Below are 446,232 nucleotides of genomic sequence, written 5' to 3' on the forward strand. Positions count from 1 at the left end.
GTGGCTAGTGGCTAGTGGCTAGTGGCTAGTGGCTAGTGGCTAGTGGCTAGTGGAAGAATGCTGACGGTCGCCATGGTCGCCAATCACTCGTCACTAGCCACTAGCCACTCCTTCCCCCCGCAACGCTCCCCGCCGACCCGCGTTCACCCCCCATGGCAGCCAAGGGCGAACTCGAAACCTATCAGGCCAAACGGAGCTTCGCGGAGACGCCGGAGCCCAGGGGCCGCAAGGGCAAGGCGAAATCGACCGGCCTGACCTATCTGATCCAGCGCCACGCGGCGACGCGCCTGCACTACGATTTCCGCATCGAGATCGACGGCGTGCTCAAGTCCTGGGCCGTGACCAAGGCCCCGTCCCGCGACACCCTCGTCAAACGCCTCGCCGTCGAGGTCGAGGACCACCCGCTCGACTACGGTACGTTCGAGGGGACCATCCCCGCCGGCAACTACGGCGCCGGCACGGTGCAGATGTGGGACCGCGGAACCTGGGAGCCGCAGGAGCCCGACCTCGACGCCGCCTTCAGGAAGGGTCAGATCAAGATGATCCTGCACGGCGAGCGGCTGAAGGGAAAATGGGCCCTGATCCGCCTCCGCTCCGACCGCGGCAAGCCGTCGAAACGCAACAACTGGCTGCTCATAAAGGAGCGCGACGAATTCACCGTCGAGGGCGAGGGCGACGCCAATATGGAGATCGACGCCTCCATCGTCTCGGGCCGCACCCTGGCCCAGATCGCCGAGGGCTCGAACGAGTGGAAGTCTTCGAAGCCGACCACCCGCAAGGCCCCGCCCAAACCAAAACCGACCAAGGCCGAGACCCGCACATCGACCAAACCGCCCGCCTTCGTCCCCATCCAGCTGTGCAAGATCACCGACTATCCGCCGCGCGGCGCCGGCTGGGCTCATGAGATCAAGTTCGACGGCTACCGCGTCCAGATCGGCGTCGGCGGCGGGAAGGCGACCCTGCGCACCCGCAAGGGTCTCGACTGGTCGGCCAAATTCCCGGCCCACGCCGACGACGCCGCCCGTTGGCCCGACGGCGTCGTCGACGGCGAGCTGTGCGCCCTGGCCGGAGACCACATGCCCGACTTCTCGGCCCTGCAGGCCGCCATCTCGAACGGCGACACCGGCGAGCTGATCTATTTCGCCTTCGACCTGCTGTTCGACGGCGACGAGGACCTGCGCGGCCTGCCCCTGTCGCATCGCAAGGCGCGGCTTCAGGCGTACATCGACCGCATCCCTCCGGCGGCCCGCAAGCGCATCCGTTACGTCGACCATTTCGCCACCACCGGCCAGGCCGTGCTGGAGAGCGCCTGCCGCATGGACCTGGAGGGCGTCATCTCAAAATCGCTGGACGCCCCCTATCACGCGGGCCGTTCGACCACCTGGCTCAAGTCCAAATGCCGCGGCCGCGACGAGGTCGTCATCGGCGGCTGGACCTCCGAAGGCGACCGCTTCCGCTCCCTCATCGTCGGCGTCCAGGACGTCGACGGGAAACAGGGCAAGGGCCTGCGCCACTTGGGCCGCGTCGGCACGGGCTATGCGCAGCCCCTGCTGAAGACCCTGCTCCCGGCCCTGAAGAAGGCCGAGTCCGAGCACAGTCCCTTCGTCGGCAAGGGCGCCCCGCGCCGCCCGTCATCCGCCGGCCAGACCATCCACTGGGTCACGCCCACCCTCGTCGCCGAGATCGAGCACGGCGGCTACACCGACACCGGCTCCCTGCGTCAGGCCGCCTACAAGGGGCTGCGCGAGGACAAGACGGCGCTCGAGGTCACCGAGGACCCGCAGGCTCCGTCCAGGCCCTCGAAGGAAGCCGGCAAGGTCTCGGCTCCGCCGCAGCTGGCCATTCCCGGCGAACCGCGCGGCAAGCAGAAGCTGGTCGTAGCCGGCGTCACCATCTCCAACCCCGACCGCATCCTGTGGCCCGCCGCCGACGGCAAGCCGGCCCTGACCAAGGCTGATCTGGTCCAGTATTATGAGATGGCGGCTGAACGCATCCTGCCCCACGTCGCCGACCGTCCCGTCTCGATCATCCGCGCGCCCGAGGGCATCACCGGCGAGAAATTCTTCCAGCGCCACGCCATGCCGGGTTCGAACCCGCGGCTGAAGCTGATCGATGTGAAGGAGCGCAAACCCTATGTCGGCGTCGTCGACGTCGGCGGCCTCGTCGCCATCGGCCAGTCGGGCGGGCTGGAGCTTCACCCCTGGGGCTGCAAGCCCAACGACCCCGAGACGCCCGACCAGATCACCTTCGACCTCGACCCCGACGAGGGCCTGAATTTCGCCGACGTGATCGCCGCCGCGAAGACGGTCAGGAAGGAGCTGGAATCCCTGGGCCTCAACCCCTTCGTCAAGACCACCGGCGGCAAGGGCCTGCACGTCGTCGTACCGATCAAGGCCGACGCGAAAAGCCGTATCGAATGGGATCAATGCAAGGCCTTCGCCAAGGCCATATCCGAGCGCGTCCGCGTCGCCGACCCCGACCATTTCACCACCACCCTCGCCAGGAAGGCGCGGGGCGGAAAGATCTTCCTCGACTATCTGCGCAACGGCCGCATGGCCACCGCCGTCGCCCCCTGGTCCCCCCGCGCCCGCCCCGGCGCCGGCCTCGCCTTCCCCTTGTCATGGACCCAGGTGAAGACCGGCCTCGACCCCCGCGCCTACACCCTCCACGACGCCGCCGCCCTGCTGAAAAAGCCCGACCCTTGGAAGGACTTCCGGGATGGGGCGGTCAATCTGAGACCGGTGCTGAGGAAGGTGCTTTAGGTGATGTGGACTGGACCTACTACGAGACCAAACTGACCAAGGCCCAGCTATCCTCCGGGCCGCTAACCGTCCCATGGGCGCCAGTGGAACTCGACGCCGTCCAGTTCGTCCTGATCAATCGCTTGTGCATCGAGGACGTTGACATCGACGAGCCGGAGTTTGTCGTCTTCATCCAGGGAGAAGGCATGGCCGTGGAAGAATTCGTCGCGTCCTTGATCAGCACGCGCCTCGTGGCCCTGAACGGCAAGACGCTCGAACTACTGACGACCGAATGCGCCTGCGCGATCCTTCCGGACGGGCGCCGGATTGCCGCGGAAAACAATACCGGCCGGCTGAAACGTTGGCTCGACGCCTATCACAAGGCTCGCCGCGCTGCGCCAGCCCCAGCATGAGCGAGCTCGTCCCCGACATGGACCTGAAGCATTTGGCGGCCACGCTGCATGCAAGCATGCCCGGCGAAAAAATCACCTTGGTCGAGGACGATGACGATCACGATCATCATGATGATGAACGGGATGATGCTGGAAGGAAACCGAACCGCTGCCACGCGAACGCAGTCCGCTGGATAGACTCGCATCCCGACTATCGGATCGTTCCGGGATGGATCCCCGTGCCCTACGAAACCTTGCCGAACCGGCTGCGCTTCCATTCCCACTCGATGGTAGAGGACGCGTCAGGCCAGTTGAGGGACGTTACGCTCACGGCGGATCAGGCCTCTTCGCACCGTTTCATCCGCCACCCCGGACCCACCGACGCCTTCTACGCAGCGGTCGCGAACCAGGGATTGCCGTCGATCGAGCACGTCCTGGCTCCGGACCCTGCGTGGCCGATACAGGGCGACCCGAACACGGGTGACGCCAGCTTCTAGCGCACCAGTTTTCGCATCCGGCTCCAATCAGCCGGTTTTCGGCAAGTACCTCCTCATCCGGTTTAAACTCGAACTCCGCGATCTGAATGGCGTCGGATCGACCGCATCTCGAAACGACTGAGAGCGTATTCTCCCTACTGGAGCTGGCTTTGGTTCAAACAAGGGCGCAATTTGAAGTGCATCTTTGATCCAACGACCATCACAACGTACCCGGCGTTCTGGTTGAATTTTGCAACGAAGTTTGCATGAATTTTAAACCAAAATCATTGCAACAATTATCGCAACGACCTACGTAGGCGTCGAAAGGTTTGACGATGTCCGCATTGAACGAACTGAAAAAGCGGTTGCGGCCTGGACAGGTCTACCGGCGCCAGGACCTGAAGAAGTGGTCAACGGCGGTCGATCGCCACGTTCGGCTGCTCGTGGACGAAGGCCGGCTCAAGAAGGTTTCCGGCGGGGTCTATATGGCTCCTCGCAAGACCCGGTACGGCATGGCGCCTGCCAGCGCGGAGAAGCTGGTTGCGACCTTCCTCAAGGACGACCGCTTCCTGATGGTCTCGCCCAGCGCTTACAACGGCCTCGGCGTCGGCACGACCCAGCTCTACAACGAGCCCGTGGTCTATAACCTCAAACGCCATGGCCGTTTCGAGCTGGGCGGGCGTTTCTACGACTTCCGCAAAAAACCTTCCGTGCCGGCCAAGCTGACGCAGGAGGTTCTCCTCGTGGACCTTCTCCAGAACCTGGACCGGCTACCTGAGGACAAGGCCGAGGTTCTGCCGCGCGCGCTCTGTCGGGCCCGCGAGATGAATCCCTCACGTCTCGCCAAGGCGGCGAGGGATTTCGGTTCGGTGCGCGCAGAACGTCTGGTGAGCCGGGCGCTCGAGGCAGCTTGAGGCCATGCCCCTTCTCCATGACGTCGAGGATTTCCGCGATCTGATCGCCGTCGTCGCTGCAGAGTTGGGCATCGACCCGGGTCTGGTGGAGATGGACTACTGGATCATGCACGGCCTGTGGGGCCTGCAGCAGCTGGGTATCCGCTTCGAGCTCAAGGGCGGAACCTCACTGTCCAAGGGCTTCCAGCTCATCCACCGCTTCTCGGAAGACATCGACATCCTCATTCATCCGGAAGGGGATCTGCCGACAGGTCGGAACCATGACAAGCGCGACCATATCAATGAGCGCAGGGTCTTCTTCGACGGCTTGCCCGCGCGCCTGGCGATCCCGGGGTTCACCCATGCGGTTCGGGACACGGCATTCGACGATCCCACCGGACGGATGCGCGGGGCCGGCATTCGGCTGATCTATCCGGAGCTCAATCCGCTTCCCGCCGGCCTCAAGGCCGGCATTCTCCTCGAAGCCGGCTTTGACCAGGTCACACCCAATCGGCCCTGCCTGATTTCTTCATGGGCTTATGAGCATGCGACCTCATCAGGGATCGAGGATCTGGTCGACAATCGCGCGGTAGACGTGCCCTGCTACGAGCCCGGCTACACGTTCGTCGAGAAACTGCAGACCGTCTCCACCAAATTCCGGCAGCAGCAGGAGACCGGGACGATGCCGGTCAATTTCCTGCGTCACTACTACGATCTCTACTGTCTGCTCGACGATGCCAGCGTGCAGACCTTCATCGGGACGGACGCCTATGTGGCTCATAAGAAGGCTCGCTTCCGCGGTGCCGATGAGCCTGACCTTTGCCAGAACGAAGCCTTCCATCTCAGCGATCCGGCCGTCCGAAAGTCCTACACCGACGCCTATGCTCGGACGCGCGCCCTCTACTATCGAGACCAGCCTTCGCTTGAGAAAATCCTCGACCGGCTCGCCCCCAACCTGGAGCGCCTTTAACAGGGAGCACTTACCCGGGTCCCGGACTCGAAATGGGCCCGTGCGTCAGAGGCGATCCGGCAACTGGTCTCTCAGGGTTCCCGGTTTCGGTGCTCAACCCATTCATCCATAGTGCGGGCCTCGTGCACATAGGTCTCCGCCATCTGGTGGAGCATTCTTAAGGTCCGAGGCGCGTCAAACGCCGTTGCCTCGGCCCATCGGCGGTACTGCTCCGCATCCTGCTGCTCGAGACGCCCTCCTTCTCCCGGAGGCGCGTTGGGACGCCTCGCAGATTGTATTTTCCGGTACGGAAGCCGCTTTCCAGTTCTTCACTTCGGAACAGTTCGATGACCGCCCGGACCGGCTCGGCGGGCCAGATCCCATCCGAGCCCTTCGGAGAGGTCGCGAGCATTTGCCCAATCTGGATGTCGGCGATCGCGCCACGTCCGATTTCGCGCGCTTTCGCACGGGCTTCCTTGATCCAATCTTCCAGCAGGACCTGGTCGATACCTCCCTCGTCATCGGAGCCTGGAATGCGGTTCCACAGACGGAGAAGACGACAGGCCTGGCTCGCCATCATACGAGCGCGTTCCGGATCGTCCGCCCTTCTCCCCCATTCTCTGACAGGCTATCTCCCATCGATGACCTCCGCCCCGCTTCCCGACGCCGGTTCGAACTGGGTGGACCGCCACGCACCGGAACCCCTCAAGCCGTGGCTCAAGCTCGGCCGCTTCGACCGCCCCGTCGGCATCTGGCTTCTGCTGCTTCCGGGATGGCAGGGAATCGCCCTGGGCTGGGCGTCGGGCGCTGGAGGCGCGGCGGAAGACAGCTTCATGCTGAGGCACGCCATCACCCTGGCCGTGCTCTTCGCCCTCGGTGCCTGCCTGATGCGCGCCGCCGGCTGCGCCTTCAACGACATCGTCGACCGCAAGATCGACCGGCGGGTGGCCCGGACCGCATCCCGGCCCGTCGCCTCCGGCCAGATCAGCGTCAGCCACGCCGGAATCTTCGTCGTCGTCTGCGGTTTCATCAGCCTGCAGATCCTGCTGGCGATGAACTGGACCACCGTGATGCTCGGGATCGGGTCGCTGGCCCTGGTGGCCGCCTATCCCTTCATGAAGCGCATCACATGGTGGCCCCAGGCGTGGCTGGGCCTGACCTTCAACTGGGGCGCCCTGATGGGCTTCGCCGCCTTCACCAGCGCCTTCCCGTGGGCCGGCATGCCCGCTTTCTGGCGGACGGGCGTCGCGGTGTTCCACGCCCACGCGGGCATGCCTGGTCACCTGACCTGGGCCGCCGTTCTGCTCTATCTCGGCGGCGTGTTCTGGACCTTGGGCTATGACACCATCTACGCCCTGCAGGACATCGAGGACGACGCCATGGTCGGGGTGAAGTCCTCGGCCCGCCGCCTCGGGTCCAACGTCCCGCGCGGCGTCGCGATCTTCTACAGCCTCGCCGTCATCTGCGCCGCCGCCGCCGGCTGGCTGGCCCACATCGGACCGCTGTTCTGGGTCGGATTGGCCGGCTACGCCCTGCATCTCGTCTCACAGGCCCGCCGGGTCCGCACCGACGACCCCGCCCTCGCCCTGCGCCTGTTCAAGTCCAACCGCGACGCCGGCCTGATCCTGCTGGCCGCCATCGGCCTCGGAGCCCTGACCCTGTGAACGCCCGATCCGCCGTTCCGCGCATCCTGATGGCCGCCGCCTGGCTGCTGGCCACCGCCTGCGCCTCCTCGCCCCAGACCTCCGCGCCCGCCGATCCCCAGCCCATCGCCTACAAGCTCGAAGACGGCCGCATGACCACCGAGCTCACGCTCGACCCGGCCCTGCGCGCTTACCCCGAGCTGAGGGCCCGCCTTTTCAACGACGGTATGGTCGAGATCCGCGAGTTCGAGGCGGCGGTCCGTGAAGCGCGCACCGAGGAAGGCGGCGAGCTCCAGTACAACATGGACCTCAGCCTCGCCTGGCAAGCCCCGGTCGAGACCGCCCGCCTGGTCAGCTCGGACGGACTGTTCTGGTCGTACACCGGCGGCGCTCATGGCAACCCGGGCTTCCACTCTATCGTCTGGGACCGGCAGGACGAGCGCGAGATCAAGCCCGCCGAACTGTTCCGCGCCGACGTCGACCAGAAAAAGCTCGACCACGCCCTGTGCGACGCGATCAACGCCGCCAAGGCCGCGCGCGGCGGCGACCAGGCCTGGGACCCGTCGCCCTACCGCGACGAACCGGCGCAACCGGACCTCTGGGCCTGCCCCGCTGCGCTCGAGACGCCGTTCTCCCTCGCCCCCGGCGACACGGCGGGCAAGGCCGGCGGCCTGGTCTTCCTGATCGGACCCTACATCGTCGGGCCCTATGCCGAGGGGGTCTACACCGCCGTCGTGCCCGCGGCCGCCTTCTCCGCCCTGCTCTCGCCTGAATGGGCCGATCAGTTCGGGGGCGCGCCGGCGCCGGAATTCCTTGACCGGCTTCGCACCGAACCAGCACGATGACCGCGACGCATCAGGAGACCCGCATGACCTCGATCACCACGCCTCCCCTTCGGCTGCTGATGCTGACTGTCGCCCTCGCCACGGCCCTGTCCGCCTGCAACCGCGACCGGGAGCCGGCCGCCCCGGAGCCCGCCCCTCCGGGAACCGCCGCGATCATAACCCCGGCCGACGCCGCCGCGCCGATGGAGTTTGAAAGCAAGACGCCCTGGGCCGACGTCCGCCTGACCCTGCCCGTCGGTATCAAGCCGCAGACCGACCTGCACGCCCGCCTCTACGCCGAGGAGGTCCGCCGCCTGCGCCAGTTCACCGAGGGCGCCCAGGGCGAGCTGACCGAGGCCGGAGCCGATACCGACCGGCCCAAATACGAAAAGACCATCACCATCACCGTCGCCGCCGAAACCGGCAAGCTGCTCAGCCTGAAGCGCGTCGATTTCGACTATTCCGGCGGCGCCCACCCCAACACCCTCACCGACGGCCTGCTGTGGGACAAGGCGCTGAAGCGCCGGGTCGGGGTCGCCGACCTGTTCGGCAAGGGCGCGGACCTGACCGTCCTGGACCAGGCCCTGTGCTCGGCGATCAACACAGCCAAACGCGCCCGCGTGCCCGACGGCGCCAGCGTCACCCTGGGCGGCAAGGACTTCTCCTGCCCCCGCGCCGCCGACACCCCCTTCGTCCTGACGGCGGGCGACACGGCCGGCAAGGCGGCGGGCCTGACCTTCCTGATCGGTCCCTATCAGGTCGGCCCCTATGTCGAGGGCGCCTATGAGATCGCCATTCCGGCCGCGACCTTCCGGTCCCTGCTGGCCGTCGCCTATGCCAGCGAATTCGGCGGGCGGCTGGTCAAGGCCGGGGATGTCACCCCCGCGGCCCTTCCCATGGCTCAGTCCGCCAGGAATTGATCGACGATCCCGGCCAGCCGCTCCGGCTGGTCGGCCATGATGAAATGCCGGCTGTCGTCGATCCTGATCAGCCGGACGCCCGGCAGCGCCGCATACTCCCGCGTCCACAGGGCGTCGGCCATCGCCGGAGGCGTCCCGCCGTTCGGATCCGCCGCATAGACGGCGGTCACGGGGATGCCCATGCCCGCCAAGCCGGGCCGGGCGTCGGTCAGCATCACATCACGGAACGCGGCCGCCGTTCCGCGACGGTCCGAGGCGACCGACCAGGCGACGATCGCCGCCTGCACCTCGGGCGAGCGGGTCGAGGCCGAGGCGATCTGCGCCTGTCCCGCGGCGAAGGCGGCGTCGTCCATGGCCGCCATGGCCGCAGCGGCCTGCTCGGCCACCGGCCGCACGCTGTCCACCGTCGTCGTCGGCCCGTACAGCACGCTGAAGAACGGCAGGCTGTCGACACTCAGCAACCGTCCGACCGATCCCGGCCGGTCCTGCGCCAGCTTCAGCCCGACCAGCGCCCCCATCGAGTGGCCGATCACCGCCGGATGGTGCAGCCCGGCCTCGGCGATATAGCGGCCCAGTTCCTCGACCGCGGGGGCGACGAAGGGACCGTCGCCATGGCTCCAGGGCTCGCCGGCGAACCCGGCCAGTTGAACCAGATGCACCCGGTGCGTCGCGGCCAGCTGGTCCGCCAGCGGCCGCCACACCTCGCGGGACGACAGCAGGCCGGGGATCAGGATGACGTCGGGGCCTGACCCGATCACCTCGACCGACAACCGGTCGGACACGAAGCTGACCTGGGCGGCGACGGGGGCTGGCTCCGCCCGCACGGAGAAGGCGACCGCTCCGGCCCCCAGCGCGACGGCGGAGGCAATGGCGAAGGCGCGCAGCAGGCGGCCGCCGCCGTGGCGGGACATGAACATCATGGCGATCTTCCTGTAAGGTTCGGCTGACTTTGTCAGGCGTGGGGGTTGTCGAAAATCTCTTCCACCGGCCGCGCGAACAGCACGGCGATGCGATAGGCCAGGTCCAGCGACGGGTCGTGCTTCTCGGTCTCGAGGGCGTTGACGGCCTGCCGCGACACGCCCAGCGCCTGCCCCAGTTGCTCCTGGGTCCAGCCGCGCTCGACGCGCAGGAGTTTGAGCCGGTTCTTCATCAGTTCGAGGACTTCACGAAGGGCGCGATCAGGCCGAGGGCGCCCCAGAACAGCGGATAGATCAGCCAGCCCTCGGCGTGCGGCGCGTCGGCGAAGCTCTCGGCGAAGCCCCAGCCGGTGAACAGGGCCATGGCCACCCCTGCGGCGAGGATGAACTGCTTGGCCATCACCGCCCGGACGAACTCATCCGAGTCCCGCATCACCGCCAGGGTGGTCCAGATCTGGCCGGCGACGGGGGCCGTCACCGCCGCCGCCAGCAACCAGGCGGCGGGCTTGCCCTGGATGTCGTCGAAGGCGCCGAAGATCAGCCCCATCATGATGGCCGCGTAACCGCCCATGAAGGCGACCGTACGGATGACGTATTTTCGCTGCGCCGATGTGGTGGGCCTGCCGATGATGAGCATGAGTCTCTCCCGTGTTTGTAAGGTGAACCTTACAGAGCGGTTTTGTAATGTCAACCTGACTTAAAGTCATGACTGCCTGACGAACTTCAATTGGCGCTATTCGCCTCGGGCCCGCGGAGCGCTACAGTGCTGTCATGCCAGCCGCGCCCCGTGCCCGACCGTCCGACCTGTTCACGCCCGAGGACTGGGCGCCCTTCCAGTCGCGCTCGCGCTGGCTCGGCCCGCTGCTGGTGTTGCACTGCTGGGCCGTTATCGCCGCCGCTGTCGCTTTGGGCGTCCTGTGGCCGGTCCTGATCCCGCTCAGCGTCGCCGTCATCGGCACGCGCCAGCTGGGCCTGGCCATTCTGATGCACGAGGCGGCCCACGGCAGCCTGTCGCCGGACCGGCGCCTGAACGATTTCCTCGGCCACTGGTTCTGCGCCGTGCCAGTCGGGGCCACGCTGAACGCCTACCGGCCCTATCATCTCGCACACCACAAATACGCCCAGCAGCCCGAGGACCCGGACCTTGTCCTGTCCGCCCCCTTCCCCGTCAGCCGCGCGTCGCTGCGCCGCAAGATCGTGCGCGACCTGTCTGGCCAGACCTTCTTCAAACAGCGGGTGCTTCTGCCCCTGACCGCCCTGCGGGGTCGCGTTTCCGGGGCGGCGACGGACGATCACGCCAATGAGGCCATCGTCACCGGCCGCTCCGTCGCGCCCTTTCTGCTCGTCAACGCCGCCCTGCTGACAGCGGCGATCGCCGCCGGTGTCTGGTGGGCCTTCTTCGCGTTGTGGCTGCTGCCCATGGCGACCTGGTTCCCCATGGCGACCCGTCTGAGAAACATCGCCGAGCACGCCTGCGTCGAAGGTTCCACGACCGACCCTTTTCGCGCCGCCCGCACGACCCGCGCTGCATGGTGGGAACGCGCCTTCGTCGCCCCCTACTGGGTGAATTTCCACGCCGAGCACCACCTGTTCATGTGGGTCAACAGCTACAAACTACCTGCTCTGCACGAAAAGCTCAGAGAAAAGGGCATGTTAGACCGGATGGAAGTCGCGCCCGGCTATCTGTCGGTGCTTAGCAAGGCCACCGGACGGAATTCGGTCTGAGGCGGAAAGCGGCCGGGCTGAATGTCAGCTATGGGTGATGGGGTGGACGCCCCCCGACGGCATCGCCGTGCCAAAGTGAGGGCGTTGAACAACCCTCAAAGGAGGCGTCCAAGGGACAGGTTAGACGCCTCCACTGACTTCGGAGCAGACCCATTGGCGTGGAGCCGCTCCTGCTTTTCCTGCTGCTCGGCGCTGAACCGGCCCGCCGGCCCGATCATCGGCGTCGCCTCTGTCATCGATGGGTACATGCTACCGCAGGGTGGCCGGAGTCCGCATGAGGCCGTCCAGGCCAGCTTCAACAACGGACTCGAATTACATCCGGCCCCGACCATCCACTCCCCGGGGAGTTTCGAGTGCTGCGTTAACCGAAAAAAGGAAAACACCGTGCTTGCATCACCTCAAAGAACAGTGGTCGGAGAATTGTTTTGGATCCTGAGTTAAGCCATCGGGGTGGCGGTACGGAAAAGCCAACCGCCGGCTCACCCCTCTCCCCGGAGACGCTTTCGCTGGAAGTCCATAGTCTGGACTTGTCTTTGTCGGGATCACTCGAAGCCATCGTGAGGCTTGCCGAGCAGATCCACCTCGGAACCATTGTGAGTATCGTGCTCCTAGATGAAGCAAGGCAGCATCTACGTCCGGGCGCGGCTCCAAACCTGCCGGACGTCTACAATCAGATGATCGGCGGGTCCGCTATCGGTCCCGACGCCAACCCGTGCGGCACGGCGGCCTTCGGCAACTGCTTGGTCGTTGTTGAGGATATTCAGTCTGACCCGCTGTGGGCCAAGTTCAAATCCAGCGCGGTAGAGTTGGGTCTGCGTGCGTGTTGGTCGCAACCCATCCGAGGCCTCGCTGGGCAGGTCCTGGGGGTAATCGCGTTCTATCACCCTGAAGCCCGCTTGCCGACGGGCGAGCAGATTCGATCGATTCAAAACCTCGCCGTCACGGCGTCAAACGTCATCGAAAAGCACGAAGCTAGGACGTACACGGACGAAATTGAGTTTCGACTGTCCCAAGCATCTTCGCGCCTGAACGAGGTGGAGGAGCACGCTGATGACGAACGACGTTCGGTCGCGAAAAGAGAAGCATTCTATGGGAAGATCATGGAAATGCTGCCGGCCATGGTAGTCGTGAAGGAGGCCATCACCGGCAAGTTTGTCCACATCAATCGAGCGGCTGAAGTAGCCACGGGCCTGTCGTCGGCTGAGGCCGTGGGGAAGACAGTTCATGAACTATTTCCCGCCGAAGAGGCGAATCGATCCTGGGACGAGGATCAGGAGGTCATTCTCACCAAACAGGTGAAGGTCGAGCAGGGCGCGCTGGTCACAACCAAGGACCTGGGCGAGAGGTACTGGACGACCAGGAAGGCCGCGACCTTTGAGGAGGGTGAGCCCACCTATATTGTCACTGTCGGTGAGGACGTAACTGAGCAGCACCTGCTAAATGTTGCACTTCGGACCGCCTTGGACGCCGCCGAGGCCTCGGGGCGTGCGAAATCGGCATTCCTGGCGAACATGAGCCACGAACTCCGTACGCCCCTGAATGGAATTGTGGCGGCCTCGGACATCCTGACCCGAAAATGCGATCGGCGCGACCAGCTTGAACTGCTGGATATCATTCGCTCATCCGGCGAAACGCTGACGGCTTTGCTGGCGGATTTGTTGGATACGGCCAAGATCGAAGCCGGCGAACTCAAAATAAACAACGAAACATTCGACTTGCGGGAATTGGCTGAATTCAATCACGAAAAATTCAAACTGCAGAACATCAATGCAGGCGTAACCTATGAACTCATTGTCGAAGAGGGCATTGGTGGATTTTATAGCGGAGACCCACTGCGAATCCGGCAGGTTTTGGGTAATTTCCTCAGCAACGCCGCCAAGTTCACCGCGGCGGGCAAGATCGTCCTCTCGGTTGAACGAACCTCAAGCGGGCTGATCCGCTTCTCTGTGTCGGACACGGGGATGGGCTTTGCGCCGGAAGCCAAGGGCCGGCTGTTCGACAGATTCCAACAGGCAGATGAGACGATTACGCGTAAATTCGGTGGAACCGGCATTGGCCTTTCCATCTGTCGCGATCTGGTGGAACTCATGGATGGCACTCTGGACTGCGAGAGCCAACCGGGACGGGGGTCGACCTTCTGGTTCGAGCTTCCCCTGGAATCCGTGGATGCCCCGAGAGACACGAGCGCGATTGCCGCGGCCGTCGAAACCCCGGATCGCCCCTTGCGGGTGCTCATCGCCGATGATCACCCCACGAACCGCAAGGTGGCCGAGTTGATGTTGTCCGGAATGGCCAAGGTCGTGAGTGTGGTCGATGGACAAGAGGCCGTAGACGCCGCGTTCGCTTCGCACTTCGATATTATCCTGATGGACATGCAGATGCCGGTCATGGACGGCCTCACCGCCGTGCAGAGGATCCGAGCGTCTTCATCAACCTGCCGGGACGTTCCGATCGTCATGATGACAGCGAATGCGATGCGGGAACATATCGAGGCCAGCAGGAGCGCGGGCGCTGACGTTCACCTCGCCAAGCCGATCACCGCCGAGACCCTGTTTGCTGCAATGAATGAGGCCATGGAAAGAGCTGTCCCCGATCAGCAGAACGCGCTTCACGCCTAGAGGTCGGCCCAGATATGATCGAAGGAACTGCAAATCGGGCGCTCCGAACCGTTGCCTTGAGCTAGGAGCGGGCCGGCGAACGCGGGCAACGTACAGAATTGTGGATCGGCGTCCAAAATGGACCCCCATCGCTATGCCGGTAACCGACTGACGTGAATGAAGAAAGTTATCCGGCGGTGGGTCCAGAGCGGTGCCGATGTCATGAGAGCTACTGCCAGAAGAGTCTTTTAGATCAGATATTTGGTCAAACTGGCGAGGGTCCCGTTTTGGACGCCGATCTACACCCGGCGCGTCCGCTTCATTAAAAGAACAGCGATCTTCCAGACCTGCTCGCCCGCAGAATAGAGCTCAGAGAAAATTAAAGAACGGCGTTCAACGATCGGTGAAATATCGACATGGCATATTCATCGTGACGGGGAAATGGCGGTTTCGGACGACCTCGTCACAATTAATTCTAGAAATATGTGTTTAATCAGTAGGTTGCTGGAACCGTGTCCATATTGTGACGTCCGGTTTTTATAATATTACAGGCACGAATTACCCTGAGCGAACCATTAAACGCCCTTTATGGTTGCGCACCTATGCGGGGCTCGCTGCCGCGCGGATTTTGCCAGACCTATTGACCGCTCGTGGGGGGCGGCGGGCCGGCACCCGGGAGGACCACCTTTTGAAGACCCACACCATTCGACAGCGGCTGCTGCGGTCGACCATGATCGGCGGCGCAGCGCTGATGGCCCTGACCGCCGTTCCGGTCGTCGCACTCGTCGTGCCGACGAACGCCATGGCTCAATCGCAATCCGGTTCGCTGCGTATCAGCGTCGCCGGACAAGACGGCCAGCCTCTGAGCGGCGCCACGATCACAGTTAGTTCGCCGGACAGTCTGGTCTCGAAGACGGCGGTGACGGGCGAAGATGGCCGCGCCCGCCTGAGCGGTCTTGATCCGGCGACGAACTATACTGTCCAGGTCGTGGCCGCCGGCTATGACGAATTTCGGGCTTCCAACGTCGCCGTGGTTAGCGGCCGGGACCTGAGCCAAGGTTATGTCCTTGTCAGCGGCGCGCGGGCCGATGCCGACGCTGACGCCACCGACCTGGGCGACATCATCGTCACCGGCACATCTCTCGCGGCAGTCGACGTCACCTCGGCGACGGTCGGCACCACCCTGACCCTGCAAACGGTGGAAGCGCTGCCGACCGGCCGCAACTACCAGAGCTACCTGCAACTTGTTCCTGGCGTGAAACCCTCCAGCGGCGGCAACGCGGCCTCGCGGTCGGGCGTGAACTATTCGGATGTCGGCGGAGCCATCGGCTCGTCGACCGACAACCTGTACTACCTCGACGGCGTGGACGTGACTGACCCGGTCACCGGTACCTTTGGAGCCAACTTCAACTCCGAGATCATCCAGGAACAGCAGGTCATCGTCGGCGGCGTGCCCGCGGAATACGCCGGCGGCTCGGGTCTGGTCTCGAGGGTCGTGACCAAGTCGGGCTCGAACGAATGGCACGGCTCGATCAACTACTACCTCCAGAACGACGATCTGGTAGCCGAGGACGAGCACAGCACCTCGGGTGGTTTCTCGACCTACGACAGCGCCGTCACCTTGGGCGGACCGATCTTGCACGACCGCCTGTGGTTCTTCGGGTCGTATCAGAAGAAAAACCGTGAGGACGAGGTTCTGAACGTCGGCACCGGTGACATCCTCCGGACGGTCGAGAACGATCAGGACTATCTCTTCAGCAAGCTGACCTGGCAGGTCACCGACAACGACCGCGTGACCGCGACCTTCTTCAGCGATCCGACTGAAATCAGCGGCCAGAACTCGGCTACGATCATCAATAGCCGCGACTATTCCCGCACGCAGGGCGGCGACAACTACAAGCTTGAGTACACCCGCACCTGGGGCGACCTGCTGTTTGATGCCTACTACTTCAAGCACGAGTCCGAGCTGACCGACGTCGCCCTCAACAGCTCGATCCGCGACAACGTCACCTATCGCACTGCAGCGAACGCGAGCCTGGAACAGCGCCAGCTCGGCGGCCGGGGTATCAACTTCGAGGAACACCGGGACCGTGAGGAGTGGGGTCTGAACGCCGAGTACTTCCTCGACACCAGCTTCGGCACCCACACAATCAAGGGCGGCGTCCAGCGCACCGAGAACATCTATTTCCAGACGGATTCCGTTCCGGGCGGCGTGACCTACAACTCGCTCGACGATCAGTACCTCGGGACCACTCTGGGCACCTATCGTGGAGCGGGATGGACGGCCCGTTCGATCACCTCGACGGACTACGCGCAGTTCCTGCTGCCGGCCCTGAGCGCCAACGCGGCGGCCCTCGCGGCGTACGACACCAACCACAACGGCGCCATCTCGGCTGCTGAAGCGGATGCCATCGTGTTCAACAGCACGGCCGGCAACCCCTACGGCGGCGTCAATGTTTACCGTACGGTGCGCGCCGCTGACGCCCCATATGAGGTGTCCAGCGAAGGCACAACCCTGTATCTGCAGGACACCTGGACGCTGAACCAGCTGACAGTGAACGCCGGTCTGCGCGCGGAAAAGTGGGACCACTTCGCCTCGGACGGCAGCCAGATCGCGGACTTCGACTGGGCCATCGCGCCCCGCCTGAGCGTGGTTTACGACGTGTTTGGCGACGGCCGCAGCAAGGTCTTCGGCTTCGCGGGTCGCTACTATGACCCGATCCGAAACGACATGACCGACTTCGCCGGCGCCAAGACCGGTCCCGTCAACAACGAGCAGATCTACGCCGCCGGCCAGTGGATCACCTTCCGTACCCGTGGTCCGGGCGACGCGGCCATTTCGCCGTCCACCAAGACCCCATACACGGACGAGTTCATGATCGGCGGCTCGACCACCATCGGCTCGAGCATCGGCCTGTCCGCCACGCTCACGCACCGCGTGACCGAGGACATCATGGAGGACTACGATCTCAGCCTCTATGCGGACGCGACCTGCACGCAGGCGACCTGCGGCGTGAACGGAGCGGCCTATCCGGGCTCGCTGTTCTATCTCGGCCTGCCGTACTTCGGTTACAGCAGCGATCCCGGCACCAACTACGTCATCGGCACCCTGGCCGGCGGCAAGCGTGAGTACACCGGCTTCGAGGTCGTCCTGACCAAGTTCAAGACCGACAACTGGTTCGGTCAGGTGTCCTATACGTTCAACGATGCCGAGGGTAACTCGAACTCGGACGGCAACGCCGACTTCCAGGGCGACTGGATCGCGCTGGACCCGCGCGCCCCGAACGTCTGGGGCCCGCAGGCCGGCAACATCCCGCACCAGTTCAAGGCCTATGGGGCCTATGAATTCAACTTCGGTCTGGAAGTGTCGGGCGTGTTCAACTGGAACAGCGGTTCGCTCTACACCCCGGCCGACGTGGTCCAGAGCCGCTACCTGCCTCCGATGTCGGGGGGCTACGAGTTCGGCGGCGTCACCGACAGCTACATCCTGCCGGGCTTCGTCGGGGCCGAGCAGAACCCGGCCTACTACACCTTCGACATGCGTCTGAAGTACGTGCTCGACCTGCCGATCGGCGAGACCGAGTTTTTCCTCGACGCGTTCAACGTGCTCAACAACCAGGCGGCGACGGGCGAAGTGGCCAACCGCGCTGGCAGCGGCCAGTACGTCTTCCAGGAAGCAAACAGCTGGGTGGCGCCGCGGCGCTTCTATCTGGGGGTTCGCTACTCCTTCTAAGGTCGCATCGACGACCAGGACTGAATGCCGGCGCGCAAGCGCCGGCATTTTTCTGTGCTGGCACCGAGATCAGGCAGTCAGAGACCGCGAGCTCGCCCCGAACTACGAAGCCCCGTAGTGCCGCTCCGTCGGCTTGTTTCATGGACCTTCCATCTCAGCCTACAAGACCGCCGTAAAGATGACCTTCGCCAAGGGGGCGTCGCTGGAGGATCCTGCCGGTCTCTTCAACTCCAGCCTCGAGGGCAATACCCGACGCGCCATCGACTTCCCTGAGGGCGATGAGATCGATGAAACGGCGTTGAAGGCGCTCATTCGCGCCGCCGCGGCGCTGAACACCTCCACGCGGGCCGCCGCTCGTCCGACCGCCCGCGGACCAGTTGAACCTGGCTCTGTGCCCGCACGGCCAGGGACGGACGGCTGGCTATCGGCGCGCGCCCGTTGGACAAGGCGCCGGATGACCCGAATCGCCGACCCCGCCGCCTTCATCGCCGCCAACACGCGACCGCAGCCAGTCCCGCATGCGCCGGAGATCTCGCTGTGGCTGGCGGACGAAGTCACACCGATCTGGCGGCTGACCGAGGAGGAGCTCGGCGAGCTGGGCCTGCCGCCGCCGTTCTGGGCTTTCGCCTGGGCGGGCGGTCAGGGACTGGCGCGCTGGCTGCTGGACAACCCGGCCGAGGTCGCCGACAAGCGGGTGCTGGATTTCGCGGCGGGCTCCGGCCTGGTCGGGATCGCGGCGATGAAGGCAGGCGCGGCCTCGGCCCTGTGCGCCGACATCGACCCTTTCTGCGGCGCGGCGGTCGCGCGCAACGCCCTCGCCAATGGCGTGATCATCGACTTCACCGCCGCCGACCTGCTGGACGCTCCGCCGCCGGACATCGAGGTGATCTGCGCCGGCGACGTCTTCTACGAACAGCCGATGTCCGGCCGCGTCCTCCACTGGCTGCGCCTGGCCGCCGACCGGGGGACCCGCATCCTCGTGGGAGATCCGCTGCGCACCTACTTCCCCAGGGAAGGCTTCGACCTCCTGGCCGAATACGCCGTTCCGACCACCCGGGAGCTTGAGGACTCCGCCGTCAAGCACACCCGCGTCTGGACCCTGTCCGGCGCTGGTTGACGAGGCTCTGTCACGGCCACGCTTGGATGGAGGCCGGTGCGGCGCCATCTTCTCCTCATGACCGCCATCCGCGTCCTCGCCGCCGTCCTGCTGCTCGCGGCCGCGCCTGTTCAGGCGCAGGTCCCGCCGACCTGGCAGCCGCGTCCCGGCGTCCAGGCCTTCGATCCGAACCGCTATCAGGCCGACCAGCATCGTTATGAGATCGATCGCCTGCGCGCCCGGGCCGACCAGCGCGAAGCCCTTGCCCGCCAGCAGGAGATAGAAACCCGCCTCAACCGCCTTCGCATCGAGGCCGCGCGCCAGCCCGAGCCCGTCCCGCCGCCGCCGTATCGCGCCCTGCGTTCGCCGGAGGAGGAGCGGGGGCTGCGCCTCTCGGCCGAGGAACGCCGTCGCGCCACGGCGAACCGGGTGGGCCAGATCGACGCCTGGCTGGACCCCGGGGCCGACTAGGTCTCACCTCTGCATCCCTTCCCCTCCGTCCGCGTTCCGGCCTAGCTTGTATCAAGGGACGGGAGAACGACATGCGGTGGCAGGGTGGACGGCGCGGCGGCAATATCGAGGATCGGCGGGGCATGGGCGGCGGCGCCATCGCCGGCGGTGGGATCGGCGCGCTGGTTCTGGCGGCCATCGGCTATTTCGTATTCGGCATCGATCCGTCCACCACGACCCAGCTGGCCAGCCAGTTCGGCGGCGTGGGAGCTTCCGAACAAGGCAAGGAGGGCAGTCCGACGGATCAGGCCGGCGCCTTCGTCGACGTGATCGGCTCCAATATCGACGACGTCTGGAAGACCAGGCTGCAAGGTTATCAGCCGCCGACCGTCACGCTTTATGAACAGGGCACCTCGACCGGCTGCGGTTTCGGCCAGGCGGCGATGGGACCCTTCTACTGTCCCACCGACCGCAAGGTGTATCTGGACCTGTCGTTCTGGCAGCAGCTTGAAACCCAGCTGGGCGCCTCCAGCGCCGACTTCGCCCGCGCCTATGTGATCGCCCATGAGTACGGCCACCACGTCCAGACCCTGACTGGCGCCTCGCAGCAGGTGCAGGACGCCCAGCAGCGCGCCTCCGGTCAGGCCGAAGCCAACCGCTATTCAGTCGCGCTCGAGCTTCAGGCCGACTGTTACGCCGGGGTCTGGGCCGCCAACGCCGCCGCCGTCTCGAACGGCGAGGTGGCGCTGGACGCCGGCGATCTGGAAGCCGGCATGCAGACCGCCTCGGCCATAGGCGACGACACCCTGCAGCGCCGCCAGGGTGGGCGGGTCCAGCCGGACGGCTTCACCCACGGCTCTTCGGCCCAGCGGGTCGAATGGCTGCGGCGCGGCTATGAATCGGGCGATCCCGCCGCCTGCGACACCTTCGGGTCGCTCCAGGGCTGAAAAACACAGTGCCAAGCGTCCACTCCGTCCACTCCGTCCGGAGTGATTTCGCACGGCCTTCAGATTGTCAAAGACCAGGCCCGACGGGTTTCGGACAGCAAAGCACGCGCCTGCGTCAATTTCGGACGTAGGCAAGTTCGGTCGCTCTAGCCGACCGTCAGATCGAGGGGCCGCGAGACGTGCAGCGTCCCGGCCCCAAGGTCCATCGCCACGCGACGGCCGGCGAACGCCTCCATCCCCACCAATCCGCCTGGGAAGTTCGGTAGCGGCGGCTGGTCGAACACTCCCACCGGCACGCGCCGGTACAAATGGTCGGCGAAGGTCACGGTGCGCGCCTCGACAATCGCCGTTCGCGCCGAACCTCCCAGCACCAGATGTACCCCGCTGGTCCGGGGCCGTCCGTCCAGCAGGCCGACCCGGGTGGCGGTCTCGCGGTTCAGCCCCAGCAAGGCCGATGCGCCCGTATCGACCACCGCCTCGACCAGCGCCCCCTCGACCGTCACTTCGGCCGTCAGGGCGCGGCCGGCGCGGCGCACCGCCGCCTCGGCCAGATCGGCGGGACGGACAAATGCCTCGCGGCCCACGAGCCGGCTGTGCCGCCGCGCCGGATCCAGCGCCAGCACGGCCTCGCCCAGCAGGTCCTGCCCCAGGATCAACTGCGTCCCCAGCCCCTGTCGCGAGGCCAGGGGCCCCAGATCGAGGATCGCCGCCCTCAGGCCGCTGACGGTCAGACCCGCCAGCTCGATGTCCAGCGCCGTGCCCCGCCCGACCTGCGCCCCGCCGCCGACGCCATAGGCGACCAGCGGCATGTCGAACAGCGACCGCCCTGCATCCGGAAGTTCGGCGAACAGGGCGCGGTCGATGACGGAATACTGGGCCCCGCTGTCCACCAGGGCGACGAACTGCCGCCCGCCCAGCCGCACCGCGACGGTCGGCGCCGGACCGGGCCGCGCATAGGGCATCCAGGGCGTCGCGCCGCCGGCCGCGAAGGCCAGCGCCGGCTTCGGCCACAACAGATGGTCGCGAGCCCACCAGGCGCCGCCGAGGACGGACGCCAGACCGGCCGTGCGGATCAGGAGAGAGCGGCGGTTCATGCCAGGGAAGATGGCGTGCGGTCCGCCCGGACGCCAGCGGAGCCTTTGTCGCGGCGGTGGGAGACGGCCCGGCCGACGCCCCCCGACGCCGACCGGACCGCCACCGCGCGCCCATCCCCCGAAGGGCGCGGTGCAGGCGGGGTCAAAGGACTCACCCGCTCGCTGACGGTATCTGGCCTTCCAGCGTCACCGGTGTCGATACGGTTCTCCACCCGCGCGAACCGAAGGCCGGCTACCTGTGGCCGAAGGGGACCACCTTGTTTTCGCGGTCATGACCGATATCGGCCGCGCCCAGATACGCAATCCCCGACCGCTGGCACCAGTAGCGGACGATCTCTTCGGGCGTCAGGCCAAACTCCGGTTCGTTAAGGGTGATGTCCGAGACCCGTCCCAGCCGGATGCCCGCGACCCGACGGATCGAGGCCTGGCCCGTCAGGTGGAACATCATCCGGTCGATCCGGTACAGCGGCTCCGACACATCCTCCAGCATCAGGACATGCCCCGTGAGGTCGGGCTCCAGCGCGGTGCCGACGAGGGCGTCCAGTATGCTGAGATTGAAGGCCGCCGCCGGGCGCGGATCGTCGGCCAGCGAAGGCTCCCACGACGCCGGATCGCCCGACCTCAGCCAGTTGATCGCCCGCCAGGCGGTGGCGTCGTTGCGCACCGCGTCCGAAGCCATCGGCCCGTGTGCAAGATGCGGAAACCCGGCCTTGTAGAGCAGGGCCAGAATGCTGCCGGCGTCCGAATACCCCAGATACCGCTTCTTGCGCGCGACCGGCTCCAGCCGCGGCAGCACCGCCTCGGCGATCCGGCACGAGCCATAGCCGCCCCGGGCGAACCACACCGCGTCCAGCCGCGGATCGTTGGCGTATTCGACGAACGCCGCCGCCCGGCTCGCGTCATCGCCCCCGAAATGGCCGTGTTTGCCGAAGCTGGCGGGGTGGAAGACGACCTTGACCGAACCGTCCGGAATGTTGGTCGCAAACCACGCCTCGACGGCCTCGGCCCGCTCCCGGTTGAAGCGCGAACTGGCGTTGACGATGCCGATCTTCATGGACGTGTCTGGCCTCAGGCGTCGCCCGTGCTAGTCAGGCCGCCGGACATTCCCCGGTTTCGCCCTCATGAATCAAGACGACTATTTCTTCTGCGGCATCGGCGGGTCCGGAATGCTGCCCCTGGCCCTGATCGTTCAGGCGCGGGGAGGACGGATCGAAGGCTCGGACCGGTCGCGCGACCAGGGCCGGACGCCCGAGAAATTCGCCTGGCTGGAAGCCCACGGCGTCACGCTACACCCGCAGGATGGCTCGGGCGTCACCCGCTCCGGCCAGACGGTCGTCGCCACGGGCGCGATCGAGGACACGGTGCCCGACATCGGCGCGGCGAAACGCGTCGGCGCCAGCATCGTCACCCGGCCCGAACTTTTGTCCCAACTGTTCAACGCCGCCCCCGCCTCCATCGGCGTGGCCGGCACCAGCGGCAAATCGACCATCACCGGCATGATCGCCTGGATCCTGCATGGCGCCGACCGCCGGCCCACGGTCATGAACGGGGCAGTGATGAAGAATTTCGCCGACGCCGATCATCCCTTCGCCAGCGCCCTGATCGGCGGCCCATGGTCTGAAGAGACTGGCCTGTTCGTGTCCGAAGTGGACGAGTCCGACGGCTCCATCGCCCGCTACGATCCGACGGTGGCCGTGGTCTCCAACATCTCGCTGGACCACAAGTCGATGGAGGAGCTGCGCGACCTGTTCGGCGGCTTCACCGACCGCGCCACGAAGGCCGTGCTCAACCTCGACAACGTCGAGACCCAGGCGCTGGCCCAGTCCCTGCCCGGCGACAAGGTCATCACCTTCGCCCTGGGCGAGGAGTCCGCCACCCTCAACGCCCACGATCTGGAGCCCCTGCCGACCGGGATGCGCTTCAACCTGACCGAACTGGGCGGCGAGCCATTGCCGGTCATTCTGAACGTCCCCGGCGCCCACAATGTCGCCAATGCCCTGGCGGCGATCGGCGCCGTGCGCGCGATCGGCGTGCCGCTGACCGAAGCTGTCGCCTCGCTGGAGACCTTCGCCGGCATCCGTCGGCGGATGGAGGTGGTCGGGACGGCCAACAGCGTCACCGTCATCGACGACTTCGCCCATAACCCCGACAAGATCGCCGCCACGCTGAAGACCCTGCACGCCTTCGACGGCCGCCTGCTGATCCTGTTCCAGCCGCATGGCTTCGGCCCGCTGCGGCTTATGAAGGACGAGTTCATCGACGGATTCGCCGGCCTGTTGCGCGCCGGGGACGTGCTGCTGATGCCCGAGCCCGTCTACCATGGCGGCACGACCGACCGCAGCGTGAGCTCCGACGACATCGCGTCCGGCGTCCGCGCCGCCGGCCGCACCGCCGAGGCCCTGCCGACCCGCGAGGCGTGCGGCGACCGGCTGGTCGAACTGGCTCGCCCCGGCGACCGCATCATCGTCATGGGGGCCCGCGACGACACCCTGTCGACCTTCGCCGCCGCCCTGCTGGACCGCATAGGCCGTCCGCTTACAGATTGATTTTCAAGACAATCTCGCAAAACTTTCACGTACGGCAAAGCTCGCGTTAAGAGCTGTCCCCTATCCGTCTGGCCCCAAGCAGGAGTTGCGTATGGCCCGGATCGGAGACTTCGCGAGCGCCCCGGACCCCATAGGTCCGGACACGCCCGGCGCTGACGTTTTCGACCGTTTCCAGCGTGAGCCCGATACCCTGGTCATCGCCGTCGTCGACACCGACCGGCGCCCCGTCGGTCTGATCGAGCGCAACACCTTCACCTTACGCATGGCCGCCGAGTTCGGCCGGGCCCTGTACGCCAAACGCCCCGCGGCGACCTTCATGGACTCGGCGCCGCGCGTCCTCGACGCCGACGCGGACGCCGACATCCTGTTCCAGAGCATGGACGCCGCCAATCTGGGCGCCCTGTTGAATGGCTTCGTCGTCACTTCGGGCGGGTGCTATGCTGGCGTCTGCGCCGGCGTGCACGTGCTGCAGGCTGGCAGCGCCATTCACCGCCGCCGCGCCGAGGAAATGGGCGCCCTGATCCGCGACCTTGCCCGCGCCGAGGCCGAGGCCCGCGCCTCCAGCCGCGCCAAGTCCGAATTTCTCGCCGTGATGAGCCATGAGATTCGCACCCCGCTGAACGGCGTTCTGGGCGTCGCCGCCCTGATGGAACGCGAACTGACCCAGAAGGCGATGAAGCCCTATGTCCGCACTATCCTGGACTCCGGACAGAACCTGCTGCGGCTGCTGACCGACGCGCTGGACATGTCGCGCGCCGAGGCGGGGCAGATGGGGCTGGAGGCCGCGCCGGTCCATCTGGATACGGTCGCCGCCGATCTGCTGGCGCTCTGGAGCCCTCGCGCCCAGGAAAAGGCCCTGGCCCTGACCGTCGTCCACGAGGCCGACGGCCCCGACTGGGTCATGGGCGACGAAATGCGGTTGAAGCAACTGCTCAACAACCTGATTGGCAATGCCCTGAAATTCACCCCGTCCGGCGAGGTCAGCGTGCGTCTCGCCAGTCGCTGGCGGGACGGCGCAGTGGCCATAACCGGCGTCGTTGACGACAGCGGACCGGGCATCGGCGACGACATCGCCGGCGCCGTGTTCCAGCCCTTCAACACCGGCCGCGTGGGCCGGGAGGGAGCCGGAGCCGGTCTCGGCCTGGCGATCTGCCGCCAGATCGTCGAGCGGATGGACGGCGCGATCGGCGTCGAACGCTCGCCGCACGGCGGGGCCCGATTCCACTTCTCCCTGCGGCTGCCGGGCGCGGGACCCGAGGTGCTGGCCGCGGCCGTGAAGATGGCGGAACCCACGCCGCACGAAACCCTGCATGTCCTGGTGGTCGACGACAACGCGACCAACCGTTTCGTCGCCGGCAAGGTTCTGGAGCTGTTCGGCTGCACCTTCGACAGCGCCGAGAACGGTCTGGAGGCCGTCCAGCGGGTCCAGACGAAGCCGTTCGATCTGGTGCTGATGGACATCAAGATGCCCGTGATGGACGGGGTTGAGGCGACCCGGGCGATCCGGGCCTTGCAGGCTCCCGTCAGCCGCATTCCGATTCTGGCGCTGACCGCCAACGCCGATCCCAGGGACGAGATGGAATATATCGCCGCCGGCATGGACGGGGTGTCGCAAAAGCCGATCCAGCCCGACGCCCTGCTGAATGCGATCCGTCTGGTCTTCAGCGAGGTCGCGGCCCGCGTCCCGGTGCCGGAAGCCGCTTGAACCGGACAAGGCTGCCTGCCCCGCGGCAGGTCCGATGCGAAGGTCTCCGCCGCCCATGCGGGCGCGTTCATCAGAAGCCATTGCAAATCGTTCGCAACTTCGGCACAAGCCGGGAGTGACTGACGCCGCCCCCGCCAAACCCGGAAAGGCCCTGAACACCAAGCGGTCGTTCTGGCTGAAACAGTTGCACCAGTGGCACTGGATTTCCGCCGCCGTCAGCCTGATCGGCCTGCTGCTGTTCGCGGTCACCGGCATCACCCTGAACCACGCCGCCTGGATTCCCGCGACCCCGGCGACCGTCGAACAAACCGGCCAACTGCCCGCGCCACTGCTGGCGCGCCTGTCCGCCCTGCCCGAGGAAACCACCGACCCTGTACCCGACGCCGTCGCGCGCTGGGCCTCGGACGCCTTCAAGGTCCGGATCGCCGGACGCGCCACCGAAATCACCGCCGACGAAGTCTATGTCTCCCTGCCGGAGCCGGGCGGCGACGGCTGGCTGACCATCGACCGGGCCACCGGCGAGGCCCTGCGCGAACGCACCACGCGCGGCGCGATCGCCTGGTTGAACGATCTGCACAAGGGCCGGAACACGGGCGTGGTCTGGTACTGGTTCATCGACGTTTTCGCCGCCGCCTGCATCGTCTTCGCCGCCACCGGCTTTGGCCTGACCTGGCTGCACGCCCGTCAGCGGCCCTCGACCTGGCCGTTGGTCGGCCTTGGCCTGCTGATACCCGCCGTCATCGCCCTTCTGTTCATTCACTGAGTTTCCGATGCGCCAGCTTCCCCTGATCCTGACCGCCGCCGCGACCGCCGTCGCGGGCCCGGCCCTGGCCGCGGACATCACCGTCTCGGTCGAGATTCCGCGCCTGTCGGTCGCCGCCTACCACCGCCCCTATGTCGCGGTCTGGATCGAGCGCCCGGACAACACCGCCGTGCGCACCCTGGCGGTCTGGTACGAGGTTTCGAACGTTGCCGAGGGCAGGGACTGGCTCAAGGACATGCGCACCTGGTGGCGCCGCGGCGGCCGCTCGCTGACCCTGCCCATGGACGGCGTCTCCAGCGCCACCAAGGCCCCGGGCCGTCATGCCGTCACCGTGCCGGGCGCCCGCCTGGGCGGCCTGCCCGTCGGCGACTACGTCATGGTCGTCGAGGCCGCCCGCGAACTGGGCGGACGCGAAGCCGTCCGCGTGCCCTTCCGCTGGGGCGCCGCCAACACCGCCCGCGCCACCGGCTCCACCGAACTGGGCGCCGTCAGCGTCACCGTCACCCGCTAGGGAACCGCACCATGAAGAAGCGCATCGCCCCCATTGCTGGAGTGCTGGCCGCTCTCGCCGCCCTGGCCCTGCCCATGTCGGCCCAGGCCCACCGCGCCTGGCTGGCCCCGACCTCGACCGTGCTGTCGGGCACGGATGCCTGGGTCGGGTTCGACGCCGGCATGTCGAATGGCGTCTTCATCCCCGACCACGCCGCCATGAACCTTGCCGGCCTGACCATCACCGCGCCCGACGGTTCGACCGCCGCGCCCGCCAACGCCATGGTCGGCAAATACCGATCAACCTTCGACCTGCATCTGACCCAGGCCGGTACGTACCGGATCGCCAATGTCTCGGGCGGCGTCATGGTCACCTACAAGCAGGGCGGCGAGAGCAAACGCTGGCGCGGGGCCGAGGTGGATATGTCTGCAAGCATCCCGCCCGACGCAACAGAAGTGGTCGCCACGCGCTCGAACAGCCGCACCGAAACCTTCGTCACCCTGGGCGAACCGTCGGCCGTCACCCTGACCAACCAGGGTATCGAACTGCTCCCCGTCACCCACCCCAACGATCTGGTCGCGGGCGAGGCCGCCACCTTCAAACTGGTCCGCGACGGCCAGCCGGCCGCCGACATGGAGGTGATCATCGCCCGGGGCGGCACGCGCTACCGCGACAATCCCGAGGAAATGACGGTCCGCACCGGCGCCGACGGATCCTTCACCGTCACCTGGCCCGAAGCCGGCATGTACTGGATGAACGCCGCGATCCGGACGCCCGCCTCGGGTTCGCGGATGGCCTACAGCGCCGCATACAACGGCGTCGTGGAAGTCCTGCCCTGACCGGCGCACCGCCCGGCCACCGCGGCGCGCCGCCCCCCGTCGCCATCGGCGGGGCGCGGCCGGACAACCGCGTCCTGATCCCGACCCATGGGCGAGCGCCCGCGCTACCGACCTTCGACCTGATCTGGGACTTCGCCGGCGAGACCATGGGCACCAGCTGGGCCGTGCGTCTGGTCCCGTCGCCGGGCCTCGACCGTACTGTGTTCCAGACCGCCATCGAGGACGAACTGGCGGCGATCATCGCCCTGTTCAGCCATTGGGACCCGGCGTCGGAGCTGGCCCGGTTCAACACGGCGCCGCCCGGATTCTGGGCTGTGTCGGAGCCATTCTGGGACCTGCTGAACCGCGCGATGGACCTCGCCGACGATACAAACGGCGCGGTTGATCCGACACTGGGCGCGCTCGTCGACCTGTGGGGCTTCGGCCCCCCGGGGCCGCGCCCGGACCTTCCTTCCGACGACGCGATCACAGCGGCCCTCGCCGTCAGCGGCTGGGGCGCTCTCCGCCTGAACCGCGAGGCCCGCGCGGTGCAGCAGCCGGGCGGCCTCAAACTGGACCTGTCCGGCATCGCCAAGGGTCACGCCATCGACCAGGTTTCCGAACGCCTGACCGCCCTCGGCGCCGTCCACCATCTGGTCGAGATCGGCGGCGAACTGCGCGGCGCCGGCGTCAAGCCGGGTGGCCATCCCTGGTGGGTCGAACTGCGGCAGGCGCCCGGAACGCCCGCCCCGCGCACCGCCGCCGCCCTGTTCGACATGGCCGTCGCCACCTCGGGCGACTGGGTCCGCCGGTTCGAAAGCGGCGGCCGGGTCTACAGCCACACCATCGACGGCGCCGCCGGCAGGCCGATCGACAACGGCGTCGCCTCGGTAACCGTTCTGGCCGACACCGCTCTGTACGCCGACGCCATGGCCACGGCCCTGACTGTCATGGGGCGCTATGATGGCCCGGCCTATGCCGAGGCGTTGAACATCGCGGCCGCCTTCGTCGTGCGGACGGAAACCGGGATGGTCGAGATCGTCTCTCCGGCCTTCGCAGCCATGGCCGCCGAGGGCGCGTGACCGCCGATCCCATGCGCTGGCTTTGGACGGCCGTCGCGATCGGACTGTGGTTGCTGGTCGTGGCCGCCGTCGCCTGGAGCCGCGCCCGCGCCCGCCGCGCCGCCGCGGCCCGCGCCGGCGCGCTCAGTTCCGGCGGTAACGCTGTCGTGGTCGCCTTCGCCAGCCAGACCGGCCTCGCGGAAGAACTGGCCTGGGTGACCGCGCGCAGCCTGTCCGACGCCGGGACCGGCGCCCGTGTCGTCCCTCTCGGCGAGGTCGACGCCGCCGTACTCAAGACCACCAACCGGTTGCTGGTCATCGCCTCCACCACCGGCGAGGGCGACGCGCCGGACAGCGTCTCTCGCTTCCTGCGTCAGACCATGGCCGCCCCCGCTGACCTGTCCGGCCTGAGCTATGGCCTCCTGGCTCTGGGCGACCACACCTACAACGACTTTTGCGGCTTCGGCCGCGCGCTGGACGGCTGGCTGCAGCGGTCCGGAGCCGAGCCGCTGTTCGACCGGGTCGAGGTCGACGACGGCGACGCCGGCGCCATCCGGCACTGGCAGCACCAGCTCGGCCTGCTGATCGGCTCGACGGTCCGGCCCGACTGGACGCCGCCGGTCTGTGACCGCTGGGCCCTGGTCGAGCGCCGCCATCTCAATCCGGGCAGTCCGGGCGGCGAGGCCTGGCTGCTGGGCTTCGCGCCGGTCGGTCACCAGCCGACCTGGGTCGCGGGCGATATCGCCGAGATCGGTCTGCCGGCGCGCGCCGATGGGACCGACCCCGGCAGTCGTGAATATTCGGTCGCCTCCCTGCCGCGCGACGGTCGAGCCGACTTCATCGTCCGCCTCATGACCCGCCCGGACGGGTCTCCGGGCCTGGCCTCGGGCTGGCTGACGCGGGAGCTCGCGGTCGGCGCCGCCATCGACATGCGTATCCGCGCCAACCGCAGCTTCCACGGCCCCTCGCCCGAAACCCCGCTGATCCTGATCGGCAACGGCACGGGCCTGGCGGGCCTGCGCGTCCACTGGAAGGCCCGCGCCGGCCGGCCGCACGGCGGCGTCTGGCTGATGTTCGGCGAGCGCACCCGCGCCCATGACGCCTTCCTCGACGACGAGCTCCAGGCGGCCCTGATGGCTCGCGACCTGACCCGCCTCGACCGCGTCTTCTCGCGCGATCCCGGAGACGGCCGCTACGTCCAGGCGCTGATCGCAGAACACGCCGATGATCTCCGGGCCTGGGTCGACCGCGGCGCGGCCATCCATGTCTGCGGCAGCCTCGAGGGCATGTCGAAGGGGGTTCAGTCGGCCCTCGCGGACGCCCTCGGCGGCGAACGCCTTGCGCAACTGACCGAGGCCGGGCGCTACCGCCGCGACGTCTACTGAGGCCTCAGGCCTCGGCCCAGCGCCGCAGCAGGTTGTGATAAACGGCCGTCAGCTCCAGCACCGCCGTGTCCTGGGGCCCCCTGTCGGCGCTGACCCGCTGGATGGCGACATCCAGCCGGAACAGGGTCTCGCGGTCCGCGTCGTCGCGGACCAGGCTCTGGATCCAGAAGAAGCTCGAGACCCGCGCGCCCCGCGTCACCGGGGTGACCTGGTGCAGGCTCCTGGAAGGATAGAGCACCATATCCCCGGCCGGCAGTCTGACGCTCTGCGGGCCGTACATCTCCTCTACGATCAGCTCGCCGCCGTCGTAGTCGTCGGGCTCCGACAGGAACAGGGTCGCCGACAGGTCGCTGCGGATACGGATCGGACCCCGTTGGCGGATGGCGTTGTCGACGTGCAGGCCGAACCGCTCGCCGCCCTCATAGCGGTTGAACAGCGGCGGAAAGACCGTGTGCGGCAGGGCCGCCGAGACGAACATGGGATTGGCGTTCAGCGCCTGATGGATCAGCGCCCCGACTTGCTGCGCCTCGGCGCTGTCCTCGGGCAGTTGCCGGTTGACCTTGGCGCCCGCCGACTGATGGCCCGAGGTGATATTGCCGTCGACCCAGGGCCCCGCGTCCAGACGCGACCGCAGGGTCGCGACCTCCTCCTTGGTGAAGACGCTGGGGATGTGGAGCAGCATGAGCCGATCAGTACCTGAGATTCAGCGTCAGGATAGCCTGCCGCGCCGGCGCCACGTCGGCGTGGTGCACGCCGTTGGTGCGCATGATGTATTCCTCGTCACCGGCGTTCTGGACATTCAACTGCAGGGTCGCGGTCTCGGTCAGATCGTACGAGGCGAACAGATCGAACCGCGTCCAGGCCGGGGCGTACACACGGTTGGCGCCGCCTCCAGCCCCGCCCTGGTTGCCGCCGAAGCTGTCGGATACATGATAGAGACCCCCGCCGACGCTCAGGGCGGGAATGACGCGGTAGGTCGTGAACAGGCTGAACGAATGTTCGGGCGTATTGGCCAGGGCGTCGCCGACGTTGACGTTGGTGTAGGCGCCCGAAACCAGTTCGCTGTCCATCCAGGTGTAGCCGCCGAACACCTGCCACTGACGGGTGATGTTGCCGGATACGCCCAGCTCGATCCCCTTCACCTCGGCCTCTCCGGCCTGTTCGAAGACGCCGGGCGCGACCTGGATCTGGGCGTTCTCCCGCGTCAGCATGAAGGCCGCCGCCGACAGCGCCAGCCGGTCGTTGAACAGATTGGCCTTGGCCCCGATCTCCCAGCTGATCGTCTCTTCGGGATCGAGGAGTTCGACGCCCACGGCCCCGCCCGTGCTCTGATCTCCGGCCGACAGGGTCGGCGGCGTCGAGGAAGTGGCCCAGGAGGCATAGACGCTGGAGTCGGCGGTCGGCTTGTAAACCAGTCCGATCTGGTAGTTCAGGAAGTCCCAGTCGGCGCCGACGGGGGTATAGACGGGCGCTGCGAGCGTGCCCGAGGCGTTTCGGCCCTCGACCGAATAGTCGTCGTACCGCAGACCCAGATTGACCACGAACCGCTCTCCGATCTCGATCGAGTCGAGCGCATGGAGGCCGACCGTGTCGGTGGTGGCGTTGCTGATCAGTCCACGGACGATCGTGCCCGTCCACGGGTCCTGCGGGCTCGGCGCATACACCGGCGTGCAGTCGAAACCGGTCAGGGGCGCCGGACAGATCGAACCGCTGGTCGTGGTGACGGTCCAGGACGCATTGCTGTTGTCCTCGCGCGCCAGCTCCAGGCCCACGTCGAAGCTGTGCCGCAGCTCCCCGGTCGAAAAACGCCCCGTCAGGTCCGTGACATTGGCGATGGTCCGGGTCGGATTCCACCGCGACTTGGTTGCGCGTTTCATCCACCAGGTCCCTCCGACCAGGGCCGCGCCGCCGTTGGTGACATTGCCGCCGTCACCGGGGTTGGTCACCACATAGTCGTTCAGCGTCCCGGACCAGCGGCTCACGTTCCGCAGCGTCAGACTGTCGTTGAACGCATGCTCGAAATCGAAGGTGAAGGTGTCGACCGTAGTGGTCAGATAGTCCCGCGCCTCCAGCCCATAGAAGCTGTCGTAGGGCACATCCAGAATGCCGCTGTCGGTGGTGCGCACGCCAATCTTGGTGAACAGCGGAATGCCATAGTCGGGCATCTGGTTTGACGTCAGGTGATAGTAGCTGAAGGTCCCGGTCGAGCGCGTTCCCAGACCCGCCGCCAGCGACAGGCCGACACCCCATTTGTCATAGTCGACGCTGTCGCGGCCGGGCGCGTCGCCCTCCGATCCCATCAGGTTGATGCGAAGGCCGGCGGTTTCTCCCAGATGCCAGTTCCGGTCGACCGTCGCGCGCACATAGCCATCGGTTCCGACGCCCAGGCCGAAGCGGGTGAAGTCGGTCAGTCGGGGCGCCTTGGAGCCCAGGTTGATGCTGCCGCCGCCCGAGCCGCGGCCCGAATAGACCGCGTCCGGCCCCTTGATGACCTCGACCTGTTCGAGATTGAAGACCTCGCGCTGCTGACCGCCGCTGTCGCGGATGCCATCGACGAACACGTTGTTGCCAGAGGACTGTCCGCGGATGAACGGCCGGTCGGCCAGCGGCTGGCCGCCCTCGCCGGCGCCGAAGGTGATCCCGGGCGAGGTGCGCAGAATGTCCTGCAGCGAGGTCGCGGCCGTCTGTTCGATGATCTGCTGCGGGATGATGGTGATCGAGCGCGGGGTATCGACCAGGGGAGCCACGAACTCCGGGCCCGTCGGTTCACGCTTCACTGGACGGCCGTCGACCGTGATGGTCTCCAGCGTTGTCGCTTCCTGGGGTTCTCCATCCGGCTCCGGCTCGGCCAGGACGGGGCCGGCCATCAGCATGCCGGCGGCGCTGGAGGCGAACAGAAGGGCGCGAAGCGCGTCGGCGCGGGAGGTCATGAAGCGATCCGGAGGGCTTGAAGTTGCGATCAGCTCGCAATACCAGCTTCACTGGCCCGCGCAATCCAGAATGCGAATAAGTCGCAATATTATTCGCATTCCTGATGGGCGAGGCGATCCGGCGGAGCTCGTCCGGACGCCTCCCCGGCGCCCGCAAACCGGTGCGGATATTACCGGGCGTGGAGTTCAAGTCAGAGCCTCTTAAAAGCTTGACCATATCCGTCATGGTTCATTGCACGGCGTTCCCGAGTAACTTTGCCGTGCAATATTGCTTTACTTCGGTTTCATCTTGATTTCGTACAAGTGGAGGGATGCATCGCCTGCCTGTCATTCCTGTGCCGCCGATACTGGCCTCCCGGGCTGTCGCCGAGGGCCTTGCGATCGATCCGCGCCGTACGATTTCCACTGACGCCAATGCGCGGGCGGGCCTGCGGTGACCTTCTCCGGATCGGGGCAACGCCTGCTGACGTTCCGCCATCTGCGGACGCGTCTGACCCTGCTCTACATGGGACTGTTCAGTCTCGCCCTGATCCTCAGCGCCCTGGCCGTCTTCACGGCCTTGACCAGCAACGCCCGCCAGATGGTGCGTGACGAAATCGCGTCGGTCGGCGCCATCTATGACCAGCTCTGGGAGGCCAGTTCGTCCCGGCTGCGTCAGGGGGCGGGAATCCTGGCCCGGGACGACGACTTCCGCGAAGCCGTCGCGACCGATGACGCGCCGGGGGTGCGTTCGGTGTTGGCCGACCTGCGGGTCCGCCAGGGTGTCGACGGGGCCATGATGCTGGGTCGCGACGGTCACGCAACCTCGGCCGGGATCAGTCCCGACGCGGCCGCCCTGGACGCCCTGTTAAAGGGCCTCGAGTCCGGCCGTCTGGAAGCCGGCGTCCTGATGATCGACGGCCAGCCGTTCCAGCTGGTCGCGGCCCCCGTCAACGCCCCGGCCAACGCTCCCGCGCCGATGGGCTGGGTCATCTTCGCCGAGCGGCTGGACGCGGATCAGATGCGCAATCTGGAGCGCCTCTCAGCCATTCCCCTGTCCGCGACCGTGGTCCTGAACCCGCCGCAGGAGTCGATGGGGCCGCCGGCCATGATCAGAACCGGCGAGGGCCCGTCGATGCGGTTGGCCCACCCGCTCCCCAGCTTCAACCCGGCGGCGACGGCCGCCCTGCTGCTGACCTATCCGCTGGACCGGGTCATGAAACCCTATGAACCGCTGTTCCTGTGGCTGACAGCGATCGGCAGCGGCGGCCTGGCGCTCCTGATGGGCGGCGCCTGGGCGCTGTCGCGCGGCCTGACCCGGCCGATCACGGCCCTGGACGAGGCCGTCCACCGTCTCCAGCAGGGCGAGTATGTGGAAGCCCCGGTCACATCCAACGACGAGATCGGCCGTCTGGCCGCCAGCTTCAACGCCATGGTCGGCGACCTGCGGGACCGCGAGGCCAGGCTGACTCACATGGCCCTGCACGATCAGGAGACGGGCCTGCCCAACCGCCTGGCCCTCGAGCGCCAGGCCGGCGCCCATGCCGAGGCCTGGGTGGTCCTGTTCGGCGTCGATCGCTTCGAGGTGGTGCGCAACGCCATCGGCTACGATTCCATGGGCCGTCTGCTGGCCGTGCTGGGGGCCCGGCTCTCGGCCCTCGCCGACGGCGCGCCCATGGCTCGCGTCGGCGCCGGGGCCCTCGGTCTGGTCATTGTCGCGAGAAGCAAGGCCGAGGCGCTGGAGGCGGCCGAGCATCTGGCCGCCGCCGCCCAGGCGCCCATCAATGTGAACGGCGCGCCCGTCGACATCGCGCTGACCGCGGGGGTGGCGGGTCACGGCGCGGCCGGTTCCGACCTGATCTCGCCGGTGGACCGGGCCGCCATCGCCCTCGACCAGGCCCGCGCCGCCCGACGAACGGCCGCGGCCTTCGATGAGGTCGCCTACGGCGACCCCGCAGGCAACCTGTCGCTGATCTCGGAGCTGATGACCGCGCTCGCCGACGGCGAGGTCTCCCTCGCCTATCAGCCGAAATACGATTTCCGGGCCCAGGGGATCACTGGCGTCGAGGCCCTGATGCGCTGGACCCATCCCCGCCGTGGCGTCGTCTCGCCCGATCTGTTCATCTGCATGGCCGAGGAGACCGGCCACATTCGTCCTTTGACCGAATGGGCCATCCGTCGCGCGATCGAGGACCAGAAGATCATGGCCGCCTCCGGCCACGTCCTGACCATGGCGGTCAACATATCGGGCCGCCTGTTGTCCGACGAAAGCTTCGCTGACTTCGCCGTCAACGAGGTCGCGACCTCGGGCGCGGACCTGTGTTTCGAGATCACCGAGACGGCGGTGATGGACAATCCCGAGATGGCCCTGCGCATCGTCGACCGGTTCGCCGACGCGGGCATTTCGGTCTCGCTGGACGATTACGGCTCGGGCCTGTCGTCCCTGACCTATCTGAAGCGGATCCGCGCCGACGAACTGAAGATCGACAAGAGTTTCATCCTCGGCCTCGACGATTCGGCCCGCGACGCCCTGCTGGTCAAATCGACCATCGACCTGGCGCACGGCCTGGGCCTCAGGGTGACGGCCGAGGGGGTCGAAACGCCCACCGCCCTCGCCCTGCTGCGCGGCATGGGCTGCGACCTGGCCCAAGGCTACCTGATCGGCCGTCCGGTTCCGATGGCCGCCCTTCTGGATCGGCTGGCCGCACCGGCCGACGACGCGAAATCCGCCGCCCTCTAGCCGGCCGCCACCAGTTTCATCGACACCGAGAGATCGGCCAGTTTCGCGGCGTCCACGGGCGTCGCCCTGCCGATCATCATTCGCCCGGCCATGAATTCGGCGGGCGCGTTGACCGCCTCGGCGCACAGGATCCGGTCGCCTTGGAGGTGGAACACCGCGAAGGACGCCCCCTCCCCGATCACGCCCGGATCGCCGCGCACGACCTGGCGGTCGGCGCCGTCCGGCAGGCCGGCGATCTGAAGCTTGAGGTCGTACTGGTCCGACCAGAACCACGGAACCTCCGGCGTGGGCGCGACGCGCCCGACAATGGCCGAGGCCGCCTGTTTGGCCTGCTCCAGTGCATTGGGCACGCTCTCCAGACGATGCCGCCGTCCGCCGTGCACGGAGACCGGACGGAAGGTGGTGTCGCCAATGGCCCAGATGGCCGGATCTGACGTCCGCGCATTCTCGTCCACGACCACCCCGTTCTCGCACGTCAGACCCGCCGCTCGCGCCAACGCGTCGTTGGCCAGCGCCCCTACCCCCACCAGCACCGAGTCAGCCTCGATCAGCCGCCCGTCCGCCAGCCGCACTCCGGCCTCCTCGAACGCCGTGACCTCGGCCCCTGTCAGGACCTCGACGCCCTCGCTGCGGTGGCGGGCGGTGAAGAAGGCGGACAGGGTCTCCGACGCGACCCGGGCCAGCACCCGGTCCATCCGTTCGATCACCACCGCTTCGGCCCCCAGCGCCCGCGCCGAGGCCGCGGCCTCCAGCCCGACATAGCCGCCGCCGACGATGGCCAGACGGCGCCCCGGCCCCAGCGCCGCCTTCAACCGCCCGGCGTCGGCCAGGGTCCGCAGCTCCAGCAACCCGGGCCGGTCGGCCCCCGGAATCGTCAGCCGCCGGGCGGTCGAACCGGTCGCCAGGATTAGGGCGTCATAGGATTCCACGGTTCCGTCGGCGAAGGCCACGGTCCGCGCCCCCGCATCGATCGCCGTGGCCGTGACGCCGGTGCGCAGATCAATGTCATGCTCGGCGTAGAAGACCTCGGGCCGCAGCAGCAGCGCCTCGAGATCAACCTCGCCCTTCAGCCATGCCTTGGACAGGGGCGGTCTCTGATAAGGCGGCGCCGGCTCCTCACCCACCAGCAGGATCGGCCCCTCATGCCCGTACTGGCGAAGCAGGGCCGCCGCCGTCCCGCCCGCATGGCCCGCGCCGATGATCACAACCCTGGTCATGGTCCCCAGATAGAGGCGCGAGGGGCGGGGGTCGAGGGGTCAGCGAAGCGGACTTCCGGTCTCGATGTCGATCCCGTTCTCCCTAGCCAATCTTCTCTTGACCGTTCCACTGTTACACCTTAGTGGAACGTCATGATCAACACCGTCCCCCGCAACGCCGCCGCCACGGCACGCAGCCGAGTCGCCCTCTACGACGCCCTGCTGTTGCTCAGGACGCGCGACGAGGTCGACGTCTTTCTGGCCGATCTTTGCACGCCGTCGGAACTGCGGGCCTTCACCGAGCGCTGGGAAGTCGCGCGCCTGCTCGACGCCGGCGGCAAATCCTATCGCGAGATCGCCGCCGAGGCCCAGGCCAGCCCCACCACCGTCGTCCGGGTCGCCCGGTTCCTGAAAGAGATGCCGCACCAGGGCTACCGCCTCATCCTCGACCGCATCAAAGCCTGAGTAGAAAACATGAGTACCGTCCAGGGCCGGCTTCGCATCGCCGTCCAGAAATCCGGCCGTCTGTCCGACCGCAGCCTCGACCTCGTCCGCGACGCGGGCCTGCGCGTGGTCAAGGGAAACAACGACCTGCTGTACCGGGTCGAGAACTATCCCATCGACCTTCTTCGGGTGCGCGACGACGACATTCCGACCTTCGTCGCCGACGGCGTCTGCGACCTGGGCATCGTCGGCGAGAACGTGCTGGAGGAGGTCCGCAACGGCGGCCCCGTGGCCGAGGTTCTGATGCCGCTCGGCTTCGGCCGCTGCACCCTGAAGATCGCCACGCCCCCGACCCTGGCCTGGGACGGCCCGGCCTCGCTGAACGGCCTGCGGATCGCCACCTCCTATCCGAAGATCCTGCGCCGCTGGCTCGACGCCCGGGGGGTGCAGGCTGACATCGTCACCATGCGCGGCGCCGTCGAGGTGGCCCCGCGGCTGAAGCTGGCCTCGGCCATCTGCGACCTGGTCTCGACCGGCGCCACGCTGGAAGCCAACGGCCTCGGCGCGAAGGAAACGGTTCTCGAAAGCCAGGCGGTGCTGATCAAATCGCCGGTCGCGCCCGAGCCGGGCCTGCAGCACCTGCTGGACAGCATCGTCGAGCGCATGGCCGGCGTCGTCTCCTCCCAGGGCGCCAAATATGTGATGCTGAACGCCCCCCGCTCGGCCCTGGCCGAGATCACCGCCATCCTGCCCGGCGCGGGCGCCCCCACCGTCATGCCCCTGTCCGGCCGCGACGACGCCGTGGCTGTGCACGCCGTCTGTCAGGAGGCGGTCTTCTGGGAGACCCTGGAACGGCTCAAGGCCGCCGGCGCCTCGGCCATCCTGGTCCTCCCCATCGAGAAGATGATGTGATGAAGCGCTTCGACTGGACCGCGCTCGACACGGCGGGCCGCGCCACCGCCCTCGCCCGCCCGCGTCAGCGCACCGAAGCCCGCGTCACCGACACGGTGCGCGACATCCTCGAGGACGTCGCGGCGCGCGGCGGTCAGGCCGTGACCGACTGGAGCGTCAGACTGGACGGCGCCCCCCCGCGCCGCATCGCCCTCACCTCCGACGTCGTCGCGGCGGCCCGCGACCAGCTGCGTCCGGCCGACACCCGGTCCATCCGCATCGCTGCCGAAAACGTCCGAATCTTCCACGAGGCCACCCGCCCCGAGGACTCCGACTGGGTCGAAATCACCCCGGGCGTCCGCTCGCGTCTGGTCTGGCGGCCCCTGCAATCGGCCGGCCTTTACGTGCCCGGCGGTTCGGCTCCCCTGTTCTCGTCCCTGCTGATGATGGCCATCCCCGCCGCCGTCGCGGGCGTCGGCCGCCGCGTGGCCGTTACTCCGCCGTCGAAGTCCGGCCAGCCGCACCCGGCCATGATCTACGCCGCCGCCGAGGCCGGTCTGGATGCGCTCTGGCTCATCGGCGGCGCCCAGGCCATCGCCGCCCTGACCTTCGGCGCCGAGCTGGAAGACGGCGTCATCGAACCTTGCGACAAGCTGTTCGGTCCGGGCAACGCCTGGGTCGCCGAGGCCAAGAAACAGGCATCCGCCCGTCCCGGCGGCCCCGCCGTCGACATGCCCGCCGGCCCGTCCGAACTGCTGGTCATCGCCGACCGCCGGGCCGATCCGGTGCTGGCCGCCGCCGACCTGCTCAGCCAGGCCGAGCATGACGCCGACGCCCAGGTCATCCTCGTCTGCGACAGCGAACGGATGGTCGACGAAATCCTCGCCGAAGTGGACGCCCAGCTGCCCTCCCTGCCGCGCGCCGACATCGCTCGCGCCTCCCTCGCCGAAGGTCGCGCCATCCGCGTGGCCGACCTCGACACCGCCTGCGCCGTCGCCAACGCCTACGCCCCCGAACACCTCGCCCTCCAGACCGAGGACGCCGACGACCGCGTGGCGAAGATCACCGCCGCCGGCGCCGTCTTCCTCGGCGCCTTCGCGGCCGAGACCCTGGGCGACTACGCCGCCGGCCCCAGCCACGTCCTGCCCACTGACGGAGCCGCCCGCACCCTGGGCGGCCTGACCACGGCCAGCTTCATGACCTCCATGTCGGTCCAGAGCGTCTCTGAAACCGGCGCCGCCGGACTGGCTCCGATCGCCGCCCGCCTGGCCCGGCTGGAAGGCCTCGAGGCCCACGCCCGCGCCGCCGATCTGAGGTTGGGCGAATGAACAATCTGCCCGCCCCCTTCGCGCCGCTGGTTGCAGGCGGCGACGGCCTCGGCCGCTATCCGGCCGAGCCCCGCGCCCTCGCCTTGCGCATGGCCGAGGTCTATGGCGTGGCCGCCGATCAGGTCCTGCCCGTGCGGGGCCTGACCCACGGTCTGGAACTGGTCTTCCGCCTCGCCGCCCGCGACGGCGAGGCGGTTGAGGCGCCCGACGCCGAGCCGTACCAGGCCCTCGCCGCCCTCTACGCCGCCCCGCCCGCGGGCGCGCCCGTCGCGGCCGTCATCCTGCGCGCCCTCGGCTCGCCCGAGGCGGTGGCCGGGATGGCCGAACGCGTCGCGCCCGCCCTCCTGGTTATCGACGAGGGCGCGGCCGAGTTCGCCGACGCCGTCTCCGCCGCGACCGTCATCGCAGACCACGCCAATCTGATCGTCCTGCGCAGCCTGTCGCTCGCCTACGGGCTCGCGGGCGCCCGGGTCGGCGCCGCGCTCGCCCAATCCCGGACCCTGGCCCGGCTGGCCTCGGTGCTCGAGCCCTACGCCCTGCCCGAGGTTTCCGTTCGGCTGGCCCTGCAGGCGCTCGATCCGTCGCGGATGATGGAGAGCGGCGAACGCATCGCCGCCGTCCGCCGCGAGCGCGAGCGACTGGTCAAGGCGCTGGGTCGCGACATGCCCGTCGAGCCCGGGTTCGGCCCGGTGATCATGGCCCGCCCGTCTGACCCCGACACGGTGACCACCGCCCTCGCCCGCCTCGGCGTCGCCGCCGGGCGCGCCGGCGAACGGGTCCGTCTGCCGGTCTCCGCCACGACCGAGGTCAACGACCGGCTTCTGGCCGCCCTCGGCCTCGGCGTCGCATCGGCCCGCCCGCACCGCACCGGTCAGGCCGTGCGCGACACGAAGGAGACCCGCATCGTCTGCGCCGTCGATCTCGACGCCACCGGGCCCGTCTCCATCGCCACCGGCGTGGGATTCTTCGACCACATGCTGGAACAGGTCGCGACCCACGGCGGTTTCTCCCTGCGTCTCGCCTGCCAGGGTGATCTGCACACCGACCCGCACCACACCATAGAGGACTCCGCCATCGCCCTCGGCCAGGCGCTGAAACAGGCGCTGGGCGAGCGCAAGGGCATCGCCCGCTACGGCTTCACCCTGCCCATGGACGAGGCCAACGCCTCGGTCTCCATCGACCTGTCGGGCCGCCCCTATCCCGTCTTCGAGGGGACCTTCTCCACCCCCTTCATCGGCGACTACCGCACCGACCTGACGGCCCACGTCTTCCGCTCGCTGGCCGAGGCCATGGGCGCGGCGATCCATGTCTCGGTCACCGGCGCCGACGACCACCACAAGACCGAGGCCGTCTACAAGGCCTTCGGCCGCGCCCTGCGACAGGCCATCCGCATCGAGGGCGACGCCGTGCCCTCGACCAAGGGTGTCCTTTGAGCCAGGTCACCATTCTCGCCTATGGCGCCGGCAACGTCGCCTCGGTCCAGTTCGCGCTCGAGCGGCTCGGTGCGACTGTTCGCCTGACCGCCGATCCTGCGGCGATCGCTGACGCCGAACGGCTGATCCTGCCCGGCGTCGGGGCGGCAGGCTACGCCATGTCCCGGCTCCGCGACCTCGCGCTGATCGAGCCGATCCGGGCGTTTTCCCGGCCTTTGCTCGGCGTCTGCCTCGGTCAGCAACTGCTCTTTGAATCCAGCGACGAGGGCGGTTCGGTGGACCTGCTCGGCCTCATCCCGGGTCAGGTCCGGCCCCTGACCCCCGGCCCTGGCCTGCCTGTCCCACATATGGGATGGTCGCGGCTGTCCCGGCTCAGGGATGACCCGCTTCTCGACGGCGTCGACGACGGCGCCTGGGCCTATTTCGTCCATGCGTTCGTCTGCCCGGACGGACCGGCGACCATCGCCCGCGCCGACTACGGCGGCCCGGTTCCGGCGGTGGTCCGCGCCGGGAACCGCTGGGGCTGCCAGTTCCACCCCGAGCGCTCGGCGGCGGCCGGAGCCCGCATCCTGCAGAATTTCCTGGAGCTTCCCGCGTGATCGTCTACCCCGCCATCGACCTGCGTCAGGGCGCCTGCGTCCGGCTGATGCACGGCCGTTTCGACGCCGTCACACACTACGACGACAAACAGCCCGCGGCCCGTCTGGCCGCCTTCGCCGCCTCGGGCGCGCAATGGGCCCACATCGTCGACCTCGACGGCGCCGAGGCCGGACGCGCCGTGCAGCACGCCCTGATCGGCGAACTGACGGGAGCGGTCGATATCCGCATCCAGTCGGGCGGCGGCGTCCGCTCCGCTGACGATGTCCAGGCCCTGCTGGACGCCGGGGTCGCCCGGGTGGTGGTCGGGTCGCTGGCGGTGTCGCAACCCTGGACCGTCGCCGACTGGCTGACCCGGTTCGGTTCGGATCGCATCACCCTGGCCATCGATGTGAAGGCTGACGGCGACCGCTGGATTCCGGCGCTCAAGGGCTGGACCGAGGCCGCAGAAGTCGATCTGTGGGCCGCGCTCGACCGCTACCCTCCCGGCCTCTCCCGTCACCTGCTGGTGACCGACGTCGGCCGCGACGGCGCCCTGACCGGTCCCAATATCGACCTGCTGGGCGAGATCGCCCGCCGCCGTCCCGACCTCAAGGTCCAGGCCTCGGGCGGGGTGTCGCAACTGTCGGACCTGACCGCCGCCCGCGCCGCCGGTTGCGGCGGCGTCATCGTCGGCCGCGCCCTCTACGAGGGCCGGTTCACCGTCGCCGAGGCCGTGGCGGCCGTCGCATGACCGCCCGCCGCATCATCCCCTGTCTCGACGTCAAGGACGGCCGCGTGGTCAAGGGCGTCCGCTTCCAGGGCCATGCCGACATGGGCGACGCCGCCGAACTGGCCGCCCGCTACCGCGACCAGGGCGCCGACGAACTGGTCTTCTACGACATCACCGCCAGCCCCGAGGGCCGCACCCTCGACTATGGCTGGGTTCGCGACATCGCCCGCCTGCTCGACATCCCCTTCAGCGTCGCCGGCGGCATCCGCAGCGTCGATCAGGCCGCCCGCTGCCTCGACCACGGCGCCGACAAGGTGTCGATCAACTCCCCCGCCCTCGAACGCCCCGAACTGATCGGCGAGATGGCTGGCCGCCTCGGCTCCCAGTGCGTCGTCGTGGGCGTCGACTCGAAGCGCTCCGGCGATGACTGGCTGGTGCATCAGTACACCGGCGACCCGACCGCCAGCCGCGGCGCCGGCCGCCGCACCATGGACTGGATCGTCGAGGCGCAAACCCTCGGCGCCGGCGAGATCGTCCTCAACTGCATGGACGAGGACGGCGTGCGCCACGGCTACGACATCGCCCAGCTGTCCGCCGCTCGCGCCTGTCTGACCATTCCGCTCGTCGCCTCCGGCGGCGCCGGCGCCGCGTCGCACTTCCTCGAGGTTTTCGAACAGGCCGACGTTTCGGGCGCGCTCGCCGCCAGCGTCTTCCACACCGGGACCCTGACCATTCCCGACCTCAAGGCGTTCCTCCTGGATGCCGGGCAGGAGATGAGACTGTGATCGACCCCGCCACCCTCGATTTCGACAAGTCCGGCGGCCTCATCCCCGTCGTCGTCCAGGACGCCGCCACCCTGCAGGTGCTGACGCTTGCCTGGATGGACCGCGCCGCCCTCGATGAGACCCTCGCCTCTGGCGAAGCCACCTTCTTCTCCCGCTCGCGCGGCGGCCGCTGGCGCAAGGGCGAAACCTCGGGCGACCGGCTGCACGTCGTCTCCATCACGCCCGATTGCGATGCGGACTCCCTGGTCCTCAAGGTCCGTCCCGTCGGCAACGCCTGCCACCTGAACCGCACCAGCTGTTTCGGGAACGAGGACGCGCCGGGTCTGGGCCGCATCGCCCGGCTGGAGGCGACCATCGCCGCCCGCGCCTCCGCCGATCCATCCGAAAGCTGGACCGCCCGCCTCCTCGCCGAAGGCCCCAAACGCGCCGCGCAAAAGGTCGGCGAAGAAGGCGTCGAGACCGCCCTGGCCGGCGCCGCCGGACCGGATTCGGAACTCGCTTCCGAGGCCGCGGATTTGGTCTATCACCTGCTGGTGTTGCTGCGCGCCCGTAACATGGTGTTTCAGGACGTCCTCGACGTCTTGGCTCAGCGAGCGGAAGCGGCCAGACACAATCCCGGTCCGGCCGGGACCTGAACGAAGGAGAGCGCATGGCGGCCCTGGTGCTGTTCGGCGGCGGCGGCGACCTCGCCATGCGGATGCTTCTGCCCTCGCTCTATTTCCTTGAGCACGACGGGCTGCTGCCCGACGGTCTGAAGATCATCGGCGCGGCCCGTTCGGAAGAAAGCCGTGACGAATACGTCGCCAAGGTCCGCGCCTCGGTCGAGGGCAAGGCCCGGGCCGACGACGCCTGGTCCGACGAGGCGTGGGGCCGCCTGGAGGCCCGCCTCGACTATCTGGCCGTCGACGCCACAAGCGCCGAAAGCCTGAAGCCGCTCAAGGACAAGGTCGGCGACGGCGCCTGCACCAGTTTTCTCGCCGTCTCGCCGTCGCTCTACGCCCGCATCGTCACCGCCATGCGCGCCGCTGGCCTGGCCGAGGCCGACGACCGCGTGGTGCTGGAAAAGCCGGTCGGGCGCGACCTCGAAACCTTCCGCGAGATCGACGACGCCGTGGCCGACGCCTTCTCGGAACAGCAGGTCTTCCGCATCGACCACTACCTCGGCAAGGAGACGGTCCAGAACCTGATCGCCCTGCGCTTCGGCAACACCATCTTTGAACCGCTGTGGAACAACCTCAGCATCGACCACGTCCAGATCACGGTCGGCGAGACCGTCGGCGTCGGCGACCGCTGGCCCTATTATGACGAGTACGGAGCATTGCGTGACATGCTCCAGAACCACATGCTCCAGCTGCTCTGCCTGGTGGCCATGGAGCCGCCCAGCGACCTCGATCCGGACTCGGTGCGCAACGAGAAGGTCAAGGTGCTGCGTTCGCTCCGTCCGATCACCCACGAAGAAGCCGGGCGCGTCACCGTTCGCGGCCAGTACGTCGCCGGAACGGTCGAGGGCAAGGCCGTTTCCGGCTATGACGAGGAGCGCGGCGCCCCGTCCGACACCGAAACCTTCGTCGCCGTCCGCGCCGACATCGACAACTGGCGTTGGGCCGGCGTTCCCTTCTTCATGCGCACCGGCAAACGGCTGCCGGAAAAGCGCACCGAGATCGTCATCCAGTTCAAGCCGCTGCCGCATTCCATCTTCGACAACGACCGCGGCCAGGTGCAGGCCAACCGCCTCGTCATCGCGCTGCAGCCCGAGGAAGACATCTCCCTGTCGGTGATGAACAAGAAGCCGGGGCTGGATCAGCGGATGCAGCTCCAGCCCATCGAGATGTCCCTGTCCTGGGGGCAGAACGACAAGGACGCCAGGCCGCCACGCCGCCGCATCGCCTATGAGCGGCTGCTCCTCGACGCCCTGAACGGCGACTCCACCCTGTTCGTCCGCCGCGACGAGGCGGAGCAGGCCTGGAAATGGGTCGACGAGGTCTCCGAGGCCTGGCAGGGCGCGGCCTTCAAGCCGAAGGACTACGCCGCCGGAACCTGGGGCCCGCCCGAGTCGGGCTATCTGCTGTCCCGCACCGGCCGCCACTGGAACACGGGCGATGCGTGACATCGAAACCTTTGCTGACGGCTCGTCTTGGGCTCACGCCTGCGCCGCCCGCCTGACCGAGACCCTCGCCGCCGCCCTCGCCGAAACCGGCAAGGCCGTCTTCGCCGGCGCGGGCGGATCGACTCCCGCGCCGATCTACCGGGCGATGGCCGGCGCGGATCTCGACTGGGCCAATGTAGCGGTCACCCTGATCGACGAGCGCTACGTTCCCGAGACCTCGCCCGACTCCAACGCGGCCCTGGTCAAACAGACGCTGATGACCGGCCCGGCCGCCGCCGCCCGTTTCGTGCCACTGTACCATTCAGAGGTCACGGTCGACCGCGCCGCTGCACTGGCCGCCCGTGCGCTGGCCCATGAAGGGTCTCGTCTCGACGCAGTCCTTCTCGGCATGGGGGAGGATGGCCATATCTGTTCCATGTTCCCTGACAGCCCGACCCTGAAGACCCTGCTCTCGACGACCCTGCCGCCGACGGTGCTCGGCGTGCCCCACGGCCGCGACGGCGCCGCGCCGAGCCTCGAGCGGCTGTCGATAAACCTGCCGTATCTGATCGGGGCGCGCCGCGTCGTCCTGGCCCTGACCGGCCCCGCCAAACGGGCCGTGTTCGAGCGCGAGGCCGCCGGCGATCCCCGCATCCAGCCCATCGCCGCCCTGATCGCGGCCAACGTCCCCCTCGACGTTCTGTGGACGGAGAAAGCCTGATGCCCGCCCTCCACCCCGTTGTCGCCGAGGTCACCGCCCGCATCGTCGAACGCTCCAGGGCAACCCGCGCCGACTACATCCGCCGCATGGACGCCGCCCGCGACAGCGGCGCCGGCCGCGCCAAACTGTCCTGCGCCAACTGGGCCCACGCCTTCGCCGGCGCGCCGGTGAAGGACAAGCTGAACGCCATGTCGGGGACCCAGCCCAACGTCGGCGTCATCACCGCCTACAATGACATGCTGTCCGCGCATCAGCCGTTCGAACGTTTTCCGCGGATCATCCGCGACGCGGTGCGCGAGGTGAACGCCACCGCCCAGGTCGCCGGCGCCACGCCCGCCATGTGCGACGGCGTCACCCAGGGGCGCCCGGGCATGGAGCTGTCGCTGTTCAGCCGCGACGTCATCGCCATGTCGACGGGCATTGGTCTGACCCACGACGCCTTCGACGCCGTGGTCGCCCTGGGTGTCTGCGACAAGATCGTGCCCGGCCTGTTCATGGGCTCGCTGGCCTTCGGCCACCTGCCTGTGGTCTTCGCCCCCGCCGGCCCCATGCCCTCGGGCATACCCAATGCCGAGAAGGCCCGCGTCCGCGCCCTCTACGCCCAGAACCAGGTCGACCGTCAGACGCTGCTGGAAAGCGAGATCGGCAGCTACCACTCTCCCGGCACCTGCACCTTCTACGGCACCGCCAACTCCAACCAGATGATGATGGAGCTGGGCGGGCTGCACCTGCCCTCGACCGCCTTCGTTCATCCCGAGACCGGCCTGCGCGACGCCCTGACGGCGGCGGCGGCGAAGCGCGCGGTCGAACTGGCCCGCAGCGGTCAGGGCCGGATGGCCGACGTCATCTCCGAGAAGTCGATCGTCAATATGATCGTCGCCCTGCTGGCCACCGGCGGCTCGACCAACCACGCCATCCATCTGGTCGCCATGGCGCGTTCCGCGGGCGTGCTGATCGACTGGACCGACATGGACCAGCTCAGCTCGGTCACCCCGCTGCTGGCCCGCGTCTATCCCAACGGCTCGGCCGATGTGAACGCCTTCCAGGCCGCCGGCGGCGTCGCCTTCGTCGCCCGCGAACTGGCCGGCGCCGGCCACATCCATTCCGACGTCACGACCGTCATGGGCGAGGGCATCCACCCCTATTTCCAGGAGCCGGTCATGATCGACGGTGAACTGGTCTGGAAGGACGGCGTCAGCGAAAGTCTGGACACGGACATTCTGCGCCCGGCGTCCGATCCCTTCGACACGGAAGGCGGTCTGCGTCTCGTCCAGGGCGACCTCGGACGCGCCGTCATCAAGGTCTCGGCGGTCAAGCCGGAGAACCGCATCGTCGAGGCCCCCGCCGCCGTCTTCGAAACCCAGGAGGACGCGCTCCAGGCCTTCCGCGACGGCCGGCTGGACCGCGACGTGGTCATCGTCCTGCGATTCCAGGGACCGAAGGCCAACGGCATGCCCGAACTGCACAGCCTCTCACCCGCCCTGTCGGTGCTGCAGGACAAGGGGTTCAAGGTCGCCTTCGTCACCGACGGCCGCATGTCCGGGGCCTCGGGCAAGACGCCCGCCGCCATCCACGTCTCGCCCGAAGCCCTCGCCGGCGGTCCGCTGGCCCATGTCCGCGACGGCGACATCATTCGCCTCGACGCCGACGCGGGCGTGCTCACGACCGTCGGCGTGCCCGACCTGACCGCCCGCCCCGCGGCCGTCCGTTCGCGGGCCCATGCGGAAGGCACGGCCTGGGGCTACGGCCGCGAACTGTTCTCGGCGTTCCGCCATCTGGTCTCGACCGCGGAAGAAGGCGCCTCGGTCTGTTTCGCCCCGCCCGTCGGGGCTTCGGCCGAGGCGGACACGCCGCCCGACAACAATGTCGTCGACCGGGCGGTCGACGCATGACGCACCCTCGGGAGAGAACCGCTCCATGACCATCGCATGGGACAAGACCCTGCTCGTCGGCGACGTCGGCGGCACCAACGCCCGCTTCGCCCTGGCCCATATGGTCAAGGGAAAGCCGGTGCTGGAGCATCACGACAGCTTCCCCGCCGAAACCTATCCGACCTTTCTCAAGGGGGTGGCCGCCTTCATCGAGGGATGCGAAATCAAGCCGACCGGCGGCGTCATCGCCGTGGCGGGCCCGGTCACCGACGGCGAGATCGACCTGACCAATTCGCCGTGGCGCGTGTCCGAGTCCGAGCTCCAGACGCTGGGCCTGAACCCCGTCCGACTGATCAATGATTTCGAGGCCCTGGCCTGGGGCGCGCCCGTGGTGCCGGACGACATGCTGGCCTCACTGGGCGGTCCCGCCGAGGGCGAGCCCCACACCGCCATCGCCGTGCTGGGGCCCGGCACCGGTTTCGGCGTCTCGGCTCTGGCCCGCGACATCCACGGGACCGAGATCGCCATGCCCTCCGAGGGCGGCCACGCCTGTTTCGCCCCCGGCGACGCGGTCGAGGACGAGATCCTTCGCATCCTGCGCCGGCGCTATGACCGCGTTTCCATCGAGCGGCTGATCTGCGGCCCGGGCCTTCTGAACATGCACCGGGCGCTGGCCGAGATCGACGGCCGCGAAAGCCATATCGACGACCCGGCCCAGATCACCACCGAGGCGATGGAGAATCCCAACAGCCCCTGCGGCGCCACCCTGGCCAGGTTCTGCGCCATCCTGGGCGCCGTGGCCGGCGACATCGCCCTGACCACCGGCGCGCGCGGCGGCGTCTACATCGCGGGCGGCATCGCCCCGCGCATCCTGCCCTTCCTCAAGGCCAGCCCCTTCCGCGAGCGGTTCGAGCGCAAGGGCCGCTTCCAGGACTATATGGCCGCCATCCCGACGAAGGTGATCCTGCACAAGCACGCCGCCCTGCTGGGGGCCGCCCGGGTGGCCTTCGCCGAAGAAAATTGACGTTCCAACACTTTTTTCTCACGGGACCGTGAACCGAAGCGTCGCGGCCGAGTTATCCGGTTTCCACTCTGGAAGGATATCCTCATGCGTAAACTGATCATCGCCTCCGCCGCCATCTTCGCCCTGGCCGGCGTCGCCGCCTGCGAAAGCCAGGCCGACAAGACCGCCGAAGTCCAGGCCGACGCCCTGGAAGAACAAGCCGCTGCGGCTCCGACCGAAGCCGCTGAAACGGCCCTGAACGAAAAAGCCGACATGATCGAGCAACAGGCCGGCAACGCTGACGGCGGCGCCACCACCGCCAACACGCCGAACACCTCGCCGTCGACGGCGAACCCGGGCCAGTAAGACCCGGACAGCCGGGGCCTTCATGACCCCCGGTTTTCCTTCGGAAAGTCAGCCCCCGTCGCGCAAGCGGCGGGGGTTTTCCTTTGGACTCAGGGTTTCGGCGGCCACGGGATGAAGGCGCTGGTGCGCCGGACATAGTCCTCGTAGCCCGGCTTTGATTTCGCCGTCGCCTTCTCGGTGATGCTGATCCCCGACCAGCGCGTCAGGGTGAAGGTCAGGAAGACCGGCCCGGCGATCGCCCATATCCCCGGCCCCGTCTCGGCCCCGACCAGATACAGCCCCCACCAGACGCAGGCGTCGCCGAAATAGTTCGGGTGCCGGGTGTATTTCCATAGCCCGGTGTCCAGCACCTTGCCCTTGTTGGCCGGGTCCTTCTTGAACGCCGCCAGCTGGGCGTCCCCGATGCTCTCGAAACCGATGCCGATCACTGCGAGCACCGCTCCGGTCCAGCCGATCCAACCCACCGTCGGCGCATAGGCCACCTGCCCCAGCTGCACCGGCAGGGACGTCAGCCAGGCCAGCACCGCCTGCGGCAGGAAGACGAACAGCAGGGCCGTCTTGCCGAACGCCCAGCCCTTCGCCTTCTCCTGGTTCTCCACCAGTTCGACATAGCGGCCATCGGGGCCGTTGCGCCGCCAGCGGCTCAGCAGATGCCAGCCCAGCCGGATCGCCCACACGGCGACCAGCCAGACCAGCAGCCATTTCCGCGTCGGATCGCCGTCGGTGCGTGGAAACGTGGCCAGCGCCAGCATCAGCATGCCGAGCGGCCAGACGCCGTCGATGAAGCTGACGTCCTTCAGCCGCAAGGCGACCCGCCACAGCCCCAGCATCACCGCGACGATCAGGGCCAGGTTCAGGCCCAGCAGGGCGACGATCTCGGTCAGGCTCATGGTTCAGGAACGGCCCTGCTGTGGCTGCGGATGCAGGGTCAGTCGACGCACAGGGTGGCTTCGGCCTTGCCGTCCTCGACCCGGGTGAAACAGCCGAACCGGTTGCTGTCGGCCTGGCAGATTCCGGCGACAGCTGCACCCGCCGCCGAACGCGCCGTAACGTCCGCCGTGCGGCATTCGCCCGCGCACTGGTCGCTGTCGGTGCAGCGCTTGCCGGCGTCAGCGTAACGCACCACGCACTGCATCGTCTGCATCCGGCCGACCCGCTGCATCGTGCCGTTGCGCGCGATGCAGTCCGCCGCCGCGGCGCTCTCCGGAACGGCCACGGGCTCGGGCTCGTTGCCGAAGCCGAGATCGCCCTTCTCCGGAACCGGCTGGCAGGCGGCCAGCAGCACCGCCGCCATCATCGCAAGACGCTTCATTCCACTTGTCCCTTCTGGAACCCGGTCCAGACGTCGTCATAGTCCAGCTGCATCGTCGGGCTGGTTTGAGCCCATTCCGTGGTCCGGATCGGCAGCCGCGTCTCGAACATGAAGGCCAGGGTGTCGGCGATCTTCACCGGTTTGAGGTCCACGGCGACGGCCTTGTCATAACTGGCCTGATCCGGCCCGTGCCCGCTCATGCAGTTGTGCAACGACGCGCCGCCCGGGGCGAAGCCGCCCTCCTTGGCGTCGTATTCCCCGGTCACCAGTCCCATGAACTCGCTCATGACGTTCCGGTGGAACCACGGCGGCCGGAACGTGTCCTCGGCCACCATCCAGCGCGGCGGGAAGATAACGAAGTCGCAGTTGGCCACGCCCGGCGTGTCGCTGGGCGAGGTCAGGACCGTGAAGATCGACGGGTCCGGGTGGTCGTAGCTGACCGTGCCGATCGTGTTGAACCGGGCCGTATCGTATTTGCAGGGCGCGTAGTTGCCGTGCCAGCCCACGACGTCCAGCGGACTGTGATCGAAGGTCGTGGCGTACAGACGCCCGCCGAATTTCTGCACGCACTGGGTCGGCCGGTCGATGTCCTCAAAGGCCGCGACGGGTGTCAGGAAGTCCCGCGGATTGGCCAGACCGTTCGAACCGATCGGCCCCAGGTCCGGCAGGCGGAAGGCCGCGCCGTAGTTCTCGCAGACATAGCCGCGGATCGGTCCCGTCCCGCCATCCGGGCATTCGACCTTGAACCGCACGCCCCGAGGGATCACCACGATCTCGCCGGGCCGGGCGTCGATCCGTCCCATCTCCGTGACAAAGACCTGATCTCCCAGCTGCGGGACAATCAGCAATTCCCCGTCCGCGCAGTAGAAGACCCGATCCGTCATCGACCGGTTGGCGGCGTAAAGATGGATGCCGATCCCGGACAGCGCCTCGGCGTCGCCCGTCCCGCCATAGGTGACCAGCCCCTCGACCCAGTCGGTCGGCGCGGTCGGCATCGGCAGAGGATCCCAGCGCATCCGGTTCGGCGACGGCGGCGCCTCATGGAATGGCCCCGACCGCACCCGGCCCTGGATGAACGGCTGATAGGCCGGATGCTGGGCGCTGGGCCGCAGCCGGTACAGCCACGACCGCCGGTTCTCGGACCGCGGCGCCGTGAAGGCCGTCCCCGACAGCTGTTCCGCATACAGCCCCATCGGCGCCCGCTGCGGCGAATTCCGCCCTTCGGGCAGCGCCCCGGGCACGGCCTCGGTCGCGAAATGATTGCCGAAGCCGCTCAGGTATCGAGGCGCGTTGGTTCGCGTCGTCATGGTGCGTATCTCCCTGTCCTTCGATCTAGGACAGGCCGGACCGATTGGCCACTCCGGCGTGATCCGGAGGCGTCATGCCGACCCAGCAGCCTGCTGAATCCGGGCCACCATATCTCTGGCGGCGCGCGTCACCCCGACGATGGTGGCCGAGGCCGCTCCAGTCCAGTCGCCATAGCCCATGAGCCAGAGACGGGGTTGCCGGATCGATCGGCCGTCCTCGACCGCGACCCGTCCGTCCGCCTCCACGACGCCGAGCGGGCGAAGATGGTCCAGGGCGGGGCGGAAGCCTGTGCACCAGATCACCGCGTCGATCGGTTCGTCCCTGCCGTCAGGCCAGGTGACCCCCCGTTCGTGGAAGGCCGTGAACGGACGGCGGCTGACCAGGGCGCCACGCGCGCGCGCCGCCCTGACGCTCGGGATGGCGACGATGTCGCCCAGGCCGCCGATGGGGGCGTCGACGGTGCGGCCTTCCATCTGGGCCCTCCAGCGGTCGGTTGCGCGCTGGAACAGAACCCGGCCATCGACGTCGTCCGGCAGGAACAGCGGCTCCGTGGTCGTGACCCAGGTCGCGTCGGCTGCCAGCGAGACCTCGGCCATGATCTGCGCGCCGGAGTTGCCGCCGCCGACCACGAGAACGCGTTTGCCCGCGAACGCCTCTGGAGACTGGTAGTGGGCCGAGTGCATCTGCAAGCCGGCGAACCCTGACCGGCCGGGGTATTCAGGAATGAAGGGATGACTCCAGGTGCCGGTCGCGCTGACGACCATCCTCGCTCTGCGAACGCCTTGGTCGGTGGCGACTTCCAGTCCTCCTTCGACCGCATTGATGGCCAGAACCCGGACCGGCCGCTCGAGGGGAAGCTGATACCGCTGCTCATAGGCGGTGAGGTAGTCGATCACGTCGTCGCGGGTCGGGTAGTCGACACCCGGCTTTTCCGGCATCGGCCAACCCGGAAGCGAACTCCAGCTGCTCGGAGAAAACAGCCGCAGCGAGTCCCAGCCGTGACGCCAGGCGCCGCCCGGCAGCTGACCGGCGTCCAGCACCACATGGTTCAAGCCGGTCCGGCGCAAATACCAGGCGGCCGCCAGGCCGGCCTGCCCCCCGCCGATGACGATGACATCCAGAAAGGCCGGGTCCGGTTCGCTCGTCGTTTTCAAGGCGTGCGCCTCTTCTGAAACCGCTTGTCGGCAGGGAGATCAGAACCCCTGGCTTCTCGCCATCCGTTCCTGATGGAAACCCGCATCGCCCAGCAGTTCATTCAGCACCCGCACCCGCTTCATGAACAGGCCGACGTCGAACTCGTCGGTCATGCCGACGCCGCCGTGCATCTGCACCGCCTCCTGCACCGCCAGTTCGGCGACGCGCCCGGCCTTGGCCTTGGCCACCGACACAACCAGCCCGGCGTCCTCGCGCCCGGCGTCCAGCGCATTGAGCGCCCCGGCCGTCGCCGCCCGCGCGATCTCGATCTCGCTGAACAGATGCGCCGCCCGGTGCTGCAGCGCCTGGAATTCGCCGATCAGTTTCCCGAACTGTTTGCGCGTCCGCAGATACTCCAGCGTCGTATGGAAGGCCTGATCTCCCGCTCCGTTCAGCGACGCCGCCGCGCACGCCCGGCCGAGATTCAGAGCGCCTTCGAGTAACGCCTCACCGCCGTCAACCGCGCCGATGACTGCGTCCGCATCGACCTCGACATCCGTCAGCGTTACCCGCGCCGCATTGTGCGCATCGACCATGACCGTGCGCTCGATCTCGACGCCGCCCGTCTTCGGATCGACGAGGAACAGCGTCAGGCCGTTCTCGGTCAGGGCCGCCACGATCACCGCATCGGCCACATGGCCGTCCAGCACAAAGCCCTTGGCCCCGTTCAGCCTGAAGCCGTTGCCCGACCGCTCAGCCGTCGTCGCGATCCGCGCCGGCGCATGTTTGGGGCCTTCATCGACGGCCAGCGAAACGATCGCCTCGCCGGCCGCGATCCGGGGCAGCCACGCCGCCTGCTGCTCCGCCGATCCGCCCTTCAGCACGGTCGCCGACAGCACGCCTGAACCAAGGAAGGGCGACGGCGTCAGCGTCCGCCCCAAGGCCTCGGCCATGACCCCCGCCTCCACCGCGCCGAGACCGGAACCGCCATGTTCCTCGGGAATGATGACGCCTGCGAACCCCATCTCCCCGAACGCCCGCCACAGGTCGCGCGACACCCCGTCGGCATCCTTGCTGTCGCGCAGCTTGCGTAGGTGGGCGATCGGCGCGTGCTCGTTCAGGAAGCCGTCGGCGGCCTCCTTCAGCATCGTCTGCTCTTCGGTCAGGATCAGCGGCATCAGGTCACCGGGTCAAGTTTCGCCAACACGAGGCCGGCGGCCTGCAAGGCGGGGGAAAGGAGGGGGTTCGAATGTATATACAGCGCTCAGTCGCTCCGGCATTCAATCCGACCTGCGGAAACAGCGGGGGGGGGCGTCGTTGCCGAAAGCGGACATCGCCAACGGCCGCGACGAGTCGAGGCCGTGTAAAAACGGGCTGAGCTGAATCGGCGCACGGGTTGTGACGAGGCGCGGGGCGCCTCCGTCTCAGGCCCTGATCGCCTCCATCAGCGGCTTCGTTCCCAGCACCGCCATCACCCGCTTCATGTTGTAGGCGAGGATGTGGAGGCTGATCTCGGTCTTCACGTTGGGCAGCCGCTTCATCAGGAAGTGGGTGTGGCCCATCCAGGCCTTGATCGTGCCGAACGGGTGTTCGACCAGCCGTCGTCGGGTGCGCATGGCGCGCGGGGCCAGGTCCATCCGGGTCTGCAGCGCATCGATCACCGCCTCATGCTCCCAGCGGGTGACCCGACGCTCGACGCTGGGCGTGCACTGCGGCTTCAGGCGACAGCCGGTGCAACTGGCTCGATTCAGGTAGCGATGCAGCGTCTGTCCCTTCTCTACGGTCGTAAGGCGGCGCGGCAGCAGCTCGCCCGCTGGGCAGCGATAGGCGTCCTGATCGGGCAGGTAGACGAAGTCCTGTTTGCCGAAGCGGCCCGCCGCCTTGGCGCCTGAGGTCTGGGGCTTCGGTAGATAAGGCGTCACGCCCAGGGCCTCGCAGGCCAGGATCTCTTCTCCGGAGAAGTAGCCGCGGTCAGCCAGCACATCGAGCGCCTCGACGCCCATGGCGTCCTTGGCCTTCTCAGCCATGGACGCGAGCTGCTCCCGGTCGCTTCCCGTCATCACCACCTCGTGGGCGACGATCAAGTGATGCTCGCCTTCGACGGCGGACTGGACGTTGTAGCCGACGATGCCGCTGCCCCGACCGGACGTCGCCATGGCCCGGGCGTCGGGGTCAGTCCGGGAGACCTGGCCGTCGGGTGACGCCTCGACCTCCGCCTCCATGGTCTTCAGCATCGCCATCTGGGCGCGGAGCCGATCGATCTTCTCGACCAGTCGCCCGGACCGCGCCTCGGCGGCCTCGCCCTCCTGCCGATCGGCAGCGTCCAGATCCTGCAGATAACCGGCGATGTGCTCGGCCACCTGCTCGATCCGCCGCTTGACCTTGTAGGCGGTGAAGTTCTTGTCGCGTGTGTTCACCGCCTTGAACTTCGAGCCATCGATGGCGACCAGGGCCGCGCCGAACAGTCCGAGCTGTCGGCACAGCACCACGAACCGGGCGCAGGCCGCCTGGATCGCCGAACCGTTCTCACGGCGGAAGTCGGCGATGGTCTTGTGATCCGGCGCCAGCCGCCCCGTCAGCCACATCAGCTCGACGTTGCGCTGCGCCTCCCGTTCCAGCCGCCGGCTCGACTGCACCTTGTTCAGGTAGCCGTAGACGTAGAGCTTCAGCAGCATGGCCGGGTGATAGGCCGGACGCCCCGTCGCCGCCGGCGTCATCCCCTCGAAGCCCAGATCCCGGAGGTCCAGTTCGTCGACAAAGACATCGACCACCCGGACCGGATTATCCTCGGCCACATAGTCATCGAGACACTCGGGAAGCAGCGTCGGCTGCTGGCGATCTGCACCCTGAACGAAGCGGCCCATACCCACCTCCTGCTGACCTCAGGAGGCTACCCTAATTCGCTCGATGGGGCGGCGTTTTCACACAGCCTCAGTCAGGAGCAGACACACCCAACTTTCACTGCCAGCGCCGCCACAGCGCCGTGGACCATCTAACCTGCTGACCCCTTCACTTTCGACCCTTTACCGGACTGCTTAAGGTCTAGTTGGAAGACTTCGGAACACGGTTCGCGGTGCCATTCTCGCGACCTGCTCCTCAAGCACCCGTCGCGCCAGAGCCGCGCTGAAGCCGGCCATTGCGTGAGATAATCAAACAGTCGGTTGGTCGATTCCGCTCTTTCCGCTTGCCGGTCTATCGGCCCTAACCTACCATTTGTTAGAGGCGGGATTAAGCGCGCCCGTCCACGCATGACGTGGAGAGGAAACGACTAACGGAGGCGATCCAGGCGCATGGCCGATACTGCCCTTCCCCATGACGCCCCCACGAAGGCGGTCGACATCCTTCTGTCCGAGCAGGCGGCGCGTCGCCCGGACGCGACCTTCGCCATCTTTCCGGGCGAGACCCTGACCTATGGCGAGGTGAACGACCGCGCCCGGGCGATGGCCAAGGGGCTGATCCGACTCGGCGTCAAGCCCGGCGACCATATCGCCACCCTGATGCCGAACTGCGCCGACTGGGTCATCGCCTATTTCGCGGGGCTGATTGCCGGGGCCGTCGTCGTCGCGCTGAACGCTCGCTACAAGCGCCATGAATTGGGGTACGCCCTGAAGCACAGCGACTGCCGCGTGCTGCTGACCACCGACCTGATCGCCGACCATGTCGACTTCACCTCCCTGCTTCGGGACACGCTGGAGGGACTGGACGCGCAGACGGACAGGACATCACTGAATCTGACCAGCGCGCCGGCGCTTAAGGCCTTGGTCCTGATGGGCAAGGTGCCGACGTCGCCGTTCCTGTCCAGCGAAGACCTGATTGCCCTGGGTGCGGACATTCCCGATGCCGAGGTCGACGCTGCGCGGGCGCAGCGCGACGTCGGCGACACCTCCACCATCATCTACACCTCGGGCACGACCTCCACCCCCAAGGGCTGCGAACTGACACATCAAGGCCTCCAGGCCAGTTGGTCCACCTTCGCCAATACGGTCAGCCTGCGTCCCGACGAGACGGTGTGGACGCCCATGCCCTTCTACCACACCGGCGGCGTGGGGCCGATGACGATCATTCTGGCGACAGGCGCCGCCTTCATGACCCAGCCGCACTATCAAGCGGAACAGGCGGTCGAGCTGATCGAACAGCATCGGATCGCCCATCTCTATTCCGGCTTCCCCCAGCTTTCGATCACGGTGATCGAGCATCCGCGCTTCAACAAGGACCGTTTCGACTTCGTCCGCTCGATGCTGAACGTGGGCCCCGAGGCCCTGCAACGGCGGATCCAGGCCGCCCTGCCCGATCACGCGGTGCTGCTGAACCTGTTCGGCATGACCGAGGGCGCGGGCATCGTCACCTTCGCGCGGTGGGATGCGCCTCTGGACGTCCGGGCTGTGTCCAGCGGCTATCCGCCGGAAAACACCCAGGTCCGAATTTGCGATCCCGAGACCAACATCGAGTCGCCGCGCGGTGCCCCGGGCGAAATCCAGTTCCGGGGCGGCGGGGCTTTCAGGTCCTACTACAAGGATCCGGAGGCGACGGCGGCCACCATCCTGCCGGGCGGCTGGGTAAAGACGGGCGACCGGGGCCGGATGGACCCCGACGGCGCCCTGACCTTTCTTGGCCGGATCAAGGACATGCTGAAGGTCGGGGGCGAAAACGTCGCCGCCGCCGAGATCGAGGCCTTCATCCAGGGCCTGCCCGGCGTGAAGATGGTCCAGATCATCGGTATCCCTCACAAGCGCCTGACAGAGGTGCCCGTCGCCTTCGTCGAGCGCGATCCCGGCTCCACGATCACCGAGACCGAGGTGATTGCGGCCTGCACGGGTCGGTTGGCGAACTGGAAGGTCCCGCGGCACGTCATCTTCGTCACCGACTGGCCGATGTCGACGACCAAGGTCCAGAAGTTCCGGTTGAAGGAATACCTGCCCGCCGATCTGGTCGAAAGCGCATGACTGCGTCGGCTGCCGATCGCGGGGTCGCCCTAGTCACCGGCGCGGCCGGCGGACTGGGTCGTGCCATCGTGCGAACGCTGGCGGCCGAAGGCTACACGGTTCTGGGCGTTGACCTGCAGGCGTTCGACGCCCCCGAGGCCGCGCGCACCTGGGTCTGCGACCTCACAGACTTCGACGGGGTCCGGCGGATGCTGGACGAAATCGTCGCGGCGTTCGGCGCCCCGGCCGTTCTGGTGAACAACGCCGCCTTCTATCGGTTCACCCCCTTCTTCGAACTGAGCATGGAGCAGGTAGCGCAGACGCTGGCGGTCAACATCACCGCGCCCCTCTATCTGTGCCAGCAGGTCGGTCTGGCAATGCGCGACAACGGCCGGGGCGCGATCGTCAACGTCTCCTCCATCGCGGGCCGTCGCGGTTCCAGCCAGGTCGATTACGGGGCTTCAAAGGCGGCGGTGATCAACTTCACCATGACCCTGGCGCGGATCATGGCGCCGCTGGGCATCCGCGTGAACGCCGTGGCACCCGCCCTCGTCGATGCCGGCCTGGGCCCGAAAATCGAGCCGCACGTCCGCGACGCCTTCCTGAACCAGACGCCGATGAAGCGCGCGGCCACGGCCGGGGAGGTCGCGGACGTCATAGCCTTCCTCGCCGGAGACCGGTCGACCTACGTCACCGGCGAAACCATCGACGTGCACGGCGGCCTCTAGACCCGAAGCGGAGAAGCGACATGAGCATTACCAACGCGACCCACGACCGCCCGCGGACCTGCCCGGTGGGCGAGAGCGTGGTTGGATTTGCCGACAGGGACCCGTTCGGCTTCTACGAACGGCTGCGCGAGGCGGGATCGCCGACCTGGGACCCGGAGGCGCGCGCCTGGCTTGTGCATGACTTCGACCAGTGCCTGATCGCCGAGCGGGACGAGAGCCGCTTCGCCAACGCCTATGTCTTCGCCGACGAGATCGTGAAGGAGATAAAGGGCGGCGGGGCCAACATCACGCTGAGCCGGGACGGAGATCACGTCAAACTGAGGCGTTTCCATTTCAAGCTTCTGTCGGCGGCCAATATCGAGAGCTACCGGCAGATCCATATCGCACCGGTGCTGGCGGCGTCCCTGGCGCGACTGGAGGGCAGGACGACTGCGGATCTCGCCGCCGACTATGCCGCCATCATCCCGGCCCGGGTAATCTGCTCCCTGCTGGGGATGCCGACCGACGATGACGCGATGGTCGCCGAGATCCTGGCCTGCAATGACGCGATCGTGGCCTTCATCGCCTCCGGTTATCGCGACACAGATCTGCGGGACAAGGCGCTGGCAGCCTCGCGCAGACTGAACGAGATGCTGCTGCCCTATATCCGCGCCCGGCGGGACGAACCGGCGGACGATTTCATCAGCCGTGTCTGGAGAGACGCCCCGGACTTCGGCATCCACATGGACGAGGAAGCCGCGCTGGGCATCTGCCGCGAACTGTTCTTCGCCGGCTCCGACACCACGGTGCACGGCATCGCCAACGCCCTGTATCTGGTGCTGGCCGATCCGAAGTTGATGGACAAGGTTCGGGCCAATCCGGAAGACGCGCTGCCGGCCGTGGTGGAGGAATCGCTGCGGCTGATGAACGTCGTCCAGTTCCGGCACCGGTTCTGTATGGAGGACACCGAGGTCGGCGACACGACGGTGAAGAAGGGCGAGATGATCATCCTGCTGCACGCCGCCGCGAACCGCGATCCCGAACGGTTCCCCTGCCCGGCCGATGTCGATCTGGACCGGCCGGACCTGACGGGCCACCTCGCCTTCGCGCGCGGAACACGGTCCTGCGTCGGTTCCTCTCTGGCGCGCACCGAAATGCACGAGGCGGTAAGGGAAATTATCGATCGGTTCCCGCATTTGCACTTGGACGCTTCGGCCGAACCTCCTAGCTTCCGTGGTCTTTATATGCGCTCGATGGGCCCCCTGAATGTCATTCTGGGGCCGTCGGCATGAGGCAGGAGCTCGAGTTTTTGGACGCAGCCGAACCGCCAATAGACCACGGAAAACCACCCCGGCGGGCGCGTGCGGGCAGCCAATTGTCCCAGGAACGTTGGCAGCAGATTCTGGAGGTCGCGACCCGGCTGTTCAGGCAGCAAGGCTTCGCTGGCACCTCCATGCAGATCGTCAGCGACGAGGTCGGCCTGCTGAAGGGCAGTCTCTACTATTACGTATCCTCTAAGGAAGAACTCCTGTTCGAGATTCTACGCGACCTGCACCGGGGTGGGGTTGAGATAATCGAGGACATCGCATTCGATTCGACCGATCCGCTGGCCGAGTTGACCAAGTATCTGCGCCGCCTGACAATCTACGCTGGCGAGCATCGGGCGCGGCTGAGCATCTTCCTGCGCGACTTCCACTTCGTGCCCGCCGAACAGCAGCAGAAGATCATCGCCGAACGCGACATGTACGAGATGGCGGCCTTCCGCCTGATCGAGGAAGCCAAGGCGGCTGGGCTGATCGATCCCTCCGTCAACTCCAAGGTGGCCGCCTTCTCCAGCTTGGGCGCGACCTCGGTGACCCACGAGTGGTACCGGCCGGAAGGTCCGGTGGCGCTGGAGACGATCGGAGAACAGGTTGCCGCGACCATCGTGTCGGGCCTGCGACACGCCACGGTCGCAAAGCCGAAACCCAAACGCCGCGCCGCCGCCGCCGCGGCCGCGGCCGCCTCGGCACCGGCCGCGCCGAAAACGAAGACCAGGACCGCCAAGCGCCAGCCGGCCTGAGGCGTCGCATGACCGCGATGTTCAGGCTCGATGGGCGCACTGCGCTCGTCACGGGCGGCGCCAATGGTCTGGGCCGCATGATCGCCGAGGCCCTGCTGCAGGCCGGCGCCCGCGTCATCATCACCTCACGCCGCGATGCCGATGCGGCGGCGCGCGAGATGGCAGCAATGGGTAATTGCGAAGGCATCGACGCCGACCTGTCCACGCCGGCCGGGGCCGTCGCCTTGGCCGAAGCGGTCAAGGCGCGGGTCGACGCCCTCCATGTGCTGGTCAACAACGCCGGCAAGACATGGGGGGCGCCGCTGGACAACTATCCGGACCAGGCTTGGGATGCGGTCATGCCGATCAATGTGCAGGTCCCCTTCACCCTGATCCGGGACCTGTTGCCGGTTCTGGAGAAGGCGGGGACCGCGACCGATCCCGCCCGGATATTGAACATCGGCTCCATCGCCGGGAACTCCGTTCACCGGCTGTCAGCCTATGCCTACACCGCCAGCAAGGCGGCGCTGCACCATCTGACAGGTGAGCTGGCGTCGGACCTGGCGCGTCGGCACATCGCGGCGAACATCATCGTGCCAGGCTGGTTTCCGACGGACATGACGGCCAGGGTGCGGGCCGACGAGAACCTGACCCGCGCCACGACGCGAAAAATCCCGTTCGGCCGGTTCGGCACGGCGGCCGAGATCGGCAGCGTCGCGGTGTTTCTGGCGTCTCCGGCGGCGGCCTATATCACTGGGGCGGAGATCCCGGTCGACGGAGGGATCAGCGGATGTCGATGACCAGCCAGCCCATGACCCTCAACCTGCGAGGCGATGGCCTGACCATCGTCGCCGACTCTTGGGGTGAGGCCGGGGCTCCCGCGATCCTGTTCGCACATGGCGGCGGACAGAGCCGAGGCGCCTGGGGCGCCACGGCGAAGATCATGGCCGAAGCCGGATACCATGCCGTTTCGCTGGACCTGCGCGGGCATGGCTCCAGCGACTGGGCGCCGGACGGCGATTACAGCTTCGCGTCCTATGTGCGCGATTTCGCGGCCATCATTCCGCAACTGAGCGGCCGGGCGGCGCTGGTCGGCGCGTCCCTGGGCGGCCGGGCGGCGCTGCTGATGGCGACGACCCACCCGGAGATGATCGCCGCGCTCGTCCTGGCCGACGTCACGCCGCGTATAGACGAGGACGTCGCAGACGACGTGCGCGAGTTCTTCCACGCCTCCATTGCCGGATTCGACAGTGTGGAGAGTGCCGCCGCCACCCTATCGGCTCTCGCCGCCCATGGGCGCGCTCCCCGGCCCGAACGTCTGAGAGGCAATATGCGCGAGGAAAACGGTCGCTTCTTCTGGCGATGGGATCCCCGCTTCGTCGACGACCGCTTCGTGAAGGGCCCTGACCAGTTGGCCCTGCTGGAACGCAGCGCGGCCGAGCTGAAAGCCGCGACCCTGATGATCCGGGCCGGCGACAGCACCGTCGTCCGACCCGAACATGTCGCGCACTTCCTGTCGATCGCCCCGCATGTCGAGACCCTGGTCGCGCCGGGTATCGGACATATGCTGACCGGCGACGCCAACGACGCCTATGCGCCGCTGGTGCTGGAGTTCCTCAAACGGGTCTACCCGCCTCGTTGAGCCTTGTTTTCTACCGAGCGTTTGTTTTATCGGGATCGTCTCTTGCCGATGATTCTAACAAACGGTAGAAATGCTGAACGACGTATATCAACAAACGTCGAGCAGGGAAGGTCCCGGGGATGGCGCCGCATCGCATTGGCGATCTGACTATCGACCGCGCGGACGGGATCGCCACCCTGACGATCGACCGTCCGGCGAAGTTGAACGCCCTGACCAACGCCTTCTGGGCCGACCTGCGCGCCGCCCTGACAATGGTCGAGACGGATGGTCAAACCCGCGTCGTTATCCTGACCGGCGCCGGCGAGAAGGCCTTCAGCGCCGGCGGCGACATCGGCGGCTTCGCGGACATGGACGACGGCCAGACCGGGATGCGCGCCTTCCAGATCGACGCCATGGCCGGGTTCGCTGCGATCGAACGCTCCCCCCTGACCGTCATCGCGGCGGTCAACGGCTATGCCCTCGGCGGCGGCTGCGAATTGACCCTCGCCTGCGATTTCGCCATCGCATCCGAAACCGCGACTTTCGGGATGCCCGAGGCGGCATTAGGCCTCATCCCCGGCTTCGGCGCCATCCGCGCGCCGGAGGTGATAGGCCGTCCGATGGCCAAATATCTGGTCGCGACCGGCGATAGGATTTCGGCCCTCCGTGCACTGGAGATCGGCCTTGTGCAGGCCGTCGTCGCCCCTGGCGACCTGATGGACGAGGCCAGAGCCTTGGCCCGCAAGGTCGCGGCCAACTCGCCCTACGCCCTGGCGGTCGGCAAGCGGCTGATGAATCGTCAGATCGACCAAGCCGCCTTCGACTATTCGATCGAGGCCATCACCATGCTGCAATGCTCGGACGACCGGGCCGAAGGCGTCCGCGCCTTCGTCGAACGCCGCGCCCCACGATTCGGCGGCGGAAAGGCCTGATCCCCATGCACGATACGAAGACCCCGACGATGCAGGACCGCATCGCCGAACTGCGCCAGCGCCAAGCGCGGGCCATGGAGATGGGCGGCGAAGTCGGCCTGGCCAAACACCGCGCCTCCGGCCGGCTGCCGGTGCGCGAGCGGGTCGAACTTCTGATCGACGAGGGCAGCTGGTTTGAGATCGGCGCCCTGGGCCTGCCCGAACTGCGGACTTCCAAGCACGTGCCCGGCGATGCGGCCGTGACAGGATTCGCCCGGCTGGACGGCCGCAATATCGGCGTGATCGGGATCGACTCCTCAGTCCTGGCCGGTACGACGGCCCCGACCTCGATGCGCAAACAGGGCCGGCTGATCGAGATCGCCCAGAAGAACGGCTTTCCCATCGTCCTGCTGTGCGACGCGGACGGCGGGCGCATTCCGGACGTCATGGGCTGGCGCTTCAGCCACCTGCCGCTGGACTTCAAGACCTTCCTGAAGCCGACGGACGGCGGGCCCATTGTCCCTCGCGCCGCGGCGGTTCTGGGCCCGTCCTATGGCGACAGCGCCCTGCACGCCTCGACCGCCCACTTTGTCTGCATGACGCGGTCCAGTTCGCTGGCCCTTGTCGGTCCGTCGATCGTCGAACAGGCGACGGGCGAGGTCCTGACTGACACCGACCTCGGCGGTCCTGACAAGGCCTTGGCGATCGGCAACGCCCATATGGCGGTGGAGAGCGAGGCCGACGCCATGGACGCCTTGGCCGCCTTCCTGTCCTTCCTGCCCGCCAATTCCAGCCTTCCGGCGCCGGTCGCGCCTTCGCGCGCGCCCCGCACCGATCCCGCCCAGCTGGAGCACATCGTGCCGCTGGGCAAGAAATCGGGCTACGACATGCGGAGCGTCATTGACGCCATCGCCGATGAGGCCAGCATCCTGCCCTGGGCCGATGAATGGGGCGGCTCGCTGCTGACCTGCCTGGTGCGGCTGGACGGCAATCCGGTCGGAATCGTCGCCAACCAGCCGGTCGTGAAGGCCGGAGCCCTGGACGCCCACGCCCTGGCCAAGGAGCTGGATTTCGTCGACCTGTGCGACACCTTCAACCTGCCGATCATCTTCCTGAACGACGTGCCCGGCCTGATGGTCGGCAGCGAGGCCGAGCGCAGCGGCATTCTCAAGATCTACGAGAAGCTGGCGCTGCGGATCTCCACGGCGACCGTGCCCAAGCTGGGCGTAGTCATCCGCAAGGCCTATGGCGGGGGGCATTTCGCGATGGGCGGACGGCCGACCCATCCCGACTTCCTGTTCGCCTGGCCCAGCGCCGAACTGGGCTTCATGGCCCCGGAGACTGGCGTGCGCACCATCTATCGCCGCAAGCTGGAGGCCGAATTCGAACGGGGCGGAATCGAGGCCCGCGACGCCCTGGCAGAATCTCTGGAGGTCGAATGGACGGCCGAATCCGAGCCATGGGAAGCCGCAGCGCACCTGTCGATCGATGACGTAATCGAGCCGGGCCAGACGCGCGACATCCTGATCCGGGCTCTGAACTTCGCCTGGGGCGAACGCCCGCGGGTGTCACGATGAGCCGGCCCCTTTCGGTCGCGGACGGACCGGCCTTCCTGCGGCTGATGAAGCACTACGTCATGGACTACACGAACAGCCATGATCAGGGGGAGACGCCCAAGATCATGGAGGCGGACTATGCGTTGCGCATGGGGCCATACGACGTGGTTGGACGCGACACTGCCTATCGCGCGGCGACCCGCAAGCAGATGGACCAGTTCCCCGGCCTGATACTGACGGTCCACGAGATCTGGACCTCGGGCGAGCGGTTGATGATGCGCTTCTCCGAACACGGGGCTTCGATCCGGCACGGGGGGGCGATCACGGCCTGGGGAGGCATCGGCCTCTATGTCTGGAACGGCGACCGGCTGGTGAAGAATTTCGTCGAACAGGACTACGCCTCGCGCGCCCGCCAGATGAAGTCCGGCATCCCTAACCCCGTCGAGAGCCCCGCGACCGCCCCTTGGGACACCAAGGCGGAGGCGCCCGATCCGGCGGCTGAGGCGGCGGTGCGTGCGTGGCTCAAGAGCGGCCGACTGGCCCGGACGCCAGGCGTGCTTTGCGACGACGCCTGGACCGGGGCGGAGGTCGAGGCGATCGTCGAACCGAACGGCGTCATCATCAACGATCTCTTCTCCTGCGGCAGCCGTGTCGGCTTCCACGCGACCCAGACGGGCGCGTTGCTGGCCGATTTCGCCCCGACGGAAGCAGACGTCGGGCGGAAGGTGGAGCTGCATATGGCGGGGATCGTGCACGTCGCCGACGGCGCCGTGGCGACTGGCAGGATCATTCGTAACCGGCTCGACCTGCAGCGCACCCTAGGGCCACGATGACGGGCGCAGGCGACCTGTCCGCCCTGTTCACCCCGTTCGACGGCGGCGGGCTGCAGTTGAGGAACCGGATCGCCATGGCGCCGATGACGCGCTGGAAATCGCCGGGCCAGTCGCCGGGACCGGAGGTCGCCGCCTATTACCGACGCCGCGCCGAGAACGATGTCGGACTGATCATCACCGAGGGGACGACGCTGGATCATCCGGTGTCGTCGCACTCGGAGCGCATCCCCGCCTTCCACGGCAAGGCCCTGGACGGCTGGCGTCGGGTGGTGGACGAGGTGCACGAGGCCGGCGGCAAGATTGCTCCCCAGATATGGCACGTGGGAGTCATGCGCAGCCCGGGAGACGACTATCCCAATCCCGACCTGGCCAGCGCCTCGCCCTCCGGTCTCCACAAGGCCGGAGGCAAGCGGGTGGCCCCGTCCCTGACGAAGGCCGAAATCCGGGATATCGTCGACAGCTACGCCCGCGCGGCCGAGAACGCCCGCGCTCTCGGCTTCGACGCCCTCGAGGTGCACGGCGCCCACGGCTACCTGCTGGACCAATTCCTGTGGGCCGCCCTGAATTTGCGCGACGACGAATATGGCGGCGACGCCGTGCAGCGGACCCGTTTCGCGGTCGAGGTGATCACGGCCATCCGCGCCGCCGTGGGCCCGGACTTCCCGCTGATCCTGCGGATATCGCAGTGGAAGCAGCAGGATTATTCCGCGCGGCTGGCCGAGACGCCCGACGCCTTCGCCGGCATCCTGACGCCAATATCCGACGCGGGCGTGGACATCTTCCACTGTTCGCAGCGCCGCTGGTGGGAGCCCGAGTTCGAGGGGTCCCCGATGAACGGCGCCGGTTGGGTCAAGCGGCTGACAGGCAAGCCGGTGATCACCGTCGGCAGCGTCGGACTGGCGGGCGCCATGTCCGTGCGCGATCTCAACGCCGAGGCGGACGTGTCCACCGATCTGGCCCCGCTCGCCGACCGGGTGGCGGACGGAGAGTTCGACATCGTCGCCGTCGGTCGGGCGCTTCTCAGCGACCCCGAATGGGCCCGCAAGATCAGGGAGGGCCGCCTCGACGCGCTGCGTCCGTTCGACAAGACCACGCTCGAGGTGCTGCATTGAAGATCAGGTCCGTTTTGATCGCCAACCGGGGCGAGATCGCTGTCCGCATCATCCGGGCATGTCGCGAGGTGGGCGTGCGCGCCATCGCCGTCCACAGCGAGGCCGACGCCGGCGCCCTGTGGACCCGACTGGCGGACGAGGCGGTGGACATCGGGCCGTCGCCGGCGCGGGAAAGCTATCTGGATATCGATCGCCTGATCGCCGCCGCCAGGGGCTCAGGCGCAGATGCGGTCCATCCCGGCTACGGTCTGCTCAGCGAAAGCCCGGAATTCGCGGAAGCCGTGGGCAAGGCTGGCCTGCGCTTCATCGGCCCTTCCCCCCGGGTCATCGCGACCATGGGGGACAAGGTCGAGGCGCGGAAGGCGGCGGTTGCCGCCGGCCTGCCCGTCCTGCCCGGATCGGACGGGACGGTCGAGGGCTTCGACGATGCGATCATCCATGCCCGCCGGATCGGCTGGCCGATCGCGGTCAAGGCCAGCTTCGGCGGCGGCGGTCGCGGCATGCGGGTCGCGCACGGCGAGGAAGACCTGAAGGCGGCGCTGGAGCAGGCGACGCGGGAAGCCTCGGCCGCCTTCGGGCGCGGGGAAATCTATCTGGAGCGCTATCTGGTCCGACCGCGCCACATCGAGGTGCAGGTGCTGGGCGATGGACATGGCGCGCTGATCCACCTCGGCGACCGTGACTGTTCCCTTCAACGCCGGCACCAGAAGCTGATCGAGGAAGCCCCTGCCCCGGCCCTGTCCGACGGCCTGCGCTCCCGCATCCTCGACGCCGCCGTAACCCTGTCGAAGAACGTCGGTTACGAGGGGGCCGGCACGGTCGAGTTCTTGGCCGACGTGGCCAAAGACGCCTTCTATTTTCTTGAGATGAACACCCGGCTCCAGGTCGAGCACGGGGTCACGGAGCTGGTCACCGGCATCGACCTCGTCAACGCCCAGATCCGTGTCGCCGGCGGCGAGGCGCTGGGCATCGCCCAGACCGACGTGGTCACGAACGGCTGCGCCATCCAGGCGCGGATTTCGGCCGAGGATCCCTGGGAGGACTTCCGTCCGACCCCGGGCCGGATCGACGACCTGCGGCTGCCCGGCGGTCCCTGGCTCCGGCTCGATTTCGGGGTCGAGAGCGGAGACGGCATCCCCAGCTTCTACGATTCCATGTTCGGCAAGGTTCAGGCCTGGGGACGCACCCGGGACGAGGCGCGGGTGCGTCTGGCCAGGGCGCTGGACGACCTGGTCGTAGCCGGCCCCTGCACCACCGCGCCCTATCTGCGGGACCTTCTGGAACAGCCGGACTTCGCCGCGGCGGTTCACGACACCGGATCGGTGGAACGCGAATGGCTGCCCCGCCCGGCCGATCGTCCCGCGCCGGTAGCGGCCACCGCCTCATCACCCGGCGCCGCGCCGGCTGCATCCATCTCAGAACGGATCGTCAGCGCGCCTTGGGGCGGCCAGCTGGTGGATGTCGCCGTCTATGGCGTGCGGACATCACGCGATGCCGTCACTTCCTCCGGATCGCAGGTCGAGCGCCGTAGCGCGGCGGGCGGGGCCGGCGGTCCCGCCATCCTCGCTCCCATGGACTCGGCCGTGGCCCACACACCCGTCGAGGTGGGAGAGCGCGTCGAGAAGGGCGCGCCGGTCCTCGTGCTGGAAGCCATGAAGATGGAGGTCGTCCTGGCCGCCCCTCATGACGGCGTTCTGGAAGCCCTGAATGTCAGGGTCGGCGACGCCGTCAAGTCCGGAGCCATCGTCGCTGTCGTTCGCGCGTACACCACCCCGGGAGAGTGAGACATGAGCGTGCCTGAATCCACGTCCGCCGCCGGCAAGGGGCCCATTCCGATGAACGGCGGTTACGCCTGGGCGGTGCTGGTGATGTTGACCGCGACCTACACGGTGTCCTTCATCGACCGTCAGGTGCTGAACCTGCTTATCGACCCGATCAAGAGTGATCTGGGCGCGACCGACACCCAGATGAGCCTGTTGCAGGGGCTGGCTTTCATCGTCGCCTACATCGCCTTCATCCCTCTGTTCGGGCGGTTGGCCGACACGCGGAACCGGCGCAATCTCGTCGTTTTCGGCGTCGTGACCTGGAGCGCGTTCACGATCCTGTGCGGCTTCGCCACCAGTCTGGAGACCCTGTTCTTCGGACGGGCGGGCGTCGGGGCGGCAGAGGCGGCGCTAGGCCCGGCCGCCTGGTCGCTGATCTCGGATTATTTCACCAAGGAGAAGCTCCCCCGGGCGATGAGCGTGTTCCTGATGGGACCCTATCTCGGCGGCGGGCTCGCCCTGATCTTCGGCGGGCTGGTCATCGGGTCCGCGACCGTCCTGTCCGAGACGATCCCCGCCCTGTCGGACTTCGCCGCGTGGCAACTGACCTTCATTTTCGTGGGCGCGCCCGGGGTCGTGCTGGGACTAGCGATGCTGATCGTGCGTGAACCGCCGCGGCAGGCCACGGCGGGCGCGGTGCTGGACGACCGGCGGTTCAGCCTGGGCGAGGTCGCGGGCTTCCTGTGGGAGCGCCGCAAATTCTACCTGCGCTTCTTTGCGGCGATGGCGCTGGTGACAGTCGTGCTCTACGCCCTGCCCGCCTGGATGCCGTCTGTCCTAATCCGTAACTACGGCGCCGATCCCGGCAACGTCGGTCTGGTCTTCGGCGCACTGGTGCTGGTCATGGGGTCGCTGGGCGTTCTGTCAGGCCCGTTGGTCGGAGCCCTGATCCGCAAGCGGGGTCACAAGAGTTCGGTGATCATCTGCGTCGTGATCGCCGCGGTCGCCCTCGTACCGATCTGCGCCCTGATCCCGGTCGCTCCGACCTATGCGACGGTGATGGGCGTGGCCGCCTTGGCGACCTTCTTCTACAGCTTCCCGCAGGCCATGTCGGCCTCGGCCCTCCAGGTAGCCACCCCCAACCGCATGCGGGGGGTGGTGACGTCCATCTACACCTTCATCCTGTCAGGCTTCGGTCTGGGGGTTGCGCCGACCCTGGTGGCCCTGTTGACCGACTTCGTGTTCCACGATCCGGCGCGTGTGAACCAATCACTGGCCATTGTCTGTGCGGTCAGCGCCGCCCTCGCCGCCTGGCTGGGCTACGGCACGCTGCCCCACTTCCGCAGGGCGCTGGAGGCCGAGGAGGCCGAGGCGGCCCGGCTCGCAGCGGAACAGTCCGCGACCTGAACTGAAGAGTTGAAGTGACCCGAAGGGCGCGTCGGTGTGACCGGCGCGCCCTTTCTGCTGCCCGATGCCCATGACGGGCGGAGAACGGGTCCAGGCCAGACAAAGAATGGGCGCGGAAGCAGAGGCCGCCGCGCCCAAGGTTTCGGGGGAGACAGTGGGCCCTAGTAGCGGGCCTGGATCCGGATGCCGAAAGTGCGCGGCGCCGCCGGGAAGCGGTTCTCGCCGAGGCCGCCGAGCGTGGACCCCCAAGGCGCGTATTCCTCTTCGGTCAGGTTCTTGCCCCACAGCGTGACCGTCCAGATTTCGGACGGAGCCGTATAGGCCAGGCTGGCGTCGACGAGAGTGTATGCCTCCTGCTTCAGCAGGTTGGTGTCGTCATAGAAATATTCGCCCGTGTACTGGGCGGCTGCGCGGGCCACGATCTGACCCCCGCCTTCCAGATCGCGTTCGTAACGGGCGGCGATGGTTCCGGTGTTCTCGGGGATCCGCACGAACGATCGCGATCCCGGGTCGACGACTCCGAGGAACTCGTCGTATCGGGCGTCGGTGAAGCCGTAGGCGGCAGTCACCTCGAAGTTGTTGGTGATGATCGCGGTGGCCTCGGCCTCGACGCCGCTGACGGTGGCGGCCGCCGCGTTGAACACCGACTGGACGACCCCGGCGGTCGGGCTGACGCCCAGAACGGTCCGCTGCAGGTTGTCGTACGTGTTGTGATAGGCCGCCAGGTTCAGGCGCAGACGACGATCCAACAGATCTCCCTTGTAGCCTATCTCATAGGCGGTGACCTCTTCAGGCTGATAGGGCTCGACCAGGGGCGTGCCGCGCAGGGAGAAGCCGCCGCTGCGGAAACCGCGTGTCGCCGAGGCGTACATCAGCTGATTGTCGTCGAGGTCGTAGGAGACGCTGATACGTGGCGAGACGTTCTCGTCCGACGTGGTCCGCGGACCCGTGAGGGTGCAGGTCAGGAAATCCAGTGAGCAGGCGCCGAAGGCCGCCGCGCTGGCCGTCTTGGTCTCCGTGGTGTAGCGGACGCCGGCCGTGACGGTCAGGCTGTCGGTGATGTTGAAGTCAGCGTCCGCGAAGGCGGCGAAGCTGTCGTTGTCGAGATACGACCGGGTCGCGATGTTCGTGGCGTTGTTGTTCAGGCTGCGCCGCTCGCGGAAATCGAAGTTCTGGTCGAAATAGTACAGGCCGACGGTGTAGCTCAGGAACGAGCTGACATCCGCCGCGAAGCGCAGTTCGGTGCTGAACTGCTCCTGATCCTGGGCGATCTGCTGCAGGAAGCCGGCGCTGGGCGTCCCGTCGAAGTCAGTCAGGACTCGCGTCCGGACGTTGCGCACGCCGGTCACCGAGGTCAGGACCCCGCCGAGGACGTCCCAGTTGGCTTCGACGACGCCGAGGAAGACGTCGACTTCGTTCGAGCCCGGCTCATTGTAGGCGACGTCATAGTAGTCGTCAGAAGTCGTGAAGCCTTCCCGGGTAGCGAGGTTGGGCGCGCAGCCGGGAATGGTGCAGGGCGCGATGCCGCGAACCACGGTAGGATCCCCGGAGTCCGAGAACCATTCGGCCAAGGCGGTGATCGAGAAGGTGGTCGTCGGCTGCCAGGTCAGGCTGGGACGAACGATGTAGGAATCGCTTCGGCCATAGTCGCGGCCCGTCACGGTGTTGGTGAAATAGCCGTCGAGGCTCCGGCTCTGCAGGGCCAGACGGCCCGCCAACTTGTCGCCGATCAGGGGGCCGGTGACGACACCGGACACTTCCTTCAGGCCATAGTTGCCGATACCGGCCGTGCCCTCGGCGCTGGTCGCGAAGCTGGGCCGACCGCTGCGCACCGTGACGGCGCCGCCGGTGACGTTGCGGCCGAACAGGGTGCCCTGCGGCCCGCGCAGGATTTCAACGCCCTCAATGTCGAACAGTTCATTCAGGGCGCCATAGTTGCTGCCCCAGTAGATGCCGTCCTGGAAGATACCGACCGCGGGCTCGTCCGAGGGGGTCGAGCCCGACACGCCCATGCCGCGGATCGAGAAGTTCTGGACGCCCCGCTGGGACGACGGCTGAAGCGAGACGCTGGGCGCCATCCGGCCCACGTCGGTCAGGTCCTTGACCCCGGCTTCCTCAAGCTGCTGGGCGCCGAAGGCGGTGGCCGCGACCGGCGTATCCTGCAAGGATTCACCGGTCGCCCGCTTGCGAGACACGACGATGATGTCGTCCAGACGCGAGTCTTCTTCCTGCTGGTCGGTGGCGGCGGCGGCGGCGGTATCCTGAGCCATCGCGGGCGCGCCGGACATCGCCATCGCGACCGCCGACAAGCCCGACGCAAGCATTAGCTGCGACTTCCTGTTCATTTCGCTTCCCTTCCCTGGAACGTGGTCAGAACTACGTGGCTTTGACCCATCGTTTGGTGGAATATGATTGCTGCGGTTCCAGAGGTTTGGCAAGCCGGAAAAGGCGGCGTGAAAGCAGCAGATTATAGTGAATTAGAATCGCGCATATGCTTTATTCGGACCCATGATACACGTCATTTTGCGAACTGATTTACGCATAGCCCTCCATTATTCTACGAATCTGCAAGATGCGGCATACTTTTAAAACCGATACATTAGCCGCGATATTTACACGAGGGGCGCTATCCGGAAACCTGTGCTCGTTCGTGGTGGCGAGGGGGGAGCGATAACATCATTTTCTCTGCTATTCGCACTTATGGCACGCAGTAACTCGCTGATCTTGACATCGTTCGTGACGATACGCCCTATCGTCCAGTTGGTAGATGCTCTGACTGGCGCACTCTGCCGGCAGACGCGATCGGCCCATGACGGAGACAGGAAAGCACCATGCCGGAATCCCCGCTGAAGCTCCCCCGCACGCTCGAAGAGGTCGACGCGGACTGGCTGAGCGGCGCGCTGGGGCAGCGCTATCCGGGCGTCGAAGTTCGCAGCCTGACCTTCGGAACGTCGGTGCGCGCGACGGGCACAAAGCTGCGGATGCTGCTCGACTACAACGAGGCGGGGCATCGTCACCGCCTGCCCGCGACGATGTGGTTCAAAGGCGGTTACGAAGCGCATTCGGACCATGTCCGCACGTCGCATGCACGCGAAAGCCTCTTCTACAGCGAGATTGAACCGCTGGGACTGGTGAACGCGCCTCGCTGCTATTTCGCCAGCGTGGACGACGACAGCGGGTTCGGGGTCCAGTTGATCGAGGACCTGCTGGTGCGCAACGCCAGCTTCGGCGACGCGCGCAGGCCCATTAGCCTCTCTGCTGCGACCCAGGCCCTGGACCAGATGGCGCGACTGCATGCCTATCGCTGGAACGCCCCGGACCTGGCCCGGCTGGGTGCAGTGGGCGGCTCGCTGGCGACGGACGGGATCGTGCTTCGGATCATGCGCGACGGGGCCTGGGAGCGAGCCATGACGTCGCCCGTCGCGGCCGCCCTGCCCAAGGCCTTCCACACCTATGCGGCGGCCGCGGGGGGGATGGAACGACTGTGGGCGCTGGACCGGGCGTCGGAGCACCTGTGCATGGTCCATGGCGACGCCCACCCCGGCAATCTGTTCTTCGAGCACGACGGCACGCCTGGATTCCTCGACTGGCAGCGATTCATGCAGTCCGACTGGGCCCATGACGTCAGCTACTTCCTGATCGGCAGCATGGATGCCGAGGAGTGTGCGACCCACGAGCGCGATCTGGTCGCCCACTATCTGAAGGCCCTGACGGACCAGGGCGTCGCCGCGCCGGACTGGGACGACGCCTGGCTCAGCTATCGCCGTCACGCCATGTACGGCCTGGTCTGGAACGTCGTGCCCCCGACCATGCAGCCCGCCGCGGTCTGCGACATGGAGGCCCTGCGTTTCAACGCGGCGGCCCAACGGCTGGACGTCCACGACGCCCTGTGGGGCGGGGCGTGACCATGCGGGTCGTCATCACCGGCGCGTCGAGCGGCATCGGTCTGGCCCTGGCTCGCCTCATCGCGGAGCGAAATCCCGGGGCGAAGATGGTGCTGGTGGGCCGGGACGCAGCGCGGCTGGAGGCGGCGGCGAGCGACATCCCGGGAGCGTTTACCCTGATCGCGGACCTGTCCGCCCCCACGGCAGCTCAGGCTATCGTGGACGCGGCGGTCGCCGAAATGGGCGGGATTGACGGGGTGGTCAGCAACGCCGGCGCCATCTGCGCCGGCGCCCTGGCCGACATGCCGTTCGAGGATTTCGAGCGAGGCTTCACGATCAATGTCCACGCGACCTTCCGTCTGGCCCAGGCCGCCTATGCGCAGCTGAAGCTGTCGCGCGGGGTCATCATCGCGACCGGCTCGCTGGCGGGCCGAAACGCGGCGCCGTCGCTGGGGTCCTACAGCGCAAGCAAGGCCGCCCTGGCCATGCTGATGGCCCAGTTGGCGGCGGAGTGGGGCCCGGACGGAATCCGCAGCAACTGCGTCTCGCCAGGCACGGTGATGACGGGTCTGAACGATCATATCTACGCCGATCCCGCCAACCGTGACGCGCGCGCCGCACGGATTCCGCTTCGCCGTCTCGGCCGGCCCGAGGACATCGCCGAGGTGATCCACTTCCTACTAAGGCCCGAAGCCGCGTTCGTGACGGGTGTCGATCTGATGGTGGACGGCGGGGCCGACCGGATGCTGATGCCCCTGTACCTCGCGCCGTCCTGAGGTCAGTCATCCTGCCCAGCCTGACAGGGCGTCGTGGATGGACAGCAGGCCTCGGCGGTAGTCGGAAATCCCGGTCGGCGTGGCGGCGAACCGCGGCGCGGGTGCGGGCTGGGTGACGCCTCCGACCTTCACCAGCGTGCCCCGGTCCCGGTTGTGAGCGTGATCCGTCGCCTCGCCAAAGCTGAGCACCGGCGACACGCAGGCGTCGGTATCCCGGAACACCGCGTCCCACTCGTCCCTCGTACGGGTCAGGAAGACGGCGGTGAAGGCGGCTTCCATCTCAGGCCAGCCCGCCGGATCATACTGGACGAACCGGTCCGGCTCGATCTTGAGGCCCTTCAGAAGCTGGGCGAAGAACGGCGGCTCAAGCGGGCCAACTGCGACATGGCCGCCGTCGGCGCAGGCGTAGCAACGATAGAAGGGCTTTGATCCGTCCAGCAGATTGGCGCCGCGCTCATCGCTCCACAGGCCGCTGGCGGTGAAGGCGTGGAAGAAGCTGGTCAGGGCCGCCGTGCCATCGGTCATGGCGACGTCAACCACCTGCCCTGTCCCAGTCGTCCTGGCGCTGATGATGGCGGACAGGATGCCGACGATGGCGAACATGGCCCCGCCGCCGTAGTCGCCGACCAGATTCAGGGGCGGCGCCGGCGGCTGCTTCGGCTGACCCATGGCATGCAGGGCGCCCGTGATGGCGATATAGTTGATGTCATGTCCGGCGCGCGGGGCCAACGGACCGGTTTGACCCCAGCCCGTCATGCGCGCGAAGACCAGACGAGGATTGCGCGCCAAGCAGACGTCCGGCCCCAGCCCCAGCCGCTCCATCACGCCCGGCCGAAACCCCTCGATCAGAGCGTCGGCGCGGTCAATCAGCGCGAGCGCCTGATCCCTGTCCGGAGGCGACTTGAGGTCCAGATGCACATGCTTGCGGTTCCGGTGCAGAATCGACCCGCCCGTATCGTCCCAGGTCTGGCCCGAGTTGGGCGCGCGGGCGATGCGGACGATCTCGCAGCCCAGATCGGCCAGCAGCATGGCGGCCAAGGGCACAGGGCCGATGGCGTCCAGTTCGACGATACGGAGGCCCTCCAGGGGCCCGGTGGTGGTGGTCATCATTCCTCACAGTGAGAGCAGGGCCTCCCGATGCATGCACCACATCCGCGACAGTCCATCATTCAATTTCGTCATGTATCTGCCAAACGATAGGTTGATAAAATGATCGCAACCTTTCACAACGCTCTCATGATTGCTGCGCGCATTCGGTGCGCTCAGAGCCCTCCTGGGATACGGCAATGGACTTTGGACTGTCAGAAGAACACCGCGCGTTTCGCGAAACCGTCAAACGCTGGGTCGACGCGGAGCTGCCCAAGAGCTGGGCGCGCGAGCTGGAAAAGGACGAGCACAACTATCCGTATGCGCTCTGGGATAAGTTCACCGAGGCCGGTTTTCACGGCGTTGGCATCTCTGAGGACTATGACGGCCAGGGCGGCGACGTCCTGATGCAGATGATACTGGCTCGGGAGCTGGCACGGTCACTGGGCGGCCTGGCCTGGATCTGGGGCATCACCTCCTTCGCCGGCTCCAAGTCGATCGGACTGTACGGCACCGACGAGCAGAAGAAGAAATACCTGCCGCTGATCGCGACCGGTCAATTGAAGGCGGCCATCGCCTTTACCGAGCCCGGCGGCGGCACCGACCTGCTGGGCGGCATGACCACCACGGCGGAAAAGGTCGACGGCGGCTGGAAACTCAACGGCGAGAAGATCTGGAGCTCATCCGCGCACGTAGCCGACCGGCTGCTGGTGCTGGCCCGAACGACCAAGGCCGGCGAGAAGAAGCATCAGGGACTGAGCCTCTTCTGGATCCCCGCCAAGGCCGAGGGCGTCAACATCACACCGCTGTCCAAGCTCGGCATGAGGTCGATGGGATCGTGCGCAATCCATTTCGAGGACGCCTTCTGCGCTGACGAGGACGTCATGGGGACGCCGGACAAGGCTTGGTACACCCTGCTGCCTACGCTGAACAACGAGCGGATAATGGTCGGCTCGTTCTGCCTGGGTGTCATGGACGGCGTGCTGGAAGACGCGATCGACTACATGAAGGAGCGCAAGGCGTTCGGGAAACCGATCGGTCAGTTCCAGGCGCTCCAACACTATGTCGCCGACATCGCCACCTGGCGCACCACTACTGAGTTGCTGGTCAACTACGCGGCCTGGAAGATGACAACCGGGCAGGACTGCGGTCTGGAATCGAACATGGTCAAGCTGGTGGCGTCCGAGAACGCCAACAAGGCGGCCGACCTGGGCATCCAGATCCTGGGCGGCATGGGATATTCGGCCGAGACCGACATGCAGCGATACTGGCGCGACAGCCGCCTCTGGCGGATCGGGCCGATCACCAACGAAATGGTCCGCAACGGCATCGCCGAATCCCTCGGCCTGCCCCGCTCCTTCTGATCGGATGCCATCATGCGCGCACTGACACTGTCATCCGCCGACGGCCTCGGCGCGGCGAAGCTCGACACCATAGCAACGCCGGAACCCGGCCCCGGACAGGTCCGAGTGGCGCTGAAGGCGGCCGCCCTGAACCACCGCGAACTGTGGATAGCAAAAGGCATGTATCCAGGCATGAGCCTGCCCGCGACCTTGGGCTGTGACGGGGCGGGCATCGTGGATGCGGTGGGGGACGGAGTCGACGCGGGCCTGATCGGTAAGGCGGTCGTCTGCTATCCGGGCATGAATTGGGGCGACGATCCGCGTTGGCCGGCGCCCGCCTTCGCCCTTCTGGGCATGCCCGGGCCGGGGACGGTGGCGGACGCCATCGTGCTGGCGGCCGAGGACGTCCTGCCCAAGCCGGACCATCTCGACTTCGCCCAGGCGGCGGCCCTGCCGCTGGCGGTGCTGACGGCCTGGCGCGGTCTGGTGACCAAGGCGGAACTGAAGGCCGGCGAGACGGTGCTGATCACTGGGATCGGCGGCGGGGTAGCGGCGGCGGCCCTGCAGCTGGCCGTCGCCATGGGCGCGACCGTCTTTGTCACCTCCGGCTCCGACGAGACCATCGCCAAGGCTGTCGCTTTGGGCGCCAAGGCGGGCTTCAACTACACCGACGAGACTTGGAAGAAGGCGCTGGGCAAGGCCTCGGGCGGCATCGACGTGGTGTTCGACGGGGCGCCGGCGTCTGGCTATCCGGCCTATGGGCGGTCGCTGAATCTCGGGGCCCGGGTCGTGGTCTATGGATCGACCGGCGGGATGGGCTTCACGGTCAACGCGCCCGAGCTGTTCCTCAAGAACATCCGCATCATCGGCACCAATGTCGGCAACCGCGCCGAGCTGGAGGCCGCCCTGGCGTTCGTCGGTGAGCAGGGAATCACGCCCAGCATCGACAAGCGTTTCCCGCTGGAGCGCGCCGTCGACGCCCTCCACCATCTCGAAAGCGGTCATGCCTTCGGCAAGGTCGTCATCGACATCGCGGACTGATCCATGACCAGCACCCTGTTCGACCTGACCGGCAAACGCGCCCTCGTCACCGGGGGCGCCCAGGGGCTGGGGCGGATGATCGCCGAAGGCCTGCTGCGCGCGGGCGCGCGAGTCTCCATCACCTCTCGCAAGGCGGAGGTCGCCGGACAGGCGGCGCAGGACATGCAGGCGCTGGGCGACTGCACGCCCTTCGTCGCCGACCTGTCGACGCCCGAGGCGGCGGTCGATCTGGTCCGCCGCTACCGGACCCACGCGGACGGGCTCGACATCCTGGTCAACAACGCAGGCAGGACTTGGGGCGGACCGATCGAGACCTTCCCCGACCGGGCCTGGCCCGGCGTCATGGCGGTCAACGTCCAGACGCCCTTCAAGATGGTGCAGGAGCTGCTGCCGGAGCTGACCGCCAGCGGCGCGGGCGGTGACCCATCGCGGGTGATCAACATTGGCTCGGTCGCCGGCAAGGTGATCGAGCCGCTTCAAGCCTACAGCTATTCGGCATCCAAGGCGGCGATCCACCAGTTGAGCCGCCAGCTGGCGGCCGATCTCGCGGGTCGCAACATCACCGTAAACGCCATCCTGCCCGGCTTCTTCCCCACCTCGATGACGGCCCACCTGCGCGACGAGGACGGCGCGCCCAAGGGTCTGCTGGACAACCACATCCCGCTGAACCGCATGGGCCGGCCGGACGATATCGCCGGCATCGTGGTGTTCCTGAGCTCGCGCGCCGGCAGCTACGTCACCGGCGCCGAGATCCCGGTGGACGGCGGGATCAGCGGCTGCCGCTGATCGCGGCTACTGCATCCGCCGCTCGTCCAGCCCCAGACCTCGGCCGATGATCTCCTTCATGATCTCGGACGTGCCGGCGAAGATGCGGCTGATGCGGGCGTCGGAGTAGAGCCGGCTGATGCGGTACTCTTCCATATAGCCCGCGCCGCCGTGCAATTGGACGCAGGCGTCGACCACCCTGCCTTCCAGCTCGGACGAGATCAGCTTGGCGGCGGCGGCGTCGTCGGCTGCCAGCTGTTCCGCGTTCAGCAGCAGGGTGCACTGGTCGATGAAGGTCTGGGCCGCATCCAGTTCTGCGCGAAGGCCCGCCAGGACGAAGCGGCTGTTCTGGAAGGCGCCGATGGGCTTCCCGAACGCGCGGCGCTCCTTGACGAAGTCCAGCGTGATGTCGAAGGCAATCTGCGCCGAGGCCATCGAACCGATCGCCGCCACCAGCCGCTCACCGGCCAGGAAGCGCGACAGATAGCGGAAACCCTGCGCCGGTTCACCCAGCACATTGGCCTTGGGCACCTTCACGTCGTTGAAGAACAGCTCGGAAGTGTCCTGGGCGGCGAGTCCCATCTTCTTCAGCCGCTGGCCGCGCTCGAATCCGGGCATTCCCTCCTCGACCACGAACAGGCCGAGACCGTGTTTCGAGTTAGGGTCGGACCGCGCCGCGACGATGATCAGATCGGCGATCTGGCCGTTGGAGATATAGGTCTTGGAGCCGTTCAGCAGCCAGTGGTCACCCCGGTCCTCGGCCCGCGCCCGCATGCCGGCCAGATCGCTGCCCGCGCCGGGTTCGGTCATGGCGATGGCAAGGATATTCTCGCCCGAGACGCAGCCGGGCAGCCAGCGCGCCTTCTGCTCGTCCGTGCCCAGCCCGGCTATATAGGGGGCGACCAGAGCCGAGTGCAGGTTGATGTAGAAGCCGATCTCGCCGTGGGCGACGTTCTCCTCAATGATGATCTGCTCAAAGCGGAAATCATCCAGGGCCAGACCGCCGTACTGCTCCTCGGCCCAGGTCAGCAGCAGGCCCTGCGCGCCCGCCTTGCGATAGATTTCGCGGTCGACGAACCCCTGTTCGCGCCAGCGTTCGCCATGCGGGGCGACCTCCTCCTGGAAGAAACGCCGGGCGCTGTCGCGAAACTGTTCGTGCTCGGGCTCGAAGATCAGGCGGCGCATGATTGCTCTGTCCGGACGGCATCATAGAAGCCTTCATTGCGGGCGGCCTTGTCACGCAGCCACGGCGAGGGGGCGAACCGCGGGCCATAGGCTTGGGCCAGCCGGTCAGCCTCGGCCACGAAGGCCTGGATGCCGACGGTGTCGATGTAGCTGATCGTGCCGCCCGTCCAGGTCGGGAATCCCCAGCCATAGACGGCGCCCAGATCGGCGTCCTGCGGCGTTTCCAGCACCCCTTCCTCAAGACAGCGGGCCGTCTCCATTGCCTGGGCGTAGAGGAAGCGCTTCTTGACGTCCTCGATGTCCCAGCCGGTCTTCTGCGGGAAATGTTCGGCCAGTCCCTTCCAGAGGTGCTTCTTGCCGCCTTCCGGATAGTCGTAGAAGCCGCCGCCGGATTTGCGGCCAGCCCGACCCAGATCGTCGCGCATCCTGCGCAAGGTCGGCACGCCGCCGGGCGGATGGTATTTCGCCCCTTCCTCCGCGATCGTCTGATCGACGATCTTGAGCGGCAGGTCCAGCGTGACCTCGTCCAGCAGGGCCAGGGGTCCGACGGGCAGGCCGACCGCCTTGGCCGCGTTCTCGATCACCGCAGGCGGCACACCGTCAGCCAGAAGCGTCGCGCCCTCGTGGATCAGGGTCTGGAACACCCGGCTGGTGTAGAAGCCACGGCTGTCGTTGACGACGATGGGCGTCTTGCGAAGCTGGGCGATGAAGTCGAGGCTCTTCGCCAGCGTCGCCTTGCTGGTCTTCTGGCCGACGATGACCTCGACCAGTCCCATCCGGTCGACGGGCGAGAAGAAGTGCAGACCGATGAACTGGTCCGGGCGTGCCGACGCCTCCGCCAGTTGGGTAATCGGCAAGGTCGAGGTGTTGGAGGCGTACACAGCCGCGGCAGGGATGACCGCCTCGGCCTTGCGCGTCGTTTCGGCCTTGAGCGCCGTGTCCTCGAACACCGCCTCGATCACCAGATCGCAGCCTTCCAAATGGGCGAAATCGTCCGTGGCGGTAATCCGGGCGACGATAGCGTCGGCACCCTCCTGGGTCCGCTGCCCCTTCTCGACCGCCTTGCTGAGGACCTTCGTCGAATACCCCTTGCCCTTCTCGGCGGAGGCGACGTCGCGGTCGATCAGGACCACGGAGATCCCGGCCTGGGCGGCGACAAGGGCGATCCCCGCCCCCATCATGCCGGCGCCGATAACGCCCAGTTTCTCCACCTTCGATTTTGGCGCGTCGGCCGGGCGGCGCGCACCCTTCTCGGCGGCGGCCTTCGAGATGAAGGTGGTGCGGATGATGTTGCGCGCGACCGGATCCGTCAGCAGGTTGGCGAAATACTTGCTTTCGACCGACAGGGCTTTGTCGAACGGCAATTGCACACCCTCGAACACGCACGACAGGATCGCGGCGGCGGCGGGCGTGTTGTAGCCCTTGGCCGCGGCGTGGGCGGTGGCCACGGTGAACATCGCCGCGGTGTCGGGATTCAGCAGCCCACGTTGCTCGGCGGCGACATAGCCCTTCCTGTCCCACGGCTTGACCGGATCAGGCCGGGTCGCCAGCCAGGCCCTGGCCCGATCCATCAATTCGGCGGGCGGCGCGATCTCGTCGACGATCTTCAGCGTCATCGCCTCGGTGGGCTTCACCGGACGGCCCGCCAGCAGCAGGTCCAGCGCCGTCTTCGCCCCCGCGATCCGCACCAGACGCTGGGTGCCGCCCGATCCGGGCAACAGGCCGACATTGACCTCCGGCAGGCCAACGACGGCCTTGGGATCGTCCGACAGCACGCGATAGTGACACGCCAGCGCCAGCTCAAAGCCGCCGCCCAGCGCCAGTCCGTTCAGCACCGCGACCCAGGGCTTGCCGCTGGCTTCGATGGCACGGTGAACCGCCGTCGCGCGCTGGCTGAACGCGTAAGCCTCGGGCTTCGTCAACTTGCCGAAGCCGTCGACCAGTTCCTTCAGGTCTGCGCCGGCCATGAACGCGGCCTTGCCGGAGGTCAGGATCACGCCGGTGATCGCCTCGTCCGCCGCCACCTTCGCGATGGCCTCGGTCATCTCGGCCAGGAACTCGGCCGAGGCGAGGTTCATGGATTCGTCCGCATTATCGAGCGTGACGACTGCGACGCCGTCGGCGTCGGCATTGATCGAGATATGGCGCATGTCGGGCCTCAGACGCGTTCGATGATGGTGGCGGAGCCCAGGCCGTTGCCGGCGCACAGGGTCACGAGGGCGGTGGACAGATCGCGGCGTTCCAGCTCGTCCAGAACCGTACCCAGGATCATCGCGCCGGACGCCCCCAGCGGATGGCCCAGGGCGATGGCGCCGCCCGCGACGTTCAGGGTCGCCGGGTCGATGCCCATGATCTGGCGATAACGCAGAACGACGCTGGCGAAGGCCTCGTTCAGCTCCCACAGGTCGATGTCGGCCCGGCTCATGCCGACGTTCTTCAGCGCCTTGTCGCTGACGGCGGCTGGGGCGGTCAGCATGATGGTCGGCTCCGAGCCGATGGCGGCGAAGCCCCGGATGCGGGCGCGCGGCCTCAGGCCGGCCGCCTCGCCGAATTCCTTCGACCCGACCAGGACGGCGCCGGAGCCATCGACGATGCCGGAGGAGTTGCCGCCGGTGTGGACGTGGTCCAGCGCCTCGACCTCAGGATAGCGAGCCGCGGCGACGGCATCGAAACCCATTCCGGCCATCGCCGGGAAGGCGGGCTTCAGCTTGCCAAGGCTCTCGACCGTGGTCTCGGGCCGCATGTGTTCGTCACGGTCCAGCAGCACCTCGCCCATGACGTCGACGACCGGAACGATCGAGCCGGCGAAATTGCCCTCGGCCCAGGACTTGGCCGCGCGGCGCTGGCTCTCCGCCGCATAGGTGTCGACGTCGTGGCGCGAAAAGCCGTCGAGGGTGGCGATCAGGTCGGCGCCGATGCCCTGGGGTGCGAACCAGTTGTTGAAGGCGACGCGCGGGTCGGCGGACCAGGCGCCGCTGTCGGCGCCCATGAAGGTGCGGCTCATGCTCTCCACCCCGCCGCCGACGCCGGCGTGGGCCATGCCCGACATGACCTGGGCGGTGACGTTGTTCACGGCCTCGAGGCCCGAGGCGCAGAAGCGGTGAACCTGCTGGCCCGCGACGGTTTCGGCATAGCCGGCGTTGATCACGGCGGCGCGGGCGATGTCGCCGCCCTGCTCGCCCACCGGCTGGGCGCAGCCGATGACCACGTCGTCCAGAAGCGCCGTGTCCAAACCGTTACGATCGCGCAGCGACCGCAGCACCTGGCTCAGCAGCTCGACGGCCGTCACCTCATGCAGGGAGCCGTCGGGTCGACCCTTGCCGCGCGGCGTGCGCACATGGTCGTAGATATAGGCCTCTGCCATGACGCACCTCGTTTCGACGCCCCGATCGGGTCGGGCGTCCGCTTTTTACCAACCGAACGGTTGGCAGCTAATTGGCAGGGCGTGTAGGGTGAACGCAAGTCCAAAAGGGAGTGAACCATGCGGGTCATCGTCACCGGAGCCGCCAGCGGGATCGGCGCAGCCGTCGCTAGGGGCCTGATCGCCGGCCGGGTCATGCCGGGCCCGCATCACGTGCTGCTGGTGGACCGGGACGCCGAAGGACTGACGCGGATCACGGCCGAATTGGGAGGGACCGCGACGTCGTTCGTGACCGACATCGCCGATCCCGACTGCGGCGCGGCCATCGCGGCAAGGGCCGTCGAGGCCATGGGCGGAATCGATGGCCTGGCCAGCAATGCGGGGATCATCCTCGGCGCGCCGCTGGCGACCATGGACGTCGCCGATTTCGACCGGATGATCGCCATCAACACCCGGGCGACCTGGCTGATCGCCAAGTCGGTCTATCCGCATCTGGTCGCGGCGGGCGGCGGCTCCATCGTGGCGACGGGTTCCATCTCCGCCAGTCACCCGACCCCACCCCTGGGCGCCTATTCCGCCAGCAAGGCGGCCCTGATGATGCTGGTGCGCCAGATGGCCAACGAATGGGGGCCGGACGGCATCCGCTGCAACACCGTCTCGCCTGGCCCGACCCTGACGCCGATGACCGCCGGCGGCTATGCCGACGAAGAGCGCCGGCGGAGGCGGGAGGCCGGCCTGCCCTTGCGCCGACTGGGCGCGCCGGAAGACATCGCCAACGTCATCCTGTTCCTTCTCAGCGACCTGTCGCGCAACGTCACGGGCGTCGACCTGCTGGCGGACGGCGGCCTGGCGACAACCCTGATGACCGCCAGCGGCGCGGGCAGCGGCCAGACTTCGGCGGGCTGAACACCGTTGATTTTCGACCAAACGGTTGACAAAATGAGATCGAGCCGGACAAGACAGATCGATCCATCAAGGCCGATCCCATCATGCCTGACGCCCCCACCTTTCCGCCGCCGCCCGACGTCGCCGGCACGTCCCTGTCGGGCGGCGAGTTCTATGTGATCTCGGCCGAGGAGAACGCCGCCCTGTGCCGCTCGACCGGAGTCGAGCCGGACGCCGGCGGCGAGGCCCACCCGATCTACTATTACATCGCCACCCAGGTCGGGATGGGGGTGACCGTCGCGGGCCTGTGCGCCGCCTGCGACTTCGACATCGAAGAAGGCCCGATGATGGGGTCGTCGTCCGTGACCTTCGAACAGCCGCTGGTCACCGACCAACCCTATGTCGTGACCGGCCAGATCCGGTCCCTGACGCGCAAGCCCAGCCGGGCGTTCGGCGTCATGGACCTGCTGGACTACGAACTGCGCCTCTGTCTGCCGGACGGGCGGCCCGTGGTTACGTCGCGCAACAGCTGGGCGCTCCCCCGGCGGGAGTTGGCGCGATGATCGCTGTCGGAGACGCCCTGCCGCCCTTCCGGATCGCCTCGGTCGATCCGGACGCCATGAAAATCTGGGCTGCCGCCCTGCACGATCCCAATGCCATCCACCTGGACCGGGCAGCGGTGGCGGCCAAAGGTCTGGGCGACCGGGTCATCAACCAGGGTCCGGCCAACCTGGCCTATGTCATCAACATGATCAGGGCCGCCTTCCCCGGCGCCGCGATCCGTTCGCTCGACGTCCGCTATGTCGACAATGTCTTCGAGGGCGACGACGTGACGGCCGGCGGGACGGTCAGCGCGATCGAAGGATCGGAGGTGACCTGCGACGTCTGGCTGCGGGCGGCTGAGCGGGACCTTGTCATCAAGGGCGTGGCGGTCGTCAAAACCTCTCCAGACAGGCGGAACGGGTGAAGGGCGGCGGCGCGGTGTTCGCGCGATGACGAAGGTTCTGATCATCGGCGCCGGTCACGCCGGAGGCTCGGTCGCGGCGTTGCTGAAGCAGTATGGTTTCGACGGACAGATCGTGTTGGCAGGCGAGGAGACGGCGCCGCCGTACCAGCGGCCGCCGCTCAGCAAGGCCTGGCTGAAGGGCGAGGCCGAGATGGAGACCCTGCTTCTGCGCCCGGAGAGCTTCTACGCCGAACAGGGGATCGACCTGCGCACCGGCGTGACGGCGACCGCGATCGATGCCGTGGCCAAGACCGTGACCTTCGTCGACGGGACGATCGAGCCCTACGACACCTTGATCCTCGCGACCGGCTCGACGGCGCGGAAACTGCCGGTCCCGGGCGCGAACCGGCCCGAGCTGATCGAGTTGCGGACCCTGCATGACGCCGAGCGGCTCAAGACGGCGCTGGGCCCCGGCAAGCGGCTGGCGGTGGTCGGGGGCGGCTATGTCGGGCTGGAGGCGGCGGCCTCGGCGCGGGCCCTGGGCGCCGAAGTGGTGGTGATCGAGCGGATGGACCGGGTGCTGCAGCGGGTGGCCTCCGAACCCCTGTCGGCCTTCTTCACCGCCCATCACCGCGGGCATGGCGTCGAGATCCGCACCGGCGTCGAGGTCACCGGTTTCGAGGCCGGCGGGGTGCGGCTGGCCGACGGCGAACTGATCCCGGCTGATGCGGTGCTGGTTGGCGTCGGAGCCCTCGCTCGCGATGGTCTGGCGCGGACGGCGGGCCTGGCCTGCGACAACGGCGTGGCGGTCGACGAGACGGCGCGAACCTCTGACCGGAACATCTACGCCGTCGGGGACATGACACAGCGGCCGATCCCGGCGATGGGCGGGCGGATCATGCGGCTGGAGAGCGTGCCCAATGCGCTGGAGCAGGCCAAACAGGCCGCTGCCGCCATCACCCGCCGCCCGGCGCCGTCGCCCGAGGTCCCGTGGTTCTGGTCCGACCAGTACGAAATCAAGCTGCAGATCGCTGGCCTGCCGTTCGACGCCGACCGTCAGGTGGTCCGGGGCGACCCGGAGAGCGGCCGCTTCGCCGTCTTCCATCTGAGGGGCGACCGCATTGTCTGCGTCGAGGCCGTCAGCGCCCCGTCCGAATTCATGGCCGGCCGGCAAATGATCGGCAGGGGGACGGCTGTGGATTTCGCCAAGCTGATCGACCCTGCCGTGTCGATAAAAAATGTGGAGCGCTCCGCTGTGACCGACGACGGAAGGGCCGGGTGATGGCCGAAGGCGCGCACAAACGGGCGGCCGCCGGCATGACCGTGAGCGATCTGGCGGACAGCCTCGGCACGACCGTTCGTGCGTTGCGCTACTATGAAGACGCCCGGCTACTGAACCCGACGCGGGACGCGCGTCAGACACGCCTCTACGGGCCGGAAGACCGGGCAAGGGCCGAGATGATCGTGGTTCTGAGACGGGCCGACGTGTCGCTCAAATGCATCGAGGCCGTCGTGAAAGGGGAATCCGCCCTCGACCTCCGCCAAGTCGCCGACCTTCTGGAAGACCGGCTGGCGGCGGCCAAGGCGCAGGTGTCGGAACTCGAACGCCTGCTCCCGGCCGCCCGGTCCGGGGACCTCTGGCGCTACAACGCTCCCCCGGGCCGGGCCGTCCGCCCGACGGGCGCGGAGCCCTGAGCGGCCCACCAGCATGGGTTCCGGCTGCTGCGTGGAGACAGGCCGCCTTCAGGCTGACGGCGCCATCCGTGACGGGCTGTTTGCGTCCAAGTATGGACAAGGCCGGACCCGACCGATGCGGTCGCAAGGACAGCTCATGAAGCCGCGACGCAATCTGATCACCGACGTCGAGGGCCTGTCCGTAGGCCAGGCGCACGACGAAGCGGCGGCCAGCGGGGTCACGGTGATCCTTGCCGACCGGCCCGTCATCGCCGCGGTCGATGTCCGGGGCGGCGCCCCCGCCAGTCGTGAGACCGAGACACTTCGACCCGAGAACCTGGTGCAGGAGATCGACGCGATCGTCTTCGCCGGGGGTTCCGTCCACGGTCTGGCAGCCGGGGACGGAGTCGCCGCCTGGCTTGGCGCTCGGGGGCGGGGATTCGCGCTCGGCGGCGGCGCCGGCGTGCCGTCGTCTCCGATCGTGCCCGCAGCCTGTCTCTACGACCTGGCCAATGGCGGCGCCAAGGACTGGGGCGAGGACCCGCCCTATCGGACTCTCGGCCGGATCGCCGCCGGGACGGCAACGCCGGACTTTGACATCGGAACGGCGGGCGCCGGATTTGGGGCACGCGCGGGCGGACTCCCCGGGGGCATCGGTTCCGCCTCGGCGACCATGGCCAACGGCGGCGTCGTGGGCGCCCTGGCGGCCGTAAACAGCTTCGGATCGGTTATCGCACCGGGCAGCGGCCAGTTCTGGGCTGCGCCGTTCGAGATCGATGACGAGTTCGGCGGTCTGGGCGTCAGCCAAGCTCCGGTCTTTCACCAGACCTGGGGGCTGGCCAAGGCGTCGGCGGCGGGGGGTCTCAATACGACTCTGGCCTGCGTCGCCACCGACGTCGCTCTGTCGCGTGTCGAGCTATTGCGAGTGGCGGTGATGGCCCAGGACGGGCTGGCGCGCGCCATCCGCCCCGCCCACACGCCGTTCGACGGTGATATCGTCTTCGCCCTGTCGACAGGGCTCCGGGAATTGCCATGCGATGGGCGCCGGCCCCTCGCAATCGCCCGGATCGGGGCGACAGCGGCGGACGTCGTCGCACGGGCCATCGCCCGCGGGGTCTTTCACGCCAAAGGGTTCGGCCGCCATCAGCATGACGAAACGTTGGGCTGAGGTCTGGGTCTTGAACTGTTGCATCCTCCGGTCCCGTGGTTGGTACGGCGAGTGCGAGTTCTCCGCCCTGTGGTCCGCCCGCAAGCGACCCGGCCCGTGCAGGTGGCCCAGCTAGCGCTGCGCCGCAATCCCGCCGCTGCGCACGAGAACATTCAGCACCGTTCCTTCAGCATCGACGGCGCGCCGTCGGCAGAGCGCTTGCCGCCGATCCTGCAGCCCCCGGCTCCGATCTGGGCTGAAGCGGACCCTCGCAACGGCTCAGACGACTCAGAGGCGGACAAAGCGCAGGGTCGCAGGCCTGACGTATTTTAGGGTTGGATCAAGGGTCGATCGCTCACGCGATCTACAGCTTATTGATTTCAAGGAGCAAAACACTGCGCCCTGGTGGAGCCGAGGAGAAGCGCGGGGAGCCACACGACCTTGCGACGCACGATCGCGACGACCGCGAGCACGCCGAGCGCGACGACAGGAGCCCAGAGGATCAGGCGGACCTGAAGCGTCGGATGGTCGAGCGAGCCGAACATGAACAGCGTGCTGGCGACCTGCTGGCTAAAGACGGCGCTCGCCAGCCAGACGCAGATCGCGAGCACCCACCAGACCCGTTGCACACTACGCCCCCGGCAGCTGCAGCAGATGTTTGGCGATGATGTTCAGCTGGACCTCACTGGTCCCGCCCTCGATGGAATTGGCCTTGGTCCTCAGCCAGTCGCGCGCCGCCGCCCCATGGCGCGAACGGTCGCTCTCCCACTCCAGCGCGTCCGACCCGCCGGCCGCCATCAGCAGTTCGTGGCGCCGCTTGTTCAGCTCGGACCCATAGTATTTCAACATCGAGGCGATCGCCGGATGCGCCTGGCCCGCCTTCACCTGATCCCCGGTCCGCTCCATGGTCAGGCGGAAGGCGGCGGCGTCCACCTCCAGCTCGGCGATCCGTGCACGGAGCATGCCGTCATCCAGCCGCCCGTCGTCATCCAGCCCGATCGATCCGGTCGCCACCTGGCCCAGCGGCCGGCCGCCCCCGAGCTCGCCCATGGCCCCGATCATCGTCCGCTCATGGGCCAGCAGGTGTTTGGCCACGTCCCAGCCGCGGTTCAGGGTCCCGACCAGGTTCTCCTTCTCCACCCGCACGTCGTCGAAGAAGGTTTCGCAGAACGGGCTCTTGCCCGAAATCAGGGTGATGGGCCGGGTGCTCACGCCCTTGGTCGCCATGTCGAACAGCACGAACGAAATGCCCAGATGCTTGGGCGCCTCCGCATCGGTTCGCACCAGACAGAAGATCCAGTCCGCCTTGTCGGCATAGCTGGTCCACACCTTCTGGCCGTTGACGATCCAGTGGTCGCCCCGGTCTTCGGCCCGCGTCTGGATCGCCGCCAGATCGGACCCCGCACCCGGCTCGGAATAGCCCTGGCACCAGCGGATTTCGCCGCGCACGATCCCGGGCAGGAAGCGCTGCTTCTGTTCCTCGGTTCCGAACGCCAGCAGCGCCGGTCCCAGCATCCAGACCCCGAAACTGGCCAGCGGGGCCTGCGCCTGGATGCGCCGCATCTCCGAGTTCAGCACCTTGGCCTGTTCACGGCTCAGGCCTCCGCCGCTGTATTCAGCTGGCCACTCCGGCGCGGTCCAGCCCCTGGCCGCCATCCGCTCCAGCCAGACCTTGTGCGCCGGTGTGGGAAACTCGGCGTTGCGCCCGCCCCACACCCGGGCCTCGTCGCTCTCGACCGGCCCGCGGCATTCCGCCGGACAGTTCGTCTCCAGCCAGGCGCGGGTCTCCGCGCGAAACGCATCAAGATCGGTCATGTCAGCCTCCGTCCGGCGACCCTAGCAGCGATTCACGGGTGACGCTGCGTCAGCCGCCGCCCGGCAGGAACGGGGAAAACGTAATCACCGTGAAGGTGTCGCGGATGTTGGCCCGCGTCTGCACCGACTTCGTCACGAACGTCCCGATATCCATTTCCTTCGGCAGCTGGAACTTGGCCAGCAGGTCGTACTGGCCCGAGGTCGAATAGACCTCCGAGACGTATTCGACATTGTCCACCATATCGGCCGCCACGTCGTTGGCGTGGCCCAGCTCGCATTTGATGAAGACGAAGATGGCGGTCATCATGGCGGCGGTCCTCCGGTGCGTGGAGGTTCATCTAGCGGATGGTTGCGTGACGGGTAAGAGCGAAGCGGCGATCGATCTCGAGGCCGAGTACAACAACCGCGCCCGCGTGCCCGACCATCCGGCCGTCATGGCCATGTGGCGCGAGACCGCCGAGGCCGCCCGGGCCGCCCGTCCGCCTGTCGGGATCGCCTACGGCCAGGGCGAGCGCGAGGTCATGGACCTGTTCGACGCCGGACCCGGCGCGCCGATCGCCGTCTTTCTGCACGGCGGCTACTGGCAGGCCCTGGACAAGGACTGGTTCAGCGGCCTCGCCCCGGCCTTCCTCGCCAACGGCGTCAGCCTGGCCATCCCGTCCTACGACCTCGCGCCGACGGTCCGCCTGGGCCGCATCCTGGGTCAGGTGCGCGAGGCGGTGGAGGCGATCCGCGCCCGCACCGGCGCCCGGCCGGTCGTCTTCGGCCACTCCGCCGGCGGGCATATGGCGGCCTGCCTGCTATCCGAGGGCCGCGTCTCCGCCGCTGTCGCCATCAGCGGGATCTTCGACCTCCGGCCCCTGCTGCAGACCTCGCTGAACACGGCCCTCGACCTCGACGAGCGCGAGGGCGCCGCCCTGTCGCCAGTCTTCTGGCCCGTGCCCAACGGATCGACCCCGGGCGGGACAGTGCTGGACTGCGTCGTCGGCGGCGACGAGAGCTCCGAGTTCCTGCGCCAGTCGCGCATGATGGCCGATCACTGGGCCGCCAACGGCGTCGAGACCCGCTACGAGACCCTGCCCGGCCTGAATCATTTCACGGTGCTGGATCCGCTGTTCGACCCGGACAGCGCGCTGGTGAAGCGAATCGTCGGCCTTGCGAAGGGCGGTGCCTGACCCTGTCGCTGACCGCCAAAGCAGCGCTGGCGCCACCGGTGGCCATTCATCGTCCTTAACCCCCGAATTCATCGCTTGACCGATGGGCTGAATGATTGTGATTGCGCGCGACCCGTTGGCCTCCCCCAGCCCGTTCCTTCCGTCGAGTTCCATGTTCCGCGCCATTCGAAAGTTCCTCCGCCAGCTTCGCTGCCGCCGCCATCGCTGGCGGCCGGACCGCCGCGTTTCGGGGCGTGAGTTCTGCGACCTCTGCGGCGCCAAACGGCAGACGGCCTGAGCGCCTCGCCAGATTTTCGAAACACAAAGTTCCGCGCCTCTCCGCGCCGCCGCTTTCCCGGAACGCAACGGGTGGGATAAGCATGGCGGGCTGCCGGACGCCGGCGGAGGAATCAGACCATGCGCCACGACCGCCTCGCCGTCCTGACCGCCCTTGAGTCCCAGGGCGTGGCCCCGGTCTTCTATCATCCGGATCGGCAGGTCAGCCTGAACGTGATCCGCGCCTGCGCCCGCGGCGGAGCGCCGGTGATCGAGTTCACCAACCGCGGCGACTTCGCCTGCGACCTGTTCGGCGACATCGCCCGTGAACTGCAGCGGACAGATCCGGACATCATCCTGGGCATCGGCTCGGTGGTCGATGCGGGCACGGCCAGCCTCTATCTGAACCGCGGTGCCCGCTTCGTCGTCAGTCCCTGCCTCGTCCCCGAGGTCGCCCGCGTCTGCAACCGGCGCATGACGGCGTATTTCCCCGGCTGCGGTTCGGTCACCGAGATCGGCCAGGCCCATGAGCTGGGCTGCGAGATCGTCAAGCTGTTCCCCGGCGCCAGCGTCGGAGGCCCGGACTTCGTCAAGGCCGTGCTGGGTCCCATGCCCTGGACGAAGATCATGCCCACAGGCGGCGTCGACCCCGACGAGGCCAGCATCGCCAGATGGTTCGGCAGCGGCATCGTCGCCGCCGGCATGGGCTCGAAACTGGTCACCGACGCCGCCGTCAAGGCCGGCGACTGGGCCGGCATCGAGGCCAACGTGCGCAAGTCGGTCGATGCGATCGCGGCCTTCCGGGCGAAGTAGAACGAGTGGCTGGTGGCCAGTAACTCCTACAGCCCCAGCGTCGCGCTGTTGAGGTCCAGTTCCGCCGCCAGGATTACCGCCACGTCCGGATGTGCGGCCCTCAGCGCGTCGATGAACATGGCTGACTGGCCGACCACCACGACCCAAGCCTGGTCGGAACCGACGCCTTGCGCCGCCGCCGCCACGCCCTCGGGCGTCGTGGCGTTGATCTTGCCGGGATAGGTCTCGACCTCGGTCAGCGGCAGGCCAAAGGTGACGAGATCCGCCAGCACCCCGCCCAGTCCGCCCGTGGTCTCGACCGCGCGCGAGAAGCCGCCGGTGATGAAGGCTTCGCGGTCGGTCACCGCCTGATCGGTCACGGCCTCGGTCTTCAGCCGGTCGAACTCGGCCAGCACCAGGCCGACGACCTCGGCGGCGCTCTCGTTCTTGGTCTGGGTCGTAGCGGCCAGCAGGCCGCCGTCCACTCGCGCGGTCAGCGTCGAATTGGCGCCGTAGGACAGACCGCGTTTGGCGCGGACCTCCTGGAACAGGTGGCCGTTCTGGCCCCCGCCGATCACGCTGTTGACTACCGACAGGGGATAGAAGGCTTCATCCGACCTACGTGGTCCACGCACGGCGGCCGTCACCGCGGCCTGACCCGCGCCCGGCAGATCGACCACGACGATGCGCGGCGCGGGCCGGTCGCCCGCCCTGTTGGCGACAGTCGGAACCGCGCCCGCCGGACGTTCCCATCCGCCCAGCGTCCGCTCGGCGAAGGCGAAGGCCTGTTCCGGCTCCATCCCGCCCGTGATGATCAGGGCGGAGTTGTCGGGCCGCCACCAGCGGTCATGGAAGTCGACGACCTGGTCGCGCGTCAGGGCGCCGACCGAGGCCGGCGTTCCCGAAGCCGGCGCCCCATAGGCCGCGCCCCCGAAGGCCAGCCGGTTCAGAACCTGCGAGGCCAGGGTTCCGGGATCGCGCAGGGCGACCGTCAGGCCGGTGACCGTCTGCGTCCGGCTGCGCTCCAGCTCCGCCGCGGCGAAGGTCGGGCGCTGAACCACGTCAGCGAACACCGAGCCGGCCTCATCGGCGGATGCGATCGGGGCGGACAGTGACAGGGCGCTCGAATCCGCACCGGCGCCGCCGTCCAGATTGGCTCCCAGCGCTTCCAGCGTCCGCGCGATCTCGGGCGCCGAGCGGCCGCCTGCGCCCCGGGTCGCCAGATTGGCGGTCATCGAAGCCAGCCCCGGCTGGCCGGCGGGATCCCCGGCCGCTCCGCCCGCCATTCTCAGCTGGACGTTCATGATGGGCAGGTTGGTCGACTTCGCCGCGATGACCCGCAGGCCGTTGGACAGCGTCCGCTCGACCACCCGCGGCGTCGCCATGGCACGCACCGCGCCCGGCGCCGGGGGCGCCATCCGCTGGCCTTCGGGCAGCAGTTCGTTGGCCGGCAGTATGGCCGGCGGCACGGTCAGATAGGTCGGGACCGGCGCGGGGTTGCGCCAGCTGTCCTCGGGTACGCCCACGGGCCGGGCGCTCTCGTCCTGATAGCGTACCATCACCCGCGTCTGGTCGTTGAGGTATGTCCGCGCCACCCGTTGCACGTCCGCCGCGGTCACGGCCTGGATGGCCGCCAGCCGCGCGTCCGGCGCACCAGGATCGTTCCGGGAGACGATGGCCTGACCCAGGATGAAGGCCCGGCCGGAGGCCGTTTCGCGCTGACGCAGATCGGCGGCCACCAGCTCTGTCCTGGCCTCGGCCAGTTCGGCCGCGGTCACCGGCTCGTCGCGCACCCGCGCCAGTTCGACGTCCAGCGCCGCCTCCAGATCGGTCATCGACTTGCCGCGCGCCACCGTGGCCGTCACGCCGATGGAGCCGTCCTCCTCCATGTTGTTGGCGCCAAAATTGGCGGTCGAGGCCAGTTGCTTGCCATAGACCAGAGCCTGGTACAGACGCGAGCTGTCGCCGCGCGACATGATCGCCTGCAGTACGTCCAGCGCGGCGGTGTCGGGGTTGTTCGCCGCCAGGCCCGGATAGAGCACGCCCACCGCCGGCATCGGCACATTGGGCGCCCAGGCCTCGACCAGGCGCGGTGCCGTGCGCGGAGTTTCGACGGGCCGCCGGAACACCGGCACGGGACGCTCCGGGTTCGGAATATCGGCGAAATACTGGTCAACCAGGCGGTCCAGCTGCGCCGGATCGAAATTGCCCGACACGATCATGGTCGCCGTCGCCGGGCGATAATAGGCCTCGTGAAAGGCCCGCGCGTCGTCGATCACCGCCGAATCCAGTTCCTCGATCGAACCGATCACGCTGCGGCGGTAGATGCTTTCGTCAAAGCTGTTGTCCCCGATCACGAAGCGCTGGAATCGGCCATAGGGGGGCGCCAGCACCCGTTGCCGCAGCTCTTCCTTGACGATCGAGCGCTCGGCCTGGAACACCGCGTCGTCGACCACCGGCCGCGCCATGCGCTCGGCATGGGTCCACAGCATGGTCTCCAGATACTGCGGCGGCACGGTCTCGTAATAGTTGGTGAAATCCTGACCGGTCGAGGCGTTGCGCGATCCGCCCGCGTTCTCGACCAGGGTCGAGATCTGGCCATAGGGCAGGTTGACCGTCTTGCGGCTCAGTATGTGTTCGAACAGGTGGGCGAAGCCGCTGCGGCCCTGCGGATCGTCCTTGCCGCCGACATTGTACCAGAGGGTCACCGTCACCGTGCCCGCGGTGGCGTCCGGCATGGCGTAGACGTCCAGCCCGTTGACCAGCTCGCGGTGGGTGTATTCCAGCGGCGGCACGGAGATCGGCGCCTGGGCGGCGGCCGGCCCGCTGGCGAAAGACGTCAGGGCCAGCAGTGAGGCCCCCAGAAGCGCGGCGGTGCGGGTCATGTCGGGGTCCCCAGGGGTTCTCGTCTGAACAGAGGTCCGGACCCTATCAGCGCGCCGCGCCGCCCCAAGTTACGTCGCCGTAATGATCGCTTCGACTTCGGCCCGCGTCGGCAGCGAGGGCTGGGCCCCGGGCCGCGTCGCCGCGATCGCGCCCGCGGCGCAGGCGAACCGCAGCGCTTCATCGGCCGGCATCCCTTCCAGCAGGGCCACGCAGATCGCGCCCACGAAGGCGTCGCCCGCGCCCGTCGCGTCCACGGCCTTCACCCGGGGCGGCGTCGCGCGCGCCAGCTCCTGACCTCGCTGGTACATGACCGCGCCCTTCGCCCCCTCGGTCACCACCACCCGCCCGCCGCCGTTGTGCAGCAGGTCGCCGTAGAAGGCGGCCTCGGTCTCGTTGACCACCAGCAGGTCGGCCCGCCGCAGCAGCTGGTCCGACACCGGCGCGGCCGGGGCCAGGTTGACGCAGACGAACTCGGTCGCCCGCCCCACCGCCGCCTCGACGGTCGGGATCGGCAGCTCCAGCTGCACGATCAGCGGACAATCGATCCGCGCCGGAAGCTGTTCGGGCGTGACGCGATGGTTGGCCCCGGCGCAGACCACGATCTGGTTCTCGCCCTGTTCGTCGACGGCGATCAGGGCCACGCCGGTCGGCTCGGCGATGTCGGTCTCGACCCCTGACAACTCCACGCCATGGGCGATCAGCAGGGCCAGGGCCGCGCCCGCCATCTCGTCGTCGCCGACGCAGCCGGTCAGGCTGACATCCGCCCCCAGCCGCTGCGCCGCCAGCGCCTGATTGGCCCCCTTGCCGCCCGGATGCCGCGCCAGGGTCGCCCCCGTCACGGTCTCGCCCGGGCGCGGCAGGGCCGGCGCGCTGGCGACGAAATCCAGATTGATCGAGCCGACGACCGTGATCCTCATCGCACCGCCTCCGTGATCAGGGCGAACACTCCGTCGGCGTCCGCCGAAACCGCCCAGCGGTGCGGCGCCGTCGCCGGATCGACACGGAACTCCACCGCCGTATGCCCCCGCGTCAGATCGCTGGTCGTCTCCACCTCGACCCGGCACGGCTTCAGCCCGAACAGGTCGGGCCGCAGCAGCCAGGCCACCGGACAGGGATCATGCACGGGCGGCGAATCCCGGCCGACGATCCTGCGCTCGACCCGCTGCGAGAACCGCATCATCGCGGCCGCCGTATCCGCCATCGGCCTGTCCAGGGCCTCGAGCGCCGCGATCCGCGCCTCGGTCGCCCGCACCTGGTGCGTCGCGTCCAGCCCGAACAGCACGGCGTCGCAAGCCGTCGCCAGAACCTCGGCCGCCGCCTCGGGATCGGCCCAGATATTGAACTCGGCCGAGGCGGTGATGTTGCCGCCCTCGGACCGCGCCCCGCCCATGATCGCCACCGGTCCCAGCCGTTCCGCCAGTCGGGGCTCCTTGCGCAACGCCAGCGCCAGATTGGTCAGCGGCCCCAGCACGGCCACGGCCACCGACTTCTCCGGCCGGCCCATAACCCGATCGATGATGGCGTCGGCCGCATGCCCCTCCGCGCACGGAAGGTCCGGCTCGAACGGCGTCAGGTCGCCCAGCCCCTCGGCCCCGTGGAACTCGCCCGCCCCCGCCGCCTCGCGCCGCAGCGGCCGGTCTGCCCCCATGAACACCGGCACGCCCCCGCGCTCCGCGATCTGGCGCAGCATCCGCGCGTTCCGCGCCGTCTTCTCCACCGGCACATTCCCGCCCACGGCGGTGATGGCCAGCAGGTCCAGCTCCCCCGACCCGAAGGCGAGCATCAGCGCCACGGCGTCGTCCACGCCGGGATCGCAATCGATGATGAGGGCTTGGCGGGTCACCGCCCCTTATCGGCACGCGACCGCACGGCTGCAAGCTGGACGTCAGTCTTCCGGAGTGTTCGCCCCGGCCATCCAGCGGGCTTCATAGTCGGCGGCCGTCCGGCGGATCAGATCCAGAATCGCAAGATGTCCGATCAGACCCGACAATCGCGGCGCATCCTCACCGGGGTTCAGTTTCAGGTTCCGGTTGGTCGTGAGCGCCTGAAGCGTCCGGCCGTCCTCGGGGCGGCTCCGCCCGAACCCGCACAGAGGCTGGTCGTCGTCCAGCAGGATGGCTCCCTGCTCGCCCGACGGCGGCGCCGCGCGAAACTGGTGCGCGCTCAGCAACCCCGCCTGCGCCCTCAGCTTGCCGGAACGCTCGAAGATCAGCACACGCTGGTCCGTCAACGCATAGGTCTCGCCGATCCGGCGGGCCAGCCAACGCCCGGTGCGCCAGCTGTCCTGAAGGAGGCCGATCAGAAAGACGATGCCGATGACGATGACGATCGGGCTCTCGCGCAGCTCCCATGCCGACGCCCCGACCAGCAGCAGGATCAGCCACCAGAACAGGTTGAACACGATGGCCGCCCCCTGACGGCGCGACAGGAACTGCAGCGAATGGGGCGCGCCGGTCCAGATGACCCTTTCGCCCGGTTGCAGCAGGTCGCGGGCCGCCGTCTCCGGCGTCACTTGCACCGGTCGACGCAGACCTGCGCCAGCACCTCGGCCGAATCCACCAGCGGAACGGACACGTCCCCCGCCCCCAGCAGCAGCGGCACCTCGGTGCAGCCCGCGATCACCGCCTCGGCCCCGGCCGCGACCAGGGTCGCCGCCAGCCGCCGCATCTCGGCGCGCGGCCCTTCGCCCAGGTCGCCGCGCTTCACCGCATGAACGCAGGACATGAAGGCCTCGCGCGCCGCGCCGGTCAGCCGCACGATCTTCACGCCCTTGCCCTGCAGCGCACGGGCGTACAGCGCCTCGCCGCCCGGCGTGGCCAGGACGCCGATCTTCTTTGCCCCGCCCGCCGCCGCCGCCTCGGTCGTCTCGGCGATCATGTCGATGAAGGGCAGGCCGACCTTCCTGATCCCCGCCGCCTGGGCGTGGGCGGTGTTGCACGGCATGCACAGCACCTGCGCCCCCGCGTCCCGCAGCCGCATCGCCATCTGCCCCAGCGTCGCCTCGGCGGCGTCGGACTGGCGGTTGCGGTCCGGCACCTGCGGATTGATGTCGGCGATGATGCGGATGTGGTCCTGATCGCCCTGCGCCGGCGTCAGCGCCTGCACCCGCGCCAGAAACGCCACCGTCGCCGCCGGCCCCATGCCGCCCAGAACGCCCAATACCTTCGCCATCAGAGCGCTCCCTCGATCTCGCCCTGGTATCCGAACAGGCCCTGCGCCCCCCCGGTGTGCAGGAACACCACCGTCTCGTTCTCGAACCGCCCGGCCTTCGCCAGGGCGATCAGCCCCTTCATCGCCTTGCCGGTGTAGACCGGGTCCAGCACGATCGCGTCGGTCCGCGCCGCCAGTTTCAGCGCCTCGATCACCGCCCCGTCGATCAGGCCATAGCCCTCGCCGACATAGTCGCAATCGGCCACCACCATCGCCTCCGTCACCGCATCGGGCCGCCCCAGCAGGGCCGCCGTCTCGCGCGCCAGCTTGAGCACATTTTCCTCCTGCTTCGCCTTCGGCGCCCGCACCCCGATGCCAAGCACCGGAATATCGGCCCCCATCACCGCCAGCCCGGCCACCAGCCCGGCATGCGTCCCGGCGCTGCCCGTGGCGGTGATGATCCGGTCCACCTGCATGTCCAGCTCGTCCGCCTGGACCACGATCTCGCGCGCGCAGTCGACATAGCCCAACGCCCCCACCGGGTTCGAACCCCCGCCCGGGATGATGTAGGGTTTGCCGCCGCGCGCCCGCACCTCGGCCGCCGTCTTCTCCAGCTCGGCCGTCATGTCGCTGCCGCCGGGCACCGTGCGCATCCCCGCCCCGAACAGCCGATCCATCAGGACGTTGCCGTTGTGCGTATAGTCGATGGCTTTCGACCCCGTCCGCTCCTCCAGGATGACCTCGCAGGCGAAGCCGTGCGCCGCGGCCGCGGCCGCCGTCTGGCGCACATGGTTCGACTGCACCGCACCCTGGGTCACCAGGGTGTCGGCGCCCTGCTCCATCGCGTCGCCCAGCAGGAATTCCAGCTTGCGGGTCTTGTTGCCGCCGCCGGCCAGACCCGTGCAGTCGTCACGTTTGATCCAGATCTCGACGCCCAGCGCCTCGCTCAGCCGCGGCAGCGGCTCCAGCGGGGTCGGCAGATGGGCGAGACGAACGCGCGGAAAGCGGGCGAGGTGCATGGGTAGGCGGCTCCGGTGTCCGCCCCTTCTAGACGCCTCCGGACGATTTGCCGACCGGTTCGCCAATGTTTCGACGCGGCTCCCCGGCGGCGAACCTCAAGCCTGGCCTTTCACCCTCGGCGGCCGATCAGGGAAACGACCGCCCGGGCGCTCGGACCGCGTCGGCCTTCCGCAACGCGTCCAGCAGAATCCCGACCACCTCGCGAGGCGTCAGCTCGTCATCATCGATCAGACTGTCCAGGGCCGCGCCATGGACGGGGGTGATCCGCGCGTTGGCCATGGACCAGCGGCTGAACAGGCGTTCGGAGATGGGCTCGCGCCCCATAAGGACGACGTCGCGGTGGCGGGGATCGCTCTCCAGCCGCCGCAACAGGGCGTCCAGCGCCTGCGCCGATCCTTCCACGACCTGGATATAACGGTCGCGGTGCGCGGCCAGCACCCCGGTCAGACCGTCCCGGTCGTTGTTGCGCTGCGACTCGGCCAGGATGACGGCCAGGTTGCCAAACGAGGATGTGGTGCCCGTGGCGGTGCTTTCATAGACCAGCCGTTCCAGACGCAGACTCATGCTTGCCCTCTTTATCGTCGGCCTTAATGCAACTCCGCCCCCGGGGTTGCAGGCGCGTTAAAGATTTGCCCCGGAACGGAAATGTCCGTTTCCCGACATGGACCGTCCAGGTCCCGCCCTCACGGCCGGCAAAATTTTTACAACGGCGAGGAACGGTTTTCCGGGACCGCGGTTTATCGATCGGACCTTGCGGCGATGCGCGCTCGACAGAGTCCTCCGCGGCCCGGTCTCTGCCACGCCCCCCGACGCAGACCGGGCCGCAACCCTCTTCCCCCCGCCATCCCCCGCGCCGCTTGCCGACTCACCTCGCGCGGCCCGATGCTGCGCGCATGGCCGAATCGCCCGTCAGACTGCGCGACCGCAGCGCCACCGAGACCGCCATCGTCGCGGCGGGCGAGCGCATCCTGCTGCGCGATGGCTTTCCCGGCCTGAACGTCCAGACCCTGGCCGCCGAGACCGGCTGCGACCGCAAGCTGGTCTATCGCTATTTCGACGGCGCCGACGGGGTGGTCGACCGCATCGCCCGCCGGGCCAACGCGGCGCTCGCGGCCAGCCTGGCGTCCATCCCCCTGGTCGAGACCGCCAGCCTTCGCACCTTCGCCCGCATCAGCCTGCTGACCTGGCTGGCCGCCCTGCGCGCCAGTCCGCTGTCCCTGCGCCTGATGGCCTGGGCGCTGGTCGAGGACTCCGACCTGCTGCGCCGTGTCGAGGCCGAGCGCGCCGCCGTGCTGCAGAACTGGATGCGTGAGCGCCGCCCCCGCCTGCGCGTCCCGCCCGAAGGCGATCCGACGGCTCTCAACGCGGTGCTTCTGGCCGCCGTCCAGCAGCTGGCCCTGTCGGCCGATCGGCGCGGCGGCGTCGCCGGCCTGACCCTCGACGCCGAGGGCTGGCCCCGCGCCGAGGCCGCGCTGGACCGCCTGCTGCTCGCCTTCCCCGACTGAACCGGGAGCCTCGGCGCTGCAGAGGCGTTGGGGACCCGATGACTGCCAGGCTCGCGATCAACACAAGCCGGGAACGCGCCTATGCGGCCAGCCTCGGCCGGGCCTTCGGCGGGGCCCTGATCTTCGCCTTCCCGCTTCTGATGACGATGGAGATGTGGGCGCTCGGCGTCGCCATTCAGCCCGCTCGGCTGATCGCCTTCGTCCTGCTGACCCTGCCCCTGCTTTACGGCCTGTCCGACTATGCCGGGTTCAACGCCCGGCGCGGCTGGCGCAACGACGTGTTCAACAGCCTGTCCGCCCTGGCCGTGGGCTTCACCACCGCGGCGGCCTTCCTCGCCCTGTTCGGTCTGCTGGGTCCCGACATCAACGCGGGGGAGGCCATCGGCCGGATCACCCTGCAGGGCCTTCCCGCCGCCATTGGCGCGACCCTGGCCCGCCGCCAGCTCGGCGCGGGCGCCGACGAGGGCGCAGAGGACACCGCCCCCTACCACGGCGAACTGTTCCTGATGGCCGCCGGCGCCCTGGTTCTGGCCTTCAATGTCGCCCCGACGGAAGAGGTCATCCTGATCGGCTACCAGATGGCCGGCTGGCAGATACTGCTGCTGGCCCTGATCTCGATCGTCCTGCTGCACCTGCTGGTGTTCTCCGTCGGCTTCGCCGGTCAGGAGTCCGCCAGCCACCCCGGGGCGGCCCTGTTCCGGTTCACCATCGTCGGCTACGCCCTCGCCATCCTGGTCAGCCTGTTCGTGCTGTGGGTGTTCGGGCGGCTGGACGGCCAGGCGCCGTCGATGATGGTGTCCACCACCGTGGTGCTCGCCTTCCCCGCCGCCCTTGGGGCCGCCGTCGCGCGGCTGCTGGTATAGTTACATGGCTCGAAAACCCGCCCCCGCCCGCAAGACTCCCGCGTCACGGCCCCTTCTTGAATGGGCCGTGGCCGGTCTGGGTCTGGTCGTGACCGTCGGGGTCCTGATCGTGCTGGCCGCGGCCGCCCTCGCGCCCGCGTCACCGCCCGCGCTTTCGGCGCGCGCCGCCTCGGTCGCGCCGGTCGCCGCCGGCTTCCGGGTCGAGGTCGAGGTCCGCAACAGCGGCCGTCAGACCGCCGCCGCGGTCGAGGTCGAGGGCGTCCTGACACCGCCGGCCGGCGCGCCCGAAACCGCCACCGCCACCCTCGACTATGTCCCGGGCGGCGGCGTCGAAGCCCTGAACCTGCTGTTCCGCCAGGACCCCCGTCAGGGGCGGCTCGAACTGACCGTGCGCGGCTGGTCCGAGCCCTGAGTCGCCGTCAGAACGTCAGCCGCATGTCGTATCGGTCGCCGCCGGGCGCATGGCCGTCGCGCTGAACGGCCTCGATCACGAAACCGAACCTCCCGTGGAAGCCTGTCGCATGCACGCCGGTGTCCGGCCCGTCGCCGACGTTCCGGTCGTCTCCGTCCGCTTCCGAGGCCCTTGCGCCCGCTTGACCCTCGCGGTCGGCGGGCGCAGTTTCCCGGCGTTCTCCGGGGGGTCGCATCCGAGCGGCTGAGATTGGCGTATTCGCCTGACCCGTCGAACCTGATCCGGGTCATGCCGGCGAAGGGATGGGAATTGTCTTTTCGTCCGCTCACCCCGGCGAATGCCGGGGCCCAGATGGAATTCTCGCCGGTCAGGCCGGAGTTCGCGATCTGGGTCCCGGCATTCGCCGGGATGAGCGGAGAAGAGGGATAACCGTCCGGCGCCGGCGGACCTCCAAAGAGAGGCCGCCATGAACATCGCCGTCACCCCGCCCAAGGCATCCGAGGCTCAAGCAGCGAGCGATAGCCTCCCGCTTAAAGACGCCCGCGAGGCGGTGATGAAGGAGACCGGGACCATCCCCACCGGCGAACGCGCCGGCTCGCGCAAGGTCTATGTCGCCGGCGAGATCCACCCCGACATCCGCGTCCCCTTCCGCGAGGTCGCCGTCCACCCCAGCGCCAACGAGCCGCCGGTGACCATCTATGACTCCTCGGGCCCCTACACCGACCCGACCGTCACCATCGACATCAAGCGCGGCCTGCCGCTGGTCAAATCCAGCTGGCAGCTCGACCGCGGCGACATCGCCCCCGTCCTCAACCCGCGCGAGGTCAAGCCCGAGGACAACGGCCACGCCTCCGGCAAGAACCTCGCCCCCCGTTTCGACACCAGCCATCACCGCGTCTTCAAGGGCGTCGAGGGCCGTCCGGTAACGCAGTACGAATACGCCCGGGCCGGGATCATCACCCCCGAGATGGAATACGTCGCCATCCGCGAGAACCTGCGCCGCGAACAGACCGCCCCCTGCATCCGCGACGGCGAGGACTTCGGCGCCGCCATCCCCGACTTCGTCACCCCGGAGTTCGTGCGTCAGGAGATCGCCCGCGGCCGCGCCATCATCCCGCACAACATCAACCACCCCGAGGTCGAGCCGATGATCATCGGCCGCAACTTCCTGGTGAAGATCAACGCCAACATCGGCAACTCCGCCGTCCTCTCCAGCGTCGACGACGAGGTCGACAAACTGGTCTGGGCCACCCGCTGGGGCGCCGACAACGTCATGGACCTGTCGACCGGCCGCAACATCCACAACATCCGCGACTGGATCATCCGCAACTCCAGCGTCCCCATCGGCACCGTGCCGATCTATCAGGCCCTGGAAAAAGTAAGCGGCGTCGCCGAGGACCTGACCTGGGAGGTCTACCGCGACACCCTGATCGAACAGGCCGAACAGGGCGTCGACTATTTCACCATCCACGCCGGCGTCCGCCTGCCGTTCGTGCCGATGACCGCCAACCGTGTCACCGGCATCGTCTCGCGCGGCGGCTCCATCATGGCCAAATGGTGCCTGTCGCATCACCGCGAGTCCTTCCTCTACGAGCATTTCGAGGACATCTGCGACATCATGCGGGCCTACGATGTCAGCTTCTCCCTGGGCGACGGCCTGCGCCCCGGCTCCATCGCCGACGCCAATGACGAGGCCCAGTTCGCCGAGCTGCGCACCCTCGGCGAGCTGACGAAGATCGCCTGGGCGAAAGGCTGCCAGGTCATGATCGAGGGCCCCGGCCACGTGCCGATGCACAAGATCAAGGCCAATATGGATGAGCAGCTGAAGCACTGCCACGAGGCGCCCTTCTATACGCTCGGGCCGCTGACCACCGACATCGCGCCCGGCTACGACCACATCACCAGCGCCATCGGCGCGGCCATGATCGGCTGGTTCGGCACGGCCATGCTCTGCTACGTCACGCCCAAGGAGCACCTCGGCCTGCCCGACCGTCAGGACGTCAAGGACGGCGTCATCACCTACAAGATCGCCGCCCACGCCGCCGACCTGGCCAAGGGCCACCCGGCCGCGCGGATGCACGACGACGCCCTCAGCCGCGCCCGGTTCGAGTTCCGCTGGGAAGACCAGTTCAACCTCGGCCTCGACCCCGAGACGGCCCGCAAATACCACGACGCCACCCTGCCGAAAGAGGCCCACAAGACCGCCCATTTCTGCAGCATGTGCGGGCCGAAATTCTGCTCGATGAAGATCAGCCAGGACATCCGCCGCGACGCGCAGGCGCAGAACGACGCGGGGGGATCGCTGGCGGAGGCGGAGGCCGGGATGGCGGAGATGAGCGCGAAATTCCGGGCCGGGGGCGGGGTGGTGGAGGTGAAGGTGCCTTAGCGACTTGTCGGCATAGGCACGATCAAGCTAGACCGCATTTCAAATGGAGGTTGAGTGTGGCCAATCTTGAAGAGGTATTTCGTCTAGCCGGCGTGCCGACTTACACCTTCGTCGAACCGCTGCGCTACGGTGCCATTAAAGTAGCCGTTCGAACGCCCGGTCGCTGTGTTGTTCTCGAGGGCCCATCCGGCATTGGCAAAACGACCACTGTCACTCAAATCGTGGAGAACCTCGGGAAGGGCGGCGAGATCATCCAACTGAGCGCTCGAAGGCCTGCGGACATCGATATGATTTCCGCGCTCCCAGACATGGGGAAGATCGGCACAGTCGTTATCGATGATTTTCATAGACTGACAGACGAAGTAAAATCTAAACTATCGGACTACATGAAGTTGCTCGCCGATACGTCTGACGAGCACTCCCAACTTGTCCTGATTGGGATCAACAAAGCGGGCGATCAACTTGTTCAAGTTGCTCACGATTTGGGTTTGCGTATTGATATATTCAAAATGGAGGCAAACCCGCCGGATAAGGTTGAGGAGCTCATCGCTAAAGGAGCAGACGCTCTCAACGTTAGATTTCTTGATAACTCTCAGATCGCAAATGCTGCGCAAGGAAGTTTCCATATAGCGCAGGTTTTGTGTCATTATATATGCGTTGAAGCGGAAATTACTGAGACTCAAGAAACGCTTACCGAGATCGATGTCTCAGTAGACGTTGTTATAGATCGCGTTATGGCTGACCTCGGACGGCAATTTATGACTCCGTCTCTAGTTTTTGCAGGCGGATCCAAAATCCGCCGAGAGGGGCGAGCTCCGTACCTTCACATTTTGAAGTGGCTTTCGGAAAGCGACGACTGGTCTCTCGATCTTGCTGAATTGCTTCGCCTGCACCCAGAACACAAAGGCAGCATCGGACAAGTTATAAAAAAAGGACACTTGGAAGCTCTGCTGCGCGACAAATCCGAAGTGCTTGGTCATCACTTCCATTATGAACCGTCCACAAGGGTTCTAAGCGTCGAGGACCCGAAACTAATATTCTTCCTGAGAAACCTAGTATGGCGTAATTTTACCCGCAAAGCTGGTTTCGCGACCGACTACTTCAAGGGTGCCTACGATTTTGCTCTGTCGTTTGCGGGTAACCAGCGAGAGATCGCTCACGAGCTTCACAACATTCTAGAAGAACGTGAGGTGTCTGTGTTCTATGACCACAACGAACAACATCGAATCATCGCCCGTAATGTGGAAGATTACTTAGGGCCAATATATCGGACAGAGGCGAGGTATGTGGTTCCGATACTGTCCGCCGAATACCCCACGCGGATTTGGACCAAATTTGAGAGCGATCAGTTCCGGCAGCGGTTCGGTGAAGAGGCGGTCATACCAGTCCGTCTAACTGACGTTAGGGAGGGCTTCTTCTCTGAGGAGCGGAACTACGGCGGCTTGGCTTTCGATCCGGCAGGAGACCAAACCGCACAGCTCCGCGCTATCGCTGACATTCTCTGTGCGCGACTAGAAGAAGACCGGGAGAAGGCTGACGTTGAGGCAGATGAAGCGGCGCAAGTCGAAGCTTCGGCCGCGAACGACAGCTAAAACTGCGCTTCGCCACTAGGCCGCCCCGGCCTACCATTTCGGACGCTGAGCCCCACAGCCTCCCCTCCCGTTCGGGATGACTTCTGGCTCACCCCTCCCCCGCCATCCCCCGCAACGCCTCCTCAAACACCCCCGCCGGCTGCCCGCCCGAGATCAGCCACTTCCCCTCCACCACCACGGCGGGCACGCCGTTGATCCCGCGCGAGACCCACAGCGCCTCCGCCGCCCGCACCTCGGCGGCATAGAGGTCGTCGGCCAGCACCTCGACCGCCTTGTCCCGATCCAGCCCCGCCGCCGCCGCCGCGTCGGCCAGGACGGCGGCGTCCGTCAGTGTCTTCCCGTCGGTGAAATGGGTCGCGAACAGCGCCTTCTTCAGCGCCCTCTGTTCCGCCGCCCCGACCGTCCCCGCCCAGTGCAAGAGCCGGTGGGCGTCGAAGGTGTTCCAGATGCGGCTGTCCGGCCCCATCCGCATGTCGAACCCCGGCCAGGCCTCGGCCGCCCGTTCGGTGATCATGGCCCGGTTGGCCGCCGACTGTTCGGGGGTCGAGCCGTATTTGCGGCCGATGTGTTCGACGATGTTCTCGCCCTCGGGCGGCATCTGCGGGTTCAGCTCGAACGGCTGGAAATGCACCTCGGCCGTGATCCCCTCGGCCTTCAGCGCCTCCAGCGCCGTTTCCAGCCCGCCCAGCCCCACGACGCACCAGGGGCAGACGATGTCGGAGACGAAGTCGATGTGCAGGGTGCGGGTCATGGGATGTCTCCGGTGGGCGCCTCATACAGGTTCCTTCTCCCCTTGCGGGAGAAGGTGGCATGCGAAGCATGACGGATGAGGGTCACACAGACGGGTGAGTCATCCGCTCGCATGGCCACGGCCGGAGCGACGGGCTACGGCCGGTTCCGCAACCTCAGCCTCGGCGCCAGGACCCAGGCCAGAGGGACCGAGACCGCGCCGGTGGCGGCGATCATCCACCAGACGGCGGCCATTATCTCCGAGGCCTCCAGCGGCGCGGCCAGCAGGGCGACCATGCCGAGGCCGAAGAACACCGCCTGGATCATCGGCCAGAGCAGGGCGGCGATGGCGAAACGGGTGCGCATGGGGCGTCTCCTTGGTGTGCCCCGAACAACGGCCCTCCGGCGCGGGCGTTCCGGTTCGGGGGGATGCCGCGGCGCACACTCCCTTCCTGTCGTCATCCCGGCGAAGGCCGGGACCCGGCGGCGCGCGAGAGCGCGAACCTGTCGCGGACACATCTGGTCGCTCCACCGAGCGTGAACAGGTCGCCTTCGGCGCCGCTGGGTCCCGGCCTTCGCCGGGATGACGACAGCATTTTTTCTGCACCCCCCAAAAACCGCTCAACCCCAACGAATCCAGACCCTTCCCCGCCCCCTCCCCCCCCTCCAGCCTCGCACGCCCCGAACCGCCCGTATGATTCCCGGTCAAAACGGAGACCGCACAGATGCCCGACGGATCACACACCGCCCCGCCCGCCCCCCTCCCGGCGCCGGACCCCTTTCCGCCCACGCTCCGGAACTGGCGCGAGGACGGCCGCGGCCGCCGCACCGCCCCCGACGAAGTCTGGACCGCCGCGCGCGACGACTATCTGGCCGGGATGTCCGCGCCCGAGGTCTGCGCTCGCCACGACGTCCGGCTCAGCACCCTGCGCCAGCGCGCCGTGCGAGAGGGCTGGCGTCGCGTCGACCAGCCCTGGTCGCCCCGCAACCGGCTGGATCCCGACGACGAGGGCGTCGAGCTGGAAGCGCGGATCGGCGGCGACCTGGACAAGGTCGAGCTGCGCGAACTGTCCTGGGTGGCCGCCCGCCGGATGATGCGCGCCGTGCTGCGCGGCGACGCGACCGACGCCCTGCGCTGGCGCCGGGTGCGCGAGGCCATGGACGCCGAAGACGCCGAGATGGACCGGCTGATGGAACAGCAGGAGGCGATCTGGGCCAGCCGTCGCGGGCACGCTGCCGATGTGAACCGGGGAGACGCTGTAGACGCTGTAGACGCTGTAGACGGTGTAGACGGTGTGGACGGTGTTTTTCCCAGACCCCGCCCTTCTTGCGGGAGAAGGCGGCTCGCGAAGCGGGACGGATGAGGGGTCGCGCGGGCGGTCCGGCCCCTCGTCCGGCCCTGCGGGCCACCTTCTCCCGCGAGGGGAGACGGCTATATGGACCCCATGACCCCTTCCTTCCCCGGCTTCGCCCCCGCCGACCTGGCCTTCCTGTCCGGCCTCGCCGCCCGCAACGAGCGCGACTGGTTCATCGCCCACCGGGCCGCATACGACGCGGTGCTGAAACCCGCCCTGGCCGCCCTGATCGCCGACGCCTCGACCGCCTGCGCCGCGCGCGGCCTGCCGCTGGGCGGGGACCCGACCCGGAGCCAGTTCCGCATCCACCGCGACGTCCGCTTCTCGAAGAACAAGGCGCCGTACAAGACCCATCTCTCGGCCGTCCTGACCCGCGACGGGCTGAGGATGTCGCCCGGCATGGCCTATATCCATATCGAGCCCGAGGGCGGGTCGCGGGTCACGGCCGACAGCTTCGACTATGACTCGATCGACCCGCTGGATCCCTCGACCCATCCCGCCGCCCGGCTGGCGGCGGAATCGTCATCCTCCGACTTGATCGGGGGACCCGCCGCCGGGTGGGCGGGCATCCCCGACGTCGAGGACGCCCACGGCCGCGGCCCCTATGTCTCGGCCGGCTTCTTCCTCTACGACCGGCGCAACAGCGAACGCGTCCGCCGCGCCATCGTCGCCGACCCCGCCGCCTGGCTGGCCGTCGAGAAACATCTGGCGTCGAAGGGCCTGCGCCTCGCCCCCGGCCTCGCCGTCAAACGCATGCCCAAGGGCTATGAGGACCACGCCGGCGGCCCGCTGGAAGGGGCGCTGAAACGCACCCAGTGGTACGCCCGCCGCCCCCTGACGGGCGCCGAGATCGGCAGCCCCGCCCTGCCGGAAACCCTCGCCGGCTTCATTCAGGACATGGTCCCCCTGCTGCATTTCGGATGGGGGGCGCTGGACAAGGTCTGACAGACGTGGGCGCCCGCGCTTCGTGAACGAACACCTGCCTCCGTTCACGAACGCACGCCGCCCGAAGCCGCAATCCTGATGGCGAGGCCCCCGGGCCCGTCTCACGGTCGGTCCATCGAAACGGCCCGGTCGTCGGGCCCCCTGAAGGACCCGCCCCATGATCGCCCTCGCCGCCGCCCTGCTGCTCCTGACCACCCCCGCCGCCAACCAGACCGGCCCCGCCGAATCCAGCCTGGTCCTGACCTTCGAAACCGGCGCCCGGACCGGCTCGGTCATGGTCGCCCTCTATGACTCCGGGACCGCCTACGACGGCGGCCCCGCCGTCGCCCGCATGGCCATCCCCGCCTCGGGCCCCGTGGTCGCCCGGTTCGAGAACCTCCCCGCCGGCGACTACGCCGTGAAGGCCTTCCACGACGTCAACGGCGACGGCCAGCTGAACACCAACCCCTTCGGCCTGCCCACCGAGCCCTACGCCTTCTCCAACAACGCCGTCGGCAACATGGGCCCCGCCCGCTGGGACGCCGCCCGCTTCCCCGTCTCGGGCGAAACCGCCCAGACCATCACCATCCGCTAGGGGGCCCGGCCATGATCGCGTCCCGCCGCCACTTCCTGATGGGCGCCGCCGCCCTCTCCGCCGCCGTGGTCACGCCCGAAACCGTCCGCGCCATGGCCGCCCTGCAGGCCTCCGCCGACTGGGCCCTGGCCACCGCCGACCTCGAGACCGACGTCGCCCCCCGGGCCATGCGCCTCGTCCACGGCCGCGCCCCCGCCGGCCTGACCGGGACCCTGTTCCGCAACGGCCCGGCGAAGTTCCGCCGCCCGGGCGGCTCGGCCACCCACTGGTTCGACGGAGACGGGCTGATGCGGGCCTTCCGCGTCAACGACGGCCAGGTCACCCTCGACGCCCGCTTCGCCGACACGCCCAAGCGCCGCTGGGAGACCGAGCTCGACGCCGTGGTCACCCCCGGCTTCGGCACCGTCGGCGACGCCCGCGCCCGCGTCGGCTCCACCGATGACGTCAACTCGGCCAACACCGCCGTCATGCTGGCCGGCGACGAGGTCTGGGCCCTGTGGGAAGGCGGCTCGCCCATGGCGATGAGCGCGTCGGACCTGTCGACCAGGCGCTTCGTCACCCTGCGCGACGACCTCAAGGGCATGCCCTTCCAGGCCCACCCGCGCTACGACCCCGACGGCACGATCTGGAACATCGGCCTGGACGCCGACAAGGCCATAATCTGGCGCCTCAACGCCGACCGCAGCCTGCATACGGCCCAGGTGCTGGACCTGCCCCGCGCCAGCTACATGCATGACTTCACCGCCACGGCCCGCCACCTGATCCTGGTGCTCCAGCCCTGGGTCTTCGACCGCCCGCGCATGCCCTATGCGAGCCGCTTCCAGTGGAAGCCCGAGCTGGGCACGCAGATCATGGTCGTGGACAAGGCCGACCTGTCGCGCCGCCGGATCTTCGAGCTCCCGGCCTTCAGCTATTTCCACCTCGGCGACGCCTGGGAGGACGCCTCGGGCACGATCCGCTTCGACGTGGCGGCGGGCAAGGACGTCGCCTTCGCCCTCGACGGCGCCCGGGTGCTGGTCGAACAGCGCGGCTCCGTCCCCGGCGAGCACGCGGTGCTGAAACTGGTCACCCTGCACGCCGACGGCCGCGCCGAACTGGCGACCAGCGGGATCACCGCCGAGTTCCCGAAAAGCGATCCCCGCCGCGCCGGCCTGCCCCGCCGCCTGACCGTCCACGTCGCCGGCGAGCGGCCCGACCGCCCGCTGCCGACAGGCCTCGCCACCTGGGACTGGGACAGCGGGACTTCGGATTATTTCAACTTCGGCGACACCCAGATCGTGGAAGAGGCCGTCATCGTGCCCCGTGGTCCCGACGAGACCGACGCCTGGCTGATCGCACCCTCCATCAACCTGCGAGAAGGCGTCACCGAGCTCCATGCCTTCAACGCCGCCCGCGTCGCAGACGGCCCGGTCGCCACCTGGCGCGCCGACCTAGCGCTGCCCGCCGGCTTCCACGGCATCTGGGCGGGGTAGGAAATGGCCTCAAGCAGCGCTAAGCGCGGTAGGGCCAAAGGGTTGGTCAGTACCAGCCGGCCTCGCGCAGGGCCCTGGCGTACCGCCGGCTCACGGGCGCCTCCAGCCCGCCTTCCAGCGTCAGGGTCGCCCGGCCGTCGCCCCGGCTCACCCCGCGCAAGGCGTCCCTGGCCACCCACCAGCTGCGGTGCGTCTGCGCGCCCTCCAGCCCTTCAAGCTCGGTCAGGGCGTCGGACAGCCGCATCAGGATCAGGTCGGATCCCCGGTCGGTGTGGATGCGCAGATAATGATCTTCGGACTGGACAGCCCGGATGACCGAGCCCCTCAGCTTGAACGGCAGCCGATCGAGGAACCGGGCCGGCTTCCCGCCCGCCGCGGCCGCATGGGTCTGCACCGGCGACCGCGCCATGAAGACGTTCAGCGCGCTCAGCGTCCCGGTCACCACCAGCACGGGCCCGATGAAGTCCGGCAGCCGCGCCAGCGTCACCGACCGGTCGTCGTCGAAGAACCAGCCCGTAACGGCCCACACCATGACCACCAGGGGCCCCGACATGACCAGCGTCAGGGCCACGACCGCCAGCAACGGCCGCCGATCCATGTCGACATGCCGCTCGATCAGCAGGGAGCACAGATGCCCCCATGACGCGCCGAGCAGCATGAGCGGCAGCCAGTATCCCAGCCGGAACAGCAGCGACGTCCCGCTCATGCCGAACGCCTCGGTCAGGGCCAGCAGCACGCCGGCGGCCAGCGCCATGGCCAGGCCGCGCAGCAACCCGCGATCCACGGAAAAGCGCACGACATCGGCCCTGGTCTCGCTCACGCTCATGCTGGACGGCCTCCTTGCGACGTGGTCTGTCGATCCGCCCTTGAGACCACGAAACGGACCCGGAATGAAGCGCGCATCGCTGTTCTCCGCCGCCCTGATGCTGGCGGCCCCACCCGCCCTCGCGGCCGATCTGACGTTGGCCCTGTCGACCCGGGCGACCGGGGGGCGGATCGCCATCGCCATCTACCGCGACGCCGACGCCATGCGCCGTGGCGAGGGCGCGGTGCGCACCGCCCTGATCCCCCGCACCGGCCGGATCACCATGACAACGCTCAGCGGACTGGCGCCCGGCCGCTACGCCGTCGCCGTCTTCCACGATACGGACGGGAACGGTCGCCTCAGCACCTGGCCGATCGGCTTGCCGAAGGAAGCCTACGGCTTTTCCCGCAACGCCCGCAGCCGTTTCGGGCCGCCCGCCTTCGACGCCGCCGCCTTCGACCTTCCGGCCGCGGGCTCCCGCCAGGAGATCAGCCTGCGCTAGGCAAACACACCGCCCGGAAACCGGCCGCCGCGAACCGCACCATATAGTCGCAGGCGCTCTCCAGATCGCCCGACCGGCACAGGCCGCCCGACAGCCGGTCCAGCCGTCCGGTCTCACCCAGCGTCAGGGTCAGGGCCCCGGACAGGTTGTGATAGGCCCAGTACAGGTCCACCTCGCGCGCCTCGGGCATGATCACCTTGACCAGCTCGATCAGTCGCCGGATCGCCGGATCGAAATAGCGGGCCATGGTCTCGCCGCCGAAGGTCGGGTTGGCGTTGGTCTGGGCCACCAGGGCGGAATAGTGCTTCCACCCCGGCCCGCCCTTCAGCGACCATTGGAACGGCGGCCGCAGGAAGGCTTCCAGCAACCCCTCCAGAGTCATTCCATCGGGTCCGGCCTCGCGGGCGTAGCGGTTGATCGCGTCGACCCGCTCGTTGTTCCAGACCTCGGCCCGGCGAAGGAAGACCGCGTCGAACAGCCCCCGCTTGGCGCCGAAATAATAGTGGACCAGCGCGGTATCGACCCCCGCCTCGCGCGCCACCTCGCGGATGGTCACGCCATAGAAGCCGTGTTTGGAGAACAGGTCCTCGGACGCGTCCAGGATCAGGTCGCGCGTATCGGCCGAACCGGCCGTCTTGGCCTTCGGGGGACGTCCGCGTTTTGCGGTCGGGGCATCAAGCTTGGTCATGACGGTGAAGCTAGGCCCCAATCCCCCGCCTGTGCAACGGCGCCACAGGTCGGCGAGTCGGTGACGCCAGGGAAGCTGCGCCGTTTGACAGACCTCGCAAAACGGTTACGTTCCGCGAAAATCATTGAACGCTGAATAAAAGCGTCTCGGCTGGAAATCACAGGATTGGGGCTACTCATGAATCGCTACGTTAAGACCGCCTTGCTGGCCGGGGCCGCCTGGAGCGCGCTTTCGACCTTCGCCATGGCCCAGGACGCCGGTCCGCAGGAGGGAGCTTCCTCGGTGGACGACGTCATCGTCACCGCGCGCCGTCGCGACGAACTGCTCAAGGATGTGCCGATCGCGGTCTCGGTCATCGGCGAGGAGCGGCTCGAGCAGACCGGCGCGTCCGACATCACCGCCCTGCAGCAGCAGACCCCGAACGCGACCGTACAGGTCGCCCGCGGCTCCAACTCCACCCTGATCTCCTTCATCCGCGGCGTCGGCCAGCAGGACCCGCTGTGGGGCTTCGAGCCGGGCGTGGGCCTGTATGTCGATGACGTCTACGTCGCCCGCCCGCAGGGCGCCGTACTGGACATCTACGACGTCCAGCGCATCGAGGTGCTGCGCGGTCCGCAAGGCTCGCTCTACGGACGCAACACGGTCGGCGGCGCGGTCAAATATGTCACCAACCGCCTGTCGAGCGATCCGGAACTGACACTGCGCGGCGCCTACGGCAGCTACAACCAGATCGACCTGATGGCCTCCGGCAGCGTTCCGCTGGCCGACAATTTCCGCGTCGGCGGCGCCATCGCCTCCTATCAGCGCGACGGCTACGGCACGAACATCAACACCGGCGCCGAACACTACAACAAGGACGTCCTCGCCGGCCGCCTCAGCGCCGAGTGGGAGCCGCGCGACGACATGTCGATCCGCCTGGCCTATGACCGCGTCCAGGACGACTCCAACCCCCGCCACGGTCACCGCGAAGTGGCCGGCGCCACCCCGGCCGGCGCCGTCCTGCCCAGCGTCTATGACACCAACGCCGGCATCGGCGACGACAACTCGGTGATGAACCAGGGCGCCTCGGCGACCGTCCAGCTGGACCTCAACGACAACTGGACCTTCAAGTCGATCACGGCCTGGCGCGAAGGCGACACCGACACTGTCATCGACTTCGACAACACGCCGACGCCGACGCTGGATATTCCGGCCTACTATGCCGACGACCAGCTGACGCAGGAGTTCCAGTTCCTGTTCGACTACGACCGGATGCAGGGCGTGCTGGGCTTCTTCTACCTGGACGGCCACGCCGAGGGCGCCTTCGACACGATCCTGGGCGGCGCGGGCATCGTCATCGGCACGGGTGGCGCGGTCGACACCGAGAGCTGGGCCGGCTTCGCCGACATCAACCTCGACCTGACCGATCGCCTGCACCTGGGCCTCGGCGCCCGCTACACGCTGGACAACAAGCGTGGGACGGTGTTCCGCGCCAACTATCTCGGCGCCACCAACAGCCCGCTGCTGGGCGGTACGGCGCGGCCGCCGCTGCTGGTCCGCACCAACTATACGAACGAGAAGGACTTCAGCCAGTTCACGCCGCGCGTCGCCCTGTCCTACGACCTGAGCGACGATGTCACGACCTATGTCTCGTTCTCGCAGGGCTTCAAGTCGGGCGGCTTCGACATGCGGGGCGATGCGATCTTCACGCCTGACACCGTCAACGGCTATGATCCGGAAACCGTCGACTCCTGGGAGATCGGTCTGAAGGGCGCCCTCGACCGTCTGACGTTCGCCGCCTCCGTCTTCCACAATGAATACCAGGACCAGCAGGTCACCACCCAGGTGCCCGCGATCGGCGGCATCGCCAGCTTCGTCGACAACGTCGGGTCCTCGACCTTCTACGGCGCCGAGCTCGAAGGCCAGCTGCGTATCCTCGACAACCTGTCGGCCAGCTTCGCCATCGGCTATCTGAACTCCGATTTCGATGAGTTCCTGCGCTACAATCTCGCAACAGCCGCGTACGAGGACATTTCCGACCTGGTGGTGCTGCAGAACGCGCCGGAATGGACCGGCTACCTCGGCTTCACCTGGATCGGCGACGTGGCTGGAGGCGACCTGGCGGTGACCCCGTCGGTCAGCTATCGCGGAGACTACAGCCAGTTCGAATTCCCGAACCCCGTGCTCGATCAGCAGGCCTACACCCTGGTGGACCTGTCGATCGTCTGGACCGACCCGACCGACCGCTTCACCCTGGGCCTGTACGGCAAGAACCTGACCGACGAAGAGTACCGCGTCGGCGGTTACAACTTCGCCGGCGCGCTCTTCAACAACTCGCTGATCGGCTACTACGGTCCGCCGCAGACGGTCACGGCCTCGCTGAAGGTCACTTTCTGATCGGGAAATCCTGAAGCCTGATCGCCTCTGATCATGGGCGGCGGTTCTCCTGAGCCGCCGCCCTTTTTCTTTGGCGTGGCCACAAAGCCCCGCTACCGTTCCGCCCCACAAGAAGACCAAGTCGAGGGAAACGTCATGACCGCCACGGACGCCGCCGCGCCTGCCGTTCGGCCTGGATATCGCTTCTATGTCCTTGCGATCCTGATCCTCGTCTACATGCTGAATTTCCTGGATCGCCAGATCATCGGCATCCTCGCCGCGCCGCTGAAGGCCGAGTTCGGTATGTCCGACAGCCAGTTCGGCCTTCTGGGCGGCATCGCCTTCGCTTCGGTCTATTCGACCCTCGCCATACCCCTGGCCTGGCTGGCGGACCGCTACAGCCGCGTCTGGATCATGACCGGCGCCCTGGCGGTGTGGAGCGGGTTCACCGCCCTGTGCGGGACGGCCACGTCCTTCACCCAGCTGTTCCTGTTCCGCATGGGCGTCGGGGTGGGCGAAGCGGGCGGCGTGGCTCCGGCCTATTCCCTCGTCGCCGACTATTTCCCGCCGCATCAGCGGGCCCGGGCGCTGGCCGCCTTCGCCTTCGGCATCCCCCTGGGCACGGCCGCGGGGACGCTCGTCGGCGGCCTGCTGGCCGCGGCCTATGGCTGGCGCACGGCCTTCATCGCCGTCGGCCTGCTCGGCGTGGTGCTGGCGCCGATCCTTCTGTTCACCGTCCGCAATCCCGCGCGGGGCGGGACCGATACGGCCAAGACCGAGGCCGAACTGGCGGTCATCGCCGCGGCGCCGGTGGTCGGATCGGGCAAGGCGGGCGCGATCGCCGCCCTCATCATGCTGGGAATCGGCGCGGGCGCCCTGACCCTCGCGGCCCTGATCCGTTTCGCCGGCCTGACGCTGGGCAATCCGCTGGTGTTCGCCTTCGGCGGCCTGCTGGCCATGGTCATCGGCATCTCCCTGACGATCGCCCGCCGCACCGCCTCGGCGGTCATTCCCAAGCCCAGCTTCTGGCTGCTGGCGCTGGGCGCGGCCTCGTCGTCGGTGTGCGGCTACGGCGTCGCCGGCTGGCTGCCGCTGTTCTTCATGCGCAGCTTCGGCCTGACCCTGTCGCAGACCAGTTGGTACTACGCCGGCATCGCCCTGATCGGCGGCACCCTGGGAATCTGGCTGGGCGGCGCCATCGCCGACAAGCTGTCGAAGCGCGGCAAGGGCGCCTATCCTCTGACCCCCGCCATCGCCTTCCTGATCTCGGCGCCGATGTTCATCCTGGCGATGAATTCGCCCTGGCTGATCGGCCTCGTCATCCCCGGCGGCGGCACCAACGCCCAGCAGCTGATCCTGGCCTTCCTGATCTTCCTGATCCCGACAGGCCTGAACCTGGCCTGGCTGGGTCCGATCACGGCTTCGGTCCAGCATCTGGTTCCCGCGCCGATGCGATCAACGGCCTCGGCCCTGTTCCTGCTGATCAACAACCTGCTGGGGATCGCCGTCGGCTTCTATTATTTCGGCTGGATGAGCGACCTTCTGGCGCCGCGTTTTGGCGAGGAGAGCCTGCGCTGGGCCATCTACACCGGCATGGGCTTCTACCTGCTGGCGGCGGTCCTGCTGATCGGGGCTTCGCGGACGCTGAAGCGGGACTGGGTGGACTGATCGCGGGGTGACGGTTGCGCCTGCGAAGGCGCAGCCCCTATAAGCGCCGCAACTCCTCCCAGCAGTCCGGCGGCGCCTCCCCATGAACATCCACGAATACCAGGCCAAACAGGTCCTGAAGGGCTTTGGCGCACCGGTCGCCGAAGGCGTCGCGATCACGTCGGCCGATCAGGCCGAGGCCGCCGCGCGCCAGCTGCCCGGCCCGCTCTACGTCGTGAAGTCGCAGATCCACGCCGGCGGCCGCGGCAAGGGCAAGTTCAAGGAACTGGGCCCCGACGCCAAGGGCGGCGTGCGTCTGGCCCGCTCGATCGAAGAGGTCGTGGCCAATGCCAGGGAGATGCTGGGCAACACCCTGGTGACCGCCCAGACCGGCGACGCCGGCAAACAGGTCAACCGCCTGTACATCGAGGACGGCGCCGACATCGACCGCGAACTGTACTGCTCGCTGCTGGTCGACCGCGCGCACGGCCGCATCGCCTTCGTCGTCTCGACCGAGGGCGGCATGGACATCGAGGCGGTTGCCCATGACACGCCCGAGAAGATCCAGACCATCGTCATCGACCCGGCCGCCGGCGTGACCGCCGACGACGTGGCGAAAATCAACGCCGCCTTCAAACTGGACGGCGCGGCGGCCGAGGACGGCAAGAGCCTGTTCCCGATCCTCTACAAGGCCTTCGTCGACACCGACATGGCCATGCTGGAGGTCAATCCGCTGATCGTCATGACCGACGGCCATCTGCGGGTGCTGGACGCCAAGGTCAGCTTCGACGGCAACGCCCTGTTCCGCCACGAGGACATCAAGGCGCTGCGCGACGAGACCGAGGAAGACGCCAAGGAGATCGAGGCCTCCAAGTGGGACCTCGCCTATATCTCGCTGGACGGCAACATCGGCTGCATGGTCAACGGCGCCGGCCTGGCCATGGCGACGATGGACATCATCAAGCTGTACGGCGCCGAGCCCGCCAACTTCTGCGACGTCGGCGGCGGCGCCGGCAAGGAGAAGGTCGCCGCGGCCTTCAAGATCATCACCGCCGACCCGGCCGTGCAGGGCATTCTGGTCAACATCTTCGGCGGGATCATGAAGTGCGACGTCATCGCCGAAGGCGTGGTCGCGGCCGTGAAGGAAGTGGGCCTGAAGGTGCCGCTGGTCGTCCGCCTGGAAGGCACCAACGCCGAGCTGGGCAAGAAAATCCTCAAGGAGTCGGGCCTCGACATCACCCCCGCCGACGACCTCGACGACGCCGCCCAGAAGATCGTCGCGGCGGTCGGCTGATGCGGATTGCCGTGCTTGCACTTGCCGGTCTGGGCTTCACCGCGATCCCTTTCGATCATGCGGCGGCCCAGTCGCAGGTCCAGCGTCTGCGGGACGCTTGCATCACGACGGAAATGAACCGCGAGTCCTTCCAGGGCGCTTTTGCGGATAGCGGCTTCGAGCCTCTGATACCTGTCGTCGGACATGGGCAGCCGATTCCGTCTGACTGGATGAGCGGCTATGAGGACAACGGCGTGCAAATCGTCATGGAGGGTACCCCCCCTTCATCGGACGCGACCGATTGCGCTGTGCTGAACCCTCGGCCTGCGGGCGAATGGCGAACCGAGGTCGAGCATCTCGCCCAAGAGCTTCACATGTCGCCCGTAGCCTCCGAACACATGCCCAACGTCCTGGAATCCCGATCCTGGGCTGCGGCGGGAGAGCGGCCTCTGTCGCTCCATTACGAAGTCTATCGCGAGGCGGTGATCGTCAGATTCGCGAAACCCTCGGCCAACAGCCAATAATTCTCTCCGGAAATCCAGAATGTCCATCCTCGTCGACCGCAACACCAGGATCATCGTCCAGGGCCTGACCGGCAAGACCGGCGGTTTCCACACCGAACAGGCGCTGGCCTATCACGGCACCAGGATGGTCGGCGGCGTGCACCCGACCAAGGGCGGCCAGACCTGGACCGGCTCGCACGGCGAGACCCTGCCGATCTACGCCTCGGTCGCCGAAGCGCGCGACGCGACCGGCGCCGACGCCTCGGTGATCTACGTCCCGCCGGCGGGCGCCGCCGACGCCATCATCGAGGCCATCGAGGCCGAAATCCCCTTCATCACCTGCATCACCGAGGGCATTCCGGTGCTGGACATGGTGCGGGTCAAGCGCCGCCTCGAGGAGTCGAAGTCCCGCCTGCTGGGCCCCAACTGCCCCGGCATCCTGACGCCGGACGAGTGCAAGATCGGCATCATGCCGGGCTCCATCTTCAAGAAGGGCAATGTCGGCATCGTTTCGCGTTCCGGCACCCTGACCTATGAGGCGGTGTTCCAGACCACCAACGAGGGCCTCGGCCAGACCACGGCCGTCGGCATCGGCGGCGATCCGGTCAAGGGCACCGAATTCATCGACGTGCTGGAGCTGTTCCTGGCCGACCCCGAGACGCAGTCCATCGTCATGATCGGCGAAATCGGCGGCGGCGCCGAGGAGGACGCGGCCCAGTTCCTGATCGACGAGGCGAAGAAGGGCCGCAGCAAGCCGATGGTCGGCTTCATCGCCGGCCGCACCGCCCCCAAGGGCCGCACCATGGGCCACGCCGGGGCCGTCGTCTCGGGCGGCAAGGGCGACGCCGAGTCCAAGATCGCGGCCATGGAGGCGGCGGGCATCCGCGTTTCGCCCTCGCCCGCGCGCCTGGGAACGACCCTCGTCGAGGTCCTCAAGGGCTGAATTCATGTCCCGGCGCCGGGACACGAGACGTACGAATTTCACCCGAATTGCGCGAATTTCGACCCTTTCGCCCCCATTCGGTCATGACCCATAAGGAAACAGCGCCTATATCAGCGGCGCCGGTTCGCGCAGGCGCGCGCGCACCGATCCAAGGGACGTGACGATACCATGGCGGACGATGCCGGTCGGCTGAACCAGGTCTTTGCCGAGACCAGCTTCCTGTATGGCTCGAACGCCTCGTTCATCGAGGACCTGCACGGCAAATGGGCCGCCGATCCGGCGTCCGTTTCCGCCGAGTGGCGCGCCTTCTTCGACCAGCTGCGGGACAATGCCGACACCGTGCGCGCCTCGGGCGCCGCCGGGTCGTGGGGCCGTTCGGTCGCCGAGGAGCCGACCGAGGCGACCGGCGTGTTCGACGGCCGCTGGCCCGAGAAACCTCTTGGGCCGAAGCCGGACCCGAAAAAGCCCGGGGCCGCCCCGGCCGCCGCTCCGGTTGCAGCCCCCGCGCCGGCCATTTCCGCCGAGGCCGTCCGCGCCGCCGCCCATGATTCGATCCGCGCCCTGATGCTGATCCGCAGCTACCGCGTGCGCGGTCACCTGCAGGCCACGCTGGATCCGCTGGGCATCGAACAGGCCACCAACAACCCGGAGCTGACGCCCGAATTCTACGGTTTCAGCGAGGCCGACCTGGATCGCCCCATCTATCTCGACGGCGTGCTGGGCCTTCAGACCGGCAGCATCCGCGAGGTGATGGCCATTCTGAAGCGCACCTACTGCGGCCATATCGGCATCCAGTTCATGCACATCGCCGAGCCGGAGGAGAAATCCTGGCTGCAGGCGCGCTTCGAGGGCCCGGACAAGTTCGAGAAGAACGCCTTCACCAGGGAAGGCAAGCTGGCCATCCTGAACAAGCTGATCGAGGCCGAAGGCTTCGAGCGCTTCCTGCACAAACGCTTCCCCGGCACCAAGCGGTTCGGTCTGGACGGCGGCGAGGCCATGGTCCCGGCGCTGGAGCAGATCATCAAGCGCGGCGGCGCCCTGGGCGTCGACGAGGTCGTCTTCGGCATGGCCCACCGCGGCCGCCTGAACACGCTCGCCGCCGTGATGGGCAAGCCCTATCGCGCCATCTTCCACGAGTTCCAGGGGGGCTCGACCGTCCCGTCGGACATCGAAGGATCGGGCGACGTCAAATACCACATGGGGGCCTCGTCGGACCGCGCGTTCGACGGCAACACCGTCCACCTGTCCCTGACCGCCAACCCGTCGCACCTCGAGATCGTCAATCCGGTGGTGCTGGGCAAGGCGCGGGCGAAACAGGCCTTCGACATCCGCGAGGCCAATGCGGCCAGGGCCGGCGACCCGGCCGAGCAGCAGGCGCTGGACCGCGCCAGGGTCATGCCGCTGCTGATCCACGGCGACGCCGCCTTCGCCGGCCAGGGCGTGGTGGCCGAATGCTTCGCCCTGATGGGGCTGAAGGGCTACCGCACCGGCGGGACGATGCATTTCGTCGTCAACAACCAGATCGGCTTCACCACCAGCCCGCGCAACAGCCGATCCTCGCCCTATCCGTCGGACGTGGCCCTGATGGTCCAGGCGCCGATCTTCCACGTCAACGGCGACGATCCGGAAGCCGTGGTCTTCGCCGCCAAGGTGGCGACCGAGTTCCGGCAGAAATTCCACAAGGACGTGGTGGTGGACATGTTCTGCTACCGCCGCTTCGGCCACAACGAGGGCGACGATCCGACCTTCACCCAGCCGCTGATGTATTCGAAGATCCGCGCCCTGCCGTCGACGCGCGAGATCTACGCCGAGCGACTGATCAAGGAAGGCGTCATCACCCAGGCCGAGGTCGACGCGGAGGTGACCCGGTTCGAGGCCTTCCTCGACGCCGAGTTCGACGCCGGCAAGGCGTTCGAGGCGAAAAAGGCCGACTGGATGGACGGTCAGTGGCAGGGCATCGGCCTGCCCGAGGGCGACGAGCGCCGCGGCGAGACCTCGGTCCCGGCGGCCAAACTGGCCGATCTGGGCCACCGCCTGACCACCATCCCCAACGACGTCGACATGCACAAGACGCTGAAGCGCGTCATGGACGGACGGCGCGAGATGATCACCTCGGGCCAGAACATCGACTGGGCCACGGCCGAAAGCCTGGCCTTCGGCTCGCTGCTGGACGAAGGCTTCCCGGTCCGCCTGTCAGGCCAGGACTCGGTGCGCGGCACCTTCTCCCAGCGCCATTCGGGCATCGTCGACCAGACCACCGAGGCCCGCTATGTCCCGCTCAACAATCTGCGCGAGGGCCAGGCCGAGTTCGAGGTCATCGATTCGGCCCTGTCGGAAGAGGCGGTGCTGGGCTTCGAATACGGCTACGCCCTGACCGACCCCAACACCCTGGTCATGTGGGAGGCCCAGTTCGGCGACTTCGTGAACGGGGCCCAGGTGGTGATCGACCAGTTCATCACCTCGGGCGAGCGCAAATGGCTGCGCATGTGCGGCCTGACCATGCTGCTGCCGCACGGCTACGAGGGTCAGGGACCGGAACACTCCTCGGCCCGTCTCGAACGCTTCCTGCAGCAGTGCGCCGAGGACAATATCCAGGTCGCCAACTGCTCGACCCCGGCCAACTATTTCCACATCCTGCGCCGCCAGATGCACCGGCCGTTCCGCAAGCCGCTGATCATCATGACGCCCAAGAGCCTGTTGCGGCACAAGAAGGCGGTCTCGACCATCGCCGACATGGCCGAGGGCAGCTCGTTCCACCGCATCCTGCACGACGACGCCCAGACGCGGCCCGAAGTCGCCGGGATCACGATCAAGGCGGACAAGGACATCCGCCGCGTCGTCCTGTGCTCGGGCAAGGTCTATTACGACCTGCTGGAGCGGCGCGAGCGCGACCAGATCGACGACATCTATCTGATGCGGATGGAGCAGTTCTATCCGTGGCCGATGAAGTCGCTGATGACGGAACTGGCCCGCTTCCCGACCGCTGATCTGGTCTGGTGCCAGGAAGAGCCCAAGAACATGGGCGGCTGGACCTTCGTCGACCCCTGGCTGGAGCTGACGCTGGACAAGCTGGACGTGAAGGCCAGGCGGGCCCGCTACGTCGGTCGCCCGGCCTCGGCCTCGACCGCCGCGGGCCTGATGAGCCGGCACCTGAAAGAACTCGACGCCTTCCTGACCGACGCCTTCGCCTGACCCCGTCCCGGACAGCGGCCGCGCCGTTTCCGGGATGACAACTGCAACGACCGACACGAAAGCCTGACCGACATGGCCGACATCCTGACCCCCGCCCTCGGCGAATCCGTCACCGAAGCCACCATCGGCAAGTGGACGAAGAAGGCCGGCGACCCGGTGAAAAAGGACGAGGTCCTGGTCGAGCTCGAGACCGACAAGGTCTCGCTCGAAGTCGTCTCGCCCGCCGACGGCGTCCTGTCCGAGATCAAGACCCCTGACGGCGAGACCGTGACCCCCGGCGCCGTGCTGGGCGTGGTCACCGAAGGCGCGGCCGCCGCGCCGTCCGCCGAAGCGCCCAAGGCTGAGGCGAAAGCCGCCCCCGCGCCGAAGGCGGAAGCCGCTCCGACTCCGGCCCCGGCCCCTGCCCCTGCCCCTGCGGCCGCGCCTGCGCCCGCCGCGGCTTCGGGCGGCTCCGTCGCCATCATGACCCCGACCATGGGCGAGAGCGTTGCCGAGGGCACGATGGGAACCTGGCTGAAGAAGTCGGGCGACACCGTCGCCAAGGACGAGATGCTGGTCGAGATCGAGACCGACAAGGTCGCGGTCGAGGTGTCCGCCCCCGCCGCCGGCGTTCTGACCATCGTCGCCGAGGCCGGCTCGACGGTCACGCCCGGCCAGCAGATCGGCTCGATCGCCGCCTCCGGTGAAGGCGCGGCGCCCGCCGTCGCCGCGCCGGCTCCGGCCGCCGCCAGCCCGGCCAGGGCCGCGCCCGGGGACGCCCCGCACCTGTCGCCCGCCGTGCAGCGCGTCGTGACCGAGAACAACCTCGACCCGAAGGCGCTGGCCGCCACGGGTCCGAAGGGCAACATCACCAAGGCCGACGCGATCGCCGCCATCGGCGCCGCCGTCCCGGCCCCGGCCGCCGCGGCTCCGGCGGCCCCCGCCGCGCCGCGCGCCGACCAGCCGCGCGAGGAGCGGGTCAAGATGACCCGCCTGCGCCAGACCATCGCCCGCCGCCTGAAGGAATCCCAGAACACCGCCGCCCAGCTGACCACCTTCAACGAGGTGGACATGACCAACGTCATGGCCCTGCGGACCCAGTACAAGGACGCGTTCGAAAAGCGCCACGGCGTCAAGCTGGGCTTCATGAGCTTCTTCACCAAGGCCATCGTCGCGGCCCTGAAGGAGATCCCGGCGGTCAACGCCGAGATCGACGGCACGGACATCATCTACAAGAACCACTATGACATCGGCGTCGCCGTCGGCACCGAGAAGGGGCTGGTCGTGCCGGTCCTGCGCGACGCCGACCAGCTGTCGCTCGCGGGCATCGAAAAGGGCATCGCGGCCCTCGGCAAGGCGGCCCGCGACGGCGACCTGACCCTGGACCAGTTGCAGGGCGGCACCTTCACCATCACCAACGGCGGCACCTACGGCTCGCTGATGTCGACGCCGATCCTGAACGCGCCGCAGTCGGGCATCCTGGGCATGCACAACATCGTCCAGCGCCCGATGGCGGTGGACGGCCAGGTGGTGATCCGGCCGATGATGTACCTGGCCCTGAGCTATGATCACCGCATCGTCGACGGCAAGGAAGCCGTGACCTTCCTCGTCCGCGTCAAGGACCTGCTGGAAGACCCGGCCCGGGCGTTGCTGGACCTGTGATCGTTGAGCGGCGGGCGATTTCATAGTATCTACGTTTTGTAGATACGGAGGTCGCCATGCCCGACCCGAAACGCGGCGTCGCTGAAACGGCGAAGGTCTTTACCCATGGCGGAAGCCAGGCGGTCCGGCTGCCCAAGGCTTTCCGCTTCGAAGGCACGGAGGTCCGTATCCGCAGGGATGGAGACGCCGTTATCCTTGAGCCCAAGCCCGCCGAGCGCCGCCGCCCCTGCACCGAGGCGGAATGGAAAGCGTTCTGGGCGCGCATCGATGCGCTTGGCGATCCGGCTGAACCGTTCCCCGATCCGCCGCCGCAGACCATCACGCCAATCAAGGCGTGGGACGATTGACCCTCTGTCTGGACAGCGCGACGCTGATCGACCTGATCCGGGGGCGATCGCCGAACGTGCGCGACAATTATCGCGCGGCGGTTCAATCCGGCCTCGAGTTCGCAGTCCCCGCCGTCGTCATGCACGAACTGTTTGCGGGCATGGCCACCAGCCGAAATCCCGCTATCGAGCGCAAGCGGATGGAGGAGACTCTCATCGGCTTGCCGGTGGTGGACCTGACGGCGGACGATGTGGAAACGACCGGCAGGGTCGCGGGCGATCTGAGGGTGTGCGGCCAGTCCATTGGCGATATCGACACCCTGATCGCCGGCCAGGCCCTGGCGCGAGGCTGGACGGTTGTGACACGCAACGTTCGTCATTTTGGACGAGTGGAAGGCCTGCCACTGATTGATTGGTCCGTAGGCCGCGATCTGCTCTCCGCCGCAGCCATTGCCTCACGCATCGAGGCGACGGCCCAACCATGATCGAGATCGCCCGTTTCGCCGATGTCTATGAGGCCGAGATCGCGGCATCGCGCCTGCGAGCGGACGGCTATGCTGCGGTGCTGGGCGGCGCCGAGCACGTGAAGGTCAATCCTCTGGTGCTTCAGGCGCTGGGCGGCGTGAACCTGTCCGTACCGAACGATTAGGCCGCTGCCGCGCGGACACTGCTTGAACGCCTGCGGGGCGGCGCGGAACGCATCGAGGACGCGGACCCCGTCACCGCCGATCCGGTGCGCAAGGCCGGGCCGCTGGCGTTCCTCGCGGCGATCGGGCTGGGCTTTCTGATCGGCTCATAGGGCCTACGTCCATATTTGACGCAGTCGCATGCTTTCATCACCGAGCCCTCACGGGTCCGGTCTTTGACAACTCAATCTCATCCGGCAATGCGGCGGGTCCACAGACGCCAGGGGAGTGGACGGCGGACTCAGTAGACTCAGTAGACTCTGTAGACTGTGTTTTGAGTGGACGGAGTGGACGCCGTGGACTGGGTTTTCGGCCGCCCTCGCATCCCCCGCCCGCCAAAACCGCTATCGCGTCCTGTCCCGACCCGTCAGTTCGCCCAGCACCTCCTCCGTATCCTGCCCCAGTGCAGGCGGAGCCCGATCATAGGTGACCGGCGTCGCGGACATCCGGATCGGCGAGGCCACGGTTCGCACCGGCCCGGACAGGTCCGCCCGCGCCTGCGTCACCTCAAGCCCGCGATGCTTCGCCTGCGGCTCGTCGAACACCTGATCGACCGTATTGACCGGGCCGCAGGGCACGCCGGCCGCCTCCAGCTTCGTCATCAGCCCATGCATGGTCAGGCCCGCGGTCAGGGCCGACAGCTCGACGGTCATCACCGCGCGATGCTCGATGCGCAGGGCGTTGGTGAGGAAGCGGGGGTCGGCGCCGAGGCCGGGCGCGCCCAAGGCCTGCGCCAGCGACCGGAACTGGCCGTCGTTGCCCACGGCGATGACGACCATACCATCCGTGCACGGAAAGGGTTGGTACGGGGCCAGGTTCGGATGCGCATTGCCCATCCGTGTCGGCGCCTTGCCCGAGACGAACCAGTTGGTCGCCTGATTGGCCAGCATGGCGGCCTGGACGTCGAACAGGGCGATGTCGATATGCTGGCCCTGGCCGGTCGCCCGCGCATGCAGCAGGGCCGCCATGATGGCGTTCGAGGCGTACAGGCCGGTGAACAGGTCGACGACCGCGACCCCCACCTTCATCGGCTCGGCCCCGGCCGCGCCATCCGGCTGACCGGTGATCGACATCAGCCCGCCCATGGCCTGGATCATGTAGTCATAGCCGGCGCGGTGGGCGTCGGGCCCGTCCTGGCCGAAGCCGGTGATCGAACAATAGACCAGCTTAGGATTGATCGCCGACAGGGCGGCATGGTCGAGGCCGTATTTCTTCAGCCCGCCCGTCTTGAAATTCTCGACCACCACGTCGCAGGTCTTGCTCAGCTCACGGACGATATCCGCCCCCTCGGGCGTGGCCAGATCCAGCTCGACCGACTTCTTGCCCCGGTTGGCGCACAGGAAATAGGCCGCGTCGCCCTTCGATCCGTCGGCCCTGGTCGTGAACGGCGGGCCCCAGTGGCGGGTGTCGTCGCCGACGCCGGGCCGCTCGATCTTGATCACCTCGGCCCCCAGATCGGCCAGCATCTGCGTCGCCCATGGCCCGGCCAGCACGCGGGACAGGTCGAGGACGCGAACGCCGGAAAGGGGGCCGTGGGTCATGGGGCGCCTATATCTCTCCCTCCCCCTCCGGGGGAGGGTGGTCGCGCAGCGACCGGGTGGGGGCGGCTCGGCGACAAGGACGCCGGCGTTTGTCTCGCCGAGCCCTCCCCACCCCGCCGTCGCTTCGCGCCGACGACCCTCCCCCTCCGGGGGAGGGAGACGTGAGGAATCACAAGCCCGGATCCCACACCCCGGCGTCGCGCATGCGGCATTCGCGGGCGGCGCGGGCTCGGCCGCTGACTTCGTCGGCCATGCAACAGACCTCGCTCGAGACCGTGGACTTGTGCAATCCCGGCACAAGGGCGTGCATGAAGGCGCAGCTCGCCAGTTTCAGCAGGCGGAATCCGAACCGCGACGAGGCGGCCATATGGTGAAAATAGCTCTCGTCGACCTCGCGCGGGTGTTCGACGAACAGGCGATGGAAGGTGCGGCTCATGGCGACAGTCTAGCCTGCGTCGGGCCGTCCCTCTACCCGACCGGTGCATTTTGGCCTAAACCGCGCGCCAGAACAGGGGGGCCGGATCGGAAGACCATTCCGGCGCGCCCCCCGGCATGCTCAGGAAAGACGACCCATGGCCGACGGCGCCTCCGCTCCCCACAAGACCTTCCGCTGGGACGACCCGCTGGACCTTTCGGGCCGGCTGACCGACGACGAGCGGATGATCCAGGACGCGGCGCGGTCCTACGCCCGCGAGAAACTGCTGCCGCGCGTGGTCGAGGCCTTCCGCGACGAGACCTTCGACCGCGCCATCATGACCGAGCTGGGCGAGATGGGCTTCCTCGGCGCCATGCTGCCGGAACAGTACGGCGGCTCCTCGGTCAGCCACGTCGCCTATGGCCTGATCGCGCGCGAGATCGAGGCGGTCGACAGCGGCTACCGCTCGGCCATGTCGGTCCAGTCGTCGCTGGCCATGTACCCCATCTACGCCTTCGGCTCCGAGGAGCAGAAGATGCGCTTCCTGCCGCGCATGGCGGCCGGCGAACTGGTCGGCTGCTTCGGTCTGACCGAGGCCGACGGCGGCTCCGATCCGGCCTCGATGAAGACGAAGGCGGTCGCGGTCGAGGGCGGCTACAGGCTGAACGGCGCCAAATACTGGATCACCAACAGCCCGATCTCCGACCTGGCCGTCGTCTGGGCCAAGCTGGATGACGTCATCCGCGGCTTCATCGTCGAACGCGGCATGGACGGCTTCACCACCGACAAGATCGGCGACAAGCTGAGCCTGCGCGCCTCCATCACCGGCGACATCGGCCTGAACGACGTCTTCGTGCCCGAGGAAAACCTGCTGCCCGGCGTCAAGGGTCTGCGCGGTCCCTTCTCGTGCCTGAACAAGGCGCGATACGGCATCGCCTGGGGCGCGATGGGCGCCGCCGAGGCCTGTTTCCACCTGACCCGCGACTATGTCGGCGAGCGCATGCTGTTCGGCCGCCCGCTGTCGTCGCGCCAGCTGGTGCAGAAGAAGCTGGCCGACATGCAGACCGAGATCTTCCTCGGCTTCGAGGGCGCGCTGGCGCTGGGCCGGCTGCTGGACCAGGGGGCCTGGGTCCCCGAGGCCATCTCGATGATGAAGCGCAACAACTGCGGCAAGGCCTTGGCCATCGCCCGCGAGGCCCGCGACATGCACGGCGGCGCCGGCATCACCGGCGAGATGCACGTCATGCGCCACGCCATGAACCTCGAGACGGTCAATACCTATGAGGGCGCCCACGACGTCCACGCCCTGATCCTGGGTCGGGCCATCACGGGCGAGAGCGCCTTCTAGGTCCCGTTTCGACAACTGTCGTCATCGCCGCTTTCCCGCGCTAGGGTCGGGTGATCACGGGGGACCCAGCGATGCGGCGTTTCAACCTTCGGGCCGGCGGCCTGTCACTGCTGGCGCTCGTCGTCGCGGTTCCGTTGCTGGCGGCCGAGCCCGCGGTCGCCCAGCAGTCGCCCGTGCCCTTCGACGCCGAGCGCGGGGTCTTCACCTTCGCCAACGGCCTGGAACGGGCCCTGCCCGCCGTGGTGCAGGTGACGACCCTGGGCCAGTCCGAGGGGCCAAGCTCCGGCGAAAACGAGCCCAGGCCCATCTCAAGCGGTTCGGGCGCCATCATCGACGCGCGCGAAGGCATCGTCGTCACCAACAACCACGTGGTCGAGGGTGGGCGGAAATTCACCGTCGACATGACCGACGGCCGCATCTTCGACGCGGTCCTGATCGGCACGGACAAGGCGACCGACCTGGCCGTGCTGAAGATCGAGGCGGCCGGCCTGTCGCAGATCGAGGTGGCCAGCTCCGATTCGCTGAGGACCGGCGACCTGGCCTTCGCGGTCGGCTATCCGCTGGGTCTGGACCAGACCCTGACCATGGGCGTGATCTCGGGCCTGGGCCGGTCGGGCATGGGCGATCGGATCGAGGACTATATCCAGACCGACGCGGCCGTGAATTCGGGCAATTCGGGCGGACCATTGCTGGACAGCCGGGGCCGGCTGATCGGCATCAACACCTCCATCCTGTCGGGCGGCGGCGGCGGCAACGACGGCATCGCCTTCGCCGTGCCCAGCCGCATCCTGATGTACGTCGTGGCCCAGCTGCGTGAGACCGGAGAGGTCAAGCGCGGCACGACAGGGGTGATCCTCGGCTCGCTGAACGCCGAGCGGTCGCGCGACTTCGGCCTCGGTATCGTGCGCGGGGCCGTTGTCGAGGACGTGGCGCCGGGCTCTTCGGCCGAGGCCGGGGGCCTGCGCCGCGGTGATGTCATCACCCGCATCCAGAACCGCCCGGTCTCCAACGCCGGCACCGTCGCCGCGACCGTCGGCATCGCCGCGCCGGGCACCCAGGTCGCGGTCGTCTATCTGCGAGACGGGCGCGAGGGGCGCACGACCATGACCGTCGAGACTCCGGTCGACCGTCTGATGATCGCCGGCGCCGACGCGGTGATCGCCCGCGGGGCGGCGATGCGTCAGGCGAGCGATGGTCTGCAGGTGTTTTCCGTCGAAGGCGGCTCGTCCGCCGCCGCGGCCGGTTTGCAGGCCGGCGACATGATCCGCTCGGTCGACGGTCAGGCGACCTCCGACCTTGCCGCCCTGGCCCGGGCGATGGACGGAACGGGCGAAAGGACCCTCTCGGTCGCGCGCGGCGAGGAAACGGTGGAGATCCGCCTGCCCTGACCCCGACCACGCTCCGAACAGCAAAACGCCCGCTCTGCCGGAGGGGGGAGGGTGGCGGAGCGGGCGTCTCGCTTTGGAGGAAGCATCGACCCGCCGGAGCCCTTGGTGGAGAAATCCAGGAGGGGCTGGGGGGGCTGTTCAGGATCCGGAACTGCTCCGAACTCCAGCGAGCCGATGCATCAGACTTCACCCTGCAAGGCGGCGGGCGATTGGCCGAAGCGAGGCGATTTCATGTTCGGTGCGATTTCCGCACGGGGCTGTTCTTGCCGACACAGTGTTCGGTCAGGAGCGTCGGCCACATCAGCGGCGACTCTGGCGTTTCGCGAATGTCGGCGTAACCTGATGCTGATGAGCGACGCCGCCGATCTGCAGTCTCAGCCCGGACCGGTCTTCTTCGACCGCAAGGAACTGGACCTGATTCTCAGGGTCTACGGCCGGATGGTCGCCGCCGCCGAATGGCGCGACTACGCCATGGTCGGGCACAGGGACGTGGCCGAGTTCGCCGTCTTCCGCCGTTCGGGCGACGCGCCGCTCTACCGGATCGAGAAACGGCCCGCCCTGCGCCTGAAGCAGGGCCAGTGGGCCGTCATTGGCGAAGGCGGCCACGTGCTGCGCCGGGGCCGCGACCTGGCCCAGGTCCTGCGCGTCTTCGACAGCCGCCGCTTCTCGATCGTCGAATAGAAAAGGCCCCGGCGTTTCCGCCGGGGCCTCTATGCGCTCGGGTTTCGCGACCGCCTAGTCGCGGCTGCCGCCCATGAACATCAGCAGGAACTGGAACAGGTTCACGAAATTGATGAACAGCGACAAGGCGCCAAAGCCGGTCGCCACGCCCATGGCGGCCTTGTCGCCGCCCAGGGAATAGTAGGTCATCTTCAGCCGCTGGGTGTCGAAGGCGATCAGGCCCGAGAAGATCAGCACGCCGAGGCCGCTGATGATCAGGGCCATCATGCCCGACTGAAGGAACATGTTGACCACCATGGCGATGATCAGGCCGATCACGCCCATGATCAGGAAGCTGCCCATCGCGGTCAGATCCTTCTTGGTCGTGTAGCCGAACAGGCTCAGCCCCCCGAACGCCGCGGCGGTGACGAAGAAGGTCGAGGCGACCGATTCGCCGGTGTAACGCAGGAAGACGATGCCCAGTCCGGCGCCGATGGTCGCGACGACGGCCCAGTAGAGCAGGTTCACGCCGCCCGCCGTCGGGTTCTTCATGAAGAACATCGAGCCGAACAGCATCACCAGCGGCGAGAACTGGACGATCATGCCCAGCATGGTCAGGCCGATGCGGCCGTCCGGACGCACCGCGAACAGCAGTTCCTGCACGGCGGGGACGTTGCCGGTCAGATAGGCCAGGGCGCCGGCGACCACCAGGCCGAGGGCCAGTTTATTGTAGACGCCCAGCATGAAGCCGCGCAGGCCCGCGTCCACCGACATGTCGGCGGTGGCGGGCATCGAATAGCCGTTTCTGAAATCGCTCATGGCGATGTCGGTCCTCCGTTGGGCCGGGCAATCCCGGCCTTTGCACAAATATCGGGCCGCACAGCCCCTTCCGCAAGGAAAACCGGACTTGGGCGCAACGATCCCAGCCGCTACCAAAGGCCGCATGATCCGGTTGTTCACCGCCCTGTCCGTTCCCGATGACGTGGTCGAGACCCTGGCGCGCCGCCAGACCGGCCTGCCCGGCGCCCGCTGGCGCACCGCCGAACAGCTGCACATCACCCTGACCTTCTACGGGGAGGTCGATGGCCGCAGGGCCGATGATCTGGCCGTAGAACTGGAACGGGCGGCGGCGGGCGGGCCGTTCGAGATCGCGCTCCAGGGCGTGGGCGCCTTCGGCGACGACTATCGAACCCGGACCCTGTGGGCCGGGATCGAGCCCAGCGAGCGCCTGTCAGTCCTGGCCGGGCGAACCCGCAGCGCCGCGGAGCGGGCCGGGATCGCGTTGGAGCGCCGCGATTATCGGCCCCACATGACGCTGGCCTATCTGAAGCCGCACGCCAATCCGGACCGGATCGGCGCCTGGATCGCGGGGCATAACCTGCTGCATTCGCCCCCGATCCGGATTGACCGGTTCGGCCTCTACTCCAGCGTCCTGACCCACGAGGGCAGCCACTACGAACTTGAAAGGGAGTACCTGCTTTGACCGGACCGGTGCTTGAAACCGAACGCCTGACCCTGCGGCCCATCGCCATGGAAGACTTCCCGCGCTGGGCCGGGATGATGGCCGATCCAGAGGCGGCGAAATTCCTCGGCGGGCCCCAGCCGGCGGCGGTCGCCTGGCGCGGCTTCATGACCATGGCCGGGGCCTGGAGCCTGACGGGCGTCTCCATGTTCTCGTTGATTGAACGTGGGACCGGCCTGTGGCTCGGCCGGATCGGTCCGTGGAGGCCGCACGACTGGCCCGGGACCGAGGTCGGCTGGGGTCTGCATCCGGACGCCCAGGGCAAGGGCTACGGGGCCGAGGCGGCGATCGCGACGATCGACTACGCCTTCGATGTCCTGGGCTGGACCGAGGTCATCCACTGCATCGACCCGGATAATGTCCCGTCGCAACGGCTGGCGGAACGGATCGGCTCGTACAATCAAGGGCCGACGCAGCTGCCCCAGCCGTATCACGAGTTGCCGATCGACCGCTGGGGCCAGACTCGCGAAGAGTGGCGGGCGCGCTCGCGAGCCTGAGCCCGACGGGCCCTTTCGCGCGTTACAAGGTCAAGCTTTGACGCCACGCCGCCATCCGGTAGGCAGGATGTCGAAATCACGAAGGATGGTCGGATGCGGGTTCTTGTTCTGGGCGGCGACGGTTTCTGCGGCTGGCCGACGGCCTTGCACCTGTCGGCGCGCGGGTGGGATGTCTGCGTCGTCGACAACCTCAGCCGGCGCAACATCGACAATGAGCTTGAGGTCCAGTCCCTGACCCCCATCCGCACCATGGGCGAGCGCATCGCAGCCTGGAAGGAGGTCAGCGGCCAGACCATCGACTTCGTCAACATGACCGTCGGCAAGGAGTTCGACCGTCTCGTCGCCCTGATCCGTGAGTGGAAACCCGACAGCGTGGTCCATTTCGCCGAACAGCGGGCCGCGCCCTATTCGATGAAGTCGGCGCGGCATAAATTGTACACGGTCGACAACAACCTGAACGCCACCAACCACCTGCTGGCGGCGATCGTCGAGAGCGGCCTGGACGTGCACCTGGCCCACCTGGGGACCATGGGCGTCTATGGCTACACCACCGCCGGGCTGCGCATCCCCGAGGGCTATCTGAAGATCACCGTCGACACCGACTTCGGCCCGGCCGAGCAGGAGATTCTGTTCCCGCCGAACCCGGGCTCGATCTATCACATGACCAAGACCCAGGACGCCCTGCTGTTCCAGTTCTACGCCAGGAACGACGGGCTGCGGATCACCGACCTGCACCAGGGCATTGTCTGGGGCACCCAGACGGAAGAGACGCGCCGGGACGAGCGGCTGATCAACCGCTTCGACTATGACGGCGACTACGGCACGGTGCTGAACCGGTTCCTGATGCAGTCTGCGGTCGGCTATCCGCTGACGGTGCACGGCACGGGCGGCCAGACGCGGGCCTTCATTCACATTCAGGATACGGTGCGCTGCGTCGAGCTGGCCCTGGCCAATCCGCCCAAGGTCGGCGACCGGGTCAAGATCCTGAACCAGATGACCGAGAGCCGCCGGGTGCGCGACCTGGCCGCCATGATCGCCGACATGACCGGCGCCGAAGTCCACAACGTGCCCAATCCGCGCCAGGAGGCCGACGAGAACGAACTGGTCGTCGCCAACGACCAGTTCCGCGACCTGGGCCTGAAGCCGATCACCCTCGCCCAGGGCCTGCTGGACGAGGTCACCGACATCGCCCGCCGCTACGCCGACCGCGCGGACCTGTCCAAGGTGCCTTGCGTTTCTACCTGGAACAGCAAGCGCGCCAGGGCGGTGCAGACCGAACCCACCCTGACCGTACCGCCCAAGGCGCCGGTTCACGTCCGCTCGGCCTGAGGCCCTTCCATGTCTGACGCTCCCGCATCCCTGCTGATCTTCGGCGGCGGCTGGCTCGGACAGGCGACGGCGCGCGAGATGATCCGGCGGGGCGGCCGCGTCGTCCTGACCAGCCGGGACGCCGGCACGCGCGCCGCCCTGAGCGCCGACGGGTTCGCCGCAATTGATCCAGCCGACTCAGTGGCGCTGACGGCGGCGGTCGCTGGCGCCTCGGCCATCCTGATCACCGCTCCGCCGGAGGCGATCGGCTGTCCGGGCGTGAAGGCGCTGTTGCCCGCGATCACCGCGGCGGGATCCTGGCCCGACTGGATCGGCTACGTCTCTTCCACGGCCGTCTATGGCGACCGCGCCGGGGGCTGGGCGCTTGAGGACAGCGAACTGAACGCCGCCAGCCTGGAAGGCGCGCGCCGCGTGCGCGCCGAGCGCGACTGGCTGGACGCCGCCCAGGGCATGGGCCTGACGGTTCAGCTGTTCCGGTTGCCGGCCCTCTACGGTCCCGGCCGCTCGCCCCTGGACCGCCTGCGCGACGGGACGGCGCGGCTGGTCAGGAAGCCGGGCCAGGTGTTCAACCGTGTCCATGTGGAGGACGCGGTCTCAGGCCTGTTCGCCTCCATGGCGCGCCCCCGACCGGGCGCAACGTACATCCTGTGCGACGATGAACCCGCGCCTGCCGACGTGGTCATGGAGGGCGCGGCGCGCCGGCTGGGGCTTCCCGTCCCCCCGGAGGTCGACTGGAACGACCCCTCGGTCAGCGAGGCGATGCGGCGCTTCTATGTGGACTCCAAGCGGCTCTCGAACGCCCGCGCCAAGGCCGAGCTCGGCTGGCGACCGAAATATCCGACCTGGCGCGAGGGACTGGAATCCCTGATCGTCGACGCCGGTGCATAGAGACAATCCGGCAGTGACATCGTGGACATCGCGACCATGACACCAGCGACAATCACGACAATGAAAAACCGCGTCAGAACGGCAGCAGATTCCGCTGGCGGCTGTAGGCCATGGTGCCGACGTTGGCGCCCAGGCGCAGGCCCACGCCGGTGCGGATCGGCGCCAGGACGATGCCGTCGGCGCGCTGGTAGTTCACGCCCAAGCCGCCGATCAGATAGGCCGAGCCCTCCACGCCGGGATAGCGGCGATAGATCATGTCCGGGTGGAACAGGCCGTAGACCAGGGTGAAGACGCGGCTGGCGTTGCCGCCGACATCCCAGCCGATGGAGATGCCCTGCCAGAACACTTCCTGCGAAGCCGACAGATCCTTCATATGCAGGGCGCCCCGGCCATAGCGCGCACCGACACCCACCGCTCCGGACGCCTCCTCGCCGGCGATATAGGCCGTCGGACGGTCGCCCTGTTCGGCGAAGATGCGCTCGATGGCGCCGCCGAGGGCCTCGGCGGCGATGCCCAGTTCGCGCGAGCCGGCGGCGATCAGTTCGTCGGCCGTATAGGCCTGGGCCTGCTGGTCGGAGGCGATCGGATAGTTGGGATCGCCGCCCTGGCCGTTAGTGGCGCAGGCGGACAGACCTGCGGCGCCGGCGGTGGCGGCGAGACCGGAAAGGATCATTTGGCGGCGGTGCATGGGCTGGCTCCGTGGGTAGGCGCGACGGTCCGCCCGACTCACGCAGGCGCTTCAAGCACCGTCGCCGCTCTTTGAGTCAGCCTTGCGGCGGCGAGGTTAACGGGAGGTTGCCAGGGTCCTCGCGACGCGGCCGCGGGTGCGTCCGATTCTGACGCAGGGTCGATCTATTCTCCCGTTCATGATCCAGACCGCTTCCAAATTTGTCCGCGACCGCTCACCGGACACTGACCCTGCCCTCGTCACGGCCGGGAAAGTCGCGCGTCTTCAGTCGCTTGCCTCCGGATCGGAGCACAAGAGTCCGATATGTCCGCTGTTTTCGAGCGGACTCTGCGGGTCAGCTTCGCAGCGTCGCGCCCAGCTTGCTGGCGGCCGCGACGATCCGCGCCGAAAGCGCCTCGATCTCCGCCTCGGTCAGGGTCGCCTCGACCGGCTGGATCACGACCTCCAGCGCCACCGACTTCATGCCCTCGGGCACGCCCGCGCCGCGATAGACGTCGAACACCCGCACATCGGCGATCAGGGCCTTGTCGGCCCCGGCCACCGCGCGCGTCAGGTCGCCGGCCGCCTTGCCATCCTCGACCACGAAGGCGAAGTCGCGGGTCAGCGGCATCAGGTTGGCGAGGTTGGCGGCGCCGCGCGCCTTGGATTTCGCCCCACGCGGTTCCGGAACGGCGTCCAGCACGATCTCGAACGCCAGCATCGGCCCGTCGGCGTCCAGCGCCTTGAGCACCCGGGGATGCAGGGCGCCGAACTCGACCATGATGGTCTTGGGGCCCAGCTGAAGCCGGGCCGAGCGTCCGGGATGCCACCAGTCGCGGTTCTGGCCCTGGACCAGCTGCAGCGAGCCCACCGGCGCGCCCAGTTCCTCCAGCAGAGCCATCAGGTCGCCCTTGAGGCCGAACAGGGCTTCCTCGGCTCCGCCGCCCCAGTGACGCGCTGAACGCGGCGCGATCAGGCCGGCGATGACCGTCCGCTGGCCAGTCGGGCTGTCGTCCAGATAGATGGGCCCGATCTCGAACAGGGCGGCGTCGGCATGGCCGCGCGCGGCGTTGCGGGCGGCGGCCTGGATCAGGTTGGGCAGGGCCGAGGGCCGCATGCAGTCCAGGTCGGCCGCGATGGGGTTCTCGACCAGCAGCCGCTCATCCCCGCCTCCGAACAGGGCCGCCGTCGACTGTCTGGTGAAGGACCAGGTGACGGCCTCGGCATAGCCCATGGCGGCCAGCGCGCGGCGCGCGCGGCGGACGCGGGCCTGACGCGGGTTCAGGACGCCGCGCGAGGGCGCGCCCTGATCAGGCAGGGGAGTCGACGGCAGGGCGTCATAGCCCTGGATGCGTGCGACCTCCTCCACCAGATCGGCCGGACCTTCGACGTCACGACGCCAGGACGGGGGGGTCACGGTCCACGTCGTCGCCCGCACCACTTCGAAACCCAGCCGGGTCAGGATTTCGGCGATCCGGTCGTCATCCAGCGACAGGCCCGTAAGCTGACCGACCCGGGCCGGATCAAAGGCGACCGACGCAGGGCTGGCGGGGGCATGACCTGCCACCACGACCTCGGACGGCTCGCCGCCGCAGAGGTCCAGGATCAGGCGCGTCGCCAGTTCAAGACCCGGAACCACGAAGCCCGTGTCGACGCCTCGCGCGAACCGGTACTGGGCGTCAGAATTGATCGCCAGCGTGCGTCCCGTCTGGGCCGTGACGATAGGATCGAACCAGGCGCTTTCGAGGAAGACGTCGGCTGTATCATCCGAACATCCCGTCGACTCCCCGCCCATGACGCCGCCCAGGCCGATGGGCCGCTCGCCGCCGGCGTCGGCGATCACGCACATCGCCGGATCGACCGTATAGGTCTTGCCGTCCAGGGCGATCAGGTGCTCGTGTTCGCCTGTGCCCGAGGCGACCTGCCCGCCGCGCACCACGATCGAGCCGCCCACCAGCTTGGCGGCGTCATAGACGTGGAGGGGCCGGCAACGGTCGTAGGCGATCAGATTGGTGACATCGACAAGCCGGTTGATGGAGCGCAGGCCGATGGCTGCCAGCCGCCGCTGCAGCCATTCGGGCGAGGGCCCGTTCGTGACGCCGCGGATCAACCGGCCGGCGAAGATCGGGCACATCTCCGGCGTCTCGATGCGCACCGTGATGGGCGACGGATAGCCTCCCGCCACCGGAACCACCGAGGGCGTCTTCAGCTGACCCAGGCTGGCGGCCGCCAGGTCGCGCGCGATGCCGGCCACGCCCAGCCAGTCGGGCCGGTTCGGAGTCACCTCGAAATCGATCACCGGCTCGGCGCCGAACACCCCGGCCGCCGGGGTTCCGACCGCCAGGTCGTCGGCCAGTTCCAGAATGCCGTCGCTTTCGTCAGCCAGCTCCAGCTCCGAAGCCGAGCACAGCATCCCGTTCGAGACCACGCCGCGCACCGGCTTCTCGACCAGGGTCACCCCCAGTCCGGGCACGAAGGCGCCGATGGGCGCATAGATGGTCGTCAGGCCCGCGCGCGCGTTCGGCGCGCCGCAGACGATCTCCTTCATCCCGTCGACGGTATCGACCTGACAGACCTGCAGCCGGTCGGCGTTGGGATGGCGTTCGGCCGAGACGATCCGGGCGACCGTGAACGGCGCCAGGGCCGCGATCGGGTCGTGGACCTCTTCCACCTCCAGCCCCGCCATGGTCATGGCTGCGGCCACGGCCGCCACGTCGGCGTCCGTATCGAGATGTTCCTTCAGCCAGGAGAGGGTGAATTTCACGCGAGGGTTCCAGAGGGTTTCGCAACGCCCGACATCGATTTGACGCCGCCCTGCAGGTCTTCCAGCAGATCATCCGATCCGGTGAAGCCGACCTGGACGAAACGACAGCGCACGAACCGGCAATTGCCCACTCCGACAACCCCGGCCATCTTGTCCTGACCGACGGGGCGGTACAGCAGATTTCGCACGTCGGCCGTCGTGCCCATCGCGCAGCTGTCGAACGTGGTGCCGCTCATTACCGCCATCACCGCCGGCCCCTCGATCAGGCAATCGGTGAAGGTCTTGCCGTCGATGAACATCTGGCCCGCGTTCCAGTGCTGGACCGCCAGCTGGGGCAGCCAGACGGATTCCTTCTCGAAGCTGGTGCGCGCCACCAGGGCGCGGCCGGCGGCTTCTTCCGGGGACATGGTCGGGGTCTGGTCGGTCATGGTTGCGGTCTCTCGATTTCAGTTCTGGCCATCAGCCGACGGGGACCTGTTCGATCAGCATCTTCAGCAGTTCCTCGTTCCCCGTGATTCCCAGGGTGTTGAACCGGCAGTTCGTGAAGGTGCAGTTGCGGACGGGAATGGCTCCGATCCCCATGTTGCCCATCGGCTGGAACAGCATGTTGCGCATGTCGCCGCTGGTGGGACCGAAATTGGTGCTCTGGAAGTGGACGCCTTCCAGAACCAGCATCAGCGCCGGCCCCTCGAGGACGCAATCCGCGAAGCTGCGGCCCTCGATCATCACCCCGCCGCCGGCCTGAACGCTGGCGCGGTAGAGGTCGAACAGGGCGAAGGTGGCCCCGCTGAACTCCGTCGCGAGCGGGTCCAGGGTGCGGGACGGGGCCGTGGGGGAGAAGGGCTGGTCGGTCATCAGGACAGTCCGCTTGCAGGGTTGGGGGCGGCGAAGGCGGAGAAGCCGTAGTGGCCCAGCCATCGGGTGTCGGCGTCGAACATCGGCCGCAGATCCGGAATGCCGTACTTCAGCATGGCCAGGCGATCCACGCCCATGCCGAAGGCGAAGCCCTGGTATTCGTCCGGGTCGATGCCGCAGTTGCGCAGCACATTGGGGTGCACCATTCCGCAGCCGAGAATTTCCATCCAGCTGTCGCCGGTGTTCAGCTTCAGTTCGCCGCCTGAGCGGTCGCAGCGGATGTCCATCTCGGCCGACGGCTCGGTGAACGGGAAGTGGTGCGGGCGGAAGCGCGCGTCGACGCCGTCCACCTCGAAGAAGCGGGCAACGAAGGTCTCGAGCGTCCACTTCAGGTGGCCCATGTGGATGTCGCGGTCGATGACCAGGCCCTCGACCTGATGGAACATCGGCGTGTGGGTGGCGTCGCTGTCCTTCCGGAAGGTGCGGCCGGGGGCGATGATCCGGATCGGCGGCTTCTGCGTCATCATGGTCCGCACCTGCACCGGGCTGGTGTGGGTGCGCAGCACCTTGCGCTCGCCGGTCTCCGGATCGGGCTTGAGGAAGAAGGTGTCGTGCATCTCCCGCGCCGGGTGTTTGGGCGGGAAGTTCAGGGCCGTGAAATTGTGGAAGTCGTCCTCGATGTCCGGGCCCTCGGCCACGGCGAAGCCCATGTCGGCGAACAGGGCGATCATCTCGTCCATCACCTGCATGGTCGGATGCACCGAGCCCTTGCGGCGCGGACGGGCCGGCAGCGTCAGGTCGATACGCTCGGCCTGCAATCTGATGTCCAGCTCAGCGGCTTCCAGCTCGGCCTTTCGGGCAGCGAGGGCAGAGGAAACCCGGTCGCGCAGGCCGTTGATCATTGGTCCCTGTTCGCGCCGCTCGTCGGGGCTCAGCGCGCCCATGCCCTTCAGCAGACCGGAGATGGAGCCGGACTTGCCGAGCGCGGCGACGCGCAGTTCCTCGACCGCGGCTGCGGTTTCCGCGCCGCCGATGGCGTTGATCAGGTCGAGTTCGAGTTGGGCGAGATCGGTCATTGCGACCGTCGTCTAGCGGGCGCGGACGGTTTCGTCACCCCGCCCGCCGGACGGAAGCGCGACGGGTCAGTCCTCGAGGACGAAGGAGACCTTCATATTGACGCGGTATTCCACGATCTCGCCGCCCTTGACGACGACCTTCTGCTCCTGGACCCAGGCGCCCGCGACATTGTTGAGGGTCTTGTCGGCCCGGGCGATGCCCCGTTTCAGCGCGTCCTCGAAGCTGACGGTGGACGAGGCGGTGACTTCGGTGACCTTGGCGATGGACATGGGATTCCCCGGGGTTGAAGGCTCGCCGGATATTGTGGCGGCGCTGTCTCAACGGGACGGGGCGGCGGGGGTTGCGTGGACCCCTCACGACGACGCCCGCCCCGGAGGCCGGAGCGGGCGTTCATCGGTTCAGCGGGTCAGCCTAGACCTTCAGCGCGTCGCGGACCTTGTCGGCCACGGCCTTGAAGGCGGCTTCGTCAGCGGCCATCGCGGACAGGACCTTGCGGTCCAGCTCGATGCCGGCCTCGCCGAGGCCGTGCATGAACTGCGAATAGGTGAAGCCTTCCAGACGCGCGGCGGCGTTGATGCGCTGGATCCACAGGGCGCGGAACGAGCGCTTCTTGTTGCGGCGGTCGCGGTAGGCGTATTGGCCGGCGCGATCGACCGCGGCCTTGGCGGTGCGGATGGTGTTCTTGCGGCGGCCGTAGAAACCCTTGGCCTGCTTGAGAACCTTCTTGTGTCTGGCGTGTGAAACTACGCCCCGTTTGACGCGAGCCATGTCGCTATCCTTTCAAATTCTGTGTGGAGATCAGGTCGAGATGCAGCGCGCCGATCAGGCGTACGGCATGTAGGACTTGATCTTCTTGGCGTCGGCGTCGGCCATGACCGAGGTGCCGCGGTTCTGGCGGATGTATTTGCTGTTGTGGCTGATCAAGCGGTGCCGCTTGCCTGCCACGCCGGCCTTGACCTTGCCAGTCGCCGTGAATTTGAAGCGCTTCTTGGCGCCAGACTTCGTCTTCAGTTTGGGCATTTTCACTCTCTTTTTGAGTGGGTTGCCGGTTCTTCAGGCCTTGCGGGCCGTCGGATTGGAAACCCTGATGAGAACCGCCCAGGCATGCCTTTTAGCCCGGCGGTTCGGTACGCGAAGGCGCGGCTTCTAGGCCACGCAGCGCACAAAGGCAAGGCGTTCGGTCATCGCGGCGGATTATGCTGCTCGAGGAAGCGTACGGTTTCAGCCAGCATCCAGTTGCGCGTCGCGGCGCGGGACAGCCAGTGATCCTCGCTGGGCAGTTCGATCAGTTCAAAGGGCTTGCCCGCACGGCGCAGGGCGTCTGCGAAAATGCGGCTCTGCTCGAATGGCACCACCGTATCGTCGCGACCGTGCAGCATCAAGATCGGCGCGTCGGCCCGGGCGGCCTGATCCGCGGGCGAGGTCTGCGCCAGATCGCGATCGCCCAGTCGGTCGGCGCCCATGAAGCGATTCCAGTAGCGCACCACCGGCGAGTCGCGCCGTCCGCCCTGCTCGGCCTCCCATTGCACCATCCGGCGCAGGTCCGAAACGCCGGCGACGGCGACGGCGCAGCGATAGATTCCGGGATCGAGCGTTGGCCCGGCCATCGCCGCATAGCCGCCGTAGCTGGCCCCGACGATGCACACACGGGCCGGGTCAGCGATCCCTTCCGAGGCCAGCCAGCGCACGCCGTCCGACAGGTCCGTCTGCATCTTGCGGCCCCATTCGCCATAGCCCGCTTCCAGATGGGCCGTTCCCAGCCCGTCAGAACCACGGAAATTCGGCTGCAGCACCGCATAGCCACGCGAGGCCATGGCCTGGGCCCACCAGTCGAAGCCCATATTGTCCCGCGCCGCCGGCCCCCCGTGAGGGAAAACGATCAGCGGCAGGCCCTTGGGATCGGTCACGCCGGGCGGCAGGGTCAGATAGCCGGGGATGCGCATGCCGTCAGCGGCCAGATAGCTGATGGGCCGCACCTCGCCAACGCGGGCGCCGGTGATGGCCGGATAGGCCTCGCCGACGATCTCGGCCGTCCGGCGATCCAGGTCCACCAGTTGATAGGTGCCGGCATCGCCCGCGCCCTGGGTGAAGACGACGATCTGGCGCATGTCGTCGGACCAGGATCTCAGGCTCAGCTGCTTGCCGCGGAACGCCGCCTGCACCGACCGCCAGGCGCGGTCAGCCTGGGGATCGAGGAACTGCCAGGTCACCTCGTCGTCGTCCCCGACCGTCTGCGCCCCGATCAGCAGCCTGGTCCTGGGGTGATGGATCAGACCGGTGGGCCGGCCTTCGAACGGCAGGTCCGAAATGGCGCCGGTTGCGAGATCGAGGGCGTAGAAGCCTTCCTCGCGTCCGTCGATCCGGCCGTTCAGCACAACACTGCCCGTGGTTTGTCCGAAGCCTGCCAGTCCCGGCGTGTCTATCCTTGCGTCCGTCTGCCACATCGTGCGCCAGAAGCCGGAGCGTCGGGCCTGAACCTCATAGGTCTCCCCGTCATAAGTGACGCGGGCGACGGGCTCGCCGTCGACGTCCAGCAATGAAGGCGGGCCCTTGCGGTCGGGATCGACGTGTTCCTCGCCGATACCGGTCGACAGGTTGATGTTGAAAAGGCCCGCGCCCTGGCGACCCTGGCCAACGACGATCAGCGACGGTTCACCATCGATCGTGCGCACGATCGGCGCGCCGAACACCTTGGCGAAGACGCCGGGCGTGTGGGTCAGGGCCAGCGAGACACGCCGCGTGGGAATCTCGTAGATGGACACATCGGCCAGCTCGGATCGCCTCAGGCCGATGGAGGCCCCGACCTGGGTGGCGGTGCTGTAGATATAGACATGGTCCTCGCCGACCCAGCCGAGATCCCTCACCTTGACCGGCCCGGCGCGGACCCCGCCGATCAGGCTCATGTCGTTCAGATCGTTGATGACGAGGGCGCGCTCCTCGCCGACGACGGTGACATAGGCCATCCGGTCGCCGCTGGGCGAGACCTCGACCAGTTCATGCGCGGGCATGGCCCCATAGGCCTCCAGCGGCGCGACGTCCTGGGCCCGAACCGCCCCGGCCGTCAGGATCGCGCCCGCTGCGGCCAGCGCAGACGCCATATATCGGATAGTCATTGTGCGGCCCCCGCCCCCTGTGTCCACAACCATAAGGGCGGGGACAACGTGGCTGCAAGCGGAGCTTTATTCGGCCGGTGCGGAGACCAGACCGGCCTGCCGTTTGCGGAACGCGCGTCCGGCGTTGATGGCCATGACAGCCGCCGGAACGGTCAGGGCCGCGCCGATCAGGAACGGCCAGTCGTGGCCGATGCCGGAGAAGATCGCTCCCGCCGCCATTGGTCCGAAGATGCGGGCGCATGAGCTCGCAGCCATGTTCAGACCCAGCATCGCGCCCTGCCGGTCAGGATCGACCGACCGCGAGATCAGGGCCGAGATATTGGGCATGGTGATCGCCATGCCGAAGGCGCCGCACGCCATGACCACCGGCACCAGCGCATCGCCATGTGGCAGAAGCCGGCCGACCAGCACTTGCCCCACCAGGCCCGCGCCGAAAATCAGGCATCCCACGGCCAGCACCCGCGCCTCGCCGAACCGGCGCGCCAGCCGGCCGGCGATCAAGCCTTGGCAGATGGTTGAGACGATGCCGACCGCCATGAAGCTGAGACCCACCTCGCGGGCGCCCCAGCCGTATCGCGCCTCGGTCCAGAAGCCGAAGGTGGATTCCATCCCGGAGAAGCCCGCCATGTAGATCAGGGTGACCAGCAGGACGCGCGAGACCACGGGGTTGGCCACGGCGTCATGGACGCCGCTCAGGAACCGCGGACGCGGGACGGCGGGATCCGCCTTTGCCCGGCTCTCCTTCAGCAAAACCGCGATACCGATCGCGGCCAGCACGCAAAGGCCGGCGGCGACGAAGATCGGCAGCTGATATCCCAGCGTCCCCATGTCCTCGCGGGTCAAAAGGCCGCCCAGTCCCGGCCCGACAATGAAGCCCAGGCCGAAGGCCGCGCCGATCAGACCCATTCGGCCCGCTCGCTGTTCCGGGGGCGTCACGTCGGCGACGTAGCCCTGGACGGTCGAGATATTGCCAGCGCCCAGGCCGGTGAACAGGCGGATGCCGATCGCCAGCCAGATGTTGGGGGCGAAGGCCAGCATCAGGTAGCCAAGGGCGTTGGCGATCACCGTGATCAGCAGCACGGGCTTGCGCCCGATCCGGTCCGACAACCGCCCCCAGAAGGGCTCGGCGAAGAACTGGCCCAGCGAATAGGCCGAGAACATCAGCGCCACCTGCCATGGCGGCGCGTCCAGCGTCTGGCCGTAGAAGGGCAGCAGCGGCACCACGATGCCGAAGCCCACCAGATTGATGAAGACCACGCCGAACAGGACGAACAACGCCGAACGGGAAGCGGCGGGAGCGGAACCGGTTTTGGGCATGGCGCTGACCTTATCCCGAGCCTTGCGGCGGACAAACGAAAACGCCCCGACCGTTTCCGGTCGGGGCGTTCCGAAGTTTTGAACCGACGCGACCTATTTCGGCGCGAGGATCATGATCATCTGGCGGCCTTCCATACGCGGCGCGTATTCGACCTTGGCGATCTCGTCGAAGTCGGCCTGAACCTTGTTCAACAGCTTCATGCCCAGTTCGGGGTGGGCCATTTCGCGACCGCGAAAACGCAGCGTCACCTTGACCTTGTCGCCCTCGTCGAAGAAGCGGTGCATGGCCTTTGCCTTCACCTCATAGTCGTGGACGTCGATGTTGGGGCGGAGCTTGATTTCTTTCAGCTCGACGACCTTCTGGCGCTTGCGCGCCTCGGCCTTCTTCTTCTGCTCCTGGAAGCGGAATTTGCCGTAGTCGAGGATCTTGCAGACCGGCGGCTCTGACGTCGAGACGATCTGAACCAGGTCCATGCCGGCCTCTTCGGCGGCTTCCAGCGCGGCGGACGTCGGCATGACGCCTTGTTTCTCGCCGTTCTGATCAATCAGCAGAACGCGCGGCGCGCGGATATCCTGGTTCATGGGGGGCCCGTCCTTGACGGGCGGTTGGTTCATCGGACGGCGAATGAGCGTCGGTTCCTTGCGTGGAGAAGAAGTAGAGTTCTGACAGGTCGGAGCGCGCGACGGTTCGCCGCGTTCCCCTCCAGCGGCCCTATATGACCGCGAACGCCCTTCGCTTCAAGGTTTGGCGGGGCCGCCGGCGCCGATGAAGGCGGTATGCAGGTCGATCAGGGCGTCGAAGACACGCTCGGTCGTCAGCGCCTCGATCGGCGCGAACTCGCCCCGGGTCTCGTTTGAGGCGGCGGTGCGGGTTTTCGGACCCCAGGGCCCGTACAGCCACCACTCGGTCGGACCGAACAGACCCAGTGTCGGCCGGCCCGCTGCGGCCGCCACATGCATCAGACCGGAATCGTTGCCGACGAACAGCGCCGCCCGGTCGATCGCGGCGGCCGAGGCCAGGATGTCGCCCTTGCCGACGAAGTCGATTCCGCGCTCTCCGGCCGCCGCCAGGGCGGGAGCCGCGGGCGGGTGATCGCCCGGCCCGCCCACCAGCATGAAACGCCAGCCGTCGAAACGTGTATCAGCCTTGAGCATCCCGACCAGCGCGCCCCAGCGATCGGCCGGCCAGCTCTTGCCCGGCTGGTGCGCGATCGGCGCCAGGGCGATGATCGGCCCGGGCCCCGTCGCCAGTTGGGGATCGATCACCGCGGCGGCCTCGGACCGCGCCTGGTCGTCAAGAAAGATTTCCGGGTCCAGCGGCGCCGCTGACCCCATCAGGCGCGAGACCATCTCGACCTTGCGCACGCCGGTTTCCCACGAGCGGTTGTAGACCACTCGCCGTTTCGCCGGGACCAGGTAGCTGAGCGCCGAGCCGCGGATGTCGATGACCAGATCCCAGCGGGTTCCGACCGCCTGTTTCCACAGATCGAGCCAGTGTCCGGCGAACTTCTTCTTGTCGAGGATGATGACCCGATCGACGCCGGGCGCGGCGCGGAACAGGGGCGCCGGGGGCCGGCCGCTGGCGACGGTGATCCGGGCGCCCGGAAGCTGGCGGCCGATCTCGCGGATCACGCCCGACGAGATGACGCAGTCGCCGATGCGATTGGAGGTGACGAACAGAACCCTGGGGGCGGTCGTGGGATCGGGCACGCGCTTTGGCCTTCGCTTCGGTACGCCGGGTTCGCTATCAGTCCGCGACGGTTTTCGCGAGAGGCGGGTCATGAGCGACGGCATTCGGCGGCTGCAACGTCCGGACGGCGAGACCCTCGCCTTTCGACAGGTCGAGGGCGAGGGTCCGACGATCGTCTGGATCGGCGGCTTCCGCTCCGACATGGACGGGACCAAGGCCGTGGCGCTGGACGCGACGGCCCGCGAGCGAGGCTGGAACTACCTCCGCTACGACCATTTCGCTCACGGCCAGTCGACCGGCGACTGGCGGCGGGCCACCATCGGCCGCCGGCGCGAGGACGCCATCGCCCTGATCGACAGCCTCAAGGGGCCGGTCATTCCCGTCGGGTCCTCGATGGGGGGCTGGGTGGCGCTGTTGCTGACGCTGGCCCGGCCGGACCGGGTGGCGGGGCTGACGCTGATCAATCCGGCCCAGGACTTCACCGAGCGGCTGATGTGGCCCGGCCTGGCCGATCACGAGCGGCAGGCCATCCTGCGAGATGGAGAGACGATGATCGCCGAGGAAGGGCTCGGCGAATATGTCCTGACCCTCGCCATGTTCGAAGAGGCGCGGAACTGGCTGATGCTGGACGCGGCCATTCCGGTCGCCGCACCCGTGCATATCCTTCAGGGACGGGCCGACGACGTGGTGCCGTGGCGGCACGCGATCCGTCTGGTCGAACGCCTGACCGGAGGCGATGTCCGGCTGGACCTGATCGAAGGCGGCGACCATCGCCTGTCCGGCCCGGCGGATATCGAGCGGCTGGTCGAGGCGATTGAACGGATGCGCCGTTGAGCGCTTAAATGGAGGTCGCATCCGCAAGGAGACTTCATCATGCGCGTCCTGACCCTCGCTCCCGCCCTGCTTCTGCTGGCCGCAGCCGGTTGCGCCCCGACTCCAGGCGTTGACCGCTACGCTTCCGAACTGCAGCGCCTGGCCGACGATTGCTCCGCCCGGGGCGGCATTCTGGTTCCGACTGGCCAGCAATCCGGTCGGCCTCAGAACGACAACGTCTGCAGGATCACCGGCGGCGCCTCCCGGCTGACCAGCGGCGGTTGAGTCCCGCTAAAGCAGGGCGGTAATCGCCGCCCTCGCGGCCTCGCCCAGATCCGGACGTTTCAGCGCCAGGGCCACATTGGCGCGCAGCAGGCCGATCTTGTCGCCGCAGTCGTGCGTGACACCCTCGTACTCCACGGCCGTGAAGGTCTGCTCCTTCATCAGCCGGGCCATGCCATCGGTCAGCTGGATCTCGCCGCCCGCGCCGCGCGGCTGATTCTCCAGGATGCCGAATATTTCCGGCTGCAGGATGTAGCGGCCAGAGATCGACAGGTTTGACGGCGCCTCGCCGCGCGGCGGCTTTTCGATCATCCCCTTCATCCGGATGTGGCGCCCGTCCCGGTTCTCGGGGTCGACGATGCCGTATTTGTGGGTTTCGGTCTCGGGCACGGCCTCCACGCCTATGACGTTGCCCCCGACCTGGGCATAGACATCGGCCAGCTGCTTCAGCGCGCCCGGCTGGGAATCCACGATCACATCGGGCAGCAGGACGGCGAACGGCTCGTCGCCGATGATGTCACGCGCGCACCATACCGCGTGGCCCAGGCCCAGCGGCTGCATCTGCCGTGTGAAGCTCATTTCGCCGGCCGTCGCCAGTTCGGCGATCATCGCGTCGAGGATGTCCGTCTTGCCCTTGGCCAGAAGCTGGGCCTCGAGTTCGATCTGGTGGTCGAAATAGTCCTCGATCGCCCCCTTCGAGCGGCCGGTGACGAAGACGATGTGCTCGATCCCGGCCTCGCGAGCCTCTTCGACGATGTAGCTGAGGATCGGCCGGTCGACGACGTTCAGCAGTTCCTTCGGCGTGGTCTTGGTGCCGGGCAGGACCCGAGTACCGAGGCCGGCGACGGGCAGGACGGCCTTGCGAAGGCGGCGGCTGTGAGCGGTCATGCGGAATCCTGAACGGCGAGTTGGAGCAGCGTAACGCATTCGCGCCCGGATGCGATCACTCGACAGTTACGGATTTGGCCAGGTTGCGTGGCTGGTCGACGTCCGTGCCCTTCTGAACGGCCGTGTAATAGGCCAGCAGTTGCACCGGGATGGCGTAGATCAGGGGCGCGATCAGCGAGTGACATTCGGGGGCGTCGACGCGCCGGATGCCGGCGCCGTGCGGATCGGGCGCGGACTTCGGCGCGATCATGATGACGGGCCCGCCGCGCGCGGCGACCTCCTGCAGGTTGGAGGCGGTCTTTTCAAACACCTCGTCCAGCGGGGCGAGGGCGACGATCGGCGTGTATTCATCGACGAGGGCGATAGGCCCATGCTTCAACTCGCCAGCGGCGTATCCTTCGGCGTGGATATAGCTGATCTCCTTCAGCTTCAGCGCTCCCTCCATGGCCAGCGGGAACATGGCCCCGCGGCCCAGGAACAGGACGTCGGTAGCCTTGGCGATGTCGTGGGCGACGGCCTTCAGGTCGTCCTCCATGCTCATGGCTTCTGCGATCAGCCGTGGGGCCTCGAACAGGGCCCTGACCAGTTCGGCCTCGCGCGCGGCGTCGATATGGCCGCGCTGGACGCCCGCCGCGACGGCAAGGGCCAGCAGGGCGGCGACCTGGGCCGTGAAGGCCTTGGTCGAGGCGACGCCGATCTCAGGGCCCGCGTGGGTCGGCCACAGATGCCCGGCCTCACGCGCCATCGAGGACGAGTGGACATTCACCAGAGCGGCGGTTTTCAGGCCCTTGGCCTTGCACCACGACAGGCTGGCCAAGGTGTCGGCGGTCTCGCCCGACTGGCTGACGGCGACTGCCAGCGTACCCGGCGTCAGAGCCGGATTGCGGTATCGGAACTCTGACGCGATCTCGACGTCGCAGGGCAGGCCGGCCAGCTTCTCGAACGCATAGCGGCCAATCTGACCGGCGTAAAAGGCGGTGCCGCAGGCCACGATCTGAATGCGGTCGATGGCGGCGAAGTCGGCCGAATCGGTCTTGGCCTTGCCGTTCACGAAGTCCAGGTAGTGGGACAGGGTGTGCTGGACGCTGTCGGGCTGCTCATGGATTTCCTTCTCCATGAAGTGCCGGTACTCGCCCTTCTCCACCAGGGCCGAAGAGGCCGAGACCTGCACGATCGGTCGTTCGACCGCGGCGCCGTCCACGTCGAACATGCGCGCGCCGTTCCGGTCGACTCCGACATAGTCGCCCTCTTCCAGATAGCTGATCTTCTGGGTGAAGGGGCCGACCGCCAGGGCGTCCGAGCCCAGATACATCTCGCCCTCGCCCCAGCCGACGACCAGCGGGCTGCCGCGCCGGGCGCCGAGGATCAGCCCGTCCTCGCCCTCGATCAGCACCGCCAGTGCATAGGCGCCGGTCAGACGGTCCAGAACGGTCTTGAAGGCGACTAGCGGGTCATTGCCGCGGCCCAGTTCGCGATCCAGCAGGTGGGCGACCACCTCGGTGTCGGTCTGACTCTCGAACACGTGGCCATCCCTGGCCAGTTCAGCCTTCAGTTCGGCGAAATTCTCGATGATGCCGTTGTGGACCAGCACGACGCGGCCGGCCTTGTGCGGATGGGCGTTGGCGGTCGTGGGCGCGCCGTGCGTCGCCCAGCGCGTATGCCCGATGCCGATCGTTGCGTTCAGCGGTTCGGCCGCGAGCACGGCCTCGAGCTCGCGAATCTTGCCCTTGGCGCGACGGCGTTCGATGCGCCCATCCACGAGAGCGGCGACACCCGCAGAGTCATAGCCCCGGTATTCCAGCCGCTTCAGGCTGTCGATCAAACGGGGAACCGCCGGGCCTACGCCCGTCACACCGATGATGCCGCACATGGATAAGTCCCTCGGAAATCTGCCTTTCCGCGCTTTGCGCGCGGACGGGTAACGGTCTAAGCCGAGCCCGGCTGTCTGGCGCCGATGTAGGCGACAGGCGCCCCGGTTTGCACCTAAAAAGCGGTTTCGCAAGGTTTCTGCGACCGCGACGAGAGGAAGACGACGCTTGGGCGAGAGACGCTATTTCGGCACCGACGGCATCCGCGGCCGCGCCAACAGCCACCCGATGACGCCTGAAGTGGCGCTGCGGGTCGGGCTGGCGGCGGGGCGGCTGTTCATGTCGTCCGACGACCGCCGGCACCTCGTCGTGATCGGCAAGGACACGCGGCTGTCGGGATACATGATCGAACCGGCTCTGGTGGCGGGTTTCGCCTCGGCGGGCATGGACGTGCTGACCTTCGGGCCGCTGCCAACCCCCGGCGTGGCCATGATGACCCGATCGATGCGGGCCGACATCGGGGTGATGATCTCCGCCTCGCACAACGCCTATCTCGACAACGGCATCAAGCTGTTCGGGCCGGACGGCTACAAACTCTCGGACGCTGTCGAACTGAAGATCGAATCCATGATGGACCAGGCCCTCGACGAGGGTCTTGCGCCGCCGGACAAGCTGGGTCGGGTCAAACGCATTGATGACGCCCAGGCCCGCTACATCGAGATCGCAAAGGCCAGCTTCCCCAAGGGCCTCAGCCTTCAGGGCCTGCGCATCGCCATCGATTGCGCCAACGGCGCCGGCTACAAGGTCGCGCCGACGACCCTCTATGAGCTGGGCGCCGAGGTTTTCCCGGTCGGCGTCGAGCCCAACGGCCTGAACATCAACGCCAACTGCGGTTCGACCTATCCGCAGGCCCTGGCCGAGGCGGTGAAAACCCATCGCGCCGATATCGGCATCGCCCTCGACGGGGACGCCGACCGCGTCATCATCTGCGACGAGAACGGCCAGATCATCGACGGCGACCAGATCATGGCCATGGTGGCGCTCGATTGGGCGAAGCGCGGGCTGCTGGTCGGCGGCGGCGTGGTCGCCACCGTCATGTCCAACCTCGGGATGGAGCGCGCGCTGAACGCCGCCGGCCTGACGCTGGAGCGGACCAAGGTCGGCGACCGCTATGTCATGGAGCGGATGCGTCAGGGCGGCTTCAACATGGGCGGCGAACAGTCGGGCCACATCATCCTGCACGACTATGCCACCACGGGTGACGGCCTGATGTCGGCGCTGCAGGTGCTGGCGGTTCTGGTCGAAAGCGGCCGCGCTATGAGCGACCTGGCCCGCCAGTTCGAGCCGGTGCCGCAGCTTCTGGAGAACGTTCGCTTCACGACGGGCAAGCCGCTGCAGGACGCCGGAGTCAAGGCCGCTGTCGCCGCCGCCGAGGCGCGTCTGGCGGGGGTCGGACGCCTGCTGGTGCGGCCGTCCGGAACCGAGAAACTGATCCGGGTGATGGCCGAGGGCGACGACGCGGCGCTGGTGAAGTCCGTCGTGGCCGACGTGGTCGCCGCGGTGAAGGCGGCGGGCCAGTCCGGCGCGAACTGAGCGGTGGATCAGGACGCGTCCCCGGCGCAGTCTCATCCGATGATTCCCATCCGCCCCCCGGCGCCCGGTCCGTCGCGTGCGGTCAGGATCGTCCTGTCCCTGTTTCCCGGCCTGATCGCCTGTGTGGCAGTCACCGTCGCGGCCATCGCCGTACAGGCGCTGGAGCTGCGGCTGTTCGGACGGGGATGGATCGACGCCATCGTGCTGGCCATCCTGATCGGGGCGGCCGTCCGGTTCGTGTGGACCCCGCCCGCCGGCCTGCGCCCGGGCATAGACTTCAGCGCCCGGACCCTGCTCGAGATCGCGGTGGTGCTGTTGGGCGCCTCGATCAGCGCCGCCACCGTCATGGCCATCGGTCCCGGACTGCTGGCGGGGACGGCCCTGGTCGTCGTGCTCGCCCTGGCCGTCAGTTATGCGCTTGGGCGGCTGCTGCGCCTGCCGCACCGGATGGCGGTGCTGATCGCATGCGGCAACGCCATCTGCGGCAACTCCGCCATCGCGGCGGTGGCGCCGGTGATCGACGCCGACGCCGAAGATGTTTCCGCCGCCATCGCCTTCACCGCCGTCCTCGGAGTCGGAGCGGTGCTCGTCCTCCCGTTGCTGGGCGCGGCGCTGCGGATGAGCGACCTGAACTACGGTGTTCTGGCCGGCCTGACCGTCTATGCCGTGCCCCAGGTTCTGGCCGCAACCATGCCGGTGGGGGCGGTGGCGACCCAGGCCGGGACGCTGATCAAGCTGGTCCGCGTGCTGATGCTGGGTCCGGTCTGCCTGTTCCTGGCCGTCGCCACCGCCCTGGGCCGCGGGTCTGATCGGGGTGTTACCGTTCAGGGAGAGGATGCAGCCGCCCGGTCGCGCCGGATCTCGGTCGGTCAGTTGGTTCCGTGGTTCATCGTCGGCTTTCTGCTGATGATGGCCGCGCGGTCTCTGGGCCTGATCCCCGGCCCGGCCCTGCCGGTCATGGCCCAGGCCGCCACCGCCCTGACGCTGATCTCGATGGCCGCCCTGGGGTTGAGCACCGACGCCCGCGCCGTCGCCCGGTCGGGCGTCCGCATCGCCGCCGTCGTCACCCTGTCGCTGCTGTCACTGATCGGCCTGGCCCTCGGCCTGATCGGGCTGCTCGCCGTCCTCTGAGGATCAGTCCCGCTCGACGCACATGGCCACGCCCATGCCGCCGCCGATGCACAGGGTCGCCAGACCCTTGCTGGCCCCGCGCCGCTTCATCTCGTGCAGCAGGGTCGTCAGGATGCGGGCCCCTGACGCGCCGATGGGGTGGCCGATGGCGATGGCGCCGCCGTTGACGTTGACCTTGTTCGGATCCAGCCCGAGTTCGCGCAGCACGCACAGGCTCTGGGCCGCGAAGGCCTCGTTGGATTCGACGAGGTCCAGGTCAGCGACGGTCCAGCCCGCCTTCTCCAGCGCCTTCCTCGACGCCGGGATCGGGCCCGTGCCCATGACCGCCGGATCCACGCCCGCCGTGGCCGAGGAGACGATCCGCGCCAGGACTTCCAGACCCCGGGCCCTGGCCTCATCCGCGCTCATCAGCACCAGCGCCGCCGCGCCGTCGTTCAGGCCCGAGGCGTTGGCGGCGGTGACCGAACCGTCCTTGTCGAAGGCCGGGCGCAGTTTCTCCATGGCTTCAAGGGTCGCGCCGTGGCGGATGAACTCGTCGGCTGCGACGACGACATCGCCCTTCTTCGAGGCGATGGTCACCGGCACGATCTCGTCGTCGAACCGGCCGGCCTTCTGCGCCGCCTCTGCCTTGTGCTGGCTGGCGACGGCGAAGGCGTCCTGGTCGGCGCGGGTGATCTGGAACTGCCCGGCCACGTTCTCGGCCGTCTGGCCCATGTGATAGCCGTTGAAGGCGTCCCACAGCCCGTCCCGGATCATGGTGTCGATCAGCGACAGGTCGCCCATCTTCTGGCCAGTGCGGAGGTGCTGGGCGTGGGGCGCCTGGCTCATGCTCTCCTGACCGCCGGCGACGACGATCCTGGCGTCGCCCAGAGCAATCTGCTGGGCGCCGATGGCGACGGCGCGCAAGCCGGAGCCGCAGATCTGGTTCAGGCTCCAGGCCGCCGTCTCCTTCGGAATGCCCGCGCCTATCGCCGCCTGCCGGGCCGGTCCCTGACCAGCCGCGGCCTGAAGCACATGGCCGAGGATGACCTCGTCCACGTCGGCGGCGTCGACCCCGGCGCGCTCAAGCGCGGCGCGGATGGCGATCTCGCCCAACTTCGACGCCGGCAGGCTGGACAGGCCGCCGAGGAAGGACCCGACCGGCGTGCGCGCGGCGGAGACGATGACGACGTCAATGGACATGGACGAACCTCTGGAGCAGGCCACGCGCGGGGGAGCGCCGGGCCATGGAAAACGAAACCTCTACGCCCGTCGGGGGCGTTAGGTCGCGGGAAACAAGTCGTGGCGTTTCTGCCGCATCCCGACGCCTTCGTCACCTCCGGCCGCCGCCGTTCACCGTGTAGTCACCGGCCCGCCCCCATATTCACGGGAACAAACAGGGCGAGAAAGGCTTGATGGGGCCATGCTCACGAGACTGAAGAAGGTGTTCGTCAAGGTCTGCGAACCGGACGAACTGGACATGGCCGAGCACTACCGCTCGCCGGCCGAGAAAACGGCCGACCTGGTGGTGCATGTCGTCGGTCTGACGCTGGCCGCCGTCGGCGGGATCGTGCTGGCGGTTCTGGCCGCGCTGTACGTCGGCGTCGGCGCGGTTGCAGCCACCGCGATCTATGCTCTGTGCCTGATCGCCATGCTGACGGTTTCGACCGTCTACAACCAGACCCGGCCCTGCGCCGCCCGGCCCATCCTGCGGCGCATGGACGAGGCCGCGATCTTCCTCATGATCGCCGGCAGCTACACGCCGTTCACGACGCAGCGTTTCGAAGGCGCCTGGTCGATCGGCTTCACCCTGCTGGTCTGGGCGATCGCCCTGGCCGGCGTCGGGGCCAAGCTGGTCGCGCCGCGGATTTCCGACGCCTTCTGGGCCGGCGTCTATGCCCTGTTCGGCTGGCTGGCCGTCATCGCCCTGAAGCCGATGATGGACACCGTCCATCCGATCGCCCTGGTCCTGCTGGTGCTGGGCGGACTGATCTACACCGCCGGGGTGTTCGTCTTCATCAGCCCCGGGGTGAAATTCCGCCGCGCCATCTGGCACGGTTTCGTCGTCACCGGGGCGACCGTCCACTGGGCCGCCGTTCTGGTGGGCGTGGTCCTGGCCCCCGCCGCCGTGGGCATCGGCTAGACATTCCCGTCCGCAGCGCAGCATAGTGCGGCATTGCAACAGGAACGAGGATCGCGCGTGGCTGACAGGAAGTCCGGACCCGGCGAAACCGTCGTCATCAAGAAATACGCCAACCGTCGCCTCTACAATACGGCGACCTCGGCCTATGTGACCCTGGAAGACCTCGCGAAAATGGTGCGCGAGGGGACCGAGTTCGTCGTCTACGACGCCAAGACCAACGACGACCTGACCCGCCAGATCCTGACCCAGATCATCTTCGAGGAAGAAAGCCGGGGCGAGGCCCTGCTGCCGGTCCAGTTCCTGCGCCAGCTGATCGGCTTCTACGGCGGTCAGATGCAGGGCGTCCTGCCCAGCTATCTGGAGATGTCGCTGGACAATTTCAGCCGGCAGCAGGAGCAGATCCGCGGCCAGTTCTCCAAGGCGTTCGGAGCCGCGCCCGGCGCCGGGCTGATGGACGAGGCGGTCAAGCGCAACATGGCCATGTTCAGCGACGCCATGAAGATGTGGCCCGGCTTCGGCGCCCTGACGCCCGGAGCCATGGCGGCAGCCTCGGCCGCGACCGAGCCCAGGGCCGCACCCGCCGCCGATCCGCTGGCGGAAATGCGCCGCCAGATGGACGAGATGCGCAGCCAGATCGACAGGCTGGCCAAGCCTCCCGGCAAGGGCGACTGACATGGGCGACGAGATCCGCGCCGTGGGTCCCGTCGAACGCCGCGACGACCGCCGCTCGGCCGAACGCCGGGCCGCCGAACGCCGGGCCGCCGCCCAGTCCCGGGCGCTGACGGTGACCGATTTCCCGACCGAGCCTGCCGAGCCCCCGGCAAGACCTGCCCCGACGCCGGCGTCGGACGCTTCCGCAGCCGCCTTCGCCGCCCAGATGATCGGTCAGACCGGACAACGGCGCGGCCTGAAGGGGGGCCCGCCGGTGCTGGATGCGGCCCGCTCGGCCTATCTCGGGACCGAGCATTCCGGCGCCGCCGAGCGACGTCCCCGGCCGGGCAAGGCCGAAGACACCGACGTCTGATCCCGCGGCACGGTCCTTGCTGAACGACAGGTCCTCAAGCCTCGTTCGGGACCGCCGCCATGCTGACCTTCATCGCCCGCACCGTCGACGTCGCCGTCGTCGCGCTGATCTTCGTGGCGTTTTCCTGATTTCAAAAACCGGTAGCGGGAGAGGTTTCTCCCTGTCGTCATCCCGGCGGCGCGCGCGAGCGCGAAGCTGTCGGGAACAGGGGTGACCGATACAGCGTGCGTGAACAGATCGCCTTCGGCGCCACTGGGTCCCGACCTTCGCCGGGATGACGACAACGGGGGTGCGACTCGACTCCGGTCCCGCCTTCGCGGGGAGCACGGGTGGGGGAGTGCGCTCAAGCCCTCTCCCAACGGGAGAGGGTCAGGGCAGTCAGCCGCCGCCGGCGAAGTCCAGGTCCTTGCGGGCCGAGATGATGGTGACGATGAAGCCGGCCAGGACGTCCAGCATGACCATGGTCAGGATCAGGAAGAAGGTCGAGGTCGCGAACCCCTTGAACAACAGGAAGGCGACCAGGCAGAAGACGAAGAGAATCATCGACAGGGCGTGATTGACGATCGCCACCTTCTGGCTCGAGGTCGATTTCAGCAGTTCGAAGAACAACATGATCAGCGACAGGAACAGGATCAGGTCGCCGGAGCCGACGTTCCATGCGCTGCCCGACACCATCGGGATCGAGAACAGCGGATCGCGAAGCGCCTGCTCCGCCGCCGCGACACCGCCGGTTCCCACCACGCCGGACAGGATGATGATGGCGTAGAGCACCACCGGGATGAACAGCAACGGGATGGCGATCAGCATGGCGGGCTCCATCGTCGGCGGCGCGCACAACGGCGGCGCTTGTTAACCCTGCATACCCCGGTTCGATCCGTTCAGCTACGCTTCCTCAGAACTCGCTGATCGCGCCCGGGCGGCGCGAGCGGGTTTTCAGCCACATCACGCCGAGCAGATCGGACAGGGAGGCCATCAGCCGTCCCCAGTTGGTGTATTTCGACTGGCCCGTCTCGCGATGCCGATGATCGACGTCCAGATAGAGGTTCTGATAGCCCTCGCGGATCATCAGGGCCGGCAGATAGCGGTGGATGTGATCGAAATAGGGCAGCCGCAGGAAGACGTCGCGCCGGAAGGCCTTGAGCCCGCAGCCGGTGTCGTCGGCGTCGTCGCCCAGCAGCTTCCTGCGGATGCGGTTGGCCCACAGCGAGGCCTGACGCTTGGCGGCCGAATCCTGACGTTTGGCCCGACGGCCGCCGACCAGGGCCACCGAGGACGGCGACGACACGAGCAGATCGGCCAGCTTCGGCGCGTCCGCGGGGGGGTTCTGGCCGTCGCCGTCGAGGGTCACCACGATCGGGGCCCGGGCGGCCAGGACGCCGGTGCGCACCGCCCGGCTCTGGCCCGCGTTCGATCCGTGGCCGAGCACGCGCAGGGCCGGCAGTTCGGCCATCAGGCCGCGCAGTTCGGCCAGGGTGCTGTCCCGCGAGGCGTCGTCGACGAACACCATCTCGTACGACCGTCCGGCGAAGGCCTCGGCGATCTCGCGGGCCAGGGGACCGGCGGCGCCTTCCTCGTTATGGACCGGGACGACGACGGAGATGTCGGGGATGGCTTCGTTCATCCTGGCTCTCTAGCCCGTTTCGGCGGGCTGCGGGAGGTGGGCCCGCCCTGTCTTCACATCCGTGCATCCCCGCGAAGGCGGGGATGCACGGAACAGAGAAAGCTCAAACAATGTGACGCACCGAATGGCCGTGATAGGAAGATGACCATGACGGGCTCCGACTTCGACCGATACATCGCCGGCTGGCGCGGGCCCTTGCTGGCGGCGCTGATCGCCCTGTTCGCCGGCCTGCCGGTGCTGATGCTGTTGCCGCCGCTGGATCGGGACGAGAGCCGCTACGCCCAGGCCACGTCGCAGATGCTCGAGAGCGGCGACTATGTCGATATCCGCTATCAGGACGAGCCGCGCTGGAAGAAGCCGGTCGGCATCTACTGGATGCAGGCCGTGGCCGTGGCGGTGACCTCGAAGGTCGAGAACCGGGACATCGCGCCCTACCGCATTCCCTCGCTGCTGGGCGCCATGCTGGCCGCCGCCGCCTGCGCCTGGGCCGGCGCCGCCATGTTCGGCCAGAGGGCGGGTTTCCTGGCCGGGGCGATCCTCGGGGCCAGCTTCCTGCTGTCGACCGAGGCGGGGATCGCCAAGACCGACGCCATGCTGTGCGGGGCCGTGACCCTGGCCATGGCGGGGCTGGCGCGCATTTATCTGGCGGCGCGGGCCGGGGAGGCGCCGCGAAGACCGTGGAAGCTGGCCTTCTGGCTGGGCCTGGGGCTGTCCATTCTGGTCAAGGGCCCGATCGGCCTGCTGGTCATCGCGCCCGCGATACTGGCCCTGTCGATCTGGGATCGCGACGTATCGTGGCTGAGGCGGCTGGGCTGGGGCTGGGGCCTGCCGCTGGTGGCCCTGATCGTCGGGCCGTGGGCCATCGCCATCACCATCGCCACCGACGGTGGCTTCTGGCGCGAGGCCATCGGGGGCGATCTGGCGCCCAAGGTGGCGGGGGGGGACGAGGGCCATGGGGTCCTGCCCGGCTTCTATCTGCTGATCGCGCCGCTGCTGTTCTTCCCGGCGACCCTGTTGCTGCCCGCCGCCGTCTCGACCGGCTGGAGCCGGCGGGCCGAGCCAGCGATCCGGTTTCTGGTCTGCTGGGTGGTTCCGGCCTGGCTGATCTTCGAGCTGACGCCGACCAAACTGGCCCACTACACCCTGCCGACGTTCGGCGGTCTGGCCCTGCTGGCCGCCGCCGCCGTGATGCGGCCGGTCGGGCGGATCTCGCGCTACGCCGGGGTGGGTCTGACCCTGTTCGCGGGGGGACTGCTGGCCGTCGGCTCGGTGTACCTGCTGACCGAATATGGCAAGTCCACCGCCCAGACTTGGGCGACCCTGACCATCGTCTTCGCCATCATGGCCAGTCTGGTCGGGGCCTTTTTGATGATGCACCGGGCGGCGGTGACGGCCCTGCTGGTGTCGCTGACCCTGGGCGTCATGGCCCATGCCGCCCTCGCCGGCACCTTGCGCCAGCTGCGTCCGCTCGCGGTGGCTCCCCAGCTGGAAAAGGTGCTGGAGCGGGCCGACCTGCATCCGCATCAGGGCCGGGCCGGACCGGTGGCGATCACCAGCTTCCATGAGCCCAGCTTCGTCTTCCTGACCGGCAAGGACACCGAACTGACCGACGCCGAAGGGGCCGCGCGCGCCCTTGCCGAGGGCCGGCCGGCCATCGTCGAGGAAGGCGACGCCGACGCCTTCCGCGACGCGGCCGCACGCCTGGGCGTCACCGGCCGCGCCGTGGGCGTGGTCAACGGCCACAACTATTCCAAGGGCGACGACGTCAGCCTGACCGTCTACGCCCCGCCCGGCATCGCGACCCCGACCGGACCCGGGCCGGCCCGATGAGTCGCCCGATCACCATCGTCGAGGTCGGACCCCGCGACGGCCTGCAGAACGAGACGGCGCTCCTCGAACCCGCCGTCCGCGTCGATCTGATCCGGCGGCTGGAGGCGGCGGGGGCGCGGCGGATCGAGGCGGTCAGCTTCGTCCATCCGAAATATGTGCCGCAGATGGCGGGGGCCGAGGAGGTGATGGCGGCCTTGCCGAAGGAGCCGGGCCGCAGCCGCATCGGCCTGGTGCTGAACGGCAAGGGCTATGACCGGGCGTTGGGAACGGCGGTGGACGAGGTCAATGTGGCCCTGTCGGCCACCGACGGCTTCGGTCTGAAGAACCAGGGCCTGACCGTGGACCAGCAGGTGCAGATGCTGGCGGACATCATGGCCGGACGACAGAACGCCGAAGGGTCGCCGGGCGCGACGCCCTCGCTTTCGGCCACCCTGTCGTGCGTCTGGGGCTGCCCGTTCGACGGCGAGGTGTCGACCGATCAGGTGGCTGAGCTGGTGGGCCGGATCGCGGCGTTGGGAATGGCCGAGATCGCCTTGGCCGACACCATAGGCGTCGGCGATCCGTGGAGCGTGACTCGCAAGGTCGAGGCCGCCCGCAAGGCCGCACCCGACGCCGTTCTACGGCTGCATTTTCACGACACCCGCAATACCGGACTGGCCAACGCCCATGCGGGCGTCGAGGCCGGGGTGGACGTTCTGGACGCGTCCGTGGGCGGCATCGGCGGCTGCCCCTTCGCGCCGGGCGCCACGGGCAATATCGCCACCGAGGACCTGGTCTATATGCTGGAGCGGGCGGGGTATTCGACCGGCTACGACCTCGACGCCCTGATCGGAACCGCGCGCTGGATTGGCGGGAAGATCGGCCGCCCCGCGCCGAGCGCGCTGAGCCGCGCGGGGGGATGGCCGACTTAAGTCGAGGGTGATGGCCGATTTGATCGAAGTCGGGTTGTCTGACGCGCCGATCGGCTAGGGTCCGGCTCGCCGATGGAAACCGCCATGCCGAACGCCTTGTACGCCCAGCGCCTGATGTCCGCGACGGACGCCGCCGCCCTGATCCTCTCCGGCGCCCGGGTGGCGATGGGGCTCGGCTTCTCACAGCCGCCGGCCATTCTCGCCGCCCTGGCGGACCGGGCCCGGGCAGGTCAGGTCGAGGAGGTCAGCCTGTATTATCTGCTATCCACCGGGATCGCCGGCCAGACGGTGCTGACGGACGAGCTGATGGGCCGCATCCGTCCGGTGAGCCTTTTCCACAGCGCCATCGAGCGCGGGCTGGAGGCGCGGGCGCGAGCGGCGGGCCGGCCCAATCCCGTCACCTTCGTCCCCACCAGCTTCCAGCAGACGCCGCGGGTCATGCGCGAGGCGGGGCTCGACACCCTGATCTGCACCGTCTCGCCGATGGACGAGGACGGCTTCTTCAGCTTCGGGATCAACACCGACTACAACAAGCCGGTCAGCGAGCACGCCGGACGGATCATCCTCGAGGTCAATCCGGCGATGCCGCGGGTGTTCGGCGACTGCACGGTGCACATCTCGCGCGTGACGGCCGTGGTCGAGAACCCCACGCCCCTGCTGGAACTGCCGGTGGCCGAGGCGACGCCCAGCGATATCGCCATCGGCGGCCTGATCGCCGACATGATCGAGGACGGCTCGACCCTGCAGATGGGCATCGGGGCCCTGCCGAACGCGGTCTGCGCCGCCTTGCGCGATCGCCGCGACCTGGGTTTGCATACCGAGATGCTGACGCCCGGCCTGGCGCGGCTGATGCAGGATGGGGTGATCACCAACGCCCGCAAGACCCTGCATCCGGGCAAGGGGGTGTTCTCGTTCTGCATGGGCACGCGCGCCACCTATGACTATCTGGACGGCAACCGCGATTTCGAGGCGTATCCGGTCGACTATGTGAACGACCCGGCCGTCATCGCCCGCAACGACCGGATGGTCTCGGTCAACGCCACCCTGCAGGTCGATCTGACCGGGGCCTGCTGTTCGGAGCATCTGAACGGGCGCCAGTTCACGGCCTCGGGCGGTCAGCTGGACTTCGTGCGCGGGGCCTACGCCTCGGCCGGAGGGCGGTCGATCATCGCCTGCCATTCGACGGCGGCCAAGGGGACGGTCTCGCGCATCGTGGCCCGGCTGGCCGGACCGGTGACGGCGCCGCGCAACGACGTGCACATCATCGTCACCGAACACGGCCGGGCCGAGCTCAAGGGCAAGAGCGACGCCCAGCGCGCCCGCACCCTGATCGCCATCGCCGATCCGCGCTTCCGGGAGGAGCTGGAGCGGGCGGCGCGGGAGGCGGGCCTGCTGTAAAACCAGCCCGGAGCTTCAGAAGCGCCGCCGCATGAGAACCACGGCGCCAACGACGCAGGCGCTGAACAACGCGCCCTCGAGGGCGGCGGTCGTCAGCTGGCTGATCGGGCCGAATCCGGTCTCTCCGAACCAGCGACCGATCGGCGCCAGACTGAGGCGCGAGGCCGGAAAGCCGGCGGACAGCCGGTCGAGACTGCCGGCCATCAGCCGACCGCCGAGCAGGGCGATGACCACGCCGGCGGCGGTCCCGGCCGCGGCGCCAGCGGCCAGGCCGCGCCGCAGCCGCAAGGGTCGGGCGTCCCGGGTCACCGCCCATACCGCGAAGCCGACGGCGGCGCCCAGCACCGCCCCCTCCCCTGCGCCGGTGATGCCGCCGGGGGAATGGCCGAACAGCAGGTTGAAGGCGTCGGCGCCCAGCACATTGACCGCGGCGCCGACGGTCAGGCCGCCGGCGCTGCCGCCGAGGGTGGTCCACAGGGGGTGACGCCGCGCCAGGGCGTCCGCCGCCGCGACGCCGAAGCCGACGCCCGCGCCGCCCAACAGGCCGATGAGGGCCGTGAGGGCGATCATTACCATGATCACCGAGGCTGATCCCATGCCGGCCTGGGGCGAGGGCGCGAGGCTGAAGGCGCCGTAGAGGATTCCGCCGAGCGCGCCGGCGAACCCGCCGCCCGCCACGGCCGCCGCGCCGGTGAAGAAGAAGCGCCGCTGGACCCGCGGCGACTCTCGATCCGCGGCCGGCGCCTTGGACGTTTGTCCGTCCGCTGTCTCGACGGCGGCGATGAAGCGGTAGCCGTACCGGGGCACGGTCTCGATGAAGCGCGGCCGCGCGGCGTCGTCACCGAGGCAGCGTCGCAGGGTGCGGACGCACTGGGTCAGGGCTTCGTCCGTGACGGGCACGCCGCGCCAGACCTCGGCCATGAAGCGGTCCTTGGACACCAGCCGGCCATGCTCGCCGACCAGCAGGATCAGGGCGTCCAGATAGCGGGCGTTGAGATCGACCGGAGCCCCGTCGCGCGACAGGCGGCGGTCGAGGGGATCAAGCCGGAATCCTTCGAAGCGAAAACCGCCGGGCTCCATTTTTCAGCAGATCCTCACGAGTTGCTCATGCTGCTCACCCGGCGCGCAGGGCACGCATGCAGCCTCACTCATGGAGCAAGGCAAGGCAATGGCGACGATCATGGAAGACAGGGACGCGCGGACCGGACGGTGGTTGCGGATGCTGGTCTGGGGCGGTGCGCTCCTCGCCTGGCTGGTTCCGTTGACGGCGAAGCTGTTTGTACCGGGCATGTTGTGGACGCCGTTCGACTTCATCGTCTGGGGCGTGATGCTGCTGGTCGCGGCCGGACTGTGCGAGATCGGGCTGCGGCTGTCGGGCCAACTGGCCTATCGCGCGGCGATGGTGGTTGCGGTCGGGACCAGCTTCCTGATGGCCTGGTCCAACCTCGCGGTCGGCATCATCGGCGACGAGGACAATCCGTTGAACCAGATGTTCTTCGGGGTCATCGCCATCGCCGTCACGGGATCGTTTCTGGTCCGCTTCCGGTCCAGGGGCATGGCCATCGTCATGGCTGTGACCGCCGCTGCCCAGTCGAGCACGGCCTTCATCGCCCTCGCCCATGAGCAGTTCGTCTTCGTCATCGTGGGCATCTTCGCCCTCGGCTGGTTGCTGTCAGCCTGGCTGTTCCGGGAGGCGGCGAGGGCCGAGGCTCCGAAGCCTGAACTCAGAGGTTGAGCAGCGCCGGGTCGCCGCCCTGGGCGGAGATGTTGTTCGAGATGGCCTTTTCGGAGGCGTAGCGAATGAGGCTGTACGGGCCGCCGGCCTTGGGGCCGGTGCCCGACAGGCCCTCGCCGCCGAAGGGCTGGACGCCGACCACGGCGCCGATGATCGAGCGGTTGATGTAGACATTGCCGGCGGGGACCAGGCGGGTGACCTCCTCGGCGAAGGCCTCGATACGGCTGTGGACGCCGAGGGTCAGGCCGTAGCCGCGTTGGGCCAGTTTCGACGCCGTCTGCTTCAGCTCGGACGGGTGATAGCGGCAGACGTGCAGGATGGGGCCGAAGACCTCGCGCTCCAGATAGTCGGGCGTAGGAATCTCGGCGATGGTCGGGGCGAACAGCCAACCCTTGTCGGCGCCGGCCGGCAGGTCGGCGCGGGCGACGATCTTCGCGTCGGTGCCGAGCCGCTTCAGGTGGGCGTCGAGCGCAGCCCTGGCGTCGGCGTCGATGACCGGGCCGATGTCCGTGGCGGGATCGGAGGGGTCGCCCACGACCTGGGCGGCCAGGGCGCCCTTGAGGCCCTCGATCAGGGCGTCGGCGGCGTCATGCGGGACATAGAGCAGGCGCAGGGCCGAGCAGCGCTGGCCCGACGAGCCGAAGGCCGACAGGATGACGTCGTCGATGACCTGTTCCTTCAGCGCCGTGGTGTCGACGAACATGCCGTTGAGGCCGCCGGTCTCGGCGATGAAGGGGATGATGGCGCCCGGGCGGGCGGCGAGGGCCTTGTTGATCGCGGTCGCCGTGTCGGTGCCGCCGGTGAAGGCGACGCCGTCGATTCCCGGGTGGCTGACCAAGGCCGCGCCGACGGTCTCGCCGCGTCCGGGGACGAGGGCCAGCAGGTTCGGGTCCAGACCGGCCTTGTAGTAGAGGCGCACGGCCTCGGCGGCGATCAGGGGGGTCTGTTCAGCGGGCTTGGCCAAAACGGCGTTGCCGGCGGCGAGGGCGGCGACGATCTGGCCGGTGAAGATGGCCAGGGGGAAGTTCCACGGGCTGATGCAGGCGAAGACGCCGCGGCCGTGCAGGACCAGCTGGTTGATCTCGCCGACCGGGCCCTTGAGCTCGGTCGGGCCGCCGAAGTCGCGTTCGGCCAGCATGGCGTAGTAGCGGCAGAAGTCGGCGGCCTCGCGGATCTCGGCGACGGCGTCGTTCAGGGTCTTGCCGGCTTCGCGCGACAGCAGGGCGACGAGGCGGTCCATGTCGGCTTCGAGCGCGTCGGCCATGGCGCGCAGGACGGGGGCGCGGCCCGCGCCGCCTTTGCGGTCCCAGGCGACCTGGGCCCTGGCGGCGGCGTCAATGGCGGCGTCGATGTCGGCCGTGCCGGCTTCGGAGACGTGACCGAGGACCTGGGTGGTGTCGAAGGGGTTGGTCACGGGCTGCGGGTTGGTCCCCGCCTTAAGCTTGCCGCCGATGATGGGGCCCGAGGTCAGTTTCTCGGCGTCGACCTTTTCGAGGGCGGCGGCGTGCCGGTCGCGGTCGGCGGCCTGGGAATAGTCGCGGCCGAGCGAGTTCTGGCGGTCCATGTACATGTCCTTGGGGGTCGGGATCTTGGCGTGGCGGTCGGGGTGAGCCTCGACGGCGGAGATGGGGTCGGCGGCGACGGCGGCGGCGGGCACCCGCTCGTCCAGCAGGGCGTGGACGAAGGAGGAGTTGGCTCCGTTCTCGAGCAGGCGGCGGACCAGATAGGGCAGCAGGTCCTCATGCCCGCCGACGGGGGCGTAGGCGCGCACCGTGACGGGGCCGAAGGCGTCGCGGGCGGCGTCATAGAGGGCCTCGCCCATGCCGTGCAGGCGCTGGAATTCGATCTTCACCTTCCGCTCGGACGCCATCCGGTGGACGGCGGCGAGGGAGTGGGCGTTGTGGGTGGCGAACTGGCTATAGAGGTGCGGGGCGGCCTCGATCATCAGCCGGGCGCAGACCAGATAGTTGAGGTCGGTCGCGGCCTTGGTGGTGAAGACCGGATAGTCGACGCGGCCGAAGACCTGGGCGCGCTTGACCTCGGTGTCCCAGTAGGCGCCCTTGACCAGACGCACCATCAGCCGGCGGCCGGAGGTCTTCGCCAGTTCGGCGACGCGCCGGATCACCTCGGGGCCGCGCTTCTGATAGGCCTGCACCGCGAGGCCGAGCCCGGTCCAGCCGCCGAGGTCAGGCTCGCGCGCCAGCCGGTCCAGCAGCTTCAGCGACAGGGCCAACCGGTCGGCCTCCTCGGCGTCCATGGTGAAGTTGATGTCATGCTGCGCCGCGATCCGGGCCAGGCGGACGATGCGGGGATAGAGCTCGTCCCAGACGCGGGCTTCGTGCGTGGCCTCGTAGCGCGGCGACAGGGCCGACAGCTTGACCGAGACGCCGTGGCCGGCCTCGGGGCCCTGCCCCTTGGCGGTCTTGCCGACGGCCTCGATGGCGTCGGCGTAGATCTTCTCATAGTGCTCGGCGTCGTGGGCGGTCCGGGCGCCCTCGCCGAGCATGTCGAAGGAGCAGAGCCAACCTTCCTTGTTCGCCCGCTTGAGGGCGCCCTCGATGGTGCGGCCGACGACGAACTGTTCGCCCATGATGCGGACGGCGGCGGCGACAGCCTCGCGGATGACGGGCTCGCCCAGACGACCGACGATGCGTTTGAGGAAGCCGGGGAGATCGGTCTTCGCCTCCTCGTCGACGTCGACCAGCTTCCCCGTCAGCATCAGCCCCCAGGTCGAGGCGTTGACGAACAGGCTGTCGGACTGGCCGAGATGGGACGACCAGTCGGCCGAGCCGATCTTTTCGGCGATCAGGCGGTCGCGGGTGTCCTCGTCGGGGGTGCGCAGCAGGGCCTCGGCGAGGCACATCAGGGCCAGGCCCTCGCGAGTGCCGAGCGAGAATTCCTGCAGGAAGCTTTCGACCACGCCCTGTTTCTTGACGCTGCGACGCGCGTGTTCGACCAGACCGACGGCGCTGGCGAGGACGGCCGCGCGTTCCGGACCGTCCAGCGGCATGCGCGCCAGCAGGTCCCGCACCGCGGCGGTCTCGTCGGCGAACTTGCCCTGATCCAGCGTGTCCCAGTCCTGGGAGAGGGCGATCGGCGGCGAGACGTGTGCGTTCATGGCGCGCGTCATAAACGCTTCCGCGACGGAACGGGAGGGGGATGCGGCGTCTCGCCAACGCTCGCCCGAGGCGCTAGAGGTTGCGACCGATCAACGGCGGAGCCACCCGGCCCATATGCGCATCGTTCTGGCCACCGACGCCTGGGAGCCCCAGGTCAACGGCGTCGTCCGCACCCTGACCCGCACCGTGGCGGAATGCCGGGGCATGGGCCATGAGGTCGACGTCATCGAACCCAGCCAGTTCAAGACCATCCCCTGCCCCACCTATCCGGAGATCCGGCTGGCGTTGGGGGCCGAGGAAGAGATTCGCGAACGCCTGCGCGCCTTCGAGCCCGAGGCGGTCCACATCGCCACCGAGGGGCCGATCGGCATCGCCACGCGGCGCATCTGCGTGGAGTGGAAGCTGCCGTTCACGACCAGCTATCACACCAAGTTTCCCGAATATGTCTCGGCCCGCTTCCCGATCCCGGTGCAGGTCGGCTACGCCTATATGAAGTGGTTCCACAAGCCGTCGGGCCGGCTGATGGTGGCGACGCCGACGCTGCGCGACGAGCTGGTGTCGCACGGGTTCCGCAACGTTTCGCCCTGGACCCGGGGCGTGGACACCGAACAGTTCAATCCGGACCTGCCGCGCATCTATGACGAGCTGGGCGGTAAGGACTGGCCCCGGCCCTTCTTCCTCAATGTCGGCCGCGTGGCCGTCGAGAAGAACATCGAGGCCTTCCTCGAGACCGACCTGCCGGGGACCAAGATCGTTGTCGGCGACGGCCCGGCCCGGGCCGAGCTGGAAGTGAAATACCCCGAGGCAAAATTCCTTGGCGCCCGCTTTGGCGAGGAGCTGGCGCGCTGTTTCCGCGACGCCGACGTCTTCGTCTTCCCCAGCTGGACCGACACCTTCGGCCTGGTGATCCTGGAGGCCATGGCCACGGGGACCCCGGTCGCGGCCTATCCTGCCCATGGCCCCATAGACATCATTCCGGGTTCGAACGCGGGGGCCATCGACGAGGACCTGCGGACGGCCTGCCTGAAGGCCCTGGAGTGCGACCGCGCCGCCGTAAGGGCCTATGCCGAGAAGTTCAGCTGGCACGCCTCGGCGGAGGAGTTCGTCGAGAACCTGCAGCCCTATCCCGAGCCCGAACGGGGCCGGTTCTGGCGCCGCCTGCGCCGGATCGCCCGGCTGAGGCGCAAGGTCGCCGCCTGAATTCATGAACGGACGATTTAACCGTATCTGAACCCTGCCGGGCGCTCCCTCGACGGGAGGGAGAGTTGAATGACGTCCGACCAGACGCGGCACATCGCCCAGACCATGGCGAACCGCGCGGGACAGTGGAGACTGAGGGTCGGAAGCGGCGCCGCCGCGGCCCTGGTGTTCTTCCCGCTGACGGGAGCGACCTTCGCCCTGGCCTGGATCGTGGCCTACAGTTCGCTGCAGATTTTCGAAGCCCGGTTCCGGCCCGCGGGAGCCCTGGCGAAGCGGCTCGGCGAGGAAGGCTATTCAAAAGCCTGTATCGCCCTGGTGTTCGCGAACAATCTGCTGTTCGGCCTGCTCGGCGCGGTGGAGATGCTGTCCGGATCGGCGCTGGGCCTGATTTGCGGCGTCCTGTTGCTGGGCGGCGCGATCATCACCGCGGTCATGGTCAGTCCGGGCTCGAAACAGCTGATGTTGGCGGCGCTGACGCCGCAGCTGTTCTACGCTGCCCTGGTCCCGGCCGCGGCGCTTCGGCAGGGGCTGTCGCCGGTGGAAGCCGGCCAGATCGTGATGGCCACAGCTCTGCTGATCCTGGCCGGCATGCTGGCCTGGGGGCGTCTGACCCGCACCTTCCAGGCCATGGAGGACGCACAGCTGCAGGCGGAGCAGGCCAACCAGGCCAAGAGCAGCTTCCTGGCGACCATGAGCCACGAAATCCGCACGCCCCTGAACGGCGTTCTCGGCATGGCCCAGATCATGGCGGCCGACGAGTTGTCGGACCGGCAACGCGAACGCCTGGGCATGGTGACCCACTCCGGACAGGCCCTGCTGACGATCCTCAGCGACGTCCTGGACCTCGCCAAGATCGAGGCCGGCAAGGTCGAGCTGGAATTGGTTGTCTTTGACCTGAACGCCCTGGTCGAACGGTCGCAGGCGATCTTCCGCGCCATCGCCGAGAGCAAGGGCCTGGAGTTCACGGCGACCGTCGAGGCGACGGCGGCGGGGAGCTATCGGGGCGACGCGACGCGGCTGCACCAGATCCTGTGCAATCTGCTCTCGAATGCGGTGAAGTTCACCGAGCAGGGCGGGGTCGCGGTGACTGTGGCGCGGGAAGCCGGCGATCTGATGATCCAGGTCAGGGACACCGGCCCGGGGGTGACGCCCGAACAGCTGCCCCGATTGTTCGAGAAATTCGTCCAGGCGGACGCCTCGACCACCCGGCGCTACGGCGGCACGGGCTTGGGTCTGTCGATCTGCGGCGAACTGGCCCGGATCATGGGGGGAACCATCCAGGCCGAGCACGTCCGGCCCCACGGTCTGGCCTTCTGTCTGCGCCTGCCGATCGAGCAGGTCGGAGCCCATGAAATCGCCGCCGAAGCGCCGACGGCGCCGATCGGGCAGGCGCAGGACCGCGAAATTCGCCTGCTGGCGGCCGAGGACCATCCGGTGAACCGTCAGGTCCTGGCCATGCTTCTCAGCCAGGCCGGAATCGCGCCCCATATCGTCGAGAACGGCGCCCTGGCCGTGGAGGCGTGGCGCGACGGCGACTGGGACCTGATCCTGATGGACGTCCAGATGCCCGTCATGGATGGACCCACGGCCGCACGCGCCATCAGGGCCGAGGAGGCGGCGAGGGGCCGCCGCCCCGTGCCCATCATCGCCCTGACCGCCAACGTCATGACGCACCAGATCGAGGAATACCGGCAGGCGGGAATGACGCCGGTCGTCGCCAAGCCGATCGTTCTGGAGGAACTGCTGGGCGCGATCGAAGCGGCCCTCGAGTCCATTGAAGACGACGAAGAGGCGGCCCGGATCAACCGGACCGCCTGACGCCCGTTACTTCGCCGGCGCCGTCATCGGCGTCATGGCGGTGGCGATGGCGCGTTGGGCCGCCAGCTGGTCAGCCGGCAGCGGCACCAGACCGCGGTCCTGCAGATAGCCGCCGCGGCCGGCCGAGGCTTCCGAGAGGAATTCGGCGACGAACTGCTCCAGCCCCGGGGTCACGCCGACGTGCTGTTTCTTGACGTAGATGAACATGGAGCGGGAGATGGGATATTCGCCCGAGGCGATGGTCTCCAGCGTCGGCATGACGCCGTTGACGCTGTGGGCCTTCACCGTGTCGTTGTTCTGCTCGAGGAAGGAATAGCCGAAGGCGCCGGTCGAGCCGGGCGTGCGGGTCAGGGTCTGGACGATGGCGTTGTCGTTCTCGCCGGAATCGACCCAGGCGCCGTCCTCGCGCAGGGTGTGGGCCAGGGTCTCGAACCGGTCTTCGTCGCTCTCGGCCAGGGCGGCCAGCGCCGGGATGGCCTTGGCCGATGGGGCCATGGCCAGCTCCAGCCAGGAGTCGCGCGTGCCCGAGGTGGGCGGCGGGCCGTAGACCAGGATGCGGGTCGCGGGCAGGCCGGGATTGACCTGGCTCCAGGTGGTGTTCGGGTTGGCGATGAAGGTTCCGTTCGGTCCCGGCACCTCCTTGGCCAGGGCGAGATAGAGGTCGTCGCCCGTGAAGCCGTAGTCAGGCGCGTTGCGGGCGGTGGCGATGACCAGGCCGTCGAAACCGATCTTTAGCTCGACGATGTCGGTGACGCCGTTGGTCCGGCACAGCTCGAACTCCGAGGCCTTCATCCGGCGCGAGGCGTTGGCGATGTCCGGGGTGTTGGGGCCGACGCCCTGGCAGAAGGCCTGGATGCCGCCGCCGGTGCCCAGCGATTCGATGCGCGGCGCGGCGCCGCCCGAGCTGCGGGCGAAATTCTCGGCCACCCGGGTCGAGAAGGGGAAGACGGTGGAGGAACCAGCGGCCCAGATGCCGGCTCGGGCGGTCTGGTTGCCGGCGGATTGATCGTTTCCACAGGCCCCGAGGGCGAGCAGGGCGATCGCCGAGGCGGCGGCAAGGAGGTTGCGGGTCATCGTCAGTCTCCGGACAAAGCGATATCGAGCCGCTTGGAGCACAGGTTTGTGACGGTCGGACCGATGCTATTGTGACGATTCGGCGACGGGAGAGGCGCGCGTCGGAGAGGCCGGTCCGGTCGCGCCGCGGGCGGGGATGCGCCAATCGTCGATGACATAGCCCTCTTCCGCCAGACAGGCCGTCATGGCGGCCTGGATCTCGCGTTCCTTGTTGGCGCGCTGGATGTGGGACACGCCGATGATCGCCAGGGGCGCGAACACCACCAGGCCGATGGCCAGGCCGGCTCCGGCCGCGCTCGCGGCCAGCATGCCGCCGCCGGATGCAGCCGAGGCGCCCGTGGCCAGGGCCGCCGCACCGCCGATCGCCATGCCGCCCGCCGCCGATCCGCCGCGGCCCGAGCGGAAGCTCTCCCGCCGCCCCGCCGCGACCTCCGCGCCGCAGACGTTGAACGCCGTCTCGAAGGCTGCCTGATCCGTCGGGGGCTGCGACATCACGGGCGCGAAGCCCCTGGGGTGGGAGGCGCATCCCGCAAGGCTCGCGGCCGCAATCAGGCCGACAGCGCGTGTGAAGAACTTCATGGCCCCCTCCCCGGTGGATGGCGGGAGCCTACCGCGTCCAACAGGGGAGTCGAACCCCCGTTATATGTGAATGGCGTGCCCCAGGGCCCGCAGGGAGGCTTCGTGGAAGGCCTCGCCCATGGTCGGATGGACGTGGATGGTCCCGGCCACATCCTCCAGCACCGCGCCCATCTCCAGCATCTGGGCGAAGCTGTTGGACAGTTCGGAGACATGCTGGCCGACGGCCTGGAGGCCCAGCAGCCGGTGATCGGTCTTCGACGCCAGCACGCGCACGAAGCCGCCGTCGTCGCCGGCCTCAAGCGCAAGCGCCCGGCCGATGGCCATCAGGGGGAAGACGGCCGTGATCACGTCGTCGCGGCCCTCGACGTCCTGCGGGCCGAGGCCGGCGGAGACGATCTCCGGCTCGGTGAAGCAGACGGCGGCGATGGTCACGGGGTCGAAGCGCTTGTCATGGCCGGCGATGATCTCGGCGACGATCTCGCCCTGGGCCGAGCCCTTGTGGGCCAGCATGGGTTCGCCGGTCAGGTCGCCGACGGCCCAGACGTTGCGCATGCTGGTGGCGCAGCGGTCATCGATTTTGACGAACGGCCCGGCCATGGCCACGCCCATGTTCTCGAGGCCCCAACCCTTGGTGCGGGGTCGGCGGCCGACGGTGACGAGGACCTTGTCGGCCTTGAGCTTGAGGGCGGCGCCGTCCTTTGTCGTGATGTTGAGCTGGCCCTTTTCGAACGACCCGGCTTTCGCCCCGAGGTGCAGCTCGACGCCGTGCTTCTCCAGCCATTTCTGGACGGGATCGGTCAGGGCCTTGTCGTAGAGCGGCAGCAGGCGGTCGGCCATTTCGACGATGGCGACCTCGGCCCCCAGCTTGCGGAAGGCGATGCCGAGCTCCAGCCCGATATAGCCGCCGCCGACGACGACCAGCTTGGCCGGCACCTTGTCCAGCGACAGGGCCTCGGTCGAGGAGATGACGTCGCCGCCGAAGGGCAGGAAGGGCAGTTCGACCGGCTCCGAGCCGGTGGCGAGGATGACGTGTTCGGCGCTGATGACGATGTCGCCGTCGGCGGTTTTCACGGTGCAGGTCTTGGCGTCGGAGAAGGTCGCCCAGCCGTTGATGACCTTGACCTTCGCCTTCTTCAGCAGGCCCGCGACGCCGGCGTTCAGCTTCTTGACGATGCCGTCCTTCCACGCCGTGGTCTGGGCCAGGTCGATGGCCGGTTTGCTGGCCGTGATGCCGAGCGTGCCGCCGGCGGCGGCCTTGGCCACCGTCTCGAATTTCGAGGCGGCGTGGATGATGGCCTTGGAGGGGATACAGCCGACGTTCAGGCAGGTCCCGCCGAGCCCGTCGCCGCCATCGACGAGGACTGTGTCGAGACCCAGCTGGCCGCAGCGGATGCCGGCGACATAGCCGCCGGTGCCGGCGCCGATGATGAGGACTTTGGTGGTGAGGGTCTGGGTCATGGACGTCTCGATAGGGGTTGGCCCGCTCTAGCTGCCCGCCAGTCGCGCAAGAAGATGTCGGCGTCCGCGCCACCAGCCCTTACGAGAAGGAGCTGGCTGTTGTCGGCGAGGCCTTCGGGGTTTGCCATTACAATAAGCTTCAACCCATCACGGGGCCGCTCATCCACAGCCTCCTCATCCATGAGGAAAAACCAGTTCGTGCAGGCACCCGCCTCGAAGGACAGGCGGTACGGGTCGGGCGCTACCGACCCCCAGATTGTGGCCGTGGGCCGAACCGTGAAATCGACCTTGTCCAGGTAGCGACCGTGTACGACGACGTCCTCGATCCGAGCCTCGTAGACGCTGGTCACTGCGAGCAGATCCCGCGTTCGCTCGGCCACCTGATCTATTCCAGGAGCTGGACTACATGCCAGCGCGGACGAGATTGGCGCCGCCAGAACGGTCAGCACGGTGAGAGCGATGGCGACCCGCCTCATGCCTCACCCCATCCACAGCGTCGCGGGGTGCTCCAGCAGGCCCTTGATGCGCTGCACGAACACCGCCGCGTCATGGCCGTCGACGATGCGGTGATCGAAGCTGGAGGACAGGTTCATCATCTTGCGCACGACCATCTGGCCGTCCTTGACCACCACCCGCTCGGCGATCTTGTTGGGGCCGACGATGGCGACCTCGGGGTGGTTGATAATCGGGGTGTGGATGACCCCGCCCAGCGTCCCCAGCGAGGTGATGGTGATGGTCGAGCCGGTCAGCTCGTCGCGCTTGGCCGAGCCGTCCTTGGCCGCGCCCGAGACGCGGGCGATCTCCAGCGCCGTATCCCAAGGATCGAGGGACTCGGCGTGGCGGACCACCGGCACCATCAGGCCGTTCGGCGTCTGGGCGGCGATGCCGATGTGGACGGCGGCGTGGGTGGTGAGGACGCCGGCCTCGTCGTCGTAGTGACTGTTGATGGTCGGCTGGTCGCGCAGGGCCACGACCATGGCGCGGGCGATGAAGGGCAGGACGTTGAGCTTGGGCTGGTCCTTGGCCTTCCGCGAGTTGAGGTGGGCGCGGAGCTCCTCGAGGGCGGTGACGTCGATCTCCTCCACATAGGTAATGTGGGGGATGCGGCGGACGCTCTCGGCCATCTTCTCCGCGATCTTGCGGCGGACGCCGATGATGCGGGTGACGGTGGTTCCTTCGTGGCGCTCGTAGGCGGAGACGGTCGATGATCCGGGCGCGGATGATCCGCGGCCGCCGCTGGAGACGTAAGCGTCGAGGTCGCCGTGCTCGATGCGGCCGGCGGGGCCGGAGCCGGGGACGAACTGGAGCTCGATCCCGAGGTCGCGGGCGCGGTTACGGACGGCGGGGGAGGCCAGCGGGCGCTGGCCGGCGGCGCGGGTCGTAAAGGCTTCCGCCACGGCCTTCGCCGGGGCCTTGGCGGTCGCAGGCGCGGCGGCCTTGGTGGCGGGAGCGGGTGCGGCCTCGGCCTTCGGCGCAGGAGCGACGGCGGGAGCGGGAGCCACCGCCTGATTGCCTTTGCCCTCGACTTGGAAGCTGACCAGCGGGCCGCCGACCGCGAGCTGCTGGCCCGGCTCGCCATGAAGGGCGACGACGGTCCCGGCGACGGGCGAGGTAAGTTCGACGGTGGCCTTGTCGGTCATGACCTCGGCGAGAAGCTGGTCCTCGGCGACCGTATCGCCGACCTTGACGTGCCAGCCGACGAGTTCCGCCTCGGCGGTGCCTTCGCCGACGTCGGGGAGTTTGAAGACGAAATTGCCGCCGGACGGAGCGGGGACGGCGACAGGGGCGGCTTCGGCCTTGGGCGTTTCAGCCTTCGGAGCCGGGGCCGGTTCAGCCTTCGCGGGCGCCGGAGCGGCCTCCGCGGACGCATTCCCCGCCCCCTCGACCTCGAACTCCACCAGCGGCGAGCCGACGGCCAGTTGCTGGCCGGGTTCGCCATGGGCGGCCAGCACCTTGCCGGCGACGGGGCTGGTCAGCTCTACCGTCGCCTTGTCGGTCATGATGTCGGCGATGATCTGGTCCTCGGCGACGTGGTCGCCGACCTTGACGTGCCAGGCGACCAGTTCGGCCTCGGCCGTGCCCTCGCCCACGTCGGGCAGTTTGAAGACGTAGCGACCCATCTCAGCGCCCTCCGGTCATGACGGCCTTCAGGGCCAGGGCGACCCGCTCGGGTCCCGGGAAATATTCCCATTCGAAGGCATGCGGATAGGGGGTGTCCCAGCCGGTCACCCGGGCGATCGGCGCCTCGAGATGATAGAAGCAGCGTTCCTGGACCAGGGCGCTGAGTTCCGCTCCGAACCCGGAGGTTTTCGGGGCCTCGTGGACGATGACGCAGCGGCCGGTCTTCTTCACCGAGGCCTCGATGGTCTCAATGTCGAGCGGCACGAGGGTGCGCAGGTCGATGACCTCGGCGTCGACCCCGGCGTGTTCAGCGGCCGCCAGCGAAACCCAGACCATGGTGCCGTAGCAGAGGATGGTGACGTCGGCGCCTTCGCGCATGATGCGGGCCTTGCCGATCGGCTCGACGTATTTGCCGGTCGGGACCTGGGCCAGCGCCTGCGCCTTCCACGGGCTGACGGGCTTCTGGTGCCAGCCGTCGAAGGGGCCGTTGTAGAGGCGTTTGGGCTCGAAGAAGATGACCGGGTCGTCGTCCTCGATGGCCGCGGTCAGCAGGCCCTTGGCGTCATACGGATTGGACGGGATGACGACCTTCAGGCCGGCGATATGGGTGAACAGGCTCTCGGGCGACTGGCTGTGGGTCTGGCCGCCGAAGATGCCGCCCCCGTAGGGCGAACGCACCGTGATCGGGCTGGTGAACTGGCCGGCCGAGCGATAGCGCAGCTTGGCGGCTTCCGAGACGATCTGGTCGTAGGCGGGGTAGATGTAGTCGGCGAACTGGATCTCGACGACCGGTCGCAGGCCATAGGCGCCCATGCCGATGGCGGCGGCGACGATGCCGCATTCGCTGATCGGGGCGTCGAAGCTGCGGGTCAGGCCGTGCTTCTGCTGCAGCTGGTCGGTGACGCGGAAGACGCCGCCGAAATAGCCGGCGTCCTCGCCGAAGCTGAGGACGTTCGGATCCTCGGCCATCTTGACGTGCAGGGCCGAGTTCAGCGCCTGGATCATGTTCATCGGCATGACGCCGTTGGCCGGCGCCTCCGACTTCGGCGCATGGTTCTGGTCGACCATGTCGGGCTCGATCCCGTCGGTGCGGTCGACTTCGGTGAAGGTGGTTTGCTCAGCCATGATCAGACCCCCACCTCGCGGCGCTGTTCGGTGATCCGCCAGTCCTCGGTGGCGTAGACCTCTTCGAACATGGTCTTCACCGAGGGGCGCGACTGGCCCAGCGTGCCGATGGCCTCGGACTCCTTGCCGGCGGCGCGGACCTGGTCGACGGCCTCAGCCTCGGCGGCGGTCTGTTGCGCGTCGGACCATTCGCCCAAAGCGATCAGGTGCTGTTTCAGGCGCATGACCGGGTCGCCCAGCGGCCATTTCTCGTGCTCGTCGGCGGGGCGGTAGCGGCTGGGATCGTCCGAGGTCGAGTGCGGGGCGCCGCGGTAGGTGAACAGCTCGATCACCGTCGCGCCCTGGTTCGAGCGGGCGCGCTCCTCGGCCCACTGGGTCGCGGCCCAGACGGCGAGGAAGTCGTTACCGTCGACCCGCAGGGCCGGCAGGCCGTAGCCGATGGCCTTGGAGGCGAAGGTGGTCTCCAGTCCGCCGGCGATGCCCTGGAAGGAGCTGATGGCCCACTGGTTGTTGACGATGTTGAGGATCACCGGGGCGCGGTAAACGCTGGCGAAGGTCAGGGCGTTGTGGAAGTCGCCTTCGGCCGTGGCGCCGTCGCCGATCCAGGTGATGGCGATCTTGTCGTCGCCCTTGTAGGCGCTGGCCATGGCCCAGCCGACGGCCTGGGGCACCTGGGTGCCGAGATTGCCGCTGATGGTGAAGAAGCCGTAGTCCCGGGCCGAATACATGATCGGCAGCTGGCGGCCCTTGATCGGGTCCGAGGCGTTGGAATAGATCTGGTTCATCATGGTCGCGAGCGGATAGCCGCGCGCGATCAGCAGGCCCTGCTGGCGATAGGTGGGGAAGCCCATGTCCTCGCGGGACAGGATCATGCCCTGGGCGACGGCGATGGCCTCTTCGCCCGTGCATTTCATGTAGAAGCTGGTCTTGCCCTGACGGTGGGCGCGATGCATCCGGTCGTCGAAGGCGCGGGTCAGGATCATGGCCTTGAGGCCGCGCCGGAGGGTGTCGGCGTCCAGCTTCGGATTCCACGGGCCGACCGCCTGGCCGTCGTCATCCAGCACCCGGATCAGGCGGAAGGCGTGGTCGCGCATGTCGAACGGCGCGGTCGAGACCTCGGGGCGCTCCACGACGCCGGCGGGGTCCAGCTTCAGATGGCTGAAATCCGTTGGGTCTCCGGGCCGGCCCGAAGGCTCGGGCACGCGCAAAGACAAGGCCTGGCTGTTTGGCTTCTTCATTCCGTCCTGCCGTCCGGTTGATCCGACCGCGTTTCCTGACTGCGATTTAGCACGACGTCACAGGCAAGGCTCGCCTGAATTTGACCTTGCACTCCGCCAATCAGAGGTATTTTATTGCGCCATAACAAGAACAGGAGAAACGCCTTGGCTGACGATCTGGATCCCGTCGACGCCCGAATTCTGGACATCCTGCAGCAGGACGCCGGATTATCCGTGGCCGAGGTGGCGGACCGCGTCGGCCTGTCGGCCTCACCGTGCTGGCGCCGGATCAAGAGACTGGAGGATACGGGCTTCATCCGCAAGCGGGTGACCCTGCTGGACGCGACCAAGCTGGGCCTGGATTTCGAGGTCTACGCCATCGTCAAGCTGAGCCTGCCCTCGACCGACAACCTCGACATCTTCGAGGCCGCCGTGGCCCAGTGGCCCGAGGTGGTGCAGTGCGCCACCATCACCGGCCGCGAAGACTATGTGCTGCGCATCATCACCTCGGACATGCACGCCTTCGACCAGTTCCTGCGCCTGAAGCTGCTCAGCCTGGGCATCGTTTCGGATTGCGAGAGCCACATCGTCACCCGCGGCGTGAAGAATGTGACCGCCCTGCCCCTTGGCATCGTGACCCCGCACGTCGGATAGTCAGGTTCGGCGCCCGCGCGCAGGCGGGGTCGGAGGACATGACATGATCGAAATGGTGATCGACGCCCGCCGCAAGGATCTGGGCGGGTTCGAGGTGGGACGCGTCCTGCCGTTCCACGCCCGGCGCATGGTCGGGCCCTTCATCTTCCTGGACCAGATGGGCCCGGCCGAGTTCGCCCCGGGGTCCGAGGCGATCAACGTCCGCCCGCATCCGCACATCGGCCTGTCGACCCTGACCTATCTGTTCGAGGGCGAGATCATGCACCGGGACAACACCGGCGCGACCCAGGCCATCCGCCCCGGCGAGGTCAATTGGATGACGGCCGGCAAGGGCATCGTCCATTCCGAGCGCACCGACCCGCTGAAGAAGGCCACGGGCGGGCCGATGCACGGCATGCAGGCCTGGATCGCCCTGCCGGAAGAGGCGGAGGAGACCGATCCGCGGTTCCACCACCATGCCGAAGAGGACCAGCCCGCCTATGAGAACGGCGGCCTGTTCGCGCGGCTGGTGGCGGGCGAGGCCTATGGCGCCAAGGCCGCTGTGCCGGTGTCGTCGCCGCTGTTCTACGTTCACTGGGAACTGGGCGAGGGCGTGCGCACCGCGCCGCCGCCGGGCCGAAGCGCTATCGGGGGCGCGGGCGGCTATTCCGAACGGGCGCTGTATATCGCCAGGGGCGAGATCGAGGTGGGAGACCGGGTCTTCCACGAAGGCCAGATGGTCGTGCTGGAGCCGACCGCCGAACCGACCATCAAGGCGCTGAAGCCGTCGACCGTCATGGTGCTGGGCGGCGAGCCGGTCGGGCCGCGCATCATCTGGTGGAATTTCGTCCACTCGAAACAGGAGCGGATCGATCAGGCCAAGGCCGACTGGAAAGCAGGGCGCATGGCCCTGCCCGCCGAAGACGACGCCGAGTTCATTCCCCTGCCCGACGTGCCCTCGACGCCCGAACCGGCGCCGGCGACAGTCAAGCCGGAACCGACGCACCCGGTCTGAGGGCTACAGTCCCGAGCGGGCCGCGACCCAGTCGACGACTGTGCGGATGACGGATGGATCGAGCGTGGTTTCGATCTGCCCGTATTCGGCCATCAGGCCGGTGCTCGCGGGCTGAAACAGGTGGTTCAGGCCCGGCAGCACGACCACATCGGCGTCCGGCTTGAGCCGCGAAACCATCGGCGCGTTCTGGTCGGCCGGCACCTGCAGGTCCTTGCCGCCGTAGACGGCCAGCATCGGGACGTGAATCGCCCGGATGGACTCCGCCGGATCGTGAGCGACCATGCCTCGATACCAGTCACTCGACATCACCGCCGCGGTCTGGGCGGCCTCCGGGGGCGTTCGGCCATTCGCCACAAGCAGCGCCTGGATCTCTCGCCGGACGGCTCCGGCGTCGTCCGCGTTGGCGGCGACGGCGGCGACCGCGCGGCGTTGGAGGGCGTTGGTCCGTTCGACCTCTTCGGCGGGCATGCCGGCCGCCACGGCGATGCGCCGCTGCTGCTCCTGGATGATTTCGCCGCCGGAAACCGCCGGTCCTGCGAGCATGACCAGCCAGGCCGCGCGGGCGCCGTCCTGCATCGCCAGGGGCGCGAACGTGCCGCCCTCGCTGTGGCCGATCAGGCCGATCCGCGACGGGTCGATGTACGGCCGGGCGGCCAGCCAGTCGAAGGCGGCCTTCACGTCTGATGCGAAATCGCGCTGGGTCGCGGCGCCGTAGTTTCCGGTCGAGCCGGCGACGCCCCGATCGTCATAGCGCAGCACCGCCACGCCGCGACGGGTCAGGACGTCCGCCCAGATGGCGAAGGCCTTGTGCCCCTCGATGGTCTCATCGCGGTCCTGCGGCCCCGTGCCCGAGATCAGGACGGCGGCGGGGAAGGGTCCCGCCCCCTCGGGCAGGGTCAATGTGCCCGCCAGCCGCACGCCCGGCGCGGCGGCGTTGTCGATGGCCGCCGCCTCGCTGCGGTAGGGGAAGGGCGGCGCGGGCGTCTGGGGACGGGAAGCGAGGGTCGCCGTCGTCGCCGTGCGGGTCAGGACGAGCGGCAGGGTCACGCCGCCCTGTGACAGGACGCCAGTCAGGGTCTGGCCGTCTTCGGACCGCGTTCCCTCGAACTGGCCGCGAATGACGGGAACGACGAAGCGGACGACGCCGCCCTCGATCACCGGGCGGTCGACCGCGATATTCCGGGCGCCCTGGTCGGGGCTGTCCATGACGGCGTTTCCGACCGCATCGACGCGAAAAACGATGCGGATTGATTGGCCGCCGACGCTGATCCGCCCCTCCCACACTCCGCCAAGATCGGCGGGCGCGGAGACCTGAAGGGGCGCCACGGCCATGACGGCGACGGCGAAGGAGGTGAGGATTGTCATATCGGCCCCCGGGTGCGTCCGCCGACTCTAGGCGGCCGGAGCGGGCCCGCCAAGCGGGCGGGTCTTGAATCGCAACGTACGGACCCGATCTAGCGCTGCATGACCGCATTCTCCGTTCTCGACCTTTCGCCCATCGTCGAAGGCGGTGACGCCCGACGCGCCCTGCTGGAGACCACTGCCTTCGCCCGGGCCGCCGACCGGCTGGGGTTCAGGCGCTTCTGGGTGGCCGAGCATCACAACATGCCGGGCATCGCCAGCGCCGCGACCGCCGTGGTGATCGGCCAGATCGCCGGGGCGACCGAGCGTATCCGGGTCGGCTCGGGCGGGGTCATGCTGCCCAACCACGCGCCGCTGGTGATCGCCGAACAGTTCGGCACGCTGGAGGCGCTGTATCCGGGCCGTATCGACCTGGGCCTCGGACGCGCGCCGGGCACGGACGGCGAGACGGCCCGGGCGCTGCGCCGCTATTTCGAGGCCGCCGACCAGTTCCCGCGCGACGTGATGGAGCTTCAGGCCTTCCTCAGCGATCCCGTCGAGGGCCAGCGCGTCACGGCCTGGCCCGGGGCGGGCGCGAAGGTGCCGATCTGGCTGTTGGGCTCCAGCCTGTTCAGCGCCGAACTGGCCGCGCATCTGGGCCTGCCCTTCGCCTTCGCCAGCCATTTCGCGCCCGAACTGCTGATGCAGGCGCTGCAGACCTATCGCGCCGGCTTCCGGCCGTCGACGGCGCTGGACCAGCCCTATGCGATGGCGGCGATCAATGTCTTCGCCGCGGAGGACGACGCGGCGGCGGAGCGGCTGTCAACCTCGATGCAGCAGGCCTTCGCCGCCGTGGTGAGCGGCAAGCCGGGCCGGGTGAAGCCTCCGGTGGACGACATCACCCGCGTGCTGGACGCGCGTCAGATCGCGGCGGTGCAGAGCCGGCTGACCTATGCGGCCATCGGCGGCCGCGAGACGGTGCGCGACAAGCTGGCCACCTTCGTGGCCCGGACCGGCGTGGACGAGGTCATGGTCACGGGCATGGTGTTCGATATCGACGATCGCGTTCGCAGCCTTGAAATCACGGCCGAGGCGGTGGCGGGGCTCTAGGCGACGTCGGGCGTCCGCAGAAACTCCAGCAGCAGCCGGTTCACTTCGGCAGCTCGCTCCTGCTGGATCCAGTGGCCTGCGCCGGGAACCACGACCTGCATCCGCAGGTCCGGCGCCCAGTCCTTCAGCCCCGCTTCGTGCTGGCCCGAGTAGTTCCGCACCGGATCGCGCTCGCCGACCACGAAGGCCGCGGGCACGGTGATGCGGGCGTCCTGCAGATGGGCCGTCAGCGACCAGTTGCGGTCGAGGTTGCGGTACCAGTCGAGCGGCCCCCTGAAGCCGCCCGCCGAGAAGGCGTCGACATACTCCGAAAAATGATCCGTACTCATCCACGGCGGCAGGGTCGCGTCGTCGGAGACGGTCGAGATGAAGCTCTGGCCCTCGGGGATGAAGCCGGTCGACTGGCGGCCGTCCGGGGTGGCGCCATCATAGGCGAAGAACATCTTGCGCAGGGCCGTGGCCGGGTCGGCGTCGAAGATCGCGTGGGCGTCGTCGGCCTGGAAGCGGCTGATGTAGAGGTCGCCAAGCCCGATACGTTTCGAGATCGCCGCCATGGCCGCCGTCGGCGGGCCCCTGGGCCGGCGCGGCTGGAAGGGCACCGACAGGCCGAAGACGGCGCGGAACATGTCGGGTCGGGTCAGGGCGCAGTGCCAGGCCACCGGCGCGCCCCAGTCGTGGCCGACGACGACGCATTGCGTCTCGCCCAGCGCCCGGACCAGATCGACCATGTCGCCGACGAGGTGGAGGATGGAATAGTCCGGAGCGGCGTCAGGCTTGTCGGTTCCGCCGTAGCCGCGCATGTCGGGGGCTACGGCGTGATAGCCGGCATCGGCCAGCGCGGCGACCTGCGCCCGCCAGCTGATCCCGAGTTCGGGAAAGCCGTGGATGAGCAGGACCAAGGGGCCGGTTCCGGCCTCGAGGATTTGCTGGTTCAGACCGTCTGTCTGGATTACGCGCGTCTGCATCCGGCCCTCATCCGTTCATCCCGGCGAAAGCCGGGACCCAGTCCTTTGGGTGATGAACTCTTGCCGATGAGACACGGCCAGATCGTCCGGAAACGCAAGCGCCAGGCTGGGCAGAACCGGGTCCCGGCTTTCGCCGGGATGAGCGGATGAGGCGGATTACAGCGTCACACCCGTCGTGCGCATGATCTCGGCGCGGAGCTCAGGCATGCCGGAGCCTTTCTCGGCCGAGGTGACGATCACGGCGGGATAGGCGGCGCCGCGCTTGGACACGCCCTTCAGCGTCTCGGCCTGGACCTTTTCGGCCTCGCCCTTCTTGAGCTTGTCGGCCTTGGTCAGGATGATCTGGTAGCTGACGGCGGCCAGATCGAGGGCGTCCAGGGCCTCGTCGTCGACCTTCTTGAGGCCGTGGCGGGCGTCGATCAGCAGATAGACCCGCTTCAGCGTGACCCGCCCCCGCAGATAGTCGCGGCCCAGGTCCTGGAATTTCCTCACCGTCGATTTGGACGCCTTGGCCCAGCCGTAGCCGGGCAGGTCGACCAGCCGCAGCTTGCCGTCGAGGTCGAAGAAATTGACCTCGCGCGTGCGGCCCGGCTCGTTCGAGGCCCGGGCCAGCTTGTGCATGCCGACCAGGCCATTGATCAGGCTGGACTTTCCGACGTTGGAACGGCCGGCGAAGGCGATCTCGGGCAGGTCGGGATCGGGCAGTTGCTCGATCTTGGCGCACCCCATGACGAAGGTCGCGGGCCGCGCGAACAGGATGCGCCCCTGCTCCAGTTCCTCGGGGGTGAAGTCGTCCAACCCCTAGGCCTTCCTGAATCGCAGAAGGAAGGTGTCGATCGGGTTCTCGGCCTTCAGGCGGTGCATGATCACATACTGCTGGATGATGGTCAGGATGTTGGACCACGCCCAGTAGATCAGCAGGCCGGCCGGGAAGGTGGCCATGATGAAGGTGAAGATGATCGGCATGAACTGGAAGATGCGGCGCTGCATCGGATCCGGCGCCGGCGGGCTCATCGCCATCTGCAGCCACATGGTCAGGCCGTAGAAGATGGCCAGGATGCTGAGCGCGAATGCGCCGGTCAGGTAGCCGCCGATCAGCGGGGCCGACGAAGGATCCCAGGGGATCAGGCCGTACAGGTTCCACAGGGTCGAGGGATCAGCCGCCGACAGGTCGCGGATCCAGCCGAAGAACGGCGCGTGCCGCATCTCGATGGTCACGAACAACATCTTGTAGACCGCGTAGAAGACCGGAATCTGCAGCAGCAAGGGCAGACAGCCCGCCAGCGGATTGATCTTCTCCCTCTGATACAGCGCCATCAGCTCCTTCTGCTGAGCGGCGGGATCGTCGGGGTGCTTCTTCTTCAGCTCCTCCATCTTGGGCTGGAGGGTCCGCATCTTGGACATGCTCTCGTAGCTCTTGTTGGCCAGCGGGAACATGATCAGGCGGACGGTCAGGGTCAGGCCCAGGATTGCCAGGCCGAAGTTTCCGAAAATGCCGTAGAAGAACTCGATCAGCATGAAGATCGGGCGCGTCAGGAAGAACAGGAAGCCCCAGTCGATCGCGTAGACGAAGCGCGGGAGGTTCAGATCCTTCTCATAGGCGGACAGGATCTCGTTGCGCTTGGCGCCGGCGAACAGGCGCTGGGTCTCGGTGATCTGGCGCCCCGGCGCGACGGTGCGTGACTCGCCCAGCATGGTGGCCGAATGGATGTCGGCGTGCGCGGCGTCGGTGACGCGGAAGGCGGCCTGGATGCGCTCGTTCTGCTGCGGAATCAGGGCGGCCAGCCAGTATTTGTCGGTGATGCCCATCCAGCCGCCGGTGGAGGTGTGCTCCTGCACCGGCTTCTTGGCCCAGGCTTTGTATTTCAGCTGCTGGGTGGTGTATTTTCCGTCCGCGCCGAACGTGCCGATGCCGCCTTCATGCAGGATCTGGGTCTTGCCCAGACTGTCCGGAACGCCTTGCCGCTCGACCCGGCCCCAGGGCGCGATAGTGATCGGCTGGGCGCTGAAGTTGGCGACGGTGTCGGTGATCGTGAACAGATACTGGTCGTCGATGGCAATACGGCGCGTGAAGCGCAGGCCGGCGCCGTTGTCCCAGGTCAGGGTGACCGGCGTGGCCGGCGTCAGGGTCGCGCCTTCGGTCAGCCGCCAGGGCGTCTGCGGGCCGGGCACGCCGCCGGGCACGTTCGGGCCGTTCCAGCCGAACTGGGCCTGGTAGGCGTGACGCATGCCCTCGGGCCGGAACAGTTCGACGGCGGGCGAGCCCTCCTCGATCGTCTCCTGGTATCGGGTCAGGAACAGGTCGTCGATCCGCGCGCCGCGCAGCGACAGCGAGCCGGTGACCGTGCCGGTCTGGATCGGCACCCGGGCCCCGCCCCGTCCCAGGGCGACCGTACGGTCGTCGGTAAAGACGACGGCGCCGGGCGACGGCGCGGCGGTCGGCGCGGCGGTCGTCTGCTCGGCGGCGGCCTGTTGCGCGGCCTTCCGGCGCTCGGCCTGCGGCTGCATGACGAAGTAGCTGTAGGCCATCAGCATGATGGCCGCGATCACGACGAAGATGATCGTGTTTCGGCTGTTGTCTTGAGGAGGCATGGAGATCAGGAATCCTGGCCGGCGGTTGCGGGCGTCGTGGGCGCGGTCTTGGGCGCCGGCCGCGGGGTCGCGAGCCTTGTAAGCGCCGATTTCACATCGTCAAGCAAACGGTCCCAAGGACGGTCCGCCGTGCCCGCGCGGGCGATGAAGACATAGTCGCTGCCGGGGACCGCCAACAGGGGCGCCATGGCCCGGGCGGCTTCCCTGAGGCGGCGCTTGGCGCGGTTGCGGATGACAGCGTTGCCGACCTTGCGCGTAGCGGTGAAGCCCAGCCGCACAAGCGGCTGGTCGTCGCGGCGATCCAGCCGCTGAACCACCACGGCGCCACGGGCCTCTGAAACGCCCTTCGCGGCCGCCAGAAACTGGGGCCGCGAAGTCATGCGTTCGATTTTCAAGAGTTCGGCCATGCGCCCGAGCACAGGCGCCGGACGACTTAGGCCGTCAGGCGCTTGCGGCCCTTGGCGCGACGCCGCGCAACGATCTTCTGGCCGTTCTTGGTGGCCATCCGGGAACGGAAGCCGTGTCGGCGCTTGCGCACGAGTCGCGACGGCTGATAGGTCCGCTTCACGTTCGGCTCCTGGGACTGAATACAGAGGGGCGACGGAAAGACGTCCGTCGCGGGAAGGGCGGGCGTATAAGCGGCAGGGCCTGAACTGTCAACGCCAACAGCCCCTCGGCGGAGAGAGAATGAACCGGTTCAAACGCTTTGCGCCTCTGATCCTGCTGGCCGGCGTCATCGCCCTGATCTTCGCCATGGGCTGGAACCGCTATCTGTCCCTGGACACCCTGCGCGACCACGGCCAGACCTTTCGCGACTTCACCGCCGGGAATTATATCGTCAGCCTGCTGATCCTGATGGCCGTGTTCGCCGTCCTGACCGCCAGCGTCGTGCCCGGCGTCTTCTTCGTCACCATCACCGCCGGCTATCTGTTCGGCCCCTGGGTCGGAGGCGTGGCGACCTCGATCGCGGCTACCGCCGGCGCCCTGATCGTCTATGCCGTAGCCCGGACGGCGCTGGGCGAGGCCCTGCGCCGCAAGGCCGCCCGTGACCTGGGTCTGATGAAGAAAATCTGCGACGCCATCGACCGGGACACCTTCTGGTATGTGCTGGCCTCGCGCCTGGCCGTGGTGGTGCCGTTCCACATGATCAATGTCGCGGCGGGGATCATGGCTGTGCGGCTGACGCCCTATACAGTGGCGACCGTCATCGGCCTGCTGCCCGCCCACATCATCTATTGCTGGATCGGAGCGCGGCTCAACACACTGCTCATGACCAACCCGAATCCGGACTTCCAGGCCCTGTTCGGCCAGTTCTGGGCCCCGATGGCGGGTGTCTTCGTACTGGCGGTCGTGCTGCCGTTCGGGTTGAAAGCCCTGCAGAAGGCCCTGGGCTCGAGGGTTTCGATGTGAACGGCGCAGCTTTTGGCCCGAGCTTTGCGTTAAGCGGCGCATGAACCACTTCCGGCCCCTGCTGAGCGACGTCCGGCGGGCCCTTCGCGTGCCCGCCGACTGGCGCGAGCGGGCGAAGTTCCATGCCCCCGACGCCCTGGCCTGGCGGCTGCTGCTGCTGACCTTCCTCTTCACCGTGGTGGTGGAGATCCTGATCATCGTCCCCAGCGCCGCCAGCTTCCACGAGCGCTGGCTGCTGGACCGGCTGCAGTCGGCGGAACTGGCCTCAGTCGGGGTCGAGGCCCTGCCCTATTCCGCCGTCGAGGACGACGCCGCCGAGCAGTTGTTGGCCATCGGCGGGGTGCAGGCCGTGGTCGTCGGCGACCAGGGCGTGCGCCGGCTGCTGCTGCAGGCCCCGAACCTGCCGCGCACGCCCGATCTGATCGATCTGCGTCAGAGCCGGCCCGTGGCGCGCACCATGGACCCGTGGCGCACCCTGTTCGGCCACCCCGACCGGTCGATCCGGGTGCAGGCCCGGCCGCGCTACCGATCGGGCGACTTCATCGAGATTCTGGCCCCGGCCCAGCCGCTGAAACAGGAGCTGCGGGCCTTCCTGCTGAACAGTCTGCTGATGTCGCTGCTGATCTCCCTGGTGGCGGGGGGACTGCTGTACGGCGGTCTGGCCTTCCTGGTGCTGCAGCCCCTGCGGCGGGTGACCCGCTCCATCGAGCGTTTCGCCCTCGAGCCCGAGGCCGAAGGCGATCCGCCGAGCGATCGGCACGACGAGATCGGCCGGGTCGAGCGCGAGCTGGCGCGGATGCAGGAGGAGGTGCGCGTCTCCCTGCGCTCCCGCGCCCGTCTGGTGGCGCTGGGGGAGGCTGTGGCCAAGATCAATCACGACCTGCGTAACATGCTGACCTCGGCCCAGCTGGCGTCGGAGCGGCTGGCAGACTCGCCCGATCCCGAGGTGGCGAGGGTCCTGCCCCGGCTGGAGCGCGCCCTGGGCCGCGCCGCCGCCCTGTCGCGCAATGTGCTGGAGTACGGCAAGAGCGAGGAACCGCCGCCCCAGCGGGTCCGCATCGCCCTGGCTCCGGCCATCGCCGCGGCGGCGGAGGACGCCGGCCTGACCGCCGAGGGGGTGCGTCTGACCAGGGCCATTCCCGCCCGCTTCGCCGTCCACGCCGATCCCGACCAGCTGCACCGCATCCTCGTCAATCTGATGCGCAACGCCCGTCAGGCCATCGAAGGCGACCCCACCCGGCGCACGGGCCGCAAGGGCGTGGTCCGGGTGACGGCGTCCGGGGACGACGGCGCCTGCGTCATCCGCGTCGCCGACGACGGTCCCGGCATTCCGCCGCGCCTGTCGGAAAGCCTGTTCGAACCCTTCGTCAGCGGCCGCGCCTCGGACGGAGCGGGTCTGGGCCTGGCCATTTCACGCGAACTGGCGGCCAGCCACGGCGGCGAGCTGACGCTGGTCGAAACAGGGCCGACCGGCACCACCTTCGAGCTGCGCCTCGCGCATTGAGCCCCGGCGCGGCGCCAAATCGCGCGAACGGCGTTATGGCTGGTGGAACGCCGCGAAACCGCCCAGCTTCACGGCAACGCTTTTCGTCAGAAGGAGCTTTCATGATCCGCTTCACCCTCGCCGCCGGCGCCGCGCTTCTGCTGGCCGCCGCTCCTGTACTGGCCCAGACCACCCCGCCGCAGGCGACCGCCTCGGGCAAGACGACGGCCGCGACCGCCGCCCCCGGCTCGGAGGAATGGCTGCGGCTCCGCGGCGAAAGCTACCGCGCCGCTCCGGAAGCCGAACAGGACCCGGCCGAGGTCGCCGAGACGATCCGGCTGAACGCGGAGATCGCCGCCCGCAACGCCGCCGCCGAACGGGCCGAGGCCGAAGCCGCCGAAACCTACGAACGACAAAGCGCCCGGTGGCGCGAGGAGACGGCGCGGGCGGAGACCCAGCGCGCCCAGTACGAGGCGGACCTCGCCGCCGCCAACTCGGCCCGGGCGGCCTATGAACGCAGCCGCGCGGCCTGGGAGGCCGAGGTCGCCGCCTGCGAACGGGCGCGGCGGGTCTGCGTCACGACCCCGGCGCCAAAATACTGACGCTTGCCGTGATCTTTCGGTTCGCTTTGTCGTAGCTTCCCCCGGAAGGCTGCCTGGGCGCTGGAGGGACCATGACCGAGATCGCCGCGGACCCGCCGCCGGAGGGCGCCCAGGGCCGGCCTGACCGGCGCGCCGACCGGCCTCTGCCGGGGGGCAGGACGGATACCTACCGGCACCCGGCGCCGGTGCGGATCAGCCACTGGCTGAACGCCGTCGCCGTCGTGGTGCTGATCATGAGCGGGCTGAACATCCTGCTGGCCCATCCGCATCTGTACTGGGGCGTGCGGTCGACCTTCGCCGATCCGTGGGTCAGCCTACCGCCCCTGCCGAACTGGCTGCTGATCCCGCAGGGGCGCAGCCTGGCGGAGGCGCGGAATTATCACTTTCTGTTCGCCTGGATCTTCGTCGCCAACGGGCTGGTCTATCTGGCGCACGGCTTGCTGACCCGGCGGTTCGGCCGCCGCATCTGGCCGACCGGGACGGAGCTGAGAGGGTTCGGGGCGTCCGTGGCCGAGCACGCCCGCTTCCACTTCCCGACCGACGATCACGCCCGCGCCTATAATGTGATCCAGAAGCTGACCTATGCGGCGATGATCCTGATCGTTCTGCCGATGATGCTGATCACCGGCCTGTCGATGTCGCCCGGCTTCAACGCGATCGGCGGGGTGCTGCTTGAGATCATGGGCGGGCGGCAGTCCGCAAGGACGCTACACTTCATCTCCGCCGGGCTGATCGTCGGCTTCATCATCGTCCACGTCGGACTGGTGATCTGGACGGGCCTGTTCAACAACATGCGGTCGATGATCACCGGCTGGTTCGTGATCCAGCCGCCGGGCTCCGCCGCCGGGCCGAAGCTCGGGCGCAGGCGACCGGCAGACGAGGGAGACGCCCCATGAACCGCCGCCGCTGGCTGACCGGCGCCGTCGCCACGGCCGCAACCGCCCTGCTTTCCGCCTGCAATCAGGCGGGAACCAGTCTGGCTGAACAGGCCCGGCGCATGGGCGAGGGCCTGACCCGTCGCGCCCAGCGGCTGCTGATCCCGCGAGACGCCCTGGCTCCGACCTACAGCCGGGCCGAGATTTCGCCGGACTTCAGGGCCAATGGCTCGATCGATCCGGCGGCGGCCGACTATGTGGCGCTGAAGGCGGGCGGGTTCGCCGACTATCGGCTGACCGTCGACGGGCTGGTGGAGCGGCCGCTGTCGCTGAGCCTGGCCGAGCTGCGCGCCCGACCGGCGCAGACGCAGATCACCAAGCACGACTGCGTCGAGGGCTGGACCTCGATCGGCGAATGGACCGGCGTGCGGCTGGAGACCCTGCTGGACGAGGCCGGTCTGACGCCCGAAGCCCGCTACATCGTCTTCCACTGTTTCGACGCCCTGGATCAGCGCGAGGACGGCGAGCGCTACTATGAGAGCATCGACCTGATCGACGCCCGGCACCCCCAGACCATCCTGGCCTACGGCATGAACGGCGAGGTTCTACCCGTCCCGCATGGGGCCCCGCTGCGCCTGAGGGTCGAGCGGCAGATCGGGTACAAGCACGCGAAATACATCAGGCGGATCGAGGCGGTGGAAAGCCTGGCCCACATCGGCGGGGGCAAGGGCGGGTATTGGGAAGACCGGGGCTATGAGTGGTTCGCGGGGATCTGAAGACCCGTCCCTCTCCCGTCGGGAGAGGGCTTGAGCCTCCGGGAGCGAAGCGATCGGTGAAGGCGAAAGGGTGAGGGCGGGCCGTCGGGTCCCCTTCTCCCAACAGCAGAAGGACCGCTGCGCTCAGGCCTCCGCGCCCTCGGCCCGTTTCTTCATCATGGCGTCGAAACTGCCCCAGACGCCCTCGGCGCCGTGCCAGGCGCCGGTGGTGGCGGCCTTGGAGTATTCGGTGGCGCGGGCCTCGAAGAAGTTGGCGTGTTCCACGCCCGACAGCAGCGACTGCAGCCAGGGCAGCGGGTTTTCCTTGACGCCATAGACCTCGGGCAGGTGCAGCTGGCGCAGGCGCCAGTCGGCGATGAAGCGGATGTACTGTTTGATGTCGTCCGCAGTCATGCCGTTGACCGGGCCCATCTCGAAGGCGAGGTCGATAAAGCGGTCCTCCATCTCGATCACGGTCTTGCAGCAGTCGACGATGTCGGCGGCGACCTGCGGCGTGACCGCCCCCGTTTCCTTGTTGAAGGCGTGGTACAGCTTGATGATGCCTTCGCAGTGCAGGCTCTCGTCGCGCACCGACCAGCTGATGATCTGGCCCATGCCCTTCATCTTGTTCTGGCGCGGGAAATTCATCAGCATCGCGAACGAGGCGAACAGCTGCAGCCCCTCCGAGAAGCCGCCGAACATGGCCAGCGTCCGGGCGATGTCGCCGTTGGTCTCGACCCCGAACTTGCCCATGAAGTCATGCTTGTCGCGCATGGCCTCGTATTCCATGAAGGCGCCGAACTCGCTCTCGGGCATGCCGATGGTCTCGAGCAGCAGGGCGTAGGCCGCGATGTGGATGGTCTCCATGTTGGCGAAGGACGCCAGCATCATCTTGACCTCGGTCGGTTTGAACACCCGACCGTATTTTTCCATGTAGTTGTCCTGGACCTCGATGTCGGCCTGAGTGAAGAAGCGGAAGATCTGCGTCAGCAGATTGCGCTCGCTGTCGGTCAGATTGACCGCCCAGTCCTTCATGTCCTCGCCCAGCGGCACCTCTTCAGGCATCCAGTGGACCTGCTGCTGCTTCTTCCACATGTCGAAGGCCCACGGGTAGCGGAACGGCTTGTAGGCCGCCGAGGGGGTCAGCAGGCCGGCGGTCGTGGGGGTGATCGAGACGTGCGCGTTCATGGGTGCTGAGGCTCTGTCGGGGAATCCGAGGATGGGCCCACAATGCGGGCGGAAGGACGCGGCGCCAAGTCGAAATGCGGCTATATTGCGATCACTTTTTCCGCGACCGCTAGATGTGGTAGGCATACCGCAATCTTCTGGGGAGAAGACAGGGACGAAACCGGAGCCCGCCGTGGCGCGGTTCCGGGAATTCGGGGCGCCAACCGCGCCAATTCGCGCCACGCTCAATCCTCGGCCGACGCGGGCGCCCGCGCTCTCGAAGCCGCCTCCTCGCGGAAAAAGGCCGCACGGATGTAGTCCGGGTCACGGAAGCCGGGGGCTTCGCGCTCAATCCGGTCGCCGGTGCGTTCGAGCGCCTGGACCAGCCGCATCCAGACGAGGGACTCCGCCGGCCGGGACAATGCCGCCGCCTCGGCCGCCTGTTCGAACGCGAACCGCCGCAGACTCTTCTGATCCGGCTGGACCAGGAGGTTGAAACGGTCGGTGAACGCCGCCTGCTCGACGTCGGCCAACTCAGGAATCCGGGCGAGGGCCTCTTCCCGCGAGAAGCAACCGCGGCTCCGCGATCGCGGACCCTCGCATCCCGTGGTCGAACCGTCGGCCCGGCGCCAACCCCCGGCGGCGGCCCGGCGGCGCAGGGTGCGCTCGGACACGCCAAGGCGTTCGGCGACGACGGGGGCGGAGACGCCGGAGAGATAGTCTTCACGGGCGCGAGCCCAGAGGTCGGAAGACGGCGAGGCGGGGATGGGATTTTCAGGTTGGGTCATAGACCTATTGTGCGCGCGGGCCTTCCTGCGGCGGGCAAATGACGCTGCCTGGGGCAAGAAAGCGCGGATTTTCAAAGTACAACGGATGGAAAGTCGTCTGGTTGGCCGCGGATTGCCGGCCTTGAGGAAAGTGGGGTCGGACACCGGGCCAGCCGCAAGTCCCGCTTATGAATTCGTCCGAAAATCTCGCGGGCCCCATTTTGCGTTCCGGCGCACACAGGCTTCAGAGGAGATCGACATGACCTACACCGTCTATGGCGCCGCCGGTTCGGGCTCGGTCCCGGTCGAGGCCGCCCTGACCCTGATCGGCGCGCCCTATCGGGTCGTCGAGGCCGTGACCTGGGAGGGAGACGCCGAACGCGACAAGGTCGCGGCCGTGAATCCGATGCGGCAGATCCCGGCGCTCGTGACCCCGGCCGGAGAAACGATCACCGAAAGCGCCGCCATCCTGATCTGGCTGGCCGAACAGCATCCCGAGGCGGCGCTGGGCCCCGAACCGTGCGACCCGGGCCGGGGACAGTTCCTGCGCTGGATGTGTTTCGTCCCGGCCGCGATCTATTCGATGTACTGGGTCCGCGACGAGCCGGCCCGGCTGGCCGGCGACGATCCGGCCGCCCGGGCGCTGATCAAGACCCGCACCGCCGAACGGATCGCGGATTGCTGGGCGAAGATGGAAAGCCAGATCGTCCCGGACGGCTTCCTGCTGGGACCGGAGCCGACGGTGCTGGACCTCTATGTCGCCGTCGCCAGCCGCTGGACCCCGCACCGCAAGCGGTTCCACGAGGTCGCGCCGCGGATGGGGGCTGTCATGCGCCGCGTCGACGCCCTGCCGGAGCTGGAAGCCTTCTGGGCCGACCGTTTCCCGTTGAAGGGAAGGTACGGAAGCTAGGCCGCGGCGGCCTCGACCGGGACCCGCGCCTCCGGAAGGTCGCCGGCCAGGGCGCGGTTCACCACCGCCAGCAGGCCGGCCTGGTTGATGGGCTTGGCCATATGGGCGTTCATGCCGGAGGCCAGGCACCGGACCACGTCCTCGGGCATGGCGTCGGCGGTCATGGCCACGATCGCCAGGCCGCACTCGGGCCCCGGCAGGGCGCGGATGCGGCGCGTCGCCTCCAGCCCGTCCATGTGGGGCATGCGTACGTCCATCAGCACCAGGTCGAACGGCTGGCCGGCGACGGCGTCGATCGCCTGCTGGCCGTCGCAGACCTCGACCACCTCGCAGCCGAAGGCTTCCAGCATGATGCGGGCGACCTCGCGGTTGACCGGATGATCGTCGACGACCAGCACGCGCGGCGTGCGGGCGCCGGCGTCCTCGCCCGCATCCTCGTCGCCGGCTTCGGGCTCGGGTCGGGCGGGCTCCTCCATGGCGTCGGGCGCGCGCGGCAGGGGCAGGTTGATGATGAAGGTCGACCCCTCGCCCAGCCGGCTGTCGACATCGATGCTTCCGTCCAGGCGGCGGACGTGCCTGGCGGCCAGCGCAAGACCCAGACCCACGCCGCAGTGGCTTCGCCGGATCGAGGCGTCACCCTGGGCGAAGGCTTCGAACAGTTCCGGCAGCAGCGCGGGCTCGATGCCCGCGCCCGTGTCCGAAACGCGGATGCAGACGCCGTCCGGCGACCGGTCCAGCCGGATCGTGACCTCGCCCCGTTCGGTGAATTTGACCGCATTGGCGACCATGGGGTGCAGCGCCTGACGCAGCGCCCGGCGGTCGCACATGAAGCGCGTGTTTTCGTGCAGACGGTCGTCGATCGTCAGGACCAACCCCCGGGCGTCGGCCGCAGCCCGGCTGGGGACAATGGCCTCGCGCGCCACAGCGGCCAGGTCCAGCGCCTCGGGCGAAAGCGCATCGTCGCCGCGGGCGAAGTCCAGAATGTCCTCGACCAGCATCAGCAGACCGTCGCTGGATTCCCGAATCTGCCGCGCCTGCCGCAGGGCGGTGGCGTCCAGCTCCGGCCGGCTCGCCAGCACGTCCGCGAAGCCCGCGACGCCGTTCAGGGGCGTGCGCATCTCATGGCTCATCATGGCCAGGAAACGGGAACGGGCGGCGGCGGCGTCCTCGGCCTTGCGACGGGCCTCCTGGGCCGCGACCGTCCGGGCGCGCAGCCGCGCCTCGAGCCGGCGGCGCTCGGTCATGACCGTCGAGACGGGCAGCACGGTCACCACCATGGCCAACAGGAACAGATTGTAGACGCCCAGCCGGCGCAGCATGGGCGGGACGGCTTCCAGGCCGGGGATGTCCGCCAGCCGGGTCAGATGCACGGGGCCGTGCCCGGTCACGGTCGCGACGCCGCTGACGGCCGCCATGCCGATCAGGGCGACCGCGGCGGTGGTCGGCGACAGCCGCAGGGCGATCAGCAGCATCGGCAGGAAGCAGAGGAATCCCAAAGGCGCGTCGTTCTGCCAGAAGGCCACGCCGGTCACGGCCAGCATCAGCGCGATCAGGGCGGTCGCCTCTGGCCAACGCGCACGCGTCGTCCCATGGAACCGGTGAGCGCGCGCCAGCAGCAGCAGGACCGGGGTGACCAGCAGAAGGCCGAGCAGCTCGACGATGACGAAGGAATAGATGCCGAACATGCTGGCGACGGTGACCGGCGTATGGCGGACCAGCATCAGGGAGCCGAAACCCGCCACCGCCGTCACGGCCACGGCGGGAGCGGCGGCGAACAGGCCGAAGGCGAACAGCCTTCGCGGGCGGCGCATGTCCAGCGCCGCGCCGCAGACCCGTCGCGCCAGCAGGGCGGCCAGAGCGGCCTCGCCCACGTTCATCACCGCGTTGAGCCCCAGAAGAACTCCAGGGTCGCCGCGGATGACATTGCTGAAGATGTTGATCAGGAAGCAGGCGAACAGGACGCCGAGCGCGGGCCGCCGATGCAGCTGCAGCAGGGCCGCCGCCATGATGCCGTTCGAAAGCCAGATCAGGACCGTGCCGTAGGTGGCCACGCTCCAGTGGCCTATCAGCTGCGAGGCCGCGAACAGCAGCACATAGGCCCAGGGCGGCGGTCCCGCCACACGGCCCGCTTCATGCCTGAACAAGCGCCAACGACCCTTCAACCCGAGCCTCCCCCCGGCCCATACCGAACCTGCGGAGCGTTAAGGTGAAGGGGTAAACAAATCCGTCCCAACCACGACGCGGAACGCCGTCCCGGGAGGAGGGTCCGACCAGCAAGGGGCGCGGGCTACAACCTCACCCCTGCCCGCGCCGCGAAAGCCGGGGCGACCCGCCCTGTGGGGTCTTCGAGGTCTGAAACGCCGTTCGCGGTTCGAACCGCCGCCAGATCGCCCAGAGCAACAGCGCGGTCAGGATGCCCAGGCCATCGGCGAGAATATCGCCCCAGCTGGCGTCGCGGCCGACCATTCCCTGAACCAGCTCGACCGTTCCGCCCAGCAGGAAGGCCGAAAGCGCCGCCAGGGTGCGTGGCAGGCGGCGGAGGAGCACGCCGATGCTCCAGAGGATCAGGCCGAAGGCGACGAAATGGGCGGCCTTGTCCCAGACGTTGGCGGCGGCCTCGACATTCTGGAACGGGCCGACCATGGACCCGATGATCACCACCAGCAGGACAACCGCCGTGAGGCGCATCAGGAGCTTCATCGGACAGGCACTCGGCGGAGGGAGGAAGGGGCTTGTATCAGCGCGCGAGCAGAACCCACACCCCGGTCGCCGCAAACCCTGCGGCGGCCGCAAGGCGAATCCATGTCAGCGGCAGTCTGCGCGCCGCCGCCTCGCCGAGCAGGACAGCCGGCGCGTTGACCAGCATCATTCCCAGGGTCGAGCCCGCGACGACCAGCACCAGGTCGTTGAACCGGGCCGCGAGCATGGCGGTCGCGACCTGGGTCTTGTCGCCCATCTCGATCAGGAAGAAGGCGGCCGCGGTGGTCCAGAACACGCCGGCGAAGGTTTTTTCGGTCATGTCCGGCTGTTCGTCGAACCGGTCGGGGATCAGGGCCCAGGCGGCGAAGCCGATGAAGGCCAGGCCCACGCCCCAGCGCAGCCACTCTCCGTCCATGAAGCGCGCCAGCAGGGAACCCGCCAGTGCCGCGAAGGCGTGATTGGCCACCGTGGCCGCCAGGATGCCGAGGATGATGGGCAGCGGACGCCGCCAGGTCGCCGCCAGCATGATGGCCAGCAGCATGGTCTTGTCTCCGATCTCCGCGATGGAGACGAGGCCGGTCGATATCAGGAAGGTTTCCAACTCAACTTCATGCGCGGGGGTTCGGCGGACAGACCATTGGCATCCGCAGCCGGCCCCCGCGTGGAAGCACCCTGCGAAGCCAGCGGTCTTGCCATGTAGGTGGTCCCACGCTCGCCCCGGACCAGGTCCAGGGCTCGCTGCTTGAGGACCGATACGGTCCGCCCTCAAGCAGCCTCGCGCCGCGCGCGAGGCGATAGGGCCACTTAAAGAACGCGCCATCCTCTCCGGGCGAGAGGAAGTGTGTTGACGCGAACCCCGCTGATCGGTGCGGGCGGCTACTCCCCGATGACGGCGGGCGGTGTATCCGCCATGGGCTCCGGCGGCAAGACCTCGTCGTGCAGGCCCTTGTCGCGGACAGCCTGCCGCCGCCCGATGGCGTAGGCGACGAGCCACAACGCCATGGCCCAGGCGGCGCCGGCGCACCAGCCGGCGAAAACGTCCGAAGCCCAGTGAGCGCCCAGATAGACCCGCGTCAATCCGATCAGCAGGGCGATCAGCATGGCCGCGCCCAGCACGAACGCTTTCAGATGCGTGCGGGGAAAGGCGCGGGTCAGCATGACGCCGAGGGTCAGGTAGAAGACCGTCGACAGCAGGGCGTGGCCCGAGGGGAAGCTGGCGTTCAGCGTGTCCACCGCCTGGAAGTCCGAGGGAGGGCGCTGGCGGCTGAACAGGTCCTTGAGGCCTTCGCTGAGGGCGACGCCGCCGGCGAGGCCCAGCACCAGCAGCAGGGCGGACAGCCGCTTTCTCTGGATCAGCAGGAAGGCGATGGCGATGAGGGCGAACAGGGTCAGCACGGATATGCCGCCCAGCGAGGTCAGGTCGGCGGCCGCCTCCTTGAGCCACCAAGGCCCGCGGGGATCGCCCGGCGCCGGCTGCATCCAGGTCAGCACCGCCTGATCGAAGGCCTGGCCTTCGGTCCCGGTCACGTCGTCGGCGACCTCGACGAAGGTCATGACGCCGAGAGCGACGATGAACAGGGCGGACACCGCCGCGATTTCGGTTCGGGCGATACGCAGCATGCGGCGCAAAAAGGTGATCGTCTGCTGCGATGTCATCGGTGCCTAACGGTCCCGCTTGTGAGACCGTTCCCCTCACGCGTTCGTGATATTCGACAGGTCGGCCTGTCACGCCCTCGTCGCGGCCTGTCCACAGGCTCATCCCCCGCCTTGATACCGATTCGCCCAGAAAGTGATCGTCAACCCCGTTGACGGTTGGTTAGCCATCTGCGCCCCATATGTGGGCTTGGGGAGCGCTTCAGCCACTAGGTCTTGTGGTTTGGAGCGCGGGGACACCCATTCGATTTTGTTCAGGGCGGCGAATACCATGGCTGGCGGCGAAGCGTTGAAGACGGTTGATTTCGTGTCCCCGGCGGACGGTGATGCGACCGCGCGTCCCCATCTGTCCGTGGTGAGATCCATTCAGCTCGACCGGTCCCGTGACGACCTGCTGACCGACTTCGGCAAGAAGACGCTGGAGGATCGCTATCTGCTGGCCGGCGAGAGCTACCAGGACATGTTCGCCCGCGTCGCCACGGCCTACGCCGACGACGCCGACCACGCCCAGCGCGTCTATGACTATATGTCGAAGCTGTGGTTCATGCCCTCGACGCCGGTGCTGTCGAACGGCGGCGCCGACCGCGGCCTGCCGATCAGCTGCTTCCTCAACTCGGTCGCCGACAGCCTCGACGGCATCCAGTCCGTGTGGAACGAGAACGTCGCCCTGGCCTCGAACGGCGGCGGCATCGGCACCTACTGGGGCGGCGTCCGGTCGATCGGCGAGAAGGTCAAGGGCGCGGGGCAGACCTCGGGCATCATCCCCTTCATCCGCGTGATGGACTCCCTGACGCTGGCGATCAGCCAGGGTTCGCTGCGCCGCGGCTCGGCGGCGGTGTACCTGGACGTCCACCATCCCGAGATCGAGGAGTTCCTCGAGATCCGCAAACCCTCGGGCGACTTCAACCGCAAATCCCTGAACCTGCACCACGGCATCAACATCTCGGACGCCTTCATGGAGGCCGTCCGCGACGGCCGGACGTTCGACCTTCTGTCGCCCAAGGACCAGGCGGTGGTGAAGACCGTCGACGCCCGCGCCCTGTGGCAGAAGATCCTCGAGATCCGCCTGCAGACCGGCGAGCCCTATCTGATCTTCTCGGACACCGTGAACCGCCAGATGGCGCCGCATCAGCGCGAGCTGGGCCTGTCGGTCAAACAATCCAACCTGTGCGCCGAGATCATGCTGCACACAGGCCGCGACCACCTCGGCGTCGACCGCACCGCCGTCTGCTGCCTGTCCTCGGTCAACGCCGAGATGTTCCTGGAGTGGCGCGAGGAGCCGAAATTCGTCGAGGACGTCATGCGCTTCCTCGACAATGTGCTGGAAGATTTCATCCGCCGCGCCCCGCCCGCCATGGCCGCGGCCGTCTATTCCGCCAGGCGCGAGCGTTCGGTCGGCCTCGGTCTGATGGGCTTCCACTCCTTCCTGCAGTCCCAGGGCGTGGCCTTCGAAAGCGCCATGGCCAAGTCGTGGAACATGCGGCTGTTCAAACACCTGCGCCGCGAGGCCGACAAGGCCAGCCGCGTTCTGGCCGAAGAGAAGGGCGCCTGCGAGGACGCCGCCGAGCGCGGCGTGCTGGAGCGGTTCAGCCACAAGATGGCGATCGCCCCGACCGCCTCGATCTCGATCATCTGCGGCGGCACCTCGGCCGGCATCGAGCCGATCCCGGCCAACATCTACACCCACAAGACCCTGTCGGGCTCGTTCGCGGTCAAGAACCCCTATCTGGAGAAGGTGCTGGGCGAGAAGGGCATCGACACCAGCGAGGTCTGGTCGTCGATCCTGGAGCACGAGGGCTCGGTCCAGCATCTCGAAGGCCTGAACGACGACGAGAAATCCATCTTCAAGACCGCCTTCGAACTGGACCAGCGCTGGATCGTCGAACTGTCGGCCGACCGGGCCCCGGAAATCTGCCAGGCCCAGTCGATCAACCTGTTCATCCCCGGCGACGTCAACAAATGGGACCTGCACATGCTGCACTGGTCGGCCTGGGAGAAGGGCGTGAAATCGCTCTACTATCTACGCTCCAAGTCGGTTCAGCGGGCCGCCTTCGCGGGCGCCGAAAACAAGGTCGAGGTCGAGGTCGATCCGAACCAGCCCGATCTCTTCTCGGCGGCGCGCACAGACTATGACGAGTGCCTGGCCTGCCAGTGACCCAGGACTGAAACTCTCCCAAGGGGTTCATCCGATTGCGGAACCCGGCCCGTCAGCTCACGTTCACCGAGTGAGATGTGACGCTGAAATGACTGTTGGCTGAGCGGCCCGCATCGTGCAGGGTCGGAGTCGTTAACGGATCGGGGAGGAACCGTTGATGCGTATGACGGCGATCCTTGCCGGAGTGTTGGCGACTGTGGCCCTTGCGGCTCCGGCGTTCGCCGCCGCAACGCAGCAAGCGCAGGCCGCTCGCATCGCCCCGTCGGACCCCTGGAGGGTCGCGCCCGAACGACCGACCAGCATCGCCGATCTTCTGACCCGTCTCGACCGTGACGCCCGGTACGCAAACGACAGAGCCCTGGACGCCGCCGGCGGGTGGACGGGCTACGCCCCTGACCGGTCATCGCAATGGGCCGCGTCCAGCCGGGACGTCTGGTTCGACCACGCCGGCTATGATGACCGCCTGCGCCTGCGCACCGAAGGGTCCGTCCGCCGTCTCGACGGCTCGCCCCTGCCGCCCGGACCGCTGGATCCCGCGACATTCGACGCCGAACACTATGACCTGACCTACACCCGGGGCTGGACCGAGAGGCTGGGCCAGACCGCTTCCGGTCTGGACGTCACCCTGACGCCCCACGTCGGAGTCGGCGTGGGATCGCGCGGCGGCACGACCGAGGCGGGCGCCACCCTGCGCATCGGGCGCGGCATCGAAAAACTGGTTCCGGATGGCGGCGACGCCTTTGGCGAACGTCCCCGCTGGTATCTGTACGCGGCGGGCTCAGGCCGCGCGGTCGGCTATAATTTCGCCCGCAACCGCGACGGCGACTTCGCGCGCTCGGGCGTCAGTCAGGATTCGGGGAATTTCCTCGGCGACGCCTCGCTGGGCGTGGCCATGCGCCGGGGGCCGGTGCACAGCTCGCTGAGCGTCGTCTATCGCGAGATCGAAACCGAGGGCCTGCGCGCCGGCCATGGCGTCGACACCGACGTGTCCGAGGGGCTGATCGCCTTCCAGCTGAGCATCAAGCCCGAATAGGACATCCTGGTCGCGCTATCGGTCGCGACGCGGTCGCGGCCTGTTTGAGCGCAGGACATCCTTGTCGCGCTATCGGCCGCGACGCGGTCGCGGCCTGCTTGAGCCAGGCCCCCTAGTGCGTCCGCGCCACGCCCTCGCGCCGGTCGTCGGCGCCGCCGTCCCAGCTCCAGCCGGTCGGCCCCTGACGCCACAGCGCGCCATGCAGGCCCGAAATCTCGCTGGCGTTGGGGCTGAGCGCCACGCCCCGCGCGGCAAGGCCCGCGCGGAGGTCCTCAGGGAAGCGGTCCGTGTCCGCGCCGAAGCCATCATCCCGGGCCACCAGATTGGGCAGGTCGAACGCCGCCTGCACCGGCAAGCCCCAGTCCAGCACCGCGATCAGGGCCTTGGCGTTATAGGCCAGGATCGAAGGCCCCCCGGGCGAACCGAACGCCCCGACCAGCCGCCCCTGGCGGTCGAGCACGATCACGGGCGACATCGACGACCGCGGCCGCTTGCCCGCCGCCACCGCATTCGCCGCCGGCGCGCCGTCGGGCCACACGGGCGTGAACGAGAAGTCCGTCAGCTGGTTGTTGAGAAAGAAGCCCGCCGCCATCCGACCCGAGCCGAACACGCTTTCGACCGTGGTGGTCATGCTGACCGCATTGCCCCGGGCGTCGACGACGACAAAATGCGAGGTCCCCGCCGGCTCGCGCGTGGCGTCGGGCCCGGCGAACATCCCGCCCGGGGGCGTGCCGGGCTCGGCGGCCCCGGTCAGGGCGGGCGCCAGGGCCGCCCGCGTGGCGACATAGTCCGGATCCAGCAGCCCCTGCACCGGCACGCCCACGAAGCCCGGATCGCCGACATAGCGGTCGCGATCCGCGTACATCAGCCGCTGCAACTGGGCGAAGGCGGTCCAGGCCGCGGCGCTGTCGGGCCCGCCGTGGATGTCCGGCGTCCGCTCGGCCATGGCCAGAAGTTGAAGCATGGCCACGCCGCTGGATGGCGGCGGCGGCACGCAGACGACATAGATCCGGTAGGGCCGGCACAGGGCGCCCCGCTCGACCGGCGCATAGGCGGCGATGTCCGCGGCCGTCAGGGCGCCCGGCCGCGGCTCCTGCGCCACGGTCGCGGCGATCTCGCGCGCGATCCGTCCGTTGTAGAAGACCTCGGCTCCCCCCGCCGCGAGTTCGACCACCGTCGCGGCGTAGGCGGGGTTCCGCAGAGTGTCCCCGGCGACGTAGCGGGTTCCGTCCGCCCTGGTGAAATAGGCGTCGGCCCATCGGGTCCGCGCCTGACCCCGGGTCGCGGCGATGAAGCCGGCCAGCCGCGGGCTGACCACAAAGCCGTCGCGGCCCAACCGTTCGGCGTCACCGAACAGAGCGCTCCACGGTAGCCGCCCGTGCGCCCTGTGCGCCATCGCCAGCATGGCCACGGCGCCGGGCGCGCCGGTCGAACGCCCACTCAACACCGCGTCGCCGATCGGCAGGGGCCGTCCGTCCTCGTAGAACAGTTCAGGCGTCGCCGCCGCCGGCGCCGTCTCGCGCCCGTCATAACTGGTGATCTCGCCGGTGGCGGCGTCGAACACCATCATGAAGGCCCCGCCGCCCAATCCCGACGACTGCGGCTCGACCAGGCCCAGCACCGCCTGGATGGCCACGGCGGCGTCCACCGCCGAGCCTCCCTCGCGCAGCACCGTCAGCCCCGCCTCAACCGCCAGCGGATTGGCCGCCGCCACGAACGGACCCCTGGCGACGGGCGCCTGGACGGCCGATGCCCGCGACGCCGGAGCCGCGCCTCCTGGCCCTCCGCCCCCGCCGGCGCAACCGGTCAGCGCCAGCGCCGTCGCCGTAATGACAGCGGTCAGCGCTCGGAAAGACCGGGTCGGGAGACGATTCATGGCGGGCTCGTGCGAGGAGGAAGACGAGGAGTCGCCCCTGTTTGGCCCGACCGCCGCGCGAGCGAAACCCCTGACGGTCGTGGTCGCGCGCATGACCGTCGGAATCTGCCTGCGAAAACCCGTCTTCGGGCCCTTGCCCCCTCGCCGCCCGTCCGCTAGATACCCGCCCTCGCCGTTAGCGGCCAAGCGCGCCCGTAGCTCAGCTGGATAGAGCATCAGACTACGAATCTGAGGGTCGGACGTTCGAATCGTTCCGGGCGCGCCATTTTCTTATAACAATCAAGAAATGACAGGCTTCGGCTGGGCCGGGTCCTGGGCGTCCGGCCGTGACCTGCCCGGATCGCGTCCGTTTCGCCGCTGACTTCTCAGCCGGATTTCGCCGGGACCAGTCCGGAGTTCTCCCGGCGTGAGGTCATCGCGTCTGGTGCGTCCTCGCCTTCCGAAAGCCCCTGAGGTCCAGGGTTCCCTCCTGATCCCTGGTCGCCATTGGAAATGGCCTTCAAACCCAGGAACGCGATCACAAATGCTCCGCGAACCAGTCCGTCGCCGCGGACGTAACCCGCTCCATGGCGCCCGGCTCCTCGAACAGATGGGTCGCGCCGGGGATCACCATCACCCGCGCAGCTCCCCGCATCCGTACTGCAGCGTCGCGGTTCCAGCCGAGCACAGGCTCGTCGTTCCCGCCGACGATCAGCAGGGTCGGGGCGGCAACCCGAAGCAAGGCCTCGCCGGCGAGATCGGGGCGCCCGCCCCTGGACACCACGGCTTTCACCGCCTCCGGTCGCGCCGCAGCCGCCTTCAGGGCCGCGGCCGCCCCGGTGCTGGCGCCGAACAGTCCGATCGGCAGGGCCGCGAGAGCCGGCTGGCCGGAGACCCAGTCGATGGCGTCGACCAGTCGCCGGGCCAGCAGGTCGATGTCGAACACATTGGTTCTGTCCGCCGCCTCGGCTTCGGTGAGCAGGTCGAACAGCAGGGTGGCCAGGCCGGCGTCGGACAGGGCCCGGGCGACTTGCCGGTTGCGGGGGCTCAGGCGGCTGGAACCGCTGCCGTGCGCGAAGATGACGATGCCCCGGGCCCGTTCGGCCGCACGCAACTCGCCAGCCAGACCGACCGGCGGAATTTCGACGGGGGTGATGGCGCGGGAGTCTGTCATGACGCAGCCTGACTTTGAACCTCGGCATCCTGACCGATCGCGCGCAGACCGCGTTGACTCACATCAAGGCGGGCGCAGGTGGTTCAGCCATGCTCGACAGTTCCCGAGATCGGGCCGGCAAGGATGGAGGCAGGGCGATGACCTTCGCCGACCTTTCGCAGACCCGGGATCTGGCGTCCCTCGTGCGCCGCCGGTCCCAGCCGCTCGCCCCGATCAGCGACGAGGCCTTCGCCGCGGCCTTCGACGTCTTCTCGGACGCACAGGTGATTTTGCTCGGCGAATGCACGCACGGCACGGGCGAATTCTACGAGGCCCGCGCGGCGATCACCCGACGTCTGATCGACCGGCACGGGTTCCGGATCGTGGCCCTGGAGGCCGACTGGCCCGATGTCGCCGAACTGGATCGCTTCGCCCGGAACCGGGGCGTCTGGGGCCAGAAGGCCAGTTTCCCCAACTTTCCGCGCTGGATGTGGCGCAATGCCGAATTCTCGACCTTCGTGCGCGATCTGCGTGCCTGGAATCTTGCCCGTCCGGCGGAGGACCGGGCCGAACTGCGCGGTCTCGACGTCTACAGCCTGTCCCAGTCGCAGGCCGACGTCCTGACCTATCTGGACCGGGTAGACCCGGAAGCGGCCGGATCGGCTCGACGTCGCTACGGGTGCCTGACGCCGTATCTGGACGAGCCGCAGCGCTATGGAGCGGCCGCGCGGCTGGGGACGGTCGATTGCGAGGACGAGGTGGTCGACCAGCTCGTCAGTCTGCTGGCGCATCGGCTCACCTACAGCGCCCTGGACGGCGACGACTATTTCGACGCCGAACAGAGCGCCCGCGTGGTGGCGGCGGCGGAAGCCTATTACCGCGCCATGTATCGCGGCTCGACGGAGAGCTGGAATCTGCGCGACAGCCACATGTTCGGCACCCTCCAGCGGCTGCTTCAGGCGCGCGGGCCGAACGCCAGGGCGGTGGTCTGGGCGCATAATTCGCATCTCGGCGACGCCTCCGCGACGGCCATGGGCGCGGTCGGCGAATACAATCTCGGCCAACTGTGCCGACGGGCCTTCGGTCCCGCCTGCGTCTCGATCGGCTTCGGCACGGACCGCGGGCGGGTGGCGGCCGCCGACGACTGGGGCGGCGACCTCCGCTTCAAGACCGTCCTTCCGTCGCGGCCCGACAGCTGGGAACAGGTCTTCCTTCAGGCGGGCCGGGAGCGGTCTCTGACCCGCTGGCGCGACGATCCCGATCTCGCCGCCGCCCTGGACATCCCGCGGCTGGAACGCGCCATCGGCGTGATCTATCGCCCCGAGACGGAGCTGCGCAGCCACTATTTCGAGGCCCGGCTCGGATCGCAGTTCGATGCCTGGGTCTGGCTCGAGCAGACCGGACCGGTGACGCCCCTGGCCGGAGCGGCCCCGGAGGGGGCGCCGGACACCTATCCGTTCGGGCTCTGAGTTCCCCGCCGCGGGCCGGTTGATCCAGCGCAAGGCGGTCCCGGCGCGATCAGTCAGCATGATCTTTCCGGTCAGCGAGGCGACGATGAAGCAGGTCCATTCAGCGTTCCGGTCGGGGAGGCTCGCATGACCTGGCCCGTCATCCGAAAGTCGGCGGCTGACCGCGCCGCGGCCAATCTGAAGGATTATGATGCGGAGACGGCCGCCTTCGCCTGGGAAACGGCGCGGGCGGAGCTGGCCGGGCTGCCGGGGGGCGGCCTCAACATCGCCCATGAGGCGCTGGACCGGCACCTCGCGGCGGGACATGGCGACCGGACGGCGCTGCGCTGGATCGGCAGGGACGATACGGTGCGGGAGTTCAGCTACGCCGAGCTGACGGAACAGGCCAACCGCTTCGCCAGCCTGCTCCTGTCGCTGGATGTGAAGCCGGGCGACCGGGTCTATGCCGTGCTCGGGCGGATTCCGGAGCTGTACGTCGCCGCTCTCGGGACGCTGAAGGCCGGCGCGGTGTTCACGCCGCTGTTCTCCGCCTTCGGGCCCGAGCCGCTGCAGGCCCGGATGGAGATCGGCGAGGCCAATATCCTCGTGACCACCGAGGCCCTCTACCATCGCAAGGTCGAGGCCTGGCGCGACGCCATCCCCAGCCTGCGTCATGTTCTCCTGGCCGGGCGCCCCGGCGCGGCGCCGCCACGCTGCATCGATCTGGAGGCCGCCCTGGCGTCGGCCGATCCTGTCTTCGAAACCGTGGCGACCCGCCCCGAGGACATGGCGCTGCTGCATTTCACCAGCGGTACGACGGGGCGGCCCAAGGGGGCGGTGCATGTCCATGAGGCCGTTGTGGCCCACCATGTCACCGGCCGCACGGCGCTCGATCTGAGGCCCGGCGACATCTACTGGTGCACGGCCGATCCGGGCTGGGTGACGGGCACGTCCTACGGGATCATCTCGCCGCTCACCAACGGCGTCACCCTGGTGGTCGACGAGGCGGAGTTCGACGCGGAGCGCTGGCGGCGGATCCTGGGCGAGCAGAAGGTGACCGTCTGGTACACGGCGCCGACGGCGGTGCGGATGCTGATGAAGGCCTGGGACAGCGACCCGCGCCCCTACGATTTGCCCTCGCTGCGTTTCATGGCCAGCGTCGGCGAGCCGTTGAATCCCGAGGCGGTGCTCTGGGGCGTCGAAGCCTTCGGCCGACCCTTTCACGACAACTGGTGGCAGACCGAGACCGGCGGGATCATGATCGCCAATTTCGCTTCCATGGACATCAAGCCCGGATCGATGGGCCGTCCGCTGCCGGGCGTGACGGCGGGGATCGTGGAGCGGGCAGCCGACGGGTCGGTCCGCGAGGCGCCGGAGCCCATGGCCCTGGGCGAGCTGGCCCTGCGGCCCGGCTGGCCGTCCATCATGCGCGGTTACCTGCACGAGGAGGAACGCTTCCGGAAATGTTTCGCCGGGGGCTGGTACCTGTCCGGCGACCTGGCGATGCGGGACGCCGACGGCTACTACTGGTTTGTCGGGCGGGCCGACGACGTCATCAAGAGCGCCGGCCACCTGATCGGTCCGTTCGAGGTCGAGAGCGTCCTGATGGAGCATCCGGCGGTGGCGGAGGCGGCGGTGATCGGTCTGCCGGACCCGATCGCGGGCGAGACGGTCAAGGCCTATGTCGCCCTGAGGGACGGTTTCGAGGCGGGGGAGCCGTTGCGCCGGGACATCCTCGGCCATGCGCGCAAGCGGCTGGGGCCGGCGGTGGCGCCCAGGGACATCGCCTTCCGCCAGAACCTGCCGAAGACCCGCAGCGGCAAGCTGATGCGCCGTCTGCTGAAGGCCCGCGAACTGGGCCTGCCCGAGGGCGACCTGTCCACCCTTGAGAGCGAGGAACGATGACCGACGCCGTCCTCAAGCCCCGGCTGTCCCGGGCCCATGTGCTGGATCTGCTGGGACGGATGATCCGCATCCGGACGTTCGAACAGGCCTGCGCCGAGGCCTATACGCAGGAAAAGATCCGCGGCTTCCTGCACCTCTATGACGGGGAGGAGGCGGTCGCCGTCGGCGTCATCCCGGTCCTGGAGCCCCGCGACCGCATCGTAGCCACCTATCGCGAACACGGTCACGCCCTGGCCCGGGGGGTCTCGATGCCGGCCGTCATGGCCGAGATGTTCGGGCGGCGCGACGGCTGCAGCGGGGGGCGTGGCGGCTCGATGCATCTGTTCGATCGGGCGGCCAACTTCTATGGCGGCAACGCCATCGTCGGCGGCGGCCTGCCGCTGGCGGTCGGTCTGGCGCTGGCCGACCACATGCGCGGCGAGGATCCGGTGACCGCCTGCTTCTTCGGCGAGGGCGCGGTGGCGGAGGGCGAGTTCCACGAGAGCCTGAACCTGGCGGCGCTGTGGAGCCTGCCCGTGCTGTTCGTCTGCGAGAACAACCTCTACGCCATGGGAACGGCGCTGGGGCGGTCGGAGTCCGAGACCGACATCCATCGCAAGGCCGAGAGTTACCGCATCGCCTCCGAGGTGGTCGACGGCATGGATGTGGTGGCGGTCGAGGCCGCGGCCCGACGGGCTATCGCCGCCATCCGCGAGACCGGCAAACCCTTCTTCCTCGAATGCCGCACCTACCGCTTCCGGGCCCATTCGATGTTCGACGCCCAGCTCTATCGGGACAAGGCCGAGGTGGAGGTCTGGAAGGCGAAGGATCCGATCCGGCGCTTCCAGACCTGGGCCCTGTCGGCGGGTCTGGCCCATCCCGAGGATGTCGCCGCGCTGGAGGCCGCCGCCGCGGCCGAGGTCCAGGCGGCGGTCGCCTTCGCCGAGGCGTCGCCCCTCGAGCCGGTCGCGGATCTGGCCCGCCATGTCACCGCCGCCGAGCGGCCTCCGGCGCCCGAGCAATGCCCGCCGCAAGGCCCCCCGGTCGACACGACCTATCGCGAGGCGATGCGGCAGGCGATCCGCGAGGCGATGATCCGCGATGACCGGGTCTTCCTCATGGGCGAGGACGTCGGCGCCTACGGCGGCTGTTATGCTGTGTCCAAGGGGCTGATGGCGGAGTTCGGCCCGGCGCGGATCCGGGACACGCCCCTGTCCGAGGCGGGCTTCACCGGCGCGGGTCTGGGGGCCGCCATGGCCGGCATGCGGCCGATCGTCGAGCTGATGACGGTCAATTTCAGCCTGCTGGCCCTGGACCAGATCCTCAACAGCGCGGCCACCCTCCGCCATATGTCCGGCGGGCAGTTCGGGTGCCCGCTGGTCATCCGCATGGCCACCGGCGCCGGGCGTCAGCTCGCGGCCCAGCACTCGCACAGCCTCGAGGGCTGGTACGCCCATATCCCCGGTCTGCGCATCCTGGCGCCGGCCACCGTCGAGGACGCCCGGGGCATGCTGTCGACCGCCCTGCAGGAACCGGATCCGGTCCTGATCTTCGAGCACTTCATGCTGTACAATGCGGTCGCGCCCCTGGCCGCGGACGCCGGGCCGGTGGATATCGATCGGGCGGCGGTGCGGCGCGCCGGCAAGGACCTGAGCCTGATCACCTACGGCGGGTCCCTGGCCAAGACCCTCGACGCCGCCGACGCGCTGGCGAAGGAAGGGATCGAGGCCGAAGTGATCGACCTGCGCGTTCTGCGGCCGCTGGACGAGGCGACGATCCTCGCCTCGGTCGCCCGCACCCGGCGGGTAGTGATCGTCGACGAGGGCTGGCGCAGCGGTTCACTGGCGGCGGAGATAGGCATGCGCATCGCGGAGAAGGCCTTCTTCGACCTCGACGCGGCCCCGGTCCGGGTGTGCAGCGAGGAGGTCCCGATCCCCTATCCGAGCCATCTCGAGCAGGCCGCCCTGCCGTCGACGGAGAAGATCATCGCCGCCGCCCGGACCGTCCTGGGGAGGAGCTGAGCATGGCCGAATTTCTCATGCCGTCCCTGGGCGCCGACATGGACGCCGGCACGCTGGTCGAGTGGCTGGTCAAACCCGGCGACGCGGTGAAACGCGGCGATATCGTCGCCGTGGTCGAGACCCAGAAGGGGGCGATCGAGATCGAGATCTTCGACGCCGGCGTGGTTGAACAGCTGTTGGTCCAGCCGGGCGCCACCGTGCCGGTCGGGACGCCCCTCGCCTTGCTGCGGGGAGAGGGGGAAACGGCGCCGGTCCAGCCGCCGGAGCCGGCGCCGGAACCGGGTCCTGTGGCCGAGCCCGCGATCGCTCCTGCGCCGGTGGCGGTCGCGCCCGCGCCGCCTCCGCCCCCCGCCGAGCCGGCGGGCGAGCGCCTGAGGGTGTCCCCCGCGGCGCGCCGGCGCGCCGGCGAACTGGGCGTGGACCTGTCGGCCGTGGAGGCCGGACCCGACGGGATTATCGAGGTCGCCGACGTCGAGGCGACCCGGCCGCAGGCGTCGCCGCAAGCGGTCAAACCGCGCTTCGACTTCGCCGAGATGCGCGCGGCGATCGCCGCGGCCATGTCCCGGTCCAAGCGGGAGATACCCCACTACTACCTGTCCGACACCATCGACATGGCGGCGGCGGAGGGCTGGTTGGCGGGGGTCAACGCGGATCGGCCGCCGGACCGGCGGTTGCTGACGGGGGTGCTCTTCGTCAAGGCCGTGGCCCGGGCCGCCCGCGCCTATCCCGAGTTCAACGGCCTGTTCGTCGATGGCGTCTTCCGACCGGCGCCCGCCGTTCACGTCGGACTGGCCATCGCCCTGCGGGGCGGCGGCCTGGCGGCGCCGGCGATCCACGATACGGCCGACCTCGACCTGGATGCGCTGATGGCGCGGACGCGCGACCTCGTCGCCCGCGTCCGCGACGGGCGGTTCCGCAGCTCCGAGATCGCCGACCCCACCATCACCGTCTCCAGCATGGGGGACCGGGGCGTCGAGGTCCTGTTCGGCGTCATCTATCCGCCCCAGGTGGCGATCGTGGGCTTTGGCAAGGTGGTCCGGCGCCCCTGGATCGTCGACGGCGCTATCGTGCCGAGGCCGGTCGTGACCGTCACCCTGGCCGCGGATCACCGGGTCAGCGACGGCCACCGCGGCGGCCTGTTCCTGACCGAAATCGGCCGGCTGCTGCAGACTCCGGAGGCCCTGTGACCGACGAGGACATCCGCGCTGTGCTGCGCGACGAACTGGGCCGGATCGCCCCGGAGATCGATTTCGACGGGCTCGACCCGTCCGTGGACCTGCGGGAACAGGCCGATCTCGACTCGATGGATTTTCTCAATCTGCTGACGGCGCTGCATCAGCGTCTCGGGGTGGACATTCCCGAGTCCGAGGCCGCGAAGCTGGCGACCATAGCCGCCGCCGTCGCCTACATATCGAGCCGACGCAAGGGTCCGTAGCGGGAGGTTCGCCGCGGTCAGGAGGCCGACGTCGCGGCCTCCGCTTCCGCCCGCGCCACGGCGTCGACGGTTTGCGGAAAGCTGCCGGGGTTCACGCTGATCGAGTCGATGCCGGCCCGCGCCAGCAAGGCCGCCACCTCCGGCCAGGAGGCCGGGGCCTCACCACAGATGCCGATGGGCCGGCCGTTCCGTTTCGCACCGGCGACGGCCTGGCGGAGCATCTCCAGCACGCCGGGATCCCGCTCGTCGAAGTCGAAGGCGACCTCGGCCGAATCCCGGTCCACGCCCAGGACGAGCTGGGTGAGATCGTTGGACCCGATGGAGAAACCGTCGAACAGCCGGGCGAAGGCGTCGATCTGGATCACATTATTGGGGATCTCGCACATCACATAGACTTCGACGCCCCCCGGACCCTGGCGAAGTCCATGGGCGGCGAGGGCTTCGAGAACCCGCCGCCCTTCCTCGACCCGGCGGCAGAACGGCACCATCAGGCGAACGTTGGTCAGTCCCATGACGTCGCGGACCCGCGCCAGCGCCTCGCACTCGAGGGCGAAGCCGTCGGCGTAGAGGGGATGGGCGTAGCGCGCGGCGCCGCGGAACCCGAGCATGGGGTTCTCCTCCACGGGTTCGAAGCCCGACCCGCCGAGGAGCGATGCGTATTCGTTGGTCTTGAAGTCCGAGAGGCGGACGATGACCGGCCGCGGATAAAAGGCCGCGGCGATCGTTCCCGCGCCTTCAGCCAGTTGGCGGACGAAGCACGCCCTGGGGGACTCATCCGACCGCGCCCAGGCCTCGATGGCCCGGCGCTCGCGTTCGGAGGCGACCCGGTCCGGATGGGCGGCGGCCATCGGATGGACGCCGATCAGTTCGCCGATGATGAATTCGATGCGGGCCAGGCCGACTCCCGCGGCCGGAAGGCCAGCCGCCTGGAAGGCCGTGTCGGGCTGCGCCAGATTGAGCATGATCGCGGTTCGGGTGGGCGGCAGATCGGCCGTTCGCAGCCGCTCCACGGTGAAGGGAAGTTGACCGGCGTAGACCGCGCCCGCTTCACCCCGGGCGCAGCTGACGGTGACCGCCTGTCCGGCCCCAAGACGCCTCGTCGCGTCGCCGGTTCCGACAACGGCGGGAATGCCGAGTTCCCGGGCGACGATGGCGGCATGGCAGGTGCGGCCTCCCTTGTCGGTGACGATCGCCGCGGCGTTCCTCATCGCCGGCAGCCAGTCCGGACTCGTCGTTTCGGCCACGAGCACCTCTCCGGGGACGAAGGCTTCGAGATCGGCCTGCGTGGCGATAGTTCGTACGGTCCCCGAGGCGACGCCCTGGCCGACCGCCTTGCCAGACGCGAGGATCGGCGCCTTGCCGGGGTCAAGTTTGCGGACTTCGTAGACGCCTTCCGGCCGGCGCGAGGCGGCGGTCTCCGGCCTTGCCTGAAGGATGTAGAGGCGGCCGTCGACGCCGTCCCGGGCCCATTCGAGGTCCGTGGGCATGCGGCGCCCCGCCCGTGCGGAATAGTGATCCTCGACGGCGATGGCCGCGCCGGCGAGTTCAAGCACGTCCTGATCCGTGATGCAGAACCGTTGGCGGTCGCGCCGCAGGACGGTCCGCTCGCGCAGGACGCCCGACTCCGCTCCGCGGCGGGGCCGGACGAGACGGCTCTCCTTGGCGCCGAGGGTTCGTCTCAGAACCGCGCGGTAGCCGGCGCGCCAGGTCGGCTTGTGCACATAGAATTCGTCCGGCGCGACCCGCCCCTGAACAATGCCCTCCCCGAGGCCCCAGGCGCCGGTGATGAACACCACATCGGGAAAGGCGGTCTCGGTGTCGATGGTGAAGGCGACCCCGCTGGCGCCTTCGTCGGCGTCCACCATCCGCATGACCGCGACCGACAGGGCGACCTTGAGGTGGTCGAAGCCGTTCTGCACGCGGTAGACGATCGCCCGGTCGGTGAACAGCGATGCGAAACATCGGCGGCAGGCCTCCACCACCCCGGCCTCGCCCGTGACGTGCAGGAAGCTGTCATGCTGGCCGGCGAAGCTGGCCTCCGGCAGATCCTCCGCCGTTGCGGAGCTCCGCACGGCGACCCGCAGCGTCGGGTCCTGCGCGCCCATCTCGCGCCAGGCCTCCACAATCGCCGCCTTTAGCCGGGCATCGTCCGTCGCCTGATAGACGATCGCCCGCGCCGCGGCGCCCCGGGCCGCCACCTGTCCGACGTCATTGATGTCGAGACCTTCGAAGATCGACTCCAGTTTCGGCCAGGCGCCCGCGGCGGTGAGAACGTCACGATAGGCCGCCGCCGTGACGGCGAATCCGTCCGGGGTCGTGACCGCGCCGCCCCGCAACAGCCGCCTCAGTTCCCCGAGAGACGCGGTCTTGCCGCCGACGGCGGCGACATCGTCCAGCCCGACCTCGTCGAGGGAAAGGACATAGCCGGTCGCGACATTCTCCGGAGCGTCCCTGCCTGACGGAGCGGACGTCGACATGGTTCAACGGGTCTCCGTCAGACAGGCGATGACCTCGGCGTCGTCCACCTGATGAAAGTCCCGGTAGGCCTCGCCGACCGACCGGAACGGTTCCGGTTCGACCAGACAGACGAAGTCATCGACCTGTTCGCGGAAGGCCTCCGCCAGGGCCCGGGGCGCCACCGGAACAGCCAGGACGATGCGGCGCGCGCCCTGGGCGCGCAGGCCCGCGATGGCCGCCCGCGCCGTGGCGCCGGTGGCCAGACCGTCATCCACGAGCACCGCGACGTGGCCCCTGGGGTCGACCCGGCCCCGGCCTTCGAAATACAGCCGGCGGCGGCGTTCGAGTTCGGCGAGGGCCGAAAGGCGTTCCTGGTCCAGCCAGGCCGGCGATACGCCGGTCAGCCTCACGATGTCCTCATTGATGACCGTGCGGGGATGGCTTCCGTCGATGACGGCCGCGAGCGCCACCTCGGGGTTGCCGGGGGCGCCGATCTTGCGCGCCAGCGCCAGATCAAGCGGCGCCTCCAGGGCGCGCGCGACCTCAAGGCCGACCGGCACGCCGCCCCGGGGAATGGCGTAGACGACGATGTCGCCGTCGATCCGGTCCGCCAACGCCTCGCCAAGCCGGCGACCGGCGTCAGCGCGATCAGAAAATGCGGGAAGTCTGGCGTACAAGGGAGCGCCTCCGGGGTTTTCGGGCGCGCCGCCGGCCGCGGCGGACGCGCGCGGGTTCAATGGGACACAAGCAAGGCCACGGGCGGATCGCGCAGCAGGTCATGGCTGACGCCGCCCAGGACGGTCTCGCGAAGCCGCGAATGCCCGTACAGTCCCATGACGATCAGATCCGCCTTCAAGACCTCGGCCTGGCGACGAAGAACGTCCGCGGCCCCCGCGTCGGCCTCGCGCACGACGACGATCTCGGCGGTGCAGCCGTGGTCCTCGAAATAGCGTTGCAGCAAGCTGTCCGGCCCCTCCGCCTCACCGGGCGCGACCACGATCACGTGAACGCTTTCCGCCATGGACAGGAACGGCCAGGCGTCCCGCACGGCCCGCGCCGCTTCCCGACTGCCGTCCCAGGCCACGATGACCCGGCGGCCGGGGGCCGGGTCCGCGACCCGGTCTGGCAGGATCAGCGCGGGTCCGCCACCGCCCAGGGCGAGGTCGGCGGCGTCGGCGCCGGCGGGGCCGACCGTCGGAAGACGGCCGGGCGGCAGGACAGTCAAATCCGTTCGGCGCGTCAGTTCCACAACGCTCGCTCCCATGTCGGGCGAAAGCACCCGCCAGTCCGAACGGCATCCCGCCGCGGCCGCCGCCGCTTCGAACGCCAGTCGCGCCTCTTCGCCCTGGGCCTCCGTCCGTCGCTCGTGCGCGGCGAGGATTTCGGGAGGCACGGCCGGCGGAATGACCGGAGGCATGCCCCAGTAGACGGGCTCGTCCCAGGCCGACAGGGGCAGCCCGGGTTGGGGAAAGACCCCGGTGAGACGCGCGTCGAACCGGGCCGCCAGGGTCGCGGCGATGCGGGCCCGCTGTACGGCGGCCTGGCCGCCGTCCATCAGGGTCAGAATGCTGCTGCAGGTCACGGCTGGATGTCCTTCTTCCGGGGTCGGGAGGGAGTGCGGACGACGGGGCGAGCCGCGGGGTCCGCCGGGAGGGGGCGGGAGCGTTCGGCGGCCGGTGCAAGCGCGGCGACCGGATCGCTGGCGGGGAAGGTGGCGGCCAGGGCGGCGTCCAGCGCCGCATCCTCGCGGGGGTCGGCCGGGCGGATGACTTTCGGGGGCCGGCGCGGCATGGCGTCCTCCAACCCTTGATTGATGAACCGGTTGGAGATCGCCCGCCTTGATCCGGATCAAGGCCGCTGGCGGGAGTCGTGGGCACGGTCGTTCGGCAGCGGCGGAGGCTGAAGCATGCTGACCATGGTCCTTCGGGAGGCTGGAGGGCCGCTCGTGCCGGAACGACGGCCGGACCCCGTTCCCGGACCCGGCCAGGTGCGCCTGAAGGTCTCGGCCTGCGGCGTCTGCCGCACGGACCTGCACATTGTGGACGGCGACCTTGCGCCGCGACGGCCGACGATCATCCCCGGTCATGAGGTGGTCGGCATCGTCGACGCCATCGGCCCGGGGGTCGAACGAGGCGCTCGACGATCTGCGAAACGGGCGGTTCGCCGGCGCGGCTGTTCTGGTCAACGCCGGGCCGCCCCGACAACGATCACAGGCGGCCCGTTCAGGCGCGATGATTTCCGGCCCGGGCCGACCTAGGCGCTCTTGATCGGGATGGAGATCTTCCGGTTCGAGGCGTCGGCGTCGAGGGCAGCCGTCACGGTCAACACCCCTTGCTTGAGGGCCGCCTTGATCCCGTCGGCCTTGACGGGGGCCGGAAGGCGCACGGAGCGAGAGAAGCTGCCGTAGCGGCGCTCGACCATCCGGAATCCCTTGTCGCGCGTCTCGGTGGAGGACTTCTTCTCGCCGCTGACCGTCAGCACATCGTCCTCGAGATCGATGTGGACGTCGTCCTCGGTCATGCCCGGCAGTTCGACGGTCAGCTCGACGGCGCCGTCGACCTCTCTCATGTCCATGCGCGGCGAGGGCCCGAGCACATCCGACAGGTCAAAGCCGCTGAAGTCGGCCAGCACACGGTCGAACTCGCGTTGAAGCGGCGCGAAAAAGGGGGCCACCCCGCGAACGGGACTGGTCGTGGCGGCGGGCGTGGATTGAGCGGTCATGGAATGCTCCTGTGATTTGCAGCGCCGGATGCGCCTGCGGAAGATGAGCCCCCGCGCCACGACTGCATTGATCTGGCGCAAGCCGCGTCGGCGTCGTCTGCCCCTCAGGACCGGCTTGCCCGGGCAATGAGGAAGGCCGCCAGGGTCGAACCGAGCAACATGGCGATGCCGACAAACAGCAACCCGGCCGCCAGCCTCTGGAGGCCCAGAGCGGGGTCGAGGAGAATGCTCGCGGGGTCGATGGCCCCCGACCAAACCGGCCCGACGATCAGAGCCCAGACCAGCACGCCGCCCGCCACGGTCAGCGCCGCGCTGACCAGAAGGCTCCATCGCACCCGGGTCCGCCTGCGGGCCTCGCGGGACGGCGCGGGCCGGTGGGAAGGACTGTCGGCCGCCGCGCCGACGGGACGTGAGCCTGGCCAGAGACCGCGAAGCGGTTCGGGGAGATGGACGAGGATCTTCCGCACCTCTCCCGCGTCGAGGCGTTCGGCAAGAACGGCGAAGACCGCCTCCGCAGCTTCGAGGCCGGAAAACGGAAATGAGGGCGGCAACTGCCCGGCGACCGCGTCGCAGAAAGCGACGGGATTTCGGATGCCGGACGGGCCGTCTTGCGGCCGCCAGCTTTCGAGCAGCAAGCCTCTGATCAGCATCGGGCTCTGGGCCGACAGGCCGAGCACGGCTTCCAGCGGCAACCGATCCCGAAGCACATGGAGAACGGCGCGGAGCGCCTCGTAGGCGGTCTGGCGATCGTCGCACAGGAGCCGATCGTCGACCGCCTTCAGCCACACATTGGCGGTCTGCAGGGCGCTGTCGAAACTGTGCGGGCCCTTGGGCATGGCGCTTCTCCGCTCGACTGCGGCCAGACGTCCGCGACAGCCAAAATCCGGCCCGAGCCGACTCTCATCGGGCCGTGGCCTTGACGACAGGCCGTAAGGCAGTTCCACGGAGCCGGTCCGCTGTATGGAACAGCCTGTAGACTATCGCGCCGCCGGCCGGCGGCCGCCTTGATCGGGATCAAACGGCGTCCATTATCCGGCCACGCCGCATTGGGGCGAGGGAGCCGATCATGCCAGTCTCCAGCGCAGGCCTTCTCGTCCACCGTCGTGGGCCGCGCGGTCCCGAAGTCCTCCTGGTCCACCCGGGCGGCCCCTGGTGGCGTGGCCGCGATCTGGCCGCCTGGTCCGTGCCCAAGGGCCTGCCCCAGCCGGGAGAAGCGCTGTTGGCGGCGGCCTTGCGCGAGTTCGAGGAGGAGACCGGACTGGAGCCGCCGCCGCCCGGGCCCGCGCTGACCCCGGTCCGGACGCGCGCGGGCAAGGTCATTCACTGTTGGCTGGCGGAGGCCGATCTGGATCTCGCCGCCTTCCGTAGCGCGCCATTCCAGCTGGAATGGCCACCCCGATCCGGCCGCCGCCTCGAGGCTCCGGAAGCTGACGCTGTCCGATATTTCGGCGAGGCCGATGCCCTGGAGCATATTCATCCCGGACAGCGCGCGATCCTGCTGGAGGCGTTTTCTCGACTCGCCCCGCCCTGAACCCCACGCGAGGTCACATGATCATGGGGGCCCAGGTTGCCCCAGGCTTGTCGGTGAGGCTGTAATTTTTCCGATAGCGACTGCGATGTCGCTGATATCCTGGCACAAATCCCGGAAAAGGGGTCTGCAGGTCTCCAGGGCGCTGTTGTCGACCGGGCTCAGCACCGTTCAGACACTCGCCGCCGACCTTTGGCCGCTCCTGAACCAGGGGAGGCCAGCGGTCCGGCGAGCCAACGTCAAGTCGATAGCCGCCGCCGCGCCGGGACAGGACCCGGATGCACCGCAGTCCCGGGGGTATCGGGCGACGCTTACCGGTCGCCCTGAGGGCCGCGGCCCGCCACCAGGTCCTGCACCACCCCCGGGTCGGCGAGGGTCGACGTATCCCCCAGCGTGTCCACCTCCCCTTCGGCGATCTTGCGCAGGATCCGCCGCATGATCTTGCCCGACCGCGTCTTGGGCAGGCCCGGCGCCCAGTGGATCACGTCCGGCGCCGCGATCGGCCCGATCTCCTTGCGGACATGGGCGACCAGGGCCCGCTTGAGGTCGTCATGCGGCTCGACCCCGGCGTTGAGGGTGACATAGGCGTAGATGCCCTGGCCCTTGATGTCGTGGGGATAGCCGACCACCGCGGCCTCGGCCACGGCGCCGTGCAGAACGAGCGCGCTCTCGACCTCGGCCGTGCCCATGCGGTGGCCCGAGACGTTGATGACGTCGTCGACCCGGCCGGTGATCCAGTAGTCGCCGTCGGCGTCGCGGCGGCAGCCGTCGCCGGTGAAATACTTGCCCGGATAGGCGCTGAAATAGGTGTCGAAGAAGCGCTGGTGATCGCCCCAGACGGTGCGCATCTGGCCGGGCCAGCTGTCGGTGATGCACAGATTGCCGCTGGCCGCGCCCTCCAGCACCGCGCCCTCGGCGTCGACCAGTTGCAGCTCCACGCCCGGCAACGGCTTCGTCGCCGAGCCGGGCTTGAGGTCGGTGGCGCCCGGCAGGGGCGAGACCAGGATGCCACCGGTCTCGGTCTGCCACCAGGTGTCGACGATGGGGCAGCGGCCGTCGCCGACCACCTCATGATACCAGCGCCAGGCCTCCGGGTTGATCGGCTCGCCGACGCTGCCCAGCAGGCGCAGCGATTTGCGGCTGGTCGCCTTCACCGGCCCGTCGCCCTCGCGCATCAGGGCCCGCAGCGCCGTGGGGGCGGTGTAGAAGATCTCGACCTGGTGCTTGTCGATGACCTGCCAGAAGCGGCTGTAGTCGGGGTAGTTGGGCACGCCCTCGAACATCAGGGTCGTGGCGCCATTGGCCAGCGGGCCGTAGACGCAATAGCTGTGGCCGGTGACCCAGCCGACGTCGGCGGTGCACCAGAAGACCTCGCCGGGGCGGTAGTCGAACACCAGCTCATGCGTCCAGGCCGCCCAGAACAGATAGCCGCCGGTGGTGTGCAGCACGCCCTTGGGTTTGCCCGTCGAGCCCGAGGTGTAGAGGATGAACAGCGGGTCCTCGGCGTTCATGGGTTCGCACGGGCAGTCGGCGCTGACGCCATGCCTGGCCTCGCCGTAGCGGACGTCGCGGCCCTCGACGATGGGGATGTCGGCGTTGGTGTGGGAGACGATCAGCACCGTCTCGACGATGTCCGCGCCCGGCTTCTGCAGCGCCGCGTCGACATTGGCTTTCAGCGGCACCCGCTTGCCGCCGCGCAGGCCCTCGTCGGCGGTGATGACGACCTTCGAACCGCAGTCCTCGATCCGGCCAGCGAGGCTGTCGGGCGAGAAGCCGCCGAAGACGACGGAATGCACCGCGCCGATGCGGGCGCAGGCCAGCATCGCAACAGCCGCCGCCGGGATCATCGGCAGATACAGCGTCACGCGGTCGCCCTTCGCCACGCCCAGGCCCTTGAGCACATTGGCCATGCGGCAGACTTCGGCGTGCAGTTCGCGATAGGTCAGGCCGCCGGACAGGGTCGGCTCGTCGCCTTCCCAGATGATCGCGGTCTGGTCGCCGCGTTCCGCGAGATGGCGGTCCAGACAGTTCCAGGCGACGTTGAGGACGCCGTCCTCGAACCAGCGGATGCGGAAGTCGGCCTTGTCGAAGGACACGTCCTTGATCGACGTCGGCGGGCTGATCCAGTCGAGGCGGCGCGCCTGCTCCGCCCAGAAAGCATCAGGCGTCTCGCGCGCCGCGGCCCGCGCCGCCGCGTAGCCGGAAGCGTTCATGCGGGCGCGCGCAGCCCATGCGGGCGGAACGGGGTAGAACTCAGGGTCGGTCAAATCGTGTCGGCCTTGCCTCTAGAAACCGTATTTCGCAAAGATCTGCAGGCGCGTCAGCTGACCCGAAGCGCCCGATTCCAGTTCGCGCTCACCGAACATCAGTTCAGCGCCCAGGTCCAGCGCGGGCAAAGGGGTCCAGATCACGTTGCCGCGCACGCTCTGCGAGGACTTGTTGGCGGCGAGACTGATCAGCGATCGGTCGTTGTCGACGCTCTGGGCGGAGTAGGTGAAGTTGGAGCGCCACTGCGGCGTCCAGATGTGGCGATAGCTGGCGAAGCCGGCGATCAGGCCGATCGCCTCGAGCTCGCCCGAGGCGTCCAGGACGGCGTCGTTTGTGAAGTTCAGGCCGACGTAGCGGCCAATGCCCTCGCCGCCCGAAAGCATGAGCCTGAGGTCGTCCTTCTCGCCCACCCTGATCCTGGCCGCGGCCGACAGGCCCCACCCCATCGTCGAGGAGTCGACCGCGCCGACCCCGGTCGTCTCATAGGCCAGCTGGCGCACGATGCCGGCGATCGAGGCCTCGCCCCAGGGCCGCGTCACGGCATAGCGCGCGGTCACGTCCGGCATGCTGTTGTCGTCAGCGATGATCCGGCCGGCGGCGAGGAAGGGGGTGACGGTGGTTTCGGGGTTCTCGACCGAGATCGAGAAGGGACCGCGGGTGTAGCGCACCTGGACCTGGCGGGCGAAGACCGTGCCCTCGCTGGCGCCGATGTAGTCCGCAGTGTCGGGGAGGACGCCGATGTTCTGGAAATTGCTCCACTCCTGGCCGAACAGCCAGTTGTCGACGGTGACGAAGGCGCGGCGCAGCGACAGGTTCGAAGGGCTCGTTGTCCGTTGATCGCCGGCGCCGGGCAGAACCTGGAAGTCCATTTCAACGCGGGTCCCAACCTTTCGGCCGCCCAGCAATCCCTCGGTCGTCAGCCAGAAGCGCGTCTGGCGGGCGTTGAAATCGGTCGCTGTGCTCTCGTCCGCGCCGCCGACCGGGATCGACCCCGGGAGATAGAAGTCGCGCAATAGATCGCCATTGCCGGGATCGCCGCCATCGTAGTTGGACGCGATGAAGTCCGCCTTCACGAACCCGCCGAACTTCACCGTGTTGTTGCCGATGCGGAAGCCGTCGGCGGGGGCGGAGACTGGGAGAGGCGCCGGCGGCGCCGCGGCCGCCCGCTGTTCGATGCGGACGATGTCCTGGGCCACAGCCTGTTGCTGTGCGGTCTGCTGGGCGCGGGAGGCGGCCACTTCGGATTTCAATTCGCTCAGCTGGGCCTCCAGCTGGGCGATGCGGGCCTCCAGGGCCGAGGGGTCCTGGGCGAAAGCCATGCCGGGCAGGGCCAACAGGGCGACGGCGGCCGCGCCGCTCATCAGGGTCTTTCTGATCATGGTGTCCTCCCGGGTCGTCTGATGCGATCCTCCGAAGTCACTCTCCGGGACCTTGCCCCCGGGGGACCATTAGCCAATGGTCTACTTTCGACCAAAGTCGGGGGGTGGCACAGTGGCGCGTCGGCCGCGGCGCCAGACTGCGGCGGCATTGCCAGGGAGGCCGTCGCATGGATCGCATCATCGTGGCCGATGACCATCCGCTGTTCCGTGGGGCGCTGGTCTCGGCGCTGGCCCGCGCCGCGCCGGGCGCCTTGGTGGAGGAGACGTCCAGCCTCGCCGGAGCCCGCGAGGCGCTGTCCCGCGGACCGGTCGACCTGCTGCTGCTGGATCTCAGGCTGGCCGACAGCGAGGGCTTCGCCGGGCTGGCGGGGGTCCGCGGCGACTTTCCCACCGTACCGGTCGTGGTGGTGTCCGCGAGCGAGGACGGGGCGACAATCGCCCGGGCCCTGGCCTTCGGCGCCGCGGGCTTCATCCCCAAGTCGGCCACCCTGGGCGAGATGGTCGAGGCGCTGGCGGCGATCCGGTCGGGCGACGTCTGGGCCCCGGCCACCGCCGCGGTCGCGGAGGTCGAGCCCATGGAAGCCCGCATCGCAACCCTGACGCCGTCCCAGCTCAAGATCCTGATCGGACTGCAACAGGGCCGGCTGAACAAGCAGATCGCCTTCGACCTCGGCGTGACCGAGGCGACGATCAAGGCGCATCTGACGGGCGTGTTCCGCAAGCTGGGCGTCCAGAACCGCACCCAGGCGGTTATCGCCGCCCGCGCCCTGTCGATCGAGGTCTGACCGGCCCCGTCCGGCCGATCAGCCGCCCTCGGCCCGATGTCGGGACAGGAAGGCCTTGAGCGCCGCCGGCTTGACCGGCTTCGACATCAGGGCCGCGCCGGCGGCCGCGGCCCGGGCGGGCACCGTTTCGTCGGCGTCGGCGGTGATCAGGGCGATGTGGGTCAGGCCCCGGGCGCGCAGGGCCGCGACGAGAGACAGGCCATCGGCGCCGTCCCCAAGGTGAAGATCGATCAGGGCGGCGTCGAACGGCCCGGCCAGATCGAGCGCCGCCGCCGCGTCCGGCGCGGTGACCGGCTTCATGCCCCATCGACCCAGCAGGGCGACCAGCGCTTCCAGAATGGCCGGTTCGTTGTCGACGCACAGGACGCGCAGGCCGGTCCTTCCGGTTCCGGTCGGGGCGGATTTCGCGCCGGGTTCAGCCGAGGACCGCGGCGCCCTGGCCCGGGGGGCCGAGACCGTGAAGGTGGCGCCGCGACCGGGCGTCGATCGCAGCTCGAGCGGATGCCCCAGAAGCTCGGCGACGCGCCGGACGATCGCGAGGCCGAGTCCCGCGCCCGGCTCGTCGCCGCTCCGACCCGGCAACCGGGTGAACTCCGTAAAGATCAGCTCCTGCTGTTCGGGCGCAATGCCCCGGCCGGTGTCGTGGATCTCGAACCGGACCATGCCGCCCGCCCTGCGCGCGCCCACCAGCACCCCGCCGCGATCGGTGTAGCGGATGGCGTTGCCGATCAGGTTCTGCAGCAAGGAGCGGAGCAGGTCCCGGTCGGATGCCGCCCAGAGACGCGAGGGCGCGATGTTCAGGGACAGGCCCTTGGCCTCGGCGAGAGGGGTGAACTCGCGGCGGAGATCGCTGAACAGGGTCTCGACCGACAGCGGGGCGACCGTCGGCCGCACGCCGCACGCCGCCCGCCTCCAGCCGCGACAGGTTGAGGAGGGCCTTCAGCAGGCCGTGGGCGCTTTCGATCGACTTGTCGGCGTTCTCGGCCAGGATCCGCGCGCCCGCCCGGCCGGATCCATCCGGTTCGTCCCTGAGGGCGGCGATGAACAGACGCGCGGCATGCAGCGGCTGCAGCAGGTCGTGACTCGCCGCGGCGAGGAAACGCGTCTTGGAGGCGACGGCGGCCTCGGCCGTCTGACGGGCCTCGTTCAGTCGCTCGGTGCGATCAGCGACCCGGGCCTCGAGCAGTTCGTTCGCCTCTTCCAGCGCCTGGGCGGCGCGGCGCAGTTCGGTGATGTCCGTATAGGAGGTGACGTAGCCGCCGCCGGACATCGGGGCGCCCGTCGACTTCAGGATGCGGCCGTTGGGCTGGGCGCGCTCGTGATCGTGGGGCGCGCGGCGGCGCAGGGCGTCCAGCCGGCGCTCGACCCAGGCTTCCATGTCGGCGGCGTCGACCTCTCCCCGCTCGGCGTTGAGGCGATAGACGGCGGCGACCGGCTGACCCACATGGACGAAGCCGGCGGGCAGGTCGAACAGGTCGATGTAGCGGGCGTTCCAGGCGATCAGCCGCAGGTCCCCGTCGACCACGCTGACCCCCTGATCGATGTTGTCGAGGGTGGCCTGCAGCAGTTCGCGGTTAAACTGCACCGCCTGCGAGGCCTCGTCGAGCATGCGCACCACGTCCTCCGGCGCGCGTCCGCCGCCGGCGAGGGCGGCCGAGATGACCCGGCGCGCGGAGGAGGCGCCGACGGCGCCCGCCAGCATGCGTTCGGCGGCGCGCGCCAGACCGGCGTCGGCCGGGTCGCCGTCGCGGAAGACCTGGTTGGTTTCCCGGGCGAAGGCGGCGAAGGCCCGGTCGGCGCCGGCGTCGCCCACGAAGCGCGAGACGAGGGTGCGCAGGTCGCCGATCGAGGCGCCGGAGGGGGCCGTGCTCTGCTCGCGCCAGTCCGGGCTGATGCGGTCGACGAAGGCGCGGGCCTGGACCCGGTCGATCAGGCGGGGCCTTACGGCGCGCGAAACCAACACGAAAACCAGGGCGTTGGCGGCCAGGCTGAGGAGGACTCCCGAAGGCAGGGGGTCGGCCAGGCCGAAGGGGGTGATGAGGCCCATGCCCAGGGCGGCGCCGATCTGGGGCAGGGCCAGGAACACCAGCCAGATGGCCGATCCGACGACCAGGCCGGCGAACGCGCCGGTGGCGTGGCCGCCGCGCCAGATCACCGCTCCGAACAGGGCCGGCGCCAGCTGCGCGAGCGCGGCGAAGGAGGTCAGGCCGATCGACGCCAGACCGGACGACCGGTCGATGGCCTGGAAATAGAGCCAGGCCAGGAAGAGGATGACGCAGATGACGATGCGGCGTACCTGCAGGATGGCGTCCGCCATGTCGGAAGCGCCTTCCCGAGCGCGCCACCGGTCGCGGGCCAGCAGCGGCAGGATCAGGCTGTTGGAGGCCATGGCGGAAAGGGCCACCGTCTCGACGATCACCATGGCCGTCGCGGCCGAAAAGCCGCCGACGAAGACGATGGCGGTCAGGGCCTGCGCGCCCTGCTGGAACGGCAGGCCAAGCACGAAGAGGTCCGGATCGCCCACATCCGCGAACAGGCGTCCGGCGGCGACGATCGGCAGGACGGCCAGGCTGGTCAGCAGCAGATAGGCGGGGAAGGCCCAGCGGGCGCGACGGATGTCGGCCGGTCCGACCGCCTCCACGAAGCCGACGTGGAACTGTCTCGGCAGGCAGAAGATGGCCAGGGTCGACAGCAGGGTGATGGCGATGAAGCGGGCGTCGATCACCGGAGGGGCCCCGAGATTCCCGAGCGCCGCGACGACTTCGGCCCGGTCCGGAGAGCCGAGCAGCAAGGCGGCGGCGAAGACGGCGACCGCGATCAGGGCCGCCAGCTTGATGACCGATTCCAGCGCCACCGCCCGGATCAGGCCCCTGTTGTGCTCCGTCAGGTCAGGGCGGCGTGCGCCGAACAGGATGGTGAAGCCGGCCAGAACGACCGCAATCACAGGGACCGTCAGTTGCTCCGATCCGGCGACCACGGTTCCGGCCGTGACCAGTCGCCAGGCCATGGAGAGCGATTTCAGCTGCAGCGCGATGTAGGGCAGCGACCCGATGATGGCGACGCAGGCGACAAGGGCGCCGAGCGACTGGCTCTTGCCGTATCGGGAGGAGATGAAATCGGCGATGGAGCCGATGTTCTCCCGCTTGGCGGCGGCGGCGATCCGTCGCCAGATCGGGAACAGGACGACGAGGCCGATCACGGGACCCGCATAGATGGGCAGGTAGTCCCAGCCGTCGCGGGCCGCGGTGCCGACGGCGCCGTAGTAGGTCCAGGAGGTGCAGTAGATGGCGAGGCTGAGGGCGTAGGCCCAGGGGCCCGGCCGGGGACTGTGCGTCCGATGGCCCACGCGTTCGCTGCGCCAGGCGACGGCGAACAGCAGCGCCATATAGGCGGCGACCAGCGTCAGGATCAGCGGCGCGAACATATCCGTCATCTAGATCGCCCCGGGCGCGTTGCTGCAAGGAAAAGGCGGGCCGCCCGTTTCCGGTCGGCCCGCCCCCTCCCGGTCTGAATGCCGGATCAGGCGTTGATGTCGACGTCCTTGCCTTCCTTGACCAGCAGGAAGCCCAGCACGACCGTCGCGACGGCGACGATGATCGGGTACCAGAGGCCGTAGAAGATGTTGCCGGTGGCCGCGACCATGGCGAAGGCCGTGGTCGGCAGGAATCCGCCGAACCAGCCGTTGCCGATATGGTAGGGCAGCGACATCGAGGTGTAGCGGATGTTGGTCGGGAACATCTCGACCAAAGCTGCCGCGATCGGCCCGTAGACCATGGTCACATAGAAGCCGAGGATGAACAGGATCAGCACCACCACCGGCTTGTTGACCTGGGCGCTGTCGGCCTTGGCGGGATAGCCAGCGGCCGTCAGGGCTTCGCCCAGTCCGGACTCCCAGGTCTTCTTCCGGGCCGCGAAGTCGGCGGCGGGCAGGGTCTCCCCGCGGAAGCTGGTGACGACCGCGCTGTCGCCGATGCGAACCTCGGCGACCGTCCCGGCGGGAGCCGCGACATTGGTGTAGTTGATCCCGGCCTTGGCGACATAGGATTTGGCCAGGTCGCACGACTGGTTGAACACCGTCTTGCCCACCGGATCGAACTGCAGATTACAGTCCGCCGGGTCGGCGTAGATGGTCACCGGCTGCGATTCCGTGGCCTCGGCCAGCGCCGGGTTGGCGGCGTGGGTCAGGGCCTGGAACAGCGGGAAATAGGTCAGCGCCGCGATCAGGCAGCCGGCGAGGATGATCGGCTTGCGGCCCACCTTGTCCGACAGCCAGCCCCAGAAGACGAAGAAGGGCGAGGCCAGCAGCAGGGCGATGGCCAGCAGGATGTAGACCAGGGTCGCATCCACCTTCATCACCCGTTCGAGGAAGAACAGGGCGTAGAACTGGCCGGTGTACCAGATCACGGCCTGACCGGCCGTCAGGCCGACGAGGGCGATGATCACCAGCTTCAGGTTGGGCCATTTGAGGAAGGAGTCCTTCAGCGGGCTCGGCGAACTCTTGCCCTCGGCCTTCATGCGCTTGAAGGACGGGCTCTCGGCCAGCTTCAGGCGAATCCACAGCGACACGCCCAGCAGCAGGATGGAAACCAGGAACGGAATCCGCCAGCCCCATGAGGTGAAGGCTTCCTCGCCCACCGTCACGCGGACGCCGAGGATGACCAGCAGGCTGAGCACCAGTCCGGCGGTGGCCGTGATCTGGATGAAGGAGGTGTAGTAGCCCCGCTTGCCGTGCGGCGCGTGCTCGGCGACATAGGTCGCCGCGCCGCCGTACTCGCCGCCCAGTGCCAGGCCCTGCACCAGCCGCATGACCACGAGGATGATCGGGGCGGCGATGCCGATGGCGGCGTAGGACGGCAACAGGCCGACGACGAAGGTCGACAGCCCCATCAGCAGCATGGTGACCAGGAAGGTGTTCTTGCGCCCCCACAGGTCGCCCAGCCGGCCGAAGAAGACCGCCCCGAACGGCCGCACCGCGAAGCCGGCGGCGAAGGCCATGAGGGCGAAAATGTAGCCGGTCGTCTCATTCACGCCCGAGAAGAACTGGGCCGTGATGATCGCCGCGAGAGAACCGTACAGGTAGAAGTCGTACCACTCGATCACCGTACCGACGGATGAGGCGAGGATTACGAGCCTGTCGTTCTTGTCGACCGTGTGGTCCGGTTCGACCGGGGCGCCGATGGCGCTGTCTGTCATGGAAGCCTCCCAAGCTCGCCGTTTTCGGCTGTTCTGCGTATGCGTCGCCCGTGCGACGATCGCCGCGACTGTGTCAGCAGGCCGCAGGCTTGGAGAGAGCGACTTTGGTCGAAGGATGAACAGGGTTCGGCGTCTCGGCGGACAGGTTCCGCCTTCGGGACGTGAGCAGGTTCCCGGGCGATTCAGCCAGTGGTCTGTCGATCCGCGCGCCAGGAGCGACACCGCTTCTGATAGTCTGGGTCCATGTTCTCCCCGCTTCGTCACGCCGCATACCGTCATCTCTTCCTTGCCCAGGTCGCGGCCCTGCTCGGCACGGGCATGGCCACGGTCGCGCTGGGCCTGCTGGCTCATGACCTGGCGGGCGCGGGCGCCGGGGAAGTCCTCGGCGCGGCCCTGGCGATCAAGATGGTCGCCTACATTGGCGTGGCCCCGTTCGCGAGCGCCCTGGCGGCCCGGTTGCCAAGGAAGACCTTGCTCGTGTCGCTCGACCTGGTCAGAGCCAGCGTCGCGGCGTCCCTGCCCTTCGTCGGCGAGGCCTGGCAGGTCTATGCGCTGATGACCGTCCTGTACGTCGCCTCGGCCGCCTTCACCCCGGCTTTCCAGGCCATGATCCCTGATCTGCTGCCGGATGAGGGGGAATACACCAGGGCCCTGTCGCTCTCGCGGCTGGCGGCCGATCTCGAGAGCGTGGCCAGTCCGGTGCTGGCGGCCCTGCTGCTGGCGGTGATGAGTTACAGTAATCTGTTCGCGGGCACGGCTGTGGGTTTCGTCGTCTCGGCCCTGTTCGTCGTCAGCGCCGTCCTGCCCGCGCCGGGCACGGCGCCGCCCCGACCGTTCCTGCAACGCCTGACCGGAGGCGTCCGGCTGTTCGCCCTGACGCCGCGCCTGCGTGGTCTGCTGGCGATCAGCCTGGCGACGGCGTCGGGCGGGGCGATGGTGTTCGTGAACACCGTCGTTCTGGTGCAGTCGCGCTTCGCCATGTCGGAACAGGCGACCGCGTGGGCGCTGGCGGCCTTCGGCGGCGGATCGATGACGGCGGCGGTCATCCTGCCTCGCTTGCTGGTGCGCGTATCGGACCGGACGGCGATGGCCCTGGGCGCCGGCGTCATGACGCTGGTGCTGCTGTCCGGCCCATGGGTCGCGGTCAGCTATCCCGCGCTCCTGACGCTGTGGGTCATCACGGGTTTCGGCTATTCCCTGACCATCACCCCGGCGGGCCGGGCCTTGCGGCGGTCATCGAGCACGGGAGATCGGCCAGCCCTGTTCGCAGCGCAGTTCGCCCTGTCCCACGCCTGCTGGCTGATCGCCTATCCGGTGGCGGGTCTTGTCAGCGCCGGGGCTGATCCCGGCGCCGCCTTCCTGGTGCTGGCCGGCCTGTGCGCGACGGGCACGATGCTCGCTCTCGTGATCTGGCCCGCGCACGATCCCGAGACCCTGCCGCATCGGCACGATGATCTCGCAGCAGATGATCCCCACCTTGCGGAGGGACACGCCGCCGACGGCGGCGGAGCCCATGCCCACCCCTTCGTCATTGATGAACGGCACGTCCGCTGGCCGACGACGAAGGGTCAGGGACAGCAGGACCGGGACCACGCGCCTGCCACAGCGGCGGTGGGAATGAAGGGGCGAATCATGAGGCAATCTTCTTCGGTCAGAACCAGGCCTTGAGGCCGACGACGAAGCGGATGTCGTCAGCCTCGTCGCCTCGGGCCTCGATGTAGTCGGCGGTGTCTCCGAATGCGTGGCTCCACTCGACGCCCACGTAGGGGGCGAATTCCTTGCGGAATTCGTAGCGCAGCCGCAGGCCCGCCTCGACCGAAGACAGGCCCGATCCGATCTCCAGTTCCGGAATGTCGGCGGCCGAAGCATCGATCTCGAGGCGCGGCTGGAGGATCCAGCGTTGGGTGATGCGCTGGTCGTATTCGGCCTCGACGCGGGCGGTCAGGTCGCCCTCGGTCGACAGGAAGGCGGCGGCGTCGATCTCCCACCAGTGGGGCGCCAGCCCCTGAAGGCCGAGCACCAGATGCGTCGTGTCCTCGCCGTCGGGGCGGAAGTCCTGGCGCACGCCGGTCTGCACGTCCCAGAAGGGCGTCACGGCGCGGCTGTAGAGGGCCTGGAGTTCGGCGCCTTCCAGCCCGCCGTCGAAGTCGCCCTCGCCCTCGGACTTCCACCAGAACCGGTTGATGTCGCCGCCGCTCCAGCCCTGGACGTCCCAGAGCCAGGTCTCGCTGTCGTCGCCGAAACCGGCTTCGAGACGGTCGATGATGACGGCCGTGGTGCGGACGTCGCCGTTCTCGCGCACCAGGGTCCGGCGAGAGGCGGCCATGGCCTCGGCGCCGAAGACCCGGTCGGCGGCGTGGGCCGGGCCGCTCAGGGCGGCGGCGGGAACGGGCGTTTCGGGCGGGCGACCGGGATTGTCCGCGCTCGTGGGGACATCCGGCGGCCCCATGCTCATGGTCGACATGGCATGCCCCGCGTGGGGATCGGCCTGGGCTGGCGCCGGGGTCGACATGGCGTGGCCCGCATGGGGATCGACGGTCGCGGGCTGAGCCGGCGCCGCGTGGCCCGCGTGAGGATCGGCGGCGGGCGGCGTCTGCGCGGGCGGCATGACATGACCCGCGTGCGGGTCCTGCGGCGCCGGCTGCGTCCTCGGCGATGCGGCGGGCATGGTGTGGCCGGCGTGCGGGTCCTGGGCCTGGGCGCTGACGGCGCCGGCGGCGAGGATCAGCGGAGCGAGGGCGACGGCGAGGCGGTTCATGACGCGGCTCCGTCCATGGGCCGCACCGTCACGACGTTGAACATGCCGGCGTGCATATGCATCAGCAGATGGCAGTGGAAGGCCCAGTCGCCGGGCGCGTCGGCGGTCAGGTCGAAGGTCACCTTCGATCCGGGCGCGACGTTGACCGTGTGCTTCAGCGGCTGATGGCCCGCCGGTCCGCCCGTCACCAGTTCGAAGAAATGGCCGTGCAGATGGATCGGGTGGGCCATCATGGTGTCGTTGACCAGGGTCACCCGCACCCGCTCGTTGCGCTCGAAGCGGATCGGCTCGACCAGCTCGCTGAACTTCCTGCCGTCGAAGCCCCACATGAACCGTTCCATGTTGCCGGTCAGGTGGATCTCCATCGTCCGCGACGGCGGGCGCTGGTCCCTGTTGGGCGCGAGCGACACCAGGTCGGTGTAGACAAGGACGCGGTGATCGACGTCCGTGAGACCGGTCGGACGCTCGCCCAGGCGGTTGGCGGGGTCCATGGCGATCGCGTCGACGCCCACGCCGACCGCCATGTCCGGCGGGGCGTTCCCGGGATCGCGCATATTCATCCCGGTCATGGACATCGCGGCCGTTTCGTCAGCCGGAGCCGCGCCCGGGGCGGGGGCTCCGTGGTCCATGCCGGCCATCGCGCCATGGTCCATGACGCCCGCTGAACCGTGATCCATTCCGCCCATGCCCATGTCGCGCATGGTCAGGTTCGGGACCTCGCGCAGCGGCGGGACCTCGGCGGTCATGCCCGGGCGGGGGGCAAGGGTCGCCCGCCCCATGCCCGAGCGGTCGATGGCCTCGGAGACGATCGTCCAGGCCCGATCCTCCGTCGGCCGGACGATCACGTCATAGGTCTCGGCTACGGAGATCTGGAACTCGTCGGTCTCGACCGGGCGCACGTTCTCGCCGTCGGCCTGGACCACCGTCATCGGCAGGCCGGGGATGCGGATGTTGAAGATCGACATGGCCGAGGCGTTGATGATGCGCAGCCGCACCCGCTCGCCGGGCCGGAACAGGCCGGTCCAGTTCTCCTCGGGTCCGTGGCCGTTGATCAGATAGGTGTAGGTCGAGCCGTTGACGTCGAGGATGTCGCGCGGGTCCATCCGCATCTCGCCCCACATGCGCCGTTCCTCCAGGCCCATCCGGTCGCTGCCGTCCATGAGGCCCGACAGGGTGGTGCGCTGCTGGTTGAAATAGCCGGGGCTCTTCTTCAGCCTGGACAGGATTTCGTGCGGATGCATGAAGCTCCAGTCCGACAGGACCAGCACATGCTCGCGGTCGTAGCCGACCGGATCGGCCCCGGCGGGGTCGATCACGATCGGGCCGTAATGGCCCATCGCTTCCTGAAGGTTCGAATGGCTGTGATACCAGAAGGTGCCCGACTGCCTGACCGGAAACTCGTAGACGAAGGTCTCGCCGGCCTTGATGCCGGGGAAGCTGACGCCCGGCACGCCGTCCATCTGGAACGGGACCAGAAGGCCATGCCAGTGGATCGAGGTGTCCTCATCCAAGCCGTTGGTTACCGACAGCCGGACAGTCTGGCCCTCGCGCAGGCGCAGCAGCGGGGCGGGCAGCACGCCGTTGACTGTCACCGCATGGCCGGTGCGCCCGCCCACCGTGAAGGGGGTGTGCCCGACGGTCAGGTCGATGTTCGGCCCGGTCAGCGTCGGCAGGTCGGCCCGCAGGCCGGGCGACCCTGTCTGCGCCCAGGCGGGCAGCAGGCCTTGCAGTCCCAGCAGACCGCCGCCGGCGGCGGCGCCCCGGAGAAGCATTCGGCGGTCGAGGCGTGGGGTCGGCATCGGCGAGGATTTCCCTGGTGGCTCAGCTGTTCGTTCAGATACGCATCCCGGCGGCCCGCCCCTTGCGGCAGGACGCCACAGCCCGCCAGATCGCGTCCTTCGTCATGGCGTGGTCAAGCGCCCTTGCCGGGCGCCCACGCCAGGATATCCGCCAGTTTCCTGCGTGCGCGGGCGATGCGGGTTTCCACGGCCTTGGGCGTGACCCCCAGGATCACGGCGATCTCGCCATGCGACCGCCCCTCGAGCGTGGCGAGCAGGAGCGGCGCCTTCAGGGCGTCCGGAAAGTCCGACAGGGCGCGCTGCAGGTCCTCGGCCCTGCGCCGATCGTCCAGCCGGGTCTCGGGTGTCGGCGCGGGATCACCGACCGACGTCGCTTCGTGCGCATCCAGGCCCATGACCCCGCGCACGACGCGGCGAACCGCCCGTCGACGGCTCCAGTCGCGGCATTTGTTCAGGGCGATGGAGCGCAGCCAGACATCGAACGGCCGCGCCGGATCGTACCGCCGCATGGCGAGCCAGGCGGAGGCATAGGCTTCCTGAAGCACGTCATGGGCCTCGGCCTCGTCGCCGACGTAGCGGCGAACGAACCGGTAGAGGTCGGCCTTTGTCGCGGTCATCAAGGCTGTGAAGGCGGCCCGGTCTCCCCCTGCCGCGCGGACCTCGATGCTCTGTTCGACCCCCACGCGCGGCGCTTAACCGGCGTCGGAGCGCAGGGCGTCGACGACCGCCTCGTCGAACACCGCGGCCTGGGCCGGGGTCAACACGGATCGCATCTCGAAGACATGAGTGATGGTCGCCTTCTGGAGGTCGCCCATGGCGGCGTGGAAATGATCGACGGCCGCCTGGACCTGCGACGTGTCGCCGTCGCTCGCGGCGATGGCGGCGGCCAGTTCACGGTTGGCGGCGCGCACTTCGGCCTCCAGGGCCGGACGGCGGGTGGCGAAGCGGGCTTCAATGGCGTCGAGACGGCGATCCTGCTCCGCGCTCAGATCGAGCCTGTCATGGACGACGCTGTGCAGGCTGGGCGGCTGCCGCTCGCGCATGATCCAGGATGCGCTGGCCCAGGTCGCCGCGGCGCGGGCCAGCGCCCCCCGAATCGCCCGGATGACGATCGACATCCAGCGCGACCTCATCCCCGGACGTCCAGGCTGGCGATCGGCGACAGGCCGGTCGAGACCGTGAAAACCCGCATCTCGGAAGGCTCCGGCCGGGGGGACAGCAGCATGAAGGCGCCGTTCGCGACGCCGACGGCGACGGCGAGGGCGATGGCGGCGGCCCGCACCTGGTCCGTTCGGGTCCGGTCACGGCGCTCGCCGATGCGAACCCAGACCCGGTCCTCCATGCCGGCGAGACCCGTCTCGTCGCGCTGCATGGCGGCGATCAGTCTGTCGATATCGTCAGTCATTGCACACCTGCCTGAGGCCCCACCTGCCATACGCGTCCCTTCCCGTTACCCCTCATGAGGGCTCGAAGGCCATCCGGCGTAGATAGAGGGACGAGGCGGGATTTCCCGAGCGGCGCGGTTGACGCACGCGCGGCGGGGCGGTCCACTCCCGGGCATGGAGAGTACAGACTGATGCACCCGACCCTGAACCGCCGTGTGCTGCTCGGCGTCGGCCTGCTCGTGGGAATGGGCGGAACGGCCTGCGCCCAGACTCGCCCGGCGAGGAACCTGACCGTCTTCAAGACCCCGACCTGCGCCTGCTGCGACGGCTGGATCGCGCACATGCGCGAGTCGGGCTTCACGACCACCATCACGGTTCTTCCTGATCTGCAGTCGGTCCGGAGCAGCCGGGGGATGCCGGACGCGCTGGCCTCCTGTCACACCGGGGTGATCGACGGCTACGTCGTCGAGGGACACGTGCCGGCCCAGGACGTCATCCGCCTTCTGGCCGAGCGCCCCCGGGCGGTGGGTCTCGCCGTGCCGGCCATGCCGCTCGGCTCGCCCGGCATGGAAACGCCCCAGGGGCACAAGGACCCTTACGACACCCTGCTGGTGCTCGCCTCGGGCGCGACCCGGGTGTTCGCCCGCCACAACCAACCGGCCTGACGCAACCCGCGCCGGTCCTTTCAGCTCACCGACAATTCCGGAGCCCCGATGTCCCGCATCTCTTCCGCCCTCGCCCTGTCGATCGCCCTGCTTTCAGCGACGCCGGCCTTCGCCCAGGACCATGCCCATGGCCATGACCACGCCGCGGGGGCCGTATCGGCCGAAGCGGCGGACGCGGTCACGGCCGTCGACGCCTTCCACGCCGCCCTCAAGGCCGGCGACACGGCCGCCGCCCTCGCGCTGCTGGCGCCGGATGTGATGATCTTCGAGGAGGGCGGGGCGGAGCGGTCGCGCGAGGAATATGCGTCGCACCATCTGGGGTCGGACGCCGCCTTCGCCGCCGCGTCGGAGGCCACGGTGGCGCGGAGATCAGGCTGGGCCGACGGGGACGTCGCCTGGATCGTCAGCGAAGGCCGCACCACGGGCCAGTTCAACGGCCGCGCCGTGGACCGGCTGACCACCGAGACCATGGTGCTGAAGCGGCACGCCGACGGCTGGCGCATTCATCACATCCACTGGTCGTCGCGCGCGCCCGGCTAGGGTCCTCTGACGCTTCACATTGATGACGGCGGGGCGAGGGTGCCCATCACGGCGACGACGGCGAGCAGCACGGCGCCGATCACCGTCTCCGCAATGATGTTGAGCCGGAGCCGGCGAAGCGCCTGCCGGGGATCTTCGCCGCCCCGCAGAACGGCGCCCAAGGCCGGCGTCAGGCGGAAGCGGTTTGACGCCGCAATGGCGAGCATCAGCGCGAACAGGGCGAATTTGGCTATCAAAAGTTGGCCGTAGAGGCTGGTTCCCAGACCGGTAACGCGCGCGGGTCCGACCATGAACCAGCTGTTCCCCAAGCCACTCAGCACCAGCAGGGCGACGGCCAGGGTCCCCCAACCGGCAAACCCGCGCAGGGAGCGATGTATCGCGGGGTCGTCCGTCGTGGTTCGGCGCAGCATCAGGATGGTCAAGGCCGCCAGGGCGCCCAGCCAAAGCGCGGCGGAGACGGCATGGATCATGGCGGCGGTCAGATGCAGCAGCGCGCCCGGCCCCTCGGTCCCGGCCGCATGACCGGTCCAGGCGAAACTGGCTGATACGATCACGCCAGCCGTCGCCAGCCCGATCCAAAGCGCCCGTCCCGGCTTGAGGGAGACCATCGCGACAAGTGCGAGTCCGGCGGCGACGGCCCGGGCGACCATGGCCATGCCCAGGGCCATGCCCGTGACCATGAAGGATAGAGACGCGGGTTTGAGGGCTTCGCTCAGCGACCCCGCCATGACCGCTGTCTGAGCCACGAGGCCGGCGAGCGATCCCAGGACCACGACGCTCGCCGCGACGATCAGCGTGGGGCGCGCCCAGACGAGGTTCGGGCTATTGGAGTCCCTGAAGCTGTAGAGCAGGAACAGCGGCGCGCCGAGAAGGACGACCGCGCCGCTGTACTGGAGCCAGCGCAGGCCGATAACCGCGACTTCCAGCACGCGTTCAGCGAACCGTGAAGGTGTAGGAACCCGTCATGCGGTGGCCATCGCTCGACGCGATGCGCCAGTCGACGCGGTAGACGCCCGCGGCCAGCGGCCGGGGGAGAGTCCCTGTCAGGGTCTTGCCGTCTTCAGCCACCGAGGTCCGGATCGCGACCTTTTCGCCGGCGGCGTTGACGACGTCGAAGCCCGAGAAGGCCGGAACCGTGCGCTCGCTGAAGGTCAGGGTCAGCGACCGGGTCGCGGCGACCGTCGAATCGGGCGCCGGCGTCGCGCTGACCAGCCGGGCGTGGGCCGCCGCCGGTCCCGCGGCGAAGGCCACGGCCGCCGCGACTGCAATGAAGGGTGCGGGGTTGAAGTTACGCATACTCAGTCTCCAGACATCTGGCCCGTCCCGGCCTTCGCTACTCTACGCGCCGCGCGGGCCCGTCCCTCATGACGAACGATAGCGGCCCATGGTGTTGCCGGCCAGACAGTGACTCTCCGCCCTGAAGCCGGTCCGCAAGGCCCTACCGACCGGTCCGCGCCAGGAGTTCGATCAGTTCGCCGGCCTTGGCCTTTCGATCCTCGGGATCGTCACCGGTCATGGCGCCCATCACGCAGTGATCGAGGTGGTCCTTCAGCACCTCGGTCTCGACGCGATGAAGCGCGGCCCGGACGGCCTGCAGCTGGGTCAGCAGATCAACGCAATACCGGTCGTCTTCGACCATGCGGGCAATCCCCCGCACCTGTCCCTCGATCCGGCTCAGCCTGTTGAGAATTTTGGGCTTTGTCTCGGTTTGCATGCGGTCTCGCCTCCTGAGTCCTGAATATACCCCATAAGGGTATGTTGCGCTATACCCCCAGTGGGTATATACGGGCACCTCGATCAGTCGGAGAGAGCGACATGTCCACGCATCCTCATACTCACGCGGCGGGCCACGCGTGCTGCTCGGCGAAGACCTCCGACGGCCCGGCCACGGTCAGGGATCCGGTCTGCGGGATGGCGGTGGATCCGACGAAGACCGCTCACCAGGCCAACCATGACGGCCACGACCACTTCTTCTGCTCGGCCGGGTGCCGGACCAGGTTCGTCGCGGACCCGGCGCGTTACCTGAACCCGCGCGCGGAGACCGAGCCCGCCATTCCGGGCGCCATCTACACCTGCCCCATGCACCCGGAGATCCGGCAGGAAGGCCCGGGCTCCTGCCCGATCTGCGGCATGGCGCTCGAGCCGGAAACGGTCACCGCCGACGCGCCGCCCAACCATGAACTGATCGACTTCACCCGTCGCTTCCGGATCGGTCTGGTCCTGACCCTGCCGGTCTTCGCGCTGGAGATGGGCGGGCACCTGACCAACCTGCACATGCTCATCCCCGGCCAGCTGTCGAACTGGATCCAGTTCGCGCTGGCGACCCCCGTGGTCCTGTGGTGCGGCTGGCCGTTCTTCGAGCGCGGCTGGACATCGTTGCGCACCCGTCGACTGAACATGTTCACCCTGATCGCGATGGGGGTCGGCGTCGCCTGGCTGTACAGCGTCGTGGCCGTCCTGGCGCCCGGCCTGTTCCCGCCCGCCTTCCTGAAGGCCGACGGAAGCGCGCCGGTGTATTTCGAGGCGGCGGCGGTCATCACTGTGCTGGTGCTCGTCGGGCAAATTCTGGAACTCCGGGCCCGCGAGCAGACCTCCGGCGCGATCCGCGCCCTGCTGGACCTCACGCCCAAGACCGCGCGACGGGTCCGGACGGACGGCGTCGATGAGGACGTCTCGCTTGACCAGATCTCCGTCGGCGACTCCTTGCGGGTTCGCCCCGGAGAGAAGATTCCGGTGGATGGCGAAATCCTGGATGGCCGGGTGGCCGTCGATGAATCGATGGTGACCGGCGAGTCCATGCCGGTGACGAAGGACGTCGGCGACCGGGTCGTCGCCGGGGCCCTGAACAAGACCGGGTCGTTCGTCATGCGCGCCGACAAGGTCGGGGCGGACACCCTGCTGGCGCAGATCGTCCAGATGGTGGCCCAGGCCCAGCGCAGCCGCGCGCCGATCCAGCGGCTGGCCGACATGGTTTCCGGATGGTTCGTCCCGACCGTGATCGCGATTGCCCTGCTCGCCGCCGCGGTCTGGGGTCTGGCCGGTCCGGAGTCCCGCCTGTCCTACGCCCTGGTCGCCGCCGTTTCGGTCCTGATCATCGCCTGTCCCTGTGCGCTCGGTCTGGCGACCCCGATCTCGATCATGGTGGGGGTCGGACGCGGCGCACGCGCCGGCGTCCTGATCAAGAACGCCGAAGCGCTGGAGCGGTTCGAGAAGGTCGACACCCTGATTCTCGACAAGACCGGCACCCTGACCGAGGGCCGACCGTCCGTGACGGCGATCCTGCCCGCCGACGGCTTCGCCGAGGCGGAACTCCTGCGTCTTTCGGCCAGCCTCGAGCGCGGCAGCGAGCACCCCCTGGCCGACGCCATCATCCGGGCCGCCAGGGACCGGGATCTCCCGCTTTCGGAGGCGACGGATTTCGACAGCCCTGTCGGTCGCGGAGTCCGGGGGATGGTCGAGGGCCGCCCGGTGGCCCTGGGCAACAGCCGCTATCTCGGCGAGCTCTCGGTCGACGTCTCCGCCCTGGAGCCGAAGGCCGAGGCGCTCCGCCACGACGGCGCCACGGCCATTTTCATGGCGGTGGATGGAAGGGCGGCCGGAGTCATCGGCATCGCCGATCCGATCAAGGCCACCACGCCGGATGCGATCCTGGCGCTGAAGGCCGCGGGTCTGCGGCTGGTCATGATGACCGGGGACAACCGGACCACGGCCGAAGCCGTGGCGCGACGCCTCGGCATCGACGAGGTCCAGGCCGAGGTCCTGCCGCAGGACAAGGCGTCGGTGGTCCAGCAGCTTCGCTCACAGGGCCGGATCGTCGCCATGGCGGGTGACGGGGTCAATGACGCGCCGGCCCTCGCGGCCGCCGATGTGGGCGTCGCCATGGGGGCGGGCTCGGATGTCGCGATCGAAAGCGCCGGCGTGACCCTGCTGGGCGGCGACCTGCAGGGCATCGTCCGCGCGCGGCGGCTGTCGCGGGCGGTGATGGGCAACATCCGGCAGAATCTCGTCTTCGCCTTCGGCTACAATGCGCTCGGCATCCCCGTGGCGGCCGGGCTGCTCTATCCCGTGTTCGGCTGGCTTCTCTCGCCTGCCCTGGCGGCGCTCGCCATGGCGCTCTCCTCGGTCAGCGTCGTCGGCAATGCGCTGAGGCTGCGCGCGGTGAAGCTCTAGTCGGCGCGTTCTGACCGAACCCGCCGTCCCGGGCCGTGGAGTTTTCCGGCAAATACTTCAGGGGGCCAGGACGTCGGCGTCACGTCCCGAAGCATTCCCTTTAACCAAATACTCAATGCCGAATATTTACTCTGAAAATTCCGCCCCCTTGTTGATAATATTCACGACACCGGCACGGAACAAATAAAGTTCTTGGACGTTCCTGTTTTCATAGACGTGTGTGAACAAGCCGTTCACATCTTGTTAATCTATGAAAATAGTAAGGTCCTTATTGTCGGCAGCCGGAAATCAGCTCGCAAATTGCGAGGCTCGTTTGCCAGGTCCGCGCCGACCAAATCGATCTTCAAGCCTTGCTACGTGCGTGCTCCCAGCTGCGTGAGAGCCGCTACGCCCTGATACCGCGGCGGCACTTCGAGGCGGCTATGTTACGATCGAGTCTTATTGCGGCTGCGCTTTTGGCGACAGGCCAGAACGCCTACGCCCAGCAACCCGTCGCCAGCGGACAGCTGCAGCAGATCCCCCCTGCCGCTGTCCCGCGGAGGGCGGCTCCGGACATCCGCATCGAACGGCCGGAACCGTCGGCGGACGCCGTCGCCGAAGGGGCCCGCATCCGGGCGGACGCGCTGCGTGTCACGGGCGCGACCCTGTTCAGTGAAGCGGAGCTGGTGGCGGCCACGGGATTCACCCCGGGCCGCGAGCTGACCCTGCCCGAGCTTCGCAACGCGGCGGCGCAGATCACGCGCTTCTACAACAGTCGCGGCTATGTTCTGGCCCAGGCCTATCTGCCCGCACAGGACGTCGTCGAGGGCACGGTGACCATCGCCGTGGTCGAGGGCCGTTACGGCGCGATCGACCTGCGCAACCAGTCCGGCGTGTCCGGGGCCGTGACCAGGGGCGTCCTGAACGGCCTGAACCCCGGTGATCCGGTGGCGATCGCGCCGCTCGAACGACGCCTGCTGCTGCTGTCCGACATACCCGGCGTCGTCGTGCATTCAACCCTGTCCCCCGGCGCGGAGGTGGGATCTTCGGATCTGACCGTCGATCTGACCCGCGCGCCCCGGATTTACGGCAGCCTGGAGGCCGACAACGCCGGCAATCGCTATACCGGAGCCTACCGGTTCGGCGGTTCGGTCAATTTCGCCAATCCGACAGGTATGGGCGACCTGATCAGCCTGCGCCTTCTCGCCTCGACCGAAGGCCTGGCCTACGGGCGGGCCGCCTGGCAGGCGCCGCTCGGCGACGTCACCGTCGGCGTCGCCTGGACCCATATGCAGTATGATCTGGGCCGCGAGTTCTCGGCCCTTGACGCCGGCGGCACAGCCGACATCTTCAGCGTCTTCGCCAGCTATCCGCTGATCCGCTCTCGGACCGCGAACCTTTATGCCCTGGCTGGGTTCGACGCCAAATTCCTCAGCGATGAAATCGGCCTCGTCTCCCAGGTGTCGGACAAGGAAATCCGGGCGGTGACGGCGGGCCTGCGCGGAGACTCGCGCGACGGGTTCGGCGGCGGGGGCTGGAACGCCGGCTCATTGTCGTGGACCTCGGGCGATCTCGACATCGAAAGTCCGCTCGAACGGGCCGCCGATGCGATCAGCGCGCGCTCCCAGGGCGGGTTCAACAAGCTGCAGTACGCCGTCTCCAGACTTCAGACCGTCAGCGGACCGCTTTCGGTCTACGGCTCGCTTCGCGGACAGCTGGCGACCGACAATCTCGACAGCTCCGAAAAGATGGAGCTGGGCGGCGCCTATGCGGTGCGGGCCTATCCGGAGGGCGAGGCCTACGGCGACGAGGGCTATGTCGCGACGGTGGAAGCCCGGTTGATGCTGGACCAGTGGACGCAATCCCTGCCGGGCCAGTTCCAGTTCATCGCATTCGTCGACGGGGGTGAGGTCGACTTCGCCCACGATCCCTGGTTCCCCGGCTCCAATCATGCCCGGCGCAGCGGCGGCGGCATCGGGATCAACTGGTTCGGCCCGGACGACCTCATCATCCGCGCGTCCTATGCACGCCGGTTCAATGACCAGATTTCGACCTCGGGCCCCGACGAAACGGGCCGCGCATGGTTCCAGATCGTCAAGCTGTTCTGATGGCGGCGATGGTCAACTTTCCCCTCACGCCTCTCCCGACAAGGACGTTCTGATGACCAGACTCCATCACGTGATCGCCGGTGACGGTACACAGGCGGGGCGTCGAAGCGACCCGTCCGGTCGCAGGGCGTCCCTGATCGCCTCCACCTGTCTGGCTGGTTTCGCTGCGTGCGCCGTGATCGGACTGGGGACCGCGACGCAGGCCCAGACCCTGCCGACGGGCGGATCAGTCACCGCGGGCGGCGCGACCATCACCACCGGTCCCGGCACGATGACGGTCAACCAGTCGACCCAGAACACGGCGATCAACTGGCAGAGCTTCTCGATCGGCCAGGGCGGCAGCGTCGTCTTCGTACAGCCCAACAGCAGCTCGGTCGCCTTGAACCGGGTGCTGGGTCCCGACGCGTCGGCGATCTTCGGCAGCCTGACCTCCAATGGCCAGGTGTTCCTGATCAATCCCAACGGCGTGCTGTTCGGCCAGGGCTCCCAGGTCAATGTCGGCGGACTGGTCGCCTCCACCCTTGGCATGACCGACGCCGATTTCATGGCCGGGAACTACAGGTTCTCGGGCGGCGGAGGCGGCGCGGTGCTCAACCAGGGCACGATCATCGCGAACGGCGGCTATGTCGCGCTGCTGGGAGGCCACGTCAGCAACGAGGGCCTGATCCAGGCCAATCTGGGCACGATCGCGCTCGCCTCGGGCGAAGCCATCACCCTGGACGTCGCCGGCGACGGCCTGCTCAACGTCGTCATCGACAAGGGGGCGGCCAACGCCCTGGTCCAGAACGGCGGCATGCTGCAGGCTGACGGCGGCCGGGTGCTGATGACCGCACAGGGCGCGGGCGACCTGCTCCGCACGGTGGTGAACAACACCGGCGTCATCCAGGCCCGCTCGATCGGCGAGCGCAACGGCGCCATCCTGCTGCTGGGCGACATGCCGAGCGGCACGCTGAACGTGGCCGGCGTCCTTGACGCCAGCGCGCCCGGCGGCGGCGACGGGGGCTTCATCGAGACGTCGGCCGGGATCGTGAACATCGCGCCCGGAACCCGCATCACGACCGACGCCCCCACGGGCGCGACCGGGACATGGCTGATCGATCCGGCCGACTTCACGATCGGCGCCGGCGGCAATATTTCAGGCGCCACCCTGTCCGCCCAGCTGGTGACCACCAATGTCGTGATCAGCACGATGACGGGTCCGGGCGCCGGCCTGCCGGGCAACGGGGATATCCACGTCAATGACGCGATCGCCTGGACGGCGTCGTCCACCCCCACCACCCTGACGCTGAACGCCAACCGCGACGTCAACATCAACGCCGCGATCACCGCCACCAACGGCAATCTCGTGGCCTGTTGCGGGCGCGACGTGAACGTCAACGCACCCATCACCACGGTGAACGGCAGCGTCCTGCTGAACGCCGGGCAGAATGTGAACGTCTATCACGCGATCACCACCACGGACGGCAACATCGCCCTGTGCGCCGGGCACGACGTCCACATCGACGCCGCCGTCACCCTGACCCGGGGCAGCACCATTCCCGCCCAGAGCCTGGGCCTGCCGGTCGGCCTGACCCTCATCGCCGGCGCGGACGGATCGGGGCCGGGGGTCGGCGGCGGAACCATCATATTCAGCCCGCTCGCGCCCCGTGTCACGGTCACGGTCGCCCCGGTCACGATCAACTACAATCCTGTGTCCTACGCAGCCCCGTCGGACTTCTCGACCCACTTCACCCTGACCGAGGGCGCGGCGCTGACCCAGCGGATGCTGCTGTTCCCGGATGGCAGCCGGGTTTTCGACGGCACGACCGGCGCGACCCTGGCCGGATTCAGAACCACGGCGGTCTCGGGACTGCCCACGGGCGTCACCCTGGTGGCGGGCCCCGCCGCAAGCGCGACCTTCGACTCCGCCGCCGAGGGCGCGGACGTGGGGATCACCTACAGCGGCTACACCCTGGCCGGAGCGAATGCCGATCAATACGCCCTGGCCGGTTCGTGCTGCGTGTCGACATTCCGGACGCGGGGCACGATTTCGGCGGCTGCGCCCCCGCCCCCGCCCCCGCCCCCGCCTCCTCCTCCTCCTCCTCCGCCTCCGCCTCCGCCTCCGCCGCCTCCGCCTCCGCCTCCTCCTCCTCCTCCTCCTCCTCCTCCTCCTCCTCCTCCTCCTCCTCCTCCGCCTCCGCCTCCGCCTCCGCCGCCGCCGCCGCCGCCGCCGCCGGTGATCCCGCCCGTGATCCCGCCCGTGACGGCGCCGCCAACGGTGATCTACCCGATCGTGACGCCACTCCCGACACCGATCCCGTTCCCGGACCTGACGTTCGACGTGGTCGAAGGCGGCGTGCGGATGCCGCCCTACGACTCCGCCCCCGTCTCGCCCCCCGTCGAGGAGGCCGTTGAGGCGGCGGAAACCCCGCCGGTCGCGCCGCTCCCGCCGCCGGTCCCCGTCTATCCCCGCAAGCAGGATCGCAACTGACCATGCGGTGCCCGATACACCCGCGCCCGGCGCCTGCCCTGCGCCCCGGTCGTCATGCGCCCGGGCCCGGCGCCCGGGCCCGCATGCCGGAACGCTGCGTGGCGACAGCTGGACTGTTTCTGGGGCTCGCATTCGCCCAGCCCGGCCTGGCCGACGACGGCCGCCTCGCGTCCGGAGACCGTGACGCCGTTGCGGAGGTCTCCGCCTCTTCCGCCGCGAACGAGGTCGCGGCCTGGGTGCGTGAGACGGCGGACAACCAGGGACTGCCCTTCCTGATCATCGACAAGGTCGGCGCCCAGGTTCTGGCCTTTGACCGCGAGGGCCAGCTGCTTGGAGCCGCTCCCGTACTGCTGGGTCTGGCGCGCGGCGACATCTCGCCGCCCGGTATAGGCGACCGCCCCCTGTCCGCCATCAGGCCCGAGGAACGCATCACGCCGGCGGGGCGGTTCATGGCTTCGATAGGTGAGAACCTGGGCGGCAAGGGGATTCTGTGGATCGACTATGACGCAGCCCTGTCCCTGCATCCGGTCATCACCACCCGGGCGGCCGACAGGCGCCTGCAGCGCCTCGCCACCGCCGCGGCCGACGACAACCGGATCTCGTATGGCTGCGTGAACGTGCCGGTGAACTTCTACGATGAGATCGTGCAAGCCGCTTTCAACGGCACGGTCGGGGTCGTCTATATCCTGCCGGAGTCCCGATCCCTTGCGGAGGTATTTTTCCTGGCTCCTCCCGGTGTCGCCCGATCGCTCCCCGGCGAAGGCGGGCCGCCGTTGGATTGACAGCTCCCTCAAGGGGTGGAGTGACGCTTCGCGTGTTCAGCAAGCCGGCGGCGCCAGCAACCCGTCGATCAGGGCCTGGTCGGCATCGTAGACCCAGCATTCGGCAAGCAGGCCGTCCTCGACCCGATAGACCAGGACCCGGTCCATATCCCTGGCGTTCCCGGCCTTGCCCAGGCGCTCCCGGGCGAGAATGACCCCGCGGCCGATGCCCGTCATGATGTCGACGATGCCCAGAAGCCGGCGCCCGGTGCGGCTCCCGAACTCGGCCAGCGCCGCGAGCGCCGCCGGCTTGCCGACGTGGATGCCCGACAGGGGGTTGGAGCCGAAATTGTGAAGCCTGAACTGATCGTGGTAGCAGGCGACGATGGCCGGCACATCGTTCGCCAGCCAGGCCGCCGCATACCGTTCCAGAACGGCCCGGATCCGGGCGCCGTCCTGCCGGTCGTTGTCGGCCGGGGCGACGGATGCAGCCAGCATCGCAAGCGCATCGCGACGACCGACCATCATGACTTTCCGGACCCGTCAACCGGCGGGGGCAGCAGGCCCGGATGAACCTTGGCGAGAAAGGACACTGGTCTGGCACTCCGCTCCGTTGACCGCCGGGTGAGCCTTTAGTCCGGCGCGGACACGGCGGCTTTCAGGAAGCGGCTGCCGCGGAGGTCGGGCGAGCGCCCCGGCCTCCCTGGAGAACGCCGGGGACGGATGGGTCATGCGTCCGGAGACCGCCCGACTGATCCACACCAACATTCCCCCGAGGGGGTCGCCAATTTCGAGGGTCAGGGGCATGGTTTCGGCGGCTACGTGCGGCTTCACGACGATCCGACGCCCGGCGGACTGAAGGCCGGCTCCTATGGCCATTACGGCGCAGCTGGAACGACCGCCTGGATCGATCCCGCATCCGGCCTCGCCGCCGTCGTCATGGTCCAGCAGTTTCCCGCCGATCACACCCCGATTGTGAGCGAGGTTCGCGTGGCGATCGCCGAGGATCTTCGGCCGGAGCGCACGCGCGCAAATGCCGGGTCCCTGTGGGAGCCCGGCGAAGGGAAGACACCCGCGACCCCGGGGGGCTGACCTACCGCACGTGACGCCCGCCAGCGGGCGCCGCGGCCACGGCGCGCGCGCCCAGAACCGCGCGCAGCCGCGTCGCCAGTTCGGCGCATTGATAGGGTTTGTCGATCAGCGGAAAGTCGTGCTGCATCTGGTTGCCCGTTTCACCCAGATAGCCGGACGTCAGCAGCACCTTGAGATCCGGGCGGCGTTCCTGCGCCTGTTGCGCCAGCTCGATGCCGTTCATCCCGCCCGGCATGATCACATCGGAAAACAGCAGGTCGTAGTCCGGGTCGCTGTCCAGCCGGTGCAGGGCGCCGCCGGCGTCCGAAGCGACGTCGCAGCGGTAGCCGAGGCTGGTCAGCATATCGAGACACAGGCTCAGGACCGCCGGATCGTCCTCGACAATCAGAACCCGTTCCGAGCCCGTTTCGACGTCGGGAGCCGGAACCTCGGCGATGGCCGCGGCGGGCGGTTCGTTGGTGAGAGGAAGCGTCAGTTCGAACATCGCGCCCTCTCCCGGCGTGGCCGAGACGTCGATCCTGCCACCGGACTGGCTGACAAAGCCATAGACCTGCGACAGGCCGAGGCCCGTGCCGCGGCCCACCTCCTTGGTGGTGTAGAAGGGTTCGAAGACCCGCAGGGCTACCTCCTCGGCCATCCCCGGGCCGGTATCGCGAACCTGGATGAGCGCCATGGGCGCCTGCCCCTCCATGACCTCGGATGTGGTCACGACCAGCCGGCCTTCGCCTTCCATCGCATCCCGGGCGTTGACCGCCAGATTCAGCAGGGCGGTCTCCAGATGAGTGGCGTCGATCGAGGCATGCAGAGCCTGGTCCGACAGTTCGAGGGTGATGGTGACGCCCTCGCCCGCCGCCTGCTGCATCAACGGTGTGAAACCCCGGATCAGGCCGTTGAGGTCGATGACCTGCGGATTGAGCTGCTGCCGCCGCGAGAAGGCCAGCAACTGGCGGGTCAGTGTCTGTCCACGCTCGGCCGCCGAGCGGATGGACATCAGCTGGCGCGCGATGCGCGGTTCGTCGTCGCCCAGCCGGCGCAGCAGAATGTCCGCATTGCCGAGGACGACGGTCAGCAGGTTGTTGAAGTCGTGAGCAACCCCGCCGGTCAGCTGGCCCACCGCCTCCATCTTGCGCGCCTGGGCCAGATGCTCCTCAAGCTGGCGGCGGTCGGTGACGTCCAGCAGGGTGCCGAGAATTTCGCCCTCGCCGCCGTTGGCGTCGGGCACCCAGACGCCCTGATCCAGGAAGGTGCGCCAGGTCCCGTCGGAACACTGCCAGCGGTATTCACAGGCGTAGGCCCCGCTTGTGGAGGCCTGCATGAGGCAGTTGATCACGCCCGCTACGTCGTCGGGATGGATGCGGCCAAGGCCGATCTCCGGCTCGTCCACGAACCGGCTGGGGGCGAAGCCCGTCAGGGGCGCAATGCTGTCGCTGACGAACAGGGCGGCGAACGGATGGGCGCTGGCGCGCGAGGTGAAGACCACGGGCAGGGATTTCAGGATGGTGTCCTGTCGTTCCCGCGCCTCGCGCAGCGCCAGTTCCGCGGCCAGCTTTTCCTCGGTGATGCGGGCGTTGGCCTCGAGCAGGGCGCGCTGCTCATCCGCCTGGCGGCGCACCTCCAGCGTCTTGAGGTGCAGCTCGACCAGAATCGCCACCTTGGAGCGCAGGATGAAGGGGTCGACGGGTTTGAACACCACGTCGACGGCCCCGGCGGTATAAGCTTGGAAAATGTGGGCTTCGTCGCGAAACACGGCGGTGACGAAGACGATCGGCGTGTCGCGTGTACGGGGGTGCTCGCGGATCAGTTTGGCGGTCTCGTAGCCATCCATGCCGGGCATGTGCAGGTCCAGCAGGATGACCGCGAATTCCTGATGCAGCAGCAGCCGCAGCGCCTCCTCGCCCGAGCAGGCGATGACCAGTTCATGGCCCAGCACCTCCAGCGCCTCGCGGGCGGCGAAGGCGTTGCGCTCATCGTCGTCGACGATGAGAACGCGCGCCGTCAGCGGCTTCGGCTTCGCCCTGGTTTGACGGCTCATCAGATCGCCGCCGGCGCCGGAAGCGCGGCCTGTTCGAAGGCCGATATGCGGCTGGCGTCGGCCCGCTGGATCGAGACCCGCATGACCGAGATCAGATAATCGATGTCGACCGGCTTGGAGACATAGTCCGAGGCCCCGGCCTGGATGCATTTCTGCCGGTCGCCCTTCATCGCCTTGGCGGTCACCGCGATGATCGGGATGCGGGCGAAGTTCGAAAGCGAGCGAATCTCCCGCATCGTCTCGTAGCCGTCCATGTCCGGCATCATGATGTCGACCAGGATGACGTCGGTCTCGGGATGCTGGGCCAGCAGGTCGAGGCCCGCGCGGCCGCTTTCGGCATAGAGCAGATCGACGCCGAACTCCTCCAGGGCGCTGGCCATGGAGAAGATGTTGCGGATGTCGTCGTCGATGACCAGGGCCGTTCGGCCGGTCAGGATGGCGTCCTCCTTGCGGGTCTGGGCCAGGGTGGTGCGGGCCGTCTCCGACAGGCGTTCGGTGGGCTCGTGCAGCAGCAGGGTGGCCTGCTCCACCAGCTGTTCCGGCGTGCGGGCCAGACGCGCATGACCGGCGAAGACCGCCAGCCGCAGCCGGCGCTCGTCCAGGGACGACAGGCTGTCGCCGGCGTAGATCACCGCGGGACGGTCGGCCGCTTTCAGCCAGTCTACCAATTCGGGGATCGGCGCGGCGGAGGCGTCGATGATCAGGCTGTCGGCGGGCTTGATCCTGGTCCTCGCCAGACCCTTGAGCGCCTCGACCCGGACGACGGAGCCGAAGGCGGATTTCAGCAGGGCCTGGGCCTCGCCGGCGGGCCCGACCAGGATAAGGCGCCGGTTGGCGGCCGAGACGAATTTCTTCACCCCGTCCAGACTGGCGACCACGCCCTCGCGGTCGATCGGCTTGGGCGTGAAGCCGAAGGCGCCGATGGACAGGCCGAGGCCCGCCTGATCGTGCGCAGAGATGACGTGGACCGGGATGTGCCGTGTCTCGGGCGTCCGCTTCAGCAGATCCAGCAGGGCCAGGCCGTCCATGTCGGGCAGACCGACGTCCAGCATGATCGCCTGGGGCCCGTAACGCCGGGCAAGGGCCGCCGCCGTAATGCCTTCGTGGGTGATGACGCCCTTGAAGCCGCTGTCGCGGACGAGGGCCAGCAGGATGGCGCCGAAGCGAGGATCGTCCTCGACGATCAGGATCACCGGATCGCCGGGAGAGATCGTGTCGCGGTCGTCGGCGATGGCCTCGACGGTCTCGACCACCTCCTCCTCGGACGCGGTCCGCACCATGACGGCGCGGGACGTCTCGCGGGCCGAGGGGCCGGCGGCCGCCGCGGTCGGGCTGAAATTCAGCGGCAGGAACAGGGTGAAGGTGCTTCCCTGGCCGGGTTCGCTCTCGACCTTGAGTTCACCGCCGAGGGTGCGGGTGATTTCCCGGCTGATCGACAGACCCAGACCCGTGCCGCCGTATTTGCGGCTGGTGGTGCCGTCGGCCTGCTGGAAGGCCTCGAAGATGATGCGCTGCTTGTCCTCGGGAATGCCGATGCCGCTGTCGTGCACCGAGAAGGCGAGGACCTGGCCGGCCTTGTTGAGGTGTTCGTTGCCGGGGCTCCAGCCCTCGGCCACCCGGTCGACGCGCAGCCGCACCGAACCGCTGGCGGTGAATTTGAAGGCATTGGACAGCAGGTTCTTGATGATCTGCAGCAGGCGCTTGTCGTCGGTGTACATCGACGGCGGCAGTTCGGGGTCGATGTCGATCGAGAAGTCCAGCCGCTTGTCCTGGGCGATCTGGGCGAAGGTGCGGTGCATCTGGTCGCGCAGGGATTCCAGCGCCATCTCGCCGATGTCGAGAGTGACCGTGCCGGACTCGATCTTGGACAGGTCGAGGATGTCGTTGATCAGGCCCAGCAGATCCGAACCGGCGGCGTGGATATTCCTGGAGAACTCCACCTGTTTGGGGGTCAGATTGCCCTGGGTGTTCTCGCTCAGCATCTTCGACAGGATCAGCAGGCTGTTCAGCGGCGTGCGCAGTTCGTGGCTCATATTGGCCAGGAATTCAGACTTGTATTTCGACGTCAGGGCCAGCTGTTCGGCCTTTTCCTCGAGCGCGAAGCGGGCCTGTTCGACCTCGCGGTTCTTGGCTTCCACCTGCTGGTTCTGGGCCGACAGAAGGACGGCCTTGTCCTCCAGTTCGGCGTTGGATTGCTGCAGCTCTTCCTGCTTGGCGCGCAGCAGTTCCTCGGACTGGCGCAGGGAGGCGGCCTGCTGCTCGAGCCGGTCGTTGGTGGACTTCAGCTCGTCCTGCTGCGCCTGCAGCTCGGCGGTCAGCAGCTGGGACTGGGTCAGCAGTCCCTCGGTGCGCATGTTGGCGGCGATGGTGCTGAGGACGATGCCGACCGATTCCATCAGCTGGCTGAGGAAGGACTGGTGGGTCTCCGAGAACTCGCCGAAGGTGGCCAGCTCGATCACCGCCTTGACCTCGCCCTCGAACAGGGCCGGCAGGATGATGATGTTCAGCGGCGCCGAGGTCCCCAGGCCCGAACCGATCTGGACGTAGTCCTGCGGCACATTGGTCAGAAGGATGCGCTCCTTCTCCTTGGCGCACTGGCCGATCAGGCTCTGGCCGAGGCGGAAGGTCGGCGACAGTTGTTCGCGCTCGGTCGAGGCGTAGGCTGCGGCCAGGACCAGGATGGGTTCGTTGCCGGCGTCCCTGTCCGAGACGTAGAACACCGCGTGCTGGGCGTTGATCAGGGGCGCCAGTTCGGACAGCACCATGTTCGACACCGTGGCCAGGTCGCGCTCGCCCTGGAGCATGCGGGTGAAGCGCGCCAGGTTGGTTTTCAGCCAGTCCTGCTCGGTGTTCTTGAGGGTCTGATCCTTCAGATTCCGGATCATCTCGTTGATGTTGTCCTTCAGCGCCGCGACCTCGCCCGAGGCCTCGACGGTGATGGAGCGGGTCAGCTCGCCCTTGGTCACCGCGGTCGACACCTCGGCGATGGCGCGGACCTGGGTGGTCAGGTTGCCGGCCAGCTGGTTGACGTTGTCGGTCAGGTCCCGCCACAGGCCGGCGGCGCCGGGCACCCGGGCCTGTCCGCCCAGCTTGCCCTCGATGCCCACCTCGCGGGCCACGTTGGTCACCTGGTCGGCGAAGATGGCGAGGGTCTCGATCATGCCGTTGATGGTGTCGGCGAGTGACGCGATCTCGCCCTTGGCGTCCACGGTCAGCTTGCGCTTCAGATCGCCGTTGGCGACCGCGGTCACGACGTCGGCGATGCCGCGCACCTGACCGGTCAGGTTGGCGGCCATCGAGTTCACATTGTCCGTCAGGTCCTTCCAGGTGCCGCCGACGCCTTCCACGCGCGCCTGGCCGCCCAGCTTGCCCTCGGTGCCGACCTCCTTGGCCACGCGCGTGACTTCAGAGGCGAAGGCGTTCAGCTGGTCCACCATGGTGTTGATGGTGTTCTTGAGCTCGAGGATTTCGCCCTTCACGTCGACGGTGATCTTCTTGGACAGGTCGCCCTTGGCCACGGCGGTGGTCACCTCGGCGATGTTGCGGACCTGACCCGTCAGGTTGCCGGCCATGAAGTTCACATTGTCGGTCAGGTCCTTCCACGTGCCGGTGACGCCCTTCACCTGGGCCTGACCACCCAGCTTGCCCTCGGTGCCCACTTCGCGGGCCACGCGGGTCACTTCGGACGCGAAGGCGTTCAGCTGATCCACCATGGTGTTGATGGTGGACTTCAGTTCGAGGATCTCGCCCTTCACGTCGACGGTGATCTTCTTGGACAGGTCGCCGTTGGCCACGGCGGTGGTCACCTCGGCGATGTTGCGGACCTGGCCGGTCAGGTTGTCGGCCATCAGGTTCACGTTGTCGGTCAGATCCTTCCAGGCGCCGGTGACGCCGGTGACCTGCGCCTGGCCGCCCAGATTACCCTCGGTGCCCACCTCGCGAGCCACGCGGGTCACTTCCGAAGCGAAGGCGTTCAGCTGGTCCACCATGACGTTGATGGTGGACTTGAGCTCCAGGATCTCGCCCTTCACGTTGACGGTGATCTTCTTGGACAGGTCGCCGTTGGCCACGGCGGTGGTGACCTCGGCGATGTTGCGGACCTGACCGGTCAGGTTGGCCGCCATGAAGTTCACGTTGTCGGTCAGATCCTTCCAGGCGCCATCGACGCCCTTCACGTTCGCCTGACCGCCCAGCTTGCCTTCCGTGCCGACCTCGCGCGCCACGCGCGACACTTCCGAAGCGAACGAGTTCAGCTGATCCACCATGACGTTGATGGTCGACTTGAGCTCCAGGATCTCGCCCTTCACGTCGACGGTGATCTTCTTGGACAGGTCGCCGTTGGCCACGGCCGTGGTCACTTCGGCGATGTTGCGGACCTGGCCGGTCAGGTTGTCAGCCATCAGGTTGACGTTGTCGGTCAGGTCCTTCCAGGCGCCGGTGACGCCCTCGACCTGGGCCTGGCCGCCCAGCTTGCCGTCGGTGCCGACTTCCTTGGCCACCCGGGTCACTTCCGAGGCGAAGGCGTTCAGCTGGTCCACCATGACGTTGATGGTGTCCTTGAGCTCCAGCACCTCGCCGCGGACCTGCACGGTGATCTTCTTGGACAGGTCGCCCTTGGCCACGGCGGTGGTCACCTCGGCGATGTTTCGCACCTGACCCGTCAGGTTGTCGGCCATCAGGTTGACGTTGTCGGTCAGGTCCTTCCAGGTCCCGCCGACCCCTTCCACCCGCGCCTGGCCGCCCAGCTTGCCCTCGGTGCCCACTTCGCGGGCCACGCGCGTCACTTCGGAAGCGAAGGCGTTCAGCTGGTCCACCATGGTGTTGATGGTGGACTTCAGTTCGAGGATCTCGCCCTTCACATCGACAGTGATCTTTTTGGACAGATCACCCTTGGCCACGGCGGTGGTCACCTCGGCGATGTTGCGCACCTGACCCGTCAGGTTGGCGGCCATGAAGTTCACATTGTCGGTCAGGTCCTTCCAGGTGCCGGCCACGCCCTTGACGTTCGCCTGGCCGCCCAGCTTGCCCTCGGTGCCGACCTCGCGGGCCATCCGGGTCACTTCCGAGGCGAAGGAGTTCAGCTGGTCCACCATGGTGTTGATGGTGTTCTTCAGCTCCAGCACCTCGCCCTTCACGTCGACGGTGATCTTGCGGCTGAGGTCGCCGTTGGCCACGGCGGTGGTCACCTCGGCGATGTTGCGGACCTGGCCGGTCAGGTTGGCGGCCATGAAGTTCACATTGTCGGTCAGGTCCTTCCATGTGCCGGCCACGCCCTTGACGTTGGCCTGACCGCCCAGCTTGCCCTCGGTGCCGACTTCGCGGGCCACACGCGTCACTTCCGAGGCGAACGAGCCCAGCTGACCCACCATGGTGTTGACGACCCGGCCAATGCGCAGGAATTCGCCGCGCAGGGGCTGTTCCTCATTCTCGAGGTCCATCGTTTGCGACAGGTCGCCCTTGGCCACGGCGCCGATCACGCGGGCCATTTCCGCGGTGGGGTGCACCATGTCGGCGATCAGGGTGTTGACGGCGTCGACGCTGTCCGCCCATGCGCCGGTCGCGGACGGGACCCGGGCGCGGTTGTTGATCTTGCCCTGACGGCCCACAGCCTCGCCGAGGCGACTGAACTCACGGCTCATCCGGTCATTCAGCTCGACGACGTCGTTGAAGGCTTCCGCCAGTTCGCCGTCCATGCCGGTCAGTCCGCCGGGCAGCCGGACCGAGAAGTCACCTCTCCGGAACGCCCTCAGGGCGGTCAGAAGTCGTCGATTGTCGAGGGTCGGCTCTACGACAGCGGTGGCAAGCGACATCTTTCACCTTCAGCTCAGAGGCAAACCGTCCGAAGGCTCTGCCGGCCATCTGTCGGAAAGCAGGCGATCCGCTTATGCGTTCGCCGCGCCCCCGGCCAGGTCCCGTCCGCTTCCCCCGAACCAACTGCAAAAAACCGCGAGGAACCGGAACGGTTCCGGCTTACGGAACATATTTTGACGTTGCCAATCGGGCCCGGGGCGCTAGCTTCGCGCGCCATGCAAACGAAGCCACATTCGGTCGGAAGGTGAGCGCGGCCGGCCCCGGCGGTATCGACCCGGAACTCGCGGCCTTCATCGAAGCGGCCATCCCTTCGGTATGGGCGCTCGAGACGCTCATCCTTCTGAAGCGCGATCCCGACTCGGCCTGGACGGCGGATCAGCTGGTCGCGGAAATGCGCGCCAGCACGACGCTCGTCGCGAACTGTCTGGCCGGCCTCCAGCGCGCGGGGCTGGTCATGGAACAGCAGGGCGCGGTCCGGTACGCACCCGCCGCGCCGGCGCTGGCGGTTCTTTCCGATCGTCTCCATGATGCCTACCGCGAGCGGCCCGTGTCCGTGGTCAACATCATTGCAGCGCGCCGGTCGGACCCGTTGAAGGGGTTCGCCGACTCGTTCCGGCTGGGGGGTTGGAAGACATGACCGACTGGGGGCCTCAACTCGTCTACGGTCTGTGCCTGTTGACCAGTGCGATCTGCGCCGTGCTGCTGGTCCGGTCGTGGCGGCGTTCGCGGCAGCCTTTGCTGTTGTGGAGCGGCTGTTGCTTCATCCTGCTGGCCGCCAACAATCTGCTGGTCGTCCTCGACGTGCTGGTGCTGCGCGACATCAACCTCGGGCCGGCGCGGACGGCGACGTCCCTGCTGGCCGTGGGTGTTCTTCTCTACGGCTTTATCTGGGAGGTCGACCGATGACCGCCATGTCGCTGGCCACCGGCGCGGTCATCATGGGCAATGTCGTCGCGGCGGTCTTCTTCCTCAAATTCTGGCGCAGGACCCGGGACGGCCTGTTCCTGGCCTTCGCCGCCGCGTTTCTGCTGATGGGCATGGTGCCCCTGCTGACCAACCTGATGCAGGTGCCGCGCGAGGAGCAGAGCCCGTTTTATCTGATCCGGCTTGCAGCGTTTCTGATCATCATCTGGGCGATCATCGCAAAGTCCCGGCCTCCATCGAAACCCGGACCGCCCCGGTAACAGGCGAGTGATACGGCCCTTCCAGTGGACTCCGGGACGCCGGGGCGTCAGCGTCTGATCATGAGCGAATCGCGCGCTGAAACGCCGGAGGACGGCCGCCCCGGCTTCTACGAGTTCTTCGCCGGCGGCGGCATGGTCCGGGCCGGGCTGGGCGAGGGCTGGCGCTGCCTGTTCGCCAATGACATCGACGCCGGAAAGGGTCAGGCCTATCGCGCCAACTGGGGCGACGGCGATTTCCAGCTCGGCGACATCGGCGCCGTGACCGCTGGCCAGCTGCCGGGCTCGGCCGATCTCATGTGGGGCTCTTTCCCCTGTCAGGATCTGTCGCTGGCGGGCGCCGGCGCGGGGCTGGGAGGACGCCGATCCGGTACGTTTCACGCCTTCTGGGACGTGGCGCGGGGGCTGGCGGGCGAGGGACGGGCGCCCGCGATCGTGGCGGTCGAGAATGTGTGCGGCACGCTGACGTCGCGCGGCGGGCGCGATTTCGAGGCGGTCTGCCGTACCTATGTTGAGGCGGGCTATCGCTGGGGCGCCCTGATCATCAATGCGGATCGGTTCCTGCCCCAGTCGCGGCCGCGCCTGTTCGTGATCGGCGTCCGGGGCGACCTGCCGGCGCCGGCCGGTCTGACCACGCCCGGGCCGCTTGAGCCGTTTCATCCGGCCACCCTGCGCCGCGCCGTCGACCGACTGCCGGAGGCCCTGCGCGCCCGAATGGTCTGGTGGCGGCTGCCCGAACCTGACGCGCGACCGGCGGATCTGGCGACGATCATCGAGAATGACACGGCCGATGCGCCGTGGAGCCCGCTGGAGCGGACGGCGCGGCTGCTCGGCCTCATGTCGCCGGTCAATCTGGCCAAGGTCGAACAGGCGCGCCGCGACGGCGGGCGGCGCGTCGGGGCCCTGTACCGGCGGACCCGTCGGGACGCCGACGGCGGCAAGCTGCAGCGGGCCGAGGTGCGTTTCGACGTCGCTGGCTGCCTGCGCACCCCCGCGGGCGGGTCCAGCCGCCAGACGGTGCTGGTGATCGACGGGGGCGTGGTGCGCTCGCGGCTGATGTCGGCGCGCGAGACGGCGCGGCTGATGGGGCTGGCCGACGGCTACCGGTTGCCCGCGTCCAGCAGCGCCGCATATCGGTTGACCGGAGACGGCGTCGCCGTGCCCGTCGTGCGGCATCTGGCGGAATGGCTGTTCGAGCCGATCCTGGCGGCCGCCGCGGGAGCCCGCCGCGCCGCCTGATCCCGTCCGCAGGACCCTCTTGCCAAAGCCGCACAGCGGAGCATCATGCCGGTCAGGGGTCTGGGGAGATCATCGTGAAATATCTTGCACTGAGCCTTGTGGTTCTGGCGGTGACCGGAGCGGCGGCGCCGGCGGCGCCGGCGGCGGCCGAGAGCTGGCATCCGTTCTCGCGCAGTCCGAACAACGTCTTCATGGCCGACGTCGACAGCATCCTGGCGAACGGCGACATCACGTCGGTGCGGGTCGCCACGGCCCCGCGTCACGGGACGGCGGGCGACTACAGCCATTCGATCGAGACCTATGAGTTCAAGTGCGCCGCGGGCAGTTGGCGAACCGCCGGCGTGGTCGAATACGGCGCCGACGGCGCGGAGGCCGACCGCTATCCCGAAGAGGGGGCGGCGTGGGAGGATATGCGTCCGAACACCGCGCCCGACTTCCTCAACAACATCGTCTGCAAGGGCTCGCGCGCCCAGCCGCCGATCTGGGCGACGATCAAGGACTTCATCGACGCAGGCCGCCCTTAGGTTTCAGGCGTCGACGGCGGCGTCCAGGGCATTGGCCTGGATGAACTCGCGGCGCGGCTCGACCACGTCGCCCATCAGCTTGGCGAACAGGTCGGACGCGTCCTCCTGGTGCTCGACCTGGACCTTCAGCAGGGTGCGGGCGTTGACGTCGAGCGTGGTCTCCCACAGCTGTTCGGGGTTCATCTCGCCCAGGCCCTTGTAGCGCTGGATGGCGAGGCCCTTCTTGCCCGCGTCCAGCACCGCCTCGAGCAGGTCGAGCGGACCGCGGATGGTCACGGCCTTGTCCTTGCGGCGGAAGATGGCCGGCTTGTCGAACAGGCCCTCGAAGGCGGTCGAGCGTTCGGCCAGACGGCGGGCGTCCAGCGAGCGGATCAGCGCCTCTTCCAGCACGATGCGTTCGGTCACGGCGCGGCGCACGCGTTCGAAGGCCACGGCCCCCTGGGCGCCCGGCGAACCGGTCCAGTCGCCGTCGCCTTCCTCGGCGTAGAGGTTCAGACGGGTGGCGGCTTTCGCCGGATCGGCGGGGTCCTCGTCGAACAGGCCGGCCAGGGCCGCCTGTTCGACGGCGAAGACGGGCGCGCGTTGCGACAGGCGATCGACGCCGGCCTTGAACGCCTTGGCCTCGCGCACCAGCGCCTGCAGGTCGAGACCGACGCGGCGTTCGCCATTGGGCAGGTCCAGCTCGGCCTCGGACGACCCTTCCTCGATGAGGTAGGAGTCCATCTCGGACTGGTCCTTGAGGTAGCGCGACTGCTTGCCCTTGGACACTTTGTAGAGGGGCGGCTGGGCGATGTAGACGTGGCCGCGCTCGATCAGCTCGGGCATCTGGCGGTAGAAGAAGGTCAGCAGCAGGGTCCGGATGTGGGCGCCGTCGACGTCGGCGTCGGCCATCAGGATGATCTTGTGATAGCGCAGCTTGTCGGCGTTGAAATCGTCGCGGCCGATGCCGGTGCCGAGCGCCAGGATCAGGGTGCCGATCAGCTCGGACGACAGCATGCGGTCGAAGCGGGCGCGCTCGACGTTGAGGATCTTGCCGCGCAGGGGCAGGACGGCCTGGTTCTCGCGGTTGCGGGCCTGTTTGGCCGAGCCGCCGGCGGAATCGCCCTCGACGATGAACAGTTCGGACTTGGCCGGATCGCGTTCCTGACAGTCGGCCAGCTTGCCGGGCAGGGACGAGATTTCCATGGCCGACTTGCGCCGGGTCAGGTCGCGGGCCTTGCGCGCGGCCTCGCGGGCGGCGGCGGCCTCGATGATCTTGGCGACGACCTGCTTCGCCTCGACCGGATGCTCCTCGAACCAGGTCGACAGGCCTTCGGAACACAGGCCCTCGACGGCCGGGCGCACCTCTGACGAGACCAGCTTGTCCTTGGTCTGGGACGAGAATTTCGGATCCGGCACCTTGACCGAGAGGACGCAGGTCAGGCCCTCGCGGGCGTCCTCGCCCGAAACCGAGACCTTCTCCTTTTTCGCGGCGCCGGCGGCGTCGATATAGCCGCCCATGACCCGCGTCAGCGAGGCGCGGAAGGCCGAGAGGTGGGTGCCTCCATCCCGCTGGGGGATGTTGTTGGTGAAGCACAGCATGGTCTCGTGGTAGCTGTCGTTCCACCACAGGGCGAGATCGATCTCGATCCCTTCCTTCTTGCCGCGAATGACGATGACGTCCTTGAGGATGGGCGTCTTGGACTTGTCGAGGTGGCGCACGAAGGCCTCGACCCCGCCCTCGTAGTGCAGGATTTCCTCGAACGGCTCGGCCCCGCGATGGTCCTGCAGCTTGATGACCACGCCCGAGTTGAGGAAGGCCAACTCGCGCAGGCGGTGCTCCAGCGTCTTCAGATCGAAGTCGATGTGGGCGAAGGTGGTGACCGAGGGATAGAAGGTGACTTCGGTGCCCGACAGCACCTTGCCGTTGTCACGCAGCGGAGCGTCGCCGGTGACGCGCAGGCTCTCGACCGTGTCGCCGCGGGCGAACTTCATCTCGTGGCGCTTGCCGTTGCGATAGATGACCAGTTTGAGCCAGTCCGACAGGGCGTTGACGACCGAGACGCCGACGCCGTGCAGGCCGCCCGAGACCTTGTAGGAATTCTGGTCGAATTTACCGCCGGCGTGCAACTGGGTCATGATGACCTCGGCCGCCGAGACGCCCTCGCCCTCGTGGATGTCGGTGGGGATGCCGCGGCCGTTGTCGGTGACGGTGACCGAGCCGTCGGCGTTGAGGATGACCTGGACCAGGTCGGCATGGCCGGCGAGGGCCTCGTCGATGGCGTTGTCGACCACCTCATAGACCATGTGGTGCAGGCCCGAGCCGTCGTCGGTGTCGCCGATATACATGCCGGGGCGTTTGCGCACCGCGTCCAGGCCCTTGAGGACCTTGATGGAATCGGCGCCGTAGGCGGCCTCTTCGGCGGTGTCGACGTTGCGCGCGGTCTCGGTGTTGTCGGTCATATATTCGGTCGGTGAAACGCCCTCTCGGAGGGCTTCGGAAGGCGGCGGTTCAACCGCCTCGGACGGGCTGTTTTCAGGGCGCGAATCCGATCCGCGCCAAGGCCCGCAACATATAGGGATTCAGGGCGGAATTGCGAGGAAAAGCGGCGGTCGAAAAGGCCGCGCGCAGCCTTCGGCGCCGCGCTGGATTCAGGGCGGTTATGGGAGGCGTGGGCGGAGCGTCCGGGCCTTCGCCCGGATGAGAAGATTTGAATACCGTTTCGGCGAAAGACGAACGCTCCGCGCGGTCGGTTTTCGACGGGCACGGACGAAAACCCCCTCTTTGCAGGGTGGTCCGTTAAGCTCGCCACGGGCGGGGACGGCGACGACCGTCTCCCGGACCAGCGCGGGTTCTGACTACCCCGCGCCCTGAGCCGCCGGCTTTCCACCGGTTCGGCTTCCGCTGCCGGGAAAAGGGTCCCGGTGCGGCCCGCTCCTTCCGCTCCCGCCGCCGCTTCGGTTCGCCGGCCGAGCGAGCCTCCCTGCGACGGGACGGGGAGCAGTGTCGCACGGGGCTGGACCAAGGCTACGAAATGACGCTGCTTTTTGTGTGATCCTGTTTCAGATCAACGCGTTGGTTCGTCAGGATTGTCTGGCTGGAGGTTTATTCCTCGCATGCTTTTCTTGTCGTCATCCCGGCGAAGGCCGGGACCCAGCGGCGCCGAAGGCGATCTGTTCACGCACGCTGGGGCGGTCAGTTGTGTCCGCGACAGCTTCGCGCTCTCGCGCGCCGCTGGGTCCCGGGGTCGCTGCGCGCCCCGGGATGACGACAGAAAGGGAAGAGCGCCTAGTCGTCCTGCGCGAAGCCGCCGCCCTCGACCCGCACGAACTGCGCCCGGCCGCGCAGGGGGGCGAACAGTTCGGCCTCGGTGCCGGTCATGAAGGCCTGCAGGCCCAGCGCCTCGATCTCGTCGAACAGGGCGGCGCGGCGGGCCGTGTCGAGGTGGGCCGGAGCCTCGTCGAGCAGCAGGACCGGGGGCGCGGGCTGGTCGGCCAGACGGGCGATCTGGGCGAGGATCAGGTTGAGCACCAGCGCCTTCTGCTCGCCCGAGGAGCCCTCGGCGGCGGGGCGGTTCTTCTCGCGGTGCAGGGCGGTCAGGTCGGAGCGGTGGGGGCCGTAGAGGGAGCGGCCGGCGGCGGCGTCGCGGGCGCGGGAACGGGCCAGACCCTCGCGGAGGGCGGCGGCGACGGCTTCGGGGCCGGCGCCGGCGGCGGCCATGGCCTCGGCCTCGCCGGTCAGGCCGAGGTCGGCCTGGGGGAAGGGGCGGTCGTTGCGGGCGTCGATGGCGGACTGGAGGGTGGTCAGGGCGCCAGCGCGGGCCAGAGCGGCGGCGGCCCCCGCCTCGCCCAGCCGGATCTCCAGCGCGTCGAGCCACAGGGGGTCGGCGGCGCGGCCCTCGGCGCCTTCGGTCAGAAGGCGCAGGCGTTCGCGCAGGGCCTTCTCATAGGCCGAGACCGAGGCGGCGTGGGCGGGGTCGGCGGCGAACACCAGCCGGTCGAAAAAGCGCAGGCGAGCGGCGCGGGCGTCGGAGAACAGCCGGTCCTGCTCGGGCGTGGCCCAGACCGGGCGCAGATGGTCGAGCAGCCGTCCGGGCTGGGCCGTCTCGCCGTCGATGCGGACGATGCGGCGGGCGGCGCCGGCGGACTGGACGCCGGTGCCGAGTTTCGTCTCGCCCTCGCCGTCGGTCAGGACGGCGGCGGCAGCCCAGGCGCGGCCGCTCGCCTCGCCCGGTTCGCGCCGGCCCATCTCGGGGGCCGTGGCCCCGCGCAGCCCCTTGCCGGGGGTGAACAGGCTGAGGGCTTCCAGCAGATTGGTCTTGCCCGCGCCGTTCGGCCCGTAGAGCACCACCGACCCCGCCGTGATCGGCAGGGTGGCCGCTGCGTAGGAGCGGAAGTCGGTGAGGGTGAGGGACGTGATCATGACGAGCGGCCAAGCCACTCGCGCAGAGACTTGAGAACCTCCCGGGGCATCAGGACGAACCCGAGATTGTGGCGGGCACCCGCGCGCGCGTCGAAGGCCTCTGCCCGCTCCTTGCAGATCAGAAAGCCTGAACCTGCCGCCGTCAGAACGAAGACATCGAAGGTCTCTATGTTGCTTTTCCGTATCACGAGCGTTCGTCCCCATACAGGACGATATGTGAGCGTTTCCCGTTCCAGCCGGATCCGCTTCGAGCGCAGAATACCGGTAGCGCTGAAAAGAATGCCGATAACAGGTCCGGCGATCACGATGGAACCCGGCGTCCAACCTTCCCAGCCAATCAGCGCCGCCAGTATGAACGCGCCCACGGTCCAGGAGACCATCAGGGCCGCATAGACGATCTTCGGCGTATCGATGACCGCTCCAGACCGTTCCGCCGATCCGGAGGGCGTCACACCCTCAGCGGCATCAGCACATACTGCACGCCCGGATCGCCCGGATCGAGGACCAGGGTCGGGCTGGCCGGGTCGGCGAATTTGAAGTGGGCGGTCTCGCCGGTGATCTGGCCGGCGACGTCGAGCAGGTAGCGGGCGTTGAAGCCGATCTCGAAGGGCTCTTCGGAATAGCCGATCTCGACCTCCTCGACCCCCTGGCCGGCCTCCATGTTGCGCACCGTCAGGGTGACGCGGTCGAGGTCGAAGGCCAGTTTCACCGAGCGGCTCTTCTCGGCCGAAATGGTGGCGACGCGGTCGACGGCCTGGGCGAACAGGGCGTTGTCGATGTCGGCCTGTTTGTCGTTCCCCTTGGGGATGACGCGCATATAGTCGGGGAAGGCGCCGTCGATGACCTTTGACGTCAGGCTGGCCTGGCCGAATTCGAAGCGGATCTTCTGCGGGCTGACCATGACCTCGACCGGGCCGGAACCGTCGTCGAGCAGGCGGCGGACCTGGTCGATGGTCTTGCGCGGAACGATGACGCCGGGACCGCCGGCGGCGCCTTCAGGAGCCGGCGTCTCGGCGAGGGCGAGGCGATGGCCGTCGGTGGCCACGGCGCGCAGCAGCGGAATGCCGGCCTCGGCCACGGTGTGGAGATACAGGCCGTTCAGATAGTAGCGCGTCTCTTCGGTCGAGACCGCGAACCGGGTCTTGTCGATCAGCCGGGCCAGGTCTTCCTTGGGCAGGGAGAAGCGCGTGCCCGAGGTGTCGGTCGACATGACCGGGAAGTCGCCGGCCGGCAGGACCGGCAGGTTGAATTTGGAACGGCCGGCCTGGACCACCAGACGGGGGTCGTCGCCATTGTAGGAGAGCGAGACCTCGGCGCCGTCGGGCAGCTTGCGGACGATTTCGTAGAGGGTGTGGGCGGGGGCGGTGATCTGGCCCTCGACATTCACCTGGGCCTCGGCCTCGTCGACCATCTCCATGTCGAGGTCGGTGGCGGCGAAGCTGAGCTTGTCGCGGCCCGCGCTGAGCAGGACGTTGGACAGGATCGGAATGGTGTTGCGGCGCTCGACGACGCTCTGCACGTGGCCGAGGGCCTTGAGGAGCGCGGATCGTTCGATGGTCAGTTGCATGTGGTCTCGCCCGCCGTCAGCGACTCACAAGCCGCCGCAAAGAGATAGGGCCACCGACACTAGCGGATTGGCCGGGCGGGGCAACGGTCTGAAAAGCGGTCCACAGACTTCTCCCTCCCCTTCATGGGGAGGGACCGCGAGGCGCAGCCGAGCGCGGGTGGGGTACGAAAGGGTCGGAGCGCAGACTGACTTGCCCCAACCTGTCGTCGCGACGCGCCGACATCCCTCCCCATAAAGGGGAGGGAGAGCCGTCGGCGTCAGCCCCGCAGCTTGCGGGTCAGCGTCTCGACGTCCCGCGCGATCTGGTCGTCGAGGCCCATCAGCTCCTCGATCTTGCGCACGCCGTGCAGGACCGTGGTGTGGTCCCTGCCTCCAAACCGGCGGCCGATGTCGGGGTAGGAGCGGGTCGTGTGCTGTTTGCACAGCCACATGGCGATCTGGCGCGGGCGGGCCACGGCGCGGGTGCGGCGCTCCGAGAGCAGGTCGGCCTGTTTGAGGCTGAAATGGTCGGCGACGGTCTTCTGGATCTCGTCGACGGTGATGCGACGCTCGGGCCCGCCGCGCAGGGCCGAGCCGAGCAGGGCCTGGGTCTCGTCGACGCTGAGCGACGACAGGCGGGCGCCGGCGACGGCGGCCAGGGTGTTCACGGCGCCCTCCAGCTCGCGCATCGAGCCGGGCGTGCGATCGACCAGGTGTTCGAGGACCTCGGCCTGGGCCTCGCCCGAGACGACGCCGAGGTTGGCGAGCGCCTGGATGCGGTTACGGGCCACGGCCAGTTTCAGGGCGCGGTCGGCGGGCTCGACCGGGCAGGTCAGGCCCGAGGCCAGATGGCTGCGCAGGCGCGGCTCGACCTCGGTCAGGGCCATGGGCGGGCGGTCGGCCGAGATGATGATCTTCTTGCCGTCCTCGATCAGGGCGGTGAGGGTCGACAGCAGTTCTTCCTGGGTGCCGGCCTTGCCGCCGACGAACTGGACGTCGTCGATCAGCAGCATGTCGGCGCTGCGCAAACTGTCCTTGAACGCGGCCATGGTGCGGTCCTGGGCGGCGCGCACGAAGGTCGACAGGAAGCGTTCGGCGGTCAGATAGACGACCCTGGCGTCCGGGCGCAGCCGCTGGGCCTCCCAGGCGATGGCGTTCAGCAGGTGGGTCTTGCCGTAGCCATAGGGGCCGCAGAAGAAGATCGGGTTGAAATGGCCGTCGGCCCAGGCCGCGGCCTGGCGGGCGATGGCCAGGGCGAAGGCATTGCCCTGGCCTTCCACGAAGCTGTCGAAGGTCAGGCGGTCCTGCAGGCCGGCGGCGCGCACGGCGCGGGCCCCGTCGGCGACCGGCGGCACGGTGGCCATGGGCATGGCGACGGGTTGAAGCGGGATAACGGCGGCGCCCTCGGCGCGGCCCGCGGCGACCTGCGAAGCCGAGGGGGTCGAACCCATCTCGGCGCGGCAGCGCACGTCGAGACGGCGCGACAGGCCGTCCAGACCCAGCCACAGCTCATTCATGCGGCGCAGGGCGTTCTTGCGCACCCAGTCGCGGGCATAGGCGGTCGGGGTGACCAGGATCAGCTGGCCCGAACCGTCGGCGCGGACGGCCGACGGCGCGATATAGGAGCTGAACGGCCCCTCGCCGATTTCCGAGCGAAGACGGCCTGCCGCCTCGGTCCAGATGCGATCCGGATCCGTCATCCCCGCCATTTCCGCGCTCCCCGTAAACATCAGCCACCCGCTCAAACCATCACCGCTGACATCCTTCGAGCGCGCCTGAAACCGGGACGACTTCTCCTGTCCCGCGTGGCGATGGCGCCGCGCAGGTGGGGTCGAACTCTCGAACAGACGTCTCACGCCGACACGAAATCAGGTTCCGCGCCGTCTTCATCCGTGTGGGGATGGAAGTGCGTCAGCGCCCCAAACTTACGCCCGGCGAGGGGGGCGTCAACGCTGATTCGCGAGTCGATTCGCACTTAAAATTGTTGACTCCGCTAAAGCCAAACACAGTCAACGAAAAACCGTATTTCGCCACAGAGGGGAGAGCCAATTCCCGCCAGGAGGCTTAGCAGCACACGTGCAAACGGCGAGGAAGCGTTCGCGCCCTCGCCGTTGAAATCGCTGATATTTACCATGACAGGCCTGTAAAAGGCCGTCCGTGGCCCGCTATGTCAGGCGGCCGACATTTTCTTCAACTGGGCGGCCAGACGGCCGACCTTGCGCGAACCCGTGTTCTTGTGAACCACGCCCTTGGAGACGGCGCGCATCAGCTCGGATTGCGCCTCGACGAAGGCGGTCTTCGCCGCGCCTGCGTCGCCGCCCATGACGGCTTCCTGGAATTTGCGCAGGAAGGTGCGGACACGCGTACGGCGCGCCTTGTTCACTTCGGTGCGGGCAGCGATCTTGCGGATCGCTTTCTTGGCGCCGGCATTGTTGGCCATCAGTCAAACCTTACGAACGGAAACGCCGCGGAGCATGGTCCACGGCGGGGAAATCTCGAAGAGCGCGCGGCTATAGCGGAAAGGGGTTGGGGGGTCAACGAGAGTCTGGGGACGGGGACCTTGTCCCTCGCCCCTGGTCCCTACTTGCCCGTGAACACCGGCTTCCGCTTCTCCACGAAGGCCGCCATCCCCTCCTTCTGGTCCTCGAAAGCGAACAGGCTGTGGAACAGGCGGCGTTCGAACTGGACGCCCTGGGTCAGGGTGGTCTCGAGGGCGGCGTTGACCATTTCCTTGTTGGCCATGACGGCCAGCGGGCTTTGCGAGGCGATCCTGGCGGCGATCTTGCGGACCTCGTCCAGCAGGGTTTCGTGGGGAACGACGCGGGAGGCGAGCCCGGCGCGTTCGGCCTCGGCCGCGTCCATCATGCGGGCGGTCAGGACCATGTCCATGGCCTTGGACTTGCCGACCAGGCGGGTCAGGCGCTGGGAGCCGCCGATGCCGGGGGCGACGCCGAGGTTGATCTCGGGCTGGCCGAACTTCGCCTTCTCCGAAGCGACGATGAAGTCGCACAGCATGGCCAGCTCGCAGCCGCCGCCGAGGGCGAAGCCGTTGACCGCGGCGATGATCGGCTTGCGGAAGCGGGTGATGCGGTCGTGGCCGAGGGCGAAGAAATTGCCCGTGTACATCTGGGCGTAGGTCTGGTCCTGCATCTCCTTGATGTCGGCGCCGGCGGCGAAGGCCTTGTCGCCCGACCCGGTCAGGATCAGGCAGCGCACCGTGTCGTCATGCTCGACCGCGTCGAGGAAGTCAGACAGGTCCCTGAACAGGGCCGAGTTGAGGGCGTTCAGCGCCTCGGGCCGGTTCAGGGTCACCAGCGCATAGCCGTCGGCGTGGCGTTCGATGAGCAGGGTGGAGAAGGTGTCGGACATGGGGCGCTCCCGAAGTGGCTGGTGGCTGGTGGCTAGTGGCTAGTGGCTAGTGAGCGGTGCGTCCAGATTTGGCGGAGATTTGGGCGCAGCCGGAGCCTGGCGCCGACCCGCTGAACACTGGCCACTAGCCACTAGCCACTAGCCACTAGCCACCAGCCACCAGCCACTCTAGCGCCTTGGGATCAGGGCCAGCGTCAATCCGGCGCGCAGAAGTTCGGCGATCACCACCATGGCCAGCAGGACGTTGGCGGCGATGACCTGACCGCGCGCGCCGGACAGGTCGAGGCTCCAGCCGAACAGGGAGGCGAAGGCCAGGGCCGCGGCGGCGGCCAGCGCCATGACGATCAGCAGCATCAGGGCGACATGGCTGGCCTTCAGCGCCGCCTGCAGCGTGGGACCTTCGTCCAGCGTCCGCGCCCGGCGGCGGAACAGCCAGGCGATGAAGCTGGTCGCCACCGTCTCGGCGAGGATGATCACCGCGAGGGCGCCGAGGAACCACAGGGCCAGGCCGCCCGTCTCGCCGCGACGCATCTGCTGCAGGAAATGGGCGAAATAGGCGCCCCAGACGGCGAGGCCGACGACGAGGCTGATCCAGAGGTGGGTGCGGCGATGGGTCATGCGCGCTCCTTACCCCTTCAGTCCGACCCTGTCCGCTTCAGCCCGATGTCGGCGGCCATGCTGGAAACAGCCCTGGCCGCCGTCGGCTCACTCTTGCGGAAGACGGAGCGGCCCCGCCGGGACCGTCCCGTTTCGGAAGCTAGAGGACGCTGCGGGGCGCGTCATCGCGGCGAACCTCGTCGCGGCGACCGTCCACGGCCTTGTCGATCCAGCGATGGTTCCGGCCGCCGTAGAGGCCGCCGAAGATCGCGGCGATGGCGCCGATCAGCATGGTCAGGAAGCCCCAGAGGGCCAGCATGGCCGTGGTGTCGGCGACTTCCCCGGCGGCGACCGGGGCCGGCAGCGGAGCCGGGGCGACCAGTTCGCCCTCGATCACGCGGCTGCCGGGCGTGACGTCCGTCACGACCGTGTCGCCGATCTCGCCGTCCCGAGCGTCGCCGCCGACCAGGGCCGCTGCCCCGCCGGCGCCGGCCGCGCTGGCGATGGTGATGGCCAGCAGGAAGGCCAGGGCCCAGACGGCGAGGCCATGCAGGGCGCCCCTGTGGTGGTCGGCGTATTTGGCCGCGCGCGTCGCGACCGCGCCGCCGATGAACAGGGCGATGGCGTTGGCGAAGGCCATCCACATGCCGGCGGCGGCGGTGAAGCCGGACGCGTCGCCGCCGTCAAAATCATAGGGATTGAAGGCCGAGGCTCCGAGGGCCACGCCCAGCAGGTTCAACATCGCCCCCACGGCGACGGCCACGATGGCGCCGGCGATGACGGCCGGCCACGAGATCAGGGTGTGAAGCGGGTGGCGAATGGGGTCCGAGATATAGGCGTCGGTCATGGTGTCCCTCCAGGGCTGTGACTTGGGGCCACAACCGCTGCGCAGGGCTCGCGGTTCCGTCCGTCAGGTCGCGACGTCCGCCTTCGCTTCGGCGATCCAGCCGGTCAGGCGCCGGACCATCGGCTCGTACGGGAACCGGCCCATCGATTCATAATGCTGGTCGTCGATGCGCCACTGGCCGTCCTCGAGGACGAGATTGTAGGTCTTGCGATGGACCGCATTGCCCGGCTCGGTGAACCCCTGGACGACGGCCACGTCCGCGCTGTCCGGGCCGGTCGAGGTTGCGGTGACCGACTGCAGCACCGGCGTGCCGTCCTGACAGTCGCAGATCGGGTCGGCCTCGAAGAAGCCGACGTCGCCTTCGTGCGTCAGGCGGTCGCTCTCGGCGAGCAGGGCCCGGGTGCGCGCGGACCAGATCGTGCGCTCCTCGATGCGTTCGGCGGGGCCGCCCGGCATGTCGCCTTCCCCGTAGAGCGACCGCACGAAGGCCTCGGGCGTCGCGGCGGCCGGGTCCGGGGCGGCGGACGCCTCGGGAGCCTCCGACGTCTCGGGAGCGGGGGAACAGGCGGCCAGCGCCAGGGCGGCGACCGTAAGCATCAATATCCTGCGCATGGGCTTCCTGTTTCTGGTCATTGATCCGGGCCACGGCGCGCCTTTCGCCGGGGCCGGCGTTCAGGTCTTCAGCCCTACCATATCCGCCAGCTTGAGCACGGTGTTCCAGTTGCGGCCCGTGCCCATGCCCAGCATGCGGGGCGTGGCCTTCCTGAAGATGGCGGACTGGCCCTGGCCGTCGGGGAACCAGAAATAGAGAACGCCGTCGACGGCCTCGACCGCCTCGCCGCCCTCCGCGAGGGCGCGGCAGGCCTCCAGCGCGCCGTCCCTGATCCCGTCCTTCATGACCATGGCCAGCACCCTGGCCGGATGAGCCTTCGCCTCGGCGGGGAAGGGGTTGGCGGCGATCAGCCTGGCCCACTGTTCCGGGGTACGGACCATGGCGGCGACCTTGAGGCCGAAGGTCTCGTCCATGGCGGCCTCGATGTCGGCTTCGAGGGCGGCGGCCGCCTTGCCGCTTTCGACGACCAGATTGCCGCTGGCCTGAAGCGTGCGCGGGTTCTTCAGCCCCATGGCCTCGGCCATCGCCCGCTGCTCGCCGACGGGCGCGCGGACGCCGCCGGTGTTCATGCCGCGGAACAGGATGATGCGGTGGGTCATGGCGTCACCGTTTCTGGCAGCCCGGACAGTAGAAGGTCGAGCGGCCGGCCTGGACGATGCGTTTGACCACGCCGGAACACCCGTCCCCGAGGCACGGCTTCCCCTCGCGGCCGTAGACGTCGAAGCGGTGCTGGAAATACCCCTGCCCCCCGTCGGCGTTGGCGAAATCCTTCAGCGTCGAACCGCCGGCGGCTATGGCGTCGCCGAGCACGTCGCGCACCACCGCGGCCAGGGTTTCGAGGCGCGGTCCGGACACCTTGCCCGCAGCGGTCAGCGGCGAGATACGGGCGCGGTACAGGGCCTCGCAGACATAGATGTTGCCCAGTCCGGCGACGATGCGCTGGTCCAGCAGGCTGACCTTGATGTTCTGCTTCTTGCCCGTGAACGCCTCGGCCAGATGGGCGCCCGAGAAACCGTTGCCCAGCGGCTCGGGGCCGAGCCCGGCGAACCACGGATGGGCGTCAACCTCGCCCGTCGGGATCAGACCCATGAAGCCGAAGCGGCGGGCGTCGGCGAAGCCGAGACGGGTCGCGCCCTTGCCCTTCACCGCGCACAGGCTGACGTGCTCGTGCTTGCCGGCGACGGGGGCCGGTTCCTCGAACTCGCCCAGCTGTTCACCGTCCAGGGTGAAGCGGCCGGTCATGCCGAGGTGGGTGACCCAGGTCTCGCCAGTGGACAGGGGCATCAGCAGGTATTTGGCGCGGCGATCGATACGTTCGACCGTCGCCCCTTCCAGCCGGTCCACGAACCGGTCGGGAAAGGGAAAGCGCAGATCGGGCCGGTTCTGGCGCACGCGCGTCAGCCGCGCCCCGGTCAGGACCGGCTCGAGGCCGCGGCGGACGGTTTCGACCTCGGGGAGCTCGGGCATGGACTACGGGAGCAGGTCCACGGGCAGGATCTGGCTGGCCAGCAGGGTCTCCATGCCGTCCCAGCGGTTCGGTCCCTGCCGCTCGACCCAGGCCTGGACCACGTCGCGGCCGAGGCCGTAGTTGATGATGTAGCTGCGGTAGGTGTCGATGAAGCGCAGCCGCTGGGCCGCCTTGGCCGGGTCGGCGAGGCTGTATTTCGACAGCCGGGCGATGGTCTCCTCGCGCCCGACGCGTCCGGCCAGCCAGTCGTCGGCGATGGTGTATTCGGCCCGCGCCAGACGGCGCTGCAGTGCGCCGAGTTGCGCCTTCTTCTCCGCCGTCGACGGGTCCAGACCGGCGAGAGGGAACAGGACATCGCGTTCGAACACCGTGGCCTCGTCGCCCGGGAAGGCCAGGTCGACGCCGTAGTTGGCGCTGCCCTCGGCCACGAAGGACATGGGGCTGAACAGCGGATAGACGCTCATCTCGACCCAGTTGCGATCACGCACGAAGGTCTTTTCCAGCAGGGCGTTGTAGACGTGGTGGCCGGGATAGCCCTCGTGGCAGCCCAGGTCGATGGCCCGCTCGGTATAGATGGGGAAGTCGGCGTTGATCTCGATCCGGCTGGCCGCATCGCCCAGATAGTAGTTGTACCCCGACCACGGCTTGTCGCCGACGAAGCTGAGGGTGAACCGCTCATTGGCGGGCAGGTCGATGTGCCGGACGGTGCGGCGTCGGCATTCGGCGATGGCGGCGTCCATCACCGGCTGGAGGCGATCTTTCGGAATGACGTAGTGGGCCTTGAACGCCGTGACCCGATCGGTCAGCGAACCCTCGCCCGGGAGCAGGGCGTCGATCTCGGCCAGGATCGGATCGTAGGTCGACAAGGGCAGGAGCTCGGGCCGGATGCCGAACAGGGCCTCGGCCTCGTCGGCGAAGCCATGCTTCTCGCCCGACAGCATGCGCAGGCGCGCCGACGCGGCCGAGACATGGGCCAGCAGATATTTGCGGCGCTGGACCACGACGGGCTCGACGCCCCGTGTCGGGACGGCGTTCAGCCGCGAGGTCAGGGTGGCGGCGCCCTGGATCAGCTGCGGCACGGTGCGCGGGCTGGCCCTGGCCGCCTCCTGCCACGCCGCCGGGCCGTAATAGGCGTCGACATAGCCGGGCTCGCGCTCGCCGATCTCGAGGATCAGGGCGACATAGTCCCGCGCGATGGCGTCCAGGTCGTCGCCGGACGGATCAGCCGCCGGGGCCGGCGCGGTGGCGCAGGCGCCCAGCAGCATCAGCAGTCCAAGCAGAAAGGCGCGCATCGGAACCTCCATCGGCGAAGCGGGCGCACGCTAGATCACGACGGGCCGGGCCGGAACCGTGTAAATCGTCCCGAACGGCTTTGGTTCGAGGGGCGCATTCGGGATTGAGGGCGGCGCGGTCCTGCTGTAAGGCCCTTCGTCCGGCGTTTTCGCCGCCGACGCACCCGTAGCTCAGCTGGATAGAGTACTGCCCTCCGAAGGCAGGGGTCACAGGTTCGAATCCTGTCGGGTGCGCCATTCCTTCCCCGCCAGGCTCCGGACGGGCGGTCCCTGCGTCAGCCGGGCGACAGCGTTTTCCGCGCCAATACCTCTTCCAGCCAGTCCAGCCGGTCCTGACCCCAGAAGGGCGTGGAGGGTGGTCGTCGAATAGATCGGGATGGCGTGGTCCGCCTCGGAGACGACAAGCGGGAGTTCGGTGCACGCCAGCAGAATGGCCTGCGCCCCTTGCGAGGCGAGATCGGCGATGATGGCCTGACAGCGATCGCGCGTTGCCGAGGTGACGAGGCCTTTCGCCAGCTCGCCGTAGATGACCGCGTGAAGGAAGGCGCGATCCGCTTCGCCGGGCAGAAGGACATCGACGCCGTGGCGGGCGCTCATCTCTCCGCCGTAAAAGTCTTCCTCCATCACGAAACGCGTTCCGAGCAAGCCCACCGCGCGAATCCCGCCGGCTGTCAGGCGCCCGGCGGCGACATCGACGATATGGATGAGGGCCAGGCCGCTGCCGCAGACGATGGCGTCGGCGACCTTGTGCATGGTGTTCGTACACAGGACGGCGAAGTCCGCCCCGCCGGCCTTGAGCGCGCGCGCCTCCATCGCGAGAACCTGCCCCGCCTCGGCCCAGCGCCCATGATTCGGTATGGTGGGCGATCTCATGGAAATCGACGCTGCGCAGGACGATCTTCGCCGAGTGGAGCCCGCCCAGTTCCTGGGCCACGACGCGGTTGATGATCTGATAGTAGAGCAGCGTCGACTGCCAGCTCATGCCGCCCAGAAGCCCGATGGTTTTCACGCCGCGGCGCTTTCGCGCGCCCACGCCTCGGAGACGGCGCGTCCTTTCCCGATATCATCGACCACGAGGACCAGCTGATTGTCATGGTCGCTGTAGAGCACTTCTATATTGACGCCGGCGTCGGCCATTCGCCCGCAGAGCTTGCCCAGCTGGCCCGGCTGCGACTGGTCCAGCCGTTGCAGCAACACGTCGCGGACGCCCCGTATGAGGAATCCGGCGGCCTCCAGCGCCCCGGCCGCCGCCGCTCCGTCGATCACCAGAAAATGGGCGACGCCGCGCCCGTCGACGGCGAAGGCGCCCCCGCCTTCAACACTGATCCCGGCGCCTCCGAGCGCGGCGCCCATGGCGGCCAGGGCGCCCGGTGCGTGCTCAAGCTGGATGGCGATGTCTTGCATGAAAGGGGTCCTTCCCGAGGTGTCGGCGGGGATCGTAACCACATCGGTCGCGCTCATGGTTCGATCTCGATCGAACTGTCGTTGCGAGATCGCGATGGCTCGATTAGCCTCGCGCCATGAGACTGGGTCCGAGCATCTCCAGCGTGGCGGCGTTGATCGGCGACCCTGCGCGCGCCAACATGTTGAGCGCTCTGATGAACGGCGCGGCGTTGACCGCCAGCGAGCTGGCGCTCGAAGCCGGCGTCACCCGGCCCACGGCGTCATCGCATCTGTCGAAGCTGAGCGAGGCCGAGCTGGTCAGCATCGAGAAGCAGGGGCGGCACCGGTACTACCGTATCGCCGACGAGCACGTCGCCGCGATGCTGGAAAGTCTGAGCGGCCTCGCCGACCGCATGGGTCTGGCGCGCACACGGCCGGGACCGAAGGAGCCGGCGCTGCGGCGGGCGCGGGTCTGTTACGACCACCTGGCCGGTGATGTCGGGGTCGCCATCTATGACGATCTGGTGCGCCGGGGCTGCCTTGCGGTGGACGCAGAAGGATTGACGCTGACCGAGGCCGGGCGAAGGTTCTTCGGGGACCTGCACGTCCCGGTCCCGAATCCGGCGCCCCGCGGGCGGCCGCTCTGCCGTCCGTGCCTGGACTGGAGCGTACGGCGCAACCATCTGGCCGGCGTCGCCGGAGCGGCCCTCCTGCAGCGGTTGCTGGATCTCGGCTGGATCAAGCGTCGGCGCGACAGCCGTGTGATCGAGATCACCCCCGATGGCGGCGCGGGATTGCGCCGAACGTTCGGTTTGTCGCATGAGCTTTTTCGGGACGAGGGTCAGCGATCCTGACTGTCGTCCATCTGACGCCCCGTCCTCTCCATCGGAGCCCGCACGCGTGACCGACGCCCTTCCCGCCCAGCCGACCGGACAGCCCGTCGGGCGCGTCATCGCCATGCCTGCCGACACCAATCCCGAGGGCGACATCTTCGGCGGCTGGCTGCTGGCGCATATGGATCTGGCCGGGGCGACGCCGGCGTTCGAACTGGCCCAGGGACGGTGCGTGACCATCGCCCTGGACGGGATGGTGTTCCACCAGCCCGTCTCGGTCGGCGACGAGGTGTCGATCTACGCCAGGGTGATCAAGACGGGCCGCACCTCGGTTCGGGTCCATGTCGAGGCGTGGAAACGACCGCGCAACCACGCCCAGGCCGCCTCGGTGCGGGTGACGGAGGGTGTCTTCACCTATGTCGCCATCGACGGCGACCGCAAGCCGAGAGCCCTGCCCGACCCTGCGGCATAACCCGGCCGGGAGCCGGGAAATCTTGACCTTTGGGCTCGCCATGCCTACCTCGCGGTCATGTCCGTCCGTCGCATCCTCACCATCGACAACGCCGCCGACCTGGCGGTGCTGAAGCAGGTCTCCACCCCCGTCGAAGGGCCGGTGGCCGACGATCTGCGCCGCCTGATGGATGACATGCTGGAGACGATGTACGACGCGCCCGGCATTGGCCTGGCCGCCGTGCAGGTCGGCGACACCCGCCGGGTCATCGTCATGGACCTGGGCGACGCGCCCGTCGAAGGCGACGTCGAGGAGACGGAGGAGGACGAGAGCGAGGCTGTCCGGCTGGCGCGCCGCAACCCGCGCTTCTTCGTCAATCCCGAGATCGTCTGGGCCTCCGACGAGCTGTTCGCCTATGAAGAAGGCTGTCTGTCGGTGCCCGAATATTTCGACCAGGTCGAACGTCCGGCGCGGGTGCGGCTGCGCTATCAGAACTATGAAGGGCAGACGGTCGAGGAAGAGGCCGAGGGCCTGTACGCCGTCTGCATCCAGCACGAGATGGACCACCTCGAGGGCGTGCTGTTCATCGATCACCTGTCGCGGCTGAAGCGCGACCGCGCCGTGGCCAGGGTGAAGAAGAACGCAAGGCTGGCCGCCTGATGGCCCGCCCCGCAACCCGTCTCAAACGCGCGCGCGACCGCATCATCGATCCGGCCGGCCGCCGCCGTCTGACCCGCAATGAAAAGGTCGGGGTGGCCAGCGTCGCGACCCTGATCGGCGTCGCCCTGCTGGGCGTGGTCGCCGGGGTGATCCTGGACCGGCTGCTCGATTTCGACGACGCCCTGGACGCCGGCGGCGAATGGGACGAAGGCGGCGGCGTCTCGACCCGCTGGCAGTAACCGGCCCCAACCTCTAAAGGCCTCCCATGCGCCTCGCCTTCATGGGAACACCCGACTTCGCCGTGCCGTCGCTGGCCGAGCTCATCGCCTCGGGCCATGAGGTGGCGGCGGTGTATTCGCAGCCGCCCAAGCCGCGCGGCCGCGGCCAGAAACTGACGCCGTCGCCGGTCCACGCCTTCGCCGAGACCATGGGCCTGCCGGTGTTCACGCCGGAGTCGATGAAGGCGGCGGACGCCATCGAAACCTTCCGCAGCCTCGAGGTCGACGCCGCCTGCGTGGTCGCCTACGGCCAGATCCTGAAGCGGGAGGTGCTGGATGCGCCGCGCCTCGGCTGTTTCAACCTGCACGGCTCGCTGCTGCCACGCTGGCGCGGAGCCGCCCCGATCCAGCGCGCCATCATGGCCGGCGACCGCCAGATCGGCGTCCAGATCATGCGCATGACCGAGGGTCTGGACGAAGGTGCGATCCTGTTGTCCGAAGTGATGGACATCCGGCCCGACGACACGGCCGCGACCCTGTCCGAACGCATGTCGCACACCGGCGCCAGCCTGTGGCCGCGGGCCCTTGCCGCCATCGAGCGCGGCGGGGTCGAGGGGACGGAACAGGCCGGCGAACCGACCTATGCGAAGAAGATCACCCCCGCCGAGGCGCGCATCGACTGGACCCGCCCGGCGGCCGAGGTCGACGCCCATATCCGCGGCCTGTCGCCCTTCCCCGGCGCATGGTTTGAAGCCCCGGGGCCGGAGGGCCCGGTGCGGATCAAGGCCCTGATGTCCCGGGTGTCGCTGCGAGGCGGCGGCGGCGCGCCGGGCGAGGTTCTGGACGGCGACCTGCGCATCGCGACGGGGGATGGGGTCGTCCGGCTGCTGCGGGTGCAGCGCGCGGGCAAGGCGGCCCAGACGCCGGACGAGATGCTGCGCGGATTCGCCCTGCCGACCGGGACTGTGCTCGCGTAATGGCCCGCTACCGGCTGACGCTGGAATACGACGGGTCGGGCTATAACGGCTTTCAGGCCCAGCCCGACCAGCCGACGGTGCAGGGCGCGATCGAGACGGCCATCACCGCTTTCTGCGGCCAGACGGTGCGCATCGCCGCCGCCGGGCGGACGGACACCGGGGTTCACGCCACCGGCCAGGTCATCAGCTTCGATCTCGACAAGGCCTGGCCCGAGCGGACGGTGATGAACGCCCTCAACGCCCATCTGGTCGGCGAGGCCGTATCGGTGCTGGACTGCGCCGCCGTGGACGATGAGTTCCACGCCCGTTTTTCGGCCACGGGCCGGCGTTATCTGTACCGCATCCTCAGCCGTCCGGGCCCGCCGGCCCTGGACAAGGGCAGGGTCTGGCATATCCGCAAGGCCCTGGACGCCGGGGCCATGCATGCGGCGGCGCAGACGCTGGTCGGCCTGCACGACTTCACCACCTTCCGGGACGTGAACTGCCAGTCGAAATCGCCGGAGAAGACGCTGGACGTCGCCCGGGTGACCCGCAGCGGCGAGGAGGTGCATCTGGTGTTCGAGGCGCGCAGCTTCCTGCATCGGCAGGTGCGCTCCATGACCGGCACACTGGCGGAAGTGGGTCAGGGCCGCTGGGCGGTCGAGGATGTGACGGCGGCGCTGGCGGCGCGCGACCGGGCGGCCTGCGGGCCGGTCGCGCCCTCGGACGGACTGTATCTGACCGGCGTGGTCTACTGATGCGAAAAAGGCCCGCCGGAAAGCGGCGGGCCTTTCATTCGCTTCGAGGCCAAAAGCCTAGTTCTTGACTTCTTCCGCAGTGGTGGTGACCGCACGGCCGGCTGCCGAAACGTCGCGGCCAGCGCCTGAAACAGTGTTGCAGGCCGAAACTGCAAGGGCGGCGGCGACGAGGGTCAGGGCGATGATCTTCTTCATGGGATTTCCTTGGAGAGGGTTGAACCTTCACCGTAAACGCAAGCGTGGCGGTGGGGTTGCATGGCCAAGGCGGGGTTCGATCTGCTAACCCGCCACGCATGACCCAGCCTGCGAACACCGCCGCCCGCCGCCTTGTCGAAACCCTCGTCATGAACGGGATCGACCGCGTCTTCTGCGTTCCGGGCGAAAGCTATCTGGCCGTGCTGGACGCCCTGGCCGACGTGCGGGACCGCATCCAGGTCATCGCCTGCCGGCACGAGGCCGGGGCCGCCAACATGGCCGAGGCTTACGGCAAGCTGACCGGCAGGCCGGGCGTCTGCATGGTCACGCGCGGGCCCGGCGCGACCCACGCCTCGATCGGCGTGCATACGGCGCACCAGGACTCCACGCCGATGATCCTGTTCGTCGGCCAGATCGCCCTGACCGACCGCGGCCGCGGCGCCTTTCAGGAGGTCGACTACCGCGAGGTCTTCGGCGGTCTGGCCAAATGGGCGACCGAGATCGAGAGCCCGGAACGCACCGTCGAGGTGGTCGAGCGCGCCTTCGCCACCGCCCTGCAGGGCCGGATGGGCCCCGTGGTCATCGCCCTGCCCGAGGACATCCTCCACGGCGACGGCGGCCCCGCCCCGATCCGGCCGGTGGTCCCCGCCCGGGCGGCCCTCGACCCGGCCTTCGTCGAACAGGTGCGGGCGCGGCTGGCGAAGGCCGAGCGCCCGCTGCTGGTGCTGGGCGGCTCGGGCTGGAGCGAGGAAGCCGCCGCCGCCATCGGCGACTGGGCTGAGAAGATCGGCCTGCCGGTCAGCCTGTCGTTCCGCCGCAAGGACATCCTGTCCAACGACCGGCCCAACTACGCCGGCGACCTGGGCCTGGGCTGCAATCCGAAGCTGACGGCGCGGGCGAAGGCGGCCGATCTGATCATCGCCATCGGGGCGCGGCTGGGCGAGAATCCGACCCAGGGCTACACCCTGTTCGACCGCGCCCGCACGGCGGAGACGCTGGTCCACATCCATCCCGGCGCGGAAGAGCTTGGCCGGGTCTGGACCCCGCTGATGAGCGCGACGGCGGACAATTCGCTGGCCGCCATGGCCCTGTCCACGATCGACCCCGGCCGGACCTGGCATGACGAGGCCGCCGCCGCCCATGCCGACTACCAGGCCTTCTCGACCCCCGTGCTGGTGACCGGAGCGGTCAACATGAGCGAGTGCATGGCCCACCTCGGCGAGGTCCTGCCGCCGACGGCCATCATCACCAATGGCGCGGGCAATTTCGCCGCCTGGCTGCACCGCTTCTATCGCCACCGGGCCTGCCGCACCCAGCTGGCGCCGACCTCGGGCGCCATGGGCTACGGCTATCCCGCCGCCATCGCCGCCAAGAGCGTGCATCCCGACCGCGAGGTCATCTGCATCGCCGGGGACGGGGACTATCTGATGACCGGCCAGGAGATCGCCACGGCGGTCCAGTACGGGATCAACGTGGTCGTGGTGGTGGTCGACAACGGCACCTACGGCACCATCCGCATGCACCAGGAAGGCCACTATCCGGGCGCCGACCGGGTCATCGCCACGGACCTGAGGAACCCCGACTTCGTCAAATACGCCGAGGCCTTCGGCGCGTTCGGCGTGCGCTGCGAACGGACCGAAGACTTTCCCGCCGCCCTGCTGGCCGCGCGGAACGCGGGCCGCCCCGCCCTCGTTCACCTGCTGACCTCGGCCGAGGACATCGCGCCCAACCGCACGATCACCGGCCTGCGTTCCTGAGAGGAGCCGCCATGCGTCCCGCCCTCGCCCTGATCGCCGCCACCGCCCTGCTGACCGGTTGCGCCACGCCGCCGGAGCCCACGCCCGGCGGACCGCCGCCGATGGCGCAGAACGGCAATGACTGCGCCGTCATCGCCGCCGTGGCCAAGGAGCACTACCGGTTCAACAGCACCGACAACCGGCCGCCGCCGCTCCGGTTCGAGGACGGTTACGCGCCGCGCTGCGACTGGAGCCGCCACGGTCTGGCCTTCGAGGCCTTTGATCCCGACGGGACGGGCGATCCGCGCCAGCGGGTCCGTTGGGTCAGTTTCGCGCGGCCGGTCTATGACGGAGGCGGCGCCCTGGTGGCGACCGGGATCATGCACGGTCCCCTGGCCGGCATGGGCTATGAGTGCCGGGTCATCTCGGGCTTCGCGGCCTGGACTGTCAGCGAGTGCAGGAACACCTGGGTCTCCTGACGCGCAGAGCGATGACCGGAGGGCGGTGACGGCGGGGCCGCGTCCCCCTATGTTCGCCGCATGACCGACACCGCGCCAGAATCGCCACAGGAATCCGCCGACCGCCCCCTGACCCAGGACGGCCCCGCCCTTCGGCTGTGGATGATCGACGCCTCGGCCTACATCTTCCGCGCCTACCACGCCCTGCCGCCCCTGACGCGCAAGTCGGACGGCCTGCCGGTCGGCGCGATCCAGGGCTACTGCAACATGCTGTGGAAGCTGCTGCAGGACATGAAGGGCAGCGACGGCCCGACCCATCTGGTGGCCATCTTCGACCACTCCGACAAGACGTTCCGCAACGACCTGTACGACCAGTACAAGGCCAACCGCTCGGCCCCGCCCGAGGATCTGATCCCGCAGTTCCCGCTGGTGCGCGAGGCGACGGCGGCCTTCGGCGTCGCCTGTCTGGAGCTGCCCGGCTACGAGGCCGACGACCTGATCGCCACCTATGCCTGCAAGGCGCGCGACGCCGGCGGCGAGGCGGTGATCGTCAGCTCCGACAAGGACCTGATGCAGCTGATCGGCGGCGGCGTGGTCATGTGGGACCCGATGAAGGACCGCCGTCTGGCCGAGGACGCGGTGATGGAGAAGTTCGGCGTCCTCCCGGAGAAGATGGTCGACCTCCAGGCCCTGATCGGCGACAGCGTCGACAACGTCCCCGGCGCCCCCGGCATCGGCCCCAAGACCGCCGCCCAGCTCCTCGATGAGTACGGCGACCTTGATGCCCTGCTGGCGCGGGCCGGCGAGATCAAACAGCCGAAACGACGCGAGACCCTGATCAATTTCCGCGACCAGATCCTGCTCAGCCGCGAGCTGGTGCGCCTGACCTGCGACGCCCCGGCGCCCGAGCCGATCGACGACTTCGTGGTCCGCCACCCCGATCCCGAGGTGCTGGGCGCCTTCCTCGACCGGATGGAGTTCCGCTCCCTGCGCAACCGCGTCGGCGACGGCAAGGCCCCCGCGAAAGACGGCACCGCCTTCGTCGCCCGCCCCCGCGCCCCCTCCGCCCCCGTCGCCACCCCCCGCTACGGCCAGGTCCCGACCGGCCCGGCCGAGGCCCAGACCTTCGACATCGAGGCCTATCGCTGCGTCCAGACCCTGGACGAGCTGGACGCCTGGATCGCCCGGGCGACCGAGGCCGGCGTCGTCGGCTTCGACACCGAGACCGACGCCCTGTCGGCGACCCATGCCGGCCTGTGCGGCGTCTCCCTCGCCATCGGCCCCAACGACGCCTGCTATGTGCCGCTGACGCATGAGCACGAGCCGGCGGCCAACGCCGGCGGTCTGGACTTCGGCGGCGAGACCGACCAGCGCGAGCCGATCACCCAGATCGACAAGCCCGAGGCCCTCAAGCGGCTCAAGGTCCTGCTGGAGAACCCCGCCGTCCTCAAGGTCATGCAGAACGGCAAATACGACATCGCCGTCATGGCCCGGCGCGGCGTCCGCGTCGCCCCGATCGACGACACCATGCTGATCTCCTATGTGCTCGAGGGCGGCCTGCACGGCCACGGCATGGACGAGCTGGCCCGCCTCCACCTCGGCCACGACCCCATCCCGTTCAAACAGGTGGCGGGCGCCGGCAAGAGCCAGAAGTCGTTCAAACACGTCGAGCTGAAACCGGCCACCTGCTACGCCGCCGAGGACGCCGACGTGACCCTGCGCCTGTGGCGCATCCTCAAACCCCGGCTGGCCGAGGAACACCTGACCACCGTCTATGAGACGCTGGAGCGCGGCATGCCCGCGGTCCTGGCCGACATGGAGCGGGCCGGCGTCCGCGTCGACCCCGACCGCCTCAAACGCCTGTCGTCAGAGTTCGGCATGCGCATGGCCGAGCTGGAGACCCAGGCCCACCAGATGGCCGGCCGCCCGTTCAACATCGGCAGCCCGCGCCAGATCGGCGACATCCTGTTCGGCGAAATGGCCCTGACCGGCGGCAAGAAGACCGCCTCGGGCCAGTGGGAGACCGGCGCCGCCACCCTGGAAACCCTGGCCCTGACCCACGACCTGCCGCGCGTCCTGCTGGACTGGCGCCAGCTGGCCAAGCTCAAGGGCACCTATACCGACGCCCTGATCGAGGCCGCCGACAAGACCACCGACCGCGTCCACACCAGCTACCAGCTCGCCGCCGCCACCACCGGCCGCCTCGCCTCCTCCGACCCCAACCTCCAGAACATCCCGATCCGCACCGAGACGGGCCGCCAGATCCGCCAGGCCTTCATCGCCGCCCCCGGCCATGTGCTGATCAGCGCCGACTACAGCCAGATCGAGCTGCGCCTGCTGGCCCACATCGGCGACATCCCCGAGCTCAAGCGCGCCTTCGCCGCCGGCATCGACATCCACACAGCCACGGCCAGCGAGATGTTCGGCGTCCCCGTCGACCAGATGGACCCCGAGACCCGCCGCCGCGCCAAGGCGATCAATTTCGGCATCGTCTACGGCATCAGCGCCTTCGGCCTGGCCGCCCAGCTGAACATCGACCAGGGCGAGGCCGGCGCCTACATCAAGACCTATTTCGAGCGCTTCCCCGGCATCCGCACATACATGGACGCCACCAAGACCCAGGTGCGAGAGACCGGCATGGTCAGCACGGTCTTCGGCCGCCGCATCCACATCCCCGCCATCCATTCGAAGTCGGGGGCCGAGCGCCAGTTCGGCGAACGCGCCGCCATCAACGCCCCCATCCAGGGCGCGGCCGCCGACATCATCCGCCGCGCCATGATGCGGATGCCGGGCGCGTTAGCGGACGCCGGCCTGAAGACGAAGATGCTGCTGCAGGTCCACGACGAATTGGTCTTCGAGGCCCCGGAAGCGGAGGCGGACCGCGCCATCGTGGTGATCAAGCGGACCATGGAGGGCGCGGCGGAACCGGCCGTGGCGCTGACGGTGCCGCTGGTGGTGGAGGCGCGAGCGGCGGGGAACTGGGATGAGGCGCACTAACCCGGCGCTGAACGTCCCGCGTGGACACCCGGTCTACCGCATGATGAGATGGCGCGGGGACGGGGGATTCCATGAAGCGAAATGCAATAGCGGTGATGGCGCTCGCCTGCGCCCTGACCACGCACGGCGGCGGCGTCGAGGCGCAGGAACGGACCTCGCCCTCTTGGGCTCGACCGGCCGATCCGCTTGTGGCGGAGATGCTGTATCCCGGTTTCGCGGCCATGCTCGAGCAGGGAGGCTGGGCCCGGATACGGTGCTGGATCGAGGATGACGGCCACCCCTTCCTCTGCGAGGTCGCCGATGAAGCTCCGCATGGTCTGGGCTTCGGGGCGGCGGCGCGGGTTACCATCGCCAGTGCCGATGTCCGCGCGGCCCGGGTGGATGGACAGATCGTGGGTCGGATGATCCAGACCACGGTTCGCTTCGCAATGGCGGACGAGGGGGTCCCGTTCGGTGGCTGGACAGGCCCCGAACCGTCGGGCGGAAAGCTGGCCCTCGCGCGGAAGGTTGTGAGCGACAGGGCGGAGGACTTCCCGCCATCGTATCGCGACTCGATGATGAACGGGCTGGACTTCGACAGGCGGAGCATCGTCGGGGCCTGGATCGATGAATTGATGCCTTTTGACCCTGTACGCGCAACGGACGCCCTGGTGCTTCAGGCCGCCCGTCTGTTCACCGAGGATGAGTTGCAGCGCATGCTGGCCGGCGAGAACATCGACCCTCCCTCGGACGAGGATTTCTACGCGGCTTCTCCCGACGCCACCCCTGAAGACGAGGCAGCGATCACGGAACTGAAGCGCCGTTATTGCGACCGTTGGGAATGCGGTGTCGACCCGTTGGGGACAACCAGCTGACGGCCGGACTGCGCGGCGCGGCGCAGGTCCACGACGAACTGGTCTTCGAGGCCCGGGAAGCCGAGGCCGAGCGCGCGATTGTGGTGATCAAGCGGACGATGGAGGGCGCGGCGGAACCGGCCGTGGCCCTGACCGTACCGCTGGTGGTGGATGCGGGCTGCGGCGAACTGGGACGAGGTGCATTGAGGGGGCGAACCACCAGCTTCTCGCCACTCTCATCCAGAAGCGATTTTTGATGCTAAGGCGGTTAGGAGGGGTATCAGCCACCCGAATTCGTCCGGTATCGAGGCCGCCAATTGAATCAGCTGAGATTTGGCGGCGAGCAGCGCACTGCCAAAGACGATAAATGCTGCTCCTGCTCCTAAAGTCCCATCGACGGTATCGTTGAAAACTTTGGCGCTTCCGTACAGTCGCGCGCGGAGATAGCGACCGACGGCCCGAAGCACGTTACCGACCGACCGCATGTACCCGAACTTAACAACCTCATCATCCGAAGTGGTCGCGAGAGATTTAATTTCTTCAATATAGACAATGAGTTCGGCCTCAACGTACTCAGGCTCGCTCTCGATAATGTCGGATGCAGTGCTCACTCTAGAAAGGGTATCTTCATCGACCGCAGTAAATTCTTGCGCCTCTACTATGAGCTGACGCCAACCGGGGAATTGCCGAACGAATAGTCCGAGACCCGCCAACATTGCGGCGAGGTCAGCGCTGGTGACGTCCGTAAGCATCTCACTAACTGCAGGAAACATCGTCTCCAACGCCCGCACTTGGGACGCTAACACTACGGAGTTCGCTTCCGTTAAAGGCTGAACCAGACGTCGCTCGACTGCCTCAAGTCGAGCCAAGAAACCTTGACCGGCGTTTGAACCTGCTAGTGCTGCCCGGAGCCTCTGAACATCTCCCAAGTGATCTTCGCGAAGTGCTTCTAAAACGTCTTGCGGAGTGCCTGAATCAACCGCCCCACGTCCTCGCAGGCGCAAGACATCGTCCTGCATTTCTGCTTGGACCAAGCCTCGCCTTGCTTCTAGGTCCTGCTCCTTCAACGAGCTGGATACGGACGTCTCGGCAGCAGCGAGGGCCTTATCTAGCTCTTTTTCTCCAAAGAAATAGGAGCGCTGGCCGCCGTGGATGAGGCGCAAACCAGAACCTTCAAGTATATTCTCCAGTTGAGAATCAGGAATCGCTGGATATTCTGAATGGATAAGGGATTTCGCGCTGCTTAAATTCTCCATTCCCATATTAAGCGCCAGCGTTCCATTATCCTCTTCAGCCGTGAAGAAATCTTAGCTACCGTCGATCCATCTCCGACCGCCAACCTACAAGGTATGGTCTTTCCTATATTTGATTCGAACCGTTCAACAGCTGGTCCGACGAGATAGTTCATATAGAAACATTCGGACTGTAGCGCTCGAAGAAGGAAATCATTCTGGTCGAGATCATGCTCGAATATTTCGCGATAGGCCGTTTCCGGGGCTTTTGATCTCGCCCACTCGGCGTCTAAAATCTCATCCGATAGAGTTGGAAGCATGCGGATACCAAATCGCGACAATGCTTCGCTAAGTCGAACTGGTGCTCCCGCTCTTCTTTGACTATGTATATAATTAGAGACGCTACGAAGTCTCGGACTTCCAGAAAGTGTATGAACAGCGGCTGCGGTAGTAAATTTCAATATCTCGACCACCAGCGAGCCAGCGATGGTGCCCGTTTTATTTGTCAGATAGCCTGCAAGAGCTATTGGTAAGACTCGAGGATGCCAAGCTCTTGACAGGTGGACGAGAGTTAAGTTCGCTAGGTCGGCCATTTTACGGGCGAGCTGCAAGCTCACATCAGGCGCTACGTTTCTAATTACGAGTAGCCGAAGGTCGTATGGCTCTCCGAGGAGGAAACGCGCACCGAGGTCGAGTTCCGGGGACCGATCCCAAACCACACGCGGGGGCGCGCCATTTTCCCGCTCAACGGCGGGGTGTGAGGTATCCAGTTGCACCACTGTCATGCCTAGATCGCCCAGTCCTCGGCCAGAAAGCCGCGTCAAAATCAATGGCGCGGAAGAAATCTCGGTGTTGGGAGGCTAAGCCAAAGGGGGCGTCGCACTCCAACTATGGCATGGTTTACTTCGAGGTCAGATTCAATGCCGGTTGTTCTGGCCTCGTGTTTCATTGGGCTCCCAGCCGCTACCGGTCCGGATTACGACGCCCCATGCAGGTCCGGGACGGACCCTCCGCGCGACCCCGACCACCCCAGCGCCCGCAGCTCGATCCGCGCCGCCTGTTGCAGGACGGCGCCGGGGGAGAGGCGCTCGATCTCGGACAGGAGGCTGCCGATGCCGGCGCGGCCGTCGGCGCTGGTCAGGTCCAGGCCCCCCAGGACTTCAAGCAGGCGGACGGCGAGGAGGCGGGCGCCCACATCCTCAATGGAAGGGTCTTCGGGCGTCATGGCTGGCTCTCTCTGACTGGCTGGATGTGAAGACCGGCCCCGGGAGAGGAAAAGCATTCCGCCCGGCGACTCGCAACGGGAATGTTGCCGGTTTGTTCTTTTTTGTGTGGAGGGCGGCCCTCTATCGCTCCGCCCCATCGCCATCCCATCCCGTCATCCTCGGGCCTGTCCCGAGGACCCATGGTTCAGCAGTCCCGAACGCCTGAAGGGGCGGCGCGCCGTAATGGTCCGCGAGGCTTCCGGTCGCCCGTGCGGCGGATGAATGGGTCCTCGGGACAAGCCCGAGGATGACGGGTGGAAAGGGTGGGGCCGGCCTTCTCCCCAACGAATCCCGCTTTTTCGGGCGCCGGCAATAAAACTTCGAGCAACGCGATTTTTCACGCCACGACGGGGTTTGCGGGTTTCTGCGCGCCCTGGTTCGGGGCGGGGCCATACTGATCCGGATGCGCGACCGAACCGACCACCGAACGACGTCCGGCCGGGCCCCGAAATAGACCGAGGAGACTCTGTAGACGCTGTAGACTGTGTTTTTCGCCGTCCGTGCTAAGGCGCGCGGATGAAGGCCCAGACCCTTGATGTCCTGATCGTCGGCGCCGGCGCGGCCGGGATGATGTGCGCCATCGAGGCGGGGCGGCGCGGACGCACCGTGCGGGTGCTCGACCATGCGCGGGCGCCGGGCGAGAAGATCCGCATCTCGGGCGGGGGGCGGTGCAACTTCACCAACCTGGGGACCGGGCCGGCGAATTTCCTCGGCGAGAACCCGCGGTTCGCGACCTCGGCCCTGAAACGGTTCAGCCAGCACGACTTCGTCAGGCGCGTGGACCGGGCGGGCATCGCCTGGCACGAAAAGACCCTGGGCCAGCTGTTCTGCGACGACTCGGCCAAACAGATCATCCGCATGCTGACCGACGATATGCGGGTGGCGGGCGTGGTGCTGTCGCTGGGGACCTCGGTCGAGCGGGTCGGGCGCGACGGCGAGGGGTTCGAGGCCGCGCTGTCCGACGGGTCGGTGGTGCGGGCGCGGTCGCTGGTGCTGGCCACCGGGGGCAAGTCGATCCCCAAGATGGGCGCCACCGGCTGGGCCTATGACGCCGCGCGGGGGTTCGGGCTGCGGGTGACGGAGACGCGGCCGGCGCTGGTGCCGCTGACGTTCGAGGCGGGGCTGCTGGAGCAACTGAAGCCGCTGGCGGGGGTGGCGGTGGATGCGGTGGTGTCCGTGGCCTCAAGTAGCCCGAAGGGCGATAGGCCCTCCTTCAAGGAAGCCATGCTGTTCACCCATCGGGGGCTGTCGGGGCCGGCCATCCTGCAGATCAGCTCGTACTGGCGCGAGGGCGAGGCGATCACCGTGGCCATGGCTCCGGGCGAGGACGTGTACGCGCGGCTCAAGGCGGCCAAGGAGGAGAACGGGAAACAGATGGTGCACACGGCCCTGGGCCACATCGTCCCGCGCCGCCTGGCCGAGAGCATCTGCGAGCGCGAGGGCGTGAAGGGAAAGCTGGCCGAGGTCGGGGACAAGACCCTGCGCCGCCTCGACGCCGCGGTGAACGCCTGGACCGTCAAGCCGGTGGGGTCCGAGGGCTACCGCACCGCCGAGGTCACCCTGGGCGGCATCGCGACCGACCAGCTGGATCAGCAGACGATGCGGGCGAAGGAGGTGCCGGGCCTGTACGTCATCGGCGAGGCCGCCGATGTGACGGGCTGGCTGGGCGGCTACAATTTCCAGTGGGCCTGGTCGTCGGGTTGGGCCGCGGGGCAGGTTTGCTAGGAGTGGCTGGTGGCTAGTGGCTAGTGAGTGGCGTTGGGGTTAGAGGGTCGGGTCCAGCGACGAAGGTCGGCGCTAACCACTAATCACTAGCCACTAGCCACTAGCCACTCATCACCCCATGCCCTTCACAGCCACCGTCCTGACCATGTTCCCCGAGGCGTTTCCGGGGCCGCTCGGCGTCTCGCTGATCGGCACGGCGTGGCGCGAGCGCGGGCTCTGGAGCCTTGAAACGGTTGACATTCGGGCCTTTTCCACAGATACGCGCGGCTTCCTGGACGACACCCCCGCGGGTGGCGGCCCGGGAGCCGTGCTCAAGGCGGACGTGGTGGCGAGGGCGCTCGATAGCGTGTCCGGGCCGCAACGGCCGCTTTTGTACATGAGCGCCCGGGGTCGGCCCCTGACCCAGGCGCGCGTCAAGGAATGGGCCAAGGCGGACGGGATCACCGTCCTGTGCGGCCGTTTCGAGGGGGTGGATCAGCGCGTGCTGGACGCGCGCGGGTTCGAGGAGGTCTCCGTCGGAGACGCGGTTCTCGCCGGCGGCGAGGCGGCGGCGATGGTGGTGATCGAGGCGTGCGTTCGATTGATCCCCGGAGTGCTGGGCCAGGCGATGAGCCTGAGTTCGGAAAGCTTCGAGGACGGTCTTCTGGAGCATCCGCAGTACACGCGACCGCGGACGTTCGAGGGGCTGGAGATACCCGAGGTGCTTCTGTCGGGCGACCACAAGAAGGTCGCACAATGGCGCGAAGAGCAGCGGCGAGAGACGACCCGGGAACGGCGCCCAGACCTCTGGACGGCGCATCTGGACAAGACGACCCATGCGGGACTTGAGCCCGCCAAATCACAGGTAAAGAGCGCAAAAGCTCGAGGAGAATAGAATGAACATCCTTCAGACCATCGAGGCCGAAGAGAAGGCCCGCCTGATCGAAACCCGCAAGATTCCGGACTTCCAGCCCGGCGACACCCTGCGCGTCATGGTCAAGATCAAGGAAGGCGAGCGCGAACGCATCCAGGCCTTCGAAGGCGTCTGCATCGCCCGCGCCGGCGGCGGCGTGAACGAGAATTTCACCGTGCGGAAGATCTCCTTCGGCGAAGGCGTGGAGCGGGTCTTCCCGATCCTGTCGCCGAACATCGACGCCATCGAGGTCAAGCGTCGCGGCGTCGTGCGGCGCGCCAAGCTGTATTACCTGCGTGACCGCCGCGGCAAGTCGGCCCGGATCGCCGAAAAGCAGACCGTGCGTCCGGTCAAGGGCGTCGTCGTGCCGGAAACCGGCAAGGCCGAAACGGCCGCCGACACCGAAGCATAGGCGGCTCCACGGCCGCCAGAATGACGAAGGCCCCGGCGGAAACGCCGGGGCCTTTTTCATTGTCGCCGGAGATGACGTCAGTTCGGGTAAAGCCGGCCGTCCGCGTCCTTCTGGCCTTCCAGGCTGTGCTTGAGATCGCGCATCTGGTCGTGGCCGTCCTTCACCGTGGTGTACGCGCGGCGAATGGTTTCGCGGGTCGTGGCCGAGACGTCGGAGTCCTCGAGCGCGGTCTCGAACTTGCCCTTGATGAAGTCCTCGCCGGTCTCGACCGAGTTCACCACGGCCTGTTCGTCGCGCAGCAGGGCGTGTTTGACGTCGAGGAAGGCGCGGTGCGCCTTGGCCAGAATGGTGCCGTCGTCCTCGGGGTCGCCGCCCAGGGTGCGGACCGCGCCCTGCAGATCGGTGACGACCTGCTGGCGTTCGAAGCTGCGTGCCTCGAACAGGGCCTTGAAGGTGGGCTTTTCGGTTTCCTTGGCGGCCTCGCGGTAGCCGTCGGCGCTGTCGATGGTGGTCTCGATCAGGCTGTTCAGGACGTGGATGTCGTGATGGTTGGGGGTGCTCATGGGGGAGGCTCCGTTGGTGAAACACTGCCCATGAAACCGACGCACCCCCGCTTTGGTTGCGCCTATTCGCGACGGCGGCAGTGCGAAACCAGGGTTTGCAGCCCGGCGGGCGACGCGGCGGCCAAGGGTCCGACGGTCTGCTGACCGTAGCTGGCGAACAGCACCCCTCCCCGCGCCAGACGGTCCAGCAGGTCGGACTCCGGCGCGCCCGAGGCGGTGACGCCCGGGCCAGGCGCCGCGAGATCGGCGACCAGAGCGAAGGCCTCTCCCTCTGTCCCGATACTCAGCCGATCCTCGCTGCCGATCGGCCGGAAGCCGGGCACGACGATGCGGAGCCCATCGGGCCCGCAGCTCAGGGTCGCGGTCGGTGCGCCGGCCGCATCCATGAAGACGAGAGCGGAGGCGTCGGCGGACGCGGCGCCCGGGAGGACAGGCGGGGAGGCGGGCGCGGAGGCGGATGGGGAGGTGGGCGGGAGCGGCCCTGAGTCAGCGGGCGGGGGCGCTTCGGGCCGGTCGCATCCCGTCGTGAGAAGCAGGGCGGCGACGATGGCGACGACGGTTCTCATGGCACGCCCCTCAGAGCTTCGTGCGCAGCGACCAGAGCTCGGGGAAACAGCGGCGCTGCAGGGTTTCGGTCAGATAGGCCACTCCCTCGGTGCCCCCGGTGCCGCGGCGGCGGCCGATGATGCGTTCGACGGTGACGACATGCTTGTGCCGCCAGGTCAGCAGGGCGTCGTCCAGATCGACCAGTTTTTCCGCCAGCTGGTAGAAGGGCCACCAGCGGGTCGTGTCGCGATAGACCTCCAGCCAGGCCGCCTCGACGCCTTCCGAGGGCTCCCACGGCTTGCTGACGTCGCGGGACAGGACCTCGGCCGGGACGGGCAGGCCGGCGGCGGCGAGCTGATGCAGGGCGTCGTCATACAGGCTGGGCGCGGCGAGGGCGGCGCGGAGGGCGGCGTGGGCCTGGGGGCGTTCCTCATGGAAGCGCAGGAAGCGGTCGTCCTTGAGCCCCAGCATGTATTCGAAGCGGCGGAACTGATCGCTCTGGAAGCCGGACGACGAGCCCAGAACGCCGCGGAAGCGCAGATAGTCGGCGGGGGTCATGGTGGCCAGGATGTCCCAGCTCATGGTCATGACGGCCTGGATGCGGCTGATGCGGGCCAGGCTCTTGTAGGCGGGAACCAGATCGCCGCCGCGGACCAGGGTCTGGGCCAGCGTCACCTCGTGCAGGATCTGTTTGAGCCACAGCTCCTTGGTCTGATGGATGACGACGAACAGCATCTCGTCGTGCTCGTCCGAGATCGGATGCTGGGCGGCCAGCAGATCGTCCAGGGCCAGATAGCCGGCGTAGGTGATGTCGGAGGGATGGGCGGGGGCGTCGGTCATCCGTGACCTATCGCGCGGGCGGGGCGTCGGCTCAAGAGCGGTCGGCGTCGTCGCGACCGGGGTCCAGGGTATTGTCGACGCGGTCGTCCCAGCCCTCGCGGCTGGACTTGAAGGCGAGGCCCATCAGGACCCAGGCGAGGGCGACCGTGCCCAGCACGCCAAGCGACAGTGCGATCCAGCCGTGCAGCGGAAGGGCGCCGCCGCCGATCAGTTTCCAGAACAGCCTGATCAGGCCGGTGGCGACGGCCGAGACGACGGCGGCGATGAAGAGATTGCGGAGAACGCGGAACATCATGCGGACAGATGTAGGCGCGTCCGGCCGCGGACGCGAGCGGCGTGGTCAGGCCGCGTGGCGGATCGAGACCGTCATGCCGGGGCTGGCGGCCAGCGTCATGCGCGCGTCCAGCTGTGTGACCAGCGCCTCGACGATAGCGGTGCCGAGACCGCCGTGTGGCGAAGGAACCGCGTCCACGGCGCCGACGCCGTTGTCATGGACGACCAGAACCCAGCCCTTCCCCGCGCTCTCGTAGGTGACCATGACCAGGGCGTCGGGGCGGCCGGTCGGGAAGGCGTATTTGATGGCGTTGATCACCAGTTCGGTGACGATCAGCCCCATGCTGACGGCCTTGTCCGAGCCGATGAAGCCGTGGTCGGCGTTGACGCGGATAGCGATGGGTTGATTTTCGCCGACCATGGAGGCGGCGAGGCTGCCGCACAGCTTGATCAGATAGGGGCCAACCTCGATCTGGTCGAGATCGCCCGAGGCGTGGAGGTGGGACTGGACCTCCGCGACCGACAGGACCCGCTGATGCGCATCCTTGAGGTGGAGGCGGGTCTCCTCGGAGGTCACGGCGCGGGCCTTGATCAGCAGGATGCTGGCGATGATCTGCAGACTGTTGGCCACGCGATGCTGCATCTCCTGCAGCAGGACCTGCTTCTGGCGCAGAAGTTCCTCGGTGTGCTGGAGCAGTTCAGCGAGTTCGCGCTCGACGGCGCGGCGCGCGGTGACGTCGGTGAAGGCCAGCAGAATGGTGCTGTTGGGGCTGGTTTCGTAGATCACCTTGCGCGCGTTCAGCAGCATGGTGCGGCGGCCGACGCCGGGGAAGTCGTGATCGACCTCGAACCCGTCCATGGCGGTCTTTTCGGGAATAATGGTCTCGAGCAGCAGGCGCAGGGCCGGGATGTTCCACTGACCATCGCCAAGGTCATAGAGCAGCCGCCCCATGGTGTGGCCCGGATCGACCTTGAATATCTCATAGAAGGCGCGGCTGGCCGCCAGGACCCGAAGGCCTCCGTCGAGGACGATCAGCGGCTCATGGATGGTGTCGACAATCGCCTGGGCGAGCGTCTGTGCGTCCTCGATCCCGGGGATCGTCGTCGACATGGCGGAGGGGCCGTCCGGCGCGGGCGCGCGGAAAGAGGCGGCCTGCCGGTCAGCTGTACGCTGAAATGCGGCGCTGTGGGAAATTAGGTTGGCAAGCCGACTTAGAGGCGCTCGACCGTGTACCTGTCCTGCCACTCGGCCTGATGCGCCAGGTCGCGCCAGTGTACGGCCATGGTGATCCAGGCGGCGCGCACGACCGGCGCGGAATCGCGGGCGGCGAAGCCGTCCATGCGAGCGGCCATCGCCATGCATTGGGACGCGGTGCGCATCATCTTTCCGGTCAGGCCGAATGACCGGCCACACAGGAAACCCCGCTGGACTCCGAAAGGGTCCGTAAGGCCGCGCTTAGCGCTGGACCCACTGGCCCTGGGCGTTGCGGTACCACTGGCCCGAGCTGATGCGGGGCAACAGCTGGCCCTCGAACATGCGGGCTCCGGCGATGTCGGCGGTGGTGCCGGCGGCCTGGGCGCTGCGGGCATAGGCCTCGCGCCGGGCGGCGTTGGTGACCTGAACGGCCTGGGTCAAGGCTGTGTCCGATGCGGGCACGCGGAAGCCGAGATAGCCGTCGGCCTGTTCGCCCACGGTTCCTTGCGCCTTGGCGGCGTCGATCATGGACTTCTGGGCGGTGGTCTGGGCGAAGGCCGCGCCCGCGGCGACGCCGAGGGCCGCGACGGCCGCGGCGACGACGAAGAACTTGCGCAAAGACATCTGGGTCAACTTTCGCGTCAGAACAGGTTGGGGTTTTCGATGAGGAGGTCCTGAAGCTCCTTGTCGAGACGCACGCGGACGTCGGCGTCGAGTTTGGCGTAGATCTGGATCGGATCGACCTGCAGCCGGACCGTGGGCGTGCAGGCGCCCGCTCCGAGAGCGGCCACGAGGCCGAATAGGGCGAGGCGTGTGCGTGTCCGGGTCATGGTCGGTCGTCTCCGGTCTTCAATCCACCGCGACTTAACGCCTTGCGGGGTGAACGGGTTCTGAACGGCGAAGGCGGCGGGATCACGGCGTGACCGGGGCAGGTGTCGGAGCCGGCGACGCCTGGCCGTTGCGGGCGCGGTTCAGGTCCAGCAGGTCGCCGACCAGCTGGTTGAGGTTCAGGGTGGTGTCCAGCGTCAGGTCGATGCCCGTGCCGGACGGCAGGGGCAGCTCGTGGTTCAGGAATTCGCGGCTGATGAAGTCGGCGATCGAAATGCGCAGTTCCTGATGCCGGGGCGGATCGTGACGGCCGCGGATGCGGAACAGGACGCCGATCCGGCCTTCGTCGAGGCTGTTCACCTCAGCCGAGAGCAGGTCGAACGACAGGTTTTCCATGGCCTGATAGGCGAGGTCCTGAATGGTGTTGGGTGGCACGCCCTCCCCGCCGCCGCCGGCCTCGAGCCCGCTGAGGGCCTCGCGCGCGATGGACAGGCGGCCGGGCTGGACCGCGGCCAGCGAACCCCCGGTGATGCGGACGCCGCCTTCCCGCGTCGAGGTGAAGGGCAGACGGCCCGAGACGAGGGCGTCCAGCTGGACCTTGTCGCCGAAGCCCGAGCCAGCGAGGACTTCGCCCAGCTGGACCTTGTCGAGGACGATGACGCCCGTGATCGGCTGGTTCGGGTCCAGCGGCACGGCGAAGGGCTCAACACTGATGCGGCCGCCGGCCGCGGCGAGGTCGCCGGCCTGGATCGTCACGCCCGCCTTGTCGAGGCCGAACGTCAGTTCGATGTCGGTCAGGGGCGCAACCGACTCCAGAAGGTCGGCGGTCAGGCGCTGGCCCGGCGCGGCGGTCAGGGGCGCCAGGTTGATGAAGTCGACGGTTCCGCGCAGACCCTTGACCGGACCCGCCGGGCTGACGAAGTCGAGGCCGGGGATGGTCAGGCGTCCCGAGCTGGTCCCCTCTGCATCAGCGCGCCAGTCGACGCGACCGTTGAAACCGACCGACCCGGTCGCGGGCGAACCGACGAAATCTCCGGCCAGGGGGCTGAGATCGCCGGGCTGAAGGCCTCCCTCGGCGAAGATCAGGGACGGGGCGTCGATGGCGATGCCGCCGACACCTGACCCGCCGTCATGGGCCAGGGTCAGGCGACCGAGGGCGGCGCCGTCGCGGGTCAGGTCGAAGCCGCCGGTCCAGTCCTCGCCCGTCATGCGGGCCGCGCCGGTGGCGCCGAGAGGGTTGAAGCGCAGAGGCGTGGTGGCGTCGGAGACCGTCGCGCCGGCGATGCGGGTGTCGAGGTTGATGCCGGACGAACCGCCGATGGCGGTGAAGCCGCCCTGGACGTCGCCGAAATGCAGGGCGAGGAAGGGGGCGTCGGCGCTGAACCCGCGCACGGCGCCGTCCGATCGCCAGCCGCCGTCCGCGATGCTGGCCAGCGGACGCGCCGCGGGACAGATCTGGCCGGCCAGCGCGGTGACGTCGCTTTCGTCCAGCTCCAGCCGCTCGACCGTGATCGGGCCGCAGCCGCTGGCGACATAGGTGACGCGGCCGGTCGACGAGGTCAGTTCCCCCCGGGTCTGGACGGCGATCCCCTTGGCGAGGCCGAAGTCGAGGGCGGCGCGGCCGTCCAGCGTGGCGGTGAAGCCGGTCGGAGTCAGGCGCCATGCGGGAATGGCGAACGCCGCCTCGGGCAGACCCCGACCCCGGGTCGCCGTCAGGCTGAGCGCGCCGCCGCCCGGCCGGCCGGGCGCGGCGGTGAAAAGGGGCGTGGCGGCGGGATGCAGCGTCAGGACGCCCCCGTTGACCGGACGCAGGGTGGCCGGACGGGTCAGGGCGACCCGGGTTCCGGACGGATCGGCGGTGAGGCTGAAGGCGGGAATGTCGACGGCGAAGGCGGACAGGGCCTGTTTCATCCCGGCCAGTTCAGGCACGTCGTCGCGGCTGGCGGGACCGAACAGGGGCCAGCGTCCGCGCGCGGCGGTCAGGGAGCCGGCGGCGTCGAAGCGCAGGCCCTGATCGACGACCAGATCCATCCGTCCGCCGCCCCGCGCGCCGGTCAGGACCAGATCGTTCCATGCGAGACGGTCGGCGGACAGGGCCATGGGCCCCTCGGCCTCCAGCGCCGCCCCCCGGCCCCCCAGCACCATGCGGGCGGAGCGCAGGGCGACCCCGGTTCCGTCCAGTCCGGAACCCGAGGCGCGGGCGGCGGTCGCCGTGGCGGGACCTTCCAGCCGCCAGCCGAAGCCTCGCGCGTCGCGGCTGAAGACGGACCGCGCGCGGTCCAGACGCAGGCGAGCGCCGGACGCGGCGGCGGGCCCCTCGATCCGCGCGGCGCGGACGTCGAGGTCGCCGGCGCCGTCGATGCGGAATGTCTCGATCCAGCCCGCGGTCTGGCCGGAGAAGGTCAGGCGGGCGTCGGCGCCCCGGGCCGTGGTTGCGCCGGACGAGAGGCGGGCCGCGGTGAAGGCGGCGTTCAGGGCGGCGCGACCGTCGCCCCGGCGGCCTTTCAGATCCGGATAGGGCAGGTTTCCGGTGACAACGAGTTTCGCCGCCTCGCCCTCGAACCCCGGCAGGGGCGCGCGGTCGGCGGCGGCGTCCAGCCGGACGGCGATGCGGTCGCCGGTGGTGGTCAGGTCGACGGCGGCCTGAAGACCCCGGGCCTCGGCCTCTCCGCTCTTGAAGGCGGTGGCCGGCATGCGGGCGATCAGCCGCATCAGCTTGCCGTTGTCGATCCGCGCGTCGCCCAGGATGTTGGTCGGGCCGTAGTCGGTGTCCAGCCGGACGCGGGCGCTCTCGACGATCACCAGGGGACCGCGGCTGTCGGGGCGGGGCGGGCGGCCGGTGAATTTCTCGACCAGGGGATCCAGCGAGCCGAGCGTCAGCTTGCCGCCGCGCACGCTGGCGCGGACCACCGGACGGACCAGGCGAATGCGGGTCGGGATGACGCCGAGCCCCCCCTTCGACCAGGGCGCGCCGATGCCGTAGTCCACCTCGACACGTTCGACGACGACGTCGGGGTTGGCGGGATCGCCGATGCGGACCCGGGCGACCAGGCCGTCCATCTCCAGCCGCTCTATATCCATGTCGGCGTCGACGCCCTGCTGCTCCAGCCAGCCGATCAGCACCTGACGCGTGGCGGCGCGGCGGTTGAGCCACAGCATCACGAACAGGATCAGCAGGACGCCCAGCACCCCGGCGGCGACGATCAGCATGCGTCGACCGGCGGCGCGCCGGGGCGGACTTGGGGAAACGGGGGCGGGCGTGGCGTCGGCGCTCATGGGCGGGTCATAGCCGGATGGAGACCCGGCCGGAAAGCCCGCTGAACAAAGCGGAAAACAGGTCCAATACTGTAAGCGTGACCACTGAAGCACAGTTGAGTGGCGCATCGGCCACTTTGAATGCATTCAGAGTCGGGCCGAGATGGGTCACACACGTTGCAGCCGACTCCTGTGCCCGCCCGATGGCGAATACACTGTTCAACTCGCGCGATATTCTCTTGGTTCACGCAAGCTTTACCAGCGACAACGGCTCCGGTTAACGGTCTGTAACGAACCGTCTTCCCATGATGGGACTGACCGGCTATACGGCCTGTCTCGCGAAGGGGTGGCTCCGGCGCGATCCTTGCTTCCAGTGGCTTGGCGCCGTTCGGCGTCGTCGTTTTTCGGGGACCGATGGCTCAGTTCGATCCACGTCGCCAACCGATGCGCATCGCACCTCACGCCCTGACGGCGGTGGCGGCGATCTCGGTGGCTCTGCTTGCCGGTCGTGTGTACCAACCCGCGAAAGCGGAAGAGGCTCCGCCTCTCACGCAAATTCAGATTTCCGCCCTGGCCGACCAGGCGTTCGCCGCCGCGGGCACCCCCGCCGGCCTGACCACGCCGGAGGCCATTCCGGTCCAGATCCGCCGCGGCGAGACCTTCGAGCAGGCCGTGCGCCGCACCGGCATCGCGCCGGAAGAAGCCTCGGCCGTCGCCGCCACCCTGTCCAACGCCATGGACGTCACCGCCATGCGGGTCGGCCAGCGGTTCGAAACCGCCATCTCCAGGCCGCGCGGCGGCCGGGGCGACGCTCGCCTGATCGGCCTGACCATGCGCACCGGTCCCGCGACCCAGCTGACCGTCTCCCGCAGCTTCGACGGCGCCCTGCGCCTGCGTGCGCTGGAAGAAAAGGTCACGCACGAGACCGTGGTTCTGACCGGCAAGGTCGAGGGCTCGCTGTCGCGCACGGCGCGGCGCGAAGGCGCGCCTGCCGACGTGGCGCGCGCCGCCGGCCGGCTGTTCTCGCACAGGTTCGACCTGGAACGGGACGTCCGGGCCAATGACGAATTCACCTATGTGTTCGGCCGCACCGTCACCGAGAACGGCCGCACCATCGGCACCGACGGCCTGCTGTACGCCGAACTGAAGGGCGTGGCCTTCTATCGCTTCCAGCCCGCCGGGGCGAAGGAGCCGCAGTATTTCGACGGCACGGGCAAGAACACGCGTTCGGCCTTCATGCGCACGCCGCTTGAGCGGGGCTTCCGCGTCTCATCCTCGTTCGGCTTCCGCCGTCATCCGATCGCCGGCTATCGCAAGATGCACCAGGGCATCGACTTCGCCGCGGGCATGGGCACGCCGGTGGTGGCGCCCGCGGACGGCGTCGTGGTCGAGGCCCGCCGCTGGGGCGGCTATGGCAACTGGCTGCGCATCCGCCATTCCAACGGTCTCGAAAGCGGCTACGGCCACCTGTCGCGCTACGCCTCCGGCGTCCGCGCCGGCCAACGCGTCCGCCAGGGACAGGTCGTCGCCTTCGTCGGTTCGACCGGCGCCTCGACCGGTCCGCACCTGCACTATGAACTGTGGCGCAGCGGCCAGCGGATCAATCCGGCCGGCGTGCGCACCACCGAGGGCACCATCCTGGCCGGGGCCGATCTGGCCGCGTTCAGGGCCGAAAAGGCCCGCATCGACCGCATCCGCGCCGCCGGCGGCGAACGCCGTCCGCAGGTCCAGCGCGCGGCCGTGGCTCAGGCCGCCGCCGCACCCGCCGGCCTGCGCCCCGCCCAGGGCTAGACCGCTTCCTCACCCCTGCGCATTCGCCGCGATCAAGGCGTCGTCGATCTCGCGCGCCCGGACCGAAGCCTCGCGCTGGAACAGCCGGTCCGCATAGGTCTTGAAGGCATCGCGCCCGGGCAGGCTCTTGAACTGCAGGCCCCAGCCGATCTGGCTGCCGACATAGGCGTCGGCCGCGCTGAAGCGGTCGCCCAGGATCCACGGACCCGGGCCTGACACCGCCGTCTCGAGTGCGTCGACCACCTGTTCGAAGCTGCCGTAGCCGGCCATGGCCGCCTTCTCGGAGGGGGCCAGAAGGTTCAGCGCCTTGGCCGTCACGGCCGCTTCCAGCGGGCCAGCGGCGAAGAACAGCCAACGGAAATAGGTCCCGCGCATCGGATCATCGTTGGCGGGCGCCAGCCCGGCCTCCGGGAAGGCGTCGGCGAGGTAGGCGCAGACCGCCGCGCATTCGGTGACTGTCACGCCGCGATGGGTGATGGCCGGAACCTTGCCCATGGGATTGATTGCCAGATAATCCGGAGCCTTCATCGTCGTGCCGTAATCCAGAACGACGGTGCGGTAGGGACGGCCGACCTCCTCCAGCATCCAGCGCGCGATACGGCCGCGCGACATGGGGTTGGTGTAGAAGACGATTTCGTCGGACGGCTGGCCCAATGTGACCTCCCTTGCGTTCCCGCGGCAAGCTAGACTCAAAGACGGCATGGAACAAAGACGAAACCTGTTGAAGGGCCTGGCGGCCGCAGCGGCCCTGTGGGGCGCCGGTTCGGGCGCGTGGGCGCAAACCCCGTTCCGCTCATCGCGCATCACCGTGACCACGCGCGGGCGCGGGCCGGACCTCATCCTGATCCCCGGTCTTGCCTCGACGGCCGAGGTGTGGCGCGGGCTGGCGACACAGCTGGAAAGCCGGCGGCGGCTGCATCTGGTTTCGGTGCGCGGCTTCGGCGATCTGGCGGCCCAGGCCAATGCCGACGGCTCGGTCATGCCTGGCGTGGCCAATGAGGTGCGACGCTACATGGCCGAACAGCGCCTGGCCCGGCCCGCCGTCATCGGCCATTCGATGGGCGGTCAGGTCGGCATCCGGATCGCCGCCGACGCGGGCGTCCGGGTGGGACGGGTGATGGCGGTGGATTCCTCGCCCTTCTTCGCCGCCCTGATCAGCCCGGGAGCCACGGTCGGCGACGTCGAGCCGCTCGCCCAGCTGGCCTTTCAAGCGATCCAGTTCCTGGGTGACGAGGCGTTGCGGACGCGCGGCCGGTCGATGGGACTGGAGCTGGGAGGGGCGGCGGACGCGGTGTTCGGCTCGATGGGCTGGCAAGGCGGAGACCGGCGGGTGCTGGCCCAGTCGCTGTATGAGGTGATGACGGTGGACCTGCGCCGCCGCCTGCCCGACATCGTGGCGCCGGTGACGGTGGTCTATGGCTGGAGCGCGGACCAGAATTCGCCGCGCGCCAGGGCCGACAGCCTGTTCCGAAGCGCCTACGCCCGCCTGCGCCGACCCGCGACCTTCGAGCGGATCGAGGGGGCCGAGCATATGGTGATGATTGACCAGCCGCGGCGGTTCCTGGCGGCGGTGGAACGATTCCTGGCCTAGTCGGCGTCGGGCTGGACGTCCGGATGGGCGGCGGCGAAGGCGAGCTGCTGTTTCGCCGCCTCGTCGATAGCCAGCAGGCGCGGGAAGGCGTCGAGGGGGACGTTGAAGCGCCGGGCGGAATAGATCTGCGGGATCAGATAGCAGTCGGCCAGGGTCGGGGCCGCGCCGAAGCACCAGCCGTGGCCGTGTTGCGCGACCAGCGCCTCCAGGGCGGTGAAGCCCGGAATGATCCAGCGCGCGGCCCAGGCGTCGATGGCGGCCTGATCGGCGCCGAAGGTCTCCCGCAGGGCCTTGCCGACGCGGAGATTGTTGAGCGGATGGATGTCGCAGCCGATCACGGCGGCCATGGCGCGGACCCGCGCGCGGTCCAGCGGATCGGGCGGCAGCAGGGCCGGGGAAGGGTGCGTTTCTTCCAGCCATTCGAGGATGGCCGGGCTCTGGGCCAGGACGGCGCCATCGACCTCGAGCGCCGGCACCATGCCCTGGGGATTGAGGACTGCGAAGGCGGCCGACTTGTGAGCCCCGGTGCGCAGATCGACGCCTTGCTGGGCGTAGCGCAGGCCCTTGAGATTCAGGGCGATGCGGACGCGATACGCCGCGCCCGAGCGCCAGTAGCCGTGCAGGATCATCGCGGCGTCACCGTGAAGGCGAGCGGCTGCAGACCGCCGATTGACGCCTCGACCCGGTCGCCGGGCTGCAGCGGGCCGACGCCCTCGGGCGTGCCGGTGAAGATCAGGTCTCCGGGGCGGACGTCCCAGAGAGTGCGCGCCTTGGCGAGAATCTCGGCCGGATTCCAGACCATGTCGTCCAGCCGGCCCGACTGACGGGCTTCGCCATTGACCGACAGGGCGATGGGCGCGGCCGGATCCGGCAGGGCGCCCAGGGTGATCGGGCCGCAGGGGGCGGACTGGTCAAAGCCCTTGGCCGCGTCCCACGGACGGCCCTTCTCCTTGGCCGCGGCCTGGAGGTCGCGGCGGGTCAGGTCACAGCCGACGGCCCAGCCGGCGATCGCCCCCTCCGCGCCGATCGCGCAGACCAGTTCGACTTCATGGTGCAGGTTTGAGGTGGCCAGGGGAAAGACCGGATCGGCGCCGTCGACCACCGCATCGGCGGGCTTGGTGAAGAAGAAGGGCTCGGCCCGTTCGTGGCCCATCTCTTTCGCATGGGCGGCGTAGTTCTGGCCCACGCAGAGAATGCGCCGCACGGGGAAGCGCTCGACGCGTCCGTGGATCGGCAGGGAGGGGGTGGGAGCGGGGTCAAACAGCCAGTCGGTCATGACGTCTGTCTATGCCCGGATGCGACGCTTCGCCAGCCGTCGGAAATGGTGCAATGCGGGAACCGGCGTGTCGCGGTGGCGTTCCGGATCTGAAGTCTCTATTTAACAGCCAAGCTTGAACATCGGAGCGCGCATCATGGCCACGACCAAGGCGGCACGAACTGCCGTGAAGAACGATCTCAATACCCTGAAGGACGACCTGAAGGTCCTCGGCGCCGAGGAAAAGGCGCGGCTGCGCGAGAAGGCGGCGGACGCCGAAACCCGCGTGCGCGCCAAGGCCGCCGAGGCCGAAGCTCGTCTGCGCGAACAGTCGGATGTCCTGCGCGAGCGGGCCCGCGGCTATTACGACACGGCCCGCGTTCGCGGTCAGGAATACTATGACGAAGCGCAGGATCGCTTCGACGAAGCCCAGCGCTACATCACCGAGCGGGTGCAGGAGCGTCCCGTGCAGTCCACCGCCATCGCCCTGGGCGTCGGCGTCGTGCTGGGTCTGCTGCTCGCCGGCCGTCGCCGCTGATGTTCGGCGGGGGCCTGGCCAGAGGTCTGGTCAAAAAAGCCGTCGCGGCTTCGGCCGCGGCGGGCGCCGCTCTGGTGGCGGTGCTGGCATTGGGGGCGACGATCTTCTTCGCCCTGCAGCTGATCGTCGTGCCCCTGGCGGCTGCGGCGATCACCTTCCTGCTGTTCGCCCTGGTCGCAGTCGTCGTGACGATGATGTTGTTGGCTCGCAGCGAGGCCGAAGACGAACTGGACGAGGACGAGCCGTCCGGTCTGGGCGCGCGCGCCTACAGCCTGTTCCGCCAGCGCCCGATCCTGGGCACGGTGGCGGCTCTGGCCGGCGGCTGGATCTTCCTCAGGAATCCGGCTCTCGCCACCATGGTCGCGGCCGCCTTCACCGAAAAGCCGCACGGACGAGGCCGCCGCCGCTAGCGGCGGAACGGGGTCGGGTCCGGAACGTTGGTCCCTGAGGCGCGGTGCAAGCCGTTCCTGGATCAACCGCTCTGGAAGGAACCGCTTATGCTTCGTTGGGCTCTAATCTTTCTCGTTCTGGCGCTGGTCGCGGGCGCCCTGGGCGCCGGTGGCATCGCCGGGCTTTCGATGAACATCGCCTATGTGCTGTTCGTCGTCTTTATCATCCTGCTGATCGTGCATTTCGTCACAGGCAGGGGACGCCGCATCTAGGCGAACGATACGTCTGAAAGAACGAGGCCGCGGTCGCTCAGACCGCGGCCTTTTCCTTTTCGCCGGCCACGTTCGGGTCGGGCGCGGTGGCCGTCTTGCGGGTGTCCTGACGGCGCGGCAGCTTCCAGGTCTGGCTCGGCTCGAACCGCTCGCCGTTCCAGGCGATGGAGGTCACCGTGATGTGGTGCGCGTCCCATTCGATCTGGTTGAAGCTGGGCGGGGCCCCGCGTTCGCGGTGCGACAGGGTTCCGCAGCCGACGGCGTAGGAGCAGTGGTCGCCCACGCCGATGGGCAGGGCGAAGGGCACATGGACATGGCCGGTGGCGATGATATCGACCCCGGCCTCGGCGAAGATCAGGGCGGCGCGGTCGCCGCGTTTGACGTCCCCGGTCATCGGCGTGCCGATCATCTCGATCAGCGGATGGTGGCAGGCGAGGATCCGCAGCGCGCCCACCGGAGCCTGACGCAGGGCTTCGGCCGCCTTGCGTGTCTGCATCAGGTCGATGACGCCCTTGGACCAGTTGGTCCGGGCCTGCCAGCCGCGCGCGGTCACCACGCCGCGCACCATCACCGTGGGGCTGAGGAACTGGTGGTCGTGGGCAGGGTGGCCCGTGGCCTTCTCGAACGCCTTCCACGGCGCGAACAGGCGGGCGAACAGGCTCCAGTAGGGGACGTCGTGATTGCCGACGATCACGAACTGCGGATCCGGCATCTGATTTATCCAGCGCCCGGCGGCCGCGAACTCGGCGGGGAAGCCCTGCTGGGTGATGTCGCCTGTGATCAGGACCAGATCTGGCGCATTGCCGTGGGCGTATTCCAGAGCGGCCGCGCAGGCGTGCTTGTGTTCGACGCCGAAGTGGATGTCCGAAAACTGGAGAATTCGCCCCACTAGACGGCGTCCCCGGCGGCGGCCGGAATGGGGGCCAGGGCCTGGAACGCCTTGCGGATGAATTTCACATTCGCCTCGTGCGCCAGCAGGATGGGTTCGCCGTCGATCACGGCGGGGATGCGCGAACGGGCGTGAATGGTGGCGCGCTGGATGGCCTTGGTGGTCACGGCCGGATCCTGACGCCAGTCGCTGAACACCGCGTGCGCGGCCAGACGAAAGGCCTGGGCCGCATCGGACGGGTTCATCGCGGCGGCCTCAAGGCCCGTGTTCTCGTCCATTACCCTGGAGATCATCGGGCTGATCAGCACCAGGGCCTCGGCGCGACGGGAAGGCTTCCCGTCCAGCGAGAAGCGCATCTTGCCGGAGAAGGCGCGGCGCAGGGCGCGGCGCCCGTACATCCAGGCCAGCTTCAGCTTGCCGTCGCGGACGGCCTCCCGCGCCGGCGCCCACAGGGCGGGCGAGCCCAGGATGGCGGCGCAATAGAAGATCCGGGACGTCTGGCCGTCGGAAACCTCGCCGCCGGCGACGCATTGGGGGACGCCCTCCTCGAGTGCAAGCCTGAGGGCGGCCTTCCAGTCGGCGGTTCCGTACAGCGCCTTGGGCAGCATGTTCATGGTGCCCCCCGGCAGGGGTGCGACCAGCGGGCCGTCCGGACCCGCCCGTGAGGCGATGGTCCCGGCGGTGCCGTCCCCCGCCAGCACGAACAGCACATCAGGCCCGGCGTCGAGGGCGGCCTGTATCTGGGCGTCGAAGCTGTTTGAGTCGAGGGCGACGACAGAGGCCTCGCAGGCATATTCGGCCAGAATGGCCTCGGCCTCCTGGACCGCCGTGGGGCCAACACCGCCGGAGTGCGGATTGACCAGCATGATGACCCGCCCCAGCGCGACGTGGGGCGTCAGCATGCGCGGTTCGACGGCCGCGTCATTCGGCGCGGCCGTCGGATCAACGGTCGGGATCAAGGCGTCTGTCATGCCGCCCGAACGCCCCGGTCAGGGCGATGTTCCGGCGGCTCGGCCTCAAGCGCGGCTATTGCTTCTTCAGCTCGTTCGAAGCGGCGGCGGCCCCGGCCTGGGCGGCGTCGCCGGCCTTCTCCGCGGCGGCGACAGTGGCGTCAGCGGCCTGGTCCGCGGCCTCGGGCGCCTTGCCCTTCACCGTGTCGACGCCCCTGGCGATCCAGCCGTCGACGATGGCCCCGCCCTCGGCCAGCGAGCGCTCCTTGACTCCCAGCACGGCCGTCAGCACGCCGAACAGCGCCAGAAGGGTCACGATGATCCCCACCAGCGGATTGCCCGAACGGCGTTTCGAGCGCGCCCACACCGGGCTGTGCTCGCCATCGTCCGCCATGCGGACCGGTTCAGAAAAACGCATACAAGACCCCCGTCTCTTCCCATGAAGCATCGGCGCACGCGTCTGACGCGGCGCCGTCCCAACCTGACACAGGCCGGACATCCATAATAGCGGGGGAACCGCCACGCTTATCCAGCGTTCTCACCGCAGGGGCGAACCCCAGGGATGAAGGACATACCCATGAACAAGGCAATCATCGCGATCGCGGCTACCGGCCTGCTGGCCAGCGCCTGTGCGAGCGACGGCTACGGCGGCACCAATGAAACGGTTCGTCAGGGCGCCATCGGCGCCGGCCTCGGCGCAGTCGCCGGCGCCATCATCGGCAACAACGTCGGCAGCGGCAACGCCGGAACCGGCGCGGCCATCGGCGCCGTCGTGGGCGGCGCGGCGGGCGCCATTCGCGGTTCGCAGCAGGACCGCAACAACCAGCAACGCTACCGGGACAGCTCGAACCGGTACTACTATTGCTACGACGGCCGTCAGGACGAATGCTATTGGGAGAACGGCCAGCGCCGCTACTAGGCGTCGGCTTTTCGACTGAATATCAGGGCGGTTCGTCGGATGGCGGACCGCCCTTTTCATGGGTGGATGGAGGGCGGAAGATGAAGCGATCGATTGTGCTGGTGGGGGTGACAGCCGTGGCCGTTGCGGGCTGCGCCGTGCCCGGGTTCAGGAACCGGAGCGATCTGGTGGCCGAGCCGTCGGCGTGCACCGCCAAGCGGTTCGAGGTGTATTTCGCCGACAGCGAGGCGCGGCTGACGGAGCCGGCGCGGCAGGCCATCGGCATGACGGCGGCCCAGCTGCAGGGGTGCGAGATCCGCAAGGTGCAGGTCATGGGCCTGTCGGACGCCCGGGGCGGGGCGGCGGCGAACCAGAGCCTGTCGGAGCGGCGCGCCCTGGCGGTGGCCGAGGCGCTGACGGCGGCCGGCTGGCCGGCGCCGGTGTTTGATGTCGAGGGGGCGGGCGATACGGGCGCCGAGGCCGCCAGCGGCGTGCGCGAACCCATGCGTCGCCGCACCGAAGTGCTGATCGACGCCGTTCCGCGCAACTGAGGCGACACGCCGCTGCGACGGACGGTGACGCGGCGGGGTCGGGACGGCTAAGGTCGCCCCGACGCCTCGTGGAGCCCGCGTGTCCCTTTTTCCCCGCATCCTGATCGCCGCAGTACTGTGGCTGGCCGCCCTCCCGGGGGTATCGGGCTCCGCCATGGCCCAGTCCGCGTCCGCATCGGGGCCGCAGCGGACCGAGCGGATCGAGGCCGAACTGGTCCCGATGTCGGCCTGGGCCGCGCCTGGTTCGACGGCCGTGGTCGCGGTCCGACAGACCATCAAGCCCGGCTGGCATACCTACTGGCGCAATCCCGGCGATTCCGGGGGCGCGACGACCCTGACATGGACGACGCCGCAGGGCGTGAAGGCGGGGGACATCGTCTGGCCCCTGCCCGAACGCCAGCGGCTGGCGGGCCTGATGAACTACGGCTATTCCGGCGAGGCTTATCTGCCGGTCCCGGTCGAGATTCCCGCCACCGCGCGCGCGGGGACGGTGCTGCCGCTGACGGTCAGGGCCCTGTTCTTCGTCTGCAGCGCCGAGATGTGCGTGCCGGAAGAACTGACCCTGAGGCTGGACGTGCCGGTGCGCGAGGGCGCCGCGCCGCTGGACCCGCGCCACGGGGCGGCGATCACGCGCGTTCTGGAGTCGGCGCCGCGGCCGGCGGGGATCGAGGCGCGCCTCGCGCTCGAGAACGGCGCGCTGGTGCTGAGCGCCGCCGGCGGGCCGCTGGCCGGGCGCGATCCCGGACCGAGCTATTTCTTCCCGTTCAGGGGCGGCGTCGTCGGACACGCGGCCGCCCAGACGGGCGCGTGGGGACCGCGGGGCCTGACCTTGCGGCTGGAACCGGGCGGGGCGACCCGGGCGGACGGCCTGACCGGGCCGGTCGAGGGCGTGCTGGCCACGGCCCATGGAGCGTTCGAAATCCGGGCCGAGCCGGGGACGGCGCTGGCCGGAACCTCCGGATCAGGCGATCTGGCGGCGGCGCCCGACGGCGGCGCGGACGCGGCGCGCGCCGACAAGCCTGGTCTGGCGGTCTTCCTTCAGGCCGTGCTGTTCGCGGTTCTGGGCGGGGTGATCCTGAACCTGATGCCGTGCGTCTTCCCGATCCTGGCCATGAAGGCCGCGGCGCTGGCGGCCTCGGCCCATGACGCGCGCCACGCCCGGCGCGACGGCCTGGCCTTCCTCGCGGGCGTGCTGACGACCTTCCTGCTGCTGGCCGGCGTGCTGCTGGCGTTGCGGGCGGCGGGCGAGGCCGTGGGCTGGGGCTTCCAGCTGCAGTCGCCGCCGGTGATGGCCGGGCTGGCGTTGCTGATGCTGGCCGTGGCCCTGAACCTGTCGAGCGTCTTTCACGTCGGCGCGGGGCTGCAAGGCGCCGGATCGGGCCCGCTGGCGCGGCTGCCGGGCGGACTGGGCGCCTTCTTCACCGGCGTGCTGGCGGTCGTGGTGGCGGCGCCCTGCACCGCCCCCTTCATGGCGTTCGCCCTGGGAGCGGCGCTGGTGATGCCGTGGCCGCTGGCGCTGGTGGTCTTCCTGGGCCTGGGACTGGGACTGGCCCTGCCCTATGTGGCCGTCAGCCTGACGCCCGGGCTTCTGGCCCGTCTGCCGCGGCCCGGTCCGTGGATGGAGCGGCTGAAGGGTCTGCTGGCCTTCCCCCTGTACGCGACGGCCCTGTGGCTGGCCTGGGTGTTCGGGCGTCAGGCGGGGGCGGACGCGCTGGCCCTGCTGTTCGCGGCCGGCGTGCTTCTGGCCTTGGGATTGTGGCTGGTCGGCGGAGCCCAGGCCGAGCGCACGGCCGGACGCCGCGGCGTGCTGCATCTCACGGCGGGCGCGGCCGCCCTGTTGCTGGCCGCCGGAGCGGGGTGGCTGGCGGCCGTCGCGCCGGCCGGGATTCCGGTCACCGAACCGGGCGAGGGTCCGGCCGGGCTGCGGTCCGCGCCGTGGTCGCCGTCGGCCGTCGAAGCCGCCCTGGCCGAGGGGCGGCCCGTGCTGGTCAATTTCACCGCCGACTGGTGCGTGACCTGCAAGATCAACGAGCGAACCTCCCTGACCTCCCCCGGCGTGGCGGCGGCCATGGAGCGGGCCAACGCCGTCTATCTGGTCGGCGACTGGACCCGGCGCGACGACGCCATCACCGCCGAGCTTCAGCGTCACGGACGCTCGGGCGTGCCGTTGTATCTGCTGTATTCGCCTGGATCCCCCGAGCCCCGCATCCTGCCCCAGCTGCTGACCGAAGGGGTGGTCGTCGACGCGCTGAAGCCCGCCGGGGACTGAACAAACGTCACGCTTGTGGCGCTGAACGAGCCGGAATCGGCCAAACCGGGCAGGCTCAAGGTCATTTCGGGGCGGCCGAAACAAACAGTCACGCGTCGTGTTAGCCAATCGGTGCGAGCCCTCCCGCTCGCTTTGACAAGGTAGACATCATGCGAAAGACCGCGCTCCTCACTGGCGTCGCCGGCCTGTTCCTCATGACCGCTCCCGCGTTCGCCCAGGACAGCACGGCCCCGCAGACGCCGCCGGCCCCCGCCCCCGCCGAGGCGGCCGCTCCTGCGCCGACGCAGAATCTGACCCTTCAGCCGGGATCCGACGTCAAGGGTTCGGATGGCGCGGTGCTGGGCAAGCTTGAAGGCGCCCGCACGACCGAAACCGGCCAGGAACTGACGGTGCGCGGCGCCGACGGTACCTTGCGCGGCATTCCGGTCGCCGACGGCGTGCGTCCGGACGGAACCGGCGTCGCCGTGGGCTGGACCAGCGCCCAATTCTCGGCCGCCGCCGCGATCGAGGACGCCGCGACGCCGGTCGCTGAGCCCGCCGCCGAGCCCGCCGAGGAGGCCGCGTCCGAGCCGGCCGAGCCGGCGACCCCCGCTACGCCGGCTATGCCCGCGGACCCGGGCGTCGCCCCGGCCACGCCCGCGGCGCCCGCAACGCCGGCGACGCCGGCTGCTCCGGCCCATCCCGAGGGTCACCACGGCGCCACCCCCCCCGGCGAAGGCCAGAAGCCGGACAAGCCCGGCGCCTGATCCCTGATCGAGGCAAGAATAAAGGGCGGCTCCGCACGGAGCCGCCCTTCGTCGTTTCAGACAACCCGCGCGCCCGGCTGACCCGTGGGCGCCGCGTCCGCCACTGAGGCGCCCGGACCTTGGCGCCCTTGCCCAACAGCGGACGAACCCAACGTCCGCGATGGGTGGGAAGCGGACGTCCCCGTTTACTCGATCGCGGGCGGTCGGCGGCAAGCGTAAGCGACGCTGTAGGGCTTTCCGAAACAGGAAATGAGTCCGTCCAGCACATCCAGATTAGGGGGCCAAGCGACCGCTCTACCGCCCGGAACGATCAAGCTTGCATCGCGGGGTAGCCGGGATAGCTGATCCCTTGCTGTCTGCAGCCGTGCCATTTCACCATCTAGGAACGCGATACTCCCTTCTCGATAGAGCTTCTGCCACTGAGGCTCTCCCGGATATGCAGCCTTCTTCATAAGGTCGAGGGATCGCGCAGAGTCCCCTTGCACGGCCAGCACCTGAGCCTCGTGCCACATGAGCAGGCTGGCATTCGCCGGGCCGAGGCTAGGGCCGTGCCGGGACCGATATTCAGCCAGCACATCGTCCGCGTAGTCAGAGCAAGCCAAGCTGCTATCTAACGAACGCCAGCCATCCACTCCCTGATCGAAGGCAGCGAACGACATATCCATCATTGCATCAGCGTCTGCCTGGCAACTGTCTGCGGCGGGCTTGGCACAGCTCGCGACGCCGAGGCACAAACAAACCACGAAAACTGTTCGGATCATGCGCGCCCCTTAAGCTGCTGCCGCAGACCCGCTGCCGCATCCGAACGTTGATGCCTCTTGGGCGTGCTGACAAGCGAAGGCGGCGAATGTCCGCTTCGGGTCGGGTGCCGTCATAAGTACCGGGCCGCAAACCGGACATTCGACACGGGAGGCCGGATGCGGACCTCGCCGGGGTCGGTTGGGGGTGGTTAGCGGACGGAGGCGCGTGCCGGGCGGATATCGCGTTCTCATTCCACCCGGCAGAAGCAATAGATGAACTGCTGAGGCGTCCCCCAGGGCGTCTCGTGCAACTCGGTGACGCTGTCCAATAAACGAAACTTCGTCCCGAACTCGTCGTGCAGGTGTTCCGCGTCGTAGCGCACGACATCCAGTCCACTGCACTTCTCCGGACCATCCAGGCCGAAGGTCGCGACAATGACGTGTCCCCCAAGCTTAACCGCGCGGGCGACCTGACGCACATATGCGGCCCGGTCATCTGCACTCGTCAGGAAGTGGAATACGGCCCGGTCGTGCCAGACATCATAGCGAGCGGCTTCCAGTTCGACGGCCGTAATGTCCCCGGTGATCCAATGCACCGAGGCGGCAGAAGAGCCCAATCGGTCCTTCGCTACTTCAATGGCCGCCGGGGAGATGTCGAGCACCGTCACGTCACTGTAACCGCGCCCGACAAGGTCATCGACCAAGGTCGCTTCCCCGCCACCGACGTCAATGACCGCGCTGCCGCGGTCCAGCGCTGCGTGTTCGATGAGCCTCAGTGAAACATCCAGGTGGGGGCGATACCAGCTGACCTCGTCCACTGCCCTGGTCTGATAGACGTTTTCCCAATGAGCCTTGGTCGTCATCACCGCCACTCCCGAACTGTGCCTGGAAGCTGGGGTCCGGGCCATCTGAACGCCAGAGGGGCAGGTCGGAATTTCCGCAATCGGTCGGAAGCGGAACCAGGCCCGGCAGGCAGGTCACCGGCCTGTCCGCCATAGAAAAAGGGCGGCTCCGGATGGAGCCGCCCTTCGTCGTTTCGGAATGCGAAGCGCCTAGCCGCGACGCTTGACCAGGCCAACCAGGAACAACAGCAGACAGGCGCCGAGGAAGGCGACCAGCAGCGTGATCAGGTTGAAGCCGCCGACCGGAATACCCAGCAGGTTGCCAGCGATGAAGCCGCCCAGCAGGGCGCCGATGACGCCGACGATCAGGTTCGTCACGAGGCCATGGCTGCGGCCCATAACCTTTTCCGCCAGCCAGCCGGCGACGATGCCGATGACGATCCAGCCAATGATACCCAAGCCCATGTTGTCTCTCCCTTGAAGCCAAATGCTCTGTCGCCGTAATGCGCGTGAACCGTAACGGTTGCGGAACGCCCCGCAGAACATTGCTCACCGACTCTCCCCCGTCAGGCGAGCACGGCACGGTGCTTGCCGCGTGAAGGGCGAGCCGTCCCGCTTCGGGACAGCCTGCCAACACGGGGAACAGGGGCCATGGCCACCGATATCGACCTGCATCTGGGACGCCGCCTGCGCCGCCGCCGGCGCCTGCTGGGCCTGACGCAACAACAGCTGGCCAACCAGGTCGGCATTCGCTTCCAGCAGATCCAGAAATACGAGTGCGGCGCCAATCGCATCTCGGCCGCCCGCCTGTGGCAGCTGTCCGAGGCGCTGGAATCGCCGGTCAGCTATTTCTACGACGGTCTGGAAGAAGCCATCGAGCGCCGCGAGGTCGCCAACCAGGGCGGGGAGATGTTTTCCCGCAAGGAAACGCTCGACCTGATCCAGGCCTATTACCAGCTGGACGAGAAGCCGCGCCGGCGCCTGCTGGATCTGGCCAAGTCGCTGCACGTCGAGGCTGACGCGGCGTAGAAGTGGCTAGTGATTAGTGGCTAGTGGCGAGTGATTGGCGCTGCGGCGCCCGGCGGGCGGACTGAAGCCGCAGTCGGGGGCTGGCCCTGCGTGATCCTAGCCACTAGTCACTAGCCACTAACCACTGGCTTGCCTCCATGACCGAATTCGAACTGTTCGCCGTCGACCTGGCCCGCGAGGCCGCGCGCGTATCCCTGCCGTATTTCCGGGGCGCGTATGAAGAGAGCGACAAGGGCGGGCCCGGCGCGTTCGATCCCGTCACCCAGGCCGATCAGGAGGCCGAGGCGGCGATCCGCCGGCTGATCGCCGCCCGCTATCCCGACCACGGCGTGATCGGGGAAGAATATGGCGAGGACCGGCCGGACGCCGAACACGTCTGGATCCTGGACCCGATCGACGGCACCCGGGCCTTCATCGCCGGCCTGCCGCTATGGACCAATCTGATCGCGCTCAGGACCGGGGGACGGCCCACGGTGGGTGTTATCGGGCAACCCTGTCTGGACGAGATATTCCTGGGCGGGCCTTCGGGAGCCCGGCTGCTGAAGGCGGGCGGAGAAACGCCGCTGGCCGTGCGGCCGTGTCCGCGCCTGAACGACGCCCTGATCGCCACCACCGATCCCGACATGTTCACCGGCGCGGAGCTGGGCGCCTGGACCCAGGTGCGGGCCGCCGCGCGTCTGGCCCGGCTGGGGTGCGACGCCTATGCCTATGCCATGGTGGCGGCCGGCCGGATCGATCTGGTCGCCGAAAGCGGTCTGAAGGTCTGGGACTGGTCGGCGCTGGTTCCGGTCATCGAGGCGGCCGGCGGCGCGGTCAGCAACTGGCGCGGGGAAGCGCCGGACGGCGGCGGCCAGATCCTGGCGGTCGGGGACGTCGGCATCCGGGAGCAGGCGCTGGTGACGCTGAGACGGGCGGCCATCTAGCCCGGCGGATTCAGGGAATCACGCCGCTTCGGTGGGCTCGCTGGCGGGCAGGGGCGACAGGTCCTCGACGGGCGAGACATAGGCGCCCATGGCGTCGAACTCTTCCAGGAAGACCGCGCGCAGGTCGTCGGTCTCCATGATGACTTCGTGCTTCGAGCCCGGAACTTCCACGTAGCGGCCGCGGCCCAGCCGTTTGGCGGCCCATTTGTTGGTCTGTTTCCAGACCCGGTCGTCCTCGCCCGCCTGGACGATGGCGACGGGAATCCGGACCGCCTTCAGCGCCTTGGGCTTCAGGGCCCGTTCGCCCGCGTCCAGACCGACGGACAGCCAGCCCCAGGTCGGGCCGCCGACGGCCAGATGCGGGCAGGCGTACAGCTGTTGCCGCCATTGTTCGTAACGGCTTTCGTCGGACGTCAGGGCGTCCTTTTCGAAGGTGTGGTCGAACGGGTCGTCGGCGTCGTCCAGCACATAGTCTCCGGCCTTGCCGTGACGCAGGTTCCAGCGCACCGCCAGCTTGACCGACCACATCGACCGCTTTCCGGTCTTGATGCGCAGCATCGGGCTGGTCAGGATCGCGCCCGAGAAGCGGCTTTCGCCGCCCTGCAGCGTCATCAGGTTGAAGACTCCGCCCATCGAATGGCCGACCATGACCCAGGGCTTGGGCGCCCTTTCTTCCCAGGTGTCCAGCAGACGGGCGTAGTCGTCGAGGAATTCCTCGACCGCCCGGGCGTGGCCCTTGAGCCGGTCCGGCAGAAGGCGGGCCGACAGGCCCTGACCGCGCCAGTCGTGGGCCAGGACGCACCAGCCGCGGGCGAGGAAATTGCCGATGACCTCGTAGTATTTCTCGATCGGCTCGGTCCGGCCGGGGCTGACGATCACCGTGCCGCGGGGCTTCCTGGCGACGAGGGCCGAGGGCGTCCAGAAGGCGGCGCGCAGGCGCAGGCCGCCGGCGCCGCGGAACCATTCGCCCACGCCGCCCGGAGGCGCGGAGGCGCCCGGGACCCCCATCAGGGGCGCATTGGCGGCATAGGCGACGGCTCGGTTCACTCTGGCTTCCTGAATCTCAAGGTCATGCGATCACTCTCTCCGATGCGGTCATACTTCGACCGGTCGAAGGCCGGGTTCGGCGGCGAACCGCGCGGGGCGGTCAGCGACATCGGCGGCAGGGTCTCGACCCCGAACGGATGATCCTTGGTATCCCTTTCATTCGCGTTGATTTCCGACGCGGCGACGAAGGCGAAGCCCGCTTCCGCCGCCAGTTGTCTGACGAACGCTTCCTGGACGTATCCGTTCGCGGCGGCGGGGTCCTGATCCTCCTCGGGCCCCAGGCGGTGCTGTTCGACGCCGAGGATACCGCCCGGACGCAGGGCGGCCCAGGCGTCGGCGAAGGCCTTTTCGGCGATGCCGGCGGCCATCCAGGCGTGGATGTTGCGCATGAACAGGGCCATGTCGGCCGTGCCCGGGGCGGTGACCGGGCCCGAGGTCGGGCCGAAGGCGCTGAGTTCGATCTCGCCGTACAGGCGCTCGTCCGTCGTGAACCGCTGCTGGAAGGCGGCCATCAGGGCGACCTGGGACGGATCGGCGGCGGGACCGGTCTGGAAGCCGGCGGCGACGTATTTGCCCGCGCCCTCGGCGAGGTAGGGGGCCAGGATTTCGGTGTACCAGCCGCTGCCGGGCCAGAATTCGACCACCGTCATGCGCGGCTGAAGGCCGAAGAAGCGCAGGGTCTCCATCGGATGTCGGGCGGCGTCGCGCGCCTTGTCCTGGGCGCGCCAGGGGCCGGCGACGGCCCACTCCAGCGAACCCTTGGGCGGGCCGTCAGGGGTCGGAGGCGGTTCGGCGGTCTTTTCCTCGCGGCCGCAGGCGGCCAGGCCGGCGACAGCGACGACCGCGACGCCGGACAGCAGGCCGCGGCGCGACAGCGGCCCTTGGCGGCGTTCCGTGGATTCAGCCATGCACGCTCCCCGCAGGGCGGTCCTGTCCGATCAGACGCCGCCCCGGCCAGCAGGCCTTAACCGTGTTCCCCAAGCCCGTCAAAACGGTTCCCGGCATGACGCGCAGTCAGGCCGGCTTGCGGAATCGCAGGGTCATGCGGTCGCTCTCGCCGATCGCGTCATACTGGGCCCGCTCGGCCTCGGTCAGGGGCGTGGGACGGTCGTTGGCGTTGCCCTCGCGCGGCGCGCTGGTGCGGACGGGCGGCAGGGTCCAGACGCCGTACGGATGGTCGCGGTCGTCCTTGGGATTGGCGTTCAGCTCGCTGCGGGCGTCGAGCACGAAGCCGGCGGCCTGGGCGGCGTGGATGACGTAGCTTTCGGAAACATAGCCCCAGGGGGCCGTCGCGTCGGCGTTCAGGCCCTCGGCGCTGCGGTGCTGTTCGACGGCCAGGACGCCGCCCGGTTTCAGCGCCTTGAAGAAGGCGGCCATATACGGCGCCGTGCGGCCATTGCCGTGCCAGTTGTGGAAGGCGCGGGCGACCACGACCATGTCGGCGGTCCCGTCGGGCACGCCCATGCTCTCGAGCGGGCGGTTGACCGGGACATAGGTCCCGCCGGTGGCCTGGGCGTAGGGCTCCAGGATGTTGCGCCACCAGCCGGCCCGGCCGGGCTCGATCTCGACGACGGTCGAGCCCGGCGTCAGCCCCCAGAAGGTCAGGGTCTCCAACGGATGACGGAAGGTGTCGCGGGCTACGTCGGCGGCGGGGCGGGCGTCGGAACCAACGGCGGCCTGGAGGGCGGCGTCCTCCTGCAGGACCGGCGGCGTCATGGCGGCGCGGCGCACCGTGCGCTGGGACGCCGTCTCGTTCAGGGCCGGAAGCGCCGGCAGGGCTTGCGCCGCGGCGATCGAGGGCAGGGCGAGGGCGGTGGTCACGGCGAGGACGAGCAGGCGCATGGGAGGCTCCACAAATGTGCGGCGAACCCTACGGCCTCCGCGCACGGGGGCAAGCCTTCCGAACCGACGGCGACAGATTGGCGCGGTCTTGACGGCGCGCGCAGGCTCCCCACATCGGGTTCGAGGCCGCCGGTTCCGGGGCCTCCAGACCGGACGGGGCCGAGCATTCGGACCGTCGGGGCTGAACCCCCACCGCCGTCCCGGGCCAAAACGCTGGGGCGGTTCAACCTTGCTGTTCCTCAGGAGGATGACCCATGCGTACCTATGATTTCACCCCGCTGTACCGTTCCGCCGTCGGTTTCGACCGTCTGGCCGGCCTGCTGGAAAGCGCCGCGCGCACCAGTCAGGAAAACGGCTGGCCGCCCTACAATATCGAGACGACGGGCGAGAACGCCTATCGCATCGAGGTGGCGGTCGCCGGCTTCAAGCCCGACGAACTGACCCTTGAGGTCAAGGAGAACCTGCTGACCGTCACCGGCCGCAAGACGGCCAATGACGACGCGGCCGGGCGCACCTATCTGCATCGCGGCCTGGCCGAGCGGGACTTCGAGCGCCGGTTCCAGCTGGCCGACTATGTGGTGGTGAAGGGCGCCGACCTGGCCGACGGCCTGCTGTCGATCGAACTGGCCCGCGAACTGCCGGAGGCCCTGAAGCCCCGCCAGATCGAGATCAATACCGGTCAACGGCTGATCGAAGGCAAGAGGTCCAAGGCCGCCTAGCCTCAAACAGCGCGAAGCGCGCGAGGCAAAACCTGGAGAAGGGCGGCGTTCGCGCCGCCCTTTTTCGCGCGTCAGGCGAGGGGCGGGGGCATGCCGCGCACGCTGCTGAGCGTGGCGTCGGTCAGGTCGGTCTGGGTCATGATCGCGCCGTGCAGCTTGGCCCGGCTGAGATCGGCGCCGTTCAGCACCGCGCGGTTGAGATCGGCGCCCGACAGGTCGGTCCCGCGCAGACAGGCCCCCGTCAGATCGGCAGGCAGCAGGCGGTCGGCGGCGATCATCAGCGGCCCCAGCCTGGCGCCGCGCAGGTCGGATCCGTTCAACCGCGCCCGTCCCAGCCGAGCGCCCCGCAGGTCCGCGCCCTTCAGATTGACCGAGCGAAGATCGGCATCCTCGAGATGCGCGCCCTGAAGCTGCACACCCTCCATGTCGAGGCCGTAGAAGACCGCGCCCTTGGCCGACAGGGCGGTCAGGTTGTAGCCTTGAATCGAGCGCAGGGCCCGCAGGTCGACGCCGTCGAACACCGACGGGCGGCCCTGCACCCCGCCCGTCTCGCACCACTGGGCATGCTCGGCCAGCATCTCGGCGGCGGGCATCTTGCCGACGGGCGCGCCCGCAAGGCGGTCGTCGGTAAGACAACCCTCCATATTGGCCCCGTCCGTCCGCCACATCGCCATCTTGCAACCCACCAGCACTGCGTCGCGCATGTCGGCGCCCGACAGGTCGGCCCCGGACAGGTCGGCGCCGGCCAGGTCCGCGCCGCGGAAACTGGCCTGCTTCAGGTTCGCCCGGACCATCTTGCAGTCCTTCATGATGGCGTCGGTGAAATCGGCCGCCACGGCGACGATTCCGGTCAGCTTCGAGCGTTCCAGGTTCGCGCCGGCCAGGCAGGCGCCCTGGGCCTGGGTGTCCTGACGCGACCTGGCCTCGACCACGCGGAAACCCAGCTTGGAGTCGGCGGCGGCGATGGTGCCCTCGCGCAGGTCGGCCTCGAACAGGTCGGCGCCGCTGAGGTCGGCCCCGCGCAGACAGGCGCCGCGCAGGTCGGCCCGCCGCATGCTGGCGTCGACCAGGATGCAGTCCTGCATGTCGGCGCCGAAGAAGGTGGCGTTGTCGAGCTTGGCTCCCGTCAGATCCGTCCCGTGCATGCAGGCGCCCGCGAAATCAGCGTCGGCCAGGTTGCGACCGGCGAGGCTGAGGCCGGACAGATCCATCCAGGCGAGAACGGCGCGGGCGCCGCCGGGCTTTGCCTGCCACAGACGGTCGTGCCGGGCGCAGATGGCGTCCAGTTCGGTCTGGTCGATGCGCCTTCTGGCGCTGGATGAGGCGGTAGGCACAGGCGACATAGTCCCGTTCTGGCACGGCGGCGCTTAAGGAAGGCTGAAATGGTTACCGGCGGAGCCTTGTTCCCCCGTTTACAGAACTCTCGAGCCCGGCAACGGCGCCGTCAGGCCGTAAGCAACCCCTGCGCCTGAAGCGCGTCGGCCAGTTCCCCCGTCGCGACCCAGACGCGGGTGTAGCCGGCCTCGCCGAGGCGTTGCAGCTCGGTGGTCAGGTCGGCCTTGGCCGAGGCGGCGAAGCGGGCGTCGAAGCCGGCGCCGTCCTCGCTGACGCGGACCATCGGCCGGCCTGTTTCGACCCGGTGAAGATAGCCTTCGTAGAGGACCGCGGCCTCCGGGGCCAACAGGCCCGTCTCGACCTCGAGCCCCGCCTTCCTGAGCCGTTCCACTCCCCTGCCCGCGGCGAAGGGCGACGGGTCGACGGCGGCGACGACCACGCGGCTGATTCCGGCGTCCACCAGGAAGTGGGAACAGGATTTGCGACCCGACGAGCGGGCGCCGCAGGGCTCCATCGTGACATAGGCGGTGGCGCCGCGCGCCTGGTCGCCGGCGGCGGGCGCGGCCTGTTCCTCGGCATGAGGGCGGCCGCCGGGCGCGGTCGCGGCCTCGGAAACCATTTCGCCATCCCTGACGATGACGCAGCCCACGGCCGGGTTGGGCCAGGTCTGACCCATACGCGCCTTGGCCAGCTCGATGGCGCGGCCCATGAAGCGGATGTCGTCCGAGGCCTGGCGCGCGGTGGTCATGCGCGGACTTCCGGCAGCGGGGTCGCCCGGGCGGCGTCCAGATAGCGGGCGGCTACCGGCTTCAGGTCGGCGTCCAGGTCGATTTCCAGGGGATTGCCGGTCGGAATCTCGACACCGACGATCCGGTCGTCCGGCACGGCGAACAGATGTTTGACGATGGCCCGCAGGGAGTTGCCGTGGGCGGCGATCAGCACGTCCTCGCCCGCCGCGAGCCGCGGCGCGATGGCGGCGTTCCAGTAGGGCAGGACCCGGTCCAGCGTGGTCTTCAGGCTTTCGGTATCCGGGATGGTCTGGCCGGCGTAGCGGGGGTCGCCGGCGAAGTCCCATTCGCCGCCGGGGGCGAGCGGCGGGGGCGGAATGTCGTAGCTGCGGCGCCAGATCTTCACCTGGGCGTCGCCGTGCAGGGCCGCCGTCTCGGCCTTGTCGAGACCGGTCAGGCCGCCGTAGTGGCGCTCGTTCAGCCGCCAGTCCTCGATCACCGGGACGTCCTTGAGGCCGGCTGAATCCATGGCCAGGGCGCCGGTGCGCTTCGCGCGCTTCAGCACCGAGGTGAAGATGACGTCCGGCGTGAAACCGGCCTCGGCGATCAGCTCGCCGCCGCGCCGCGCCTGGGCCTCGCCCTCGGCGGTCAGGTCGACATCGACCCAGCCGGTGAAGCGGTTTTCCAGGTTCCACTGGCTCTGGCCGTGTCGCAGCAGGATCAGGCGGGGCATTCAGGTCTCCGAACGGGACTCCGGGGGTAGGACTGGCGGCGACGTGGGTCAAGCCGAGGCCCGTTGCAGCCAAGGCGCGGGGCTGGCGTTGTTGTGGCCCCGGGACCGCCTGCTATACCGGGCGCCGCTTCCCAACAGGACCCGACCATGATCAAGCCCCGCCAGGACCTTCGCCCCAACACGGCCGACTACGAGACCGTGCCGCTGGTGAAGCCGACGGGCTTCCGCGAGTACGACGCGCGCTGGATCCTGGAGAAGGAGATCAACCTTCTGGGCATCCAGGCCCTGGGCCTCGGCCTGGCGACCTATGTCCACGAGATCGGCCAGACGCCGCGCATCGTGGTGGGCCATGACTACCGCTCCTATTCCCTGTCGGTGAAGCAGGCGCTGATCCTGGGCCTGCTGGAAGGCGGGATGGAGGTGCTGGACATCGGCCTGGCCCTGTCGCCGACGGCCTATTTCGCCCAGTTCGAGCTGGACGCGCCGTGCGTGGCCATGGTCACGGCCAGCCACAACGAGAACGGCTGGACGGGGGTCAAGATGGGGGCCCAGCCGCCGCTGACCTTCGGCCCCGACGAGATCGGCCGGCTGAAGGATATCGTCCTCAACGGCGAAGGCGTGGGCCGCAAGGGCGGGTCCCTGACCCGGGTCGAGGGCTTCCGCGAGGCCTACCTGGCCGACATCGTCTCCAAGGTGAAGCTGACCCGGCCGATCAAGGTCGTGGCCGCCTGCGGCAACGGCACGGCGGGCGCCTTCGCCCCCGAGGCCCTGCGCCGCATGGGGGCCGAGGTGATCGAGATGGACACCGAGCTGGACTACACCTTCCCCAAATACAATCCGAACCCCGAAGACCACGCCATGCTGATGCAGATGGCGGCGAAGGTGCGCGAGACGGGGGCCGATCTGGCCCTGGGCTTCGACGGCGACGGCGACCGCTGCGGCGTGGTGGACGACACGGGCGAGGAGATCTTCGCCGACAAGATCGGCCTGATGCTGGGCCGCGACCTGAGCGCGCTGCATCCCAATGCGACCTTCGTCGTCGATGTGAAATCGACGGGCCTGTACAAGACCGACGAGGTCCTGAAGGCCAATGGCGCGACCACCGTCTACTGGAAGACGGGGCACAGCTATATCAAGCGCAAGACCGCCGAACTGGGCGCCCTGGCGGGGTTCGAGAAGTCGGGCCACTTCTTCTTCAACGCGCCGCTGGGCCACGGCTATGACGACGGGATCGTCGCGGCCGGCGCCGTGCTGGCCATGCTGGACCGGAATCCGGGCAAGAGGCTGAGCGAGCTGAAGGCCGCCCTGCCCGACGCCTGGACGTCGCTGACGATGAGCCCGCATTGCGACGACGAGCTGAAGTACGAGGTGCTGGAGCGGATCGTGGCCGAGTATCAGGCCCTGGCCGACGCGGGCGGCTCGATCCTGGGGCGGAAGATCGTCGAGGCCATCACCGTCAACGGGGTGCGGGTTCACCTCGAGGACGGGTCATGGGTGCTGGTCCGCGCGTCCTCGAACAAGCCGGAGCTGGTGGTGGTGGTCGAGAGCATGCGCTCGGCCGACGATATGCGGGCGCTGTTCCGCGAAGAGGTGAAGCCGCGGCTGGCCAAATACGCCGAGGTCGGGGCGTATAACCAGGAGATCTGAGGGACCGTCTCCTCCCCATCGCGTAGCGATGGGGAGGTGGCTCGGAGGCGCAGCCGATGAGACGGAGGGGGCGACTCGGTGACAGGGGTTGGTGATCCATCGGCCCCGCCGGCGTCGCCCCCTCCGTCACGGCGCGAAGGCGCGCCGCGCCACCTCCCCACGATGTGGGGAGGAGACTCCGGTTACCGCGGAGCCCGTTTCGCCAATATCCGCTGCAGCGTCCGGCGGTGCATGCCCAGACGCCGCGCCGTCTCCGAGACATTGTGATCGCACAGCTCATAGACCCGCTGGATATGCTCCCAGCGCACCCGGTCGGCGCTCATCGGATTGTCGGGCGGCTCGGGGGCCTCGCCGGTGGCCAGCAGGGCCTTGACCACGTCGTCGGCGTCGGCCGGCTTCTGCAGATAGTCGACGGCGCCGGCCTTGACCGCCGCCACGGCGGTGGCGATGGCGCCGTAGCCGGTCAGCATGACGATGCGGGCGTCCTCGCGCCGGTCACGGATGGCCTCGACGATCTTGAGGCCGTTGCCGTCCTCGAGCCGCATGTCCAGCACGGCGAAGGCGGGGACCGAGGTCTTCAGGGCTTCATGAGCCTCGGCCAGAGAGGCCGCGAGGGTGACGACGAAGCCCCGGCTTTCGAGCGCGCGGCCCAGACGGGTGCGCAGGGCGTTGTCGTCGTCCAGCACCAGCAGGGTCTTGTCGGCGAGGGCGGCGATCCGGTCTTCGGCGTCGGGCATCTGGCGTCTCCTGAAGGCTCAAGTCAGTAACAGTACGGGTGCGGTCAAGGTTCAGCCGCGGGGGTGCGACATCACGACGGGACTTCCAGAGCGGGCCGGGGCCAGCGGACAGCGACGCGGGCGCCCCTGGGCTGTCCCTTTCCACCGTCGCCGGCGCCGACGAAGACCTTGCCGCCGGTGCGCTCCAGCAGGGTGCGGGCGATGAAGAAACCCAGACCCATGCCGCCCTGGCTGGGGGCGATGGCCTCGGGCTCGGGCGGCGGGGCCGAGCCCTTCTTTCCCTTGCGGCCCGGCGTGGCGGCGGCGACCGAGGCCGCGATCTGGGCCGCCAGGGCGCGGCGCGCCTTGCCCTGCGGACGGCTGGTCACATAGGGCTCGCCGAGGCGGGGCAGGATGTCGGCGGGGAAGCCGGGGCCGTCGTCGACGACCTCGATCTCGATGAAACCGGCGTCGACGATGGCCCGGACCCGCACCCGGGAACCGGCGAAGTCGGCGGCGTTCTCGACCAGGGTCGACAGGCCGTGGATCACCTCGGGCAGGCGGCGGACGCGAGGCTCGGGCTCGCCCGAGGCGGTGCGAACCTCGACCTGAAAATCCAGGTCGAAGCCGCGGTGGGGTTCGATGACCTCTTCCAGCAGGGCCGTCAGGCCGACCACGGCGAAGGCGGAATCGCCCTCCTCGGGCTGTTGCGACAGGCGTTTGAGGATGTCGCGGCAGCGCTCGGCCTGCTGCAGGATCAGGGCGGCGTCCTCGGCGGCGGAGCCGCCCTTGGCCGAGGCGCGCAGCAGTTCCCGGGCCACGACCTGGATGGTGGCCAGCGGCGTGCCCAGCTCGTGCGCCGCCGCGGCCGCCAGCCCGCCCAGGGCCGCCAGCCGCTGTTCCCGCTGCAACACGTCCTGGGTGGTGGCGAGGGCCAGCTCCAGCTTCTCGGCGTCGGCGGCGACCCGCCAGGCGTAGGCCGAGGTGAAGATGACGCCGGTGAACAGGGCCAGGCCGATGCCGAAGCGGTACAGCGGCGGCAGGTTCAGCTCGGTGCCCGCCTGCCACGGCAGGGGCATGGAGAAGAAGAACAGGGTGGTGGTCGCGACCAGCACGAGGAAGCCCATGAAGGCCGCCTGACGTCCCGGCAGGGAAGCGGCGGCCACGGTCACGGGCGCGACCAGCAGCAGGCAGAAGGGGTTCTGCAGCCCGCCGGTCAGGGCCAGCAGGATCGACAGCTGCAGGATGTCGAAGCCCAGATGCGCCGCCGTCATCCGGCCGTCGGGCAGGGAGCCGTCGGTGCGCTTCAGCCGGGCGGTGGCGTTCAGGTTCATCGCCACGCTGACCGCGATCACCGCCAGACAGCCCCACAGCGGCAGGTCGAAGTGGAAATACAGGGTGGCGATGGCGACGGTCGCGGTCTGACCGGCGATGGCCATCCAGCGCAGAATGACGAGGGTGCGCAACGACAGGCCCCGGCTGCGGCGCGGCAGGTTGCGCCAGCCCGGGAAACGGTCCGGATCTTCGGGCGCGAAGGACGGCCCGGACTGCGGCATGGGGGGCTCTTGGGACAGGCTCACGCGTCTTCTATAGACCGGACGCGCGCGCATGGCGCGTTTTCGAGGGGGCCGTGATGCCGCGTCGTTCCATCCTGCTGTTCGCCGGAGCCTGTATCGCCATCGCGGCCGCCCTGGCCGTGACCACCATCGTGGTGGTCAATCAGCGCGAGGGCGTGATCCCGGCTCTGGAGACCTCGACCGGCCAGCCGTCGGTCGGCGGGCCGTTCCAGCTGGTCAATCAGGACGGGCAGGCGGTCGACCAGACCATGCTGGACGGGAAATGGTCGCTGGTCTTCTTCGGCTTCACGTACTGCCCCGACTACTGCCCCACGACGCTGGCTGCGCTGGAGGCGACGAAGCAGCAGCTCGGCGACAGGGCGAAGGACCTGCAGATCGTCTTCATTTCGGTCGATCCCGAGCGGGACACGCCGCAGGCCTTGAAGGACTATCTGTCGTCCGACGGCTTTCCGCAGGGGGTCATCGGCCTGACCGGCACGCCGGAGCAGGTGAAGGCGGCGGCGGACGCCTATCGCGCCTACTACCAGAAGGTCGGCGAGGGCGAGGGCTACACCATGAACCACTCGCTGACCGTCTATCTGATGGGGCCGGACGGGAAGTTCCGCAGCGCGCTGGCCCATGATCTGGGGCCGCAACGGGCGGCTGAGGTGATCGAACGGGCCATGGCGCGGGGGTAGTGAATTCTCCCTCCCCCGAAGTGGGGAGGGTGGTCGCGCAGCGACCGGGTGGGGAATTTCGGGCGTACCCCACCCTGTCGTCGCTTCGCGCCGACATCCCTCCCCACTTCGGGGGAGGGAGAAACCGGTTGCACCGCTAATCTTTTTGCAGTGCGATGCGTTCTATGGTGCTCTGCCGCGTACGGCGGGGGCCGTCTCAAGGATTCCATGCTCTATTCGCTTCATGAGCTCGCCTATCACTCGGCGACGCCGTTCCGGTTCGGGGCCCGGATGGCCCGCCAGTTCTGGAGTTCTCCGTTCAATCCGGCTTCGGACACCGCGCTGGGCCGCACGGCCTTCGCCTCGGCCGAACTGTTCGAGAGCGTGACGCGCCGGTACGGCAAGCCCGCCTGGGGTCTGGAGACCATCACGGTCGGCGGCAAGAACGTGCGGACGACCGAACAGGTCGTCTGGTCCTCGCCCTGGTGCAAACTGGTGCGGTTCGCGCGGCACATCGGTGATGTGAAGCGGGCCGGCAAGCCGGCCACGGCGCCGGCGGTGCTGATCGTCGCGCCGCTGTCGGGCCACTACGCCACCCTGCTGCGCGGCACGGTCGAGGGCTTCCTGCAGGACCACGACGTCTATGTCACCGACTGGGTCAACGCCCGTCAGGTGCCGATGCTGGAGGGGCGGTTCGATTTCTTCGACTACATCGACCACGTCCGCACCATGCTGGCCGTCATCGGCCCGCGCGCCCATGTGGTCGGCGTCTGCCAGCCGGGCCCGCCGGTGCTGGCCGCCTGCGCCCTGATGGCCGAGGACGAGGATCCCAATCGCCCGGCTTCGATGACCTTCATGGGTTCGCCGATCGACGCGCGTCTGTCGCCGACGGTGACCAACCAGCTGGCGGAGGAAAAGCCCTTCACCTGGTTCAAATCCAACATGATCCACACCGCGCCCTGGCCCTATCCGGGCTTTGGACGGCGGGTCTATCCGGGCTTCGTCCAGCTCTACAGCTTCATGTCGATGAACGAGGACCGCCACCGCGACGCCCATCACGAGTATTTCCAGCACCTGGTCAATGGCGACGGCGACGGCGTCGACAAGCACGAGGAATTCTACGACGAATATCTGTCGGTGCTGGACCTGACCGAGGAATTCTATCTCCAGACCATCGACATCGTCTTCCAGCAGCACCTGCTGCCGCGCGGCCTGCTGGAGCATCGCGGGCGCAAGGTCGATCTGACGAAGGTCACGGACATCGGCCTGATGACGGTCGAGGGAGCCAGGGACGACATCTCGGGCGTGGGCCAGACCCAGGCGGCGCACACCCTGTGCGCCGGGCTGACGGACGAACTGCGCACCCTGTACGTCCATCCCGAGGTCGGCCACTACGGCGTCTTCAACGGGCGCCGGTTCCGCGACGACATCTATCCGGCGGTGCGCGACTTCATCGCCAGACACGAGGCCATCTGTGCAGTACCGGAACGGCCAGCGGCTGCCGCCTGAGGGACCGGAACGTCTCGGCGTAGCCGCGAGGCTGTCGGTCAATCCGCGCGCCCGGCGGCTGTCGATCCGCATCGACGCGCGCGTCGGCGAGGCGGTGCTGATCGCGCCGTCCGAGCGCAAACTGGCCGACGTTGTCGCCTTCGCCCGCACCAAGGCCTCGTGGATGCGCCAGCGTCTGGCCGAACGTCCGCACGGGACGCCGCTGGAGCCCGGCGCGGTCATCGACCTGTTCGGCAGGCCGACGCGGTTGATCGCCACCGGCGGCGCCGGAGCGGCGCGGCTGACCGAGGATGAGGACGGCCCCGTGATCGCCTCGGGCGGCGAGGGCGAGGCCTACGCCCGGCGGGTGGAAAACCTGTTCAAACGGGTGGCGCGGGAAACCCTCCAGACCCGCACCGACGTGCATCTGCGCACCCTGGGCCAGCGCCCCGTCAGGATGTCGATCGCCGATCCGAAATCGCGCTGGGGCTCGTGCAGCCCGCACAATCGCAGCATCCGCTACAGCTGGCGCGTGGTCATGGCCCCATCGGCGGTGATCGACTATCTCGCCGCCCATGAAGTGGCCCATCTGGTCCATGCGGATCACAGCCCCGCCTACTGGTCGGTGGTGCAGAGCCTGGTCGGCGACCACCGGCCGTTCCGGAAATGGCTGCGAGACAACGGGCCCGCCCTGCACGCGGTGGGGCGCTGACCGCTCCTCCCCATGAGCGGAGCGAATGGGGAGGTGGATCGACGGCGAAGCCGGCGAGACGGAGGGGGCGACTCGGTGCGACGGGATTGGCGATCCACCGGCTCCGCCGGCGTCGCCCCCTCCGTCACGGCGCGAGGGTGCGCCGCGCCACCTCCCCACGCGTGGGGAGGAGACCCGGTCTCCTCAAAAGAACAGCGGGTCGGCCTTCTTTTCGGGCGGGGGAGCCGGTTCAGGCCGCTGGTCCGACGCGTCCCGTTGAGGCTGGGGCGCGGTGGGGCGGACGACAGGCGGGCCCGGTTCCGGACGGCGCGGTTCCAGCGTCGGCTGATCCTCGGGCGGAATGGCCTCGTCGGCGGGCGGGCTGTCGCCGAACAGGTCGCCGATCTCGCCCAGCAGGTTCTCGACGGGACTGGTCGGCGCCTGCCAGCCTTCGGGCATGGCCGGACCGTTGGGGATGGCCGGGGCGTTCAGGCGCGGCAGGGCCGCCTCCATGAAGCCGCGCCAGATGGCCGCGGGGGACGAGCCGCCGGTGACGCCGCGCATCGCCGTATTGTCGTCCTTGCCGACCCAGACGGCGGTGACGAAGCCGCCGGTGTAGCCGACGAACCAGGCGTCCTTGTAGTCCGAGGTCGTGCCGGTTTTGCCCGCCACGTCGCGGCCGGCGATGGCCGCCGATCGGCCCGTGCCCGAGGTCATGACGCCGCGCAGCATCTGGTTCTGGTAATAGAGGAAGGGGTTGGAGATGGCCTGCACCGCGCCGTCGGCCCGGGCCGAGCGCTGGTAGATCACCCGCCCCTGCGGCGTGCGGATGCGGCTGATGCCATAGGCGCGCACGCGCTTGCCGCCGTTGGCGAAGGCGTCGAAGGCCTGGGCCATCTCAAGCGGCGAAACCTCGACGGCGCCCAGGGCCATGGCCGGCTCAAGTCCGATGCGGCTGGTGATGCCGAGGCGCCGCGCGGTGCGGGCGACATTGTCGCGGCCGATCTGGTCGGCCAGTCCGGCGGCGACGGTGTTGGTCGACTGGGCCACGGCGTTGGCCAGGGACATCTCGCCGTTGAAGGTCCCCGAATAGTTGCGCGGCGACCAGTTGCCGATGCGGATCGGCGCGTCATTGACCCGCGTCTCGGGCGTGTAGCCGCTTTCCAGCGCAGTCAGATAGACGAAGGGCTTGAAGGCCGAGCCGGCCTGACGGCGGGCGTCGACGGCGCGGTTGAACTGGCTGTCGGCATAGGAGGCGCCGCCGATCATGGCCCGCACGCGGCCGTCCCCGTCCAAGGCGACCAGGGCCGCCTGCTGCACGCCCTTGGACCGGTCGCGCCGCAGGATGCGGTTCACGGACCGTTCGGCCTGGGTCTGCAGCGTCAGGTCCATCGTGGTTTCGACGATCATGTCCTCGGTCGGTTCGCCGACCAGTTCGCGGATCTGCTTGTCCAGCCAGTCGATGAAATACTGGGCGTGCTGGCTCGACAGGGTGCGCGACACCCGCACGGGCGAGGCCGCGGCCTCGGCGCGCTGTTCCGGGGTGATGACCCCGGCGTCGACCATTTCGTTCAGGACCACCGTGGCGCGCGTCCCGGCCCGCTCGCTCTCCGACACGGGCGAATAGCGCGACGGGGCTTTCAGCAGGCCGGCCAGCAGGGCGGCCTCGCCGACCGTCAGCTGTTTGGCGCTCTTGTCGAAATAGCGCTGCGACGCGGCCTCGATGCCGTATGCGCCGGCGCCGAAATAGACGCGGTTCAGATAGAGGGCGAGGATCTCGTCCTTGGAGAATTTCATCTCCAGCCAGACGGCCAGCATCAGCTCCTGGACCTTGCGCTTGATGTTCTGGTCCGGGCTCAGGAACAGGTTCTTGGCCAGCTGCTGGGTCAGGGTCGAGCCGCCCTGGACCACCCGCCCGGCGCGCATGTTGGCGGCCATGGCGCGGGTCATGCCGACGGGGTCGAAGCCGGGGTGGTGGTAGAAGCGCCGGTCCTCGATGGCGATGAAGGCGGCCGGGACATAGTCGGGCAGGGAGGCCAGATCAGCCGGGGGCGCCTGTTGGGTCCCGCGCACGGCGATCAGGGCGCCGTTGCGGTCCAGATAGGTGATCGAGGGCTGGCGATCGACATTGTACAGCGTCGAGGTGTCGGGCAGATCGCGGGCGAAGACCGCGAAGAAGACCACCAGGAAGATCAGGCCCCAGACGGCCAGGACCGCGGCCCAATAGACCAGCCTCTGCACCGGCGTGCGCGCGGGCCGGGGGCCGCCGGCGTTGCCGCCGCGTCCGAAGCTGAAGCCGGAACCCGCCATGGAAACCTCATCTGACCTGGACCGGTCGTAGCCGATCAGGCCGTCAACGGAAACGCCCCCGTAGGGATTGTCGGCATGCCGACAATCCCTACGATTCGAAAGTTGGCGCGCGACTGAGTCCGAAAACCGGAAACCACTTTTCGGGTCGCGCTTACCGATCACACGACCGTGAGGGACGTTTCCGCCGAAACCATGACGCTTTGGGCCCCTATTTCAAAAACGCGTTCACCTCGGCGGCGAACCGGGCGGGCTGGTCCAGCATGATGAAGTGGGCGCTGTCGTCGATCCGCGTGAACCCGGCCGAGGGCAGGGTAGCGAACGAGGCGCGGTAGATGCCGTCCACCATCTCGTCGGTCATGCGCGGGTCGTTGAACCTCACATACAGGACCTGGGTGGGGGCCGTGATGCGGGGCAGTTCGGGGCGCAGGTCGGTGACGATCAGCTCGCGGAAGGCCGAGGCGGAGACGGCGCGGTCGCTGGTCGCCGTGTCTTCCAGCGGCCCGGCGCGCAGGGACTCGGTGTTGATCATGCTGGTGACGGAGGCGGCGGCCTGCTGGCGATAGGCTTCCTCGGGTCCCGCGGTCATGCCGGCGTAGATCTGGTCGGCCATCGGGGAGACGCTTTCCGCCGTGGCGCCCGGCGCGCCGAATATCGCGCCCATAAACGGCACCATGTCGACCACCATCAGCTTGCCGACGCTGTCGGGATGGCGGGCGGCCAGCATCATGGCGATGGTGCCGCCCATGGAATGGCCGATGACGGCCGGCTTGTTCAGCCGCTGTTCGGCGATGTAGCGGGCGAGTTCCTCGGCCACCGGAGCCGAGACAGGGCCCGTGGCGTTGTCCTTGGCGGCGGCGGCGGCGAAGCCCTGGATGTGGACGCGATGGACGCGATAGCGGCCCTTCAGTTCTTCCGTCAGGCCGTCCCAGACCTCGGGCGAGGACGACAGGCCGGGGATCAGGATGACGTCGCCGACGGGGTGCTCGGGTGCGTCGACGCGGACGTGGAAGCGGCCGGACTCGAAGTCGGCGTGGGCGTGGGCGTGGGCCGCCGCCGGCGCCGGCGCCGGGGCGGGAGCGGGACCCTGCGGATGATGCTGATGCTCCTGCGCGAACGCAGGCGCGGCGGCGAGGACGAGCGCCCCGGCGAGGGAGGCGGAAAGCGCCGCGACGGCGGTCATGGTCTTCATGGTCGGATCCCCGGAATTAACGGGCGACGCGCCCGTATCTGTCCTCTAGTCGCCGCAGAGGGCGTGATCGGATGCAGTCGGTCAAGACTTCGCGCATCCGGGCCGCTAAACTGAGATCATGAGCCCAGCCGACAGCGCCTCCGTTTCCGCCAACTCGCCCGAGGCGAAGGCCCCGCCGACGGCTTTCGGCAAGGGTTTCGTGCTGGACGCCTGGTATTTCGTCGCCCTGTCGCGAGACGTCGCCGCCGCCTCGCTGAAGCGGCACGAGCTGCTGGGAGAGCCGGTCCTGGTCGGCCGGACGCGGGCGGGTCAGGTCTATGCGATGCGCGACATCTGCCCTCACCGCGCCGCGCCGCTGTCGGCCGGGCGGCTGGTCGAGAAGCCGGGCGAGGGCGAGACGATCGAGTGCTGCTATCACGGCTGGCGCTTCCGACCCGACGGGGTCTGCGCGGCCATTCCGTCCCTGGTCGAGGACCAGGCCTTCGAGGCTGATCGCATCCGGGTGCGATCCTATCCGGCGCGCGAAAGTCAGGGGATGGTGTTCGTCTGGGTCGCGTCCGACCCGCGCAACCTCGCCGGGCCGGACCATGAACCGCCAGTCTTCCCCGGCGTGGTCGGCGGCGAGGCCAGGCTGGTCGAGTGGATGGATTTCGAGTCCCACATCGACCATGCCGTCGTCGGCCTGATGGACCCCGCTCACGGCCCCTATGTGCATCAGCAATGGTGGTGGCGGTCCGCGCATTCGATGCACGAGAAGGCCAAGGCCTTCGAACCGCGCGAGCAGGGCTTCGCCATGGTGCGGCACGCGCCGTCGTCGAACAGCCGGGCCTACAGGATCCTGGGCGGCGCGCCAGCGACCGAGATCAGCTTCCGCCTGCCCGGCTATCGCTGGGAGCATATCCAGGTGGGGCCGAAGCAGGTCCTGGCCCTGACCTGTCTGACGCCGATCAGCGAGACCAGGACGCGGATCACCCAGATCTTCTGGTCCGACCACTGGGTGTTCGCGATCGCCAGACCTTTCCTGCGGATGGGGGTGGTCGCCTTCCTGAAACAGGACGGCGGCATGGTGAACCTGCAGAACGAGGGCCTGCGCTACGACCCGGCGCTGATCTGGATCGACGACGCCGACAAACAGGCGAAATGGTACCAGCAGCTGAAACGCGAATGGGGCAAGAGCCGCGCCGAGGGGCGGGCATTCGCCAATCCCGTGAAGGCGACGACATTGCGCTGGAAGAGCTGAAGGCCGCGACCTGATCCTGTCTCCTCCCTGTCGGCGCAGCCGATGGGGAGGAGACGAGGCCTACTGACGTGACAGCGCGCCGGCCAGGATGACGTCGATCTGTTTGCCGACCTGGGCCGTCAGTTGCTGGATGGTCCAGCCGTCGTAGGCCGCGCGGCGGTAGTTCGACAGCCAGGCGTCGTAGATCATGTCGCTGAGCAGGTGGACGTCGGCGTCCTGGCGCAGCTCGCGGTCGGCCACGCCGGCCTGGAGGGCGTCGGTGACGATCGAGATCAGCGGCTTGATGGCGGCGCGGGTGCGTATTTCGGCGGCGACCGGCTGGAACCACGAGCGGGCGATGACGGCCTGGACCAGCGGCAGCTGCTCCAGCGAGCTGTGGTAGCCGGCAGTCAGGGCGGCCAGCAGCCGGCCCCTCAAGCTGGTTTCGGCCGCGGCGGCTGCCTTCAGCGTATCCGCCAGCTTGATCAGGTCGGTCGCCAGAACGGCCTCGAACAGTTCGGCCTTGTCCTGGAAATTGGCGAAGACCGCGCCGGTCGACATGCCGGCGCCCTTGGCGATGTCGCGGATGGTGGCGGGCTCGTAGCCACGCTCGGCGAACAGCAGGCGAGCGGCGTCCAGCACCTTCTGGCGCGTGCGGACCTTGGCGGTCTGGCGGCGGTTCAGCCGGGGGGCTTCGCCCTCCACGTCGGTGGCGGGGGAGGCGGAAGCCAGGGCGGTATCTCGCATGAAACGACTACTCACGAAGCGGCGGCTGACACCCGCCGGTAAAAACTGGACGCCGAAGCGATGGGTCTTTCGGGGCGCGCGCGGCGCGCAGAAATCGCCTCAAGGGCGAGGACGGGCAGTCATCACGCAACGATGACCAAATTGGGGTAGCCGGATTAACGGGACGGTTAGCCAGGAGGTTAACGCGGCGTGGGCCGGACATCCGTCGCCTGCGTCTCAGCGCCGCAGCGTGGAGCGCAGGGCCCGGGCCCGGCGCGGTCCGTCGCCGCCGGGCATGGCCTCCTGGAACACCTTGCGGAACGCGTCGCGGCGCTCGTGGATCGAGGCCAGCACCAGTCCCATGGGCACGCCCAGGTCGATCAGGGTGTTCTCGGCCAGCTGAAGGCTGGCCTCCGTCGTCTCGGGCACGGCGTCGGTGACGCCCAGCTGGTACAGGCGCACGGCGTGCTTGTCGTCGCGGGCCCGGGCGATCAGGGTGAGGTCGGGCCGCAGGGCCCGCACCGCCCTGACCACCTCGTCGACCTTGGCCGGGGCGTCCATGGTCACGACCACGGCCCGCGCCGTGTCGATGCCGCTCAGGGCCAGCATCTCCGCGCGGGCGGCGTCGCCGTAGAAGACGTTCGAGCCCTCGGCGCGCCCCTTGCCCACGGTCGAGGCGTCGGCGTCTATGGCGAGGAAGCGCTGGCCGTGGGTCAGCAGGATTTCGCCGACCAGCCGGCCGACCCGGCCGAAGCCGACGATCAGCACCTGTCCCTCCTCGGCGTGGGGCTCCATGGCTTCCGCGGGGAGATCGGGATTCCGGACCTCGACGCGCCGCACCAGTCTTGACGCGATCAGGGCCATCAGCGGGATGCTGAAGATGCTGATCGTCGCCGCCAGCAGGACCTTCTGGGTGAAGTCGGGCGAGGCGATGCCCTCGACCAGGCCGGCGCCGAGGATGACGAAGGCGAATTCGCCGGCCGGACCCAGCACCAGGGCGGTCTCGATGGCGACGCGCCTGCCCAGCTTCCAGGCCCGCGCGGCGGCGTAGATCATTGCAGCCTTGAACAGGGTCATCAGGACCGCCAGGCCGAAGACCCCGATCGGATCGGCGGCCACCGCGTTCACGTCCAGCCCGATGCCGACGCCGACGAAGAAGACGCCCAGAAGCAGGCCCTTGAACGGCTCGATCGACAGCTCGACCTCGCGCCGGAACTCGGTCTCGGCCAGCAGCAGGCCGGCGATCAGGGCGCCGAGGCTCATGGACAGACCGGCGGCCTGGGCGGCAACGCCGGCGCCGACCACGACCAGCAGGCTGGCGGCGATGAACATCTCCTGCCCCTGCCCCCTGGCCTTGGCCCGGGCGACCGAGCGGAACATCGGGCGAAGCACCAGCCGGCCGAGAACGACCAGCAGGGCCAGACCGATAGCGGCGGGGATCAGGGTGAACAGGGCCGGCCCGAGCACCGAGGGATCGAACTCGCCCGCCGGCGTCCCGCCACCCTGGGCCAGGGCCGCCAGGACGGTGACCGTGATCAGGATCGGCGCCACGGCCAGGTCCTGGGCCAGCAGGATGGCGAAGGTGGCGCGGCCGGAGGTGGTGGAGATGCGGCCGCGCTCGGCCATCACGGGCATGACCACGGCGGTCGAGGACAGGGCCAGTCCCATGCCCAGGACCGCGGCCGAAACCAGCGGCTGGCCCATCAGCATGAAGACGGCGCCGAGGCCGACGGTGCACACCGCGACCTGGGTCAGACCGAGGCCGAACACCAGCCGGCGCATGGCCTTCAGCCGTTCCCACGACAGCTCCAGCCCGATCATGAACATCAGGAAGGCGACGCCCAGTTCGGACAGGGAGCGGATCTGTTCCGCGTCCGAGATCGTCAGCCAGGCCAGCCAGGGGACGCTGTCCGCCATCCGCGCCAGGCCATGCGGCCCCAGCAGCACCCCGGCGGCCAGAAAGCCCAGAACCGGGCTGATCTTCAGACGGTTGAACAGGGGCACGACGACGCCCGCTGCGGCCAGAAAGACCACAAGATCGCGATACTCGCCGCCGCCGCCGTGAATCGCCATCGCCCCCCCAATGACGGTCAGCCTACAGGCTGAAACGCCGTCCTGTCCGGGTCTCCGTCGCACATGACAAAAAATTCAGGCGACAGCCGGGAACCGCGGCGTAGGGTCCCCGCCGACGCTGTCCATAGAGATGCGAAGTCGAGGGAAATCCCATGAAGAAACTGCTCATCGGCGCCGCGCTCGGCGCCCTGCTGCTGCCCGCCTCCATGGCGGCCGCCCAGGACCATGACCACGGCTGCATCGACGAGGCCTGCACCGTCTTTGAACTGTTCCAGACGCCGGCCGAAGGCGCCACGGTGCTGGGCTATCAGGGCACGGAAGCCCCGAAATACGGGACCTGGGGCTTCGACCTGAACGGCCGCGACACCTCGGTGAGCCCGGGCGACAGCTTCATGCGCCATGCCAACGGCGCCGCGCTGGACCGCATGCAGATCCCGTCGGATCGCACCAGCTACGGCTCGTTCGCCCTGCTGCGCGAACTGTCCGACAACCGCGTCAAGGCGATGATCGAGGGCCTGACGGCCCGGACCGACCTGACCGCCGGATCGGACGAACAGAAGATCGCCGACGCCTATCGGTCCTACATGGACGAAGCCCGCATCGAGGCGCTGGACGCCCAGCCGCTGAATCCCTACCTGGCCGCCATTCGCGCCGCCAACACTCATGACCTTGCCGCCGTATACATGGGCGAGACGCAAGGCCGGATCGGCGGATCGATCTTCGGCACCGGCATCACCACCGACCAGAAGGCGCCGACCCGCTACGTGGTCTCGACCGGCCAGTCTGGCCTGGGCCTGCCCAACCGCGACTACTATCTGGAGCAGCGCTGGGCCGAGAAGAAGGTCCTTTACCAGGCCTATGTCGCCCGCATGCTGGAGATGGTCGGTTGGGAAAACCCGACGGCTTCCGCCGAGGCCATCGTGGCCTTCGAGACCCGCATCGCCGAGGCGCACTGGACCCCGATCCAGAACCGCAACCGCGACGAGACCTACAACGAATACTCCATCGCCCAGCTGGCGTCCGAGGCCCCCGGCTTCCCGTGGCAGGCCTATTACTCCGCCGTCGGCGTGGGCGAGGTCCCGCGCCTGATCGTCCGTCAGGACACGGCCATGCCGAAGATCGCCGCCATCTACGCCGAGACGCCGATGGAGGTCATCCAGGCCTGGCAGGCCTTCCACACCGTCGACGACGCCGCGCCGCGCCTGTCGCGCCGCTTCGCCGACGCCCAGTGGGAGTTCCGTTCGCGCGACCTGAACGGCCAGCCGATGCAGCGTCCCCGCGACAAGCGCGGCATCACCTTCGCCGAGGGCATGCTGGGCGAGGCCGTCGGCCGCCAGTATGTGGCCGAATACTTCCCGGCCGAGTCCAAGGCCAAGATGGAGGCCCTGGTCGCCAACCTGCGCACGGCCCTGGGCAACCGCATCCGCACCTACAGCTGGATGAGCGCCGAGACCCGCGCGGCCGCCGAGGAGAAGCTGAACAAATTCACGGTCAAGATCGGCTATCCGAACAAATGGCGTGACTATTCGGCGCTCGAGGTCCGGCCCGACGACCTGTTCGGCAACGCCGAACGCGCCGGCCTCTTCCAGTGGAACTACCAGCTGAACCGCCTGAACGATCCGGTCGACAAGACCGAATGGGGCATGACGCCCCAGACGGTGAACGCCTATTACAACTCGACCAACAACGAGATCGTCTTCCCGGCCGCCATCCTGCAGCCGCCGTTCTTCGATCCCGACGCGGACCCGGCCGTCAACTACGGCGGCATCGGCGGCGTCATCGGCCACGAGATCGGCCACGGCTTCGACGACCAGGGCTCCAAGTCCGACGGCGACGGCGTTCTGCGCAGCTGGTGGACCCCCGGAGATCGGGCCAATTTCGACGGCCTGACCACGCGGCTGGGCGAACAGTACGACCAGTTCGAGCCGATCCCGGGCTTCAAGGTCCAGGGCGGCCTGACCATGGGCGAGAACATCGGCGACGCCGCCGGCAATGCGGTGGGCCTGGAGGCCTATCATCTGTCGCTGAACGGCCAGCCGGCGCCCGTGCTGGACGGCGTCACCGGCGACCAGCGCTTCTTCTACGGCTGGGCGCAGGTCTGGCAGTCCAAGATGCGCGACGACGCCCTGCGCAACCAGATCGCCACCGACCCGCACAGCCCGGCCGAGTTCCGCGTCATCGGTCCCGTGCGCAACATCGACGCCTGGTACGAGGCGTTCGACGTCCAGCCGGGTTCGAAATACTACCTCGCCCCGGAAGACCGGGTGCGGATCTGGTAGGGCGTTTCACACGCTGACGAATGAGGGGTCGGAGCGGTGCTCCGGCCCCTTTTTCTTTCGTTGTGGATCTCCCTCCCCCTCCGGGGGAGGGTGGTCGCGTAGCGACCGGGTGGGGGCGGCCGGGGAACGAAAAACGCCGGCGTGCGGATCGCCGAGCCGCGCCCACCCCGTCGATGCTCCGCATCGACGACCCTCCCCCGGAGGGGGAGGGAGAACGACAAACCCTGAACTCCAGACGCAAAAAAGCCCGCCGCGGGGGATACATCGCGGCGGGCTTTCTTTCGCTCTTTGACGAGCGGACGTTTCCTCCCCGAAACGCCTCCGAGCCGCTGCTGCGCCGAAACGCTGCGCTTCCCGAGTGCGTCAAAAAGACGACATTTTCCGTCTCAAGTCAATGAAGGCATTGAGGAACTATCGGGAATTTAAAGGTTATCACTGATAACTCACGAACCTGTGCGCGCGCCCTCGACGATGGCGCGGACGGTCGCGACCAGCTCGCCTCGCGTGACCACCCGTTGCCCGGGGCGTTCGGATTTCCAGGCTTCATTGTCGGTCACGCCGGCGGCCAGGGCGCGGCCCGCGTCGAGATCCTTGACCGTGACCTGACCGGCAGCGATCTCGTCCCCGCCGAGGATGACGGCGGCGGGGGCGCCGCGCCGGTCGGCGTACTTCATCTGCGCCTTCATGCCCGCCCGGCCGAGGTAGAGTTCGGCGGCGATCCCGGCGTTGCGCAGCTCGGACACGGCGTCGAGATAGTGCTGCATGTCGGCGTCGGAGAAGACGATGACGACGACCGGACCGCGTACGGACTCCGCCCCGCCCCGCCCCGCCGCCTTCAGCGCTGAAGCCAGCCGCGAGACGCCGAACGAGAAGCCGGTGGCCGGCAGGCGTTCGCCGGTGAAACGGGCGACCAGATCGTCATAGCGACCGCCGCCGCCGATCGAGCCGAAGCGCACGGCCCGGCCCTTGTCGTCGGTCGTGTCCAGCAGCAGTTCGGCCTCGAACACGGCGCCGGTATAATATTCCAGCCCGCGCACGATGGTCGGGTCGAAGCGCACGGCGCCCTCGCTGACCTTCATCGAGTTCAGGGCCCGGTCGATGGCCGCCAGTTCCTCCAGCGCCGCCTCGCCGGTCGCGCCGAGGCCGCCGGCGCGGGCCACGGCCTCGAGCGTCGCCGCCCGCGACAGGCCCGCGTCGCCCGCCGAGGCGAGGAAGGCCTCGATGGTCGTGGCCACGCCGAGCGGCAGGTTGGCGCCCTTGGTGTAGTCGCCGGACTCGTCCAGCCGGCCTTCGCCAAGAAGGGCCGACACCCCTTCCCAGCCCAGACGGTCAAATTTGTCGATGGCGCGCAGGGCGGTCAGGCGCTGGCGCGGATCGGTGACGCCGCCCGCGTCGAACAGGCCGTCGAACAGCTTGCGGTTCGAGACCCGGACCACAGCCTGGTCGGCGTCCAGCCCGGCGGCGCGCAGGCCCTCGCAGGCCATGGCGATGATCTCCGCGTCGGCCTCGGGCCGGTCAGAGCCGACGGTGTCGGCGTCGCACTGGACGAACTCGCGGAAGCGGCCGGGGCCGGGCTTCTCATTGCGCCACACGGGGCCGAAGGCGTAGCGGCGGAACGGCTTGGGCAGGGTCTCCCAGCCCTGGGCCGCGAACCGGGCCAGGGGGGCGGTCAGGTCATAGCGCAGGGCCATCCACTGGTCGTCGTCGTCCTGCAGGGCGAAGACGCCCTCGTTCGGGCGGTCGGCATCGGGCAGGAATTTGCCCAGGGCGTCGGCGTATTCGAAGGCGCCGGTCTCCAGCGGCTCGAAGCCCCAGCGCTCATAGACCTCGGACACGCGCGCCACCAGGCGGCGCTCGGCGATCAGATCCGCGCCTCGGCGGTCGGCGAACCCCCGCGGGTTGCGGGCTTCGGGGCGGGACGGCGTGTCGGTGCTCATGCCGCGCGATTAAGCCATAGCCCGCCGCCGGGCAACGACGCCGATCAGCCTGCGGCCACGGAGGCCTTCCTCAGCGGCACCATCCGGCCATAGGTCAGGCAACGCCAGATCCACTCCAGCGGTCCCATGGTGAAGACCGACAGCCACAGCGGCGACCAGATCAGCTGGGCGGCCCAGACTGCGGCGACCACGCCCCACAGCGCGCCCGGTCCCATGCCGCCGAACCAGTGCGGGCCCCACGGCATATAGAACAGGGTCGACATGATCAGCGTCTGGGTCAGGTAGTTGGTGAAGGCCATCCGCCCGACGGGGGCCAGCACCCGGGTCAGCGGTTTCAGCCCGAAACGGGTCATCAGGATCAGCAGGCTGGCGTAGCCGACGGTGATCAGGGGCGCGAAACTGCCGCTCACGCCGGCCAGGCCGCCGGTCGGATCCTCGCCGTGAGGGGCGTGCGCCGCGATCCACTGAAACCAGCCGAGGAAGGCCAGGTTGGCCGCGCCGAGGACCAGAAGCAGAAGATAGACCCAGGTTGGCGACCGGCCCTGGAAGAAGCCGGATTTGAACAGGCCCATCCCCAACAGCATCAGCCCCCCGGTGATCGGGATCAACACCAGGCTGGCGGACTGCAGGATCGCCCAGGCCTTGAGGTTTTCGATCTGCGCCGCCGGCCAGCCCGACTGATAGGCCTGGATGCTGGCGGCCAGGGCCTCGGGCGTGACGTCGAATGGATTGCCGCCGCCCTGGGCCGCCGCTCCACCGCCGCCGCCGAAGGCCGCCTCCGCCAGCATGGCGCCGGCCGACAGCAGACCGAACAGCAGGTTCAGGCCGGCGCCGACCCGGATCAGCCTGCCGGCCTTCCATGAGCGCATCAGCATCACGATCAGACCGCAGTAGGCGTAGTGCAGCAGGATATCGCCGAACCAGAAGGCGGCGCCGTGGATCACGCCGAAGACCGCCAGCCAGAACAGCCGCCCGCGCAAAAGCTTGCCACGCGCCTCATCCGACCGCTCGCCGCCGATCAGGAAGATGGAGACGCCGAACAGCATCGAGAACATCGAGCGGAATTTGTCGCGGAAGAAGACGTCGGTGATCCAGGCGCCCAGGGTGTTCGCGGCGTCCATCGGATACGGCGGGGTCAGGCCGGACGTCATCTCCAGCGCCGGCGGCCAGACGAAGGACATGGCGTTGACTGCCAGAATGCCAAGGATCGCCCAGCCCCGCAGCATGTCGAGGGTGAAGATGCGGTCCGCGGGCTTCACCGGCCCCAGGGGCGCGTCCACCGCTCGCGGCGACGGCTGAATTTCGACGGCTGCCATGACATTGTCCCCCGTATCGGCCCGTCAAGCCTGGCCCAACCGGCCGCTGGGTCAAACGGAAATCAGCGGCGCGGCGTCATTCGGGGGCGCGGTCGCGCATGACGCCCAGCCGGTCGCGGACCGCGGGCTGGGGCATGAAGGCGATGAAGGCGGCGCACAGCCCGGCCCACAGGGCGTAGCTGACGCCCAGCAGAACGGCGATCGGAAGGCCGCCGACCCCGTAGATCAGAAGCGTCGTCTCGGTCGCGCCGGCGGCCTGGGCGATGCCCCCGGCCTCGAACCAGCCCACCACGGACACGATCAGGGCCAGCATGGCCTGAAGGCCGGCCGCCAGCAGGCCGCCGAAGAACATGAAGCGCCAGACCACGCCCAGACGGGTCGCCGGGCGGCCGGTCATGTCCCGCTCACGCGCCAGCAGCCACAGGCCGCCGGGCACGGCGGCCAGGCCGATGACCAGCACCAGCAGCCGCCAGTCCATCTCCAGGCTGGGCAGCCAGTTCCGGGGCGGCCACACGATCAGGGTGATGACCAGCGGCGGCCACAGGGCCCCGGCCAGCGCCGCCAGCACGATGCGTTGCGGGTCGCGTCGCCAGGACACGCGCTGCTGGCCCGGGAAGTCTTCCGGCTTTTCCAGCGTGGGGATCATCGGGTCGGCGCCGGTTCCGGGCCGGAATAGTCGTAGAAGCCGCGGCCGGACTTGCGCCCCAGCCAGCCGGCCTCGACATATTTCACCAGCAGCGGACAGGGCCGGTATTTGCTGTCGGCCAGGCCGTCGTAGAGCACGTTCATGATGGCCAGGACGACGTCCAGTCCCATGAAGTCCGCCAGCTCCAGCGGCCCCATCGGATGGTTGGCGCCCAGCTTCAGCGCCTTGTCGATCGAGGCGACGTCGCCGACGCCCTCGTACAGGACATAGACGGCCTCGTTGATCATCGGCACGAGGATGCGGTTGACGATGAAGGCGGGGAAGTCCTCGGAATTGGTCGTCGTCTTGCCCAGCGATTCCGCGAACGCCACGGCGATGTCATAGGTCTGGGCCGAGGTGGCGATGCCGCGGATGATCTCGACCAGCTTCATCACCGGAGCCGGCTTCATGAAATGCAGGCCGATGAAGCGTTCGGGCCGGTCGGTGACCGAGGCCAGCCGGGTGATGGAGATCGACGAGGTGTTGGACGCCAGCAGGGTGTCCGGGCCCAGGTGCGGCGTCAGGTCGGCGAGGATGGATTTCTTGACCGCCTCGTCCTCGATCGCGGCCTCGATCACCAGATCGGCCTTGGCGGCGGCGGCGAGGGAGGGCGCGGTGACGATGCGCGACAGAGCGGCGTCGGCCGCGGACTGGTCGATCAGGCCGCGCGCGACCTGACGGGCCAGGCTGGCGGCGATGGCTCCCTGGGCCTGGGGCACGCGGTCGCCGGCGGCGTCGTACAACAGCACCTGATAGCCGCCCGCGGCCACGGTCTGGGCGATGCCTGCGCCCATCTGGCCTGCGCCGACGATGGCGACGGATCGGATCGTGGTCATGAAGTCCGGTTGGCTGGCGGGCGCTTGGCCCGGTCGGAGCGGCACCTTAGGACCCTCGCCGGACGGCGCAAGGCCGGAAGCGCGGGACCGTGGTGAACGGGTGGAGGCGTGTCGCGGCGGTCGCGTTTATCCCAGCATCTGGATCAGCACGGGCGCCGTCAGACGGTTGAAAAGGATGCGGATGAAATTGATCAGCAGCAGGACCACGATCGGCGAGATGTCGATTCCGCCCAGCGGCGGAATGATACGGCGGAACGGCTCCAGGATCGGGGCGGTGATCCGGTCCAGGAAGTCCGCGACCTGGCTGACGAACCGGTTGCGGCGGTTGATCACGTCGAAGGCGAACAGCCAGCTTATGATGGCCGACAGGATGATCGCCCAGGTCATGAGCGACAGGATCGTATTGACCAGCCAGACGATGGCGTAACCCATGAAGGGACTCCGGAAACGGGATATGTTCCGCTTCTAGCGTGACCGCGCGCCACGTCCAAGGATTCCGGCGTCGCAGCGGCGCCGGGCTTCAAGCCCGTTGACACTCCCGGCCCGGCCCTCGTATGTCGCGCCCTCGCCTGCACCCGGAAACGGGGCCGTAGCTCAGTTGGTAGAGCGCGTCGTTCGCAATGACGAGGTCAGGGGTTCGACTCCCCTCGGCTCCACCAGGCACCCGCACTGTCGACATGACCCAGTCCACCAATCCAGCTCCTGTGCGCTCTCCCGGGCCGGTGACGGTGGCCGCCCTCTACCGGTTCGCGGCCATTACCGACCGCGAGGCGGTACGCGACCGGCTGGAGGCGCTGTGCCGGCCCGACGTGCGCGGCACCCTGCTGGTCGCTCATGAAGGGCTGAACGGCGCCATCGCCGGCCCCGGGCCCTCGGTCGAGCGCGTGCTGGCGGGCATTCGCGCCCTGCCGGGCTTCTCCGGCCTCGACGTCAAATACGCCACGGCGGACGCGATGCCGTTCCACCGCCTGAAGGTGCGGATCAAGCCCGAGATCGTGACCATGGGCCGGCCGGGCCTCGACCCCGCCGACGCCGGGACCTATGTCGCGCCCGCCGACTGGAACGCCCTGATCCGCGATCCCGGCGTGGTCGTGATCGACACCCGCAACGACTATGAGGCCGGGGTCGGCGCCTTCGAGGGGGCGGTCCAGCCCAATACGCGCGGCTTTCGCGATTTCCCGGACTGGTTCCGGACCGAGGGCCGGGCCCTGCTGGACCGGCCGAACCCGCCGAAGGTCGCCATGTACTGCACCGGCGGCATCCGCTGCGAGAAGGCGACGGCCTTTCTCAAGGCCGAGGGTGTCCAGGACGTCTTCCATCTGGAGGGCGGCGTCCTGCGCTATCTGGAGACGACGCCCGAGGCCGAAAGCCTGTGGCGGGGCGAATGCTTCGTCTTCGACGAGCGGGTCGCCGTCGGCCACTGCCTGGCGCCGGGCAGCCACAGCCTGTGCCGGGGCTGCCGGATGCCGGTCAGCGAGGAAGGGCGGAAGTCGCCGCGCTATATCGAGGGGGTCGCCTGCGACCGCTGCGCCGATGCGCGGACGGAGGCGGATCGCGCGCGTTATCGGGAAAGGGCCCGTCAGGTCGAGATCGCGGAACGGCGCGGCGTGACGCACATCGGGGCGGTTCAGACGCCGCCGGAAGACTGACCTACTGGTCCTCGTCGAACTTCCGCTTGACCAGCTCGGCCAGGGCGGCGACGGCGGCTTCGGCCTCCGGGCCTTCCCCCACGATCTCGATGCCGCAGCCGTTGCCGGCGCCCAGCATCAGCAGGCCCATGATCGACAGGGCGTTCACCGTCACGCCGTCGCGGGTGACGTGGATCTCGGCGTCGAAGCTGGAGGCCAGTTTGACGAATTTGGCCGAGGCGCGGGCGTGCAGGCCCCGGGTGTTGCAGATGTTCGCCGTGGCCGTGACGCTCATTTCTCGCCCTGAAGCACCCAGCTGGCCACCGAGATGTATTTGCGGCCGGCGTCCTGGGCGTGGGCCACGCAGGCCTCCAGCGGCTCGCGGCCGCGCACGCTGGCCAGCTTGATCAGCATCGGCAGGTTCAGCCCGGCGATGACCTCGGCCTGGGTCTCTTCCATCACCGAAATGGCCAGGTTGGAAGGCGTGCCGCCGAACATGTCGGTCAGCAGGATGACGCCGTCGCCGTCGTTCACGGCGTTGGCGGCGTCGACGATGTCGCGCCGGCGGCGTTCCATGTCGTCCTCGGGACCGATGCAGATGGCCGCGACCCCGCGCTGGGGGCCCACGACGTGCTCCATGGCCGCCAGGAATTCCGAGGCCAGTCCCCCGTGGGTGACAATCACCAGCCCGATCATGAAGGCATTACCAAAGCTCGCGCCCCGCGTCCGGCGGCTATTCAGCTCGCCGCAAGCCGGGCGGAATAGCCCAACTCCGCGCCGGGTTAAAGCGGGCTGGTCAGCAGTGTGACCTTTTCGACCGCGGACGGCTCGAATCCACACAGCCGGACAAGGGGCAACGGAACCCCGGCGAGAATGATTTCCGCGGCCTCGGGCAGCCGTTCGACCGGGTCCGCCGACAGCTGAACCGCCAGCACCAGCCGGACCATGTCGAGGGCGCAGGCGGGCAGGACGCCGACGCCCCGCGCCTCGATACGTCCGGTGATGGTGGGCGGGCATGTGGCGTAAAGCGCGCGCCCCGAGGCGAACACATGGGCGTAGTCGTCCGCCACCAGCCGCCAGCCATGGCCGATCAGGCGCAGTGCCAGGTCGCTCTTGCCGGCGCCGGACGGGCCGATGATCAGCACGCCGCGCCAGCCACTGCCCGGGGTCCAGCGCGCGGCGACCGTGCCGTGCAGAGGCTGGTCGCTCATCCACGCCGGCCCGCGGGCGCCAGCGGCAGGGCGACCTCGAAGCGGGCGCCCTCGACCGCGCCGTCGGGACCGGTCCGGTTGGTCGCCTGTATGGCGCCGCCGTGAGCCTCGATGATCTGGCGCGCGATCGACAGGCCGAGACCGGAATTGGCCCCGAAGGCCGTGCCCTTGGGCCGCGAGGTGTAGAACCGCTGGAAAACGGTCTCGAGGTTTTCGGGCGGGATTCCGGGTCCGTCGTCGTCGATCGTCACATGGGCCGAGCGGTCCGGATCGGTCGCATCGCGGGACAGGGTTGCCCGCACCAAGCCGCCCGGCGGACTGAACGAGCGGGCGTTGTCGATCAGGTTGCGGAACACCTGGCCCAGCGGTCCGTCGCGGCCAACGACGAGGATGTGGTCGCCCGCCGGAGCCTCGAAGACAATCCGCGGTTCGCCCGGCTTTCGCCCCGCCTCATAGACGCCGACGATCTCGGTCAGGAGGGTGGTCAGGTCGATCGTCCGCGGCCGGTCGCGGGCCAGTTCGGCGTCCAGACGAGAGGCGTTGGAGATGTCGGTGATCAGCCGGTCCAGACGCCGTACGTCCTGTTGCAGCAGGACCGTCAGCTTCTCGCGCTGGGCCTCGGTCCTGACCAGCGGCAAGGTCTCCAGCGCCGAGCGGATCGAAGTGAGGGGGTTCTTGATCTCGTGCGAGACGTCGGCGGCGAAGCGTTCGATGGCGTCCATGCGGTCGGACAGGGTCGCGGTCATGGTCTCCAGCGACCGGGCCAGGTCGCCGATCTCGTCCTTGCGGCTCTCCAGATCGGGCAGGGAAATGGCGCGGGCGCGCTGCAGCCGGACCTCGTCCGCCGCCGCCGACAGCCGCATCACGGGCCGTGCCACGAACAGGTGCATCAGCAGTGAGCCCAGCAGGTTCACCGCCAGGGCCACCAAGGCGAAGGGCATCAGGGCGCGGCGCTGGGCGGCCAGGGTCTGGTCGACATCTCCGGCCTCCAGCGTCAGAACCCCCAGCACCTGCTGCACATGACGCACCGGGATGGAGACGGACACGACGCGGTCGCCGCTTTCCGAACGGCGCAGGCTCGCCTGCGTCTCGCCTTCCAGCGCCCGCTCGACCTCCTCGGCCAGGACCGCGCGGGCCTGGTTCAGATCGGCTTCGTCGCGCGCGCGTTCGGCCGCGTCGGGTTCCTGGATCGGCGTGCCCGCCGGCCGCGCGGGCGGCAGGGGCTGACCGGGAATGGACTCGGTGACCTGATAGCTGTCGGCGACCGGGATGCCGTCGAGGTCGAACAGGCGTGCGCGCTGGCCTTCGGGGATGATCACGTCGACGAACAGCTTGCCCGCCTCGATCGCGTCGAAGGTCGGGAAGGGCTCTCCCTGGGTCACGCCGCGCTCGCCGAGCACCTGAACCAGAATCTCGCCCTGCGCCTGCAGCGTTTCCTGCCGCGCCGCGATCAGACCGCGGCTCCATTCATTCAGCAGCAGCGCCCCGACGAACAGGATCAGCAGGCTGAGCAGGTTCAGGGCCAGGATCAGGCCGCCGAGCCGCGACCCCCCGAAGCGTTTCAACGGGCGGCGCGGTTCGTCGTCTCCCGGCGGGAGCGGATCAGCTTTCGCGATAGCGGTATCCGACGCCATACAGGGTCTCGATGGCGTCGAACTCGGGGTCGACCACCCGGAACTTCTTTCGCATCCGCTTGACGTGGCTGTCGATGGTGCGGTCATCGACATAGACCTGATCGTCGTAGGCGGCGTCCATCAGATTGTCGCGGCTCTTCACGAAGCCGGGGCGCTGGGCCAGGGCCTGCAGCAGCAGGAACTCGGTGACGGTCAGCTTGACCGGCTTGCCCTCCCAGGTGCTCTCGTGGCGGGCCGGGTCCATCGACAGCTTGCCGCGCTTGATGGCCTTGGACGAATTCTCGCCCGAGGGCTCGGGCTCGCCGCCGTCGGCGCCGGTCCGGCGCAGCAGCGCCTTGACCCGCTCGATCAGCAGACGCTGGCTGAAGGGTTTGTGGATGTAGTCGTCGGCGCCCAGGTTGAAGCCCAGGATCTCGTCGATCTCCTCGTCGCGCGAGGTCAGCATGATGACCGGGATCTGCGAGGTCTGGCGCAGGCGGCGCAGCACCTCCATTCCGTCCATGCGGGGCATCTTGACGTCAAGGATGGCCAGATCCGGCGGACTGGCCTCCAGCGCCTCGAGCCCGGCGGCTCCGTCGTGGTAGGCCGTGATCTTGTGACCATGGCTTTCCAGCGCCAGCGAGACGGAGGCGACGATGTTCTCGTCGTCGTCGACCAGGGTGATGTTGGCCAAAGGCGGTCTCCTTGCAGACTCTTCGTTCGCAGTCTCAACGCACGGCAAGCGTTACCGTTCTAATCCATCATTGTTCGGGGCCGGTCGACCGAAAACCCGATAACATCGGTCACGAGACCTGAAGATGGGGCGCGTGACCATAATCCACAACGAAACCCCCCCTTAAAGCCTTGGCGTCATCATGGAGAGGAACAGTTCGAGCGTTTTGATGGCCGGCTCCGTCCACTACGAAGTTTATATCCGGAAGACGGCGCCCGCCCCCTGGACCCTCCAGATGGCGACTGAAGACCGCACGATCGCGGTTCAGGCGGCCGAGGACATGCTGGCGGACAGCCGCGCGGCGGCCGTGCGGGTAACCAGGGAAGTCCTCGATCCCGACACCATGGAGTTCGCCAGCTCGACGGTGCTGACCCGCGGCGCGCCCGAGGTGCGGCACAAGCGGGTTGTAGCCGAGGACCAGAGCGGGCCCCGCTGCAACGGACCGCAGGATTTCTACACCCCCCAGGCCCGCGAGCTGATCGGTCGGGTGCTGGAAGACTGGCTGGCCCGTCAGGGCGTGACGGCGTTCGAACTGCTGCACCGCCCCGACCTGGCCGAGAAACTGGAAGCCTCGGGCGTCGAACTGCAGCACGCCATCCAGAAGGTGGCGGTGCCCGAAAGCCAGGCCGTCGGTCAGCCGGTCCACGATCTGGTCCGCCACTATCAGAAGGTGGCTGACAAGGCCGTCGAGCGGGTCATCGCCGCGGGCCGGCGCGGCCAGTTCCCCAGCCTGGAGGACTGTTCGATCGCCGATCTGGCCCATCGGCTGGCGGGCCAGCCCGACCGGGCCTTCATCATGGGCGGAGTGGTGTCGTGCGCCCTGACCGGAATTCGCGGCGGCCGTGCGCGGCTCGATCGGCTGATGGATCTGGCCGACCGGGCGCCGATGGACGGCCCCCCGCGCGCCATGGTGCTGGTGCCGATCGAACAGCTGCTGTGCGAGATGCTGGCGGCGCGCACCAATCTGACCGACATCCTGGGGCCGGCGCTCGATCAGGGGGCCTCGCTGGCCGCCGTGGTGCGAATGGTGGCTCCCAACGAGATCGCCGCCCTGATCCGGCAGGACGCCCGGATGGCGCTCCAGATGCCGAACGTCGATGGTCCGGCCGCCCGGCTGGGCGAGCGGCTCGAGGCCGGCGAATTCCCCCTGCTGGCGTCCGCCCTGGCGCGGATGGTGCTGCGCGAGCTGATGAGCCCCCGCCGCCTGCGCCCCAACGACGCCGCCGGCGAGATCGACATCCTGCGCACCCTGGCCATGGCGCTGACGGTCACCGCCGGCCGTCTGCTGACGCTGGAAGAGGTGCAGAACGCGTTCAACGAGCGCTCCAAGGCCATTGTCACCGCCGATTTCGTCGCCGCCTACGCCAAGACCTGCACCACGGTGCTGTGCGAGGCCGAGGCCCTCACCCGGCTGTGCGAGAACGTCACCGGGACGGCCAACAAGCGTTCGGCGGCCCGCTGGCTGTCGGCCTGCGTGGGTTCGCTGCGGTTCGAGACCGAGATGCGCGCCGCCGCCGTCGGCCAGACCGCGGCCCAGAAGCTGGGCGTTCTGGCTGCGCTCCAGCGGTCCGTGCACGCCTGCGGCCTGAACGAGCGCGACGACGCCGGGATCTCGGAGGCCATCGGCACGGTGGGGGGCGCGGTCGAGAGCGAGGCGAAGATCGTGATGATGCTGGCGCGTTCGCCCGCGCCCCTGCAGCAGAAGCTGTCGGTGCTGTTGCGCATGGCCGCCGGCGAGACCGCGCCCATGGGCCCGGCCGCCGACCGGGCCAGGTCCGAAGCCATCAAGCTGTTCCGCGCCCCGGAATCCCGCGCGACCCTCTCGGCCACGCCGGAAGCCCTGGCCCCGCTGAAGGGGCTTATGAAGGCGGCCGGCCTGGCCGCCTGATCCTTCCGGCGCCCTAGTCGAAGATGTCGAAGATGCTGTCGCGCTTCTTTTTCTTGTAGCGGTAGTCGTCGTCATCGCGGCTGCGATAGCGGTCGTCGCGATATGCCGGCTGTCCGCCCCACGGTTGCGGCGCCGGTTGCTGCGGCGGGTAGGGCTGCTGGGCCTGTTGCGGCGGCGCGGCCTGGGGCGCGGAGGCGCGGCCGTCCTCGGCGGCCGACGCCATCAGCTTCTCCAGCTCGCCCCGGTCCAGCCAGACGCCGCGGCAGCTGGGGCACATGTCAAACTGCACGCCGCCCCGCTCCAGCGTCTGCATGGCGGCGTTGTCGTTGGGGCACATCAAGAGCGGCATGGGCGTCTCCATTCACGGGTTCCGCCGATAGAGCTAGGGCGCGGTGAAGGTTCCGCCAACGCGGCGAAGGGCCGCGTCAGGCCGCCGGCGCCCCGCCGCCCGCCGCGATCCAGGCGTCGACCTGGTCCTCCAGCACCTCCAGCGGCACCGAACCCGAACCCAGGACGACGGCGTGGAAATCGCGGATGTCGAAGCGCGAACCCAGCGCGGCCTCGGCCCTTGCGCGAAGTTCGCGGATCTTCAGCTCGCCGATCTTGTAGCTGGTCGCCTGGCCCGGATTGGTGATGTAGCGCTCCACCTCCTTGACGATGTCGCGCTCGCTCAGCAGCGAATTCCGCTGGAAATATTCGATGGCCTGTTCCCGGCTCCAGCGCTTGGCGTGCAGGCCGGTATCCGTCACCAGCCGCACCGCCCGCCACAGCTCAAGCGACAGCCGGCCGAAGTCCGAATACGGGTCCGGATAATAGCCCATCTCCTTGCCCAGCCGCTCGGCGTACAGGCCCCATCCCTCGGCATAGGCGCCGTAGCCGCCGAAGCGCCGGAAGCGCGGCATGCCCTCGATCTCCTGCGCATAGGCGATCTGGAAATGGTGGCCGGGCGCGCCCTCGTGATAGCTGATGGCCTCTATCTGGGGCTTCAGCACCTGGGTCATGTCCGACAGGTTGACGTAATAGATGCCGGGTCGCGATCCGTCCGGGGACGGCGAATTGTAGAAGGCGACCGAGGCCGTCGCCTCGCGCCACGGCTCGACCGACCGCACTTCCAGCGCCGCCGCGGGCAGGTCGTGGAAATACCGCGGGGCGTCCGTCATCACCTGGGCGATGAAGGCGCGGGAGTCGGTCAGATACTGTTCCTTGCCCTCGGGCGTGTTCGGATACTGGAACCGCGGGTCCGTCTTGATGAAGGCGAAGAATTCCTGGAGCGAGCCGGTGAAGCCGACGGCCGCCTTGATGACCTCCATCTCGGCCTGGATGCGCGCCACCTCGGACAGGCCGGTCTCGTGGATCTGGTCCGCCGTCAGGTCGGTGGTCGTCGAAAGCTGGAGGCGGGCGTTGTAGAAGGCCTCTCCGTCCGGCAGCCGCCAGACGCCGGCGTCGCGGTCCGGCATCGCCGCGGCCAGCACCTGAACCTCGGCCAGCGCCGCCAGCACGCCCTCATAGCCGCGCTTCCATTCACCGGTCAGGGCCGCGCGGCCCTCGGCCAGCAGGCGGTCCTTCGTGGCCTGATCGGCGTCCAGCGCCCCGACCTTCTTCTGGAAGTCGGCCCAGACCGGATTGTCGGCGCCGCCGTCGAAGGGCGCGCCCGTGATGATGTTGCGGGTATTGGCGATCGAGGGCTCGAAGACGAAATTCGGCGAGATCACCCCCTTCGAGGCCCGGTCGCGCAGTTCGGCGGCGATCTCGCCCATGACGCGTTCGGCGTCGCGCAGGCGGGCCACATAGGCCTCGGCGTCGGAGACGCTGCCAACGCGGTGGTTGTTGATCATGAACACCGGCAGGCCCGTGGTCGGGTTGCCGTTGGCGGCGAACTGATAGCCCCAGTCGCGCCACCGGTTCGACAGCCGCGCCTGCTGAACGCCATATTCGAACAGCCGCCACGACATCCGGCTGTCGGCGCTCAGGGTCCGGGGATTGAACTGGTCGTTGAGCTGCGCCAGCTGATTTTCGGCCATGGCCAGCGCCCGGTCGGACGCGGCGTCGGTGGCGTCGTCCAGCTTGTCGTAGTCGGTCTTCAGCCCCAGCGAGGTCATGGACTGCGGGCTCAGCGCGATCCGTTCCTGGAAGGCCTGTTCGAAGAAGGCCGCCAGCCGGGCGTCCTCGCTCTGCGCGGGGACGGTAGCGGGCGCGGGCGCGGGAGTCTGGGCCAGAGCGACAGCGGGGGCCCCCGCCAGCATGGCGACGACGGCGACGGACGAAACGAGCAGACGGCGCATGGAAACCCCCGGAAACTGTGAGGGCGCGACCATCTCCGGTCAGGGCGCGGGGCGCAAGCCTCGGGCCCTAGAACTGCCGCCAGCTGTCGCCCGGATTGCGTTCGCCGGGGTCGACGCTCTGCTGACCCCAGGCGACGATCATCAGCAGTTTGTGGCTGCGGATGCGGAATTCGCCGGTCATGGGCACGACCGCGCCCAGCGGCGCACCCGTCCTCGGCTCATAGAGGAAGCCCGAAAACTCGGCGACGCCGACCCGGTCGCGGCGGCTGTAGATCGACAGTTCCGGCACGGAGACGACATTGAAGCTGTCGTTGATGGGCACCCGCATCTCGGGCAGGCCGAAGACGCGGCGCATCTGTTCCAGCGACAGGGCCCCGGCCCGCAGTTCGAACACCGCGTCCGCCTCGGCCTTCGACGGCGCCAGGGCGTAGCCGGCCTCGGACAGGGCCGCGCGGATCGCGCTGACGGCGTAGGCGGCGTTCTCGGCCTGGAAGAAGGCGGAATCGACGAAGACCCGCGATCCGGCCGGGATCGGCAGGGTCAGGCCCTCGACGGCGCGGTCGGCGGCGCGGGCGACCAGCAGCTGTTCGGTCGCCGTGCGCGCCGGATAGGTCTCGGACGTCGAGGCGCAGGCCGCAAGGGCCGAGGCCGCGGCCAGGACGGCGATCAGGCTCTTCAAGGTCACCAGCTCCCGGAATTGGGCATCGACGCCCACGGTTCGGCGGGCGCCAGCGGCGCGCCCTCCTGCAGCAGTTCGATCGAAATGCCGTCGGGCGAGCGCACGAAGGCCATGTTGCCGTCGCGCGGCGGTCGGTTGACCACCACGCCGCCGTCCATCAGCCGTTGGCAGGCCGCGTAGATGTCGTCGACCCTGTAGGCCAGATGGCCGAAATTGCGCCCTCCGTCATAGGGCTGGGGGTCCCAGTTGAAGGTCAGCTCCACCTCGGGAGAGCGCTCGGCTTCGGCGCGGGGCCGATCCGACGGCGCCGCCAGGAAGACCAGCGTATAGCGCCCGGCCTCGTTCTCCATGCGCCGCGTCTCCACCAGACCCAGCAGGTCGCGGTAGAAATGCAGCGAGGCTTCGAGGTCCGTGACCCGGACCATGGTGTGCAGGTAGCGCATGGAGACGTCCGTCCTGGGGAGAGGCGGGAAGGCGGTCTCTATAGCGACCCTTCGCCGCGATCGCGAATAACGGAGGGTTTCGGAGGATGCGCCCGCCCCCGCCGCCTGCTAGACGCGACCCGTCCGGCTGTCGCCCAAGGGAACTCATGCTTCGCAAGCTCTACGATCGGGTTTTCGCCCTGGCCCGCAGCAAACACGCCACGCCGGCCCTGGCCGTGATCTCGTTCACCGAGAGCTCCTTCTTCCCCGTTCCGCCCGACGTGATGCTGGCCCCCATGATTCTGGCGCGGCCCGACCGGGCCTATTTCTACGCCACCGTCTGCACGATCGCCTCCGTGCTGGGCGCGATGCTGGGTTATGCGATCGGCTATTTTCTGACCGACGTCGGGATGATGATCCTGAGCTGGCTGGGAAAGGCCGATACCTTCGAGGCGTCCAAGGCCCTGTTCCAGCAGCACGGGGCCTGGGTAATCCTGATCAAGGGTCTGACGCCCATCCCGTTCAAGCTGATCACCATCGCCTCGGGCATCTTCCAGTTCAACTTCCCCCTGTTCGTGGCCCTGTGCGCCGTGACCCGCGGCGCCCGCTTCTACGCCGAGGCCTTCATCCTCAAACGCTGGGGTCCCCCGATGCTGGAGATGGTCGAAAAGCGGCTGGCGATGTGGAGCCTCATCGGCCTGGCGGTGCTGGTTGGCGTCATCGTGGCGGTCAAGCTGCTCTGATCCGGCGAGTCTCATCGACGCGGCGTTCAGGCCCGGCTATGAACATCGTCCGATGAGAGACCTCTATCGACTTCTGACGCGGTGGTGGACCGCCTTCGCCCTCGCCGCCTCGCTGGCGATGCTGGGCGCGGCGCATGCGTTCGAGCGGTTCGCCGGTCTGGCGCCCTGCAACCTGTGCCTCAAGCAGCGCGAAGTCTACTGGGGCGCGGTCGTCATCGCCCTGGTCGCCACCCTCTGGCACCTGGTCAGCCGCGGCAGCCGCGGCACGCCCCGCATCGCCGCCTTCCTGCTGGCCGTGGTCTTCGCCACCGGATCGATCACGGCTGTCTTCCACATGGGCGGCGAGTTGAAGTGGTGGGACCTGCCCGCGACCTGCTCGGGTGGCGGCGAGGTCAACCTCGAGGGACTGGCCGCGCTGGCCCTGGGGACCGGGCCGGTCGAAAAACCCGTCTTCTGCGACGCGGTGGCATGGCAGTTCATCGGCCTGTCCATGGCAGGATGGAACGCCCTGATCTCGGCGGCCCTCGCCGTGTTCAGCCTTCTCGCCGCAAAGAGGCCCAAGGATGCCAGAGCGCCTCGAACCTGAGTCCCCCGGAGCGGATCCGACGGTCGACCGGCGCATTCCGCTGGCCCGGCCGGGACGCGGCGCCAGCCGGCGTCGCCGGGCCGAGATCCTGCGCGTCGATCATGCGGGCGAATACGCCGCCGTCCACATCTATCGCGCCCAGAAGGCCGTGTTCGAGGGCCGCGCGGGCAAGGCGGCGCTGGCTGGGGACCTGGGCGACATGCGGGACCAGGAGGCGGTGCATCTGGCGCGCTTCGACGCCCTGCTGAACGCCGAACGGGTGCGCCCCACGCTGATGACTCCGGTCTGGCGGCTGGCCGCCATGGCGCTGGGCGCCAGCACCGCCCTGATGGGCGATAAGGCCGCCCACGCCTGCACCGAAGCGGTCGAGAGCGTGATCGAGGAGCATTATGCCGACCAGATCGCCGAACTGCGCGACCGGGATCCGGCGCTGGCCGCGGAACTGTCGGTGTTCCGCGACGAGGAACTGGTCCACCACGCCCATGCGGTCGACCACGGGGCTCGCGAGGCTCCCGGCTACGGCCTGCTCAACGCGGTCATCAAGGCCGGCTGCCGTGTCGCCATAAAGATCAGCGAAAAGGTCTGATCGCGCGCCCGGGTTGCGATCCGCGATCCGGCTGGCATTATGACGTCAAAGTTTCCACAGGAGATCCTGGTGTTCTTCCCCGTCGCCTTGTTCGCTTCCCTCGTTCTCCAGCAGCAGACTCCCCCTGCCGCGCAGATCCCCGCCCCCGCGCCGGCCCAGGCGTCCGCGGCCGCGCCGCAGACCGAGCCGGCGACCCTGCCGACCGTGAACGTCGCCGCCACGCCCGCCGAGGCGGCCCAGACCTGCCGGATGGAAGCCGTCACCGGATCGCGCTTCGGCCGCCGCGTCTGCCGCAACAACGTTCAGACCGCCGAAGAAGCGGCCCAGAGCCGCGAAATGCTGCGCCGCATGCAGGGCTCCCGCATGCCGGACGGCTGAACCCTCAGGGTTCACGCCACTCCAGGTCGAAGGCCAGCAGCAGGGTCCGCTGCCGCGGATTGTCGTTGTCGTCCGACAGGATGTAGAGGCGCGTTCCCGCGGCCACCGCCGTCGTCGCCACACCTTCGAAATTATCGGTCGTCGACGGCAGGCTGAGGGTCACAAGCACAGGCCCAAGGCGGCCTGAAGCGTCCATGCGGCGCAGGCGCGCGCGCATGTCGATCGGCTCACGATACATTCGCTCGACGACGAACCAGCCGCCGCCGGCCGGGTCGCGGTCCATGCCGGTGATGCGCCAGTCGGCGACGGCGGGAGGCGTCGCGGGCGGCGGCGTAACCGCCGTGCAGCGCGCGGGCCTGCAATCCCACACCCCGCCGGCCTCCGCGGCGGCGCGCAGCCCCTCCGGACCGGCCGCCAACGCCTCCAGACCCTCGTTGCCGGGCGGAACCGGTGGAACCGCGCGCGGCGCAGGACGGCCGGTCAGCGCGTCGAGCAGGCCGTAGGACCACAGGCGCGGCGTCTGTTCGAAGCCGACGATCAGCTCGCCATCCGCCGTAATCGCCAGGCTTTCAGCGTCGCCGTCCGCCTTGGTCGGGAAGGGGCGACCGTCTTCGGCGGTCAGGTTGCGCAAACGCAGGCCGGACAAACCGGCAAGCCGGCCGCGCCGGTCGAACGCGAGCCGACCCCGCACCAGATCGCCCGCGTCGGTGACCGCAACCATGTCTTCACCGGCCAGCTTCAGGTCCGACAGGCCATGCAATCGATGGCCCCTCGGCGCGACGATCTGGATACCGCCGGCGAACCGCACGCCGGGCGCCAGTTGAGCTCCGCCCGGCAAGCCCAGGCCGATCTCGCGAATTTCGGCGGCGGCCGGCGTCCAGCCGCCGTCGGCCCCCCGCCACGGTTCGGAAACGGCGCCCGCGCCCGCGCAGGCGCCCAGCAGCAATGTCAGGACGGCGGCGGCGAGCCGCCTCACGCGGCCTTCCGGCGGCGGCCCGCCGAGACGGCCTTGGGCTCGGCTTCGAACAGGGCGGCCAGATTCTCGACCATGGCCCCGGCCAGTTGCTCGACATCGACGATCGTGACCGCGCGGCGGTACCAGCGGGTCACATCATGGCCGATGCCGATCGCCATCAGCTCGACCGGCGAGCGGGTCTCGATCTCGGCGATGATCTGGCGCAGATGCTTGTCCAGATACAGGGCCGCATTGGCCGACTGGGTGGAATCGTCGACCGGCGACCCGTCCGAGATGACCATCAGGATGCGGCGCGACTCGGTCCGGCCCAGCAGACGCTCGTGGGCCCAGGTCAGGGCCTCGCCGTCGATGTTTTCCTTCAGCAGCCCCTCGCGCATCATCAGGCCGAGGCTCTTCTTCGCCCGCCGCCACGGCGCGTCGGCGGACTTGTAGATGATGTGGCGCAGGTCGTTCAGACGGCCCGGATTGGCGGGCTTGCCGGCCGTGATCCAGGCCTCGCGCGACTGGCCGCCCTTCCAGGCCCGGGTGGTGAAGCCCAGGATCTCGACCTTGACCCCGCAACGCTCCAGCGTCCGCGCCAGAATGTCGGCGCAGACCGCCGCGACCATGATCGGCCGCCCCCGCATGGAGCCGGAATTGTCCAGCAGCAGGGTCACCACCGTGTCGCGGAACGGGCTTTCGCTCTCGGCCTTGAAGCTGAGCGGCGAGGTCGGGTCGGTGATGATCCGGGTCAGGCGGGCGGTGTCCAGCACCCCCTCCTCAAGGTCGAAATGCCAGCTGCGGTTCTGCTGCGCCATCAGCCGGCGCTGCAGTTTGTTGGCCAGCCGAGACACCACCGACGACAGGGCCGTCAGCTGCTGGTCCAGCAGGGCCCGCAGCCGCTCCAGCTCGTTCGGATCGCACAGGTCGGCGGCGTCGATCACCTCATCATAGGCCGTGGTGAACACCCGATAGGCGTCGATGGCGCGCCCGTCGTCGGCGGTCTGCTGGCGGTTGGGCAGGGAGCCTTCGTTGACGTCCGGGCCATCGTCCGAGGCCTCCCCGTCGGGGTCGCCGGGCGCGCCGTCGGGACGGCTGTCGCGATCCTCGCCCTGATCCTTGTCGTCGGTCGAGCCGTCCATGGACTGGCCCTCGCCGCCGCCGGCGTCCTCTTCCTCGTCCTGATCGTCGGCCGCGTCCGGATCCTGCGGATCCGGCTCCTCGTCGCCCTGATCGTCCGAGGCGTCGTCGCCGCGCCCGTCGCCGGGGTCGAGCTCGAGGGCGCGCAGAACGTCCTTCAACCGCCCGGCGAAGGCGGTCTGGTCGCCGGCCACCTCGGCCAGGGCGTTCAGCTTCGCTCCAGCCCTGTCCTCGATGCTCGTGCGCACGAGATCAAGCATGGCCGCCGCGCCGTCGGGCGCGGGCTGGCCGGTCAGGCGTTCGCGCACCAGCAGGGCGACGGCCTCCGCCACCGGCACACGCTCGGCCTCGGTGACGCGCAGGGCGCCCATCTTCTCCAGACGGGTCACCAGGGCCGCGCTCATGTTCGCGCGGACCCCGGCCAGGGCGGTCGATCCCACGGCCTCGACGCGAGCTTGCTCCACCGCCTCGAACACCTCGGCGGCGCGGCTGTCCACCGGCCGTAGCCGGGCGTGCAGGCCTTCGTCGTGATTGGCCAGCCGCAGCGCCAGCCGGTCGGCCTGGCCGCGCAGCGCGGCATTCTCGGGCGAGCCCGGATCGCGCGGCGGATGCGGCAGGGTCAGGACGCCGTTGGCCAGCTTCGGCCCATCCGAACCGAAGGCGACCTCAAGCTCCGATTGCTCGGCCAGCGCCCGCGCCGCATGGGCGAGGGCGCGCTTGAAGACGTCGGCGGGCGTGTCGGCGGAGGCCATAAGGGTCAGATAGCGGTTCTGTCCCGCCGGGAGAAGGCGGACAAAGCCCGTCTCCTCCCCATTTCATGGGGAGGTGGATCGTCGGCGCAGCCGGCGAGACGGAGGGGGCGACCCGGTGACAGGGGATTGGCGGGCAAGCGGCCCAAGCCGGCGTCGCCCCCTCCGTCACGGCGCGAAGGCGCGCCGCGCCACCTCCCCACGATGTGGGGAGGAGACGGAAGTCAGGCCGCGTTCACAGCCTTGGACACCGCCGACTTCAGCTTGTCCTGGTGCGCGCGCATGCCGATGGCGATCAGTTCGGCGGCCTCGCCGGCGTCGCCCCAGCCCTTCACCGTGACCGACTTGTTCTTCTCCAGGTCCTTGTAGCGGGTGAAGAAATGCTCGATCTGCTCGACCAGGATGGCCGGCAGCTGCCGGTAGCTGGCGATGTCGGTGTAATAGGGGTTCAGCTTGTCGACCGGCACGGCGAGGATCTTCTCGTCGCCGCCGGCTTCGTCTTCCATCTTCAGCACGCCGATCGGGCGCGAGCGGATGATGCAGCCCGGCACCACCGGCGTCGGGTTCAGCACGATGACGTCGCAGGGATCGCCATCGTCCGACAGGGTGTGCGGGATGAAGCCGTAGTTGCCCGGATAGTACATGGCGGTGTGCAGGAAGCGGTCGACGAACAGGGCGCCCGACAGCTTGTCCATCTCGTATTTCACCGGCAGGCCGCCCTGCGGGATCTCGATGATGACATTGACGTCCCAGGGCGGGTTGGGGCCGACGGGGATGGCGTCGATATTCATGGCGCGCTCGATTATGGTGCAGTGCGATACGAAGTGGCGGGCGTGATAGGCGCGCAAGGCGCCCGAAGCAAGGCGGAGGATGGTTTGGCGCTATCGCTGGTGACGCGGTCACTCGCGGCTTGAGCGCAGGGCCGAGCCGCGCGACGATGCAGCGGTGACGAGGAGCATCCGATGACCCTGTTCGACTGGCTGGCCCTCGGCCTCTTCATGCTCTGCTGGCTCGGCTACGGTCCGCTGCTCAGCGTCCTGGCCCGGCGCAGCGGCACCCTGAACGACGACATGCTGGTCATCCGCCGTGTCTGGATGACCGCCATGACCCATCGCGAGATCCGCCTGGTCGACAGCCAGCTGATGGGCCACACGATCAATTCCGGCGGCTTCTTCGCCTCGACCAATCTGCTGCTGATCGCGGCGGTCGCCAGCGTCCTGTTCGGCGGGGAACAGGCGCTTCAGGGGTTCGCCTCCGTCGGGGCCGACGATGTCCCCACCCGTTTGCTGGAGGCCAAGCTGGCGCTGATGCTGGTCTGCCTGGCGCGCGGCCTGCTGGATTTTATCTGGTCGATCCGCCAGCTGAACTATTCGCTCGCCCTCATCGGCGCGGCCCCGGAAGTGCATACCGAGGCGGATCGCGTGGCCCTCGGCGACGCGGCGGCCAACCTGCTGAATCCGGCCCTGAGCGCCTTCAGCCAGGGCGTGCGGGGCTATTATTTCGCCCTGGCCGCGGCCGCCTGGCTGTTTGGACCGCTGTGGCTGGCGCTGGGCGTCGCCGCCGCCTTCTGCCTGCTGATCTGGCGTCAGGCCGGCTCCCCGGCCGCCCGCGCCATCCGCAGCGCGCGCCGGTTGCTGGAGCCCTGAGGTCTAACAGCCAAGGCTGTTCGCAGATGCGCTGGCACGCGGACAATTTTTGCCGCCGAAATCGGTTACACGCCAATCACAGGGAACGACCGTGCCGTTACACGGCGTGAGCGCAGGTGCGAAATACCTTCTTGACGATTTGTGCAGCGCACACTAGCTTGATTTTCGACGCCTCCGGGCGTCATGCCCTTCCTGGGCGTTTCCTCCCTATAGACTTTTATGCCGCGCCTTCGGGCGCGGCTTTTTTTACGCCTCGCCGGCCAGCAGCGCGGCGATCACCCTCGCGACCCCCTTCTGCGTCCGGGACCAGCCGGCCGAGGGCGTGCGGGCGGCCTCATCGAAATACAGGGCGCGGTTCAACTCGATCTGGATGGCGTGGAACCCCTCGTCCGGCCGCCCCCACGTCTGGGTCGTCCATCCGCCCGCATAGGGCTGGTTCAGCGCCACCCGCCAGCCCAGCGCCTCGAACCCCCGCCGCAGCCGCCGCGTCAGCCCGGCTTCGCAGGACGAGCCGTGCCGGTCGCCCAGCACCACGTCCGGCCCGCGCGCGCCGCCCGACGCCTGGGTCGCCCGCGCGGGCATCGAATGCCAGTCCACCAGCACCGCCTCGCCATGACGCGCCCTGGCCGCCCGCATCTGCTCGTCCAGCGCCGCGTGATAGGGCGCGTGCACCCGGGCGATCCGTTCGCGCGCCTCGGCCAGCGTCAGCCGGCGGGCGTACAGCGGCTGTCCGTCGCCGCTCAGCCGGGGGATGACGCCGTATCCCGCCGCCGTCCGGGCCGAGCCCGTCCCTTCGCCCAGCCCCTCGATGAGGGCCGGATCCAGATCGGCGGGGTCCCGGTTGAGATCGACATAGGCCCGGCCCAGCCGCCCCAGCACCAGCGCCGCCCCGCCTTCGACGCCCGAAGCGATCAGCTGGTCGACGAGGGCGTCCTCGGCGCTGCGCAGACTGGCCTCGGTCAAGGCCGGATCGGCGTCCATGTCGGTCGGATACAGGTCGCCCGAGTGGGGCGAGGCGAAGACAAACCGCCCTCCCTCGACGCCCCCCGGGACGGCCCGTGCAACGGTGAAACCCGCCGCGCCGTTCGCCCGATTTCCCCCGCTGTCCCCTGCATTCATGCTGCAGCCATAGCCTGTTTCCGCCCTTCATCCACAGAGGAGGGCTTTGGCGTTCCGCTGATTTTCATGGCGAGTTTACCAGTGCGGGCCTAGCTTCACGGAAAGACGATCCGGGGCGAAAATCATATGGCGCGCATTCTTCTGGCCGAAGACGACCACTCCCTGCGTGGGTTCCTGACCCGCGCCCTGGAGCGGGCCGGTCATTCCGTGGTCGACTGCGAGAACGGCGACGACGCCATCGACGCCCTCGACCAGGGTCCGTGGGACCTGCTTCTGACCGACATCGTCATGCCCGGCGCCGACGGCATCGAGGTGGCGCGCGTCGCCGCCGCCCGCCAGCCGGGCATCCGCATCATGTTCATCACCGGTTTCGCGGCCGTGGCCCTCAGCGCCGCCCAGGCCAGTCCGCAGGCCAAGGTCCTGTCCAAGCCGGTCCACCTTCGCGACCTCGTGGGCGAGGTCGAGCGCATGGTGGCGGCGGCCTGAAACCCGCCGCGAGCGGTCACGATCATGAGATCGTATCGCCTTGGTTTCGCCCTTGCGGTCAGCGCCCTCAAGGGGTTATAGACCGCTCCTTCCCGTTCCGGACCCGTCCGGAACCGTCTTGGCGGATGCGTAGCTCAGCGGGAGAGCACCTCGTTGACATCGAGGGGGTCACAGGTTCAATCCCTGTCGCGTCCACCATTCCTTCCCTGACAAGCCAGCACGACAGGCGCCGGCCGGTTCTCCGTCCGTGATTGAACCTTCGGCCGTTTCGGGGATTGCCCTGTCATGGCCCTCAATCTCGACACCCTCCTCGAAGGTTCTCCGGCTTACGGCGTCGTGGACGCCAAGGACGGAGCCGTGCTGTTCCAACGACCCGGCCACGAGGCGGCGTTCGACGCCCTCGCCGCCGAAGTGCTGGACGCCTCTGGCGCGGATTTCGAGGCCATACCGCTGACCGACGACGGCTATCGCTGCGACCGGTTGTTCGTCGCCCCTCTGCGTGAACACAGGTCCTTCGACACCCGGTAGCATCCCCCGGAGCGACCGACGGGCTCACATCGCCCCACGGCCGCCCAGAGATGTCGATCGTGAAGAACGGTTGACCATCCCGACGGTGCGTGACCAACGTTATGCGACCGCAACATGCGGCCGGTTCGGCCTGACGTGTCAGCGATCCTGCCGTCCCTCCGAGTCTGTCCCGGGGGCCTGACATGAGACTCTTTACACTGATCGCCGTCGCCACCCTGCTGGTCGCAGGGTCCGTCGCCCGTGCGGAGCCGGGTGATCCCATCCCCGGAACTGAGGTAGGTCTGGAAGGCGAACCTGAGTGGACCGTCGCTGTGCGACCGTCAGACCGTCGGGGCAATGTCGTATTCGTCGGCCTGGGCCCCGGCCGCTACACCGTGTTCGTTCCGGACGCCTCCCGGCTCCGGGCGCCGGTGCGCATCCGCATCAACGCGAACCTTCCGGCGCCCGAAGGGCAGGACTATTCCATTCAGCCCGGTCGCGGGCGGGCTTACGCTCTCGACGCCGACGGGCGGCGGCTGGTTGTGACCGTGCCCCGCGCGGGCGGCCGGATCAGCGTCAATGTCTCGTCGATCTTCGACCGGTGGGGCCGACAGGGAGACTCCCGCCCCTGATCGTCCCGCGAGTCGGTCGGCGCCGACCGGGAAGTCGCCAGGCCCGGGGCTATGGCGGTCAGTACCAAAGCTGGAACCGGTCAGCCAATCGCAGTACGTCGTGCAGCTCGATGAAGCGCAACTTCAGCTATGTCTATTCGTGCCGGGCCAGCGCTCAACCCTGCACCTGACCGCCGAACGCCATCGGCACGGGCCCGTTCATGTCACGACCGAAACTTCGACGCCTGCTGGACCTGCCGGGCGTCTCCGATCTGGAGATGAAGGCGCTGATGAAGCCGCGCCACGCCGATCCGGATGCGCGCGCCGAATTCCCCGACATCGATGCGACGGCCCAGGCCGCCTTCGGCCTCACCGTCGAAGCCGCCGAGGCTGTCGCCCTGCCTGCTGACTGGGACGGGATCGAACATCTGGACGGCTTCGAACTGACCGACGCCTTCGCGGCCGAGGGCTGGGACGTCACCGACGACCGGCGCAAGCCATTGCGCATGCTGGGCCATTTCGCCCTGCCGCTGGCCCTGGCCATGCGCGGCGTGGCCGGCGAACTGCCTTTCCAGCCCGAGGACACGACGCCCGAACCCTGGGGCGCGGGCATGGCGGCCGAGGCCAAACGCTTCCGCAAACGCTAGGAGCGGGCGTCAGGGCCGGGCCGGGATCTCCAGCCCGCGCTGCACCGCCGACCGCGCCAGTCCGCGCTCCAGCCAGGCCGGGACGTTGCTGAGGCTGTCGAACTCGACCAGCTCGCGGGCCTCGTAGAAGCCGATCAGATTGCGCACCCAGCCCAGGGTCGCGACATCGGCGATCGAATAGTCGTCCATGATCCAGTCGCGGCCCTCGATCCGCGCTTCGAGCACGCCCAGAAGCCGTTTCGATTCCGCCACGTAGCGGTCCAGCGGGCGCTTGTCCTCAAAGGCCTTGCCCGCGAATTTGTTGAAGAAGCCGACCTGGCCGAACATCGGGCCGATCGCGCCCATCTGGAACATCACCCACTGGATGGTCTGGTACCGGGTCGCCGGATCGGCTGACAGCAGCTGGCCGGTCTTCTCGGCCAGATAGATCAGGATGGCGCCGGATTCGAACAGGGCCAGCGGTTTTCCGCCCGGACCGTCGGGGTCGAGGATGGCGGGGATCTTCCCGTTCGGGTTCAGCGACAGGTATTCCGGCGTCCAGCTCTCGTTCTGGCCGATGTCGACCAGATGGGCCTCATACGGCAGGCCGATCTCCTCCAGCATGATCGACACCTTCACCCCGTTGGGCGTGTTCAGGGAATACAGCTGCAGCCGGTCAGGATGGACGGCGGGCCAGCGCTGCGTGACAGGGAAGGCGGACAGGTCGGCCATGCAGGGCTCCAGGGCGGGGGACGCCCTCCATGTTGGAAGCGCCGCAGGGAACCGCAACGCCGTGGGTGGCGGAACAGGCGCCGCGCAGGGGAGCCGGGTCTGGACCGCCGCGCGCCCGCGATGCATTGGAGGCGGATGTCCGATCTGTTTCCTGTCCCCTCTCCCGCAGACTGGCGCGTGCTGGCCGAAAAGGCGCTGAAGGACCGGCCGCTGGAAAGTCTGGTGCATCTGGACGCCGACGGCCTGGCCGTGCGGCCCCTGTATGCGGGCGCCACCGGCGTGAAAGCGATCTCGGCGCCCCGGCCCTCGGACGCCGACGGACGGGCGTGGGACGTGCGCACCCTGATCGAGGGGGACGACGCGGACGCGGTCAACGCCGCCGCCCTGGCCGATCTGGAAGGCGGCGCGGCCTCCATCCTGCTCAAGGGCGCCGTGCTGGCCGACTCCGAACCCCTGTCGCGGGCGCTCGACGGGGTGGCGCTGGAGCTGGCGGCGGTCGGACTGGATGCGGGTCTGGACGGGCCTGAGGCGGCCAACGCCCTGGCCGTGGCGGCCAAGGGCTCGCCGCGCGCGAAACTGATGTTCCACATGGACCCCTTGTCCGCCTTCGCCGAAACCGGCGCCGCGCCGCGCGCGATCGACGAGCATCTGACGCTGGCCGCCAATACGGCGGCGCGCCATGCGGGCGCCTATCCCGACGCCTGCTTCTTCCTCGCCGGCGGCCGGGTCGTGCATGAGGCCGGCGGCTCGATCGCCCAGGAACTCGGCTTCGCCGCCGCCAACGCCGTGGCCCTGATCCGGGCCGCCGTCGCCGCCGGCATGACAGCCGAACAGGCGCTGAAAGGAACCGTACTGGGCGTATCGCTCGACCAGGAATATTTCGACGGCCTCGCCAAGGTCCGCGCATTGCGTCTGATCTGGCGGTCGGTCGCCATGGCGTTCGGCGCCGGGACCCCCGCCGTCATCGAAGCCCGCTCGTCACGGCGCATGCTGTCGGCGCGCGATCCCTGGCCCAACCTGCTGCGGCTGACGGCGGCGGGCTTCGCCGGCGCGGTCGGCGGGGCCGATGCCGTCGTGCTGGACGGCCTGTCACGCGCCAACGGCCGCTCGGACGCCTTCGCCCGGCGTCAGGCGCGCAATACGCAGGCGGTGCTGATGGAGGAGGCCCATCTCGGACGGGTCGATGATCCGGCCGCCGGCTCGTGGTTCCTCGACGCCCGCACCCGCGATCTGGCCGAGGCCGGCTGGGCCGAGTTCCAGCGCATCGAGGGCGAGGGCGGCCTGATCGTCGCCCTGCGCACCGGCGACGTGCAGGATCGCGTCGCCGCCGCCCGCGCCGAACGCGAGGCGGCCCTCGCCGACGGCCACGCCCAGATGGTCGGGGTGACCAAATTCGTCGATCCTGACCCGCGCCCCGCGCCGTTCGAGGCGGAGGCGAAGACGCCCCGCCAGACCGGCGGCGACGCCTGCGATCCCCTGATCCCCATCCGCTTCGCCGCACCGTTCGAGACCCAGACCTGGGAGGCCGCCCGATGAACGCCCCCGACTTCACCAAGGTCGCCCTCGACCTCGGCTCGACCGGCGCCGGCCCCGCCCGCGACGTCTGGAACACCCCCGAAGGCCTGACCGTCCGGACCGCCTACGGCCCCGACGCCGTCGAGGGCCTCGACTTCATCCACGGCCTGCCGGGCGTCGCCCCCTATGTCCGCGGCCCCTATCCGACCATGTATGCGTCCAATCCCTGGACCATCCGCCAGTACGCCGGCTTCTCGACCGCCGAGGCGTCCAACGCCTTCTATCGCCGCAACCTCGCCGCCGGTCAGAAGGGGCTGTCCATCGCCTTCGACCTGGCTACCCACCGCGGCTATGACTCGGACCATCCGCGGGTGAAGGGTGACGTCGGCATGGCCGGCGTGGCCATCGACAGCATCTACGACATGCGGACCCTGTTCGACGGCATCCCGCTGGACCGGATGTCGGTGTCCATGACCATGAACGGCGCCGTCCTGCCGATCCTGGCCCTTTATGTCGTCGCCGCCGAGGAACAGGGCGTGCCCCACGCGGCCCTGACCGGGACCATCCAGAACGACATCCTCAAGGAGTTCATGGTCCGCAACACCTACATCTATCCACCCGGGCCCTCGATGCGGATCGTCTCGGACATCTTCGCCTGGACCGCGGCCGAGACGCCGAAATTCAACTCCATCTCGATCAGCGGCTATCACATGCAGGAGGCCGGGGCCTCGGCCGATCTGGAGCTGGCCTACACCCTCGCCGACGGCGTCGAATATCTGAAGGCGGGCGTCGCGGCGGGCATGGACGTGGACCGGTTCGCGCCGCGCCTGAGCTTCTTCTGGGCCATCGGCATGAACTATTTCATGGAGGTGGCCAAGCTGCGCGCCGGCCGCCTGCTGTGGGCCGAGGCGGTGTCGAAATTCGGCGCGAAAGACCCGCGCTCCCTGTCCCTGCGGGCCCACTGCCAGACCTCGGGCTGGTCGCTGGCGGCCCAGGACGTGTTCAACAATGTGCCCCGCACCATGGTCGAGGCCATGGCCGCGGCCGGCGGCCAGACCCAGAGCCTGCACACCAATGCGCTGGACGAGGCCCTCGCCCTGCCGACGGACTTCTCGGCCCGGATCGCCCGCAACACCCAGCTGCTGCTGCAGATGGAGACCGGCCTGACCCGCGTCATCGACCCGTGGGGCGGCAGCTTCTACGTCGAACGCCTGACCCATGAACTGGCGAACAAGGCCCGCGTCCTGATGGCCGAAGTGGAGGCCCTGGGCGGCATGGCCAAGGCCATCGAGGCCGGCGTGCCCAAGATGCGGATCGAGGAGGCCTCGGCCCGCACCCAGGCCCGGATCGACACGGGCCAGCAGACGGTCGTGGGCGTGAACCGCTACCTGTCCGACGCCGTCGACGACATCCCCATGCTGAAGGTCGACAACGCCGCCGTGCTGACGGCCCAGATCGACAAGCTGAAACGGCTCCGCGCCGAACGCGACGAGGCGAAGACCCAGGCCGCCCTGACCGCCCTGACCGAGGGCGCGCGCGGAACCGCCAACCTGCTGGAGCTGTCGGTTCAGGCCGCCCGCGCCTGTGCCACCGTCGGCGAGATTTCCGACGCGCTTGAAGCCGCCTTCGGCCGCCACGTCGCCACCGTGAAGACCGTGTCCGGCGTCTATGCCAAGGAGGCCGGCGCCGATCCGAAAATATCCCGCGCCCGCGACATGGTCGCCGCCTTCGTCGAGAACGACGGCGGCCCGCCGCGCATCCTGATTGCCAAACTGGGCCAGGACGGCCACGATCGGGGCCAGAAGGTCATCGCCACCGCCTATGGCGACCTGGGGCTGGAGGCCACGGCCGGCTCCCTGTTCCAGACGCCGTCGGAGGCGGCTAAGGAGGCGGTCGAGCGCAACGTCCACGCCGTCGGCGCTTCATCCCTGGCCGCCGGTCACCTGACGCTCGTGCCCGAACTGAAGGCCGAGCTGGAGAAGCTGGGTCGGCCCGACATCATGATCGTGGTCGGCGGCGTGATCCCGCCGTCGGACGTCCAGACCCTGATCGACATGGGCGCGGCCGCCGTCTATCCGCCCGGCTCGGTCATCGCCGACACGGCCATCGACCTGATCGAGAAGCTGAACCGGCGGCTCGGCTACGCCCAGAAGCCCTAGGGCCGCTGGCGCGGCTGCAGGGCGGCGACTTCCGCCTCCGTCAGCTGGCGGCTGATGCGGACGCGGCAGACGGTCGAGGGCGAGGTCGAGCCGGGCACGACCACCCGCGCCCAGTCGTCGGTGCACAGCCGTGAGCCGGCCATGCCGCCGTCGGGGATCAGCGCCACCTGCTGGGCGAAGTCCAGATCAGGGCAGCCGCCCACCGCGTTCAGCTCATAGACCGCGTCACGACCGACGCGCAGGAAGACCTGGTCCGGACGGCCCCTGGTGTAGTTATTGACCTGGCTGACGCTGAAACACTGGCGCGCCCGTGGCGGATCGCCGCCGTCGGCCGTGGCAGGACCCGAAGCCGTGGTCCCGGTCGGCGCGCAGGCCGTGAGTGCAAGGGCGGAAACGACGGCGCTGGCGGTGAAGGCGGCACGCATGGCGATGCTCCGGTATGCGGTTATCCTGTCCGTCAACCGTCCGCCGCGCTGACCGGTTGCGCAAGCCCCGTGCTCTTCAACAACCGTGCGGGATCGACCCGCGCCGCCAGATCGCCCGGCAGGGGCGACGGAGCGCCGAGGGCGAGGGCCGCGACATGCTCGGCCAGCAGGGGCGCGGCGCAGAAGCCGCGCGAACCCAGACCGCCCAGCACGAACAGGCCGGCCCGCCCGGGAACCGCCCCCGCCAGCGGCAGCCGGTCGGGCGTCGTGGCGCGAACGGCGGCGCGCGCCTGCCCCGACCCCGCCGCCTCGACCCGCGCGGCGAGCCCGGGCAGGCGCGCGGCCAGCGCCGCCCGATTGCGAACGCTGTCAGCGGCCCGAACCTCGGTCGAGACATCGCCGCGGTCGTGGGTTGCCCCGAACAGGAAACCGTCGCCGGTCGGAACCGCATAGCCGCCCCAGGCGACCGGCGGCATGGTTGCGCCCTCCACCCAGTCCGCCTGTCCGCGCACCGGCGCCAGCGGACCTTCAGGCCAGAGACGGGCCGCGCCCCAGCCGGCGGCGATCACGACGATGTCAGCCTCGACGATCGTTCCGCCCCGGCCGTCGGCCAGTCGCCAGCCTTCGCCATGGGGTTCGAGACGGGCCACGTCGGCGACGACGGCATCGGCCTCTCCCAGCCACCGCTCCAGCACCGGCGCGGGCCGCAGCGCCATCGCCCCGGCCATGAACAGGCCCCCGCCCACGGGCTCGCCAAGACGGCCGGACGCGGCCCCGGCGTCGACCACCGCCATGGCGCCCTCCGGCCAGACCGGCTGGGCCGCGATCTTGCCGAACCGCCCGGCGTCGCGGGGCTGCTGTTCCAGCTGCAGCACGCCCTGGGCGACGATCGCATCAGGAACGGCCTCGTAGAGCGCCCGGGCCCGCTCCAGCGCCTGTGCGAACAGCGCTCCGATACCCGGGTCGCCGGCGTCCAGCCGGGGGGTGACGAGGCCGGCCGGAAATCCCGACGCCGCGGCTCCGGGCCGATCCGCTTCGACCACCGTGGGCCGAACCCCCAGGGCGGCGAACGCCCGCGCCAGCGACGCGCCCGCGATCCCCGCGCCGACGATGGTCACGGATGGCCTCCGCGGCTCACCGTCAGCCGCTTCCGGCAGCCATGCCTCCAGCCGCTCGCGCTTGCGGCCATGGCCGGGTCGTTTGGCGACCGCGAAGCCGCGCTCGGCCAGCCCGCGCCGCACCGAACCCGCCACGGTGAAGGTGGCTGCGCGAGCGCCCGGCGCCGACCGGGCGGCGATCCGGTCCATCACCGCATCCGACCACATGGCCGGATTGGTCGAGGGCGCGAACCCGTCCAGAAACCAGGCGTCCGCTCGTCCCGTCCATTGCTCCAGCGCCCGCTCGACATCGCCGACCGCCAGATCCAGCACGGCGTTGAATCCGGGCAGGTCCAGCCGGTGAAAGCCCGGTGTCGGCGCCGGCCACGCCGCCAGCAGGGCCTCCGACGCCCCGGCCAGTTCCGGCCAGGCCGACAGCGCCCGCGCCGCCTCCTCGCGCCGCAGCGGAAAGCCCTCGACCGAGAACACATGCAGCCGCCCGTCCGGCGGACCCTCGCGGCGCCACAGGTCCAGCAGGGCGGCGATGTTCAGCCCCGTGCCGAAACCCAGTTCCGCCACCGTGAACCGGCCGCGCCCGGCCCAGGCTTCCGGCAAGCCGCAGCCGGTCAGAAACACCGCGCGCGTTTCGGCCAGGCCGTCTTCACGCGAAAAATAGACGTCGTCGAACCGGCCCGAACGCGGCGCGCCGTCTTCGGTCCAGATCAGGCGGGGCGAACGGTCTTCGGCCATGACCACGGCCTATACGCGTCCCGGCTCCGGGCAAGAAAAAAGGGCCGTCCCGATCCGAAAGCCCGGACGGAGGCGGCCCTTGATCCCCTACGCCGGCCCTATTGGGCGGGCTGGCTGTTCTGCGGCGGGTTCAGGCGGCGCTCGGTCTCGGTGACCGTGGTCCCGGCGGCGGCCGGAGCCTGGGCGTTTGGAGCCATGGCGCCGCCATTGACCGTCGCGCTGCCCGACGAAGACATCGTCTGGCCGCCCGTGCTCGCGCTCGAACCGGACGCCGAACCCCCGGCGTTTGCGGCCGATGCGCCCCCGGCGGCCGAACCTTCAGCGGTCGCGGCCGTGTCGACGGCGGCGCCCGAAGCTTCGGCGGCTTCGGTCGAGGCGTCGGTCGTGTCTTCGGCGGGCTTGTTGCAGGCGGACAGGGTGAAGGCCGCGGCGGCGGCGATGATCAGGGCGGCGGTGCGCATGACAGAATCCTTGTGGCTGCCGGCGGTGGGTCCCGACCATCAGGATGCCGACCGCCAAGCTTGTTGCACAGGTGAAATCCCGTCGGGCGACCGATGTTCCCGCTACGGTTCCGGCGCAAGAAAAAAGGGCCGCCCTTGAGGGCGACCCTTTCGTTCAACGAGGCCCGAAGGCCGTGTCGATGTCGCTCTTAGTGAGCGGCTTTTTCTTCAGCAGCCGGGGCAGCCGGGGCCATGGCGGCGTCGGCGGCCGGAGCAGCGGCGGTTTCGGCGGTGGCGGCGGCGGCGGTCGCGTCGGCGGCGGCAGCGTCGGCGGTCGCGGCAGCGTCCGTGGCGGTGTCGGCGGCGGCAGCGGCGTCGGCCGAAGCGTCGGCGGCTTTGTCTTCAGCGGCGGGTTGGCAAGCAGCCAGGGCCAGAGCGGCGGCCGAAGCGGCGATCAGAGCGGTGATGCGCATGGTTTTCTTCCTTCAGAAGGTCACACGAGGTCATGAATCCTCGCAATGCCGGAGATAACGGGATCGTGAGCAGGAGCGCAAGCTAAATTCTCACGCATTCGTGAACCCGTGTAACGCAACCCTGTGCCGGAGGACGTTCGCGCCGCCCCGATCGCTGTTCGCGCGGCCTGTTGTGGCGGAAGGCTGGTGGCGGCGAGGTTGTGGACGATTCGGTCGGGAGGGCTGTCCTGGCGGGGTCGTTTCGTCCGATGGCGAGGGGCCGGCGCAAGCCGTTCCCGGGTTCGTGACAGCCGGTGATCCGGCGTGACCCGTTCGTGCTTCCGGGCTCAGCCGTCGGCCGGCATCCGGCCCGCATTGACGGCGATCCGCCCGATCAGACCCTTGACGATCAGGTCGACGGGCGATCCCTCGCGATAATCGGCGGCGGCGACGAAATTGACCCGGTCCTCGGAGATCAGCCGGTGGATCTTGGTGGTGTCGCGCGGCGTGGTCTCGGGATCATAGACCGCGATCGAGAAGCCGCCCTTGGTGTGCATCATCTTCATGGTCGGCACGTCGGTGTCACCGTCGCCGAGGAAGATCATCCGCTCGAACGGAATCGGCCGCTCGTCGTCGGGGATGAAGCGGTTGATGCGCTCGTCGTCCCAGTGGTTGAACACGCCCTTGTTGATGCGGAACAGGTACTGGGTCTTGGTCGTGTAGTTGACGCCCACCGCCGGCCAGATGGCCACGTCATTGTCGTCATAGACGTATTTCGAGGCGTAGACGTGCTTGAAAGCCCTGGCGATGGGGCAGCCCTCGATCATCTCCGTCAGTCCGGCCGAGATGATGTAGTGCTCGATCTCCAGCCCGAACTGGTCGCCGAAGGCGTCCATCCGCTCGAACCAGCTCATGTCCCGCAGCCCCTCGAACAGGGCCACGTCCTGGCCGTGGTCGCGCAGCGCCTGTTTCGTCACCGGCTGGCCCGCCCGCTGGGCCGCCGCCAGCATCATCTGCATATACATCAGGATGCCGTCGCCATCGGCCTTCTGGGTCTCGGGATAGACGCTGTCCCAGAACTGTTTCGGCGTCATCCCGATGGACGGAATGAAGCTGACCTCCTGCATGTTGCCGCGCGCCAGGGTGCCGTCGAAATCGTAGATCAGGGCGGTCTTGAGACGTTTGGCCATGGTGGGTCCGGCGACGGTGGCGAAGGAGTGATTAGTGGCTAGTGACTAGTGATTGGGGTGTCAAAGCGGCCCGGATCGTCGCCGATCACTAACCACTAGTCACTAATCACTAACCACCCGATCCTACCCCAGCCGCAACTCCGGCGCTGCCGCCACCACCGCCGCCTCCAGCGGCAGGTGCAGGATGAAGGCCGCGCCCTTGCCCGGCTCGCTCTCGACCTCGGCCCAGCCGCCGTGCAGCTCGACCAGCGCCTTGACCAGCGCCAGTCCGACGCCCGGTCCGCCGCGTTCGCGCCGCACGAACCGGTCGAAGACGTGCGCCTGCAGGTGATAGGGAATGCCCCGGCCGCTGTCCTCGACCCGGATGCGGATCTCGGACGTGGTGGCTTCGGCCGTCAGCGTCACGGCCCCGCCCTCGGACACCGAGCGGGCGGCGTTGTCCAGCAGGTGCTCCAGCGCCTGACCCACCCTCTGGGCGTCGGCGCGGATCGGCCGCAGGCCCGTCGGACAGGCCACCGTCAGGGTGGCGCCGCGTCCCTCGATCCGGGGGCGCGACTTCTCCGCCGCGTCGTCCAGCAGATCGCTGACCCGCACATCGCCCAGCGTCAGCTCCATCTCGCCGGCGTCGATCTGGGCCATGTCCAGCACGTCGTCGATCGAGCCGGCCAGCTGGTTGGCGGCGACGCGAATGGCCCCCGCGTGCTGGCGGCTGCGCTCGGGCAGGTCAGCCTGCATCTCCAGCAGTTCGGAATAGCCGACGATGGTCGTCAGCGGCGTGCGCAGCTCATAGGACACGCTGCCGACGAACTCCCGCTTCAGCGCCGTCGACTCCTCCAGCGCCTGGGCCTTGGCGGCCAGGGCCTGCTCCAGCCCGCGCTGCGCCGTCACGTCCGAGAAGGCCACCAGGGTGGCGCCGTCCGGGAGCGGCCGCGTCAGCCACGAGGCGATGCGGCCGTCGGTCGTGCGTCCCTCGCCGGCGATCGGCACCCGGCTTTCGGGATCGGGATCGGCCACCCGCGCCTTCAGACCCAGCCACAGGGCCGGATCGGGCATGGTCGACTGGCACAGGGCGGCGACGGCGTCGAAGTCTCCGGCGGCGTCGATCGCATCGCCGCTCAGGCCCCAGAAGCCGTCGAAGGCCTCGTTGTGCAGGCGGATGCGTCCGTCGGACCCGAACACGGCGACGGCGTCGCTCAGCTTGTCCAGCGTCGCCGTCTGCACCTGGATCTGGGCATTGAACCGGCTGCGCAGCTTCAGCTCGTCGGTGATGTCCGAGAACAGCAGCAGCACCCCGCCCAGCGGGTGCGGCTGGCGCACGACGCGCAGGGTGCGGCCGTCCGGCAGGGACCAGCTGTCGTCCGGCGCGGCCTCTGACGCGCCGTAGAAGTCCAGCTCATTGGCCTTCCAGCCGGCGTAGTCGATGACCTCGGGCAGCAGCCGACGCTGGCGCAGCTTGTCCAGCAGTTCGGCATGGGTCGGCCGTTCGTCCAGCCAGGCGGGGTCGATGTTGAACAGGGTCTGGAAGGCGGTGTTGTGGAAGGCCAGCCGCTTGGACGGACCGAAGATCGCCACCGCGTCGGCCAGATGGTTCAGCGTCTCGTCATGGGCCTCGACGTGGCGGCGCAGGGTGTCGCGCGTCTCCTCCGCCTCGGTCATGTCCAGGGCGAAGGCCAGCACGGCCCCGGCCCCGCCCTGCACCGGCTCGGCCACGATCCGCCACGCCCGCCGCCGTCCGCCGCCCGTGGTCCAGCGGAAGCCGTCCTGATGCTGACGGGTGCGGCCCGCCTCGGCGACGATGGCGTCGGCCCCGCGGTCGAAGCTCAGCCCCTTTTCGCGCGCGGCCTCGACGCTGTCGGCCTTCATTTCGGTCAGCCAGGCCTTGTTGGCCCAGGCCAGCCGGCCGGCCGCATCGGTGATCCAGGTCGGCGCCGGATAGGAGTCGGCCAGCAGGCCCAGCCCGCTCTCGGTCGCGGTGCCGACCAGTCCCAGACGTGAGACCTTCAGCCAGGCCGCGCCCGCCGAGGAACGCCCCTCGACCGCCCAGGCCCCGCTCGCGCCTTCCAGCACCGCATCAAAGGCCTCGCCCTGATCGATCAGGGCGTCCAGCCGCGGCCCCGCCGCCTCGCGCACGGCGTCCAGCACGACCAGTGACGGATCGCCCGGCTCCTCTCCATCGGCCGCAAGATCGTGGACCACCGCCTCCCACGCGCCGGGGGCCCCCAGCCGCCGCGTCCGCCCGTCAGGGGCCAGCGCCAGCCGCACATCCTCAAAGGCGCCCAGCGCCCCGTCGCAATCGGCCAGATCGGCGCGGGCGCGGACCAGGTCGGACTCGGCCAGACGGTGGCGGACCGCCAGACGGCGGCGCAGCCGGGCCGCCCAGGCGCTGAGCGCCAGGGCCAGCCCCGCGGCGCCCGCGGTCGCGACATAGGCGATGTCGGCCTCGGCCATTCCCGTCCCTGCTTCGGAGCCCCACGCCCCCGGGCCTCAAGCCGCGCAATGCGCGTCAGGCCCGACCAGAATTTGATTCGGTAACCATAACCCGCGTCGCCGGATTTGCGAGCGGGCGTCGAACGCCCGATATGGGCCGGATGACCGACTGGACCGATCAGACCGCCCCATCGCTCGACGATTTCGCCCGGCTGGCGCGTCAGGCCTTCGACGCCTTGCCCGACCCGTTCCGCTCGCTGGCCGGCGAGGTGATCATCCGCGTCGACGACTTCGCCGACGAGGAGACCCTGACCCTGATGGAGATCGAGGACCCGTTCGAACTGACCGGCCTCTACCACGGCGTCGACATCGGCCTTCGCGACGGCATGGGTCCGGCGGCCGAGGCGTCGCGCATCTTCCTGTACCGCCGTCCCATCCTCGACGAATGGTGCGAGCACGGCGACGTCGGCCTGTCCGAAATCATCGCCCACGTCCTGATCCACGAGATCGGCCACCATTTCGGCCTCGACGACGACCGGATCCACCACATCGAGGATACGGACTAGAATTCTCCCTCCCCTTCATGGGGAGGGATGTCGGCGCGAAGCGGCGACAGGGTGGGGTACGTCAGGCATTCCCCACCCGGTCGCTACGCGACCACCCTCCCCATGAAGGGGAGGGAGAACGCTCCCCGCCTTAAATCCTTCCCGATCTGTGGTATAAGCCCCGCCTCCCTCTCCTGCAGGACTGACCCTTGAGCCTCACGCTCGATCTTTCGCGCACGTCCGCCGCCAGCAAACCGGCGGCTCCCGTCAACCTCTCGGGGCTGACGCGCACGGGCCTGCGTCAGGCCCTGATCGACGCCGACATCTGCCCGCCCGAGAAGGCGAAGATGCGCGCCAGTCAGGTCTGGGGCTGGATCCACCACTACGGCGTCACCGACTTCGCGGCGATGAGCAACATCGCGAAGGATACCCAGGCGAAACTGGCCGCCGCCTTCACCCTGGCCCGCCCCGAGATCGTCGAGCGCCAGGTGTCGAACGACGGCACCCGCAAATGGCTGATCCGCACGGCCCCGGGCATCGAGATCGAGACCGTCTACATTCCCGACGTCGGCCGCGCCGGCGCCCTGTGCGTGTCGTCCCAGGTCGGCTGCACCCTGAACTGCACCTTCTGCCATACCGGCACCCAGAAGCTGGTCCGCAATCTGACCGCCGCCGAGATCGTGGCCCAGGTCCAGGTCGCCCGCGACGACCTGGGCGAATGGCCGTCGCCCAAGGAAGACCGCCGCCTGTCCAACATCGTCTTCATGGGCATGGGCGAGCCGCTGTATAATCTCGACCACGTCGCCGACGCGATCGACATCATCTCGGACAACGAGGGCATCGCCCTGTCGCGCCGCCGGATCACCGTCTCGACCTCGGGCGTCGTGCCGCAACTCGACGCCTTGGGAACCCGCACCCAGGCCATGCTGGCGATCAGCCTGCACGCCACCAACGACGCCCTGCGCGACGTCCTGGTGCCGCTGAACAAGAAGTACAATCTCGAACAGCTGATGGCCGGCATTCGCGCCTATCCGGGCCTCTCCAACGCCCGCCGGGTGACGTTCGAATACGTCATGCTCAAGGGCGTCAACGACAGCCCCGACGAGGCCCGCGCCCTGTTGAAGCTGATCGAGGGCATTCCGGCCAAGGTGAACCTGATCCCGTTCAACCCATGGCCGGGCACGGACTATGAATGCTCGGACTGGAAGACCATCGAGCGGTTCGCGGCCATCCTCAACAAGGCCGGCTACGCCTCGCCCATCCGCACACCGCGCGGCCGCGACATCCTCGCCGCCTGCGGCCAGCTGAAGTCCGAGAGCGAGAAGGTCCGCGCCTCGACCCTGCGCAAGGCCGATCAGGCCACGCTCGCCGGAGCGGTCGAGGCCGCCTAACCTCCGGTTACATCACGACAAGATTCGTGATGGAGTGTGGCGCCGTCGCGCTTGCGGATTGGGGCGAAAACCGGGCAATCGTCAGGGATCGTCTGACCATCGGATCACCATGGACTCCTCGTCCCTTTCTCCCCTGCTCGAAAGCGCCGAGGTCCAGGCCTTCGCGACCGGCTTCCCCACCACCATGGCGCACCTCGGCGTGACCCTGGCCCTGATGGTCGGCGGCGCGATCCTCTATGCGATGCTGACTCCGTGGAAGGAGATCACCCTGATCCGTCAGGGCAATGCCGCCGCGGCCGTAGCCTTCTCCGGCGTGCTGGTCGGCCTGGCCATACCGCTGGCGGTCAGCCTCAGCGTCTCGACCTCGATCAAGGACATCGCCCTGTGGGGCGTCGCCACCGTGGTGATCCAGCTGCTGTCCTTCCGGCTGGTCGACATGATCCTGACCGGCCTGCCCCAGCGCATCCGCGAGGGCGAGATCGCCGCCGCCGTCCTGCTGGTCGGTGCCAAGCTGTCGACCGCCCTGATCCTCGCCGCCGCCCTGACGGGCTGACGCCATGGCCTTCCCCCGCCCCCCCGACTGGCTGATCTATTCAGCGGTTCTGGGCGGCCTGCTGATCCTGTCCCTGAATCGCCGCGAAAACGCCGACGCTCCACCGGCGCCGCCCGCCCCGGACGAGATCGAGGGCGCCTTGCTGGGCCCCGTGACTCCGTTCGACCCCGCCGTTACGGTCAACGCTCCGGACATCCCGTTCCAGCCCGCTTCCGGCACGGCCTTCTCGATCTCGCGCGAGGGCCGCTGGGTCACAGCGCGCCATGTCGTCGAGGGCTGCCGCCGCCCCGCCATCCTGGTCGGCGGCGGACGCGCCGTGGCGGCCGATGTGCGACTGGCGCCGCGCGCGGACATCGCCGTCCTGATCACCCAGGGCGGCGCCGACGCCCTGCCCGTGGCCAGCGTGCAGGGCCTGCGCACGGGCCAGCGCGCCTTCCATCCCGGCTATCCCCAGGCCCGCGCCGGCGAGGTCACCTCCCGCCTGCTCGGTCGCGAGACGCTGAAGGTGCGCGGCCGCGGCCAGCGCGACGAGCCGATCCTGGCCTGGGCCGAGGTCGGTCGCACCGACGGCCTGGGTGGCACGCTGGCGGGTCTCTCGGGCGCGCCCGTGCTGGACCGTCAGGGCCGCGCCATCGGCGTCACCATCGCCGAAAGTCCGCGCCGGGGCCGGATCTACACCACCTCGCCCGACACCTTCGGCCCCGCCGTCCGCGGCGTGCAGAAGGCCGACGAACCGCTGACGGGCCGCACCGTCACCATCGACAACTACGGCCTCGTCGCCGACGACCTGCGCCGCGAACTGCGGGTCGCCCAGGTGGTGTGTCTGTCGGCCTGATCGTCTCCTCCCCACGCAGTGGGGAGGTGGATCGACGGCGAAGCCGGCGAGACGGAGGGGGCGACTCGCTGAAAGGGGATTAGCGGTCCACCAGCGCAGCCGGCGTCGCCCCCTCCGTCACGGCGCGAAGGCGCGCCGCGACACCTCCCCATCTGCGATGGGGAGGAGACCTGCCGCCCTACCGCAGCGCCGCGCTGTCGAGGTTCAGGCTCGACAGCGGGATGACCTCGACGTTCGGATGTCTGGCGCGCAAGGCGTCGAGGAATTTCGACGCGTCTCCGACGATGACCACGCTGGACCGGTCGATCGGCACATTGCGGGCGAAGGCGGCCTGGACGTCGGGGGCGTCGACGCCTTCGACATTGTTCACATAGGCGGCCAGATCGCTCATCGGCAGGTCGTACAGCGCCAGGCCGGCGACCAGTCCGCCCAGCCCGTCCACCGTCTCCAGCGCGTCGCTGAAGGCGCCGGTCAGGATGGCGCGGCGGGTGGTGATCTCCTGCTCCGTCGGCGCCGTGGCGCCCAGACGGGCGACCTCGGCCAGGATCAGGTCCACGACCTCGGGCGCGGCGTCGTTACGCGTCTGGGCCGAGGCGACGAAGGCCCCCGCGTCCCGCCGGATGCCCAGCGACGATCGCGTGCCATAGCTGAGGCCTCGCTTGATGCGGATCTCCTGATTGAGGCGCGAGGTGAAGCTGCCGCCCAGCAGGGTGTTGCCGAGCGTCAACGGGAAATAGTCCGGCGTGGCGCGCGGCACGCTGCGCATGGCCACGGCCACCGCCGCCTGTCCGGCGCCCGGCTGGTCGATGACGATGACGCGCGGGGCCACCGTCTGGCCCGCCGGAGACGCGGTCGCCGCGGCGGCCGTTCCCGCCGGAGCCCAGTCGCCGAACGCCGACTGCGCCAGGGCCCGGGCCTGTTCCGGCGTGATGTCGCCCGAGAACACCAGGGTGGCGGCCTCCGGACGATAGCGGGCGGCGTGGAAGGCGACGATGTCGTCGCGCGTGATCGCGGGCAGGGAGGTCACCGTGCCGACCCCCGGCGCGCCATAGGGCGCATTGCCGTAGACGACCCGACCGACGGCCTGGCTCAGCACCTGGCCCGGCGTGCTCAGCGCCACCTTCAGTCCGTCCAGGGTCTGGGTCCGCTGACGGTCCAGCTCCTCCCCGGCGAAGGCGGGGTTGCGCACCAGATCGGCCATCAGGGCCACTGTCTGCGGAAAGACGTTGGCCGGGGCGTTGGCGAAGACATTGGTGAAGTCCGGACCCGCGCCCGCCCCGACACCGGCGCCCAGCTGTTCGATCTCGGTGGCGATCTGCGGGGCCGAACGCGTGGCCGTGCCCTGGGTCAGCAGATTGGCGGTCAGGCTGGCGGCGCCGGCCTTGCCCGCGGCCTCGTCGGCCGAACCGGCGTCGAAGCTGAGCCGCGCCGAGACCAGCGGCAGGCCGCTCTTCGGAGCCACCAGCACGCGCAGGCCGTTGTCGAGCCGGAAGTCGGCGATGGCCGGGGTCGCCGGCGACACCGCCGCGCCCGGCTCGGGCATGGCGGCGCGTTTGGCCTCGGGCAGCAGGGTGAAGATCTCGCCGACGGGCGCCAGGTCGGCGACCCGCACCGGCGCGTCGACGGCGGTGTTCTGCTCCGTCGTCGGATTCGCTTCGTCGGCGGCGAGATAGCGGATCGTCGCCGCGCGCTGCGGCGTCAGATAACGCCGGGCCACGCGCTGCACGTCGGCCGCGGTCACGGCCTGGATGTCGGCGATCTCGCGGTCGGCGACCGAGGCGTCGCCGTTGGTCCCGATCAGGGCCGAGCCCAGCACATTGGCGCGATCGTCGATGGTCTCGCGGCTGCGCAGGGCGTCCGCGACCAGCTCGTTCTTGGCCTCCGCCAGTTCGGCGTCGGTCACCGGTTCATCGCGGAACCGGGCGATCTCGGCGCCGAGGGCGGCGACCCCTTCATCGGCCGTATGGCCGTCGGCCATGATGGCGTAGGCGGTCAGGTGGCCGGCCTGCTGTTTCATATCCGGCGAAGAGCCGATCTGGGCGGCGATCTCCTGCTCATAGACCAGCGACCGGTACAGGCGCGAGCTCTCGCCGGTCGACAGGATGCCGTCCAGCACGGTCAGGGCCGCGCGGTCCGGGTCGGCGTATTTCACCGTCGGCCAGGCCAGCATCACCGCCGGCAGCGGCACGTTGGGCGCGTGGAAGGTCAGGTCGCGCGGGCCGGTGGGCTCGGGCTCGACCACATTGTTGGCCGGCAGCGGACGCTCGGGATTGGCGATGGGCGCGAAATACCGGTCGATCCAGGCGTCCAGCCGGGCCTGGTCGAAATTACCCGCCACGATCAGATAGGCGTTGTCGGGCCGGTAGTAGGTGGCGTGGAAGCGCCGCACGTCCTCCAGCGTCGCGGCGTCCAGATCCTCGATCGAGCCGATGGTCGTGCGGCGATAGGGGCTTTCCTGATAGACGGTGGCCGGCTCGAACACGCCGAACAGACGACCGTACGGGTTGGCCAGAATACCTTGCCGGTACTCCTCCTGCACCACCGCCCGCTCGGATCTGAACACGTCGTCGCCGACGACCAGCGAGCTCATCCGGTCGGCCTCGGCGAACAGCAGGCGCTGCAGGTGATTGGCCGGAATGGTCTCGTGATAGGCCGTCACATCGTCCGAGGTGAAGGCGTTGTTGTTGCCCCCCACATCCTCGGTCAGACGGTCGAAGGTCTCGTCAGGGAAATTCTTCGTCGCCTTGAACATCAGGTGTTCGAACAGGTGGGCGAAGCCCGAACGCCCGGCCGGATCGTCCTTGGACCCGACCTTGTACCAGACCTGCACCGTCACATTGGCCGTCGATGCGTCGCGCGCGGTGTAGACCTTCAGCCCGTTGGGCAGGGTGCGCTCGACGAAGCCCAGCGGCGGCACCGCGACGGCGGCGGGCGCGGTCTGCGCCATGACGGGCGCGGCGACCGGCAGGCCGAGCAGCAGGGCCGAAACGGCGGCGGTCAGGATCAGGCGGGACTTCATGGACGCGGGCTCCGAACGCCCGACGCGCGCGGGCCGCCGGACCCTATCAGGGCCCAAACCCGGCGCACCTTACGGAGTCGTAATGATCACAGACCCTTACCGTGCATCCCGGCGAAAGCCGGGATCCAGTTCTGTCCAGCTTGACGCCGGTGTTTCGGGATTGGCCGGGACGGGCCGTCTGACCCGCTGGATCGCCCAAAGCACCAGGTCCCGGCTTTCGCCGGGATGAGCGGCCGGGGTAGTCAGTCCAGTGTCAGCGCCTCGGCCAGCAGCCTGGCCTCCTCCGCGCGGCTGGAGCCGGTGCGCCAGGCCACCACGATCTCGCGGCGCGGAGCCTTGGCCGCAATGGGTCGCACCACGACGCCGGGCATGTCGGCCAGGCCCGCCCGCACCGCCATCTCGGGCAGGAAGCTGACTCCCAGCCCCGCCGACACCATCTGCACCAGCGTGTGCAGGGACGTCGCGGCGAAGACGTCATCGCCCTTGGGCGGATCGATATCGAAGGCCGCCAGCGCCTGATCGCGCAGGCAGTGGCCGTCCTCCAGCAGGATCAGGTCCTCGGCCTTCAGCGACCCCGCCGGGATAGGACCGGTCCCCGCCAGGGCGTGGCCGACCGGCGCGGCGGCCAGGATTTCGTCGTCGCCGATGCGGGCGTGGTCCACACCGCTGGCGTTGTAGGGCAGGGCGATCACCGCTGCGTCCAGCTGCCCCGCCTTCAACCCCGCGATCAGACGCGGTGTCAGGTCCTCGCGGATGAACAGCCGCAGGGCGGGGTAAGCCAGTTTGATGCCCGGCAGTTTGGTCGGCAGCAGGAAGGGCGCGACCGTGGGGATGACGCCCAGCCGGAACCGGCCCGACAGAGGCTTGCCCGCGTTCTTCGCCGCCTCGACCAGGTCCTCGGTGCGGGCCAGCACGTCCTCGGCCCGACGCACCGCCTCGGCCCCGACGGCCGTCAGCTGGACGTTGCCCCGCGTACGCTCGACCACCGGCGCGCCGAGGATCTTCTCCAGCTCCTGCACCCCGGCTGACAGGGCCGGCTGGCTGACATGGGCGGCTTCCGCCGCCCGGCTGAACGAGGCGTGTTCGGCCAGAAGCTTGAGATACTGGAGCTGTCGCAGGGTGGGGAGCATGCGATCGACATAGGCGGTCGCTATGCCGAAAGCCATGCTCATTCACATATCCTATGTGCGCGCCTTCGCGGCCCGAAGGCCGCGAAGGAATGCCGCGTCTAGACCGCCGCCGTGCCGAACTCCTCGTTCAGGGTCACGTCGAACCGGTCGGCGTTCATCACCCTGGTCCAGGCGGCCACGAAGTCGCGGACGAATTTCCCGCCCGCGTCGGCCGAGGCATAGACTTCCGACAGCGCCCGCAGCTGCGAGTTGGAGCCGAACACCAGATCGGTGCGCGTCGCCGTCCACCGCTGCTCCCCGCTGAGGCGGTCCGAGCCGACGAACGTCTCGTCGCCGCTGTCGTCGACCTGTTTCCAGGCCGTCTTCATATCCAGCAGGTTGACGAAGAAGTCGTTGGTCAGCTGGCCCGGACGGTCGGTGAGGACGCCGTGCTTCGACCCGCCGTGGTTGGCCCCCAGCACCCGCAGGCCGCCGACCAGCACCGTCATCTCCGGCGCGGTCAGACCCAGCAGCTGGGCCCGGTCGACCAGCAACTCCTCGGTCGGCACGTTGAACCGGACCTGCAGATAGTTGCGGAAGCCATCCGCCTTCGGCTCCAGCACCGCGAAGCCCTCGACGTCGGTCTGTTCCTGGCTGGCGTCGGTCCGGCCCGGCGTGAACGGGACCTCGATCGGGTGGCCGCCGGCCTTCGCCGCCTGCTCGATCCCCACCGAACCGCCCAGAACGATCAGATCCGCGATGGAGACGTTCAGGCCCGAGCCGGCCTTGATGTCCTCATAGGCCTTCAGCACCCGGGCCAGCTTCGCCGGTTCGTTGACGTCCCAGCTGCGCTGCGGCTCCAGCCGCAGGCGGCCGCCGTTGGCGCCGCCGCGATGGTCCGAGCCGCGATAGGTCACGGCCGAGGCCCAGGCAGTCGTCACCAGTTCGGACACCGACAGGCCCGAGGCCGCGATCCGGTCCTTCAGGGTCCGGATGTCGGCGGCGCCGATCACCGGTCCCTGTCGCGCCGGAATCGGGTCCTGCCAGATCAGGTCCTCGGCCGGGACCTCGGGCCCGAGGTAGCGGGCCTTCGGCCCCATGTCGCGGTGGCACAGCTTGAACCAGGCGCGGGCGAAGGCGTCGCCGAAACAGGCCGGGTCGGCGCGGAACCGCTCCATCACCTGGCGGTATTCCGGGTCGAATTTCATCGCCATGTCGGCGGTGGTCATCATCGTCGGCACCCGCTTGCCGGGGGTGTGCGCGGCCGGCGCCAGGGTGTCGTCCGGATCGCCCACCGGGTGCCACTGCTTCGCGCCGGCCGGGCTGCGGGTCAGCTCGTACTCGTGGTCCAGCAGCATGTTGAAATAGTCCATGTCCCAGGTGGTCGGCGTGGGCGTCCAGGCCCCCTCGATGCCCGAGGTGATGGTGTGGTCGCCGATCCCGCTCCCATGACCGGAGATCCAGCCCAGGCCTTGCTGGGCGATGTCCGCCCCCTCCGGACTGATCCCGACCAGCTTGGCGTCCCCCGCGCCGTGGGCCTTGCCGAAGGTGTGGCCGCCCGCGGTCAGGGCCACCGTCTCCTCGTCGTTCATGCCCATGCGGGCGAAGGTCTCGCGGATGTCGCGCGCCGACTGCAGGGCGTCCGGGACGCCGCCGGGGCCTTCGGGGTTCACATAGATCAGCCCCATCTGGATCGCCGCCAGCGGGCTCTCCAGCGCCATCTCCCGGTCGGGCTGGATGCGGGTCTCATTGCCCTCCTCGCCGACCCACTTCTCCTCGGTGCCCCAGTAGACGTCCTTCTCGGGCTCCCACACATCGGCGCGGCCGCCGCCGAAGCCGAATGTCGGCCCGCCCATCGACTCGATGGCGACATTGCCGGCCAGGATCATCAGGTCGGCCCAGGACAGATTGGCCCCGTATTTCTGCTTGATCGGCCACAGCAGCCGCCGCGCCTTGTCGAGGTTGCCGTTGTCCGGCCAGCTGTTCAGCGGCGCGAACCGCTGCTGCCCGGAGCCGGCGCCGCCCCGCCCGTCGCCGGTGCGATAGGTGCCGGCCGAGTGCCAGGCCATGCGAATGAAGAAGGGGCCATAGTGGCCATAGTCCGCCGGCCACCACGGCTGGCTGTCGGTCATCAGGGCGGTCAGATCGCGCTTCACCGCCGCATAGTCCAGCGACTTGAAAGCCCTGGCGTAGTTGAAGCCGTCGCCCATCGGGTCGCCAGTCCGGCCGTGCTGGTGCAGGATATCGACGGCGATCTGGTTCGGCCACCAGTCGCGGTTGGTCCGTCCCAGCAGGGAGCGCAGCGCCGCCGGCTCCTTCTTCGGATCGTTCAGGGGTGTGGGGCCGCCGGCGTGTCCGTCCATGATGTCCTCCTGCGTTCTGGGCGCGATTGGACCCACCCTAGACCTGTCGTGTCTTCAGGGAAAATCGATAAACCCTGTCGTCAGAAACAGAAAAACTTATGGAGACGCGATCAGGCGACCGCGCCGCCCTCCATCATGAAGGCGTTCAGCTTGTTGCCGTCCGGATCGCGGAAATAGGCGGCGTAGAACGTGTCCCCGCGCGGTCCCGGCGGCCCTTCGCAGGTCCCGCCATGGGCCAGGGCGACCTCGTGCAGCCGATGGATCTGCTCGCGCGACGCCGCCTCCAGCGCCACCATCACGCCGTTGCCGACCGTCGCCGCCTCGCCGTTGAACGGCTTGGTCAGCCCGATGCCCGGCGAACCGCCCGGCGCGCCCCAGGCGATCGCCCCCGGCCACTCCATCATCCGTCCCGTCCCCAGCTCTGCGGCGATGGCGTCATAGAAAACCGCCGCCCGCTCGAGATCATTGGTGCCCAGCGTCACGTAACCGATCATGTCCCAGCCCTCCCGTTGGCCGGCGATATAGACACGAACAAAACAGGAACTCAAGCCGGCGCGAGGACATGTCCCTTCGCCCTACAGCTTGAACGCCGCCATCATCAGTGCGTGGCGCTCGGCCATTTTCGCCATGGCCTCCCAGCTGGCGGCGTCGGCGGTGTGATGCGCCTGCTCGGTCCGGCTCGTCGCGCAGTCAGCTCTCGCGGTCGCCGCCGCTGATCTCGCTCTGTGGTCCGCAACGTTCCGCATGACGGGCCGGTCATACGCCAAGTGGTGGCGGATAGCGCGCTCTATCTACGGCTGAGCTTGGCCCGTCTCCGCCAGCCACCGCATCCGGCACGCCATCATCGCCGTCTCGCCCAGCCGGTCGACCAGCCGCCAGTTGACCACCGCCCCGATCGGGGCGCCGACCACCGGGATCAGCTGGGCCAGTTTGGCCAGGTCGATATAGTCGCGGTATTCGATCTGGAACCGCCGCCAGTCGTATTCCGTGATCGCCTCCGGCTGATCCACGCCGGCGATCCACCGCTCCAGCTCGGCCAGCGCCTCGGGACGCCGCTTCGCGCTGGCGAAGGCCAGGTGGAAGATGTGCAGCACGAACAGCCGTTCCCGCACCGTGTCGCCGCCCCAGCCGTATGCGCCGACCACGTCGCCCAGCATCCGCACCTTGATCGCCATCAGGGCCGGAAAATCCGCCGCCGCCAGCACGAAGCCGCCGGCCCCGGCGACCCCGCCCTCGACACTGGCCGTGGTCCGGTAGGTCCGGATCCTCGCCCGCGCCCGCAACTCGCGCGCCGCCAGCGAGCCGTCCGCCGCGGGCCGCGCCGCGACCAGATCCGAGCCGAACAGTATCCCCTTCGTCATCGCCTCCACGCCCGCGGTGATGATCGCATGCACCCGCTCCGGGATGATGCGGTTGATCCGCTCCTGCGTCCCGCGCGTCGCCCTGTCCCACAGCCCCGGCCGCTTCAGCATCCTGGCGCGCCACGTCGCGACCTCGGCGCGCACCGTCGTCTCATCGACGACCGTGATCAGGTCCGACGGCAGGGCCTCGGGGGCGACGAACTCGGGACGGGTTTCGGGCAGGCGGGCCATGGGCGCTCCGGTGACGCGGCGTCACGGTTGCAGGGGAAAGCGCGGGGGTCTAGACCGCCGCCACGGTTTCCCTCCTCCTCACCCCCACACAGACCGGCCTCAAGTAGCGCGAAGCGCGATAGGCCCCAGGAGAACTATATGGCTCGCGCGAAGATCGCCCTTATCGGCGCCGGCATGATCGGCGGCACCCTGGCCCACGTGGCGGCGCGTGAAGCGCTGGGCGACGTCATCCTGTTCGACATCGCCGAGGGCACGCCCCAGGGCAAGGCGCTGGACATCGCCGAGGCCACCGCCGTCATCGGCTCGGACGTCTCGCTCAAGGGCGCCAACGACTACGCCGACATCGCGGGCGCCGACGTCTGCATCGTCACCGCCGGCGTGCCGCGCAAGCCGGGCATGAGCCGCGACGACCTGATCGGCATCAACCTCAAGGTCATGAAGGCCGTCGGCGAGGGCATCAAGGCCCACGCCCCCGACGCCTTCGTCATCTGCATCACCAACCCGCTGGACGCCATGGTCTGGGCCCTGCAGAAATTCTCGGGGCTCCCGAAGGAGAAGGTCGTCGGCATGGCCGGCGTGCTCGACTCGGCCCGCTTCGCGTATTTCCTCGCCGAGAAGACCGGCGTCTCGGTGCAGGACATCCACGCCTGGACCCTGGGCGGTCACGGCGACGACATGGTCCCCATGGTGCGCCACTCGACCGTCGGCGGCCTGCCCCTGCCCGACGCGGTCAAGGCCGGCTTCCTCAGCCAGGCTGAACTGGACGCCATCGTCGACCGCACCAGAAAAGGGGGAGGCGAAATCGTCGCCCTGCTGAAAACCGGTTCGGCCTTCTACGCCCCGGCCGAGAGCGCCATCGCCATGGCCCGCTCCTACCTGCTGGACCAGAAGCGCGTCCTGCCCTGCGCCGTCTGGCTGTCGGGCGAATACGGTCTGAAAGACCTCTACGTCGGCGTCCCCGCCCTGATCGGCGCGGGCGGCGTCGAGAAGGTGATCGAATTCACCACCAACGACGAGGAAAAGGCCATGTTCGCCAAATCGGTCGAGTCGGTGAACGGCCTGATCCAGGCCTGCAAGGATATCGACGGAAGTCTCGCTTAAGAGCGCTGCGCCTGAACGACAAAGGCCCCGGAGCGATCCGGGGCCTTTTTCATTCCTCGGGTTCTCCGGCCGCCTCTTCGGGGGCGGCCTCGACCATGAGCGGCTCGGGCTGATCCAGCAGTGCGGGACCGTCCTCCGGGACGAGGAAATACGTCCACAGATAGAGGGTCCGCTCCTGCGTCAGCTCGCTCCGGCAGTCCTGTTCGGCATAGCCGGACGCGTCCCGGGCCAGGCCGCAGGCCGCGTCGGCATAGGCTTCCCACTGCGTCTGGCTCTGCGTCAGGGCCGCGGCGAAGGCCTCGCTGGACCCGGATTTGCGGCCCTGAAGGGTCGCGCTCGCCGCCGCCAGATACCGGTCCATTCGCTCCGTCTCTGCGTTCAGTAACATTTCCCCGCAGGCGCGGACGTCCATCCCGTTCATGGGGTTGGCGCAGCGATTGGCGGGATCGTTATAGTCCTGACCGGAGAGCAGGGCGGCGATGAGGAGCGTGATCATCGTTCGACGCTAGCACGCCGAACGCGGGTTCTCGGACTTATTGCGTTGGCGGGGGCCGAAGCCGGCCCCTGTCCGAACCGCAAGATCGGTCGGGCGCGCGACGGCCGCACGCGCCATACCATGATCGCCACGACGGATGAGGACGATGACGACGGCGCTCGACCATTACCATGCCCGGATGCAGAGGGTGCTGGATCACATCGACCGGCATCTCGACGGCGATCTGGACCTGGACGCGGTGAGCAGCGTGGCGGCGTTTTCCAAATTCCACTTCCACCGACAGTTCAAGGCGACCTTCGGGGTGTCCCTGCATCGCTATGTCCAGCTGGCCCGCATGCGGCGGGCCTCGAAACAGCTGGCCGACGGTCAGGGGGAGAGCGTCACCGACATCGCCATGGACGCCGGCTACGAGACGCCCGACGCCTTCGCCCGCGCTTTTCGCCAAAGGTTTCGGCAGTCGCCGTCGAGTTTCCGGAAATCTCCCGACTGGGAGCCGTGGCTTCAGGCCTGCAGGCCTCTCAACATAGCCAGGAGCAGGATCATGCAGACGACCTTCACCCCCGATCAGGTGACCATCCGCGAGGTCGCCCCGACCCGAGTGGCGATATTCGAACACCGTGGCGATCCCGGGACCTTCGACGCCACCCTCCAGCGGTTCATCGCCTGGCGCAAAGCCGCCGGACTTTCGCCCAGGACCAATCCGACCTTCAACATCTGGTATTCCGAGCGGCGTCCCGCGGATCCCGCCGACTACAGCATGGATCTATGTGTCGGCGTCGCTCCCGATCAGCCGATCTACGCCGGGGACGAGATGGTCAAGGCCGGCGAAATCCCCGGCGGACGCTGCGCGGTGCTGCGCGTGACCGGCGACACCCACAATCTGGAGCCCGCCGCCCTCTTTCTGTACCGCGAATGGCTGCCGGCGAGCGGCGAAGAGATGCGCGACTTCCCCATCTACTGCCAGCGCTTCTTTCTGGACGCGCCGGATCAGGGCACGGCGGCGGAGCTGTTCTTGCCGCTGAAGTAAAGGTGAGCCCTATTGCACGGGCGGGGCGGCCGCCCCCGCCGCCTGCGCCAGACTCTGTGCGAACGTCCGCAACATCTGCAGCCAGATCACCGTCGGCTCCTGCAGCTGCTCCGTCCCCGTCGCGGTCAGCACCACGTCGTACTGGGCCACGGCCCCGGCCGCGTCCGGCGTGGCGCCGGGGATGAAGAAGGCCTTCAGATAGCGGTTGCCGCGGTTCCATTCATTGATCTGCTCGACCGTGATCGGCCCCGAGAAGACGGCGCTGTATTGCACGTCGTCGCACAGGCCCGCGCCGGCGCAGCTGTAGAAGGTCAGGGTCCACGGCAGCGGCTGATCCGCGATGGTCAGGGTCTGGGCCCCTTCGGTCGCCGTGGGCTCGGCCACCGAACCGCCCAGTTCGATCAGCCAGGCGCGGGCGTCGGCGACGGCGACCCCCTTGGTCGCGGCGGCCGGCGCGGCGGGCGCCGGGGTCTGGGCGAGGGCGGGCGAGGCGGCGCCGAGGGCGAGGACGGCGAACAGGACGGACAGACGCATGGGATATCTCCGGAACCGCCTGACCCTGGACGATGGGCCCGAGCGGAATTGTGGCGTGGACCTTACGCCGTTCTTTCGCGCGCCAGCCACTCCGCGCCCGACATTTCGTTGAGGCGCGACACCGTCCGTTCGAATTCGAACGCCCCGACGCCCCTGGGATACAAGGCCTCCGGCGCCGCCTCGGCCAGGGCCACCAGCCGCGTTCCCGCCTCGTAGAGCGCATCGATCAGGGTGACGAACCGCCTCGCCTCGTGATGATTGGCCGGGCCCAGCACCGGCACGTCCTCGACGAACAGGGTGTGAAACCGCTCGGCGACGGCCAGATAGTCCTGCGGCCCCAGCGCCGTCCCGCACAGCTGGCCGAAGGTCGCCCGCGCCAGCCCGCCGTCGGTGCGCTCTATGACCACCTCGCGGCCCGTGACCTTCAGATGCGCGGGGCATTCGTCCTGCTCGCCCTTGAGGTCCGACCACAGGGCTTCGAACGCCGCCCGCGCGTCGGCGTCGGCGGGGGTGAACCAGACCCGGTCGCCCATCAGCCGGTCCAGCCGCCAGTCCCGCGCGCCAGAGACGCTGACCACCGCGCATTTCTGTTCGATCAGTTCGATGAAGGGGACGAACAGTTCACGGTTGATCCCGTTCAGATACAGCTGGTCCGGCGCCCGGTTCGACGTCACCGCCAGCACCACATTCTGCTCGAACAGGGCCTCGAACAGCCGGCCCAGGATCAGGGCGTCGGCGATGTCGGTGACCTGCAGCTCGTCGAAACACAGCAGCCGCGCCTCGGACGCGATCAGCTCGGCCACCGGCTTGATCGGGTCGTCGCCTTTCGATTGTCCGAACACGGCCTTGCGCGCCCTGGCGTCGCCCTCGCGCCACTGCCGCATAAGGTCGTGCACCCGGGCCAGAAAGGCGTGGAAATGGGCCCGCTTCTTCCGCGGCTCGGGCACGCAGGCGTAAAAAAGATCCATAAGAATGGATTTGCCCCGCCCGGGCGGGCCCCACAGATAGACGCCCCGCACCTCCGTCTGGCCGAACAGCCCGCCCAGAGGCGCCTTCTTGCGCAGGTCTTTCTCCAGCCGCGACAGCGCCTCGACCACCGGAACCTGCGACGGATCGGGCGTCAGCCGCCCGTCGGCCAAACGACGGTCATAAGCTTTGCGTATGCGTGAGGGCATTGTTCTCGGGCTTAGCCGGGCCGGCCGTCGCTGAAAAGCGATTGCTTCGCGGCTGCGAAAGCCCACATAGGCAAACTACGTCCGGTCCGCCGGACATCCACACACCACCTGCCCTCAAGCAGCGAGCGACCGCGTCGCGAGCGTAGGGCGTCCGAAGGACCAACCAACATGGGCTATCGCGTCGCCGTCGTAGGCGCCACCGGCAATGTCGGCCGGGAAATGCTGAACATCCTCGAGGAGCTCAACTTCCCCGTCGAAAAAATGCACGCCGTCGCCTCGCGCAAGTCCAAGGGCGTGGAAGTCTCCTGGGGCGACAAGACGATCAAATGCGAGGACATCGAACTGTTCGATTTCTCGACCGTCGACCTGGTGCTGATGAGCGCCGGCGGCGACGCCTCGCGCGCCTGGTCCGAGAAGATCGGCGCGGCCGGCCCCATCGTCATCGACAACTCCTCCGCCTTCCGCATGGACCCGGACGTGCCGCTGATCGTGCCCGAGGTGAACCCGGACGCCATCAAGCTGGCGACGAGGAAGAACATCATCGCCAACCCCAACTGCTCGACCGCCCAGCTGGTCGTGGCCCTCAAGCCCCTGCATGACGCCGCGAAGATCAAACGCGCCGTGGTCTCGACCTATCAATCGGTCTCGGGCGCCGGCAAGGCGGGCATGGACGAGCTGTGGAACCAGACCAAGGCCATCTACGGCCTCGGCGACGCGCGTCCGAAACTGTTCCCCAAACAGATCGCCTTCAACGTCATCCCCTACATCGGCGCCTTCCTCGACGACGGCTATACCGACGAGGAAGCCAAGATGTGGAAGGAGACGCACAAGATCCTCGATCCCGACATCAAGCTGACCGTCACCTGCGTGCGCGTGCCCGTCTTCGTCGGCCACTCCGAGTCGGTGAACCTCGAGTTCGACCGTCCCATCTCGCCCGACGAGGCCCGCGCCATCCTGCGCGACGCCCCCGGGGTGATGGTCATCGATAAGCAGGAGCACGACGGCTACATCACCCCCGTCGACGCCGCCGGCGAACACGCCGTCTACGTCAGCCGCATCCGCAAGGATCCGACCGTCGAGAACGGCCTGTCGCTCTGGATCGTCTCCGACAACCTGCGCAAGGGCGCGGCCCTGAACGCCGTCCAGATCGCCCAGCTGCTGGACGAGACGGGGATCATCAAGCCCGCCTCGGGGTATCGCAGCATCACGGTCTGACCCCCCGCCACAGCAATTAACACCGTCATCCTCGGGCTTGTCCCGAGGACCCATCCATCCGCCGCACGAGCCGACGCCGGTTCACGCCTATCGCCGCCCATGCGCCTCCCCGCCATGGGTCCTCGGGACAAGCCCGAGGATGACGGTGTGAAAGGATCCGGGGATGACGCCGAACCCGTCCGCCACCCCCCGCGCCGCCCTGATCTCCGCCTTCGGCTGCTATGCCATCTGGGGCTTCATGCCCCTGCTGTTCATGGGTCAGGCGGCCGTCGGCTTCGACTCGTTCGAGATCCTCGCCCATCGCGCCCTGTGGGCCGTGGCGGTCGCCGGCTTGCTGGTCGTCCTCGCCGGCCAGGGCGGTCAGGTCCGGTCCGCCCTGACGAACCCGAAGACCCTCGGCTGGCTGACCCTCTCGACCCTGCTGATAGGGGTCAACTGGGGCCTCTATGTCTGGGCCACGACCCATGAGGCGACGCTGGAAGCCAGCCTCGGCTATTACATCAACCCGCTGCTCAACATGGTCGTGGGACTGTGGCTGTTCCGCGAGAAGATCGACAAATGGGGCTGGGCCGCCATCGGCCTCGCCGCCGTCGGCGTGCTGTTCCAGACCCTCGCCCTCGGCCGTCCGCCGTGGATTTCCCTCGTCCTCGCCTTCAGCTTCGCCAGCTACGGCGTCATCCGCAAACGCGTGCCCATCGACGCCCAGGCCGGCCTGCTTGTGGAGTGTCTTCTGCTGGTCCCGTTCGGTCTGGCCTGGGTGCTGTGGCTTCAGCACACCGGCGCGGGCGTGGCCTTCGACAATCCGGTCAACACGGCCTGGGCGCTGCTGAACGGCCCCGCCACCGTCCTGCCGCTGGCCCTGTTCGCCTGGTCGGCCCGTCGCCTGCCCCTGTCGACCCTCGGCTTCATCCAGTTCCTCGCCCCGACGCTGCAGTTCGCCGTCGGCGTCTGGGCGGGCGAGGCCCTGACGCCCCTGCGGGTGATCAGCTTCGCCTTCATCTGGGGCGGGGCCGCCGTCTTCGCGGTCGCCGCCTTCTTCCGCCACAGGGCCGCGCGCGCGGCGCTGAAACGGTCGGCCGAACCCGCCTAGAGACCCTCGTACAGCGCCCCGATCAATCGTTGCGCCCGGGGGTCGCCGATCAGATGCGGCGACTGGCGCGTCATCACATAGGCCCCCGACATCCCGGCGTCGGGATCGGCGAAGGCGCAGCTCCCGCCCCAGCCGCAATGGCCGACCGCCGTCGGATTGGGACCGAAGATGTGCAGGCCCTCGTTGCGCATCAGCCCCGCCGCCCAGCTGACGTCGAACGGCACGACCCTGTCGCGGCCATGGATCCGCTCGCGCAACATTTCGGCCCGCACCCCGGGGGACAGCACGGTCCGGCCCTCCAGCGCCCCGCCGTTGGCCAGCACCCCCATGATCCGCGCCAGATCCAGCGCGGTCCCGTGCAGATTGGCCGAGGGCATCTCCATCATCCGCCATTCCGCCGAGCCGCGTCCGCCGGGGGCCGAGCCGGTATCGAGGAAGGCGGCGCGCTTGACCGCATCGATGACGCCCAGGTCCGGCGCCGCCGTCGGCTTCTTCATCTGGGCCACGCGGCCATGCTCGCCCTCGGGCAGGCCGATCCACAGGTCCAGGCCGGGGAAATCCTCGCGCAGCGCCGTCCCCATGCTCCGCCCGTCAACGATCCGGAACAGCTCGCCGGCCAGCAGGCCGATGGTGATCGGGTGATAGCCTGACGCCGTCCCCGGCGCCCACATCGGCGCCTGCTCGCACAACCGCGCCAGCGCCGCCTCGCGGTCGAACCAGATGGCCGGATCCACGCTCTCCGAGAATCCCGGCAGTCCGGCCTGATGGCTCATCATCTGCCCGACCGTGATCTGCGCCTTGCCCGCCTGTCCGAACGCCGGCCAGTACTCCGAAACCGGCCGCTCATAGTCCAGCAGCCCCCGCTCGACGCAGGTCGCGATCAGCAACGACATCACCGCCTTGCCGGTGGAGAACACCGGGGTCAGCGTCTGCTCATCGAACGGCCGCGTCCGCGCCGCATCGGCCCACCCCCCCCACAGATCGACGACCGTTTCGCCGCCGATGCAGACGCTGAACCGGGCCGCCTGCTCGTTCAGCCCTTCCGGCGCGTCGGTGAAATTTGCCGCGAAGGCGTTCCTCACGGCGGCGAAACGGGGCGGGCAGAGGCCGTGGATGTCGGGGAGGCTGGTCATGGGGAGGTCCTAGACAACCCGTCGCTGGCCGTCACCCCTTGCGCGATCCGGGCGTGAGCGGATCGCGGAAGGGCTCTGCTGGAAACAGATTGGCGTGCGGCAGTTCAACCGCCTGTGGCAGCAGTTCGTCGAAGCTGTCCTCGTCAAAGCGGCTGCCGCCGAAACGCACGGCGGCTCCATGCGGAATCTCGATCGCCAGAACGAGATCGGGCGCCTGGAGAACCGCGAGGATCCGCGCGGTCACCTCATCGATCGACAGATCCGTGCGCACGAAGATCCCTCCCTGCCCGCCGTGCCACGCCAGGCCGAGGCTGAACGCTTCGGAAAGCGCCGCCTGGACCCGTTCGGCCCGGTCAGAGTCAGCTCTCTCTCGCCCGAGGGTCTCGTTGGTTCCCAGACCGAACGACAGGAGGTACAGGCCCATTGAAACGCCCCTACTGCCGCCGCCCCGCCGACGCCTGCCGCGCCGCCTCGAACTCCGCCCCCGGGTTCCACTCCGGCCAGTCGCCGCTGTCGGCCAGATCGCGGCCCACGGCGTACAGCAGGTCGATGTCCACCGCGGCGGCGTCCATCACCCAGTCGCTGGTCCATTCGTCCGACGGCTTGTGATAGCGGTTCGCCACATAGTCCCGGCTGGCCGCGTTGTGCCCGGTGAACCCCGCCGCCCCGAACAGGGCCGGCACGCCCATCTTCGCCAGCGGGAAATGGTCCGAGCGATAGAAGCCCCCCGCCTGGGGCGCCGGGTCGGGGATCAGCACCCGCCCCTGTTCCGTCGCCCGCCGCTCCAGCCACGTATCCGTCTGGCTCTTGCCCGCCCCCATGACCACGATCTGCGGCGAGATCTCGGTCCCGGGCAGGAAGGAATCCATGTTGATATTGGCGACCGTCGTCTCCAGCGGCCACACCGGATTGGCGGCGTAGTATTCGGCCCCCAGCAGCCCCGCCTCCTCGGCCGTCCAGGCCGCGAACACCACCGACCGTTTCGGCGCCTCGCCCGCCTTGAACAGCCGCGCCAGTTCGATCAGCCCGGCCACGCCCGTCGCATTGTCGACCGCGCCATTATAGATGTCGTCGTCCCCCACCGGCGTCGCCCGGCCGAAGGCGTCCCAGTGGGCGCCGTACAGCACCGTCTCTTCCGGATGCTCCGAGCCCGGGATGCGGGCCAGCACATTGCGGCTCTCGATCCGGTCGGCGGTCTGGCCGAAGTCGATCGACATCGTCACGCCTTCCAGCGTCACCGGCGAGAATTCCGGCGTCCGCGCCGCCTCGCGCAGGGCGGCGTAGTCGAGGCCCGCGTCCACGAACATCTGCTCGGCGACCGGCCCCTGGATCCAGCCCTGGGCCGGGACCCGTTCGGCCTCCGGATCGGCGCGGACGATGTCGAATTTCGGGGCCGTCGACGACCCCTCCAGCACGCTCCAGCCATAGCCGGCGCCCGCCGTGTCGTGGATCACCAGCACCGCCGCCGCCCCCTGCCGCGCCGCCTCCTGGAATTTGTAGGTCCAGCGGCCGTAGAAGGTCATCGCATTGCCGTCGAACCTGCCGGCCACGGGATGCCCCTCCGGCGCGCCGAAGTCCGGATCATTGACGATGACCAGCAGGACCTTGCCCTTCAGATCCATGCCCTTGAAATCGTTCCAGCTCCGTTCGGGCGCGTCGACGCCATAGCCGGCGAAGACCACCGGCGCGTCAGTGACCGTGATCCGGCTCACCGGCCGGTCGCTGGACACCAGCACGTCCGGTCCCCGCTCCAGCGCCCGCGTCGCGCCGCCGCTCGAGACCGTGATCGTCGCCGGTCCGTCCTGCCGCGTCCGCCCCAGCTGCGCCGCCTGCACCCAGGACCCGTCCGGCCCGCCCGGCTCCAGCCCCAGGGCCTGGAACTGGCCGACGACATAGTCGACCGTCTTCTGCTCGCCCGGCGTCGCCACCCCGCGCCCCTCGAATTCGTCTGAGGCCAGCACCCGCACATGTTCGTTCAGCCGCGCGCCCTCGGCCTGTTGGGCGAGGGCGGGGCTGGCGGCTGTCAACAGGATCGTCGAGGCGAGGAGGGTCAAACGAAGGCGACGCATGGTCAGGGCTCCACTTTTTAATCCGCTCATCCCGGCGGAAGCCGGGACCCGGTTCTTTGGACCAGCCGGCCGTGCAGGACCAGCCCCGACCGTCGTCCAGCACACAGCCCCACAAAAGGACCGGGTCGCGGCTTCCGCCGGGATGAGCGGAAAACGGTGCGCATCATTGAGCGGGCGACACACCCGCCAGCCACCTCACCACGCCATCCGCTGCAACCACGCCCGACGCCATCGACGCCTGCAGCAGATAGCCGCCCGTCGGCGCCTCCCAGTCCAGCATCTCGCCCGCCGCGAACACGCCCGGCGCCGCCTTCAGCATCAGCCCCTCGTCGACCTGGTCCAGCCGCACCCCGCCCGCCGAAGAGATCGCCCGCGCCAGCCCCTGCACCCCCGTCAGCGTCAGCCGCACCGCCTTGATCCGCTTCGCCAGCTTGTCCGACCCGGCCGGCAGTTCGCCCGGGATCTCCCGCAGCAGCCCGACCGCCGGCGCGGACAGCCCGCCGGCCTTCCTCAGCCAGTTGGTCACGCTGTCCTTGCCGCGCGGTTTCGCCAGCCGCCCCGCCAGCGCCTCGACCGACAGGTCGGGCCGCAGATCCACGGTCAGCACCGCCGAGCCGTCCCGCTCGATCGCGTCCCTCAGCCCCGCCGACAACGCATAGACCGCCCCGCCCTCGATCCCGTAGCGCGTCAGCATCGCCTCGCCGCGCACCGTCTGGTCCCCGAAGGTCATCGCCACCGGTTTCAATGGTTGACCGGCGAACCGATCGGCGAACACCTCCGACCAGGCCACGTCAAAGCCGACGTTCGAGGGCCGGAACGGCGCGACCTCCACGCCCTCCAGCATCGCCGCCCACGCCCCGTCCGAGCCCAGCCGCGGCCAGCTGGCCCCGCCCATGGCCAGCACCACCGCGTCCGGCCGCTCCACCCGCTCGCCCTCCGGCGTCTGGAACACCCAGCCGCCGTCCCGCCCGTCATCCCCGCGAAGGCGGGGACCGACCCAGCGCGACCGCGTCCGCACCTCCACCCCCAGACCGCTCAACCGCCCCAGCCACGCCCGCAGCAGGGGCGAGGCCTTCATCGCCCGCGGAAACACACGCCCCGACGAGCCCGTGAACGTCGCCTGTCCCAGCCCTTCGGCCCAGCCGATCAGATGCGTCGGCGAAAACCGCTCCAGCCATGCCGCGACCGTCGCGCCCGCCGCGCCATAGCGACCGACGAACCCCTCCATCCCCTCCGAATGCGTCAGGTTCAGCCCGCCCCGCCCGGCCATCAGGAATTTTCGCGCCACGGACGGCATGGCCTCATGCACCACCACGCCCAGTCCCGCCTGCGCCAGCCGTTCGGCCGCCATCAGCCCGGCCGGCCCGGCCCCGATCACATGCACGGTCTTCACGTCGTTCATCGGGCAGCCAGTACCCTGTTCCAGCAGCCCCGGCGACCTGCACTCTCTCCTGTCGTCATCCCGGGGCGCGCAGCGACCCCGGGACCCAGCGGCGCGCGCGAGCGCGAACCTGTCGAGGACAGCCCTGCTCGACCCATCGAGCCCGAACAGATCGCCTTCGGCGCCGCTGGGTCCCGGCCTCCGCCGGGATGACGACAGGGACGCTAAAAAGCCTGTCCGGGAACGGCTGCATCGCGCATACGCTCATCCCCCATGAGCGTCGCCTTTACCCGCGAGGAGGATCTGGAGGCCACGGCCGCCGATCTTCCCGACCGTCCGATCTCCCCGCACCCGAACCTGGTCACGCCCCCGGGCCTGGCCGCGATCGAGGCCGCCCTGGCCTCGGCCCGCGCCGCCTACTCCGCCGCCCAGGCCCACGGCTCCATCGAGGCCGACCGCACCGCCATGGCCCGCGCCACCCGCGACCTGCGCTACTGGTCCGCCCGCAGAGCCACGGCCCAGCTGGTCGAGACCGAGGCCGACGGCCGCGTCCGCTTCGGCGGCTCGGTCACGATCGAACGTGAGGACGGCCGGGCCCGGACCTGGCGCATCACCGGCGAGGATGAGGCCGATCCCGCCGCCGGTTCCGTCAGCCATGTCTCCCCCCTCGCCGTCGCCCTGATCGGCAAGACCGTGGGCGACCAGGCCGTCGTCGCCGGCCAGACAGTGGAGATCGTCGCCGTCGATTGACCGTCAATGGTTGCCCCGGCCCTCCGCTTGCCCCACCTTGGGGAACACAAGGCGCTCCCGCGACGCTTCCTGCGCTCAAGCAGCGCGAAGCGCGGCAACGTCAACATCCCCGCGCTCAAGCAGCGCGAAGCGCGTTAGCGCCAAAAAGAGAGAAAGAGCCGCCCATGGCCCGCAAGCCCAACTACAGTTTCGAGCGTCAGGAACGCGACCGCGCCGACGCCAAGAAGGCCGCCGAGAAGGCCGCCGCCAAGGCCGAAAAGAAAGCCGCCGCCGCCGCCCGCAAGGAAGCCGGCCTTCCGCCGCTCGAGGAAGACTAGGGGCCACGGTCCCCCCTCTCTCCCGTCCAACCCGCTCGCGGGGATGAGCGGTATTCAGGTTGACCCCCACGGTCCGGCCCGTCCGCGCCCCCTCACGTCACAGCCAGCGCACCCTCGGCCCCCGCCCGCCCGGCGCCGGCATCAGCTGGGTCACCGCCCAGACCAGCGCATCCGCCCGGTCGGGACTGCGCCCGCCCACATCCTCGCTGCCCAGCCCCATCAGCTCCTCCTCCAGCGCCTCCAGCCCCGGCGCATGAACAACCCGTCCCTGCTCATACAGCGCCGCCACCGGCTCGGCCCGCGCGACCTTGCCGACCGAGGCGTGCACCCGCCGGATCGGAACCGACAGGCCCGAGGCCTTCAGCACCGCCAGCGCCATCGCCCCGCCGTTGTTGCTCTCGACCACCACCTGTCCGGCCCCGTGCGCCTCGACCGCCCGCCGCACCCGGTCGGCCCAGCCCTCGGGCGACAGCCCCCGCGCCGTCCAGTCCGCCAGCACCGCGACCCGGTCCCCGCGCCGCCCCGCGACCACGATCCCGCACGCATCCCGCGCCCTTCCCGACAGCGTCCCCGCCGGCGGATCGACGGCGACGACGATGCGGTCGAAGGGCGGCAATTCCCCCTCCGCGCTCAAGTAGCCCGAAGGGCGGTAGCGCCCTTCAAACAAGCTTTTCGCTCTCGCGATCTCCGCGAGAGTGAAAAGCGCCCCCTCATCCTCCAGCACCCGCCCGTCCAGCTCCTGCGCCGCCCGTCGCGTGCCGCCGTACAGCCCCTGCATCGCCGCCAGAAACCCCGGCGCCAGATGCGCCTCATTGGCCGCCGTCGGCGCATGGGTCCGCGCGCACCCGTCCTCGGCCAGCACCCCGCGCAACACCCGCCCCGGCCTGGGCGTAGACGTCAGCACAAGTCTGGGGGCGCTAACGCTCGCGACGCGGTCGCTCGCTGCCTGGGCGCCCGGAGACAGCCTGAGCCCCAATCTCAGCATCGCCAGCGTCTCCTCACACCGCCCCCAGGCGCAGAACTCATCCCCCCAGGCCGCATGGAACTGCGGCCCGCGCAGCCGTTCCGGCTCCTCGGCCGAGAACAGCAGCCCCACGGCCCCGCCCGGAAACCTCACCTGCCGCAGCGACGAGGCGAACGTCGCCCCCGTCCGGAACGGCAGGTTCAGCACCCCCGACGGCCCCTCGACCATCACCGTCCGCGCATCCCGGATCGTCGGCGCCACCAGCGCGATCCGCCCGCCCTTCCCCAGCGCCTGCGCCGTCTCCCACACCCACTCCGCCCCCGCCCGCGTCTTCCCCGCCCCACGCCCGCCGAGGAAGACCCAAGTGCGCCACGGGCCGATGGGCGGCCGCTGGCCCGCGTGCGCCACCGACCACCACTGGCACTGCGCCAGCACGTCCGCCGAGAGCACATAACGCGTATCTCCCTCCCCCTTGTGGGGAGGGATGTCGGCGCAAAGCGACGACAGGGTGGGGTGTGTCAGCCGTTCCCCACCCGGTCGCTCCGCGACCCCCCTCCCCACTTCGGGGGAGGGAGAAGCGCTGTCCTCACCCACCCGTCTCCTCCCTGTCGCGAAGCGACGGGGTCGAGGAACGGTCGGCGGAACCGACTGGACGAGCGGACCCCGAAGGGGTGGAGGGGTAATCCCGCACCGCCTCCCTTCGCAAGAAATCCAGCGCCGCCACCCGTCCCGGTTCCGTCGCATCCCCGCCGCCGTCCCCCACGGCCCCGCGCGCCAGCCGTTCCAGCGTCCCCGCCAGCCGCGCATGGGCATAGGCCCCCGCCGCCTGCCCGTCCCGCAGCAGGGCGATCGCCGTCGTCGCCGCCGCCCGCGCCGCCTCCCCCAGCGAGGCGTCCGCCGCCAGGGCCCGGCACGCCGCATCCGGCCCCGGAACCCCATCCTCGGCCCCCAGCGCCCGCACGGCCGCATCCGCCTCGACCGGCGTCAGCCCCGTCGCGGGCGGCGTCCTGTCGTCCTTGCGCAGCCAGCCCGCCTCGCGCGCGTGGGTGTAGAGGGTCCGCTCGGTCCCGCCGTAGGCCCGGACCAGCGCCTTGGCCGTGGCCCCGGCCTGGTACAGCCGCCGGATTTCATCCCACTCCGCCGCGCCGCGCCGGCAATGGGGTTGTCTGAGTATGGGGGTCGCTTGGGTCATGCCCGCATTATCGGGCCGCCCGTTCCTGCGGCTGGCAAATCGCCGCGAGAATCCGCCAGGGCCTTGAGACGGCGCGTCTTCTTCCGCTGAACCCGACTATAGATCGGTCGGATTGTCAGCAGAGCGCTCCTTCACGCCCCCGCCCCCTCCAGCACCCCCAGCACCTCGCCGAACAGCCCCTGCGCCTCCCGGTCCGCCAGCGCCTCGAAGTCGACCCCGGCCGTCATCCGCTCCAGCCGCCGCACCACCTCGCCGCAGTCCGCCCGCGCCCCCGGCGCCTCGTCCATCACCCATTCGGCGATGGCGGCGATGCTCTGCAGCGCCTCCTGGTCGGTCATCCGCCCGCCCTCCAGCCCCGCCACGGCCGCAATCTCCCCGATCTCGCGCAGGGCCCGGCGGCAGGTCTGTGGATCACGCAGTCCCATCCCCGCCGAACGCCTTGGGCTCACGCCGGTTCACCCCCACGCTTCCCTTCTCCCCTTGCGGGAGAAGGTGGCCCGAAGGGCCGGATGAGGGGGCTCCATCCCCCGCACCGGCGCGTCCCCCGCTACCAATCCCCCTCCAACAAGTCGGCGCGCCCCGCGCGCCCGACCCGCCCAGCCCCGGTCGCCCGACCCGGCGCGGGTCAAGGACAGGCCGTCCCGGCCTGCCGCGCGAGCGGCGCGCAGCGTCCTTGAGGCGCGCCGGGGCGGGTGGCGCTCCGTGCGGTTCTTCCCATGCAATGCGGCGGGCTTACGACGCGGTGAAGGGGTGGTCGCGCCCCGCCGCTGAGCCCCGACCGGCGTCGTCGCCATGGCCCCAGCGCTGATCTGGCCGGGCTAGGTCGGAGCGGGCGGTAGTTCGATGACTGTCTCAAGGCCCTCCGAACAAGCGCTTGTTCTCGCTATGCCCCTCCAACCGTGCGCGAGAGGCCGGTTGAGCCCGCCGAGACACTGAAAACTGGAACAACCGTAGAACGAATCGAGAATCTAGAGTCGCGCGAATTCAGGACACACTAGCTCGTCGAGAATTTCCTGATTTGGCCGAGCGATCTACCCCAAAGACACCACTAATATGGGGATAAGTGCCTTCTAGCACGATATATAGGGCCGCGGGCCTTGCGAGACTCGGAATCAGCCTTCACCGTTCACCCTGCCAGTGCATGGGCGTTCTGCACGCATGTTGGAGAATTGGGATGGCCAAAGCATCGCCCCCCAAGGGTCCGCACCGTTCGGCCTCATCGGGCCGGTACGTCACCACGGGGACCGCTGTGCGGAACCCGCGTGGCACGGTGTCGGAACCGCCGAAGCGGAAATAGCCGAAAGGCTTAAGGGCCCAGCAGACCAGCGTGATGCCGTCTAGCTGATGCACAAGAGGGGGAGGTCGGCCCATAGTTTGGACGACCTGGAACCGATCTCTCCCCTCCCCGCCACCAAAAGCTCTCGCCCTAGCGACGGACGCACTTTTATCGGCGACTGAGTCGATAGCAAGGCGCGCTCTGCCGCGGGTCCGCGAAGGCTGTTCGTGCCTTTGTTAGCAACCCTGTGGAGAGACCTTCCTGTCCATTCATTCCCGAGAATATCTGAACGGCGGCGACGTTGTCGTCGTCAACTGCACCCACCAGTCCAACGTGCTGGTGATGGATGATTCCAATCTCGCCGCGTACCAGCGTGGAGCATCCGCCCGCTACTACGGCGGGTTCTACAAGCGCCTGCCCGCGCGGATTCCTGTGCCTCACTCCGGCAACTGGAACATCCTCCTCGAAGCTCCCGGCGGCGCTCGCTACGGCATGAGTGTTATCCGCAACTGACTTATCCACACAGCGGCCTGTTGTTGCGGGCCAGAAAGAGATGAAGATGGCTCAGCGCCATGAAGTGACGTGCGTTGTCCCGGACGGATCGGATCCCGACCGGAGGATCGATCAAATCGGCGGCAAGGTAGGGTCCGCAAACGGAGGACCGTGGTCGCTCCAACTCGATAGGGCCATCGCGGGTATCGAGAACGGAACATGGGCGTTCTGGACGCAAGGCGGAGGCAAGGCGGCAAACGTCATAGTCGCGGTGCGTCCAAGTGGCCGGAAATACCTCAAGACCGAAGCCGATGGGATTGAGCCAAATAACCTGTTGGCTCTGCCGAAGTGCGCGTAACCGAGGAGCCCGGATCGAAGCGATCCGGGCTTTCTCGTTCCGGCAGCCAAACGAACGGCGTTCGTGCGTTGTGGTAGTCCGCTCTTTGTCCGTGTATCTGGCGCCGTCTGACGAAATCACCACCGCGCCCCTTGGGGCAGGAAGTATCCATGGCCATCTCATACGAACGAGCACGGTCCGCCGTTGAAAAGATCAAGAGGCACCAAAGCAAGTGCTTGGTGATTCACTACGCCTGCCAGAGTCTCTACGATGATCGCGAAGGATTATCGCCGAGCGTGTCCAACATTGTTGTCAAGGATTTCGCCAACGATCAGACGGTGAGTTTCGCGGCTCATATAGTCGCCGAGAGACTCGGTATCGCCAAAGAGGACATAACCGCGCGTTTCGCCGATATCGAAAAGGTACTTCTGGAGGATTTTTACGAGTTCGTTCGCAACCACAATGGTGACTACTGGCTGCACTGGAACATGATCAACATCCAGTACGGGTTCGAGACGCTCGCTCATCGATACAACGTCCTGACCGGCCGCAGCGCTCCCAATATCGACATCGACAACCGCATCAATATCGCCGGCATCCTCTATGGCCTTTATGGGGAGGGCTATGTGGCGGTTCCGCATATGCCGAACCTAATGACGCTTAACGGCGGCGTCCGGCGCGATTTCATTCCTGGGGCGGAGGAAGTCGAAGTTTTCCGGGCGGGCGAATACGCCCGGCTTCATGCATCTACCGTTTCAAAGGTGAAGTTCTTCTCGGACGTGGTTGAACTGGTGCTCGATCGCAAACTGCGAACGGCCAAATCGACGTTGCCGATGAAGATTGAGCGCAGTCTTGATAGCCTGTTGGCCAAAGCCGTCGCCCTCGCCGCAGCTGTCTACACGATCATCGATCTGTCGGTGAAGTTCGGGGGCCTCTTCTAGATTCGAGTTGCGAGCGAGAGCTTCGAGCCTCAGCGCCGACCAAATAAATGAGCAGTTCTCCGGACGCGCGCACTGTCTCAGCCCAGAGAACTGAACGATCGGCCCTTGCTGCCCCCCTCACGCCGCCCTCAACGGCTTGATCGCCGCCAGCTCATCCCTCACCGCGATCGCCGCCTTCGACAGATCGTGCTGCGTCTGAAGATTCATCCAGAACTCCGCCGTGGTCCCGAACACCCGCGCCAGCCGCAGGGCCGTGTCCGAGGTGACCGGCTGCTGCTCGCGCACCACCCGCTCGATCCGCGTCCGGTCTTTCAACCCCATAGCCCGCGCCAGGGCGCCGGGCGTCAGGCCGTAGTCGGGCAGGAAGTCCTCGCGCAGATGTTCGCCCGGATGGGCCAGGGGCTCGGCGAAGGTGGTGTGGTCACGGGGGGTCATCCGCGTGCTCCTACTTCGAATCCGGGAGTGTGTTTCTGATGCACGCCAGCAGTTGTTTCTGGGTCTCTTGGGGCGTGCCGGCGTCCCAAACGACAGTTTGCGAATGGTTGGTGTCGAAATGGGTTCGGTCCGTATCGAAAACGCCTCGCTCACAAGTGTAGATGACCGGCTTACCCAACCCCTCTGCAAAGCCAGCTTCCCAATAAGCTCCGTTGTTCGCGTGAGAAAGGTCGGCGATCACGAATTTGCAGAGCCGAAGTCGCGAGCGAAGGTAGTTATCAATCAGCCCCGCAGCGGGCCGATCACGCAGCACCTCCAACTTGTAGCCTGCCTCCTCGACGGCGGGACGAATGACGTTTGCTACGCAAGCCTCTAGGGTTTCGTCGCCATATTTCATGGCCATGAAAGCGAAATTCTCGCTCCGCTGACCTTTGGCGATTTCTCCAGCCCGCAACCATCCTTCCAGCGTTGGTGCGATCCGGATCGCGTTTGGGCCGTTCATGCTGGATGCGTCAGCGCAGGTAAGCAGGCCGCCACGCTCCATTGAAAGAATGAGGGCAGCGGATGCGTTCATATCGATAGCACCGATGGCGGAGGTCAGTGCCGGATCGATGCGATCGTAGAACCGACCGGCATAACGGAGCCGCACAGCAAGATAAGAAAGCGCGTTGTCTACCTGCTCCGGAATTGGCGGCAGAGCGGCGTGTTTCCGATAGTCATCAAAGGTCGCGGTCGTCACATATGGGGGCTCTGCTGAGAGTTCGTTCTTCCAGCGGAGGTCGTGGCTCATTGCCCGCCGCTGTTCCTCGTTCATCGGGTCTGCCCCGTCCACAAGGGCGGTCCCCGAAATTGTGAAGTCACCGCACGCCACACAGGCAACGCGGCTCCGGTCAAAATTTGGGACCCGACTGGCACGGGCCATATGACCATCCGCATTCCTGCAAACGGGACAGACAATTTCTTCCATCAAGTACTCTCCATGAGGACCATAACAGAAACCCCCGGCCATTTCTGACCGGGGGTTCGTTAGGTTCAGCCTGAGCCGAGCTTCGTGGACTAGAAGTCCATATCGCCCATGCCGCCCATGCCGCCGCCGCCCATGCCGCCGGCGCCGCCAGCGGAGCCCTTCTTCGGCGCATCAGCCACGGCCGCTTCCGTCGTGATCAGGATCCCCGCCACCGAGGCGGCGTCCTGCAGGGCGGTGCGCACGACCTTGGCGGGGTCGATGACGCCGGCCTGGATCATGTCGACATACTCTTCCGTCTGGGCGTTGAAGCCGTAGGTGGGCGAGGCGTTTTCCAGCACCTTGCCGACGACGATGGAGCCTTCGACGCCCGCGTTCTCGACGATCTGACGGATCGGGGCCTGGATGGCGCGGCGGATGATGGCGATGCCGGCGGTCTGGTCGGCGTTGTCGCCTTTCAGACCTTCCAGCGCCTTGGTGGCCTTCAGCAGGGCGATGCCGCCGCCGGGGACGATGCCTTCCTCGACCGCCGCACGCGTGGCGTTGAGGGCGTCGTCGACGCGGTCCTTCTTCTCCTTGACCTCGACCTCGGTCGAGCCGCCGACGCGGATGACCGCGACGCCGCCGGCCAGTTTGGCCAGACGTTCCTGCAGCTTCTCCTTGTCGTAGTCCGAGGTGGTGTCCTCGATCTGCTTCTTGATCTGGCCGATGCGGGCCTCGATCGCGTCCTTCTCACCGACGCCGTCGACGATGGTGGTGTCGTCCTTGGTGATGGTGACCTTCTTGGCCTTGCCGAGCATGTCGAGGGTGACGTTCTCCAGCTTGATGCCGAGGTCTTCCGAGATGACCTGGCCGCCGGTCAGGACGGCGATGTCCTCCAGCATGGACTTGCGGCGGTCGCCGAAGCCCGGGGCCTTGACGGCGGCGACGCGAAGGCCGCCGCGCAGCTTGTTGACGACGAGCGTGGCCAGGGCCTCGCCCTCGATGTCCTCGGCGATGATCAGCAGCGGGCGGCCCGACTGGACCACGGCTTCGAGGATCGGCAGCATCGACTGCAGCGACGAGAGCTTCTTCTCGTGCAGCATGATCAGGGGTTCCTCGAGCTGAACCTCCATCTTGTCGGCGTTGGTGATGAAGTAGGGGCTCAGGTAGCCGCGGTCGAACTGCATGCCCTCGACGACGTCGAGTTCGGTTTCGGCGGTCTTGGCTTCCTCGACCGTGATGACGCCTTCGTTGCCGACCTTTTCCATGGCCTTGGCGATCATGTCGCCGACTTCCTGGTCGCCGTTGGCCGAGATGGTGCCGACCTGGGCGATCTCGGAGTTGGCGCTGACCTTGCGGCTGGTCGATTTGATCTCGGCGAGCACGGCCGTCACGGCCTTGTCGATGCCGCGCTTCAGATCCATCGGGTTCATGCCGGCGGCCACGGCCTTGAGGCCCTCCTGGACGATCGACTGGGCCAGGACGGTGGCGGTGGTGGTGCCGTCGCCGGCCTTGTCATTGGTCTTGGAGGCGACCTCGCGGATCATCTGGGCGCCCATGTTCTCGAAGGGATCCTCGAGTTCGATTTCCTTGGCCACCGAGACGCCGTCCTTGGTCGAGCGCGGGGCGCCGAAGGACTTCTGGATCACGACATTGCGGCCCTTGGGACCGAGGGTGACCTTGACCGCATTGGCCAGAACGTTGACGCCGCGCAGCATCTTTTCGCGCGCATCGGTGGAGAACATAACCTGTTTGGCAGCCATCTGGCAGCTCCTAAATCTATGGTTTTGAAACGGAATTCAGCCGCGGGTGCTTACGACAGCACGCCCAGGACGTCGGATTCCTTCATGATGATCAGGTCTTCGCCTTCCAGCTTGACCTCGGTGCCCGACCATTTGCCGAACAGGATGCGGTCGCCGGCCTTCAGGTCCATGGGGACGTGCTTGCCGTCTTCATCGCGGGCGCCGGGGCCGACGGAGACGACTTCGCCTTCCTGGGGCTTTTCCTTGGCCGAGTCGGGAATGATGATCCCGCCCTTGGTCTTGGATTCTTCTTCCACGCGCTTCACGAGCACACGGTCGCCGAGCGGACGAAACGCCATCTGATTGTCTCCAACATCTTCGATTGAACCCCGGACGCGGTGCTTTGGCAGCCACAGCGCCCGAGTGCTAACGCGAGCGGCAAGTAGGGGGGCGAGGGGTCCGCGTCAAGCGGAGCGGCCTTCGAATTCTGGCGTTCTCCGGGCCTCCGGATGACTGGAACCTGAACAACCCGCTCCAGCGCCGTACAGGCTCCAACGGCTATATTGCCTCCAATGCCGGTCAATACCGGCGCCTCAGCAAGGAGCAATCCGATGCGCAATCTCATCAACCCGAAGACCGTCGGAGCCGGCGCGGCCGCCGCCCTGGCGATGGGCCTGGCGACGGCGAGCCCGGCCAGCGCCCAATCGTATGGCGATCCACTGGTCGACACGATCGTTCGGGGCGTTCTGGCCGTCTCCGGCCAGGACAGCCGGTACGGCTATGGCCAGGGGACCTGGCGCGGCCCGGACTGTCAGTACTATCGCGACGGCCGCTGCTACCGGAACATCGGCCATTGGGAGCGCGAGCACGGCATCAACAGCCGTGATCGTTCCTACGGCTACGGGAATGACCACCGCGCCTATGTGGAGGGTCGGACCTATTCGGGCCGGGGCTATTACCGGGACGGCCGCTTCTGGCGGAACCATGGCGAGTGGCGCAGCTACCAGAACCGCCGTGATCACCAGTACCGCTACGATCGCCGCTGGTGATGCCGGGTTTCGTCCGGCTGCGTGAGTATCGGCTGGACGAGGGCGAGGGAGGCGGGCGCTTCGGCGCCCGCCTTTTTCACATCAGACCATCAGCCGTTTCATCAGCTCGGCCGTCGAGGGATCCAGGCCAGCCGAGGGCTCGCCGTCGGCGACATCCCTCAGGATGGCCCTGGCCAGCACCTTGCCCAGCTCCACGCCCCACTGGTCAAAGCTGTTGATGTCCCAGATCACGCCCTCGACGAACGTCTTGTGTTCATAGAGCGCCAGCAGGGCGCCGACCGCTTCGGGCGTCAGCGCGTCCAGCAGTATGGTGGTCGACGGCCGGTCGCCGGGGAACGCCTTGTGCGGCGCCAGCCGGTCTGCCTCTTGAGCGCTCGCTCCTGAAGCCAGCAGTTCGGCCCGCGCCTGGGCTTCGGTCTTGCCGACCATCAGCGCCTGGGCCTGGGCGAGGGCGTTGGACCACAGCGGCGCATCGCCCTCCCGCGCGTCCACCGCCCCTTCGGATGTGTGGCCGACGACGATGAATTCCGCCGGCACCACCTGCGGGCCCTGATGGATCTGCTGGAAGAAGGCGTGCTGGCCGTTGGTGCCCGGCTCGCCGAACACCACCGGGCCGGTGGCGGTGTCGACCGGCGAGCCGTCGCGCTTCACCCGCTTGCCGTTCGACTCCATCTCGAGCTGCTGCAGGAAGGCCGGCAGGCGGCGCAGGCCGTGAGCATAGGGCGCAACCGTCCGCGCCGGCCGCCCCAGACCCTCGACGTTGAACACCTGGGCCATGGCCAGCAGGATGGGCGCGTTGGCCTCCAGCGCCGCCTCGGTGAAATGGGCGTCCATGGCCCGCGCGCCGTCCAGCACCCGCTCGAACACATCCCAGCCCAGAGCCACGGCCACGGACAGGCTGACCGCCGACCACAGCGAATACCGCCCGCCGACCCAGTCGCGGAAGCCGAAGGTGCGGCCGCAGCCCCACGCCTCGGCCTTGTCCGGCGCGGCCGTGACCCCGATCAGGTGTTTGACCATCCGCCGCGGCGACAGGCTTTCGGCCAGCCAGGCCTTGGCCAGATCGGCATTGGCCAGGGTTTCCTGGGTTGTGAATGTCTTGGACACCACCACCACCAGGGTGGTTTCAGGGTCCAGCCCGGACAGCGCCTCGCCCATGTCGCGCGGGTCGATATTGGCGACGAACCGCAGGTCGATGGTCGGCTCCAGCGGCCGCAACGCGTCCCACAGCAGACGCGGCCCCAGGTCCGAGCCGCCGATGCCGATGTGGACGATGGCGTTGAACGGCTGCTTGGTCCCGCCCGTCTCGGCCCCCGAGCCGATGTCGGCGGCGAATTCGGCCATCGCCCGCCGCACCTGATCAACCTCGGCCGACACCGGTTCGCCCAGCGCGCTGAACTCCGCGCCCTCGGCCGCTCGCAGGGCCGGGTGCAGCACGGCGCGACCCTCCGTGTTGTTGACCGGCTCGCCCGCGAACAGGGCGTCGCGGCGGCCCTCGACGTCGCAGGTGCGCGCCAGATCCAGCGCGGCCTCGAACCCCTCGGCGCTCCAGGACTGTTTCGACAGGTCCAGATACAGGCCCGCCGCCTCGACCCCCATCCGCTCCATCCGGCCGGGATCCGTTGCGAACTGGTGCGCGATGCGTCCGCCCGCGTCCTTGCGCGCGACGGCGCGAAGCATGTTGAGGGCCTGGGAGCGGGCGGTCATCGGCGGTCTCGGACAGCGACGGGGTAAACCCTCGTTTACGGGTGTAGCGTAAGCCGGTTCAACGCTGAATCCGTGATTCGGCCCATATTAAAGAGGTTCGCCATGTCCTGCGGCGTCGCCCTGGCGGTTTCCCTGCTTCTCGCTGATCCCAATGTGGCGCTGGCCGCGGCCCAGCCGCCAGCCCCGGTTTCGGCGCCTGTATCGGTCGCCGGCGAGCCCCTGTTCGCCGACATCGTGGCCCGCTCGGGCGCGCTGAAGAGCGTGGTTCAGGGCTGGATCGAGGCCGGCGTGATGAATCAGGCGGATTTCACCGCCGGCGCGGCCTTCACGGGCTTCAAGGTCCAGGCCGAGGCGCTGGCGGCCAGCGACATGCAGGGTCACCTGATCCTCAGGGAACGCGGCACGGACGGCGATCTGAAATGCATCCTGCGGGGCATCTCGGAAGACATGCCGAAGAAGATCGCGGCGGTCGAAGCCGCCGTCACGCCCGCCGAACGTCAGGTGGCGCTGGACGAGCTGGCCTATCTGCTGAACGACAACGTCGAGGTCATCACCGCTCCGCCGCAGCCCGAGGTCTGACGGCGGCCGGTCTGATGGCGGAAAGACGGGGCGAAAGCCCCGCCCGTCCTATTCCTCGCGAACGCGCTTCTTGCGGAAGCTCGGGTTCAGCACGGCCTTGCGCAGGCGGATCGACTTGGGCGTGACCTCGACCAGCTCGTCTTCCTCGATGTAGGCGATGGCCTGTTCCAGCGAGGGACGGCGCGGCGGCGTCAGGCGAACGGCCTCATCCTTACCGGCGGCGCGGATGTTGTTCAGCTGCTTGGCCTTCATCGGATTGACGTCGAGATCGTCCCAGCGGGCGTTCTCGCCGATGATCATGCCCTGGTAGGTCTTCTCGCCGCCGCCGACGAACATGATGCCGCGGTCCTCGAGGTTCCACAGGGCGAAGGCGGCTGTCTCGCCGTCGCCGTTCGAGACCAGCACGCCCTTCAGGCGGCCCTCGATCGCGCCCTTGTGCGGCTCATAGTGGCTGAACACCCGGTTCAGCACGCCCGAACCGCGCGTGTCGGTCAGGAATTCGCCCTGGTAGCCGATCAGCGAGCGCGACGGCGACTTCAGCGTCAGGCGCGTCTTGCCGGCGCCCGACGGTCCCATGTCCTTCAGCTCGGCCTTGCGGGCCGACAGCTTCTCGATGACCACGCCGGTGTATTCGTCGTCGACGTCGATGACGACGTCCTCGATCGGCTCCAGCCGCTCGCCGTTCTCGCCGGTCTGATAGACCACCCGCGGACGGCTGATGGAGAGTTCGAAGCCTTCGCGGCGCATGTTCTCGATCAGCACGCCCAGCTGCAGCTCGCCGCGGCCGGCGACCTCGAACGCGTCCTTGCCGCCGGTCTCGGTGACGCGGATGGCGACGTTGGCTTCGGCCTCCTTCAGCAGGCGGTCGCGGATGACGCGCGACTGCACCTTGTCGCCCTCGCGGCCGGCCAGCGGGCTGTCGTTGACCGAGACGGTCATGGAGATGGTCGGGGGATCGATCGGCTGGGCCGGCAGGGCCTCGGTGACTTCGAGGGCGCACAGGGTGTCGGCCACGGTGGCCTTGGACATGCCGGCGATGGCGACGATGTCGCCCGCCTCGGCGCTGTCCACCGGCTGGCGCTTCAGGCCGCGGAAGGCCAGCACCTTGGTGATGCGGCCCTGTTCGATGATCTTGCCGTCGCGCGACAGGGCCTTGATGGCCATGCCCGGAACGGCCTTGCCGCTCTCGATCCGGCCGGTCAGCAGACGGCCGAGGAAGGGGTCGCTCTCGATCAGCACGTTCAGGATCTGGAACGGCTTGTCCTTGTTCTCGACGACCTTCGGCTCCGGCACGTGTTTGACGATCAGCTCGAACAGCGCGTTCAGATTATCGGACGGCTGGTTCAGATCCATCGTCGCCCAGCCGGCCCGGCCCGAGGCGTAGATGTGCGGGAAGTCCAGCTGCTCGTCGGTGGCGCCGATGGCGGCGAACAGGTCGAAGGCGGCGTTGTGGACCTTGTCGGGATCGGCGTGGGGCCGGTCGACCTTGTTGATGCACAGGATCGGCTTGAGGCCCATCTTCAGCGCCTTGGTCAGCACGAATTTGGTCTGGGGCATGACGCCCTCTTCGGCGTCGACCAGCAGAACGCAGCCGTCCACCATGCCCAGGATGCGCTCGACCTCGCCGCCGAAGTCGGCGTGGCCCGGGGTGTCGATGATGTTGATGCGGGTGTCGCCCGTCTCGCCGTGCCACAGCACCGAGGTGCATTTGGCCAGGATGGTGATGCCGCGCTCTTTTTCCTGGTCGTTGGAGTCCATCGCCCGCTCGGACTGGGCCTCATTGGCTCGGAACACGCCCGACTGGGCCAGAAGCTGGTCCACCAGCGTGGTCTTGCCGTGGTCGACGTGGGCGATGATGGCGACGTTGCGCAGATTCATTTGACTATCAGACGTGCAAGGCGGCCGTGCGATAACGGGCCGCTGGATTTTGGCGACGGTGCGGGGAGCGCGCGCCTCTTACAGGGACGCACGCGGAAACGCCAGTGCGTGACGAACACGCACCGGCGTAACGGCGGATTCTATCGCTCAGGAAAAGGGCGGCGTGAAGGCGGTCAGACCCTCGCTGCCCGGCTCCGGACCCATTGGTACAGTGCGAAGGTGACCACCGCGAAGACCACGACCCCCGCCAGCATGGCCGGCCAGGTCGATCCCTCGGGCAGAAGCGCGAACGGCGCTTCATTCTCCGTGGCGCCGATGACGCCCGCGTTGAAGACCCCGAACAGGCTCTCGCCGACGATCAGGCCCGAGGCCAGAAGCACGCCCATGCGGCGCCCCACGTCGGCGAAGGAAGTCTTCTTCAGGCCCCGCTCGTACAGCCAGCCGCACACGGCGCCGATGACCAGCATCGTCGTCACCGCCGCGGGCAGGTAGAAGCCGATGCCCACCGCCAGCGGCGGCAGCTTGACCTTGCCCTTGGTCGCGGTGCTCAGCGCCAGGTCCAGCAGGATGACGCCAACGCCGATCAGGGCGCCAAGGCCGATCAGGTCCCAGCGCAGGTCCCCGCCGATGACGCCCCGCGCCAAGGCCGAGATCAGCGTCGCCTGCGGGGCGGCCAGCGGCTCGGCGGCGATGCCGGGAGGGCCGCCCTCGAAGCCGAAGGCGCGGTTCAGGGCGTTCAGCACGAAGGGGATGACGATGGCGCCCGCGACGACGCCGACGATCAGGGCCGCCTGCTGACGCCAGGGCGTGGCCTCGACCAGCTGGGCGGTCTTCAGGTCCTGCAGGTTGTCGTTGGCGATCACCGCGACGGCGAACACCACGGCGGTCACGATCAGGGCATAGGCGATGATCGACGGATCCGCCGGCACGCCCGCCACAGCCATGACCCCCAGCATCAGCAGCGAGGCCACCACGATGGCCAGGATGCCGACGCCCGAGACAGGGCTGTTCGACGAGCCGATCAGGCCGGCCATGTAGCCGCAGACGGCCGCCACGGCGAAACCGATCAGGACGACATAGATCAGACCGCCCGCCACCAGCATCGGCGTCGCGCCCGCCAGCGCGGGCGAGGCCTGGGCGAACCAGGCCAGAAGTGCGGCGATGCCAACAAGCGCGGCGACCGAAATGCCCGCGACCAGATTGATGGGAATGTCCTGCTCGGTCAGGGTCAGCACCTCGCCGGCGTTGCGGCGTCTGTTGGCCGCGAGGGCCGAGGTCAGGCCGCCGATCAGCGGTCCGGCCAGCTTCATCAGGGTCCAGATCGCGGCCACGCCGATGACGCCAGCGCCCATGAAGCGGACCTCGTTGCGCCAGACCGTCGTGGCCAGTTCTTCAGCGGAGGCGCCGGCCGCCACGGTGGCGGCGATGGAATCGATCCCGAAGCCGTTCAGCCAGGTCACATATTCCGGCGAGGTCATGATCGGCACGGCGATGAACCAGGCCACCAGCAGGCCGAACAGCTGCGCCAGACCGACCGTCAGGCCGATCAGGTGCCCGGCGCCCAGCAGGGCGAACTGCATGCCGAAGCCCAGACCCGTTGCCCCGCCGCCCAGGGCGACCGGCAGTTTGAAGAAGCGCGCCGCCTCGCCCGCGAACACCCGCCCGGCGGCCAGATAGGCGTAACCGCCCGACACGATCGAACCCAGAACCACGATCCACAGGCCCGACTTGTTCTCGCGCACCGCGCTCTCGGTCTGTTCCGCCCCGCGCGAGCCGACCTTCAGCACCTCGGCCGCGGCCACGCCTTCGGGGTAGGGAAGCCCGCCGTTGACCACCAGCGCCCGGCGCAGCGGGATCGAGAAGGTCACCCCCAGCACGCCGCCCAGGACGCAGATCGCGACCGATTCCCAGATCGGAAACTCCAGCCACCAGCCGATCATGACCAGGCCCGGCAGGACGAAGATGATCGAACTCATGGCCCCGCCGACCGAGGCCACGGTCTGGACGGTCATGTTCTCCCAGATGGTCGAGGTCTTGAACGCCCTCAGAATGGCCATGGAGATGACCGCCGCCGGAATGGCCGAGGCGAAGGTCAGCCCGACCCGCAGGCCCAGATAGGTGTTCGCGGCGGTGAAGATCACCGCCAGGAGGCAGCCCAGTACCAGGGCGCGCAGCGTCAGCTCGATACGCTTGACGCCGCTCACGGGCGCGCTCGCGGGTGTGTCCGTCATTGGGGTTCCTCTCCCTCGTTGCCCGGACCTAAACCGGAAATACGCCATCCGTCGAGAGGGGCGTCGAGAGGCCTGCATCAGAACGGGCTGAGGCCGCCGCTCGTTGACTTCACCGGCCAGCCGACGGAGCTTTGCCTTAACGGGAGAGACGATGATGCGGAAATGGGTCACGGCGGCGGTGCTGGGCCTCTTGTGCGTCGGCGGCGCGGCCAACGCCCGGGGAGAAGGCGAGGCGGCCATCATCCAGGGCCGTCAGGGGGCGATGATGCTGTCGGGGGTGGCCATGGGCGCCATGAAGTCGGCGATCGACACCGGCCAGGCGCCGTCGACCCAGCGCTTCAGCACCCGCGCCCTGGCGCGCTGGGCCCACGCCGTGCCCGGCATGTTCCCGGCGGGAACCGGCCCCGAGGCTGGCGTTCCCACCAGGGCGAAACCCGAGGTCTGGAGCGATCGCGCCGGCTTCGAGGCGAGGGCCGCCGACTATGCCGCCGCGGCCGACCGCCTGGCCGAACTGGCGGGCGGCGAGGACGCCGCCGCCTTCTCGGCCCAATGGAGCGTGGTGCGCCAGAGCTGCAACACCTGCCACACCGCCTACAAGCTCGACTGAGCCCGCCTCAATGAGCCCGCCTCACTGTGCCAGCATGCCGCCGTCGATCTTGAACTCGGCGCCGGTGACGAATTTCGACTCGTCGGCGGCCAGATAGAGGACGCAGTACGCCACGTCGTCAGGCTCGCCGATCCGCTTCAGCGGGATGCCGCGGCTGAGCCGTTCGTGCGCCTTGGCCTCGTCCCCGCCGGCCATGGCGATGAAGGGGTCCAGGATCGGCGTCTTGATGAAGACCGGGTGCACCGAGTTGCAGCGCACGTTCCAGTCGCCCTTGGCGGCCTCCAGGGCGATGGTCTTGGTGTACATCCACACCGCCGCCTTGGTGGCGTTGTAGGCGCCCATGCCAGGCGCGGCCGCCAGTCCCGCCACCGACGAGATGTTGATGATCGAGGACGGCGCCGAGGCCCGCAGATGCGGCATGGCGTGCTTGCAGCCCAGCATGATGGACTCAATGTTGACCGCCTGGACGCGGCGCCAGTTCTCCAGAGTATCCGTCTCGACGAATTTCAGATCCCCGCCGATCCCGGCGTTGTTGACCAGGATCGACAGCCCGCCCATGGCCGCGACCGCCCGGTCGATGACCGAGACCCATTCGGCCTCGTCGGTCACATCATGTTCGAAGGCGAAGGCCGAGCCCGGAACCTCGGCGTTGATGGCGGCGGCCAGCGCCCGGACGCCTTTCAGATTGACGTCCGTGACCGCGACCTTCGCGCCTTCGCGCGCCAGCATCCAGGCCATGGCCTCGCCCAGCCCGCCGGCCGCGCCGGTGATCAGCGCCTGCTTGCCGGCGACGCGTCCCGCCTTGCCCGTCATCACTTCGCTCCCATCGCGACCGCCGCCTCGTCGATGAACCGCGCCATGTCGACGTCCTTGTCGGTGACTCCGCCCGCGTCATGGGTCGTCAGCAGGATATCGACACGGTTGTAGACGTTCGACCATTCCGGATGGTGATCAACCTTGTCCGCCTTCAGGGCCACGCGGGTCATGAAGCCGAAGGCGGCGTTGAAGTCGGCGAACACCAGCTTTCGCGAGATCGCGGGCCGATCTCCGGCGTCTTCGCGCCACAGGGGCAGCGCCTTCAAGGCTTCCGCAACGTCAATCCGGTCCGTCATGTCATCCTCCGCGTCCCTTCCGCCCTATCCCGCCGGACGGACTGCCACAAGCGCGGGGAACGCACGGCGAAGCTTTGGCGTTACCGACCGTCGCTATTCAGGAAACGGGAGCCCTGCCATGGACAATATGTGGATCGCCGCGCTGGATCCCGCGGACCGCAAGCGGATCGAGCCTCATCTGCATGAGCGGCCCTTCGCCCAGGGCCAGATGCTGTACGACGCCGGCGAGGCGGTCGAGGAAGTCTGGTTCCCCATGAGCGGGGTGGTCTCGCTGATGACCATTCTCGACGGCGACCGCATGATCGAGACCGCCGCCATCGGCCGCGAGGGGCTGGTCGGGGTGACCTGCGGCCCGTCGAACGCCCGCGCCGCCAGCCGGGCCATCGCCCAGGTCGACGGCGTCTCCGCCTGTTGCCCGTCCGACGTCTTCGCCGAGGCCCTGCAACAGAGCGAACCCATGCGGACGGCGCTGGCCAGGTTCACCGAAAGCCTGTTCGCCCAGGTGCAGCAGGCCGCCGCCTGCAACGCCCAGCACCGGCTGGACGAGCGGCTGGCCCGCTGGTTGCTGACCATTCACGACCGCGCCGACAGCGACCGCTTCGGCCTGACCCAGGCGGACGTCGCCGGCATGCTGGGCGTGCGCCGCGCCACCGTATCGGAGGTTGGAGCCGAACTGGAGGACAAGGGTCTGATCCGCAGGGGCCGGGGCTGGATCGAGGTCACGGACCGCAAGGCCCTGGAGGGCGCGGCCTGTGGTTGCTACGGCGCCATGCGTAATCTGATGAAGGACCTCGGCGTCCCACGCCCCAACGCCGGAGCGAACGCCTGAGCGAACGCCTGACGCGGGGCGCTTCCCGGGCCTGGCCGCCGCGACCACGCGGCCCGGTGACGGCGGCGCGGCGACGCGCTAGACCGCCAGCATGACCGACACGGCCCATCCTTCCGGCAAGACCTCCTCCTTCGGCTTTCGCGACGTCGACGCGAAGGAGAAGGTGCAAATGGTGCGCGGCGTGTTCGACAGCGTGGCGTCGAACTACGACCTGATGAACGACCTGATGAGCGCGGGCGTGCACCGGCTGTGGAAGGACGCGGCGGCGGCCAAGCTGAATCCGCGTCCGGGCGAGACCATCCTCGACGTCGCGGGCGGCACCGGCGACATGGCCCGGCGCTATGCGAAGATGGCGCGGGCGGCGCAGGAGCGGCGCGGGGGTCCGGACGCCTCGGTCATCGTGCTCGACTACAACGCCGAAATGATCATGGCCGGGGTCCACAAGGGCGGCGAGCCCGAGATGTCGTGGTCGGTCGGCGACGCCATGGCCCTGCCCATGCCCGACGCCTCGGTCGACGCCTATTCGATCAGTTTCGGCATCCGCAATGTGGCCGACATTCCCGCCGCCCTCGCCGAGGCCCGGCGGGTGCTGAAGCCCGGCGGCCGATTCCTGTGCCTGGAATTCTCGCGTCCGACCGCCTCGGCGATCCGCAAGGCCTATGACGCCTGGTCCTTCCACGCCATCCCGCGCATCGGCGGCTGGGTCGCGGGCGACCGCGACAGCTATCAGTACCTGGTCGAGAGCATCCGCCGTTTCCCGGACCAGTCGACATTCAAATCCATGATTGAGGCCGCCGGGTTCAGCCGCGTGACGGTGACCAACCTGTCCGGCGGCGTGGCCGCCATCCATCACGGGTGGGCGATCTGACCAGCCGGATCGATCCCGCGACCCCGCCGCCCCCGCCGGCGACCGTGCCGGTGCGCCATCCGGTCGAGGCCTGGCTGCGCCTGCTCGGCTGGGGCTGGGTGCTGATCCGCCACGACGCCCTGGCCCCGCGCGAGATCACCCACCTGCTGCCCGTCTGGGTGCGCTGGCTGGCCCATCTGCTGCACGCCTTCGCCGGCAGGGAGGGCCGCGACGGTCGTCCGGGCCAGCGGCTGGGCAAGGCGTTCGAACACCTGGGGCCCGTGGCCATCAAACTGGGTCAGGTCCTGGCCACCCGCGCCGACATCTTCGGCGTCGAGTTCGCCCGCGATCTGGGGCGATTGAAGGATGCGCTGGAACCCTTCCCGACCGAGCAGGCCCGGCGCGAGGTCGAGCGCTCGCTGGGCCGGACCGTCGAGAGTCTGTTCACCGATTTCGGCCCGCCGGTCGCCGCCGCCTCGCTGGCGCAGGCGCACCCGGCCTGGCTGGCCGACGGCCGCAAGGTCGCGGTCAAGGTGCTGCGGCCGGGCGTCGAACGCCGCGTCGCGCAGGGGCTCGATTCCATGCGGCTGGCCGCCCGGCTGGCCGTCCGCTTCGTGCCGCTGGCGCGCCGGCTGGAGCCCTCGGCCTTCGTCGAGACCATCGCCCGGGCTCTCCAGCTGGAACTGGACATGCGGCTGGAGGCCGCCGCCGCCTCCGAGCTGAAGGACATCATGGACAGGGTCCGCGCGTCCGGCGGCGGGCATATGACCGCTCCCGCCGTGATCTGGGACGGCGTCGGAAAGCGGGTGCTGACGCTGGAGTGGGCCACCGGCGTGGCCATGACCGATCCGACGGCCGCCGAGCAGCCGGGGCTGGACCGCAACGGGCTGGCCGACAATCTGGTGCGCGCCTTCCTGACCCAGGCGCTGGACTACGGCACGTTCCACGCCGACCTGCACGAGGGAAACCTGTTCTGCCATGCGCCCGCCGAACTGACCGCCATCGACTTCGGCATCGTCGGCCGGCTGGGCCATGGCGAGCGGCGCTATCTGGCTGAGATCCTGTGGGGCTTCCTGAGCCGCGACTACGACCGCATCAGCCGCGTGCATTTCGAGGCCGGCTACGTTCCGCCCGAACATTCGGTCGAGGCCTTCGCCCAGGCGCTGCGCGCGGTCGGCGAGCCGGTGATCGGCAAGGCGGCCTCGCAGGTCTCCATGGGCCGGCTGCTGGGCCAGCTGTTCGAGATAACGGCCCTGTTCGACATGCATCTGCGGCCCGAGCTGATCCTGCTGCAGAAGACCATGGTCTCGGTCGAGGGCGTGGCCCGACGGCTGAATCCCGACCACGACCTGTGGGAGGCGGCCCGGCCGGTGGTCGAGCAATGGATCCGCCGCGAACTGGGCCCCCAGGCCCAGGTGCGCGACGCCCTGGAGGAGCTGCGCGCCACGCTGAAGGCCCTGGCCCGGCTGGCGCAGAACCCGCCGCAGCCGCAGACGGTGGTCATCCGCGAGACCCGGACGCCGGCGTGGATGGTCGTCGGCGTCACCCTCGCCGTGGCGGCGTCCGCGGCCGCCCTTGTTCTGTCGCTTTGGCCCGTCATCGTCTGAGGTCAGTTCTGGAGACGACCCCATGAAGCCGCTTCTGATCGCCGCTGCCCTTCTGCTCGTCCCCGCCGCGGCCCAGGCCCAGGTCGCCGCCGCCGCCATTCCGAACAGTTTCGACCGTTCGGCGACCCAGCCCCGCCAGGCCGCGCCCGTCCCCGCACCAGCCGCCGCCGCGCCCGCGACGGCCGCCACGCCCGCCAACCCCAGGTCCGAAGAAGTCCTGCGCGAGATCATCGCGGGCGGTCAGGCCGGCGCCCTTCCCTATGCGCTGATGACCGACGATCTCGCCGCCAAGGTCCGCGAGCAGGAGGCCGCCGTGCTGCCGATCCTGCAGGGCTTCGGCGCGATCCAGGCCCTCGACTTCGCCGGCAGCCAGGAGGGCGCCGACCTGTTCGCCGTCACCTTCGCCACGGCCGCGACCCAGTGGATCATCGGCTTCGACGAAAGCGGCAAGGTCGACGCCCTGCTGTTCCGCCCCGCCGAATAGCCGCCTTCAGTCGTCGGAGCCGGGCCGTCCCCGCCCGCTCTTGATCGTCGATCGTTTGGCCTTGCCCTCCAGCCGCCGCTCTTTCGAGGCGCGCGTCGGCTTGGTCGGCACGCGATAGACCGGCGCGATCGAGGCCTTGTCGACCAGTCCCTGCAGCCGCTCGACGGCGTCGGCCCGGTTCCGCTCCTGGGTGCGATAGCGCACGGCGGTGATCAGGATCACCCCGTCCAGCGTCAGCCGGCTGCCCGCCAGCTTCATCAGCCGCGCCCGAACCGGCTCTGTCAGCGACGGCGAATTGCGCGCGTCGAACCGCATCTGCACCGCGGTCGACACCTTGTTGACGTTCTGCCCGCCCGGCCCGCCGGCGCGGAAGAAGCGGAACTCCAGCTCGCTCTCGGGGATGACGGTCATCGGGGCCCCCGCTTCGCCCGCACCACGGCCTGGTCCAGCGCCTGCAGGAAGGCCGATCGGTCCTTCGGCCCGAACGGCGGCGGCCCCGAGGTCGCCACCCCCATCGACCGCAGATGCTCCCCCACCATCCGCCCGGCGAGCGCCGAGCCGATCGAGTCCGGCGTGAACGGCTGGCCGTTCGACTTCAGCGCCTGCGCTCCGGCCTTGAGGCAGCGGTCGGCCAGCGGAATGTCGGCGGTGATGACGATGTCGCCCGGCCCCGCCCGCTCGGCGATCCAGTCGTCGGCGATGTCCGGCCCGGCGTCGACCACCACCTGTTCGATCCAGGTCTCGCGCGGCGTGTTGATCCAGCTGTTGGACACCACGAACACATGCAGGCCGTACCGCGCCGCCACCCGATAGACCTCGTCCTTCACCGGACAGGCGTCGGCGTCGATGAAGAGGCGGGGCAGGGTCATGGGCGGCACCATACCTCTCCCTCCCCCTCCGGGGGAGGGTCGTCGGCGCGTCAGCGACGACGGGGTGGGGACGCTTCGGCGAGACAGGAGCCGGCGCTCTCGTCGCCGAGCCCTCCCCACCCGGTCGCTTCGCGACCACCCTCCCCCGGAGGGGGAGGGAGAACCGGCCTGCGCCCTACCTTGTATACGCCGGTGGCATCGCCCCTTCGCCGCCCGTCGCATAGCGGTCGCGCAGCAGGAACTGGCGGCTGGTCGGGGCCTGTTCGGCGCCGCCGATGAAGATGGTCTCGGCGATGCTGAGCGGCTCCAGCGGATCGCCGGACCAGACCACCACATCGGCCGCCGCCCCGGCGCGCAGCTCGCCGAACTGGCCGGCCATGCCGAAGATCCTGGCCGGATTGACCGTGATCGCCTCGATCGCCGCATCGTACGGCAGGCCGTGCGAAACGGCGTTGCCGGCGTTGTAGCGGGTCTCCCGCACCCGGTGAGAGCCGTCATTGCCCTTGATCGCGATCACCACACCGGCGGCGTCCAGCGCCGCGGCGTTCTCCATCCGCACGGCGCGCGTTTCGAGACTGCCCGGCAGGTTGGAGATCGGGTTCAGCAGCACCGGCACGCCCGCCGCCACGATCTGATCGGCGACCAGCCAGCCCTCTTCCGCGCCGTCCAGGATCACCTTCACACCCTCCTCACGCGCCAGCCGCAGCACCTGCTGGATGTCGGCCGCGCGGTGCACGGTGACGATCAGCGGCATGCTCCCGTTGGCGACCGGGATCAGCGCCTCCAGATCGGCCCGCGACAGGCTGAGGTCGCGCAGGCCCGCCCGGTCGTAGGCGGCCTTGTTGCGCGCATACAGCCGCACCTCGGCCAGGGTTTCCCTGAACTGGGTGAACTCGGCTCCGCGCGCCCCGCCGGCGACGCTGGCGCCGGCCTCGCCGAACGGAGCGACCATGGCCACCCGCGGCTTGACCAGAATGTCGGTCCCCTGCGCCAGATGGATCACCGCCGCCTGTCCGGCGAACAGGCTGGGCGCCTGATAACCGCCCTCGCCCACGCCGGCGAAGTCCGAGGAACCGTCGTCATGGGCGTGGCCGCCCGAGCTTCCCGGATGGCTGGGCACGACGATGGCCCGGGTGATGCCGCCCAGACGGGCGACCGGCAGGGTGAAGGACCACGGGTCCAGCCCGTAGCTGACGTCGAACGAGGCGCTGATCGAATTGGCGCCGTTCGACTGGTCGTCCGACCCGCCCACCGACGAGATTTCCGAGGCGCCCAGGCCGCTGTCCACGGCCACGAAGCCGGGAGCGACCACCTTGCCGCGCGCATCGATGACGCGGGCGCCCGACGGCGCGGCCCCGGTCCCGACCGAGACGACCCGGCCGTTCTGGATCACCACCGTCCCGTTTTCGATGACGGAGGTTCCGGTCAGCACCCGCCCGCCGGTGATGGCGGTCAGGGACTGGGCGAAGGCGGGCGATGTCAGGGCGGCGGCGCAGGCCGCGCCGAGGATGAGGCTCTTGAGGCGCATCAGCGGGCTCCCTGCGGGACGTTGGCGGCGGACAGACCATAGCCGGGCTGGCCCAGCTCATAGTCGGACAGCGGCTGATAGGCCGGGTTCATGCGGTCGAAGCTCAGGCCGCCGTCGATGAAGACCTGGTCGGCGCGGGCGTAGACGCTGAACGGATTGGCGCTCCAGATCACCACGTCGGCGCGCTTGCCGGGCTCCAGCGAGCCGGTCTGGTCGGCGATGCCCAGCGACCGGGCCGGGTTCAGGGTGATCCAGCTCATCGCCCGCTCCTCGGAGATGGTCATCCCCATGCGGCGGCCGGCGGCGAGACCCGCGGCGGCTTCCTGGTTCAAACGCTGGGTCAGTTCGGCGTCGTCCGAGTGGATGACCGCGCACGACCCCTGCGGCGCGTCGACCAGGGCGGCGTTGGCCTCGACCGCGTCCAGGGCTTCCATCTTGAAGCCCCACCAGCCGGTCCACATGTCGGCGCAGATGCCCTCGCGGGCCAGCAGCGGCGCGATCTTGTAGGCCTCGATGGCGTGGTGGAAGGCGGTGATCTCGTAGCCGAACTCCCTGGAGATATCGATCATCACCGCCATTTCGTCGGCGCGGTAGCAGTGGTTCTGCACCAGCACCGATCCGTCCAGCACCCCGACCAGGGTTTCCAGCTGCAGGTTGCGGGTCGGCGGCGATCCCTCGCCGTCATCGCGCCACTTGTCCCATTTGGCCTTGTACTCGCGGGCGGCGATGAAGGCGGCGCGATAGCCGGCGACATTGCCCATGCCGGTGGCCGGCGAGGTGTTGCGGCCTCCGTAGACGCGGCTGGGGTTCTCGCCGCAGGCCATCTTCAGACCGTAGGGGGCGCCGGGCATCTTCATGCCCTGCATGGTCACCGAGGGCACATTGCGCACCGTCACGCCGCGCCCGCCGAACAGATTGGCCGAACCGGGCAGGATCTGGAGCGTGGTCACCCCGCCCGCGCGGGCGGCGTTGAAGCCGGGATCCTGGGGCCACAGCGAATGCTCCGCCCAGACCTGGGCGGTGTTCGGATTGGTCGCCTCATTGCCGTCGCTCATGCCCTGCACGCCGGGCGAGGGATAGACGCCGAGGTGCGAGTGCACGTCGATGATGCCCGGGGTCACGAACCGGCCGCGCGCGTCGACCACGCGGTGGCCGCCGGGAACCGGGGTCGAGGCGTCGCCCACCGCGGCCACCTTGCCGTCGGTGACGATGACCACGCCATTCTCGATCTTCTGGCCGGCGCCGGTGAAGACCGTTCCGCCGACGATGGCCATGTTCTCGCGCGGCAGGCCGCGATAGGTCGAGGGGAAGGGGTCGGGGTTGGCCGCATAGTCCAGGCCCCGGGCCAGGGGCTGGCGCGCCTCATCGGATGAGTCATCGGACGACGGCGTGTCGTCGCCTCCCGTCGTGGCGCAGGCCGAAAGAGCCAGTGAGCCCGCGAGCACGCAGGCGAGGACGGCGAGGCTGGAACCCCGCAAGGCGTGAAGTCTCATCGAACGCTCCCCTGATACGCCCGATCCGAGAGTGGGGGGCGTACGTCGGAGCGGATTACAAAAGCCTCCGGGGCGCCGCGTCAAAGCCGGAAACATTACAAACCGGTAAGGCGGGCTTTCAGTTCGGGTTCGGACAGACCGTCGACCCCGACCATCTTGGTCCGCGACTGGCCGCCCCGCTGAATGGCCACGACCGATTTCGGCACGCCGAGCGCCTTGGCGAGCAGTTTGACCAAGGCCTCATTCGCCTCGCCCTCGACCGGCCGGGCGCGCACGCGGACCTTGAGGACGGTCCGCCCCTCGGCGTCCACATCCCAGCCGTCGATGCGATCGGCGGACGCGCCGGGGGTCAGACGGACGGCGATGCGCGCTTGTTTACTCAATTCCGCTCATCCCGGCGAAAGCCGGGACCCAGTGCCTTCGTGGGGCACGGTGCGTGGGATGAGTGTCAGCGCCAAGCCGGTTCAACCGATCGCCCAAAGAACTGGGTCCCGGCTTTCGCCGGGATGAGCGGAGAGAGAGAATGCCTACCCCAGCGCCTTCATCAGCTCCGGCACCACCGTCTTGTAGTCGCCGACGATGCCGTAGTCCGCGACCTGGAAGATCGGGGCGTCGGCGTCCTTGTTGATGGCGACGATGACCTTGGAGTCCTTCATGCCGGCGAGGTGCTGGATGGCGCCCGAGATGCCGATGGCGATGTAGAGGGCCGGGGCCACCACCTTGCCGGTCTGGCCGACCTGATAGTCGTTGGGGGCGTAGCCCGCGTCCACGGCGGCGCGCGAGGCGCCCACGGCCGCGCCCAGCTTGTCGGCCAGCGGGTCCATGACGGCGTGGAATTCCTCGGCCGAACCGAGGGCCCGGCCGCCCGAGACGACGATCTTGGCCGCGCCCAGTTCCGGCCGGTCCGACTTGACCATTTCCTCGTTGACGAAGGCGGCCTTGCCGCCGTCGGCGCCCGCGACGGTCTCGACCTTGGCCGAGCCGCCCTCGGCCGCCGCGTCGAAGCTGGTCGGACGCACGGTGATGACCTTCTTGGCGTCGCCCGACTGGATCGTCTCCAGGGCGTTGCCGGCGTAGATCGGGCGTACGAAGGTGTCGTTCGACACGACCTCGATGATGTCAGAGATCGGGGCCACGTCCAGTTTGGCGGCGATCCGGGGCATGAAATTCTTGCCGTCGGTGGTCGCGGGCGAAAGGATGGCGTCATAGCCGCCGGCGAGGCCGACCACGGTCGCCTCGACCGCCTCGGCCAGCTGGTGGCCCAGGCCGGCGCTCTCGGCCAGCAGGACCTTGCGCACGCCGGCAATCTTCGCGGCGGCATCGGCCGCGGCCTTCGAGCCCTGACCGATGACCAGAACATCGACCTCGCCCGACAGCTTCAGGGCGGCGGTGACGGTCTTGTGGGTGGTGTCGCGGACGGTGTCGCCGTCGCGGTCGGCGATAACGAGAACGGCCATTACAGGACCCCCGCGGTCTTGAGTTTCGCAACCAGTTCGGCGGCGTCGGCCACCTTGATCCCGGCCGAGCGCTGCGGCGGGGCCGTGACCTTGAGCACCTTCAGGCGCGGCGCCGTGTCGACGCCATAGTCGGCGACCGCCTTGACGGCGATCTCCTTCTTCTTGGCCTTCATGATGTTGGGCAGGGAGGCGTAGCGCGGGGTGTTGAGCCGCAGATCGACCGACACCACCGCCGGCAGGGTCGCCGACAGGGTCTGCAGGCCGCCGTCGACCTCGCGCGTCACCGTCGCCTTGCCGTCGGCCAGCACGATCTTGCCGGCGAAGGTCGCCTGGGGCCAATCCAGCAGGGCGGCCAGCATCTGGCCGACCGCATTGTTGTCGCCGTCGATCGACTGCTTGCCCAGCAGGACCAGATCCGGCTTCTCCTCGTCGACCACGGCCTTCAGCAGCCTGGCCACCGCCAGCGGTTCCAGATCGGCGTCCGACTGGATCAGCAGGCCCCGGTCCGCGCCCATGGCCAGGGCCGTGCGGATGGTCTCCTGCGCCTGGGTCACGCCGATGGAGACGACCACGATCTCGGTCACGGTCCCGGCCGCGTGATGCTCCTTGCCCTCCTTCATGCGCACGGCTTCCTCGACGGCGATCTCGTCGAACGGATTCATGCTCATCTTGACGTTGGCCAGATCAACGCCGGTCTGGTCCGCCTTGACGCGAGCCTTGACGTTGTAGTCGATCACCCGTTTGACGGGGACGAGAACCTTCATTGTAATATCCACGAAAGCGCCGGAATGTTGGGTGAGGGAATGGTACGCCTCATCCGGCCTGTCAACGTAACGCCGCGTCAACGGAGCCGATCCTCCGCGCCGCCCAGCCTCGGAAACTGACCATGCACCGCCTCCTGACCATGAAACGGCTCAGCATCCTGTTCCTGAGCGCCTTCGCCGTCCTGATGGGCGGCATGTTCGCCTACGAGAGCCTCGTCATCGCGCCCGGCGACCGTTGCGAAGCGGGCGGCAAATGGTGGGACCCGCAGGACCGGGTCTGCGCCCAGCCCATCTCCATCGCCGAGATCACCGGTCGTCCCAACCCCGGCGAGCGCGCCGCGGCCTCGGCCGAAAAGAACCGCGAACTGGTGGCGATCGAGGACTCGCTTGCGGCCCAGCAGAAGGCCCGCGACGCTGACGCCGACCGCCAGCGCGCCGCCCTGGCCGCGCAATAATTCGAACGGCGCCGGAAAGCCTGCGTCCGTTTTTGGCGTAGCCGCATGTTTGACTGACCGCGACCTCAGGTCCGGTCTTTGACGATCGAATCGCACCGGGAAGACCTGACGACCGTTCGGAGTGGACCGACCGCGCCGGCGTGCCGTGCACTCTGTGCACCGTGTTTTTGGTCGCGGACGCGGCTAGCGGGTCGCCCCGGGCTTCCACTTCACGTCGTCCGCCCCGTTGGCGTTGGCCCGGCGGGCGGCGACGAACAGGTGGTCCGACAGCCGGTTGAGATAGCGGATCGACGCCGGCGTCACCGCCTCGCCCGCCTCGACCAGACGCACGGCCTCGCGTTCGGCCCGGCGCGCCACGGTGCGGGCCAGATGCAGATGGACCGCCAGCGGCGATCCGCCCGGCAGGATGAAACTGTCCAGTTCCTTCAGGCTCTCGTTCATCCAGTCGATCTCGGCCTCCAGCCGCTCGACCTGGCTGTCGAGGATGCGCAGCGCCTCCCATTTGGGCGGCGGCTCCAGCGGCGTGGCCAGATCGGCGCCGAGGTCGAACAGCTCGTTCTGGATCCGGCCCAGCATGGCGTCGATGCGGTCGTGCTGGCCGGAATGCAGCCGCGCCGCGCCGACGACGGCGTTCAGCTCGTCGACCGCGCCATAGGCCTCGACCCGGGGGTTGCTCTTGGACACGGGCGCGCCCGAGGCCAGGCGCGTCTGTCCGCCGTCGCCGGTCTTCGTATAGATGCGGTTCAGGACGACCACGGGCTCAGGCGCCGTGCGTGGATTTCCACCACATTCCGACGCACAGCAGCGCGATCGCCACCGCCTGCAACGCGACCCGCAGCCGCATCAGCTTGTTGGAATGCGACCGCGCATAATCGCCCCCGCGGTACAGCGAATAGATGCCGAAGCCCAGGGTCACGGCCACCGCCGCGATGGCCAGCAGGATCAGGATGTTCAGAACGTCGCCCATGACCGCAATCTAGTCGGCGCGGCGCCGCGAAGCCAGCGCCCGGGTCCTTCCGCAGCAAAAAGGGCCCGCGTCCGAATGGCGCGGGCCCCTTCAGTCTCCCGGGCCAAGCGGCCTAGTAGCGGTAGTGGTCCGGCTTGAACGGGCCTTCGGTCGGAACCGAGATGTAGTCGGCCTGCTCTTTCGACAGCGTCGTCAGCTTGGCGCCCAGCTTGCCCAGGTGCAGCATGGCGACCTTCTCGTCGAGATGCTTGGGCAGGGTGTAAACCTGGTTCTCGTACGACTTGGCGTTGGTCCACAGTTCGATCTGGGCCAGCGTCTGGTTGGTGAAGCTGGCGCTCATCACGAACGACGGGTGGCCCGTGGCGTTGCCCAGGTTCACCAGACGGCCTTCCGACAGCAGGATGATCTTCTTGCCGTCCGGGAACTCGATGTGGTGGACCTGCGGCTTGATCTCGTCCCACTTGAAGTTCTTCAGGCCGGCGACCTGAATCTCGGAATCGAAGTGGCCGATGTTGCAGACGATGGCGTTGTTCTTCATCGCCCGCATGTGCTCGACGGTCAGGACGTCCTTGTTGCCCGTGGCGGTGACGAAGATGTCGGCCTCGCCGGCGACGTCCTCGACGGTGACGACCTCATAGCCTTCCATCGCCGCCTGCAGGGCGCAGATCGGATCGACCTCGGTGACCTTCACCCGGGCGCCGCCCTGGCGCAGCGAGGCGGCCGAGCCCTTGCCCACGTCGCCATAGCCGCAGACCACGGCGACCTTGCCCGACAGCATGACGTCGGTGCCGCGGCGGATCGCGTCGACCAGGGATTCACGGCAGCCGTACAGGTTGTCGAACTTGGACTTGGTGACGCTGTCGTTGACGTTGATGGCCGGGAACGGCAGGTCGCCCTTCTTGGCCATTTCGTACAGGCGGTGGACGCCGGTGGTCGTCTCTTCCGACACGCCGCCGATGGCGTCGCGGATCGCCGAATAGAAGCCCGGCTTCTCGGCGATGTAGCGCTTCATCACCTTGAAGAGGGCTTCCTCTTCCTCGTTCTGCGGATTGGCCAGCAGGGACAGGTCCTTCTCGGCCTTGGGGCCGAGCACGCACAGCAGGGTGGCGTCGCCGCCGTCGTCGAGGATCAGGTTCGGATAGCCGCCATCCGCCCATTCGAAGATCTTGTGGGCGTAATCCCAGTACTCTTCCAGCGTCTCGCCCTTGGTGGCGAACACCGGGGTGCCGTTGGCGGCGATGGCGGCCGCGGCGTGGTCCTGGGTCGAGAAGATGTTGCACGAGGCCCAGCGCACGTCGGCGCCCAGGGCTTCCAGCGTCTGGATCAGCACGGCGGTCTGGATGGTCATGTGCAGGCTGCCGGCGATGCGGGCGCCCTTGAGGATCTGCTGGGCGCCAAATTCCTCGCGCAGGGCCATCAGGCCCGGCATTTCGGTTTCGGCGATGGCGATTTCCTTGTTGCCGAACGGGGCAAGCGAGATGTCGCGGACGATGTAGTCGGTCATGAAGGGGGCTTTCCGGGAAGACTGTTCGCGCGGCCTATAGACCGGTCCCGGTCCCGGAGCAAGAAACACATAAGGATGTCTTTATGTGTTTCCGGTGAAAGTCTCGCCCGTACGTTTCATGCCACCCTGGTGGAAGGGAGCGAAACCATGCCTGGCCCGGATCTGACGCGTCGCACGATGGCCCTGGCCGGATTGGCCGGTCTGGCGTCGCCGACGCTCGTGCGGGCGCAGGATGCGCCTTCCTTCACGACCAGCGACGCCCGGCAGGGGCTGCTGACTGTTCCCGTGACGATCAACGATCGGGGCCCCTACGCCTTCGCCATCGACAGCGCCGCCAATGCCTCTGTGATCGCGCAGGACCTCGCCGTCGGCTTGACGCTGCCCGACGCGGGGGAGGTGACGATGCACACCGTGGTCGCCAGCGAACGCGCGCCGACCGTGCGGGCCAGCCGGCTGCGCACCGGGGCGCTGGACGCTCGGGACGTCCGGCTGGTGGTCACGGGCCGGCAGGGTTTGCTGGGACTGGACGGCCTGCTGGGAACGGACCTTCTGGGCGGTCTCAGACTGGTGTTGAATTTCAGGGGCCGGACGCGGGTCAATGTCACGCGCCCCCGGCGGCGCGGCGATCTGAATTTCGATGGCGTGCGGTTGAACGCCGAGCAGCGCTTCAACGGCCTGTTGCTCATCGACGCCATGGCGGGAAGCGTCCCCTGCAAGGTGATCGTCGACACCGGCGCGAAAATGACGGTCATCAACACCGCTCTCGCCCGTCAGGCCGACGCCCGGCCGCTGACCCTTCCCGACGGGTCCGGCCTGGGCCTTGTTCTGTCACCCACCGGCCGCGGCGCGGCGGGAGAGGCGATGCTGTTGCCCGAGCTTCGGCTGGGCGGGGCGCGGCTGACCCGGATTCCAGTACTGGCGGGCGACTTCCATACTTTCTCTGTCTGGGAATTGGCCGACCGGCCGGCCCTGCTTCTGGGCGTCGACCTTCTGGGCCTGTTCCAGACCGTGATCATCGATCTGAAGCGGGGCGAGCTGCTTCTGGACCATTGAGGGCGGTTGGTGTCTATCTGACGCTCTGTTGAGGGGGGACTGCATGAAGGCGACGATAGCGGGCGCACTGGCGGCGCTGACCATGGGCGGCGCGAGCCTGGCCCAGGAAACGACTCCGGAGCCAACCGGCCCGGTCACCCTGATCCAGGCCGGCCGGCTGCTGGACCGTCCGGGACAGGCGGCGCGCGGCCCCTCCACCGTGGTGGTGCGCGACGGCCTGATCGTCGAGATCCGCGACGGCTTCATCGACGCCTCGGCCTTCCCCGGCGCGACCGTCATCGACCAGCGCGACCGCTTCGTCCTGCCCGGCCTGATCGACAGCCATGTGCATCTGATTTCGGATCTGGGCGGGCAGGCCGGCTTCCTGTCCGGGATCACCGAAAACCTGCCGACCCACGCGTTCCGCGCCGCCGGGAACGCCCAGAAGACTCTGATGGCGGGCTTCACCACCGTGCGGAACCTCGGCGATGAAGGCGGCGTCACCCTGGCCCTGCGTGACGCCACGGCGGCCCACCGCCTGCCGGGACCGCGCATCGTCGACGCCGGAACCAGCATCTCGACCACCTCGGGCCATATGGACGGCCGTCTGGGCTTCAATGACGAGCTGCGTGAGACGATCCCGCACGACAACGTCTGCAACGGCCCGGAAAGCTGCCGCGAGGCGGTGCGCATCCAGGTCGGACGCGGCGCCAACGTCATCAAGATCGCCACCACCGGCGGCGTGAACAGCCGCATCGGCGCCGGCCTGGGCGCCCAGATGTTCGACGACGAGGCCCGGGCCCTGATCGAGACGGCGCATCTGTATGGCCTGAAGGTCGCGGTCCACGCCCACGGCGCCGACGGCATCAACATGGCGCTGCGGATGGGCGCGGACTCGATCGAACACGGCACCATCTTCGACGATGAGACCATCCGCCTGTTCCGTCAGTCCGGCGCCTGGTACGTCCCGACCCTGTCGACCGTGAACGGCTATATCGAGCGTCTGGCCGCGGACCCGAACGCCTATTCGCCCGAGGTCCTGCCCAAGATCCGCTGGCGCATCTCCATCACCGGCCAGTCGCTGGAGCGGGCGGTTCCGGCCGGGGTCAGGATCGCCTTCGGCACCGACGCGGGCGTGTCGAAGCACGGCCGCAACGCCGACGAGTTCGCCTTGATGGTCCAGCATGGCATGACGCCGATGGGCGCGATCCAGGCCGCCACCGTCAACGCCGCCGATCTGCTGGGCCTGTCGTCCGAGATCGGCACGCTGGAGCCCGGCAAGCGGGCGGACATCGTCGCCGTGGACGGCGATCCGCTGACGGACGTGACGGTCCTGACCACCATGGACTTCGTCATGCGTGACGGACGGGTCTATCGCGACGAGCGCTAAGTCCGCTTGGCTGGATCGGGTCGCGAGGCTAGGAAGTTCGCCATGACCACTGATCTCTCGACGCCCCGTCACGACTGGACCCTGACCGAGGTCGAGGCCCTGTTCGCCCGGCCCTTCATGGACCTGGTTTATGACGCCGCCACCGTGCACCGCGCGTGGTTCGATCCGTCCGAGGTGCAGAAGAGCCAGCTGCTGTCGATCAAGACCGGCGGCTGCGCCGAAAATTGCGGCTACTGCTCCCAGTCGGCCAGTTTCGACACCGGGCTGAAGGCCGAAAAGCTGATGGACGCGAGCGTCGTCCTCGCCGAAGCCATGGCGGCGAAGGCTGGCGGAGCCAGCCGCTTCTGCATGGGGGCCGCCTGGCGCGAGCTGAAGGACCGCGACACGCCGAAACTGGCGACCATGATCGCGGGGGTGAAGGCGCTGGGGCTCGAGACCTGCGCCACCCTCGGCATGCTGACCGCCGATCAGGCGCGCCAGCTCAAGGCCGCAGGTCTGGACTACTACAACCACAACCTCGACACCGGCCCGGAATACTACGCCCAGGTCGTGACGACGCGGACGTACCAGGACCGGCTCGACACCCTGCAGCACGTGCGGGATGCGGGCATGGCGACCTGCTGCGGCGGCATCGTCGGCATGGGTGAGGCGCGGCGGGACCGGGCCAGCCTGCTGCACGCCCTGGCCACCCTGCCGGAGCATCCCGACAGCCTGCCGGTCAACGCCCTGGTGCCGGTCACCGGCACGCCCCTGGGCGACCGGGTCAGGCGCGAAGGCGAGATCGACCCGATCGAATTCGTCCGCACCGTCGCCGTCGCCCGTCTGGTCTGCCCCAGGGCGATGGTGCGCCTTTCGGCCGGCCGCGAGACCATGAGCGCCGAGATGCAGGCGCTGTGTTTCCTCGCCGGGGCCAACTCCATCTTCGTCGGCGGCAAGCTGCTGACCACGCCCAACCCCGAACAGGACGAGGACGCGGCCCTGTTCGCCCTGCTGGACCTCAAGGCGATGGAGCCGAAAGCGATCGAGGCGGTGGCGTAATATTGCCGTCAGATCCGCTCTCCAGCCGCCGACGGAACAGGAATTTATTCCTCTCGCCGCCTTGACCGTCGCCTGGCCCGTCCCATGTCAGACGGTGCGGCCGGAGGGCCTCGCAACGGTCTTTGAAAATCGAACGACGGAGGTGGCGATTCCAGCCGCGTCCAGACGACGAGATTTCCGATAATATGGCGCGGTTTGGCCGGGCCGATCGCCGTCGGCTCGCTAACAGATTGATTTTCAACATTTTTTGGCGTCGGGAATTGGCACGGTTGGCGCTCCGAATTTCGAAAAACGCGCCAGCGGTTGGGGCGCGGCAACGAAATGTCCGATTGAACCTGGTCGTAACCGCCCCTTAAACGACCGACGCTACGGTCGGCGCATGGATCGCCGCGCCCTCCTCGGACTGAAATCCCGGACCCTCAAGGCCCGCGAGGGCTCGAGCGCGCCCCAGGCCAGCTATCTGCGTCTGCCGACCGTCACCGCCAATGTCGTCCGCCCGGGCGGACGGCGCGGCGTCATGACGGTCGAGACCGGGATCGACACCCCCGACGCCGCCCTGCGCGCCCGCGTGGCCCAGTCCGCGCCCCGGCTGCGCGCCGCCTACGCCGCGGTGGTCCAGCAGGCCGCCGGCGCCCTGCTGCCCGGCGCGCCGCCCGATGTCGAACGTCTGGTCGCCCAGCTTCAGGCCGCGACCAATGCGACCATGGGGCGGGCGGGCGCGCGGCTGCTCATCGGGACGGTGATGGTGGTCTGAATCAGTCCCTGGTGGGACTCACCTGGTTTGCATCGCCATAGGTCAGGGCCAGGAAGACGTCCTCCAGATCCGGATCCTCGGTGGTGATGTCGGCGATCGTCACGCCCGCGGCCCGGACCGCCGCCAGCACCTGTTCCACCGATGACTGCCCCTTGCGATAGGTGACGACGAAGGCCCCGTTCGGACGCGCGACCGCCTCGAAACCCTTCAGCGTGGGCAGGCCGTCCAGCTCTCCCTCGGGCGTCACCACGACATTGCGGGTGTCCAGCCGGCGCAGCAGCTGCGGCGTCGGCTCGCAGGCCACGACCTGGCCCCGGTTCATGATGGCGATGGTGTCGCAGAGCTCCTGCGCCTCTTCCAGATAGTGGGTGGTCAACAGCACCGTCACGCCCTCGGCGTTGATGCGCCGGACATAGTCCCACAGCTGGCGGCGCAGCTCGACATCCACGCCGGCGGTCGGTTCGTCCAGGATCAGGATCGGCGGATTGTGCACCAGGGCCTTGGCCACCATCAGCCGGCGCTTCATGCCCCCCGACAGGGCGCGCACATAGGCGTGCGCCTTGTCCGACAGGCCGAGCGCGGCCAGCAGTTCGTCCGAGCGCCGCTCCCTGGCTGGAACACCGTAGAAGCCGGCCTGGACTTCCAGCGCCTCGCGCGGGGTGAAGAAGACATCGGCGACGATCTCCTGCGGCACCACGCCCAGGGCGGCGCGGGCGTCACGCGGCTGCCTGTCAATGTCCCGGCCCCAGATCTCGGCCGTTCCTCCGGTCTTGTTCACCACCCCCGCGAGGATGTTGATCAGGGTCGACTTTCCGGCGCCGTTGGGACCCAGGAGGCCGAATATCGAGCCGCGGGGAATGACAAGGTCGACGCCGCGCAGGGCCGTCTTCGGCGGGGCCTTTTTCGTGCCGGCGTAGGTCTTCTCCAGCCCGTGCACCTCGATGGCGTTGACGGGCAGGGCGTTCGCTTCGGGCATGCGGGCTTTCCATTGGACTGGTCGGCCTAGGTAGGCTCGCCGGTCGCCGCCGCCAAGGCCACGCGCCCGTGTGTTCCCAGCTTAGTGTCAATGACGCTTGACATCACGCCCCAATGTGTCCAGCTTCCTTGTCATTATGAACAGCTTGCTTGACGGAGCCGCACCCATGACCCGCACGAGAATGATTGGCTGGACCGCCTTCGCCGTCTGCCTCCTTGGCTACGGGGCGTTCACGGCGATCATCGTCCTGAACCGGATGGGTCAGATGGATACGCGCGAGACCCTGTTGTTTGGCGGCCCCGCCGCCGTCGCGGGCGAGATCGGCCTGTGGGTCGCCGCCGGCAGCCTGGGCTGGTCCCTGTTCAAACGGCGCAAGGCGCTGTTCGACCGGGTCTTCCGCAAAGACGCCGGGACGGTTTGACGCCGGACCCCCGCCCGCCTAGGGAATCGATCCCGCCGCTTCTGCAGTTCCGAGATCGCGCCATGCCGCCCCGCCACCCCGACGCCATCATCCCGCCGCCGGAAGACATCGTCGTTCCGGGCAAGCGCGTGGCGTGCGACGGCGGCGGCGGCGCCCTCGGCCACCCGCTCGTCTACATGGACATGGGCGGCGACGACTTCGTCGAATGCGCCTACTGCGACCGCCGCTTCGTTCTGGACGCCCATCCGCGCCCCGGGAACGAATACCTCAGCCCCGCCGCCCGGCCTCCCGAAGCGCACTAGGCCTTCAATCCTCGGCGGGCGGCGCCGGCATCAGATCTCCGAATGGCGCCGCATCCTTCAGCGCCCGGACGAATGACGGCCGCGCCCTCAGCCGCCCGTGCCAGGCCTTCAGCAGCGGCCGATCGCCGAGCGGAACCAGCCGTCGGCCATAGGTCAGGATCGGCGCGGCGCAGCAGTCCGCCAGGGTGAAGCTCTCGCCCGCGCCCCAGGTTCGCCCGTCCGACAGCCGTTCCTCCAGCTGGTCCCAGCATCGCGCCAGCACAGCCTCTTCCTCGGCCTTGCCGTACGGGTCCCGCTGGTCCTCGGGGCGAAAACCGCCGAACACGATCCGGTTCATCGGTCCGCCCGCATAGGTGTCGACGATGCGGTCGACCAGCCGCGCTTCCAGCGCCACGTCGGGGTCCGCCGGGATCAGCCGCCCCCCGCCCGCCAGCCGGTCCAGGTATTCGATCACGATACTGGATTCGAACAGCGTCCGGTTCGCCCCGGTATCGACCAGCGCCGGCATCTTGGCGAAGGGGGAGACGGCGCGGAATTCGGCCATGACGGCGGCGTCTTCATGCTGGATCAGCTTCAGCTCGAACGGCAGATCCAGTTCGTAGAGCGCCACCGCCGTCTTCTGACCGTAGCCCGAGTAAGGATGGGAATAGAGACGCAGAACCATACTCAGACAGCCTTCCGTTGCGACGCCAGCCACGCGTCCAGTTGATCCAGTCCGGCGGCCGTGCCCTCTTCCCGCTCGGCCCAGCCGTCCTCGCCGAAATAGACGCCCTGCTCGTTGAAGGTCAGGACCGTCCCGTCGCCGTCGGGCGTAAACTCGACCGTCCCGAGCGAAGCCGAAATCTTCCGGCCCGCCACGTGCATGACGAAGGCGAACACGATCCGGTGGTCGGGAACGATGTCCAGAAACCTGCCTTCGAACAGATGCTCCGCCCCGTCTTGCCCGCCACCGCGGCTGACTTCGCGGCCGCCGACGTGGAAATCCAGCTGCTCGATGACCGGTGCGATGACCTCTTCGCAGCCCATCCATCGCTGTTTGACCTCGCGGTCGGCGAAGGCGGCGAAGACCCGTGCCGGCCCCGCGCCATAACGGCGGGTGACGGTGAAGGCGCCGAAGAACAGTTTGCTCACGGCTTTTCCTTCGCTGTGCGGGTCAGGATCAGATGAGTCGCCTTCTCGCCCGCGGTGCTGGAGGTGATCTCATAGCCGAGAGCCGGCAGTTCCAGGTCCTTCCACAATGCGTCGCCCCGGCCCAGAACCACCGGAGAAATGGCGATGTGCATCTCGTCGATCAGTCCCGCCCTCAGATACCGTCGAATAGTCTCGGCGCCGCCGCCGATCCGGATGTCCCTGTCACCGGCCAAGGCCCGCGCCCTCTCCAGCGCCGCCTCCATGCCACCGGTTTCAAACTGGAAGAGAGTGCCGTCGCGCATCGGCACGTCGGCGCGAGGGTAGTGGGTCAGTACGATCACCGGGACCTTGAAGCCGGGATCTTCGCCCCACCAGCCCTTCCATGTGTCGTCGGCCCAGTCGCCCCTGATGGGCCCGAACATATTGCGCCCCATGATCCACGCGCCAACGCCCTCCATGCTGCGGCTGGCGAAGTCATTGTCAGTGCCCTCGTGACCGCCGGACTGGCCGAAACGCGTCCGAAATTGCGGGGTCGGAATGAACCAGTGGTGCAACATTTCTCCTCCCACGCCGAGGGGATGCTCCAGGCTTTGATCGGGTCCGGCGCAGAATCCGTCGACCGACACACTGAAGCAATCGACGCGCACCTTGCCGCTCACCGGGTCGCATCCAGTTCGCGGCCGAGGGCGTCCAGCAGTTCGGCGCAGCCCTGTTCGCGCATCCGGATATCGTCCGCCCCGTCGAAGAAGGCCCCCTGTTCAGTGTAGATCAGGCGCGTGCCCGAACCGTCGGCGACCAGTTCGGTCGTGCCCAGGGAAGCGGAGGCGCGTTGTTTTTGGCCGTCGACCTCCCGCCCCATGACGTAGGAGCAGACGATCCGCTGGTCCGGCGCGATGTCCAGATAGTCGGTGTCGTTGAACCAGGTTTCGTTGCCCTTGTCGCCAAGGCGGAAGCGCCCGCCGGCGCGGCCGCCGACGCGGAAATCGTGCTCCCACTCATGGATGGTCCAGCCTTCGCCGTCGACGAACCAGCGGCGGAAAGCCGCTGGTTCGGAATAAGCCCGGAACACGCGCGCGGGTGAGGCGTCGTAGCGGCGCTCGACGGTGAATGTTCCGTGGGCGACGGAGGGGGCTTTCATCAGTGATCTCGTCCCTTGTATCTGGCCAGTTCGGCCGCCAGGCTGTTCAGAGTCGTGTCGAGGCCAAGGCTCGCGTTGGCCCGCGTGTCGGGTTCCAGCGCCTCTATCTGGATCGTCAGCCTCAGCAGGGAGCCGCCGGCTCCGATGGAAATCTCGACCGCCTGCAAGACGTGACTGAGGGCCCGACCGGCTTCTCTCACCGTTTCAGGCCCCACAGTCCGCTGGTCCGACCCGATCTCCAGATATCTGTTCTCCACGGCGTGACGCAGGTGGTCCGGCGCCCCGACAATCTCCGGACCAACGCCGCCGGTGCGTAATCCATCTCCATCATGGACAGGCCCGGGCCCGGACACAGCATCATCCGCCCCGTTGACGCGCAGCTGGTAGCCGAGCCGAGGCACGGTCTCGATGATCACCGACCGTGAACCATCCCGGGCGAACACCTGCCTCAGCTTCCCGATCGTCCGATTCAAGGCGTCGTCGCTGACGAAGCGTCCATTCCAGCATTGGGCGATCAGGGCTTGGCGGCTGATCGTGCGATTTCGCGATCGCGCAAGCACGACAAGGACCTGGAACACCCGCGGCTCCAGCCGCGCGACATGTTGGTCCGTCTCGATCTCGCGCACCGCCGGACGGGCGTGAAATGCGCCGAGGCGAAAGGCCGGTTCGTTGAACAGATCCACCGGCCCGACCGGGAATTTGAAGATGCTCATCGATCTTGCTTGCCCTGTCGAAGAATTATCCGGGAAATCCTCCTCCATTGAGCTGTTGGGCCGGGCCCGCGCTTTCATTTTTCGGCTAGAGTTTCGAGGGTCATCTCATTCCGCGGCGGCGGACTTTCGGGCCCGGCCAGTTCCACCACCAGATTGTCGAGGGTCGCGGCGTGGCCCTCACGGGCGCCGTCCAGCATGCCCGGCTCGACCGCGACCATCTGTATGGTCAGTTTCAACATGGAGCCGCCGGGCCCGTCCGAGATTTCCACCGCGTTCAATGCGTGACTCAGGACCCGGCCGCCCTCCCTGACCGTTTCCGACACCACGATGCGTTTATCCGGCTCGATTTCCAGGTAGCGGTTCTCGACATGATAGCGCAGGTCGTCGGGAGAGCCGCAGCGGCACAGGTCGATGCCGCCCATGCGAAAATCGTGCACGTCGTAGACAAGCCTGGCGCCGGGCGGGACCGCCCAGCGTTCGCGCGCCCGGGGATCGGCGAAGGCGGCGAACAATCTCCCGGGCGAGGCGTTGTACTCGCGCTCGAAGGTCAGGGTCTGGTGGCGAAGTGTCATTGTGGCTCGTCCCCGGTCTCGTCCAGAAAGGCTCCCAGTCGGTCGAGACTGCGTTCGACCGACTGGCGGCGCGCGTTGATCCAGCGCTCGGCGGCGCTGAGAGTCTGGGCTTCGACGCGGCAGGTTCGGACCCGGCCCGTCTTCTCGGAGGCCACGAGGCCCGACGCCTCCAGGGTCTTCAGATGCTGCACCACCGCCGACATCGACATCGGGAAGGGCGCGGCCAGTTCGCTGACCGACGCGGGACCGCGCGACAGCCGCTCGACCATGGCCCGGCGGGTCGGGTCGGACAGCGCCTGGAAGGCCATGTCGAGTGAGGATTGATGCTGAAGCATTCACTTAAGTATCAATCCTGGACGATGGACGCAAGCCCGTCGGAAAACGGGGCTAACGGGGCGTTAATCGACGCGGCTCAGGCTGAACCACAGACCTTTTCCGGAGGGCTTGATGTCCACCATCCAGACCGGCAGCTATCGCCGCCAGCGCGATCATTTCGAACCCCAGGACGCGGATCCCGCGGAACAGCGGCGCGTGCGCGGCCTGCTGGAGCAGATCGACTACTCGGCCTTCGTCGCCAATCGCGAGATCATCGGCCAGATGCTGCCGCGAATCGACGCGCCCGCTTTTCAGCGGCTGGCCATACTGACGGCCACGGCGCGCGGAAAATGGGTGGCAGAAAGTCTGCGCCAGTCGGAATCGGGCGCGCCCTCGACCCCCGACCAGATCGCCCGGCTGACGTCGGCCCGCACGGCCTATGAGGAACTGGCGGAGGCCTATGAAGGTCTGAGGCGGATGGTCGAGCGCGGATACGTCGCCATACGATAGGGCCAAGGCCCTATCGCTCGCTGACAACCTGAAGGCATGGGCCTGCGTCAGACCCGGACGCTGGTCCGATCAATCTAGCCGATCGGCTGGGGCCGGGTCGTGATCGGAGCCTCGGGATCCACCGGCGGCCGCTCCGCCTCGGTGGGGGGAGGCCCGGCGGGCTGGGCCGGGGCGATCTCGATCAGAGGGACCGGGGCGATGGCCGACGGCGGCGTTGCGGCGGGCGTGGAAGCCGGCGGCGTTGCGCGCACCGGGATCGTGGCTGCGGGACGCTGCGGCGCTGGCGCCGTTCGGGCGGACGAACCCTCGGCGGCCGGCGCTGGTGTCGACGCCGCCGCGGGAACCGGGGCGGCCGGGACCGGCTCCACCACGGGCGCCATGACAGGGGCCGTCAGGACCGCTTCCACCGGCGGCGCAAGGGCCGCGGGCTCCACGAGGGCTGGCGCCGGCGCGGTGGCCGGCGGGCGGGTCATCAGCCAGCCACCCAGGGCGATGACCGCGACTGCGGCGGCGGCGATACCGCCGTACAGGGCAGCCCGGCCGGGGGCCTTCCCGCGGGCGCTGGCCGCCTGCAGGGTCGAGCCGGCCGCCGCCGGTTCAACGGCGACCGCCCGCGGCGCGGGCGCGACGGCCAGCGGCGGTTCGGGGCGGGCCCGCGTCGGCGATGGCTCGACCGGCGGCAGCGGGCGGACCGTCAGATCGGGGGCGGAAGAGGCGGCGACGGGCGCTTCCTCGACAGGAGTCGAGGCGACGGGGAGCTGGGCGACCGGGGTGGGCCGCGGCGACGGCGGCGCGACCGGTTCGGGTGCGGACCGGGGGGCCGCGCGGGGGATCATCGAGCCACTGAAGATGCCCGGGGCGGGGCGGGGCGCGGGCGTGGACTCGCGCGGCGGTTCGGGCAGCGGCGGCAGGCGATCGCCACGGGGCAGCGGGCCGGCGCGGAACACGGTCGCCGGCGGCCGACCCCAGACGACGGGACGGCGGAACGGCTCGGGCGTTCCATTCAGGGGCTTGTCGGACTCGGTGGACATTCGGACTCCCGCGCGCCGGGAGGGGGCGCGCTGCATCAATGCAGAGGCCCCGTTCGAGGCATGGTAAGGGTGTTCGCCGATCTGGCCCGTTTCGTGACGGGCATGATCTGACCCCTAGTTCTTCAGCCGATAACCGGTCCTGAACATCCATCCCACGATGGCCAGGCAGACGAACAGGAAGCCCAGCGTCGCCGCCAGACTGGCCCCGATGCCGACGTCGCCGGAACCGTAGAAGGTCCAGCGGAATCCCGAGATCAGATAGACTACGGGGTTGAACAGGGTGATCGTCCGCCACATCGGCGGCAGCATGTCGATCGAATAGAAGGACCCGCCCAGGAAGGTCAGGGGCGTGACCACCAGCATCGGGATCATCTGCAGCTGCTCGAAGCCGTTGGCCCAGATGCCGATGATGAATCCGAACAGGCTGAAGGTCGTCGAGATCAGGATCAGGAAGGCCAGCATCTCGAGCGGATGCAGGATCTGCAGCGGCACGAAGAAGGCCGCCGTGGCGAGGATGATCAGCCCCAGCACCGCCGACTTGGTCGCCGCCGCCCCGACATAGGCGATGACGATCTCGAGCGGCGACACGGGCGCGGACAGCAGTTCGTAGATGGTGCCGGTGAATTTGGGGAAGTAGATGCCGAACGAGGCGTTGAAGATCGACTGGGTGAACAGGCTCAGCATGATCAGGCCCGGCACGATGAAGGCGCCGTAAGGCACGCCGTCGATCTCGGTCATGCGGCTGCCGATGGCCGAGCCGAAGACCACGAAATACAGGGCCGTAGTGATCACAGGGGTGACCAGGGACTGCCAGACGGTGCGCAGGGCCCGCGCCATCTCGAAACGGTAGATGGCCCAGACGCCGTAGCCGTTGAAGGCCAAAGCCCTGGAAGATTGGCTGTTCATGCCGCGGCTCCCGTTGTCTTGTCGCGGTGGACCAGGCTGACGAAGATGTCCTCCAGCGAGCTCTGGCTTGTGTGCAGGTCCTTGAAGGCGATGCCCAGGTCCGACAGCGTGCGCAGCAGGGACGGCACGCCGGTCTTCTCGAGATTGGAATCGAAGACGTATTCCAGCTCGTTCCCGTCGGCCTTCAGCGTCGGCGACCATTCGGCCAGTTCCGGCGGCACGGCGGCCAGCGGCTCCTGCAGGTTCAACGTCAGGGTCTTCTTGCCCAGCTTTTTCATCAGGGCCGAGGTCTCCTCGACCAGGATCAGTTCGCCCTTCAGGATCACGCCGACCCGGTCGGCCATCTCCTCGGCCTCCTCGATGTAGTGGGTGGTCAGGATGATGGTGACGCCCTTGTCTCGCAGGCCGCGCACCAGGTTCCACATGTCGCGGCGCAGTTCGACGTCCACCCCGGCCGTGGGCTCGTCGAGGAACAGGATGTCGGGTTCATGGCTCAGCGCCTTGGCGATCATGACCCGGCGTTTCATGCCGCCGGACAGGGTCATGAGCTTGTCGTTGCGCTTGTCCCACAGGGACAGTTCGCGCAGCGTCTTCTCTATATGACCGGGGTTGGGCGCCTTGCCGAACAGGCCGCGGCTGAAGGTCACCGTCGCCAGCACGGTCTCGAAGGCATCGGTGGTCAGCTCCTGGGGCACCAGACCGATCTTCGAGCGGGCGGCGCGATAATCGGACTGGATGTCGTGTCCGTCGGCGACGACCGTCCCCGTGGTCGGGGTGACAATGCCGCAGACGATCGAGATCAGGGTCGTCTTGCCGGCTCCGTTGGGACCCAGAAGGGCGAAGATCTCGCCTTTGCTGATTGTCAGGTCGATGGGTTTGAGGGCTTGCAGCCCGGACTTGTAGGTCTTGGTCAGACCCGTGATCGAGATAACCGGTTGCATGCACGCCCTCCGTGGCGCCCGCAGATATGCGTCCCAAGGCCGCACCTCAAGGCCGGCGCAAGCCAGCGGAGCCATATTCGGAGCCGGGAGTTACGGACGCCGTGCCCAGCCCCCTCGCTTCCCTCCGATCCCGTCTGGCCCGCGCGGGCGACTACGGACGCAAACGGTCGCCGCTGCTGCGTCGCGTGCCGCCGCTGCATGACCTGCTCGAGCTGGCGGCCCGGGTCGGGTATGGCGCGCGCGGTTTCGTCTATCTGTCCGCGGGATTGCTGATCCTGCTGGCGGCCGCGGACCTGGTCGGAGACGCCGTCGGGGTCAAGGGCGCCATTGCCTGGGTCGCGCTGAGGCCGTTCGGCCGTCTGTGGCTGTTGCTGTTGGGGCTGGGGCTGACGGCCTTCGTCACGTGGCGGCTGTTGCAGGCGGTGTTCGACGCCGATCACGAAGGCACGAGCCGCCACGGGCTGATGACCCGCATGGGCCAGGGTTTCAGCGCCATGACCTATGGCATTCTGGCCTTCAGCGCCTTTGGCCTGCTGATGGACAAGCCCACCGACACGAAGTCGGCCGATATCACGAAGAGCCGGGAACAGGCGGAGGCCGTGCTGTCCCTGCCCTTCGGCAACTGGCTGCTGGCCGGGGCCGGTCTGTGCATACTGGGGATCGGCCTGGCCAACATCAGTCGCGCATGGCGCGAGGACTTCACCGAATACCTCGCCTGTTCGCCCAGGATGGGCCGGCGGGTCGCGCCGCTGGCGCGGGCCGGATATGTGGCGCGTGGTCTGGCCTATGTGCCGCTGGCCATTCTGGTGATGCTGGCCGGACTGCGCGCCAAGGCGTCGGACGTCACCACCTTCGGCCTGGCCCTTGACGCGGTCGAGCGTCAACCCGCCGGTCCGTGGATTCTGGCCGTCACCGCGCTCGGCTTCGTCGCCTTCGGGGCCTTTTCCTTCATCGAGGCGCGGTTCCGCAGGATCAGGCTCCCGCGCGTTCTCGATCCCCTGACCTGAATTCGGTCCCTGTCGCGTCCCTGCGGAACCTGCGCCGTATCTGCGCTATTCATTCTCTGCCGGAGCCTGTCTCGCCATGCGTACCGCCGCTGCCGCTCTCATCCTTTCTCTCAGCCTGTCCGCCTGCGTCACCGCGCCGGGTCCTGACGAGGTCCGCGCGCCCCAGCCCACGAAGGCTGTCGATCCCGAGCGCTTCTACACAGGCCGCTGGCTGGAGATCGCCCGCCTGCCCATGCGCCTGACGGACGGCTGCGTTGCGGGGGCCACCAACTATGTGCTGGTCAGTCCGGCGCGGGTCGATGTGCGCGATACCTGTCAGGTCGACACCCCACAGGGCCGGGAGAAATCGATCGGCGCGCGCGGCGAAATCCTCGATCCGGGGACCAGCGCCAAACTGCGCGTCCGCTATTTTGGCGGCCTGATCACATGGGACTACTGGGTGCTGGACCGCGCCGAGGACTACAGCTGGTTCATCTCGGCCGACCCGACCTTTGAAAAGCTGTGGATCTACACTCGCGAAGTCCCCGACGCCGCCCAGCGCCAAAGGCTTGTCTCCCGCGCCGAAGCCTTGGGCTACGATGTCAGCCGTCTGGAATTCCCCGCCTTCTGACCTTCACCCGGAAAGCCGCCATGTCCCGCCCGCCCCTGCTCGCCGCCTCGATCACCGCCCTGACCCTCGCCGCTTGCGGAGGCAGTGAGGCGCTGGATCCCGCCCTCGGATTCGGTCCCGATCCGACATTGCCGGCGCCGCAGAGGGCCCTGTTCCCGACGGTGAACGTCGCCGACGCCGTCGGGTGGCCCGTCGGGCGGACGCCGGTCGCCGCCCCCGGCTTCCGCGTCCAGCCCTTCGCCAGCGGGTTGGACCACCCCCGCTGGCTGTACCGCCTGCCCAATGGCGACATTCTGGTGGCCGAGACGAACGCCCCGCCCAGGCCTGCGAATATCGACGCCGGAGCCGGGGGCGGCATCCGCGCCTGGGCCCAGGGTCTGTTCATGAAGAAGGCGGGCGCCCGGGCGCCCAGCGCCAACCGTATCACCCTGCTACGCGACGCCGACGGGGACGGCGTGGCCGAGACGACGACCGCCTTCCTCGAAAACCTGATGTCGCCCTTCGGCATGGCCCTTGTTGGAGACACCCTCTACGTCGCCAACGCCGACGCCGTGGTGGCCTTCCCCTATCAGGCCGGTCAGACGCGGATCACCGCCGCCGCGCGCAGGATCGTCGACCTGCCCGCGCAACGAAATCACCACTGGACCAAGAGCCTGGTCGCCAGCGCCGACGGATCGCGCCTCTATGTCGGCGTCGGCTCCAATTCGAACATCGGCGAGAACGGCCTGGACGAGGAGGTGGGTCGGGCGGCGATCTGGGAGATCGATCCGGCGACGGGCAGCCACCGCATCCATGCCTCGGGCCTGCGCAATCCGGTCGGTCTGGCCTGGCAGCCGGACAGCGGCAAGCTGTGGGTTTCGGTCAATGAGCGGGATGAGCTCGGCAACGACCTGGTGCCGGACTACATGACCTCGGTCACGCCCGGGGCCTTCTACGGCTGGCCGTGGAGCTATTATGGCCAGATTGTCGACACGCGGGTCGAACCGGCCAACCCCGATATGGCGGCCCGCGCCCTCAAGCCCGACTATGCGCTGGGATCGCATACCGCGTCCCTCGGCCTGACGTTCGGCGAGGGCGGCATGTTCCCGGCACGGTACCAGGGCGGGGCCTTTGTCGGCCAGCATGGGTCGTGGAACCGCAAGCCGCGCAACGGCTATCGCGTGATCTTCGTCCCGTTCGCGAACGGCGCGCCCGCGGGACCGCCGCAGGATATCCTGACCGGCTTCATCAACGACGAGGACCAGGCCATGGGTCGACCGGTCGGGGTGCAGTTCGACCGCCTGGGCGCCCTGCTGGTCGCCGACGACGTCGGCAATATCATCTGGCGAGTGTCGCCCGCACCGGCGCCCTGACAGAAAAAAGCCCCCGGCGGGTCCGCCGGGGGCCTCCGTACCAGGAGCTCGATCAGTCGAGCGGCGCGACCACGATGATCGGCGCCGGGGGTTGGGCCGGCGCGGGTGTCGGCGTGACCGTCGCAGCGGGAGCGGGCGCCGTATTCAGCGTCGATGTGGAGGACGTCGCCGGAGTGGGGGTGACGACGCGGGCGACCGGAGCGGCGGGTGTCTGCGACGCCGTGGGCGCTGTCGCCCGAGGGGCGGGAGCCGGGGTGACGGCCCGGCGGACCGGGGTCGTCGGACGGAGCACGGGAGCGGGAGCCGCAACGGCCCGCACCGGGGCCGGCGTCGAGACGCTGGCGGCGGGCGAAGCGGCCGCCACCAGCGGGGTGGCGGCGACGACCGGAGCGGTCACTGCCGGTTCAGCCAGCGGCGCGGCGGTTTCCTCGCCGTTCATCATCATCATGGCGCCGAGGCCGCCCAGAACCAGAACGCCCACGGGCGCCAGGATCATCCACGTCCTGATCTTGCCGCCGCCGCGCGCAGCCTTGCCGCGCCGGGCGTAGACGGGAACGAAGGGCTCATCGGTTGCGCCACTCAGGCGCGGGCTCAGGTCCTCGCGAGGAGCGAAGGCGGGAACTTCAACCCGGTCGCCATAAGGCTTCAACGGGTCAACGGGATAGGTGACTGACATGAAACTGTTCCTCCAATCGTCCGGAAAGAACAACTCTGCGAGATCACGGTTCCGCGATTTCGGTGTAGTCGCGAAGAAACACCGTTGTCGCCACAATTGAGGCGACAACGGTGCAGCATTACGGTGGCGGTTTACTCAGTTCTGGCCGTCAGAAGTTGCCGAGTTCTGAAATCGACAGGACGGCGGGCTGAGGGTCGCCGATCGAATAGGTGCCGACCCAGATTTCATACCGGCCGGCCTGAGATCCGAGGGTGATGAGCGGGTTGTTGTCCTCGCCGGAATCGTCGTCGCAGTACCATTCGCCATTGGGACCGTTGACCACCAGGGTCGTGTCGGCCTTGGACAGCACCGAGATCTTCAGGTTCAGCGAGCCCTTGCCGCTCCAGTTCAGGCGGAAGTCCGGCGCGCGGGTGATGTAGCCCGAACAGCCGCTGCCCGCGGCGGTCGCGCTTGTGTCGCCGCCAGCTCGCAGGCTGACCAGGTGCGGATCGGGCGTGAACCCGGGGGCCAGGGTGATGTCACCGTAATTCGGCTCGGCGTTGTAGTCCTGGGCTGCGGCGGTCCCGGTGAATGCCAGGGCGCCAGCCGCGACGGCGATCAGAAGTCGCATTGGTTCAAGTCCCCCCGGGGCCCCTCCCGCGGCCCGGCGCCGCAAACCCCTGTTCGTCGATTAAGCCCTCGCCCGCGACAATCTTCAAGCGCCTGCCTTCAAATCGGCACGCTGACCCTGCGTCACCGCCGCATCGGCGCCACGCCTTCCCGCAAAGCGGCGCGCGACGCCTCTCAATTGCCGATCCGATTCCCCTGCCGGTTGACCGCGGCGATGGGCTTGTTCATCACCAAGTGGGGCGACGGACGACGGAGTAGGCACGACGATGGGTCTGGTGGCGAACATCAAGCGCAATATGCGTTTCGCCAAGGGGCTGCGACGCCTGCTCAATCGCATCAAGCCGATCGCCCTGGATAGTCCCGACCTGGTCTGCGACGACTGGGAAGAGGCCGTCGACAAATTCCCCGACCACGTCGCCATCGAGGATGACCGCCATAGCCTGACCTACCGCGAGCTGGACGCCATGGCCAACCGGTTCGGCCACTGGGCCCAGAGCCGACGGCTCAAGCGCGGCGACATCATCGCCCTGGTGATGCTGAACCGGACGGAATACATCGCGGCATGGCTGGGCTTCTCCAAGGTCGGCGTGGCGACCGCCCTGATCAACACCAATCTGACCGGCCACGCCCTGGCCCACTGCCTGTCGATCTCCAATGCGTCCCAGGTTGTCACCGACGAGGACTGCTGGAAGCGCGTCGAAGACGCCCGCGGCCTCTCCGGGCGCAATCTGATGCTCTGGGTGCTGGGCCTGAAGGACGAGGACGAGGCCGATGAACGGCGTGGCCTGGACAAGCCGGTTCGCAGCGGCTCTTCGGTGCGGCCCGCCCGCTCGGCCCGGTCCGGCCTGACCAACCGCGACACGGCGCTGTACATCTACACCTCGGGCACCACGGGCATGCCCAAGGCGGCGCGGATCACCCATGCCCGGGCCCGCACCTACATGCGCGCCTTCGCCGGGGCCACCGCCGCCACGGACAAGGACGTCACCTTCAACGTCCTTCCGCTGTATCACTCGACCGGTGGTCTGGTCGGGGTCGGTCCCGCCCTGCTGAACGGCGGTCGGCTGGTGCTGCGCAAGCGTTTCTCGGCCTCCGCCTTCTGGCCCGACGTCAAGGCGACCGGCGCGACCCTGTTCGTCTATATCGGCGAGCTGTGCCGCTATCTGGTCAACTGCCCCGAAAACCCGGACGACCGTTCGCACAAGCTGCGCCTGGCCTTCGGCAACGGTCTGCGGCCCGACGTCTGGAACGATTTCCAGAAGCGATTCGCCATTCCGAACATTCTGGAATTCTACGGCTCCACCGAAGGCAACGTCTCGGTGTTCAATTTCGACGGCAAGCCGGGAGCCATCGGCCGCGTGCCGGGCTTTCTCAGGAAGCAGATCAATTTCCGGCTCGTCCGCTTCGATACGGAATCCGAGGAGCCGGTGCGGGGCCCCGACGGCCTGTGCCAGCTGGCGAAGCCGGGCGAGGTCGGCGAGGCCCTGGGCATGATCAGCGACGACATCCGCCACTCCTTCTCGGGCTATGCCGACAAGGCGGCCTCCGAGAAGAAGATCCTGCGCGACGTGTTCGTGCGCGGCGACCGCTGGTTCCGCACCGGAGACCTGATGAAGCAGGACAGCGAGGGCTATGTCTATTTCATCGACCGCATCGGCGACACCTACCGCTGGAAGGGCGAGAACGTCTCGACCGCCGAGGTCGAGCAGCGCCTGACCGACGCCCCGGGGGTCAAGGAAGTCATCGCCTATGGCGTCCCTGTGCCCAGCCATGAGGGCAAGGCCGGCATGGTCGCCCTGGTCGTCGACGGCCGGTTCGCGGCGCGGCCCTTCGCCGACTGGGTCGATCAGGAACTGCCCGTCTACGCCCGTCCCGCATTCGTGCGGCTGATCAAGTCCGCCGACACCACCGGCACCTTCAAATACAGGAAGACCGATCTGGTGGCCGACGGCTTCGATCCCGACAAGGTCGATGGCGTCCTGTATGTGCGCGGCGGCAAGAGCGGTTACACCAAGCTCGGCGACGTCGCGCGGCAGGCGATCCTGAACGGCGAGACGCGGCTTTAGGGTTAGCGGTTCGCAACCGCCCCTTAATCATTAACGGCGATGGTCGGCGTCTCCCGCGCGCAGGACAACATCGCCCACCATGTTCCAGATTATCGGCATCGTGCTGCTGTTCGGCCTCGTGTTCGGCAGCTACATCATCTCCGGTGGCAAGATGGCGGTGATCCTTCACTCCCTGCCTCACGAGATGATGGCCATCGGCGGCGCCGGCGTGGCCGCCTTCCTGATCTCGAACAGCGTCACCACCATGAAGGCCACGCTCGGCGGCCTCGGCAAGGCCTTCGGCGGTCCCAAGTGGAAGAAGCAGGACTACAAGGACCTGCTGTCCCTGCTGTTCCAGCTGACCAAGACGATGAAATCCAAGGGCGTCATCGCCCTGGAGAGCCACATCGAAAAGCCCGCCGAGAGCACCATCTTCCAGAAATACCCCAAGGTGCTGAAGGACCATTTCGCCACGGACTTCATCTGCGACACGCTGCGCATGATGACCATGAACCTCGAGGATCCTCACCAGATCGAGGATGCGATGGAAAAGCAGCTGGAGAAGCACCACCACGAGGCGCTGGAAGCGCCCCACGCCCTGACCAACCTGGCCGACGCCCTGCCCGCCCTGGGCATCGTCGCCGCCGTGCTGGGCGTGATCAAGACCATGGGCTCGATCACCGAGCCGCCGGAAATTCTCGGCGGCATGATCGGCGGGGCCCTGGTCGGCACCTTCCTCGGGGTCTTCCTCGCCTATGGACTGGTCGGCCCGATCGCGACCCGGCTGAAGGCCATCGTCGATGAGGAATCGGCCTTCTACAAGATCATCCAGTCGGTGCTGGTCGCCCACCTGCACGGCAATGCGGCGCAGATCTCGGTCGAGATCGGGCGCGGCGACATCCCGTCCTCAGCCCAGCCCTCCTTCCTCGAAATGGAAGAGTCCCTGTCCGGCGCTCCGGCCGAAGCCTAGCCGCCGGCCCGTCGGAACGCGTCGCGCGCGGCGGCGAGACGCGAGGGCACCAGTCCCCGCAGGGACGTCTGGCCCGACTGCTTCATCCCGGCCTCCAGCCCCTTGCTCCAGGCCACCAGGCACTCGATGGCCACGCCGCGGGCGAGGTCGATGACAATGACGCTTCCGGTCAGGGCGAAACTGCGGTCCAGTCGGACACGCAGCCCCGCGGAGGACTGGTCCACGATCAGACAGGGCAACTCCAGCCCCGCGGCGACGATCACGCCCCGCGAATTGGCGGGGCGTCGCGGTTCGAAGCGGCGATCCGGAGGCTGATGCGTCATGCGGGTAAGGGTCCGGGGCGGCGGTCGCGATCAAGCACTACGACCTTGTCCGCGATAACACCGCCGTTCAGCATTCGCCGCGTGATGCGTTCGAAATACTGAATGAAGTCCGCCAGACGGCGACGCTCCTCATCGGGAAGGTCCTTCGGACGAACATCCAGCAGATCCGCCTCCTGCTGGCTGCGCCAGTCGAGCACGACCTCGAACCCGGGAGCCTTCAGGAATAAGACGGCGTCGAACCGGGCGGCGAAGTCGGCGTAGGAGCCGGCGACGAAGCCGTTGACGGCTCGCCGCCACGCCCCGTCGGCGTCCCGCTCGCGCTCCAGCGCATTGATCGGGACGGCGAGTGCGGCCTCATCCTCCGGCAGCGCGCCCAGGCACCAGGCGTCGATCAGGATCGCCGAAGGGCGGCCTTCGAAGATCCGCCAGTCCCGGATAGGTCGACGGTCGTCTGCGCGCTTGTCGAAGTCGGGGATCAGGACCTTGTCATGAGGCCGGGCCGTGCTCAGAGCCTTGATCAACCGGTTCAGCAAACGAAGATCATGCGTACCCGGAGGACCGCGCGTCCGGAACAGCGGGTGCACTTCGTCGGCCATCACCTCGCGCCGCGCGCGCGTCAGATAGACGTCGTCGATGGAGATCTGAATTCCGCCGAACCTTTCGGCGGCGGCGCGGGCCAGGGTCGTCTTGCCCGACCCCTGGGCCCCGACGACGGCGATCAAGGGCGGCCCGACCGCAGTTCGGGATCCGGTCGCTATCAGGCGGCCGATCAGATCGATCATCCCGGGATCGGCTGGGCCCACGGTTCGTGTCAGTGCTGGTTTTCGGGGAGGCGCACGATCAACCCGTCCAGATCGTCCGAAACCCGGATCTGACAGGACAGGCGGCTGTTCGGCTGGACGTTCTCGGCGAAGTCCAGCATCGACTCCTCCATGGCCGAGGCGCGGCCCGTCTCGGCGGCGAAAGCCTCGTCGACATAGACGTGGCAGGTGGCGCAGGCGCAGGCGCCGCCGCAGTCGGCGTCGATGCCCGGGACATTGTTGCGGATCGCGCCTTCCATAACGGAGAGGCCATTCTTGACCTCAACCACATGTTCGCGGCCGTCGTGTTCGATGTAGGTGACCTTCGCCAACTAGGCCGCCGTTTCCGTCTTCTTGCGCGACGGGGACACCATCAGCTTCTTGGTCTTCGCGATCGCCTCGGCCGGGTTCAGCCCCTTGGGACAGACCTGGGCGCAGTTCATGATGGTGTGGCAGCGATAGAGCTTGAACGGATCCTCGAGGTCGTCGAGCCGCTTGTCGGTGGCGTCGTCGCGGCTGTCGGCGATCCAGCGATAGGACTGCAGCAGGGCGGCGGGGCCGAGGTATTCGGTCTGGTTCCACCAGTAGCTGGGGCAGGAGGTCGAGCAGCAGGCGCACAGGATGCACTCGTACAGGCCGTCCAGCTTGGCCCGGTCCTCGGGCAGCTGGATGCGCTCTTTCTCGGGGTCGGGCTCGTCGGATTGCAGGTAGGGCTGGATCGAGTCGTACTGGGCGTAGAACAGGGTCAGGTCCGTCACCAGATCCTTGACCACCGACTGGTGCGGCAGGGGCGCGATCGAGATCGTCGAGGAGGAGCACTCCTCCCAGCCCTTGGTGCAGGCCAGGGTGTTGCGTCCGTCGATGTTCATCGAGCACGAGCCGCAGATGCCCTCGCGGCACGAACGCCGGAAGGTCAGGGTCGGGTCGATCTCGTTCTTGATGTGGATCAGGGCGTCCAGCAGCATCGGGCCGTGATCGTCGGCCGAGATCTCGAACGTGTCCCAGCGCGGATCGGCGTCGACCTCGGGGTCGTAGCGATAGACCTTGTAGGTCTTGACGTTCTGCGCGCCGGCCGGGGCCTTGTGGACCTTGCCGCGAACGGGCTTGGAGCCCTTGGGGAGAGTCAGCTGGACCATCAGTACACCCGCGCCTTGGGTTCGATGTAAGCGATGTCTTTCGACATCGTGTAATTGTGGACCGGGCGGTAATCGATCTTCACCGCGTCGCCCGGCGCCTTCCAGGCGAGGGTGTGTTTCATCCACTGCTTGTCGTCCCGGTCCGGATAATCCTCGCGGGCGTGGGCGCCGCGGCTCTCGGTGCGGTTCAGCGCGCCCTCGATGGTGACCAGGGCCTGATCGATCAGGTTGTCGTATTCGAGCGTCTCGACCAGGTCGGTGTTCCAGATCAGGCCGCGATCGGTGGTCTTGATGTCGTCGCCGGCGGCGTGGATGGCGCGCAGCTTGGCCACCCCTTCCTCCAGCGTCTTGCCGGTGCGGAAGACGGCGGCGTCGGACTGCATGGCGCGCTGCATGTCGATGCGCAGCTTCGCCGTCGGGGTCGAGCCGTTGGCATGGCGGAAGCGATCCATCCGGGCCACATGGGCGTCGGTCGCCGAGGCCGGGACATCCGGCACCTTCGAAGCCTTGTC

At 68.4% G+C, this 446,232-nt stretch carries 433 protein-coding genes, 4 tRNA genes, 3 pseudogenes and 2 riboswitches (1 of these 442 only partly in view); of the genes and pseudogenes, 215 read left to right on the forward strand and 225 right to left on the reverse strand.

The annotated features are described in order from the left end of the window. The first annotated feature begins 152 nt into the window (after positions 1–152). The 5 genes from ligD to PSV23_RS12140 all read left to right on the forward strand — a co-directional run bounded on the left by ligD (position 153) and on the right by PSV23_RS12140 (position 5,472). On the forward strand, positions 153–2,762 hold the full coding sequence (gene ligD, locus PSV23_RS12120; protein WP_300469295.1) for a DNA ligase D: 2,610 nt from the start codon (positions 153–155) through the stop codon (positions 2,760–2,762). Between the two features lie 83 nt (positions 2,763–2,845). Continuing rightward, a complete protein-coding gene (locus PSV23_RS12125; RefSeq protein ID WP_300469297.1) occupies positions 2,846–3,154 on the forward strand; it encodes a hypothetical protein in 309 nt (102 codons plus the stop codon). Continuing rightward, positions 3,151–3,630, forward strand: a complete 480-nt coding sequence (locus PSV23_RS12130) for a hypothetical protein (protein WP_300469299.1) — start codon at positions 3,151–3,153, stop codon at positions 3,628–3,630. Before PSV23_RS12125 ends, PSV23_RS12130 begins: the two co-directional genes overlap by 4 nt. A gap of 314 nt (positions 3,631–3,944) precedes the next feature. Next, on the forward strand, positions 3,945–4,523 hold the full coding sequence (locus PSV23_RS12135; RefSeq protein WP_300470446.1) for a hypothetical protein: 579 nt from the start codon (positions 3,945–3,947) through the stop codon (positions 4,521–4,523). A gap of 4 nt (positions 4,524–4,527) precedes the next feature. Next, the gene (locus PSV23_RS12140) at positions 4,528–5,472 is read left to right on the forward strand and encodes a nucleotidyl transferase AbiEii/AbiGii toxin family protein (RefSeq protein ID WP_300469301.1); all 945 of its coding nucleotides are present in this window, start codon (positions 4,528–4,530) and stop codon (positions 5,470–5,472) included. Positions 5,473–5,629: 157 nt separating this feature from the next. On the opposite strand, the gene PSV23_RS12145 is transcribed toward PSV23_RS12140, so the two are convergent. Next, the gene (locus PSV23_RS12145) at positions 5,630–6,028 is read right to left on the reverse strand and encodes a hypothetical protein (protein ID WP_300469303.1); all 399 of its coding nucleotides are present in this window, start codon (positions 6,026–6,028) and stop codon (positions 5,630–5,632) included. Between the two features lie 64 nt (positions 6,029–6,092). Between PSV23_RS12145 and PSV23_RS12150 the strand changes: the two genes are divergently transcribed. The 3 genes from PSV23_RS12150 to PSV23_RS12160 are packed head-to-tail and all read left to right on the forward strand — an operon-like array spanning position 6,093 to position 8,838. Continuing rightward, positions 6,093–7,115 carry a UbiA family prenyltransferase gene (locus PSV23_RS12150; protein ID WP_300469306.1) on the forward strand — a complete coding sequence of 341 codons (1,023 nt, stop codon included), beginning with the start codon at positions 6,093–6,095 and terminating at the stop codon, positions 7,113–7,115. Continuing rightward, positions 7,112–7,939 (forward strand): RsiV family protein, encoded by an 828-nt coding sequence (locus PSV23_RS12155; protein WP_300469308.1) that lies wholly within the window; start codon positions 7,112–7,114, stop codon positions 7,937–7,939. The genes PSV23_RS12150 and PSV23_RS12155 overlap by 4 nt, the downstream gene beginning before the upstream one ends. A gap of 23 nt (positions 7,940–7,962) precedes the next feature. After that, positions 7,963–8,838: a DUF3298 and DUF4163 domain-containing protein gene (locus PSV23_RS12160; protein ID WP_300469310.1), complete on the forward strand. Its 876-nt coding sequence runs from the start codon at positions 7,963–7,965 to the stop codon at positions 8,836–8,838. Here the strand turns inward: PSV23_RS12160 and PSV23_RS12165 are convergent. Genes PSV23_RS12165 through PSV23_RS12175 form a run of 3 tightly spaced genes read right to left on the reverse strand, consistent with a single transcriptional unit; the run spans position 8,820 to position 10,392 of the window. Next, the gene (locus PSV23_RS12165) at positions 8,820–9,758 is read right to left on the reverse strand and encodes an alpha/beta hydrolase (RefSeq protein ID WP_300469312.1); all 939 of its coding nucleotides are present in this window, start codon (positions 9,756–9,758) and stop codon (positions 8,820–8,822) included. The two genes, PSV23_RS12160 and PSV23_RS12165, sit on opposite strands and share 19 nt — an antisense overlap. A gap of 32 nt (positions 9,759–9,790) precedes the next feature. After that, a complete protein-coding gene (locus PSV23_RS12170) occupies positions 9,791–9,988 on the reverse strand; it encodes a helix-turn-helix transcriptional regulator (RefSeq protein ID WP_284220220.1) in 198 nt (65 codons plus the stop codon). Then, positions 9,988–10,392, reverse strand: coding sequence for a hypothetical protein (locus tag PSV23_RS12175; RefSeq protein WP_300469314.1), 405 nt, complete (start codon positions 10,390–10,392; stop codon positions 9,988–9,990). Before PSV23_RS12175 ends, PSV23_RS12170 begins: the two co-directional genes overlap by 1 nt. Before the next feature lie 134 nt (positions 10,393–10,526). Between PSV23_RS12175 and PSV23_RS12180 the strand changes: the two genes are divergently transcribed. The 7 genes and pseudogenes from PSV23_RS12180 to PSV23_RS12210 all read left to right on the forward strand — a co-directional run bounded on the left by PSV23_RS12180 (position 10,527) and on the right by PSV23_RS12210 (position 20,303). After that, a complete protein-coding gene (locus tag PSV23_RS12180; protein ID WP_300469316.1) occupies positions 10,527–11,480 on the forward strand; it encodes a fatty acid desaturase family protein in 954 nt (317 codons plus the stop codon). Between the two features lie 425 nt (positions 11,481–11,905). Further along, positions 11,906–14,098, forward strand: a complete 2,193-nt coding sequence (locus PSV23_RS12185; protein WP_300469318.1) for a GAF domain-containing hybrid sensor histidine kinase/response regulator — start codon at positions 11,906–11,908, stop codon at positions 14,096–14,098. Between the two features lie 730 nt (positions 14,099–14,828). Next, positions 14,829–17,810 carry a TonB-dependent receptor gene (locus tag PSV23_RS12190; RefSeq protein WP_300469320.1) on the forward strand — a complete coding sequence of 994 codons (2,982 nt, stop codon included), beginning with the start codon at positions 14,829–14,831 and terminating at the stop codon, positions 17,808–17,810. A 133-nt stretch (positions 17,811–17,943) separates the two neighbouring features. Continuing rightward, a pseudogene (locus PSV23_RS12195) lies at positions 17,944–18,120 on the forward strand (DUF1801 domain-containing protein); the annotation flags it as partial. Between the two features lie 144 nt (positions 18,121–18,264). Beyond that, on the forward strand, positions 18,265–18,927 hold the full coding sequence (locus PSV23_RS12200) for a methyltransferase (RefSeq protein ID WP_300470449.1): 663 nt from the start codon (positions 18,265–18,267) through the stop codon (positions 18,925–18,927). 57 nt (positions 18,928–18,984) lie between these two features. Then, the gene (locus tag PSV23_RS12205; protein WP_300469322.1) at positions 18,985–19,377 is read left to right on the forward strand and encodes a hypothetical protein; all 393 of its coding nucleotides are present in this window, start codon (positions 18,985–18,987) and stop codon (positions 19,375–19,377) included. 71 nt (positions 19,378–19,448) lie between these two features. Continuing rightward, on the forward strand, positions 19,449–20,303 hold the full coding sequence (locus PSV23_RS12210; RefSeq protein WP_300469324.1) for a neutral zinc metallopeptidase: 855 nt from the start codon (positions 19,449–19,451) through the stop codon (positions 20,301–20,303). A gap of 146 nt (positions 20,304–20,449) precedes the next feature. Here the strand turns inward: PSV23_RS12210 and PSV23_RS12215 are convergent, their stop codons facing one another. Next, positions 20,450–21,397, reverse strand: a complete 948-nt coding sequence (locus tag PSV23_RS12215; protein ID WP_300469326.1) for an aspartyl protease family protein — start codon at positions 21,395–21,397, stop codon at positions 20,450–20,452. A 232-nt stretch (positions 21,398–21,629) separates the two neighbouring features. After that, entirely contained in the window at positions 21,630–22,451 is an 822-nt protein-coding gene (locus PSV23_RS12220; RefSeq protein ID WP_300469328.1) for an LD-carboxypeptidase, read from the reverse strand. A 67-nt stretch (positions 22,452–22,518) separates the two neighbouring features. Here PSV23_RS12220 and murC point away from each other — a divergent pair, with 67 nt between their 5' ends. The 7 genes from murC to PSV23_RS12255 all read left to right on the forward strand — a co-directional run bounded on the left by murC (position 22,519) and on the right by PSV23_RS12255 (position 30,165). After that, positions 22,519–23,943: a UDP-N-acetylmuramate--L-alanine ligase gene (gene murC, locus PSV23_RS12225; RefSeq protein ID WP_300469330.1), complete on the forward strand. Its 1,425-nt coding sequence runs from the start codon at positions 22,519–22,521 to the stop codon at positions 23,941–23,943. A 91-nt stretch (positions 23,944–24,034) separates the two neighbouring features. Next, positions 24,035–25,648, forward strand: a complete 1,614-nt coding sequence (locus tag PSV23_RS12230; RefSeq protein WP_300469332.1) for a response regulator — start codon at positions 24,035–24,037, stop codon at positions 25,646–25,648. A 115-nt stretch (positions 25,649–25,763) separates the two neighbouring features. Further along, positions 25,764–26,411, forward strand: a complete 648-nt coding sequence (locus PSV23_RS12235) for a PepSY-associated TM helix domain-containing protein (protein WP_300469334.1) — start codon at positions 25,764–25,766, stop codon at positions 26,409–26,411. A 7-nt stretch (positions 26,412–26,418) separates the two neighbouring features. Continuing rightward, positions 26,419–26,922 (forward strand): DUF2271 domain-containing protein, encoded by a 504-nt coding sequence (locus tag PSV23_RS12240; RefSeq protein WP_300469336.1) that lies wholly within the window; start codon positions 26,419–26,421, stop codon positions 26,920–26,922. A gap of 11 nt (positions 26,923–26,933) precedes the next feature. Further along, the gene (locus tag PSV23_RS12245) at positions 26,934–27,740 is read left to right on the forward strand and encodes a DUF4198 domain-containing protein (protein WP_300469338.1); all 807 of its coding nucleotides are present in this window, start codon (positions 26,934–26,936) and stop codon (positions 27,738–27,740) included. Positions 27,741–27,886: 146 nt separating this feature from the next. Further along, the gene (locus tag PSV23_RS12250) at positions 27,887–28,801 is read left to right on the forward strand and encodes an FAD:protein FMN transferase (protein ID WP_300469340.1); all 915 of its coding nucleotides are present in this window, start codon (positions 27,887–27,889) and stop codon (positions 28,799–28,801) included. Beyond that, positions 28,798–30,165, forward strand: coding sequence for a sulfite reductase subunit alpha (locus tag PSV23_RS12255; RefSeq protein ID WP_300469342.1), 1,368 nt, complete (start codon positions 28,798–28,800; stop codon positions 30,163–30,165). The genes PSV23_RS12250 and PSV23_RS12255 overlap by 4 nt, the downstream gene beginning before the upstream one ends. 4 nt (positions 30,166–30,169) lie before the next feature. Here PSV23_RS12255 and PSV23_RS12260 read toward each other — a convergent pair whose 3' ends face one another. Both PSV23_RS12260 and PSV23_RS12265 read right to left on the reverse strand, forming a co-directional pair. Further along, entirely contained in the window at positions 30,170–30,847 is a 678-nt protein-coding gene (locus PSV23_RS12260) for a Fe2+-dependent dioxygenase (RefSeq protein ID WP_300469345.1), read from the reverse strand. A 7-nt stretch (positions 30,848–30,854) separates the two neighbouring features. After that, entirely contained in the window at positions 30,855–33,095 is a 2,241-nt protein-coding gene (locus tag PSV23_RS12265) for a TonB-dependent siderophore receptor (protein WP_300469347.1), read from the reverse strand. A 433-nt stretch (positions 33,096–33,528) separates the two neighbouring features. Here PSV23_RS12265 and PSV23_RS12270 point away from each other — a divergent pair, with 433 nt between their 5' ends. Continuing rightward, positions 33,529–35,814 (forward strand): bifunctional diguanylate cyclase/phosphodiesterase, encoded by a 2,286-nt coding sequence (locus tag PSV23_RS12270; protein ID WP_300469349.1) that lies wholly within the window; start codon positions 33,529–33,531, stop codon positions 35,812–35,814. Here PSV23_RS12270 and PSV23_RS12275 read toward each other — a convergent pair. Then, entirely contained in the window at positions 35,811–37,031 is a 1,221-nt protein-coding gene (locus PSV23_RS12275) for an NAD(P)/FAD-dependent oxidoreductase (RefSeq protein ID WP_300469352.1), read from the reverse strand. The two genes, PSV23_RS12270 and PSV23_RS12275, sit on opposite strands and share 4 nt — an antisense overlap. Before the next feature lie 132 nt (positions 37,032–37,163). Here PSV23_RS12275 and PSV23_RS12280 point away from each other — a divergent pair, with 132 nt between their 5' ends. From PSV23_RS12280 to PSV23_RS12340, 13 genes are all read left to right on the forward strand, one after another. Beyond that, positions 37,164–37,475, forward strand: a complete 312-nt coding sequence (locus PSV23_RS12280) for a YerC/YecD family TrpR-related protein (protein ID WP_300469354.1) — start codon at positions 37,164–37,166, stop codon at positions 37,473–37,475. Positions 37,476–37,484: 9 nt separating this feature from the next. Continuing rightward, the gene (gene hisG, locus PSV23_RS12285; protein WP_300469356.1) at positions 37,485–38,366 is read left to right on the forward strand and encodes an ATP phosphoribosyltransferase; all 882 of its coding nucleotides are present in this window, start codon (positions 37,485–37,487) and stop codon (positions 38,364–38,366) included. Continuing rightward, positions 38,366–39,673: a histidinol dehydrogenase gene (hisD, locus tag PSV23_RS12290; RefSeq protein ID WP_300469358.1), complete on the forward strand. Its 1,308-nt coding sequence runs from the start codon at positions 38,366–38,368 to the stop codon at positions 39,671–39,673. The genes hisG and hisD overlap by 1 nt, the downstream gene beginning before the upstream one ends. Continuing rightward, the gene (hisB, locus tag PSV23_RS12295) at positions 39,670–41,106 is read left to right on the forward strand and encodes an imidazoleglycerol-phosphate dehydratase HisB (protein WP_300469360.1); all 1,437 of its coding nucleotides are present in this window, start codon (positions 39,670–39,672) and stop codon (positions 41,104–41,106) included. The genes hisD and hisB overlap by 4 nt, the downstream gene beginning before the upstream one ends. Then, positions 41,103–41,705, forward strand: coding sequence for an imidazole glycerol phosphate synthase subunit HisH (gene hisH, locus PSV23_RS12300; protein WP_300469362.1), 603 nt, complete (start codon positions 41,103–41,105; stop codon positions 41,703–41,705). The genes hisB and hisH overlap by 4 nt, the downstream gene beginning before the upstream one ends. Next, complete coding sequence (locus PSV23_RS12305; protein ID WP_300469364.1) at positions 41,702–42,436, forward strand: 1-(5-phosphoribosyl)-5-[(5-phosphoribosylamino)methylideneamino] imidazole-4-carboxamide isomerase; 735 nt, start codon at positions 41,702–41,704, stop codon at positions 42,434–42,436. The genes hisH and PSV23_RS12305 overlap by 4 nt, the downstream gene beginning before the upstream one ends. Next, positions 42,433–43,200: an imidazole glycerol phosphate synthase subunit HisF gene (gene hisF / locus PSV23_RS12310; RefSeq protein WP_300469366.1), complete on the forward strand. Its 768-nt coding sequence runs from the start codon at positions 42,433–42,435 to the stop codon at positions 43,198–43,200. The genes PSV23_RS12305 and hisF overlap by 4 nt, the downstream gene beginning before the upstream one ends. Further along, positions 43,197–43,835: a bifunctional phosphoribosyl-AMP cyclohydrolase/phosphoribosyl-ATP diphosphatase HisIE gene (hisIE, locus tag PSV23_RS12315; protein WP_300469368.1), complete on the forward strand. Its 639-nt coding sequence runs from the start codon at positions 43,197–43,199 to the stop codon at positions 43,833–43,835. The genes hisF and hisIE overlap by 4 nt, the downstream gene beginning before the upstream one ends. Positions 43,836–43,849: 14 nt before the next feature. Next, the gene (gene zwf / locus PSV23_RS12320) at positions 43,850–45,307 is read left to right on the forward strand and encodes a glucose-6-phosphate dehydrogenase (protein ID WP_300469371.1); all 1,458 of its coding nucleotides are present in this window, start codon (positions 43,850–43,852) and stop codon (positions 45,305–45,307) included. Continuing rightward, a complete protein-coding gene (gene pgl / locus PSV23_RS12325; RefSeq protein ID WP_300469373.1) occupies positions 45,300–46,007 on the forward strand; it encodes a 6-phosphogluconolactonase in 708 nt (235 codons plus the stop codon). Before zwf ends, pgl begins: the two co-directional genes overlap by 8 nt. After that, positions 46,007–47,899, forward strand: coding sequence for a phosphogluconate dehydratase (gene edd, locus PSV23_RS12330; RefSeq protein WP_300469376.1), 1,893 nt, complete (start codon positions 46,007–46,009; stop codon positions 47,897–47,899). The genes pgl and edd overlap by 1 nt, the downstream gene beginning before the upstream one ends. A gap of 25 nt (positions 47,900–47,924) precedes the next feature. Beyond that, a complete protein-coding gene (gene glk, locus PSV23_RS12335; protein ID WP_300469377.1) occupies positions 47,925–48,902 on the forward strand; it encodes a glucokinase in 978 nt (325 codons plus the stop codon). 84 nt (positions 48,903–48,986) lie between these two features. Continuing rightward, positions 48,987–49,247: a hypothetical protein gene (locus PSV23_RS12340; protein WP_055827584.1), complete on the forward strand. Its 261-nt coding sequence runs from the start codon at positions 48,987–48,989 to the stop codon at positions 49,245–49,247. A gap of 89 nt (positions 49,248–49,336) precedes the next feature. Here PSV23_RS12340 and PSV23_RS12345 read toward each other — a convergent pair whose 3' ends face one another. The 6 genes from PSV23_RS12345 to PSV23_RS12370 form a co-directional block, all read right to left on the reverse strand. Beyond that, a complete protein-coding gene (locus PSV23_RS12345) occupies positions 49,337–50,137 on the reverse strand; it encodes a DUF1295 domain-containing protein (protein WP_300469381.1) in 801 nt (266 codons plus the stop codon). Between the two features lie 38 nt (positions 50,138–50,175). Beyond that, on the reverse strand, positions 50,176–50,559 hold the full coding sequence (locus tag PSV23_RS12350) for a hypothetical protein (protein ID WP_300469383.1): 384 nt from the start codon (positions 50,557–50,559) through the stop codon (positions 50,176–50,178). After that, the gene (gene hmgA / locus PSV23_RS12355) at positions 50,556–51,866 is read right to left on the reverse strand and encodes a homogentisate 1,2-dioxygenase (RefSeq protein WP_300469385.1); all 1,311 of its coding nucleotides are present in this window, start codon (positions 51,864–51,866) and stop codon (positions 50,556–50,558) included. The genes PSV23_RS12350 and hmgA overlap by 4 nt, the downstream gene beginning before the upstream one ends. 72 nt (positions 51,867–51,938) lie before the next feature. Further along, complete coding sequence (locus PSV23_RS12360; protein ID WP_300469387.1) at positions 51,939–53,021, reverse strand: ArsO family NAD(P)H-dependent flavin-containing monooxygenase; 1,083 nt, start codon at positions 53,019–53,021, stop codon at positions 51,939–51,941. A gap of 39 nt (positions 53,022–53,060) precedes the next feature. After that, entirely contained in the window at positions 53,061–54,179 is a 1,119-nt protein-coding gene (locus PSV23_RS12365; RefSeq protein ID WP_300469388.1) for an acyl-CoA dehydrogenase, read from the reverse strand. 246 nt (positions 54,180–54,425) lie between these two features. Further along, positions 54,426–55,865: an IS1182 family transposase gene (locus PSV23_RS12370; RefSeq protein WP_300469390.1), complete on the reverse strand. Its 1,440-nt coding sequence runs from the start codon at positions 55,863–55,865 to the stop codon at positions 54,426–54,428. 426 nt (positions 55,866–56,291) lie between these two features. Here PSV23_RS12370 and PSV23_RS12375 point away from each other — a divergent pair, with 426 nt between their 5' ends. The 12 genes from PSV23_RS12375 (at position 56,292) to PSV23_RS12430 (ending at position 69,874) form a co-directional block, all read left to right on the forward strand. After that, positions 56,292–57,944 carry a class I adenylate-forming enzyme family protein gene (locus tag PSV23_RS12375; RefSeq protein WP_300469392.1) on the forward strand — a complete coding sequence of 551 codons (1,653 nt, stop codon included), beginning with the start codon at positions 56,292–56,294 and terminating at the stop codon, positions 57,942–57,944. Continuing rightward, on the forward strand, positions 57,941–58,651 hold the full coding sequence (locus tag PSV23_RS12380; protein WP_300469394.1) for an SDR family NAD(P)-dependent oxidoreductase: 711 nt from the start codon (positions 57,941–57,943) through the stop codon (positions 58,649–58,651). The genes PSV23_RS12375 and PSV23_RS12380 overlap by 4 nt, the downstream gene beginning before the upstream one ends. A 20-nt stretch (positions 58,652–58,671) precedes the next feature. Beyond that, positions 58,672–59,922 carry a cytochrome P450 gene (locus tag PSV23_RS12385; RefSeq protein WP_300469396.1) on the forward strand — a complete coding sequence of 417 codons (1,251 nt, stop codon included), beginning with the start codon at positions 58,672–58,674 and terminating at the stop codon, positions 59,920–59,922. Next, entirely contained in the window at positions 59,919–60,692 is a 774-nt protein-coding gene (locus PSV23_RS12390; RefSeq protein ID WP_300469398.1) for a TetR/AcrR family transcriptional regulator, read from the forward strand. Before PSV23_RS12385 ends, PSV23_RS12390 begins: the two co-directional genes overlap by 4 nt. 8 nt (positions 60,693–60,700) lie before the next feature. Continuing rightward, positions 60,701–61,471 carry an SDR family oxidoreductase gene (locus PSV23_RS12395; RefSeq protein WP_300469401.1) on the forward strand — a complete coding sequence of 257 codons (771 nt, stop codon included), beginning with the start codon at positions 60,701–60,703 and terminating at the stop codon, positions 61,469–61,471. Further along, positions 61,462–62,313 carry an alpha/beta hydrolase gene (locus tag PSV23_RS12400; RefSeq protein WP_300469403.1) on the forward strand — a complete coding sequence of 284 codons (852 nt, stop codon included), beginning with the start codon at positions 61,462–61,464 and terminating at the stop codon, positions 62,311–62,313. Before PSV23_RS12395 ends, PSV23_RS12400 begins: the two co-directional genes overlap by 10 nt. Positions 62,314–62,432: 119 nt before the next feature. Continuing rightward, positions 62,433–63,224: an enoyl-CoA hydratase/isomerase family protein gene (locus PSV23_RS12405; protein WP_300469405.1), complete on the forward strand. Its 792-nt coding sequence runs from the start codon at positions 62,433–62,435 to the stop codon at positions 63,222–63,224. Positions 63,225–63,229: 5 nt separating this feature from the next. Continuing rightward, positions 63,230–64,780: an acyl-CoA carboxylase subunit beta gene (locus PSV23_RS12410; RefSeq protein ID WP_300469407.1), complete on the forward strand. Its 1,551-nt coding sequence runs from the start codon at positions 63,230–63,232 to the stop codon at positions 64,778–64,780. Then, entirely contained in the window at positions 64,777–65,592 is an 816-nt protein-coding gene (locus tag PSV23_RS12415) for a hypothetical protein (RefSeq protein WP_300469409.1), read from the forward strand. Before PSV23_RS12410 ends, PSV23_RS12415 begins: the two co-directional genes overlap by 4 nt. Beyond that, positions 65,589–66,704, forward strand: a complete 1,116-nt coding sequence (locus PSV23_RS12420) for an NADH:flavin oxidoreductase (protein ID WP_300469411.1) — start codon at positions 65,589–65,591, stop codon at positions 66,702–66,704. Before PSV23_RS12415 ends, PSV23_RS12420 begins: the two co-directional genes overlap by 4 nt. Beyond that, positions 66,701–68,488, forward strand: a complete 1,788-nt coding sequence (locus tag PSV23_RS12425; RefSeq protein ID WP_300469413.1) for an acetyl-CoA carboxylase biotin carboxylase subunit — start codon at positions 66,701–66,703, stop codon at positions 68,486–68,488. Before PSV23_RS12420 ends, PSV23_RS12425 begins: the two co-directional genes overlap by 4 nt. A gap of 3 nt (positions 68,489–68,491) precedes the next feature. Continuing rightward, positions 68,492–69,874 carry an MFS transporter gene (locus tag PSV23_RS12430; protein WP_300469415.1) on the forward strand — a complete coding sequence of 461 codons (1,383 nt, stop codon included), beginning with the start codon at positions 68,492–68,494 and terminating at the stop codon, positions 69,872–69,874. 161 nt (positions 69,875–70,035) lie between these two features. Here PSV23_RS12430 and PSV23_RS12435 read toward each other — a convergent pair whose 3' ends face one another. Next, complete coding sequence (locus tag PSV23_RS12435) at positions 70,036–72,144, reverse strand: TonB-dependent receptor (protein WP_300469417.1); 2,109 nt, start codon at positions 72,142–72,144, stop codon at positions 70,036–70,038. Positions 72,145–72,705: 561 nt separating this feature from the next. Between PSV23_RS12435 and PSV23_RS12440 the strand changes: the two genes are divergently transcribed. Both PSV23_RS12440 and PSV23_RS12445 read left to right on the forward strand, forming a co-directional pair. Further along, positions 72,706–73,779 carry an aminoglycoside phosphotransferase family protein gene (locus tag PSV23_RS12440; RefSeq protein ID WP_300469419.1) on the forward strand — a complete coding sequence of 358 codons (1,074 nt, stop codon included), beginning with the start codon at positions 72,706–72,708 and terminating at the stop codon, positions 73,777–73,779. A 2-nt stretch (positions 73,780–73,781) separates the two neighbouring features. Further along, positions 73,782–74,534, forward strand: a complete 753-nt coding sequence (locus PSV23_RS12445) for an SDR family oxidoreductase (protein WP_300470451.1) — start codon at positions 73,782–73,784, stop codon at positions 74,532–74,534. 6 nt (positions 74,535–74,540) lie between these two features. Here the strand turns inward: PSV23_RS12445 and PSV23_RS12450 are convergent, their stop codons facing one another. Beyond that, positions 74,541–75,641 (reverse strand): CaiB/BaiF CoA-transferase family protein, encoded by a 1,101-nt coding sequence (locus tag PSV23_RS12450; protein ID WP_300469421.1) that lies wholly within the window; start codon positions 75,639–75,641, stop codon positions 74,541–74,543. Positions 75,642–75,820: 179 nt separating this feature from the next. Here PSV23_RS12450 and PSV23_RS12455 point away from each other — a divergent pair, with 179 nt between their 5' ends. Genes PSV23_RS12455 through PSV23_RS12465 form a run of 3 tightly spaced genes read left to right on the forward strand, consistent with a single transcriptional unit; the run spans position 75,821 to position 78,790 of the window. Beyond that, complete coding sequence (locus tag PSV23_RS12455) at positions 75,821–76,984, forward strand: acyl-CoA dehydrogenase family protein (RefSeq protein ID WP_300469423.1); 1,164 nt, start codon at positions 75,821–75,823, stop codon at positions 76,982–76,984. Positions 76,985–76,996: 12 nt separating this feature from the next. After that, positions 76,997–78,004, forward strand: a complete 1,008-nt coding sequence (locus PSV23_RS12460; RefSeq protein WP_300469425.1) for a zinc-binding dehydrogenase — start codon at positions 76,997–76,999, stop codon at positions 78,002–78,004. 3 nt (positions 78,005–78,007) lie between these two features. Next, entirely contained in the window at positions 78,008–78,790 is a 783-nt protein-coding gene (locus PSV23_RS12465) for an SDR family oxidoreductase (RefSeq protein WP_300469427.1), read from the forward strand. Positions 78,791–78,796: 6 nt separating this feature from the next. Here PSV23_RS12465 and PSV23_RS12470 read toward each other — a convergent pair whose 3' ends face one another. Genes PSV23_RS12470 through PSV23_RS12480 form a run of 3 tightly spaced genes read right to left on the reverse strand, consistent with a single transcriptional unit; the run spans position 78,797 to position 83,318 of the window. Next, positions 78,797–79,954, reverse strand: a complete 1,158-nt coding sequence (locus tag PSV23_RS12470; protein WP_300469429.1) for an acyl-CoA dehydrogenase family protein — start codon at positions 79,952–79,954, stop codon at positions 78,797–78,799. Then, complete coding sequence (locus PSV23_RS12475; protein WP_300469431.1) at positions 79,942–82,104, reverse strand: FAD-dependent oxidoreductase; 2,163 nt, start codon at positions 82,102–82,104, stop codon at positions 79,942–79,944. The genes PSV23_RS12470 and PSV23_RS12475 overlap by 13 nt, the downstream gene beginning before the upstream one ends. Positions 82,105–82,112: 8 nt before the next feature. After that, positions 82,113–83,318, reverse strand: coding sequence for an acetyl-CoA C-acetyltransferase (locus PSV23_RS12480; protein ID WP_300469433.1), 1,206 nt, complete (start codon positions 83,316–83,318; stop codon positions 82,113–82,115). Positions 83,319–83,435: 117 nt separating this feature from the next. Here PSV23_RS12480 and PSV23_RS12485 point away from each other — a divergent pair, with 117 nt between their 5' ends. The 6 genes from PSV23_RS12485 to PSV23_RS12510 all read left to right on the forward strand — a co-directional run bounded on the left by PSV23_RS12485 (position 83,436) and on the right by PSV23_RS12510 (position 87,988). After that, the gene (locus PSV23_RS12485; RefSeq protein WP_300469435.1) at positions 83,436–84,221 is read left to right on the forward strand and encodes an SDR family oxidoreductase; all 786 of its coding nucleotides are present in this window, start codon (positions 83,436–83,438) and stop codon (positions 84,219–84,221) included. Positions 84,222–84,304: 83 nt separating this feature from the next. After that, positions 84,305–84,763 carry a hypothetical protein gene (locus PSV23_RS12490; RefSeq protein WP_300469437.1) on the forward strand — a complete coding sequence of 153 codons (459 nt, stop codon included), beginning with the start codon at positions 84,305–84,307 and terminating at the stop codon, positions 84,761–84,763. Beyond that, positions 84,760–85,167 carry a MaoC/PaaZ C-terminal domain-containing protein gene (locus PSV23_RS12495; protein ID WP_300469439.1) on the forward strand — a complete coding sequence of 136 codons (408 nt, stop codon included), beginning with the start codon at positions 84,760–84,762 and terminating at the stop codon, positions 85,165–85,167. The genes PSV23_RS12490 and PSV23_RS12495 overlap by 4 nt, the downstream gene beginning before the upstream one ends. 25 nt (positions 85,168–85,192) lie before the next feature. After that, positions 85,193–86,428 carry an NAD(P)/FAD-dependent oxidoreductase gene (locus tag PSV23_RS12500; protein ID WP_300469441.1) on the forward strand — a complete coding sequence of 412 codons (1,236 nt, stop codon included), beginning with the start codon at positions 85,193–85,195 and terminating at the stop codon, positions 86,426–86,428. After that, entirely contained in the window at positions 86,428–86,841 is a 414-nt protein-coding gene (locus PSV23_RS12505; RefSeq protein ID WP_300469443.1) for a MerR family transcriptional regulator, read from the forward strand. Before PSV23_RS12500 ends, PSV23_RS12505 begins: the two co-directional genes overlap by 1 nt. A 136-nt stretch (positions 86,842–86,977) precedes the next feature. Continuing rightward, positions 86,978–87,988: a P1 family peptidase gene (locus tag PSV23_RS12510; protein ID WP_300469445.1), complete on the forward strand. Its 1,011-nt coding sequence runs from the start codon at positions 86,978–86,980 to the stop codon at positions 87,986–87,988. A 359-nt stretch (positions 87,989–88,347) separates the two neighbouring features. Here the strand turns inward: PSV23_RS12510 and PSV23_RS12515 are convergent, their stop codons facing one another. From PSV23_RS12515 to PSV23_RS12525, 3 genes are read right to left on the reverse strand one after another with little or no spacing between them, the layout of a single operon-like run. Then, on the reverse strand, positions 88,348–88,596 hold the full coding sequence (locus PSV23_RS12515) for a hypothetical protein (RefSeq protein ID WP_300469447.1): 249 nt from the start codon (positions 88,594–88,596) through the stop codon (positions 88,348–88,350). Position 88,597: 1 nt separating this feature from the next. Then, positions 88,598–89,782, reverse strand: a complete 1,185-nt coding sequence (locus PSV23_RS12520; protein ID WP_300469449.1) for an acyl-CoA dehydrogenase family protein — start codon at positions 89,780–89,782, stop codon at positions 88,598–88,600. Positions 89,783–89,831: 49 nt separating this feature from the next. After that, the gene (locus tag PSV23_RS12525; RefSeq protein WP_056618579.1) at positions 89,832–90,089 is read right to left on the reverse strand and encodes an Lrp/AsnC family transcriptional regulator; all 258 of its coding nucleotides are present in this window, start codon (positions 90,087–90,089) and stop codon (positions 89,832–89,834) included. 46 nt (positions 90,090–90,135) lie between these two features. On the opposite strand from PSV23_RS12525, the gene PSV23_RS12530 reads away from it, so the two are divergent. Both PSV23_RS12530 and PSV23_RS12535 read left to right on the forward strand, forming a co-directional pair. After that, positions 90,136–90,957: an alpha/beta hydrolase gene (locus tag PSV23_RS12530; RefSeq protein ID WP_300469454.1), complete on the forward strand. Its 822-nt coding sequence runs from the start codon at positions 90,136–90,138 to the stop codon at positions 90,955–90,957. A 396-nt stretch (positions 90,958–91,353) separates the two neighbouring features. After that, positions 91,354–92,025, forward strand: a complete 672-nt coding sequence (locus PSV23_RS12535; protein ID WP_300469456.1) for a bifunctional 4-hydroxy-2-oxoglutarate aldolase/2-dehydro-3-deoxy-phosphogluconate aldolase — start codon at positions 91,354–91,356, stop codon at positions 92,023–92,025. A gap of 26 nt (positions 92,026–92,051) precedes the next feature. On the opposite strand, the gene PSV23_RS12540 is transcribed toward PSV23_RS12535, so the two are convergent. The 7 genes from PSV23_RS12540 to PSV23_RS12570 all read right to left on the reverse strand — a co-directional run bounded on the left by PSV23_RS12540 (position 92,052) and on the right by PSV23_RS12570 (position 99,624). Continuing rightward, positions 92,052–94,889, reverse strand: a complete 2,838-nt coding sequence (locus PSV23_RS12540; RefSeq protein WP_300469458.1) for a pitrilysin family protein — start codon at positions 94,887–94,889, stop codon at positions 92,052–92,054. A 69-nt stretch (positions 94,890–94,958) separates the two neighbouring features. Further along, on the reverse strand, positions 94,959–95,807 hold the full coding sequence (locus PSV23_RS12545) for a ribokinase (protein ID WP_300469460.1): 849 nt from the start codon (positions 95,805–95,807) through the stop codon (positions 94,959–94,961). Beyond that, positions 95,804–96,733 (reverse strand): nucleoside hydrolase, encoded by a 930-nt coding sequence (locus PSV23_RS12550; protein ID WP_300469463.1) that lies wholly within the window; start codon positions 96,731–96,733, stop codon positions 95,804–95,806. Before PSV23_RS12550 ends, PSV23_RS12545 begins: the two co-directional genes overlap by 4 nt. 42 nt (positions 96,734–96,775) lie before the next feature. Beyond that, complete coding sequence (locus tag PSV23_RS12555; protein WP_300469465.1) at positions 96,776–97,408, reverse strand: hypothetical protein; 633 nt, start codon at positions 97,406–97,408, stop codon at positions 96,776–96,778. Further along, complete coding sequence (locus tag PSV23_RS12560; protein WP_300469467.1) at positions 97,399–98,061, reverse strand: amino acid racemase; 663 nt, start codon at positions 98,059–98,061, stop codon at positions 97,399–97,401. The genes PSV23_RS12555 and PSV23_RS12560 overlap by 10 nt, the downstream gene beginning before the upstream one ends. After that, entirely contained in the window at positions 98,061–99,059 is a 999-nt protein-coding gene (locus tag PSV23_RS12565; protein WP_300469469.1) for a D-cysteine desulfhydrase, read from the reverse strand. Before PSV23_RS12565 ends, PSV23_RS12560 begins: the two co-directional genes overlap by 1 nt. 127 nt (positions 99,060–99,186) lie before the next feature. Further along, positions 99,187–99,624 (reverse strand): BLUF domain-containing protein, encoded by a 438-nt coding sequence (locus PSV23_RS12570; protein ID WP_300469471.1) that lies wholly within the window; start codon positions 99,622–99,624, stop codon positions 99,187–99,189. A 329-nt stretch (positions 99,625–99,953) separates the two neighbouring features. Between PSV23_RS12570 and PSV23_RS12575 the strand changes: the two genes are divergently transcribed. The 3 genes from PSV23_RS12575 to PSV23_RS12585 are packed head-to-tail and all read left to right on the forward strand — an operon-like array spanning position 99,954 to position 101,840. Continuing rightward, complete coding sequence (locus tag PSV23_RS12575; RefSeq protein ID WP_300469473.1) at positions 99,954–100,565, forward strand: TetR/AcrR family transcriptional regulator; 612 nt, start codon at positions 99,954–99,956, stop codon at positions 100,563–100,565. A 38-nt stretch (positions 100,566–100,603) separates the two neighbouring features. Further along, complete coding sequence (locus PSV23_RS12580) at positions 100,604–101,428, forward strand: TIGR02587 family membrane protein (protein WP_300469475.1); 825 nt, start codon at positions 100,604–100,606, stop codon at positions 101,426–101,428. 4 nt (positions 101,429–101,432) lie between these two features. Continuing rightward, positions 101,433–101,840, forward strand: coding sequence for a hypothetical protein (locus tag PSV23_RS12585; protein WP_300469477.1), 408 nt, complete (start codon positions 101,433–101,435; stop codon positions 101,838–101,840). Positions 101,841–101,847: 7 nt separating this feature from the next. Here the strand turns inward: PSV23_RS12585 and PSV23_RS12590 are convergent, their stop codons facing one another. Then, positions 101,848–102,075, reverse strand: a complete 228-nt coding sequence (locus PSV23_RS12590) for a hypothetical protein (protein WP_300469479.1) — start codon at positions 102,073–102,075, stop codon at positions 101,848–101,850. After that, positions 102,053–102,161, forward strand: a riboswitch (TPP riboswitch). Its footprint overlaps the gene before it by 23 nt. Positions 102,162–102,393: 232 nt before the next feature. Between PSV23_RS12590 and thiC the strand changes: the two genes are divergently transcribed. Together thiC and PSV23_RS12600 are read left to right on the forward strand one after the other, a co-directional pair. Then, positions 102,394–104,226 (forward strand): phosphomethylpyrimidine synthase ThiC, encoded by a 1,833-nt coding sequence (gene thiC / locus PSV23_RS12595; RefSeq protein WP_300470453.1) that lies wholly within the window; start codon positions 102,394–102,396, stop codon positions 104,224–104,226. A 56-nt stretch (positions 104,227–104,282) separates the two neighbouring features. Beyond that, on the forward strand, positions 104,283–105,818 hold the full coding sequence (locus PSV23_RS12600; protein WP_300469481.1) for a TIR domain-containing protein: 1,536 nt from the start codon (positions 104,283–104,285) through the stop codon (positions 105,816–105,818). Between the two features lie 88 nt (positions 105,819–105,906). Here the strand turns inward: PSV23_RS12600 and PSV23_RS12605 are convergent, their stop codons facing one another. Both PSV23_RS12605 and PSV23_RS12610 read right to left on the reverse strand, forming a co-directional pair. Continuing rightward, positions 105,907–106,569: a DsbA family oxidoreductase gene (locus tag PSV23_RS12605; protein WP_300469483.1), complete on the reverse strand. Its 663-nt coding sequence runs from the start codon at positions 106,567–106,569 to the stop codon at positions 105,907–105,909. 134 nt (positions 106,570–106,703) lie between these two features. Continuing rightward, on the reverse strand, positions 106,704–106,913 hold the full coding sequence (locus PSV23_RS12610) for a hypothetical protein (protein ID WP_300469485.1): 210 nt from the start codon (positions 106,911–106,913) through the stop codon (positions 106,704–106,706). Between the two features lie 359 nt (positions 106,914–107,272). Between PSV23_RS12610 and PSV23_RS12615 the strand changes: the two genes are divergently transcribed. From PSV23_RS12615 to PSV23_RS12630, 4 genes are all read left to right on the forward strand, one after another. After that, complete coding sequence (locus PSV23_RS12615) at positions 107,273–107,911, forward strand: hypothetical protein (protein WP_300469487.1); 639 nt, start codon at positions 107,273–107,275, stop codon at positions 107,909–107,911. Between the two features lie 81 nt (positions 107,912–107,992). Further along, complete coding sequence (locus tag PSV23_RS12620) at positions 107,993–108,847, forward strand: DUF2461 domain-containing protein (protein ID WP_300469490.1); 855 nt, start codon at positions 107,993–107,995, stop codon at positions 108,845–108,847. Positions 108,848–109,004: 157 nt separating this feature from the next. Continuing rightward, the gene (locus PSV23_RS12625; RefSeq protein WP_300469492.1) at positions 109,005–109,421 is read left to right on the forward strand and encodes a DUF2141 domain-containing protein; all 417 of its coding nucleotides are present in this window, start codon (positions 109,005–109,007) and stop codon (positions 109,419–109,421) included. A gap of 11 nt (positions 109,422–109,432) precedes the next feature. Next, entirely contained in the window at positions 109,433–110,893 is a 1,461-nt protein-coding gene (locus PSV23_RS12630; protein ID WP_300469494.1) for a carotenoid oxygenase family protein, read from the forward strand. 46 nt (positions 110,894–110,939) lie between these two features. Here PSV23_RS12630 and PSV23_RS12635 read toward each other — a convergent pair whose 3' ends face one another. Beyond that, the gene (locus PSV23_RS12635; protein ID WP_300469496.1) at positions 110,940–111,719 is read right to left on the reverse strand and encodes a LytTR family DNA-binding domain-containing protein; all 780 of its coding nucleotides are present in this window, start codon (positions 111,717–111,719) and stop codon (positions 110,940–110,942) included. Between the two features lie 64 nt (positions 111,720–111,783). Here PSV23_RS12635 and PSV23_RS12640 point away from each other — a divergent pair, with 64 nt between their 5' ends. Further along, positions 111,784–112,200 carry a DUF2141 domain-containing protein gene (locus PSV23_RS12640; RefSeq protein WP_300469498.1) on the forward strand — a complete coding sequence of 139 codons (417 nt, stop codon included), beginning with the start codon at positions 111,784–111,786 and terminating at the stop codon, positions 112,198–112,200. Here the strand turns inward: PSV23_RS12640 and PSV23_RS12645 are convergent. Next, positions 112,187–112,888 (reverse strand): TetR/AcrR family transcriptional regulator, encoded by a 702-nt coding sequence (locus tag PSV23_RS12645; protein ID WP_300469501.1) that lies wholly within the window; start codon positions 112,886–112,888, stop codon positions 112,187–112,189. The genes PSV23_RS12640 and PSV23_RS12645 overlap by 14 nt on opposite strands. A 177-nt stretch (positions 112,889–113,065) precedes the next feature. Between PSV23_RS12645 and PSV23_RS12650 the strand changes: the two genes are divergently transcribed. The 10 genes from PSV23_RS12650 to PSV23_RS12700 all read left to right on the forward strand — a co-directional run bounded on the left by PSV23_RS12650 (position 113,066) and on the right by PSV23_RS12700 (position 125,417). Continuing rightward, a complete protein-coding gene (locus PSV23_RS12650) occupies positions 113,066–115,264 on the forward strand; it encodes a TonB-dependent receptor (RefSeq protein WP_300469503.1) in 2,199 nt (732 codons plus the stop codon). Between the two features lie 135 nt (positions 115,265–115,399). Continuing rightward, a complete protein-coding gene (locus PSV23_RS12655) occupies positions 115,400–116,911 on the forward strand; it encodes an MFS transporter (protein WP_300469505.1) in 1,512 nt (503 codons plus the stop codon). Positions 116,912–116,993: 82 nt separating this feature from the next. Beyond that, positions 116,994–118,184, forward strand: coding sequence for an ADP-forming succinate--CoA ligase subunit beta (gene sucC / locus PSV23_RS12660; protein WP_300469507.1), 1,191 nt, complete (start codon positions 116,994–116,996; stop codon positions 118,182–118,184). After that, positions 118,184–118,687: a hypothetical protein gene (locus tag PSV23_RS12665; protein ID WP_300469509.1), complete on the forward strand. Its 504-nt coding sequence runs from the start codon at positions 118,184–118,186 to the stop codon at positions 118,685–118,687. The genes sucC and PSV23_RS12665 overlap by 1 nt, the downstream gene beginning before the upstream one ends. A 19-nt stretch (positions 118,688–118,706) precedes the next feature. Beyond that, on the forward strand, positions 118,707–119,609 hold the full coding sequence (gene sucD / locus PSV23_RS12670; RefSeq protein ID WP_300469512.1) for a succinate--CoA ligase subunit alpha: 903 nt from the start codon (positions 118,707–118,709) through the stop codon (positions 119,607–119,609). Positions 119,610–119,777: 168 nt separating this feature from the next. Beyond that, the gene (locus tag PSV23_RS12675) at positions 119,778–122,801 is read left to right on the forward strand and encodes a 2-oxoglutarate dehydrogenase E1 component (protein ID WP_300469514.1); all 3,024 of its coding nucleotides are present in this window, start codon (positions 119,778–119,780) and stop codon (positions 122,799–122,801) included. Positions 122,802–122,873: 72 nt separating this feature from the next. Continuing rightward, positions 122,874–124,442: a 2-oxoglutarate dehydrogenase complex dihydrolipoyllysine-residue succinyltransferase gene (gene odhB, locus PSV23_RS12685; RefSeq protein ID WP_366524243.1), complete on the forward strand. Its 1,569-nt coding sequence runs from the start codon at positions 122,874–122,876 to the stop codon at positions 124,440–124,442. A gap of 56 nt (positions 124,443–124,498) precedes the next feature. After that, positions 124,499–124,789 carry an antitoxin gene (locus PSV23_RS12690; RefSeq protein WP_300469517.1) on the forward strand — a complete coding sequence of 97 codons (291 nt, stop codon included), beginning with the start codon at positions 124,499–124,501 and terminating at the stop codon, positions 124,787–124,789. Then, entirely contained in the window at positions 124,786–125,253 is a 468-nt protein-coding gene (locus PSV23_RS12695) for a type II toxin-antitoxin system VapC family toxin (RefSeq protein ID WP_300469519.1), read from the forward strand. The genes PSV23_RS12690 and PSV23_RS12695 overlap by 4 nt, the downstream gene beginning before the upstream one ends. Then, complete coding sequence (locus PSV23_RS12700) at positions 125,250–125,417, forward strand: hypothetical protein (protein ID WP_300469521.1); 168 nt, start codon at positions 125,250–125,252, stop codon at positions 125,415–125,417. The genes PSV23_RS12695 and PSV23_RS12700 overlap by 4 nt, the downstream gene beginning before the upstream one ends. A 381-nt stretch (positions 125,418–125,798) precedes the next feature. Here the strand turns inward: PSV23_RS12700 and PSV23_RS12705 are convergent, their stop codons facing one another. Together PSV23_RS12705 and PSV23_RS12710 are read right to left on the reverse strand one after the other, a co-directional pair. Then, positions 125,799–126,995 (reverse strand): CaiB/BaiF CoA-transferase family protein, encoded by a 1,197-nt coding sequence (locus tag PSV23_RS12705; protein WP_300469523.1) that lies wholly within the window; start codon positions 126,993–126,995, stop codon positions 125,799–125,801. Positions 126,996–127,164: 169 nt separating this feature from the next. Continuing rightward, positions 127,165–127,431 carry a DUF6356 family protein gene (locus PSV23_RS12710; RefSeq protein ID WP_300469525.1) on the reverse strand — a complete coding sequence of 89 codons (267 nt, stop codon included), beginning with the start codon at positions 127,429–127,431 and terminating at the stop codon, positions 127,165–127,167. A gap of 136 nt (positions 127,432–127,567) precedes the next feature. Here PSV23_RS12710 and PSV23_RS12715 point away from each other — a divergent pair, with 136 nt between their 5' ends. From PSV23_RS12715 to PSV23_RS12725, 3 genes are all read left to right on the forward strand, one after another. Next, positions 127,568–128,758: an acyl-CoA dehydrogenase gene (locus PSV23_RS12715; protein WP_300469527.1), complete on the forward strand. Its 1,191-nt coding sequence runs from the start codon at positions 127,568–127,570 to the stop codon at positions 128,756–128,758. A 71-nt stretch (positions 128,759–128,829) separates the two neighbouring features. Then, positions 128,830–130,146 carry a trypsin-like peptidase domain-containing protein gene (locus PSV23_RS12720; RefSeq protein ID WP_300469529.1) on the forward strand — a complete coding sequence of 439 codons (1,317 nt, stop codon included), beginning with the start codon at positions 128,830–128,832 and terminating at the stop codon, positions 130,144–130,146. 342 nt (positions 130,147–130,488) lie between these two features. After that, the gene (locus PSV23_RS12725; RefSeq protein ID WP_300469531.1) at positions 130,489–130,827 is read left to right on the forward strand and encodes a DUF2794 domain-containing protein; all 339 of its coding nucleotides are present in this window, start codon (positions 130,489–130,491) and stop codon (positions 130,825–130,827) included. Positions 130,828–130,881: 54 nt separating this feature from the next. Here the strand turns inward: PSV23_RS12725 and PSV23_RS12730 are convergent, their stop codons facing one another. Then, complete coding sequence (locus PSV23_RS12730; protein WP_300469533.1) at positions 130,882–131,625, reverse strand: Bax inhibitor-1/YccA family protein; 744 nt, start codon at positions 131,623–131,625, stop codon at positions 130,882–130,884. Between the two features lie 124 nt (positions 131,626–131,749). Here PSV23_RS12730 and thpR point away from each other — a divergent pair, with 124 nt between their 5' ends. The 4 genes from thpR to PSV23_RS12750 all read left to right on the forward strand — a co-directional run bounded on the left by thpR (position 131,750) and on the right by PSV23_RS12750 (position 135,042). Next, entirely contained in the window at positions 131,750–132,289 is a 540-nt protein-coding gene (gene thpR, locus PSV23_RS12735) for an RNA 2',3'-cyclic phosphodiesterase (protein ID WP_300469535.1), read from the forward strand. Positions 132,290–132,297: 8 nt separating this feature from the next. Beyond that, entirely contained in the window at positions 132,298–132,825 is a 528-nt protein-coding gene (locus tag PSV23_RS12740; RefSeq protein ID WP_300469537.1) for a GNAT family N-acetyltransferase, read from the forward strand. Between the two features lie 93 nt (positions 132,826–132,918). Further along, entirely contained in the window at positions 132,919–134,154 is a 1,236-nt protein-coding gene (locus tag PSV23_RS12745; RefSeq protein WP_300469539.1) for an NAD-dependent epimerase/dehydratase family protein, read from the forward strand. A 9-nt stretch (positions 134,155–134,163) separates the two neighbouring features. Next, a complete protein-coding gene (locus PSV23_RS12750; RefSeq protein ID WP_300469540.1) occupies positions 134,164–135,042 on the forward strand; it encodes an NAD-dependent epimerase/dehydratase family protein in 879 nt (292 codons plus the stop codon). 73 nt (positions 135,043–135,115) lie between these two features. On the opposite strand, the gene PSV23_RS12755 is transcribed toward PSV23_RS12750, so the two are convergent. The 12 genes from PSV23_RS12755 to PSV23_RS12810 form a co-directional block, all read right to left on the reverse strand. Then, the gene (locus PSV23_RS12755; RefSeq protein ID WP_300469543.1) at positions 135,116–135,730 is read right to left on the reverse strand and encodes a DUF1134 domain-containing protein; all 615 of its coding nucleotides are present in this window, start codon (positions 135,728–135,730) and stop codon (positions 135,116–135,118) included. A 334-nt stretch (positions 135,731–136,064) separates the two neighbouring features. Further along, the gene (gene pheT, locus PSV23_RS12760; RefSeq protein WP_300469545.1) at positions 136,065–138,473 is read right to left on the reverse strand and encodes a phenylalanine--tRNA ligase subunit beta; all 2,409 of its coding nucleotides are present in this window, start codon (positions 138,471–138,473) and stop codon (positions 136,065–136,067) included. Continuing rightward, positions 138,470–138,901, reverse strand: a complete 432-nt coding sequence (locus PSV23_RS12765; RefSeq protein ID WP_300469548.1) for a hypothetical protein — start codon at positions 138,899–138,901, stop codon at positions 138,470–138,472. The genes pheT and PSV23_RS12765 overlap by 4 nt, the downstream gene beginning before the upstream one ends. Positions 138,902–138,932: 31 nt before the next feature. Beyond that, complete coding sequence (locus PSV23_RS12770; RefSeq protein WP_300469550.1) at positions 138,933–139,328, reverse strand: hypothetical protein; 396 nt, start codon at positions 139,326–139,328, stop codon at positions 138,933–138,935. Further along, on the reverse strand, positions 139,328–140,404 hold the full coding sequence (pheS, locus tag PSV23_RS12775) for a phenylalanine--tRNA ligase subunit alpha (RefSeq protein WP_300469552.1): 1,077 nt from the start codon (positions 140,402–140,404) through the stop codon (positions 139,328–139,330). The genes PSV23_RS12770 and pheS overlap by 1 nt, the downstream gene beginning before the upstream one ends. A 66-nt stretch (positions 140,405–140,470) precedes the next feature. Beyond that, a complete protein-coding gene (locus tag PSV23_RS12780; RefSeq protein ID WP_055827449.1) occupies positions 140,471–140,674 on the reverse strand; it encodes a dodecin family protein in 204 nt (67 codons plus the stop codon). A gap of 142 nt (positions 140,675–140,816) precedes the next feature. Continuing rightward, positions 140,817–141,173, reverse strand: coding sequence for a 50S ribosomal protein L20 (gene rplT / locus PSV23_RS12785; protein WP_300469554.1), 357 nt, complete (start codon positions 141,171–141,173; stop codon positions 140,817–140,819). Between the two features lie 54 nt (positions 141,174–141,227). Further along, a complete protein-coding gene (gene rpmI / locus PSV23_RS12790) occupies positions 141,228–141,425 on the reverse strand; it encodes a 50S ribosomal protein L35 (RefSeq protein WP_003166435.1) in 198 nt (65 codons plus the stop codon). Between the two features lie 161 nt (positions 141,426–141,586). Then, entirely contained in the window at positions 141,587–143,518 is a 1,932-nt protein-coding gene (locus PSV23_RS12795) for a S9 family peptidase (protein ID WP_300469556.1), read from the reverse strand. Between the two features lie 66 nt (positions 143,519–143,584). After that, positions 143,585–144,835 carry an MFS transporter gene (locus tag PSV23_RS12800; RefSeq protein ID WP_300469558.1) on the reverse strand — a complete coding sequence of 417 codons (1,251 nt, stop codon included), beginning with the start codon at positions 144,833–144,835 and terminating at the stop codon, positions 143,585–143,587. A 93-nt stretch (positions 144,836–144,928) separates the two neighbouring features. After that, complete coding sequence (infC, locus tag PSV23_RS12805; RefSeq protein ID WP_055827440.1) at positions 144,929–145,450, reverse strand: translation initiation factor IF-3; 522 nt, start codon at positions 145,448–145,450, stop codon at positions 144,929–144,931. A 123-nt stretch (positions 145,451–145,573) separates the two neighbouring features. Next, complete coding sequence (locus PSV23_RS12810; RefSeq protein ID WP_300469560.1) at positions 145,574–146,545, reverse strand: glycosyltransferase family 9 protein; 972 nt, start codon at positions 146,543–146,545, stop codon at positions 145,574–145,576. Between the two features lie 70 nt (positions 146,546–146,615). Between PSV23_RS12810 and PSV23_RS12815 the strand changes: the two genes are divergently transcribed. Together PSV23_RS12815 and PSV23_RS12820 are read left to right on the forward strand one after the other, a co-directional pair. Next, on the forward strand, positions 146,616–147,359 hold the full coding sequence (locus tag PSV23_RS12815) for an alpha/beta hydrolase (protein WP_300469563.1): 744 nt from the start codon (positions 146,616–146,618) through the stop codon (positions 147,357–147,359). Between the two features lie 39 nt (positions 147,360–147,398). Next, the gene (locus tag PSV23_RS12820; RefSeq protein ID WP_300469565.1) at positions 147,399–147,623 is read left to right on the forward strand and encodes a hypothetical protein; all 225 of its coding nucleotides are present in this window, start codon (positions 147,399–147,401) and stop codon (positions 147,621–147,623) included. 6 nt (positions 147,624–147,629) lie between these two features. Here the strand turns inward: PSV23_RS12820 and galU are convergent, their stop codons facing one another. Further along, positions 147,630–148,508 (reverse strand): UTP--glucose-1-phosphate uridylyltransferase GalU, encoded by an 879-nt coding sequence (gene galU / locus PSV23_RS12825; RefSeq protein ID WP_300469567.1) that lies wholly within the window; start codon positions 148,506–148,508, stop codon positions 147,630–147,632. 55 nt (positions 148,509–148,563) lie between these two features. Next, complete coding sequence (gene glmS, locus PSV23_RS12830; RefSeq protein WP_300469569.1) at positions 148,564–150,378, reverse strand: glutamine--fructose-6-phosphate transaminase (isomerizing); 1,815 nt, start codon at positions 150,376–150,378, stop codon at positions 148,564–148,566. 166 nt (positions 150,379–150,544) lie between these two features. Between glmS and glmM the strand changes: the two genes are divergently transcribed. Both glmM and PSV23_RS12840 read left to right on the forward strand, forming a co-directional pair. After that, positions 150,545–151,909, forward strand: coding sequence for a phosphoglucosamine mutase (glmM, locus tag PSV23_RS12835; protein ID WP_300469571.1), 1,365 nt, complete (start codon positions 150,545–150,547; stop codon positions 151,907–151,909). A gap of 39 nt (positions 151,910–151,948) precedes the next feature. Next, the gene (locus PSV23_RS12840) at positions 151,949–153,040 is read left to right on the forward strand and encodes a YeiH family protein (protein ID WP_300469573.1); all 1,092 of its coding nucleotides are present in this window, start codon (positions 151,949–151,951) and stop codon (positions 153,038–153,040) included. A 3-nt stretch (positions 153,041–153,043) separates the two neighbouring features. Here the strand turns inward: PSV23_RS12840 and PSV23_RS12845 are convergent, their stop codons facing one another. Next, complete coding sequence (locus PSV23_RS12845; protein ID WP_300469575.1) at positions 153,044–154,222, reverse strand: acetyl-CoA C-acetyltransferase; 1,179 nt, start codon at positions 154,220–154,222, stop codon at positions 153,044–153,046. A gap of 220 nt (positions 154,223–154,442) precedes the next feature. Between PSV23_RS12845 and PSV23_RS12850 the strand changes: the two genes are divergently transcribed. From PSV23_RS12850 to PSV23_RS12860, 3 genes are read left to right on the forward strand one after another with little or no spacing between them, the layout of a single operon-like run. Continuing rightward, the gene (locus tag PSV23_RS12850) at positions 154,443–155,162 is read left to right on the forward strand and encodes a hemolysin III family protein (RefSeq protein WP_300469577.1); all 720 of its coding nucleotides are present in this window, start codon (positions 154,443–154,445) and stop codon (positions 155,160–155,162) included. Between the two features lie 57 nt (positions 155,163–155,219). Further along, entirely contained in the window at positions 155,220–155,834 is a 615-nt protein-coding gene (gene phaR / locus PSV23_RS12855) for a polyhydroxyalkanoate synthesis repressor PhaR (RefSeq protein WP_300469580.1), read from the forward strand. A gap of 1 nt (position 155,835) precedes the next feature. Continuing rightward, complete coding sequence (locus PSV23_RS12860) at positions 155,836–156,186, forward strand: hypothetical protein (protein WP_300469582.1); 351 nt, start codon at positions 155,836–155,838, stop codon at positions 156,184–156,186. Positions 156,187–156,564: 378 nt separating this feature from the next. On the opposite strand, the gene PSV23_RS12865 is transcribed toward PSV23_RS12860, so the two are convergent. Together PSV23_RS12865 and PSV23_RS12870 are read right to left on the reverse strand one after the other, a co-directional pair. Then, positions 156,565–156,993: a hypothetical protein gene (locus tag PSV23_RS12865; RefSeq protein WP_300469585.1), complete on the reverse strand. Its 429-nt coding sequence runs from the start codon at positions 156,991–156,993 to the stop codon at positions 156,565–156,567. 85 nt (positions 156,994–157,078) lie between these two features. Next, positions 157,079–157,807, reverse strand: coding sequence for a glycosyltransferase family 2 protein (locus PSV23_RS12870; protein ID WP_300469587.1), 729 nt, complete (start codon positions 157,805–157,807; stop codon positions 157,079–157,081). A gap of 147 nt (positions 157,808–157,954) precedes the next feature. Between PSV23_RS12870 and PSV23_RS12875 the strand changes: the two genes are divergently transcribed. The 3 genes from PSV23_RS12875 to PSV23_RS12885 all read left to right on the forward strand — a co-directional run bounded on the left by PSV23_RS12875 (position 157,955) and on the right by PSV23_RS12885 (position 161,946). Then, on the forward strand, positions 157,955–159,637 hold the full coding sequence (locus PSV23_RS12875; protein WP_370461073.1) for an ArnT family glycosyltransferase: 1,683 nt from the start codon (positions 157,955–157,957) through the stop codon (positions 159,635–159,637). Beyond that, positions 159,634–160,548, forward strand: coding sequence for a hydroxymethylglutaryl-CoA lyase (locus tag PSV23_RS12880; protein WP_300469592.1), 915 nt, complete (start codon positions 159,634–159,636; stop codon positions 160,546–160,548). The genes PSV23_RS12875 and PSV23_RS12880 overlap by 4 nt, the downstream gene beginning before the upstream one ends. An 84-nt stretch (positions 160,549–160,632) precedes the next feature. Further along, a complete protein-coding gene (locus PSV23_RS12885; protein ID WP_300469594.1) occupies positions 160,633–161,946 on the forward strand; it encodes an acetyl-CoA hydrolase/transferase family protein in 1,314 nt (437 codons plus the stop codon). Between the two features lie 15 nt (positions 161,947–161,961). Here the strand turns inward: PSV23_RS12885 and PSV23_RS12890 are convergent, their stop codons facing one another. Further along, entirely contained in the window at positions 161,962–163,026 is a 1,065-nt protein-coding gene (locus PSV23_RS12890; RefSeq protein ID WP_300469596.1) for a transcriptional regulator, read from the reverse strand. Between the two features lie 88 nt (positions 163,027–163,114). Here PSV23_RS12890 and PSV23_RS12895 point away from each other — a divergent pair, with 88 nt between their 5' ends. Continuing rightward, positions 163,115–163,681: a hypothetical protein gene (locus PSV23_RS12895; RefSeq protein WP_300469598.1), complete on the forward strand. Its 567-nt coding sequence runs from the start codon at positions 163,115–163,117 to the stop codon at positions 163,679–163,681. On the opposite strand, the gene putA is transcribed toward PSV23_RS12895, so the two are convergent. Next, a complete protein-coding gene (gene putA, locus PSV23_RS12900; protein ID WP_300469600.1) occupies positions 163,671–166,799 on the reverse strand; it encodes a bifunctional proline dehydrogenase/L-glutamate gamma-semialdehyde dehydrogenase PutA in 3,129 nt (1,042 codons plus the stop codon). The two genes, PSV23_RS12895 and putA, sit on opposite strands and share 11 nt — an antisense overlap. 115 nt (positions 166,800–166,914) lie before the next feature. On the opposite strand from putA, the gene PSV23_RS12905 reads away from it, so the two are divergent. Both PSV23_RS12905 and PSV23_RS12910 read left to right on the forward strand, forming a co-directional pair. Beyond that, positions 166,915–168,000 carry a glycosyltransferase family 1 protein gene (locus PSV23_RS12905; protein ID WP_300469603.1) on the forward strand — a complete coding sequence of 362 codons (1,086 nt, stop codon included), beginning with the start codon at positions 166,915–166,917 and terminating at the stop codon, positions 167,998–168,000. Positions 168,001–168,069: 69 nt separating this feature from the next. Further along, positions 168,070–169,818, forward strand: coding sequence for an ATP-binding protein (locus PSV23_RS12910; protein WP_300469605.1), 1,749 nt, complete (start codon positions 168,070–168,072; stop codon positions 169,816–169,818). 6 nt (positions 169,819–169,824) lie between these two features. On the opposite strand, the gene PSV23_RS12915 is transcribed toward PSV23_RS12910, so the two are convergent. From PSV23_RS12915 to PSV23_RS12945, 7 genes are all read right to left on the reverse strand, one after another. Beyond that, complete coding sequence (locus PSV23_RS12915) at positions 169,825–170,892, reverse strand: substrate-binding domain-containing protein (RefSeq protein ID WP_300469608.1); 1,068 nt, start codon at positions 170,890–170,892, stop codon at positions 169,825–169,827. A gap of 66 nt (positions 170,893–170,958) precedes the next feature. Next, positions 170,959–171,471: a hypothetical protein gene (locus tag PSV23_RS12920; protein ID WP_300469610.1), complete on the reverse strand. Its 513-nt coding sequence runs from the start codon at positions 171,469–171,471 to the stop codon at positions 170,959–170,961. Between the two features lie 60 nt (positions 171,472–171,531). After that, positions 171,532–172,929, reverse strand: coding sequence for a dihydrolipoyl dehydrogenase (gene lpdA, locus PSV23_RS12925; protein WP_300469612.1), 1,398 nt, complete (start codon positions 172,927–172,929; stop codon positions 171,532–171,534). Beyond that, positions 172,926–173,309: a hypothetical protein gene (locus PSV23_RS12930; RefSeq protein WP_300469614.1), complete on the reverse strand. Its 384-nt coding sequence runs from the start codon at positions 173,307–173,309 to the stop codon at positions 172,926–172,928. The genes lpdA and PSV23_RS12930 overlap by 4 nt, the downstream gene beginning before the upstream one ends. A gap of 99 nt (positions 173,310–173,408) precedes the next feature. Then, complete coding sequence (locus tag PSV23_RS12935) at positions 173,409–175,049, reverse strand: 2-oxo acid dehydrogenase subunit E2 (RefSeq protein ID WP_300469616.1); 1,641 nt, start codon at positions 175,047–175,049, stop codon at positions 173,409–173,411. A 1-nt stretch (position 175,050) separates the two neighbouring features. Then, positions 175,051–176,118: an alpha-ketoacid dehydrogenase subunit beta gene (locus PSV23_RS12940; protein ID WP_366524249.1), complete on the reverse strand. Its 1,068-nt coding sequence runs from the start codon at positions 176,116–176,118 to the stop codon at positions 175,051–175,053. A 59-nt stretch (positions 176,119–176,177) separates the two neighbouring features. Further along, on the reverse strand, positions 176,178–177,413 hold the full coding sequence (locus tag PSV23_RS12945) for a thiamine pyrophosphate-dependent enzyme (RefSeq protein WP_300469619.1): 1,236 nt from the start codon (positions 177,411–177,413) through the stop codon (positions 176,178–176,180). Positions 177,414–177,557: 144 nt separating this feature from the next. Here PSV23_RS12945 and PSV23_RS12950 point away from each other — a divergent pair, with 144 nt between their 5' ends. Next, a complete protein-coding gene (locus PSV23_RS12950; protein ID WP_300469621.1) occupies positions 177,558–178,046 on the forward strand; it encodes an Lrp/AsnC family transcriptional regulator in 489 nt (162 codons plus the stop codon). 43 nt (positions 178,047–178,089) lie between these two features. After that, entirely contained in the window at positions 178,090–179,040 is a 951-nt protein-coding gene (locus tag PSV23_RS12955; protein ID WP_300469623.1) for a pirin family protein, read from the forward strand. 3 nt (positions 179,041–179,043) lie between these two features. On the opposite strand, the gene PSV23_RS12960 is transcribed toward PSV23_RS12955, so the two are convergent. Then, positions 179,044–180,405 carry an alpha/beta hydrolase gene (locus PSV23_RS12960; RefSeq protein ID WP_300469625.1) on the reverse strand — a complete coding sequence of 454 codons (1,362 nt, stop codon included), beginning with the start codon at positions 180,403–180,405 and terminating at the stop codon, positions 179,044–179,046. Between the two features lie 99 nt (positions 180,406–180,504). On the opposite strand from PSV23_RS12960, the gene PSV23_RS12965 reads away from it, so the two are divergent. Continuing rightward, positions 180,505–181,491 (forward strand): LLM class flavin-dependent oxidoreductase, encoded by a 987-nt coding sequence (locus PSV23_RS12965; RefSeq protein WP_300469627.1) that lies wholly within the window; start codon positions 180,505–180,507, stop codon positions 181,489–181,491. Here the strand turns inward: PSV23_RS12965 and PSV23_RS12970 are convergent. From PSV23_RS12970 to rpmH, 5 genes are all read right to left on the reverse strand, one after another. Further along, positions 181,488–182,456, reverse strand: coding sequence for an alpha/beta hydrolase (locus tag PSV23_RS12970; RefSeq protein ID WP_300469630.1), 969 nt, complete (start codon positions 182,454–182,456; stop codon positions 181,488–181,490). The two genes, PSV23_RS12965 and PSV23_RS12970, sit on opposite strands and share 4 nt — an antisense overlap. Before the next feature lie 156 nt (positions 182,457–182,612). Further along, the gene (gene yihA / locus PSV23_RS12975; protein ID WP_300469632.1) at positions 182,613–183,254 is read right to left on the reverse strand and encodes a ribosome biogenesis GTP-binding protein YihA/YsxC; all 642 of its coding nucleotides are present in this window, start codon (positions 183,252–183,254) and stop codon (positions 182,613–182,615) included. Between the two features lie 3 nt (positions 183,255–183,257). Next, on the reverse strand, positions 183,258–185,048 hold the full coding sequence (yidC, locus tag PSV23_RS12980) for a membrane protein insertase YidC (protein ID WP_300469634.1): 1,791 nt from the start codon (positions 185,046–185,048) through the stop codon (positions 183,258–183,260). 5 nt (positions 185,049–185,053) lie between these two features. Then, positions 185,054–185,455: a ribonuclease P protein component gene (gene rnpA / locus PSV23_RS12985; RefSeq protein ID WP_300469636.1), complete on the reverse strand. Its 402-nt coding sequence runs from the start codon at positions 185,453–185,455 to the stop codon at positions 185,054–185,056. Between the two features lie 26 nt (positions 185,456–185,481). Then, on the reverse strand, positions 185,482–185,616 hold the full coding sequence (gene rpmH / locus PSV23_RS12990; protein WP_003164000.1) for a 50S ribosomal protein L34: 135 nt from the start codon (positions 185,614–185,616) through the stop codon (positions 185,482–185,484). 119 nt (positions 185,617–185,735) lie between these two features. On the opposite strand from rpmH, the gene PSV23_RS12995 reads away from it, so the two are divergent. The 5 genes from PSV23_RS12995 (at position 185,736) to PSV23_RS13015 (ending at position 190,194) form a co-directional block, all read left to right on the forward strand. Beyond that, positions 185,736–186,458 carry a TVP38/TMEM64 family protein gene (locus tag PSV23_RS12995; RefSeq protein ID WP_300469638.1) on the forward strand — a complete coding sequence of 241 codons (723 nt, stop codon included), beginning with the start codon at positions 185,736–185,738 and terminating at the stop codon, positions 186,456–186,458. 40 nt (positions 186,459–186,498) lie between these two features. Next, positions 186,499–187,962 (forward strand): HAMP domain-containing sensor histidine kinase, encoded by a 1,464-nt coding sequence (locus PSV23_RS13000; protein WP_300469640.1) that lies wholly within the window; start codon positions 186,499–186,501, stop codon positions 187,960–187,962. A gap of 101 nt (positions 187,963–188,063) precedes the next feature. Continuing rightward, positions 188,064–188,543 carry a cell wall hydrolase gene (locus tag PSV23_RS13005; protein ID WP_300469642.1) on the forward strand — a complete coding sequence of 160 codons (480 nt, stop codon included), beginning with the start codon at positions 188,064–188,066 and terminating at the stop codon, positions 188,541–188,543. A 71-nt stretch (positions 188,544–188,614) separates the two neighbouring features. Next, the gene (locus PSV23_RS13010) at positions 188,615–189,439 is read left to right on the forward strand and encodes a cytochrome b/b6 domain-containing protein (RefSeq protein ID WP_300469644.1); all 825 of its coding nucleotides are present in this window, start codon (positions 188,615–188,617) and stop codon (positions 189,437–189,439) included. Continuing rightward, positions 189,436–190,194: a molybdopterin-binding protein gene (locus PSV23_RS13015; protein ID WP_300469646.1), complete on the forward strand. Its 759-nt coding sequence runs from the start codon at positions 189,436–189,438 to the stop codon at positions 190,192–190,194. Before PSV23_RS13010 ends, PSV23_RS13015 begins: the two co-directional genes overlap by 4 nt. 123 nt (positions 190,195–190,317) lie before the next feature. Here PSV23_RS13015 and PSV23_RS13020 read toward each other — a convergent pair whose 3' ends face one another. Both PSV23_RS13020 and PSV23_RS13025 read right to left on the reverse strand, forming a co-directional pair. Beyond that, on the reverse strand, positions 190,318–191,361 hold the full coding sequence (locus PSV23_RS13020; protein ID WP_300469649.1) for a ribonucleotide-diphosphate reductase subunit beta: 1,044 nt from the start codon (positions 191,359–191,361) through the stop codon (positions 190,318–190,320). Between the two features lie 224 nt (positions 191,362–191,585). Continuing rightward, positions 191,586–192,128: a hypothetical protein gene (locus PSV23_RS13025; RefSeq protein WP_300469651.1), complete on the reverse strand. Its 543-nt coding sequence runs from the start codon at positions 192,126–192,128 to the stop codon at positions 191,586–191,588. Positions 192,129–192,366: 238 nt separating this feature from the next. Between PSV23_RS13025 and PSV23_RS13030 the strand changes: the two genes are divergently transcribed. Beyond that, positions 192,367–193,017 carry a glutathione S-transferase family protein gene (locus tag PSV23_RS13030; protein ID WP_370461080.1) on the forward strand — a complete coding sequence of 217 codons (651 nt, stop codon included), beginning with the start codon at positions 192,367–192,369 and terminating at the stop codon, positions 193,015–193,017. Here the strand turns inward: PSV23_RS13030 and PSV23_RS13035 are convergent. The 4 genes from PSV23_RS13035 to PSV23_RS13050 all read right to left on the reverse strand — a co-directional run bounded on the left by PSV23_RS13035 (position 193,014) and on the right by PSV23_RS13050 (position 197,373). Then, positions 193,014–195,137: a response regulator gene (locus PSV23_RS13035; RefSeq protein ID WP_300469653.1), complete on the reverse strand. Its 2,124-nt coding sequence runs from the start codon at positions 195,135–195,137 to the stop codon at positions 193,014–193,016. The genes PSV23_RS13030 and PSV23_RS13035 overlap by 4 nt on opposite strands. A 175-nt stretch (positions 195,138–195,312) precedes the next feature. Then, positions 195,313–195,705 carry a VanZ family protein gene (locus tag PSV23_RS13040; protein ID WP_300469655.1) on the reverse strand — a complete coding sequence of 131 codons (393 nt, stop codon included), beginning with the start codon at positions 195,703–195,705 and terminating at the stop codon, positions 195,313–195,315. Between the two features lie 49 nt (positions 195,706–195,754). Further along, positions 195,755–196,318: a TMEM165/GDT1 family protein gene (locus tag PSV23_RS13045; RefSeq protein ID WP_300469658.1), complete on the reverse strand. Its 564-nt coding sequence runs from the start codon at positions 196,316–196,318 to the stop codon at positions 195,755–195,757. Between the two features lie 163 nt (positions 196,319–196,481). Further along, a riboswitch (yybP-ykoY riboswitch) is annotated at positions 196,482–196,614 on the reverse strand. Then, positions 196,594–197,373: a phosphatase PAP2 family protein gene (locus tag PSV23_RS13050; protein ID WP_300469660.1), complete on the reverse strand. Its 780-nt coding sequence runs from the start codon at positions 197,371–197,373 to the stop codon at positions 196,594–196,596. It overlaps the preceding riboswitch by 21 nt. Positions 197,374–197,641: 268 nt before the next feature. Between PSV23_RS13050 and PSV23_RS13055 the strand changes: the two genes are divergently transcribed. Together PSV23_RS13055 and PSV23_RS13060 are read left to right on the forward strand one after the other, a co-directional pair. Beyond that, entirely contained in the window at positions 197,642–199,525 is a 1,884-nt protein-coding gene (locus tag PSV23_RS13055; RefSeq protein WP_300469662.1) for a ribonucleoside-diphosphate reductase subunit alpha, read from the forward strand. Between the two features lie 157 nt (positions 199,526–199,682). Next, complete coding sequence (locus tag PSV23_RS13060) at positions 199,683–200,558, forward strand: lipid A-modifier LpxR family protein (RefSeq protein WP_300469664.1); 876 nt, start codon at positions 199,683–199,685, stop codon at positions 200,556–200,558. A gap of 112 nt (positions 200,559–200,670) precedes the next feature. Here the strand turns inward: PSV23_RS13060 and PSV23_RS13065 are convergent, their stop codons facing one another. Next, complete coding sequence (locus PSV23_RS13065; protein ID WP_300469666.1) at positions 200,671–202,434, reverse strand: gamma-glutamyltransferase family protein; 1,764 nt, start codon at positions 202,432–202,434, stop codon at positions 200,671–200,673. 188 nt (positions 202,435–202,622) lie between these two features. Between PSV23_RS13065 and PSV23_RS13070 the strand changes: the two genes are divergently transcribed. After that, a tRNA-Arg gene (locus PSV23_RS13070) sits at positions 202,623–202,699 on the forward strand. A 252-nt stretch (positions 202,700–202,951) separates the two neighbouring features. On the opposite strand, the gene PSV23_RS13075 is transcribed toward PSV23_RS13070, so the two are convergent. Then, entirely contained in the window at positions 202,952–203,587 is a 636-nt protein-coding gene (locus PSV23_RS13075; RefSeq protein ID WP_300469668.1) for a dienelactone hydrolase family protein, read from the reverse strand. A gap of 137 nt (positions 203,588–203,724) precedes the next feature. On the opposite strand from PSV23_RS13075, the gene PSV23_RS13080 reads away from it, so the two are divergent. The 5 genes from PSV23_RS13080 to PSV23_RS13100 all read left to right on the forward strand — a co-directional run bounded on the left by PSV23_RS13080 (position 203,725) and on the right by PSV23_RS13100 (position 210,354). Next, positions 203,725–205,035, forward strand: a complete 1,311-nt coding sequence (locus tag PSV23_RS13080; protein ID WP_300469671.1) for an erythromycin esterase family protein — start codon at positions 203,725–203,727, stop codon at positions 205,033–205,035. Between the two features lie 126 nt (positions 205,036–205,161). After that, on the forward strand, positions 205,162–206,919 hold the full coding sequence (gene acsA / locus PSV23_RS13085) for an acetate--CoA ligase (protein ID WP_300469673.1): 1,758 nt from the start codon (positions 205,162–205,164) through the stop codon (positions 206,917–206,919). Then, positions 206,916–208,919, forward strand: a complete 2,004-nt coding sequence (gene pdhA, locus PSV23_RS13090; protein WP_300469676.1) for a pyruvate dehydrogenase (acetyl-transferring) E1 component subunit alpha — start codon at positions 206,916–206,918, stop codon at positions 208,917–208,919. Before acsA ends, pdhA begins: the two co-directional genes overlap by 4 nt. A gap of 2 nt (positions 208,920–208,921) precedes the next feature. Continuing rightward, on the forward strand, positions 208,922–210,106 hold the full coding sequence (locus tag PSV23_RS13095) for a dihydrolipoamide acetyltransferase family protein (RefSeq protein ID WP_300469679.1): 1,185 nt from the start codon (positions 208,922–208,924) through the stop codon (positions 210,104–210,106). Continuing rightward, the gene (locus tag PSV23_RS13100; RefSeq protein WP_300469681.1) at positions 210,103–210,354 is read left to right on the forward strand and encodes an acyl carrier protein; all 252 of its coding nucleotides are present in this window, start codon (positions 210,103–210,105) and stop codon (positions 210,352–210,354) included. The genes PSV23_RS13095 and PSV23_RS13100 overlap by 4 nt, the downstream gene beginning before the upstream one ends. A 17-nt stretch (positions 210,355–210,371) precedes the next feature. Here PSV23_RS13100 and ppsA read toward each other — a convergent pair whose 3' ends face one another. Genes ppsA through PSV23_RS13120 form a run of 4 tightly spaced genes read right to left on the reverse strand, consistent with a single transcriptional unit; the run spans position 210,372 to position 214,602 of the window. Further along, positions 210,372–212,831 (reverse strand): phosphoenolpyruvate synthase, encoded by a 2,460-nt coding sequence (ppsA, locus tag PSV23_RS13105; RefSeq protein WP_300469683.1) that lies wholly within the window; start codon positions 212,829–212,831, stop codon positions 210,372–210,374. Positions 212,832–212,834: 3 nt separating this feature from the next. Further along, positions 212,835–213,488, reverse strand: a complete 654-nt coding sequence (locus tag PSV23_RS13110; RefSeq protein WP_300469685.1) for a phosphoribosyltransferase — start codon at positions 213,486–213,488, stop codon at positions 212,835–212,837. 56 nt (positions 213,489–213,544) lie between these two features. Next, complete coding sequence (locus PSV23_RS13115) at positions 213,545–214,393, reverse strand: universal stress protein (RefSeq protein WP_300469687.1); 849 nt, start codon at positions 214,391–214,393, stop codon at positions 213,545–213,547. After that, on the reverse strand, positions 214,390–214,602 hold the full coding sequence (locus PSV23_RS13120; protein WP_300469689.1) for a hypothetical protein: 213 nt from the start codon (positions 214,600–214,602) through the stop codon (positions 214,390–214,392). Before PSV23_RS13120 ends, PSV23_RS13115 begins: the two co-directional genes overlap by 4 nt. 115 nt (positions 214,603–214,717) lie before the next feature. Here PSV23_RS13120 and PSV23_RS13125 point away from each other — a divergent pair, with 115 nt between their 5' ends. Further along, entirely contained in the window at positions 214,718–215,068 is a 351-nt protein-coding gene (locus PSV23_RS13125) for an alcohol dehydrogenase catalytic domain-containing protein (RefSeq protein WP_300469691.1), read from the forward strand. Here PSV23_RS13125 and PSV23_RS13130 read toward each other — a convergent pair. After that, on the reverse strand, positions 215,065–215,532 hold the full coding sequence (locus tag PSV23_RS13130) for an Hsp20/alpha crystallin family protein (RefSeq protein ID WP_300469693.1): 468 nt from the start codon (positions 215,530–215,532) through the stop codon (positions 215,065–215,067). The two genes, PSV23_RS13125 and PSV23_RS13130, sit on opposite strands and share 4 nt — an antisense overlap. 104 nt (positions 215,533–215,636) lie before the next feature. Further along, positions 215,637–216,368 (reverse strand): DUF2267 domain-containing protein, encoded by a 732-nt coding sequence (locus PSV23_RS13135; protein ID WP_300469695.1) that lies wholly within the window; start codon positions 216,366–216,368, stop codon positions 215,637–215,639. A gap of 230 nt (positions 216,369–216,598) precedes the next feature. On the opposite strand from PSV23_RS13135, the gene PSV23_RS13140 reads away from it, so the two are divergent. Then, complete coding sequence (locus PSV23_RS13140; RefSeq protein ID WP_300469698.1) at positions 216,599–217,063, forward strand: NUDIX domain-containing protein; 465 nt, start codon at positions 216,599–216,601, stop codon at positions 217,061–217,063. Between the two features lie 308 nt (positions 217,064–217,371). On the opposite strand, the gene acs is transcribed toward PSV23_RS13140, so the two are convergent. Then, the gene (gene acs, locus PSV23_RS13145; protein WP_370461083.1) at positions 217,372–219,273 is read right to left on the reverse strand and encodes an acetate--CoA ligase; all 1,902 of its coding nucleotides are present in this window, start codon (positions 219,271–219,273) and stop codon (positions 217,372–217,374) included. Between the two features lie 72 nt (positions 219,274–219,345). Further along, positions 219,346–220,707, reverse strand: a complete 1,362-nt coding sequence (locus PSV23_RS13150) for a DcaP family trimeric outer membrane transporter (RefSeq protein ID WP_300469703.1) — start codon at positions 220,705–220,707, stop codon at positions 219,346–219,348. A gap of 167 nt (positions 220,708–220,874) precedes the next feature. On the opposite strand from PSV23_RS13150, the gene PSV23_RS13155 reads away from it, so the two are divergent. Further along, a complete protein-coding gene (locus tag PSV23_RS13155; RefSeq protein ID WP_300469705.1) occupies positions 220,875–221,492 on the forward strand; it encodes a response regulator transcription factor in 618 nt (205 codons plus the stop codon). Between the two features lie 18 nt (positions 221,493–221,510). On the opposite strand, the gene PSV23_RS13160 is transcribed toward PSV23_RS13155, so the two are convergent. The 3 genes and pseudogenes from PSV23_RS13160 to PSV23_RS13170 form a co-directional block, all read right to left on the reverse strand. Next, positions 221,511–222,386: a hybrid sensor histidine kinase/response regulator gene (locus PSV23_RS13160; RefSeq protein ID WP_300469707.1), complete on the reverse strand. Its 876-nt coding sequence runs from the start codon at positions 222,384–222,386 to the stop codon at positions 221,511–221,513. A gap of 70 nt (positions 222,387–222,456) precedes the next feature. After that, positions 222,457–224,925: pseudogene (locus tag PSV23_RS17395) on the reverse strand (PAS-domain containing protein); the annotation flags it as partial. Between the two features lie 86 nt (positions 224,926–225,011). Beyond that, positions 225,012–226,685 (reverse strand): MFS transporter, encoded by a 1,674-nt coding sequence (locus PSV23_RS13170; RefSeq protein WP_300469709.1) that lies wholly within the window; start codon positions 226,683–226,685, stop codon positions 225,012–225,014. A 243-nt stretch (positions 226,686–226,928) separates the two neighbouring features. On the opposite strand from PSV23_RS13170, the gene PSV23_RS13175 reads away from it, so the two are divergent. Continuing rightward, a complete protein-coding gene (locus tag PSV23_RS13175; RefSeq protein WP_300469711.1) occupies positions 226,929–228,353 on the forward strand; it encodes an MFS transporter in 1,425 nt (474 codons plus the stop codon). Here PSV23_RS13175 and PSV23_RS13180 read toward each other — a convergent pair. From PSV23_RS13180 to PSV23_RS13200, 5 genes are all read right to left on the reverse strand, one after another. Then, positions 228,337–229,443 carry a copper resistance protein B gene (locus PSV23_RS13180; protein WP_300469713.1) on the reverse strand — a complete coding sequence of 369 codons (1,107 nt, stop codon included), beginning with the start codon at positions 229,441–229,443 and terminating at the stop codon, positions 228,337–228,339. The genes PSV23_RS13175 and PSV23_RS13180 overlap by 17 nt on opposite strands. Then, entirely contained in the window at positions 229,440–231,242 is a 1,803-nt protein-coding gene (locus PSV23_RS13185) for a copper resistance system multicopper oxidase (RefSeq protein WP_300469715.1), read from the reverse strand. The genes PSV23_RS13180 and PSV23_RS13185 overlap by 4 nt, the downstream gene beginning before the upstream one ends. 113 nt (positions 231,243–231,355) lie before the next feature. Next, the gene (locus PSV23_RS13190; RefSeq protein ID WP_300469717.1) at positions 231,356–231,925 is read right to left on the reverse strand and encodes an RNA polymerase sigma factor; all 570 of its coding nucleotides are present in this window, start codon (positions 231,923–231,925) and stop codon (positions 231,356–231,358) included. Positions 231,926–231,934: 9 nt separating this feature from the next. After that, positions 231,935–232,375: a Spy/CpxP family protein refolding chaperone gene (locus tag PSV23_RS13195; protein WP_370461085.1), complete on the reverse strand. Its 441-nt coding sequence runs from the start codon at positions 232,373–232,375 to the stop codon at positions 231,935–231,937. Then, positions 232,372–232,647 (reverse strand): hypothetical protein, encoded by a 276-nt coding sequence (locus PSV23_RS13200; RefSeq protein ID WP_300469721.1) that lies wholly within the window; start codon positions 232,645–232,647, stop codon positions 232,372–232,374. The genes PSV23_RS13195 and PSV23_RS13200 overlap by 4 nt, the downstream gene beginning before the upstream one ends. A gap of 171 nt (positions 232,648–232,818) precedes the next feature. On the opposite strand from PSV23_RS13200, the gene PSV23_RS13205 reads away from it, so the two are divergent. Continuing rightward, entirely contained in the window at positions 232,819–233,292 is a 474-nt protein-coding gene (locus PSV23_RS13205; RefSeq protein WP_300469724.1) for a DUF411 domain-containing protein, read from the forward strand. 48 nt (positions 233,293–233,340) lie between these two features. Beyond that, on the forward strand, positions 233,341–233,832 hold the full coding sequence (locus PSV23_RS13210; protein WP_300469726.1) for a nuclear transport factor 2 family protein: 492 nt from the start codon (positions 233,341–233,343) through the stop codon (positions 233,830–233,832). 14 nt (positions 233,833–233,846) lie between these two features. On the opposite strand, the gene copD is transcribed toward PSV23_RS13210, so the two are convergent. The 3 genes from copD to PSV23_RS13225 form a co-directional block, all read right to left on the reverse strand. After that, positions 233,847–234,761: a copper homeostasis membrane protein CopD gene (gene copD, locus PSV23_RS13215; protein ID WP_300469729.1), complete on the reverse strand. Its 915-nt coding sequence runs from the start codon at positions 234,759–234,761 to the stop codon at positions 233,847–233,849. A gap of 4 nt (positions 234,762–234,765) precedes the next feature. Then, positions 234,766–235,128: a copper homeostasis periplasmic binding protein CopC gene (gene copC / locus PSV23_RS13220; protein WP_300469731.1), complete on the reverse strand. Its 363-nt coding sequence runs from the start codon at positions 235,126–235,128 to the stop codon at positions 234,766–234,768. A 142-nt stretch (positions 235,129–235,270) separates the two neighbouring features. Further along, complete coding sequence (locus PSV23_RS13225) at positions 235,271–235,546, reverse strand: metal-sensitive transcriptional regulator (RefSeq protein WP_300469733.1); 276 nt, start codon at positions 235,544–235,546, stop codon at positions 235,271–235,273. 101 nt (positions 235,547–235,647) lie between these two features. Here PSV23_RS13225 and PSV23_RS13230 point away from each other — a divergent pair, with 101 nt between their 5' ends. The 4 genes from PSV23_RS13230 (at position 235,648) to PSV23_RS13245 (ending at position 243,341) form a co-directional block, all read left to right on the forward strand. Then, positions 235,648–238,002 (forward strand): heavy metal translocating P-type ATPase, encoded by a 2,355-nt coding sequence (locus PSV23_RS13230; RefSeq protein ID WP_300469735.1) that lies wholly within the window; start codon positions 235,648–235,650, stop codon positions 238,000–238,002. 455 nt (positions 238,003–238,457) lie between these two features. Continuing rightward, positions 238,458–240,089, forward strand: coding sequence for a ShlB/FhaC/HecB family hemolysin secretion/activation protein (locus PSV23_RS13235; RefSeq protein WP_300469737.1), 1,632 nt, complete (start codon positions 238,458–238,460; stop codon positions 240,087–240,089). 52 nt (positions 240,090–240,141) lie between these two features. Further along, positions 240,142–242,559, forward strand: a complete 2,418-nt coding sequence (locus PSV23_RS13240) for a filamentous hemagglutinin N-terminal domain-containing protein (protein ID WP_300469739.1) — start codon at positions 240,142–240,144, stop codon at positions 242,557–242,559. A 98-nt stretch (positions 242,560–242,657) separates the two neighbouring features. Continuing rightward, the gene (locus PSV23_RS13245) at positions 242,658–243,341 is read left to right on the forward strand and encodes a L,D-transpeptidase (protein ID WP_300469741.1); all 684 of its coding nucleotides are present in this window, start codon (positions 242,658–242,660) and stop codon (positions 243,339–243,341) included. Positions 243,342–243,377: 36 nt separating this feature from the next. Here the strand turns inward: PSV23_RS13245 and PSV23_RS13250 are convergent, their stop codons facing one another. Next, positions 243,378–243,845 (reverse strand): nuclear transport factor 2 family protein, encoded by a 468-nt coding sequence (locus PSV23_RS13250; RefSeq protein ID WP_300469744.1) that lies wholly within the window; start codon positions 243,843–243,845, stop codon positions 243,378–243,380. A gap of 198 nt (positions 243,846–244,043) precedes the next feature. Between PSV23_RS13250 and PSV23_RS13255 the strand changes: the two genes are divergently transcribed. Then, positions 244,044–244,412: a serine hydrolase gene (locus tag PSV23_RS13255; protein ID WP_300469746.1), complete on the forward strand. Its 369-nt coding sequence runs from the start codon at positions 244,044–244,046 to the stop codon at positions 244,410–244,412. Position 244,413: 1 nt separating this feature from the next. Here the strand turns inward: PSV23_RS13255 and PSV23_RS13260 are convergent, their stop codons facing one another. Then, a complete protein-coding gene (locus PSV23_RS13260; protein ID WP_300469749.1) occupies positions 244,414–246,444 on the reverse strand; it encodes a response regulator in 2,031 nt (676 codons plus the stop codon). Next, the gene (locus PSV23_RS13265; RefSeq protein ID WP_300469751.1) at positions 246,444–252,254 is read right to left on the reverse strand and encodes a HAMP domain-containing protein; all 5,811 of its coding nucleotides are present in this window, start codon (positions 252,252–252,254) and stop codon (positions 246,444–246,446) included. The genes PSV23_RS13260 and PSV23_RS13265 overlap by 1 nt, the downstream gene beginning before the upstream one ends. A 245-nt stretch (positions 252,255–252,499) precedes the next feature. Here PSV23_RS13265 and PSV23_RS13270 point away from each other — a divergent pair, with 245 nt between their 5' ends. From PSV23_RS13270 to PSV23_RS13290, 5 genes are all read left to right on the forward strand, one after another. Continuing rightward, positions 252,500–252,892: a hypothetical protein gene (locus tag PSV23_RS13270; protein WP_300469753.1), complete on the forward strand. Its 393-nt coding sequence runs from the start codon at positions 252,500–252,502 to the stop codon at positions 252,890–252,892. Beyond that, entirely contained in the window at positions 252,889–253,161 is a 273-nt protein-coding gene (locus tag PSV23_RS13275) for a DUF5985 family protein (RefSeq protein WP_300469755.1), read from the forward strand. Before PSV23_RS13270 ends, PSV23_RS13275 begins: the two co-directional genes overlap by 4 nt. Continuing rightward, on the forward strand, positions 253,158–253,439 hold the full coding sequence (locus PSV23_RS13280) for a DUF5985 family protein (protein WP_300469757.1): 282 nt from the start codon (positions 253,158–253,160) through the stop codon (positions 253,437–253,439). Before PSV23_RS13275 ends, PSV23_RS13280 begins: the two co-directional genes overlap by 4 nt. 60 nt (positions 253,440–253,499) lie before the next feature. Beyond that, positions 253,500–254,675, forward strand: a complete 1,176-nt coding sequence (locus PSV23_RS13285) for a DNA (cytosine-5-)-methyltransferase (RefSeq protein WP_300469759.1) — start codon at positions 253,500–253,502, stop codon at positions 254,673–254,675. A gap of 74 nt (positions 254,676–254,749) precedes the next feature. Beyond that, entirely contained in the window at positions 254,750–255,199 is a 450-nt protein-coding gene (locus tag PSV23_RS13290; RefSeq protein ID WP_300469761.1) for a surface-adhesin E family protein, read from the forward strand. A 3-nt stretch (positions 255,200–255,202) separates the two neighbouring features. Here the strand turns inward: PSV23_RS13290 and gyrB are convergent, their stop codons facing one another. The 13 genes from gyrB to PSV23_RS13355 form a co-directional block, all read right to left on the reverse strand. After that, entirely contained in the window at positions 255,203–257,641 is a 2,439-nt protein-coding gene (gyrB, locus tag PSV23_RS13295; protein WP_300469763.1) for a DNA topoisomerase (ATP-hydrolyzing) subunit B, read from the reverse strand. 826 nt (positions 257,642–258,467) lie between these two features. Next, the gene (recF, locus tag PSV23_RS13300) at positions 258,468–259,601 is read right to left on the reverse strand and encodes a DNA replication/repair protein RecF (protein WP_300469766.1); all 1,134 of its coding nucleotides are present in this window, start codon (positions 259,599–259,601) and stop codon (positions 258,468–258,470) included. Then, the gene (locus tag PSV23_RS13305; RefSeq protein ID WP_300469768.1) at positions 259,598–260,053 is read right to left on the reverse strand and encodes a hypothetical protein; all 456 of its coding nucleotides are present in this window, start codon (positions 260,051–260,053) and stop codon (positions 259,598–259,600) included. The genes recF and PSV23_RS13305 overlap by 4 nt, the downstream gene beginning before the upstream one ends. Beyond that, a complete protein-coding gene (gene dnaN, locus PSV23_RS13310) occupies positions 260,050–261,168 on the reverse strand; it encodes a DNA polymerase III subunit beta (protein WP_292098613.1) in 1,119 nt (372 codons plus the stop codon). Before dnaN ends, PSV23_RS13305 begins: the two co-directional genes overlap by 4 nt. Positions 261,169–261,425: 257 nt before the next feature. Beyond that, positions 261,426–262,877: a chromosomal replication initiator protein DnaA gene (dnaA, locus tag PSV23_RS13315; RefSeq protein ID WP_370461088.1), complete on the reverse strand. Its 1,452-nt coding sequence runs from the start codon at positions 262,875–262,877 to the stop codon at positions 261,426–261,428. 440 nt (positions 262,878–263,317) lie between these two features. Further along, the gene (rpsT, locus tag PSV23_RS13320; protein WP_300469773.1) at positions 263,318–263,587 is read right to left on the reverse strand and encodes a 30S ribosomal protein S20; all 270 of its coding nucleotides are present in this window, start codon (positions 263,585–263,587) and stop codon (positions 263,318–263,320) included. Between the two features lie 140 nt (positions 263,588–263,727). Continuing rightward, on the reverse strand, positions 263,728–264,516 hold the full coding sequence (locus PSV23_RS13325) for an enoyl-CoA hydratase-related protein (RefSeq protein WP_300469775.1): 789 nt from the start codon (positions 264,514–264,516) through the stop codon (positions 263,728–263,730). A 168-nt stretch (positions 264,517–264,684) separates the two neighbouring features. Beyond that, the gene (locus tag PSV23_RS13330; protein ID WP_300469777.1) at positions 264,685–265,134 is read right to left on the reverse strand and encodes a hypothetical protein; all 450 of its coding nucleotides are present in this window, start codon (positions 265,132–265,134) and stop codon (positions 264,685–264,687) included. Between the two features lie 139 nt (positions 265,135–265,273). Next, positions 265,274–265,960 (reverse strand): hypothetical protein, encoded by a 687-nt coding sequence (locus PSV23_RS13335; RefSeq protein WP_300469780.1) that lies wholly within the window; start codon positions 265,958–265,960, stop codon positions 265,274–265,276. A 63-nt stretch (positions 265,961–266,023) separates the two neighbouring features. Continuing rightward, entirely contained in the window at positions 266,024–266,593 is a 570-nt protein-coding gene (locus PSV23_RS13340) for a DUF3828 domain-containing protein (protein WP_366524244.1), read from the reverse strand. Positions 266,594–266,632: 39 nt separating this feature from the next. Then, entirely contained in the window at positions 266,633–267,172 is a 540-nt protein-coding gene (locus PSV23_RS13345; protein WP_300469784.1) for a DUF1697 domain-containing protein, read from the reverse strand. Between the two features lie 4 nt (positions 267,173–267,176). Continuing rightward, positions 267,177–268,040 carry a bifunctional DNA-formamidopyrimidine glycosylase/DNA-(apurinic or apyrimidinic site) lyase gene (gene mutM / locus PSV23_RS13350; RefSeq protein ID WP_300469786.1) on the reverse strand — a complete coding sequence of 288 codons (864 nt, stop codon included), beginning with the start codon at positions 268,038–268,040 and terminating at the stop codon, positions 267,177–267,179. A 3-nt stretch (positions 268,041–268,043) separates the two neighbouring features. Further along, on the reverse strand, positions 268,044–269,333 hold the full coding sequence (locus PSV23_RS13355; protein WP_300469788.1) for a hypothetical protein: 1,290 nt from the start codon (positions 269,331–269,333) through the stop codon (positions 268,044–268,046). A 160-nt stretch (positions 269,334–269,493) separates the two neighbouring features. Between PSV23_RS13355 and PSV23_RS13360 the strand changes: the two genes are divergently transcribed. After that, a tRNA-Arg gene (locus PSV23_RS13360) sits at positions 269,494–269,570 on the forward strand. On the opposite strand, the gene PSV23_RS13365 is transcribed toward PSV23_RS13360, so the two are convergent. Continuing rightward, positions 269,541–270,206: an amino acid racemase gene (locus PSV23_RS13365; RefSeq protein ID WP_300469790.1), complete on the reverse strand. Its 666-nt coding sequence runs from the start codon at positions 270,204–270,206 to the stop codon at positions 269,541–269,543. The two genes, PSV23_RS13360 and PSV23_RS13365, sit on opposite strands and share 30 nt — an antisense overlap. Positions 270,207–270,338: 132 nt before the next feature. After that, positions 270,339–270,737, reverse strand: coding sequence for an amino acid-binding protein (locus PSV23_RS13370; RefSeq protein ID WP_300469792.1), 399 nt, complete (start codon positions 270,735–270,737; stop codon positions 270,339–270,341). 116 nt (positions 270,738–270,853) lie between these two features. On the opposite strand from PSV23_RS13370, the gene PSV23_RS13375 reads away from it, so the two are divergent. The 6 genes from PSV23_RS13375 to truA all read left to right on the forward strand — a co-directional run bounded on the left by PSV23_RS13375 (position 270,854) and on the right by truA (position 274,592). After that, the gene (locus PSV23_RS13375; protein WP_300469794.1) at positions 270,854–271,570 is read left to right on the forward strand and encodes a helix-turn-helix transcriptional regulator; all 717 of its coding nucleotides are present in this window, start codon (positions 270,854–270,856) and stop codon (positions 271,568–271,570) included. A 103-nt stretch (positions 271,571–271,673) separates the two neighbouring features. After that, the gene (locus tag PSV23_RS13380) at positions 271,674–272,021 is read left to right on the forward strand and encodes an acyl-CoA thioesterase (RefSeq protein WP_300470459.1); all 348 of its coding nucleotides are present in this window, start codon (positions 271,674–271,676) and stop codon (positions 272,019–272,021) included. 57 nt (positions 272,022–272,078) lie between these two features. Further along, positions 272,079–272,660, forward strand: coding sequence for a peptide deformylase (def, locus tag PSV23_RS13385; protein WP_300469796.1), 582 nt, complete (start codon positions 272,079–272,081; stop codon positions 272,658–272,660). After that, the gene (locus PSV23_RS13390) at positions 272,660–272,899 is read left to right on the forward strand and encodes a hypothetical protein (RefSeq protein WP_300469798.1); all 240 of its coding nucleotides are present in this window, start codon (positions 272,660–272,662) and stop codon (positions 272,897–272,899) included. Before def ends, PSV23_RS13390 begins: the two co-directional genes overlap by 1 nt. 26 nt (positions 272,900–272,925) lie before the next feature. Next, the gene (gene fmt, locus PSV23_RS13395) at positions 272,926–273,855 is read left to right on the forward strand and encodes a methionyl-tRNA formyltransferase (RefSeq protein WP_300469801.1); all 930 of its coding nucleotides are present in this window, start codon (positions 272,926–272,928) and stop codon (positions 273,853–273,855) included. Further along, positions 273,855–274,592, forward strand: coding sequence for a tRNA pseudouridine(38-40) synthase TruA (gene truA / locus PSV23_RS13400; RefSeq protein WP_300469804.1), 738 nt, complete (start codon positions 273,855–273,857; stop codon positions 274,590–274,592). The genes fmt and truA overlap by 1 nt, the downstream gene beginning before the upstream one ends. 57 nt (positions 274,593–274,649) lie before the next feature. Here truA and PSV23_RS13405 read toward each other — a convergent pair whose 3' ends face one another. Continuing rightward, a complete protein-coding gene (locus PSV23_RS13405) occupies positions 274,650–274,787 on the reverse strand; it encodes an entericidin A/B family lipoprotein (protein ID WP_300469806.1) in 138 nt (45 codons plus the stop codon). A 98-nt stretch (positions 274,788–274,885) separates the two neighbouring features. Between PSV23_RS13405 and PSV23_RS13410 the strand changes: the two genes are divergently transcribed. The 5 genes and pseudogenes from PSV23_RS13410 to PSV23_RS13430 all read left to right on the forward strand — a co-directional run. After that, positions 274,886–276,544, forward strand: a complete 1,659-nt coding sequence (locus PSV23_RS13410; RefSeq protein ID WP_300469809.1) for a thiamine pyrophosphate-binding protein — start codon at positions 274,886–274,888, stop codon at positions 276,542–276,544. Between the two features lie 11 nt (positions 276,545–276,555). Then, a complete protein-coding gene (locus PSV23_RS13415) occupies positions 276,556–277,002 on the forward strand; it encodes a hypothetical protein (RefSeq protein ID WP_300469811.1) in 447 nt (148 codons plus the stop codon). Between the two features lie 60 nt (positions 277,003–277,062). Further along, positions 277,063–279,978, forward strand: coding sequence for a DNA polymerase I (polA, locus tag PSV23_RS13420; protein ID WP_300469813.1), 2,916 nt, complete (start codon positions 277,063–277,065; stop codon positions 279,976–279,978). Between the two features lie 95 nt (positions 279,979–280,073). Beyond that, positions 280,074–280,832, forward strand: a complete 759-nt coding sequence (locus PSV23_RS13425; protein ID WP_300469815.1) for a hypothetical protein — start codon at positions 280,074–280,076, stop codon at positions 280,830–280,832. A gap of 2 nt (positions 280,833–280,834) precedes the next feature. Further along, positions 280,835–281,018, forward strand: a pseudogene (locus PSV23_RS13430) (DNA polymerase); the annotation flags it as partial. Between the two features lie 29 nt (positions 281,019–281,047). Here PSV23_RS13430 and PSV23_RS13435 read toward each other — a convergent pair. Beyond that, complete coding sequence (locus PSV23_RS13435; protein WP_300469819.1) at positions 281,048–282,073, reverse strand: hypothetical protein; 1,026 nt, start codon at positions 282,071–282,073, stop codon at positions 281,048–281,050. Positions 282,074–283,019: 946 nt separating this feature from the next. Further along, positions 283,020–283,268, reverse strand: a complete 249-nt coding sequence (locus PSV23_RS13440) for a hypothetical protein (protein ID WP_300469821.1) — start codon at positions 283,266–283,268, stop codon at positions 283,020–283,022. A gap of 556 nt (positions 283,269–283,824) precedes the next feature. Between PSV23_RS13440 and PSV23_RS13445 the strand changes: the two genes are divergently transcribed. The 3 genes from PSV23_RS13445 to rplS all read left to right on the forward strand — a co-directional run bounded on the left by PSV23_RS13445 (position 283,825) and on the right by rplS (position 286,337). Then, positions 283,825–285,033, forward strand: coding sequence for an NAD(P)/FAD-dependent oxidoreductase (locus PSV23_RS13445; protein WP_300469823.1), 1,209 nt, complete (start codon positions 283,825–283,827; stop codon positions 285,031–285,033). Between the two features lie 118 nt (positions 285,034–285,151). Next, the gene (gene trmD, locus PSV23_RS13450; protein ID WP_300469825.1) at positions 285,152–285,907 is read left to right on the forward strand and encodes a tRNA (guanosine(37)-N1)-methyltransferase TrmD; all 756 of its coding nucleotides are present in this window, start codon (positions 285,152–285,154) and stop codon (positions 285,905–285,907) included. Position 285,908: 1 nt separating this feature from the next. Then, positions 285,909–286,337 (forward strand): 50S ribosomal protein L19, encoded by a 429-nt coding sequence (rplS, locus tag PSV23_RS13455; protein ID WP_055827069.1) that lies wholly within the window; start codon positions 285,909–285,911, stop codon positions 286,335–286,337. 77 nt (positions 286,338–286,414) lie between these two features. Here the strand turns inward: rplS and PSV23_RS13460 are convergent, their stop codons facing one another. The 9 genes from PSV23_RS13460 to PSV23_RS13500 all read right to left on the reverse strand — a co-directional run bounded on the left by PSV23_RS13460 (position 286,415) and on the right by PSV23_RS13500 (position 293,858). After that, positions 286,415–286,900, reverse strand: a complete 486-nt coding sequence (locus PSV23_RS13460) for a PA2169 family four-helix-bundle protein (protein WP_300469829.1) — start codon at positions 286,898–286,900, stop codon at positions 286,415–286,417. Between the two features lie 62 nt (positions 286,901–286,962). After that, positions 286,963–287,466, reverse strand: a complete 504-nt coding sequence (locus PSV23_RS13465; protein WP_300469832.1) for a hypothetical protein — start codon at positions 287,464–287,466, stop codon at positions 286,963–286,965. A 10-nt stretch (positions 287,467–287,476) separates the two neighbouring features. After that, complete coding sequence (locus PSV23_RS13470) at positions 287,477–288,286, reverse strand: tryptophan 2,3-dioxygenase (protein ID WP_300469835.1); 810 nt, start codon at positions 288,284–288,286, stop codon at positions 287,477–287,479. Between the two features lie 31 nt (positions 288,287–288,317). Then, the gene (locus PSV23_RS13475) at positions 288,318–288,578 is read right to left on the reverse strand and encodes a hypothetical protein (protein WP_300469837.1); all 261 of its coding nucleotides are present in this window, start codon (positions 288,576–288,578) and stop codon (positions 288,318–288,320) included. Between the two features lie 48 nt (positions 288,579–288,626). Continuing rightward, positions 288,627–289,670, reverse strand: a complete 1,044-nt coding sequence (locus PSV23_RS13480) for a sensor histidine kinase (RefSeq protein WP_300469839.1) — start codon at positions 289,668–289,670, stop codon at positions 288,627–288,629. Between the two features lie 101 nt (positions 289,671–289,771). Next, positions 289,772–289,939 carry a hypothetical protein gene (locus PSV23_RS13485; protein ID WP_300469841.1) on the reverse strand — a complete coding sequence of 56 codons (168 nt, stop codon included), beginning with the start codon at positions 289,937–289,939 and terminating at the stop codon, positions 289,772–289,774. A 76-nt stretch (positions 289,940–290,015) separates the two neighbouring features. Further along, positions 290,016–290,378, reverse strand: a complete 363-nt coding sequence (locus tag PSV23_RS13490; RefSeq protein WP_300469843.1) for a YdbL family protein — start codon at positions 290,376–290,378, stop codon at positions 290,016–290,018. A gap of 17 nt (positions 290,379–290,395) precedes the next feature. Then, positions 290,396–290,584, reverse strand: coding sequence for a YnbE family lipoprotein (locus PSV23_RS13495; protein WP_300469845.1), 189 nt, complete (start codon positions 290,582–290,584; stop codon positions 290,396–290,398). An 82-nt stretch (positions 290,585–290,666) separates the two neighbouring features. Next, positions 290,667–293,858 carry a YdbH domain-containing protein gene (locus PSV23_RS13500; RefSeq protein ID WP_300469847.1) on the reverse strand — a complete coding sequence of 1,064 codons (3,192 nt, stop codon included), beginning with the start codon at positions 293,856–293,858 and terminating at the stop codon, positions 290,667–290,669. A 423-nt stretch (positions 293,859–294,281) separates the two neighbouring features. On the opposite strand from PSV23_RS13500, the gene PSV23_RS13505 reads away from it, so the two are divergent. Next, a complete protein-coding gene (locus PSV23_RS13505; protein WP_300469849.1) occupies positions 294,282–295,628 on the forward strand; it encodes a M23 family metallopeptidase in 1,347 nt (448 codons plus the stop codon). A 9-nt stretch (positions 295,629–295,637) separates the two neighbouring features. Here the strand turns inward: PSV23_RS13505 and PSV23_RS13510 are convergent, their stop codons facing one another. Beyond that, positions 295,638–296,282, reverse strand: coding sequence for a glutathione S-transferase family protein (locus PSV23_RS13510; RefSeq protein WP_300469851.1), 645 nt, complete (start codon positions 296,280–296,282; stop codon positions 295,638–295,640). 46 nt (positions 296,283–296,328) lie between these two features. Between PSV23_RS13510 and PSV23_RS13515 the strand changes: the two genes are divergently transcribed. Beyond that, positions 296,329–297,219, forward strand: a complete 891-nt coding sequence (locus tag PSV23_RS13515; protein WP_300469853.1) for an alpha/beta hydrolase — start codon at positions 296,329–296,331, stop codon at positions 297,217–297,219. Here the strand turns inward: PSV23_RS13515 and maiA are convergent. Beyond that, the gene (gene maiA / locus PSV23_RS13520; protein ID WP_300469856.1) at positions 297,216–297,848 is read right to left on the reverse strand and encodes a maleylacetoacetate isomerase; all 633 of its coding nucleotides are present in this window, start codon (positions 297,846–297,848) and stop codon (positions 297,216–297,218) included. The two genes, PSV23_RS13515 and maiA, sit on opposite strands and share 4 nt — an antisense overlap. Beyond that, entirely contained in the window at positions 297,845–298,495 is a 651-nt protein-coding gene (locus PSV23_RS13525) for a fumarylacetoacetate hydrolase family protein (protein WP_300469858.1), read from the reverse strand. The genes maiA and PSV23_RS13525 overlap by 4 nt, the downstream gene beginning before the upstream one ends. A gap of 136 nt (positions 298,496–298,631) precedes the next feature. Between PSV23_RS13525 and PSV23_RS13530 the strand changes: the two genes are divergently transcribed. From PSV23_RS13530 to PSV23_RS13540, 3 genes are all read left to right on the forward strand, one after another. Next, positions 298,632–299,012 (forward strand): DUF883 domain-containing protein, encoded by a 381-nt coding sequence (locus PSV23_RS13530; RefSeq protein ID WP_300469860.1) that lies wholly within the window; start codon positions 298,632–298,634, stop codon positions 299,010–299,012. Then, positions 299,012–299,422 (forward strand): hypothetical protein, encoded by a 411-nt coding sequence (locus PSV23_RS13535; RefSeq protein ID WP_300469862.1) that lies wholly within the window; start codon positions 299,012–299,014, stop codon positions 299,420–299,422. Before PSV23_RS13530 ends, PSV23_RS13535 begins: the two co-directional genes overlap by 1 nt. A gap of 87 nt (positions 299,423–299,509) precedes the next feature. After that, positions 299,510–299,674: a DUF1328 family protein gene (locus tag PSV23_RS13540; protein WP_300469864.1), complete on the forward strand. Its 165-nt coding sequence runs from the start codon at positions 299,510–299,512 to the stop codon at positions 299,672–299,674. A 37-nt stretch (positions 299,675–299,711) separates the two neighbouring features. Here the strand turns inward: PSV23_RS13540 and PSV23_RS13545 are convergent, their stop codons facing one another. The 3 genes from PSV23_RS13545 to PSV23_RS13555 are packed head-to-tail and all read right to left on the reverse strand — an operon-like array spanning position 299,712 to position 301,931. Then, positions 299,712–300,563 carry a metallophosphoesterase gene (locus tag PSV23_RS13545; protein ID WP_300469866.1) on the reverse strand — a complete coding sequence of 284 codons (852 nt, stop codon included), beginning with the start codon at positions 300,561–300,563 and terminating at the stop codon, positions 299,712–299,714. After that, positions 300,563–301,534, reverse strand: a complete 972-nt coding sequence (locus PSV23_RS13550; RefSeq protein WP_300469868.1) for a diacylglycerol kinase family protein — start codon at positions 301,532–301,534, stop codon at positions 300,563–300,565. Before PSV23_RS13550 ends, PSV23_RS13545 begins: the two co-directional genes overlap by 1 nt. A 55-nt stretch (positions 301,535–301,589) precedes the next feature. Beyond that, positions 301,590–301,931 (reverse strand): hypothetical protein, encoded by a 342-nt coding sequence (locus PSV23_RS13555; RefSeq protein ID WP_300469870.1) that lies wholly within the window; start codon positions 301,929–301,931, stop codon positions 301,590–301,592. A 159-nt stretch (positions 301,932–302,090) separates the two neighbouring features. Between PSV23_RS13555 and PSV23_RS13560 the strand changes: the two genes are divergently transcribed. The 4 genes from PSV23_RS13560 to PSV23_RS13575 all read left to right on the forward strand — a co-directional run bounded on the left by PSV23_RS13560 (position 302,091) and on the right by PSV23_RS13575 (position 305,977). Next, positions 302,091–302,432: a YMGG-like glycine zipper-containing protein gene (locus tag PSV23_RS13560; protein WP_300469872.1), complete on the forward strand. Its 342-nt coding sequence runs from the start codon at positions 302,091–302,093 to the stop codon at positions 302,430–302,432. An 80-nt stretch (positions 302,433–302,512) separates the two neighbouring features. After that, on the forward strand, positions 302,513–302,962 hold the full coding sequence (locus PSV23_RS13565) for an OmpA family protein (RefSeq protein ID WP_300469875.1): 450 nt from the start codon (positions 302,513–302,515) through the stop codon (positions 302,960–302,962). A gap of 154 nt (positions 302,963–303,116) precedes the next feature. Then, the gene (locus PSV23_RS13570) at positions 303,117–305,231 is read left to right on the forward strand and encodes a protein-disulfide reductase DsbD (protein WP_300470461.1); all 2,115 of its coding nucleotides are present in this window, start codon (positions 303,117–303,119) and stop codon (positions 305,229–305,231) included. 149 nt (positions 305,232–305,380) lie between these two features. Next, positions 305,381–305,977: a superoxide dismutase gene (locus tag PSV23_RS13575; protein ID WP_300469877.1), complete on the forward strand. Its 597-nt coding sequence runs from the start codon at positions 305,381–305,383 to the stop codon at positions 305,975–305,977. A 988-nt stretch (positions 305,978–306,965) separates the two neighbouring features. Here PSV23_RS13575 and PSV23_RS13580 read toward each other — a convergent pair. Together PSV23_RS13580 and PSV23_RS13585 are read right to left on the reverse strand one after the other, a co-directional pair. Beyond that, positions 306,966–307,580: a class I SAM-dependent methyltransferase gene (locus tag PSV23_RS13580; protein ID WP_300469880.1), complete on the reverse strand. Its 615-nt coding sequence runs from the start codon at positions 307,578–307,580 to the stop codon at positions 306,966–306,968. A 189-nt stretch (positions 307,581–307,769) separates the two neighbouring features. Beyond that, positions 307,770–308,024, reverse strand: coding sequence for a GlsB/YeaQ/YmgE family stress response membrane protein (locus PSV23_RS13585; protein WP_300469883.1), 255 nt, complete (start codon positions 308,022–308,024; stop codon positions 307,770–307,772). A 186-nt stretch (positions 308,025–308,210) separates the two neighbouring features. Here PSV23_RS13585 and PSV23_RS13590 point away from each other — a divergent pair, with 186 nt between their 5' ends. Together PSV23_RS13590 and hisN are read left to right on the forward strand one after the other, a co-directional pair. After that, a complete protein-coding gene (locus tag PSV23_RS13590) occupies positions 308,211–308,588 on the forward strand; it encodes a helix-turn-helix domain-containing protein (protein WP_055827004.1) in 378 nt (125 codons plus the stop codon). 137 nt (positions 308,589–308,725) lie between these two features. Then, positions 308,726–309,511 carry a histidinol-phosphatase gene (gene hisN / locus PSV23_RS13595; protein WP_300469887.1) on the forward strand — a complete coding sequence of 262 codons (786 nt, stop codon included), beginning with the start codon at positions 308,726–308,728 and terminating at the stop codon, positions 309,509–309,511. Between the two features lie 18 nt (positions 309,512–309,529). Here the strand turns inward: hisN and PSV23_RS13600 are convergent, their stop codons facing one another. The 3 genes from PSV23_RS13600 to PSV23_RS13610 form a co-directional block, all read right to left on the reverse strand. After that, the gene (locus tag PSV23_RS13600; protein ID WP_300469890.1) at positions 309,530–310,558 is read right to left on the reverse strand and encodes an alpha/beta hydrolase; all 1,029 of its coding nucleotides are present in this window, start codon (positions 310,556–310,558) and stop codon (positions 309,530–309,532) included. After that, entirely contained in the window at positions 310,555–311,466 is a 912-nt protein-coding gene (locus PSV23_RS13605; RefSeq protein WP_300469892.1) for a methyltransferase, read from the reverse strand. The genes PSV23_RS13600 and PSV23_RS13605 overlap by 4 nt, the downstream gene beginning before the upstream one ends. A gap of 106 nt (positions 311,467–311,572) precedes the next feature. After that, entirely contained in the window at positions 311,573–312,400 is an 828-nt protein-coding gene (locus tag PSV23_RS13610; RefSeq protein WP_300469895.1) for a methyltransferase, read from the reverse strand. 254 nt (positions 312,401–312,654) lie between these two features. Here PSV23_RS13610 and PSV23_RS13615 point away from each other — a divergent pair, with 254 nt between their 5' ends. Beyond that, positions 312,655–313,119, forward strand: coding sequence for an Hsp20 family protein (locus PSV23_RS13615; RefSeq protein ID WP_300469896.1), 465 nt, complete (start codon positions 312,655–312,657; stop codon positions 313,117–313,119). 71 nt (positions 313,120–313,190) lie between these two features. Here the strand turns inward: PSV23_RS13615 and PSV23_RS13620 are convergent, their stop codons facing one another. The 3 genes from PSV23_RS13620 to gpmA all read right to left on the reverse strand — a co-directional run bounded on the left by PSV23_RS13620 (position 313,191) and on the right by gpmA (position 315,915). Then, positions 313,191–314,462 carry a pentapeptide repeat-containing protein gene (locus PSV23_RS13620; protein WP_300469899.1) on the reverse strand — a complete coding sequence of 424 codons (1,272 nt, stop codon included), beginning with the start codon at positions 314,460–314,462 and terminating at the stop codon, positions 313,191–313,193. A 101-nt stretch (positions 314,463–314,563) separates the two neighbouring features. Further along, the gene (locus PSV23_RS13625) at positions 314,564–315,202 is read right to left on the reverse strand and encodes a bifunctional diaminohydroxyphosphoribosylaminopyrimidine deaminase/5-amino-6-(5-phosphoribosylamino)uracil reductase RibD (RefSeq protein ID WP_300469901.1); all 639 of its coding nucleotides are present in this window, start codon (positions 315,200–315,202) and stop codon (positions 314,564–314,566) included. Further along, the gene (gene gpmA, locus PSV23_RS13630) at positions 315,199–315,915 is read right to left on the reverse strand and encodes a 2,3-diphosphoglycerate-dependent phosphoglycerate mutase (protein ID WP_300469903.1); all 717 of its coding nucleotides are present in this window, start codon (positions 315,913–315,915) and stop codon (positions 315,199–315,201) included. The genes PSV23_RS13625 and gpmA overlap by 4 nt, the downstream gene beginning before the upstream one ends. A 147-nt stretch (positions 315,916–316,062) precedes the next feature. On the opposite strand from gpmA, the gene PSV23_RS13635 reads away from it, so the two are divergent. Continuing rightward, the gene (locus tag PSV23_RS13635) at positions 316,063–317,562 is read left to right on the forward strand and encodes a phosphomannomutase/phosphoglucomutase (RefSeq protein ID WP_300469905.1); all 1,500 of its coding nucleotides are present in this window, start codon (positions 316,063–316,065) and stop codon (positions 317,560–317,562) included. 182 nt (positions 317,563–317,744) lie between these two features. Here PSV23_RS13635 and PSV23_RS13640 read toward each other — a convergent pair whose 3' ends face one another. Then, the gene (locus PSV23_RS13640; protein WP_300469907.1) at positions 317,745–318,299 is read right to left on the reverse strand and encodes an ActR/PrrA/RegA family redox response regulator transcription factor; all 555 of its coding nucleotides are present in this window, start codon (positions 318,297–318,299) and stop codon (positions 317,745–317,747) included. 71 nt (positions 318,300–318,370) lie between these two features. Further along, a complete protein-coding gene (locus PSV23_RS13645; protein WP_300469910.1) occupies positions 318,371–319,834 on the reverse strand; it encodes an ActS/PrrB/RegB family redox-sensitive histidine kinase in 1,464 nt (487 codons plus the stop codon). A 77-nt stretch (positions 319,835–319,911) separates the two neighbouring features. On the opposite strand from PSV23_RS13645, the gene PSV23_RS13650 reads away from it, so the two are divergent. The 3 genes from PSV23_RS13650 (at position 319,912) to PSV23_RS13660 (ending at position 322,711) form a co-directional block, all read left to right on the forward strand. Then, positions 319,912–320,532 carry an SCO family protein gene (locus tag PSV23_RS13650; RefSeq protein WP_300469912.1) on the forward strand — a complete coding sequence of 207 codons (621 nt, stop codon included), beginning with the start codon at positions 319,912–319,914 and terminating at the stop codon, positions 320,530–320,532. A gap of 207 nt (positions 320,533–320,739) precedes the next feature. Next, positions 320,740–322,020, forward strand: a complete 1,281-nt coding sequence (locus PSV23_RS13655) for a polyhydroxyalkanoate depolymerase (RefSeq protein ID WP_300469914.1) — start codon at positions 320,740–320,742, stop codon at positions 322,018–322,020. Beyond that, positions 321,986–322,711 (forward strand): SprT family zinc-dependent metalloprotease, encoded by a 726-nt coding sequence (locus PSV23_RS13660; protein WP_300469916.1) that lies wholly within the window; start codon positions 321,986–321,988, stop codon positions 322,709–322,711. Before PSV23_RS13655 ends, PSV23_RS13660 begins: the two co-directional genes overlap by 35 nt. A 183-nt stretch (positions 322,712–322,894) precedes the next feature. Here the strand turns inward: PSV23_RS13660 and PSV23_RS13665 are convergent, their stop codons facing one another. Then, the gene (locus PSV23_RS13665; protein WP_300469918.1) at positions 322,895–325,000 is read right to left on the reverse strand and encodes a PBP1A family penicillin-binding protein; all 2,106 of its coding nucleotides are present in this window, start codon (positions 324,998–325,000) and stop codon (positions 322,895–322,897) included. A 208-nt stretch (positions 325,001–325,208) separates the two neighbouring features. After that, entirely contained in the window at positions 325,209–326,189 is a 981-nt protein-coding gene (locus PSV23_RS13670; RefSeq protein ID WP_300469920.1) for an alpha/beta hydrolase, read from the reverse strand. A gap of 118 nt (positions 326,190–326,307) precedes the next feature. Between PSV23_RS13670 and PSV23_RS13675 the strand changes: the two genes are divergently transcribed. Next, on the forward strand, positions 326,308–327,429 hold the full coding sequence (locus tag PSV23_RS13675) for an aromatic ring-hydroxylating dioxygenase subunit alpha (RefSeq protein ID WP_300469922.1): 1,122 nt from the start codon (positions 326,308–326,310) through the stop codon (positions 327,427–327,429). Positions 327,430–327,489: 60 nt separating this feature from the next. Here PSV23_RS13675 and PSV23_RS13680 read toward each other — a convergent pair whose 3' ends face one another. Both PSV23_RS13680 and PSV23_RS13685 read right to left on the reverse strand, forming a co-directional pair. Next, a complete protein-coding gene (locus PSV23_RS13680) occupies positions 327,490–328,155 on the reverse strand; it encodes a TetR/AcrR family transcriptional regulator (RefSeq protein ID WP_300469924.1) in 666 nt (221 codons plus the stop codon). Between the two features lie 216 nt (positions 328,156–328,371). Then, positions 328,372–330,207, reverse strand: coding sequence for a cation:proton antiporter (locus PSV23_RS13685; protein WP_300469926.1), 1,836 nt, complete (start codon positions 330,205–330,207; stop codon positions 328,372–328,374). A gap of 152 nt (positions 330,208–330,359) precedes the next feature. Here PSV23_RS13685 and PSV23_RS13690 point away from each other — a divergent pair, with 152 nt between their 5' ends. Further along, positions 330,360–332,486 (forward strand): M13 family metallopeptidase, encoded by a 2,127-nt coding sequence (locus PSV23_RS13690; RefSeq protein WP_300469929.1) that lies wholly within the window; start codon positions 330,360–330,362, stop codon positions 332,484–332,486. A 443-nt stretch (positions 332,487–332,929) separates the two neighbouring features. Here the strand turns inward: PSV23_RS13690 and hisS are convergent, their stop codons facing one another. The 5 genes from hisS to PSV23_RS13715 all read right to left on the reverse strand — a co-directional run bounded on the left by hisS (position 332,930) and on the right by PSV23_RS13715 (position 337,692). Continuing rightward, a complete protein-coding gene (gene hisS / locus PSV23_RS13695) occupies positions 332,930–334,423 on the reverse strand; it encodes a histidine--tRNA ligase (RefSeq protein ID WP_300469931.1) in 1,494 nt (497 codons plus the stop codon). 44 nt (positions 334,424–334,467) lie between these two features. Beyond that, complete coding sequence (locus PSV23_RS13700) at positions 334,468–335,739, reverse strand: DUF418 domain-containing protein (protein ID WP_300469933.1); 1,272 nt, start codon at positions 335,737–335,739, stop codon at positions 334,468–334,470. Between the two features lie 76 nt (positions 335,740–335,815). After that, positions 335,816–336,385 (reverse strand): phthalate transporter, encoded by a 570-nt coding sequence (locus PSV23_RS13705; RefSeq protein WP_300469935.1) that lies wholly within the window; start codon positions 336,383–336,385, stop codon positions 335,816–335,818. Beyond that, entirely contained in the window at positions 336,382–337,260 is an 879-nt protein-coding gene (locus tag PSV23_RS13710; protein ID WP_300469937.1) for a 3-hydroxybutyryl-CoA dehydrogenase, read from the reverse strand. The genes PSV23_RS13705 and PSV23_RS13710 overlap by 4 nt, the downstream gene beginning before the upstream one ends. 126 nt (positions 337,261–337,386) lie before the next feature. Then, entirely contained in the window at positions 337,387–337,692 is a 306-nt protein-coding gene (locus PSV23_RS13715) for a YggT family protein (protein ID WP_300469939.1), read from the reverse strand. A gap of 151 nt (positions 337,693–337,843) precedes the next feature. Between PSV23_RS13715 and PSV23_RS13720 the strand changes: the two genes are divergently transcribed. After that, positions 337,844–337,919, forward strand: a tRNA-Ala gene (locus tag PSV23_RS13720). Between the two features lie 18 nt (positions 337,920–337,937). Next, the gene (locus PSV23_RS13725; RefSeq protein WP_300469941.1) at positions 337,938–338,909 is read left to right on the forward strand and encodes a rhodanese-related sulfurtransferase; all 972 of its coding nucleotides are present in this window, start codon (positions 337,938–337,940) and stop codon (positions 338,907–338,909) included. A 1-nt stretch (position 338,910) separates the two neighbouring features. Here the strand turns inward: PSV23_RS13725 and PSV23_RS13730 are convergent, their stop codons facing one another. The 5 genes from PSV23_RS13730 to PSV23_RS13750 form a co-directional block, all read right to left on the reverse strand. After that, positions 338,911–339,183, reverse strand: a complete 273-nt coding sequence (locus PSV23_RS13730) for an HPr family phosphocarrier protein (RefSeq protein WP_300469943.1) — start codon at positions 339,181–339,183, stop codon at positions 338,911–338,913. After that, complete coding sequence (locus PSV23_RS13735) at positions 339,180–339,584, reverse strand: PTS sugar transporter subunit IIA (protein ID WP_300469945.1); 405 nt, start codon at positions 339,582–339,584, stop codon at positions 339,180–339,182. The genes PSV23_RS13730 and PSV23_RS13735 overlap by 4 nt, the downstream gene beginning before the upstream one ends. Positions 339,585–339,670: 86 nt before the next feature. Next, positions 339,671–340,099 (reverse strand): serine kinase, encoded by a 429-nt coding sequence (locus tag PSV23_RS13740; protein WP_300469948.1) that lies wholly within the window; start codon positions 340,097–340,099, stop codon positions 339,671–339,673. After that, on the reverse strand, positions 340,096–341,733 hold the full coding sequence (locus PSV23_RS13745; protein WP_300469950.1) for an ATP-binding protein: 1,638 nt from the start codon (positions 341,731–341,733) through the stop codon (positions 340,096–340,098). Before PSV23_RS13745 ends, PSV23_RS13740 begins: the two co-directional genes overlap by 4 nt. Continuing rightward, entirely contained in the window at positions 341,702–342,406 is a 705-nt protein-coding gene (locus PSV23_RS13750) for a response regulator transcription factor (protein ID WP_300469952.1), read from the reverse strand. The genes PSV23_RS13745 and PSV23_RS13750 overlap by 32 nt, the downstream gene beginning before the upstream one ends. Positions 342,407–342,680: 274 nt before the next feature. On the opposite strand from PSV23_RS13750, the gene PSV23_RS13755 reads away from it, so the two are divergent. Continuing rightward, positions 342,681–344,333 carry a hypothetical protein gene (locus PSV23_RS13755; protein WP_300469954.1) on the forward strand — a complete coding sequence of 551 codons (1,653 nt, stop codon included), beginning with the start codon at positions 342,681–342,683 and terminating at the stop codon, positions 344,331–344,333. 13 nt (positions 344,334–344,346) lie between these two features. Here the strand turns inward: PSV23_RS13755 and PSV23_RS13760 are convergent, their stop codons facing one another. The 4 genes from PSV23_RS13760 to PSV23_RS13775 form a co-directional block, all read right to left on the reverse strand. Beyond that, positions 344,347–344,682: a zf-TFIIB domain-containing protein gene (locus PSV23_RS13760; protein ID WP_300469956.1), complete on the reverse strand. Its 336-nt coding sequence runs from the start codon at positions 344,680–344,682 to the stop codon at positions 344,347–344,349. A gap of 76 nt (positions 344,683–344,758) precedes the next feature. Beyond that, positions 344,759–346,615: a DUF885 domain-containing protein gene (locus PSV23_RS13765; RefSeq protein ID WP_300469958.1), complete on the reverse strand. Its 1,857-nt coding sequence runs from the start codon at positions 346,613–346,615 to the stop codon at positions 344,759–344,761. Positions 346,616–346,682: 67 nt separating this feature from the next. Next, positions 346,683–347,300 (reverse strand): DUF6655 family protein, encoded by a 618-nt coding sequence (locus PSV23_RS13770; protein ID WP_300469960.1) that lies wholly within the window; start codon positions 347,298–347,300, stop codon positions 346,683–346,685. Beyond that, the gene (locus tag PSV23_RS13775) at positions 347,297–347,737 is read right to left on the reverse strand and encodes a VOC family protein (RefSeq protein WP_300469962.1); all 441 of its coding nucleotides are present in this window, start codon (positions 347,735–347,737) and stop codon (positions 347,297–347,299) included. Before PSV23_RS13775 ends, PSV23_RS13770 begins: the two co-directional genes overlap by 4 nt. Before the next feature lie 146 nt (positions 347,738–347,883). On the opposite strand from PSV23_RS13775, the gene PSV23_RS13780 reads away from it, so the two are divergent. The 4 genes from PSV23_RS13780 to PSV23_RS13795 all read left to right on the forward strand — a co-directional run bounded on the left by PSV23_RS13780 (position 347,884) and on the right by PSV23_RS13795 (position 350,009). Further along, a complete protein-coding gene (locus PSV23_RS13780) occupies positions 347,884–348,459 on the forward strand; it encodes a YqaA family protein (protein WP_300469964.1) in 576 nt (191 codons plus the stop codon). A gap of 52 nt (positions 348,460–348,511) precedes the next feature. Then, positions 348,512–349,045, forward strand: coding sequence for a disulfide bond formation protein B (locus PSV23_RS13785; protein WP_300469966.1), 534 nt, complete (start codon positions 348,512–348,514; stop codon positions 349,043–349,045). Beyond that, complete coding sequence (locus tag PSV23_RS13790) at positions 349,023–349,631, forward strand: demethoxyubiquinone hydroxylase family protein (RefSeq protein ID WP_300469969.1); 609 nt, start codon at positions 349,023–349,025, stop codon at positions 349,629–349,631. The genes PSV23_RS13785 and PSV23_RS13790 overlap by 23 nt, the downstream gene beginning before the upstream one ends. 69 nt (positions 349,632–349,700) lie before the next feature. Next, positions 349,701–350,009, forward strand: a complete 309-nt coding sequence (locus PSV23_RS13795; protein WP_300469971.1) for a hypothetical protein — start codon at positions 349,701–349,703, stop codon at positions 350,007–350,009. A 4-nt stretch (positions 350,010–350,013) separates the two neighbouring features. On the opposite strand, the gene PSV23_RS13800 is transcribed toward PSV23_RS13795, so the two are convergent. From PSV23_RS13800 to ppa, 3 genes are all read right to left on the reverse strand, one after another. Next, positions 350,014–350,985: an esterase-like activity of phytase family protein gene (locus PSV23_RS13800; protein ID WP_300469973.1), complete on the reverse strand. Its 972-nt coding sequence runs from the start codon at positions 350,983–350,985 to the stop codon at positions 350,014–350,016. Continuing rightward, positions 350,982–352,856 (reverse strand): cobaltochelatase subunit CobT, encoded by a 1,875-nt coding sequence (gene cobT, locus PSV23_RS13805; RefSeq protein WP_300469975.1) that lies wholly within the window; start codon positions 352,854–352,856, stop codon positions 350,982–350,984. Before cobT ends, PSV23_RS13800 begins: the two co-directional genes overlap by 4 nt. Positions 352,857–353,077: 221 nt before the next feature. After that, entirely contained in the window at positions 353,078–353,644 is a 567-nt protein-coding gene (gene ppa, locus PSV23_RS13810; RefSeq protein WP_300469977.1) for an inorganic diphosphatase, read from the reverse strand. Between the two features lie 171 nt (positions 353,645–353,815). On the opposite strand from ppa, the gene PSV23_RS13815 reads away from it, so the two are divergent. After that, positions 353,816–354,499 (forward strand): DUF599 domain-containing protein, encoded by a 684-nt coding sequence (locus PSV23_RS13815; RefSeq protein ID WP_300469979.1) that lies wholly within the window; start codon positions 353,816–353,818, stop codon positions 354,497–354,499. A gap of 246 nt (positions 354,500–354,745) precedes the next feature. Here the strand turns inward: PSV23_RS13815 and PSV23_RS13820 are convergent, their stop codons facing one another. Further along, positions 354,746–355,618: an N-formylglutamate amidohydrolase gene (locus tag PSV23_RS13820; protein ID WP_300469981.1), complete on the reverse strand. Its 873-nt coding sequence runs from the start codon at positions 355,616–355,618 to the stop codon at positions 354,746–354,748. A gap of 126 nt (positions 355,619–355,744) precedes the next feature. Here PSV23_RS13820 and cpdR point away from each other — a divergent pair, with 126 nt between their 5' ends. From cpdR to PSV23_RS13845, 5 genes are all read left to right on the forward strand, one after another. After that, positions 355,745–356,104 (forward strand): cell cycle two-component system response regulator CpdR, encoded by a 360-nt coding sequence (gene cpdR, locus PSV23_RS13825; protein WP_055826880.1) that lies wholly within the window; start codon positions 355,745–355,747, stop codon positions 356,102–356,104. Positions 356,105–356,227: 123 nt separating this feature from the next. Further along, positions 356,228–356,302 (forward strand) — tRNA-Val (locus tag PSV23_RS13830). Positions 356,303–356,389: 87 nt separating this feature from the next. Further along, positions 356,390–356,632, forward strand: coding sequence for a hypothetical protein (locus tag PSV23_RS13835; protein ID WP_300469983.1), 243 nt, complete (start codon positions 356,390–356,392; stop codon positions 356,630–356,632). A 182-nt stretch (positions 356,633–356,814) separates the two neighbouring features. Next, a complete protein-coding gene (locus PSV23_RS13840) occupies positions 356,815–357,243 on the forward strand; it encodes a hypothetical protein (RefSeq protein WP_300469985.1) in 429 nt (142 codons plus the stop codon). 200 nt (positions 357,244–357,443) lie between these two features. Further along, positions 357,444–357,869, forward strand: a complete 426-nt coding sequence (locus tag PSV23_RS13845; RefSeq protein WP_300469987.1) for a hypothetical protein — start codon at positions 357,444–357,446, stop codon at positions 357,867–357,869. Between the two features lie 9 nt (positions 357,870–357,878). On the opposite strand, the gene PSV23_RS13850 is transcribed toward PSV23_RS13845, so the two are convergent. Then, positions 357,879–358,580: a glutathione S-transferase N-terminal domain-containing protein gene (locus PSV23_RS13850; RefSeq protein ID WP_300469989.1), complete on the reverse strand. Its 702-nt coding sequence runs from the start codon at positions 358,578–358,580 to the stop codon at positions 357,879–357,881. Positions 358,581–358,715: 135 nt separating this feature from the next. Here PSV23_RS13850 and PSV23_RS13855 point away from each other — a divergent pair, with 135 nt between their 5' ends. Together PSV23_RS13855 and scpA are read left to right on the forward strand one after the other, a co-directional pair. Next, a complete protein-coding gene (locus PSV23_RS13855; RefSeq protein WP_300469991.1) occupies positions 358,716–360,116 on the forward strand; it encodes a methylmalonyl-CoA mutase family protein in 1,401 nt (466 codons plus the stop codon). Beyond that, the gene (gene scpA / locus PSV23_RS13860) at positions 360,113–362,254 is read left to right on the forward strand and encodes a methylmalonyl-CoA mutase (RefSeq protein ID WP_300469993.1); all 2,142 of its coding nucleotides are present in this window, start codon (positions 360,113–360,115) and stop codon (positions 362,252–362,254) included. The genes PSV23_RS13855 and scpA overlap by 4 nt, the downstream gene beginning before the upstream one ends. Here scpA and PSV23_RS13865 read toward each other — a convergent pair. The 6 genes from PSV23_RS13865 to PSV23_RS13890 form a co-directional block, all read right to left on the reverse strand. Beyond that, on the reverse strand, positions 362,251–362,679 hold the full coding sequence (locus PSV23_RS13865; protein WP_300469996.1) for a DUF6491 family protein: 429 nt from the start codon (positions 362,677–362,679) through the stop codon (positions 362,251–362,253). The two genes, scpA and PSV23_RS13865, sit on opposite strands and share 4 nt — an antisense overlap. A 32-nt stretch (positions 362,680–362,711) precedes the next feature. After that, on the reverse strand, positions 362,712–364,526 hold the full coding sequence (gene mnmC, locus PSV23_RS13870) for an FAD-dependent 5-carboxymethylaminomethyl-2-thiouridine(34) oxidoreductase MnmC (RefSeq protein ID WP_300469999.1): 1,815 nt from the start codon (positions 364,524–364,526) through the stop codon (positions 362,712–362,714). A gap of 98 nt (positions 364,527–364,624) precedes the next feature. Further along, positions 364,625–364,987 carry a hypothetical protein gene (locus PSV23_RS13875; RefSeq protein WP_300470001.1) on the reverse strand — a complete coding sequence of 121 codons (363 nt, stop codon included), beginning with the start codon at positions 364,985–364,987 and terminating at the stop codon, positions 364,625–364,627. Between the two features lie 188 nt (positions 364,988–365,175). Continuing rightward, entirely contained in the window at positions 365,176–365,439 is a 264-nt protein-coding gene (locus PSV23_RS13880; RefSeq protein WP_300470003.1) for a hypothetical protein, read from the reverse strand. A gap of 326 nt (positions 365,440–365,765) precedes the next feature. Beyond that, positions 365,766–366,608 (reverse strand): HAD family hydrolase, encoded by an 843-nt coding sequence (locus PSV23_RS13885; protein WP_300470005.1) that lies wholly within the window; start codon positions 366,606–366,608, stop codon positions 365,766–365,768. Between the two features lie 123 nt (positions 366,609–366,731). After that, positions 366,732–369,056, reverse strand: a complete 2,325-nt coding sequence (locus PSV23_RS13890; RefSeq protein WP_300470007.1) for an ATP-binding protein — start codon at positions 369,054–369,056, stop codon at positions 366,732–366,734. Positions 369,057–369,196: 140 nt separating this feature from the next. Here PSV23_RS13890 and PSV23_RS13895 point away from each other — a divergent pair, with 140 nt between their 5' ends. The 4 genes from PSV23_RS13895 to PSV23_RS13910 all read left to right on the forward strand — a co-directional run bounded on the left by PSV23_RS13895 (position 369,197) and on the right by PSV23_RS13910 (position 372,359). Then, complete coding sequence (locus PSV23_RS13895) at positions 369,197–369,601, forward strand: metallopeptidase family protein (RefSeq protein ID WP_300470010.1); 405 nt, start codon at positions 369,197–369,199, stop codon at positions 369,599–369,601. 188 nt (positions 369,602–369,789) lie between these two features. After that, positions 369,790–370,971 carry a 23S rRNA (adenine(2503)-C(2))-methyltransferase RlmN gene (rlmN, locus tag PSV23_RS13900; RefSeq protein WP_300470013.1) on the forward strand — a complete coding sequence of 394 codons (1,182 nt, stop codon included), beginning with the start codon at positions 369,790–369,792 and terminating at the stop codon, positions 370,969–370,971. Positions 370,972–371,080: 109 nt separating this feature from the next. Next, positions 371,081–371,524 carry a DUF350 domain-containing protein gene (locus PSV23_RS13905; protein WP_300470015.1) on the forward strand — a complete coding sequence of 148 codons (444 nt, stop codon included), beginning with the start codon at positions 371,081–371,083 and terminating at the stop codon, positions 371,522–371,524. Positions 371,525–371,528: 4 nt separating this feature from the next. After that, positions 371,529–372,359 (forward strand): serine protease, encoded by an 831-nt coding sequence (locus PSV23_RS13910; RefSeq protein ID WP_300470017.1) that lies wholly within the window; start codon positions 371,529–371,531, stop codon positions 372,357–372,359. 178 nt (positions 372,360–372,537) lie between these two features. Here the strand turns inward: PSV23_RS13910 and PSV23_RS13915 are convergent, their stop codons facing one another. From PSV23_RS13915 to PSV23_RS13940, 6 genes are all read right to left on the reverse strand, one after another. Then, entirely contained in the window at positions 372,538–375,378 is a 2,841-nt protein-coding gene (locus tag PSV23_RS13915) for a pitrilysin family protein (protein ID WP_300470019.1), read from the reverse strand. A gap of 242 nt (positions 375,379–375,620) precedes the next feature. Then, on the reverse strand, positions 375,621–376,508 hold the full coding sequence (locus PSV23_RS13920; protein ID WP_300470463.1) for a hydrogen peroxide-inducible genes activator: 888 nt from the start codon (positions 376,506–376,508) through the stop codon (positions 375,621–375,623). A gap of 98 nt (positions 376,509–376,606) precedes the next feature. Then, positions 376,607–378,850 (reverse strand): catalase/peroxidase HPI, encoded by a 2,244-nt coding sequence (gene katG / locus PSV23_RS13925; RefSeq protein WP_300470021.1) that lies wholly within the window; start codon positions 378,848–378,850, stop codon positions 376,607–376,609. A 110-nt stretch (positions 378,851–378,960) separates the two neighbouring features. Then, the gene (locus tag PSV23_RS13930; RefSeq protein ID WP_300470023.1) at positions 378,961–379,344 is read right to left on the reverse strand and encodes a VOC family protein; all 384 of its coding nucleotides are present in this window, start codon (positions 379,342–379,344) and stop codon (positions 378,961–378,963) included. An 81-nt stretch (positions 379,345–379,425) separates the two neighbouring features. Beyond that, the gene (locus tag PSV23_RS13935) at positions 379,426–379,596 is read right to left on the reverse strand and encodes a hypothetical protein (protein WP_300470025.1); all 171 of its coding nucleotides are present in this window, start codon (positions 379,594–379,596) and stop codon (positions 379,426–379,428) included. 45 nt (positions 379,597–379,641) lie between these two features. Further along, complete coding sequence (locus tag PSV23_RS13940; protein WP_300470027.1) at positions 379,642–380,442, reverse strand: EcsC family protein; 801 nt, start codon at positions 380,440–380,442, stop codon at positions 379,642–379,644. A gap of 138 nt (positions 380,443–380,580) precedes the next feature. On the opposite strand from PSV23_RS13940, the gene mdh reads away from it, so the two are divergent. Continuing rightward, positions 380,581–381,543, forward strand: coding sequence for a malate dehydrogenase (mdh, locus tag PSV23_RS13945; RefSeq protein WP_300470029.1), 963 nt, complete (start codon positions 380,581–380,583; stop codon positions 381,541–381,543). Positions 381,544–381,592: 49 nt separating this feature from the next. Here mdh and PSV23_RS13950 read toward each other — a convergent pair whose 3' ends face one another. Further along, the gene (locus tag PSV23_RS13950) at positions 381,593–382,039 is read right to left on the reverse strand and encodes a lysozyme inhibitor LprI family protein (protein ID WP_300470031.1); all 447 of its coding nucleotides are present in this window, start codon (positions 382,037–382,039) and stop codon (positions 381,593–381,595) included. 145 nt (positions 382,040–382,184) lie between these two features. Between PSV23_RS13950 and PSV23_RS13955 the strand changes: the two genes are divergently transcribed. Next, on the forward strand, positions 382,185–383,066 hold the full coding sequence (locus tag PSV23_RS13955) for an AraC family transcriptional regulator (RefSeq protein WP_300470033.1): 882 nt from the start codon (positions 382,185–382,187) through the stop codon (positions 383,064–383,066). 9 nt (positions 383,067–383,075) lie between these two features. Here PSV23_RS13955 and PSV23_RS13960 read toward each other — a convergent pair whose 3' ends face one another. Next, positions 383,076–383,600, reverse strand: a complete 525-nt coding sequence (locus tag PSV23_RS13960; protein WP_300470035.1) for a YbjN domain-containing protein — start codon at positions 383,598–383,600, stop codon at positions 383,076–383,078. A 62-nt stretch (positions 383,601–383,662) separates the two neighbouring features. Continuing rightward, positions 383,663–384,775 carry a cell division protein ZapE gene (zapE, locus tag PSV23_RS13965; RefSeq protein WP_300470037.1) on the reverse strand — a complete coding sequence of 371 codons (1,113 nt, stop codon included), beginning with the start codon at positions 384,773–384,775 and terminating at the stop codon, positions 383,663–383,665. Between the two features lie 168 nt (positions 384,776–384,943). Between zapE and PSV23_RS13970 the strand changes: the two genes are divergently transcribed. Beyond that, complete coding sequence (locus PSV23_RS13970) at positions 384,944–385,990, forward strand: aspartate-semialdehyde dehydrogenase (RefSeq protein ID WP_300470039.1); 1,047 nt, start codon at positions 384,944–384,946, stop codon at positions 385,988–385,990. Positions 385,991–386,153: 163 nt separating this feature from the next. After that, positions 386,154–387,080, forward strand: a complete 927-nt coding sequence (rarD, locus tag PSV23_RS13975; RefSeq protein WP_300470041.1) for an EamA family transporter RarD — start codon at positions 386,154–386,156, stop codon at positions 387,078–387,080. Here rarD and PSV23_RS13980 read toward each other — a convergent pair. The 4 genes from PSV23_RS13980 to PSV23_RS13995 all read right to left on the reverse strand — a co-directional run bounded on the left by PSV23_RS13980 (position 387,077) and on the right by PSV23_RS13995 (position 391,684). Next, positions 387,077–388,213 carry a serine hydrolase domain-containing protein gene (locus PSV23_RS13980; RefSeq protein ID WP_300470043.1) on the reverse strand — a complete coding sequence of 379 codons (1,137 nt, stop codon included), beginning with the start codon at positions 388,211–388,213 and terminating at the stop codon, positions 387,077–387,079. The two genes, rarD and PSV23_RS13980, sit on opposite strands and share 4 nt — an antisense overlap. A gap of 31 nt (positions 388,214–388,244) precedes the next feature. Next, positions 388,245–388,637 carry a hypothetical protein gene (locus PSV23_RS13985; protein ID WP_300470045.1) on the reverse strand — a complete coding sequence of 131 codons (393 nt, stop codon included), beginning with the start codon at positions 388,635–388,637 and terminating at the stop codon, positions 388,245–388,247. A gap of 10 nt (positions 388,638–388,647) precedes the next feature. After that, on the reverse strand, positions 388,648–390,282 hold the full coding sequence (locus PSV23_RS13990; RefSeq protein WP_300470047.1) for a M28 family metallopeptidase: 1,635 nt from the start codon (positions 390,280–390,282) through the stop codon (positions 388,648–388,650). 163 nt (positions 390,283–390,445) lie between these two features. After that, a complete protein-coding gene (locus PSV23_RS13995) occupies positions 390,446–391,684 on the reverse strand; it encodes a TIGR03862 family flavoprotein (RefSeq protein ID WP_300470049.1) in 1,239 nt (412 codons plus the stop codon). A 252-nt stretch (positions 391,685–391,936) separates the two neighbouring features. Between PSV23_RS13995 and greA the strand changes: the two genes are divergently transcribed. Together greA and PSV23_RS14005 are read left to right on the forward strand one after the other, a co-directional pair. After that, the gene (gene greA / locus PSV23_RS14000) at positions 391,937–392,413 is read left to right on the forward strand and encodes a transcription elongation factor GreA (RefSeq protein ID WP_300470051.1); all 477 of its coding nucleotides are present in this window, start codon (positions 391,937–391,939) and stop codon (positions 392,411–392,413) included. A gap of 164 nt (positions 392,414–392,577) precedes the next feature. Beyond that, positions 392,578–392,730, forward strand: a complete 153-nt coding sequence (locus PSV23_RS14005) for a hypothetical protein (RefSeq protein WP_200943719.1) — start codon at positions 392,578–392,580, stop codon at positions 392,728–392,730. 97 nt (positions 392,731–392,827) lie between these two features. Here the strand turns inward: PSV23_RS14005 and PSV23_RS14010 are convergent, their stop codons facing one another. From PSV23_RS14010 to PSV23_RS14020, 3 genes are all read right to left on the reverse strand, one after another. Continuing rightward, positions 392,828–394,144 carry a terminase large subunit domain-containing protein gene (locus PSV23_RS14010; protein WP_300470055.1) on the reverse strand — a complete coding sequence of 439 codons (1,317 nt, stop codon included), beginning with the start codon at positions 394,142–394,144 and terminating at the stop codon, positions 392,828–392,830. A 136-nt stretch (positions 394,145–394,280) separates the two neighbouring features. Further along, complete coding sequence (locus PSV23_RS14015) at positions 394,281–394,886, reverse strand: hypothetical protein (protein ID WP_300470057.1); 606 nt, start codon at positions 394,884–394,886, stop codon at positions 394,281–394,283. 131 nt (positions 394,887–395,017) lie between these two features. Continuing rightward, the gene (locus PSV23_RS14020) at positions 395,018–395,311 is read right to left on the reverse strand and encodes a hypothetical protein (RefSeq protein ID WP_300470059.1); all 294 of its coding nucleotides are present in this window, start codon (positions 395,309–395,311) and stop codon (positions 395,018–395,020) included. A 1,118-nt stretch (positions 395,312–396,429) separates the two neighbouring features. Between PSV23_RS14020 and PSV23_RS14025 the strand changes: the two genes are divergently transcribed. From PSV23_RS14025 to PSV23_RS14030, 3 genes are all read left to right on the forward strand, one after another. After that, entirely contained in the window at positions 396,430–396,675 is a 246-nt protein-coding gene (locus PSV23_RS14025; RefSeq protein WP_300470465.1) for a DUF1883 domain-containing protein, read from the forward strand. A 46-nt stretch (positions 396,676–396,721) separates the two neighbouring features. Beyond that, positions 396,722–397,012, forward strand: a complete 291-nt coding sequence (locus PSV23_RS17400; RefSeq protein ID WP_366524246.1) for a DUF3892 domain-containing protein — start codon at positions 396,722–396,724, stop codon at positions 397,010–397,012. A gap of 149 nt (positions 397,013–397,161) precedes the next feature. After that, positions 397,162–397,932 carry a hypothetical protein gene (locus PSV23_RS14030; protein WP_300470061.1) on the forward strand — a complete coding sequence of 257 codons (771 nt, stop codon included), beginning with the start codon at positions 397,162–397,164 and terminating at the stop codon, positions 397,930–397,932. A 117-nt stretch (positions 397,933–398,049) separates the two neighbouring features. Here PSV23_RS14030 and PSV23_RS14035 read toward each other — a convergent pair whose 3' ends face one another. From PSV23_RS14035 to groES, 4 genes are all read right to left on the reverse strand, one after another. After that, the gene (locus PSV23_RS14035; protein ID WP_300470063.1) at positions 398,050–398,367 is read right to left on the reverse strand and encodes a HigA family addiction module antitoxin; all 318 of its coding nucleotides are present in this window, start codon (positions 398,365–398,367) and stop codon (positions 398,050–398,052) included. Positions 398,368–398,377: 10 nt separating this feature from the next. Further along, positions 398,378–399,157 (reverse strand): hypothetical protein, encoded by a 780-nt coding sequence (locus tag PSV23_RS14040; RefSeq protein WP_300470066.1) that lies wholly within the window; start codon positions 399,155–399,157, stop codon positions 398,378–398,380. Positions 399,158–399,423: 266 nt separating this feature from the next. Next, positions 399,424–401,076: a chaperonin GroEL gene (groL, locus tag PSV23_RS14045; protein WP_300470068.1), complete on the reverse strand. Its 1,653-nt coding sequence runs from the start codon at positions 401,074–401,076 to the stop codon at positions 399,424–399,426. A 50-nt stretch (positions 401,077–401,126) separates the two neighbouring features. Then, positions 401,127–401,414 carry a co-chaperone GroES gene (groES, locus tag PSV23_RS14050; RefSeq protein WP_300470070.1) on the reverse strand — a complete coding sequence of 96 codons (288 nt, stop codon included), beginning with the start codon at positions 401,412–401,414 and terminating at the stop codon, positions 401,127–401,129. A 252-nt stretch (positions 401,415–401,666) separates the two neighbouring features. Here groES and PSV23_RS14055 point away from each other — a divergent pair, with 252 nt between their 5' ends. Next, positions 401,667–402,104, forward strand: a complete 438-nt coding sequence (locus tag PSV23_RS14055; RefSeq protein WP_300470072.1) for a hypothetical protein — start codon at positions 401,667–401,669, stop codon at positions 402,102–402,104. A gap of 81 nt (positions 402,105–402,185) precedes the next feature. On the opposite strand, the gene pgi is transcribed toward PSV23_RS14055, so the two are convergent. Then, the gene (gene pgi / locus PSV23_RS14060; RefSeq protein WP_300470074.1) at positions 402,186–403,811 is read right to left on the reverse strand and encodes a glucose-6-phosphate isomerase; all 1,626 of its coding nucleotides are present in this window, start codon (positions 403,809–403,811) and stop codon (positions 402,186–402,188) included. Between the two features lie 102 nt (positions 403,812–403,913). Between pgi and PSV23_RS14065 the strand changes: the two genes are divergently transcribed. Further along, positions 403,914–404,390, forward strand: a complete 477-nt coding sequence (locus PSV23_RS14065) for a hypothetical protein (protein ID WP_300470076.1) — start codon at positions 403,914–403,916, stop codon at positions 404,388–404,390. A gap of 48 nt (positions 404,391–404,438) precedes the next feature. Here the strand turns inward: PSV23_RS14065 and typA are convergent, their stop codons facing one another. Together typA and PSV23_RS14075 are read right to left on the reverse strand one after the other, a co-directional pair. Continuing rightward, positions 404,439–406,268: a translational GTPase TypA gene (gene typA / locus PSV23_RS14070; protein WP_300470078.1), complete on the reverse strand. Its 1,830-nt coding sequence runs from the start codon at positions 406,266–406,268 to the stop codon at positions 404,439–404,441. Positions 406,269–406,441: 173 nt separating this feature from the next. Then, positions 406,442–408,499: an OPT family oligopeptide transporter gene (locus tag PSV23_RS14075; protein ID WP_300470080.1), complete on the reverse strand. Its 2,058-nt coding sequence runs from the start codon at positions 408,497–408,499 to the stop codon at positions 406,442–406,444. 154 nt (positions 408,500–408,653) lie between these two features. Between PSV23_RS14075 and PSV23_RS14080 the strand changes: the two genes are divergently transcribed. Beyond that, entirely contained in the window at positions 408,654–409,106 is a 453-nt protein-coding gene (locus tag PSV23_RS14080; RefSeq protein WP_300470083.1) for a cytochrome c, read from the forward strand. A 21-nt stretch (positions 409,107–409,127) separates the two neighbouring features. On the opposite strand, the gene PSV23_RS14085 is transcribed toward PSV23_RS14080, so the two are convergent. Together PSV23_RS14085 and PSV23_RS14090 are read right to left on the reverse strand one after the other, a co-directional pair. Beyond that, on the reverse strand, positions 409,128–409,919 hold the full coding sequence (locus PSV23_RS14085) for an SDR family oxidoreductase (protein ID WP_300470085.1): 792 nt from the start codon (positions 409,917–409,919) through the stop codon (positions 409,128–409,130). Then, on the reverse strand, positions 409,919–410,218 hold the full coding sequence (locus PSV23_RS14090; protein WP_300470087.1) for a 4a-hydroxytetrahydrobiopterin dehydratase: 300 nt from the start codon (positions 410,216–410,218) through the stop codon (positions 409,919–409,921). Before PSV23_RS14090 ends, PSV23_RS14085 begins: the two co-directional genes overlap by 1 nt. A 118-nt stretch (positions 410,219–410,336) precedes the next feature. Here PSV23_RS14090 and PSV23_RS14095 point away from each other — a divergent pair, with 118 nt between their 5' ends. From PSV23_RS14095 to PSV23_RS14110, 4 genes are all read left to right on the forward strand, one after another. Then, positions 410,337–411,047 (forward strand): Crp/Fnr family transcriptional regulator, encoded by a 711-nt coding sequence (locus PSV23_RS14095; protein WP_300470090.1) that lies wholly within the window; start codon positions 410,337–410,339, stop codon positions 411,045–411,047. Between the two features lie 91 nt (positions 411,048–411,138). Further along, on the forward strand, positions 411,139–411,915 hold the full coding sequence (locus tag PSV23_RS14100; protein WP_300470092.1) for a class I SAM-dependent methyltransferase: 777 nt from the start codon (positions 411,139–411,141) through the stop codon (positions 411,913–411,915). Next, the gene (ubiB, locus tag PSV23_RS14105) at positions 411,903–413,501 is read left to right on the forward strand and encodes a 2-polyprenylphenol 6-hydroxylase (protein WP_300470094.1); all 1,599 of its coding nucleotides are present in this window, start codon (positions 411,903–411,905) and stop codon (positions 413,499–413,501) included. The genes PSV23_RS14100 and ubiB overlap by 13 nt, the downstream gene beginning before the upstream one ends. Positions 413,502–413,523: 22 nt before the next feature. Further along, entirely contained in the window at positions 413,524–413,985 is a 462-nt protein-coding gene (locus tag PSV23_RS14110; protein ID WP_300470095.1) for a hypothetical protein, read from the forward strand. A 6-nt stretch (positions 413,986–413,991) separates the two neighbouring features. Here the strand turns inward: PSV23_RS14110 and arfB are convergent, their stop codons facing one another. The 7 genes from arfB to PSV23_RS14145 form a co-directional block, all read right to left on the reverse strand. Further along, positions 413,992–414,396, reverse strand: a complete 405-nt coding sequence (arfB, locus tag PSV23_RS14115) for an alternative ribosome rescue aminoacyl-tRNA hydrolase ArfB (RefSeq protein WP_300470097.1) — start codon at positions 414,394–414,396, stop codon at positions 413,992–413,994. Continuing rightward, positions 414,393–414,854, reverse strand: a complete 462-nt coding sequence (locus tag PSV23_RS14120; RefSeq protein WP_300470099.1) for a YaiI/YqxD family protein — start codon at positions 414,852–414,854, stop codon at positions 414,393–414,395. The genes arfB and PSV23_RS14120 overlap by 4 nt, the downstream gene beginning before the upstream one ends. Positions 414,855–415,029: 175 nt before the next feature. Then, positions 415,030–416,382, reverse strand: a complete 1,353-nt coding sequence (locus tag PSV23_RS14125; RefSeq protein WP_300470101.1) for an amidohydrolase family protein — start codon at positions 416,380–416,382, stop codon at positions 415,030–415,032. Beyond that, the gene (locus PSV23_RS14130; protein ID WP_300470103.1) at positions 416,382–417,875 is read right to left on the reverse strand and encodes an amidohydrolase; all 1,494 of its coding nucleotides are present in this window, start codon (positions 417,873–417,875) and stop codon (positions 416,382–416,384) included. Before PSV23_RS14130 ends, PSV23_RS14125 begins: the two co-directional genes overlap by 1 nt. A 95-nt stretch (positions 417,876–417,970) precedes the next feature. After that, positions 417,971–418,258, reverse strand: a complete 288-nt coding sequence (locus PSV23_RS14135) for a DUF167 family protein (protein WP_300470105.1) — start codon at positions 418,256–418,258, stop codon at positions 417,971–417,973. 144 nt (positions 418,259–418,402) lie between these two features. Beyond that, positions 418,403–419,332, reverse strand: coding sequence for an electron transfer flavoprotein subunit alpha/FixB family protein (locus PSV23_RS14140; protein ID WP_300470107.1), 930 nt, complete (start codon positions 419,330–419,332; stop codon positions 418,403–418,405). Then, the gene (locus tag PSV23_RS14145) at positions 419,332–420,096 is read right to left on the reverse strand and encodes an electron transfer flavoprotein subunit beta/FixA family protein (protein ID WP_300470109.1); all 765 of its coding nucleotides are present in this window, start codon (positions 420,094–420,096) and stop codon (positions 419,332–419,334) included. Before PSV23_RS14145 ends, PSV23_RS14140 begins: the two co-directional genes overlap by 1 nt. 122 nt (positions 420,097–420,218) lie before the next feature. On the opposite strand from PSV23_RS14145, the gene PSV23_RS14150 reads away from it, so the two are divergent. Next, on the forward strand, positions 420,219–420,551 hold the full coding sequence (locus PSV23_RS14150) for a hypothetical protein (protein WP_300470111.1): 333 nt from the start codon (positions 420,219–420,221) through the stop codon (positions 420,549–420,551). Positions 420,552–420,734: 183 nt separating this feature from the next. On the opposite strand, the gene PSV23_RS14155 is transcribed toward PSV23_RS14150, so the two are convergent. From PSV23_RS14155 to ahcY, 3 genes are all read right to left on the reverse strand, one after another. Next, complete coding sequence (locus PSV23_RS14155; RefSeq protein WP_300470113.1) at positions 420,735–421,307, reverse strand: cob(I)yrinic acid a,c-diamide adenosyltransferase; 573 nt, start codon at positions 421,305–421,307, stop codon at positions 420,735–420,737. A 4-nt stretch (positions 421,308–421,311) separates the two neighbouring features. Continuing rightward, positions 421,312–421,518, reverse strand: a complete 207-nt coding sequence (locus PSV23_RS14160; RefSeq protein ID WP_300470115.1) for a twin transmembrane helix small protein — start codon at positions 421,516–421,518, stop codon at positions 421,312–421,314. 112 nt (positions 421,519–421,630) lie between these two features. Continuing rightward, on the reverse strand, positions 421,631–423,022 hold the full coding sequence (gene ahcY, locus PSV23_RS14165; protein WP_300470117.1) for an adenosylhomocysteinase: 1,392 nt from the start codon (positions 423,020–423,022) through the stop codon (positions 421,631–421,633). Between the two features lie 147 nt (positions 423,023–423,169). Between ahcY and PSV23_RS14170 the strand changes: the two genes are divergently transcribed. From PSV23_RS14170 to PSV23_RS14185, 4 genes are all read left to right on the forward strand, one after another. Beyond that, entirely contained in the window at positions 423,170–424,075 is a 906-nt protein-coding gene (locus tag PSV23_RS14170; RefSeq protein ID WP_300470119.1) for an aspartyl protease family protein, read from the forward strand. A gap of 43 nt (positions 424,076–424,118) precedes the next feature. After that, a complete protein-coding gene (locus tag PSV23_RS14175; RefSeq protein ID WP_300470121.1) occupies positions 424,119–425,444 on the forward strand; it encodes an amidohydrolase family protein in 1,326 nt (441 codons plus the stop codon). 42 nt (positions 425,445–425,486) lie between these two features. Further along, complete coding sequence (gene bioB / locus PSV23_RS14180; RefSeq protein ID WP_300470123.1) at positions 425,487–426,482, forward strand: biotin synthase BioB; 996 nt, start codon at positions 425,487–425,489, stop codon at positions 426,480–426,482. Positions 426,483–426,861: 379 nt separating this feature from the next. Continuing rightward, positions 426,862–427,236, forward strand: a complete 375-nt coding sequence (locus PSV23_RS14185) for a Tat pathway signal protein (protein WP_300470125.1) — start codon at positions 426,862–426,864, stop codon at positions 427,234–427,236. Between the two features lies 1 nt (position 427,237). Here the strand turns inward: PSV23_RS14185 and PSV23_RS14190 are convergent, their stop codons facing one another. Next, positions 427,238–428,212, reverse strand: coding sequence for an ABC transporter ATP-binding protein (locus PSV23_RS14190; RefSeq protein ID WP_300470127.1), 975 nt, complete (start codon positions 428,210–428,212; stop codon positions 427,238–427,240). 166 nt (positions 428,213–428,378) lie between these two features. On the opposite strand from PSV23_RS14190, the gene PSV23_RS14195 reads away from it, so the two are divergent. Then, complete coding sequence (locus PSV23_RS14195) at positions 428,379–428,633, forward strand: hypothetical protein (protein ID WP_300470129.1); 255 nt, start codon at positions 428,379–428,381, stop codon at positions 428,631–428,633. A 62-nt stretch (positions 428,634–428,695) separates the two neighbouring features. Continuing rightward, positions 428,696–428,935 carry a zinc-finger domain-containing protein gene (locus tag PSV23_RS14200; RefSeq protein WP_300470130.1) on the forward strand — a complete coding sequence of 80 codons (240 nt, stop codon included), beginning with the start codon at positions 428,696–428,698 and terminating at the stop codon, positions 428,933–428,935. A 4-nt stretch (positions 428,936–428,939) separates the two neighbouring features. On the opposite strand, the gene PSV23_RS14205 is transcribed toward PSV23_RS14200, so the two are convergent. From PSV23_RS14205 to PSV23_RS14235, 7 genes are all read right to left on the reverse strand, one after another. Then, positions 428,940–429,599 carry a glutathione S-transferase family protein gene (locus tag PSV23_RS14205; protein ID WP_300470133.1) on the reverse strand — a complete coding sequence of 220 codons (660 nt, stop codon included), beginning with the start codon at positions 429,597–429,599 and terminating at the stop codon, positions 428,940–428,942. A gap of 2 nt (positions 429,600–429,601) precedes the next feature. Then, positions 429,602–430,066: an SRPBCC family protein gene (locus PSV23_RS14210; protein ID WP_300470135.1), complete on the reverse strand. Its 465-nt coding sequence runs from the start codon at positions 430,064–430,066 to the stop codon at positions 429,602–429,604. Further along, complete coding sequence (locus PSV23_RS14215) at positions 430,063–430,725, reverse strand: dihydrofolate reductase family protein (RefSeq protein WP_300470137.1); 663 nt, start codon at positions 430,723–430,725, stop codon at positions 430,063–430,065. The genes PSV23_RS14210 and PSV23_RS14215 overlap by 4 nt, the downstream gene beginning before the upstream one ends. Beyond that, positions 430,722–431,204: an SRPBCC family protein gene (locus tag PSV23_RS14220; protein WP_300470139.1), complete on the reverse strand. Its 483-nt coding sequence runs from the start codon at positions 431,202–431,204 to the stop codon at positions 430,722–430,724. The genes PSV23_RS14215 and PSV23_RS14220 overlap by 4 nt, the downstream gene beginning before the upstream one ends. Beyond that, the gene (locus tag PSV23_RS14225; protein WP_300470141.1) at positions 431,204–431,917 is read right to left on the reverse strand and encodes a winged helix-turn-helix domain-containing protein; all 714 of its coding nucleotides are present in this window, start codon (positions 431,915–431,917) and stop codon (positions 431,204–431,206) included. Before PSV23_RS14225 ends, PSV23_RS14220 begins: the two co-directional genes overlap by 1 nt. 74 nt (positions 431,918–431,991) lie before the next feature. Further along, positions 431,992–432,489, reverse strand: coding sequence for an SRPBCC domain-containing protein (locus tag PSV23_RS14230; RefSeq protein WP_300470144.1), 498 nt, complete (start codon positions 432,487–432,489; stop codon positions 431,992–431,994). Further along, entirely contained in the window at positions 432,486–432,824 is a 339-nt protein-coding gene (locus PSV23_RS14235; protein ID WP_300470147.1) for a metalloregulator ArsR/SmtB family transcription factor, read from the reverse strand. The genes PSV23_RS14230 and PSV23_RS14235 overlap by 4 nt, the downstream gene beginning before the upstream one ends. Positions 432,825–432,936: 112 nt before the next feature. On the opposite strand from PSV23_RS14235, the gene PSV23_RS14240 reads away from it, so the two are divergent. After that, positions 432,937–433,314 carry a hypothetical protein gene (locus PSV23_RS14240; protein ID WP_300470149.1) on the forward strand — a complete coding sequence of 126 codons (378 nt, stop codon included), beginning with the start codon at positions 432,937–432,939 and terminating at the stop codon, positions 433,312–433,314. Positions 433,315–433,388: 74 nt separating this feature from the next. Here PSV23_RS14240 and PSV23_RS14245 read toward each other — a convergent pair whose 3' ends face one another. The 3 genes from PSV23_RS14245 to PSV23_RS14255 all read right to left on the reverse strand — a co-directional run bounded on the left by PSV23_RS14245 (position 433,389) and on the right by PSV23_RS14255 (position 436,192). After that, positions 433,389–434,345, reverse strand: coding sequence for a hypothetical protein (locus PSV23_RS14245; RefSeq protein WP_300470151.1), 957 nt, complete (start codon positions 434,343–434,345; stop codon positions 433,389–433,391). Positions 434,346–434,459: 114 nt separating this feature from the next. Then, on the reverse strand, positions 434,460–435,251 hold the full coding sequence (locus tag PSV23_RS14250; RefSeq protein WP_300470153.1) for an ABC transporter permease: 792 nt from the start codon (positions 435,249–435,251) through the stop codon (positions 434,460–434,462). After that, complete coding sequence (locus PSV23_RS14255) at positions 435,248–436,192, reverse strand: ABC transporter ATP-binding protein (RefSeq protein ID WP_300470156.1); 945 nt, start codon at positions 436,190–436,192, stop codon at positions 435,248–435,250. Before PSV23_RS14255 ends, PSV23_RS14250 begins: the two co-directional genes overlap by 4 nt. 101 nt (positions 436,193–436,293) lie before the next feature. Here PSV23_RS14255 and PSV23_RS14260 point away from each other — a divergent pair, with 101 nt between their 5' ends. The 3 genes from PSV23_RS14260 (at position 436,294) to PSV23_RS14270 (ending at position 439,161) form a co-directional block, all read left to right on the forward strand. Next, positions 436,294–437,199: a DUF1206 domain-containing protein gene (locus PSV23_RS14260; protein ID WP_300470158.1), complete on the forward strand. Its 906-nt coding sequence runs from the start codon at positions 436,294–436,296 to the stop codon at positions 437,197–437,199. 76 nt (positions 437,200–437,275) lie between these two features. Further along, entirely contained in the window at positions 437,276–437,809 is a 534-nt protein-coding gene (locus PSV23_RS14265) for a lipocalin family protein (protein ID WP_300470159.1), read from the forward strand. A gap of 20 nt (positions 437,810–437,829) precedes the next feature. Further along, positions 437,830–439,161 carry a sorbosone dehydrogenase family protein gene (locus PSV23_RS14270; protein ID WP_300470161.1) on the forward strand — a complete coding sequence of 444 codons (1,332 nt, stop codon included), beginning with the start codon at positions 437,830–437,832 and terminating at the stop codon, positions 439,159–439,161. Between the two features lie 52 nt (positions 439,162–439,213). Here the strand turns inward: PSV23_RS14270 and PSV23_RS14275 are convergent, their stop codons facing one another. Both PSV23_RS14275 and PSV23_RS14280 read right to left on the reverse strand, forming a co-directional pair. Beyond that, complete coding sequence (locus PSV23_RS14275; RefSeq protein WP_300470164.1) at positions 439,214–439,837, reverse strand: hypothetical protein; 624 nt, start codon at positions 439,835–439,837, stop codon at positions 439,214–439,216. Between the two features lie 148 nt (positions 439,838–439,985). Beyond that, entirely contained in the window at positions 439,986–440,447 is a 462-nt protein-coding gene (locus tag PSV23_RS14280) for a peptidase S1 (RefSeq protein ID WP_300470166.1), read from the reverse strand. Between the two features lie 265 nt (positions 440,448–440,712). Between PSV23_RS14280 and PSV23_RS14285 the strand changes: the two genes are divergently transcribed. After that, the gene (locus tag PSV23_RS14285) at positions 440,713–442,512 is read left to right on the forward strand and encodes a long-chain-acyl-CoA synthetase (RefSeq protein ID WP_300470168.1); all 1,800 of its coding nucleotides are present in this window, start codon (positions 440,713–440,715) and stop codon (positions 442,510–442,512) included. Between the two features lie 79 nt (positions 442,513–442,591). Next, positions 442,592–443,461, forward strand: a complete 870-nt coding sequence (gene motA / locus PSV23_RS14290; protein WP_300470170.1) for a flagellar motor stator protein MotA — start codon at positions 442,592–442,594, stop codon at positions 443,459–443,461. Here the strand turns inward: motA and PSV23_RS14295 are convergent. The 5 genes in view from PSV23_RS14295 to sdhA are tightly spaced (at most 29 nt apart) and all read right to left on the reverse strand, a layout consistent with a single transcriptional unit that may run on beyond the window. After that, positions 443,458–443,784 carry a PilZ domain-containing protein gene (locus tag PSV23_RS14295; RefSeq protein ID WP_300470172.1) on the reverse strand — a complete coding sequence of 109 codons (327 nt, stop codon included), beginning with the start codon at positions 443,782–443,784 and terminating at the stop codon, positions 443,458–443,460. The two genes, motA and PSV23_RS14295, sit on opposite strands and share 4 nt — an antisense overlap. After that, the gene (locus tag PSV23_RS14300) at positions 443,781–444,566 is read right to left on the reverse strand and encodes a kinase (protein ID WP_300470174.1); all 786 of its coding nucleotides are present in this window, start codon (positions 444,564–444,566) and stop codon (positions 443,781–443,783) included. The genes PSV23_RS14295 and PSV23_RS14300 overlap by 4 nt, the downstream gene beginning before the upstream one ends. Before the next feature lie 29 nt (positions 444,567–444,595). After that, complete coding sequence (locus PSV23_RS14305) at positions 444,596–444,916, reverse strand: 2Fe-2S iron-sulfur cluster-binding protein (RefSeq protein WP_300470176.1); 321 nt, start codon at positions 444,914–444,916, stop codon at positions 444,596–444,598. Then, positions 444,917–445,720 carry a succinate dehydrogenase iron-sulfur subunit gene (locus PSV23_RS14310; RefSeq protein ID WP_300470179.1) on the reverse strand — a complete coding sequence of 268 codons (804 nt, stop codon included), beginning with the start codon at positions 445,718–445,720 and terminating at the stop codon, positions 444,917–444,919. After that, positions 445,720–446,232, reverse strand: partial view of a succinate dehydrogenase flavoprotein subunit gene (gene sdhA, locus PSV23_RS14315; protein ID WP_300470181.1) — the 3' end only. Its footprint extends 1,272 nt past the window's final position; only the last 513 of its 1,785 coding nucleotides appear in the window; the start codon falls outside the window, past its right edge — the gene reads right to left on this strand; the stop codon is at positions 445,720–445,722. Before sdhA ends, PSV23_RS14310 begins: the two co-directional genes overlap by 1 nt.

Origin of the sequence: Brevundimonas sp. (genome assembly GCF_029946145.1) — a bacterium.
Lineage (GTDB): Bacteria > Pseudomonadota > Alphaproteobacteria > Caulobacterales > Caulobacteraceae > Brevundimonas.

Coding starts and splice junctions, on each gene's coding strand:
- ligD (WP_300469295.1), top strand. CDS start 153: ATGGCAGCCAAGGGCGAACTCGAAACCTATCAGGCCAAACGGAGCTTC.
- PSV23_RS12130 (WP_300469299.1), top strand. CDS start 3,151: ATGAGCGAGCTCGTCCCCGACATGGACCTGAAGCATTTGGCGGCCACG.
- PSV23_RS12135 (WP_300470446.1), top strand. CDS start 3,945: ATGTCCGCATTGAACGAACTGAAAAAGCGGTTGCGGCCTGGACAGGTC.
- PSV23_RS12140 (WP_300469301.1), top strand. CDS start 4,528: ATGCCCCTTCTCCATGACGTCGAGGATTTCCGCGATCTGATCGCCGTC.
- PSV23_RS12145 (WP_300469303.1), bottom strand. CDS start 6,028: ATGGCGAGCCAGGCCTGTCGTCTTCTCCGTCTGTGGAACCGCATTCCA.
- PSV23_RS12150 (WP_300469306.1), top strand. CDS start 6,093: ATGACCTCCGCCCCGCTTCCCGACGCCGGTTCGAACTGGGTGGACCGC.
- PSV23_RS12160 (WP_300469310.1), top strand. CDS start 7,963: ATGACCTCGATCACCACGCCTCCCCTTCGGCTGCTGATGCTGACTGTC.
- PSV23_RS12165 (WP_300469312.1), bottom strand. CDS start 9,758: ATGATGTTCATGTCCCGCCACGGCGGCGGCCGCCTGCTGCGCGCCTTC.
- PSV23_RS12170 (WP_284220220.1), bottom strand. CDS start 9,988: ATGAAGAACCGGCTCAAACTCCTGCGCGTCGAGCGCGGCTGGACCCAG.
- PSV23_RS12175 (WP_300469314.1), bottom strand. CDS start 10,392: ATGCTCATCATCGGCAGGCCCACCACATCGGCGCAGCGAAAATACGTC.
- PSV23_RS12180 (WP_300469316.1), top strand. CDS start 10,527: ATGCCAGCCGCGCCCCGTGCCCGACCGTCCGACCTGTTCACGCCCGAG.
- PSV23_RS12190 (WP_300469320.1), top strand. CDS start 14,829: ATGGCCCTGACCGCCGTTCCGGTCGTCGCACTCGTCGTGCCGACGAAC.
- PSV23_RS12200 (WP_300470449.1), top strand. CDS start 18,265: ATGACCCGAATCGCCGACCCCGCCGCCTTCATCGCCGCCAACACGCGA.
- PSV23_RS12205 (WP_300469322.1), top strand. CDS start 18,985: ATGACCGCCATCCGCGTCCTCGCCGCCGTCCTGCTGCTCGCGGCCGCG.
- PSV23_RS12210 (WP_300469324.1), top strand. CDS start 19,449: ATGCGGTGGCAGGGTGGACGGCGCGGCGGCAATATCGAGGATCGGCGG.
- PSV23_RS12215 (WP_300469326.1), bottom strand. CDS start 21,397: ATGAACCGCCGCTCTCTCCTGATCCGCACGGCCGGTCTGGCGTCCGTC.
- PSV23_RS12220 (WP_300469328.1), bottom strand. CDS start 22,451: ATGAAGATCGGCATCGTCAACGCCAGTTCGCGCTTCAACCGGGAGCGG.
- murC (WP_300469330.1), top strand. CDS start 22,519: ATGAATCAAGACGACTATTTCTTCTGCGGCATCGGCGGGTCCGGAATG.
- PSV23_RS12230 (WP_300469332.1), top strand. CDS start 24,035: ATGGCCCGGATCGGAGACTTCGCGAGCGCCCCGGACCCCATAGGTCCG.
- PSV23_RS12240 (WP_300469336.1), top strand. CDS start 26,419: ATGCGCCAGCTTCCCCTGATCCTGACCGCCGCCGCGACCGCCGTCGCG.
- PSV23_RS12245 (WP_300469338.1), top strand. CDS start 26,934: ATGAAGAAGCGCATCGCCCCCATTGCTGGAGTGCTGGCCGCTCTCGCC.
- PSV23_RS12250 (WP_300469340.1), top strand. CDS start 27,887: ATGGGCACCAGCTGGGCCGTGCGTCTGGTCCCGTCGCCGGGCCTCGAC.
- PSV23_RS12260 (WP_300469345.1), bottom strand. CDS start 30,847: ATGCTGCTCCACATCCCCAGCGTCTTCACCAAGGAGGAGGTCGCGACC.
- PSV23_RS12265 (WP_300469347.1), bottom strand. CDS start 33,095: ATGACCTCCCGCGCCGACGCGCTTCGCGCCCTTCTGTTCGCCTCCAGC.
- PSV23_RS12275 (WP_300469352.1), bottom strand. CDS start 37,031: ATGACCAGGGTTGTGATCATCGGCGCGGGCCATGCGGGCGGGACGGCG.
- PSV23_RS12280 (WP_300469354.1), top strand. CDS start 37,164: ATGATCAACACCGTCCCCCGCAACGCCGCCGCCACGGCACGCAGCCGA.
- hisG (WP_300469356.1), top strand. CDS start 37,485: ATGAGTACCGTCCAGGGCCGGCTTCGCATCGCCGTCCAGAAATCCGGC.
- hisD (WP_300469358.1), top strand. CDS start 38,366: ATGAAGCGCTTCGACTGGACCGCGCTCGACACGGCGGGCCGCGCCACC.
- hisB (WP_300469360.1), top strand. CDS start 39,670: ATGAACAATCTGCCCGCCCCCTTCGCGCCGCTGGTTGCAGGCGGCGAC.
- hisF (WP_300469366.1), top strand. CDS start 42,433: ATGACCGCCCGCCGCATCATCCCCTGTCTCGACGTCAAGGACGGCCGC.
- zwf (WP_300469371.1), top strand. CDS start 43,850: ATGGCGGCCCTGGTGCTGTTCGGCGGCGGCGGCGACCTCGCCATGCGG.
- pgl (WP_300469373.1), top strand. CDS start 45,300: ATGCGTGACATCGAAACCTTTGCTGACGGCTCGTCTTGGGCTCACGCC.
- edd (WP_300469376.1), top strand. CDS start 46,007: ATGCCCGCCCTCCACCCCGTTGTCGCCGAGGTCACCGCCCGCATCGTC.
- glk (WP_300469377.1), top strand. CDS start 47,925: ATGACCATCGCATGGGACAAGACCCTGCTCGTCGGCGACGTCGGCGGC.
- PSV23_RS12340 (WP_055827584.1), top strand. CDS start 48,987: ATGCGTAAACTGATCATCGCCTCCGCCGCCATCTTCGCCCTGGCCGGC.
- PSV23_RS12345 (WP_300469381.1), bottom strand. CDS start 50,137: ATGAGCCTGACCGAGATCGTCGCCCTGCTGGGCCTGAACCTGGCCCTG.
- PSV23_RS12350 (WP_300469383.1), bottom strand. CDS start 50,559: ATGAAGCGTCTTGCGATGATGGCGGCGGTGCTGCTGGCCGCCTGCCAG.
- hmgA (WP_300469385.1), bottom strand. CDS start 51,866: ATGACGACGCGAACCAACGCGCCTCGATACCTGAGCGGCTTCGGCAAT.
- PSV23_RS12365 (WP_300469388.1), bottom strand. CDS start 54,179: ATGCCGCTGATCCTGACCGAAGAGCAGACGATGCTGAAGGAGGCCGCC.
- PSV23_RS12370 (WP_300469390.1), bottom strand. CDS start 55,865: ATGGGCCGCTTCGTTCAGGGTGCAGATCGCCAGCAGCCGACGCTGCTT.
- PSV23_RS12375 (WP_300469392.1), top strand. CDS start 56,292: ATGGCCGATACTGCCCTTCCCCATGACGCCCCCACGAAGGCGGTCGAC.
- PSV23_RS12380 (WP_300469394.1), top strand. CDS start 57,941: ATGACTGCGTCGGCTGCCGATCGCGGGGTCGCCCTAGTCACCGGCGCG.
- PSV23_RS12385 (WP_300469396.1), top strand. CDS start 58,672: ATGAGCATTACCAACGCGACCCACGACCGCCCGCGGACCTGCCCGGTG.
- PSV23_RS12390 (WP_300469398.1), top strand. CDS start 59,919: ATGAGGCAGGAGCTCGAGTTTTTGGACGCAGCCGAACCGCCAATAGAC.
- PSV23_RS12395 (WP_300469401.1), top strand. CDS start 60,701: ATGACCGCGATGTTCAGGCTCGATGGGCGCACTGCGCTCGTCACGGGC.
- PSV23_RS12400 (WP_300469403.1), top strand. CDS start 61,462: ATGTCGATGACCAGCCAGCCCATGACCCTCAACCTGCGAGGCGATGGC.
- PSV23_RS12405 (WP_300469405.1), top strand. CDS start 62,433: ATGGCGCCGCATCGCATTGGCGATCTGACTATCGACCGCGCGGACGGG.
- PSV23_RS12410 (WP_300469407.1), top strand. CDS start 63,230: ATGCACGATACGAAGACCCCGACGATGCAGGACCGCATCGCCGAACTG.
- PSV23_RS12415 (WP_300469409.1), top strand. CDS start 64,777: ATGAGCCGGCCCCTTTCGGTCGCGGACGGACCGGCCTTCCTGCGGCTG.
- PSV23_RS12420 (WP_300469411.1), top strand. CDS start 65,589: ATGACGGGCGCAGGCGACCTGTCCGCCCTGTTCACCCCGTTCGACGGC.
- PSV23_RS12430 (WP_300469415.1), top strand. CDS start 68,492: ATGAGCGTGCCTGAATCCACGTCCGCCGCCGGCAAGGGGCCCATTCCG.
- PSV23_RS12435 (WP_300469417.1), bottom strand. CDS start 72,144: ATGGCTCAGGATACCGCCGCCGCCGCCGCCACCGACCAGCAGGAAGAA.
- PSV23_RS12440 (WP_300469419.1), top strand. CDS start 72,706: ATGCCGGAATCCCCGCTGAAGCTCCCCCGCACGCTCGAAGAGGTCGAC.
- PSV23_RS12445 (WP_300470451.1), top strand. CDS start 73,782: ATGCGGGTCGTCATCACCGGCGCGTCGAGCGGCATCGGTCTGGCCCTG.
- PSV23_RS12450 (WP_300469421.1), bottom strand. CDS start 75,641: ATGACCACCACCACCGGGCCCCTGGAGGGCCTCCGTATCGTCGAACTG.
- PSV23_RS12455 (WP_300469423.1), top strand. CDS start 75,821: ATGGACTTTGGACTGTCAGAAGAACACCGCGCGTTTCGCGAAACCGTC.
- PSV23_RS12460 (WP_300469425.1), top strand. CDS start 76,997: ATGCGCGCACTGACACTGTCATCCGCCGACGGCCTCGGCGCGGCGAAG.
- PSV23_RS12465 (WP_300469427.1), top strand. CDS start 78,008: ATGACCAGCACCCTGTTCGACCTGACCGGCAAACGCGCCCTCGTCACC.
- PSV23_RS12470 (WP_300469429.1), bottom strand. CDS start 79,954: ATGCGCCGCCTGATCTTCGAGCCCGAGCACGAACAGTTTCGCGACAGC.
- PSV23_RS12475 (WP_300469431.1), bottom strand. CDS start 82,104: ATGCGCCATATCTCGATCAATGCCGACGCCGACGGCGTCGCAGTCGTC.
- PSV23_RS12480 (WP_300469433.1), bottom strand. CDS start 83,318: ATGGCAGAGGCCTATATCTACGACCATGTGCGCACGCCGCGCGGCAAG.
- PSV23_RS12485 (WP_300469435.1), top strand. CDS start 83,436: ATGCGGGTCATCGTCACCGGAGCCGCCAGCGGGATCGGCGCAGCCGTC.
- PSV23_RS12490 (WP_300469437.1), top strand. CDS start 84,305: ATGCCTGACGCCCCCACCTTTCCGCCGCCGCCCGACGTCGCCGGCACG.
- PSV23_RS12495 (WP_300469439.1), top strand. CDS start 84,760: ATGATCGCTGTCGGAGACGCCCTGCCGCCCTTCCGGATCGCCTCGGTC.
- PSV23_RS12500 (WP_300469441.1), top strand. CDS start 85,193: ATGACGAAGGTTCTGATCATCGGCGCCGGTCACGCCGGAGGCTCGGTC.
- PSV23_RS12505 (WP_300469443.1), top strand. CDS start 86,428: ATGGCCGAAGGCGCGCACAAACGGGCGGCCGCCGGCATGACCGTGAGC.
- PSV23_RS12510 (WP_300469445.1), top strand. CDS start 86,978: ATGAAGCCGCGACGCAATCTGATCACCGACGTCGAGGGCCTGTCCGTA.
- PSV23_RS12520 (WP_300469449.1), bottom strand. CDS start 89,782: ATGACCGATCTTGATGCGTTTCGCGCGGAGACCCGCGCCTGGCTGGAG.
- PSV23_RS12525 (WP_056618579.1), bottom strand. CDS start 90,089: ATGATGACCGCCATCTTCGTCTTCATCAAATGCGAGCTGGGCCACGCC.
- PSV23_RS12535 (WP_300469456.1), top strand. CDS start 91,354: ATGCGCCACGACCGCCTCGCCGTCCTGACCGCCCTTGAGTCCCAGGGC.
- PSV23_RS12540 (WP_300469458.1), bottom strand. CDS start 94,889: ATGACCCGCACCGCCGCGCTTCTGGGGGCCTCACTGCTGGCCCTGACG.
- PSV23_RS12545 (WP_300469460.1), bottom strand. CDS start 95,807: ATGAGGATCACGGTCGTCGGCTCGATCAATCTGGATTTCGTCGCCAGC.
- PSV23_RS12560 (WP_300469467.1), bottom strand. CDS start 98,061: ATGGCGAAGGTATTGGGCGTTCTGGGCGGCATGGGGCCGGCGGCGACG.
- PSV23_RS12565 (WP_300469469.1), bottom strand. CDS start 99,059: ATGCACCTCGCCCGCTTTCCGCGCGTTCGTCTCGCCCATCTGCCGACC.
- PSV23_RS12570 (WP_300469471.1), bottom strand. CDS start 99,624: ATGAGTCTGCGTCTGGAACGGCTGGTCTATGAAAGCACCGCCACGGGC.
- PSV23_RS12575 (WP_300469473.1), top strand. CDS start 99,954: ATGGCCGAATCGCCCGTCAGACTGCGCGACCGCAGCGCCACCGAGACC.
- PSV23_RS12580 (WP_300469475.1), top strand. CDS start 100,604: ATGACTGCCAGGCTCGCGATCAACACAAGCCGGGAACGCGCCTATGCG.
- PSV23_RS12585 (WP_300469477.1), top strand. CDS start 101,433: ATGGCTCGAAAACCCGCCCCCGCCCGCAAGACTCCCGCGTCACGGCCC.
- PSV23_RS12590 (WP_300469479.1), bottom strand. CDS start 102,075: ATGCGACCCCCCGGAGAACGCCGGGAAACTGCGCCCGCCGACCGCGAG.
- thiC (WP_300470453.1), top strand. CDS start 102,394: ATGAAGGAGACCGGGACCATCCCCACCGGCGAACGCGCCGGCTCGCGC.
- PSV23_RS12605 (WP_300469483.1), bottom strand. CDS start 106,569: ATGACCCGCACCCTGCACATCGACTTCGTCTCCGACATCGTCTGCCCC.
- PSV23_RS12610 (WP_300469485.1), bottom strand. CDS start 106,913: ATGCGCACCCGTTTCGCCATCGCCGCCCTGCTCTGGCCGATGATCCAG.
- PSV23_RS12615 (WP_300469487.1), top strand. CDS start 107,273: ATGCCCGACGGATCACACACCGCCCCGCCCGCCCCCCTCCCGGCGCCG.
- PSV23_RS12620 (WP_300469490.1), top strand. CDS start 107,993: ATGACCCCTTCCTTCCCCGGCTTCGCCCCCGCCGACCTGGCCTTCCTG.
- PSV23_RS12625 (WP_300469492.1), top strand. CDS start 109,005: ATGATCGCCCTCGCCGCCGCCCTGCTGCTCCTGACCACCCCCGCCGCC.
- PSV23_RS12630 (WP_300469494.1), top strand. CDS start 109,433: ATGATCGCGTCCCGCCGCCACTTCCTGATGGGCGCCGCCGCCCTCTCC.
- PSV23_RS12635 (WP_300469496.1), bottom strand. CDS start 111,719: ATGAGCGTGAGCGAGACCAGGGCCGATGTCGTGCGCTTTTCCGTGGAT.
- PSV23_RS12640 (WP_300469498.1), top strand. CDS start 111,784: ATGAAGCGCGCATCGCTGTTCTCCGCCGCCCTGATGCTGGCGGCCCCA.
- PSV23_RS12645 (WP_300469501.1), bottom strand. CDS start 112,888: ATGACCAAGCTTGATGCCCCGACCGCAAAACGCGGACGTCCCCCGAAG.
- PSV23_RS12650 (WP_300469503.1), top strand. CDS start 113,066: ATGAATCGCTACGTTAAGACCGCCTTGCTGGCCGGGGCCGCCTGGAGC.
- PSV23_RS12655 (WP_300469505.1), top strand. CDS start 115,400: ATGACCGCCACGGACGCCGCCGCGCCTGCCGTTCGGCCTGGATATCGC.
- sucC (WP_300469507.1), top strand. CDS start 116,994: ATGAACATCCACGAATACCAGGCCAAACAGGTCCTGAAGGGCTTTGGC.
- PSV23_RS12665 (WP_300469509.1), top strand. CDS start 118,184: ATGCGGATTGCCGTGCTTGCACTTGCCGGTCTGGGCTTCACCGCGATC.
- sucD (WP_300469512.1), top strand. CDS start 118,707: ATGTCCATCCTCGTCGACCGCAACACCAGGATCATCGTCCAGGGCCTG.
- PSV23_RS12675 (WP_300469514.1), top strand. CDS start 119,778: ATGGCGGACGATGCCGGTCGGCTGAACCAGGTCTTTGCCGAGACCAGC.
- odhB (WP_366524243.1), top strand. CDS start 122,874: ATGGCCGACATCCTGACCCCCGCCCTCGGCGAATCCGTCACCGAAGCC.
- PSV23_RS12690 (WP_300469517.1), top strand. CDS start 124,499: ATGCCCGACCCGAAACGCGGCGTCGCTGAAACGGCGAAGGTCTTTACC.
- PSV23_RS12700 (WP_300469521.1), top strand. CDS start 125,250: ATGATCGAGATCGCCCGTTTCGCCGATGTCTATGAGGCCGAGATCGCG.
- PSV23_RS12705 (WP_300469523.1), bottom strand. CDS start 126,995: ATGACCCACGGCCCCCTTTCCGGCGTTCGCGTCCTCGACCTGTCCCGC.
- PSV23_RS12710 (WP_300469525.1), bottom strand. CDS start 127,431: ATGAGCCGCACCTTCCATCGCCTGTTCGTCGAACACCCGCGCGAGGTC.
- PSV23_RS12715 (WP_300469527.1), top strand. CDS start 127,568: ATGGCCGACGGCGCCTCCGCTCCCCACAAGACCTTCCGCTGGGACGAC.
- PSV23_RS12720 (WP_300469529.1), top strand. CDS start 128,830: ATGCGGCGTTTCAACCTTCGGGCCGGCGGCCTGTCACTGCTGGCGCTC.
- PSV23_RS12725 (WP_300469531.1), top strand. CDS start 130,489: ATGCTGATGAGCGACGCCGCCGATCTGCAGTCTCAGCCCGGACCGGTC.
- PSV23_RS12730 (WP_300469533.1), bottom strand. CDS start 131,625: ATGAGCGATTTCAGAAACGGCTATTCGATGCCCGCCACCGCCGACATG.
- thpR (WP_300469535.1), top strand. CDS start 131,750: ATGATCCGGTTGTTCACCGCCCTGTCCGTTCCCGATGACGTGGTCGAG.
- PSV23_RS12745 (WP_300469539.1), top strand. CDS start 132,919: ATGCGGGTTCTTGTTCTGGGCGGCGACGGTTTCTGCGGCTGGCCGACG.
- PSV23_RS12750 (WP_300469540.1), top strand. CDS start 134,164: ATGTCTGACGCTCCCGCATCCCTGCTGATCTTCGGCGGCGGCTGGCTC.
- PSV23_RS12755 (WP_300469543.1), bottom strand. CDS start 135,730: ATGCACCGCCGCCAAATGATCCTTTCCGGTCTCGCCGCCACCGCCGGC.
- PSV23_RS12765 (WP_300469548.1), bottom strand. CDS start 138,901: ATGACCGACCAGACCCCGACCATGTCCCCGGAAGAAGCCGCCGGCCGC.
- PSV23_RS12770 (WP_300469550.1), bottom strand. CDS start 139,328: ATGACCGACCAGCCCTTCTCCCCCACGGCCCCGTCCCGCACCCTGGAC.
- pheS (WP_300469552.1), bottom strand. CDS start 140,404: ATGACCGATCTCGCCCAACTCGAACTCGACCTGATCAACGCCATCGGC.
- PSV23_RS12780 (WP_055827449.1), bottom strand. CDS start 140,674: ATGTCCATCGCCAAGGTCACCGAAGTCACCGCCTCGTCCACCGTCAGC.
- rplT (WP_300469554.1), bottom strand. CDS start 141,173: ATGGCTCGCGTCAAACGGGGCGTAGTTTCACACGCCAGACACAAGAAG.
- rpmI (WP_003166435.1), bottom strand. CDS start 141,425: ATGCCCAAACTGAAGACGAAGTCTGGCGCCAAGAAGCGCTTCAAATTC.
- PSV23_RS12795 (WP_300469556.1), bottom strand. CDS start 143,518: ATGACTATCCGATATATGGCGTCTGCGCTGGCCGCAGCGGGCGCGATC.
- PSV23_RS12800 (WP_300469558.1), bottom strand. CDS start 144,835: ATGCCCAAAACCGGTTCCGCTCCCGCCGCTTCCCGTTCGGCGTTGTTC.
- infC (WP_055827440.1), bottom strand. CDS start 145,450: ATGAACCAACCGCCCGTCAAGGACGGGCCCCCCATGAACCAGGATATC.
- PSV23_RS12815 (WP_300469563.1), top strand. CDS start 146,616: ATGAGCGACGGCATTCGGCGGCTGCAACGTCCGGACGGCGAGACCCTC.
- PSV23_RS12820 (WP_300469565.1), top strand. CDS start 147,399: ATGCGCGTCCTGACCCTCGCTCCCGCCCTGCTTCTGCTGGCCGCAGCC.
- galU (WP_300469567.1), bottom strand. CDS start 148,508: ATGACCGCTCACAGCCGCCGCCTTCGCAAGGCCGTCCTGCCCGTCGCC.
- glmS (WP_300469569.1), bottom strand. CDS start 150,378: ATGTGCGGCATCATCGGTGTGACGGGCGTAGGCCCGGCGGTTCCCCGT.
- PSV23_RS12840 (WP_300469573.1), top strand. CDS start 151,949: ATGATTCCCATCCGCCCCCCGGCGCCCGGTCCGTCGCGTGCGGTCAGG.
- PSV23_RS12845 (WP_300469575.1), bottom strand. CDS start 154,222: ATGTCCATTGACGTCGTCATCGTCTCCGCCGCGCGCACGCCGGTCGGG.
- PSV23_RS12850 (WP_300469577.1), top strand. CDS start 154,443: ATGCTCACGAGACTGAAGAAGGTGTTCGTCAAGGTCTGCGAACCGGAC.
- PSV23_RS12860 (WP_300469582.1), top strand. CDS start 155,836: ATGGGCGACGAGATCCGCGCCGTGGGTCCCGTCGAACGCCGCGACGAC.
- PSV23_RS12865 (WP_300469585.1), bottom strand. CDS start 156,993: ATGCTGATCGCCATCCCGTTGCTGTTCATCCCGGTGGTGCTCTACGCC.
- PSV23_RS12870 (WP_300469587.1), bottom strand. CDS start 157,807: ATGAACGAAGCCATCCCCGACATCTCCGTCGTCGTCCCGGTCCATAAC.
- PSV23_RS12875 (WP_370461073.1), top strand. CDS start 157,955: ATGACGGGCTCCGACTTCGACCGATACATCGCCGGCTGGCGCGGGCCC.
- PSV23_RS12880 (WP_300469592.1), top strand. CDS start 159,634: ATGAGTCGCCCGATCACCATCGTCGAGGTCGGACCCCGCGACGGCCTG.
- PSV23_RS12885 (WP_300469594.1), top strand. CDS start 160,633: ATGCCGAACGCCTTGTACGCCCAGCGCCTGATGTCCGCGACGGACGCC.
- PSV23_RS12890 (WP_300469596.1), bottom strand. CDS start 163,026: ATGGAGCCCGGCGGTTTTCGCTTCGAAGGATTCCGGCTTGATCCCCTC.
- PSV23_RS12895 (WP_300469598.1), top strand. CDS start 163,115: ATGGCGACGATCATGGAAGACAGGGACGCGCGGACCGGACGGTGGTTG.
- putA (WP_300469600.1), bottom strand. CDS start 166,799: ATGAACGCACACGTCTCGCCGCCGATCGCCCTCTCCCAGGACTGGGAC.
- PSV23_RS12905 (WP_300469603.1), top strand. CDS start 166,915: ATGCGCATCGTTCTGGCCACCGACGCCTGGGAGCCCCAGGTCAACGGC.
- PSV23_RS12910 (WP_300469605.1), top strand. CDS start 168,070: ATGACGTCCGACCAGACGCGGCACATCGCCCAGACCATGGCGAACCGC.
- PSV23_RS12915 (WP_300469608.1), bottom strand. CDS start 170,892: ATGACCCGCAACCTCCTTGCCGCCGCCTCGGCGATCGCCCTGCTCGCC.
- PSV23_RS12920 (WP_300469610.1), bottom strand. CDS start 171,471: ATGAAGTTCTTCACACGCGCTGTCGGCCTGATTGCGGCCGCGAGCCTT.
- lpdA (WP_300469612.1), bottom strand. CDS start 172,929: ATGACCCAGACCCTCACCACCAAAGTCCTCATCATCGGCGCCGGCACC.
- PSV23_RS12935 (WP_300469616.1), bottom strand. CDS start 175,049: ATGGGTCGCTACGTCTTCAAACTGCCCGACGTGGGCGAGGGCACGGCC.
- PSV23_RS12940 (WP_366524249.1), bottom strand. CDS start 176,118: ATGGTCGACCAGAACCATGCGCCGAAGTCGGAGGCGCCGGCCAACGGC.
- PSV23_RS12945 (WP_300469619.1), bottom strand. CDS start 177,413: ATGAAGAAGCCAAACAGCCAGGCCTTGTCTTTGCGCGTGCCCGAGCCT.
- PSV23_RS12955 (WP_300469623.1), top strand. CDS start 178,090: ATGATCGAAATGGTGATCGACGCCCGCCGCAAGGATCTGGGCGGGTTC.
- PSV23_RS12960 (WP_300469625.1), bottom strand. CDS start 180,405: ATGACAATCCTCACCTCCTTCGCCGTCGCCGTCATGGCCGTGGCGCCC.
- PSV23_RS12965 (WP_300469627.1), top strand. CDS start 180,505: ATGACCGCATTCTCCGTTCTCGACCTTTCGCCCATCGTCGAAGGCGGT.
- PSV23_RS12970 (WP_300469630.1), bottom strand. CDS start 182,456: ATGCAGACGCGCGTAATCCAGACAGACGGTCTGAACCAGCAAATCCTC.
- yidC (WP_300469634.1), bottom strand. CDS start 185,048: ATGCCTCCTCAAGACAACAGCCGAAACACGATCATCTTCGTCGTGATC.
- rnpA (WP_300469636.1), bottom strand. CDS start 185,455: ATGGCCGAACTCTTGAAAATCGAACGCATGACTTCGCGGCCCCAGTTT.
- PSV23_RS12995 (WP_300469638.1), top strand. CDS start 185,736: ATGAACCGGTTCAAACGCTTTGCGCCTCTGATCCTGCTGGCCGGCGTC.
- PSV23_RS13000 (WP_300469640.1), top strand. CDS start 186,499: ATGAACCACTTCCGGCCCCTGCTGAGCGACGTCCGGCGGGCCCTTCGC.
- PSV23_RS13005 (WP_300469642.1), top strand. CDS start 188,064: ATGATCCGCTTCACCCTCGCCGCCGGCGCCGCGCTTCTGCTGGCCGCC.
- PSV23_RS13010 (WP_300469644.1), top strand. CDS start 188,615: ATGACCGAGATCGCCGCGGACCCGCCGCCGGAGGGCGCCCAGGGCCGG.
- PSV23_RS13015 (WP_300469646.1), top strand. CDS start 189,436: ATGAACCGCCGCCGCTGGCTGACCGGCGCCGTCGCCACGGCCGCAACC.
- PSV23_RS13020 (WP_300469649.1), bottom strand. CDS start 191,361: ATGAACGCGCACGTCTCGATCACCCCCACGACCGCCGGCCTGCTGACC.
- PSV23_RS13025 (WP_300469651.1), bottom strand. CDS start 192,128: ATGACCCAACCTGAAAATCCCATCCCCGCCTCGCCGTCTTCCGACCTC.
- PSV23_RS13030 (WP_370461080.1), top strand. CDS start 192,367: ATGACCTACACCGTCTATGGCGCCGCCGGTTCGGGCTCGGTCCCGGTC.
- PSV23_RS13040 (WP_300469655.1), bottom strand. CDS start 195,705: ATGCGCCTCACGGCGGTTGTCCTGCTGGTGGTGATCATCGGGTCCATG.
- PSV23_RS13050 (WP_300469660.1), bottom strand. CDS start 197,373: ATGACATCGCAGCAGACGATCACCTTTTTGCGCCGCATGCTGCGTATC.
- PSV23_RS13055 (WP_300469662.1), top strand. CDS start 197,642: ATGGCTGGCGGCGAAGCGTTGAAGACGGTTGATTTCGTGTCCCCGGCG.
- PSV23_RS13060 (WP_300469664.1), top strand. CDS start 199,683: ATGCGTATGACGGCGATCCTTGCCGGAGTGTTGGCGACTGTGGCCCTT.
- PSV23_RS13065 (WP_300469666.1), bottom strand. CDS start 202,434: ATGAATCGTCTCCCGACCCGGTCTTTCCGAGCGCTGACCGCTGTCATT.
- PSV23_RS13075 (WP_300469668.1), bottom strand. CDS start 203,587: ATGACAGACTCCCGCGCCATCACCCCCGTCGAAATTCCGCCGGTCGGT.
- PSV23_RS13080 (WP_300469671.1), top strand. CDS start 203,725: ATGACCTTCGCCGACCTTTCGCAGACCCGGGATCTGGCGTCCCTCGTG.
- acsA (WP_300469673.1), top strand. CDS start 205,162: ATGACCTGGCCCGTCATCCGAAAGTCGGCGGCTGACCGCGCCGCGGCC.
- pdhA (WP_300469676.1), top strand. CDS start 206,916: ATGACCGACGCCGTCCTCAAGCCCCGGCTGTCCCGGGCCCATGTGCTG.
- PSV23_RS13095 (WP_300469679.1), top strand. CDS start 208,922: ATGGCCGAATTTCTCATGCCGTCCCTGGGCGCCGACATGGACGCCGGC.
- ppsA (WP_300469683.1), bottom strand. CDS start 212,831: ATGTCGACGTCCGCTCCGTCAGGCAGGGACGCTCCGGAGAATGTCGCG.
- PSV23_RS13120 (WP_300469689.1), bottom strand. CDS start 214,602: ATGCCGCGCCGGCCCCCGAAAGTCATCCGCCCGGCCGACCCCCGCGAG.
- PSV23_RS13125 (WP_300469691.1), top strand. CDS start 214,718: ATGCTGACCATGGTCCTTCGGGAGGCTGGAGGGCCGCTCGTGCCGGAA.
- PSV23_RS13130 (WP_300469693.1), bottom strand. CDS start 215,532: ATGACCGCTCAATCCACGCCCGCCGCCACGACCAGTCCCGTTCGCGGG.
- PSV23_RS13135 (WP_300469695.1), bottom strand. CDS start 216,368: ATGCCCAAGGGCCCGCACAGTTTCGACAGCGCCCTGCAGACCGCCAAT.
- PSV23_RS13140 (WP_300469698.1), top strand. CDS start 216,599: ATGCCAGTCTCCAGCGCAGGCCTTCTCGTCCACCGTCGTGGGCCGCGC.
- acs (WP_370461083.1), bottom strand. CDS start 219,273: ATGAACGCTTCCGGCTACGCGGCGGCGCGGGCCGCGGCGCGCGAGACG.
- PSV23_RS13150 (WP_300469703.1), bottom strand. CDS start 220,707: ATGATCAGAAAGACCCTGATGAGCGGCGCGGCCGCCGTCGCCCTGTTG.
- PSV23_RS13155 (WP_300469705.1), top strand. CDS start 220,875: ATGGATCGCATCATCGTGGCCGATGACCATCCGCTGTTCCGTGGGGCG.
- PSV23_RS13170 (WP_300469709.1), bottom strand. CDS start 226,685: ATGACAGACAGCGCCATCGGCGCCCCGGTCGAACCGGACCACACGGTC.
- PSV23_RS13175 (WP_300469711.1), top strand. CDS start 226,929: ATGTTCTCCCCGCTTCGTCACGCCGCATACCGTCATCTCTTCCTTGCC.
- PSV23_RS13180 (WP_300469713.1), bottom strand. CDS start 229,443: ATGAACCGCCTCGCCGTCGCCCTCGCTCCGCTGATCCTCGCCGCCGGC.
- PSV23_RS13185 (WP_300469715.1), bottom strand. CDS start 231,242: ATGCCGACCCCACGCCTCGACCGCCGAATGCTTCTCCGGGGCGCCGCC.
- PSV23_RS13195 (WP_370461085.1), bottom strand. CDS start 232,375: ATGAGGTCGCGCTGGATGTCGATCGTCATCCGGGCGATTCGGGGGGCG.
- PSV23_RS13200 (WP_300469721.1), bottom strand. CDS start 232,647: ATGACTGACGATATCGACAGACTGATCGCCGCCATGCAGCGCGACGAG.
- PSV23_RS13205 (WP_300469724.1), top strand. CDS start 232,819: ATGCACCCGACCCTGAACCGCCGTGTGCTGCTCGGCGTCGGCCTGCTC.
- PSV23_RS13210 (WP_300469726.1), top strand. CDS start 233,341: ATGTCCCGCATCTCTTCCGCCCTCGCCCTGTCGATCGCCCTGCTTTCA.
- copC (WP_300469731.1), bottom strand. CDS start 235,128: ATGCGTAACTTCAACCCCGCACCCTTCATTGCAGTCGCGGCGGCCGTG.
- PSV23_RS13225 (WP_300469733.1), bottom strand. CDS start 235,546: ATGCAAACCGAGACAAAGCCCAAAATTCTCAACAGGCTGAGCCGGATC.
- PSV23_RS13230 (WP_300469735.1), top strand. CDS start 235,648: ATGTCCACGCATCCTCATACTCACGCGGCGGGCCACGCGTGCTGCTCG.
- PSV23_RS13240 (WP_300469739.1), top strand. CDS start 240,142: ATGACCAGACTCCATCACGTGATCGCCGGTGACGGTACACAGGCGGGG.
- PSV23_RS13250 (WP_300469744.1), bottom strand. CDS start 243,845: ATGGTCGGTCGTCGCGATGCGCTTGCGATGCTGGCTGCATCCGTCGCC.
- PSV23_RS13255 (WP_300469746.1), top strand. CDS start 244,044: ATGGGTCATGCGTCCGGAGACCGCCCGACTGATCCACACCAACATTCC.
- PSV23_RS13260 (WP_300469749.1), bottom strand. CDS start 246,444: ATGAGCCGTCAAACCAGGGCGAAGCCGAAGCCGCTGACGGCGCGCGTT.
- PSV23_RS13265 (WP_300469751.1), bottom strand. CDS start 252,254: ATGTCGCTTGCCACCGCTGTCGTAGAGCCGACCCTCGACAATCGACGA.
- PSV23_RS13275 (WP_300469755.1), top strand. CDS start 252,889: ATGACCGACTGGGGGCCTCAACTCGTCTACGGTCTGTGCCTGTTGACC.
- PSV23_RS13280 (WP_300469757.1), top strand. CDS start 253,158: ATGACCGCCATGTCGCTGGCCACCGGCGCGGTCATCATGGGCAATGTC.
- PSV23_RS13285 (WP_300469759.1), top strand. CDS start 253,500: ATGAGCGAATCGCGCGCTGAAACGCCGGAGGACGGCCGCCCCGGCTTC.
- gyrB (WP_300469763.1), bottom strand. CDS start 257,641: ATGACCGACAACACCGAGACCGCGCGCAACGTCGACACCGCCGAAGAG.
- recF (WP_300469766.1), bottom strand. CDS start 259,601: ATGATCACGTCCCTCACCCTCACCGACTTCCGCTCCTACGCAGCGGCC.
- dnaN (WP_292098613.1), bottom strand. CDS start 261,168: ATGCAACTGACCATCGAACGATCCGCGCTCCTCAAGGCCCTCGGCCAC.
- dnaA (WP_370461088.1), bottom strand. CDS start 262,877: ATGTTTACGGGGAGCGCGGAAATGGCGGGGATGACGGATCCGGATCGC.
- rpsT (WP_300469773.1), bottom strand. CDS start 263,587: ATGGCCAACAATGCCGGCGCCAAGAAAGCGATCCGCAAGATCGCTGCC.
- PSV23_RS13325 (WP_300469775.1), bottom strand. CDS start 264,516: ATGTCCGACACCTTCTCCACCCTGCTCATCGAACGCCACGCCGACGGC.
- PSV23_RS13330 (WP_300469777.1), bottom strand. CDS start 265,134: ATGACCCATCGCCGCACCCACCTCTGGATCAGCCTCGTCGTCGGCCTC.
- PSV23_RS13335 (WP_300469780.1), bottom strand. CDS start 265,960: ATGACCGACGCCTATATCTCGGACCCCATTCGCCACCCGCTTCACACC.
- PSV23_RS13340 (WP_366524244.1), bottom strand. CDS start 266,593: ATGACCAGAAACAGGAAGCCCATGCGCAGGATATTGATGCTTACGGTC.
- PSV23_RS13345 (WP_300469784.1), bottom strand. CDS start 267,172: ATGACCCACCGCATCATCCTGTTCCGCGGCATGAACACCGGCGGCGTC.
- mutM (WP_300469786.1), bottom strand. CDS start 268,040: ATGCCCGAGCTCCCCGAGGTCGAAACCGTCCGCCGCGGCCTCGAGCCG.
- PSV23_RS13355 (WP_300469788.1), bottom strand. CDS start 269,333: ATGCGCGCCTTTCTGCTTGGACTGCTGATGCTGCTGGGCGCCTGCGCC.
- PSV23_RS13365 (WP_300469790.1), bottom strand. CDS start 270,206: ATGAGATCGCCCACCATACCGAATCATGGGCGCTGGGCCGAGGCGGGG.
- PSV23_RS13370 (WP_300469792.1), bottom strand. CDS start 270,737: ATGCAAGACATCGCCATCCAGCTTGAGCACGCACCGGGCGCCCTGGCC.
- PSV23_RS13375 (WP_300469794.1), top strand. CDS start 270,854: ATGAGACTGGGTCCGAGCATCTCCAGCGTGGCGGCGTTGATCGGCGAC.
- PSV23_RS13380 (WP_300470459.1), top strand. CDS start 271,674: ATGCCTGCCGACACCAATCCCGAGGGCGACATCTTCGGCGGCTGGCTG.
- def (WP_300469796.1), top strand. CDS start 272,079: ATGTCCGTCCGTCGCATCCTCACCATCGACAACGCCGCCGACCTGGCG.
- PSV23_RS13390 (WP_300469798.1), top strand. CDS start 272,660: ATGGCCCGCCCCGCAACCCGTCTCAAACGCGCGCGCGACCGCATCATC.
- fmt (WP_300469801.1), top strand. CDS start 272,926: ATGCGCCTCGCCTTCATGGGAACACCCGACTTCGCCGTGCCGTCGCTG.
- truA (WP_300469804.1), top strand. CDS start 273,855: ATGGCCCGCTACCGGCTGACGCTGGAATACGACGGGTCGGGCTATAAC.
- PSV23_RS13405 (WP_300469806.1), bottom strand. CDS start 274,787: ATGAAGAAGATCATCGCCCTGACCCTCGTCGCCGCCGCCCTTGCAGTT.
- PSV23_RS13410 (WP_300469809.1), top strand. CDS start 274,886: ATGACCCAGCCTGCGAACACCGCCGCCCGCCGCCTTGTCGAAACCCTC.
- PSV23_RS13415 (WP_300469811.1), top strand. CDS start 276,556: ATGCGTCCCGCCCTCGCCCTGATCGCCGCCACCGCCCTGCTGACCGGT.
- polA (WP_300469813.1), top strand. CDS start 277,063: ATGACCGACACCGCGCCAGAATCGCCACAGGAATCCGCCGACCGCCCC.
- PSV23_RS13425 (WP_300469815.1), top strand. CDS start 280,074: ATGGCGCTCGCCTGCGCCCTGACCACGCACGGCGGCGGCGTCGAGGCG.
- PSV23_RS13435 (WP_300469819.1), bottom strand. CDS start 282,073: ATGGGAATGGAGAATTTAAGCAGCGCGAAATCCCTTATCCATTCAGAA.
- PSV23_RS13440 (WP_300469821.1), bottom strand. CDS start 283,268: ATGACGCCCGAAGACCCTTCCATTGAGGATGTGGGCGCCCGCCTCCTC.
- PSV23_RS13445 (WP_300469823.1), top strand. CDS start 283,825: ATGAAGGCCCAGACCCTTGATGTCCTGATCGTCGGCGCCGGCGCGGCC.
- trmD (WP_300469825.1), top strand. CDS start 285,152: ATGCCCTTCACAGCCACCGTCCTGACCATGTTCCCCGAGGCGTTTCCG.
- rplS (WP_055827069.1), top strand. CDS start 285,909: ATGAACATCCTTCAGACCATCGAGGCCGAAGAGAAGGCCCGCCTGATC.
- PSV23_RS13460 (WP_300469829.1), bottom strand. CDS start 286,900: ATGAGCACCCCCAACCATCACGACATCCACGTCCTGAACAGCCTGATC.
- PSV23_RS13465 (WP_300469832.1), bottom strand. CDS start 287,466: ATGAGAACCGTCGTCGCCATCGTCGCCGCCCTGCTTCTCACGACGGGA.
- PSV23_RS13470 (WP_300469835.1), bottom strand. CDS start 288,286: ATGACCGACGCCCCCGCCCATCCCTCCGACATCACCTACGCCGGCTAT.
- PSV23_RS13475 (WP_300469837.1), bottom strand. CDS start 288,578: ATGTTCCGCGTTCTCCGCAATCTCTTCATCGCCGCCGTCGTCTCGGCC.
- PSV23_RS13480 (WP_300469839.1), bottom strand. CDS start 289,670: ATGTCGACGACGATCCCCGGGATCGAGGACGCACAGACGCTCGCCCAG.
- PSV23_RS13485 (WP_300469841.1), bottom strand. CDS start 289,939: ATGCGCACCGCGTCCCAATGCATGGCGATGGCCGCTCGCATGGACGGC.
- PSV23_RS13490 (WP_300469843.1), bottom strand. CDS start 290,378: ATGTCTTTGCGCAAGTTCTTCGTCGTCGCCGCGGCCGTCGCGGCCCTC.
- PSV23_RS13495 (WP_300469845.1), bottom strand. CDS start 290,584: ATGACCCGGACACGCACACGCCTCGCCCTATTCGGCCTCGTGGCCGCT.
- PSV23_RS13500 (WP_300469847.1), bottom strand. CDS start 293,858: ATGAGCGCCGACGCCACGCCCGCCCCCGTTTCCCCAAGTCCGCCCCGG.
- PSV23_RS13505 (WP_300469849.1), top strand. CDS start 294,282: ATGCGCATCGCACCTCACGCCCTGACGGCGGTGGCGGCGATCTCGGTG.
- PSV23_RS13515 (WP_300469853.1), top strand. CDS start 296,329: ATGGAACAAAGACGAAACCTGTTGAAGGGCCTGGCGGCCGCAGCGGCC.
- maiA (WP_300469856.1), bottom strand. CDS start 297,848: ATGATCCTGCACGGCTACTGGCGCTCGGGCGCGGCGTATCGCGTCCGC.
- PSV23_RS13525 (WP_300469858.1), bottom strand. CDS start 298,495: ATGACCGACTGGCTGTTTGACCCCGCTCCCACCCCCTCCCTGCCGATC.
- PSV23_RS13530 (WP_300469860.1), top strand. CDS start 298,632: ATGGCCACGACCAAGGCGGCACGAACTGCCGTGAAGAACGATCTCAAT.
- PSV23_RS13535 (WP_300469862.1), top strand. CDS start 299,012: ATGTTCGGCGGGGGCCTGGCCAGAGGTCTGGTCAAAAAAGCCGTCGCG.
- PSV23_RS13540 (WP_300469864.1), top strand. CDS start 299,510: ATGCTTCGTTGGGCTCTAATCTTTCTCGTTCTGGCGCTGGTCGCGGGC.
- PSV23_RS13550 (WP_300469868.1), bottom strand. CDS start 301,534: ATGACAGACGCCTTGATCCCGACCGTTGATCCGACGGCCGCGCCGAAT.
- PSV23_RS13555 (WP_300469870.1), bottom strand. CDS start 301,931: ATGCGTTTTTCTGAACCGGTCCGCATGGCGGACGATGGCGAGCACAGC.
- PSV23_RS13560 (WP_300469872.1), top strand. CDS start 302,091: ATGAACAAGGCAATCATCGCGATCGCGGCTACCGGCCTGCTGGCCAGC.
- PSV23_RS13565 (WP_300469875.1), top strand. CDS start 302,513: ATGAAGCGATCGATTGTGCTGGTGGGGGTGACAGCCGTGGCCGTTGCG.
- PSV23_RS13570 (WP_300470461.1), top strand. CDS start 303,117: ATGGCCCAGTCCGCGTCCGCATCGGGGCCGCAGCGGACCGAGCGGATC.
- PSV23_RS13575 (WP_300469877.1), top strand. CDS start 305,381: ATGCGAAAGACCGCGCTCCTCACTGGCGTCGCCGGCCTGTTCCTCATG.
- PSV23_RS13580 (WP_300469880.1), bottom strand. CDS start 307,580: ATGACGACCAAGGCTCATTGGGAAAACGTCTATCAGACCAGGGCAGTG.
- PSV23_RS13585 (WP_300469883.1), bottom strand. CDS start 308,024: ATGGGCTTGGGTATCATTGGCTGGATCGTCATCGGCATCGTCGCCGGC.
- PSV23_RS13590 (WP_055827004.1), top strand. CDS start 308,211: ATGGCCACCGATATCGACCTGCATCTGGGACGCCGCCTGCGCCGCCGC.
- hisN (WP_300469887.1), top strand. CDS start 308,726: ATGACCGAATTCGAACTGTTCGCCGTCGACCTGGCCCGCGAGGCCGCG.
- PSV23_RS13605 (WP_300469892.1), bottom strand. CDS start 311,466: ATGGCTGAATCCACGGAACGCCGCCAAGGGCCGCTGTCGCGCCGCGGC.
- PSV23_RS13610 (WP_300469895.1), bottom strand. CDS start 312,400: ATGCGCCTGCTCGTCCTCGCCGTGACCACCGCCCTCGCCCTGCCCTCG.
- PSV23_RS13615 (WP_300469896.1), top strand. CDS start 312,655: ATGCGTACCTATGATTTCACCCCGCTGTACCGTTCCGCCGTCGGTTTC.
- PSV23_RS13620 (WP_300469899.1), bottom strand. CDS start 314,462: ATGTCGCCTGTGCCTACCGCCTCATCCAGCGCCAGAAGGCGCATCGAC.
- PSV23_RS13625 (WP_300469901.1), bottom strand. CDS start 315,202: ATGACCACCGCGCGCCAGGCCTCGGACGACATCCGCTTCATGGGCCGC.
- gpmA (WP_300469903.1), bottom strand. CDS start 315,915: ATGCCCCGCCTGATCCTGCTGCGACACGGCCAGAGCCAGTGGAACCTG.
- PSV23_RS13635 (WP_300469905.1), top strand. CDS start 316,063: ATGATCAAGCCCCGCCAGGACCTTCGCCCCAACACGGCCGACTACGAG.
- PSV23_RS13640 (WP_300469907.1), bottom strand. CDS start 318,299: ATGCCCGACGCCGAAGACCGGATCGCCGCCCTCGCCGACAAGACCCTG.
- PSV23_RS13645 (WP_300469910.1), bottom strand. CDS start 319,834: ATGCCGCAGTCCGGGCCGTCCTTCGCGCCCGAAGATCCGGACCGTTTC.
- PSV23_RS13650 (WP_300469912.1), top strand. CDS start 319,912: ATGCCGCGTCGTTCCATCCTGCTGTTCGCCGGAGCCTGTATCGCCATC.
- PSV23_RS13655 (WP_300469914.1), top strand. CDS start 320,740: ATGCTCTATTCGCTTCATGAGCTCGCCTATCACTCGGCGACGCCGTTC.
- PSV23_RS13665 (WP_300469918.1), bottom strand. CDS start 325,000: ATGGCGGGTTCCGGCTTCAGCTTCGGACGCGGCGGCAACGCCGGCGGC.
- PSV23_RS13670 (WP_300469920.1), bottom strand. CDS start 326,189: ATGAAGACCATGACCGCCGTCGCGGCGCTTTCCGCCTCCCTCGCCGGG.
- PSV23_RS13675 (WP_300469922.1), top strand. CDS start 326,308: ATGAGCCCAGCCGACAGCGCCTCCGTTTCCGCCAACTCGCCCGAGGCG.
- PSV23_RS13680 (WP_300469924.1), bottom strand. CDS start 328,155: ATGCGAGATACCGCCCTGGCTTCCGCCTCCCCCGCCACCGACGTGGAG.
- PSV23_RS13685 (WP_300469926.1), bottom strand. CDS start 330,207: ATGGCGATTCACGGCGGCGGCGGCGAGTATCGCGATCTTGTGGTCTTT.
- PSV23_RS13690 (WP_300469929.1), top strand. CDS start 330,360: ATGAAGAAACTGCTCATCGGCGCCGCGCTCGGCGCCCTGCTGCTGCCC.
- hisS (WP_300469931.1), bottom strand. CDS start 334,423: ATGAGCACCGACACGCCGTCCCGCCCCGAAGCCCGCAACCCGCGGGGG.
- PSV23_RS13700 (WP_300469933.1), bottom strand. CDS start 335,739: ATGGCAGCCGTCGAAATTCAGCCGTCGCCGCGAGCGGTGGACGCGCCC.
- PSV23_RS13705 (WP_300469935.1), bottom strand. CDS start 336,385: ATGATCCCCACGCTGGAAAAGCCGGAAGACTTCCCGGGCCAGCAGCGC.
- PSV23_RS13710 (WP_300469937.1), bottom strand. CDS start 337,260: ATGACCACGATCCGATCCGTCGCCATCGTCGGCGCAGGCCAGATGGGC.
- PSV23_RS13715 (WP_300469939.1), bottom strand. CDS start 337,692: ATGGGTTACGCCATCGTCTGGCTGGTCAATACGATCCTGTCGCTCATG.
- PSV23_RS13725 (WP_300469941.1), top strand. CDS start 337,938: ATGACCCAGTCCACCAATCCAGCTCCTGTGCGCTCTCCCGGGCCGGTG.
- PSV23_RS13730 (WP_300469943.1), bottom strand. CDS start 339,183: ATGAGCGTCACGGCCACGGCGAACATCTGCAACACCCGGGGCCTGCAC.
- PSV23_RS13735 (WP_300469945.1), bottom strand. CDS start 339,584: ATGATCGGGCTGGTGATTGTCACCCACGGGGGACTGGCCTCGGAATTC.
- PSV23_RS13740 (WP_300469948.1), bottom strand. CDS start 340,099: ATGAGCGACCAGCCTCTGCACGGCACGGTCGCCGCGCGCTGGACCCCG.
- PSV23_RS13745 (WP_300469950.1), bottom strand. CDS start 341,733: ATGGCGTCGGATACCGCTATCGCGAAAGCTGATCCGCTCCCGCCGGGA.
- PSV23_RS13755 (WP_300469954.1), top strand. CDS start 342,681: ATGGCGACTGAAGACCGCACGATCGCGGTTCAGGCGGCCGAGGACATG.
- PSV23_RS13760 (WP_300469956.1), bottom strand. CDS start 344,682: ATGCCGCTCTTGATGTGCCCCAACGACAACGCCGCCATGCAGACGCTG.
- PSV23_RS13765 (WP_300469958.1), bottom strand. CDS start 346,615: ATGCGCCGTCTGCTCGTTTCGTCCGTCGCCGTCGTCGCCATGCTGGCG.
- PSV23_RS13775 (WP_300469962.1), bottom strand. CDS start 347,737: ATGCGCTACCTGCACACCATGGTCCGGGTCACGGACCTCGAAGCCTCG.
- PSV23_RS13780 (WP_300469964.1), top strand. CDS start 347,884: ATGCTTCGCAAGCTCTACGATCGGGTTTTCGCCCTGGCCCGCAGCAAA.
- PSV23_RS13785 (WP_300469966.1), top strand. CDS start 348,512: ATGAGAGACCTCTATCGACTTCTGACGCGGTGGTGGACCGCCTTCGCC.
- PSV23_RS13790 (WP_300469969.1), top strand. CDS start 349,023: ATGCCAGAGCGCCTCGAACCTGAGTCCCCCGGAGCGGATCCGACGGTC.
- cobT (WP_300469975.1), bottom strand. CDS start 352,856: ATGGCCTCCGCCGACACGCCCGCCGACGTCTTCAAGCGCGCCCTCGCC.
- ppa (WP_300469977.1), bottom strand. CDS start 353,644: ATGAATATCGACGCCATCCCCGTCGGCCCCAACCCGCCCTGGGACGTC.
- PSV23_RS13815 (WP_300469979.1), top strand. CDS start 353,816: ATGACCCTGTTCGACTGGCTGGCCCTCGGCCTCTTCATGCTCTGCTGG.
- PSV23_RS13820 (WP_300469981.1), bottom strand. CDS start 355,618: ATGAATGCAGGGGACAGCGGGGGAAATCGGGCGAACGGCGCGGCGGGT.
- cpdR (WP_055826880.1), top strand. CDS start 355,745: ATGGCGCGCATTCTTCTGGCCGAAGACGACCACTCCCTGCGTGGGTTC.
- PSV23_RS13835 (WP_300469983.1), top strand. CDS start 356,390: ATGGCCCTCAATCTCGACACCCTCCTCGAAGGTTCTCCGGCTTACGGC.
- PSV23_RS13840 (WP_300469985.1), top strand. CDS start 356,815: ATGAGACTCTTTACACTGATCGCCGTCGCCACCCTGCTGGTCGCAGGG.
- PSV23_RS13845 (WP_300469987.1), top strand. CDS start 357,444: ATGTCACGACCGAAACTTCGACGCCTGCTGGACCTGCCGGGCGTCTCC.
- PSV23_RS13850 (WP_300469989.1), bottom strand. CDS start 358,580: ATGGCCGACCTGTCCGCCTTCCCTGTCACGCAGCGCTGGCCCGCCGTC.
- PSV23_RS13855 (WP_300469991.1), top strand. CDS start 358,716: ATGTCCGATCTGTTTCCTGTCCCCTCTCCCGCAGACTGGCGCGTGCTG.
- scpA (WP_300469993.1), top strand. CDS start 360,113: ATGAACGCCCCCGACTTCACCAAGGTCGCCCTCGACCTCGGCTCGACC.
- PSV23_RS13865 (WP_300469996.1), bottom strand. CDS start 362,679: ATGCGTGCCGCCTTCACCGCCAGCGCCGTCGTTTCCGCCCTTGCACTC.
- mnmC (WP_300469999.1), bottom strand. CDS start 364,526: ATGGCCGAAGACCGTTCGCCCCGCCTGATCTGGACCGAAGACGGCGCG.
- PSV23_RS13875 (WP_300470001.1), bottom strand. CDS start 364,987: ATGCGCACCGCCGCCCTGATCATCGCCGCCGCCGCGGCCTTCACCCTG.
- PSV23_RS13880 (WP_300470003.1), bottom strand. CDS start 365,439: ATGCGCATCACCGCTCTGATCGCCGCTTCGGCCGCCGCTCTGGCCCTG.
- PSV23_RS13885 (WP_300470005.1), bottom strand. CDS start 366,608: ATGGCCAAACGTCTCAAGACCGCCCTGATCTACGATTTCGACGGCACC.
- PSV23_RS13890 (WP_300470007.1), bottom strand. CDS start 369,056: ATGGCCGAGGCCGACATCGCCTATGTCGCGACCGCGGGCGCCGCGGGG.
- PSV23_RS13895 (WP_300470010.1), top strand. CDS start 369,197: ATGACCGACTGGACCGATCAGACCGCCCCATCGCTCGACGATTTCGCC.
- PSV23_RS13905 (WP_300470015.1), top strand. CDS start 371,081: ATGGACTCCTCGTCCCTTTCTCCCCTGCTCGAAAGCGCCGAGGTCCAG.
- PSV23_RS13910 (WP_300470017.1), top strand. CDS start 371,529: ATGGCCTTCCCCCGCCCCCCCGACTGGCTGATCTATTCAGCGGTTCTG.
- PSV23_RS13915 (WP_300470019.1), bottom strand. CDS start 375,378: ATGAAGTCCCGCCTGATCCTGACCGCCGCCGTTTCGGCCCTGCTGCTC.
- PSV23_RS13920 (WP_300470463.1), bottom strand. CDS start 376,508: ATGCTCCCCACCCTGCGACAGCTCCAGTATCTCAAGCTTCTGGCCGAA.
- katG (WP_300470021.1), bottom strand. CDS start 378,850: ATGGACGGACACGCCGGCGGCCCCACACCCCTGAACGATCCGAAGAAG.
- PSV23_RS13930 (WP_300470023.1), bottom strand. CDS start 379,344: ATGATCGGTTACGTGACGCTGGGCACCAATGATCTCGAGCGGGCGGCG.
- PSV23_RS13935 (WP_300470025.1), bottom strand. CDS start 379,596: ATGCGGAACGTTGCGGACCACAGAGCGAGATCAGCGGCGGCGACCGCG.
- PSV23_RS13940 (WP_300470027.1), bottom strand. CDS start 380,442: ATGGCCCGCCTGCCCGAAACCCGTCCCGAGTTCGTCGCCCCCGAGGCC.
- mdh (WP_300470029.1), top strand. CDS start 380,581: ATGGCTCGCGCGAAGATCGCCCTTATCGGCGCCGGCATGATCGGCGGC.
- PSV23_RS13950 (WP_300470031.1), bottom strand. CDS start 382,039: ATGATCACGCTCCTCATCGCCGCCCTGCTCTCCGGTCAGGACTATAAC.
- PSV23_RS13955 (WP_300470033.1), top strand. CDS start 382,185: ATGACGACGGCGCTCGACCATTACCATGCCCGGATGCAGAGGGTGCTG.
- PSV23_RS13960 (WP_300470035.1), bottom strand. CDS start 383,600: ATGCGTCTGTCCGTCCTGTTCGCCGTCCTCGCCCTCGGCGCCGCCTCG.
- zapE (WP_300470037.1), bottom strand. CDS start 384,775: ATGCCCTCACGCATACGCAAAGCTTATGACCGTCGTTTGGCCGACGGG.
- PSV23_RS13970 (WP_300470039.1), top strand. CDS start 384,944: ATGGGCTATCGCGTCGCCGTCGTAGGCGCCACCGGCAATGTCGGCCGG.
- rarD (WP_300470041.1), top strand. CDS start 386,154: ATGACGCCGAACCCGTCCGCCACCCCCCGCGCCGCCCTGATCTCCGCC.
- PSV23_RS13980 (WP_300470043.1), bottom strand. CDS start 388,213: ATGACCAGCCTCCCCGACATCCACGGCCTCTGCCCGCCCCGTTTCGCC.
- PSV23_RS13985 (WP_300470045.1), bottom strand. CDS start 388,637: ATGGGCCTGTACCTCCTGTCGTTCGGTCTGGGAACCAACGAGACCCTC.
- PSV23_RS13990 (WP_300470047.1), bottom strand. CDS start 390,282: ATGCGTCGCCTTCGTTTGACCCTCCTCGCCTCGACGATCCTGTTGACA.
- PSV23_RS13995 (WP_300470049.1), bottom strand. CDS start 391,684: ATGAACGACGTGAAGACCGTGCATGTGATCGGGGCCGGGCCGGCCGGG.
- greA (WP_300470051.1), top strand. CDS start 391,937: ATGAGCGTCGCCTTTACCCGCGAGGAGGATCTGGAGGCCACGGCCGCC.
- PSV23_RS14005 (WP_200943719.1), top strand. CDS start 392,578: ATGGCCCGCAAGCCCAACTACAGTTTCGAGCGTCAGGAACGCGACCGC.
- PSV23_RS14015 (WP_300470057.1), bottom strand. CDS start 394,886: ATGACCCAAGCGACCCCCATACTCAGACAACCCCATTGCCGGCGCGGC.
- PSV23_RS14020 (WP_300470059.1), bottom strand. CDS start 395,311: ATGGGACTGCGTGATCCACAGACCTGCCGCCGGGCCCTGCGCGAGATC.
- PSV23_RS17400 (WP_366524246.1), top strand. CDS start 396,722: ATGGCTCAGCGCCATGAAGTGACGTGCGTTGTCCCGGACGGATCGGAT.
- PSV23_RS14030 (WP_300470061.1), top strand. CDS start 397,162: ATGGCCATCTCATACGAACGAGCACGGTCCGCCGTTGAAAAGATCAAG.
- PSV23_RS14035 (WP_300470063.1), bottom strand. CDS start 398,367: ATGACCCCCCGTGACCACACCACCTTCGCCGAGCCCCTGGCCCATCCG.
- PSV23_RS14040 (WP_300470066.1), bottom strand. CDS start 399,157: ATGAGCCACGACCTCCGCTGGAAGAACGAACTCTCAGCAGAGCCCCCA.
- groL (WP_300470068.1), bottom strand. CDS start 401,076: ATGGCTGCCAAACAGGTTATGTTCTCCACCGATGCGCGCGAAAAGATG.
- groES (WP_300470070.1), bottom strand. CDS start 401,414: ATGGCGTTTCGTCCGCTCGGCGACCGTGTGCTCGTGAAGCGCGTGGAA.
- PSV23_RS14055 (WP_300470072.1), top strand. CDS start 401,667: ATGCGCAATCTCATCAACCCGAAGACCGTCGGAGCCGGCGCGGCCGCC.
- pgi (WP_300470074.1), bottom strand. CDS start 403,811: ATGACCGCCCGCTCCCAGGCCCTCAACATGCTTCGCGCCGTCGCGCGC.
- PSV23_RS14065 (WP_300470076.1), top strand. CDS start 403,914: ATGTCCTGCGGCGTCGCCCTGGCGGTTTCCCTGCTTCTCGCTGATCCC.
- typA (WP_300470078.1), bottom strand. CDS start 406,268: ATGAATCTGCGCAACGTCGCCATCATCGCCCACGTCGACCACGGCAAG.
- PSV23_RS14075 (WP_300470080.1), bottom strand. CDS start 408,499: ATGACGGACACACCCGCGAGCGCGCCCGTGAGCGGCGTCAAGCGTATC.
- PSV23_RS14080 (WP_300470083.1), top strand. CDS start 408,654: ATGCGGAAATGGGTCACGGCGGCGGTGCTGGGCCTCTTGTGCGTCGGC.
- PSV23_RS14085 (WP_300470085.1), bottom strand. CDS start 409,919: ATGACGGGCAAGGCGGGACGCGTCGCCGGCAAGCAGGCGCTGATCACC.
- PSV23_RS14090 (WP_300470087.1), bottom strand. CDS start 410,218: ATGACGGACCGGATTGACGTTGCGGAAGCCTTGAAGGCGCTGCCCCTG.
- PSV23_RS14095 (WP_300470090.1), top strand. CDS start 410,337: ATGGACAATATGTGGATCGCCGCGCTGGATCCCGCGGACCGCAAGCGG.
- PSV23_RS14100 (WP_300470092.1), top strand. CDS start 411,139: ATGACCGACACGGCCCATCCTTCCGGCAAGACCTCCTCCTTCGGCTTT.
- PSV23_RS14110 (WP_300470095.1), top strand. CDS start 413,524: ATGAAGCCGCTTCTGATCGCCGCTGCCCTTCTGCTCGTCCCCGCCGCG.
- arfB (WP_300470097.1), bottom strand. CDS start 414,396: ATGACCGTCATCCCCGAGAGCGAGCTGGAGTTCCGCTTCTTCCGCGCC.
- PSV23_RS14120 (WP_300470099.1), bottom strand. CDS start 414,854: ATGACCCTGCCCCGCCTCTTCATCGACGCCGACGCCTGTCCGGTGAAG.
- PSV23_RS14125 (WP_300470101.1), bottom strand. CDS start 416,382: ATGCGCCTCAAGAGCCTCATCCTCGGCGCGGCCTGCGCCGCCGCCCTG.
- PSV23_RS14130 (WP_300470103.1), bottom strand. CDS start 417,875: ATGAGACTTCACGCCTTGCGGGGTTCCAGCCTCGCCGTCCTCGCCTGC.
- PSV23_RS14140 (WP_300470107.1), bottom strand. CDS start 419,332: ATGGCCGTTCTCGTTATCGCCGACCGCGACGGCGACACCGTCCGCGAC.
- PSV23_RS14145 (WP_300470109.1), bottom strand. CDS start 420,096: ATGAAGGTTCTCGTCCCCGTCAAACGGGTGATCGACTACAACGTCAAG.
- PSV23_RS14150 (WP_300470111.1), top strand. CDS start 420,219: ATGCACCGCCTCCTGACCATGAAACGGCTCAGCATCCTGTTCCTGAGC.
- PSV23_RS14160 (WP_300470115.1), bottom strand. CDS start 421,518: ATGGGCGACGTTCTGAACATCCTGATCCTGCTGGCCATCGCGGCGGTG.
- ahcY (WP_300470117.1), bottom strand. CDS start 423,022: ATGACCGACTACATCGTCCGCGACATCTCGCTTGCCCCGTTCGGCAAC.
- PSV23_RS14170 (WP_300470119.1), top strand. CDS start 423,170: ATGCCTGGCCCGGATCTGACGCGTCGCACGATGGCCCTGGCCGGATTG.
- PSV23_RS14175 (WP_300470121.1), top strand. CDS start 424,119: ATGAAGGCGACGATAGCGGGCGCACTGGCGGCGCTGACCATGGGCGGC.
- bioB (WP_300470123.1), top strand. CDS start 425,487: ATGACCACTGATCTCTCGACGCCCCGTCACGACTGGACCCTGACCGAG.
- PSV23_RS14185 (WP_300470125.1), top strand. CDS start 426,862: ATGGATCGCCGCGCCCTCCTCGGACTGAAATCCCGGACCCTCAAGGCC.
- PSV23_RS14190 (WP_300470127.1), bottom strand. CDS start 428,212: ATGCCCGAAGCGAACGCCCTGCCCGTCAACGCCATCGAGGTGCACGGG.
- PSV23_RS14195 (WP_300470129.1), top strand. CDS start 428,379: ATGACCCGCACGAGAATGATTGGCTGGACCGCCTTCGCCGTCTGCCTC.
- PSV23_RS14200 (WP_300470130.1), top strand. CDS start 428,696: ATGCCGCCCCGCCACCCCGACGCCATCATCCCGCCGCCGGAAGACATC.
- PSV23_RS14205 (WP_300470133.1), bottom strand. CDS start 429,599: ATGGTTCTGCGTCTCTATTCCCATCCTTACTCGGGCTACGGTCAGAAG.
- PSV23_RS14220 (WP_300470139.1), bottom strand. CDS start 431,204: ATGAAAGCCCCCTCCGTCGCCCACGGAACATTCACCGTCGAGCGCCGC.
- PSV23_RS14225 (WP_300470141.1), bottom strand. CDS start 431,917: ATGAGCATCTTCAAATTCCCGGTCGGGCCGGTGGATCTGTTCAACGAA.
- PSV23_RS14230 (WP_300470144.1), bottom strand. CDS start 432,489: ATGACACTTCGCCACCAGACCCTGACCTTCGAGCGCGAGTACAACGCC.
- PSV23_RS14235 (WP_300470147.1), bottom strand. CDS start 432,824: ATGCTTCAGCATCAATCCTCACTCGACATGGCCTTCCAGGCGCTGTCC.
- PSV23_RS14240 (WP_300470149.1), top strand. CDS start 432,937: ATGTCCACCATCCAGACCGGCAGCTATCGCCGCCAGCGCGATCATTTC.
- PSV23_RS14245 (WP_300470151.1), bottom strand. CDS start 434,345: ATGTCCACCGAGTCCGACAAGCCCCTGAATGGAACGCCCGAGCCGTTC.
- PSV23_RS14250 (WP_300470153.1), bottom strand. CDS start 435,251: ATGAACAGCCAATCTTCCAGGGCTTTGGCCTTCAACGGCTACGGCGTC.
- PSV23_RS14255 (WP_300470156.1), bottom strand. CDS start 436,192: ATGCAACCGGTTATCTCGATCACGGGTCTGACCAAGACCTACAAGTCC.
- PSV23_RS14265 (WP_300470159.1), top strand. CDS start 437,276: ATGCGTACCGCCGCTGCCGCTCTCATCCTTTCTCTCAGCCTGTCCGCC.
- PSV23_RS14270 (WP_300470161.1), top strand. CDS start 437,830: ATGTCCCGCCCGCCCCTGCTCGCCGCCTCGATCACCGCCCTGACCCTC.
- PSV23_RS14275 (WP_300470164.1), bottom strand. CDS start 439,837: ATGTCAGTCACCTATCCCGTTGACCCGTTGAAGCCTTATGGCGACCGG.
- PSV23_RS14280 (WP_300470166.1), bottom strand. CDS start 440,447: ATGCGACTTCTGATCGCCGTCGCGGCTGGCGCCCTGGCATTCACCGGG.
- PSV23_RS14285 (WP_300470168.1), top strand. CDS start 440,713: ATGGGTCTGGTGGCGAACATCAAGCGCAATATGCGTTTCGCCAAGGGG.
- motA (WP_300470170.1), top strand. CDS start 442,592: ATGTTCCAGATTATCGGCATCGTGCTGCTGTTCGGCCTCGTGTTCGGC.
- PSV23_RS14295 (WP_300470172.1), bottom strand. CDS start 443,784: ATGACGCATCAGCCTCCGGATCGCCGCTTCGAACCGCGACGCCCCGCC.
- PSV23_RS14300 (WP_300470174.1), bottom strand. CDS start 444,566: ATGATCGATCTGATCGGCCGCCTGATAGCGACCGGATCCCGAACTGCG.
- PSV23_RS14310 (WP_300470179.1), bottom strand. CDS start 445,720: ATGGTCCAGCTGACTCTCCCCAAGGGCTCCAAGCCCGTTCGCGGCAAG.